Here is a 461,373-nt window from a genome sequence, read left to right on the forward strand (position 1 = left end):
AAAACAAATATTTTAATTTTTTTTAAACTATTGCTAAAATAGAAGTAGTTTATGAATGGAGGAAATCGTATGCATCAAAAAATTGGTATCGCGGCCAATCAATTACTGCGGGCTACAGAAACATTTCAAGGAAATCAAGTCACTTACACCCCGCAAGGTTTTGTTAATGCGGTACAGCAAGCAGGGGGCTTGCCTTTGCTTTTCCCTATTTCTTCCACAGAAAGCGCTCGTGACTACATTCAGCTCGTCGATAAGCTACTCCTTGCTGGTGGTCAGGATGTCAGTCCTTCGCTCTACAACGAAGCGCCTCACCCTAAATTGACAGAAACAAACCTCGATCGAGATTTGTTTGAACAGGCGTTGATCCATGAAGCATTGAAGCAAAACAAACCGATCTTAGCTGTGTGTCGTGGGATGCAATTATTGAATGTAACGTTAGGTGGGAATCTCTACCAAGACCTTACGTTATATCCAAATTGGTCAGTCAAACATGAACAACAACCAACCCCACCGCAATTTGCTACGCATGAAATCACAGTCGAACCAGATAGTAGACTCCACGAAATATTACCTACTTCTTATTTTGTAAATTCTTATCATCACCAAGCAATCAGAGATCTTGCTCCCACACTAAAAGCGACAGCGTATTCTCCTGATGGATTGGTGGAAGCTGTTGAAAGTAGAGGATCCGACCAACGAATACTTGGTGTTCAATGGCATCCTGAGCTTATTCATCAAAAAAATCCACTCGATCAAAAATTATTTGATTATTTTGTACAATCGTTATGATCGTTACAAACGAAATGAAAAGCCCGTCTAGCAGAAACAACATGTTTCTGCTAGACGGGCTTCATTCATTTTATGCAAGGCACATCGACCAGCAGTTAACTTCTACGATACTCAAGCAACTGTTTCAATTGCTGGATTTGTCGCTGTAATTCGCTCCCTTTTGTCGTATCACGATTTAATTTTCGTGGCAACTGTTGATCAATGACCTTTTTCACTTCTGCCAAGCCATTGGCTGTTTCAAATTGTTCCTCGATGCCTAGAAATGGATAGTGGGTCACGATTTGAAAGCCATAAGAGTTACATAGCAACGAATACCCTGCAATACCTGTTGTTCGTTGATAGGCCTTTGATAAACCACCGTCAATCACGAAAACTGTTCCGTCTGCTTTGATTGGGGATTCCCCTTTTTTCACTTTGACTGGTGTATGTCCATTGATGATCACTGAACCATAAACCGGTACACCGAACTCACGCCTTACTTTTTGACTCAACCATTCTTTGTCTCGTAATCGATAGTAAGCATTGCTGACTTCCACATGCGTTTCTTTTTCTGCTAAATAATAACGCTCAAACGTCGCCATCTTACTTTTACCAAACAACGGCGAGTAAGGCCCACTCCATGCATACCAAATCAAATCAGTCGCTAAGTCTTCTTTTTTCTTTAGTGATTTAGCACTTTCACGAATCTGTTCTTCAAAGAATGCCATCAATTGCTTCCCTTGATACGTCTCACTCCCAAGTTTAAAACTTAGAAACTCACCATGTTCATCTACTGGCATACAGCCATGAAACAAGATACTTTGGTTCGTGACAAGATACATCCTACCTTTTTCTAAAAGGAAATCCATATGTTTTTGCATTCGGAGTGAATGTTGAAAAGAATACAGCAACATATCGATCACTCGTCGTTCGTCTGCCGATAAACGATCCGGTTCCTGCGTAGAAATCGTCTGAAAACATGGGTGATGGATCGTATACTTTTGACCATCCAGAAATAACTCATTTTTTTCATAATCGATATTCGCTAAGATATCCCGATCCGCCATCTCAAATTCCGGTCGTCGTTTCAGTAATTGGGATTCTAGTTTGAACTGCATGATCGCAAGCGCCTGATGGATCTTCTCCATCTCTTCTCTCTCGCGTTCTGTCGCGTCTTGGCTATTCTTAGGTGTAAACAAAGGGTTTGTCTGATAAGTTTCTGTCGCAAACGAACAAAGGGAACGCAGATTCAACGCGTATTCTTTTTCCAACTCGAATAAATAATTATACCGCGCAGCGATACGCAATAAGGTCAACAAACAAGTTTCCGAGCCACAATACGCCCCAAGCCATAAAATATCATGATTGCCCCATTGGATATCGATTGAATGGATCTCCATCAAGCGGTCCATCACTTTGGCGGCTTGTGTCCCCCGATCAAAGATGTCTCCGACTACGTGGACATGATCGATCACCATTCGTTGAATCGTCTGCGCTAACTTTTTTAAAAAGCGCTCTTCTTCATTCATCTCAAGCAACTGATCAACGATTTTACTCACATAAGATTTTTTCCCTTGCACACGATCATCAACATACAATAATTCCTCAATGATATAACTATATTCTTTAGGTAAGGCTTTTCTTACTTTTGATCTCGTATACTTGACAGAAGTGAATCGCAGCAACTCAATCAATTGATGGATCAACGTTGTTTTGTCTTGTTTCTTGTACCAGTCAGTCGCTAATGCGTATTCCGGATAGGCAACAAAAATCGTTAATCGCTTGATCTCTTCTTCACTTAAACATTCTTGAAATAAATCTTTGATTTTCTCTCGTAGATTCCCTGAACCATTTCTCAATATATGATCAAATGCTGGAAACTCGCCATGGATATCACTTAAAAATAATTCGGTTCCTTTTGGTAGTTGTAGAATTGCTTCTAAGTTGATGATCTCCGTAATGACTTCTTCTTTTGTTGGGAATTTTTCTGACAATAATTCTAAATATTGATCCATCCAAACGCCTCCAAAATTGGTATACCTAAAATTATAGGACACACAATGGATATTTACAACAAAATTACTTTATCTATTCGAAAATAGGTACATATATAATCGTGAATTTTTTAAATCAAACAAAAGCGCTCTAGGTATACGACCAAAAGCAACTCTTATGAAAATAAGCCGAGACACCCAAAATTTGAAGAACAATTTTCGGGTGTCTCGGCTTATTTCTCAGAGTTGAATATTTCTGTGACAACTTCAACCTTTATTTCTTTTTGCGTTCATTTCTCATGATTGAAATTGATTGTTTCAATGACGTCCAAATACCACCTTCACTGTAAACAAGCACGTTTGATTTGTACATATTTGCGGACATGAACATCAATACGAATGTGATGATCACTAAGACGACCAAAGAAATCAATGCGCCACTCATTTCAACTGTTTCATTTGCCAAGCGGATTGGCATGATATATGAAGATAGGAACGGTATATATGAAGTGATGCGGATCACGATATTATTCGGATCAGATGCACCAAGGATCAATCCTAACATATAACCCCCTAAAGAAAGGTACGTCACTGGTAAAATCGCTTTTGCTGTATCTTCGGCTTTGTTGACCAATGAGCCACATAAGGCAGCTAATACCGCGTAGATCAAAATACCAAAGAACATAAATAGTAAAGAGTACCATAAGAATGGGCCGAAAATACTATCTAAAGAAATCCCATCCAGTACACTTTTAACGATTTCCATATCTTTGAACTGATTGAATCCTATTGCAAAGATGATGCCATATAAAGCCATTTGAGTGACTGCCACTAGCAGTACCCCTGTCAATTTTCCATAAAAATGTTTTTGTGCAGTGGTACTAGACAAAATCACTTCCATGATTCTTGTCCCTTTTTCTGAAGCAATCTCTTGTGCAATGATCTGTGCATACGTCAAGATGATGATGAATAGAATGATTGTTGCAACATAACTGACCGCATATTGAACAGCTGAGTTATCTTCTCCTATCGTCATTTCACCATTTGCATCAAAACTGACTTTTTGTCTTGAAAATGCAGCGGGTTGACTTAATGCAGCCACTTCTTCTGGAGAGATCCCTAAACTACTTGCCCGCATCATCGACTGTAAGCCAGTCAACTGCTGTTGGATCAACAGTTGCGTTGCTTGGCCTAATGAGTTTTCACTAAATAATTCTCCGGATACTTCTCCATTATCTGTCGTGACTACCATGTACGCATCGATCTTTTCGTCAGATAACTTACTTTTGGCTTCATCCTCCGATGAAAAAGCTTCAAAGTGGAAATCCCCAATATCGGATTGACTCAAATAATCAGTGATTTGTTGGTCTTCAGCAATGACACCGATTTTATCTGTTTCACTGTTTTGTTGAGCAAAATTACCTGCTAAGTAAATCACACCCATCAAAACAAACGGCACTAGTATCATAATAATAAAAGAAATCGATTTGACATTTTTCAAATAGACATCTTTCGTGATGATCCAAAACTTACTCATGTAGCTCACCTGCTTTCATCTTGAAGATTTCTTCTAAAGTAGGCGGTTGTTGATTGAACATTGGAATATAGCCAAATTGCGTCGCGCGAGTAAAGATCTCTTTCCCTACATCTGGATGATCCAATGTGATTTCCAACGATTGATCCTCACGAAGAATCACTTTTTGGACCCCGTCGATTTCCTCTATTTCTTGCTGTGATAATCCAGACTCTAAAAATAGCTTTGTTCGTCCAAATGCTTCTCGAATCTCGTGGACTTTCCCATCTAGTACCATCTCCCCATTTCGAAGCATGATCAAGTGGTCACAAATCTTTTCAACATTATCCATGTTGTGACTAGAAAAAATGACACATGAGCCATTTTTCTTCAATTCGATGATCCCGTCTTTAAGTAGCTCAGCATTCACTGGGTCCAACCCACTAAAAGGCTCGTCTAAAATAATCAACTTAGGTTCGTGGATCAGTGTTGCAATCAGTTGTACCTTTTGTTGATTTCCTTTTGACAAGGACTTAACTTTATCTGTTTTTTTCCCTTTTACTTGAAATTTCTCCATCCAAAAATCGATCTTAGGTTCAATTTCTTTTTTCGTTTTTCCACGTAATGCAGCAAAATAGATCAACTGTTCTTGGATCGATACCTTGGGATAAAGCCCTCGTTCTTCAGGTAAATACCCAATGATATCATAATCTTTTTCACTCAAATGATGACCGTTCCATAGCACTTCGCCTTGATCTTGCGTCAAAAAATCTAAAATCAAGCGAAAAGTCGTTGTTTTTCCTGCACCGTTTTGCCCAATCAATCCCATGATTTTTCCATCAGGTATTTGAAAAGAAACATGATCAACAGCTGTATAACTGCCAAACGTCTTAACCAAATCCTTTACCTCTAGCATTTTCTCACTCCTTCATCCTAAATTTTTCTATCCTTTACTGTACGATATAAAAATAACTTATATATAAAAACTTATGTTATTGTTTTTTATTGTACATATAAAAATGATAGGACAGTTTACAGGTTTTGTAAAGCGCCCTCAGTTCAATTTTTATGCAGTTTATCGAAAACATTTTGTGCGACATTTTTTGGTAGACCAATTTCTTGTAACTCCTCAATTGACGCAGCGGTGATGTTTTTTAACGATTTGAACTCTTTCAACAACATTTTTTTTCGTTTTGGCCCTAACCCTTCAATCTCATCTAAGCGCGAAGCAAAACTATTTTTACTACGTAATTGGCGATGAAACGTGATTGCAAAGCGATGGACTTCGTCTTGGATACGTTGCAATAAAAAGAATTCTGGTGAATTTCGTTCAAGCGGAACAACTTCTAATTCATTCCCAAATAACAACTCATTGGTTTTATGCTTATCATTCTTCGCCATTCCAGCGACTGGGATATCGATACCTAATTGATTTTCTAATACATCCTTTGCTACATCGACTTGCCCTTTCCCCCCATCGATCAAAATCAGATCAGGCAATGGCAGTTCTTCTCGTATCACACGTGCATAGCGGCGGTAGATGACTTCTCGCATCGAAGCATAGTCGTCCGGTCCAACGACCGTTTTGATTTTATATTTACGGTATTCTTTTTTTGCTGGTTTTCCATCGATGAACACCACCATCGCTGCTACTGGATCGGTCCCCATGATATTAGAGTTATCAAAAGACTCGATCCGGATAGGTGCTGGGATGTTCATTGCATTACCAAGGCGCTCGATCGCTCCGATCGTTCGTTCTTGTTTCCTAACGATCAAATCAAAGCGTTCGTTCAATGCCACCCTTGCATTTTTATTGGCTAGTTCAACTAACTTTTTCTTCTCACCACGTTTGGGCTGGATGACCTTTGTCGCTAACAACGCCTCAACACTCGGTTGGTCGATCGTATCAGGGATTACCACTTCTTTTGGAATGAAATGTTCATTTTCTTGATAAAACTGCCCGATGTATGTTAAGAAATCCTCTTCTGCTTCATTGTAAAAAGGAATGATCGATACATCTCGTTCAATCAGTTTTCCTTGACGTACAAAGAATACTTGGACACACATCCAGCCTTTATCAATGGCATAACCAAACACATCTCGATCAATCAAATCAGTGTTTGTCATTTTTTGTCTTGTCATGATCGTTTCGATGGCTCTGATTTGATCACGATACTCTGCTGCTTTTTCAAATTCCATATTTTCTGCGGCCTTGGCCATTTTTTCTTGGATCTCGGCTTCGATCGTCTCATGACCACCATTCAAAAAGCGTTTGACTTCATTCACGATACTTGTATATTCCGCTGGATCTACATCAAAATAGTAGGGACATAAACATTGCCCTAAATGGTAATAAAGACAAGGTTCTTTTGTCTGACTCGGTTTACATTTCCGTAAAGGGAATAAACGATCTAAAATCTTTTTTGTTTCATTCGCAGCCCCAACATCGGGGTAAGGACCAAAATAAAAGGCTTTGTCTTTTAATACTTTACGAGTGATCACTAAACGAGGATATTTTTCGTTCGTGATCTTTAAAAAAGGATAAGTTTTATCATCCTTTAACATGATATTGTATTTTGGATCATTCTTTTTGATCAGATTGATTTCTAGCAGTAACGCTTCAATGTTAGATTCTGTCACAATGTATTCAAAGTCCTCGATCTCACTAACTAATCGCTCCGTTTTCGTGTTATGGCTTCCAGTAAAATAGGAACGCACGCGATTTTTCAAGACTTTGGCTTTTCCTACATAAATGATCGTACCGTTTTTGTCTTTCATCAAATAGCAGCCAGGCTGATCAGGAAGTAATGCAAGTTTATTTTTTATTCGTTCATTCATGGTGACTGCTCCTTTATATTTCTGATATCGCTATTATAACAGAGGTTGAGATAGAAGTATCAAGCGAAGAGACACAAGAAAAATTTTGCGTAGCTTATCGTATAAATTTTTAAGTATCCTGTACGCTAACAAAAGATTCTATTCTCTTCATTTATGGCTTTTTTATTCCACGTCTCCGTTCAGTTTTATGACTCGATTAGTCGCAAAAAAACCGAGACAGCAATCCATATGATTGTTGTCTCAGTCTGATGTGTTAGTTACTTAATCTTATAAGTGTTGGGCAATCATTTGACGTAATTGATCTTTTGATTGAACACCGATTGCTTTTTCTACTACTTCGCCGTCTTTTTTCAAAAGTAATGTTGGAATACTCATGATCCCAAATTGTTGTGGTGTTTCAGGATTTTCATCAACATCCATCTTCACGATTCTGAATTCGTCTTCGTCATATTCTTCTTCTAACTGGTCTAAAATTGGCGCTTGCATTCGACAAGGTCCACACCAAGTTGCCCAAAAGTCGATTAAAACTAACCCTTTATCTGTTTCTTCGTTGAATGTTGCATCTGTAATTACTTGAGCCATATCAAAGACCTCCATTTATTAGTCTACTCTAAGTATAGCACTATTGGTGCCTAGATTCGAGCTATTTGCTTACCTTTAGTAAGTTTTATTTAAATTTAACAATTGTCGCACCATTGCCCCCTTGATTTCCTGGAGCAAAATCGAAGCTCTTGACACTACGATGATTTTTTAAATAATCGGTGATTCCGGTTCTTAGTGCGCCTGTGCCTTTTCCATGAACGATCGTCACTTGAGGGTAGCCAGCCAAAATTGCCGCATCTAAATATAGATCGACTTCATTTAATGCTTCTTCATAACGCTTCCCTCGAAGATCCAGCTGGTTGGAGACGGTGGAATGAGCATCTGAGCGAACCGTATGGATCACTCGTTGTTGTGGTTCTTTTTGGGGAGCAATCGGTGTTAATTCACTTTCCGAAACGTTCATCTTCAGGATACCGATCTCCACTTGCCATTGGTTGCCATTTTTGCGCAACAATGTTCCACGCTGCCCATAAGTCGTCACGAGTACTTCGTCACCTGGTTTCAATGTTTTCTGTTCTTTCGCTTTTTTCAAGACCTTATTTTTCTTTAATTGTTCTTCTTGATGCAAGTTGGCTAACTGTGATTTTGCATCGATCAATTGATGCTCTTTGACCGTACCTTGCCCCACTTGTTTTTGTAAGTTGCGAATATCTGCGATGATTTTTTCTGCCTTTTCTTCTGCTTCAGAAACAAGTGCGTTGGCTTTTTGTTTGGCTTTCGCCATTTCTTGTTCACGCTCTTCAAAGAAGTAGCTATAAGCTTCTTTCAAATCATTGTACAGACGTTGCGCTTCATCGACATAATGACGCATCTCTAAATACTCTGTTTCTGCCATTTTTCGACGATTCTCTAAATCAGTGATCATTTCATTCAAGTCTTGACTTTCATCGTTCATCAATTGCTTGGCTTCATCAATGACTTGGTTGTCTAATCCTAAACGACTTGAAATCTCAAAGGCATTACTTCTACCCGGCACGCCGATCAACAAGCGGTAAGTTGGGCTAAGAGTGTCAACGTTGAACTCCATACTCGCATTGATGGTATTCGAGCGATTGTAGCCATAGACTTTCAATTCAGGATAATGTGTTGTTGCCATCACATAGGCAGATTTCTTTCCGAGATCATCTAAAATAGCAATGGCTAGCGCTGCTCCTTCTTGAGGATCAGTCCCCGCACCTAGTTCGTCAAATAAAACTAAGCTTTTTTCATTGACTTTGGAAAGGATATCCACGGTATTTGTCATATGTGAGGAGAAGGTCGATAAACTTTGCTCAATCGATTGTTCATCTCCGATATCAGCAAAAATATCTTCAAAGATCCCGATCTGACTTTCTTCATCCGCCGGGATCGGTAACCCTGCTTGCCCCATCAATTGCAATAAGCCCAGTGTTTTCAACGTGATGGTTTTCCCACCAGTATTTGGTCCGGTAATGACGATCGCTTGATAGTTTTCCCCAATCGAAATATCATTTGGGACGACTTTTTCTTGATCGATCAATGGGTGTCTGGCTTGCTTCAAATCAACGATGTTTTCTGTACTGATCGTCGGCACGATTGCCTTTAGTTCTTTCCCAAAGCGTGCTTTCGCATTCATCAAGTCCATTTTTCCAATGACATACGCATTGTGGATGATTTCTTGACGATGAGGAACTAACTCCGCCGACAACTCGCTTAGAATACGTTGGATCTCATTGCGTTCGGCAATTTGATATTGACGCAAGCGATTGTTCAATTCCACGACTTGTTTTGGTTCAACGAATAGTGTTTGTCCCGAAGAACTTTGATCATGGACGACTCCGCCAAACACACCACGATATTCTTGTTTTACTGGAATAACATAGCGGTCGTTTCTCATCGTAATGATGGCATCACTTAGGTATTTGGCATTTTTCCCACGAACGATCCCATCTAATTGTTCTCTAACTGCTTGTTCACTTCTACGGATATTATGACGGATCGTCTTCAACTCTGGAGAGGCATCATCCGTCACTCGTCCATCATCATCGATTGCTTCTTTCAAACGACGACTCAAGGATGGGATAGCAACTAATTGATCTGTCCAAAAATAAAGACGCGCAAACTCAATCTCGCTATCTGCTAAATCATCAATAAAACGTCGCAACTCACTAGTAGTTGATAGGACACGGGAAACCTGTGCTAGCTCGACCCCATTAAGGTCAGCACCGATTTCGATGCGTTTCATATGCGGACGGATATTCTCTAATTTGGGGATTGGGATACCGCCACGCAATCGTTGGACTTTTAGACCATCTTCTGTTTCTTCCAACCAATATCTGATCGTCTCTGCTTCATTCACTGGCACAAGCTGGGCTAATTCTTCTTGCCCTTGTGCTGTGATCACAAACTGTCGTACTTGTTGTTTTACTTTTTCAAACTCTAATGTTTCTAGAATGCGTTTGTTCATTTTTTTCACCTTACTTTCACTAAAAAAGAGGCCGATAGATGGCTAAGCAGTCTTCAAGACTAACCAACATCTTCATAGCCTCTGTCATTGACAAGAAATCATTTCTTACTTAGTTAATCACTTGTGTCACCCATAGATCATACATTTTATTTGCTAAAATAGGTGTTCGTTCAACCATAAATGTTGCAAGATTATTGCCACTAAATTGGTTTTGGATAAATCCCACCGGAATAAACGTCAGTAAACGTAAAACTAGAACCAAGGAAATATAGGTGATGATCACGGATAAAATCCCGCCAGCCACCCAGTCTAATTGCTTTAGTACAGGAATAAACGTCAACCCATGAGCGAATACCCCAATGAATCGTGTGACTAGCCAACCAATAAATAAAATGATCAAGAAAGCCACCCCTGCATAAAATGCTTCATCTAATTTAAATGAAAAAGCTTGATCAAAAAAAACTAAGTTAGAATTGGCTGTTACCGCAGGATAAGGAATATATAATTGCAGATGATTGGCTAATGTTTTGTAATAGGTTTGTGCTGCTAGAAATGAGACAAAATAGCCAACCAGATAAATCCCCTGTAGCGCAAAACCACGACTGGCTCCAGAAAAAAATGCAATCAGCAAAATAAATAAAATCAAAAGACTAAGCATACATTCTTCCTTTCTCTTCTATAATAATATCAATTTGAAGATCTTTGTTTGATTTGACCTTTTCGTTTTTCATTTAGAATCTGTTGTGCTTCCACATGATTTTTGATCTCATGGTCACTTCCATTTTCTTTCAATACTGCTCGTGCTTCGTTTTCAATCGCTTCGATTCGTTTGATCCGATTTTCCATTTCTGTGAATCTCACCATTTTTTGTTTCAGTTCTGTGACTTCTTTTATTAAATTCAAATTTTTTTCCTGTCTTTTCAATTGATCGGAAAATGCATTGACTGCTAATAAAATAGCTGCTTGTTCATTGTCTAATTGAGGGGACAATTCTTTCAGTTCAGCTAATTGTTCATTGATTAATTTTGTGACCATATCCATATGCTGTTTTGATTCTTGCCCGATAATAGTATACGTTTGGTCCGCAATCACCGCTTTATAGCGTGTTTTTTCATGTGCCATATGAATCTGTCTCCTCCTATTGCCAAAAATATTAACTAGTGTACCATATAGTTAAGCAATTAACCGTACACGAAAAACTTCATTATAAATACTTTACTATTATATGATAAACTTTGCAAAAATGCTATGTGTGCATTGATTTCAAATCAGCTGGATCTAGTCAAATACAACTTTTCTTACGACTGGATCGCAACAGGAGGAAAACATGAGTAACATTATCTTAAAAGTAACGACAAATCAAATGAATAAGATGAAAGAGGCGTATCGCCCATTTCTAGTACAAAAACCGATTCCATATACTCTTTTTTCAGCAAAAAAAAATGGCACAACGATCACTGCCTATACTTCTGGAAAAGTGATGTTTCAAGGCACCGGCGCCGAACAAGAAGCAGCAAAATGGGGAAATCCACTTACAGCAAAAAAAGCGACACAAACTAATTCTTCTTCCTTACCCAAAGATCTACAAACACTATCTGTTTTAGGGAGTGACGAAGTCGGCAACGGTAGTTACTTTGGCCCACTGACTGTTTGTGCTGCCTATGTCGATCAAACACAATTGAAAGAATTACGCACGTTAGGCGTCAAAGATTCAAAAGAATTAAAAGATGGACAAATCATTCAATTAGCCAAAGTATTAAAGGAAACGATCCCATATCAATTACTGGTTTTGCCACCAAAAAAATACAATGAGATCCAACCTACGTATAATGCAGTGAGAATGAAGGTCGCTTTACACAATCAAGCTATCCATTTATTGTTACAAAAAATTGCACCAGTCAAGCCGGATGCTATTTTGATCGACCAGTTCACACCGGAAGCCAACTTTAAAAAATACGCGCGTTTAGAAAAAAATCAACTCACCGAAAAACTCTACTTTGTTACAAAAGGTGAACAATATCATTTAGCTGTTGCTGCCGCTTCGATCATTAGTCGCGCAAGCTTTTTAGAAGAGTTGGACAAAGAATCTGCTGAACTTGGTCTCACGCTTCCTTCTGGTGCAGGTACAAAATCCGACCAAGTCGCTGCAACGATTTTAAAAAAAGGTGGCGAAGCCTTGTTAGCAAACTATGCAAAATTGCATTTTGCGAACACAGAAAAAGCCAAAAAATTAGTCAACTAACTATTAGTTTTAGCTTGTTCCACTTTTCTTTAAGTTCGATTTAAGTTTTGTTGTTTATCCTCATGTTCAAGAGGTGAAAACGATGAAAAAAATGCGAATTATTATTTTTTTATGTATAATCGGGATCATTGCCCTTTTCAAATTTGGTCTTAGCAATCAAGAAACAAATGCGAGACAACAGACAAGTAACAGTGTCTCTAGCATCATACCAACCACTGATTCTTCTTCAGAGACCCTCATAAAAATTGGAAAGGAAGATGCCACATTGTATGCAGATTCGTCATTAAGTGAACCGCTTATTTCCGTCAATGCTGGTGAACTGGCTACGCTTCTTTCAACTACAGCCAACGCCTACAAAATTACCACGAATGATGGTGAAACGGGCTATTTATCACTTACGGACGGCTCATCACTGACTCGCTCGACACAGGAGCTACCGAGTGACCTATCAGAAGCGGTGATCGTATTAGACCCAGGACACGGAGGCGACGATACAGGCGCGCTTAGCACAGATGGACATACAGAAGAAAAAACAGTGACACTCGCTGCCGCAAAACAGTTACAAACAAGTTTAGAAGCCGCTGGCGCAACGGTTTATTTGACACATGAAACAGATGACTACATTTCTTTAGATGACATCTGTTCATTTAGCGAAGAAAAAGCCGCTGACCTTTTTATCAGCTTACATGCTGATTCGACTGAATCGCCCAATGAAGCAACTGGTACCACCACTTATTATTATTACAATAGAGACCAACGTCTAGCGGAAACTGTTTCTGATGAACTGGCGGATCTGCCCATTACATCTCGTGGAACTGCTACAGGGAACTATCAGGTGTTAAGAGAAAACCTTCAGCCATCCCTCTTGATCGAAATGGGCTATATGAATAATGACGAAGATTTAGCTACATTGGCTACCGTTAACTATCAACAACAGTTGGCGCAATCGATCACACAAGCGCTACTCACTTATTTCAATCAGTAATTTTTTTCTAGACACAAGAACCTCGTTAGGTATTGATGTTTCATCAAGCCCAACGAGGTTCTTCAATTTCATCAGCAACCAGTTGTCAGTAAATGGTCACCCCTGAATCTGTTTATATTTAAACGATCTAATTGATCAATTCCCATGGTCCCCATTGTTGAGTTCCAGGTTCATCGCCTTGTGTCCACCATTTTGCCTGATACGTATTGCCTAGATGAGTGACTCTATCTCCCATAAGATAGACTGTTCCTGAATCCCATGCCGCATATCCAGGCACACTGTCTTCCAAGGTTTGAACGATCACTGATTGACTAGCAGCCGAAACATTGCTTGACGCATCGAATGCTTTGACAGTATACGTATACTCTGTATCAGGTGTTAATCCCGTATCTGTAAATGTTGGTGTTCTTGGTTGTCCGACTAATTGTCCATCACGGTAAACATAGTAACCTGCTACTCGCTGATTATCGGTCGAAGCCATCCAGTTCAATGTCACTTCTGTTGCAGTGATCGTTGTCGCTGCAACATTTGTTGGAATCGACGGTGCCTCAACATCTGATGGGTCTGGCTCTTCTGTACCAAAGATCACTTGGTGATTGATTTCAATGCCTTCAGTCCCAATTCGTTGACTTAAAGTGATCGTATCAATATGATCAACCAAAACCTGTGACGTATCAGATTGTAATCGGAAATCATAAGAATCCCCAGGCGCAATCTCTCTGCCATCATAAACGGAAGATAGATCAACTGTCACTGTGCCATTATCCATAGAAACAGTTCCAGCTTTATAGTTTCCTGCACTTAATGTTTCATTGCTATTCAAGTCGATCGTAAATTTAGGCAACTTGACTGTTTTCTGTGCAGCCTCAACAGCGCTTAATACAGTAGATGATTCTGTCAATGTTTCATTATTTGTCACTGTGATTTCGTACCCGCTTACATTATTCTCTGTATAAGGGGTGATATCCACAGAGATGTCTAATGGTGTACTAACGATTTCGTGCTGTGGTAATGGTGTATTCCCAAATAAGCCTTCTTTGATCGCGTTCGTCAATTCGTCACGTTTTGTACTTGTCGTTTCCTTGTCTTGTGATTGCATCCAAGAAATCACACCGCCTAATTGTTCTTCCTGTACATATTGTGTTTTATAACCGATCGAGCGTACGTTATCAAAACTGAAAAATTCGCCAGTTTCTGTACTATACATGTAAGGGGCCTTCGCTACATCATCCCAGTATTCAGTCAATCCACTCGTTGCATTAATCAAATCTGGAATATTTCGATAAGGCCAGACACCACCGGCTCTACCACCATCCCCTACAACTAATGGACTTTTGTTTTTTGCCCCGTATGTTGCCGATAGGTCAGCATTTCGATTACTCTGTTCAGCCGTTTGGAACAATCCCGGTAGTAACGGATTATTGCCTTCTGCTACTTCATGCCAACCACGAGTATAAAAAGCTGCCCCAATCACGATTTTTTCAGCTGGCGCACCTTCATTCCTTAAAAACTGAACCGTTTGATCTACAGAAAGTCCTTGGTCATAATTAGGATCAGCAGGATTCCCATAAAGCGCTGTATGATGTCCACTGCGGTCTCCCCAACCACCGTTCATATCATAGGTCATGATATTTGCAAAATCAACAACTTCAAATAAACCATCAATGTCTATCCCTGAAGATAATTTACTTTGAGATGCAGGCAGCGCAACTGATAATTCATAGGTCTTGCCTAGTTCTTCGCCTTGTTCATCAATCGACTCACGAATCTCATTTAGCAAAATGATATAATTTTCTTTGTCTTCAGGTACTGCATATGGCGTTCCTTCATCATTGACATTATCTACCAAGTCAGGTTGTCGAACATCTGCAGGATACTCCCAATCGACATCAACAAAATCCATATTCGTATATTTGATGAATCGGGTGACGTTTTCCACTAGATTTTGTCGTTTCACTGGATCAGCCGCTACTTCAGAAAAATCACCTGATTTAGACCAGCCCCCCAAAGAGACCCCAATTTTCATATTGGGATTTTTCCCACGTAGATCTTGGATCGCATTCAAGATACCCGAGCTTGCTGAATTCCATTGAACCCCTGTTTGTCCTACAGGCGCACCAACAGCAGCATCCGTATCTGTAAATTCTAAATCGCCATTACTATCAAAATCTAAAAAGGCAAAATTCAAATGAGTGATTTGATCAGCTGGAATATCTTTAGGATAGAAATTTCCTTCTCCACCCCAAATCGACCAATCGCCATAGTACATGACATTGCGATAAGGCGCGACCTGAGTTTCTCGCACCTCTTCAGCATGGACCTCTGGTGACTCATTAAATGCTGGTAAAGTCATTGAAACAATCGAAGAAAATAACAAAGCAACTAAACTAATACTCTTAATTCTTTTCATATCAATCTCATCTCCTTTTTTTTATCAGTTTATTTACGGAAAAACACGCGCGTCCAAATCACAGGTTAAAAAGTTATTTTATCACTCCTCTAAAATTAGAAATCAACTAAAATTCAATTAGAAACGTCTTGCAAATATGAATTTAACATTTATTTATTTTTAATGCAACTAATTGGAATCGATTATACCTATCGCTTTTCAAGTTATTTTTAAGCCATATGATTTTGTTTATTTTTTAACTAACATGTTTTTTTCGGTAAATTCGAGTAAATAAGATAAATAACAACGACAGAATAACATTATAAAAAAAAGAACAAGGCAAGCTGCCCTGTTCTTTTTTATCTAAATTAACCAATTAATTCCCAAGGACCCCATTGTTCAGTTCCTGGCTCATCACCTTGTGTCCACCATTTCGCACGATAAGTATTTCCTTTATGAGTTACTACATCACCTAAATCATAGACTTTGTTAGCATCCCATTCGCCTTCAGCTGGAGGAGTTGTTTCTTCTAAAGTTGTGACAACTAATGCTTTGCTTTCTTCTGAAACATTTCCTGCTGCATCAAATGCTTTTACTGTATATGAGTATTCCGTATTCGGTGTTAACCCAGCATCAGCAAATGAAGTTGTTGCTGATTGACCAACTTGTTTGCCATCACGGAAAACATAGTATCCTGCGACTGCAACATTGTCAGTTGAACGAGTCCAAGACAATGATACATTTTTCTCACCGATCGTTGAAGCTTTCAAGTCTAATGGAATTGAAGGTGCTTCTGTATCTACTGGTGCTTTTTCTAACGTTTTAACAACTAATGCTTTACTTTCTTCTGAAACATTTCCCGCACGGTCAAATGCTTTTACTGTATATGAATATTCTGTATCTGCAGTTAAATCAGCGTCAGTAAATGAAGTTGTTGCTGATTGACCAACTTGTTTGCCATCACGGAAAACGTAGTATCCTGCGACCCCTTTGTCGTCAGTTGATTTTGTCCATGATAGAGAAACGTTTGTTTCACCGATTGTTGAAGCTGTAAGTCCTGTTGGTACTGAAGGTGCTTCTGTATCAGGTGTTCCTGGTTCAGTCGTTGAACCTTCACCAAAAATCACTTGTTTATTGATTTCGATACCTTCGTCCCCAATTCTCTGGCTTAATGTGATTGAGTCGATATTGTCAACAGCGACATCTGCTTCAGCAGCATTTGAACTCAATCTGAACTCATAAGATGCACCTGGTGCGATTTCTTTGCCATCATATACAGAAGACAAATCAACGATTGCAGCGCCATCAACATTTGTTACAGTACCTGCTTTGTAATCGCCAGCGCCAAGTTTTTCATTTGTCGCCATTGGAATCACTAGTTTAGGTAATTTGATTGTTTCTTGTGAAAATTCAACTAATTTCAATACAGAAGAAGTTTCTTCCATTTTTTCATTGTTGGTAATTTTTACGTCGTAACCACTAACGCCATATTGTGTATAAGTTGAGATCTCAACATCCACATTCAATGGTGTGCTCTTGATTTCAAATTCTGGAAGTTTCTCACTACCTAACAATCCTTCTTTGATTGCATTGGTCAACTCATCACGTTTTGTACCAGTTGTTTCTTTGTCTTGTGATTGTTGCCATGAAATGATTCCACCAAGTTGGTTTTCTTTTACATATTCAGCTTTATAAGTCACTGATTTTTCATTTTCGTAAGTAAAGAATTCACCAGTTGTTTCACTGTACATAAATGGTGCTTTCGCTACGTCATCCCAATACTCTTTCAATCCAGATGTATCACCAAGTAACGTTTCAATATCACGGTATGGCCATACACCACTAGCACGTCCACCGTCACCTACTTTTAATGGATTTTTATTTTTCGCTCCATAACTTGGTGTTTGATCGGCATCTTGACTTGATAATTCTGCTTTTTGGAATAATCCCGGTGCCTCTTCATTATCCCCTTTTGCCACTTCGTTCCATCCACGAGTATAGAATGCTGCCCCAATAACGATTTTTTCTGACGCCGCACCTTTCTCACGTAGGTATTCTACTGTTTGATCTACTGAGAAGCCTTCATCATAATTAGGATCAGCCGGATTTCCGTAAAGTGCTGAATGGTGACCACTTGTATCTGACCATGCGCCAGTTAAGTCATACGTCATGATGTTTGCGAAATCGACAACATCAAATAGTCGTTTCACGTCGATACCTGAATCTAATTTACCTTGAGCTGCTGGCAATGCAACAGATAGTTCATATGTTTTCCCTAATTCTTCGCCTTGTTTATCAATTGTTTCGCGAATTTCATCTAATAATTTTATGTAATTTTCTTTATCTTCAGGTTTTGCATTTGGTGTTCCTTCGTCATTTACGTTATCCACTAGATCTGGTTGACGTACATCTGCCGGGAATTCCCAGTCAACATCGACAAAGTCCATATTTGTGTATTTAATGAATTTTGCTACATTATCTACAAGGTTCTTACGTTTCGTAGGGTTTGCTGCTACTTCAGAGAAATCTCCTGATTTAGACCAACCACCTAATGAAACACCAATTTTCATGTTTGGATTTTTTCCACGTAAATCTTGAATCGCATTTAAGATACCAGAACTAGCAGAGTTCCATTGTACGCCCGGTAATCCTACAGGAGCGCCTGTCGCTGCGTCTGCATCAGTAAAGACTAGTTCGCCATCACTATCAAAATCTAAAAAGGCAAAATTCAAGTGAGTCAATTGATCTGCTGGGATATCTTTTGGATAAAAGTTACCTTCGCCGCCCCAAATCGACCAGTCACCATAGTACATTACGTTTCTATAAGTTGCTTGTTGTTCTGTTTGTTGGATTTCTTCTGCATTGACGATAGACAATTCCCCAATTGTCGGAAGCGTCGTTGAGACAACAGAAGAAAATAACATTGCTGCCAACCCAATTTTTTTAACACTTTTCATTTTTAATTCTCCCCTTTTTACACTATTCACTTTTCAAAAAACAATTATGTAACACAATTAACACGAAAATATGTTATTCATTCCCCCTCTATTTCTCTAAAATAGTGAGTTAAACTCAGTGAAGCTTTTGTTGCTAACAGAATATTATCACCTGAAAATGGCTTTTTCAACCGTTTTCCTAAAATTATTTAAAAAACAAATTAAATCACCTTGGTTATTTAACTAATTTATAATCGTTATTATTAAAAATCTTTATATCACTTGCTTTTCACCTCTTTTTCTCAATTGCCTGAAAAATTAAATATCCCTCATTATTTTAATTAAAAAATAACAATCCAAGAAAATATAATAACAAAAAAGTGTAGAGGACAAGAAATTAAATTCATTTTTGTTTCTAATCTTAAAAATCAAATAAACGATGTTCCAGAAGTAACTCCTTCATAAAAAGCCGAGAAACCCAAAATTTGAAAAACAATTTTTGGGTTTCTCGGCTTATTTCTCGGAGCTGGACACTTCTGCCACCACCGCATTTAATCAGCTACCACCCCATGAAGGTATAAATCGATCAGTCGTTCCACACTAAATGGGTTTTCAAGTGAATTAGAAGATTCGGTGATATATGGTGCTAATAGAAGAAAAAAGTGCTTTGCAGCCATTTCTGTCGTAACATGAGCGCGCATCAAAGATTGATTTGTCGAAAAAATCACTTCAAATGGTTCACGATAACTTTTTTTCCACAAGGTAAAAAGATGATTTCGTGTCTCGGCAGAAAGGTTTGATTTTAAATCATGATGCATCATAAATAGGTCTAAAAGATGGGTATCGATCAGATACTTCGTCATTTTAGTCAAAGATTGTTTAAAATCAAGTTTGTTCTCTTCTAAGATTGCTCTTAAGTCTGTCCCTACAGTACTCAAATGCTCTTCTAAGACTGCACAATATAACTTTTCTTTATCGCTAAAGTAATGATAAAGATTTGGTTGCGTGATTCCAGCATTTTTAGCAATCTCACGTGTTGACGTTCCTTGATAACCTTTTGACATAAACAAACGATTGGCTTCTTTTAAAATTTTCTCTTGTGTATCCTTATTGTATCGATGGACCAACTTTTACACCCTCTGACTTATTTTTTTTCCCGGAAGACACCATCTTCTATCATAAATACTTTATCACATCTGTCAATAAGTCGGGTATCATGAGTGACCATTATGATTGCTTTATTTTTTTCCTTGGATTCTTTCGCTAAAATATCTACGACTTCTACTGCTTTTTCTGAATCCAAACTAGCTGTTGGCTCATCTGCCAAAATAATCGAAGGATCGTTATATAGCGCTCGAGCAATTGCCACTCTTTGTCGTTCCCCACCCGAAAGATCTTCTGGATACTTATTAAGGAGTTTATCCACACCAAGTTGTTGGAATAATTCTTTCGCCTCCTCTTGTCGATTTTCATGCTTGATCTTATCGACCAATACTAATTGTTTTTTGACGGTCAAAAATGGAACTAGATTGGAAGCTTGAAGAATAAATCCAATTTCCTTGAACCGTAATTTTACTCGTTTTTTCTCCGGTTGTTCACTAAAATCTTCTCCATTGATTTTGACAGTTCCTTTATTTGGTGTCTGTAAACCGCCTGCAATCGTTAAGAAGGTACTCTTTCCAGAACCAGATGGTCCAATGATTGCGACAAACTCCCCTTTATCAACACTGACATTTGTTTTTTTCAATGCTTGAACGGTTTGATCACCATCTTTAAAACTTTTTTCAACATCTATAAATTCAATTGCTTTCATTTCCCATTCTCCTTTCTATCCGATTGCTTTTAATGGATCAATTTTTACGATCGTTCTAACAGAGAAGAGAGCCCCTAAAATAGCAACGATCAACATCATCACACTAATCACACCGAAAAACAACCAGTTACTTTGGAACGGGACAGCATCTGGTAGAACAAGTGAAGTAACGAATGTTCCAAACAATCCAAGAGCAACACCGAAAAATGAAAGTAAGAACGTTTGTGCAACTACTGAACGTGCAATAAATCCACCAGTCACTCCTTGGGCTTTCAGTACACCAAAAATATTGATTTTTTGCATAGTCAATACATAGATGAAAATACCGATCACGATCGCTGCAATTACGATCAAGAAGCCAATCATGAAACCAAATGTCAATACTTGTGCATTGTATCCTGGTAGTTCATTGATGAATGTCGAAATACTGATTTTCTCTAAATCATCCGGTAAACTCTCCACATCTCCTCGCACGACCACTGCATTGATACGAGCGTTATCAGTTGCGTCCTGTTTCTCAAACCGTATCTCTTGGTACGCATTGATCGTTGTATAAACGACAGGAGAGACATTGAATTTGGCATTCTCCGTAAATCCAGTCAATTTAAATGTTTTGTCACTTCCTGATAATTTGATCGTATCTCCAATGTCCAAGCCATATTCTTCTTTTAAACTGATATCACCGACTGCTTCATCGTTTGACTGGAATTCTTCTCCTTCCACGATATTCGGCATGATGAATTGGTTTTGATCGATTCCAAAAAAACTAACATTGACTTTATCAGCATCTGGACGATCTGGACTCGTGACTACTCCAGGTGTTTGAGCTAAATAAGCTACTTGATCACCTTTCACTTCTTCTGCCATCTTTTTCGTGATCATCGACATCCCTAAGTTTGTATTGGCGTCTTTTGATAAAACAATGGTATCTGCCTCCCATTTATCTACAGCAGTTCGATTGTCTTGTGCCAACCCATAGGCTAATCCTGTCAAAAAAAAGACAAGGTACGCAATTAGAAACATGACGCCTGTCACTAAGGCATAGCGTAATTTTGAATGAATGATTTCATTTAATGCTAAAAACATAAAATTCCCCCTAAAAATTTATCAACTGATAAATATATCTTATCACTTGATAAATTTTTAGAGGAATAATCTGCTCAGAATAATCAATAAAAGAGAAAACAATTGAGTTGATCACATTCAATAAGGAATATTTCAATCGTTTGTTTACATATTCCACCAAAAAAGTAAGATTAAAATCCCGATTCTTTTAACTTTGGCAATAGATAATCTTTCGCCTGTAAGATCTGACTTTCATAATCCTGATCCTGACCACTCCACATTTCAATCAAGAATGGCCCTTCATAATTTACACGTTTCAATGTTTTAAATAATCCAGAAAAATCCACACAACCTTGACCGAACGGAACGTCTCTGAACTTACCTTTACTACTTGCTGTTACGGGTTGCGTATCTTTTAGGTGGATCGAAGTAATATATTCGATGCCTTGTTCAAGTTCAATCGCCACATTATTTTCTGGCCACGCTGATAGATTTCCTAAGTCAGGATACACTTGTAAATAAGGAGAAGGGAGTTGTTTTTTTATCTCCATGAATTTACGAATGGAATTCATAAATGGGTCATCCATGACTTCAATCGACAAGATTATCCCAAACTGTGCTGCCTCCTTGATACTGGCACGCAATCCTCTGATAAATGCTTCTCTTGTCTCTATTGATTTTTTTTCATAGTATACATCGTATCCCGCCACTTGTATGATCCTGATGCCTAACCGATACGCAAGTTGTATTGCCTTTTTCATCATACATAAGGCTTTTTCTTGTTTTTTGATATCTACTGAGCCGAATGGAAAACGCCGATGTCCACTCAAACAAAGGGAATGGATAGCAATCCCCGAAGACGCAATCGCTTCCTTTAACTCAGCGATTTGTTCATTCGTCCAATCTAAACGAGCCAATCGTTCCTCGCTTTCGTCAATCGATAATTCCAGAAAATCAAACCCCAATTCTTTTACTGCATCTAACCGCTCTTGCCACGACCATCCGCTAGGTAGTGCCTTTTCATAAAGTCCGATTCTCGCCATCTCATTCTCCCCACAGTCGCTTGATCTCATTTTGGAATGCTTGGGCTTGTATGATCGGATCTGCACATGCCGTCAATCCTCGACCGACAATAAAATGAAAGATCGGCATCCCTTGGAACAAGGCTAACGTTGAAATTGACAGCCCACCAGTTACTGATACTTGAAAACCTAAATCGATCAATTGTTGGACGAGCTTCAGATCCTTTTCTCCCCAAACTTCCCCAGCTAACAAAGCATCCCTACTCTGGTGATAGACGACTTGAGAAATCCCAATTTCTCGCCATTTTTTTGCTTGTTCCATCGTCCATTCTCCGTATAATTCTACTTGAAGCGCTTTGACTTTCTTTTGTGCGGCTTGCATGGTAGCAAGGGAGGCACAGCAGATCACTGTCATAAAATCTGCCCCAGCCTGCGCGACATTCCCAGCCACAGTTTCTCCTGCGTCGGCGCATTTTGTATCCGCAACGATCGTTTTTTCTGGAAACATTTTTCTCATACATTCGATTGGTTTGCTTCCTTCTTGAAGACAAAGAATGGTGCCTACTTCGATCACATCGACGATTTCTCCAATTTTTTTCACATCTGCCAACGCAGACGCTAACGTGTTATGATCCAGAGCAATTTGTAGTTTTGGTCGTTTCATCTAATTCTCCTTTGATTTCAATTCTTTGTACAATGTTGTTTCTTTGAATTTCTCACAGATCTCAGTAGGTGACATCACATTTTTGATCCCCACGACCGTCACACCTCGCTCAATTGCTTGCATGAACATCGGCATAAAATTGAGTGGCGTAAAGACGACATCATATTGACTTGCCGAACTTTTACCTTCAGAGATCGGGCAATGATGGATTTTACTCACTGTAATATTTAATTCTCTCATTGCCTTTTCTACACTACGCATCATCATTAAACTTGTACCAGAACCATTGGCACACGAAACTAAAATTCTCATTTACTTTCCCTCCTATTAATTACTGTCTCCAAACTTTTCTTTATATTTTTGATAATCCTCAACAATCAAAAAATATCCTTCTGGATTTTTTCGATATTGTAGTTGCGGAATTAGCAACAAACCGACGACCACTAGTGCAACACCTGCATATCCAAAAAATTTCATCAAAACAGTAAAGAATGGCCAAGCAGTCGCCCAATCAAACATACCAATGTACCCTCCGTAACTGGATAACCCGATCCATGTCGCAAAGAGTGCAGAACCACCGACTTGGATCAGCCCAGATAAGAAAGGGAACAAACATGCTGCCTTGAACCCACCCCGATTATTTGAGAACACAGCGATGACCGCATTATCAAAAAATAGTGGGATAAATCCAGCGATCACGATCGTTGGTGATCGGAAGACGATCAATAAGATGATCATCAAAAATTGTCCTAATGCACCAAATAAAAACCCGATTGTGACTGCATTTGGTGATCCAAAGCCAAAAGTTGCAGCCACATCGATCCCTGGCACAGCTCCTGGTAAAATAGTATTTGAGATTCCTTGGAAAGATTGTGTCAACTCGTCCACAAAGGTCCGGACACCAAGCTGTAAAATAGCTAAATACACAGCAAAGTTCAAAGAAGTGGTCAGTACGTAGAATACGAAACTTTGTCCTGCCACCATAAATTCTGCCTCAATCAAATACTCCTGTCCTAATACTAATAAGATGATGCCAAAGAAGAACAGCATCAATAACGAAGTCGCCACCATATTTTCGTTGAAAATGGATAAGAACCCCGGAAGCTCCATATCTTCAAGCTTTTTATCGGCTTTTCTATTCCCACTTTTTTTACGACTACTCTTTTGCCACCACTTCGCTAAGGTAGAAAATAGGTACACCCCAAACATCTGTTGGTGCGCAATCGCAAAACCAGCTCCGTCTGTCAATTCTTGTGTCACACCAACAGTTAAATTAGAAGCAACTGCCCAGTAACACCCTAAAATGATTCCCATAAATACTAATACTTCTACTCTTCCTAATTCAGGAAAACAGAAAAGTAAGATCCAAAAAGCTGTAGCTGCTTGCTGGATCTGGACATTTCCTGTCGTAAAAACAGCTCGCAACTTCGTATATTTTTGGAAACGAACTAACAGGATATTCAACACAAATGCAATCAATAATAAAATCATCACATCACTGAATGTTCGCCCAAAAGTCTCCATCAATCCTGCATCTACAGCATTTTGGCCAAAGTAGGGATCAGTCACCATCGCCTCAAGATCAAAACGATCCTTTAAACCAACTAAGATCGGTCGGAAATTGTTCACCAATCCACCTGAACCAACAGCTAAAATCAGATAACCTACAGTGGCTTTCAAAAATCCAGCTATACATTCGTATAATGGTCGGCCAAGAAGTACATACCCTAATAAAACGATCGAACCGATCAAATAAGCCGGCTGTGTTAAAATATTTGTCGCAAAATACGTCCATATCTCCATCAAGATAGCTCCCATATTTTTCCGTTACCAAAAACCAGAACAAATCATCAAACGATGCTAGATATCATAGTTTTCATGTAAACGGACTCCCTCCCTTACATCGTATTTTTTAGTTGATAATTTATCTTTTATATCTATTTGCTTTGTACCGAATGGTCCTCGCTGACCATACTTATCAAACAAAAGACTGCTTCTACCTATATTGGCTCATATTTCTCCATGACCATTTGATAATCTTCGATTGTTTCTGTCGCAAGCAATTCTTCGATCAACCCGTCTTGCATCAGTAATTCTGATAATGATTGAATATTTTCTAGGTGTTGCTTTGGCTCTTTGGCTGCTACGGTGAAGAAAAGGCTGGCAGACTTTGTCCCTTCCTCAAAAGGAACTGGCACGTTCATTTTGGTAAATGAAATCGTCGTATCAAAAACATGTGAGCCACCTTGCATGGCATGAGGCATCGCAACGTGTGGGGCGATCAGGATATATGCCCCATGTTCTTCGACATTGCGGATCATTTCTTCTACATATACATGATCAATGATTCTTTTTTCTAGTAAGTGACGACTGCTCTCCTCGATTGCTACTCGCCAATCATTTATCGTAGTTTCCACATAATTGACTAAGTCATTCTCATAGAAATATCTCAACATATTTACAAACAGTATCAAGCAGGCAATCCTTTGTTTGACAATAGCGCATTCTTATCAAGAGATGACTTTGTCTTACATTCACTTGCTTTGATACGTTCTCCCTCCTCGCTTTTGCTTTTGTTAAAAAATTCTCAGTTCAGCTGATTTATTGTCATATATCTCTTGGCTCCTACAAAAATGATGGAAACGGCGTATCATTTTCTTGGGTGAAGACGTCATGGAAGCCTCGATCGAAATTGAATGCCAAGTCTTGTCTGTTATCTGGGTACGTATACTTCCCCCCTACTTGCCAAATATAAGGGGAAAACTGATAAGCCAATCGATCTTTTTTCATGCGCCATAATTGAGTGATCTCGTTAGGATCAGCCATAAAATTTGACCAAATATCATAATGGACCGGAATCACCACTTGAGCTCTTAACGATTCTGCCATTCTCAACAAATCACTGGCGGTCATCTTATCAGTGATACCACGCGGATTTTCACCATATGCACCTAGACAAACATCGATATGATGTTCATTGCCATGTTTGGCAAAGAGGTTGGAATAATGAGAATCACCTGCATGGTAGATCGTCCCTCCGGATGTTTTGAAAAGATAATTGACAGCGATCGTATCCATTTCTTGTGGCAACTGATCTTTTAATTGCACATTAGGATCATCATGTGTGATCAATGCCGTCCGATCAAAGGCTTCCAGCGCAACGATCTCTACTTCATTGATCAAAGCGATATCACCGGGTTTGACTACTTGGGTCTTTTCTTTTGGTATCCCCCAAGAGAGCCATATTTCCACTACTGCTTTGGGGCCAATAAATAGCGCCTCCGGACAATTTTGATGAACAGCTGCGGCAGTGTGGATATCCAGATGATCAGAATGGATATGTGTTACCACTAATGCATCCACATTTTTGATTGCAAATGGATCGATCACAAAAGGTTGTGTCCGTAAATTCGGTTGCATCTTTTCTGTACCGCTCATACGCATCATCTGGTGGCCTTTTTTCATCTGTCCATTCCCGTGTGTTCGTTTTCCTGTCCCACACCATAAGTCACAAAGGATATTTGTACCTTCATGTGTCTTCAGCCATATACCCGTACATCCTAGCCACCATATAGATACGCTTTTTTCTTTTACTTGTTCCATTTCGATTTCTTCGTTCAGATAGGTTCCCCATTCTGGAAAGGTCGAACGCAACCAACCTTCTTTTGTTACTTCTGTTATATTCATGTGCCATCCTCCTCTTTATTAGGTATATACAAATGATAAAGCGCTATCAAAATGATTGGAATAGCTTTATATGACTGTTATTACTTTATGTGATCGTTTCCATTTTTTTATGCTCGTTTAGCTATAATTAGTCATATAGAGAAAAAATTGATTGAAAAGGAAGGATAACAATGAAAAATTCTCTGTTGACGATTAAAAAAAGACGTAATGAAATTCTTGATCTATTACAAAGGCACACACAAATGACCACGATTGAACTGTCTGAAAAGCTTCACGTATCACTCAGCACCATTCGTCGAGACCTTAGATTTTTAGAAGAAAAAAATGAGATTATTCGTGAACATGGCTATTGCCTCTTCAATTATGACAATCAAACAAATTTTGATCTTTCAGGACCAACGTGGATCAAACATCAAATCGCTCGTTGTGCCAGTCAATATATTGGAGACTATGCCACAGTATTTATCAATTCAAGTTCCACTGCCTTAGCTGCACTCGATTATTTAGAATCGAATCATGTCACCGTCGTAACGAATAATCTAAAGGTTGTTTCTTCTGTCAGACAAGGAAATTATACGTATATTCTCACTGGTGGCGAGTTACGCGTACCAAAAGAAGTTTTGGTAGGAGATATTGCCGCTCGCACATTGGCAGATATGAATGCAGACGTCTGTATTATTGGATGTAGCGGAGTAGATTTAGAAAATGGTGTGACAACAAAAATTTTAAACGAGTCTAAAATCAACGAATGGATGATCAAAAAGAGTATCAAATGTCGTATCCTTGTTGCAGACCATCGTAAGATTGGCCGGACTTCACAGTTTAAGATTGCTGATGTCTCAGCCTTTGATTACTTGATCACTGATCAGCATTGTTCACCTAAACTTGCCAAAAAAATCGAACAACTAGGTGTCACTGTTATTCGAGTAAGTTTGTAAAAAAAAAAGAAAATTTCGTCAAAGTTGCTAACAGATAAAAAACAGATATCATTCGGTTTTCTTCTTTTAGTCAAGTATTCAAAGCGTGACTATACTGTTGCATAGCAGTAACTCTTCGTTCGGTTATATAAAATAAAACAGATTATTTGCCTGTTTTAAAAACAAGGCGTAGTATAAAAATGTAAACGCTGACAAAAGCGACATTATTTATTGATCGATATTAAGAAAGAGGGTTTGTTTTATGGAAATGATTTATCAAGCTGGCTCACAAGAAGGGCAAATCAGTTTTATCAATACAGAAGACTTAGAAATGGCAGCAGCTCAAGTGATTCCTACTGGCGGATACGGTTATATCAGTAGTGGTGCTGGAGATCTCTTTACGTATAAAGAAAACGTGCAATCATTCAATCATCAATTGATTATTCCTCATGTTTTAAAAGACGTCGAAATTCCAGATACAACGACTTATTTTGACCAAGAAACATTGACTGCGCCAATCATCATGGCGCCTATTGCAGCTCATGGTTTAGCTCATACACATGCAGAAAAAGCTTCAGCAAAAGGAGTTGCCGATTTTCATACGATTTATACAGCGAGTTCTTACGCTTCATGCACATTAGAAGAAATCCGCGAGGCCGGTGGTCCAGACGCACCACAATGGTTCCAGTTTTACATGAGTAAAGACAATGGGATCAATTTAGATATTCTAGAGATGGCCAAACGTAATGGCGCAAAAGCAATCGTTTTGACAGCTGATGCAACCGTTGGTGGTAATCGAGAAACAGACCTTCGCAATGGTTTCACTTTTCCTTTGCCAATGCCGATCGTTCAAGCCTATCAATCAGGGGTCGGACAAACGATGGACGCAGTTTATAAGTCCTCAAAACAAAAGTTAAGTCCAAAAGATGTGGAATTTATTGCTGCTCATTCTGACTTACCCGTTTATGTTAAAGGTGTGCAATCAGAAGACGATGTTTATCGTTCATTAGATGCGGGGGCAAATGGCATCTGGGTATCGAATCATGGCGGTCGTCAATTAGATGGTGGGCCAGCAGCATTTGATTCTTTGAAATATGTAGCAGAAGCCGTCGATAAACGTGTCCCTATCGTCTTTGATAGTGGTGTTCGTCGTGGTCAGCATGTCTTTAAAGCAATTGCTTCTGGTGCCGATCTAGTCGCAATCGGTCGCCCTGCTATCTATGGTTTAGCTCTTGGTGGAAGTACTGGCATCCAACAAGTATTCGACTTCTTCAAAAAAGAACTAGAAATGGTGATGCAATTAGCTGGAACCCAAACCGTCGAAGATATCAAAAATGTGACATTACGGGAAAATCGTTTCTACTAAATCAAAAAAAACTTAAATAGAAATGACAGCTATAACCTTAGCCACTCGACACTCTTAAAACCGAATAAACAGTCAGAAAAAGTAACTCCTTCAGAAATAAGCCAGAAGCCCCAGAAATTGATACAAATTTCGGGTCTTCTGGCTTATTTAGCGGTATTGGATACTGTTATCATGCTCGCTACTTTTATAAAAAACTAAGTATACCTCTCACTATAAATGTTGTTAGATGGATTATCTAAATATACGCTTCGCCCTTTGCAAACAACGTTGCTTCGCCACTGATCATCACGCGTTCACCTAGCCACTCGCAAGTCAAGAACCCGCCTCTGGCAGAAAGTTGTTGAGCAACCAAGTCATCCTTTCCAAGCTTTTGTGCCCAATAAGGAATCAAATTCGCATGTGCCGAGCCACATACTGGATCTTCATTGATCGTTAGTTTTGGGAAAAAGGTCCTAGAAACAAAATCTTGGTTCTTTCCTTCGGCTGTGACGATCACGCCGATCCCTTCTTCTAATTCCCTCATTGCAGTATAATCAGGCATCAGATTTGCCACTGTCTCTTCGTCTTCTAAAACAAAAAACAAGTCCCTTGCTAGATAAGCCTCTTTTATGTTTGCACCAAGCACTTGCTCGTATTCTGGTAATATAGCGATCGATTGCGGTAATATACTTGGAAAATCCATCGCATATTCCCCCTTTTTTTGTGTGACAAATAGGTGACCACTTTGCGTTGAAAATGAAATCGTGGATTCACTGATGCCATAGAAATGGAACAATACAAATGCAGTTGCTAAAGTCGCATGACCACATAAGTCGATTTCACGATCAGGAGTAAACCATCGTAACTCATAGCCCTTCTCTTTTTTTACGGTAAAGGCGGTTTCGGATAGGTTATTTTCGATGGCGATTTTTTGCATAGTATCATCAGGTAACCATTCTTCTAACACAAAGACCGCAGCAGGATTTCCTTTAAACACTTCATTAGTGAAAGCGTCAACTATATAATAGGGTAAATTCATTTATAGACTACTCCTTTACTTTTTGATAAATATATTCGGCACAACATAAATCTTCTACTGCTAAGCCAACCGCATCAAAAATCGTGATCACTCGTTCTTCTGTACGCCCTGTTTTCTGATAGGTGACTAATTCACCTAGAGAACCGAGAATGTTTGTCTGATCAATTTTTCCTTCTGATAAGGGGATCAAATAGTCGCCACTTTCCCTTTTGACCGCTTGGTAATCATCTACATACAGTTGCCCAGATGCCATCAAATTACTTGTTAATTCACGGGTATCTGGTGTAAATGTTCCGATTGCATTGATATGTGCGCCAGATTTAACCTCTTTTTTTGATAAAAAAGCATACTTACTAGGTGTTAAAGTACAGATAATATCTGCTTCCATAGTCGCGTCAGCCAATGTCGGACAATCAATAAAACGCAGTTTTGGATAATTATTTTGCTGTTCTAGAATAAATTGTTTTCGTCGTGTTTCATCTAAATCATAGACAAACACACGGTGAATCTTTCGGACACAGGTAATTGCGGCTAGATGTGAAACCGCCTGTTGCCCTGTTCCAATCAATGTGAGTGTATCTGCTGATGACTTTGCTAGGTAATCCGTGGCTAATGCTGAAACTGCTGCTGTCCGTATCCAAGTCACGGCATTCGCATCGATCATCGCGACGGGTTGTCCGTTTTTTGAATCGAAGAGTATGATTTCACCTAAATGTGAAGGTAGCTTTTGTTTGTGATTGTTGGGAAAAGCCGTGATGATTTTTGAACCAAAGTACCGGTTCCTTCCCAAATAAGCGGGCATCATCGCAAAGATATTTTGTTCCTCTCCATCTGGTAATTGTTGGACCATTCGCTTCTCTTGAGAAATCTTCCCCATTTGAAAATCTTCAAAACACTGTTCCATTACTTTGATTGCTTCTGTAAAACTAAAATGAGTGATTACTTCATGATTATCGATGATTTGCATATTTCCCCTCCTTTTTTTCTATCCTAGCGTTCAAAAACAATACATTCAATGATATAATTGTATGGAATACAATTTTTTGAAAGAAGGAACGAGCATGTCGATCAACTCTTATGAGAACTATCCACTGACTTGGCGTCCAGATAAAAAAAAGTTACATCGCCCGATTTATCAATCACTTATCACGCAGCTAGAAGCTGATATTTTATCCAATAAATTACAAAAAAATACAAGGTTGCCTTCCCAAAGAGAACTCGCTGATTTCTTAGACATCAATTTCACAACGGTTGGTCAAGCCTATAAATTGGGACTAGAAAAAGGGTTACTTTATACAAGTATCGGGAGTGGGACGTTTGTGTCCCCCAATGCGTTTACCTCCATCACTATTTCTTCTGATCAAGTACCTGATCATGTCATTGATTTTGGGTTAGTCAGTTCATTTGATGAATGCAACGAAATGATCACTCCTTTTATTCAATCTGTTTCACAAAATCATGCGACTAACGGACTTCTTAGCTACCGTGAACCTTTAGGGACAACCTATCAATTGACGATTGCTAAAAATTGGTTGGAAACACAAGGTGTCTATGCTTCAAGGGAACAAATCGCTATTGTTTCAGGTGTCCAAAATGGCTTGGCGATCACACTAGCTGCTTTGTTTTCTCCAGGAGATCGTTTGGCTGTCGATCGCTATACTTATTCGAATTTCATTGAGCTTGCGCACCTTTACCATATGGAAATCGTGCCGATTGATTTTGATATGGAGGGTATGCTTCCCGAATTGCTTGAACAAGAATGTCGGAAAAAAGAAATCCACGGGATTTTTCTGATGCCTTCTTGTAACAACCCCATTGGTTTTCAACTATCTGCAAAACGGAGGCAACAGCTAAAAGAAGTCATTGCAAGGCAACAATTGATCGTGATCGAAGACGACATCCATTCTTTTTTGACTACCTATAATCAAAAAAGAACACTACCTTCATTCCAGCAATTACTTCCTGAACAAACCATTTATCTTGCTGGAATGACCAAGTTTATCTGTGCAGGCTTGCGTGTTGCTTTTCTAGTATTTCCCGAAAAGTACAAACAAAAGATCCAACAGGCAATTTTCAACATTAATGTCAAAACCTCGAGTTTAGATGCTGAGATTGTCACACAAATCTTATGCTCAGAAACCGCACAGGACATACTCGAAACAAAATCCAACTATACAAAACAAGCAAATGAACGATTCGATACACTTTTCAACTTGCCACGACCGACCAATCCACTTCCTTTTTATCGAAATCTCCCTGTTCGAAATGATCTGTCCCCAGAAACGATCGAACAAGCTTTTTTAAATAAAGGGATTCGTGTCTATCATTCACATCGTTTTACGACCCAACCGCAGCATGATCCTTTTATTCGAATTGCTTTATCCTCTAATCCTTTGGAAGTATTAACGAAAGGGCTTGAAATCGTCAAAAAAGAAATCGTGTACTTTCAACGATGACTTATCACATAAAATCAAAATGATGCAACTCATTCTTTTTGTTTTAACTGCTCGAACCCATCGAGGAGGAACCTATTTTTGATCATAGGTTCCTCCTTTTTTCTTTTTTCATATAAATAAAATTTATCATAACTACCTATTTTGACTATAGCCCTGAGCGAACCCTATACTTCGTATGTATTAAAACTTAGGAGGAATCATTCATGCTAACAGGGTTAAACTTACTAAATAATCCATTTTTAAATAAAGGAACTGCTTTTACAAAAGAAGAACGTAAAAAATACGGAATTGCCGGAATGCTTCCTAGCACAGTCCAAACATTAGAACAACAATCTGTGCAAGCATATGGCCAATACCTAAGCAAACAAACTGATTTAGAAAAACGTATTTTCTTAATGAACTTATTCAATACAAACCGCACACTTTTCTATAAATTGATGGGACAACATTTAGTAGAATTTATGCCAGTAGTATATGATCCAGTAGTCGCAGATGCCATCGAACAATACAATGAAATTTTCTTAAAACCACAAGATGCTGCATTTCTTTCGATCGACGAACCAGAATTGATCAAAGAAAGCTTGAAAAATGCCGCAGCTGGTCGTGATATCCGTTTGATCGTTGTCACAGATGCAGAAGGAATCCTTGGTATGGGTGACTGGGGAGTCAATGGTGTTGACATCGCGATCGGAAAACTAATGGTTTATACAGCTGCTGCTGGTATCAATCCAGCGCAAGTATTACCTGTATCGATCGATGCTGGTACCAACAATGAAGAATTATTGAATAATCCGTTATATCTAGGAAACAAACATGCGCGTGTCGAAGGTGATTCTTACTATGAATTCATCGACCAATTTGTATCATCCGCTACAGAACTATTTCCTGAACTATTGTTACACTGGGAAGACTTTGGTCGTGGCAATGCCGCAACGATCTTAGAAAAATATGAAGACAAAATCACAACATTCAATGATGACATCCAAGGAACAGGAATCGTCGTACTAGCTGGTGTGCTCGGCGGATTGAATATTTCTGGTGAAGCCTTGAAAGATCAAACAATCCTAACATTTGGAGCTGGAACAGCTGGAGTCGGTATCGCTAATATCTTATTAGATGAAATGATCCGTCAAGGTGTGCCGGAAGAAGAAGCTCGTAAACACTTCTATCAAGTGGATAAACAAGGACTATTATTCGAAGATACTGAAGGCTTGACTCCTGGACAAATTCCTTTTGCACGTAAACGTTCAGAATTTGCTAATAGTGAAGAATTGACTAATTTAGAAGCAGTTGTCAAAGCAATTCACCCCACAATCATGATCGGTACATCTACTCAACCAGGAGCATTCACAGAAGAAATCGTCAAAGAAATCGCTAGCCATACACCACGACCAATCATCATGCCTTTGTCTAACCCAACAAAATTAGCAGAAGCAAAAGCTAAAGATTTGATTGAATGGACAGATGGAAAAGCATTAGTTGGAACAGGTATCCCTGCGGATGATGTGGAATACAATGGCGTGACTTATCAAATCGGACAAGCAAACAACGCATTGATGTATCCAGGATTAGGACTTGGTTTGATTGCTTCAACAGCTACTCGTGTGAACGCTGAGATCATCTCACAAGCAAGTCGAGCATTAGGTGGGATCGTTGATGTCACAAAACCAGGGGCAGCTATTTTACCACCTGTTGCAAGAATCACTGAATTCTCACAAACGATTGCTGAAACAGTCGCTCAATCCGTCGTGGATCAACAATTGAATCGTGAAGAAATCACTGACATCAAAGCAGCTGTCGAAGCAGCTAAATGGGTGCCTGAATATCAAGATTTAGAAGCTTAACTCACGCTCGTCTCTTTTACAACAACTCGTTACTAAAACAGTTCTGAGCACAACGAGACTTAAAGTAAAAAATACGCATGATAAACATCGAAGCCTTGGATCATTCGTTCACCGAGAAATAGGAAAACCAACTATTTTCAACGAATTGATCCAAGGGGTGTTTTTTGCCAAGAAATACTGGAGTCGGTTGAAGAATAGCTTTAAATTATTTTTCAACTAATAGGGAACTCCTCTTACGTTAATCAAGGAAAGGATCTGTAAGAATGTTACATCAAGAACAAACGACTTCTACAGTCGCTAAGACAAACAAAGAAGGTTTTTGGGAAACAAAAATCAGTGGAGTCAGTTTACCTATCTATTTTATCATGGTTCTCGTGTTGATCATTGCGATGGCATTAGGTAAATTACCAACAAATATGATCGGTCCTATCGCCGTGCTCGTCATTTTTGGGAATCTTTTCCATTTTATCGGGACAAAAATCCCAATCGTCAAAAGTTATTTAGGTGGTGGCTCTGTTTTTGCGATCTTCGCTTCCGCAGCTATCGCAACCTTTGATATTTTACCTGATTATGTCGTGAAATCAACTGAAAACTTTGTCAACAACATGGGCTTTTTAGACTTTTATATCGCTGCTTTGATTACCGGAAGTATTCTAGGAATGAACCGTAAATTATTGATGAAAGCTTCCGTTCGTTTTATCCCTGTTGCACTTATTTCTATGGTTGTTTCATTTTTTGCAGTTGGACTAGTGGGAATGTTGATTGGTAATGGTTTCGCTAATTCCGTATTATACATCTCTTTACCTGCCATGGCTGGTGGTGTAGGTGCTGGTGCTGTTCCACTATCAACTATTTATGCAAACGTCCTAGGAACAGACGCTTCTGCTATTATTTCACGTTTGATTCCCGCAACTGCAATGACAAATGTCCTTGCCATTATCGGTGCCGCTTTAGTCGCTCGCGCTGGACAATCCATGCCAAAATTGAATGGTAATGGGAAACTGATGGAAAAAGGCGATCTAGGCGACGGCAAACCACGCAATGTAAAACCTTCTATCCCTCAATTAGGTGTTGGTTTGATGGTGTCGATCACCTTCTTTATTCTTGGACAAATCGGTAATTACTTTGTACCAAAAGTTCATGCGTATGCTTTTATGATCATTATCGTAGTCATTTGTAAAATCACCAATATTCTTCCTGAATATTATGAAGACGCAGCGATCATGTTCAATAACTTGATTGTTAAAAATTTAACAGCAGCTGTTTTAGCGGGTATCGGGATTGCCTTATTGAACTTGAATGTTTTAGCCTCTGCTTTAACATGGCAATTCGTCGTACTTTGCTTGACAAGTGTCATTGTCATCTCTCTTGTATCTGCTTTTGTCGGTCGTCTATTCGGACTTTATCCGATCGAATCAACGATCACAGCAGGACTATGTAACAATTCAATGGGTGGTACAGGAAATGTTGCCGTCTTATCCGCAGCAAACCGCATGGAATTGATTGCTTTTGCTCAAATGGGCAATCGTTTAGGCGGAGCGATCGTCTTGATCATTTCAGGATTTTTGATGCAACTATTCTCTTAATTCGAATAAATGTAAAAAAACTTCTCGATTCTTATTCGAGAAGTTTTTTTGTACGATGACATTCATGATTCCTTTAGAAATTGTTTTTGCCATTTGGTTGAATGATAGCCGATACGTTCATAAAAACGGTGTGCCTCGTTTCGATGTTCGCCAGAGTTTAGTCGAACACCAAAATAGCCACGTTCTGTTCCTTCCTTCTCGACACTCTCCATCAATCGTCTGCCAATTCCTTGATGTTGGGCTTTTGAAGAAACCGCTAATGCTAGAATATTGAACAACGTTGGACTTAACAATGTTTCATACTTTTGCGCATGGACATATCCTAATACTTTCTTCGTCCCTTCTTCCTCATAAACATCGACGACATAGATCTCTGGTTGTGCCAAGATGCATTCTAATTGCTTCGTCATTTCCGAAAGTGGTATCTCATACCCTAATTCTTCCTTATTTAGCTTGTTTATGGTTTCTGCATCCTCCACACGAGCAGTTCTTATCATTTTGTTCTTCCTTTCTTCTCTAATTTTATGTACTAAGACAAGGATAGCATGGTTTTTTCTATGGAAATAAACCTTGGTCAATTTCTTGATCAAAAGAATGATAAAAAAAGGAGAAACCTTGGCATTTCAAGGTTTCTCCACTATTTTAATACTATTCTTCTTCTTCCGCCATGAATGTATTGAAGACCTCTTCGATCATATCCCATTCAGCATCTGTTTCGATTTGTTCTAATTCGCCTTCTGTTCCGTCTTCGTTTTCAACGTAGGCATAGGCTTGTAATTCTACATCTTCATCTTCCGGTACGCCGGCTGGATAAAGCAATACGTAGTTACGACCAAATTCTTCTTGGCCATCGACTGTTAACAAGATTTCGTATAATGTTTCATTTCCTTGATCATCGACCAATGTGATATGTTCATGTCCTTCATGATCATGTGTATGATTGTGTTCTGCCATTAGAACCCCTCTTTTCATTTTTTAAAATAGTTGTTTTCCCGAACCATCTAAATAATTTTGTAAAATCATCACCGCAGCAAGCTTGTCGATGACTTTTTTTCTTTTTGCTCTTGACGTATTCGCTTGTTCGACCAACATACGTTCTGCTTGTACGGTAGTCAGTCGTTCGTCTTGATAGTCGACTGGTAGAGAAAACATTTCTTTGATCTTTTCTCCGTAAGCCATTGAGCTTTCTGCTCTAGGACCGATTGAATTATTCATGTTTTTCGGCAAGCCTACAACAAAACGATCTACTTCGTACTGTTTGACCAGTTCTGCCAGTCGCTCAAATCCAAATTCTTCTTTGTCTTCATCGATACGAATGATCTCTACGCCTTGTGCAGTCCAGCCAAAAGGATCACTAACAGCGACACCTACAGTCTTTGAGCCGACATCCAAGCCCATCACTCTCATAGATTCACTCCATGATTTGAGAGATAGTCTTTGACGATCACTTCCATGATTTCATCGCGTTCATGACGACGGATCAGATTCCTTGCATCACGATAACGAGGAATGTAGGCCGGGTCTCCAGAAAGCAAGTAGCCCACAATCTGGTTGATTGGATTGTAGCCTTTTTCTTCCAAAGCCCGATAAACGATCGCTAATGTTTCGCTGACTTCTTTTTTACGACTATCATCAAAACCAAAACGTACGGTTTCATCTGTAAAACCCATGATTCTACACCTCTTTCCGCAGGGTAGTCAAATTACCCTCTACACCCTTTATTTTACTCGAAATGTGGTAAAACTACAAATAAATATTCCAACTTCGCTAGAAATATAAAAATAATAATGATTTCTTATTTGATTGTATCGATTCCAACATTTATGAGTACACTTTCTTACAGTATACGTGATATTTAATGAAAAATAAGTCTTTTCTCTGTTTTTTCAAAAAATTCACAAAATATTCAAATAACTAACGCACATAGATCATGTTTTCTTTGCTTGTCCCGTTTGATAGTTGATCGTATAACCGTCTTGCACATTATAGATAAACACATTGAACGAGATTTGGTTATCTTCAATGCTTTGGGCTTCTAACTGAACACCTCGTGCTACTAGCTCTTCTCCTTCAAAATGTGGTGTTACCCGATAACGAACGTGATGATTGGTTTCTTTGATGTATGCTGCAATATCGTTTTCATGTGCCAGCATATGAGGGGTATTCAACGAACGAGTCCCTGTCATCAAATTTTTGATGTTATTATTTTGACCAGTTAGCTGAAAACCTATCAAGTGGCTTCGATTGTAAAGCCATTGTCCGTCACTCAATTTTTTTTGTTTCCAACCTGTAGGATCGATATAAAGGGACTCACGTTTTTCTTTAGGGAACATCTCTTTTCCTAACATGGCATTGGCTTGACCTACACGATTCAGTCGATCGATATCGGAATAACTTTCCCATGTTCCTTTATCTAAGCTCAGTTCTTCTTTTGTAAAAGTCGGCTTATTTTGATTGATTTCGATTTCTTGGTGCGTGCCGTCGTATTCAGGAAGATTTGCCACTTGTGAGACTTGAGGTTTTGCATCAAATAGACCTGTCAGTTGTTGAACGAGATCAGAGTCTTTTTGCGTCATTGAAATCCCTAATGCACCAGCTAAAAGAGCAACTGCGACACCTATGATTGTTTTGGTTGTTTTTTTGTTCATGTATCTACTCCTTTATTCAGTCGAACTCCATAAATCTTAACATACGTTCCCCTTTTTTTAAATAAAGAAGTGTTTAAATTCTTTCAACAATTCCTTCTTCAAAAATTACATACGCATTTTCAGTCTAGTTCCTAAAATAAACAACCTAAATTTCCACGTGAAAGGAAATCTAGGTTGTTACTAAAACTTCATCAATTGATTCGATTGATCTTCTTGTCTATTCTATCACCAGGTGAATACGTTTTTTTGATAGGACAATTAGGTGCTCAACATCGATTCTTCTTTCAAGTTTCTTTTACAAAGTTTGCTCTGTTCATTGCCTGTTCGATCATCGCGACTGTTGCTTGTGGGTCTTCTACTCCAATGATGAGACGATTGAATTCTTCATCTTTTAGTGTGATAACGACTGCGTTTTCTTTTCTTTTGAGGTCATAAAATACCTTGTTTGAATCTTGGACGAATGTTCCGGCAAAATAATATCCATAGGCATCAACTCCCATTCTTTTTTCGCCAAATTTCGGTGTATCTTCCCAGACATCGGCATCCACAGTTGCGCCTAATACATTGGATAATGGTGTGGATATTTCATTTTTCAATGCCCACAGTTTTCGTACGCCCTCCATACTGATGATCAATCGATCATTTTGGATTTCAACTTTAGCCATTTTCTACTTCCCCCTGTCTGTAAGATTCCCTCGACGCATGATTCGATCAGCAATGATCGTTTCAATCGAACCTTCGTTTTTCTCTTCCAAAGCGGTGATTACCTTCTGTGCGACTTTCTTTACTTCGTTGTCATCTGCCGTACGTTCTAATAATGCGATGATCAATAAATCAATCAATAACCCATTATCGGTCACTCCCTCTTCAGCTATATAGTTAAAGCAAGTCGTAAATAAACCAGCTTTACTATAATAAGCAGAGTATAAACTTCCTCGAAGCAAGCCAGTCGCTTTTACCAATTGACTGATCGACGTCCCTGCATACCCATTTTTGGCAAATATTTTTGCCGATTCTAGTAAAACTTTCTCTTCATTAAATTCTCTCGTTCTTCCCATAACTTAATTATGCCACATTATTGAACGATTGGTCAACAATTAACCAAAAAGCTTGATTTATCCTAACTGATGACTTAACACTTGGCTCTCTTCTGCATTGCTCTCACTTGGATCTTATTTTACCTTTCACTGCTTATTTTTGAGATTCAAGTTTTCTTTTTATACGTTTTCCAATTTGTTTGTAGTAAAATAAATACAAGAAAACAACTATTGGAGAAAATGCCATGCCAGAAAGAGATTTAGATTTATTGCTTAATACCTGTTTATTGGCGGGAAAAATAATGACAGAAAGTAATGCAGAGATGTACCGTGTAGAAGATACGATGAGTCGGATTGCTTCTGCTTCTGGAAATTATCGCTTAGTCAGCTACGTGACCCAAACAGGACTATTTATCGGTTTTGATCGGACTTCGACGATCCGCATGGAACAAATCACTAATCGAACGATCAATTTAGAAAGAGTAGTCAAGGTCAATAACCTTTCAAGAAAATATGTTGCCAATGAATTGACTTTGGAAGAACTATATAGCGCATTACAAGAAGTCGAGAAAGATCGACGGATGTTCCCAGTATGGCTACAAATCATCAGCGCTGCTATCATTAGTGGGACGATCATGATTTTATTTGGTGGCGAATTGAAAGATTTACCGATCACATTGTCGATCGGGGGAGTGGGCTACATTGTTTATCTTTGCAGTTTACGTTTTTTTAGAATCAAGTTTTTAGCTGAATTCCTCTCCTCTTTGATTATCGGTATTGCCGCTATTTTAAGCGTGCGTTTAGGAATCGGTCTCAATCAGGATTTGATCATCATTGGTTGTGTCATGCCGTTGGTTCCTGGTGTTCAAATCACCAACGCGATTCGTGATCTATTAGCGGGGCACTACGTTTCTGGTGTTTCTCGTGGAGCAGAAGCGATGATGACTGCAGCGATGATTGGTTTTGCAATCGCCTTTATCTTTCAAATCTTCTACTAAGAAAGGACTTTAGCCATGTGGCATGTATTGATTCAATTTTCTTTTAGCTTTTTAGCGACCGCTGCTTTTGCAATCATCACTAATGTGCCAAGAAAAGCCTTAGTTTGGTGTGGTTTAGCTGGTGCCGTAGGTTGGATGATCTATTGGTTGTGTCTAGCTATGGGTGGCGGTGCAGCTTTAGGTTCATTACTAGGTTCATTAGGCGTTGCTTTTGCTAGTGATCTTTTTTCTAAGCAACTAAAAATGCCCGTCACGATTTTCAATATCCCCGGTATGGTACCACTGGTTCCTGGAGGATTAGCCTATCAAGCTGTTCGTAGTTTAGTTACAGGCGCTTATCAAGATGCGGCATTTTTCACGGTTCAAGCGATCATGATTGCTGGAGCGATTGCCTTAGGTCTAGTGATATCAGAAGTATTCAACCACAATATCCGTAGTTTTAAACTGAAACGTGAAGCGATTGTATTGAAGAGAAGAAAGAAAAAATGAGCGTTTCTCGCTTTGATCTTTTTTGTACAGAGCAATCATACTGTGGGATTCTTGCAACCTTTAATAAAAAAAGTGATAAGAGACGAAACTCGCAAGAATTTCATCTCTTATCACTTTTTTGTTTATATTGTACATGACTACAACTTTGTTTCGTTCATTTAAAATGCACGATACACATATTGATTTTCAGGAGCAGTGATTTTTTCTACTTTCGTCACTACGACTGAAGGAATCTCTCGCTTGAAAGGTTGATAAAAATCGGTTTGGATCGTCCCTTCTACTTTGTACCAGTCATCATTTTTCACAGTCATTCCTTCTGGCAGATGCGTCAACAATCCAAAAACCCCGGAATCAGCAACACAGTGGATGATCCCAAATCGAAAGAGAAAGGTATCAGTAGCCTTGTCATTTTTCGACTGATAGATAAAGCCTTCATAAGAGACTTTCTTACCAATGAATTCGCTTGGATAGTTGTAGATCAATTCCATGATCTCTAAATAATTATCGTCTGTGATCGCAATCATTTGTTCATCTTCGTATTTATCTTTTAACTCATTCATTTGATCTTGATAGTCGGATTTATTGAAATAAATACTCGTATCTGGTTTCAAATATTGCGTTTGCACTTGTGGATCGCCGACAGATTCTTTGCTTAGTGGAAAGTTGAACCCTTTCGCTTCCACGATCGTTGTGTTTAAACTAACTGTCGGAAACAGTGTTCCTACAACGATCGGCAAGGCTAATAAGAGATAAGCAATCCATCGCTGATAGGGTTTTGATAATCCGTGATCATGAGAATCATGGGACTCATGGACTCCTTTTTTCCCATCTGCTTTTACCCAAAGATACAACTGAACTAAGGCTAGTAAGGCAGATAAAACCATGGATAATACTGCCAAATAACGATAATGGACATTGATGTATTGATCTAAACGCCCTGAAACTTGAAGATACATCATCATTTCAAAATAACCAGATAAAATCAAAAATCGCAGCATGATTCTCCTCCTAAATAAATAGTGTAAAGCCGATAACACTTAAGGCGATCAGCCCGATTAATGAAACGATGAAGCGTGTGTTGAAGTAACGTTTCATCATCAATAAGTTTTTGATATCCACCATTGGTCCAAACACTAAGAAAGCAACAACTGGTGCTGTTCCAAAAAGACTTAACAAAGAGGAACCAATAAACGCATCCGCTTCGGAACAAAGAGACATCGTGAATGCCAATACTAGCATGATCAAAATGGCTAATAGCTTTGTCGAACCTAACGTCAACATCACTCTCGTAGGTAAATAGGTTTGCATCCCTGCAGCAATCAAACCGCCAATGATCAAATAGCGGCCCGTATCGAAGAACTCATCAATCGAGTGAGTCAAGACATGGAGGATTCGATGTCCCCATTTCTGTGGTGCGATTGCTTCCACTTCCTCATGCTCATGTGTATGGGAGTTAGGCTCAACCATCGCTGAATCAAATGAAGACTTCAAGATTGTGCCTTTTTGGATATAGGCCAACCAGACACCTACGATCAGTGCGACAATAAAACTTCCTAACATACGCAGCCCCGCCATTTTCCAAGTATTGCCAAATGCAATAAAAGTTGAAAAGATCACGACTGGATTAATGATTGGCGCAGTGAGCATAAACGCAAATGCTGTGTGGACAGGAACCCCTTTTTTTACAAACTGATGAACGATTGGAACGATCCCACATTCACATGAAGGAAAGAAAAAACCTAGAATAGACCCAACAATAATCGATAAAAAGCGATTTTTAGGTAACCATCGTTTGACACGTTCGGGGGTCAAAAATACTTGTAAAGCACCTGAGATGATACATCCCAATAAAACAAACGGCAAGGCTTCGATAACGATTGATAAAAAAATCGTTCCCATCTGCAATACCGAATTTGGAATAAACGAAAACATATAATTTCTCCTTGTCATTTGAACTTCATTCGCCCATCAATATACGCTTTTCTTCAATAAAATACAAGAAAGCTTAAATTTTTTTCATAAGTTTAAGAAATCAAAAAAAGCTTTTTTATTGACATCTACGTCAGATGGATTTATTTTTAGCACAGCTAAGATGAAGATTCAGGTAAAAATAAGAGAGTCATTTGCCTATTTTCTATCTGTATACGACTGAATACTTTTTCACCATCGAATCAGCGATGTGCTAAAAGCAACCTTAAGGAGTTATCACCATGAAAGAAACCCATGATTTAACTGAAGTCTTAAAAACTATCCAAGAAGAACCGACTGTCGTGCTTGCGATTTCTACACCCGATTGTAGTGTTTGTCATGCAGTAGTGCCAAAATTGGAACAATTATTGACTCATTATACTTTCCCAGCGTATCATTTAGATGCCTTCGAGATGCCGGAAGTAGCTGGCACATTCCAAGCATTTACTGCACCAGTGATCTTGCTCTTCCATTTGGGGAAAGAAGTCGAGCGACAAGCCCGCTTTATTCAATTTGAACAACTGACAAAGCGTTTAGATCAATTAAATGAATCAACTGATCAAATCAGCTACGATACTTTATTTGATCACTAGAAAAAAGAGCGACAAGTCATTTTCTACAAACAATGACTTGTCGCTCTTTTTATTTAAACATCCATTAAATAACGAGCTGTGATCGACTGTTCACAAGTACCGATTTTTTCTGGTGTTCCTTCATAAAGGATCTCGCCACCACGAATTCCCCCATCGATCCCTACATCGATCAACCAATCTGCTGCCTTCATGATTTCCAGATTATGTTCAATGACGATGACCGTGTTTCCTTTATTGACCAACCGTTCGATGATTTCTAAGATACTCTTGATATCTGCCATGTGTAAACCGGTTGTTGGTTCGTCCATAATGTAGATATTGCCTTTTTTGCTTAATTCCTTTGCTAGTTTCAACCGTTGACATTCTCCTCCTGACAATGTATTTAACGGTTGTCCCAACGTCATATATCCTAGCCCTACTTCTAAAATTTGTTTCAGTTTTCGTTGAATCGATTTTTCTTCAAAAAATGCCACCGCTTCAGTCACACTCATCGCTAGTACTTCATCGATCGATTTCTCTTTTAATTTGTATTGATAAACTTCTTCTTTGAATCGTTTACCGCCACAGGCTTGGCAAAGGACCTCTACAGCATCCATAAAAGATAATTCCATTTTGATATGACCATGTCCTTTACAAGTTTCACATGCCCCTTCTGAATTATAAGAGAACAGTCCGGCAGAAACATTATTTTCCAACGAGAAGACCTTGCGGATATCGTTCATGATCCCTGAATAAGTCGCTGGGTTGGAACGAATATTCCCTGCAACAGCTGACTGATCGATATTGATTGCTTCCGGGTACTCTTTCGCAAACACGCCGTTCACTAAACTGCTCTTTCCTGAACCAGCTACTCCAGTCACTACTGTAAAAATACCTAATGGTACTCTGAGAGAAGTATTTTTAAGATTATGCAATGTCGATTTTGAGGTTTCAATAAACTTGTCTGTTTTTCTTGGCTCCTGTTTGAAACCTATCATTTGTCCAAAAGCTTTCCCAGTTAAAGTATCAGAAGCCAGTAATCCTTCATAACTACCTTCATAGGTGATATACCCACCATTTTTACCAGCTTTTGGTCCTACATCAATGATATGATCTGCTACTTTGATGACATCGGGATCATGTTCTACGACAATTACCGTGTTTCCTTTATCACGCAATTTGACTAGTAATTCATTTAAGCGATGAACATCTCGTGGATGCAACCCAATACTAGGCTCATCGAAGATATAAATGACGTCATTTAAACTAGAAGATAAGTGCTTGACCATTTTCACTCGTTGGCTTTCTCCTCCAGATAAAGTCGCTGTCTCACGATCTAAAGAAACGTAATCTAACCCAATATTGATCAGATCTTGTAGTCGTGATTGGAGATTTTTCAACACTGGTTGGATCATTTCATCTGTGATCCTCGGTAAGATTTCTAATAGTTCATCCAGTTGCATCGCTAAGAAATCTGCGATTGAATATCCGTTGATCTTGCAGCCCAAAACCTTTTGATTGAATCGTTTCCCCTGACATTCTGGACATCTTTGTTCATCCATGAACGCTGCAATTTTTTTCTGGGTCGCGGCAGAGCTCTCATTGCCCCCTTTGATATTGGAACGATTGAAACGTGCCACTAATCCCTCATAGGTCGAACTCATCCCTTCCATATACAACGAATCGATTTTTTCTCCAGAAGCATACAAGAACTTTTCTATTTCCTCTGTTGAATAGTCTTTTAATGGCTTATTATTGTCAAAAAAACCTGTGTTCGTGAACGACTTCAATAACCAAGATCCTACTTTATAGCCTGGAAGTAAAATCGCTCCTTCATTCAAGGATTTTTCTAAATCTAACGCTTTGTCTAGATTCAATCCAACGATCCGACCAATCCCTTCACACGCTGGACACATGCCGTGAGGATCATTGAATGAGAAATTCCAAGCGGGACCTAAGTGTGGTGTACCAATACGAGAAAAAAGCAAGCGGATCAGTGGATTGATATCTGTGATCGTTCCTAATGTAGAACGAGAATTCCCACCTAAACGGCTTTGATCTACGACGACTGCCATAGATAAATTGTCGATGGCGTCTGCTTCTGGCTGACTATACTTAGGTAAGAAATTCTGCACAAATTTAGAGAAGTTTTCATTGAGCTGTCTGCCTGCTTCTTGGGCAATCGTATCAAAAACGATGGAAGATTTACCCGAACCGGAGACACCTGTAAAAATCGTGATCTTTCTTTTTGGGATTTGTAAATCAAACCCTTTTAGATTGTTCTGTCTGGCATTATGTATCCTGATATATTCCTGCATTGCTGATCCTCCCGTATTCCCTGGATTTTTTTGTGAAGCATTATTATAACACAGAAACAATGTGTCACTATAATACATTTCGAAGATTTCAGTCATTGTCCTATCAGCCTTCTAATTGAATAGACATCAATAAAAGAAACATTTCTTATCTTTATCCATATCTAAAAAAGATCATAAAAAAACAAACTATTTTTCTAGTGAACAGAAAAATAGTTTGTCATTGATCGTTTAACTCTTCTTTATTCCCGGTTATTCGTTGTCGTCATGCTCGTGCAAGGACGCATCGGAATGCAAGAAGTAGATCAACGTTTGTAACTCGTTCGTCAAATCGACATTTTGGATCAATACTTCGGATGGTGCATTTAGTCGAGCAGATGTAAAGTTCAATATCCCTTTAACACCGGCTTCTGTCAAACGATTCACGACTTCTTGTGCTTTTTCAGCAGGAATCGTTAAGATCGCTACTTCGATTTGTTGGATCTTGATTTGTTCGATCATGTCATCCATCGGATAAACTGGGATACCATCAACGATCCGACCAACGATTTCTGGGTTCACATCAAAAGCACAGCTGACACGGATACTATTACTTTGATGGAATTTATATTTCAATAAAGCACTTCCTAGATTACCGACCCCGATCAATGCGACGTTCGTCAATTGATCATCATTCAAGGTTTTTGCAAAGAAATGCATCAAGTCCTCTACATCATAACCGTACCCACGTTTTCCTAGTTCGCCGAAATAGGAAAAGTCACGACGGATCGTTGCACTATCTACTTGAACTGCTTCACTTAGTTCAGTTGATGAAACTTTTTTCTTACCTGCGTTATTCAAGATTCTTAAATAACGATAATATAAAGGCAGGCGTTTTGCGGTTGCCTTTGGAATTACATGGTCTTTCACTTCATTACCTCCACTGTATTTCTTCTCGATTTATACATCATATCAGTACTTACACAAAAAAATCAATTTCGTTGCTTGTATATTGTGAATTTTTATTCTTATTCTCATTTTCCTAGCTTCTCAGAACCTCGCAGTAACTATGAATTTGTGGTAGACTACAAGAGAAAAAGACCATGAAATTCTAGGATAATTCACAAAGTAGAAAAGAGGATTCGATGATACTATTACAAGCCAATCAAATCGCTCGCCATTTTGGCGCTGAGATTTTATTTGAAAATATCCACTTAGAGATCCAAACGGGTGCACGTATCGCTTTAGTCGGACGTAACGGCGCCGGTAAATCGACATTATTAAAAATCATTGCTGGCATTGAAGCGCCCGATGTAGGTAATATCGCAAAAAACAAAACAGCTACCCTTGGTTATCTGGCCCAAGATACAGGATTAGATTCAACTGAAACAGTCTGGAATGAGATGCTAAAAGCATTTGAAGACGTACGATTGATGGAACAGCGAATGCGTGACCTTGAAGTATTTATTAGTGAAGGCACCCCTGACACGCCGGCTTATCAATCCTTCTTGAAAGAATATGATAAATTACAGCATGATTTTTCTGATAAGAACGGCTATAGTTATGAAAATGAGATTCGCTCTGTATTACATGGATTCAAATTTGATCCGTCGTTTTACGAGCAAAGAATCGATACGTTATCTGGTGGTCAAAAAACAAGATTAGCTTTAGCGAGAATGCTTTTACAACATCCAGATATCTTGATCTTGGATGAGCCAACTAACCACTTGGACATCGAAACACTTGCTTGGTTGGAAAACTATTTGCAAAGTTATACTGGTGCCCTTCTGATCGTCTCTCATGACCGGTATTTCTTGGACAAAGTGGCGACTGAAGTATATGAACTAAGTCGGAAAAAGATGCGTCACTACAAAGGAAATTATTCCAAATATTTAGATATGAAAGCTGAACAATTAGCTTCTGATTGGAAAGCTTATGAAAAGCAACAAACAGAAATCAATAAACTCGAAGATTTTGTTGCCAGAAATCTTGTCCGTGCCTCAACGACAAAACGTGCCCAAAGCCGTCGAAAGGCATTAGAAAAGATGGAACGATTAGACCGTCCACAAGGAGATGAGAAACAAGCACATTTTCTCTTCAACGTGGCGAAACCTTCGGGAAATGTTGTCTTACAAGTAGAAGATGCCGCTATTGGCTATGATGGCACCGTCTTATCTGAACCAATCAATTTGGATATCCGTCGTCAAGAAGCAATCGCATTAGTGGGACCAAATGGAATCGGCAAATCCACTTTACTGAAATCGATCATCCAACAGCTGCCTTTCATACGTGGAAAAGAAACACTTGGTACGAATGTCAGCATTGGTTATTACGACCAAGGACAAGCGGAACTTCACACCAATAAAACGATTCTTGCTGAATTGTGGGATGAGCATCCAACTGTTCCGGAAAAAGATATTCGTTCGATTTTAGGCGCTTTTTTATTTTCTGGCGAAGATGTCGAAAAAACGATCCCCTTATTAAGTGGTGGAGAAAAAGCGCGTGTCGCATTAGCAAAATTAGCAATGAACCAAGAGAACTTTTTGATTTTAGATGAGCCGACCAACCACTTAGATATCGATAATAAAGAAGTATTGGAAAATGCGTTGATCGACTATGAAGGAACATTGCTCTTTGTCTCCCATGACCGCTACTTCATCAATCGTATTGCCACTAAAGTTATTGAACTCTCAGAAAATGGAAGCAAAGTCTACCTGGGTGACTATGATTATTATTTAGAAAAGAAAAAAGAAGAAGAAGAAATTGCGGAACTGTTAGCAGCTGAACAACCTGAGGTCAGCACGCCTTCAACAAACAAATCCACTTACTTCCAAAGCAAAGAGCAACAAAAGATGATGCGGAGCTTGCAACGTAAAATCACGCAAATCGAAGAAGATATGGCTCAACTAGAAGAAACAGTGGATGAACTCGAACAACAGATGGTTTCTCCTGCTGTATTAGATGACCATGTCAAATTGAATGAATTGAATCAAGCTCTTGATGAAGCACATCAGCTACAAGAAGAAAAGTTGGCTGAATGGGAAAACTTAAGTCTTGAGTTAGAAGAAATCGAAAATAATCAATAGACTCGCTCCTGTCATCCTCTCAAACAAAAACGCTGAAAGCTGACTTTATGTCCTGCTTTCAGCGTTTTTACTTTAGACTTGTTGATATAAATCGAAAACATGTTTCAATTCGACAGTTACTGGAGAATGGTCTGGATTCGTTTCCATCAGATCTTCCATGAACACCCACCACTTTTGATTGATTTCTGTTTCCGGTACATGGCGCCATTTTTCTTCCTCTTCAATCTCTAAATACCCAAAGAGAGTATTTGTTTCTGGATCAAGAAAAATCGAATAAGAGAGCGCACCATGTTCAGCCAACATTTCACGCATCTCCGGCCACAATTCATTGTGTCTTTTGAGGTACTCTGCTTCGTATCCTGGGTACAACTTCATTTTTACTGCTTTTTTGATCATCTTTATTCCCCTTTCATTGATTGTTCGATCTGCTCGACGCTAGCAATTATTTTTTGGTTCTTACTTGCTTCTTTATTTTCCAATTTAAAGCAAGCGTTTACAATAGCAAAAAATAAGGATAACGGTGGCAGATTCACAGGAATTCATCATAGGACAAAAAAGCGACCGCGGTGGGTGGCCGCGGTCTAGGAGTTTATTTTTACTTGAGGAGTAAAAAATGAAAAAGTATAGGGTTGTTGGTTGGTATGTATATAGAATAGAAGAAAAGTTTGAAGAATTTTCACTATAATATTTGTCTTTTGTTAGGATAATTCATTAAGAAAAAGTAAAACGCCATGTACTTTAGTTACTTACTAATAAAATAATCATTCCATAGGATAAACTTTACACCTTGTTTTCCCCTTATCTAAGGTAGTTAAAGTAATCGGTTCGTCTACTTCTTACTTTCTTGCTTGCTTTTGCTTGTTGCTTTAAGAAACTTATTTTTTTTCGATTTCTAAAATTAAGTTTTCTTAGTTGGTTCCGTATAAAGACGAATCTTCTTCTACTATTCATTGATTTTTGTTTCTTTTGATAAATGGTTACTTTCCTATTCGCGATGATAATAGCCTTCTTATTTTTTTGTCTGGCGCTATTCTTGCTAGCATCTAGCACTGATGATAACTGATTTTTTTGACTATGATTATCTTTTGAGGAGACTATTCCTAATTCTTGGGGCTCTTTAGTTTTTTCTATGATGGTCATTTTTCTATTTTTAACCATGACCGTTTCAAATACACCTACTCGTCGAGCAATATGCTCTTGTTCCAAACGATCTTTTTTTTCTGAAACGCTCTCTGATGAAAGGTTACTCGACGAAGCTTCTTGAGCATTCATTGGTGGAGTAATGGCTACTTTTTTGTCAATGTCTGTCAAATATGCTTGAATCATTGGATCAAGCATAAAAAAGTTTGGTTTCGCTCGCGCACTCACTTCCTCTCTTGTTTCGTCATTTAACAATCGATTATAGTCTGGATTTTTTAAGCAGAAGTCGAGGATTCCTCTTCTTATAACAATAGTTTCTTCTAATGATTGAACTAAATTTGTAAGCACACTAGCATCAACATTTGCATCTACTGTTCGATTTTTCTGTTGCTGAAATTGCTCAAGTTTTTCTTTATCGATACCTAGCCATAAATGTATATAATCTGATAAATAGAAATTTTTCTCGTAATACTTAGTTATTTGAGTAGTCAATTCATTTTGTCCATTATTTTTACAGTTGATTGCAATTTTTTCTGCTTGTTGGAGACGGATGATTGCAGCTTCCTTACTTGACCAATCTCCTTCTGGTATCTGACGTTTTAGGATTTTGTCTATTTCTTCTTTGACCGTTTTTTCAAATTCATTAAAAGAAGTTTGTTGATTTTCACTAAGCAAAGTTGATTCCTGCGTTTGACTAAAGATATTTCTAATCCGTTGGCTGATTCCCATATTATCCCTCCTTGTTTCTGTTGATAAAATGAGTATACAGTTTGTAAATCGATTCGTTCGCCTTTCTTTTCTTGTAAATTCAAAAAAAAGACTTGACTGTTCTATTGAATTCAGTCAATTCATTTTAGATTTAGAAAAACATGTGTCCGAGTCATTAGTCCTCTCGTACCATCTAAAACTGAATAAATGAGGGAAATAAAAATAATCACTTCGAAAAATAAGGCGCCATCCACAAAAATTTAAAAAACAAATATCGCAGATGGCGCCTTATTTCTCGAGGCTAGGCACTGCTGTCCCGATCGCTTACTTTTCTTCTAATTTGGCGTATCCACCTTGAATTGCCTCACGCTTTTTTGATCAGCTATATACTTCTTGCCTTGTTCGCCTCGTATATCCATATACCGCCAAACTTAGAAAGAATAGAGTATAAATGACTAAGATGATCACTTCGCTATAATTACTTCCCCATGTTTGTCCGGATTGAAAGTTTTTGATAATCGTCAAGATCCAATATTGGGGAGTGACCATCGACACTTTCTGCATCAATTCTGGCATCACCTCATGTGGAATCAAAGCACCAGATAGTAAACTTGTGACGGTAATCAAGATACTTTGCAAAGCCGCTGCTACAGTTGTACTTGGGGCAAGAACACCAATCGCAATCGACCAACTTACGGCAAGTAAACTAAATAGACTTAGTAGTACAATCAAATCAACAGCGCTTAAACCAGGATCAATGTTAAATAGGACGATCATGACAACAACTGCTAACATTACTTGGATCAGCATAGCGAATGTCGCAAAGATCGTTGTCCCGATAAAATACGTGCTTTTAGCTACCGAAGTCGTCATCAAACGTGTATAAATTTTATTGCGTCGTTCTTGCTGGATAGTCGTTGTCCCAAAATTGCCTGCTTGGAAAAGAAGCATCATCAACAAAAAGCCAACGATTTGCACCGACATTCGTTCGGTCATTGTGCTTTGATCTACTTGATTGATCTCGATTTCTGTCGATTCTTTCAAGCGTTCAAGTGATTCGTCCTCCTCTCCAGCTTCTGCTAACAGATGGATACTAGAAACTTCTGCTAATGCACGTTGGGTCAAGCGGTCGATATTCTCCAACAGTTCTCCTTTTTGGAATGTCCGGAGAGAGAGTTTCGTATTCTCAGAAACGTTTTCTTGATAACCTTTAGGGATGGTGATGACTGCCACCGCATTTTGTCGGGAAAGAACTTGATCAATTTCTTCAGTTGAACCAATTTCCTGAACACTAACTCGTTTTTCCAAACTTTCAATAAGCAATTCACTATAGGATGAGCGATCTTGATCGACTACCCCTATCGTCAGTAGATTCGTTTCTTGATCGCCATAAGCAAAAAGATAAAGGACGACACTCAAGAAAGGAATTCCTATAAGAAACAAGATTTGCAATGGTCGATTTTTCCAAAGAACCAACCTTTCTCTAATGATCCAAAAGATATCTCTCATTAGAATACCTCCCTTTTATCTAAAATGACGACTGATGACATGAGTAAAACAAACAATAACCCAAAATTCCCATAGATACCTAACCAGTGCAAGGGATTGTCGGTCCACAAACTTTCTCTTACAGATGCTAAAACCCAACCTAATGGTGATAATCTCATCATCGTTTCATTGGTTGGAAAGTAGGCACCACCTAAAAATCCAGTGAGTTGAATAACTATCTGGGTAATGCCAGAACCAATTCTTTTTTCATCACGGTCTCCAATGGTTTCTAAAAATAAACCGAGTGCGAGAAAACTGCCCATAAGTGCGATTAAGTTGAGATAAGAAAAACCAAATCTTAAATACCATGGAACATCAAATAATAATTGAGAGATGAGCATCAAGACCAACACTACCAACATGCCAAATATGAAATGTCCAAAAAATGTCGAAAAAATGATCGTTTTACGGCTAAGTGGTGTGACTAATTCTCTTTGCACGGTTCCATGCTGTCGTGCTTCTCGAAACATGCTCAGACCAATTTCCGAAAAATATAAAACAAATAGACTAATCATAGCAATCGCATAGTATTGGTAGGAAGATGCGCTTTCTCGTTGATTTTCTTGATCGACCACAATCGCCTCTGTAAACTGCTCTGCTGAAACTAGGCCAGTGGTTGCCGGCAAGTGCTGTTCCTTAATGAAACTTTGTCGTTTGATTTCCTGTACGATTTCTACTAGATAGCTTTGAAGGATTGTTTTTTCTACATTGGTCAATTCCCGACTCTGCACTTCGATGTGATCGGAAAAATGTAAGTAAGCATCAGCTTCTTGTTTTCTTATATTCGCTAATCCTTCCTTTTCATTTGTCACTTCTTCAAAATGAATAGCACCTTCTGCAAAAGAAGTCACTTGTTGGAATATCTCACGAACTTCTTGATCGTCTACCTGATATTGTACCGTCAATGGCTCCATATCAGAGGTAATGTCATTATTGAATACACCTTGGAGGACTGCCCCTAGAATAAACATCAACGTGATCGGAAAAGCGAGATAATAAATGTAATTCGATTTCTCACGAAAATTTTGTATCAGGGTCCGGATAATTATTTTTTCATTCATACTCACTCCTCCTAATCACGTAGATTACGTCCAGTCAAACTAAGAAAAACTGTTTCTAAATCTGGAGCTTGTTGCAGTACATCGACTACTCTAACTTCTTGCTTGATCAGTATCATTAATAGTTGATTCAATAATTTGCTTTCAAGCACCGTCACGATCTGTACTTGCTGTTTGTCGAGTGAAACATTGATGATCCCATTAATATTATTGATTTCTTCTATATCCAGTGCCTCTGGATTCTCCACAGTGATTTGCAGATTGATTTTATCCGTGACGAGATTCACTAATTCTTCCTCACTACCGATAGCAATCACTTGACCTTTATCGATAATGACGATCTCATCTGCCAAACGTGCGACTTCTTCCATATAGTGACTCGTGTAGATGATCGTCGTACCGTTTTCTTTCATTTTTTCAATGGCATCTAAAATATAATTTCTAGATTGTGGATCGATCCCCACTGTCGGTTCATCCATGATCAGTAAAGCAGGTTGATGGGCAATCGCCATTGCAATATTCAATCGTCGTTGCATTCCTCCAGAAAAAGCACTCGGTCGCTCTTTTCTTCGTTCATACAAATCAACCGTTCTCAATGCCTTTTCTACATTCTTTTTTAGTTCTTCCCCTCTGAGTCCATATAGACCACAAAAAAAGCGGACATTTTCTTCAGCAGACAAATCATAATAAATCGCTAACTCTTGTGGAACAACGCCTAATTTTCGCCTAAGTTCTCTTTTTCGCTCGCTCATCTCTTCTGAAAACAACTGAACCGTTCCAGATGTCTTATTCAATAAACCAGTAATCATATTGATAACGGTTGACTTTCCTGCGCCATTTGGACCTAGTAACCCTAAAATCGTTCCTTCTGGTACTTCAAATGACACACCATCCACAGCAATTTTCTGTCCAAATTTTTTTGTCAATTTTTGCACACTGAGTATCTTCATCCAATCACTCCTTTTCTTTATTTTATAAAAAAAAGAGAAACTGTAATAGTACAGTTTCTCATGATTTACGAATTAGAAATCTCATGTTCTTCATCAAAAGGTAATATCGTGGTGATGTGAAAACCATCCGTTCCATCAATCAACAATTTGCCGTTCAATACGGCTGTTCGTTCTTCCATTCCTACGATCCCCAGACCTTTACGATAGTCTATTGCCCTTTTTCCATTGTTCTTCGATTCAAATCGTAAAAATTTTTGATACACATGCAAACGCACCGTGACCGTTGAAGCTTCACTATATTTCAACGTATTCGTCAAAAACTCTTTCAAATTCGCCGCTAATACCTGCCAATGAAAACGACTGATTTTATCTAAGGTACCGCTATATTGGAAATCCACGATAATCTGGTGAGTCTCGGAGAAACGTTGGAGTTCTGCCTTTACTTTATTGATGTTCAAGGTTTCATTCTTTGGTCGCTCGTCATGTAACACGTTGCGCACTTCGTTGATCGACTTTCTTAAGCGATCAGCAGATTGACTCAATAATTGATGCGCTTGTTCCGGTTGTTCTCGATTGATGACCTTTGCCGCCTCTATTTGGATCAAGCAACTCGTTAAGTCGTGCCCAAGATGGTCATGGATTTCATGAATGATCCGTTGTCTTTCTACTAACGTTGCTTCTTTTTGCATCGCTTCAGCATTCAAAGTGCTTTGTGCAAAGAGTTTTGATAACTTGTTTCGTTCAATCCGTAAAAAATCGGAAGAAGTAGTTAACTCTTCTTGTTGTTTCATCATTTTTTCCGCAGACCAAACGATACTGATCATCCCACTTACCCACAGTACAAAGAGAAAATAAAGTGAGTCAGAGAGAAAAAAGCTGCCAACGCTATAATTGATCAAGGCTACAAATAAAAGTAACCATGACTTTTGGAAGCAAAAATAACCTTGTAGCAAGGAAAGTGGCAATAGAAAAATCGCTTGTTCGACAAAAATCAAACTCAATAGAACACTGATCAATTGCAAAGCAACAAACCAAGGCCGATGTTTCTGAAAACTTTCGCCTAAGAAAAAAAATGTCAACCATACCATACTTAAACTAATGACAAACATCAAAAGGGTAGAGGTTGTTTGATAGATCATCAACCCGATCAAACCAATGATCGATAGCAAGTTGATCGATAATTTGATTGCTTGCATCTACGTCATAACCTCACCTGTGAGAACATAGATCGCTAATTGCGTACGATGATCCAAGTTCAGTTTTTTTAAAATCATTGAAAGATTGTTATGGACAGTTCCTTCACTTAAAAATAGTGTTTGCGCAATCACTTTATTTGTCATTCCTTTTGCGACGAGGTAGGCTATTTCTTGCTCTCGCTCCGTCAGTAAGGAGAGATCTGCTTCTTGATCATTCTTGTTACCTAATTGTTGCGTTGCCTTCACGAGGATTTCTTTCGAAAGGATCGTTTGTCCCTGTAACACACTCTTGATTGCTTGGATCACCGCCTCAGGAGGAGTTGTTTTCAGCAAGTAACCACTTGCACCGTTGCGTATTCCTTCCTCTATGTAACGATCTTCATCAAACGTAGTTAAAATGATGACAGGTATCTGATATTCTTCCGTAATCTGTTTCGTAGCGGTGACGCCATCCATTCCCGGCATTCGGACATCCATCAATACAAGATCTACTTGATTTTTTTCGCAAAAATCAATGGCTGTGCGCCCATCATGACAAATACCCACTACTTGAAAATCGTTTGTACTTTCTAAAATGATTTTTAAGCCGCTTGTGATCAGTGCACTATCATCTACTAATAAAATATTTGTCATAGTGATTCTCCATTTTTTTATTTTGAGCAAGTAGGAGTAACAAGCGATCAAATCAAAAAGTGTTGGCTTCTACTTACAAAGTAGTCGTCGCATGTGTTATCTTTTTTGATAAATTCATTTCTTTTGCCTCTCGTACTTGATCTTTCCTTATAGTATACTCGAAAGAATCAGCAAATAGAAGTTTGAGCCCGTAGGCGACAGATAGATTCCTATGGTATGACTACTCACTTGCTCTTCTCTATCTATTTTTAATCAACGAAAAAACAGATTGAGACAATGATGTTAGTTTCCAGAAATAGACAAAACCCTAAAATAGAAAATCAAATCTTAGGTGAATCGTAATACTTCTTGAAGCTATACACAATTGTCTCAATCTCACACTTTCAATGATCGTTTAATTATTTTTCTTACGCTTCAGCCAGCTAGCTAATGCTGTACCTACCGCACCAAAACCAAGCAATGCAAATGCACTGGCTACTTCACCAGTTTTAGGCAGATTGTCGCCTCTTCTATTATTTCTAGTCGATGTAGCATTTGTCGCGATACTTCCACCGCTATTTCCCGAAGTATTTCCACTACCACCATTCGGAGCAGCAACAGGCTGTTCATTTCCTGGTTGGTTATTTCCAGAAGGAGCACTAATATTATTTCCACCATTCCCTGTGTTTCCTGTGTTTCCTGTGTTTCCTGTGTTTCCTCCGGTTCCGCCATTGCCATTACCACCATCTCCATCGTTTCCTGAAAGTGCTGTAGTAAGCATAATGGGTTCAGACTCTTCCCCTTGTAAAAAGTTGGTACTCTCGTCTGAAATCGCAGTGATCCAATATGTGGTGTTTGCACTCAATCCCAAAAATACGCCAGCTACTGCTGGTACACCATCTGCGTATGCAACGACTCGCGCAAGCGGATTGGCTTGTGGATCTGTGTCGTAAATCAGATAGGTCACATCTTGCAGCAATTCTTCCGCATGGTCATGGTACCAGTGCTCGCCTGGTGTATCTGGGGTATCGTCATGGTGTAGAAGTGCAGTATCCGCAATCGTGATCACTTCATGGGTATTGTTTTGTTTTGCTAATTCCTCGTCTATTCTCAAAAATGCACCGGCTGCTTTCGTGATTGCTTCGACATCAAAGAGATCTGTGACAAGATACTCATGATTCCCAATAGTCGGTAAGCCGGTAACCTCATAGTTAGAAAGGTTAACCGTGCCCCAATCAATGATCCAGTTCGCTCCTTCGATCGTATTCGTTCCAGCAGTACTATTCGTATACTGGAAGCTGGCTTCTTGCCACATCACCTCATCCTCAGGCGCTAACCCAGCTAACGTCGGCAGATCGAAATGATCGATTTCTGTCGTTCCATTGAATGAACGAGCAAAAACTGTCCCTTTTTCTAGAATGATCTCAGCCGGAGTCACTTCAATCATTGCTTTATTCCAATTCTGTCCAGGTTCTAATGTAGTGAGACGACTGATTGGTGTAGCAGTCACTTCATAAATCCCAACACTAGAAATTTCCAAGATCAAATCCATACCATCGGCTGAAATGCTTACCCCATCCGCATCTGTCTCAAAAAGATAATCATCTGGATTTCCACCGCGTCCGAATAAAGAAAAGACATCAGTAAGTGGAATCTTTGTTTCTGCTCCACCATATGGCACTTGAAGCGTTTCTCCTAACGCATTGATCGGTAAAGTATCCCTCTCGTTACCCAGTCCTAGCTTAGGATAATTTGTCGTAGTATCCCACACCCAAGTGCTACCGAAATCCCAACCATTTGATTCATAAGTCGTTTGTGTGCGCAATTCAATGACATCTAAAGGTTCAATGACCTCTTCGATCACTTGACCACCGATTGGAACTCCACTGTATAAAGCCTCAGAGTTATTATAGTAGTAATTATTGATATTCGTTCCACCTAAACCGAAATGATCGACATCGGATTCTCCAGTGACATCTCCCATCCCATAACTGTTTTTGATTGTCAGAGAGCCGGCATTACCGACAAAACCGCCAACAGCTTCAATACCAGTTACATGTCCCGTACTATAGTTGCGTGCTACTTCAATCGCATAAGGATGAATGGCCCCGATAAATCCTCCGACATTCGTTCTCCCAATGACATCGCCTGTCGCATAGGAATCGACTACTGTACTGTAGAAGTCGTGTCCACCAATCAAACCTCCCACGTTTTCACTTTCGGGGCTGTCAATATTCCCGGTTGCATACGAACGACTGACTTTACCCCAGCTATTCAAACCAATTAGTCCACCAGTATTGATTGTATTCGCTGTGACATTTCCTGTGGCATAACTATCTACAACTGTGTTCCCATTTACTCCGATCAACCCACCAACAGCTTGAGGATACATGTAAGGATTTGCATTAACTGTTATCGTCGCTGAAGAAGATGAGCGAGCAATCGTAGTACCTGCGACAGTATTCGCCATATAACCAATTAGTCCACCAATGTTATTCCCACTTGCTTCAATACTTCCACCACTAACAGTAGAATCAGTGACGGTCGTTGGTCCTTTAGATAGGTCATTGATTTGACCAATCAATCCCCCAACATTATTTCCGTATAGCCCTCCCACGACCCGAGGATTTTCTAATGTGATCCCAGAAATCGTTGCACCGTCTGTCACACCGAAGAATCCACGATTATGCAGATCCCCAGGTTGTACCCCAGCATTCACTATCATATTACGGATCACTGTTCCAGGTTCAGCTGTAAAACTTCCAGTGAATTTTGTTGCTAAAGTTGTCCCATATCCAACAGGTATCCAATCTGAAGTGAGTGTAATATCATTCATCAATTGGTAATGCGCTGCGAGATCATTTCGCATTTCATTCAATTCAGCTTCAGTGGTGATTTGGAAGGGCGAGGTGAGAGAACCATCACCAGCCCCTGAAAAGAAAGACTCAACAACTGCTTCACCTGTCTCCTCTATTTCTTCAACTACTGGAAATTGCTCCTCAAGCTGTAGTTCTGGTACTTCTAACGATTCTTGGTCAGTTTCTTCAGTTACCATGACCACATCACTGTCATCGTTGTTATCATCAGCCAAAAGCTCCGGTTTGTTAGATGTAGTTTCATCATTTGAGATTTCATCATCGAAGGTTTCTATTTCTTCACCTATTGTCTCTTCTTCAACAAACGTATGTCTTATTGGATCGATATCCTCTAAAACGTTCGCAAAAGTCGGTACTGTTTGCGCTAATACCATTGAACTTAAAAGTATATGTGCAATGAGTTTTTTCTTGTTCAGTTTAACCATAAATATGTCCACCCTTCGTTCTCTAATCTTATTTTAATATATGTGTAAATTATCTCATAAAATAATTGATAAATGAACTTTTTTTACTATTTAAGCAACACTTATAATTAGATAACTCTAATTATATTGTAACTAAACGTTTTTTTATTTAGTATATGAAAGTTCATGTTTACTCCATGAAACTCCTTGTTATTACTTTTTCACCAATAAGGAAACACGAGATATTAAAACATTGTTATGTAAAAAAAATCTTTTTTATTTTCCACTAAAATAAAAGTATGTCCCTCTCTGAATAGAGAGAACTTTCAACATCTTCTTAACGGCTTCCAGTTTAATTACTAATTTGTCGATCTCTTACTTCGTTTCATAGAATGATAATTATAATGTTTCCTAAAAATAGAAAAAACAACCTCCAACTTGCACATTGTAAATTTTACTCCTCATAAAATGATAAGGTTAATCATTGTTAATTCAGGCAATCAAAAGCGAAGGTGTCCTAGAAACACCCTGAATGATGGTTCGATCAATCATAAAAAAAATAATTTTGTTTTGTTATTTTATTTTGATAGTATTTTCGGATCTTTCAACTGACAAAAATAAGAAAAAAAGAAAAACAACCAGAAAATACACGGATGTATTTTCTGATTGCTTTCTTTTTCTTAGCAATTGATTTACGCAGATACAGATAAATAACTAACTATTTTTTAGATATTCAAAATATGAGCCCATTGAAAAGGACGTAATCGCTTAAATTGATAGTGTCATTTTTCTAACTCTAAGTAACTGACCTTTTTGTCTTGATATGAAACAATCCAAACAAATATAGCTTTCGGTATGTTTACCGTTGCTTTAGTTGGCTTGGTTGTTACGATGCTAAAAAATGACAAAAAGAAATAGCCGTCACTTTAGCGAGGGTCGGCTATTTCTATAAAAATATCTAATTCTTGTCACTAGCTTTTAGCGGTGCTGTCAAAAGGGAGCTGTTGACGCAGTTCCTTTTTTCGTTTTTATTATAGCACAGTTCAAGCTTCTTCTTCAATTCTGATTTCTGATTAAGTGTATTTTAAGTGAACATACAAATTTTCCAAAAAAACATCCGTGTTTATCTAAAGTTCAAGGACTCTATCTAGGGCGATATGCTATACTTTTTTAGACAGTAAAGTTGAATGACGGTGGCGACTTCGAAAAAGGTGGTGGTGCTTATGGAGATAAGTACTGAAATCGAAGAAAGGAGAAGCCTTTTGTCCGCATATGAAACAATGCAAACAATTATAGCTTTCGGTATGTTTACCGTTGCTTTAGTTGGCTTGGTTGTTACAATGCTGAAAAATGACAAAGAGAAGTAACCGTCACTTTAGCGAGCCGATGGTTTACTTCTCTTTGAGTTAACTATTACACTTGCCACTAGCTTTTAGCGGTGCTGTCAAAAGGGAACTGTTGACGCAGTTCCTTTTTTCGTTTTTATTATAGCACAGCTTCGGCTTCTTCTTCAATTCTGATTTCTGATTAAGTGTATTTTAAGTGAACATACAAATTTTCCAAAAAAACATCCGTGTTTATCTAAAGTTCAAGGACTCTATCTAGGGCGATATGCTATACTTTTTGGGACAGTAAAGTTGAATGACGGTGGCGACTTCAAAAAAGGTGGTGGTGCTTATGGAGATAAGTACTGAAATCGAAGAAAGGAGAAGCCTTTTGTCTGTTGAAACAGCGTTAGGTCTAATGATCAGTTTCGGTTCATTTACCGCTACTTTGATCTTTGGCATCCTAGCCTTGACCAACAAAAATGACAAAAAGAAATAGCCGTCACTTTTTCCCGGAGACGACTATTTCCACATTAGCATAAAATTCTGTCACCGGGTTTAGCGGTGCTGTCAAAAGGGAACTGTTGACGCAGTTCCTTTTTCGTTTTTATTATAGCATAACTTCGGCTTCTTCTTCAATTCTGATTGATAGATAAGAAGGATTTATGGAGACAACTAATTGGCTGGACCAATAGATTCCGACTTAAAAACGATTACTCAAAATTTATGACAAGCTTTTTATCCAATCCTTGTGCTAGCTCGATCACTAACTCAATACTAGGATTCATTTCACCTGTTTCAACTCGTGAAATGGTTGATTGAGGTTTCCCAATTTTTTGCGCTAATTGTTTTTGTGTTAATCCAGCACTTTTCCTTAATTCTGCTAGTTTTAACGCAACATCTAATTTAGCTTCTTCAATTCCCATTAGATGCACAAATTCTTCACTTTTTTCCGCTCTTTTTTTTATATAATTTTGTACTTGACTCATCATCTCCGCCTCTCGTTCTTACTTAAAAAATTGTCTCGCAACTTTCTACCTTTTTCTAACTCTCGTCTGGAAAGCTTATTTGCTTTCTTTCGAAACCCATGAGTAATAAAATATTCATGCCCTTTTCTTTGAAAATATATCCCTCTTAAAGCATTACTACTCATACTTGCTCGCACTTCATATAGATTGCTCTGCAGTTTTTTACCCACTCTTGCCGCATAGCTGTATGTATATCTGTTTTTTCAATTTTATCAATGATTGATAAAATTTTTGCAGCCTCCTTGTCACTCAAGGAATCAAGGAATCTTTCAAATTCATCGCCCCACTTAAATTTAGGATGATTCAACTTATTTCCTCCTAATCATATCATTATATAGCGAATTAGCTATATTTTTCTACTATTTGTTAAAAACTTTTTCCTTTAGGCAAATCAAATTTTCATGTTTATTTTTCCCTTCTTTTCATGGTTGATTTATCCTTTACACAATCAATTACGCTAATTAAAGACTATTATTTTGATCTATATTGCTATCTTTAAATCAAAAAAAAAAAAACGCCTAAAAAGGCGCTTTTGGTAGAAATTTGGAAAACTGAGCTTTCAAAAGTACGTAAACAAAGGTTTTTGTTCCTTGAGTTTTTCCCAGTTTTATTGAGTTTTGCTATCATTTCCGATACATCTTAAACTCTAAGAATAAATCATTATAGATTCCTAAGTATTCCGAACCGAGATTTTCGTAAACTTCAAGATGCGAAATCGTTTCATCCGATGGATAAAATTGTTCATCTTCGGAGATTTCTTTTGGTAGCAATGCTTTGGCAGCTTTATTTGGTGTGGAGTAGCCGATGTATTCTGCATTTTGGGCGGCATTCTCCGGATCGAGCATGAAGTTGATGAAATCATACGCACCTTCTTGGTTTTTAGCTGTTTTCGGCATGACGATATTATCAAACCAAAGATTTGAGCCTTCTGTTGGGATCACATAATGTAAATGTTCATTTTCATACATCATATCTGCCGCTTCACCTGAGAAAGTCACAGCTGCTGATGCCTCTTCGTTGATCATATACATTTTGATCTCATCTGCAACGATTGCTTTGACATTTGGCGTCATTTTATTCAATTTTTGAGCTGCTTCGTTCAGTTCGGTCATGTCTTTGCTATTCAAAGAATACCCTAAACTATTCAAAGACAAGCCCATCACTTCTCTTGCTCCATCAATCAACATCAAGCTGTCTTTCAATTCTGGTTTCCAAAGGTCATCCCAGTGCTTGATTTCTTCTTCATTGAACACTTTATCGTTATACACGATACCCAGTGTTCCCCAGAAATAAGGAATCGAATATTTATTATCAGGATCGAAATCCAAATCCAAGAAACGATCATCGATATTGTTCAAGCCTTTGATCTTACTATGATCTAAAGGCATAACAAGTTTTTCTTCAATCATTTTTTGGATCATGTATTCACTAGGAATAGCAATGTCGTAATTGGTTCCACCCTGTTGTATCTTAGTAAACATGGCTTCGTTCGAGTCAAATGTTTCGTAATTCACTTTATAACCGGATTCTTGTTCAAATTTTGTGATTAAACTAGGATCGATGTAGTCCCCCCAGTTATAGATGGTCACAATTTTCGCGCCGCTCATTCCGCTCGCTTTTTCTAATTGTCGAACACTGACAAGCAATACACCAATGATCAAGATAATACCGATCAGCAAAGACTGTAATTTTTTCATCGTAAACGAGCCACCTCCTCACGGTTGCGGCGATTTTTTCTCAATCGTTTTGGTCGGTTTTCTTTACTGATAAAGTAGTAACCGATCACTAATACCATCGAGAATAGGAAGACAAGTGCGCTCAATGCGTTGATCTCTAAGCTGATTCCCTGCCGCGCTCTTGAATAGATTTCAACGGATAAAGTAGTAAAGCCGTTCCCTGTCACAAAGAAAGTAACTGCAAAATCGTCCAAAGAATACGTGAATGCCATGAAATAACCGGCAATGATTCCTGGAGATAAAAACGGTAAAATGATATTTTTTACGACTTGGAAATTATTCGCCCCTAAATCTCTCGCAGCATCCACCATCGAATCGTTCATTTCTTGCAATTTTGGTAAGACCATTAAAACAACGATAGGGATACTAAAAGCGATATGGGAAAGCAAGACACTTTGAAAGCCTAACCCAAAGCCAATTAGCGTAAAGAAAATCAAAAAACTCGCACCGATGATCACATCGGGAGAAACAAGTAAAATATTGTTCATGCTCAATAGCGCCGTTCGTGCTTGTCGTTTTTTTGTGTAATAGATCCCCATCGCGCCAAATGTCCCGATGATCGTTGCAATCAAAGCCGATAAGAACGCCAGCATAAATGTATTCAATACGATGATGATCAGTCGTGTATCCTCAAATACCGCTTGATAATTCTCCCAAGTAAAGCCGGTAAAGCTGTTCATCGTTCCGCCTTCATTGAAGGAATAAAAAATCAAATAAAAAATTGGTAAATACAATAATAGAAAGACAACTGTTAGATAGAGATACGACCATTTGAATTTTTTTCTCATGAGCGACCTCCTTTTTTCTTCTCACCAGTTAGTAACATCACAACGAACATAGCAATGATCAAAATCACACCGATCGTTGAACCCATGCCCCAATTTTGCGTCACTAAGAAATGCTGTTCGATCGCTGTACCTAGCGTGATCACTCGATTTCCGCCAATCAAACGTGTCAACATGAAAAGCGATAGTGAGGGAATGAAAACTGCTTGTACCCCACTTTTCACGCCATTCAACGACAAAGGAAAAATCACTCGGCGAAATGTTTCAAAATTACTTGCTCCTAGATCTTTACTAGCACTCAATAACGAAGGGTTCATTTCTTCTAACGCGTTAAAAATCGGCATGATCATGAAAGGAATCTCGATATATGTCGCTACGAATAAGAAGCTAAAATCAGTAAATAAAATCTGTTGCGGGCCAATGCCGACAAACTCGAAAAAGTGGTTGACACTTCCATGGATACTGAAAATCCCGATAAAGGCATATGCTTTCAGCAATAAATTGACCCATGTCGGTAAAATGATCAACATCAACCACAATTGCTTATGTTTCAATTTCGTTAAAAAGTAAGCTGTTGGATAGCTGATCAACAATGTGAATAATGTAATCAAGAACGCATACCATACCGAATTGATCGTCATGGCGATGTAAGTTCCTGAAGTAAAGTACGCAGCATAATTGCTTAATGTAAACTGACCACTCATATCAAAAAAAGATTGATAGATGATCATCAAAACAGGCGCAATCACAAATAATCCAAGCCACAAAACATAAGGGATGGAATAGATCCTACGCATTGTTCTCATATTCTCTCCCCCTATTCTTCGTAGCTTTCCAAACGTGCGTCGAAGTCTTCTTCTGACTCATTGAAACGCATGACGTGGATGTCTTCTGGTTCAAAGGCTAAACCGACTTGACTCCCTTCGCGTGCTTTTTTCGTTGAGTGGACCATCCATTCATTTTGTTGCTCATCATAGCAAATGATCTCATAATGGACACCACGAAATAGTTGAGTGTCAACTGTCACGACTAATTTCCCTTTATCCGGTGTTGTGATCGTTAAATCCTCTGGACGAAGCACGACTTCAACTGGTTCATTGACGCGCATCCCACCATCGACACACTCAAATTGTTTGCCAACAAACTCAACCAAGTTATCTTCAATCATCACGCCATTGACGATATTGCTCTCACCAACAAAATCTGCCACGAAATGATTGATTGGTTCATCATAAATATCCACAGGGGTACCACTTTGAACGATTTTCCCTTTGTTCATCACAAAAATCTCATCACTCATTGCTAACGCTTCTTCTTGATCATGCGTCACAAAAATAAAGGTGATCCCTAAACGTTGTTGTAGTTCGCGCAACTCATATTGCATATCTGTACGTAACTTTAGATCCAAGGCTGATAACGGTTCATCCAATAACAAGACTTTCGGCTCATTGACGATAGCTCGCGCGATGGCCACCCGTTGGCGTTGTCCCCCTGACATCTCGCTGATCTCCCGTGTTTCATATCCAGGTAATTGCACCATACGTAATGCGTCTTTGACCTTTTTTTCGATTTCTGATTTAGGCATTTTTTTGATTTTCAATCCAAATGCAACATTATCAAATACATTCATATGAGGAAATAAGGCGTAATCTTGGAAAACCGTATTGACTTGGCGCTTATTCGCCGGTAGATCGTTTAGGCGCTTTCCTTCAAAATAAATATCTCCTTCGGTTGCTTCCGTAAATCCTGCAATGATTCGTAAAATCGTTGTTTTCCCACAACCAGAAGGCCCCAACAATGTATAAAATTTCCCTTGTTCGATCTCAAAACTGACATTCTTCAAAATTGTTTCATCATCATAGCTTTTTACGACTTGATCGAATGATATGATTGGTTTTCCCACTTTTTCTGCCCCCTATATTACAAGTATGATTCGGTTGCGACGATCAATACCTTAGTTTGTTTGTTTTGATGATTGCGTAATTGATGGTGTGTCGTTGCCTGATAGTACATCGATTGACCTTTTTTTGCTACATACTCTTGTTCACCCAAGCTTAGCGCGATCTCTCCTTCTAAGACAAAGATAAATGTCTCTGAAAGTGAAGGTTCAAAGGTTTTATATTCACCAGCTGTATCGAATGTCAATAAAACTGGTTCCATTTCTTTTTCGTTGGAATCTGTCACTAACCATTCCAGTTCATAACCATTTTCCTCATCATAATAGACCGTTCGATCTTCTTTCGTATAAACGATTTGAAGGTTGGGTGTTTCTTGATGAAAAAAAGCTTCTGGGGTCACTCCTAACACTTCAAGGATAGAGAAAAATGTTTCCATCGATGGCGAACTTAAATCCCGCTCAAGTTGTGAGATATAGCCTTTTGATAAATCTGTACGCTCCCCTAATTCTTCTTGTGTCAAATTTTTTTGGATACGCAGATTTCGTAACTTCTCACCAATTTCCATTTGTCACTGTCCCCCCTATGCGAAGTTTTCTAATAGTAAACTCCAAGTTTACTACCACCTGTATTAGTATACAAATTTCCGCTGAAAAAACAACCCTTTTGCTTGAATTTCCTTTGTACTTTTTCGGGTATCTCAACTTTTTTTTAGAAGAAATTAATCAGCAAACTACTAGAAAATGAAACGCTTTATGGTATGATTAAGGAAAATTTTGAAAGGAGTACCTTCTATCTAATGAATACATTCAAACAGTTTCAAGTAAACAACGAGCCTACTTTTCATACAAGCATCGTTGACAAAGAATTTCCTGAGCTGATTAATAATGAAGTTTGGGTAAAAATCGCCTACTCGGATGTCAATTATAAAGATGCGTTAGCTTGTAGTGAACATGGCCAAGTGATTCGTCACTATCCAATGACTCCCGGGATTGATTTTTCTGGTGTCGTCATGAAAAGCTTGGACAAACGATTTCAACCAGGAGATCAAGTTCTAGCAACCGGCTATGGGTTGGGTGTTAGTCAACCTGGTGGCTATAGCGATTACCAGAAAGTAACTGGAGATTGGCTCATCCCTCTTCCAGAAACGATGACCCTACGTCAGGCAATGGTTTTAGGCACCGCTGGTTTGACTGCTGCACTTTGCGTGAATGCTTTACTTACCCAAGGAATGAAAGCAGAGGACAAAGTGATCGTCACTGGCGCCTCGGGCGGAGTGGGTAGTGTGGCAATTGCGATGTTGCATAAAATGGGCTTTCAGCAAATCACCGCATTTTCCCGCAAAGAAGAAGCAAAAACTTGGCTACAGAAACTAGGGGCGACTCAAGTTGTTCATCCAGAAGCCTTTCTACCAGAAAAAAATAAACCCTTAGATAAACAACAAGTCGATTATGTGATCGATACTGTTGGGGGCGAACAGCTCACACGATTATTGCCTTTGATTGCTTATGATGGCGCAGCTGCTCTCTGCGGCAATGCGGGTGGCATCAAATTGACAACAACAGTGTTACCTTTTATTTTACGCAATATCCAGTTGATCGGGATTGATTCAGTCAATGTCCCACATGAGAAACGCTTGAATATCTGGCAACAACTAGCAGACCTATCTGTAACAGATCATTTAGTCGTCAACGAGATCACCTTAGATCAATTGGAAGAAACGACCAAAAAAATCCTTGATGGGACACACCAAGGAAGAACACTTGTCACTGTAGGTGAAACAATATGAAGGTATTGATCACCGCTGGTGGCACAAGCGAACGAATCGACCAAGTCCGCTCGATTACAAATCATTCGACTGGACGATTGGGCCAAGCAATCGCAGAAGCCTTTCTGGCTCACGAGACAGTGAGAATCGACTACGTGACGACACGATCTGCTGTAAAGCCTACTGCTTCTGAGCATTTGAAGATCCATCTTATCGAATCTACTCAAGACTTATTGACTACATTAGAACGATTGATGCAAGAAAATACCTATGATGCCATTATCCATAGCATGGCAGTTAGTGATTTCACACCAGCTTTTAGTCTTTCTGAACAACAGTTTGCTGAGCGCTTGAGTAAAGAGGCATTGACTCCTGACTCACTGCCGTCATGGCTGGCAGAAACAGAACAAACCGCTAGTAAAGAAGCCAAGATTTCATCTGATACGGACTATCTCTTTTTGACCTTGAAGAAAACACCAAAGATTATTCGTTCGTTACGCCAATGGCAACCAAATGCTGTCATCGTTGGTTTTAAATTATTAGTCGATGTCTCAAAAGAACACTTATTGGACATAGCTAAAAAAAGTTTGATCACCAATCAAACCGATTATATTTTGGCCAACGACTTGACTCAAGTCAGTGAAACACACCATCATGGCTATTTATTATCTAAAAATGGAGAAGTCATAGAAGCCGATACCAAGCAAGAGATTGCGCAATGTATCGTCACTGCGATTCTAGAATAAGGAGGAATTCATGATGAAAAAAATCCTATTAGGTGTATCTGGCAGTATCTCTGCTTATAAAAGCGCAGATATCACAAATCAACTGGTCAAACTCGGTTATCAAGTCGACGTGATCATGACACAAAGTAGCACCAAATTTATTACACCTTTAACATTGCAATCCCTCTCAAAGCGTGCTGTCCACACGGATGTCATGCAAGAAAATGATCCTTCAGTCATCAACCATATCGAGCTAGCTAAGCAAGCTGATTTATTTCTGATCGCACCGGCTACCGCGAATATTATCGGAAAACTCGCAAATGGTCTAGCGGATGATCTATTGTCCACTGTCGCCATGGCACTATTACCAGAAACACCAAAATTGATTGCACCGGCGATGAATACTAATATGTACCAACATCCGATCAATCAAAGGAATCTAACGACGTTAAAAGAAATCGGTTATCAAGAGATTGAACCTAGAGAATCCCTCTTAGCTTGTGGCGATTACGGAAAAGGTGCTTTAGCGGATAACCAAATCATTATCGACCAAGTCACACTTCTGCTGAATCAGAGGTCGGTCTAGTATCTAAGGAGTTATGATGAAAAATACCAAAAACTTTACTTTAACTGCTATGTTTTTAGCAATTATGATTTTACTCGCTGTCACGCCTCTCGGATTTATTCCGATTGGGCCGATCAACGCAACAACGATGCATATCCCTGTCATCGTCGCTTCAATTATTTTAGGCCCTCGGCTGGGTGCTTTTCTCGGTGGCACATTTGGTTTGATCAGTCTGATTCGCAGTACGTTCATACCAACACCGTTATCTTTTGTTTTCTCACCGTTTATTCCGGTGATCGGCACAGATCAAGGAAGCTGGAAAGCCTTGATCGTTGCCTTAATACCTAGAATCCTGATCGGTGTTGTTCCTTATTTCGTTTATAAAGGAATACAGCGATTGACAAAAAATAAAGTAAGTCCGCTCTCATTGTTTCTCGCAGGAATTGCTGGTTCTCTGACCAATACGATTTTAGTGATGAACTTGATCTATTTTCTATTCCAACAAGATTATGCACAGGTTCTTGGGACAAATATCAATGCAGTCTATTCAGCTGTCTTAGCGGTCATCTTTACTAGTGGCGTACCAGAAGCAATCGTCGCTGGTTTAGTCACAGCTGCGGTATCTACCGTTTTACTACGAATGATTCGTTAATGATCAGATTGAAAAACCAAAAAAGAGTGATGCGGTATGCTAGCTCTTTTTTGGTTTTTTTGTTGATAAGTGTTTAGTCCTGAATTTTTTATCTTTTGGTGTTACCATGATTGATACAGATATGTAGCGAAAGGATGAAGAAAATGAATATTTTTGTAGTAGGAGCAAACGGACAAATCGGGCGTCATTTGATCCAAAAACTCGGAACAACCGAACATCAAGTTTACGCGGGTGTACGAGATGTTGCCAACCAAGCGATTTATGATGAAGAAAATATCGCCTATGTTCCCTTTGATTTAACTTGGTCTTCAGAAAAAATGGCGGAAGCCTTTCAAGAGAGTGAACTTGTCATCTTTGCTGCTGGTTCTCAAGGAAAAAATCTTTTACAAGTTGATTTAGACGGCGCAATCAAAACAATGATTGCAGCAGAGCAAGCAAATATCTCTCGTTATTTGATGATCAGTGCGGCTTTTGCGGATAACCGTGAAAAATGGCCTGAGTCAATGACTGATTATTATATTACCAAATATTATGCAGACGAATGGTTGAAAAATCAGACATCATTAGATTATGTCATACTACAACCTGTAGCTTTGACGAACGACGATGAGGTCACTTCGATCCAATTGACCAAACCAGACGAAAAACCAGCTCAATCGATTACCAGAAAAACGGTAGCAGAAGTTTTAGCAGCGTTAGTGGATCAACCAAACATCTCAAAAACAACTGTTGTTCTATCTGAAGGATCAGCTACAGTATCGGATGCCATCAAACAACTTGTTGAGGAGGCTTGATCATGCGTGGAATCTCTATGAAACATCCCGGTTCAGCAGACGTTTTGACTGAAGTGGATGTCCCTAGACCTATTCCAAAAGCTGGGGAGTTATTGTTAAAAGTCCACACCGCTGCGGTCAATCGTACGGATATCATGCGTCGCGAAAATACTGCACTTCAAGCGCCTTACCCTATCTTAGGTGTAGAGGTTGCTGGTGAAGTCATTGAAAATGCAAGTGACCGTTCTGAGTTTTCAACTGGAACGAGAGTCTATGGTTTAGTGAATTTAGGTGGCTACGCAGAATATGCCGTAATCCCAGCAGATCGAGCAATCCTCTTGCCCGATTCCCTTGACTACGTTTCAGCCGCTGGTATCGCTGAAGTTTTCTTAACTGCCTATCAAACCTTGTATTGGTTAGGAAAACTCCAAAAAAATGAGACTGTCTTGATCCATGCTGGTGCAAGTGGTGTTGGTACTGCAGCGATCCAATTAGCCAAACAGTATTCGCAAGCACGCGTCATCGTTACCGCAGGTTCAGCTGAAAAGTTAGCCTTTTGCCAAGAATTAGGCGCAGATGAAATAATCAACTATAAAACGCAAGATTTCGCAGAGAAAGTAAAAAAGATGACTGAGGGGAATGGCGTTGATGTCATCTTAGATTTCGTCGGTGCCTCTTATTGGGAGAAAAATCTGTCATCGATTGCTGTAGATGGTCGCTGGGTCTTGATCGGCACACTAGGAGGCACAACAGTTGAGTCTCTTGATCTAAGAGTTTTGTTACAAAAAAGAATCCAATTGATCGGTACGCTATTGACACCAAGAAGTGACGAGTACAAAGCAAAACTGACTCAAGAGTTTATGAAAAACATCGATCCTTATTTTGAAACCGGAGCGATCCGTCCAATCATCGATCGAACCTTTCCATTATCAGAAGCAAAAGAAGCCCATGAATATATGGAAGCCAACAAAAACGTTGGAAAAATCATTTTGACAGTCAGCGAATCTTAAAAAGAGAACCTAGGGCATGAGCCTTAGGTTCTTTTTTTATATCATTCCTATTATTGTGCAGAGACAAATTTTGCTGCTTGTTGTCCTGCTTGACGTCCGAAAATAATGATTTCCGCTACAGAGTTTCCGCCGATGCGGTTTTCACCATGTAAGCCACCTGTGACTTCACCTGCTGCGTAAAGGCCAGTGATCGGTTGTCCGTCTTTATCCACAACTTCTGTGTTTGTATTGATTTTGATTCCACCCATCGTATAGTGGATACCAGGTGCGATTTTGATCGCATAGTAGTTTGGTTTAGACAGATCATGTTCCATGGCTGTCGTACGACCAAATGCTGTATCGTCTTGATTGGCAACTTCTTCGTTCCAAGTCGTAACAGTTTGTGCTAATGTTTCTGCTGGTAAGTTGATTTTCTCTGCCAATTCTTCAATTGTCTCACCTTCAGTCACATAACCTTTTTCATCATAAAACTCAATGGCTGTTGCGCGATCGCGTACCCCTTGGTCAAATATCAAATAAGCAGATTTTTCTGGCAATGCAGTGATTGCAGCTGATACTTTGTCTCGTGTATTCATTTCGTTGACGAAACGCTCGCCATCTTGATCGACTAAGATCGCTCCTTCACCACGTACCACTTCCCCGATCAAGAATCCTTCGTCTTGTTGAACCGTTGGATGGATCTGGATCTTATCCATATCGACCGTTTGACCGCCTAATTTTTCAATCATCTTGATCCCATCGCCTGTTGATCCCACTTGATTCGTCGTTACATATCCTTCCAGATCTGGACGGTAAGTTTGGATGTATTCCTCACTCGCACCGAATCCACCAGTTGTAACAACTACAGCCTTACCAGTGATTTCTTTTGGTTCTTCCCCTTGCACTTGAACTGTTACTTGGTTGACTGTATCTCCCGTTTTTTGGATATCTGTCACTTCAGTATTTACAAAAATCGGGATTTGGCGTTCGTGGACATTTCGTAATAACCCATCGACTAAATAACCACCAATCGCAGAACCATCAGAAGGGCGATGTGTTCGTCTTTCGCTCATTCCACCAGTGATCGTCAAGTTATCTAATTTAATGCCATTTTCATCTAACCACTCGATTGCAGCAGCCGAATGATCGACAAAATAGCGTAACATTTCTTTATCATTTGTGCCATTCGCCCCTGCTAATGTTTCTTCATAAAAGGCGTCGTTCGAATCAGTGATACCTTCTTCTTCTTGGAATTTTGTTTCAGATGCGTTCATTCCACTTGAAGATTTTAATGTATTTCCACCAGCAACTGGCATTTTTTCAAAAATGACTGGATTCAAGCCTGCATCTTTTGCTTCGATTGCAGCTGCCATACCAGCTCCTCCTCCACCGACGATGATCAAATCATATTCTTCTTTCATCTCAGCTGGATTTGTGTAAGTTTGAGCAGATGCTCCGGATGATACTTCTGTTGATTCTTTTGTGGAAGAGCTACTGGATGCAGATTCTTTTTCATCAGGCGTACAGGCACCTAAGGCAAAAATTGCTGTAACTGTCAGTAACCCTTTAATTGTTTTCTTCATAGTTGTCCTCCTAAAATTTAACACTTACCCCATCATAAGTGATAGCATTCACAAATTCAACCAACAATTTATATTTTCCGTACTACTGTTATCTTTCTCTTTTATAAATAACCATTAATATTCCAAAATTTTCAAGTTTTCGTTAGTAACTATCGAAAAACAGTCGAGTTTCTTGAATAAATAGTCAGGCAAAAAAAATTTGTTTTTTTGATCCAAACAGAAGATTTGGGCTTTTTTCATTAGACAAGTATAATCGATATGAAACACGAAGGAGTTCATTTATGAAATTTATTAAACATTTTTTTTCAAAAGGGAGTAAGTCCGCCGGGAAGGTCACTCATGCGATTTACATCATTTTACGTATCATTGTGGTGGTCATGCTCGTCGACCAATTGATCGACCGGAACATGGGGAATATCATGCTCTTATTATTAACTTTATTATTGTTTGAAATCCCCTATTTACTAGAAAAATTACTAAAGATCCAAATCCCTAACACACTGGAAATCATCATCTTATCCTTTATTTTCAGTGCCACTGTCTTGGGTGAATTAAGTGACTTTTATGGCTACTTTTCATTATGGGACACAGCGTTACACGCACTAAGCGGCTTCCTAGCAGGTGGTGTTGGCTTTTCTCTTGTCTACCTCTTGAACAAAAACACGAAAACAATGAATCTGACGCCATTACTAGTTGCACTAGTGTCATTTTGTTTTTCCATGACTGTCGGTGTGTTTTGGGAATTTATTGAATTCTCTGCAGATCAAGTCTTACAGATGGATATGCAAAAAGACAATTATGTTGATCAGATCAACAGTGTCAAATTAAGCGAGGATGGCAACACCGTATATAAGATCAAAGATATCCAACAAACAACTGTCACATATAAAGATGAGCATGGCAAAACCAAAGAGTATGTCATGGCAGATGGGTACTTGGACATCGGGATCTTAGATACGATGAAAGATTTATTCGTCAATTTTATCGGAGCCCTTGTCTTCAGCGTTTTCGGTTATCTTTATACACGAAACGATTATCGGAAATTTACGTTCATCCGGAACTTCATTCCTAGAAAAAAAGGTGTGACCACACGGATGGATACTGCTGGAAACAAAAAAGAGTAGCTGGAGAAAAAGTAAAATTGGTTTTTGTTTTTGATCTCAAGCCCAAATAAGCGGCTGGACCATAAAGTGATAATATCCAGAAATAAGGTGAAATCCGCAGAAATTCTAAGAGTAATTTTTGTGGATTCCACCTTATTTTTCAAGACCAAACACTTCTGACCCACCCTTTTTTATTGTGTAGGATAAATAGCCATGATCTTTTGAAGATCTGTTTTTTCTGTCTGTTGTAAACCAATCACAAAAACAATGATTGACACATTTATCTAATGAATGGCCTAAATCATTCGAACGATTAGGATAAATTGCTAAGCTTGGCAGAAATACCTGCTTGGAATCCTACTAAGATATTTTACGCTCGAAATGGACAAGTAATGAACATGAGGTTCTTTTCCGTGCAAAATTTTTTTAGTATTTCAGCAAAACGCCTTGCACTTTTTTTGAAAAAACATTAGATAAGCATTTTTTTAATTCGCTTGATACATTGTTAAGTAGACATTGTTTATTTAGCTCTCCTGCCGATTAAAAATGGCCAGACTCTCCTTCTATCCATTTTTTTCCTACTACGCAAATTACTTGTTAAAGTTGTAAAACTAATTTTGGCTGATGTTTCTTTTCTTGTCGATTGCTCCTCTCTGAATTGACCTTGACACTTTTTTCTGTACTAGTGACAACAAGATTTAGGAAACTTCGCTTCATCGACGGGGTGACTGATTCCATGCCTGTTCGTTCATTTGGAACAGTCTGATGTTTCATTTCCTGTTGATTGCTCCTCTCTGAATTGACCATGGTACTTTTTTCTGCACTACTGACAACAAGATTTAGGAAACTTCGCTTCATTGATGGGGGGGCTGATTCCATACCTGTCCGCTCATTTGAAACCGATTGCTTTACACGATTAGGCTCTTCTATAGTAGATTCAATACTTGAGAGAGCTCTCTTTGATTGCTCTTTCGTAAACAAGTCTGATTGATCTATCTCTCTTTTCTTTCTAAGGTTTGTTAATTGATGATCGCTTACTTTAGCTGTTACATTCGTTTGACTAGGAATGGTGCTGGCGTGTTCTTGGATCAACGTCTGATTCAATTGGATATATTTGTCAAAGTAGCTATGATCTTGTACATATTCCAGTGCTAAAAACGTCGATAACAAACCGTTACCTAATGTCACATCATCGAGGCCTCTAGCAACACGAACTACACCATCGAAGTCTCTTCCCTCCGCTGCGTCTCTTAGGATCATTGCAACCATATCGGCATCCGATATTTGGACATTCACACGTAATACATTATTTTTTTTTAGCTCATTCCACACTGTCTCTTTCGTTAATCCAGGTTTATTTTGAAATTCAGCGATTTCTTCCACAAGACTGGTGAAACCTTCTGAGTTCAAAATACTCTCAAAATTATTCACATATTCATCCACCATCATTTTTCCAGTTTTTACCACACCTAGCTTCGTTGTTGCATATGCCATGAGATCTACTGTTCCTGAACTAAGATGACTCGTCTCATGAAGTAATGCTCTCACCTTGTTTACTCCTATTTCTTTTCCTTTCGCAAGACTCGGATCTAAGTGAAAAGCATCTGCGAAAATGACCATTCGACATTCTGGATCATAAGGAAACACCTCAGCCTTCGTTTCTATATATTCCTTATATAATGTACGAAATTCTTGTGAGTCCCCTTGGCGAACTAAATCAGAGGAGACGACCAAAATATTTTCATAATCCCAATCCGCTGTTTGCTGGAGGAATTGTCTTCCTTTTTGTACGACAGAGATCAATCGATTCAAACTTTCCAATAAGATTGGCTCTTGATTGGGTACGCTCTCCAGCTGAAAAAATTTCACCAGATAAGTTCCTATTTTCGACTCTGCGATTCTATCTTTTGTCAATGCTTCCGCAAACACTTCGATTGCTTTATCATAATAATCGATTGATTTATCAAAGTCTCTACGCAAGTCAATCAAAAATTTCTGAAGAAACTCAGGACTCTTACTCGCGTCAAGACCGGGATATATTCGAACGCCAATTGCCGGTTCCTTTGGCAATTCTTCAATAATCGTTTTCATAATAAGGTCTTTATTCCATTTTTGATTGTTGTAAACAACTGGTTTCGGCTCAGGAATAAAAGTAGAGATGGGATTTAGAATATTATCATTGATACGATCGATTTTCTTTTTTGTATCTGGCTTCTTATACTTAGTTTCCGCAGGTATAGTATTTCTCAATTCGTTCCAGTATTGACCTTTCTCCGGTGACTTTGGCATTTTTTTTAACGGTGGAAGTTTTTGATTGCCAAATTTTGGAAAGGTGAATTTCCCACTTCTACTTTTTAATAGATTGTCCGAAATCACCTTCTCTTCAATTGTTTCTAGCCGAAATCTTCCTGTATCCGGCGTATAAGACAAAACTGTCTTCCACTGGTTGACATCTTTTTTCAATAAGTAATACCTATTCTCTCCTTGAGGCATTAATATCAAGGGAATGTAATGATCATTAATTTTGATGTAAGATTCCCCCCACTGATTCCATCTCAGCCCTTTTTCATCTGGAGCAGAAATGAAACTTGGATCCTTTATTGAATCAAATTCATCGATTTTTTTCATCACATCCTCTGCCAATTCTTTCGGAATGGAGGGAGAAGTCGCTTCCTCAAAATACCATTTTTTCCCCTTGCAGTTCACAGGATAGATATTCTCTCCATCGATCACATCATACCGTACTTTGTGATTTTTAACTGGTCGAACCCTTACAGGAACGGTCTGCCCATTCATATCAATGAAATACTTAGTTTCTTGTCCACGACCTGGGATCGTCAATACTGTGCCACTACCATACGCACTAGGATTTAAATTTGTTGCTTCTACAAAAACCTGGTCTGGATTAATGTCTTTCGATAAACGGGTAATCAGTGCTTTTTGTTCCTGCGTAAATGACACAGGACCCGAAATCACTTCCAATTGATTCCCTCTCAAATTAAACGCATTTCCGTAGACATCCCCCGTTGTTAGATCCGTCACAATCATATATATATCATCTTTCATGTGTTTTACAGGAACTTCTAAACCAGCCTCTGGCAAACGAGCGATGCTCACGTCTTTAGGAAACACGGGAGGTTGTGTATTCAAATTTGATGCTTTTTCTAGCATTTTTTTTACGTCACTTGCAACCCAAATTTCATTTTTCAGTGCCACTAACTCTTTGAGAATAAATTTTCCGCCATCACTTATTAGTTCAACTCCTGGATCAATGTATCGTATTAGATGAACGAGCAGCAAATTGGATTCAGAAAAATTTGGAATAAACTGTCCACCTAGACGAATCGCCTGTCTAATCCCTCCGGTCGCAATTGCTTTTGCCATCCCTAAAGCAAATTTCATGTTAAGAGAAGTGACTTGTCCTAAGAAAGGAATCAACAGAAGGGCATCAAGCACGCAAGAAGGAACTGCCACGGAAGCATCTTGATTGCCAATCCCTATCACACAATCGTAAAACGGGATAATCGACTGAAGCACCTCCAACACCTGATCACTGATGGTACGATCATTTCCTGATTGATACAAATTTTGGTATAGATTATCCCGATGTTTACTAGCTAATCCCTCAATGAAAGAGTGTGTTTCTTTCCCCTGAGATAGTCTTTTATCACGATTTATAAATTTATAAAACAAAAATTCACGGTTTCCAATCTGAACGCCGTTTTCTATCTCTTTGTAACCTCCACGCAAATGCTCTTTCTGGTTAAACAACCCGTTTATGAGGTATAACATAGGCTTGTTATCTACTCGATAGAATACATAACCTCCAGATTCATCTAATTTCTTCAATCCATAGCAACGTTCTTCATTTCCTTTCACTGCCACAAACAGATCAGTGTTCTCTAATTCAAGTTCAATGATCAAGTCAGGTGGAAGACGATATCCATTGGGGATCGTTGAAACCTCCATGACATGTTTTAATTTGGCAGTTGCCTCATAGATCTGCGTTTCGGGCGAGAACATAAACTCTTGCTCTTTCTCGTTAAACTTTAACAGAGCAAACTCTATCAGTTTTTGATCGAATGGATAATAGGCGTCTGACACGGCTTTCGTCAATCGCGTATACCACTCTTCTAGATTCGGGGGCGTATAGTTACGGCATGCAGTAAGTGCTCCAGAGAGATAGTCTTGTTCTATCGCATAAGAAGTAAATAATCTTGCTCGATCTTTGTCATATTGAGCGCATAACTGTGCTACTTCTTTGGCTAAAACCTGTTTTCGACGCCAATTGATTGCTTCTTTTTGATATGTGCCATAAGCTTCATAAAGTGATTCCAAACTTTCTCTAAGAATAAAATAACTGTTTTTCCAATAGTTCAAGAAAGTGTTCACAGCAACTTCTTGATAATTTCCTTCTTCCAAGGCTTTAAGTAAAAGACCTGGATTTAACTGGGCAACAGCTAACATAGCGGGCGTGACAATATAACGCAATTCATCCAACCTTTTCACACCAGTTTTACTGATTTTTTCCCAATATAGACTACCAAATTTTTGAATTTCTTCTTGGGTGAACGATGTGCGAATTCCTGCATCTTCTAATAACCTCGTTCCTGTGAGCTGCATCAAGGAATTATAATTAGAGATAGGGGTCTCATCGGGTAACATACTGACATCCAGTAAATAATTAGGTAACACTTCTTTGAGAAACAGTACCCATAATTTTTTAACAACTGTGAGTTTGTCTTCAGGGATTTCCAAAACCTTAGTCTCTGCATTCAATTCGTCAATTTCAAATAACTTTCTGAGACTACCAATAGTAAATTGGGATGGATCGGGTGAATCGAGGATTTTCTTGAGCATGTATACCTCAACCGAGCTACCTAGTACATTTTCAAACACCCAATTCATAATGGTCGATCGCGCGGCTCTATCCGAAATTTTTTCTCCTTGTCCACCGCCGTAAAGTTTTAATTGGTTTAAAATCACTTTAGAGAATTTTTGTAGTTTGTCATAACTGAGAACCATCCCTGTTCCTTCTTGTGTAAACCATGTTCCCATTGCAACGAGGATGTTAGCTTGGGTTGCTTCCCCTTTTAATACCCCTTCTTGACGGAAAAACTGTGCTACTTGGGCCTTCAAATTAGGATCACGCCAATTGGGTGCTACATAATTTGGCCTTTGGTTCTCATTCATGTTGGAAGATTGCGTACTCGTTACTATTTTGGGTGTTGTTGTTGCGGGTGTTACTGATTTTGTGGAGGTTTTCTCCTCTTTTGATGGTTCAGCAGGCGTTATAGGGAGGCCACTAGCCATATCATATAACCAGTTTTTAAAGGTCACTTCTGCCTTTTCATCTGCAATCTCTGCACCAGCATTTTTTCCAAGAATAAGATTTGCCAACATTTTCACATTAGTGCTATTGATTTTCACTTCATCGTTCACTTTTATCGTTGCCCATTCTGCTGTTTTTAAAATTAGCTCATTCGGCTTAGTGATGTCCACCTTGATATCTCTCGCAGCTAAAAAATAAACGATTTTTTTCTGTATGTTCTCTTTTTGTTGCTCTGTCAGTTCAAGTATGCTCTCCTTCTGGTCTTCGATAGCAATATCTGTGATAAGAACTGCATTATTTTCACGAGTAAACGCGTCAATCTTTTCTTGCTGCACAACAGTTGTTTCAATTTCACTGATGTCGATAGCATCCCATTCCCTGCTCTCTTTATAGGTATAGTCGATTTGTACATTATTATTCTCCCATTGAAGTATAATATAGCGAGCGTCTTTTGCTGTTACCTCTTCTTCACTGCTCCCATATTCCGCTTGTATGATCCTTGCTATTTGTATTTCTCTTTCGATAATCGCTTCGTACGTAGGTCCTTCAAGAAGCCACACTTGTAATTGTCGAACTAATTCACTTGTAGTAGGATGTTTAAAAGAAATCCCACGATCCCGCAAAAATTTTTTAACAACTTCATTCACCGCAGGCGTTTTTCCTCGTTGATCGAAAATCAACTGATGATGATAGAACTTACTGATTGGCTGCGCTTTAGAAATAGTTGGCGAGCGATCATTGATGAAATCACTAAAAAGTTGCTTACTTTCTTTATTTTGTAAATTTAATCGTACGACGTTCTGATTTTCTATTTTCCCTAATTGATAATGAATCGTCTCAGGACTCACTTCCTTGAAAGTATATCCTTCCAATAAAGTATTACTCTTCCATTGATTAAAAATCTCCTGTGTTTTTATAGCGGACCAAAATTCCCCAAATCGAATGTCCGTTAGTCCATATGTTTTTGCGATAAAATATGCTAAGAACTGTTCTCTTTCAGAGGTATCATTGCTTTCACTTGTTCCCCCTTTTTCAATCCATTGAAATTGTGCTTTTTCTAACTCATTGCTCGTGGTGTCTTTGATCTCGATTCCTGCTTTAGAAAAAAACTCCTTCAATTTTTGATTCACCATGTTTGTTTCATCTCGTCTTAAAAAAAGGCCAAAATGAAAATAGAGAATTGGTAACGGTTCGGAATAATGTGTCACAGGAGATACATTCTTGACAATATCGAAAACGATTGTATGCACTAATGCTAAATCAGAATCTTCCATAGTGGACGGTATCACTTTCATCTCACTGGTTTCTGTCACTTTTCCCTTCTCTACTGGTAGCTTTAGCTCAATAAATTGGTAATTACTTAACATATTGTTGGTTTTCCATTGGAAATAAATATTTGTTTCCTCGACAGCAGTTAGATTTTGTCTCACCATTCCGTACCCCGCAAGAATGTTCGGAACAAGTTGTTTTTGCCTTTCTAAAATCTTTGAATCTACCTGCCCATCATTTATCCATTCATGTGCGGCTAGAACGATTCCCTGTGGTGATCGATCATCATTAAAAAACTGTTGACTATAGAGAAATTTCTGCACGAATTGATTGGCGTTCTTTGTTTTTTCCCGATCTTGAAACAGTTCATAGTCGTACCATAAGGGGATAAGCGGTTCTTCTATAGAAATGGGTAAAGGCAATTTCTTCATATAAGCGACATGCATGTTGTTCACCGTTGTCACGATATCCACAGGGAGTGAGCCATAGGTATTCGGCCGAACAGAAGTGATTATTCCAATTAGATCATTGTTTAAGATGTCTACTTCCTCATGTCCCTTGGCTGGAAAAAAATTGTAGTCTCTAAAAATATTATTATTTCGCCATTGCAATATGATAGCAATCGCACGAGTATCCGCTATCGTTTGACCTGTTAGTCCCGAAGAATTAAGGATGATTTCAGCAACCTGTTTGTTTCTACTTAATTCAACCTCTTTTCCGTCTCTTCTTAGAAACTCTTGTGTGGCAAGAATCAACTGAAGGGGAGATAAATTCTCACAGGGGACTTTTTGTTCACATAGAAATTTTTTGATTGCATCATTGACATTTTGCGTTAGATTGATCTTATTGAACATCTCCTGTTCATACCACATAGGTGCTAATTTCTCAGAAGTTGGTACAGGAGAAGGTTTCCCCTCTAAAAATGCAACAATTATACTATTAATTTTATTCAACCGTTCGCCAAAAGCTTTTTCATCAACTTCCAAATTTTCTTTTGTCGTAGATGCTCCCTTTTTCTTTTGGCGCTTAGCATCGTTCATTTGAGGGAGAATTGCGCCATCTCCTTTTTTTGATATTCTCGTAGGTGTAGTTGACATGGATTGACTAGTATTGAATATTGGTATTACCGTATATGCTTTTTCTAAAGATTTAAATTGATAATTTTTAAAAAGATTATTATTTCGCCATTGCATCAAAATGCTAGCTACCGTCTCATCGGTCAATTTGCGAGGAGGTAATCCTGAAACACGCAGAATAATCTCTGCAACTTGTTTTCTTTTACTTCTCTCCGTTTCCACATCATCTACTCTTTCCCAATGTTGTATTTCAAGAAGCAATTCTTGCCCAGACATAGTTGAACACCGTCGTTTTTTTTGACAGATAAAAACATTCACTGAATCGTTCACTTTGTCAATTGCATCTCGCCTTTCAAAAAGCGCACGATCATACCACAAAGGTGGTAAATTTTCTGGTATCTGCCCCTTCAACATCCCATCAAGCATTTGACCATACATATATTTCGTAAAAACCATTTGTAATTTTATTCGTGTCTCTAGAGGTATTTCTTCGGTTGATTGTAATTGTGGATCAAGCATTACTGGTGGTAACGAAGTAGTTGTTTTTAGTGGAAGGTTCGTGGCTTCATGATTGTCTTCTTCTTTTGCAGTTGATTTTGGCGGCAATGCAAACGTGTAATCTTTAAAAATATTATTGTTTCTCCATTGAATAATAATCTCTTCGCCTCTTTTGTCGGATAACCCTTGACTGGACAATCCCAGAGTCTTCAAAATCAATTGTGCAACTTGTAGTTTTCTAGCTAATTTATTGTTTTCTCCCGCTTTCCTTATCCAGTTCTTTACTGCATTAAATAATTGAAGTGTAGACAGCCCTTCACAAGGGATACTTTGCTCACATAAGAATTTCGTCAGCGCTTGATTAACTTTTGCTATTTCGCCTCGCTTTTCATAGACCTCATAATCATACCAAAACGGTTCAAGTTGGCTAGCTGTAGATTCTGGTGAGGGTGAATTATCAAGGTAAGCCATAATGATATAATTTAATTTCATTAATGTCTCCCTAGACAATACTTGATAAGACTTCATCTCTGGATCGTTAGAAACAGAATGATCGCTTTGCATTTGTCGATCAGTAGGAATGGGTTTAGCTTCGGCTGCTAAAAATTGAAGTCCTACCGTTTTCTGGACAAATCTATCTATCCTTCCTAAAAAGTCACTTGCCAACTGATGTATCTGTGTCAAAACACGCCTTTCTTCCGATTTCAATGCTGGTTGTGTTTCTGATTTTAGGTTTGATATTTTTTCCTGATAGCTATTTTCTGGTTTTTTCTGATTTACTTTCTTTATGAAAGTCTTATGTGAAAGGACATTATCATTGGGATGAGTTTTCATTGAAAGGTTCATATTCTTTTGTGTTTGAGGCTCATCTGGACCATGTTTCCCATAGTCCACAGAAAAAGTACGCAACAACAAGTCAAGAAAATGTGACATCACCGATCCACCATTTGCTCCTGCCTGTTCTTTCGTATAGTTCGTATGTTCGTATTCAAGGAAAAACTGAGAAAACGTCTCGCTTAATCCATCCCAAAAATGGTCTGTTTCATTGCTCATTTTATCTGTTGATTGACTTTTTTTGTCAGTTGTATTCCCATGTTGGCTCTGCTTATTTTCTAAGGAGGATTGAAAGATCTCTCTTAACTTTTCAAGCTTTTCATTTGCTTTAAATTGATTGGCCTCAGGAGTGGAGTTATTTGTCATGCGATGAAAAGAAAAATGTCGGTGTTGACTTCTTTGCCTTGGTCTTTCTCCATTCTCTTTCTTTGCTTTTGCGACGGCTACTTTACAAACCGTTCTTAACTGTGTTTGTTCAATCTCTTCTCCCCAGAAAATCCATTTTTTCATTTGCGTGGCTCTTTTCGTGAGCGTACAATTCATCAGTTCTTCGATATCATGAGCGATTTTGTGAATAGAAAGGCTGAATTCATGAGCCACTTCCGCAATATCGGCTTTTAGTTCTAAATTTTGGTGCGGATATAAAGGGAGGGTTTGAGTAGAAGAATTATTTGTAGTATTGACGGTCGGTTCTATCTGTGGATCAGCTAGGAAACTGGGGGGGATATTCTCTATCAAGGGTACTTGGCTTCGGTGGTGGATTAGGTTAGGATTGACGGTAGAACTTGAGTGAAAGGAATGGATCCTTGTCTGATTACCTTCACTTCTCAGATCAATACGGGTGTCTGCTTCGAAAGCTGTAGTAGGAGAACTTCTTTGATTGAGACGATCAACTGGTGGAACGATCGCACCCAAGGTCATCCATGTATACAACCATCCTACTGGGTGTCGGATTCCTTGCTCTGTTAAGGTATGTCCAGAATTTGATGCGATAAAATTTAAAACTTGTTGCGCGTGTTTTTCATTCATTTCATCATTGCGTTTGTTGTTGAACAGACCGCTTTCTCTTCTAAAATCATCTTGTGGCATTTTGATCACTCCTTCGCTAAAATGAGATAGCTAGCTAACTATGTAAACGTGGTTGAGATAGAAATGTTCAACACCTAGAAATAAGCGACAAAAACAGATAATAATTCCCTATTTTTAGCTCCTTGTGGTCAATCAATTTTGCTTATAGAATAGTATGTTTATCAACTTTAGGTGTTGCGAAATGACTACTACTACAGCCCCGATTATTTTAGGTCATAACAAACGAAAACAATGGGTTTATCTTTTTCTATTATTCGTGACACATTCTGACTGATTACCGATTTCCCCACTATGAAACACGTATCTGATTACTAAATAGGTCAAATAAATCTAAGTATTACAAGTTTTTTATCGGTTTATTTTCAAATTTTCAAGATAGATTTGACAACTCAACTTTCATTTCTTCTAGAAGTAAAAAATAAATATGGGTGATTCAACTATCTCGGATATCTAATTGACTCTTATTACTAAATCATCTGGACGTTTTGTTGTTTTTTCTATTGACCTGATTATACACACAAACCTATTTCTAAGTTGACCTATTATTTCTTGATATTTAAATAACATTGGTATATGAACTAATAACTTTAATATCTTAGTGAAGGTTTTCCCGCTTAGCAATCAACCTAATAATTCTCTAACATTGAAGCAATTGAAGCATTTGGAACAAATATGAAATTCCTTTTTATTTCTATCCTTAAAATCGTGTATACGGTATTCGCAAGCTAGCTGCGTCAGAAATAAGCGGTGAAACCCAAAAATTTGAAGAACAAATTTCGGGTTTCACCGCCTATTTCTCGGAGCTGAATACTTCTGTCACCACCTATTTTTTAGGTGCTTTTTTTATTTTCGATGATAAAATATCCATCACTATTTCATAATCAGGATTTTCACTACCATCAAATTTATCAGGGATGAGCGTGAAACCTAAACTTTGATAAAGTTTGATCGCTGGGTGACTCCATGTCTGTGTGTGTAAATAGATTGGGCTTTGTGTCGTTATTTGCTGAAAACAACGGAGCACTTCGATCGTCAAACTTCTGGCGATTCCTTTTCCTTGATGTTCTGGCTTGACCGCTAACCAATGAAAAAGCGGATATTCTTTCTCACGAAGCTTCCACCAAGCAGTGCAGGTGGCAATGCGTTCACCTTGTTCGTTGACCACAAAATACATACGCTTTGCCAGCTCTTCTGGAAAAGGGGCAAAAGCTTGGTCAAAGTAAGCCAATGCCTGCTCCACGGTGTCAAATTCACCGACTGCTGTTTCAATGATTGCCCAATCCTCCTCTGCTCCTGGTTGATACTTTTCAAAGCGATACTGCTGATTCAAGGGATAAGAAGGCAATTCTTCATTGAGTGGGCGTGTCATCCAAATCTCTGCATAGGGCAATTGCTTATCCAACATCACGCCACCTACTTTCTTTTAGGTTCTTTTTTCACCAATGATCCGTACTTCCGTCTCTAATGTAACATCAAACTTCTCTTTGATTACCTCTTGGATATGGGCAATCAACTCTGTATAATCAGTTGCTGTTGCATGGTCGATATTGACGATAAAGCCGGCATGTTTTTCCGAAATCTGTGCGCCGCCCCATTTCAAGCCTTGTAACCCTGCTTCTTGGATCAGTTGTCCTGTGAAGTGTCCTTCAGGTCGTTTGAAGACACTACCGCATGAAGGGTATTCCAATGGTTGTTTTGCTTCACGCAATTCCGTCAATTCGTCCATCCGACCTTTGATCATCTCATGATCACCAGGTGTTAATTGGAAACGAGCTTCTAAGACGATAGCATCCATCTTCTGTAATTCACTATGGCGATAAGAAAAGGCCATTTCTTCATTTGACAGGGTTTGGATCGTCCCATCACTTAATAATAAGTCGACTTCTGCAAACACGTCTTTGATCTCCCCACCGTAAGCTCCTGCATTCATGTAGACTGCACCGCCGATACTTCCAGGAATCCCACAGGCAAATTCGAATCCTGTCAAAGATTCTGCCAAGGCTGCATACGTCGTATCGATCAGTTTTGCACCTGCTTCTGCAATCACCATCGTGCCTTCAACGCTGATTTGGTTCATCTCTGTCAACATGATGACCACGCCGCGAATCCCACCATCTTGGACGATCAAGTTACTTGCATTTCCTAGTACCAACCATGGCACTTGGTTTTCTCGACAATAATCAACTAACTGTTTGACTTCTGATTTGGTTTTGGGAAAAGCTAAAACATCTACCGGTCCACCGGTTTTGGTAAATGTATAATGACTTAACGGTTCATCAAGCAACAGATTCAACTCTGGATTTTTTTTAACGATATCTTCTTTATTCACTGAGGACTTTCCTTTCTTTTCAAACGTCCCCATCATTCTATCACGCTTAAAACAATCTTGCCAGTTTTGCTCAAAGCTGATGACGGTAAATATTATTCAACATTTCCTCACAAAGCGCATGGCTGTCGTATACTCCAGCTTGTTTCAACTTTTCTTTGTTAGGTGTTGTTTCTTGAACCTCTTCAAAAAATCGTTCCACCATCGGCACAAAACCACGCTTGCTCAATGTTGTTTCCCAATCACCAAATTTCTTTATTTCCACCGTATCTGGTTTACGGATGACTAATTCTGTCAGATCACTCAATTCATAGGTTCCTTGTTTGCTCGTCACTTGATAGGTTTCAGTATTCGCACCACTTCCAAGATCCATCGTCACGATTGCCATTTGGTTCGCAGTTTCAATTTGCAACATCGCTACTTCCATAAGACCTTCCTTTTCTCGGATATGAGAAGTTGTTTTGATCACTGGTTCCTCTAATAAATAAACAGCCGTGTCCACCAGATGCAAGAACAGATCGTAAATGACAAAAGCAGTTGTTTCTTTTGCCGCAATGCGATTTTTTTGTAACTGGATCAACCGTTTTTCTGGAATCGCTTTTAATTCTTCGACCATTGGGGCGAATCGTCGGTTGAAGCCCACCATTAAAATCACTTGATGTTGTTCTGCCAATTCTTGTAACTCTTGGATTTCTTTTAGGTCGACACTTAAAGGCTTGTCGATATAAACATGGATATTATGTTCCAAACATTTTTTAGCTAATTGAAAATGAACGCTTGTTGCCGCATGGATCATACATGCTTCGATTTCCTCTTCAATTAAGTCATCCAGCGACTCATACAAATGAGCAAATCCATAGGTTTTCTTCAGACGATCTTTCGTTACCTGATTACGTGTCGCAAAATAAAAATCAACCATTCCTTGTTTCTCTGCATATGTGGGTAAATATGCTTTTTCGGCAATATTACCTACTCCTACTACGCCAATTTTCATGGTTTCCCTCCTGCTATCTGTTATTACTCTTATCTTACACTATTTTTAATAAAAATGAGGTACAATATAATCGCACAGACTTGATAGAAAAAGGAGCGTGTTTTTTTGAAACTGATTTCGTGGAATGTCAATGGTTTAAGAGCCATCGTCAATAAAAATTTTCTAGAAACATTTAAGGAATTTGATGCAGATTTCTTCTGTCTTCAAGAAACAAAGCTACAAGAAGGTCAAATCGACTTGGATTTACCAGGTTACCATCAATATTGGAATTATGCGGTCAAAAAAGGCTATTCAGGTACAGCGATCTTCGCCAAAGAACCTGCATTGAACGTTTCTTATGGAATGGGCATTGATGTCCATGATCAAGAAGGTCGTTTGATAACGTTAGAATATCCTGAATTTTACTTAGTCACTTGCTATACACCAAATTCACAAAATGAATTGAAACGCCTCGATTACCGTTTAGAATGGGAATCTGCTTTTTATGATTATTTAGAAGAGTTGAAAAAACAAAAACCGGTGATCGTTTGTGGGGATCTAAATGTCGCCCATGAAAACATCGATTTGAAGAATTGGAAAACGAATCAAAAAAGTGCCGGTTTCTCAATCGAAGAACGAAACGCATTGTCTCATTTACTTGATAATGGTTTTGTAGATACTTTCCGTTACTTCTATCCAGAGTTAGAAGGCGTCTATTCTTGGTGGAGTTATCGTTTCAATGCTCGAAAAAACAATGCAGGTTGGCGTATCGATTATTTCTTGACGAGTGAAGATTTGACACCTCGTTTGGTTGATGCAAAAATCCATACATCGATTCTAGGTAGTGACCACTGCCCTGTCGAATTAATTATCGAATAGCAAGGATAGCAACGGAAGAAATTGGGTTGTCCCGATTTTCTTCCCTTGATCCTTCACTGACACCATATTTACTTGATACATAGTCTGAAAAAGCTATTTCTTTTCATACAAATCTATGTTATGGTTTATTTTTTAAAGGAGGCTTATTTGAAAATGAATTTTATCGCGATGGACTTTGAAACTGCGAACCACCAATCTCATAGTGCGTGTTCCTTAGCCCTTGTCAAAGTGGAGAACAGTCAGATTGTCGATGAATTTTATACCTTGATCCAACCGGAAACGCCATTTTTCTGGCGGAACATCCAGATCCATGGCATTCGACCCGAAGATGTCCAACAGGCACCTAAATTTCCAGATGTTTGGCAGAAAATCGAAAAGTATTTCCAAAAAAACCGATTAGTCGTTGCGCATAACGCCGCATTTGATACAAAAGTATTGGCTGGTTGTTTAGATTATTATCAGTTGCCTCAACCGAACTATCTCTCATTGTGTACCGTCAAAACAAGTCGCCGCTTGTTTCCGGAGATGCCAAATCATCGCTTGAATACAGTTTGTGAAAATTTAGATATCACGTTGAAAAATCACCATGATGCGTTAGAAGATAGTCGAGCATGCGCGGAAATCTTGTTATATCAGGAAAAATTTTTTGGGACAGACCCATTGAAAAAATTAGTCACAGTGAAATAGTTCAATTAGCTAAAATTAAAATAAGCTAATTCTTTCATTTCTATTTGTTGTTTCCCTCGTACGAAAGAATCAACGATGACGATAAATAAAGAACCTGAAAAGTGGTCAACTACTTTTCAGGTTCTTTGTTTTTGAAATCAGTTTATTTCATGCTCAATCGTTCGTTTCATCTTGATTATCGCCAATGATTGACCTTGTCTTCTCGAAGAGTCAACACTTTGGGTTTCCTCTTGAAACCCCATTTTTTGATAAAGATGGACGGCTCGTTGATTGCCCGCCAATACGTCAAGAACCAACGTACTAAATCGCATATTTTCTGTAGCCCAAATAATTGCCTCTTCTAAAAGAATCGTGCCTAACCCCATCCCCCAATATTCTTTCAAGATACTGATCCCTATTTCGCCATGTCGGGGCAAACCAGGTTTGGGAGCAACAGAAACAACACCTACCACCTGTTTTTTGACACAGGCTAAAAATAATAAGTGTTCTGCACTTTCTTTTATTCGAGACAATTCAGTTGCAAGTACCTCTTTACTTTTATTAAGTGAACGCTCCTCAACAACAAAATAATCCGTTTCTTGTCTCGCTTGGCGTAGCATCACTAACAATCCTTGAGCATCTGATTTCTCCGCTTCTTTTAACGTCAGTTCAACATCATTAGCCATGAGAATCCGCCCATGCTTCATAGATACGTTTTTCAAACTCTTGACTATTCGGCCCGTATGATTGGAATTTCACATACCTTTTTTCTGATTCTGTATCACTTTTTTCAATAATCAGTTCCAAATAATCTTCAGGTAAAGCATCTTCTAATAGATTTCCCCACTCAATGACTGAAAGTCCATCACCTTCAAAATATTCATCTAATCCCAAATCAGCACCGCTAGCAGCGACACGATAGATATCCATATGGTACAAAGGCATTTTTCCTTGTGTATATTCACGAATGATCGTATAGGTCGGACTCTTGATCATTTGATCGATGCCTAATCCTTTTGCAATTCCTTTTGTCAAAGTCGTTTTACCAGCACCTAGATCACCAGTCAACACTAGATTATCTCCCGGATGAGCGACTTTTCCAATGATTTCTGCTAATTGGTCTGTCATCGCCACACTTGTTAATTCAATCATCATCATTTCTCCTCATTCTTTTTTGTCAGTATAACGTGTAATCCAACAAAAAAAAAGAAAAGAGTCAGGAATCCTCAGCTCCCTAGCCCTTTTCTTTTTAGATCTACTGTTCGATTAATCTAATAATGTTTGTGCACCTGTAATGATCGCTAATTTGTAGACATCTTCTTCATTAGCACCACGAGAAAGGTCACTTACTGGTTTGTTCAATCCTTGTAAGATTGGTCCGATTGCTTCAAAGTTACCAAAACGTTGAGCGATCTTGTAGCCAATGTTTCCTGATTGTAATTCAGGGAAGACAAAGACTGTTGCTTGACCTGCCACTTTAGAATCAGGGGCTTTTAATTGTGCGACTGCTGGAACGTAAGAAGCATCAAATTGTAATTCGCCATCGATCGTATATTGAGGCGCTAATTCTTTCGCGATTCTTGTTGCTTCAACCACTTTATCTACTTCAGGAGCTGCTGCAGAACCTTTTGTTGAAAAGCTCATCAATGCGATTTTTGGATCGATATCGAATAGTTCAGCTGTTTTTGCTGATTCCACAGCAATTTCAGCTAATTCTTGTGCGTTTGGATTCACGTTGATCGCACAGTCAGAAAAGACATATTTTTCTTGATCTCTACCGCGAACCATGATCATAGCACCACTTGTACGACTTACACCTGGTTTTGTTTTGATGATTTGTAGTGCTGGACGTACTGTATCTCCGGTTGAATGGATCGCTCCAGAAACCATACCATCAGCAATGCCCATATATGTAAGCATTGTTCCAAAGTAATTGACATCTTTTAAGATTTTTTCTGCTTGTTCTTTTGTTGCTTTTCCATTACGGCGTTCAACAAAAGCTTCGACCATTTCATCCCATTTTTCATAATCATTGGGATTGATGATCGTGAAATTAGATGTTTGGATACCACGTGCATTCGCTGCTGCTTCAATTTCTTCTTTGCTACCGATCAAAATCGGTTCAACTAATTCTTCTGCTTTTAAACGTGCTGCTGCTCCTAAAATTCTTGCATCCGTTGCTTCTGGAAACACGATTTTGATGCCGCGACGTACAATTTTAAATCTTAAACTATCAAACAATTCCACAAGATGACCCCCAGTTATTTTTATTAACTACCATGATACACTATTATCAAAAAAAAGAACAGTTTTAAATTTCTGTATCAGTCAGATTATGGATAATAATTAAGTTTTTCACATAATTCGGCAAAACTGCACTATAACAGGAAAGCGCTGTATCATTACACTGTTTTAGGCAGTTGCCAATCAATCGGTGTTTCACCCAGAGCAAGCAAAGCATCATTCGTTTTTGAAAATGGTTTTGAGCCAAAGAAGCCACGATGTGCCGATAATGGGCTTGGATGTGGAGCTGTTATTATAATGTGTCGACTTTTATCGATCATTTTCATTTTTTCTTGTGCAGGTTTGCCCCAAAGAATAAACACGATCGGTTTGTCTCGTTCATTCAGCTTCTCAATGATCGCATCCGTCAATTGTTCCCAGCCTTTTCCGCGATGAGAATAAGCTTGCCCTTCTCTGACAGTTAGTACAGTATTCAAAAGCAGAACACCTTGTTTGGCCCAAGTCACTAAATTCCCATGATGAACTGGTTCGATCCCTAAGTCATTCTTCAATTCCTTGTAGATATTGACCAGAGACGGTGGTGTTTTTACTCCTGGTTGTACTGAAAAAGAAAGCCCATGCGCTTGATTTGCTCCATGATAAGGGTCTTGTCCTAGAATCACGACTTTGACTTCTTCATAGGGAGTCAGCTCTAACGCTTCATAAACATGATACATATCCGGATGGATTTTTTGAGTTGCGTACTCATTTTTTAAAAATATTCTCAACTGCTGATAGTAATCTTTTTCAAATTCATCAGCTAATACTTCTTGCCAACTATTGTGGATGATTTTCTTCAAATTTCCCACCTCCTATTTTCCAGAATAACTCACAAATTATTTGTTAACAAGTCAAAATCTTCCATCTTATCTCGCATTAGTATGTTAAACTAGGAGGGAGAAAAGGAAAGGAACGGTAATCACATGATCAAATTAATTGCCTCTGATATGGACGGCACTTTACTCGATGCACATATGAGTATCTCAACAGAAAATACTGAAGCAATCCGCATGGCAAATGAGCTGGGTATTGAATTTATGGTCGCTACTGGACGTAACGCACAAGAAGCACGAGCAGCCTTAGATGAAGCAGGAATCGATTGTGCGATGATCACTTTAAATGGCGCGCAAGTTTTTGACAGATCCGGTAAGTCGCTTTTTACAGTGCCAATTCCAAGTCCCCAAGCCATGACAGTCATGGATATTTTAGATGCAAATGGTATTTATTACGAGGTAGCGACAAACCAAGGATTGTATTCGGAAAGCCAACCAAAAAGAATCGAAAGCTTTGCTTCTTCCATTGCGACCCATATGCCCCATTTGACTTACAAAATGGCGATCGCCATGGCTTCAGCTAATCTTGAACTCTTACACATCACTTATGTTGATAGCATTCGCGAATTACTACTTGATGATAAACTTGAAGTCCTAAAAATCATCTGTTTCCATACTGAAGGCCCACGTATTTTAGGCCCTGTAGGGAAAGAAATCAGTAATTTAGGCGAACTGGCAGTGACCTCTTCTGGTCAAAACAATCTTGAAGTCAACCATAAAAATGCTCAAAAAGGAATCGCAGTTGCTCATGTCGCTCATGAACGAGGGATCACTTTAGATGAAGTCATGACGATCGGTGATAATTTTAACGATGTCAGTATGTTGCAAACTGCCGGCGTTAGTTTCGCCATGGGAAATGCAGAGATTGAAGTCAAAGATTACGCTAAATACTTAACAGACACAAATCTTGAATCAGGTGTTGGCAAAGCCATCTTACGCGCAATCAACGAAAACCTATAGTTGTTTGAAGAAAGAGGGGAACAAATATGTCAGAATTTTTCATTCAGGAAAAACAGCTGAGTCGTGCGACTCGGACGATCGTCAAAGACGAAAAAGGTAAATCACTTTTTTTGATGGTCGGCCGCTGGGGAACGAAAGGAGATGCCTTGTCTCTTTATGCCATGAATGGTGATCTAGTCGCACATATCAAACAAATCAGTCTGACATTTGGTACACGCTTTGAACTTTACAAAGATTTCGAAAAAGTCGGTACGATGCAAAAGATTTTCAATTGGCCAGGAGATTTTTATTATATTCGCCGATTGCATTGGACTGTTCAAGGAGATATCTATAATCATCGTTATCAGATCCAGCATTTCAATGAACTAATCATGGAGATGGACAAAGCAACCCTCTTTACCGGTGATTATTATGTTCTTGATATCCCTTGTGAAGAAAATGCGCCTATCTGTATCTGTATTGCTGCTGTCCTTGATTATTGGCTCTATCGAAAAAACAAAGACAAAGAAACACCTCTTTCTTATCGCTTTGATGTCAACTAAAAACAAGGTTGTGACAGAAGTGTCCAGCTCCGAGAAATAAGCCAGAAAACTCCGAAAATTGTCTTTCAAATTTTTGGAGTTTTCTGGCTTATTTCTAAAGGAGTTACTTCTGGAACACCGTTTATTCAAGTTTAAGGGGGTAAGACAATTAATGTCACAGCTTCGTTTTTTCTTTTATACCTGTTTTCTTCTATAGAAAAGAAGTGTCACTACATAGATAAGCACTGCACCTACCATGATCCACAAATTATTTCTTTCGCCATTTGTTTTAGGGAAAAGCTGTTGATTTTGTGATTGTTCATTCTTGGTCGAAGGATCATCATTATTGGTGTTTGATTCAACGGCTAGCGCTACTTTATTTTCACGTCTATCGTTCATCTGCATCGTACCTGTTCCATCGTTTTCAACTGTCCCATCTTCACTGATCACAGGCTTGTCAGAGTTGTTTGTTGATGAAACACTGCTAGAACTACTTGTTGTGGTATTAGTTGTGGTACTTGTATCTGATTGCTTTCCATTTTTACCTGGATAGGTACTGCTCTCAGTTGTGCTTGGTTCTGTACTACTTTCACTTGTGCTTGGTTCTGTACTACTTTCGCTTGTGCTTGGCTCTGTACTGCTTTCACTCGTGCTTGACTCTGTACTGCTTTCGCTTGTGCTTGGCTCTGTACTACTTTCGCTTGTGCTTGGCTCTGTACTGCTCTCGCTTGTGCTTGACTCTGTACTGCTTTCACTCGTGCTTGACTCTGTACTGCTTTCACTCGTGCTTGACTCTGTACTGCTTTCACTCGTGCTTGACTCTGTACTGCTTTCACTCGTGCTTGACTCTGTACTGCTACTTGTTGTATCTGTGGTGTCATCATGCGTATTTGGTACAGCAAAAATTTCATTTGGGTCCCAACGATTTGTTGTGGCATTCAAGATCACATTTTTTCCTATGATCGTTCCATCTTGACTTTGATTGACTGTAATATCCGCACAAGGTGCAATAATCGTTCCTTGGAAAGGCGCATTGATTCCTAGTTTTTCTGTTAGATTACCAAAATTCCAAGAAATATTGGCATCAGAAAAATTTTCTGTTTGATGATTGGAACGATTATTATATTGAATTTGGGATTGTACAGAAAAACTAGTCGGTGCATCTACAACATTCATTATAAGCACTTTTCCCTCAGGATTGTTGATCCGTAAGGGGGTATTCTGTGCCAGAACAGAAGCAGCAACATTGATGACATAGGGCTGATCCCCAACCAGATCTGTACAGTCAATCACACGATTATTCATATCGGGGAAATCATCTGGTGTATAAGTTTTTAATGGATCTAACGACATCAACATATTTGATGTCAGCATTAAATTTTCAAACTCTTTGTTGAAATCAATGTATTGAGCATCTTCTCGATCTTGATAGAACTCATCCACTGATAAGTGATCCAACCTTGTTCCATTGACAACTATTTTATCATTTTCCGTCGTGATCACATTGTTTGATCCGACAACAAATTTATTCGATCGTTTATCAAAAGCCGCAGTTTCTGCTGAGCTAATGATCGTCTCAACAGATTGTGCATAATTGATCTCTTTATTTAAATCGCCTGTACTGATCGATGTACCGAAGTTATTCGTTGCTGATAAGACACTCGTTGCTACATTGCCCTCTGTATGCGCATTGATGGTCGTTTTATCTTTTGCGAACACATGGAACTTAGAAGCAATCCCTAACACCCCATAATCACCGGTCAAATCATCATAGACACTTCCTGGATCTTGTGGGAGATATGTTTCGGCAATTACTTGGATTGGAAAAAATAAATGGAGAAGCAAAACAGACATTAGGGAAAGATTCACAACTTTATTTTTAAACATTTTTTCATCTCTTTTCGTCAATATATGAAATTTCATAACATAAAAACATTTGCTATTATAGTCCTAAAAAATAATTAAATAAACAAATTTTCTGAAATTTTTCTAAAAACATAAAATTCGTTCAGATATTATTTATTGTATATTCTCGATTCATCACTCTTTTCATCTGTTTTTTATTTAGTATAAAAGGCTAAATCCAGTATTTTTTATGAGTATAATATAGTCATGTATATTCTTTTTTAGTAAAAAACATTTAGAATATTTTTTATTCGTTATACTTTTTTGCAAATAACAAAAACGAGTGTAGCTTTGACATGACTTGTCAAAGCTACACTCGTTCATCATTTACTATTAAAATATGGATATTTTTTTAACTTTTAAATAGTATTTTCGTCATTTTTGAAAATACACCTATCATTTTTCAGACAATAAAAGTTTTTTGTCTTGTAATGTATATATTTCATCGCAAATATTCGCTACAGAAACATCGTGTGTTACCATAATAAAACTAGTTCTAGTTAATTCAATTTTTTGAAAAATATTCAAAACCATAGCTTCGGTTTCCGCATCTAAAGAACCTGTAGGCTCATCTGCTAAGATAAGCTTAGGTTCAGTAATAAGCGCTCGAGCAATTCCAACTCTTTGCTTTTCTCCTCCAGATAGATAAATCGGATTCTCTAGTAATATATCATCAACAGCTAGACTTTTAGAAATATCACGGACTTTTTGATTGATGATTTTCTTTTCGATTCCTAAATATTTTAAGGGTAAAGCAATATTATCAAATACATTTTTACTCTCAATCATAGGATTATTCTGAAAAATAAAGCCAATATTATTTAATCGATTGGCACTCATTTCGTTAGCGCTCATTTCTCTCAGGTTCTTATCTTCAAAGAATATATTTCCTGTGTCCGGTTTGATGAGTCCAGCAATCAATTTTAGTAAAGTCGTTTTACCACTACCACTTTTACCCATGATCGCTATTTTTTGTCCCTCGTTTATATTCAAATTCAGATGTTGAAATAATTCTTTCTTATTCCGACCATCTCTTATTTTAAGGGAAATATCCTGTATACTAATCATTTGTAATTCTCCATTTCCTAAGAATGATAGTTGATATTAAAAAGAATAGAAAAATTAAGACTAAAGACAAGTAGAGTAAACGAATAAAGAGAACAAGTGTAATTCCCCCTAAATAGTTAGTTAAAGTCAAACTCACACATAGAATAAAGGATAAAAGCAATGTTTTTTCTACCATGATATAATTCCGGATTTCTTTTTTTGTCGCCCCAAACAGCAAATGTAACTGATATATCTTTTTATCACGATACATTTCTAAACAACAAAAAACAATTGTCATTAATACTAAAATAATCATTGAAAAAGAGACAACTAATTTTAGCAATTCATTGTTTTTAGTAATCATGAATAATAGTGCTGATAAATGAAATCCTGATTCACCTATTAAATCGACTGTTCCCAATTCATATGTCGAAGAAATTTCATTTACTAACTTATAAACTTTTTCTTGTGAAAAAGATTCTGGAACTTGAAAGTAGCCATTGACCCCATTTAGAAAATGTTTTTGAAAAAAAGAAAATTCTTCTTCACTGATTTTTTGAGGAGCATTTTCTATAAATGGCAAAATAATATAATGATCTAGCACATAGTCTTCGTATTCGTTAAAAGTGACCCTTTCACCTTTTTCAACAAAACCAATGACTTCTGCTTCAAACTGTTTGAAAAGATAAGATAGCTGTATTTTGTCTCCTATGGTGTAATAGTCTGAGTAACTATTCCCTAAGATAACTGGAATTTTATCTCTATTATATTGATAATCACTAGGAGAAAAGGATTGTCCACTTGCTATTCTAAGATCGAAGCGTTCCAATGCATGATCGTTCATTTGTAATGATTTAAAAGGAATCTCTTCTTTAGTCCAGCTACTAACAGAACCTGCAATCTGCTCATAATGTTCGATAAACTCAGTTGGTAAATCCTTTTCTTGTAAATAGTTAATGCTTTGACTATTTACTACCTGGTATTTCCCTTTTTGGCTATCTGATAATTCTTTGTACATGGCATTGAGGTAACTGACACTTTGAAGATTCCTCAAAAAGACTTCCTCTTTTTCCCCAATAAGCGTGTCTACAAGTTTATATGTTTTTGTATTACCAACTGATACCCTATGTTCTTCATTACTATTCTCTTGCAACATGACATCTGAAACCGAAAGTGTCAAAAATGAAAACAACAAGAACAGCGTATAAAAGATTAGTAAATATTTTTTCCTTTTTAAAGATTCGAAAATCTCTACTGTTAGATTACTTATTTTCATCAATGTTCCTCCAATTTCTAAAAAAAAGAAAACTAAACAGAGTAACAGAACACCCAAGGATAAAACTTTGACTGGTAATATAACTAACAGTAAAATCAGTCACCGAATCAAAAATGGAATGTTTGAAGGGGAGATATACTACACCAAGAACAAGAATACTCTCAAATAACCAAAAAAAGAATAAGTGTTTCACTTCTTCTAGAAGAACCGTATTTCTCGATATTCCTATCGTTTTTTTTAAATACCTTGTCGATTGAGTTAAGGTTAGATAGAACAAGATACACATGCCAATAGCTAACAAACATAGTACTTGAAATGAATACCTTAACAATTGGTTATTGTTTTCTAAATTTTGTGCATTATATGCTTTTGTATCATCGGAATAAGTAATAGCTGTTATATCATTAATCAACTCACTTTTTAACTTTTCCATCGTTGCTTTGTTTGAATTTACTTGGTAGACACCATTGGTTTGATTTTCTTCTAATGAGTTTATGTTTATCAAAGCCATTTTTGATAAATTTTTTGCATAACGGCTATCTAATATACCAATTATTTTGTAGTTTTTTTCTTCAATACGTATAGTATCTGTATGTGTTTTCGCTAATTCTTCACCAATAATTGCTCTATTTTCCCCATCATAAAAATCGTCACGTGCAAAGTTTCTTCCTTCAACAAGCGGAAGATACCAATCATAATTTGTGTATATAGCTTTAAAATAAAAGTTACTTTCTAGATTTTTCACAACCAAAATATTCTTTTGACCTCCTAATAATTCTCCCCAATTTTCAGAATCTATATTATGATTTGCGATAAGGCGTACTGTGTCTTTGGAAGAAAAATTGTTCGATACAAAATCTAGATTACTTTGATTATAAATATAAAAAAGAGAGAAAGCATTTGTCAAAGTAGCAATCAAAAATATTAGATTTATCATAAAAAAAAGTATTTTTTTCAATAAATTTTCCTCTTCTCAAAAAACTTGATATGTGGAAATATTAAACATAAATAAATTACCCAACTAAATAAATTGGGTAATTTAAAATCATGCGATACTTCTTAAATAAGTATTAGCTTCCCCTTACTAGATCTCTTACACCAGTTGCTTCTTCATCAGAGTGTAAATTTGAATACCTTCTTTCCGAATCTACTACAGCATCTTTAAATACAAACGTCCTTATTTAGAGTCACGAATAACAGTACACATTGCACTATTATATTTCCGCACAGCCAGTTTTCTGACGTATTGTAGTATTTTTGATTACCATCTCTATGATAAAAATTAGAAGATCTAAGCATACCTAAAACATTATCATCAGCTAGTTGATTTTCAAATTATCCTTCACCTTCAATAGAACTACCTGAAAATTCGGAAACTGTTTTAGTCGCTGTTATAACTTCTGTTTGATAAGAAAATATATCTAAAGATACAACACCTATTAAAAATAACGTTTAAAATCATTTTTTCATCATATAATATTCCTCTAGTAAAAAGATATTGATTATAAGAATTAAGTTAACACATAAACGAAATAAGTGATCATATCAGTCGCTAAAAGTTGTTTTAGGATCATAATCGTTCACACTACCTATTAATGCTAGTTTTTAAAATCAAAGAGGAGATATCATATAAAAGAACGCCATCCAATAAAAAAAAACTGTTTACGGATTTCGTATCAGCTTTTCTTGGCTCTATAATTTATGGGACTGATGAATCAAAATTGATTCTTCAGTCCCATTTTCATTTTAGGTATTAAAAAACATATCGTTCTCTAGTATGATTAAATCACCACAAAATAAACAACTGAGAGGACGATATGCTATATGAATGATTCTATCAAAAAAATGCTGAGATTAATAGATAAAGATTTGATGATTACTGAGATCTCTTACGAGATCTTTCATCAGGAAAAGACATTGGTCATTAATGCCATTCTCTCACCTGATCCTCGTACCTGTAGAAGTTGTGGTTCTACTGTGGTAGATGGAAACGGGAAAGCAATTGTGGTGAAAAATGGGAAGAAGGAAATCATTGTCCGCTTTGAACAATACAATCATATGCCAATGGTTATGCGCTTAAAAAAGCAACGCTATACCTGTAAAAACTGTCGAACCCATTGGACTGCTCAAAGCTATTTTGTCCGCCCAAGATATTCAATTGCGGAACATGTCAGATATAAAATTGCTTCTTTACTGACTGAAAAAGTCTCTTTATCTTTTATTGCGAAAAGCTGTCAGGTATCTTTGACTACCGTTATTCGTACATTGAAAGAGTTTAAAAGCTATTTACCAAAGCCCACTAAGAGGATTCTCCCCAAAGTATTGATGGTTGATGAATTTCGTTCGCACACTTCCATAGAAGATAAAATGAGCTTTATTTGCGCAGATGGAGAAACAGGTAATTTAATTGATATCTTACCTACGCGTAAATTACCTCGATTAACAAACTATTTCTTGGGCTGCACCAATCCAGAAGAAGTAAAATTCTTAGTCACAGACATGAACGCCGCCTACTTCCAGCTCACCAAACGCGTTCTGCCAAATGCGAAAGTAGTGATTGATCGGTTTCATATTGTCAAACACATGAATCAAGCTTTCAATGAGTTGCGTATCCGTGAAATGAATGAACTGCGTAAAGCAGGACAGAAAAGCCATGCAGAAAAACTGAAAAAGAACTGGCGCTTTCTGCTAAAAAATCGTGCAAACATTAACCACTATGAATATAAAACATGGAAAAGTTTCCGAGCACCTAAATACCCATTTCTTACTGAAGCAATGATGATTGATCGATTGCTTAGCTTTTCTACGTCCCTAAAGGAGGCGTATCCCTTTTTCCATGAGTTAGTTGAAGCTTTTCGAGACAAAGACCCTGACTTGTTTTTCTCCTTATTGGCAGAACTTCCCGAAACGTTAGATGACGGCTTTCGTGAGAAACTTCAAAACCTTCTGACCTACCAAGAAGGCATCGCCAATGCGATGATTTATCCATACTCCAATGGAAAAATAGAAGCAAAGAATACCCACATAAAAACAATGAAACGAGTATCCTACGGATTTAAATCATTTGAGAACATGAAAATTAGAATCTTTTTGACCAATCAATTAATCAAAGTTAGATAACAAAAAATCTGAGCCAGAATGAGGTTCATTCTGACCCAGATTTAATTTTTCGCAACTCATCAGTCCTTATTGACAAAGAGCCCTTTTCTTTTCTAAATATTCATTTTTATCAAAACAAAACTCACTAAACGATTTTCTTTTGCATATGATCATACAGATGTCCACTGATCGTTCGTTCCCCGATTACTTTGAACCCATGGCGCTCGTACAATTTCCTAGCTTGCGGATTTTGCTTATCGCAACTTAGTCCAATGACATCGCGGTTTTGTTTTTTGACGATTGGTGGCAATGCTTCTAACAAAGAGGAACCGATTCCTTGTCCTCTAAATTCTTCTGAAACACAGATAGAATCTAAATACCATTCATCAGGGAATGTTTCTCTATCCGTAAACATTTTGACTTGCTCATAAATGCCATGCTTTTGTAAGATTTTTTCTAACGGCTGGTCGATGATTAATTCTTCTTCGTCTGTATAACCGTAAACGATCCCTGCTACCTTACCCTCTCGCTCATCAACGATCCCTCTTGTATAGCTGTAGCGATAGTCTGGGTCTGTAATCGCTTCTTCTAAGATTTCCAATGTTTTTTCTTCACCGTACTTTAAAAGAAACGGTAGGTCCATATCTTTCAATATAACTAAAATAAGCGGAGCAATAGCTGCCGCATCTTCTTTTTTTGCATTACGAATCATTTCTGACACTCCTTTTTTTCATTTTACCATAATGAAATCTCAGAGCAAAACAGCTAATTCAAATAATCTTCAATTTTTTGTGTCACGAAATAACCATTCGAAACGATTGTCTTTGCTTCAAAACGACAATAAGGGCAAACGATCGGCATCTCTTTTTTTACGTGTTCAACGATATGATTTACTTCTTCATAAGTGAATTTTTTCCCACAGTTTGGACAAACCATTTTTTGCATGATTCCCTCAATCCCTTCTTTGTTTTACACTTTTAGATTACTCTTATCTAGAAAAAAAGAGAAGTGAAACCACTTCTCTTTTAAGCACTGATCAATACATCTTCTAAATGATTCGTTCCATCGACGGCTACACAATAATACAATTGACCACTTTTTGTCGTGATTTCCCAACTTTTTGCTTTCCCGTGATGTTTTCCGACTTTATGGACTGCTTCTTTCATTGCTGCCTGTGGATGTTTCACTTGATGGATCGTTTTCAAGTGAAAGAATTGCCCTGGTTCGTTGCGGCTTTCATCAACAACCATCGTCTTTCCTGAGATTGGATTCACTGTGATCACTCGATTGGGCGTATAAAAAATATATTCATACATCTTTTTATTACTTTGTTCTTCGTCTAATTGGTTGAACTGGATACGACTGACTTTCTCTTCATGGTACTCATCTCGCAAAATAGACACTGCCTTTTGCAATGAGATTTGATATTCTTGGTCACTGATGTCATCAAAAGAAAAGTTTGCATCCAATAGTCCTAACGAAGCCGCTAAGCTAACAATGATAGCAATCGATGCTGCAATGATTATTTTTTTCATTCCATTCTCTCCTTGTTTTTTTCTAGAATAACAAGAAATAGGAAAGAAAAAAATCGAATGAACGGAAGAAAAAGTGACAAATTTGTTACCTTTATTCGTGTAACTCCAACGGCAATCCGTCCGGATCAAAAAAGAAAGTCATTTTTTCGCCTGTAAAGGTATCGATACGGACTGGTTCAGTTTCAATCCCCAATCCTTGTAGTTCCGCGACTGTTTCTTCGATATGTTCCACTTTGAATGCTAAGTGCCTCAAACCACAAGCTTCTGGATAGCTCGGTCTTTTAGGTGCATCTTTGATACCGAAAATCTCAAGCTCCATATCTCCTAGTTTTAAATCTAACTTATAATCGCCACGGTCTTCTCGATAATTTTCACGAATAACTTCAAAACCTAGCAAATCAACATAAAATGCACGTGACTTTTGATAATCCGACACAATGATCGCAACATGGTGAACGGTTGTTAAATTCATTCTCACACTTCCAATCTTATTGTTTCCTTTATCTTATCAATAGTTTTAGACATAGAAAAGATTTTTCTCCCGCTGCACAAAAAAAGAGAGACCACATCAAATGGCCTCCTACTTTTCATCGTTTGGAAAATTAATATTTCTCAGAAAACAATCAAATCGAATAATAACACATATTTTTTTAAAATGAAAGACTAGAAATATTTTTTCAAAGGAATACAATAATTTGTGTCTCTAAAATAAACAGACACTATATATTGTGTTTTAAGGAGTTTTTTATTATGAGTAATTATTTCAGATTTTTGATTCATCAATTGAAAGGCTGGCCTCAACAAAATTATTATCTATTCTATTTTAGCCTAGGTTGCCAAGTCATGACTCTTGTGAATCAGCCAATCACTTGGTTGTCGATCATTACCTTTATCGGGACAAATCTGGGGGTGTTGTGCATTTTATCAATCAATGCCGCCAAATCAGTCAACGGTATTCTAGGAATTCTCTCTGCCATTTGTTTTATCATCGTCGGTTTTTCTGCCAAAAACTACTTGAGTATCGGCGAGCAAATTGCTTATATGGTCACATTGGATATCCCAGTTTTATTAAGTAAAGAATGGAATCATAATATGGCTTCTAAAATTCGAGAATTTAGTGGAAAAAGTTGGTTGATTGCATTGACCGGGACTGTTTTCGTTTACTTGGTCTCAGGTTACTTGATTGGTACGTACACAGATGATCCTCGTCCTTGGATCGATGCCATTGCTTTTTCAATCAGTCTTTCTGCTGGGATCATTAGCTTCCTTCGCTACAACAATCAATATTATTGGTGGCTTGCTTCTGGTCTTGCACAAATGGTCTTATGGTATGTTTCCTATACCCATGGATCTGCTAGTTTAGCTATGTTTATCAATAGCTCTGTTTACTTGATCAATGACTTATTAGCCTTTACTGTCTCCCCTTGGTACAACAAAAAAGAAAGAGCGCGAATGCAACGAATGGAGGCAGAATATTTTTCGCATCATGTTTCTTGATGGAAAACAATAAATAAACTTGTACTAGAAATTGGTTTGTTTTTCAAACCTCTTACTAAAGCGAGAAAGTCACCCAAAATAGGATGGGTCTTTTCTCGCTTATTCTAGGTATCGTCATACCAAGATTCTCTCAGCGGTTCGAGTCAACTAAATCAAATCCTTGAGCAACATTCTAATGTCTTCATCCATCGTTTGTATCACTGATTCCAATTCTTGGAACTTTTTTAATGCAAGCTGTTGTTCTGAAGTAAATACATAGTCTGCTTGTTCATATTCTTGGATCAAAGAGGCGACTGATTGTTTTTTGATTTTCTTTGCAAGTTCTTGCCATTCAGTTTCTGTCACAGTTTTTGTTGTAGCTTGCTGTTTTTCTTCGCGTTCTTTGCGTAAAATCTTTAGAAACCCATTTCTCATCACTCGAGGGATACTATCGAAAAAACCAGTTGTAAATCCATAACGCTGATAGTGTTGCCAGACTAAATGATAAATTTGCGGTTGGATAAAACGCTGTTCTTTTGCTAATCGGTCGACGTCTACAGCTTCTTTCTTCGATCCTTCTCGCAGATTCGCGATAAACTCTTCAAAAAAAGCGACAGATGGTTGGCTTGTCTCAGCTATTGAAACAGACGACCAATCTTTTTGGAGAAATAGTTGATAGTTAGTCAAGAACGCTTCAACATCTTTAGTCAAATCTTCTGAAAAATCCTCAAACAATGATTTTTTCTCAAGGATTTTTTTCGGCTTTTCTTTTGCCTGATAGCTCACTTGTTGGATGTACTTTTCCATTGCTTGATAGTCTGCCAGATAAATCGGTAACTGAGCATGACGAAATTCGGCGATTCGTGTAGTTCGCTTTTTATCTGGTAAAATCGGTTGTTTCAGCCGGCGATTATGATACAACATTAGACAATATTCTTGCCAGAGTCGTTCAGGAAAGGCAATATTTTGTTGTTTCAGCCAGAGGATCTCATCCAGCGCTAGATCCACTTTAGTCATTCCTTGATTGATCGACGCTGCAACTGTTGGACTAACGTGCAAGTGTTCTGCAAAATGATTGATCCCTAGTTTTAATTCCTTACCCGTTTTAGGGGAACGAACGATATATTGGACTTTCAGTTCACGGCCACATTCACAATAAAGTTTTTGTTGTCTACGTGATGTGCGATAAAATGGATTGATCTTAAAGTCAGAAAAAATCCAATCCGTTGCTGCTAAATAGTTTTCTTCCAAAAATCGCGAGTGGATCAAATAACGACGATGTTGATCCATGACAATTCGTTGTTGTTTCGTCAATCGTTCATAGATTTCCCATCGTTGGCTACTTGTATATTGTTTGGAGATTTTTATTGGGTAGTGTTGCTTGATTTCTTTTGGGAACCATTCGTCAAAAATCGCTTGCCAACTTTCATTCATCCCTTTCACCTGCCTTTCTAAATTAAGAGAGTAAAAATAAATTCGTTCAAAGAGCAACAAAAAAGCCGAAAATAATGTGAGCTATTTTCGGCTTTTCGCTTTTTTCATACGTGAAGCTGAGGTTGTGACAGCAGTGTCTTGCACTTACTGTTGGAGGTCAGCTTCTGGAACACCATTTATCTGGTTGTAGGGGCACAAGATGACGAATGTCCTAGACCTCATCTACCACTTGCTTCGCTTCAGCTAACTATCAGTGAGTTGTTCCTGCGTTACCTGAAATATCTTCTTTGTTGTTGACTGCTGCTTCTACCGCATAAGTCAATGAAGCCGCAATATCATCAAGTGACATTGCCGGTGTCCCAACAGGGCGATCGATGACTTGATCTGGTGAGAATGGCACATGGATAAAGCCTCCACGAATCGTTGGGAACTCTGTTTCGATCAAGTGTAACAATCGATACATGATGTCGTTGCAAACAAACGTACCCGCTGTATAAGAAATATATGCTGGTAAACCATGTTCGTGTACATTTTTTGTCATTGCTTTGATTGGTAATGAAGTAAAGTAAGCAGCTGGGCCGTCTGCTTCTAACGGCGTATCAAATGGCTGGTTGCCTTCATTATCTGCAATACGTGCTTCAGCTAGATTGATGGCTACACGTTCAAAAGAAATCGCTGAACGTCCACCTGCTTGACCAACACAAATCACGATTTCAGGTTGATGTTCTTGGATTGCTTCTTTTACGACTTGACCACTTTTACCAAAAACAGTGGGAACTTCTAATTTGATGATTTCTGCACCGGCAATCTCAGACGGCATTTTTTTGACTGCTTCATAGGCAGGATTTACTTTATCTCCACCAAATGGATCAAAACCAGTTACGAGTACTTTCATTTTTCATTCCTCCATTATTCTATAAAATGATGCGTTCAATTCATCCTTCAAAGATTTATCTAAACGTTAACAATTGATTGTTTCTCACTCGTGTATTTAGCACTTTCAGTGAGTCATTCCTATTAAAAGGACTCAGTGTCTATCTATTTTAACAAAAAACAGTCAATAATGAAATGCTTAGCTGTTCAGAAAAAGAATCAATCTTCTCCATGTTTTATGGAAATCATTGATTCTTTTTCGCTCAAGATACTATTTAAATAAAATCATATAGACGATTTGGAAAACCAGCATGAATACAGCAACGAATAGTTGATTCTTGATCACGCCGTATTTATCTTTCATTTCTAACATCGCCACTGGTACTACGTTAAAGTTAGCAGCCATCGGTGTCAACAACGTTCCACAGAAACCGCATGTCAACGCGACCATACCGATCAATGCTGGATTAGCCCCTTGACTAAAGACAAAAGGCGCACCGATTCCGACTGTCATGACGGTGATTGCCGCAAAAGCATTCCCCATGATCACTGTAAATAGAACCATTCCTAACGCATAGATGATGATACCAATATTGACATTACCTTCTGGAACGATCGTACCAACTGCACTAGAAATCACTGTACCTACACCTGCGCTCGTGAAGACCGCACCCAGTGAAGCTAAGAGCATCGGTAACATACTTAAAGGTCCAACTGTCCCTAACATGTCTGAAGCATCATCCAAGAAAGTCGTTGGGCGATTATCTCTTGAAAAGAACATCAAGATCAACATCGCTACAAATACCCCAATACCGACACCGACTAAAGCACCTAAATCAGTGAATAGTGCGAATAAAATGGCAAAGATCCCAATACTCAATGCCGGAATAAAGATTTTCATCCCTAATTTATCTGACATTTTTTCCATGTATTCTTTTGATGGCAAACGACTTGCACCTTTACTCACTCTTTTTGTGATTGCTGGGATCGTCATCGCGAAAATCAAGATTCCGTTGTAAGTTGGAGATATCCAACGCCCAGCAGCAATCACGACTCCTAAAACTGTCCAGAAAAAGGCTGATCCAAAGCGATGCGGGTTGCTTTTATCAAAGGCATTACGAAGACCCGTGTAGATCAAGACTAGCCCCATCAAGATATATAAGATTTCTAATAATTTTTCACTGAGTAATACTTCAGAATTTGTAAAAAAGTCCATCTTATTTCTCCTTTCCTGAATAGTATTTCTTCGCTAATTTCTTTTCTTTTAAATAAAAATAGACACTCGCAACGACTAGAGCAGTGATGGCAACTGGTATCTGTACCAATGCCAACTGACCAAGAGTTACCTCGTAGCCTAAGTCTTTCAATGTGGATTGTACTAATAAAGCACCTGCCCCACCGATAAATAGTACTTGACCAAAGAACCAACAAATATTTTCCATCGCTGAAGACATTCCTTTTAATTCCTCTTCATGTTCCGGATTGACAGTTAATCCTTTTGATTCAACGGTACCTAACGCCATTGGCATGATGATTGGACGGACAAAGCCGGCCACCCCACCAAAGCTGACATTGAAAGCTGCAAAGATCATTCGGAAAACACCATAAATATCGATGATCATTCCAGCGGATACCTTCTTGAAACGTTTGATCAACGTTGCAGCAGACTCCTTCAGACCATTGCGTTCTAACGTACCAGTTGCTAACATAATAATAATAAAAATTGCCATTCCTCGGTTATTGACAAAACTTGTACCTAAAGTTTCCAGCATACCTTCAAGTCCTAATCCACCAGTAAATGCGGTCACGACTAACGCAACCATAACGATCAAGATCGAATCTAACTTGAAAGCAAAACCAAGAATAACAATCAGTACGCCTAACAGGCTAAGATAATTTTCCATCTGTTTTCCTCCTAAAAATTACATGATATTTTTTCATTATAAAATAAAATTGATTGAAAATATAGAGAATTCTTACAAAAAAAATATTATATTTTAAAAATTCTGTCAATTTCATAACAACAAATGACTTGAAGTCTTATTTATACTGCCAATTTTCTTGAACTACATAACATTTCTTTACCTCTACAAAACTGTAATGTTTGAAACAACTCATAAAAACAAATAAGACGTGTCTGGAACATTAGTCCTCTCTCCCCTAAAACCGAATAAACAACAGGATCAGAAGTAACCTCTTCGAAAAAACAAGACGCCATCCACAAGAATTTGAAGAACAATTTTTGTGGATAGTGCCTTATTTCTTGAGGCTGAACACTTCTGTCCAGACCTCGCCTCATTTGTTTAAACTAGCTAGTCAGTTGTTTCTTAATGAATAAAAGATAAAATCAAATAAATGATCCATAGATGTAACGGATAAAACAAGTAAAAGAAGTATTTGTCGAATGCGTGTCCGGTTCCACCTAGTTTTCCATTATAAAGAATGATAAATGGGATGACGGTGACCATCATAAATTCATTATCAAACGTTAAAAATTGATACAATGATTGATAATCAGGCATTTGTGTGTAGGATAAAATGGCTAGACAAAATAAAATCAGCGTATAAACAAAAATACCTAGAACCAATTTCCCTCGTTCTTTTTTCTCGCGGAAGAAATACATCAGCAACAACATTGGAACTAAATACAGACCACCTTCCGAAAAAGCAACCGTGATCATGACCAATAAAAGTGCTACCGCTACGAGCACTCCTTTTCTCCAAAGTGTTTTTCCTTTTATTGTAGAAAGAAGCCACATCAAGCAAAACAGCAAGAATAATGTCAAAAAGATATTATGTGGACCTAAAAATAAATAATAGTCTGGCTGATGATCATATTCACTGATGTAATTTCCTGTTAATAACTGATAGATGATATTTCCAATCGCTACTACGAATGCAGCTATTCCTAATCGCTTCGCATACTGATATTTACTATGCGTATACTTGAAACCTTCAACTAATAAAAATACAAATAATGGCGCAACAAAACGTCCCAACCACGAGACCCAACTTGGCAACCCTAATTGCATCCCGAAATAACTGTTGATATGATCAACGACCATAAAAACAATTGCTATCCATTTCAATTGATAGCTCGTCAACCCTTTTACTCTCATATATTCCCTCCATTTTTTATGCCTCAAGGAATAAGTATAGCCAATCGCCACCTATTTCGACCATCTTTCTCTCAACCTTTTCACTTACAAAATTGTTTGTTTGGATCATCATTAAAACAGTAACTCCCTCAAGGTGTCAAAATGTGACTATGCAATCATGCCTCTTCACTGAAATGAAACGAACAATCGTGGAAAAACGTTGTGAGAAAGTCACGTATCGTTTTCATCGAAGAAACGCCGAACAGGCAACATGAAAAAACACCTAAGAAATGACCTGAATCAGGTCGATCTCTTAGATGCTTTTGAGTGATACAAAAGAATGGTTTTCAACTTTTGTGAGTTTTATAAGTGCAATACCCCAGTTGCAAATAATGCCAATGCCACTACTCCAAAAATCGAGACTAACGAAAGCAATAAATAATCAAGTTTTGTCTGTGGAACAGCTTGCTGTTTTTCTTTTCTTGCTTTGAGATAAAATAGGATACCTGGTAAAAATAATACAAGAACGAGCATCACTTCATTGAAAGCAACAAATAGCATTGCCCAAATTTGAAAAGCACTTGCTAATGAGCCAACCAAGAATTGGACCCATTCTTTTCTTTGATAAGATAGTTTCATTTGATACAATCCTAAGAACAACCACGTAAAGAAGATCGCTGCAGTTCCTAAAGTATAAGCAAAGTTATAGGCGCTATCTGTAAACAGTAGCGAAAGCAAAAAGACATTTGTACATAAAGTCGTTAATACGATCGCATATGTCGGTGCGCCCTTTTTATTGACTTTCCCCCAACGCGCTGGCAATAAGCCATCATCCGCCATATTGCGCATCGTTTCAATGGGTAAAATCGTCCAAGATAACCATACACCGACCAAGGAAATGATCAGTCCACCATTGATCACGACAGCTCCCCATTTACCAACCATCATCTCAAACACATAGCCCATTGCTGGTTGCGTTTGGATTGTTTGGAGTTCTTCCATCGTCATCGTACCGTAAGGCAACATCGAAACTAAAACATAGATCACGATCAATCCAAAAATCCCTAAGATCGTGGCTTTTCCGACATCTGATTTTTTCTTCGCTCGTGAACCAACCACAGATGCACCTTCAATTCCAACAAATACCCAAAGCATCACCATGATACAACTTAGGATTTGACTTGAGAAAGGAATCGGCTGTCCATTGGCATTCAAGATGATATCACTTGAAAAATTATTGATGAATTGTTGCAATGAGAACGTGCTGATAGCAACAATAATAAATAAAAATAGCGGAACTAATTTACAAATTGTCACGATTGCATTGACGTAACTGGCATTTTCGACTCCTCGATTGACGAGCCAAGCATATCCCCATAAAAATATAGTACTGACGATGACCGAGGCGACATTTTGACCCCCATCGAATACTGGAAAGAAATAGCCCAACGCACTCATCAATAGCGTAGCAAATGCCACGTTTCCTAACCAGCAGGTCAGCCAATAGCCCCACCCACTGATGAATCCCGAAAATCGACCAAAGCCAGCTTCGGCATAACTAAAAATACCACCTTCTAATTCTGGACGTTTCTTATTGATATTATTGATTGACAAAGAGAGCATCATCATGGACGTCCCAACTAATACCCAGCTGAACAATGCTGGGCCACCAGCCGATCCTGAGATGTCGGTCATAATACCGAAAACGCCACCTCCAATCGCTGACCCAATCACTAAGGCCGCTAGTGGGATCAATCCAATACCTTTTTTCTGTTGCTCTGTGTCCATGTACGCATCCTCCAAAATAAACCGCTTTTATGCAAAGTATAGCAAAACTTCGTTTCATTTATTTTTTTCTAAAAAATTCTAATTGAAATTTAATTGTAACTATTTTTTTCTAATTATACAAGGAAAGCGACCGCTTCTCTTCCTCTTCTTCTCTACCCAAAAAACAAAAAAATGCTATACTGGATAAGAATGATTGGAGGACGATATCATGAATATCTTATATATCTCAATTTCTGGTAATACCCGAGGATTCGTCAAAAAATTAGCAGCTTTTGCTACGGAACAACATGAAAAAGATGCTTCACTTCCCTTAGTCCACCTAAAAGAGATCCATGAAAATAGCGACTTTGAAAAAGAAACCAAACCTTTCTTTGTGTTTGTGCCAACCTATCTAGAAGGAGGCAATGGCATTGATAGTGGTGACCAAGAGATTTTGACAGAAACCATGCGAGAATACTTGGAATATCAAGAAAATCATGCGCTTTGTCTTGGTGTTGTCGGTAGCGGAAATAAAAACTTTAACTATCAATATTGTTTGACAGCGAAACAATATGCTGAACAATTCGGCTTCCCTATGGTAGAAGATTATGAATTACGTGGTACGCCAACAGATGTTGAAAGAATCTACCATGCTTTAGTTCAACGATATAGAGCTTAATAAAAAGCGCAAAATCCTTTGATTTTGCGCTTTTTATTATTTTACACTTTCAACATCCATCACTGGTGTTTTTGCTCTTACTTCACCTGTATGTGTCAAAACAAACGTTAAGACATGCTCCATATTTGTCAGAAGAACCATCATAGCGGTTTCTTTTCCTGCCTCTTTGATCGCAGCTAGATCCACGTCCGCTATCATCGTATCTTTTGTGACAGCTTGTCCTTCACTCACTTTTATATCAAATGGCGTCCCACCTAGTTCCACAGTATTGACTCCCATGTGGATTAATAGCTCTAACCCATCAGCTGTTGTTAATCCGATGGCATGTTTCGTTGGGAAAATAGAGCTGATGATCCCAGAAGTTGGCGCATAGATATGACCATTCGTTGGTTCAACAAAATACCCTTCTCCCATCATCTTTTGAGCAAATACAGGATCACTCGCTTGTTCGATTGATTGCACTGTACCATCTGCTACTGCACATAATTGAACGGCTTGTGTTTGATTTGTTGAGTCAGTACTTGATGCTGTATAAACAGGTGCTTCTTCTGCTAATTCTTCTTTCGCTAATTGTTCTTTAGGAATCCCGAAAAAGAAAGTAGCTAAGAATCCGCCCGCATAAGCAGCTAATAATCCAAGGACGTAGCCAAACCATTTGCCATCTGAAATCAAAGGAATCAACGCTGCGCCAGAAGGACCAATAGCAATGGCACCAATATTCCCGATCAAGCCGATCACCGCACCACCGATACCGCCTCCAATACAAGCAGTAATGAATGGACGACCTAAAGGCAATGTTACACCATAGATCAATGGTTCACCAATCCCTAAAATCCCTACAGGTAACGCACCTTTGATCATTTCAGTCAATTCTTTGTCTTTCTTACAACGTACCCATAAAGCAAGCGCAGCACCAACTTGTCCAGCTCCTGCCATTGCTAAAATAGGCAATAATAATGTACGTCCTGTTTCATCGATCATTTGCACATGGATCGGAGTCAATATTTGATGCAAACCAAACATGACCATCGGTAAGAATAATGTACCTAATACAAATCCTGAGAAGGCGCCACCCACACTAAGTACCCAATTGATCCCTCCTACCATACCATCTGAGATAAAACCAGCTAATGGCATGATCAAGAAAATCTCGATCAGCCCGATGGCAATCAATGAAAGTGTTGGTGTCACAATGATGTCTACTGCATCAGGAACGATTTTGTGTAATTTCTTTTCAACGATCGAAAGCAACCAGACCGCAAAAATCACTCCGATGATCCCACCTTGTCCGGCAGCAAGTGGCGTTCCAGTAAACAAGTTCGTCAAAGGAGCTTCTGGATTCATCCCCGTCAACATGACAACCGCACCGATTACTCCACCAAGTGTTGGCGTTGCGCCAAATACTTGAGCGGCATTGATCCCAGTATAGATGACAAGATAACTAAACATCCCATTTTTAAGAATGTTCATGATATCGATGTACTGTTGCCATGACGCCCCGTCGATAGTTCCCGCGGTGACAAGGTTTGTCAATACCGCAGCGATCCCTGCAACGATCCCTGTACCAACAAAAGCTGGAATCATTGGGACAAATATATTCGAGATATCTTTTAAAATAGATTTGATTTTTGACGGTTTTTGTTTTGATTTTTGTGCGTTCTTCATCTCTTGGGCACGTTCATTGACCTTGTCTTTCCCTGATAAACCAGTTGTAGCATCAAGTGTTCCAGGGATTTTTTCACCTAGTTTGACTCCTGCTTGGTCAACCATTTCTTGTGCGACTTTGTTTACTTTCCCTGGTCCGATGATGACTTGTAACTGTTCATCTTCGACTACTCCTAACACGCCCGGTATCGCTTTCAATTTCGCTATGTCGACCAACGATTCATCAATGACTTTCATCCGAACCCGTGTCATACAATGGACAACGCTGTCTACGTTGCCCATGCCACCAGCTCCAGCATAAATTTGTTTTGCCAGTTCTGTCAAAGTCAATTCATTTTTTGCCATTTCCTTTTCCCCCTTACAACGTTCGTTTTACAAAGCCGTCTGCCTCAGCTAGTTTCCTTTTCGCTGTCTCTTTGTTACTATTCGTCAATAACATAACGATGGCTAGTTTAACATTTTGTTCCGCTTCATAAAAGTATTTTTCTGCTGTTTCATAATCCACTTCGGTTGCTTCCATGATGATTCGCTTTGAACGTTCGACTAATTTGTCATTTGTTGGCTTGACATCGACCATTAGATTATTGAATACTTTTCCGATACCGATCATACTGATTGTAGAAATCATATTTAAAATCAATTTCTGTGCAGTTCCAGATTTTAAACGTGTCGAACCTGTTAAAAATTCTGGTCCGGCATCTACCTCAATAGGAAAATCAGCATGTTGACTGATCTCAGCTTCTTTGTTACAAGAAATCGTTGCCGTCTTTGCGCCGATTGAACGAGCATAGTCCAAGCCACCAATCACATAAGGCGTGCGACCGCTAGCCGCGATACCTACGACCAAATCATTTTCCGTCAAGTTCAACTGGATCAAATCTTCTTTCCCTAACTCAAGTGAATCCTCTGCACCTTCAACTGCGACAGTCATAGCCGCTTCACCACCTGCAATCAAACCAACGACCATTTCAGGCTCTACACCAAATGTAGGAACACACTCGGCTGCATCCAATACGCCCAAACGTCCACTTGTGCCAGCGCCCATGTAGATCAAGCGTCCATTTTTTTTGAAAGAAACAATCGCTGCTTCAATCACTGGTTCAATACTCGGTAGTTCTTTTGCGACAGCTGCCGCCACTTCATGATCTTCTTGGTTCATCAAGCGAGCGGCTTCAGAAACACTCATCTCATCCAAACCAAATGTCTTTTGATTTCTACGTTCCGTTGTTAATTTATCTAAATCGATCGTCATTTCTCAATTCCTTCTTTACATTTAAATTTATAAATCATTCCTGCATGGATTTGTTGGATCAATGGCAAATCAGCCGAGATCACTCGTGCCACACAATTGACTTTTTCATCTGCTGGTAAATCTTCTTTCATTAGTTGGATTTCACCCATATAGCGAAGATACGCTTCATTATCTAACGTGACCGTACCTATTTTCCGTTCATCTGTTAATCGAGCAGGAATAGGAGGGATTTCTCTAAATCGTGCATCTGCACTACGTACCACAGCTTTAGCTTCATCTTGTCGATTCGTATGTGTACCTAAAATGATTGGACCAAATGTTGGGTCCGACAATGTCACATGTAATAAGATACCGCCTGTTTCTTTATAATACAAAAATTGTTCCTGGGTGGTCAGCGATAGCCCACCGTCACCAATATAGATCAGATCGGTTTCACATGAAGCTAAGTCTAGCGCTGCTGCCAAAGGATGTTGATAGCGATGTTCTTCCAATGTTGGAAGTCCTTTGTATAAAGGGCCTCTCAACACTTCATCTCCTGGTACAAATCCTTGAATCGTAAATCCTTGTTCTGCTAACCATTGATTTTTTCTTTGGTACCACGATTTGTCTAACCCTGTTTCTGGGCGCGGATAATAATTGTGCCAAGCTTCCATCTGAGTAAAATCAGCACCTGCTTCTTTTAATTCTTGCACATCTTGTTCAGTGATCGTGCTTGCATTCAAACTGATTTTCAATTGATGAGACCACTTCGCAATCTGTTGGTTCGACAGGTGATAATCCATCCGCAGCCCTGTCACACCAATCTCTTTTAATGGCTCAAGATTTTCTAAGGAGAACCCTGCCAACTCTAATGCCTTACCCGATATATCTACCATCAACTCTAATCCGGTTGCTTTTGCTTCTTGGCCAAGTTCCGTCAAACGCCTTTTATAAGCTGATGGATCATCTTCTGGAATATGCATGGATGTAAAGATGCCAATAAATCCCTTCTCTGCCATTTCATGGATATACGTTTTCGTTTCTTCGGACAACTCTTGATTCATAAATACAGAAAAACCAAACATGTACTCTCCCCCTCACCATGTATCCGCATTCATTTATAAATTGATTATACTTCGTATGAAATAATTTTTCAACATAAATATAAAATATATTAAATTTCATTTCTTGGTAGTGTAAAAAAAACGAATCAATGAATTCATCTAAGCAACTAATCCAAAAAAAACCGAAAATAGTCCAACCTATTTTCGGCTTTTATAGATTATTCAGTTGATCAATTCTGACAGAATCCTTTAATCAATTTATGTAAGAATAAGTTTTTTGTGTTTCTTTGACTAACCTTTGTCTAAGGCTTTTTCTTGTTCGTCTAAAACTAGCGACACTTTGTTGCCAAATTGCCCTTTGAGGGTCTCCTTCAATCCTGTACCTGCTGAAGAAATCGTGTGTTTTGCTCTATTTGTCTCATTCTTCCCAGATTGATTTGTCGTTCTTATTTTCAATCCCTTCTCACTTTTCAGCGCGATTCCAAGTGAACGAGTTAAGCATTTTTCCATATCTTTCTGATATTTCTCCCACCATTGATCAATCATTTCAATCATTTCAAACATTTCAAAACCTCCATTCTTTTTAATCCAATTGTGCCAGTTTCTTACGATAGATCTGCTCGTTATCTTCTAGGTCAAGCTGGATTTTCTTTCGTTGATGGCGCAATTCCGTCGACAGATCCTCTTCTAAACGAGAAATCATGATACGTCCATAGTCAAAAGCCTCTTGTGGTTCAGAAAAAGTTTGCAAAATCAATCGGAGATCTTTATAAGTCGCTTCCGCTAGCTCATGGACTTTTCTTTCTGTTGCAATCATTGCTTCTTCTTGCTCTGATAACCCTCGTTTCGTTGCTTGATATGTTTCATAAAGCTGTATTTCCTGACTCAATTTTCCTCTCCTCCTTTTATACCCCAAACAATTGATTCGCTAATTCTTTGTCACGTGCCACCATTTCATTAATCTTTTGGGTGATTTCATCGGCGAGTGTTTGAAACTGTTCTGACATCTGATCAATTTGGCGGATCTTATCTCTAAATTCCTGTGTCGGTTCATCGACGATCTCCCATTTCGTACAACCAACTTCGGCTAATGTTTCAATCACCTCGTTATAGGTCAAATTGGGCGTATAATTACGTATTCTCCCCAACCAGTCATTCCATAACTCTTCCAACTCCGTGATTCCGTTTTGGTAAATCACGCGAACATTGCCCATCGCCTCATCAAATTTACTTGCTGCTGTCTGTACTACAGCTAATGCTTGGCTATCCTCTAAATAAATTTTTTCTGACCGAGAAAGTCCGTCGCCACTTGCAGTCAGCTTCTGCCGTAACTCTTTTAATGTCAAGAATTCTTTGATTTGAACCTTGAGCCACTCATTTTCTTCTTTCAAACGCTTGATTTCATCTAGCGTATGCTCGCCACTGACTGCTAGTAATTTGATCATTGCTTCGTTTTCCAAAAGTGTTTGTTGCCACAAAGTTGGGGCTAACAAGATACTTCCATTACCATCGACGTATACGATGATCTGTCCATGCTTATCGATATAATTTCCCTCTTCATCTGTTCTGAATTGATCCAGCGAATGGCCAAATGTTTCCCAGCCCGAATTATCGATTCCAAAACTATTGATTGGAAGCATCCCTTTCCCACCAGTAAAAATCCCACTCGTGACGACATCCGAAGTGTCGTAGAGATTGATCAGGGTACCAGGATGATTATCAAATAATGCTTGCGCAAGCCCTGGTCCCGCCGCGCCGTACGTCACACTGTCATAACCATTGAGCCCTGCGACAAAAAGTGCTTTAGCTCCACCTAACGAGTGCCCAGTCGTTGAGATCGTATAGCCATCTGATTTGGGATACTGCTTTTCAATTTCACGGGCGTAGTTCAAAGCGGAGAAAAATGCGCCATCTGGATGTTTATTACTTCGACCAATTTCCTCAAGGTTTGTATGCCAATCTTTGAGCGAAGTCGTGCCAGCATAGGCAATCGTAAGGTTTTTGGTGATGACGGAGTCGGGGAAGCCGGGGACTTTTCTTAAATCATTATCATTAAGTTTTTTGAATTCATCTTTAATTTCTGCTACTACCATTGCCTGCGTACTATTTTTCTTTGGCTTAGATTCATTGCCGATTTTGTCTTTATTGGTATCTATGGTATTTATAACTAAATAATCTTGTTTTTCTCCAATTTTAGTGTTCATTTCAATTTCTCCATGCTCAACTTTATAAACCTCATTGGAAAAATCTCTATTTTGATCCATAATTATAAACCTCCGTAATAATATTCAATTATTTCAGTAGGTGTTTCTATTCCATTAGGAAATTCTCTTACTTCTATAAAATACTTGTCTTCAGTTTTTTTTCTACCTATATCGACATTGTAGCGCCATTTATTTGTTTCTGCGGATTTTACTCCCAAAGTTGCGATATGCTTGTTAGAATTATTCAAATTAAAATGTACTTCTAAAAAATTCATCGGACTAATCGAATACCCAGTAAATTCTATTTTGTTTATATCTATATATTTCCTAACACTTACAACTTTTTCTACATATTCTTCTGTTGTCAACTCTCCATTACTATATTGTTGTGTAAACTTATCAGTTTCCTTATCATTCGTCGTATATAACCGATAGTTATTGTACACATAATTCGCCAAATCTTTCTGTATTTCCAGCAATTCTTGAAGATCTTCTTCTCTTTTATCCATATAGATTTTTCCTCCAATTCCTCCTAAGATAAATATCACTAACACACCTAGCCAATACCGTTTCTTCATATATCCTCCTTTCAGATTTCATTAAGTTTTATATATAATCAGAATAAGCTTCTTACTCATTCTGGAAATTTTTATGTAAGATATAATTTTTTTATTGAATGCTCGGTTTTAATAGTTATGTATGGCCACGATAAAAAATTAATTATTTCAGTAGATACTTTGTCATTGTCTTTGATTGCTGCGGCAAGAAGTGTACTTTAGCTCCACCTAACGAGTGCCTAGTCGTTGAGATCGTATAGCCTTCTGATTTCGGGTACTGCTTTTCAATTTCACGGGCATAGTTCAAAGCGGAGAAAAATGCGCCATCTGGATGTTTATTACTTCGACCAATTTCCTCAAGATTTGTATGCCAATCTTTGAGCGAAGTCGTGCCAGCATAGGCAATCGTAAGGTTTTTGGTGATGACGGAGTCGGGGAAGCCGGGGACTTTTCTTAAATCATTATCATTAAGTTTTTTGAATTCATCTTTAATTTCTGCTACTACCATTGCCTGCATACTGTTTTTCTTTGGCTGGGATTCATTAGCGATTTTGTCTTTATTGGTATTCACAGTACCTATAACGATATGATCTGTTCCAAGAGGTCTATTACCATATTTAACTTCGCCACTCTCTAATTTATAAATAAATTCAGATAAGTATCTATTTTGATCCATTAATTTATTCCCCCTGTATAATAGATTATTTGATCATCTGAGATACCGATTTCCTGTTTTTCGTTTTTTTCATCTATAAAATAAGGCCCATTACCTCTGCCACTAGCTATTCTATAAATAAACTTATCTGTTTCAGCAGATCTTGTGTTTAGCCCTACTTCTTCTTGATAAACATCATTAACTGTGAAATAGATGACTAATGAATTCATCGGACTAATCGAATATCCAGTAAATTCTATTTTGTTTATATCTATATATTTCCTAACACTTACCACTTTTTCTACATATTCTTCTGTTGTCAAATCCCCATTACTATATTCTTGTGTAAACCTATCAGTTTCCTCATCATTGGTTGTATATAACCGATAGTTATTGTATACATAATTCGCCAAATCTTTCTGTATTTCCAGTAATTCTTGGCGATCTTCTTCCCTTTTATCCATATACATTTTTCCTCCGATTCCTCCTAAAATAATTACTACTAATAATACACCTAACCAAAGCCGCTTCTTCATAGATCCTCCTTTCAGGTTTTATCTTGTTCTATATATGTTCAGACTAAGCTTCTCGCTTATTCTGTTGCTTTTTTATGTAAGATATAGTCCTTTTATATTTAACACTTATTTTTTCATAGTTATATCACTTTCATGATAAAAGATAATTATTGCATTAGGTATTTCGACTACATTAGGTGTTTTATTTATTTCTATATAATATTTATTTTCTGATTTTTCTATTCCTATGTCGATATTATAAATCCAGTTATCAGTCTCAGAAGATTTAACACCTAATGTTGCAATTTGCTTATTTGAATCATTTATCAAAAAATGTACTTCTAAAAAATTCATTGGACTTACTGTATATCCAGTAAATTCTATTTTGTCTATATCTATATATTTCCTAACACTTACAACTTTTTCTACATATTCTTCTGTTGTCAAACCCCCATTACTATATTCTTGTGTAAACCTATCAGTTTCCTCATCATTGGTTGTATATAACCGATAGTTATTGTATACATAATTCGCCAAGTCTTTCTGTACTTCCAACAATTCTTGTCGATCTTCTTCTCTTTTATCCATATACCTCTTCCCTCCGATTCCTCCTAAAATAATTACTACTAATACACCTAGCCAAAGTCGTTTCTTCATATATCCTCCTTTATCTATAAATATCTTTTACCCCATATTATTTTCTATCATAGGGTTACTCTCTTTTTTGTTATATACGTTTTTTCGCTCAATTGTTTTTATGTAAAACTTCTCACTATGCCTATGGACGTATCACTAAGGATTGATATCGGATGTTTTTTAATGAAAAAAGACATCTAAAACAGAAGGATTTCTGCTTTAGATGTCTTTATGACTATAAGATTATTCGCTAACTGTTACGTCGCCTGTTACTGATGCGTCGTTTTCGTCAAGTTTTGCTGAATCTTGGTATTCTTGTTTTTCAAATGTTACGTTACCCTCTACTTTTGCTCCGTCTAATACAAAGCCGTTCGCTTTTACAAGTACGTCACCTTTGATTGTTCCGTGAACGATATTTGTGTTTTCTGATTCAACGATCAATGTTGGAACAGTGATTGTGTATTCAGCAGTTACGTTACGGTCATCGTCTTGTGAGTACAAAGCAATTTTGCGGTAGATGTCTGCACTTGCATCATCTTTGTCATGGAATTCGCCTGCGATAGTTACATCATTTGAGAATGTCACATCACCTGTTGCTGCAACGATCCAGTTACCGTCAGCTGACATTGCTTTTTCTAAAACAGCTGGATCATCACTGATTGAAGCTGTTGATACAACATCTGCTGAACTTTCTGTTGTACTTACTTCTGTTGTTGATGAAGCTGAACTAGAATTAGCTGAATCATTGTTGTCAGCACCACAAGCTCCTAAAGCCAAAAGTGCTGTTGCTGTTAAACCTAATAAAGATAATTTTTTTGATAACATTAAATTTCTTCCTCTCTTTTTGTATTCCTATGAAATTATACCATGAAAGCGTACTTATGTGAAATAATCTTCATGAAAAGAAAAAATATTTTATATAGCAGAACATTTACGATAACATCCTCTAGTTATTCTTGTTACGCCAAGAATAAAAACAGCTAGTCAAAGGTAACTAATTCCGTATTTTCAACAAAAAAGTCAAAGAATGTGTCATTTGGCATCGGATGAAAATAGGCATTGATGATTCGGATCAGTGCATTATGGCAAACAAGCAAGTAGACATTGTCCTCATCTTCTAAGCACTCTTTCAATAAAGGAGTGATCCGTGCATACACATCTAAAACCGATTCCCCATTTGGAAAACGTACCGCAAAATTTTGGCGTGCACGTTGAAAGTCTTCGTCTTCGCTAGGACGCCCATCATAATCCCCAAAATCCATCTCGATCAGTCGTTCATCCGCTGTCATAGGTAGATTGACTTTTTTGGCTACCGCTTGTGCCGTATCTCTTGCGCGTTGCAAAGGGGAATGGATGATCTTGGTGATCGGTATTTCCAAGTTTGCAACTTTTTCAGCGAGTTTTTCTGCTTGTTGTTTCCCTTTTTCTGTTAATTCGATGTCTGCATGGCCACAAACTAAGCCTTGAGCATTCCAAGTCGTTTCGCCATGTCTAGTAATATATAACATTAGATAACTCTCCTTTATTTTATGCTCTTTCAATTTTATCATACAATTTCAGTCCAAATGGATCATCTGCTTGGAATCGACGACGTTCGATTAGCCTTAGTGATTCAAATGTGTGTTTCTCTTCTTCTCAAGTCGATTCTTTTCGTTGCGACTTTTTCTAAAAATCGCTGGTCATGGTCGACGATCAACATCGCTGGTTTGACTTGTAATAAAAGCTGCTCGATTTGTTCTTGATTGAACACGTCCAGATAATTCAATGGCTCATCCCAGATATAAAGATCTGCGGATTGTGCAAATGATTTGGCTAATTCCACTTTTTTTCTTTGCCCCATACTCATGTTTTCAATGGAGGTATGAAACACGTCTCTTTCCATTCCTAATTTACGAAGATTATTTGAAAAGAGTTCCAAGTCTAGCTGATTCTTTTGCGCAAAATCTGTTAATGTTCCGGTGTTATCTTCATAGTTTTGGCGAACATAACTGATGCTGATTGTTGCCGGACGCGTGACATCCCCCTTGGATTGACCAGTAAATTCCCCAAGTAAATACTGGATGATCGATGATTTACCACTACCATTAGGTCCAGTTATTGCCACACACTCTTGTTGCTCGATGCTAAAGCTGATAGGATCGAATAACATCTCTTCATAGCCTAATTGTAGATTTTCTACTGTCAATAAGCGTTTATGATGCGACTGATTTGGGCACATGTTCAATGAATCGATCGACTCTAGATCTTTCAATAATTTCTCTTTCTCACTAATTTGAGTTTCCATCCGATTGACGATCGCTTTTGAACGTTTCATTGTACGAGCAGCATCCGCTCCAATTGCGCCACGATTGACACGCCGTGCTTCGGTATCAATAAAGCCAACACGTTTTTTTGTTTTGTCTCCTTCTCGAGAGTTAGCCCACTCCGCTTTTTCAGCTGCGGTTTTTTTCAAACGTCCGACTTCTTTTTTGATTTTTTGGTTTTGTGCTAACTCAAATTCATCTTTTCTACGCTTTTGTTCTTCGTAGACGGAATAATTTCCTTGATAGATCACTAATTGACTTTTTTCGATGACCAAAAGATGGTCAACGACTTCATCAATAAACTGACGATCATGACTGACAACAATAAACCCTTGTTTTTTCTTATTCAGGTATTCAGCTACTTGCTGACGCCCAACCACATCTAAGTGATTTGTTGGTTCGTCAATCAGTGGAAAATGCTGCTCATCGGTAAATAAGAGAGCCAGCAATACTTTTGTTTTTTCTCCGCCGGAAAGGGAATCGTAAGGGCGCCAGAGAATTTCCGAATCTGCCTGCATCAGCATCAACTCACGCTCGATCTCCCATAACTCACCATCTGAAACTTCTAACAACACATCATAGGTTAGTCGATTCGTTTCCCTGACCTGTTGTGGAAAATAGACAAATTCTTGTTGATGGGTCACTTTTCCTTGATAAGGTAGTTTGTTTTGCAAAATAGTTAATAACGTCGTTTTGCCACGACCATTTCGACCAATCAGTCCTAATTTCCATGTGGAATCAATATTTAGGTTTGCTTGATCGAATAACAGATTGTCTTGGCTGTCATAGCCAAACGTCAATTGTTTGATTTCGATTTTAGACATTTATCTTCACCTCGTTATAAAAAAGACCAGTCCTATTTTCAGAACTGGTCAAAGAAGATGAGTACAAAAAGAGACCCACTCATTGAAAGCAGCCAATTCTGAAAATCTGCATACTATCCCCTTGAACAAACAAGGTATAGTTAAAATGCAGCTTCAACAAATTGACTTACTTTTTCAATGCGCGGATCCCTCACTTTGTCTTTATTTGCCACTAGGTTACCATAGGTGTTTTAAGACTGTCAACCAATAAATTATTGCAACAAGCCACTGATTGCCTGTGAAAGTATTCTGACGTTCTCTAGTGTTTCTTGATGATCCAATGCCTTATCAAGAGAAGTTGGGCCAGTTTGGATACTAAATACACTAGGAAGAATCGTCGTTAATTGACCTAAATCTTTTTCCCGACTCCCACAGATTGCTACAACTTTTTTGTTGTGTTTTTTTGCCAAAGAAGCCACACCATAAGGCACTTTCCCATGAATTGTCTGTTGATCAATCCGTCCTTCTCCTGTGATCACGATATCGGCTGATTTGATTTTATTCTCTAAGTCTACTAACTCAGAAACAGTCATAAATCCCGCTTTCATCGTAGCTCCGACAATGGCTAAAGCGCCTCCGATTCCACCAGCTGCGCCACTGCCAGGGAGTTTATTCAAATCGATTGCTGTGCGTTCTTTGATTTGTTCAGCGACCTTTTCTGCTTGTGCTTCCAAAAATGCTAGTGTTTCTGGTGAACCACCTTTTTGTTTGCCGAACAGCTGAGTCGCACCTTGTTTGCCAGTGTAAGGACTCGTAACATCCGCTGCGATCGTCAATCGTTGCTCGATTCGCTCTAATTGAGAGACGTCGATTGTCTCGATGGATAACAAAGGATTCCCTTCTGTCACACCATTTAGTTTCGCCCCTAATGACTGCAATAAACCCAAGCCTCCATCAGAACAACCGCTACCACCTAATGTTACGATAACTTCGTCTACTTGCTGATTCAAAGCATCTTTGATCAACTCTCCTAAACCAAAACTTGAAGCTAACCGGATCGTTTGATCTGTCGGTTCGGTCAACAAGTCCAATCCAATAACTTCCGTCGATTCAATGATGGCTAACTTACGGTTCTTTTTTTGTGTCAGTAAATAACGACATGCTTTTTTCCGAAAGAGCAAATCCGGACAAAAAAGTGTTCGCCATTCCCCGCCTAAAGTAGCGTAAATCACTTCAGCAGTTCCTTCGCCACCATCTGCGATAGGTTGATTGACTGTTTGTTCCGCCTCCCCCCAGCCTTGCAATGCTGCTTGGTTGAGTTCAATACACGATGCGCTACCTTTAAACGAATCGATTGCTGCAAGTAATTTCATTTAGAGACTCCTTTTTCTGTGATGATTGAACAACGTGTTTTTCTTTAACTATATCATATCTAACGTGCTTCAATACCGCTATATTCATAGATAGAAAATACTTCAGGATCATAATCGATAAACCGCTGTGACCAATTTTCTACATCAAAAAATTCGATGATCTCACGATCGACGGTTTGATAAGGGCTATTTAAGAATGCAGGAAGTTCATCCAAATTCCTTTCTTCCAACAAGAAAATATTTTGTGGATTGTAGAAACGATACCCGGAAATCGCTTTGTTATCAGTGACTAATTTCTTTTGGAAGAAAATCGATTCAAATGTTCGTAATGTCACACCACTTTGACCTTCTCGCAACAATTCTAAAATACCTGTCGAACCATTCGTCTTTTGCAAATATTCTGTATAGGTCAGATACCCTTCTTGATCATTTCCACGACTTGGTAAAATAAAAAAATTTGTTGAGATACCTAACTGTTCAAATGTGGCTTGATAATCATCTGCTCGTTGTTTTCTGCCGTTATCAGTTGCGCCAAAGAAGAGATCAGTCGTGACTTCAGCTTTTGGTAATTGCATCTCTTTTGAATAAAACGAACTATTATGCTTAATCCCTAACTCTTTTGCTTCTAAAATATCAAAATGGTAAATGTCATCAATTGCTGGTTCTGCTTCTGCTTTCTTCAATAACTGAAGGTGTTCTTCTTTGAAATGGTTCCAAAAGAAGAGAATGATCTTCGCATTTGTGTACGGTCGAATGCGAGAAGCAAATGCCACATCAAAACCATAATCTAAAAAAATAATTAGTTTATATTGATCGAGTTGCTGTTGGAACGATGACATAAAGGAATCATCCATCAAATCTTTTGCTGAGATGACGTCCATTGTTTGTACGTATGGGAAAAAATATAACGCCTTATTTTTCGCTATAAGCAATCGTTCGTGTTGGCTCATAGTTATCAACTCCTTATTTTTACTTACTCAAAACAAACCTATTAAGTATGGGTTTCCTCTTATAATAGCCCTGCATGAAAGGAAAAAGCGAATGAAACGCTTTCGTTTCAAGTTATTTTTTATAGAAATATAACAATAATTATCAAAACAGATAAGAGTTCTATGATTGTTTCATTAAAAATTACAAAAAAGTTTTCAGAATAGTTGTAATTGTCAGACAATTTGTTATTATAGAGAATATTATTTTATAACCTATTTGTTTTTTCAGCTATGTTTTTAGAAAAGAGGGTTTTTGATGGAAAGTACAGAACAAACAAAATTAAAAAAACAGCTAAGCTCTAGACACATCACGATGCTTGCTCTGGGTGGTGCAATTGGTGCTGGTTTATTCAAAGGAAGTGGTGAAGCAATTGGGATCGCTGGTCCTGCAGTTTTGCTTGCCTTTTTGATCGGTGGTGGTATTTTATTTATTGTTATGAGTGGTCTAGGTAAGTTAGTTTTAGACGGTGGGGATACACAACATGGATTATCTGGCTTGATTCGCCCTTATTTAGGTAATCATTCTGCGGACTTCGTCGACTGGGTCTATTATTCCATGTGGATGATCAATATCATCGCCGAGGCTGTAGCAGCAGCTTCCTTCTTACAATTATGGTTCCCGCATGTACCTGCATGGTGTTTCATCTTACTTTTAGCTATTTTAACGACTCTGATCAATCTTTATTCTGTCCGCTTGTTTGCTGAAACCGAATATTGGTTGGCTTTTGCGAAGATCAGTGTCATTATCTTGATGATTCTTTTCGGGATATATCTCGTCGGACAACAAATGTTAGGAACTGGAATTTTTCCTACATTAAGTCAATTGACTGATCACGGTGGCTTTACTCCCCATGGATTAAAAGGGGTCGTTAGTTCATTACTTGTCGTTATCTATTCATATGGCGGGTCGGAATTGATTGCAATCACCGTCAGTGAAGCGGACGATCCTAAAAAAGCCATACCAAAAGCGATAAAAGGGGTCATGGGCCGAATTGTTTCCTTCTATATTATTCCGCTTTTCTTATTGCTGATTCTTTTCCCTTGGAACACTTTAGCTGGTTCTGCAGTTAGCCCGTTCGTCTTGGTGTTTGAACAGATGAATATCCCTTTTGCTAGTGATATCGTGAACTTCGTCATTGTCTTGGCACTCTTTTCATCGATCAATTCTGGCGTTTATGCTTCTTCCCGTCTATTGTTTTTCCGTTTGAAAGACAAAAAAGGCACCGCCAAGAAACTGGCAAAGTTGAACAAACATTATGTGCCACAACGTGCTGTATTATTTTGTACCAGCGTGCTATATCTAGGTGTCATTCTTTCCTATTTCGTAGGTGACAAACTTTTTGGTTACTTAGCCGGTTCCCTTTCTTATACGGTACTCGTGATTTGGCTAATGATCAGCGCTGCCGCTTTTCGTTTAGCATTGAAGAAAGGCACTTGGCAAGCCAAAAGCTTTAATTTATTTGCTTTGATCGCGTTAAGCTTGATCTTGATTGGGATACTCATGACAAATTCAATTGGTGTAACGGTCTTGACAGCTTTGTTATATGCGGTGATTTTCTTTAGCTATCAAAAGAAAAAAGATGTCTTTGCGATAAAAAATGAGCCTTTTTCTTCGATTTGATTGATGATAAAGATAGATAACTAAAACTTCCCCATGAACCAGCTAGAAAATACGAGATCACTTGATAGATCTTTGAGCTTTCTAGCTGGTTTTTATTAGTCTTTTTAGAGAATTTTGAGCCTGGATGACCCATTCGTCAAAAAAGATCACCCTCATTTTTTGCAACGATACTTGAATAGTTGTTGTTTCACTTCATCGATACGTTCAATTGATGAGTCAAACCCTTGATTATCCAAAAAAAATAGTCCCCCGCTGATCGGGTGACTATTTATTTGAGTTTATATCGTTTCCTTCGCAACGTTCAATTGTTCCTGCTTTTCTTTATTTTTTGCAATACCTAAACCAGTAATGGCACTGACCATCGAAAAGACGGGAGAAAGCAAACTAAAGAATACAAATGGTAAGTAGGTCATCGTTGGTATCCCAAACGTGCTGGCAACAAAACTACCGGCAATCCCCCAAGGAATAAGGTAATTGATGACTGTCCCTCCATCTTCTAAAGTACGACTCAAAACAGTTGGATCAAGTCCTGCTTTTTTGTATGTTTCTTTGAACGCATTTCCGGGTAAGATCACAGATAAGAACTGTTCACCGATAAACAGATTGACGCCAATACTTGTCATCAGTGTCGTAAAAATCAGTTTAGGTGTCGTCGTCATTTTCTTCGATACCACTTCCATAACTGTAGAGATCAACTCAAATTCGATCAATAAACCACCTAATGAAAGCGTCAGAATAATCAAGGAAACTGTAGGCATCATACTTTCGATCCCACCGCGGCTAAGTAACGCATCGATTTGCGCGTTTCCTGTTTCAGATAGAAAACCAGATTCGAGGACTGTCGCTAGTCCTGAGAAGGAAGTGCTTGGATCTTGGATAAATATCATTCCAACTGCTACGGCAATATTCAACAGGATCGTTAAGATCGCTGGAACTTTTTTCCAAGCACAAACCAGCATCAAGAATAAAGGTATTAGAGACCAGATTGAAATCGTAAAGTTGTTTTCTAAAATGGTTGTTACATTTTGGATTTCTGTCAAGCTAGCACCTTTATCTGTATGTCCTAAAAATGCAAACAAAATCAAAGAAACAATAAATGCCGGAAGTGTTGACCACATCATATGTTTGATATGTTTGAATAGATCAGCATCAACAATTGCTGCTGCCAGATTTGTCGATTCAGATAATGGCGACATCTTATCTCCAAAAACTGCTCCAGAAACAATGGCACCGACAACTAATGCAGGATTCAATCCCAACGTTGTGCCGATACCGAAAAAGGCGATACCGATCGTTGACATGACGGTAAAGGCGCTACCGACTGCACTGCCGACGATGGCACACACAACAAAAACTGAAGGCACAAACCACGGGACACTAATAATTTTAAAACCATAAACCATCAACGTTGGGATGATGCCCGCTTGGATCCAGACCGCAATCAATGCGCCGACTAAAATAAAGATAAAGATCGGGATGATCCCCGGTTTGAGGCCATTGATGATTCCTTCATGTAATCGATCGGTTGGCTGTTTCTTCACTACTGCGTAGACCATGACCATACCAATAGCAATCAAAATCGCGATATTCGGTGAAATCTTAAAGCCAACTACTCCGGCTGCTATCGTTGCAACGATAATTATTAATACACTCACTGCTTCTATAAAACTAGGTTTTTTTATTTTTTCCATATCCATTCTCCTTTTTTAAGTTTGTTACGTCTTAAAAAAGCTTCGATATCGAATGACTCCGCCACAATTCATCTGTGTTTCCTCCCTAAAAAGACAAAAAGATCTGTTTTCAACTAAGGACGAATTTCTCCGCGGTACCACCTTAATTAAAAACAGATCTGTTTTTCACTTTGATTTGAATGATTTAATTGTTAAAACTTTTCCTGTAATTCATAGAACTGGCTTGGTCGGTTCGCAGCAACCACCGACTTTCTGAACAAAACACCAAAACTACTACTGGGTGAAAAGTGAACTTTCATGAAGTTTACCTGCATCTGTCCAGTTTGTCAATCTAAATGTATTTTTTCTGAAAACAAATGTTTTGATTTATCACGATCTAATCCTTTCACCCATCCATCATCTCCCGTTATTTTTTTGCAAGGATTGCTTGATGCTCCTGCTTTATTTTATCTAGAAGTTCTGGTTTTTCAAATAGATCTAAGGCAGTATTTGCCAATAGTTCAGCAGCAATTGCAATCGAAGCTAGTCCTTTTTCACTGCGAGCAGCTGCTTTAAATTCTTCAGAATGACCGGCAATATATTCATCAGAAATCGAGACGGTTGGTTGGATCGTCGGAATCACATGACTCACGTTACCAACATCAGAAGAGCCTAGACTTGTTTGTTCTTTTGTTTCGATTTCTTCATCAGGTACACCTGCTACATCCGCATGGCGGAAGAACAGCGCATCAAATGAAGGCGTCACGATCACATCATCAACCGAATTTTGGAACAACCCAAATTCATAACTTGTTCCCGTACTCAAAGCCGCACCTTTCACGATATTTTCGACTTTTTGATACACCGCATTCAATGTCTGGCGATTTTTTGCTCGCAAGTAAAATCGACCCGCCGCATATTCAGGAATCACATTCGCAGCGACCCCACCATCCGTAATGATGCCATGGATATTAACGTCTTTTGGCAATTGCAGGCGCAACGCATTGATTCCATTAAACACTTGAAGCAACGCTTCTAAGGCATTCACTCCTTTTTCTGGTGCGGCGGCTGCATGGGAAGCAACACCATGGAACTTGATGTCCACCGGATCGTTCGCTAATGATTCTGTCGTTTTGCCGTAACGGTATGCGGGATGGACACAAAGGGCAGCATCCACATCTTCAAAAAAGCCTTCCCGTACAAAACTTCCTTTAGCTGATCCGTTTTCGCCTCCCTCTTCGCCAGGTGTGCCATATACCCGGATTTCTCCACCGATTTCAGCAATTCGTTCGCGCAAGACACTGGCAGCTAAGACAGAATACGTACCAAACAAGTTATGTCCACAAGCATGACCGATTCCTGGTAAAGCGTCAAATTCTGCTAAAAAAGCAATCGTTGGTCCTGATTTTCCTGAAGCGTAACGAGCATCAAATCCTGTTCGATGACCAGCTACATCTTTTGTCACAGAAAATCCTTCTTTTTCTAATTGTTTGATCAAGGCATCTGACGAATAAAACTCATAGTTACTGACCTCTGGATGATCATGGATATCTAGTGCTAGTTCTTGATATTCAGCCAATCGTTGGTGGATTGCTTCCTTAAAAGAATGTGTTGTTAAAGTAGATGTTGTCATATTGGCTTCCTCCATTTTGCTTTTTATTTTTTACCAAATGTTTCCCAAGCAGGTACGCTTGATCCTTTTGATGTTTCTTCGATCACTTTTGCTGTTTCTTCCGTTTGATAAGTGTCAACGATCTTTTGATAGATTTCGTTATTTTCATCTTCTTTTCTTGCTACAATGATGTTGACATATGGTCTGGCACTGTCATCGACAGGTTCTAAAAAGATCGCATCACTCGTTGGGTTCAATCCTGCATCAACTGCGACACCACTATTGATCACTGAAAGATCCACGTCATTCAATGCACGAGCTGTCTGTGAGGCATCCAGTTCAGAAATGTCTAGGTTCTTTGTATTTTCAGTAATATCTGAAGTAGTCGGTGTTTGATCTTTCGCTGGATCGACTTTGATCAAACCAGCTGTTTGTAGCAATAGCAATGCCCGTCCGCCGTTTGTGACGTCGTTAGGAATCGCTACTTTTGCGCCATCCTTGATATCATCAATGGATTGGATCGTATTGGAATAGATTCCTAAAGGTGCATTCACTGTGTTTCCGATCGAGACTAGATCCGTTCCGTGTTCCGTATTGTAATTGTCTAAAAAGAATTGATGCTGAAAAGCATTGAGGTCGATCGAGCCATCCGCTAATGCAGCATTCGGTTGATTATAGTCGGTAAATTTCACGTATTCTAAGTCAATGTCTTCTTTTGCTAAACGTGCTTTGACATCATCCCAAACGTCAGTGTCCTCTCCAATGATCCCAAGTTTTACTGTCGTTTGTTTGTTTGTGTCTGTTTCGGCATTTCCTTGGCTACAGCCAGCCAACCAAATAAGTGCAACAAAAGCGAGTACTGTATAACGAATGATTTTTTTCATGATGATTCCTCCAGTTTAATGTGATATTTTTTTGATCAATAAGTTGCTGATCCATTGACTTAAGAAAACAAGGATCAAGATCAACAAAGTGGCGACGATAGTCACGTCTGTTTGAAAACGATTGTACCCACGAGAGATCGCTAGGTTTCCTAATCCTCCTGCGCCAACCGCTCCTGCCATGGCAGTCAAGCCAATGACATTGATGATCGTCAATGCAGAGACACGAATGATCCCTGGCAATCCTTCGATCAAATAGACTCTAAAAACGATCCCTAATGGACTGGTTCCCATTGATTCGGCCGCTTCAATCACTCCAGGATCTACTTCTAACAACGCATTTTCTACTTGTCGAGCGAAAAATGGCACAACGCCAAAGATCAAAGGGACTAAAGCAGCTTTCGCACCAATCGTAGTACCAACTAAAAAGCGAGTCGTCAATGCCAGTAAAGAAAGTAAAATGATAAAGGGAATCGAGCGGACAACATTGATGACTTTGTCTAGCACTTCATAAAGTAAGCGATTTTCAAGCAATCCTTGGGGCCGTGTCACAACCAATATGATCCCAAAACCGAGACCGATTGCACCTCCGATCAACGCGGTCCAAAAAGACATATACAACGTTTGCTTCGTCGCTTCAATAAATTCATCAGGTATCGAATAGACATTGGGTAAATAGGTTTCTAAGAAATGGGTCATATCAGCGTCCTCCTTGAATCACTTTCATTTCCTTACTTGCTCCATTTTTTTGTAAAATCGTTGCTTGTACACCGGATTCAATGAGATAAGCCAAGGCTTTTTCTCGTTGATGGATCTCTCCTGATAAAGTAACGATCAATCGTCCTAATGGGGTTTCTTGCAATAGTTCTACATTGCCGTATAAAATATTCGCACTCACTTGGTATTTGCTATAAAGTTGTGCGATCAACGGTTCATTTGTTTGTGTGCCCACATAACTCAATTCCACTAACCATTTATTGGTCAACTGATCTGCAAAAGCACGATGCGAGCAAATCGTTTCTAATGCTTGGTCAACGTGGGTGGCTGTTCGGATAAACTCTTGCGTCAAAACTTCTTTTGGTGCACTGAAAATCTGAACGCTACTTCCCTGTTCGATTACTTCCCCGTTTTCCATCACGGCTACTTTGTTGCAAATTTCTTTAACGACTTGCATCTCGTGTGTGATCAAAACGATCGTCAACCCTAATTGCTGGTTCAATTTTTTCAACAAAGCTAAAATCTGATGAGTCGTTTTTGGATCTAAGGCACTCGTTGCTTCATCACAAAGTAACACTTGCGGATCACTAGCTAATGCACGAGCGATAGCAACTCTTTGCTTTTGTCCTCCTGAAAGTTGTTTTGGATAAGCAGTTGCTTTTTCTTCTAACCCGACTAATGTTAGAAGCTCATTGACTTTTTGACGACGCTCCTGTTTCGATTTTTTCGTATATTTCAACGAGAAATCGACGTTGTCAAAAATCGTGCGACTTTCCATTAGGTGAAAATGTTGAAAAATCATCCCAATCGATTTTCGTTCTTTCCGTAATTCTTTCGGGGATAGTTTCCCTAACTCTGTTCCATTGATGATGACTTTGCCACTTGTTGGTTTTTGTAACAGGTTCATGACACGAACCAACGTACTTTTCCCAGCACCTGAATAACCTACGATACCGTAAACATCCCCTTTAGCAATCGAAAGATCCACCTGTTTCACTGCCTGGATCGTCTTTTCTTTTTGTTGGAAAGAAACATTTATTGCTTGTAATTCAATCATTTTTACTCCTCCTTCGGTTTGACGATAAAAAAAGGCATCCTCAAGAAAATGACTCATCACTTTCTTGAGGACGCCTTTTTGCGTGTTACCACCTCATGTTCAAGTTACACTTACATGTAACTCCTCTTCGAGTACAAACATACTCTAGCAAGCTAACGGTTGCGACCGTCACCATCTCACAATTTTGCTCGGGGTGAATTGCTCAATAGCCATTTTCCAAATATGCCGCCTTGCTTCTTCTCAGCTACCGAAGCTCTCTGTTAAAGGTTTATGTATTTGTACTTACTATTTCAACGCAAAAAATATAAAAAAAATCCTTTTATCAGCATAAATCTACTGATAAAAGGACGACGTATCGTGGTACCACCTTTATTCGGAAGTTTCCTTCCCTCAATCCAACATCTCTTGACGAGAGATTGGTTGTCCGTTTTAACGGTCAGACATTTCCGAACTTGCCTACTTATCGACAAGTTATCCTCCAAGGCCATTTTTCAACTTTTCTTACTTGACTCTTTCCACCAACCAGAGCCTCTCTTTGAAGTTTCCAAGTTTACTTTCCTTATCAACGAATCCATATTTTGTTGTTGAGAACACTTTATCTAACTGAAAACAAAAAGTCAAGCAAGAAATTTAAAAAAATAAGCACTCAGTCGATTGATCAATAAAAAAATCGTTGGTGGCACTGGATTTCCAGCCGCTTATTTTTTTCCTTTTTCTTTTTCTAACATCTCCAACACGATCAAAAGATCGGTACCTTCCGCTAAGATCGATAAATCTGCTTTTTCCCTTTCGGTATAAGCCCGATCAAAGCTTGAATCTGGAATCAAAACAACACCCATTCCTGCTCGTGATGCGGCGGTCGCACCAACCAAAGAATCTTCCACTGCAAAGGCTTCTGACGCTGTCAATCCCGACCGCTCTAGCGCAGTTAGATAAGGAATTGGTGAAGGTTTATTTTCAGACACTTCATCCCCAAAAGTATATGTATGGAAATAAGGCTTCAAAGAAAATTGATCCAAGATATTGGTTGCTCGTTTTGTGACCGTCGTCGTTGCTAGACCAAGAATGAGTTTTTGGTCGTTCAATTCTTTCAACACTTCTTTGGCATGAGGTTTCAATTGGATAGCGCCACTATGCAGTTGTTGGTAAAAATATTCTTCGCGTTTTTCACGAACCTTTTGTACCATCTCCGCTGTTCCCGCCATTTTGATCAACAAATCATAGCTTTGTTTCCAATTTTTCCCACCCCATGTATCAACGATTTCTTGAGGTATTTCGATATCAAATTGCTTGAATCCCCATAGCCAACCGTCACGATAAGTTCTTTCTGTATCAACTAATAGTCCATCTAAATCAAATATTGCACCCTTCATATCCACTGATCCTTTCAAAAAAACAATATCTGTAGTGTATCATGTTTTTTCATTCAAACCAATGGGATCTCAAGCATTTTTGTTATGAGTGATAATTACACTCACCCTCCGCACTCAATTATTTGGATTCATTTTAGTTATTTTATTTCTACGAATCTTTAATAATTGATTCGTAAAATTGGCCCAATCGACCGCCCTTGGAGGAACTAACCAAATGATTTGGAACAAGTCTCCAAAAGAACAGATTTCCTTATCTGTCAAGAGTAGATCTGTTTCATCATCTGCCTTCGTTTGGTAGATGATATTCAAGTCTGAGATTTTCTGGATATTATTTTTGATCAACGCATTAAATTGTGGTCCAAAGGAAAAATCAATACAAATACGGAGCGGTTTCAATTGCTGATCGATGGGTAATATATCCATCATCACTAGCACATAATGAAAAAATAAAAATTCTTTTGCGAGCCAAATTTGCTTGTTCTTTTTTTGTTTTTGGATGTAATCTCTGCAAAACAAAAAGTATTCCGGATACATTTCATAAAAATAAGTGACATCCAGGTTGTTATTGTCATCAATATTTTCTTCTTTGAAATATTTGATCTTCAAATGCAAGACTGTCAGCTGTCTCCTGATTTCTTTTAGCTGATTCTCTGAGAGAATGAATGCTTGCCCAAGTTCTTCAAGAAACAAGTCATTCAACGCGATTACTTCCTTTAGCGTCACTTCCTCAATAAGTTCCGGCTCATTGATTGCTCCTTCGACAACAAGATAAGCAAAGATCTGTTGCGCTTCGTTATATAGCTCTTTTTCCGTATCGATTTTTGCCTCTTTTTCAAGCCAGGAAAATATGCTTCGAAAGAAATCATTTGTTTGTAACATTTTTTTATTGAATGTCAATTGACTTTTTTTATTCTCGGACATTCGCCAACCTTGCTTTATTCGAATCAAGCTGACTGAAAGAAAATGTTGGAGTTTTGTTTCACTAAAACCTGTAAATGAAGCAGCGAATTTCGGTTCAAGGAATCGAATCAATTCTTCTACTTGCTCTGTGATTTCTGTTGGATAAACCGAATAAGCCCGTCCGTATAATTTGGTGAAATAAAACGTCACCAATCCACGTACAGAGCCTTCTTCCCCACTTAGTAAGAATTTTTTTGTGACTGTCAGTTCTTTATCTGCTAATCTCGTACGCATGTCTTTCAGCTTTTGGTAAACGAGGGGATGACTGATATAATTTTTGATCGCATAATCATTGACAGATTCGAACGTTTCAAAAAATATTTCTTGTAACATTAAAAAACCAAAGGAATGGCGGACATACATTTCACCTAAAATCGTCGAATTCCCTCGACCACTCTCAATCAGTCGGACGTTGTTTCCTTCGAAAAACAGTTGAAATTCATCCGTTAGCCCATAGTCCACAAAATCATGTGACAATTCTTCCATTGACTTATTCAGCAAAAAATAAGAGATATCCAATTCTTCCACCACTTTTTCATGATTTTCAATTAAAAGTGGCTTTGCTTCCAAATAACGTAGCAACTCTAACTTTCGTTGCGCTGGCTTATCTAAAAATAGTTTGAACATTTTGATTTCCTCTACCTTCTGGTTTTTCTCCATAGAGTATCGTACCTGAAAATAAGTAGCTCATTGCTGCCATCTGACTATTATCTGAACTAGCAGAACCAGAACCACTCGACTGTGGCAACATCACTTGGCTATGAGAGTGATCATCAGAAAAAAATTGATCATCTAAGGTTATTTTACGTGATGTACTAGCAATCTGGCTAATAATATCGCCCTGATTATCCAATGATTTGGGTTTGCTTGGTTGCTTTTTTTTAGGCATTGAAGAATCTTGATAAGGTAATTTGGCTTGTGCTTGTTCTTCAACTTCCTGCTTTTCGTTATTTATGATTGCAGTATCTTGTGATTGTTCGGTGTGTCCAACCTCTGCTTCTTTCTCATCCGTTACTGGTCGTTGGGGAGTAACTGGTTGAATTTGGATTTCTTCTGTTGGATTCAACGGATCATAAATGATCGTTTCTGCATATATATAGATGGAGGATTCAAAATAGACTGCAACGAACAGAAGTGTTCCTAATATAGCGATTTTTTGTCTTTTCACTTTTCTCCCCCTTTTTTGATTAGACATTTTAAGTAAGTGAAACCCTACGTTTCCAAGCAAAAATTGTCTGACTGATCTTATTTATTTGATCAGTCAGACGTTGTTTTATCAGGGGTTGATATTATTTATTTTCAGATTCGTCTTCATCTTTTTGTTTTTTTCTTTTCCAAAAAATAAGTAGAAATAAAAGAATCAATAATAATAGGATACCGAATAATAGATACATCCACGTATTGTCTTGTTCAATCGTCACATCTTTTTCGTTTAATTCCCTAGCAACTTCACCTTTGATTTCAAAGTCTTTTTCAAATTCCCATTTATATTTATAGATTTCTTCAGAGCCACTAGAAGTTTTAACTTTGTATTCCCCATCTGCAGCTTTTTCACCGTAAGCAGTCATCTTCATCGTATACTTCCCTGCTTCCAACTTTTCACCGTTCAAAGAAATGGGGTAAGCAAAGTGAGAATTAGGGGCCATTTGCATACTTTCCGTTTGGCTGTCGTAGAGCACTTCAGCTGATCCTTTTTTCGTGATCGTTGTTGCTACGTTCAATTGATTCAAGTAAACCGCTTGAGGATTTTGCAAATGTACATTGATCACATTTCTCGCGTTGACTTGTGCCGGTTCCACTTTCGTTGCTTTGAGATCAGGCTTGATAGTTGTCATATTTTGACGGATCAATAATGCAACTACGTAAGAGTACTCATTTTTGATGGCTAAGCCTTTATCTTCTGAAGAAGAGTCCTGGGTGTCATCCGTTTTTTCTTTAAAAGTGATCCCACCTGCCATGACGCCATCAAATTTTTCTGCTGGCATAGTGACTGTGATTGGCACTGTCACTTCCGCATGTTTTGGTAACGTCACTTCTGGCTCTGCTTTCGCATAATCTTTTAAATTGTAAACCAAACTATTATCGGGTTCAATTTTATTTTCACCATACTCCACCACACCATTCAAATTAGTTGTTGCACTGTTGATCGTGGTTTCGATCGTGATGTCGTTGTCTGTGTCATTGCGTAATTGGACTTCGATTGTTTGCTGTTTGTCCGGTTCCATTAATAAATCGAAATATGTTTTTTGTTTATCGATTTGATTTTCGGGAATGACTGGGGTAACCGCAAAATTAAATTCTGATGCAAAAGTTGATTGGACTGGAACCATACTTAGCATCGCAACAATGAGGCTGACAATAAGGATAAATCTTTTTTTCATAATATTTTTAACTCCCTGATAAATTAGATGTTGGCAAGGCTATGACAGAAGCGTTCTATCCCTTCAAAGGTAACCAATATCACTGCGTTGCACCAATTTTTTTGAGGTCAAGACAAAAAGTTCTTTCACTCTTGCCTTAACCAGATTGTTTTATATTAGTTTCCTGGGGCATCTGTTAACGTCCAAGTGAACGTTGTTTGGTAAGCTTTTGCGTATTTTGTCGTTGAGCCTGGTACTTCTAATGCAATACTATTTTTCGCAGTATCCACTGAATTTCCCCAATCCATCAAATACGTTCCAGCACCTTCACCATTTTTCGCACTCATCACTAATGATTCACTACCACTTGGATCTAAGCTGAAAGTTGCAACGCCTGTTGGTTTTGCTGATTGTGAACCAGTCACGACATTACCATTTGATAATGTGATTTTTGCACCTGTCAATTCTTGGTCTTCCGCTGTTTTGAATTGTGCATTTTGTTTTACTTTCAATGTCCAACCTGTTTCAGTTCCGCGGTTGTCAGATACTTGAACAAAGTTTGGTCCTTCTTTTTCAACATCACTTGCATCTTTATATTTTTGTGCTGCAGCATAGTATGTTTGCGTTTTTGACGTGATTTTTTGTTCACCGAAGACTAGACTTGAAGCAAAGTCGATCGATAATGGACCATTTGTACCTGGATTTGGCTTACCATCAGGATTTGTTGGATCAACTGGCGTTACTGGTTGTTCTGGATCAAGTGGATCAACTGGATCAGTCGTCTCTGTATTCGGTACATAATTGATCACACCGTTTGAAGTATATTCCCCACCATCAGCTGCCGCTACGCTAACTGTGCTGAATACTCCGCCTAATAACATTGTTGATAATAAGATCATTTGTGATTTTTTCATTTTTATTTTCTCCATTCTTAATTTCCTGGTGTATCGGATAGATTCCAAGTTAATATTGTTGAATACGTAACTGCATCTTTCGGTGTTTTACCTGGGATGGTCAATGAAACACTTTTCGTAACCACTGAGGATACGTCTTTATTTTTTTGGTCTTTCATTGTGATTGTCTCCACTTTGTCACCCCATGCTTCGATCCATGTGCCAGAACCTGCATCTTGTCCAGCACTTAGAACAATCGATTCTGCACCGTTTGGATCTAAGCTGATTTCAGTGGTCGCAGTCGGTGCAGCCACACCTTCTGCATTTGATTTGACTACCGGATCTTGCAATTTTATTACCGCGCCAGTCAACGTTTTGTTTAATGTGTCATCGTTCTTAAATTGACCGTTTTGACATACTTTCAATGTCCAACCAGCATTATTGCCTCGGTGATCAGATACTTGGACATAATCTGGCGTAACTAGATCCGAAAATGTGCCATCGTCATTTACATAAGTCTGTGCTTTAGCATAATAGGTTTCTGTTTTATTCGATATCTTATTCATGCCGAAATCAAAACTTGAAGCAAAGTCGATTGATAGTGGTCCTTTTGTTCCTGGTTCTGGGTCCGTTCCATCTGGATTAGTTGGATGAACCGGTTTATCTGGATCAGGGTCAATTGGATTGACTGGATCGGTTGGTTCCGTATCAGGTATAAAATTGACCGTACCATTACTTGTATACTTGGCTTGATCGACGGCTTGGACGGTCCCCGTTACTCCTGTCAAAAGACTAATGATCATTAAACCACTTACTGTTTTTTTCATACGATCCCCCAAAGTGATTCCTTTTTCACATGTTTCTTTTATGGCGCTGGAGTAGATTTTAGGCTCCATGTCAATGTGGTGCTATACTCTTTCGCTAATTTGACCGTTTTACCTGGTACGTTAAGTTTTACAGCAGTTGCGCCTTCTGTTGCATCTGTACCAAATTTGTAGATCCACGTTCCCATCCCTTTACCTGCATCAGCAGTCATCAAGACTGATTCATTTCCAGGAGTCAATGTATTTTGTGTCACTAGATCTGGTTTGTATTGATCATCCATGATCGATGCACTTGCACCGTTACTTAAGGATAGTACTGCACCTGATAACTCTTCTGCTGCGGCAGTTTGGAATTGCGTATCTTGCTTGACAGATAAGCTCCAACCTTCTTGTGTTCCACGTTTGTCTGTTACTTGTACATAGTTAGGTCCGTCTGTACCATTTGTGAATGTTTGGACTTGCGCATAGTAATCTTTAGTAACAGTAGTGATTTTTTGTTTACCAAATTGGAAACTTGAAGCAAAATCAATTGATAATGGTCCGTTCGTGCCTGGATTGGGCCCATTTGGATCAGTTGGATCTACTGGTACTACCGGACTTGTGGGATCAGTTGGGTCAACCGGATCTGTTGGATCGGTATCTGCTTCAAATGCGATCACACCATTTGTCTCATAGCTTGCAGTTTCATCCGCAGCAAATACTGTGCTTGTTCCTACTAATGTACTAAATAAAATAATTCCAGCTGTTAACAATGTTGTCTTTTTCATTTTTCTCTTCTTCTCCTTTTTATACCAATTATTATCAACACGATCAAAAGAAGGAAACTTCCAATGATCGTAAATTGTTTACTCCTGTATTCTCCAGTTTTTGGTAACTGTTTACTATCCCCTTGTATCGCCTCTTGCTGATCCACAGTTGTTCCATTTTTTCCAGAGGGCGTTTGATCGTCTTGAGTAGAGTTGGGTAAAGTGGGGTCGCCCACTCCTTCATCAGAACTGCTACTTCCAGCTTCAGGATATTCATAGGTGCCATAAAATCCTGTGACACCCTCACTTTTAAACGATTGCTCTTCTTCTGCTAAACCAATTGGCGTTTGTGTAAAAAGAAATCCTAACAACACAAGGATCTTCCACCTTTTTTTCTTCATCTTTCTCACCTATTCTCTATCGTCGTGTTTTTCTATGGGTTACCGGGTGCTGCAACCAATGACCATGATAACGTTCCTTGATAACTTCCGATTTTTTGTTTTTCCGGAGGAACAGTTAACTTGATTCCTTTGTTGTTCGCTTGTCCCCACTCTTGATTGACAAGATATTCCCCATTTGTCGTTAGTGTCTTTTCTTCCACGATTACTGCATTTGGACCGAGTACTGTGTTCGTTGTACCGTCTGTAAATGAAAGTGCATTAGAAAGTTGGATTGTCCCAGAAGTCAAAGGTTGCTTTTCAGTAACTGTCAATTGCCAATTGTCCCGTTCAGAACCTCTTGTATCTTTCACGATCAAACCACCTTCGATCCGTGGCCAGTACGTTTGAGTTGTTGTCTTAACTTTTTGTGTCTCGAAATTCATCGTGTTTGGGACTTCTTTAAGTTCTAAAGTCCCTGTAATCGCTACATTGACTATTTTTTCTGTCGTTATTCCATTTAGTCGATAGCTATACGTCGTTGAAACATTTTTTAAAACTTCCGCTTCTGTCGTATCCTTGATTGCTGAAAACGTTGTGTCTGTCAACGTTGGTACTAGATTCGCACTGCCATCGGCTAAGATCACTTGTGCCAGTGTTCGTTGATTCAACTCTTGTTGAGACGTCAACGCATTGGCATCAGATAAACTCATCCGAACATCTTTTGCATAGACTGCAAAACTACGATCAGTCGAAATCGTTGCTTCATTTTTTACAACGATCAAGTTTGCTTGTTGTTCCTTTTCATTCCCCGTCGTACCGACTTTATAATCAATGACATGTTTTCTGGAAACTTCATCTGCTGCTAGCGGTTGCTTGATTTCGTCCATTACATCAGCGGTGATCGAATCCGTAAAGAATGGACGTCCCTCTGCCTCCATCAATGATAAAACTGATTGTTGATCGACTAAATCTTGTGCTTCTTTTTCAGAAATGATCACATTTCTAGCAGAAAGCTCAGCAGCATTCGAATACTTCACTTTGACCTCATAACTGTATTCGCTATCTGGCGATTGCCAATCGATCGTTGATGAATCTTTTTGTTCAGCAATCGTTGTAGGTGTGTCGCCAATTTTTGAACTGTTGATTTCTGCTTGGTACAACCATGAACCAGTTATTTGTGTTTCTGGCGCAAAGCTCAATTTTGGCGTGATACCCTTTCCTGATGGAATCACCAAGCGTCCTTTTTGAACTTTTGTACCTGCGGTTTCTGTTCCCCATGCATTCAAGACTAATGGCGCATTCCCTTCTTTCACTTCACTAACGTTATGAAAAATACTTCCTTCGCCTTGAGCGATTCCAGGATTTTCTACTTCATAATCGATAACTGAACCAGGTATTGCAATACCATAACCACTACCGGATTTTGAGACATCGTTATCCCCGATGAAGCTTTTTCCAGTTGCTTTTTCAGTTCCTCTGAAATTCAAAGGTGTTAGCTTTGTTGCATTGGCAATCGTTGGATTGATTGTCAAAACTTGATAGGCTTTAGTTGCGCCGAACCATGTACCGGTACTATCTACTTGCGTTGTTGAATCTCCAGTAGTTGACTTGATCCAGACTAATTCATCTTTTGCAGGATCAGGAAACTCGACATCTGAAATATTGACTTTTCCTGTTCCAGGAATCGTTTCTAAAGTGGCTTCATCCTCTATAGTCAACTTAGCTGCAGAAATTAAGTTACTAGAAGTTGAAACGCCGATCCCAGCATTTTTTGACAAATGGATGTTTCCAAATGAATGATAGGTCGTTGCATGATTGGCAGCAGTCGCAGATAAGCCGTTTTTGATATTTCCGCCATTTGCCATTAATTTCAATCCATTTGTTACATTTAATTCGGTGAAATTGACGATGCCTAGTCCAGTAAGATTGATTGGATCTGTTTGATAGCTGTTTGTACCATCGACATTTTCACCAAAATTGAACACGACTTTGTTTGTACTGGCATTAGCAATCGTATTCGTAAAGTTATCACTGGCTGAACCACCGGATAAACCATTGATACTAACAGCTCCTTGAACATTAGCGGTAACGTTCCTCAAAATTTTCCCACTGCTGATATTGGAATACTGTGTAGCATACAGATTACCAATACTAGAGCCCTCCGCTTGGATATTCATCTGGATCGAACCATTTTGGGTGTAGGTAGCATAACTACCACCATCCCCATAAATGCTCGCACCATTTAATGAATCCACACCTGGTTTGGTAAAGATATTCAGCGTAATCGTATTGTCCGTATTTGTCCCCAAATTCGTGTTTTGTCCATATGGTCGCCCCCCTGTGATATATGTGTTACCTGGTAACTTGAATTCACCGTCATAGTTTCGTAAATCAATGAGTAAACTAGCATTTCCAAGTAGTGACCCATAGTTTGTGATACCACCAGAAAAGCCGTTAGAACCAGTTCGAGGAGTACCAGAGAAGTTCCCACCATAGATGCGATTATCTGAATTCCCAGTAACAGTATGTCCAGCACTTGCGCCATAGGATGCACCCATTGAAGCATTAATGACTCCTTCATAAACGGTCACTCCTACGTTTCCGACAATTTTTTTGTCATCCCATCCGCCACCAGATAAGAACCAGTCTACTTGACCATCATTGACGATGGTTTGTCCGTTACCATACACACGTGTCCCTGCATAGCCCGTACCTTCTAACGTATCAGCGATTCCACCATTCAATATGTTTGAGCTATTTCCTTCAATAACCCCCGAATAAGAACCACCATATGTCCATCGCGCTACGGTATTATTCAATATCGTTTGTGTATCTCCTTTAATGTAGATGTCCCATGTATCATTTGAAGCAGGATAGCCACCTCCACCTACAACGTCCCAAACCGAAGCTTCTCCACGATTTTTCTTCGTGGTCGAATAGGCTAAATCGGTTGGCATTGATCCGGAATAGGCAAAGCCAGCTCCGCCGATTGAACCATCTGCATTAGCCGTCCCAACTTCAATCGTTGTGTTGCCTTCGATGTAGCCACCGCGACCTGCTGCTGTTGTCCAAATGGCGCCATTATTGAATGAACCACTGACTAATTTTGAGGTGATGTTACCGAAGACTTTGAACTCTGCCGCAGCTTTGGCTAAATCAGCTCTTTGTTGTGGTGTATACGCATCATAGGTTGTTTCATTTGATGCCCCAATCCCACTTTTATTGAATTTAACAACGTTATTGCCGGCGCCCCCATTGAAGTCATTGATTCCACCGGCAGATGGGGTTCCTGCTTTGATCGTATTTGTGATATTCCCAGTGACCGTACCGGTATAACGATTGCCACCTTCAAATTCTGCCCGTCCAGCACTGTATAAACTACTATCCAAATTTGTTTCGATTCCGTCAGTTGAACGATTGGTTCCGATATTTCCTCGAGAGGACCCACCGATGAATCGTTCCCCTGCGCCGTACCAACGACCATAACCAGAAATGTTATTGGTTACTTTTCCAACAATATTCCCGTAGATGACACCACCATAAAAGGTACTTAATTGAAACCCTGTTGCACTATTGGTAATCCCGATAGTAGTAGATACAGTTCCCGTAACATTTGCTGTATTTGTCGCACTGGTTCCATTTCCACCACCGTACAAATTCGTGATTCGTCCACCAGCATTATTGATGATCGTAGAGACGTTTCCATCAATGGTACCAATATTAGCTCCTCCTGCTAGTGTATTGATTCCCCCATTATTCGTATTGTTGATAACGATACTCGTATTCCCTTTCAGCGTGCCACCATTTTGATTACCACCAAAGATATTCCATGTATAAGAACCTGTCGTATTGATAGTGATCACCGGATTCCCTACGACATCTCCTGAATTGGTTCCACCATAAATTGAAATACCGTTACCGTTTGCTCCTCCATTCAAATTCAAGCTGTGTCCATTCATATAGAAGTAAGAGCCGGTATAGCTAATATTTCGTAAAGTAATCGTTGAACCAAAGTAAGCATTCGCTGTAAAAGCAAGTGTTTTTGCACCAGATGGTACCGTTAAATCTTGTGTGATTGGATCATCTGAATGGCCAGTGATCACTAGTTGATTTACTTTATCTTTTAATGAGGCAAACGTAGCGTTAGTTGCATCGACCGTACTTGGAATATTGTTAGCGACTGTAGCAGCTGTTAATGTGACGTTTGATCCAATATACATGACGTAATCTTGCATATTGCCCGCATGATACAAATCATTTAATGCCGCTTTTACTCCGGCATCTGATGCAGCATATGTTTGGTAAGCTTGCGTGCTATCTGTGGGATTTGGTACAACAAGTACTTTCATCTTATCCGCTGTAGCAATCGTATCTTTGATCGAAGCATCTGTACTTTTTAAAGAACGGAATGCCTGTTGTTTGAATACTGCTTTTAGTTGCAGATCCTTCGTCACTGTTAATTCGCTGATTTCTTCATTTGTATAGAGTTTGCCTTCAACTTCCCAACCGTTCAATGGTTGCTCATCCGCAAAAATCGGGATATCATTACTTGCTAATTTTTCGTTTTCCTTAACTGTCAGTTCTTTAACTTCCGCTCCTGATTCGAATAAATGAGTGCTATCTGTCATAAAAGTTAAAGTAAAGTGTTTTTCTTCAGTCATCGATTCTTGTGTCTGTGCCTCTGACTGTTTCACCTCCTCTTTTACTGATTCTGTTGTCTGTGTGACTGTCTCTTCACTTTGCATGGTTTGATCAATCGACTCTTCTGTTTCAGTTGTGGGTGATAGAGTGACTGCATCATTTTCAGCATCCACTGCCTGCACGACGATTGACAATGGAGAAGTTATCCCTGAAAAAAGAAGCATTGCGGCAACACACATAACAATATTTTTTTTCATTTTATCTTCCCTTCTGCTTCATACAACAAAATTAACTTATTGATAATTATTATTGCTTGCTTGATTCTTTTTGTATTGTATAATGTAAAATCAAGTTATTTTTAAAAAATATTTCTTGATTACTGAAAAACGATTAACTTTTTTCAGAGCATATTATTTGACTTTAAAAAATAACAAGTGATTTTAATAATTCGCTTGAAAGTGAAAAAAGCTGTTATATCAACGTTAATCACGTGTCACTAATTCGCATGATCTCCCTTTTTCTTCTTATTTAATTTTCTGTCATGAAAAACGGATGAAATTTTCATGAATTATAATGTAGTAAAGAACCCGCCATTTTTTCAACGGCTATTTTCCAGAGTGTTTTTTGTTGTTTTTTTATTTCGATTTTCGCATGATAATCTTACTTTTTTTGTTTATACTCATAGAATCACCATGCTCGCTTTACTATGAAGCTAGTGTTTGCTTGAACAAGCATAATAAATCACAGTTAAATTTCTTTCATCAACTTTCTCTAATTGTTTTCTTCTCGCCAATAGCCATGCGTCATCTCTTCAAAAATGAATACATCCTATTCCCAAACACCATTTTCATAAATAAGCCATCATTCATAAAAATTTGTAAAATACAATTTTTCATGAATGATGGCTTATTTCTTTTAGACACTTATGTTCCGACCTCAAAGGATCAATTTTAGACTCCACTGTTTTCTACTCAAACCTCTGTAACAAAAATTTTATCTACCTGTCTTAACAGTATTAGCTACTGATCTAAACAAACAGCTATTTTTTTAAAAACGATAGCACAACTATTCGTGACCGCAACCCCAACTACACTCACTAATAATTAGTTATTCGCTTAAATCTGCTTAGAGTAACTGCGACAATATATCATTCCCGCTTCTATTGAAGCCACGATTCCCAGCATACTCTTATGATCGTATTTTCCAAGAGTATTTCCCCGTCGGATTGCTTCAATTGATCCATTCTTCGCCCCCTTATCCCGTTGCGAGTCAAGAAATGAGACAAATGATCCATTTGATTCAATGTTTGATCGAACTGCTATATCAATGGTTTATCGTTATCTAGTGTTTCTTAAAATCAAGCATTTTGAGTCTTCATCGAATCATAGATTTTCTTTATCCAACATAACAATAGCTAACAACGGGTAATAATAGATTGCTTTTAAACAATCGTTCAAACATATTGTATAACGCTTGTTTCCGTTATATTTAAATATAATTTATTCTTTTTTGAAAAATCATTTAAATATAACTTACGCGAGTGCTTGACTTTTGTAGTAACGCAGATAAAAAAATAGATCAGGTATCTAAAATACCTAATCTATCAGTGTTTTACTATTGATGTGACTATGCAACGATTCACGAGAATTTTATAGAATAATTGAAACATTTAAATGGAGAATGATTTTTTATTGAAATTTTACCTGAAGGATGCTCAAATCCTCGTACTAAAGTGCAGAAAAGACTTTCTTTTACAATAGTTCTCCAAATTTATTGATATAGATTTTTTTCATGAATGTAACTAGTCCTAAATATGCAATAACTGTCACGATCAACCAGATCCAATAGTTACCTGGCAATGGTAACAAACCTAGTCCTTCACCAAAATTAGTAAATGGAAGAACCGAACCTACTAGAATGCCTAATGTTGTAATTGAAAACATAATAAAAGTGGCATTACTTTGCAAGAAAGGCACTTTAGGTGTCCGTAACGCATGTAGTACTAGGGTTTGGGTCCATAAAGATTCAACAAACCAACCAGCATGGAACAATGCGATAAATAGAACTTGTTGTGAGCCAGTCAACGTATGGTAACTTCCACCAACCACTGCTGGACAAATCACAAAGTACATCAACAGATAGGTCGTGATGTCAAAAACGGAACTCGTAGGTCCGAAGTACACCATAAATTTGCCAATACTTGATGCTTCCCATTTTTTTGGTTCATGCAAATATTCTTTATCCATTCTATCCCATGGCAATGAGATACAAGATACATCATAAATCAAATTTAAAAATAAAATTTGTAACGGTAGCATAGGTAAAAATGGAAGGAATGTACTAGCTACCAAGACAGAAAACATATTTCCAAAGTTTGAACTAGCTGTTGCTTTGATGTATTTCATAATATTGCCGAAAGTCTCTCTACCTGACAATAATCCTTTTTCTAAAATCATCAAATCTTTTTCTAACAAGATAACATCCGCTGATTCTTTCGCAATATCTACTGCTGTATCTACTGAAATACCGATATCTGCCACTTTCATTGCTGGTGCATCATTGATACCATCGCCTAAAAAACCTACTGTGTGGCCATTGTTACGTAAGGCGGTGGTTAATCGTGCTTTTTGTTGCGGATTCAATTTGACAAAGACATCATGTGCCTCAGCAACTTTTCCTAATTCCTTATCAGACATCTCAGCAATTTTCTCGCCAGTGATCAATTCATTGATTTGTAAGCCTACTTGTCGACAAACAGAACGTGTAACCAACTCGTTGTCACCCGTCAATACTTTTACAGCAACACCATGATCTTTCAAAGCTTTCAAGGCTTGTTTGGTTGTTTCTTTTGGTGGATCAAGGAAAGCAAGATAGCCAATCAAGACCATTTCTGACTCATCTTTCACTGAAAATTCTCCAACCACACTTGGATTCGTTTTTTGTGCGACACCGATCACACGCAAACCATCTTCATTCAAGTCCTTCACTTTCGCCAAAACTGTTTCTCTTTGTTCAGCAGTCAATGGTTTGACTTCACCACCAAGGTCGATGTATGAAGAGATACTTAACATTTCTTCGATCGCACCCTTTGTGATCATTTGCGTTTTCCCAGCTGGGTCAGCCACCACGACACTCATTCTTCTACGTTCAAAATCAAAGGGGATCTCATCTACTTTTTGATAACGAATCTTCTCTGTATCTAACGTCTCAACTGCTTCATCGATAATGGCAACATCTAAAAGATTCTTTAATCCAGTTTGGTAGTAACTATTCAAATAGGCGTGGCGCAGTACTCGGTCATTTTCATTTCCTTCACAATCCATGTGGTATTCTAAAATAATTTTATCTTGAGTCAATGTACCTGTTTTATCTGTACAAAGGACATCGATCGCGCCAAAATTTTGAATGGCATTCAGATTTTTGATGACTGTTCCTTTTTTCGCCATGGCACTGGCACCTTTGACCAGATTTGTCGTAACGATCATCGGTAGCATTTCTGGTGTTAACCCAACAGCGACTGATAAGCCAAACAAGAATGCTTCTAACCAGTCTCCTTTTGTAAATCCATTGATCACGATCACAGTTGGTGCCATCAATGCCATGAATTTGATCAACAACATTGAGGTTTTTTGGATACCTAATTCAAAGCTTGTTTTTATCGGTTTTTGTGACAAGTTTTGTGCCACATGTCCAAACATCGTGTCGTTCCCGACAGAGATGATGATACCTTCTGCACTACCACTGATCACGTTACTTCCCATGAATGCAATATTTTCATAACTCGTTTCGCTTTGTGTTCTTCCAGAGCACACAGTCGCATGTTTCTCAACAGGATAGCTTTCACCCGTTAATGCCGCTTGTGAGATAAATAAATCTTTAGCAGAAAGCAATCGCATGTCTGCTGGGATCATATCTCCCGCTGACAAACGAACTTGATCGCCACAAACAATTTCCTCCATAGGAATTTCTTTGTATTCACCATCTCGTTTTACGGCAGCTGTTACTTTCACCAATGATTTCAACTTTTCAGCAGCTTGGTTCGAACGTACGGATTGGATCAAGGTCATCGTGCCACTGACTAACACCATGGCAAAAATAATGATTACACCGAACAAATCTTTATCTGCTGGAGCAGCTAATAGATACTCGGTGATAAAAGAAATAATTCCTAAAGCAATCAATACTAATGTGAAAGGGGTGATAAACGCCTTGATCACTTCTACAATAAACGGCGTTTTCTTTCCATATGAAATACTGTTATTTCCATAAGTTTCTCTTAAATTTTCAACTTGTTCTGAAGACAAGCCTTTTTGTGTTGTTTGAAATAAGTCAAATAACTGTTGCTTATTTTTACTAGCAAAACCAGCGTAGACTTTTCTTGTTTCTTTCTTTTTTTCCATCTCGTGTTCCTCCTTTGATCTTATCAAGCACATACTATATCGCTGTGCGCTTGATCGTTTATCTAATCAACGGAGACAGAGTGTTTTAAAGGCGCTGAGAACAGATAGATAATAGTCTCAACATACCAACCCTTTGTCTCCTTGTACACCGGACTTTCATCCATTTGTTCTCATCTCCTTTCGTTTACTTAAATTACTTCCTTGGCCTACTACTGGATACTTCAACTTCCCAACTTGATCACCCTCTAACACCTTTTTATTTGAAAAAACAGATTGGTGAGAAACAAAAAACCTTTCGCCAAAACTCAGCGAAAGGTCAAAAAAGTGCACAAAAAAAAGCATGGATGATCTACTCGTTGAGTTTTGGCACTATACAACGTAAAAAGCAAAAGAGCTTTTAGCTACCTTATGAAAAGCCTTATCTCGACAATTCCTGTTCTACCCATTGGCGTCTCTCGACATTTTTGGGCAGTAGCCTATGTTTGTATAGGAGCCTCACCTAACAAATCTTATTCAGTTTTTCCTCACCTAATGTAACAACTATTGGCTGGAATGTCAAACACATTTTCAAAAAAATTGAAACTATAAGGGATTCGTTTGTCATGTTTTCTTTCTCTAGGTATAATGAGCTTATCACAACAGATCGGAGTGAAGGATATGGAACGTACACTTGTTATTATCAAACCTGATGGGGTAAGACGTCATTTGATTGGCCGAATCATCCAGCGTTTTGAAGAAAAAGGATTCGCAATCGCTGAAATGAAATTCGCGACGATGACTGAAAAACTAGCAAAAGAACACTATCAACATCTATCTAATCGAAGCTTTTTCGATGACTTGATCGACTATATGACTTCTGGTCCAGTCGTCTATCTGGTATTAACAGGTGAAGATGTGATCGATCTCGTACGCAAAATGGTCGGTGCAACAAAAGCAGCCGATGCTGTTCCTGGGACGATCCGAGGCGACTTTGCCTTACCTGGAACAGAAAATATCATTCACGCTTCGGATTCACGAGATGCAGCCAATACTGAGATCACACGTTTCTTTCCGCCATTCGATACAAAGAAAGTAGAAGATGCGAAAAAATGAATTTTTTGATCACTGACTTTTTATGTGCATCATTTTTTTGATCAAAATATTGATATGCCAGTCCTTCTGATAGGGGTCATACGTCACACGTTTAGTGAGAGTATTGACTCAATACTAGAGGGACTGGTTTTCCTTTTGTATTAAGTCAAATACCCACTAAATAGCCGCTCTCACCAAATCTCTAGCGTTGTGCTTGGATAGACCATAGTTTTTCTTCTAATTCATCTCGCTCTTCTTTGCCTAAGGTATACTCGATCACTGCAAATAATGACTCAAATTCCTCTTTTTTGATGGGTTCCCCTAAAGCTGTGGCGATCAATCGACGATAATAATCGGACATCAAACTCTCGTAAATGACTGCTGTCTTTGATTTCAAACCTAGACAACGATACATATCTTCATTGATACTTCGTGCTTTTTTATATCTTTTTTTGTCGATATAATAGACAGTCAAATTCTTCAAAAAAAGAAACAAACACTGATCATAACCTGACTTCATTGCTTTACGCATTCTTTTTTTAATTTTCAAATAATTGTTTTCGATAAAGGAATCACTGAAAATAAAGGGAAACTCTGTTAATAAGTCTAGTTCATATCGACCAAATTCTTTCATTTTCATAAAGTAATCTTCGATCATTCGTATCTCATATCCCAAAAATTCCAATTGGATATCTGGCTTCACACTTGATTTCCAATACATATGTATATTCAATACAAGATAGTAAAGATCAGCCGTTCGCTTAAATTGCTTGCGATTGTCGGCAATTTCTTTGTAGGGATCAAAATCTTCCTCCTGTACTTTATTCAATAGATTGCGTGTTTTTCTCGTTTTCCGTGGTTCTTCCACTTGATTTCGTAGCGATTCGTATTCAGTAAGTGTGATATTCAATCGATCAAGGAATGCCATCAGTGTTAAAAAAGAAATTTTTTTGATCGTACGATTCTCGATCCCCACAAGCGAAGTTTTTGAACAGATTCCCTCTGCCAATTGTGACTGTGTCAACTTGCGACTTACCCGTAATTTTTTGATCAATTCTCCATCGTGCATAATATGCCTCCTTTAGTGTGTGCATTTTCCAATAAGATCCTCTTCGTCAGAACAACAACCGAAAAAGAGAACTAACTATCGAAATATTTATTGCATTCACTAATTAAGTACGCATAAATAAAAAAAATATTTGAAGAACAATAAAAAAACTTCTAAAAAGTGAAAATTACAACTTTTTAGAAGTTTAGTAAGGTTGTGAAAGAAGCGCTTTGACCTGAACACCGTTTATCATAGGTTGTGAAAGAAGCGTTTAGCTAGCTTGCTCCTTCACCGACATCTAGCCATGTCTATGGTTTGTCCGCCAATCCATCCTCTGCGGGGTATAGATTGGTTGTCGTTTGATCATGGTTTTTAGAATAGACACTTGTTGAGGCTGCACCTTTTTCTTTTTCAATTTGTTGATTCCGTTGCACTTGATTCTTATAGTCATACTTTGCAGGATCGATCGTCGTAAATCCATTTGGCACATAGAATCGCAAGAGATTTTCTTGATTGAGTTTATCAGAAAGACTCAAAGCTGTTTTTACCTGATTTTGTTCTTGTGCGACTTTTTGTTCCGCTGCTTGGTTTTCTTCAAGTAATGCCCCTGTTTTCGTATCATAGATTTTTCCACCTAGTACGGTGTAATCCGGCGCGACAAAATTTCCATTTCTAAATGCCACGACTTGATCATGTTGAGGTGAAAGTAAATCTGTACCAAAATGGATATAATTTTTATCCTCGATTCCTAATAAATGGAGTAAAGTTGGTAAAACATCGATTTCACCACCATACTCATGTTTGACTGTTCCTTTTGTATAACCTGGAATATGGAACATCAGCGGTACTCTTTGCATCTGCGCATTATCAAAATCGCCCCATGTTTCTGGATCTTTTCCTAGTGCTGAAGCAAGGTCTTTATTGTCCGTATTCGAGATACCAAAATGATCCCCGTAAATCACGAACATCGAATGGTCATAAATCCCAGAAGCTTTCAAATAAGTAAAGAACTGTTTGAGAGACTGATCTAAATAATGAGCCGTTCGCACATAATTATCAACGGTACTATTTCCTGTATTCAACGAAGGAAAATCAAAGTTTTTGTCATCTGTATAATAAGGGGTGTGATTCGTGACAGAAAGAAACTTCGCATAAAATGGTTGTTGCAAATGTTCGAGATAGTTTGCGGATTCTCGAAATAGATTTTTATCTAAAATACCATAGCCAAGCATCTCATCTGAATCATCGAAATATGAGCGATCAAAGAAATTATCATACCCTAGATTTTTGTATACATGATCACGATTCCAGAAACTACCGACATTCCCATGAAAAACCGCACTGGTATAGCCTTGTGTCTGATCCAAGATGGCTGGAGCAGCTTGGAACACATTATCTGAACCTAATTCTGTAAACAACGAACCTTGAGGCAACCCAAACGTTCCAGTTTCCAACATGTTTTCAGCATCACTAGTTTTCCCTTGGCCAACTTCATGGAAAAAGTTATCAAAACTGATTGTTCCTTGGTCGGTAAAGAGACTATTTAAAAAAGGAGTGACTTCTTGTCCATCTACTTTCATATTGATCAAAAATTGTTGAAAACTTTCCAAATGCAATACGATCACATTTCTTCCTTTTGCAAGTCCAAACATCTCTGGATCAGGAGCAGCGTAGTGAGATTTGGTGTAATCGAGAACTTCATCTAAGCCATTGCTGCTTGCGTGCGCTCTGACACTACTAGTGATCCCTGTTTTTATCCCATCATAGATCGTATAGGCATCAAGTCCAAGATATTTGACAATATAAGAACGATCGAATGTCCGTTGCAATAATTGAGGGCGATTCGCTTCACTCATTGCCAGATTCCCAGAGAAGATCAAAGCAGACAAACAAGTCACCGCAACCGCCACTGGCTTACGCACAGGGGGTGCCTTTAATGGTATTTTTTTTATAAATACGCGAATCAGCAAAAAAGCAAAGACAGCGATATCGATCCAATATAAAATATCATGTGGCTTCATCAGAGAAAAAGAGCTACCAGACAATCCTTGGGAAACCTTGGAGAAACCTAGTGCTGATTTAACAGTAATAAAGTCGGTGAACTCACGATAGAAAATAATATTCAAATATAGCAATAATGTGTTTAAAAAATCGATGATAAATAAAACGATCAAACTTGTTCTGACTTTCTTAAAATACAAGGAAATACCAAAAAATAATAGTGTTGTTGCTATTGGATTGATCCATAAAATAAACGTTTGGATGCTTCCTTCTACGCCTAAAGAAAAATCAGTGTAGTAAGCAAAAATCGTTTTCATCCAAAAGAAAAAGCCAGCAATCAAAATGATGAGTACTTGATGTTGGCCAATTTTTTTTAGTTGTGTCAAAGTCACCACTTCTCTCTAAATTATTGTTCCTGTCTATTTTGCTCCTAAACATTTCGTTTTTGCTAAAAAAGTCTGATTTTTTACTCTTTTTTATAAATTAATAACTGGTGTTCTACAGATGCTTTTCTGCTTTCCGGAAAGTAAATGCTTCAAAAACAAGGCGGAATCTAGGCAAATTGCTTTAATTTGCCTAGATTCCGCCTTATTGATCAGAGCTGAACATTTCTTGCGCCAACTCTTCAACTAGCTGATCTCAATATTTTTATGTTCGAAAATTTGAACTTTTTTCACTTGTTTATGCGCTTGTTGCTGTTACGGTCCAGTTACTACACTAGAATTAGTCGTATTGGACGTCTCTTCAGAGGAAGAGGTGGTGGTTTCAGTTATTTCTTGGATTTCTTCTGTCGTCTTCCGCCATTCAGTCAAGCGTTGATTGACCATTTCTGGGTCTACTTTTTCAGAATAACTAGAAGATACCTTTCCATTTTTTAACCGTGCGACTTTCTGTTTATCTTCGGTCAAAAGCAGCACACTCAAGTGCTTGTCTCCGTGTTGGACTTGCCTGATTGAAATGGCACTTAATACATCATTCACATTGATGAATTGATTTTTTTCCTTGTCTTTTGGCAGATAAATCTCTAATTCTCCCTTTTCATAGTTCGCTACAACTTCGTAGTCCGCCCACCAATAGGTTGAAAATTCTTTTTTGAATTCATCTACTGAAGCTTTATTTGCAATGGTTGTTTCTGGTTCTTTGTGCGCAAGATCAGCGGTCATTTTACCAGAAAATACTGCGGATAACATAAGTATTATAAAAAAGCCAATTAACCAAAAGAGAAGAAAAGGCCTTTTTTTTCGCATACCTTCTTCCACTCCCATTCAAATTTACCTAATCTATTATATACAAAAAATGAAACGTTAAGCGAAGAAATTAAAGAAAAAGATAAAAAATAACACATATTAATGTTTTATAAAAGTGAAAATCCCGAGATCATCGTGAATCTCGGGATCATTTTTAAAATTAAAAAATTTCAAAAAAGAACAAATTTCTAATCAAATAGAAAAACTATTTGTATCAGCTACTTCTTTGAACCAGTAGCCAGATTTTTTGATCGTCCGTTTGCCATCAGCTAGATCGACTGAAATAAAGCCATAGCGATTTTTATACGCATTCGTCCATGACCAGTTATCCATACACGTCCACATGTGATAACCTAAGCAGTTCGCACCTTCTTCGATTGCTTGATGCACATATTTTAAGTGTTCTTGGACAAATTCGATGCGATAATCATCATGGATCATTCCGTCAGCTTCAATAAAGCGGGCTTCATTTTCAACACCCATACCGTTTTCTGAGATAAAACAGTCGATGTTGCCGTAGTTGTCTCGAACATTGATCAAAATATCGTAAATACCTTTTTCATAAATCTCCCACCCGCGATAAGGATTCATTTTACGTCCCGGCATTTCATAGTTATCAAAGTAATCTTCGGGCATTGGGCCGTTTGTTGTATCGACTGCTGTTTCTTTGGCTTTGACACGACGTGGTTGGTAATAATTGATTCCTAAAAGATCTACCGTATTATTTTTGATGATTGCTAGATCTTCTTCTTGCATGTCCGGAAGAATCTCTAGCTCGGTTACGATCTCGATCAATTCTTGTGGAAATTCTCCTTTAACAGCGGGATCTAAAAATGAGCGATTGAAAAAGGCATCGGCGATTTGCGCAGCTTTCACATCGGCAGGATCGTTCTCATTTCTTGGATAGCTAGGTGTTAAATTTAAGATGATCCCGATTTTACCGTCTTGTTTTGTTTCATGATAAGCTTTGATAGCTAAAGCAGAAGATAGTGCCTCGTGATAGCCAACTTGAACTGCTTTTTTCATATCCGACTCTTCAGGATAATGCCAACGATATAAATAACCAGCTTCAACAGGAACGATGGGTTCATTATGCGTGAACCATTTTTTTACCTTCGTTCCAAATAATTCAAAACAAGTTTTGGCATACGTTTCATAAGCTTCGACAGTTTCACGAGCTAACCAACCACCTTTTTCTTGAAGGTACATCGGCATATCGAAATGATACAAGTTAACAAATGGCTCAATACCATGTGCAATCAGTTCATCAAAATAGCTATTGTAAAATGCGACTGCTTGGGGATTGACTGCACCTGTTTCATCTGGAATCAAGCGACTCCATTGAATAGATGTCCGAAATGAATTATGTCCGGTTTGTTTCATCAACTGGACGTCTTCTTTATATTTGGTATAGACTTGCGACGCTTTTTCCGGACCGACTTGATCAAAGAATTTTTCTGGCTCTTTGGAAAACCAATAATCGAAAATATTGTCTCCTTTATGATCGCCAGGTATCCGTCCTTCTGTTTGTGGTCCACTTGCTGCAGAACCCCACCAAAATTTTTCTGGAAATTGATATGTTGTCATTTTTGCACCTCGTTGATTCTTTTCATTTATGTTTTTTTATGTCGCATATCACAATACAGCAAACGTTTTCTCCGCTTACAATCATTATTATAAACCGTTTTCCAAAAAAAGACTAGACCAATTAAGATAAATAATAAAATTGAATCAATGAGACTAAAAATGTTTACTTTACTTCCCAGCAAACTTCTCCTAGAACCACTCTAAAACACCAATCGCTTCAAAAACTTACTTTTTGTAGCCATTTATTTCATGTTGCTGGATTCAATGGTATAATCACTTTATCCAATCAACTGGGGGCATTATTTTGAAAAAAACATTGATTTACTTTTCGTTGATTTTTGCCTTATTCGCTTTTTCTGGCTGTAATCAATCAAATCACTCAACGGAAGAAACAACGAATACGACCACTTTTCAGGCGGATAAATCTGATATAACAAATAGCACCTATACACTGAAGGTCCGAAAAAACATGGACCTTGCCAATGCAGAGATCAAATTTAAAGATGACACGATGGAATGGACACGAACATATGCTGAGTCTGAAACTGATACAGCAAACGCATCTCCAGAGAAAATCGTGTTAACCGATGTCAAGATCACAACTGAAAATGAGGAGTATACGATTGTTGGTAAAAAAGACGGTTCGACTCAGACTTTTCATTTTAGAAAAATCGGTAATTTTCGTATAGAAGATGAAGAAGGTAATATCTATACGTTATAGTGTGAGTGCACAACATAAAAGCAACAGTCGAGACAAAAATGTTTAACCTCGAAAATTAAGGCGCCATCCACGAAAGTTGTTCTTCTAATTTTTGTGGATGGTACCTTATTTTTCGAAGTGGTAACTTCTATTCCGCCGTTTATTCAGTTTTAGAATATGCTGTCCCACTCATGTTTCTTTTCATTAGATCGTGCATCTTTTAGCCATTTTTCACTATGAAAGCCCACAATGATGAGTCAATTTTCTGACACGTGCTAATCGCTAAAAATTCTAAGTTTTCTTAATTAATTTTGTTTCTATCCTGTGTTTCTGCTATAGTAAAGAAGCACTTGATATACTAAGGAGAAAGAATATGCAGACAGCAAATACTCAAGATTACTGTACCTGTACGACGAACCAAAATGTACACACAGAGATCAACGACCAAGGAAGAGCCAATTTTTGTGACCATTGCCATAAAATGATCGAGGGTTCGAATCAACCTTTTGAGTTTTTTACAAACCGAGAAGAGTCGAACAAAGAAACAAATAATTAAAAAAAAGAGCGCGGAACAGAAGTGTTTAGTCTCTAAAAATAAGGCGACAACTACAAAAATCATTCTTCCTTTTTTTGTAGTTGTTGCCTTATTTTTTAAGAGATAACTTCTAGCTCCAGCATTTATTCAGTTACAGGTTGAAAACAAAAGCGAATTTTGCTTTTGTCTCGCCTTACATAGCACCTGACGAATCTAATTGCTGTCCTTTAGCATGTTGATTGTCGGTATAGTAACTTCCAGACTGCTGTTCTTCTAATTCAGCTAATTTTGCTTGGATCTGCTCTATCACGACTTGTGCATCTTCAGGTCTTTCAACAAAATCAAAGGCATCACCATCTATTTGGATTTTTGGACAAACATCAAAGTCTTCGTACCATTGATCATACCGTTCATTCAATGAGCGGTAATACTGATAAAGCGTTTCATCACTATCCAATTGTTCATAGTCTCGCCCACGTTTTTTGATTCGTGCCAACATCGTATCAAGAGAGACTTTGATATGCACGAGTAGATCGGGTCTTTTTTTAGGTGCAACATCATCTAATTCATGAAGCATCGTATCTAAGAGGTTATCGTATTGTTGGACTTCAATATCTGACACACGACCTAGATCAGCATTTAGATGAAACAATAAACTGTCTTCATAAATCGAACGGTCCAATACGTTATCATCATGGTTCAATGCATTTTTCATAGCTAAAAATCGTTTATTCAAAAAAAAGATTTGTAATAAAAACGCATATTGCTCTGGATTAGAGTAAAACAAAGGTAGTACCTCGTTGTCCTCTACATTTTCATAAAAAGGTGTTGAATCAATCTTTTTGGCAAGCATATCGGTCAAACTACTCTTTCCTGCGCCAATTGTTCCTGAAATCAATATCACTGACATCTAATCCCTTCTCATTCTATAAATATTCGCCTTTATAAGCACTTTTGGGTAACATCTTAAAATCATATGCTTGGATCGCTTCGAACGTTTTTACATATGAATGTAAACTTTGTGTGATCATCAAATTAGTTGGTACCGTTTCTTCTTGAAAAATGATGATCGGTTTGTCCATCATCGTGGCAACGCCTAATTCATAGGCAGTGCCAGGATCGATCGTCTGATGTTCAAAATCTAGGATTGCTACGACTTGCTCTGCCGAGGCAAGTTCTTTCATGTCTCTCTCGTAGACTTCTTGCGCCCAGCCGCCACTAAACATCTCATAATTACTGTGTTGATGGTGTCTTGGTGAGTAGAAACTATCCACCGTTGGATTGGCAGTCAATGCCCTTTCAACCTGAGCAATCCGCTCGATTTGTTCCTCTGAAAAGAAAGGTCCTGCTAAATAAATATAACTCATTATTTAATCTCCTGCATCATTGATTTCGTTTGTTTTTCTGTTGCACATAATTGATTGATCAGCTCAAAAGGATCATTTGAAAAATAAAGATGGTTGAGCCATTTCTCAGCCATAAATCCTTCTCTCGCGAAATTCCCAATCAATTCTTTCAATCCTGAATAATACCCATGAACATCAAGGATACCAATTGGTTTTTCTGGTATCAAGCCGATCGCCATCCAGGAGAGTAGCTGCGAAAATTCTTCGAGTGTACCTAGTCCTCCAGGAAACACCAGCACTGCCTCCCCTTTTTCGAATAGTAGTTCCTTACGTTTATCGATCGTTTCCGTTGGTATAAACGTGGTAACATCTGTTTTTGGTAATTCTTCAGAAAATAGCCCGACTGGATAGATCCCTGTTACTCGTCCGCCATTTTGTAAGATCGTGCGACTAAAAACACCCATGATACCCGAATCTGAGCCACCATAAACCAATTCAATTTGTTTTTCTGCCATATATTTTCCAATCGTTTCAGCTAACAGAAGATACTTCTGATCTTGCCCAAAACGTGAACCACAAAAAATAGTCAACTTCAAAAAAAACACATCCTTACTAATCGATCTACCCTTATTCTACTCTTGTTTTTTTAAAATAAAAGACTAGATTTAGTTGTATTTTAGTGTTATGCAAAATAAAAAACACTATATATAGTGTTTTGTCTTCGGGTGAAATTTCAATATATTATGTTTTAATACCATTTTTTAAATAACTAAAAACTAAAAAAACGTATGGTCTTACTTTGTGATATTCTCTTTCTTTCGACTTTCTTGCGAATAACATTTGACTTCTGTTGAAGAAAGAAATCCATTTTGTTTCTTTTGTTATTTTTATTTGTATCGATCAACGAATTCTCAACGGCTGATCCGATAGAAGATAGAAAACAGTCAAACGATCCATGAGGTCAAAACGCATGACTTGCCTTGATCATTGATAAGAAAGCATTTAAAAAAGCAATAAACGATGTTGTGGATCATTACTTGTTCTTTCAGACTTACTGTTTGATCAATCGTCCTTGGGTATACGTGTTGGACAAAAAAGAAGAGGGCACGATTGTCCCTCCTCTTTTGGCACAGTAAATAAAAGCCCCTACATTTTATTCATTTAATCGACAAAAAAGCTAGCAATCTCCTTTAAGATTCGATACAATGAACTCGGTCGATGGTTTCCATTGACTATGGCAAACTTGATTGGTCAATGCGTTGACTACTCAAGCCCTCAATTTTTAGCTGCCACTAAAAATTGGGGGGCCTTTTTTATTTGACTGTTTCTATCTGCCATTTATGATACTGATTCCCAGATAGAGAGTCAAGCGAATCTGAAAAGCTACGAAAAACTGTACCATTTTTCGCCCAGTTTTTTGTATAACTTATTTTATCGATTCAAATCAATCGTTGGATGCGTCAATAATTGGTCCACTTGCTTTCTGGTCGTCAGTGGCACATCCCCTTGGATCGTGTGGGCTAAGCGTGAATTACCTAATGCAAATTGGACGGTTCGATCCAATGACCAATTCTCACTATAGCCTAATAAAATCCCCGCAGCAAAGGCATCACCTGCTCCGATACGATCTAAACTATCCAGTGGATACGCTTCTGTTTCGATCCATTCTTTCGAAGTCATCAGATAGCCACTTAGTTGTTTCTTTTCACTGGTTGATTGCCGTGTCGTACCAGCAAACCAGTCGATTTGGTAATCACTTAAAAATTCTTGAAACGAACGAATCTTGGCAGAATGACTGGAAAGGTCCATCGGCCTCTCTAACAATTCAGACAAATCACGAACAGAACCAAAGATGACCGTGCAATAGGGAAGTATTTCTTGATAACGTTCCTTCATCACTCTTTTTTTATCTGGCTCTTGGTTTAGACTCGGACGAAAATTAAAATCAAAACAAACTTTTTTCCCTTTCCTATGCGCTGTTTTTGCTACAGCAAGTGCCACTTCCGCTGAATGCTCATTCAAACTCAAACTGATGCCACAGATGTGGACTAAATCTACTGTATCGATAAAGTCCACGATGGTATAATCAGCCACTGTAGCTAAGCCAAAAGAACTATTTTTACGATTTTGATAGGTAATTTCTGTTGGTCTGATTCCATAGCCCATCTCAGCAAAATAAGTGCCGATATGTTGTTCTTTTTGAATGACATAGGAGGTATTGATGCCTAAACTCTTCAAATTAGCTAACGCTGCATCTCCCAAACGATTGGCTGGTAGTGCCGTCAACAAGTAACTTTCCACTCCAAAATGTGCTAGATTACCAACTAGATTCACACCTGTTCCAGTATAAGCCATACGCAAAGTGTGCGTTTGTTCCAACATCAGATATTCAGGGGGTGTCAGCCTCAACATCACTTCACCAAATGCACCGATTTTCATGGTCACTCACCTGTTTTCACTAATTTTTTCATCATAGCCAACAACTGACGGACTTCCTGTGGACGAGTATCACCTGTCTCTGGATCAATGATCGAACTATAGACGTGGGGGATGATTTTTTTGACTCCTGCATCTAATGCGATCTGAACGATTTCTTCAAAATTCGTTAAATCAATTCCACCCGTTGGCTCTAAATAAAAATCAAACGCTGCACAAGCTGCTGCAACAGCTTCATATTCTTTCTTATGCGCCAATCCCTTCATTGGAAAATATTTGATCGAGCTTCCACCCATATCCTGTAACAAACGAATGGCTGTTTCGATCGGCACCATCGCAGCAGGGCCTTGGCTACTTAAAGGACCAGTTGCAAGATTGACGTATCCTTCTTTTCCAGTCGGAGAAACTAAACCATTGACGATCGTGTCTGACTGTCCTAAGACCGCACGAGAAGCGCCAACACCTGTGAAAACTTGGTTGACATGTTGCGGTTGTAATACTTTCGCCAAGCGAGTCACCATCTGGCTTTGCTTTGGATCGCCGGCTCCTAAGCCGATCGATAACGCATTACTCGTTGCTTCTTGGTATTTTTTCATGTCTGTGATAGCTGCATCATCACTCGGATAATTTTTAGATAAAACACCTAATAAGATATGCCCTTCGGCTGCTTCATAACATTCTTTTGCATTTTCGACAGAATTGGCTAGCACATTCAAACAGATTCTATCTTCAAGATAATTTGGGGTCAATGACATCATGATTACTCCTTTGGTTGTAAGATTTCATTTAAACGTTGGATGATCTGTTCCATCTCTTTTTGCGTCACTGAGCGAATATCGAACTCAATGATCCCATTGTTCGCTTGGTACTCTCTGGTATAAATGACTGGGGCTTTTGCTTTTAGCTGCTCGATGATCGTCCTGGCAGAGCCTGTAACGACTTGGATACTGGCACGATAGATTTCTCGCCCAGCTGGATCTTGGACGACTTTAGCCTTGATACCTGGCAACTTTTCAAGTGCTTCGACAAATGGCTGAACTCTTTTTTTCATCGATTCACCTGATTCACTACCGTGTATCAAATAATCGTCGACTGCTTGGACAAAGCCTAAAACATTTTCTTTGCCGATCTTCATCGATCGACCAATGCCTTGTGATTGCAGACGAACCCAAGAAACGAACGGATCTTTACCAATCACCATCCCTGCACTTGGACCTTCAATCGCTTTGGCACCTGAATAGATCACTAGATCAGCGCCTAATGCGGTATATTTAAGTAAGTCTTCTTCGGCTGCTGCATCAACGATCAAAGGCAGTTCATATTTATTAGCCACTGTTACCGCTTCTGCCACATCCAACATACTTTTTTGGACGGTATGATGACTTTTGATGTACAAAATACCTGCTGTTTGCTCGGTGATCATCGCCTCGATGTGGTCAGGTGAACATTGGTTGGCATACCCTGCCTCAATGACATGTCCACCACCTTGTTGGATCATTAGTTCCACTGGCACACCGTAATCGACATTGTGACCTTTTGGTAAAATGATTTCTCTGCGTTTGATCGTTTCGTCATAAGGGTGATGCACATGGTACATCGATCCTTGACCGATCACCGCAGCAACGGATTGCGCAATTCCAGCAGATGCGGAAGAAACGATTTGAACATCGTCTACTGCTAATTGTTTTGCCAAGTATGCACCGGTTTTCTTCATCAATTCAGCCATTTCAAAAAAATGTTCGCCCCCAAAACGCTGGGCTTCTAACACCGATTCGCTCAAAGTGGACACGCCTAAGATCGTCATTCGACCAGAAGCATTAATCACTTCATTCAAGCCAAATTTCTCATGATTCACAGTCATAACTGACACCTCCAATAATAACGCTTACAGGAATAATTTGCTGTGTGGTCGTTCGTGTATTGCCATTCGAATCCGTCAATTGCTTTTCTTGATCGAGAAAATTATAAATCGTAAAGTCTGCATCAAAGCCTTCTTTGATGTTGCCTTTTGTCGCTAGGTTGAATTGTCTCGCTGGTGCGCTGGTCACTTTTTCAAGGATTTCTTGCCAAGAATAACCGACAACGTAGAGTTTCTCCATCGTCGTTGCTAAATCATATACCGGACCATTTTTACGATTTCTAATATAGATATCTGTGCTGATCGAATCGGCTTTGATTCCCGCATGGCGCGCAGTTTCTGCCACATCAAAATTGAAACTATCGGTCCCATGTCCAATGTCGAACACCACACCGTCAGCAATGGCTTTTTTGACGAAGGATTTGATTTCATTGGTCGCTGGATCAATGATGCCATTAGGCTTTCCATTGAAGCAATGGGTCATCACATCATTCTTTCCCATATGCGCTAAAATTTCATCTAAACGTGGAGGCGCAGAACCGATATGGACCATTAATGGTAATCCAGCATTTTGCTTTTGGATTTCTTTTGCTAACTTTAAAGGCGTGATCCCATTTCCCCCCACGACTGTTTTACTCATCCGAGCTTTTAGTCCTACAATAAAATCAGGCAATTCTGTTAGTTTTTGATGAACCAGATCTGTTTGGATTTTTGATAAATCTGCCAACTCATCTTGTTCCACAATTCCCCATTTTGAAATATTCAGTAAAGCAAAAACATTTGTCTTTGCTTGCTTTGCATGTTCATAAAATGTGTGGATATTTTCCGCACCTGTCGTTCCAGCATCAATGACCGTGGTTACCCCTTTATCCACACCGATTTCATCGGGATAGTCGTAATATAATGTCATTTCTTCAAAACAATGGACATGATCATCGATCCACCCTGCAGAGAGATACTGTTCATCTGTAAGTACCAGTTCTTGTTTCCCGGATTCTTCGATGTACTTACTGATCAAGGCGATCTTGCCGTTCTTCACACCGATATCAACAGGTTCTTTGCCTAACTCCTTGCCGTTTCTTATAATTAAATCAAACATGACAAACGCCTACTTTTCTTTAAATTTGAATTTTGACCAAGGGTGGACGAAGGATAGTAACAGTTGTTCATCCGCCACAATGGCACCCACTTTATTTTTTCTTGGATCTTGATGTGGCGTTAATACGATCTGCAATTCATTCTTATATTTCCCAAAGCGATCATTTCCAACAACGACATCTCCCACTTGAAACATTTCTTCATTGTCATGAGGAGGATTAGCATCAGCCTGATACGTTTTTCTCACTTCTGTTGAACGGATCACTTGCGACGTGATATCTCCTCTGCGAACGTGTTGCTCGTTCAAAACGATTCCTCGCTCGACTTCATGGGTCTGAGGAAGAAACTCAATAGCAAAAACAGTCTGATACCGATCAACTGCACCTAACGCTTGCAACTCTTCTTCTGAAGCATACGCATTGCCGATAATGACATCATCGATAAGATTAGTCGCAAATAAATGTTTAGCCGCTGGAACAACACCTAACTGGCGATGCATTTCCAATGTTGGTAAGCCATCGTTCACATCCCAAGGACCGATTGTGCCCGTTTGAGAAGTAATAAAAGCGGCAGTACGGATGCCTTGGCGTTTAAATCGGCGACTGCATGTTTCAAAAAATTCATAAGGAAGTCCAGTTCCTGCTTGAGGATAAAAATTATGACACCCGTATAAAAAAGGGGTATTCGCTTGATGGCTCAAAATATTTTCTAAATAAGCCACATCATTGCTCATATTCAATTCAATTGCTAACTGGTAAGGATTGTAAGTCAGTAGCGCTTCTTTTCTGCCATCAAAGCCTAAATCTAAACGAATCCCATCTGCACCCAATTCATGAAAGAAACTCATGTCATCATATGAAATATTCAACTGTTCGAAAATCGCTGGTGCGACATCTAAAATCGTTTCAAACCCAAGTGATGCAGCGTATTCGATCAATTGTTGAAATTTCTGTTTGACTTGTTCTGTTCCCTCCGTCACTTCTAGCATGCTCATAAAAATTCGAGTAAATCCATATTTATGTGCCATTTCGAGATAGGCACGATCTTCTTGCGGATTGCTGTGATCAGGATAAAGAGAGATTCCTAGTGAACGTTTCATATTAACTCCTGCTTTCTTTTCTATTTACTCGTTCGTGATACCATCTGTGATCTGGACAGAGGCTTGCTCTGCTTGTTCTTCTTCTTTCTCCTGTGCCAGCTGTTGTTTCTCAAATACTTTGAAGAATGGATAATAGATCGCTAAAGTGATAAAGAAGTTGAACACGACTAAGACACCCGCAGCGACGCTCCAATTGGTACTCATCCAAGCCGCAAATGGCGCTGGTATCGCGAAAGGCAACCGTGCCACCATCATTGGCACTAAACCACTTACCGTAAGGACATAAGAAATTGTTGTCGTTACTAAGGGTGCGACAATAAATGGGATGCCCAATACTGGATTCATGACGATCGGTGCCCCAAAAATCATTGGTTCATTGATATTGAACAAACCAGGAAGGATCGACAGACGTCCTAAGCTTTTCAGATACTTGGATTTGGAGAACATGAATAGCACGACTAATGCAAGAGTCGTACCTGCCCCACCAATCCAGACAAACCATTGTAAAAATTGTTCTGTAAAGATATTTGGCATATCATGTGCATTGGTTCCTGCATTGAATGCGTCGATATTTTCAGCAATCGAGATATCCCAAAACGGACGAATCACCGGTCCCATGATAGCCGGTCCATGAATCCCTAATACCCAGAAGAAACAAATCAAGAAAACCGTAAGTAGTCCACCAAATAAACTGTTCCCTGCTAACACGCCTTTAAGTGGCATCAACAATTGACTCAAGAAACCATTCAAGTCAAAGCCAAGCAAATGACGGATGACCCAAAAGAAAATCAAGATCACTGCTCCTGGGATCAATGCAACAAATGAATTCGTCACTTCTGGCGGCACACCATCTGGCATTTTTATCGTGATTTTCTTTTCAATAAAGAAACGATAGATCTCTACAGTCAAAATCGCTGTTACGATTGCCCCAAATAAAGAACCTGAACCAAGATTTGCAATATTGATATAGCGTCCAGCGGTTATCCCTTCAAGATCTTCCAACACTTGAGTTGGTGGCGCAGCTACGATCAGAAAGGACATCAAAGCTAAAATACCGGCAGTTAATGAATCTAAACGATAACTCTTTGCTAATGAAGAGGCAATCCCAAATGTGGCGTATAAAGCTAAGATCCCCACTGTATATCGAAATGGGATATCTAAAATTGCCCGATATGGTTCAATGACTGCCGCGACCGACGCAATCGGGATGTTCAACAATATCGTAAAAAATGAACCAACAATCGTTAATGGCATTGTCGCAATGATTCCTTTTCGAATCGCTGTCATGTGACGCTGTGTACCAATCCGATTCGCAACAGGCATGATTTTTTGTTCGATCAACCCTACAAATTTATCCATTTGTTACTCCCCCTTATTTAAACATTATAATGTTTAAATAAAAGATATCATATTAATGATATAATGTAAACATTTTCATTAAAATATATGGTTATTCTGACAAAAAGAGACTGAGACAATCAGCCTCTCCCACCACCTGAAACCGAATAAACGGCGGGAACAGAAGTAACCTCTTCGAGAAACAAGGCGCCATCCACAAAAATTTGAAGAACAATTTTCATGGATGACGCCTTATTTCTCGAGGCTACACACTTCTGCCCCGACCTCATTGCGATTGTCTATGTTTCGTAGTTGATATGATAAGGATGTAGATCCGTATGATAAATTGCCTCTGAATACTCGACTACTTCTCGATCTTCCGTCGTTGATCGACGTACACGCTTGATCCCGATTTCTGAAGTCGTCTTTAATAGTGCTTTTTCTTCATCTGTTAAAAACGTGGCAGAAAAGTCATCTGAAAAAGAGTCGATAATGTGATTGTTCTGTGTGAGCAACCGGTACAAAGATTCTTTATCAAATTCTTTTTGTTTCATTTTATTCATGTCTTTTGGTAAATAGTGAACAAAATAGATATATGGTTGGTCATTTAAATAGTACAAACGCTTGAAGCATACTGCAGCTGAACCAAACATCGAATATAATGGATGATCTTTTTTGATACTGATTTTTTCTAAACCAATCGTTTCTTTGCGAACCTCATATTGGGAATCTTTTAAAATCTGAGTAAAACTTTCGGCTTTAGATAAACGATTGTAGGGACGATTGCTTAATACTGTCGTTCCCCGACCACTTTTCTTTTCGACATATTCATCTGTAGCTAATAACTCGATGGCTTTTCGCACAGTGATTTTACTCACTTGGAACAATTCTTCTAACTCATTTTCAGTCGGTAACATACTCCCCACCGGATACTTTCCTGAAAAAATATCCTCTTTGATCTTGTCTGCTACTTCTAAATATAATACACGCGTTCTTTTCATAGCTTCACCTTTCACCTTTATGTTAGTAAAAGAATAACATAAATAAACAAAAAAAAGAATAGAAATATTGATAATTGGTCTACCTATGTACAAATAATAAGCTTAGACATAACAAAACGTCTAAGCTTATTACCCTACTTTTTTCGTACCTTTGTTATATCCTTGTTTTAATAACATAATTGCCGATTATAAAAACAAGGAGAATTTTATCAGAAATTTCAAACAATCATTAAATTTGTAAGGACTTTTGTGGTGAAAGGCCTTTCTATAAAAATGGCCCAGTCGTTATTTATCCTAATTCTTCGCCGTTCGTTTTAATGACTGCCTTGTACCAGTCAAAAGATTTTTTCTTGGTACGTGCTAACGTCCCATTTCCTTCATCATCAAGGTCGACATAAATAAATCCATAGCGTTTACTCATTTCCCCTGTAGATGCACTAACTAAATCGATACAGCCCCATGGTGTGTAGCCCATCAAATCAACCCCATCAGCAACTGCCTCAGCCATTGCTTCGATATGACGACGCAAGTAATCGATCCGATAATCATCATTGATTGAGCCATCTTCTTCCACTTTATCGATCGCACCCAAGCCATTTTCAACAATAAACAGTGGTTTTTCATAGCGGTTATATAATTCGTTCAACGCCACGCGCAATCCTTCAGGGTCGATTTGCCAGCCCCACTCACTTGCTTCAAGGAATGGATTCTTCACGCCGCCTAGTAGGTTTCCATTCGATGTATCGGCATCTGGATTGGTTTCATCGATAGCTGATGACATATAGTAACTAAACCCGATATAATCCACTGGATACTCTTTTAATAATTGGAAATCTTCTTCTGTTTGTTCTAGTTTTTCCGCGTCCACACCATATTTCTTATACGTACGTGCTGTATAGGCTGGATATTCGCCGCGAACTTGCACATCTGTACAGAAGAAGTTGAACTCTTGATTTTGGATCACTGTAGCCACTTGATTGATCGGGTTTGCATCAATACTATAGGTCGTTGCATAAATGATCATACAGCCTACTTGGATATCCGAACGCAACTCATGTGCGATCTTCACCGCTTTACTGCTAGCGACAAACTGATTATGCCATGCTTGGAAAATATTTTGGTAGTCACTTGCGCCATTGCTTTTGACCAATCCTTGACTCAATGCTGGGAAATGGAAAGCTGAATTGATTTCATTGAACGTCATCCAATATTTCACTTTGCTGCTGTAACGTTCTAACACGGTGCGAGCAAAACGTTCATAAAACTCAATCAACTGACGATTTTTCCACCCACCGTATTCTTTTGCTAAATGTAATGGCATTTCATAATGAGAAATCGTAATGACTGGCTCGATATCATAACTCAAGCAAGTATCGATCAATTCATCATAGAAAGTTAAGCCCGCTTCATTCGGTGTTTGCTCATCACCTTGGGGGAAAATTCGTGTCCAAGCAATGGAGAAACGATAACTTTTAAAACCCATTTCTGCAAATAATGCAATATCTTCTTTGAAGTGATCGTAATGTTCGATTCCACGATGATTCGGATAAAGGTATTTCTCCTCATCGATCGTCCAATCAAATTCTTCGCTTCCGATGATTGCAAAACGTTGTTTGCCACCAGGCATTGCATCGGCGACAGATAAGCCTTTTCCATCGCGGTCGAAAGCACCTTCTAATTGATTTGCGGCTGTTGCGCCACCCCATAAAAAGTCTTTTTTGAATCGTGCTGTCATGATTGTTTTCCTCCTTTTATTTTACAATTGCCAGAAAATCTTCATTAGCAATAATTTCTTGTTGATCAAGTTCTAACACATCTGCAAAGTGATCGGTATTCGTTACGACTACAGGGGTGATCACGCTATAGCCTGCTGCTTTTATTTTCTCAATATCAAAGCGGACAAGCAAGTCCCCTGCTTTTACTTTATCTCCTTGTTTCACAAATGTTGAGAATCCTTCACCGTTTAATTCGACAGTATCCATTCCGATATGCATCAAAATCTCTACACCATCTGTGGTTGTCAAACCAACTGCATGACCTGTTGGAAAAATCGTCGTGATTTCGCCATCTGCCGGTGCAACTAATTCGCCCTTCTCAGGATCGATTGCAATCCCTTTTCCCATTGCCCCAGAAGAGAAGACTTTATCTGGTACTTCTGTCAGTGGTAAGACTTTTCCAGTCAATGGACTTTTCAAATTCTGACGTGCTGTGCTGATCGTATCCCCTGTTGTTGTTTCTGTTGTTTCTGTTGCTTCTAATTTTTCATCTTGTACTTCTTCATCAAAACCAATCAAGTAAGTACCGACAAAACCAAGAACAAAAGCAACTGCTGTACCAATGATCGCCATAGTTACACTTGATTCAAGCGCTGGATCGGTACTGATAAATGTTGGGATGGTCAGTAAACTGATCAAACCACTAGAGAATGCTTTTACGCCAGCAAACCCGATGATTCCTCCACCAATCCCACCGGAAATACAGGCAACGATAAATGGTTTTTTCAAAGGTAACGTCACACCGTAAACAGTCGGTTCAGTGATTCCAAAGAACGAAGTAATCATTGAAGAGATCCCTAATGAGCGTAATTTTGAATCTTTCGTACGTAAAGCTACACCTAATGCTGCACCACCTTGTGCCAAAATTGCTGGTAAAAGCATTGGCATCAAAACATCAAAGCCATATTGTTCGATATTCAAGAAGATGATTGGCACAAAGCCCCAGTGCATCCCGAACATAACTAACACTTGCCACATGCTACCCATGATAACCCCAGCAACTAATGGACTGAAGCTATAAATCGAATTGAACAACCCACCTAAGGCATTACCGATAACGGTTCCAATTGGTCCTAATACTAAGAATGTCAAAGGCACCATGACTAACAAGACGATCATTGGTACAAAAATCATTTGTAAAAATTGTGGAATAACTTTCTTCACAAGTGGCTCAAACTTACTTTGTACCCAAACCGCTAAGATGATTGGAATAACAGAAGAAGTATAGCCTGATTGAGACAAGATCACTGGAAGACCAAAGAAATCAACTGCAACACCTGATCCTGCTAATTGCGTGATCGTTGGATAAACTAATGCCATCGCAATTGCTACTGACAAAAATTGATTGGTCTTGAATTTCTTCGCGGCTGTAAAGGCCAACATCACTGGTAGGAAAGTAAAGACACCATCTGCTGCTGCAAACAAGATTTGGTAAGTGCCACTCTCTGCTGCCAGCCAACCGAGAACTGTCGCCAGTGATAAGAAACCTTTCAAAATCCCAGCAGCTGCCATGGCACCTAAGAATGGAGTGAAAATACTTGAAATAATATCGATCAAGCGATTCAAAGGATTTTTACTAGTATCCTCACTTTCTGAACTTGCCCCTTCTCCTAAGCCTTGTTCATCCACAATTGCTTGATAGACATCAGACACATTGCTGCCGATCACGACTTGATATTGTCCGCCACTTTGAACGACTTGGATGACATCGGGGTCATTTTTTAATTTCTGCGTATCTGCAATTGATTCATCTTTTAATTTGAAACGCAGTCTGGTCGCACAATGCACTAAACTATTAACATTTTTTTCTCCACCTACGGCTTCCCAGACTCTCCGTCCTACTGCTTGATTATCCATATTCTTTCCTTCTTTCTTTTTGATAAAAATAAAAAACCTAGATTGAAAAAACGGTCACGTGATTAGACGTGTCCATATTTTCAATCTAGGTTTTGCCTGCTTGATCCAGTAACAATCCTTATGATTGGGTTTGTTTTTCAGTTACTACACGTTGGATGTGGATCGTCAGGTAGATTTGTTCCCCTGGTCCCATCTCTTTTTGCTGTGTTTGTATCAGGTATTCATTGATCCGTTCCACACAGCGAAATGCTTTTGGATATTTTCCTTGGACAAGTGCATAAAGAAATTCATCTTTCTCATCCGAAGTTTCATCTTTTAAGTATCGTTGTGTGAAAAATTGTAAATGTGTAATGATCCGCTGATAATTTAAGGAATCTTCGTCAAAGGCGATGCCAAAAAATTTACTGATGATACTTAGGATATCTCGCACCATTTTCGTTGCCGCCATCGTTACTTGCATGTCGCCATTTCCCTGTTCACTATTGACGAAATGAAAGGCTATGAAGCCTGCTTCATCCATTGGTAAGGTCACACCGAGCTTTTCTTCAACAAGTTGAAGGGCTTGTTTGGCTGCTCGATATTCTTTAGGATAAAACTTTTTTGTTTCAAATAATAAAGGATTCGGTAATTCGATGTTTTCCTTTGCTCGACTGATCGCGTAATGGATATGATCGGTCAGTGTCAAATAGATGTTTGGCGATAATTGGATGTTTAGTTGTTCTTCGGCAAGGTCGACGATCTGCTTCACAAGATCGACCTCTTCTAATGGGACATCCGCCATCAATTGTTGGAACTGATGCGTAGTAAAAGAATCTTTTAGCACAAATTCTTTTTGGATCGATTCTTCAGAGATCGTATCGCCTGATTTTTTTTGAAAAGCAAGACCTTTTCCCATGCAGATGATTTCTTCGCCTAATTCATTTTTTGAAATGACAACATTATTATTCAAGACTTTTTCTATGACCATCTACATCGACCTCCCAACTAAAAAATAAAAAAACCTAGAATCCGCCCGTAATTACTAGCTGAATTCTGGTTTTGCCTGCCGAACAGTAACAATCCATTGATTAACTACGTTTACTATACCACTATCACATTCGTTATGCAACCCTTTTCATAGTTTTTATTTTTTTTAAAAGGAGAATAACTTTAAGCATCTTGACACAATGAATCCAATATACAAGCGATGAGAGCAACGAAAAAGGATAGAAATGAACGAGCCATTTCTATCCTTTTTCCTCTATTGTGATGTTGATGATCAGAATATGAAAAGCTTTTTTCTATCTTACTGCTCAGATCAAAACGTTTTTCTCACAACCTTGATAAACGGTGTTCAAGAAGCAACACTTCGGTCATAAGCCAAAAAAATCAAAAATGAAAAAGCCATTTTCAATTTTTCTGTCTTATGCCTTAGTGCTGATCGCTTTTTTCACAACCTTACCTAAAACGTTCTCGTTGGCATGTCAAAGGCGTTTTTCATTTCTTGGGTGGCTTCTTTCATTGGTGTGATACTTTCGAGTTCTCCTTGGACGACTAGGCGTGTAATGGCATCCATATCACCACAAGTGATCAAGGTGATCAATTCTTTTCCTTCTTCGATGTTCAATAATTCTGTTGCCGAAGGATCGACTTTTTCTTTGAATGTTGCTTTGTACGTGTAGACATTTTCTAAATCGACGATATAGATTTTATCACCTAAGTTTAGGTTTTCTAACGGAGTAAAAAGTAATTCCGGATTGTTGGCACGATGACTTGCTAAGGCATAGTTTCCTTTCCCCATTTCTTGATCTGGGTCTAATGTTCCGGCACCGTACAATAAGTTTGCATTATCTAACCCTCTAAAAATCGGTAAGTTGATCGAGACGGATGGGACGGCGATACTTCCAATGACTGGTAGATCTGGTCGATTCAATTGGGCTCTTAACACCGCTTCTGAACTCATTGATTCAACTGAATCAAAATCAAAGTTTGCTTCTTTTTGATTATTTTTGACAATATCATCACGAGTCACATTAGAAATAGCGTACGCATCTCCCGTATTTTTAACAAAAAAATCTTTGATCTGTTCATTAAAGATCAAGGCTAATCCTACTAATAATAGTAGAAACAATAGGAAATTGACCAGCCACTTTTTGGCTCTTCCTTTTTTTTTCATGTATCTTCCACCTTCCACGCTTATCTTCCTATGATAATTCTGTATATTTTTCTTTGCTGTTTTTACTTTTTTCTACTGGGTATTTCTGATTGTTTTTTTCTAATTTTTCTTCAATGATCGTATCGATATCTAAATTTAGATTGTCGGCCATCATATAAGAGTATATCAACACATCTGCTAGTTCTTCTTTGATTCGTTCAAGCTGAGTGGTGGTGACTTCTTCTGGTTGCTTCCATTGGAATAACTCTAATAACTCTGAGGCTTCTAAAGAAATCGAAATTGCTAAATCTTTTTCATTATGAAATTGTCGCCAATTGCGATCATCTCTAAATTGATTGATTTTTTCCATGCTTTTTTCCATTGATCTTCTCCTATTTTTAAATCAAGCTAAATTAATCATACCATGTTTAAAGTAAAAATAGTTTAGACTTATTTTAATAATGTTTTATATTTTTTATTATGTGGAGAAAATATGCGTATTATTTTTTCATCAAGGATAAAAGACAACTTGAGTTTCTTCAATGCCTTGCTATTACAAATCATAGGTACGTATTTTATGTAATGGGCCTGAGACACTAGTCATCTTATGCCCTTTAAAATCGAATAAACGGTGTTCCAGAAGCTGACCTTCAACAATAAGTTAGACAATTGTAAAATATGAATAACTATTTTTCAATTTTTTCTTACTGTTCAGGTCAAGACGCTTCTATCACAGCCTCAATTTAATCATATGTTAGAATATCCCTTTGATCCATTTACTATTGTTGTAAACTTGTTTTCAGATCTCTTACTCCTGATAAAGTCAACAAGACAAGGAAACTGATTAAATAAATTCCACTCAGAAATAGAATAACAGCCGTCAAACTATAATGGTCCATTAGAAAGCCGATCACGATCGATGAAAAACCGCCTACTGCTCGTCCTAGGTTCATGATAAAGTTATTCGCTGTCGCACGGATCTCTGTTGGATACAAACTACTGATGATCGCTCCATAACCACCATATATTCCGTTGATGAAGTAACCTACGACTACTGCTGCCGCAACTAAACTCCATTGACTGTGTGCAAGTACGAGTAAAAAGACAGACAAAGAGGAGCAAATCAGAAACAAGCCAAATGCGAGGGTTGGACCAACTTTATCCATGATGATCCCAAACGTCATCATCCCTAATGACATCCCTAAAATCGTGCTGATCATCCATAAAGAGGACCCCGATACTGATAGACCTAATTGTGCCTGCATGATTGAAGGCAACCAATTCATCAATCCGAAGTAGCCGGCAATCTGTACAGTAACCATCAGACTAAGACCAGTCGTTTGCCATGCCATGTGTTTCGTTTGGAACAAATGACTAAGCTTTGTCTTTTTCCCAGTTTCTTTTGTTTCTTCAAATGCCTCTGGTTCTTTTAGCCCTCTTCGAATAAATAAAACCATCAAGACCGGCAAGACACCGATGACGTAAAGCATTTTCCAGCCAAACAAAGGAATGATCACCGCTGCTAAGATGGCTGCCAAAGCTGCACCAACTTGTGCGCCGATTGCAGCGACAGAAGATGCACGCCCGATTTGTTTCTTTGAAAAGCTTTCAGAAATCAAAGACATACATGCGCCGTATTCCCCACCAGCGCCGATTCCTGCGATAAAACGAAACAGATAAACAAGATAAATATTCGATGCAAAATACATGAGTAAAGAAGCAATTGAGAACAAAATGACTGTTTGCGAAAATACTTTGACTCTCCCATATTTATCCGCCATCAATCCAAAAAAAATACCTCCAACGAGCATCCCTAAATTAGTGATTGTTGCAATCAACCCTGCTTGCGTTCCACTAATATTAAAAGTTGCGATCATTGAAGATAATGAAAACGCTAAAAACATAATATCCATATTTTCTAAAGCAATACCCGCCGATGTTGATAATAATACCTTTCGTTGATACTTCGTCATTTTTCTTCCCCTTTTCTTTAAATCACCCTAAATTGTTAAAATCATATCCAAAATCCAAGAAAAAATCAAGAACTTTTTCAGTATATGCGAAAAAATTTTGATCCTTCTTTTGTAAACGAATGATTTTTCCAATGGAAGGTGCTGTGAATAGAGCCCTTTCTCTTTACACTCATGAAAGCGGATGCTATATTTCTTGGTAGAAATGGCTTACTATTGTTTTCAGAATGGAGTTTTTGACAAATGGACAAACAAGAATTTTTAGAACAAATCAGTCATGGATTGATCGTTTCTTGCCAAGCATTACCTGACGAAGTTTTTTATTCAGAAGATGGTGGCTTGATGCCTTATTTTGCACTAGCTGCAAAGAAAGCTGGCGCAGTCGGTATTCGGGCAAATTCAGTCAGAGATATTTTAGAGATCAAAGAAAAAGTTGATTTACCGATGATTGGTATCATCAAACGGGATTATCCCCCTGAAAAACCGTTTATCACTGCAACCATGAAAGAAGTGGATGAATTAGTCGCCACTGGCGTCGAAGTGATTGCACTTGATTGTACCCTGCGTAAACGACACGATGGCTTATCGATCAGCGCATTCATTGAACAAATCAAAACGAAATATCCTAATCAATTATTTATGGCAGATATTGCGACCTTTGAAGAAGGAATCAATGCTTATAAAGCCGGGATCGATTTTGTTGGGACGACATTAAGCGGCTATACCGAAGAAAGTGAAGAAACAGAAGGGCCTGATGTGCAGTTGATCAAACGACTTCTTGAAGCCGATGTATGTGTGATTGCAGAAGGAAAGATCCACACACCCCAACAAGCGAAAGAAATCCAAGCGTTAGGTGTAGCTGGTATCGTGGTTGGTGGCGCCATTACCCGCCCACAAGAAATCACTCAACGATTTGTTGCTGCGTTAGATTGACAACACTTGAAAACAAAAAACCACTGTCTTTAAGTAACGGTTCACGCTGATCGGGAGTGGGACATTCGTTCACCTCCCCCACCTATAACCGAATAAACGGCGGGAACAGAAGTAACCTCTTATTATTGAAGTGTCCCTTCTTGAACTTCGTTTATTCCATTTTAGACAATAATGGCGTACTAAATACTTTTTACCTACACAAAAAACGGTCTTTCAACACGTGCAAGGATGATCGCACGAATGGAAAGACCGTCTTTTTCAGCCGGGGGGCTAAATAAAATATAGGATAAAAAAGAAAATAATGTTTAGTTTGCTTTCATCTGTGCATCGAGTAATAACTCGTCAGGAAATTCACGTACATCAGCCATGGCACACTCGCCAAAATAATCTGGTCCGTTTTTCCCTTTAAAATCAGATCCTCCAAAACAGTGGATATTGAAACGATCAACTAATTCCTGTACTTTTCGTTGATCTTTCAAACTATGTTCTGGATGATATTTTTCGATACCATCAATACCAAACGAAGCCAGCTCCGGGATCAACTCGAAACTGTCGAGCTTTCCTGGGTGGGCAACGACGGACATCCCGCCACCGAGCTTGATTGCTTGGATCACTTCGTAGACATTGATCATTTCTGTCTCTTCTTGACCAAAATCATTATATTTGAATAATTTACGGTAAAGATGTCCATCAATCGATGTATCATATCCTGCTTTGATCAACGCAGACATGATGTGTTGTTTGTAAAGAGCGGTCGCCTGTTTCGCAAACTGTCTCACCTGCTCTTCTTTGATACGAAATCCTTCAGTTTGGATACGTCTCAACTGACGTAAGGTATTTCTTGTTCGCGCCGCACGCAACGGTTCACATAACTGTTCGATATACTGATAATTCAGTAGATTATACCCTAAGATATGTACCTGTTGCCGGCGTTTGAAATCATAAGCGGTCACTTCGATGCCTTCAATAAAATTGATTGGGGAAGGAGCGAAGACCTGTCTTATATGAGCTAATCCCGCCGAGGTATCTTGATCTACGACGGACAGGATATTCATGTGATGCTTCAATGCTAATTTGAGTAGTTCTTCTGGTGAACTGCTGCCATCTGAAAAGTAACTATGGACATGCAAATCTGCTTTCACTTGACGTTCTCCTCTCCTTTGTTCCAGTCAATTTCATCTCAATCAAGCGTGAATGATATATTTTTTTCGTAGTCTGATCGCCACGACTTCTAAGATCGCAACTACAGCTAAAATCATATACACTAATACGCCGATCTCATGAAAATCAAAATAAAAACTACTTGTCATCGCAAGTTGGAACCCTAAACCACCCGCTCCTGCGGCGGCACCTACGGCAATCGCATTGGTAAAGTTGATCTCAAAACGGATGAACAACCAAGAAAGCAAAGAGGTCATACAAGAAGGTAAAATTGCTTGGAACACCACCTGCCACCAACTTGCCCCACACGCACGCAATGCTTCGATCACACCAGAATCGATTTCTTCAATACTCTCAGAAAAGACCTTTGTGAGGTAAGCAATCGTGTGAAAAGACATGCCAATGATCGCCGCATTCGCACCCAATCCAATCAAGATCGAGAAAATCATGACCCACAAGATCGTTGGAACCGCACGGATGAATGACATTACTGTTCGGATCGCATTTGATATGCCCGACTGGCTGATATTCCTTGCTGTAAACAATGCCATCAAGAAAGCTGTCACTCCACCGAGCAATGTGGTGATCACTGCTAAACCTATAGTCATACCTAATGCTTGAAGCAATGCTTCAAAGGGAAAACGTCCTGAGAGTCTTGGCTGGAGAAAAATCCGTTGCAAGTCTGTAAAAAATTGTCGCGTCGCATCCAGCAAGACGACCTCTCCATAATTCATCGTGAATAAGGTGTAGATCGATATACTAGTCAGTAGCGTAAACAAGACCCAAGGGACGATCCGATAGGTTTTCCACACGCGAATCCGGATTTTCTTTTTAGCATTTCGTCTGATTTTTGTCGGTTGGGCTAAGACGGTTTCTGTCACCGCTAATTCAAGTTCACTTTGTCGTTGGGCCATATCAATGAATCATCCTCCTAATTTTATTGGACGAAAGTTCCAGTGCGATCACGATGATGACGATCGTCAAGATGACCATTCCTGCCATATCGTAGCGAAATTTCTTATAATAGAGGTCAAACAGAAAACCAATCCCCGTTCCGGTCAATATGCCGACTAATGTTGCATCACGGATGTTGTTTTCGATCATGAACAATATCCAACTGATCAGCTGACCAAAGACCATCGGTAAGACGCCTTGAAAAATGATCGCAAAGTAAGAAGCACCAGTCGCCGTCATCGCTTCTGTGATACTTCCTGCCACTTCATCGATCGTTTCCATAAACGAGCGCGTCAAGTAACCGTACGTTGTAAAGGTGATGGCTAAATAACCAGTAAATTCATTTTGTTTGAAACTCAACAGTAGGACCATTGCCCAAACCACAATCGGGATATTTCTAAAAAAACTAGCAAAGACCCGCGCCACTGTTTTTGTTCCCTTATTCAGGCCAGTTGTCTCTGAACCAATGATTGCCGTAATCAATGAAAATACTGTGGCAGTCATCGTTGCTGTGATCGACAACAAAACCGTCTCAAGTAATTTAGATAAGATCAATGGCAAAGATTGGATCGAATTTTCCGTTGGGATAAAATTGGTGAACAACCAGAAAAAACTTTGGGGAATCGCCGCAATAGCTGCACCAAATTGAAAGCCAACAAATTGTGAAAAGGCAATGTACACGACAACAAAGCTAAAGAGTGTCACAAATAAAAACTGCTTCTTTTTACGAAAGAGATCTTGATTCAGTGTTTTATCCATCCAAGCCCTCCCTATACTAACAATTCATCAGACTGATAAATCTGATTGATTTGATTTGTTGTCAGTTCATCTGGGTTTCCAGAGAACACGACATTGCCACTATTCACGCCAATGATCCGATCGGAATAATCGATCGCAACTTCTACTTGGTGAAGATTCACTAGACAAGCAATATCTAATTCTTTCGTCACTTGCCGTAAATAATCCATAACGACTTTTGAAGATTTGGGGTCTAAGGAGGCGATCGGCTCATCACATAAGATCAACGCAGGACGTTGCATCAATGCTCGGGCAATCCCGACACGTTGTTTTTGTCCACCACTCAATTCATCACAACGTGTGTAAGCAAACTCTGATAATCCGACTTTTTCTAGCAAATCGAAGGCTTCCTGTTTTTCCTCTTCATTGTAGACACCAATCGAGCCTTTCACAGCAGACTTGTATCCAAGTCTACCGTGAAGGACATTTTCAACAGCTGTGAGGCGACTGACTAAATTATAATGCTGGAAAATCATACCGATTCTTCTTCTTTTTAAGCGTAAAGGCTTCTTCTTTAGACGTTGCATGTCCTCATCTTCAAAGAGAACAACCCCTTCATTCGCAGAAATCAACTGATTGATACAACGCAAAATCGTGGATTTTCCTGCACCTGATGGTCCGATGATCGAAACAAATTCTCCTTTTTCTAGTTGAAAGGAAATGTCCTTTAACGCTTGTTTCCCGTTACTATAGGTTTTTGAAATCGAGTCTACTTGTAATAGCATGGCTCGTCCTTTCTACTTCTTAGCGAAGTGGGTCATAGAAACTATCAGTGACTTCAACGAATTGTTCATCCGCTTCTTTCTGATATAGACCCACAGATTCTGAGTCTTTTGGTGAAAAGATCGCTTCATTATTCGTCACTTCTTCACTCATCATGGCTTGAGTGATTTTATCGACTGTTTCTTCATCCAGATTATCTCTGTTGACAACAAATGGTCCATTTAACACTGGGATCGAATGGATCACACGTACTTTTTCGCCTCTTACTGTATCAAATGGTGCCTCTGCATCTGCTTTTACTTGGTAAACGACACCCGCTTTATTTTCTTCACCTTCCACGACATCAAAATATTGAGCCATGTTCATAAATGCCGCTACGTCTGCATCGCCTTTAAGTAAGTTCACCGCAGAACCTTGGTGAGAACCTCCGAAAAGTACTTTATTGAAGAAGTCACCATCAATGATCAATTCATCCGAACTACCAAGTCCAAATTGGTCAACGATTGCTTGACTCGGTACTCTAAACCCAGAAGTGGAAGAATTAGAGACAAAGGAAAACGTTTTGCCTTCAATCGGTTCCAACGTATAGCCATCACCCTCTTGATACTCCGCTGTATCTTCTTCATTGACGACAATAAAACTGTAATAAACAGCATCTTCCAGAGTGCCACTTGCACCCGAATTTGTTAAAATCGCTTGAACATTTTCATTTTTGCGATTGGCTTCAATATAGCCATCTGGTCCCATATACGCTAAATCTACTTGTCCGTTCGCAATCGATTCGATCACGATATTATAATCTGTACTAATGACGATCTCGACATCTCTACCTGTTGCTTCCGATACGATCGTTTGGATCTCATTTCTTGATTGTTCAAATTCACTTGCTGATTCATTGGGATAAAAAGCAATCTTGATTGGTTCGGCAGAATTCTGGCTTTCGCCATCTGCTTGAGCATTGGAATTACACCCAGCTAATAAAAATAAACCGGTCATGAAAAACATCGCACTAATAACTTTCAATCGTCTTTTATTCCAAAACATGTGTGGTAAACTCCCTTGTTTTTTATTTGGTACATCTTTCATTTTATGGACTCAATGTAAATTTCTAATGGACTTCACGATAGGAGTAGATGAAGATTGTAAATCATTTGTAAAACAAGATCTCTTTTCTTTGATCATCCGACACCTTGGTATACCTGCGTTTTTTTTTGAAATAAATAAAACCTTCAAGAAATCCTCTTAACAAATTCATCCAATATTTACAAAAAAACGCAAAAAATAAAGGATGACTCGGTTGATTTGTTTCATCACCGAGTCGCCCTTTTCTATCTTTTATCTTTCATATTCATGGTTTTAGGTAGTTGGTCTAGTTGATTTTGCTTAATTTGATTCTAACAATAAACGGATAAATGTGATGGTAATACTTGGATCGTTACTGGAAGTTTTGTCCCTTCATCCCCATCGATATTTGTTGCTAGTTCTTCTTCGTCTACTAAAGAAATCACTAACTTCTCTGCTGTCTGATACGCAAGATTCTCCGTCGTCGCATCGACTCCTTTGATCAAATCAGGTACTGCTTTTAAGGTATCAAAAAATGAGCGGTCTTTTAAATATACAAAATGAAGCTTGCCATCATTGATTTCTGCTTCTGGCAAGAGTGTTTCAAAACCACCGACCGAGTTCGTCAAACCGATCAACAGGGTACTACTTTCGATTTCTTCCTCTACGCCATCAGCTTCCACATGGAACGTATAGGATTGGGTATTTGTCAGTTGTTTGAAGCCAGAAATAAAATAAGCCATCTTTCCTAGTTTGGTTTTCTTTTCAGGATCAACGTCATTGATCGCTTCTGGAATCGTTCCAATGGCAACGACGTTCATAAAGTATTGATCATTGATTTTCCCGATATCTAACGGTTTCGTGTGTTCGATCGAGAATTGTTGGATGGCTTCCTCTGGATCAATCGGCATATTCAACGCTCGTGCTAGATCATTCACCGTTCCTAAAGGGAAGAAGCCAAAATTTGGACGATGCGCTTGTTCTGCCAAGCCGCTGATAGCTTCATTCACCGTACCATCACCGCCCATCGCAAAGACACTATCGATTTTTTCCAGCGCCCCTTCACGAGCAAAATTCGTCGCATCGCCACTTTTTTCAGTGTGCAAAACTTGGACTTCATCAAAAAGGGGACGCAATTTATTTTCTGCCATTTCTTCATATTCTTTTGCTTTTTCTCCTCCAGAACTAGGGTTAACGATCAACAACGCTTTTTTCATCCGATTTCTTCCTTTCTAGTTTGTTCTTTCTCTTACAATAACATAAAACAAGAAAATTCTAAGGAATGATGCTATGGGGAAAAGCAACAAAAAAGCGATAAACTCTGAATCAACAGAATTTACCACTTCACTTTTCAGATCATTCATTCGAAAAAAATACTGCCACTTCAAACGTGCCACTTGACTCATTAAACCAAAACCATTCAGAAGCACCGGTTATTCGGCTTTAGTACATTCTTGACCTTCTTCCCTGCTCTCATGTAACGATATTTGAAATAAAAAATAAACACTCACTTAGATTGATTATCACACATATCTTTTTTTGCTACTTGAGCGCATGAAATTTGATCATCCTTAAAACCAAATAACCGGTACTTCCGAAATACTTTGTTTATTGCGATTGCCAATCTGCTGGATAAGTGACATAGATGAAGCGTGCTTCCCCAGTTACTGAGAACTGGATACTCGTACTTTTCGGGATCAAAATCAGCTCGCCAGCTTTCGCAGAGACTTTGCGTCCATCGATCAATACATCTAACTGACCAGAAATCACATAATCGATTTCATCATATTCTAACGTCCAATCAAAAGTCGTATCGGTCATTTCCATAATGCCGCAACCCAGACGTGGGCTTTCTTGTAATGAAAAAAGATCTTTTGTATATACACGGTCAGCAGGGTTTCCTGTATCAAGGCGATCTTCCTCAGAAACAGTCATTTCTGCTAGTCTAATGGAAGCAACACCACTAGGATCGACCTGTTTTGCCGGCATCAATTTTTCCATCACTAATTGTCGTACTAAGTTTTCGATCATTTGACGATCTAATTCTGCCATTTTCGCCACGCTCCTATTCTACGATCGTTTGCTCTTGTTTCGTTGTTGTTTGCTCACTTACGATTACTTCTTTTTCTTTTCCTAATAAACGATTCGCCATGAATACTGCAACAAAGATCGCAGTGATCCCACCAACAATCTTTCCAACCATCATTGGGAAAATCATTTCTTTTGCCACGCCCGCAGTAAAGCCTAAGTGATCACCTAAAATAAATGAGGCAGATACTGCAAATGCCACGTTGATGATTTTCCCACGACGGTCCATGTCTTTTAACATTTGGAACATTGGGATATTGTTTGCTAATGTAGCCACCATGCCGGCAGCTGCAATTTCATTCATACCTAAAACTTTTCCTAATTTCATCAAAGGTTTGTTAAACACTCGTGTGATGACTGCCACTAAACAGAATGCGCCAGCCAATGTCAACGCAATATCACCCACTACTTCGATACCTTCTGTCACCGGAGCAATTCCTGGAATCAATGTGATGTCAACTAATTGTTGGATCGCACCAATGACCAAGCCAGCAATTGCAACGATCACTACACCTTTACCAAAGACATTGAATCCTTTGATCATTCCTTGTGGCGCTAACCATAGACCTACAATGATCAAAGCGGCAACGATCACGATCGGCAATAAGTTTGGTAAAATCATACTCATTGGCATGCCAGCAACTAAGCCACCTGCTAACAAACCTAATGGAATCGTAATGATTCCGCTCAGCACACCTGTTGCTAAGTATTGTTGATCTTCTTTTTCAATGATTCCTAAAGCAACAGGGATCGTGAACACTAAAGTTGGTCCCATCATTGCGCCTAAGATCGCACCGGCAAACAAGCCAGCTTGTGGGTCATGCGCCATTTGTTGTGCTAAGGCGAAGCCACCCATATCGTTGGCTAACAAAGTCGTCGCAAACATCGAAGGATCTGCTCCTAAGAATTCATATACAGGTACAACGATTGGGCTAAGAACTGTTGCAAGAACAGGTGCTAATGTGATGATCCCGACCATTGATAAGGCTAATGAACCCATCGCCATCAAACCTTCTTCAAATTGTTCCCCTAATCCTAATTTATTCCCGATACATTTATCGATCCCGCCGATAACCATAAAAAGAACCATGATATACATAATGATTTCATTGATACTCATCGTAAAACTCCTTTATTCTTCAATTGAATCAATCACACCGACAATCATTGCATCAATAGGTGTATCTGGATCACCAGCTGAAATTCTGGCTGCTTGTCCTTTGCTGATCAATACCTTGTCACCGACACCGGCACCGGCATTGTCTGCTGCGACAATAAACCCGATTTTCGTTTCTTTCTCATCTAATACATCGACCATCAGTAATTTCCAACCATTTAGTTTTTCATCTTTTCTGGTCGACCATAGACTTCCAGTCACTTTCCCTAATAACATCTGTGATCCCTCCTCATTTGAATAAACGATTTCTTAGCGCATATTCCTCAGCTAAAGGTGTCAACCGTTCCTGATTCATTAGATCTATTCCATTCGTTTGTTGTAGTCGCTGGATCAATTGCTTCTCTGTGACATACTTTCGTTTTGGCAACTCTTTTGCTAACACCTTTTTTCGGCAAGCCGTTAAAAATGAGTCATAGCTTGCATTTTCTTCCTCGAAAAAATACATCCCATAACGTTGACATTGCTCGGATAGCTCACTGACCTTCTTTTTGAGGTGATATTTCATTTGGCTCGAATGGTTCGCTGTCTCTGTTTGCAGAACCAAGACAGGCTTTCCTGCGAACAAAAAAGAAAGGATACTCGCCGTTTTTTGATCAGTCGTTAGCAACTGAGCAATCGCGGCCAATTGAGGAAAACTGACATGTTGGACGACTAAGCCATCGCTTTTCGTTGGATCTTGCGTTTCTATCCAATCGACCATCGATCGTTCAGCAAATAACGTTTTAGGATAACTTGCTTTTTCGTCCATCCATGCTAACTGATAGTCAGCTGTGGGCAATCGGTTCATCAGCATTTCTGTGACTTGCTGAATGACCTTTACCTTCACGAAATCCCCTCCCTATTTACAAATGTAACCACGATCTCCTTTGTTCAAGCCGCAAGCATTTGCTTCATCGTAATCAATGTGCATATACGTCGCAAAATCTGGACTGACACGGACAACCACATCATCAAAGATCAGCGGACGACTTGCTTCCACACGTACTTTTACCGTTTGGCCATTCACTACTTGGTTTTTGTTTGCATCTTCTGGTGTCATATGGATATGGCGCTTTGCCACGATCAAGCCTTTATCTAATTGAACAGCTGACTCACCGTTCATTAAGATAACGCCTGGTGTTCCTTCGGTTTTGCCACTTTCTCTGACAGGCACGCGACTGCCTAAAATACGTGTATCCGTCATGGATACTTCAACTTGTGACTCCGCTCGTTCTGGGCCTAAAATGACCACATTTTGGAATAAGCCTTTGGGACCTGCGACAGTGATCCGCTCTTTACAGACATACTGACCGGGTTGAGACAATTCTTTGACTTTGGTCAATTGGTATCCTGGACCAAATAATGCGTCGATATCTTTGCGACTCAAATGCATGTGTCTTCCTGAAGCTTCTACTTCGAAAGAATGTTGTTGTGACTGGATACGTTGTACCACTTCATTGATAATTTCATTTAAATGATCCAATCGGTTCATCTCCTACTCATTTTTCGGCAGTTGAATCATACGTTGCAATTCTTCTGCCCATAACATAAAAATAGCTAAATCTGTCGGAAATTCTTCTAACAATTGACTGATTTTCTCTATTTGATACTCGATCTCATTGATTGAATAGCGTAAGGTTCTTTTTTGCAAGGAGGAACGATACATCATTCCTAAAAGTCGTTTTGGATGAGTTGAGCGCTTTTTCCCATCCAATCGACTAAAGCTTGCTAACCAATCTTGCTGATATTCTAAATACAACCAACCTTCGGCATAAATATCGTTTTCTTCCAATAAATGAAAGAAGAGTAGATTTTTCAGTTTTTTTATTTCTAAGCCAATTTTTCGTCGCACACTAGGCATCAACGATTCTTGTTCAAACATCGGTTGCTTAGGTTTCTCCATTGGAGAAGAAACGAGTTTTTCTCGCATAAGCGGAATATGATGCTCACGTAAATAGCTGGAGGCTGCGGGAGTCAAAAGACAATCCTTTGGCACAATGAAAGTGATTCCTGTTTGTATTTCTTTCTTCCGAAACATGTGCCGTAACTGGTCTTCTGTAATCACACCCATTTAACGCTCTCCTTTCTCCAATGGATTATTTCCAAGCATTGATCTCGTCTTGGAAACAAGCCAAATGAGCCAAAAATATAAGGAGTATTTTCGGTTCATTTGGCTCTTGTTTCATTTTAGATGTCTATAACGATGATTATTCAGCCACTTTTGGTAAAATCGCATCTACTTCAGTATGTGGGCGTGGGATCACGTGTACAGATAATAATTCGCCAACGCGCTCAGCTGCTGCCGCACCTGCATCTGTTGCTGCTTTTACAGCCCCAACATCACCACGAACCATGATTGTTACTAAGCCGCCACCTACTTGTTCTTTGCCGATCAATGTTACGTTTGCTGCTTTCACCATTGCATCTGCTGCTTCAACAGCACCTACTAATCCACGAGTTTCGATCATTCCTAAAGCGTTTGTACTTGACATTATAATTTCCTCCTATTGTGTGTGTTTTCAATTAATATATATTACATATTATTGTAATCGAGCTAATACTTGGGCAACGAGTGTATCGATCAACTCATCTTTATTGCCCTCTTGGTTGTTTGTTTCTTGGACTGGCATTTGAGCGCCAGCGCCAAATTCTTGACGGATGTCCGCTAGATCAGTGATACCGTAAGCGACACGACGAACATTGAATAGGTTTTCTACTCCGATATTGTCAGATGTAGAACTTCCACCAACGGCGCCACAGCCTAGTGTCAAAGCTGGTACTAAGCCAGTTGAAGCGCCGATTCCTCCTAATGAACCTGCGGTGTTGATCAACAGACGAGAAACTGGTTTTCTTAAGCCGAATTCACGGACGACTTCTTTGTTTTCAGTATGGATACACATCGTGTGTCCTGCACCTTCACCTTTTAAGATCTCAACAGATAGATCACAAGCTTCTTGCCAGTTTTCTACCGTGTAAAAAGCAATGATCGGTGCTAATTTTTCTCTTGAGAATGGATACTTGATCCCAACGTTGCTTTCTTCTGCCACGATCAGACGACGATCAAATGGAATATTCAAGCCAACTAATGAAGCGATATGACGAACCGAACGTCCCACGATTTGTGGGTTCATCGTGCCGTTAGGTCGTAAGATAAAGCGAGATAATTTATCTGCTTCGTCTGGACTCAAGAAGTAAGCACCTTGTTTGATCAATTCAGCTTTGACTGCTTCACGATTGACTTTTTCTACGATGATGGACTGTTCAGATGCACAGATCGTTCCGTTATCAAATGTTTTAGAATCCATGATCCGTTTCACCGCCATTGGGATCAATGCGCTACGTTCAATATATGCTGGACCATTTCCTGGACCTACGCCGATCGCCGGTGTTCCTGAAGAATACGCCGCTTTGACCATCGCATTGCCACCAGTGGCTAAGATCAAGTTCGTATCTTTGTGGGTCATCAATTCTTTTGTTGCTTGCATCGTTGGTGTCGTGATCACTGACACACTCTCTTTTGGTCCCCCCGCAGATTCAATCGCTGAACGAATGATCTCAACGGTCGCTTGGATCGATTGTAAGGCGTTTGGATGTGGGGAGAAGACGATACTATTCGCAGCTTTCAATGCGATCAAGGCTTTGTAGATCACTGTTGAAGTTGGGTTTGTCGATGGGATCAATCCAGCAACCACACCAACAGGTACGGCAATCTCCGTTACCTTTTTCTGTGGGTCTTCATTGATGACGCCCACTGTTTTCGTATGTTTGAATTCTTCATAAACGATTTTTGAAGCAAAAGCATTTTTGATGATTTTGTCTTCATAGATGCCGAAGCCAGTTTCTTCATTCGCCATTTTTGCTAGACGTTCACGTTGTGAAAATGTAGCGTCTGAAACGGCTTTGACGATTTGATCAATCTGCGTTTGCGAAAATGTTTCTAACACTTGTTGTGCCTTCTTTGCAGCTGCGATCAAATCTCGAGTTTCTTGAATCGAGCGTAAATCTTTATCCACGATGGGTCACTCCTTTAATTTCTGCCATGATCGCCTCTACTAATGCTTGTTTGCTTGCAGATTTGATTTCTGATGGTTTTAATTGTTTCACATTCAATTTGTAAGCTTCTTTTCGTAACTCAGCCACACGTTTTGCTTGTAGCTCTGCCCGACGATCGTTTGTTTCACTGATCTGCATGGCTTCAACCTTCGTTTCGACTTTGGTCGGCTCGGCTGGTTCTTCTAAACGATCAGGTGTTACTTCAGTGACACGTTCTTCTGTTTTCGGTTGTTGAAAAAGGATGTGCGTCTGTTCATCCACCCGTGAAATCACATGATGTGAAATCAGACAGTTCAATGCCTTCGCTACGACTACCCCTGCATCGACTGCTGCATTCACAGCAGCAACATCACCAATTAGTTGGACAGTAGTTAGTCCACCTTTGATGATCTCCGCATTCAACAAGGTCACATCTGCGGATTTTAACGCAGCATCGCTGACACTGACAGCGCCTAAAAATCCGCGAACTTCAATCATTCCAATCGCATTCATTCGTGACACTCCCTTAGTAACTCAACGGATTTTCTGCGATCCGTTGAACGACTTGTTCAAAAGCAGTACAAGCTGCTTTACATGCTGATTGACTACCCGTTAAAAGCGCCCCACCAAAGTTTGTTTCAGATGGTGGTCCAAAGAAACTGCAGATCTCAACATCCGCTGCTTTCAGTGCTGCATCTAGTGCAACCATCGCTTCTAAAGGTGGCGCGATCAAGTAAGCAATTGCTTCGCCTTCACGAATGTTGGCTTCTTTTGATAAGTACCTTCCAGAACGAGAAACCACATGGGCAAAGTACACGATGCTGTCATCGTCATTTGCACTGATAAAGCTTGCTTCTTGTTCAATGACTTGTGTCACGACAGATAGTCCACTGGTGATCTCAGCCGGACTTGGCCCAGCGATGATCCCGATCACTTCACCTGCTAGTTTCGTAGAGGCATTCGCCGCTCCTGCATACATACTTTTCGCATAAACAACTTCTACTTCCGCCGCCTTTGTTGCTTCATCTAAAGCCACATAAGTCACATCATCACAATCTGATGTCACGATACCTAATGAGCGCATCCCTGGTGTCAAACCCAATTGCTCTGCTAACGCAGCATCTACATTAGGAATGACTTGAACACTCAAGACGTTTGCGCCTAAACGGTCATTTTTCATTGATGATTCTCCTCCTATTCGGCTTCTTTCAATTCAATCCCAGATTTTTTCTTATCTAGCATTTTTTTGATCAATTCAGCGATATATGCACCGGCTTCAACCGCTGGTGTCCCACCCTTATGGATGTTTGAGATCACTGTACGACGAGCTTCCGGCATTCCGACAGTCGGACGGTAAGCAACATACGCACTCATCGATTCTGCTGTTACAAGTCCAGGACGTTCACCAACTAATAAACAAACGACTTCTGCATCAGTGATCTCGCCGATTTGATCCATTGATGGTACACGACAATATTTGACGAATACGACTTGATCAAAATCTAGGCCATACATTTTCAACCCTTGTTTGATTGCTGGTAGTACTTCTTTGATATTTGCTCCGATAGCCGCAGAACTTAATCCATCCCCAACAACGATCTGCACTTTGGCTTTTGCTGTCGTTTGTTGTTTGATTTTTGTGCTATTTTCTTCATCAAATTGACGACCAAAATCTGGACGAGTCAAGTATTCGTCTTTTGTTTTACAAATCGTTTGCGTCGAGATGAAGCCCATTTCCTCAATCAATTGTGGATCAACATCAGAGAATACGGCATCTTGTGCTGCTGCATGGTCCGCACGGAAACGTAAGGTAGAATCAGTCATATAGCGAGTGCCTGTACGTCCCACTCCAATACGAGCAGGTGTAAATGCCTTCATGCGCAAGTATCCTGTTTCATCTTTTGCATCTTTGACCAAAAGCTGTTTACGTAGATCTACCTCTGTGATGTCGTCGATCATGCCTTCTTCTACTACTGGCATGGTTGTTGTCATCGTATTGGTTGTTGTGGCTGGTGTTTTTGGTAGTTCTGTTGATTGTTCTGTTGGTTTTTCACCGGCTACCATCTCACTTAGCATGGAAGTGATCATTTCTTTCAATTGTTGTTCGTTCATTTTTTTCTTGCACCCCACTTATTTGATAAATACTGAAGCATCGCCGGCTAAGCTTGTTAATTTTCCATTTTCCATCAAGCCCATTTTCTCCATCCAACCTTCAAATTCTTTGATTGGACGTAAACCGAACAAATCACGGACGGTCGCTGTTTCATGGAAACCTGTCGTTTGATAGTTCAACATCACATCATCCCCATGAGGAATACCCATGATATACGTACAACCAGCTGATGTTAGTAACACAGCTAAGTTTTCCATATCGTTTTGATCTGCTTTCATGTGGTTTGTATAACATACGTCACAACCCATTGATAAACCTGTTAGTTTACCCATGAAGTGATCTTCTAAACCTGCACGAATGACTTGTTTTGAATCATACAAGTATTCTGGTCCAATAAAACCGACAACAGTATTCACAAGGAATGGATCAAATTTCTTCGCTAAGCCATAGCAACGTGCTTCCATCGTTACTTGGTCTGCACCAAAATGAGCTTCAGATGATAACTCAGAACCTTGACCAGTTTCAAAATACATCACGTTCGGTCCAGCTGCTTGACCACTGCTCAATGCTAATGCTTGCGCTTCAGCTAACATGTCCGCATTCAAACCAAATGCAGTGTTTCCTTTTTCTGATCCAGCAATGGATTGGAAAACTAAACCAGTCGGTGCGCCTTGACGCATGGCTTCCATCTGGGTCGTCACGTGAGCCAAGACACAGGTTTGTGTTGGGATCTCCCATTCGCTGCGAAATTCTTCAAATTTATCTAAACAACGTTTCACGCTTTCTGTCGAATCATCCACTGGATTCAATCCGATCAGTGCATCGCCAGCCCCGTATGATAACCCTTCCATCACAGAAGCCATGATCCCGTCTACGTCATCTGTTGGGTGATTGGGTTGTAGACGATTGGAGAAAGTACCTGCGCGACCGATTGTTGTGTTGGCTGTTTTTTCAATGTGGATTTTTTTTGCGCCCACGATCAAGTCCATATTCGACATCAATTTGCAGACTGCCGCAATCATTTCTGCAGTCAATCCACGAGAAATATATTTGATTTCAAAATCTCCTGTTTTATCTGAAAGGATATATTCTCTTAATTCGGCAACTGTCCAATGTTTGATCATGCCGAAAATACGCATGTTGACTTGGTCGATAATGATACGTGTGACTTCATCTTCCTCATAATCAACCACTGGATGGTTGAATAAATCGTTTAAAGTCAGATGAGATAACACGACTTTCGCTGCTACTCGTTCTTCCGCAGAAGTTGCTGCCACACCCGCTAATTTATCTCCTGATTTTTCTTCATTTGCTTTAGCCAATACTTCTTTGACTGAAGAAAACTGATAGGTTTTGCCAAATAATTTTGTTTTTAAAATCATTTTTCTTGTCGCTCCCTTAATTAAATACTAATGTTTTGACAACTACTGGTAACACTGCACCTTCGGCGACAGGTTGACCAATATCGATGTAATCCCCATTTTCTACTTTGACGGAATCAATGCAGATGAACGGATAATCCCCCGGTAAATACGCATGTAAGGCATGACCTAATGCTTTTGCCATGTCTTCGTCCACCATGATGACGAGTGGGATATTTTCAGTGATCAAGGCAGATAACCCTCGAACGATACCTTCCGCATATCGTTGGACATCCGCAAACGTCGGGTTCACGATCCCCTTCATCGCTAAAGCGATTTGTGGTGTTTCTTCCAACCGATGCCAAGCCAGCTTTTCATTGATGCGCTCACTCATTGCTTCAGCAGGCAAGGACTCATCTTCTTGGGAAACTTTCAAGATCGGAATATTTTTGATTGGCAGGATCTGCTCATGATAAGCGATCGTACTGCCGCTAATATCAGCAGTATGGGAACCTGCCCCGACCACCGTTGCCCGAATCGTTTCGTTACTTTGTAAGACTTCTTTTTCCGCGAAAATTTGCGATTTTCGTAAAGCCGTACCTAATAACAGACCGATATCCCCATACTTGAACATATCTGTCACTTCTTCGATCAAGCAATCCGCTACACCACCAGAAAAAGTGACGATTGGTAGTTCGCCATCTAGCCGTAACCCTCGGTTCGTAATGAATAACTCATAAAATGGACTTCGTTTTCCGATCCCCACGCTATTCGCCAAAACTTTTACTAACTCATCAATCACTGGTTGGATGGCGGGAACAGAAGCTTTTGTTCCAACTTTTAACGGCAATCTCAACTGCTCGATCATTTCTGTGATCTTTGGTGAAATATACGAAATAATCCCTGCTTGATCGACCTTGATCAGTCGACCGCCGATATCAAAACATGCGGTATCATTGATTTCCCCATCAGTGAAGACGACTAAGTTACTCGTGCCACCGCCGATATCGATGTTGACGACCGAAGCATGACGCTTTGTCGAATACTCTTGCGCGCCTGCCCCTTTTCCGGCAATGATACTTTCAAGATCTGGGCCAGCTGTCGCGACCACGAAATCCCCAGCAAAACCACTCAACGCTTGTAATACTTTGCTCGCATTGGCTTTACGAGCTGTTTCACCGGTGATGATCACCGCACCCATTTGGATTTGTTGCTTCTTGATTCCTGCTTGTTGATATTGTCGGGAAACAAACGCTTTGATTGCTTCATCATCAATCATTGTCTGATTGATCAAAGGAGTGAAGATGATTTCACTACGGTAGATCACTTCCTTATCTGAGATCGTAATCCGCGGAACGGAAAACGCAGAGGCGAAATTTTCGATCGTCAACTCCGACAAAACAAGCTGGGTCGTTGAAGTACCTAAATCGATCCCTACAGTAAGAATTTTTTCTTTTGCCATCTTTTTTCTCCTTTCTACAAACAAAAAATGCTTAAAGACAGCCTAGAATTTCTTCTACGCATCTTTAAGCATCGTTGCTTTTTCACCGAACAACATCTTTGGTGTTCTGTTCAAAATAGAAACAAGTTTTTGTTCCTTTATTGGATGATTCAATTTTCACTTTCCCTTTTAGCTTATCTTTGATATAGCTATTCACGATCATCAAACCTAAACTGGTCTCTTTGTTTCGGTTGACATCATAGCCATTGCCGTCATCTGTAACAGTGATCGTAATGACTTTATTTTCGATTTCTCCTCTGACTTCAACTATGCCATGTTGATCTGCCTCAAAGGCATGGTCAAAGATATTTTGGAGTAACTCGTTGACGACTAAGGAAATGGAAACCATTTGGTCGCTAGAAACAGTGATCGTCGGATCAACCGTTAGAGTCAAGCGGACTTTCTCCGGATTGAAAATATGCCGGAAATTGTACATCACTGCTTCAAGCATTTGACGCAAGGAAACATTATCTTCCACTTGCTTCGACAATAATTCATGTGTCATCGCGATTGCCATGATCCGGTTCACACTTTCTTTTAGTACTTTACTAGCCTCTTTGCTAGTGGTACGGCGTGCTTGGATCCTCAATAATGAAACGACGGACTGTAAATTATTTTTGACACGGTGATGGATCTCGCGGATCGCCACCGATTTTGAGACGATTTCATCTTCTTTCTTTTTCACTTCTGTATTATCTTGAATAATCATTGCTACTCTCGATCCTGCATCAATCCAAACTTTTCGAATATTAAAGTAATAATTTAAATACGCGGTCTCTAATTCGATCAACCGATTTTCGGTCTGATCGTTCATCTGATAAAGAACATATTCGAACGTTGTATAATCAAGGGAGAGATTGTCATAGTGTAAATCATTGATCATTTCGCGATAGCCTAGTTTTCGGTATAATTCTTTGGCCCGATGATTCGCTAAGACCAGATTTCCTGTGGTCGTATCAAAAATCAAGACCGCTTCGGCTAGCTGGTCCATGATCAAAGGATCGAATGTGGATTCGACCGCTATTGTCCCTTGCTCGTTTGACTGTAGTTCTTGTCGTTCAACTACCCCAATCGGTTGCTCGACTCCCTCTTCTACGATGATCACACCGATCGTTCTTTGTTCATTGCGAATCGGAAAAATGTTTTGCTTGATCAAGCGATTTTCTTGCGTGACTGCTAACAACCCAATGCTATTCAAGCTTGTTTCCATCGTCCGTAAGACGCCAGGTTCATTTTTTAGTAACGCTTCTTTTCCGACAACTTCATATTTATATAATGAGGGGATATGTTTTGGCTTCTTATGATAGACAACTAATGCTTCTTTGGTCATTTCATTAAAGACATCGATGAACACATCTGCCATCTCATAATGCTTAGACTCTGCTAAATAAGCACTCGTCCGACAAAGCTCTTGGATATCTGACTGGGTTAGGTTGGTATAACGCTGACATAATGTATTGATTCGTTCCATTATTCATCATCCATAATAATCAATTCTGCGATGTCACTCATCCGTGCGCGTTTGTTCATACTTAATGTACGTAACATCTGGTAAGCTTCTTCTTCAGAAATATTATTTTCTTTTGCTAAGATCCCTTTTGCCTTCTCCACAACTTTTCGTTCTTCCAGTTTCAACTGTAGTTTGTCGATCTGCTGCAGCAAGTTTTGGGTTTCTTTCCCTCTGGCGATCCCCATTTCAATGGTTGGGATCAATGATTTTGCATCTAATGGTTTTACCAGGTAACCGATTGCTCCTAATTTCTTCGCTTTCTCCGTATTCTCATGATCACTGTAAGCAGAAAGAAACACGATACTCCCTGCTAACTGATCTTGGATGATTTTTTTACCGGACTTTAGACCATCTAAAATCGGCATTTGGATATCCATCAATACGAGATCCGGCTTAGTCTCTTTACAAACTTCGATTGCTTCAAATCCATCTGCGGCTTCCCCAACAACTTCATAACCAGCTTCCAGTAGAATATCTCGAGTGTCCAATCGTGTGATTGGTTCATCGTCTACTATCACAATTCTGCCCTTCATATTCAATACGCTTTGTCTCCCCCGAACTAAGTTCTTGTAATTTCACACGTCACAGAGAATTGCAAAATCTGTTTGAGTCCATCCAATACAGCATGTAATGCTGCTTCAACAGAACTCACGTCGCCAGAAATAACTACTGAACCAGAGAAACGATCGATAAAACCAATGGTAATGTCGCCACTTTTCGTTGCAATATCCACAGCGATGATTGCGGCTTCACTTGGCGTGATCGTCAAAATCCCTAACGCATTGCTTGTGCCTGTCGGTAATCCTAATTTTGTATAGACTTCCTTGTCGGGACTCGCAATGATGTGGGCTAAAGTGACTTGTTTTCCTGGGACGTATTCTTGGATCATTCGTTGTTTTTCTTCCAAACAAGACTCGCTCCTTCATTTTAAGCAATAAAAAATCCTCAATAATAAGCCATAAAGTGTTCACTTTACGCTTGTTATTAAGGGCCCCATTGCTCTTAAATTTTGAAGCACTCCGTTGTGCTCATTCATTATATGTTAACCTTTTCACGATGTCAATCTTTATAAAATGGCTTTTAATATTGCTCTCACGCCTTTTTCATCTGCAGGACGAGGATTCGTTCTCGTACAGCCATCTGCTAAGGCAGCGGTGGCAATCGCTTCTTCTTGTACTAATACTTCTTTTGAAGACAAGCCGTATTCACTCAACGTCGCTGGCATCTCTAATTTTTCTCGTAGCTGTTTGATCATACGAATTAAATTCTGCACACCTAAACGAGGATTTTTCGTTTGAGTATTGCTTATGCAGTTTGCTAATGCCGTATATCGTTCTGCTACTTCTATTTCGGTCACTTGACCATTTCCTAAACCACTATTGTAAGCAATCACTTCTGGCAGTAAGATCCCATTGATCCGTCCATGTGGCACATGTAAACGAGCGCCAGCCGCATGAGCGATTCCATGATTTAGTCCTAGTGAAGTCGAATTGAATGCCATCCCTGCCATACAAGAAGCTACGTGCATTTGCTCTCTCGCTTCTTTATCTTGGCCATTTTTGTAGGCTCGTTCTAAATATTCAAAAACTAACGCAACCACTTTCTCACATAAGGCATCTGCTACTCCATTCGCTTCTGTGGAAACATAGGATTCAATGACGTGGGTCAGCACATCCATTCCTGTATCAGCAGTGATTTTAGGTGGAACACTCATGACTAATCCGGTATCTAATATCGCAATATCCGGTTGGATCTCTTCTGTTACTAAAGGGATTTTCAACCCCAATTCACTGATCGTGATCACTGAGAAGTTTGTCACCTCAGACCCTGTCCCACTGGTTGTTGGGATTGCAATAAATTGGGCAGTCAAGAGACCCATTGTCTTTTGCCCAAAATATTTCATTGCTTTCGCTGCATCGATGGCTGAACCGCCACCGATTGCCACGATGATTTCACTTTGAAAACTTTCCATTTCTTTGATGCCTGAAACGATTTTATCAAGTGGTGGATCAGGAATAATATCACTAAATACGTGATACTGATTTAAATAAGTCGTGACTTTTTCTACCATGCCATTTTCTACCATAAAGGGATCAGTAACGATGAAAACACGCTTATCTTTAACATTCTCAAGACTTTGTAACGCATCTTCCCCCACAATGATCTGTGTCGAGAATTGTATACTTTCCACGAACATTCCTCCTTGAAAACAAAATAAAAGAGACTTCAAACCAATGGAAATCAAAAGATCCATTTGTCTGAAGCCCCTTTGCTTCTTTTACAATCCATACAACAGTGTATGGTGTCTATTCTGTAATTATTAATCAACACATGCGCTGGGAATCAGCAGTACGCCATTGTACTTGAAATCTCTTTCCCCATTGAAAGACCAGCCCAATATTCCCATACACATCATCGTGCTATGTGTGGGATTGAATCAAATATTCTTGGGCTGACTTTCAAAAAACGTCATTTTTTTAGCAACACCCTGTTTTGCCTCGAAACAGTTTGCCCAATAATGAAAAATAAGAAAAGACCTGACTTAAAAGCTTGAACGCTTTATCACAGTGGCGGGACCGTGCCAGCATCTCACTGGCTTCCATTCGTATCTTTCATAAACATTTGATTAATCTAACAGCACTTTACCATACTGTTTGTGAAAAATCAAACACTTTTTTATAAACCTTCTTCTTTTATCTTATGGAAGACCTTCTCTCCTCTTGTATAAAAAACATCCTCTTGCCCCATTTGCACATTCATATAACGCGCCAACGCATAAAAATAGTCAGACAAGCGATTCACAAACACGATCACTTCAGGATTGATCGCCGCAGTCGCACTTAAACGGACGATATGACGTTCCCCGCGACGAGCAATCGTTCGTGCCACATGGACCATGCTCGCTCCTTGACAGCCCCCTGGTAAAATAAATCGTTCGATATCCGGCGATTGCTGTGTGTAAAAATCAATCCGTTCTTCCAACCAAGTTACGCTTTCTTGTTGGACTTTAAGCGGTCTTCCATCTTCCAAGACCGTTGATAGATCAGTCCCTACATCAAATAAAAGTTGTTGTAGTTCTTCCAATTCCTCCTTAAAAACGTCTTGTTCTTTTGACAATTGACTGATCGTATAGCCCAACCATGAGTTCAATTCATCGATCGTCCCATAACTTTCCACACGATCTGAATCTTTCGATACACTATGACCACCAACTAGTTTCGTCATTCCCTTGTCGCCTGTTTTTGTGTAGATTTTCATGATTCTCCTCCTAAGTACTCAATCAATTCTGCTAGTCCCGTTTTTTCGACTGATGAGACTTCAAACAGTTTCGTTGCTCCAGCTGCAAGCAATTGTTCACGTACACGCGCCAACTCTTTCTCGTCTTTCACTAGATCAACTTTGGTCATGATCCCGATGACTTCTTTTGGAAAGATGTGGCCAAAGCCTGGTGAAAAAATCTGTTCTTGGTCTAACGCACTTTGCATCAAACCAATGACATCTGCTTCTGCCGCTGTCACAGTCAAAGCAGCGTAGTATTGGCGATGTAGAATAAATTCCCCTGGTGTATCGATCATCTCAGGATGAAATTCTACCGCTTGGGTCTTATCATAAACGATTGCTTCTCCTCGCAAGGCTTGACAAAGAGTGGTCTTTCCACAGCCAATCGCACCCATTAAAATGATTCTCCTCATTTACCTCTCCTCCATAAAAAAAGCCTAAAAAAGCAGAATAATCTCTACTTTTTTAGGCGGCATTGCCATATTCAACCGCACACATCTTTGTGTGCTTCTTTTCACTAGTGTAATCGCTTCTCTCAGGTTTGTCAAAATAAATCTTGCTCTATAATAACGAAAAACAATGAAAAATCTATTATATCATGTACATAAATTTGAAGTTAACTTCTAATTTACGGTAAAAAAACATTTTTTTGAAGTTAACTTCAAATTTAATGAAAATAATGATTTTTTTGAAGTTAACTTCAAATATGGTATACTTACACCAACAATAGGATATTGGAGGAGGGATAACTTTGTTTCAACGACCTGATTATTTAAATCAATTGATCGATTTACAGAACACTGATTTCATCAAAATCATTACTGGCGTTAGACGGTCTGGTAAATCTGTGTTACTTATGCTCTACCAACGCTATTTATTGGAACAGGGTGTGGAACCAAATCATATTATTTATATCAATTTTGAATCATTCAATTATCAAGTAGTCACAGATGCAGAGAAGTTTAGGGACGTGTTAGCACCATTGATTCCTCAAGATGAAGAAAAAGTATATTTTTTATTTGATGAGATCCAGCTTGTCGATGGATGGCAGCGTGTCGTCAATGGCATAAAAACTAGCTTTAATTGCGAGCTAGTCATCACTGGTTCAAATGCGAATATGTTATCTGGAGAACTTGCCACTTTACTTAGTGGCCGATACATTGAGATTCCTATCTATCCCTTGTCGTTTGATGAATTTTTAGCTGTTAAGGACATTGCAAAAGACTCTCGGTTTGTTGATCAAGCATATCAGGAATATGAACAATATGGTGGTTTTCCCAGTGTAGTATTAGCTGATGAGAGAATCAAAGATACGATTTTATCAGGGATCTTTGATACGATCGTCCTGAACGATGTTGCCTTGCGTGCCGGTTTAAAAGATGCAACAGTGTTAAAAGCGCTGATTCGTTTTTTATCAGATAATGTTGGCCAACTCGTCAATGCGTCAAGAATTGCGAACACATTAAAGAGTGAAGGAATCACAACGAGCACGCATACCATCAATCGCTACTTAGACCTATTGGAACATGGTTATCTCTTTTATCGTGCACAACAGTATGATATTAGAGGCCGAGAATATTTAAGAACGAATGGAAAATATTTCATTATTGATTCTGGACTTCGCAGAAACGCGGTAGGAAGAAAAGACGGTAATTATAGTAATCGTCTAGAAAATATCGTTTACGTCGAGTTACTAAGACGAGGTTATCTAGTAGATGTTGGCCGTCTTGACAATCAGGAAATCGATTTTGTTGCAAAAAAACTAGATGAAACACTCTATATCCAAGTAACTTATGAGCTTCCCAACAATAATCGTGAAACTGACAATTTACTTCACATCAAAGATAATCATAAAAAAATAGTGATTACCGGTAAATATTATGAGATCAAACAAGTAGATGGTATTCTGATTCAATACATCGTGGACTGGTTACTTGATAAATAAGCAGCTCAGCTAAATAAACGAACGCCTAGCAAAGCAATCACTAATGACTACTTTGCTAGGCGTATTTACTTACTCATAAACTTTAATCCTTTAGCATCAAACTTCTTTTACTTCCTAACGCACAATCGAGCGTGACATCATCGCGATCGTATGACGATTTCCACGGATTGCACGGCTCATCGCCATGATATTTTCTACTGGAGCGATTCCCGAATAACCAGCATCGCCGATATGTTGGATATCTACACCACAAATTTTATTTTGGATTGCAATTTGTTTGATCGTGTCAGAATCAGATGACTCTTGGCTCGTACCAATTGCTGACATCACTAGCGCGCCTGCTGCATGGATCACTTTGACCGCCGCTTTTAATTCAACATCATCAAAACCTGGAACCGTTCCTACCGCAGGGACTAAGATCACATCGGCACCTGCTTCGATGAAGGATTTGATTGCTTCCAGATCTGCTACTGGTTCATCGACTCCGGCACCGTGCATTTTCCCAGCGATGATCATGCCACCAAAATGTTCTTTTGCCATTGAGATTGCTTTTGTAATGGCATCATTCGTCACACCACTTCCTGGATTTCCTGTCAAACAGATAAAATCTAATCCCTGTTTTTTGGCTGCTTCCATTGTTTCACGAGTCGCTTGACGCCCCGCTGGGATATCCAGGCGATCTTCTGCCATCTTCGCCTCTAAATCAACCGGTTCAAGATTCGCACCAATCGGTCTGCCGACTACTTTTCGTAACGTTTGAATGATTGGCTCTTCTTCCTTACCTTTCAAACCTGAAACAACTGGTTTTAATGCATCAAAAGCATTCAATAAAATCAAATCAGCGCCATACGCACGAGCAATTTCAGAGTTGGTGACATCTTCAATATTACTGTCCCGGATGACCACATTTTCTGAACAAATCACACGTCCTTCACTTGCTTTGATCGATTGTTTCAATTCTATCCCAGACATCTTCATGATCTCTGATGTTTGCGCGCTAATAAATCGTTTCACCATGTTATTTCCTCCTTAAATTTCTTGCATTTCATTCATGCGGTTTTGTTTTTCCATCACTCCGAAGAATGGTAAATAAATCAAAATATTTAAAATCAAGCAAATGATTTGGATAATTGAACCTGAGATATGCCCCCCTGTAGCTAGAAAACCTGAGATAACAGGAGGCATGGTCCAAGGAACAGCAATTCCTACCGTACCGTGAACAAAACCAAGGGACATCGCAAAATACGTCACCACAGCATTGACCATCGGTGCCAAAATAAATGGAATCAACAACGTAACATTCAACACGATCGGCATCCCAAACATTGCCGGTTCATTGATATTGAAAATACCTGGTGTCAATGTTAATGGAACCATCGTTTTTGTCATTTTCGACGAATTTTTTCTCAAACCAACGATTGCTGCCGCAATCACTAAACCTAGTGTAGCTCCACCACCACCCATATACACAAAGTTTTCCATAAATGGTTGCGTAATGATGTGCGGTAATTTTTCACCGGCTTCAACAGCTACACGGTTCGCATCTGTATTCATCAACCAGATCGGCATGATCACAGAATTCACGACATTGGCACCATGGATACCCATGAACCAAAACAATGAAACTAAGAAGATCGACACTAACGTACCACCTAATGTTCCGCCAAGTAACCCTAGAGGTCCACCAAAGATTTCCATCAATAGTTGGTGAATGTTTCCTGAACCCCAATCAGTCATTTGGAATACTGCATAAATGACCAGCCAAAAAGTAAGAATCGATGCTCCTGGGATCAGAGCAGAAAAACTTTTCGCAACAGCTGGCGGGACAGAATCCGGTAAACGGACTTGGATGTTGTGATCAATAAACCATTTGAAGATCAATGTCGAAATAATTGCAATCACCATTGCCACAAAAAGTCCTTGAGCGCCCATAAATGCAGTGGGAATTCCGACACCGTCATCTGATACGAGATTCGGTGTGACTAGTAAGAATGAGGATATAGAAATGACGCCCGCAGATACTCCGTCTTTGTCATACTGAACAGCCAACGCATTCGCAATTCCAAAAGCAGCAACGAGACCCATGATCCCAAAACTAGCCGTGACACCTTTATTCAAATAAGCATCAATCCCATGGGCACTTAAGAAATCAGTCCAAGCATCCACTGGAAATGAGGAAATAATCAAAAACAATGATCCAGTAATGATCAGCGGCAAAGCTAAGGTAATCCCATTTCGAATCGCAATCAAAATCTTATTGTTTGAAACTTTTGCAGCAATCGGCAACATCTTATTATTTATAAACTCGTTCATCTTTATCTTCTCCTATCTTAACGATTGTGGCGCTACTTTTGATTTTCCAAAAATAGCATTTCTTACCACGTACTATAGCGGAAAAATAAAGCCCTTACAAATTACAAAATGAAAAATAATTTAATTTTTATAATCATATTCTAATCTAAAGCAGGTACATGTCGTTCTTAAACTAAAATTAAGTCCTAAATCCGCCATCTAAAAAGAAACTGGTATGATATAATTCATACCAAATAGCAAAGAATAAATTTTTCCTCATGATTATTTATAGGAAGGCAAGGAACTAAAATTTGAGTAAATATGAACAACTATCGAATCTGATTCTCGAACGTATCCATCAAGAAGAGTATCCTCCCGATTCCTTTCTTCCAAGTGAAAGAAAATTAATGGCAGAATTTGGCGTAACGCGTGACACGATCCGTTCAGCATTAAAGAGTTTGGAATCTACAGGGTATATCGAAAAAATACCTGCACGAGGCAGTAAAGTGATTGCTCATGACAAAATCGATTTTTTCGTTAGTGATCTGTCAGGAACCTCAGAAAAATATCATTCCGAAAATCATTCCTTCAACACAGAGATCTTATCATTGAAAAAAATGATCGTGGACGAACAACTTAGAGAAAATTCCGGTTTTAGTTTAGGTGAATCCGTCTGGTATTTGCTGCGTCGCCGCTTGTTGAATGGTCGTGCATTGATTTTGGAAGTAGATTATCTGCGCACCGCTGTCGTTCCAGAACTAACAAAAGAAATCATCAACCAATCGCTATATCGTTACCTTGAAAATCAATTACATTTGAAATTGAACTGTTCAAAAAAAGAAATTTCTGTTGAGAATATCACCACTCCAATCGCTCAATGTTTAGATCTAGGAAAACATGAAAAAAACATCTTTGTTGTTAGGAACTGGGCATATTTGACTGATTATACCCACTTTCAATACACAGAAAGCTGGCATCAAGTCGATTCATTCAAATTCGTTTTGTTGGCTGATCGGCCGATGAATCACTAATTAAGTAAAATAAAAATGCCATTGGAAGAGTTCTCCCTTCCAATGGCATTTTTTCATTATCACTAATTAAAACAAAACAGTTGCTGGATCAATCAATTGCGCTTGAGATAAGCTGTTGTCACGACTGATCTCAAAATGCAGATGGCTGCCTGTACTATTACCAGTAGAACCGACAAACCCAATGATTTGTCCTTGTTCAACTTCATCATCAACTTTCACGACGTATTCTTGTTGATGAGCATAAAGCGCTGTTGTGCCATCTTCATGTTCAATGGCAACATAATTTCCCCATGAAGGATGGAATTCTGCTTTGATCACAGTACCTGCTTTACTAGCATAGATTGGCTCCCCTTGAGGTGCTGCAAAATCTAATCCACGGTGGAATTCACCACCACGAGGACCAAATGGGCTAGAAATCGTATAATTTCTTAATGGCACGATATATCCTTCTTTATTCACTTCAGGTCCGGCAACTTCTTTGTCATATTGTTCTAAATCATAAGTTTCGATCAGACCATTTAGTTTTTCGTTATATCTTGTATCTGTTGCGTAACGACCTGTTAAAAATTCTGTTGCTTCTTTATAAGTTTCTGCATTGGATTTCCAAGCACCTGAATAGAACTCGCTATTTCCAGTCAAGCCTTCAGTCATTAATTTAGCATAGTCTTCAAGACTTTCTTCATAGTTGGCATATTTTCTGAATGTTGCTTGGATCGTATATAATGTACCATCACCAGCATCTTCTTGTGTGGCAAATGTCACGCCATTGCCCTCGTGTGTACCTTTGATCCCAAAAAGATTGTAGTTAGGCGCTTGCGCCAACTGGCTTTGTCCACTAGCTGATTCTAAAATCGCTTGGGCGATCATTACTGATGCGTATAAATCATGTTCTTGCCCGATTTCTCGAGAAGATTCACCGATTTTGCGAATGAAGCTCTCAACTGATTCATCTTTTTCAAAATGGATCGATCCTTCATCCGTTTCTTGACTTGATGGTACAAGATCTTGGATCGGTGTAGTTGCAGAAGGTTGACGTACCTCTTGAGCAACTGACGCTGCAGGAGCAGGCGTTGGTGCCACAGGTGCAGCTGGTGGTGTCACTGGTTGTGTCGGCTGACTCGGCTGTGGTGTAGTTGGTTGTGTTTCTCCAGTAGAACCGCCAGTTGATGGTGACGTTGGTTTTTGTGGCTGGCTCGGCTGTGTTGGCTCTGTCGGCTTCGTCGGTTCTGTTGGTTTCGTTGGCTCCGTCGGTTTTGTCTCTTCCGGTGTGCTTGGCTCCGTCGGTTCTGAAGTGTCAGGTGTTGTTGGTTCACTTGAATCACCAGTAGACGGTGGCGTTGTTTCCTCTGAACCATCCGTTGTTGTATCTGTTGTGTTACCTTCACCTGTAGTATCAGACGAATCCGTCGTTGTTTCTGTTTGTGCTTCCGCTGTTACTGGTTGATCCGCAGAAAAAACTTGTTCATCTGCTAATACTTGTAAAGGCGTAGTTAGTAACATTTGTGAAAGAAATACAAATGAAACTAATTTATACGTAGACTTTTTTTTCAATTTTCTTACATCCTTTTCTTTAGTTATTATTAAGATACATGTTAGTTATGAATTTTTTGTTAAAAAAATAATAATTTTTATAAAGTAATAACAATTATTTATCTCATATTTGTGCTTTGATCCACTACTAATAACTAACGTTAAGTGAAAATATCTAGCAAACACTGAGATAATACGACAGACTTTTACTTTATTATAGTTTATTTTAACAGGAATAAGAAGGATTAAGCAGTCCATATTTTTTCATAATTTAGTGCAATTTTTGAACTTGACAGTAATTTTTCCCCATTTTTTTTAAATCAAGTAGTATCAAATAATCTATAAAAACAGCCCTCCAAATATTGCTATTCACCTATTTGGAGGACGGTCTCTGCTAAATTTGCTATCGAAAAAAAGATAGAGTAACCAATCATCTGAATTAAGGTTGCTACAAATTAAATACAGTTCAGTTATTCAGTTTTTTACGTTCTGGCGAATCATTGTTTTCTTTTCTTTACTGCCACGACCAATACGATTACTACTAGGATACCACCTAAAGCGATCAGCGTATAAGAAACTGCTTCGCCTGTTTTAGGAAGAAATGACTTTCTTGCTTCCTTTTCCTTTGGAGCAGGTTTTCTAGGCTCTGGTCGGTTAGGTACTTCTTTTTCTGGTACAACTGGTACGTCTGGCTTATTCGGTTGATTAGGAACGACTGGAACTTCTGGTTGATCTGGATTTTCCGGAATGACTGGTACTTCTGGTTCACTTGGTGGTGTCACATGGTCATCCACTGTAGCAATGTTCAAGATTTCTTTCCCTGCCACCGCTTCTTTATTCACTTTCACTTTAAAGACGATCGTACGAACTTTTGTGTCGCTGATTTTTCCATATTCAGCGGTGATCGTACCGTCTTTGTAGGTTACACTTGTCGGCTGTGGCTCGTCGCCTTCACTTGTCAAACTGTCTTCAATATACGTCAAACCTTTCGGTAACTTATCGGTGACAGTCACTTGATTCAAGATACCATGCTCTACCGTATTGTGGAAACTAATCCGGTATTCAAGTTCCTCTCCGATTTTTACTGTTTTTTGATTAACAGTTTTCTCACTTACCAGTTTACCATCTGGAACTTTGGGTTGATCTGGATCTTCAGGAACCACTGGTACTTCTGGTTTATCTGGTGGTGTCACATGGTCATCCACTGTGGCAATGTTCAAGATTTCTTTCCCTGATACGGCGTTCTTGTTCACTTTCACTTTAAAGACCATTGAGCGAGCTTTTGTATCGCTGATCTTGCCATATTCGGCAGTGATCGTACCGTCTTTGTAGGTTAGACTTGTTGGTTCCGGCTGGTCTCCCTCGCTTGTCAGACTGCCTTCAACATAGGTCAAGCCTTTAGGCAAGTTATCCGTTACTGTCACTTGGTTCAAGACACCATTTGTCACTTTATTACGGAACGTGATACGGTATTCAATTTCTTCCCCAAGTTTTGGTGATTGATGATTCACTGTTTTCGTTGTTTCCAGTTCGCCCGGTGTTTCTTCTGGAGTTACTGGAATCTCTGGTTCGTCTGGCGGATTCGTGCCATCATCGATGGTGGCTTTATTGATGATTTGTTCGCCGACTTTTGCTTCTTCGTTGACTTTCACTTTAAAGACGATCGAGCGTACTTTTGTGTCGCTGATCTTGCCGTATTCTGCGGTAATCGTGCCATCTTTGTAGCCTAGACTTGTTGGTTGTGGATCGTCGCCTTCACTCGTCAAACTGTCTTCAACATAGGTCAAGCCTCTAGGCAAGTTATCCGTTACGGTGACTTGGTTCAAGACACCATTCGTCACTTTATTGCGGAAGGTGATGCGGTATTCAATTTCTTCCCCAAGTTTCGGCGATTGGTTATTGACTGTTTTCGTTGTTTCCAGTTCTCCCCGTGTTTCTTCTGGAGTTACTGGAATCTCTGGTTCATCTGGCGGATTGATATGATCATCGATGTTCGCTTTATTGATGATCGTTTCGCCGACTTTCGCTTGTTCGTTGACTTTGACTTTAAAGATAATTGAACGGACTTTTGTATCATTGATCTTGCCATATTCTGCGGTGATCGTACCGTCTTTGTAGTCTAAACTTGTCGGTTGGGGGTCATCCCCTTCACTCGTCAAACTACCTTCGACATAGGTCAAGCCTCTAGGCAAGTTATCCGTTACGGTGACTTGGTTCAAGACACCATTCGTCACTTTATTGCGGAAGGTGATGCGGTATTCGAGTTCTTCCCCAAGTTTTGGCGATTGGTTATTCACCGTTTTCGTTGTTTCCAGTTTGCCCGGTGTTTCTTCTGGAGTTACTGGAATCTCTGGTTCATCTGGCGGATTGATATGGTCATCGATGTTCGCTTTATTGATGATCGTTTCGCCGACTTTCGCTTCTTCGTTGACTTTCACTTTAAAGACGATCGAGCGTACTTTTGTGTCGCTGATCTTGCCATATTCTGCGGCGATCGTACCGTCTTTGTAGTCTAAACTTGTCGGTTGGGGGTCATCCCCTTCACTCGTCAAACTACCTTCGACATAGGTCAAGCCTCTAGGCAAGTTATCCGTTACGGTGACTTGGTTCAAGACACCATTCGTCACTTTATTGCGGAAGGTGATGCGGTATTCGATTTCTTCCCCAAGTTTTGGCGATTGGTTATTCACCGTTTTCGTTGTTTCCAGTTCGCCCGGTGTTTCTTCTGGAGTTACTGGAATCTCTGGTTCATCTGGCGGATTGATATGGTCATCGATGTTCGCTTTATTGACGATCGTTTCGCCGACTTTTGCTTGTTCGTTGACTTTGACTTTAAAGACGATCGAGCGTACTTTCGTATCGGCAATCCCTGTGTATTCGGCAACCAATTTGCCATTTTCCATACTCAAGCTTGTTGGTTGGGGGTCATCCCCTTCACTCATCAAGCTACCTTCCACATACGTCAAGCCTTTTGGTAAATTATCCGTCACTGTCACTTGTTTTAAGACACCATTCGTCACTTTATTACGGAAGGTGATACGGTATTCGATTTCATCGCCCAGCTTCGGTGATTGATCATTCACTACTTTTGTACTTTCTAATACACCAGGGGTTTCCACTGGCGTCACTGGCGTTTCTGGTTCGTCCGGCGGATTCGTGCCATCATCGATCGTTGCTTTATTAATGATCGTTTCACCTGTTTTTGCTTCTTCATTGACTTTCACTTTAAAGACGATCGAGCGAATTTTTGTATCATTGATCTTGCCATATTCTGCGAGGATCGTTCCATCTTTTGCTGTCAGATTTATTGGCTGTGGATCGTCCCCTTCGCTTGTCAAACTCCCCTCCACATAAGTTAACCCTTTAGGCAACTTGTCAGTCACTGTCACTTGATTTAATACGCCATTAGTGACTTTATTACGGAAGTTGATACGATACTCGATTTCCTCACCGATTTTTGGTGATTGATGATTGACCGATTTCGTACTTTCTAGCTCTCCCGGGGTTTCCACTGGCGTCACTGGTGTTTCTGGTTCGTCCGGCGGATTGATATGATCATCGATCGTTGCTTTATTGACGATTGGCTCGCCAACTTTCGCTTCTTCATTGACTTTCACTTTAAAGACAAGTGAACGTACAGTAGTATCGGTGATATTACTATATTCAGCGGTTATTTTCCCGTTTTCTATCTCTAAGCTAGTTGGTTGCGGATCAGCACCTTCATTCGTCAAACTGCCTTCGACATACGTCAAGCCTTTAGGCAACGTATCGGTAATCGTTACTTGGTCGATGACTCCATTGGTTACTTTATTACGGAAGCTGATACGGTATTCGATTTCGTCACCGATTTTTGGTGATTGATGGTTAACTGTTTTTGTTACTTCTAATTGACCAGGTGTCACTACTGGTGTGACTGGCGTTTCTGGTTCGTCTGGTGGGTTCGTGCCATCGTCGATTGAGGCTTTGTTGACGATTGTTTCACCCGCTTTTGCTTCTTGGTTGACAGTTACTTTAAAGACGATCGTACGAGTACTGGTATCAGTGATTGAGCCATACTCGGCAGTCAACTTTCCATTTTCCATTATTAATTTTGTCGGTTTTGGATCGTTTCCTTCACTTTTCAAGCTACCTTCGACATACGTCAAACCTTTAGGCAAGTTGTCTGTCACCGTTACTTGCTTCAAGACACCATTTTGAATCTTATTACGAAACATGATGCGGTACTCGATCTCATCCCCAATTTTTGGTGATTGATTGTTGACCGTTTTCGTACTTTCTAACTCTCCTGGTGTCTCTTCAGGTGTGACAGGTATTTCCGGTTCATCTGGTGGGTTCGTGCCATCATCGATCGTTGCTTTATTGATGATTTGTTCACCAACCTTTGCTTCTTCATTCACTTTTACTTTGAACATGATCGTACGGGATTTCGTATCAGAAATCGTCCCATACTCGGCTGTCAATTTCCCATTTTCCATCACTAACTTCGTCGGTTGGGGATCGTCGCCTTCACTAGTCAAACTATCTTCCACATACGTCAAGCCCTTAGGCAAGTTGTCTGTCACCGTTACTTGTTTCAAGACACCATTTTGGATCTTGTTACGGAACGTGATCCGGTATTCGATTTCATCACCGATTCTTGGTGATTGATGATTCACTGTTTTTGTACTTTCTAACACTCCTGGTGTTTCTTCTGGTGTAACTGGGGTTTCCGGTTCATCTGGCGGATTCGTGCCGTCATCAATGGTCGCTCTATTGACGATCGTTTCGCCGACCTTCGCTTCTTCATTGACTTTCACTTTAAAGATGATCGTACGAGTTTTCGTATCACTGATCTTGCCATATTCGGCCGTGATTATGCCCTCTTGAGCAGTCAGAGTTGTCGGTTGTGGATCGTCCCCTTCGCTGCTCAAACTACCTTCCACATAGGTCAAACCTTTTGGCAAGGTATCTTTGATCTTTACTTGTTTCAAGACACCATTTGTGATCTTATTGCGGAAAGTGATACGATATTCGATTTCGTCTCCTAGTTTCGGTGATTGATCATTCACCGATTTATTGCTTTCCAATACTCCTGGTGTTTCTTCTGGTGTCACTGGGGTTTCCGGTTCATCTGGCGGATTCGTTCCATCATCGATGGTTGCTTTATTAATGATCGGTTCGCCGACCTTCGCTTCTTCATTGACTTTCACTTTAAAGATGATCGTACGAGTTTTCGTATCACTGATCTTGCCATATTCAGCGGTGATCGTACCGTCTTTAGCAGTCAGATTAGTCGGTTGAGGATCATCCCCTTCGCTAGTCAAACTACCTTCCACATAGGTCAAGCCTGTTGGTAAGGTATCTTTGATCGTTACTTGTTTCAAGACACCATTTGTGATCTTATTGCGGAAAGTGATACGATATTCGATCTCTTCTCCTAGTTTCGGTGACTGATCATTCACAGACTTATTGCTTTCCAATACTCCTGGTGTTTCTACAGGTGTTACAGGAACTTCTGGTTTAATTGGCGGATTTACGCCATCGTCGACGATGGCTTGATTGATGATCGCTTGCCCTGCGACCGCTTCTTCATTCACTCGGACTTTAAAAGTGATTGATCGCGTAGCTGTATCAGTGATTTTTGGATATACAGCAGTTACTTTTCCATTCACTACAGTCATTGATGTTGGTTTAGGATCATTGCCACTACTTGCGATACTATTTTCGACATACGTCAAGCCTTTAGGCAAGCTATCCGTGATCGTCACTTGATTCAGCACACCATTTTCTACCGTATTCTTAAAGTTGATCGTATAGTCGATTTCTTCACCAAGCTTCGGCGATTGGTTATTGACCGTTTTCGTGCTTTCAATCTTTCCTGGTAACTCTTCTTTTTCTACTTTTACTTCAACCACATTCGATTGATTTTCAAGTGCTGTATTGGTTGCTGCATCTGTCCCTTGCACAGTTGCACGATTGGGGATCAATTGCTCGGCAACAGCTGTACCATTGATTTTCGCTTGGAATTCATACACTGTTTCAGTCGTCGTTCCTTTGTAACTGCCCCCTGTTGTAGCATTTGCGCCTTCACCAACACGAACAGTCATTGTCCGGTTAGCTGCTGTGTATTCTGCTTGATCATCGCCAGAAGCATCAGTTTTTTGACCAGCATTGGGACCACTCACGACTGATAAAGAGCCAGGAACATAATCCAAACGGCTATCTAAGACATCCTTAGACAACGTATTGACGGCTTCTGAATTTTCTTTTGTATTTTTTACGTGTACACGATAGGTGACTGTCTCTCCGATCTTGTAGGTCTCTTTAGGATTCACGATTTCTTTATTGATCTCTAGCTCGGGAATCTCAGCATTGACAGAGAAACCGACAGCATTCGTAGAGAAGTCATCGCCAATACTAGTCGTTCTGAAACTGATTTGATTTTGGCCATTACTGATCAGCCCCTCTGGTAGAGAAAGCCGATCGATATCGATATCCAAAAAGTTGGGATGTCCTGGATTGAACTGTCCAGGATACTTGTCCACCATATGTTGATCGTTATCAGAAACGGTGGCATTCATCACATTTCCTACAGGGTTGATCGTGTTGATGATATTGACAAAAGTTCCTGCACTATTTTTGATTTGCGCATTGTCACCAGTAAACAATTTATCCCCTTGTACAGTGAACCAGGTGACAATAGGTTCTAGTTTTCCTTGTTTGGCTGTAATAAAATCTTTCATGACAAACTCATTATTTGTCCCAGCTTTATTTCCTCTAGCACCGTAGTAAACATTGAATGCTCGAGAATGTTTTGCTTGATCTTTTGTTACGACAAATAGACTCCAGCCACTGAAATTATAGTATTGAGCTTTCTGGTTTAGCGCTTTTGTCATAGGGATATCAGCTAAGGTATAGCCACCAGTTCCACTGCCATCTCCTTGAATGATCGATGTCACATCTGCATAATTTGAAAAGCCTGTATTGTTATAGCCAAAGTATTGTCCAGGATCAGTTTTATCTTGGTCAATTCGATGATAATACTGAGGGGCAACTCTTTGTGATGTGCCATTTGGCGTAGTAAATTTGACTGGTGCACTGATTTCTTCATCCGAAAGATTTGTGCCAAATGTAGGGCCTTTATAACGAGAAGAACTCCAAAATAACCCCGCCCATGCAATCTCTTTCGCACCATCTAAATCGATATATGCGCGACTAGAATTATATGTTGTCGGGTCGCCATCTACATCAGCAAATTCTAAAACAAAGTTATTGATCGAATAGCCACTACTAGGCGCTTTAGTATTCAAGAAAATATTTGCTCGATACTCTTTTTCATCAAGGATCTTTAGATTAGTATTTCCTGTAGAAAAAAGTTCGCCTTTGTGCACACTATTATAGATTGGCTTTTCGAAGCCTCGTCCTGGTGTCGGCGCAAGTCGAGGGCCTTGAGCCATAGGTGCTTGAGGTAATCCAGGGTCGGGGTCCTCTGCTTCTTCACTTGTTGACTGTGATTCTTCTGTTTGTGTTTTTTCTGTTGGCACAGTCGATTCTGACTCTGATGTTGTTTCTTTGGTTGGTTGACTGGGTATCGATGATTCTGGTTGTGCGGTAGATTCTTGTATAGGTGATGAGGTAGTGCTAGTTGGTGCAAGTTCTTTTTTTGGAAAATTGAGCTTGAGCTCACCTAATTTGTTTTCTGATTGTTTGATCTCAGCTGCTAATTGATCTACGGATCGATTCGTTTGTTCCCCGGTGATGGAAAGTTTTCTTGTTTCATTTGGTTGAAGGGTAGCAATTCGTAATTGGGTTCCTTCTGCTTTTTCCATCTTTTCAAACGAAACGATTGGATCGGTTGATTCGACTAACTTCTGATTATTTTTTAGTGTTTGCTCATCAAATTTAACAGGTGTATCGTTTTCATTTTTTTGATGGATGATCAACTGATTGATGGGTGCCTCACTTTTGTTCGTCACTTCATACGTCACATCCACTAATTGCTGGTTCTCCGTATTCGCTTCAGCATCTGCTTTGATCGATAAACTTGGAGAGTCGAATATATTCTCATTCGGTGGTGCCACCCCTTCGGCAAACACACTCGTCACAGGCAGCAGATTCGCTACCAACAACATAACAACAGCTAAATAATTGAATGGAACTCTATACACTTTTTTCATTTTTAAAATAACCTCCTTCACCCCACTATATAATCGTTGTTTAAATAACACAAAGAAAACGGGTTTGTAGATGAGTATTTTCTCATATATAAAATCACACACCATATATATACGCCTATAATACGAGTATTTTAGTGAAAAAAAGAAGGAGATTAATGACTAATATGCTATTTTATTTTCTTGAAAAAGAACTTTCTTCCTATATATATGTATAAAAAAACTACAAATCAAACTGCCTATTAAGCGAATCATTTCTCGTTGATACCAATTTTTTTTAGTAAAAGAAAGTGTGCAATGATTTACGTAAAGAAAGAAAAAGTCAGAAATTTCTAACTATAAAATGATTATAAATACTTATTTTAAAGGTAAAAGGCTGTATTCTCTCCTATTCAACCAACCGAATCTACAATTCACACACGTCATAACGTTATGAACAAAACGATAGATTGTTATGTCAATCAAAATTAAGAATTAGATACCCGCTGATTTTAGACAAATCGAATCATCTGTCTAGCTGAAGTTATTAGATATGTTATTAATGATATCATTCTTCACAAACCGATCCACTTTGAATTACTATTCAAAAAATTGTTTATATCATTGAATACAAAAGATAAAAAAACAAATATATACATATTTATCCCTGATTTATAATAACAAAATAAATAATAAACAGAGCGTAAATGCCTAGTCATTAGATAACAATTTATAATCAATAAGAAAACTTTCCTCTTCTCTAATTGTCCATTAATTTTTATGTATGTTAGATTTCCATACTAACAACGTTATGTTTGAATATTTAAAGTCACTTAATTCTTTCTACAAAAAAAACCAAGCGACTCTTCCGTTCAGAAGTCTAGCTTGGCTTTTCGTATTGTTTATAAATTATCCAATAGTTTCTGAAATTCCTTCTGCAAGCGAAGCAATTTCTCTTGTGCAGAAGGTTGAGATTTATCCTTCACTGAATAATAAATCTTAAACTTCGGTTCTGTACCTGATGGTCGTAGACAGAACCATGAACCATCTATGAATATATACTTCAAGACATTGGAAGTGGGTAGGTCAATCGTAGATGATTGTTGATTTGGCGTCGTTCTTAGTGAAGTAGCGTAATCTTCTGTACAGGAAAGCACAAACTCTCCTAAGTGCGAAAATGATTGTTCTCTCAGACGATCCAGTCGTTGGTTCATTTGGATGATTCCATCTTTTCCGGAAAAAATCTGTGTTTCCAAATGTTCTTCATAGTAGCCGTATTCTTCATACAGTTCATGTAAGCGATCAATCAAATCGTGCCCTGATAAATGACGGTCTAACGCTGCTTCTGCTAATAATACCGCCGCTTGGATCGCATCTTTGTCTCTAACAAAAGGGGCGATCAGATAGCCATAACTTTCTTCGTACCCAAACAAAAAATCTTTCCCTTTTTGTTCTTCTGCTTGTTGGATTTGTTCCCCGATAAATTTGAACCCAGTCAACGTATTTCTCGTTTCGATCCCATGTGCTTGAGCAATTCTTGCACCTAGTTCCGAAGTGACGATCGTTTTGGCTATAAAGAAGTTCGTCAAGGATTGTTGGTTCTGTTGTTTGCTTCGAATCAAGTAGTCCAGCAATAAAGCCCCGATTTGATTCCCTGTAAGGAATACTGGTTCTCCGTCTTTCAAAACCACGACACCTAAACGATCTGCATCTGGGTCCGTTGCTAATATCAACTGTGCCTCCTGTTTCTTTGCTTCTGTTAATGCCAGCGCAAAAGCCTCTTTATCTTCCGGATTAGGTGACGCTACTGTTGAAAAATCTGGATCAGGCAACGCTTGCTCTTTTATGACGTGGAGATTAGCAAATCCTAGTTGCTCAAATGCTTTTTGCATAAGAATATTTCCAGCTCCATGTAATGGCGTATAGATCATGTTAAGCTGCGAGCCAAATCGTCGGATGTTTTCTTTATTTTGAATGACTGCCGTCAACTGTTCTAAATAAAGAGTGTCGACTTCTTCACCAAAAAGATGAATCAGCTGAGTCTCTCTATAAACAGACAACGCGTCTGCTTCAATCGACAACTCATTGGGTCCATGCGCTAAAAGTTCCGTTAGTCTCTCTGCTGTTTCTAAAGTGATCTGCCCACCGTCTGGTCCATAAACTTTAAATCCGTTGTATTCTTTTGGATTGTGACTAGCCGTGATCATCACTCCTGCACACGCTTGATAATGGCGAACAAGAAACGACAATTGCGGTGTTGGACGTAAACAATCAGATAAATAAACCTTGACCCCTTGACTGGCTAATACTCGCGCCGTCCATTCAGCGAATTCCTTTGAGCAATGACGGTTATCAAATGCGATCACTACGCCTTGTTGGCTTGCATTTTTTTCACGAATATAAGTAGCTAAACCAAAAGCAACGCGTTTGATCGTGTAACTGTTCAGCCGATTCGTACCGACTCCGAGTTCCCCGCGCATCCCACCTGTGCCAAAGGACAAGTACTGATAAAAGCGATCTTCGATTTCTTGCGAGTCAGAAAGAGCCGCTAATTGCTCTTTCATCGCTTCTTCTAAAGATCCTTCATTTAGCCATTCTTGATATTTTTGTTGCCAGCTCATGGACGTTCTTCTTTCATTTGATCTAAAATCTCATTGATCGAAAGGGTACAACCAGCCATTGATGTATCAGCTACACCGTAATACATCGTCAACTGATCGCCATCAAGTAATCCCCCACAGCCAAAGACAACATCCCCAAAGAAACCATTCTTTTCATAATCCGCTTCTGGCTCCATGATTGGCTGATGACTGCGCGCGATCACTTTGGTTGGATCATCTAAATCTAAAAGTGCGGCACCCATACAATAGCGATGTTGTGCGGTTGCGCCATGATAGATGATCAACCAACCTTGATCCGTTTTGATAGGCACTAGACCGCCGCCGATTCGACCGCTATCCCATGTATTTTCTCGAACACCTAACAGATGATGGTGGTTCCCCCAACTCACTAAATCTGGTGAAGACGCAATCCAGATATCATAATTCCCAATACTTTTTAGCGACGGACGGTGCAACGCATAGTACTTCCCATTGATTTGTTCTGGGAAGATCAACACATCTTTATTTTCTGGCGCAAATATGTTGCCAAGATCTTGATAAGACTTGAAATCTTTCGTTGAAACTAAAGAATCACAGACCCCCATCGGTGAGACAGAACTAAAATTGACGTAGTAGGTATCGCCAATTTGCGTACAACGCGCATCTTCTATGCCGTATGTTTGGTATTCATTAAACGGATACAAAAAGGCATCTTCGTCGATCGTAAAATGATGTCCATCTTTACTCCGAGCAATTCGAATATAAGATAAAGAAGTCAAATATTCAAAACGATCTAACTGATCTTTTTTACGGATCATTCGTGGATCTTCAAAATCATAATTTTCATCCTCACGATCAAAAGATAAGATTTCCATCGTTTGCGTTGCTGGATCATAAACAGGCGCTTTGATCACCTTTGGACCTTCCGAGATTGGTCGCTCTGCGATTCTCAATAAGAGTAAGACTTCCCCTTGATAGTAAGCAACTCCCCCATTGAATGCACCAATCACTTCATATCCGTCGTGTAACGGTTTGATATCTTCTGGTGTAATCAATGGATTTTCATTAAAACGGTCTATTTTCATCTGTATTTACCTCTACTTAAATGGATTTTCGATTTCTAATTTTTGTGCGCCTGCATCACTGATCCCGGCATATAAAACACCATGCTCAGAAGACAGGTCCAAGCCTCCGCTAAAGACCACATCCACAAGATCCGGTCGTTTCGTCGGTCCTTTAGCAAAATCTTTTCTTTCTGCAAGGATGCGCACATCTTTCATTGCATGGTTTCTGCGATCAAAAGAAAAACGCATCGCATAATAATGGCGATCACCTTGCTCATCAAAATTCGCAATATGGCCTAAAACCCAAATCACTCCATCAATCTCAAAAATTTCATTTGCGCCGCCCCATTCTTCCTCAGAAAATTGATTCGCTAACAATGGCGCTTCTTCGATTTTTTGGATCGATAGATCAGCCAGCTGATCGATCAGACAAGCACCAATCTTGCCACGACCGCCTTTTTCTCCTTGTGGACGTGTCATGACTAAAATTTCACCAGTTGACAATTGCTTCAAACGTAAGTCTTTCATTCCCCATGGTCCTTCAAATAAGTGGTGGGCAGTTGCTGTATCTTCTAAGTGATAAAAAATGGTCCGCCATTGCGCCTGACCTTCTGGCAAGAAAATAACTTCCACCCCACCTAAAATCACTTTCCCGTCGATCACCGTATAAAAAGGATCTTGTAATGGTAATTCGATGCCATCAGAAATCTTTGCCCACGTATTTTTAGCTATTTCTCTAAACAAGTAGACAGTAGAATCTTCGCTCTCTCTAGCTTCCACACGCCCAGCTAGCACCACTTCTCCCGCTAACTCAAAGGGTGCAGTAATGTTATAGACATCCTTCGTCCCCACACCTGTAAATGTCAAAAATTCCGCTTTTTTCATTTGTTCAGGCTTATTTTTTCGATAATCTTCAATTAAGTTTTTTATTTTGATCATTGCTATTCCTTTCCAATCCAACAGCTTTTTGATGGCACGTTGACCCATTTACGATCCTCACTAAGCATTCCTTTGCCATAAATCGTTTGAACGTTTTCTGAGATATTCTGTTCTACAGATGACTCACTAAAATTCAGCACTACGGATAAATGCTCTACTTGATAGCGTATAGATCCTTTTTCCAACTGAATATTCGTAACTTCTTGAAAAGGTCCCTCCGCTTTACGCAAACGAATCAATTCTTGATAGACAGAAGAAATCAATTCCCCTTCTGGATTTTTCGGGCTCGTCCCGATCCACCCAGGTCGTTGACTTTCTCCCCAAGGAATCATCCCCCGGGAACGGTCGCGATTCACTTCATTGGCGGCTGAAAGTGCCTGTCGTGTTTCTACAAAGAGGCATAGTTCATGGTATTTATTCTTCGCTTGGATGTCGCGAATCTCCGAAAGATGGGTCGGAAGAAAATCACCTACTCCTTGTTCCTCTCCTTGGAATAAGAAGGGCACGCCATGATTGATCAATAAAAAGACGGACAATAATTCATACGTCTCACGATCTTCTTGTGCCAACCGGTTCCACGAACGACTCATATCGTGACTATTAAAGAATAAAGTTGGAAGATGTTTACGTGCATTCATCTCTTGAAATTCGTGGGTCAATGTCGTTAGATCCAACGTTTCAATACTTCCTAAATTAAAGTTGAACGCCGTATCGAATCCTGCTTCTTCCACATAACTTGAAATCACTGATAACTGATCCGAACTGATCTCAGCCACTGTAAAAATATTTGGAGCGACTGTTTTGAGCCATTGATTCATTTCTTTAAGAACTGGCATCACTCCAGGCTGATTGACATCATAGAGATGCACCTGTTTCCCCTCTTCATCCCTAGGATTATCTGTAAAAGTATCATTCACCGTTAGATTATTGATCACATCAAAACGAAACCCATCCACACCCATGTCCAGCCAAAAAGACAAGACATCATAGATCGCCTGCTTCACTTCAGGGTTCTGCCAGTTCAGATCTGCCTGTTCTTCTGCAAAACTGTGATAATAATACTGATTGGTTCGGCGATCCATCTTCCAAGCACTGCCACCAAAAAAGCTTTCCCAATTATTCGACTGGTCTCGCCAAATATACCAATCACGTTTTGCACTCGCTTGGCTCGCACTGGATTCCATAAACCATGGATGTGCCGTTGACGTGTGATTCAAAACCACATCAATAATGACTTTTATCGATAATGCATGTGCTTCTTCCAAAAGTGATCGAAAGTTTTCCAAAGTCCCATATTGCGGATCAACCGCACAATAATCCGAAACATCATACCCATTATCGACTCTTGGCGAAGGATAAAATGGCGTGAGCCATAAGGCATCGATGCCACATTCTTTGAGGTAAGGCAACTTTTCTCTAACACCATCGATATCGCCAATCCCGTCGCCATTACTATCTGCAAAAGAAGCGAGATAGATTTCATAAAAAACTGCATTTTTCCACCACATTGTTCTGTCCTCTTACTTCAATGTAAATTGCATACCATCTTGGAATCGTTTTGAGAAAATCAAAAACAAAACGATCAATGGTAAAGTCAACAATACTGACGCCGCATACATCGGTCCTGGAAACGTGCCATAGGGGCCGAACATTTGCGAAATCAAGACATTCAACGTCACTGTACTATCACTTTTCGACACGATCATATCCCACAATAAATTCGTCCAACGATCCGTAAACAAGAACAAGAAAATCACCGTCGTAATTGATTTAGACATCGGTAACACGACTTTGAACAAGACTTGCATCTCCGTTGCACCATCTAGCTTCGCCGCCTCGATTAATGTATTGGGAATTGCCTTAAAGAAGTTTGTATACATAAAAATCGCCCATAAACTGATCGCTGTAGGAATGATCATTCCTGCATATGAATCCAGTAACCCCACTCTCGTCACCATTAAAAACTGCGGGATCAGTAAAATGATTGCTGGGAAAAACATTTGGAAAAGAATAAAATTGTTTACTAATTTTTTCCCTTTAAACTCGATCTTTGCCAACGCATAACCGACCATCAAAGCAAACAACATCATTAAAACAGTTGCTACCGTCGCCACGATCGTCGTATTGACAAAAGCCCCCAACCACGGAACATCCGCAGAAGTCGGTGAACCTCCGAAAAGCCACGTCCAAGAACGTAAACTAAAATTTGTCGGGATAATGCGACGATCCACTTGATCCCAAACTGCAAAAGAATGCATGACTAAGTACACAAAAGGAAACGTCATGATCAGCATTACGAGGGTCGTTACAAGATAAAGAATCGTATTTTTGCCTTTTGTCCGTTTATGACCAACCATTTTTCTCCCCCCATTTTTCTAATAGTTTACGAATCACACCAATCGAAGCAAACGTCACCACAGAAGCCATTAACGCGACTGCTGAAGCATACCCCGAGCGAAGATTGACAAACGCTTGATTATAGATCTCCATTTGCCACGTATTCGTAGCAAAATTCGGCCCGCCACCCGTCAATTGATACACTTCCGTAAAGATCCCAAAACTAATCCCCACAGCAAGCACCGTCACCGTGAAAAACGCAGGATAAAGCATCGGGAACGTGATCTTCCAAAAACGCGTCCATGCACTTGCGCCATCGATCGCCGCAGCCTCATAGACTTCTTTATTGATATTTCCCAAACCAGAAATCAAAATCAAGCCATAATAGCCGGACATCTTCCAAGCAATCATCAGTGAAACGATAAAAATCGACGTCTGAGGATTACCCAACCAATCAATATCCCAACCCATTCTCGTACGTAAAAACGTATTAAAAGGGCCATTGTACGAAAGCAATCCTTTCACGATCAACGAGGTCACGACTCCACTCGAAAGATAAGGTAAGAAGAATGCTACCATGTACAAGCCTTTAAACTTAGGCAAACTATTCACTAACAACGCAATCGTCATCGATAAAATCAAAGCCATCGGAACAAAGACCAGTAGAAATTTATAGGTCACCACAAATGCTGCTCGAATCGCCGGACTATGAAACGCATCAATAAAATTTTTGAAACCAACAAATTCAACCGTTGGTGAAATCATATTCCAACTTGTCAGCGCTAACCAAAACGACCATAAAAGCGGTAATAAAAAGAAGATGACAGTAAAAATCAGGTATGGGCTGGTAAATAACCAGCCCAACTTTGTATTTTTGTTCATTATTGAAGCGCCCCTTCAACCGCTGATTTGGCATCTGCTGTTGCAGTTTTCGCATCCTTTTCTCCACGAATCACTGGTACCCACGCTTGTTCACCAAACGCTTGTTGAATCTCATTGAATTTTTCATTATCCATTGCCGGTACAGCAAACGGAACATTCTCTGCGTATACTTTCATCGCTGGATTCTCCTCAAAGTATGCAGCAAAAATTTCATTTTCTTTCGCATCGTCTCTCGCAGGGATCAATGACGTCATTTCTAGTAACTTCATGTCATGTTCATCATCCGAATAAACAAATTCTAAGAACGCCATCGCTGCCGCCTGTTCTTCCTCTGTTGCTTGCGCGTACATCACGATCCCTTTCGCATCTGCGTAAGTTGAAACTTCTTCCACATCTGCTAAACCATCAGGCACAACAGGTGTCGTCACTGTGTAGTTTTCACCAAACGTCAACTCAGGATATTTTTCATCCCAATTCGGGAATGTCCACGGACCAAGATCAGTCATGATACTATCCCCATTTTCAAATGGATCAGTCGCTTCACCTGTTCGCAAAACATTCGCATCTGCTAATTGACTCATCAAATCAAATACATCCGTCATTGCAGCCTCATCCACAGAAAACTTCTCATTTTCTACAAAACTGCCACCTTCACTCGCCGCATTGTACAACGGGAAGAAATCAAACCAACGCATCCAAGCTGTTGGGTCAGACAAGTCTCTTTTCGCCCATAATGCTTTATCTGTTTCCTGAACCTTTTCTACAACCTCTAACAATTCAGAATACGTTTTTGGAACCTCAGAAAAGCCAAGTTCTTCTAATAAATCGATTCGCCAACCAAATAAAATGGGGTTTGAATACACTGGTAATACATATTGACTATCGTCAGAAAATTTCCAGCTTTCAATCGTTTGATTCATATGTCTTGCTTCCACGATCGAATCAAATCCATTTTGTTGATTCAATGGTAAAATCGCCTCACTGGCCGCCAATTGTGCCGCAAAACTACGGTTCACATTTTCAGACAACGTCGGTGCTGTATTCGATGCAATTGCACTTTGGATCGTCGCTTCAGAAGATGGACTTTCTTTCATCTGGGTCACTTCGACTGTGATCTCGTCATTTTGTGCTTCGAATTCTGTCGCCATTTCTTGCCAATATCTCAATTGCGTCGGATTAGGTGCCGCCCAAAAAGTGATTTTCGTTTTCCCATCATCTGAGCCGGAATCCCCACTCGTTGATTGATTGCCACAGCCCGCAAGTAAAACAGTTCCTGCTAATACAGTCGTAAGTCCCAAAAATATTTTCTTCATCTTCATGAATCTTCCCCCTTGGATTGTAAACGTTTTTTTATAACTGCGACAATCATACCATCAGTAATTACGTTTGTCAACATTACGTAATTAACATTACAGAGTTACATTTGTAATCTTTTTAGGTGATTATTTTAGATGTACTATGTTATAATCAATATAAACATTACGAGAAATTAGGTGAACTTATGAAAAAAGCTTCGATGCAAGACATCGCTGATGCACTAGGAATCTCTAAAAATTCCGTTTCGCAAGCACTACGAAACAAACCAGGCGTCAGCCAGCAAACCAAACAACTAGTAAAAAATAAAGCCGACGAACTAGGCTATCGTTACCAAACCGTCACAGAAGACACCACCATGAGCTTTCTTTTGATGGCAACTGAATTTGCCTTTTCCCAAACAAGTTTCTTCGGCGAAATCGTGAAAAGCGCAGAATCTGCCGCACAACGCGCACATATCAAATTAGACACGTATACCTTAACCGATGAAATACTACAACAAATGATCCTGCCAGAACACATCAATGAATATGACGGTATTTTAGTACTTTCTCATAGTAACAATGACTACATAAAACAAGTGATTGCTACAGGAATCCCCGTAACTTTGATTGATCATCACGATCCAGAATTACTCGCGGATGCCATTTTGTCCAAAAATACCGACGGCACGTTCCAAGCCATTTCATTACTCATTGCGAACGGCATGAAACGAATCGGCTTCATCGGCGACACCTCCTTTTCGCCAAGTTACCTCGAACGCCACCGGGGCTACCATCGCGCCTTAGCAGAACACGGCATCTCACAAGAACCAGAAATCGAGATCACCGAAATCGAGGAATCCCAAGGCGCTTTGTTCAGTCGCCTAAAAAGCATCGAGCAAATGCCCGATGCTTGGTTTTGTGTCAATTCCGGATTAGCCTTCATGCTCAACAGCTATCTCCAATCCGCTGGCTATACAATACCAGATGACATCAGTATCATTTGTTTTGACGAAACAGAATTCACACGCATGGCGATCCCACGATTGACCAACGTTGCCACCAACTTGGAATTCATGGGCCAACTCGCCATCCGAACCTTGTTACATCGTATCAATCATCCAGACGAACCAATCATCCATCAACAGATCGTACCGGAGTTGAATATTTGGGGATCGGTGAGGATGGTGGATAAATGAAGGAACCGCTGGACAGCTAGAGGGAAAGGGGCTGTTCAGCGGTTTTTTGTGTGATTTATCAAAAAAATTATTCAATTCTCGTTATTTCTCTAACATCTTTTTTGTCTTATTATACAAAAACACTAATTTCAATTTTTTCATATCATAGTTGATTTACAAAACAATAACTATTCTATCTCTCCCCTGATTCTCATCACTTCTTTGTCAAAATCAGAAACGATCTTTTGATGCTTATTGAACTCCTTGTACTCATCGATTGCTTTTTTCTTGGCTATATTATTACTGATTTGTCCGTTCCCTTCAAGGATCTGATAACGATTGAAGGTTAAAAATTCATCAATACTTTTTGCAAAATCTTCCATGCTAAGTAATATCTCATCTTCTAAGAGACGTTCTACGTAATCAAAGTAAGAGGAAACATTTCGCTCTAAACTACGAATTTGTTTTTCAGTCAAATAATTTTTAGCTATTGCAACATCCGATTGTAATATCCGTCCATCTGGTGAGTGTTTCCAAGTAGTGAGTCCCATATTTTCTTTCGTTTTATCCGCTTTATCATAAACGATTTCTGCGGCTGTTCTTCCTGTAATCGCATAGTGGAATTTGTTTTGTACAGTTGCATAAAATTGCTTTGTTACCTCTGCATTTTTATCATAATCATAAGAAATTTCTGCAAAAACATCAGTGATTTGTTGCCAGATACGGCGCTCACTTGCACGAATTGAACGAACTGTTTCGAGTAGCTCTCGGAAGTAATCTTTACTAAACGCATGTTCACCTTGTTTCATTCGTTCGACATCAATTCTAAATCCTTTTCGAATATAGTCTTTTAAGACATCCGTTGCCCAAATACGAAATTTTGTTGCTTTTTGCGAGTTGACTCGGTAGCCAATAGAAATAATGACATCAAGATTATAAAATGTGGTCGCCCTTTTTACTGACCTTCCACCCTCATTTTGAACTATTTCCATTTTGGAAATAGTTCGATCTTCTATCAATTCACCAGAATCAAATATATTTTTCAGATGTTTACTAATTGCTGGAATGCCAACATCAAAAAGCTTCGAAATTGTCTTTTGTGTTGCCCAAATGGTTTCATCTTGCACCACTACTTCCACTTTCTCACTGTCTTCATACATCAAAAATTGGATTTCATTCAATTTGATTGTTCTCCTTTCTTGATTCCACCTGTATTCTATTAAAACAGTTGCTAAAATTGTCACGATACTTGATTCAGATCATATGTAACTCGAACGAACATAGTTCTTACTTGGTAACTCCCACAAAATATGACCTTCACTGATTTATTTGTATTATAGCAAAAAATCGTGTCACTTATATATACGCCAAATAATATGATAAAACGATTATGTATAAAAAAACTAAGACTTCGCTCAAAGTCTTAGTTTTTTATATATCAACTTTTGTTCTTCTCCTTACCCTTCCCCCAACTTATCCCAAATCTCGCTCTGCTCCTGAAAATGCTTCACTAGATCCACATCAAAGATATCTTTGAGTAGTTTTCTTGAAGCTGTTTCCAGAAATGGGCCTTGCTTGATGACTTGGCCTGATTTCATGAACAAGACTTGGTCGCTTAAAGAGAGGGCTAAACGGATGTCGTGGAAGACACCGATGATTGTTTTGTCTTGGTTCTTGCCCCAGTCTTTTAAATAGCCGATGAGTTCGAGTTGGTGCTTGATATCGAGATGATTATTGGGTTCGTCCAATAATAGGATATCTGGGTCTTGGGCTAATACTTTGGCTAGGAAGACGCGTTGCTTTTGGCCACCGGAAAGTTGGTTGACGGGGTGGTCTTTCAATTCTAACAGATTAGTTAGAGCCAAGCACTCCATAACTTTTTCTCGGTCTTCTGCTGTGGTGACCGACCATAGTCCTTGTTTGATGTGCGTATAACGCCCCATCATGACGGTTTCATAGACGGTGTAATCAAAGGCAATAGTTGAAAACTGGCTAAGTAAGGCGACTTTTCGTGCGGCTTCTTTACGCTTCATTGTGCGGACTTCTTTTCCATCGATCGTGATCGATCCTTCGTAGGAAAGGATGCCTGCAATTGATTTTAATACAGTCGTCTTGCCACAGCCGTTAGGTCCTAGGATACATAGGTTCTCACCTTTGTTCAGCTCGAAGGAGACTTCTTTGATGATTTTTACTGAGCCATAGCCAACTGTGACTTGCGATAGCTTCAAGGTCATCACTTTTCCTCCTTTAGCGGTAATTTCTGCTGACAAAAGGAATTTCCGTTACATCATCTTCTCGGTTGAATTTCATCGCAATCATGAAGAAATAACCAGACAGCAAATTGAAAAAGTCTAATAAACCTGAATCGACTTTTTTCCCTTGATAAAGATGGCGGTACAACAAACGAACGATTACTTTACAATCAACACGTAAGATATGAGCCAATGCGCCTCGTTCGCTTCCTTGAGGTAAGAAGAATGGGCCGCTTTGATTTGTTCTTTCTGCATTCAATTCATCGACACGACTTTTTAACCAGTCGATTTCTTCTTGTGTGATCGTCATTTTTGTACGCACGCATGCATTGGCATGGTAAACTAATTCACCGATTTTCTCTAACTCCTTGTAAAAAGGAGAATCTTCACACTTTGCGCGTAATAACCCGATTTCTGAAGATAAGCGATCGGTGTGTAATTCATAATCGCAACGTAAATCATCTGCATCGTCTGCTAAAAATGGATAAGCCTCATAAGGACTTCGATAAATATCTTTCATAATTGTAGAACACTCACTTTCGTTTGAAATAAACATAGGCAAAAAAGGGCGCACCAATCAATGCGGTGACAGCGCCGATTGGGATTTCTTGGGGAGATAATAGCGTTCGAGAAATCGTATCGCCGACGACCATCATACTGCCACCTAACAGTGCTGCTCCTGGAATGACCCAACGATGGCTAGCACCGAAATAGCGGCGAATGACATGAGGTGCAATCAAGTCAACAAATCCGATCACGCCGACAAATGAAACGGCACTTCCTGCAAGCAATGCTGCAAGCACCATGACCCATAACTTGATCGTTCGGACATCTACACCAGAAATCATTGCTTCTTCTTCACCTAAAGATAACACATCTAAGCTACTCGCAGAGAACCAGAGAGCGATTGTTCCAATCAGTAAAATGGGTAAAAAGATTTGGATTTTTGCCCAAGTGCTTCCTGAAAAGCTCCCCATTTGCCAGAAGACTAATTGTTGTAAATGATCTTTGAACAATGCCGTGACGATCGTCAACATCGCGCCCACAAATAAGGTCATGACCATCCCCACTAAAATAACTGTTTGGTTCGATAATTGCTGATCCAATCTTTGACTCATCATCAAGACAATAAACACAGTTGCCAAGCCAAAAATAAAGCCTGTCAGAGGTAATGTAAAATTTGGGAACAACGGTAAAGTGATCCCTGAAACAATGATCAACGCAGCGCCAAGTGATGCCCCTGATGACACACCTAGCGTATAGGCAGAAGCCAATGGATTGCCTAAAAGGGATTGCATGACTGTTCCACTCACAGCCAAAGCAGCTCCTACAAGAAACGCCAAAACCACTCTCGGCAGGCGAACCTGCCAAAGAATGGTGACGATCGTTGCATCTAGCTGTTTGTCTCCTCTTGAAAATAATGCTTGTATCAATGTATCAAAAGGAATGGATACACTCCCGATTTTGATCCCAAAGAATACTACGATGATACTCAAGACAACTGCTAACAGCAACCGACTTTGTTTATTCATTTTCCAACGATTTGTATTCATCAGGGTAGATTGCTAATGCCATTTCTTTTAAGGCTTTTGTCATATGGTGGTTTGGTAAAGAGCTCGCAGCGTTATCGATATAGAATACTGCTTCATTTTTCACCGCAGGAACGTCTTTCCAGGTTCCACGATCTAAGATTTCTTGCACGGCATCATCTAAGTAATTTACGTTCGTCAAAATTACATCTGGCTTACTAGCAATCGCAGCTTCTTCTGTTACTGGAATCCAGCTTTCTTGATCTGCTAAGACATTTTCTGCACCTACAAGTTCGATCATTTCATTCAAGTAAACGCCTTTACCAAAGCTATAGATTTCAGGTAATGCGCTAATTTCAAACAATACTTTTTTCTTATCTGTAATCGTTTCACCAATTTCTTTAATCTCATCGATTTCTTTGTTCATTGTATCGACTAATTCTTGTCCTTTTTCATGCTCTTGTAAAGTATCCGCGATAAATTGGACATCTAATGCAATATCTTCAATAGTATTACTTGTTGGAATGTTCACGACAGTAATTCCTGCATCTTTTACTTGAGACCAGACATTTTCAGAGCCATGCAGACTGATATCTGAAACATAGATCACTTGTGGGTTCAATGAAATCAATGTTTCTGCATCCACAGCCATCATATCGATTTGTGGCAGCTCATCAAGTTCTTCCGTCATTGCCGGACTTTGTGTGTCAACAGCTACTAATTGATCTTTACGTCCTAGATCATCGATCACTTGTGTAACTGAAGGAACTAAAGAAACCATTTTATCCACTTCTTCAGGAATCTCGATTTCTTCACCCCCACGATCTTTTGTCGGCAAAGCAACTTCTGAAGCTGTCGTTGTTTCTGCTGTTTGGCTTGTTTCGTTGTTATTATTTGAGCAAGCACTCAACCCAAAGACTACGCTCAATCCCAATACAGCAACTAATTTCGATAATTTTTTCATCATCTATTCCCACTTTCTTTGACTCATTTTTACTTTTCCCAGTGATCACTTTGTTTACGATAGCCCTTTCATTTCCATACTCTTACCAAACAACCTTTTTTAAAAGTAAATAAAAACTGCCTTTCCTTTTACAGGAGAAGACAGTTTGATTGATCACACAAAAAAACGCTTGATCTTTCTCCTACAAAAGAACATGATTGCCGTTAAACCGGTCTCCTGACTTGGCTTCCTTTTACTCCCAACCCTTCCAGAATGATCTGTGGTCCTATTGGTTTCATCCACCTTACAGTAGGTAGGTCTGTAGAGGACTTTCACCTCTTTCCCTGACATCTAATCGGCTATTTTATTTTAAATTCACTTTTATTCACTCATTTATCTTTTGGAAATTTTAGCTCTATCAACAAAAGTATCTCCGCCAATACTTTAACATATGGATTTCATAAAAGATATACGAAAATCAAGCGAAAAGAGCTACAAAACACCTTATTTTCAACAAAAATATATTATTTTCTGTTTTTTAAAATGGCATTCATTCATAGTATAAAAAACTGAGGACACTGTATCATTTGTTGATTTATCTAACGTTTTTTATTTTAATAAAACAAAGCTGTTGATAGGCATCCCTATCATGTAAGTGTAAGGTAAAAGGACAAGAATTTGTTAAAAATCATGCAAAAATTTTATATGTTATTCATTAGAAAAAGGAAAGATCTATCTTTTTCAGTCGATTTATTTTTACTATCCAAGCCAAAATTTACATTTAGTTAGACGTTGAGACCAAGGGTTTGGGCTATTTATTCTCATTCACTTCTTTGGCTGTTCCTTTGATATGCTTGTTGAAATATTTTTCTCCATACCATTCAAGTTGCGTCTTTCCTTCCCAATCACGATACTCTTCTTGAAACTTATTTTTATAGTATCCATACAATAAATACGGAAAGGAAATATGCACCTCTGCTGCAGTAAAACTGATATTTACAATCATCCACATTATTACAGTACTTGAAATAGTAGTAATATCCGAGGAATCATTTAGTCCACTAGGAAAAATAAAATTTAAAAGTATTATTATTGCCCAAAAGATTCCACCAAGTTTATAGCAAAATGTGATTATTCTTTCAATAAATTTTGAAAAATGATTTTTTGAATCGTGGTTACCGAATAATTGTTTAGCAAGACGATACAATTTTTTCTCAAAAATGATATAACCACTTAAAATCTGAAACAAAATTAAAATAAGTATGCCGAAAATCGTAAGTGGTTCGATAAAGAATGTAATGAAGAACAAATTTATGCTTAGCATCAGCCAAATCATGTAGTTATTTAAATTAATAAAAATAAAGTAAAATCTCGTTCCATCATTCATTTTAGTGATCATAAAAATACTAATTACTAAAAATATCAACAAACCAAACCAAAAAATAGTCATTGAAACAAAATTAACTTTTGGTTCCTTAAATAATTGATGTAACACTTCAGTCTCCATCCATGAATTAATTAAGTAGTACAATCCATAGATAAGTAAAATCATAAGTATATAAATAATTAATTGAAATAGAGGATGAAGTTTTCTTTTCTCTTGCTCTTGTATCTTAATACCAGCATACAAATCTTTAACAAAACGATCATCTTCTAAATGTAAACTTTCCTCAAAAGTAGCTGAAAAAAATCTTTTGATATTCATTGTGATACTCCTCTATAACTAGGTATATATACAGACTTCATTTTTTTACCAAAAGGTTTTCCAGAAGCAATAACATTCCAGTTTGTACTTCTTAGCTTTAAATTATCCAACTCTAATTTATTTTTACTTTTTCCATTATCTTCTTTTTGATAAACTGAATTCTTCCATTTATCATATCTGTCGGGCCATACTGACTGTACAATTGAATTTCCTAACCCAAAAAGCCCTCCAACAACACAGCCCACAAAAGCACCAGTAGCATTACCTGCTCCGGGTACAATAGTCCCCACAACTCCACCAATTTTCGCTCCTATAGTCATCCCCTCCAACGGTCCTATACTTTTAACCATATCAATCCCTCCGCCCTTTACTGCTTTTCCTACACTACCTGTTTTTCCATACTCATTTACTGCACTTGAAACAAATGTCACACCTAATTGTGCATAAGTAGCTACTTGGCCTGCTGTTCCTATTCCTTTGGCGATACCCCATTTTTTAGCTCCTTGTATCAAGTGGGAGTTCTTCAACCCTTCGCTGACGTAGGTTTTTACGGGCGAGGTAAATTTAGTGAAATTTTGATAAGCTTTGCCTATCGTATCGATTTTAGGAATCCATTTCCCTTGAGCAACAGTTTTACCGAACATTTCATATTTTGTAAGAAAGCTAAATAATCTAGTTTTCACCCCTGAAGGTAGATAATTGGTAAGCATCCAAAATTCATCGTTGGATGCCAGCTTGTTTATCAATGCATCAGGATAATTTTTGATCAACATTTCGAACCGTTTGACTGCATCGGTTTTCCCTTCTTTCAGGGGTTGGACCAATTTTTCAATCTCCGCATACAGTTCTAAGTAGGCATTATTTGAAGATTCTTCCAACAAAACTTGTCCGTTTGGTTGGTACTTCTCAAACCAACTCCCATCCACTCCTTTCGGCAATACATAACTTCCATCTGCCTTTACGGTAGTTTGATTCAGGACTAAGACACTTTGCATAGCGAGTTTTAATTCCAGTAGACTGTTGTTGAACAGTCCACTGGTTTGAGAGTTAAAGGCATTGAGTTTTTGCTGTTTGCGTTGCAACTTATAGATGTCTTCTTGCAGACTGTCTGACATTCTCATCAGGTTGCGATGGAAATCGGTCAGCATTTCTGTGATGCCTGGTAAGATACTTGTATTAGCGATGTGCCTGATTGTCTGCGCATGGGTTTCAATCGATTGTTTAGCAAATGATTTAGCACGAATCTGTCCACTTAAATTCTCTTCATCCAAGTATCCTTCACTAGCAACAATTTGATGCGCGGCGGAGTAAATATTCAAGTCTGTCTGAATCCCTTGTACCGCAGTGTTTACCCGATTGATCGTAGGAATAATCAACTCAGAAAACAGTCCTTTACCGGCTTGATAAGCCGCCCCAGAGAGTGTCTTTCCGTCAACTGCCTGAACAATTTGTTGGCTCCCTGTTCGTAGTTGATCGATCGTTGTCCGAGCAAGTGATAAATTAGTGGTCATATTACTCATTAAGTTAGAAGATTCGATTGCTGAATAGATTAATCCCATAATTTTTGTCCTTTCAATTAGATAAGTGATGGCTGTCTATTATTAATGTAGTACTTGATGGTATTTTCTCTTTGCACTTCTATTTATTTAACCCCATCTACTTCATTCATTATTACTATACGTAATTTTTTCCTATTTAAATTAAAATCGTTTGGATAAGAATCATCTACGTCGTATACGAACACTTTCAGTCTTATACGCACACGAAAACAGCCCTAAGATATTGGCATTCGATAAGTATCTAGGGCTATATTTTGCTAGTTATTCATTTTTATCAATCTTTTCTACGTGTCACAATTATTATTTAATACCAACTGTCTTCATCTTGTATCATTTACCAGTTTATCAGTATACTCATATGACTCCTAAAATAAGTCTACAGGCTGATGGCTAACGTCTCCTTCTATGAGATGATTATACAGACTAAATAATCATTAACTTAAAGAAAGAAGGCGAAAAAGATGATACAACAAATCGGATTCTGGGAATCCATAGTAGATATCTTGACTTTAAAACCTGTATTCTTCGTAGGACTACTAATTTTGGCAAGTTTTTTATTTTGGTTCACCAGAAAAAATAAAGGTTCTTTTAAATTGGTAAGCATTCTATCATCACTTTTATTGTTTTATTATATGAGTGTGACATTCTTCAATGTGTTCGGTGTTCCTACGCTTTATGGACTAAACAGAATCAGTGGGTTCGGCGAAAATATTTTCAATCCGAATATCAATCTTGTTCCTTTCATCGATGGAATAAATACAGGGTATATTCTCAATATTATTTGTTTTATACCCATCGGATTCTTATGTCCTTTAATTAGTCCCACGTATAGAAAATTCAGCTATTCTCTTTTGTTTGGCTTTTGCACTTCTTTATTGATTGAACTGAGTCAACTGTTTACGGTAGCTAGAGCAACAGATATCGACGATTTAACTTCAAATGTACTAGGAATGATTCTAGGTTATTTTCTGATTGAGGTCATCTTAAGAATGATCAATCATTCGTCAAATAAAATCCTTGATAAAACGTCTGATTTTTCATGGTCAATTCCTGTATTGGTCGTTTTTATTGCTTTCGCTAATACATTTTTTAGTTAATGCTTAAAGCTTACTACCTTAGAAACAACACCTCTAAAAAAAAGATAAGAATCCCAAAAATTGTTCTTCCAATTTTTGGGGTTCTTGCTTTTTATCATTCTATTCCGTTTGTTTCAATCACTCTTTTATACCAGTCAAATGATTTCTTTTTATATCTATTGCCGGTGCCTTTCCCTTCATCATCCAAGTCAACATAGATGAAGCCATACCGTTTCGACACTTATTACTGTTCTTTTTGAAAGGTCGGATGTTTTCTTCTTTTTCTTTTTTCTTCACTATCTTCCAGAGAAGAAACGGATTTTTGTATTTTCTCTGTTTCTTTTAAAGTTCTTTGGATTTGTAAAGACTGGTCTTCTTCAGGTAAATCAACATTATTTAAAATTTCACTATCATGATAAAAGTTTGGTAAATTTATAAATTCTGGCATATATCTCTCCCGTCCTCTCCTTTACTAACTGCCTTAGACAATGATTCATGTGCTTCTTTTAGCCATGGATGAACAACTTTGACGCCTTGATCCAATAGATATTTAATATAATACAATGCAGCACTTTCTAAAGAACATTCAAGTGCTGATAATAAACTGTCTAGATACGGAGGAATTCCATCTTGATCCCAACTTATTTTATCTGCAACGAACACAACTAAGTCTAGTTGAGTATACCTCCCCCTTAAAGTTGTATGACACTCAATTGCGGATAAAATCTCGTTGTCAGTGATGTCAAAAATCTTTTCTGCCATTTTTTTTGAGATCTTCTGGTGAATGATCATTGGAAATACCAACTCTTCTTGATTTAGTTCTATCCCCATTTCTTTTGCTATAGTAATTCTATGATTGTTTGGATAAATTGCGGATATATCGTGTAAATAACCCGCTATTTTGGCTTTTTCTCCATTGGTATTGTAATTTACAGCAAGTTTCTCCGCACAATCGCCGACTGCTATACAATGTTCATAAGTTTTTATATGATCATGTTCTTCAAGAAAACGATAAACATCATCTCTTAATGCCAAACTATTCACTATTGTCATTTTTTCCTCCATTTACTTACTATGTGTATTTTCAAATGAATTATTTACTACTTATGGTTATTAGAAAAATCGAGCCTTACATAGAAGAAATATACATAGAGAATTAGATATTTTATACTCTACTTTTAAATATATTCTTAATTTTTCTCCTGATTTAACAATTATCTCGGCCTTGCCTAAATACTGGATTTCTTTGCCAAAGGTTTGTTTTATGTAATTTAATTCCACTTCATAACTTTTCTTGATAAGTGTGTAATAACTTCATATGTAGAAAAAGAAACGATAAATTTGAATCGCTTCTTTTTGTTATTAACTATTGACGACTTGATTGCTCTAGGTGGTATATTTACTGGTCAAGACTTTACTATTTAATTTTAATTAGGAGTAAAGTGCTGTTTCATCTTTCATTAATTTTTTCATTTTCTGAATCTAAGAATTGATGGAATCTTTCTATCAAATCTTTTTTTGTAGTAGGAACTTCTTGAGGCATATAATTTATGAAGCTAACCATATCTTCTGGATACCCATTGTTATTATAGAATTCTGCAATTCCATTTAACAAATAATCTTCATCATTCATGGTATCATTTAATTTAGATAAATAAATAAATCTAAGTTTTTGTTCTTCAAATTTGTAATCATTACCGCCTTCATCCACATTAGGAAAGTACTTTCTTTTCAATTCAAATAACACTGATTGTAATGCGTCAGGTTTTATTCCCCATGCAAGTTCATTAATAAAATCATCATCATTTCCCTGATCCATTAGCTCTATCGCATAGTCAGAAATTACTTTTAGATCGAAAAATTTTTGAATTACTCCAACATAGATAGTTTTCCAACTATAGTTCACATCTTTTTCTTTAAAACATGCTAAATTCATTATTTTCTCCTTTTATTTTTTAGGAACTTGATTTGGTTTTCCAGTCAACGTACCACCATTTATAAATCTTCTATGGCTTATATTACCATTAGGTTCGACAATCCATTCAAAAACACCTATTTTTCCATTGTTACTTCCTTCAATTTGAAAAAATCTTCTACTAATTCCATCTCCACCAACTAAAGAATACTCATTTGCAATAGTTGGATAATTGTCAACAATGTTGCTAAATCCATGTTCTTTTGGAACATGTGGAAATTCCTTGTCTATAATTGGTTTGTCTAAAGGATCTTTTCCCCAAATTGGTTTTATATCATCAACTGTTGTTCCACCCCCGACTCGCTTGCCATCTAACACAGGACTCTTAAATTCAGAAATAACTTTCTGAGTAGCCCCACCAGTACTCTCACTATTAGATTTTTTCTTGACACTACCAACATCATCCATGCCATCTATTCTCGAAGCACCTTTGTTTCCATAATATGCACCCATCACAGTATCGCCAATATTCGTAAACGTTCCTGACCATGCAGCGTACTTGAATTTATTCGCTTCTTCTTGGCTAATTTTCTTTCCTGTGTAGGGATTGATTCTTATATTCGCACAAGCGAGTGTTTTGCGATTGATTTCTTCTAGACTATCTGTTTCTTTGATTAACTCAATCTCTTGATCTCCTGATTCAATAACCAAAGATACGTCTTTTTTTATTTTCTCAAAATAACTTTTATTTGTACCTTTTGGTAATGAGTATGAGCCATCACTTTTGATTGTCGTATTATTTAATATTAATACGCCTTGCATCGCTATCTTCAACTCATTTAGACTATTAGCAAATAAACCGCTTGTTTGTGTATTGAAATCCTGTAGTTTTCTTAGTTGATTTTGTAAATGATCGATATCTTGTTGAAAGCTATCAGTCATTCGTTCCAAATCTCTTTGAACATTCAACAATGTATCTAGTACACTTGCAATTGGATTCAGTGTCGTTTGTAATCGGACGAAAAATAAGGTCTGGTCTACTGAGTTTTTCATTGTACGTGTGACTTGTATTTGTTGATTTAATTTATCTTCATTCAATTCGCCTTCACTTGCCACTATTTTATCGGTATTTTGGTATTTTTTCAATTCTTGTTCAATCTGTTCAATGGCATTTGTTGTGCGTGTAATCGTTGGAATGATCAAGTCCGCAAACAAGCCTTTGCCTGCTGTGTACGCCGCACCAGATAATTGCTGTCCGTCCACGGCTGAAACAACTTTTTGACTACCCGACTTCAATTGACTAACAGTTTCTTTACCACTTCCTAAATTACTTTTAAGCGCAGACATAAAGTCCGAAGATTCACTACTGACATAAATCAATCCCATGAGAGGTTTCTCCTCTGCGCCTGTAATTCTTCTCGTTCTACTTCTAATTTCTGTATCGCTTTATTATATGTAGCATTTAATTCCTCATTGGCTTGTCTTAATTGACGTTGAAAAATATGTTGTTTTGTTTCATTATTTTTATGTAACCACTGTGTTGAGGTATAACCTCGTTGCAATGCCTCATGGTTTGATTCAGCTAATTGACGAAAACCTCTCTGAAGTACCTCTTACAACTGAAGCAGTTTTTCTTCTAATACACGTTTTTCATTCGATAATTTTTCTTGATGTTGTTCCACTTTGACAATTTCTTGTTGATTTTTTAGAATTTCATCATTCATTTACTTACCTCCATTCCATCTCATACATTTGATTTGAACCTTCCTAGAAGTAATGATTTTTACCGCTTTAGAGAACATTTCGCTACTTCCAAGATATAAATCTATAAATCGTATCACTATCGATCTTTACAAAGAAAGCGAATTCTACGTAAAGCTTACCAAATATACAAATCGAAAAATAAAAAATCTCATAAAATATAGTTTTGATATCATAATCGTGCAAGTCTTTGTAATTGTTCTTTTGAATATATAAAAATGCAAAAGAAAAAGGCTTACGCCCTTTACCAAAAAACTATGCGGAGTGTCTCTCTCTACGCCATGCGATTGCAATGTTGTTCAGTCACACATTCTACAATACCGTACCAGTCGGAGCGACCGCTGGCATATTGCAGCTTTACGAGATGTGGTCAGGCATGACAGCCTACAAATTCCACAGGAGCATTCGGTATATTTTGATTATTAATAGTATCAACATATACCGCCTTCTGCTACTCTCACGCGTTTCTTGTCTTATAGATTATTTCTAATCCCTTCACGGCGAAGGACTTCTTTGGATGTTTCCGCCAGTGTGAAATGCCAATCCCTTAGCAAATCTCTTCACGGAGAGGCTAAGTCTTATCAACTTAGCTTTCTATTGTCGTCCCGACAAGTTCGCTACCTTACATTTGGTCACACTTTGCACACGTTCTTTGCGCTCCAATGCTTTTACACTGGCTTTCCTCTTGTTACCAAGAATACTCACTTGATACGCAACAGTATCCCATTACGACATCAACAACGACTTATTCCCAAACGCTCCTTGACGAGTTGCTTAAACTCTCATACACAAGGTTCTGCATTAGTTTTTTGATAAAAAGAATAAACCTTTAAATAATTTCAGGATAATTATTATCCCATATATTTAACTGACATCAACGATATCATTCTTTCTCAACTTTATCATGAGTTAAAAAAATTTTCGTTCCTTAAATTTAAAAAAACGAAAAAAAGTGGGACAGTCATCAGATATTTTCTGATGATTGTCCCACACTCTTTTACTTGATTGAACGCATTAGCGGTTCTTATTGACAAAGAGACCGCATAATTAATTTACTTACCCAACAGCCCCTTCCATTCGATGACTCATCTCTTCATAGTAGTCAAAGTAGCTGAAACATATTATATATCAGTATTTATTAAGCGAGATAGATTCAATGATATTCAACCAAAATTAATGAAATGGCAGTCACTGTGGCATTCATTATTTTCCTTTGAGGAGCTATTTCAAAAATCAAAGTTATTAAGAGATACTTCTAAATTTTACTAATAATATTTAGAATTGCACCTGCTAACGAGGCAAAAGGAGAAACCGTTTTGGCTATCTCTCCTAGTCGATTGACTACAGAATTTTTAAAAGTTATTTTTTCACCATTATTTATAGATTCCTTCAAAAGTGACAGCTCAGATTTTATTTGTGTGATAACTTTATCATTACTTGGTTCTTGAATAAATTTATCTATTTCATTTATCAGCAAATCATAAATAGTATAGTCATTTTGGAAATGAAAATCACTACCTTCAATTGTTGAATTATTAATTTGGCTGTAATTTCCATAATTGATTACAGTTTTTTCATTCCTATCAAGTTCACTAATATATCGTACTTTCACATAAATATAGTTCGTATTTCTTTCTAAAAGATCAACATTTTCGTCTCTTTGGACTTCAAACTGAGGAGTTGATATTACTTCCCAATTTACTCCTTGCCAAGTAATAATAGCACTTGGTCTAAATAGATTATTTAGTGATCTTTCCTTATTTTTTTCGTAATCCTTATAGCTAGAACATAAATAATCATGTCCATTCAATTCTGTTTTCCACATCTCGACTTGTTCATAATTTTTCTGCTCGTCTTCTTCAACTTTTAGTTTGAATTTTTTTTGTTCATTAATTGGAATCCATATTTTAAATAAAAGAAATAAAACAACAATACCGCCTAATACTATCACTGTATCAGTATTCATAAAAACATCTGCCTTCCTATCACACTCAACAACTTTGTAATACTATATTTTCAAAACTATCAATTTTGGTGTTAGGGCTGGCAAAAAGATATTCCCAAGCTTTTTCTTTTCGTTTATTATTAGCTGAGTATCTTAATTGATATTGGTATTTTTCACTAAAATCTTTATATATATCATAAATCTCTTCTGCCTTATCATACGTAATAATCCATTTAAAATCTTCAATTAACCTAATATTTTCTTCTAAGCTTTTGTGCTTATCTTTATCAATAAATTTTAGATATAGATTCCTACCTTGTTCATAATATGGAGGATCAAAAAAAATGAATGTATCATCTTTTGAATAATTATTAGAAATTAACTTAACAAATTTTTCAGCATCTTCATTAAACAAAAATATAGAATCTTTTAGCGATGATATGATTTCTATTTTTCTTACTAAATCTATCTTATTAAATCTACAATTTATTTTGTACTTGCCTTGTTGATTTAAACCACCTATAGGACCTCCATTTATAATTCCACTCACATTTGTCCTATTTAGAAAAAAAGTAGCAAAACCACCCTGTAAAGAATATGGATTACTTGATTCTTCTATATAAATTTCTTTTTGTTTGTGCCATTCTTCTATGCTAACGGGAGTGTCAATTAACAAGCTGATAAAATCGTCCGTATAATTTAGAATTGAATACCAAAAAGAATATATTGAACTATCTAAATCATTTATTACGATGTTTTTTACATCCTTTTTAATTAGAAGTTGTAACGCAACACCTGCACCACCTGCAAAAGGCTCTATATATGTGCCGTTATCTCCAATATTTTCAGTTATTAATTTTCTAATAAATTTGTATAGTTGGGTTTTTCCCCCAGGATATCTTAATGGTGAGCTTGTGACCGGCATTAAACACACCTCCTATTCTAAATATTAAATATCTTTGAAGTATTCTTCAACTAAAGATTGTGGAACTCTATGTCCAACAATTAAAACATATTTTATCTTTGTAATAAACTCTTTCTCAAAATTATCAGCCATATTTTTATTATCATTCTTCCACCATGTATATGGATTCTTGGTAATCCCTAAGCCAAATAATTTCTGTATCTCATTATCTTTAAAGAAGGCTTTGAATTTGTCTCTTACTATACCATCCTTATTACTATCCGTTCCTCTATAATTACTTAACTGTTCACGTAAATCTATTTTTGAATCGTTAGATAATTGTAAGCCCGATAATCTATTGTTGACTATTCTATTGAAAACAGTTTTAGTAAAACCAATCTGATTTTCCCAAAATGATGACTCTTCAGGTAATTTTCTTAAATAATCATATAACAATTGATCCGGAGGCAGATCACTTGGTAATTTACAGAAATTTTTTTGTTTAGAAATTTCTTTATCAGCATCTAATACAATTAAACTTTTACTACAAAATTCAGGAATTTTTTCCTTAGCTAGACTAATCATTTGGTCTCCACCTAATGATGTTTTTGAAACTTCTATAATCCTAGTTAACTTTTTCTTTCTTATGAGGGCTTTCAAAAATTCCCTCGCTTCTATATCTTCACAGTAGATACCAATTTTTGGAAACATCAATGCGAGTTCCTTATCGACCTCTTTCGTTCTTGCATGAATATCGGCATTGATATCTACCCAGTTGAAATCAGCTCTTACTTGAATTTTCCCAAAAGTATTTGTAAGATAGTTGACCTTATAATTTTTTGTATCTTTTTGATTATATACCTCTTCGATCATTGTTGGGGAATGTGATGTCATAATTACTTGTATTCCGTAATCCTTACAAAATTTCGATAGAATTTTGAAAAATTCTATTTGTGCAGCTGGGAAAAGTCCTGCATCAACTTCATCAATTAGTAGAATTCCACCAGAGTAATTTTTGAACTCTTCTTTTAATTTTTTAAAAGATAATAATGCTCTTACTATTTGCCCTACGTTATCTTCACCAACCGATATAGATTGGAAATCATACTTTTCTGTATGTGGTGCTAAAGAATTCATAGCGCCACCAGTGGAATCAATTTCTGTATTTGTTTGAAGTAGAATTCCATTGGCCAACTCTAATGCTATATCTTTGTTTAAATCAATATATTCGTCACTAGCTAAACCATAAGACCTAGAAACAATTGGGGTCAGCCGATTAACACTCAAGTAAATTACTGGATTGGTGATATTTCTATCATTATTCCCACGTAACACAGGGCGACTCTTACTTCTATCCTGAGAGTCATATAATCTAAGTGTAAGCTCGTCTTTCTCCTTTTTCTCGATTCCGTCATAAACATTTATGTTTACATCCATTGAACCCGGTAAATCAAATGCTTCCGAAAATCTGAAATGCTCTGAAAACTTAGATTCAAATGTCTTTCCTAATAGTGTTTTAAAACCTCTTAAATTATTTCTTTTAACAGGAGACTCAGTGTAATCTGTCGAAAAACTAAAAATTTGTGCAACTATTCCTAAAATTGTTGATTTTGACGTGCCATTTTTTCCGCATATTAAAGTAATACGTTCACCAAAATCAATTGAAACATCTTTCAATCCACGAAAGTGATTAATATCTACTTTTTTTATTTTTGTGTATTTTTTCACTATTAACTTCTCCTCAACTTAATATCAATAACTTGATTATAGCATTCTAAACTAATATCCTAACTCAAAAGTACATTAAATATTTTGTACGTTTGACTTATCTAAGTTTTTATAAGTATTACTTCAAGCGAAACATTTAACGCCCTCACTATGCCTATTAACTGTTCACGCTTTATGTGCTGTCGTCCGCCCTCGATTTTCACTAAGGTTTCTCTAGTAATATCAACATCACTAAGCTGCAACATTTTAACCAACTCAGATTGACCAATCCCTTTTTCTTTTCTGATACGCCTTATATTGCTACCGATTACATTATTCGAATCAATTATTTTTTCTTCTTTCAAGATTAACACACCTTATGGACTAAAATTAGTCCTTTTTCTTGTTAATCTTAGAGAGAAATTATGATACAATGGGACTAGTTTTAGTCCACAAGGAGGTCTTTCATGAATATTTCGAAAACTTTGATCTTTGAAAAAAAGTCACAGTATCTTAAAGCTATCGTCATCAAGATTATTTTAGGCCTTTTAATAGCAAAACTATTTACCTACCAAGACACTTTTCTTGGTACAGTACTTCTTAATTATTTTACTTTCAGCATCTTTTATTTTTCATTTAGGTTTGCGAAAAACTATCTTGTTGCAGTAATTGTATTATTATGAATATGTATAGCAATTATGCTGACGAATGAATATCTCCACAATAAATACTCTGTAGAAGCAAGTAATTTGTTTTTTACGGTCTTTGCTCTACTTCCCTTTATGTATGATCTATTCATCATACTTTGGGTTACTATTAAAAAAATCATAGAGAGTGGGACAATAGTCCTTTCTCAAAAATAGAAATGAGTCCAATTTTGATGTATTTTGTCAAAATTGGACTCGTTTTCGTTTGTATTCGCACATTTCTCTCCATGTACTTCCCTAATTTTCTCAGATTTAATGCCATAAGTGCCAAACCCACATCAATCGTCGCTCCTTGTTTTCCTCGTAAGTGAAAACGTTGGAACGCTAAGTGAGCCTTTAGATGACCAAACACTGGTTCGACATCGACTTTTCGTCGACGATAAATCGAACCGTTTTTTTCCTCCAAAAGCTTCTTTTTGCATTCTGCTTTAAAATAGCGCCAAGAATTATTCACTAGAAGCTGCCGCTTTTGTGTGCCTTTCGAACGGGTACATTGACTCCGGACTGGACAAGCTCGACAATCTTCGCATTCATACACTTTGAAATCTCGGACAAAGCCTCCTTTATCTTTTCTCCGACTATAGCCTTTGAACGGGACAGGTCGCTTTGCTGGGCAAATATACTCATCTTGTTCTTCCAGATAGTGCCAATTTTCTATGTTGAACGGATTCTCCTTGTTCTTCTTTTTGCTTTCTTTGTAATACGTGCTGTAGGTGATCAATGGTGTTTTATGTAGAACATCATGGATATACATATAATTTTGTTCACTCCCATAACCTGCATCAGCTACAATATATTCTGGTAGCTCTTTATGTTGTTCTAAAAAACTATCTAAAAATGGCGCTAAGGTTTTAGTGTCCGTTGGATTTGGGAATAAGTCATAGGCTAAGATATACTGGTTTTCTGTCGCAATTTGTAGATTATATCCTGGTTTTAGCTGTCCATTACGCATATAATCGTCTTTCATTCGCATAAAGGTGGCGTCCGTATCTGTTTTAGAAAAGCTGTTTCGTTCTTGGAAGAGACGACGATATCGTTCATATTTTTGTTTTCTTGGTAGGTAATCCGCTTGTACTTGTCGAAGGTATTTTTTATAGACTCGTTTTTTTCTCTTTAACTGACTTTGCTTTTTTGGGGATTGTTCTTGAGCTAATTGTGTATTTGTTTCATGGAGTTCAGCTTCGAGATGATGAGCGACTTCTTCTAGTTGGTCGCTCGACAATCCATCGGATTGCCCTTCTTCTTTTAAACAAGGAAGGATCTCTTCTTGATAGAGGGTTTGGTAGAATGCTTCAGATTTTTCATCTAAAGCGCATTCGTATCGAGTAGTTGCTTTTCGCCAAACAAAGCTGAACTTATTGGCGTCCGCTTCAATTTTCGTGCCATCAATAAAAATCGCTTCATTATCGATGACTTGATTCGTAATCAACTGACGACGAAATAGAACAAAGGCTTCAGTTAACAGCTGAGCGGTTGTCTCATCACTTCGAAATCGGTTGATTGTGCGGTAGCTAACTTGTTCGTGATTGGCTAACCAACGCATTCGGTAGCTATCGTCTAAAAGAAATTCAATCTTTCGACCAGAAAAAACACGTTGGGTATAGGCATAAAGAAGAATCTTTAACATCATTTTCGGATGATAGGCAGGACGCCCAAGTTGTTGTTCTAATTCATCGAAGAGGTGTGGAGGGATTGCTTCAACTAAAGAATTGACGGCAAACGCAACATCAGTTTCAGGAATAAACTGTTCCATATCTAGTGGTAAAGTGGTTTGATTAATGGTATAATTTTTAAACATAAGGCACACTCCTTTTTGATTGGGTTTAGTCACTTTAATCATACAAGGTTGTGTGCTTTTTTGTGTTCCTTAAATTCAAAAATATGCAAAAAAAGTAGGACGATAATCAGCTTTTCTTCTGATTATTGTCCCACTCTCCACTCTCTAAATTTTTTGCATTATTTTTGTGGCAAATTTGTGGCAAACGATAATTAACTATCTTTCAAAAACCTTGGAAACATTGGCATATAAGCATCAACCTACACTGCCTTCCATCTCATAACTTATCAACCGGTTCAACTCTACCGCATATTCCATCGGTAGTTCTTTTGTGAATGGTTCGACGAAGCCCATGACGATCATTTCTGTGGCTTCGGATTCGGTCAAGCCGCGGCTCATGAGGTAGTAGAGTTGTTCTTCTGAGATTTTGGAGACTTTTGCTTCGTGTTCCAACGAGACTTGGCTGTTGTGGATCTCGTTGAATGGGATGGTATCAGATTTGGACCATTCGTCCATGATGATGGTATCACATTCGATATGAGAGATCGAGCCGGCACTGTCTTTTCCAAAGGTGACTTGGCCTCGGTAGTTTACTTCGCCGCCGTCTTTTGAAATTGATTTCGAGACGATCGAGCTTGAAGTGTTTGGTGCGTTGTGGATCATTTTTGCGCCTGTGTCTTGGATTTGGTTGGCTCCGGCAAATGCAATGGATAGCATGGTGCCTCGTGCGCCTCGTCCGTCTAAGTAGACACTTGGGTATTTCATGGTTGTTTTGGCTCCTAAGTTGCCGTCGATCCATTCAACGGTTGCGCCTTCGTAGGCTTTTGCTCGTTTGGTTACAAGGTTATAGACATTGTCTGACCAGTTTTGGATCGTTGTATAGCGGCAGTAGCCGTCTTTGCGGGTAAAGATTTCCACGATAGCTGCGTGTAGACTGTTGGTTGAATAGGTTGGTGCAGTACAGCCTTCGACATAGTGGATGCTGGCGCCTTCGTCCACGATGATCAACGTACGTTCGAATTGGCCGGTGTTTTCGGCGTTGATTCGGAAGTAGGTTTGTAATGGGACATCGACTTTGACGCCTTTTGGTACATAGATAAACGTACCTCCAGACCAAACGGCTGAGTTTAGTGCGGCTAGTTTATTATCTGTTGGTGGCACGAGTTTTGAAAAGTATTCTTTGAATAGTTCAGGATACTCTTTCAATGCAGAATCTGTGTCGGTAAAGACGATGCCGAGTTTTTCGAATTCGTCTTTCATGTTGTGGTATACGACTTCTGATTCGTATTGGGCTGAAGCGCCGGCTAAATAAGCACGTTCGGCTTCTGGGATCCCGATTCGTTCAAAGGTTTCTTTGATTTTTTCTGGTACGTCATCCCAATCGCGAGCAGGTCGGTCACTTGGTTTTTGGTAGTATTTGATGGCATTGAAATCAATGTCAGATAAGTCTGGTCCCCAGTCTTGCATAGGCATTTTGTTGAATGCTTCCAGGGATTTCAAACGGAACTCCAACATCCATTCTGGTTCTTCTTTGATCCGTGACATTTCCCGAACGACTTCTTCAGTCAAGCCTTCTCCTGTACTAAAAACGGGTTCCACGTCGTCGTGGAAGCCAAATTTATATTCTTCTAATTCTGGTACGCCCATTTGCTCACTCCTTTTCCTTGTGCTCATGATGGACGGTTGCAGTACCGTCTTCTTCCATTGCTTTGCCTAGTGCTTTCCAGGCAAGCGTTGCGCATTTGATGCGCGCGGGGAATTTTGCGACACCACTTAACATGGCAGCGTCCCCTAGTGGTTCAAGATCTGCGACTTCTTTTCCTTGGACCAGCAGTAAAAAGTCGTCCGTCAATTGCTCTGCTTCTGCAATTGTTTTGCCGATGACAGCATCGGTCATCATTGAGGCACTGGCTGTACTGATAGAGCAACCACTGCCGTCAAAGGCGATATTATTGATTTTGCCGTCTTTGATCTCGACTTGTAATTCAATGACATCCCCACAGGTGGGGTTGTTCATTTCAATCTTATTCGTTGATTCCGTCAACGTGCCACGATGATGTGGATGTGATGAGTGGTCCAAGATCACGTGACGGTAAAGATTGTCTAATTTAGATAGTGCCATGTTGGAAAAACTCCTTTGTTGCGAGAATTGCTTGGACGAGACGATCGGCATCTGCTTTTGTGTTATAAACGTAAAAGCTGGCACGAGCTGTCGCAGCGACCCCTAGATACTTCAATAATGGTTGGGCACAATGATGACCGGCACGAACAGCGACGCCTTCCATATCAAGAGCAGTCGCTACATCATGGGGATGTAGGTTCTCTAAGTTGAAGGAAATCACACCTGTACGTTGGGTCGGGTCTTTTGGTCCATAGATCGTCAAGCCTTCGATTGCTTGGAGTTTTGGTAAGACATAACCAACAAGTTCTTCTTCATATTGATGAATGCCTGCTAAACCAATGGATTCAAGATAATCAATGGCTGCGCCGAGTGCGATCACACCGGCGATGTTTGGTGTGCCTGCTTCGAATTTCCATGGAAGTTCTTTCCATGTGCTGTCTTGTAGGCCAACAAAGTCGATCATTTCTCCACCGAATTCAACGGGTTCCATTTGTTCCAACCATTTCCGTTTTCCATATAATACACCTGTTCCGGTCGTTGCGCACATCTTATGTCCGCTAAAAGCAAAGAAATCACAGTCTAGTGATTGGACATCGATTTTGATGTGTGGAGCAGATTGTGCACCATCTACCACTAAAATACCACCTTTTTCATGAACGATCGTCGCCAATTCTTGGATCGGATTAATGACACCTAATACATTAGAGGCATGGGCGACCGACACGATTTTGGTTTTTTCTGAAATGATCGAAGTGGCATGTTCTAGATCAAGAAATCCTTCTTCGGTCAATTCGATGTATTTCAAAGTAGCACCTGTTCGTTTTGCCAACTGTTGCCAAGGGATGATGTTCGAATGATGCTCCATATAAGAGATCACGATCTCATCACCGGCTTTGACAAAGGCATCGCCATAGCTTTGCGCTACCCAATTCAAACTTGTGGTCGTTCCACGTGTGAAAATGATCTCGGCGGTCTCTTGGGCATTCAAAAAGCGACGAACTTTTTCTCTAGCAGCTTCGTAATCATGGGTTGCTCGTTCGGCTAACGTATGCACGCCTCGATGGACGTTGGCATTGTTTGCGGAATAATAATGTGTCATAGTCGCTAACACTTGTTTGGGTTTTTGCGTAGTCGCTGCATTGTCTAAATACACCAGGGGTTCGTCATTGACTTCCTGAAATAAGATCGGGAAATCTTGACGGATTTGTTCTGGAGAAATCATACATTTAACTTCCCTTCAATAACTGCCACTAGTTCTTTGCGCACCGCTTCTACTGGGATTGCAGTTAAGACAGACCCTAAGAAGCCACGAATGACTAAACGTTCTGCTTCTTCTTTTCGTAAACCTCGACTCATCAAATAATACATTTCTTCCGGATCGACACGTCCAACACTTGCGGCATGTCCTGCTGTAACTTCGTGTTCATCGATCAAGAGAATCGGATTGGCATCGCCTCGTGCTTTATCTGAAAGCATCAAGACACGACTTTCTTGTTGGGCATCGGCACCTTTGGCTTTTTTCAAGATATGTCCAATACCGTTGAATGTCAACGTGCCACGTTCGCGGATCACACCATGTTGCAAGATATGTCCAATCGTATGTGGGGCTTTATTTGTCACCCGGGTATCGATTCCTTGTGTTTGTTTTCCTGAACTGATTGCCACGATCTTGACTTCCGCATGTCCGCCTTCACCCACTAGATCTGAATCAAAATCAGCGACGATATTGCCATCATTCATCACTCCGATTGCCCAGTCCACAAAAGCATCCCGCAAGATATGTCCACGACGGTTCATATATGCTGTGACATTTTCGCCTAATTGGTCGACTGCTGCATATTTGACTTTGGCACCGGCTTTGGCGATGACTTCAACAATGATATTCCCAGAGACTTTTTGTAATTCTTCTCCAGTTGTTTGGAATCGTTCCAAGTAAGAGAATTCACTGTGTTCATCTGCGACGATCAAGACGTGTTTAAAGAAGTGTTGCGAAAATGCTCCTTCTTGTATAAACAGGGATTCGATCGGTTCTTTGATGACCACGTTTTTTGGTACATATAAGAATAAGCCACTATTCATGAATGCAGCATGAAGCGCAGTCAATTGGTCTTCGTCCATTTCAACAGCTTTCGTCATGTAATATTCTTGGACTAATTCAGGGTATTCTTGCATTGCAGTAAATAGATCTGTAAAGATCACTCCTTGTTCTGCAAGGTCTGCGGATAATTGCTCAAAGACAGTCAAGGTGCCTTGTTGCACGACTAATGGATTGTCTTTCATCGCATCAAATGCCGCAACATTTCCAGATTCAGGTGTCTGATCAGTCAACTCATTGATTGAAAACAATGGCCAACGGTGGAATTTCACACGTTCGATATGGGGCAATGGTAGTTCATCTGCTTTTTTCAGCGCCTCTTGACGAAGCGTCGTCATCCATTCCGGTTCACCTTTACTGAATGAAAAATCTGTAACAGCGTCAAGATGATCGAGCCATTTAATGTCTTTCATAGATGTGCTCCTCCTTACGCTTCTTCTTCTTTGTAGTCGATTCCTAATTCTTTACTGATGCCTGCATATCCTTCGGCTTCTAGGCGTTTTGCTAAATCTGCACTGCCAGTCATCACGACACGACCTTCCATCATGATGTGGACTACGTCAGGTGTGATGTAGTTTAACAAGCGTTGGTAGTGAGTGATGATCAAAGCACCAAAGTTGTCGCCGCGCATTTCGTTCACGCCTTTTGCCACGACTTTCAGTGCATCAATATCTAAACCTGAATCGATTTCATCTAAAATCGCAAAAGTTGGTTCTAACATCAAGAGTTGTAAGATCTCATTACGTTTTTTCTCTCCACCAGAAAAGCCTTCGTTCAAATAACGTTCAGCCATTTCTTCTGGCATATTCAAGAGTCCCATCTTTTCATCTAACTTTTTCAAGAATGACATGACAGAAATTTTGTCGTCTTCCGGACGTGTCGCATTGATCGCTGCACGCATAAATTCGGCATTCGTGATCCCTGGAATCTCACTTGGGTATTGCATGGCTAAAAATAGACCTAAACGCGCACGTTCATCTACTTCTAGCTCTAACACATTTTGCCCATCAAAAAGGATTTCTCCTTCAGTTACTTCGTAATTCGGATTTCCCATAATTGCAGCAGACAAGGTCGATTTACCTGTTCCGTTTGGTCCCATGATGGCATGGATTTCTCCTGTTTTCATTGTTAAATTCACGCCTTTAAGGATTTTCTTGTCCTCAATCGACACATGTAGGTTTTTTATTTCTAAGACAGACATGTAGTTCCCCTCCATATTCTGATTCGTTCTCACTCATTTTAGACTAATTGAGAATGAAGCGCAACGCCCCGACCAGTTAAAAATGTCATAATTTTGATTTATTGCAAATAAAACATCATTTTCAATTGATAATCTTTATAAACTGAATAAAATAATTTTTGTTCGTTTTTTCTCAAAAAAAGTCTGGGAATCATTCCCAGACTTTACAGGTTTTATTTTGCATCCGCATCGACAGATTTTACGGAGCCTTCCCATTGTTCTTCGATCCATTGACGAACATCTTCTTGATGTAAGACTTCGATCAATTTTTTGATCTTGTCGCTGTCTTCGTCACCTTTACGTGTCGCAATGATGTTGACATATGGTGAGTTGTCTTTTTCTAATAATACCGCATCTTCTAATGGATTCAATCCAGCGCCGTAAGCAAAGTTGGCGTTGATAGCTACTAGATCGCCTTCGTCATTTTGGTAAGTGGAAGCCAATAATGCTGGATCGATCGTGTGATTGAATTTCAAGTTTTTAGGATTTTCATCGATATCATCAAATGTGGCTGTTTCTAAATCAACGCCATCTTTCACTGTCACTAAACCAGCATCTTTCAAGATCGTGATGATCCGTCCCCAGTCAGATTCTGAATTTGAAGTAATGATCGTTGCACCATCTTCTAATTCAGAGATGTCTTTGATTTTTTGTGAATACAAGCCCATTGGTTCGATGTGGACAGCACCGGCATTGACAAAATCATAGCCTTTTTCGTCGATTTCTTTGTTCAAGTAAGGGATGTGTTGGAAATAGTTCGCACCAATGTCACCTTCTGATAATGCCTGGTTTGGCAAGACATAGTCGTCAAATTTGACGATTTCCAAATCAATGCCTTCATCTTTCAAAAGCGGCTTCACATGTTCTAAGATTTCCGCATGTGGCGTTGGTGATGCGCCGATTTTCAAGGTTGTATCGTCTGATGCGTTTGATGAGTCACTACTGCTTCCGCCGTTTCCACATGCGGCTAATCCAACTGTCAGTAAAAGCGTTGCTGCAAATCCAAAAATTTTCTTTTTCATATCCTATATCCTCCTATTTCCTACTATCTTTTATCTGTTTTCTTCGTTAAGAAATCCCCGATTCCTTGAACAATAAATACGATGACTAAAATAATCAAGGTAGCGACAAAAGTCACTGTTAAATTACCACGTTGATAGCCTTCTTGCCAAGCCAAGCCACCTAGACCGCCGGCACCGATTGCACCTGCCATGGCAGTAAAACCGATCATTGAGATCGTCGTTACAGTCAACCCTGAGATCAAAGCTGGGACACTTTCAGGGATCAAGACTTTCCAAATGATTTCCCAATAGCTCGCGCCCATCGCATCTGCGGCTTCTAAGACCCCAGGGCTGACTTCGCGAAACGCGATTTCTACAAGTCGAGCGTAAAAAGGAGCAGCGGACAACACGAGAGCTGGAATCGCTGCTTGTGCGCCTAACATCGTTCCCACGATTGCTTTGGTAAAGGGAATGATCAAGACCATCAAGATCATGAATGGTGTCGATCGGAAAATATTACTAATGATCGAAACGATGCCGTAAATGATCCGCGCATACGGTTTGTTTTTGCGACCGATCGAGTAAAGGATCAAACCAAGGATCAAACCGATGATGGTTACTAAGACCATGGAGATCAACGTCATGTATAACGTGTCCATGATGGCTTGTTGCATCGTCTCCATGTTGATTTGGCTGAAATCAAGGTAGGTTTCTGTGAAGCTTTTATCCATGATGGATCACCTCCACTCCGACGCCTTGCTCTTTGATGAAGTTTTCTGCTTGGTCCAATTCGTTTTCCTCTCCGATCATCAAGGTAGTCAGCGAACCAAACGAGCCTTCTTTGGTTTGCTTGATTTTCCCATATACAACATTTATATCGACATTGTAACGACGAATGGCTTGAGAAATCACTGGTTCGTTGGCGTTTGTTTCGTTGAAGGTCAATGTCACTAAGCGACCGTCTGGATTTTCTTTGATCAACTCTGCCAATAATTCAGTGGATTCAGCTTCTGGTTCGATGTCTTGTTGGACGAAGCGTTTCGTGACTTCTTGTTGCGGATGACGGAAAACGGTCAACGCATCGCCTTCTTCCACGACTTGCCCACGTTCCATCACCGCTACTTTGTTACAGATTTTACGGATAACGTTCATTTCATGAGTGATCAAAACAATCGTCAAGTTCAATTTTTTATTGATTGCTAATAATAAATCTAAGACCTCTTCTGTCGTTTGTGGGTCCAATGCACTTGTCGCTTCATCGCAAAGGAGGATTTCTGGGTCATTGGCTAACGCACGAGCAATCCCGACTCTTTGCTTTTGTCCACCGGATAATTGGGACGGATAAGCTTGTCCTCGTCCTTCCAAACCGACTAAACGAAGCAATTCTTCCGTTCTTTCTTTCCGTTGTTGTTTCGGTACACCGGCTAATTCCAAAGGTAGTTGGATATTTTCTAGTACGGTACGTGACCACAATAGATTGAAATGTTGAAAAATCATGCCGATTTTTTTACGAAAAACGCGTAATTCTTTATTTTTTAATTTAGTAATGTCTTGGTCGTTGACAATTACTTGACCATCTGTAGGTAATTCCAAGCCGTTCAACAAACGAACTAACGTACTCTTACCAGCACCGGAATAACCGACGATGCCGTAAATGTCGCCTTGTTCCACTTGTAGTGAAACGTCGTTGATAGCGTGGATCGTCCCATGTTTCCCGCCAAATGTTTTCTTGACATTCGTCAATTGGATCAATGACATATCGTTCACATCTTTCTTTACTTATTTTCTCTTAGACAACAAAAAAACTTTCGTCCTTTGCGTTTAGCAAAAGGACGAAAGTTTAGACTTCCGTGTGACCACCTTGATTCGCTGCTATTTCACAATAACAACCTCGTTCAGTACTTGACTCTAGTCGCATACTGCTGTGCTATAACGGGCACGCCCGTAGTCAGTTTGCTTGCGCTCACTCACTCTGCTCTAAGACCATCTTCCATCTCATTTCCGTTACCCTTTCACAGCAAACCGGGCTCTCTTGAAACATCTGTGACATGTACTCTTCTTATCAAAGCTTTCAATATGATTGTTTATGATTATAGCAGTTACAAGAATCAGTGTCAAACGTTTATTTGAACATCGTGTTTCTTAAAGTGCGTCGAATTCTGTTGCATCGACATCTTTAAAACTCAATAACCACGCAGTCATTTCATCTTCATCGTTCAAAACAGCGATATTCTCACTGATTTTTTCATTCACAGATGAGACTGTTCCAGATAATGGACTTGCAAATTCAGTGACTGCTTTTTCTGCTTCTACTTCAACCAGTGCATCGCCTGCTTGATACGCTTTACCGATTTTTGGTAAGTTGGCAAACGTGATCTCACCTAGATCTTCTTGCGCTTCTTTTGTCAAACCTACACAGTATTCTTTTCCATTAAATAAAATCCAAAGGTTATCTTTCTTCTTTAAGTGTTTCCCAGCCATTTTAATTGAATGCTCCTTCGTATATTTTTTCATTAAAACCGATTGTGACCAGTTGATTGTCTTTGACGATCAATGGTCGTTTGATCAACATGCCGTCCGTAGATAACAGCTGACTTGCTTCTGTGAGGGATAATTCATCGATTTGATCTTTTAGACCAAGTTCACGATATTTCATCCCGCTTGTATTAAAGACACGGCGAAGCGGCACATCTGAATGCTTCAACCATGATTCGATCGTTTCTGCCGTAGGCGTATCTTTGACCATATCGACCGCTTGATACGTTACTTGATGATTGTCGAGCCAAGCCTTGGCTTTTCGACAAGTGGAACACTTTGGGTACTCATAAAAAGTAAACAACTTACGTTACCTCCTAGAATTTTTTACCGGTGCTTCATTTTGATAACGCATAGATAAGATCAATCCGATCCCAATCATATTCCCTAAGATCGATGAACCCCCTTGACTGATAAACGGCAATGGAATCCCAGTTAATGGAAGTAAGCCGATATTTGCGCCAATGTTTTCAAAGACATGGAATAAGAGCATCATGATCAATCCACTTGCGATATAGGCATAAAACTCGTTGTTCGTATCGAAGCAGACACGTATCATACGATAAATCAATACAAAATACAAGAAAATGACAAATGCGCCACCAATAAAGCCAAAATTCTCGCCGATGACAGTGAATATCATATCTGATTCTCGGACTGGCACGTAAATGTTGCTGACGTTAAAGCCTTTTCCGAACATGCCACCTGTTCCGATTGCTAAAATCCCTTGGGCGGGTTGGAAGCTAAAGCCCGACGTATCATGAAATGGATCGAGCCAAGAATCGATTCGGGCAAATTGGTAAGATTTGAACCCAACAGTATACAGGAATTCTCTTCCTGATTCTGTGGTCACAAGGAAAATCGTTCCTGCACCCACAATAAATGCTAAAGCAAAGATCGGGCCAATGATTTTCCAAGAAATCCCTGACATCAAAAAGACGCCACCAAAGATCGCCAGAAAGACGAGCATCGTCCCAAAGTCTTTTTGCGCCATGACTAACGCAATCACAGGAATCGAAATGATCAACATCTTTGCAATCAGCCAAAAATCAGATTTGATCGTTCGAACTTTGACTTGCGTATTGTGCTTCGTTACGATCAACGCCAGCATCAAAATATAAGCGATCTTCATCAGCTCGGCTGGTTGAAATGTGACACTTCCAAAGCGGAACCAGTTTTTTGAACCGGTACTTGCCGCCAGATTCTGGTCGTAAAATCGTAAGAGCAACCCCATGACAAGCAATCCTAGTCCATAGAGATAAGGTGTCAATTTCCAGATCCATTTTGAATTGATCCGCATGACGATTGCAATCGCTACTGCTCCCACAAGGTACCAAATGATCTGCATCCCGACACCTCTTGTCACAGAAGGACCGTTTGGATCATGTGTCAATGCAACATATAAGGATAAAATCCCAATCAAACATAATAAAAATACTGGTAGAATGACTCCGTAATCGATGCGGTTATCATTCGAAGTTTTTATTTTTTTTTCCATTTTTCATCCCTTTTCCTAAAAACCATACTGCCCTATATTATAGCTGTCTCCTTCTATAAATGAAAGCCAAAGCAAATGAGATTTGCGAAAAATTAATCTTATTCATTTCTCTTTATCCTTTCTTAAGATAAATACGAAAAAAACGCTTATTCAAGGGAGAAGTTCTATTGATTCCGTCTGATATTTTTCAATTTTTCTTTTCCTTTTTATAGAAATCCAAGATCTCATTTCCTACTTCTAATAACCGTTCAGAGGTCAAATGGGTCCGTTGGATCAAATAGAACTGACGAGATTCAGCTAAAGGTTCAACGTGTATCCCTTTTGGTACTGCTCGTTTGGATAATATGGATCGTCCGATTCCTTCTTTCAACATCGCCACAATGACTTCATTACTTTTTACAAGCATTTTCTTCCCTTGGATATTCTTTTCTTCAAAATAACGTTGTGTGTAATGGAACACACCTGAAGAAGATTCTCTGACTAGCCATAGCTCACTCTTAGGATCACCTGCAACGACCAACGCATCTTCAAGTAAAGAAAAGCGTTGTACGCCGGTTGTTTCTAAAGGTTTTTCGATAAAACCAAAATCAGCTTCATGTTTTGCCACTTGCTCCAAACTCTCATGAGAATTCGCAAAAGCAATCGAAAACTTGATTTTTGGAAAACGCACGATCAACTCTTTCATCAATTGAGGCAATAAATACACAGCAAATGTATGGGAAGCGACGATCCGGCACACTTCTTCTTCATTTTTTTCATCCGCTAATTGTTGTTGTGTTGTTTCCCATTCTTCCAATAAAACCAATGTTCGTTCATAAAGCAAATCCGCTTGTTTTGTCGGTTTCATCTCTTGTCGTCCATTGCGTTGGAAAAGTTCAACTCCAAGATCCCGCTCCAATTGTTTGATTTGATTGGACACCGCAGGTTGAGACAAATAGAGTAATTCAGCGGTTCGCGAAAAATTTCTTGTTTCATAAACGACACGAAAGGTTGTTAATAACTTAAACATCTAACCACTTCCATTATCTTTTTTTATAGTAACTATAATAACTATTTGATTTAAATATATCAAAAAGACTCTATAATGAAAAGTGTAAGGAACAGGTTGTGGACCTTCAGTTACACACACCTCACAACCTTCCAGACAGCTTACTGCAACGATAAGGAGAAGCATCCATGCGATTTGTTTTTTCCCATTGAAAAACTTTACTATTCTTCGTAACAAGCAGTTTTCATCGTTGGCTACTTATCGTTGCAACGAGTCTGTCCTTTATTATCAATAAAAAGGAGAGTAATGTATGAAGCATTTCTTGAAGATTGTTCCGATCCCGATTTGTGGGTTGATCCTTGGATTGACTTCTTTAGGGAATCTTTTAAAAGACTATCATTTGACGCATTTAGGAAATTTTGTAGGTGCGATCGGTATGCTTTTGATGCTGTTGATCATCGGCAAACTGATCCTTTTATTTGAACACACGAAGCAACATCTATATGATCCAATCGTCGCTTCCGTCTCGCCGACCTTTACGATGTCTTTGATGGTCATCTGTACGTATTTTGTTTCTTTCAAATCAATTGCGCCAATTGTTAAATTGATTTGGCTAGCCGCAGTGATCTTCCAAATCATCTTGGTTCTGTACTTTAATTACCATCATGTAGTTAAAGCAGACTTGTCAATAGAAGCAATTTTTCCAAGCTGGTTTATCGTGTATGTTGGTTTTGGTGTCATCACAGTAACTGCTGGAAACTTTTCTCCGATCCTTGGAAAGATTTTCTTCTGGCTTTCGTTAGCTTGTTATGTAGTACTACTACCAATCATCATCCATCGAATTTTCTTTGTCAAAAATATGGCGCAACCAACCTTACCATTGATTGCGATTCTTGCAGCACCTGGTTCTTTGTGCCTGACAGGGTACTTAAAAAACTTTGAAGACCCAAATTTGGCCTTAGTCATGACGTTGTTCCTTGTTTCGCAAGTACTTTACTTTATCGTTTTAGCCATGTTACCACGTCTGTTATTGCTTGATTTTTATCCAAGCTTTGCAGCCTTTACTTTCCCATTGGTGATCTCTGCTACAGCAATCTCTACTGCCACTGCTTATTTCCATCAATTAGGGTTTGCTACAGGGATCTTAGATGGATTGAAAGTCATCGAGTGTTTGATTGCCTGTGGCATGATCGCTTACGTCTTAGGACACTATGCCATCTACTTGATCAAAGAACATAGTCAGCATAAACATCACCTTTCAAAGGGATTGATAGAATAGACTTCACCTTCTGTCTTTTTCGTTTAGTAAAAAGGCAGAAGTTTTTTTTGTATTCACGAAGAAACAAATAAATGATACTATATTTTAGAAAAACTTTTTCTTAAATGAAAGGAAAGAATCAGATGAATGCTTTATTCACTTATATAAAAACGCTGAAAAAATTTGGTGGCCGAAAAATCTTACCCGGACTACTACTCGCCTTTTCCGTCGCAGTCATTAGTCGGCTATTGGCACCCTTCGTCCCACAACTCGGTGCAGGAACCATTGCGATTTTACTTGGCATCGTTTTAGGAAACACATTGTTTAAACAACCTGAACTTGCGGTGGGCACCAAATTTGCCGAAAGTAAACTATTAGAATGTTCCGTTTTCTTGCTTGGTGCAACTGTGACGATCCAAACGATTGCACGGATTGGTATCAAAGGTGTAACTTTCGTGTTACTCCAAATGACTGTCACGATTCTTGGTGCCTATTTTATCGGTAAAAAACTATTGTTCAGCGATACATTTTCCTTGATGATGGCAGGTGGAAACGCCATTTGCGGTTCTTCAGCCATTGCTTCGATTGCTCCAGTGATCCATGCAGATGAAGAAGAAAAGGGCCAAGTCATTACCTTGGTCAATCTTTTAGGAACAGTGATGATGTTGACACTTCCCTTTTTAGGTCTCCAACTCTTTGGTGATCAACTGATCGAAAAAAGTGCGCTTATAGGTGGTACTTTACAATCCGTTGGACAAGTGGTTGCTGGAGCAAGTCTATTAGATGCTTCAGTCGTGCAATTTGCAATGCTGTTTAAAATCATGCGGATCATGATGCTTGTGGTCGTGGTATTCCTCTTTGAAAAATTTATGACAAAAAAACAGCCGGCCGTCTCGTCTACGTATACGCCAAAAAACCACAAACGAAAAATGCCACTTCCTTGGTACGTTTTAGGCTTCTTGATCGTGTGTTTAATCAACAGCTTCTTCACCATTCCCCATGTGATCGATCAAAGCGCTAGTTTTATTAGTGGTTGGTTTGAGGTCACTGCATTAGCCGCGATTGGCTTACGTTTGGATTTTGCAAAGTTCATGAAAGAAGGAAAACGATTCTTGACGTATGGATTGACTGTGGGACTTTTACAAACGATCATGGCTTTATTCTTTATTTGGTTGATCAAACTATAAGTAAAAATAAGCACCAACATCTCGGAAAGATCTTCTATTTCGAGGTGTTGGTGCTTATTTATCTGTATTGTCAGCTAGTAGTACAGCCTAATGAGCTAAAATATTTTCAAGCACTAATAGTTGCCGTTTGATCACTAACCCATTTTCAGCTTTCCCCATATACCCAGTCAATTGTCCATTTTGCCCAATCACTCGGTGACAAGGAATAACGATTGGTAGAGGATTCAAACGATTGGCTTGACCAATCGCACGAGCTGCCTTTGGTTGTCCGATTGCCTGTGCCACTTGTTTATATGTGCGACTTTGTCCATAAGGGATTCTTGTGAGCACTCGCCAAACCTTTTGTTGAAAGGCTGTTCCTCTTTGGAAAGATAAAGGTACATCAAAAACGTGTCTTTCACCTGAAAAATATTCTTCCAGCTGTTGTTTTGCCAAGGATAAAATCTGAGCATTTGCTTCTTCATTTTCAGAAATTCGTTCAAAAGAGACAGCTGTTAATCCTTTTTGATCGGCATCAAGCCATAAAGGACCGATTGGTGTTTCAATTTTCATTTTTGTCCGCCTTCCTCATCACTTATTTTATTTATCATCTATGATTCTTCGAAAAAAATCAACCTAAAAGTTTATTTAATGACATAGAGATGGTACACTGTATACGGCACTTATAATAAAGATAATTATCTTATATCATTGTTATTTAAACATACTTTTATTTATACTAGTTATAGGAGAAAACATGCTTGAAAGGAACGAAAACATGAAAATATCAATTGTTATCCCTTGTTTTAATGAAGAAAAAACTGTCCCACTTTTTTTTGATGAAGTCGAAAAATTTCGTGGCGATTACGAGTTCGAGTATCTTTTTATCGATGATGGGTCAAGTGATGGTACATTGGCTGCCATCAAAAAATTAGCGAATGTACATGAATCCGTTCGTTTTGTCGCTTTTTCACGAAATTTCGGAAAAGAAGCCGCACTATATGCCGGCCTGCAAGCCTCTACAGGAGACTTAGTCACTGTCATGGACGTCGATTTACAAGATCCACCTGAATTATTACCAGTGATGATCGATAAAGTCATCAACTCCGATATTGATTGTATCGGTACACGCCGTTCTACTCGTGAAGGTGAACCAGCTATCCGTAGTTTCTTTGCGAAGAAATTTTACCAATTGATCAATAAAATCAGTGATACTGAAATGGTTGACGGTGCAAGAGATTATCGCATGATGACTCGCCAAATGGTGGATGCGGTCTTAGAATTAGCGGAATACAATCGCTTTTCAAAAGGACTATTCAGTTGGGTAGGATTCAAAACAGAGTATCTCTCATTTGAAAATCGCGAACGCGTTGCCGGTGAGACGTCTTGGTCATTTTGGAAATTATTCAACTATTCAATCGATGGGATCGTCAATTTTTCTGACACGCCATTGAACATCGCCTCATTTGTGGGCGCATTATCATGTATCGGTTCAGGAATCGCTATCTTATTTATTATTTTACGTGCGTTATTATTTGGTGATCCAACATCCGGCTGGCCTTCACTCGTCTCAATCGTCCTATTCATCGGTGGAATCCAACTTCTTTCTCTTGGTATCATTGGGAAATATATCGGGAAAATCTTCCTAGAAACGAAAAAACGCCCAGTCTATATCGTCAGGGAAACTGAAAAACAAAAAGCCCACCAAATTGGTGAGCAAACAGACAAATAATCAATGAATAAAGCTATCCTTTAAAATTAGAGGGTAGCTTTTTCTTTTATGATAGCCAGTTAAAATAACTCTCATTATAAAAAGTTATTTTAGCTGATTGCGTTTTATCTATCCATTCATTGCGTATACTTATAGATGATAATGTTTCTATCTGTTAATTATATCTGATAGCATTTTTAAGCTACATAAATACTAAAGGGGGCAATACCATGTATCATTACTTAGACATACTTAATTTCGGTATTCTAGGTCTTATGTTAATCTCACTTGTATCTTTGATATTAATCAGTAATCGAATAGAATTATTTAAACAATACATATATTCAAAAAAAATTTTCTCTGCAGCTTCTGATGAAACAGAAATATATATTCGTATGTTAAAAAAAAGTAATCAATACATTTTTTTGACTTCAATTTCATTTATCCTTTCAAATGTGCTAGTTTCAAAGAACATCTTGAATCTTTCTACCTTTTTTTTAATTTTAGGAATCTTCTTCTTGTTGTTGAGTTTAACTACATGTTTCTACTCTAAAGAGAGCATTAGCCAAGGATATCTGGTTATAGCTAAAAATAAATCATATTTGATATACTACTTTAATAATCAAAAACAGAAAGATATGATTTTATCTTGGCAAAATAAAATGATTACGTCACTTTATCTCACTCTATTCTTTTATATGTTACTCTTGATCTCAACTTTACTGATGAAAACAATATAGTAATATTTCTTTTATTGATGGCTCTGGCGTTTTTTTACGATAGATATCATTTTTTTACTTATAGTTACTTTGTACTTTGACCCTAATCAATAATTATAAGCGATTGAGGTTTATATCCATAAAAAACAGTTATTTATGGGATTATTTTTTTCATAGGATACATAATGACTTGATGTTCTTTCACTTCCTCGCTGAATAAAAACAATTTATCTGCTTCGATCCTGTACTTATGATCTTTGATCACATTCACATGGTTCACACTTGCTGGATCTGGCTCTAAATAGAAGTTATCTTGAGTAACAGAATATATTCCAGCATACTCTATCAGCCCAGACAGGTTGATTCGCTGTACTTCACCTGATTCATTGAAGATCAAGATACCTCCACCCTCCAGTTTCCAAGAATACCTGGTCAAGAGATCTTGTAACTGGTCGTGGGAGATATCGCTTTTTATTTTTAATTTCTGATATGCTTCATCGAGTTTTCCCGGACCAGGAAAGGCTTTTTTATATTCCTCGAATGTCAACTCGTCTGAATCAGTTATTTCCTGTAAAGAAGTACTTTCTATTGTTTCCTCCATGCTGTCTCTTGTTTGAGATTGTCCTGTACTTGATTCGTTACTACAACCAGTAATTAGTAATACAAACAACAAGATAGATACTATCCGTTTCTTCATTCTAGTTTATTCACTCTCCTATCTTTCAAAAAAAATAAAAAGGATTACCACATGATTTGTTGAACATACGCGAATAATTGGTATGGCCACCATTTAATATAAGTACCAAGCTTGACTATCGCTACTCACATATCTTTCTTCCCGTAAAATATAGATGCATTTGAAATCCAATTGAAGCCTTCATTAGTGACTGTTCCTTGACCGGTTAAATGGTCATTATCAAGAACAAATAAATCAATCAGTGGTTGCTCCGCTAAATTAGGTTTTTTTACACTAATTAAAGTTCCATCTCCGGAATACTGTTTTTCTATTGGAAATTTGTATTCATCTAAATTATCTTTTTTTATTTCCTCTATGTTTCTGATTGTTACTTCTGAATCAAAGTCGATCGTATCCACGATCAAATAATTGGTCATGATGGAATCAGCGAAACCTTCAAGCTTAAGAATAATTCCTGTTGCTTCATCGATCCATGCTTTAAAAGTTTGAGCGTTTACTTTTGACCCAAATTCCTCTGGATACTCTCCTTCAAGAAAAACAACGTCCCTTCCCAGTAGCTTTTCTGTCCGAATGATTTCCCAATTATTATAGAGAGAAAAAAGTTGGGCACCATAAAATTGTGAAAAGACAGCATCTGCTGACATAGATAGCGGTAAAACAGAATCTCGTTGATTCAAAACCGTTTCTCCTAAACCATTTTTTGTTAATCGGCTTTCAATTGATTTCCCCTTATTGGCTCGATCAGTATCAACAGTATATTGACTTACAAAGTAATCATTTTCTTTAAAATTTACATCAACTAAATTTTTATTCTTAGACTTATCATAGATGATTGCTTTTTGCTCACCTATTCCTTTATTTTCAAATACCTCAACAAATTCTTCATCCAGAATTCCTTTAGAAAAGTCCATTTTTGCTTGTACTTGGTACTCCCTGTCAGATAAATTTCCATATTTTTCTCTAAAGGATATACTTACCTTATCGTAAAAATCGACTGAATTAACTACCTTATTAGCAATTTCCCTTTCTCGCTCGCTCATTAGATTGATTTCTTGTGCAGAGACGGCATCACCCAACGTTACTATTCCAAACACCCCAACGAAAAATAGAATTTTTTTCATTTTGATTTCTCCTTAATCTAGACTTACGATGCATTGCCTAGCATGTTTGTATTTTTTATTTCAGAGGATAGCTTCACCAATAGAATAGAGTATCCAAATGCAATCTAGCTTGTTATTGGGCATATTTATATAAATAAAAATATGTGATGTTAGTTATTTAAAATTTATCTGTTCTCCGTTCATTTTCGCTCATTTATTTTACTTTTATGTAAACACACTACCTAGTACCAGTATAAAAAAATGATGGCTTTTGATACTTATATAGAAATTTCTCACTCATATTAACTAAATCAAAAAAATGCCAATGGTTTTCGAATTTTTCTCACTTTAAGGTGCGAATCATGATGCGGCACAAAAAGACTTGTTAATGAAATGAAAAAGAGCTCACTTCTGTTTCTGTCGTTTATTCGGTTTTAAGTTGAAAGACACAAGTTAATTTTTGCTTTTGTTTCAGATAAACCAATCATTCTAAAATTTCTCTTTACATCGTTTGACAAAGAATCCAACTTATTTATACAACCAATGTAAAAAAGACTATAAACAAAACTCTAGCTTTAAGAGTTTGTCTACAGTCTAAGACTCATGCTAGATCATATAAAGACAAATTAGTATGAACCAAATAATTGTCACCAATCGTTGTTAGTTGGAAGAATTCCTCAATATTCTTTATTTTACGATTTCTAAACGATCAATACTCAGGGTATCAACCCCAATTTCGGACGAAATCATGATTTCCTGCTCTCCCTTTGGTAATTTCATACGGACTTGTAGCGGTTGATAATATTCGGAAGGATACACATCCACCAACTGACTTGCTTGTTTCGTTTCGATCTTGATCCGGATTGGTTCATTCATGATAAGAGGATCGTTCGTTTTGACATAGACAATCACTAGAGATTCAGTTGCTTTCTCGATCTGTGGGGTAAAAATGATTTTGTCAGTAATTGATTCAAATCCTTGTACGACTTTCTTAGAGAGTGCCGCATCATCCTCGACAATCGCTAAATCACCTTCAAGCAACGCACGACTGGCTGGTAATCTCATCCGATTCGGCTCAGCTTTTGGCAACGATTGAACGCGCCAGTCATCCAAGGGAGGTTCCAGTAGGATCTTATCCTCTTGATCCCAACCAAACTTTTGCAAGCGGATCGAACGTTCCCAGCCCGAATGATCCCATCGAGCAGCATGATAAATCAACCAGTCTTCAGAGCCATCTTTTGATTTAGCAAATCCATTATGCCCGGGTCCATAGACAGTGTTTGTCTGTTGGAAAATTGGCTCTGGTTTCTTTTGCCAATTGGCTTTTTCTAGCGGATCATCAGCTACATCTAGGGTCATAAGACCTAGCGCATAATCGTTGTCCCAGCTCCCACTCGCAGAATATACTAAATTGACTGTCTTATCTTTGATGATCACTTGAGGGGCTTCATTGATCAATGGCGTTTGACGCATTTCCCATTCATATTCTGGTTTTGAGATAAGCCGTTTTTCACCAACTACTTCCGTAGGAGAAACCATTTCCGCTAAATAAAGATTTTGAGCAATATTTTCATATCCTTCCCAACCAGACCAAAGAAAATAGCGTTTGTCACTTATCTCTAAGACGGTGCCATCAATCGCAAATCTATCATCCATTCCTTTGATCTCTTCCAATTGCCAGTCACCCATATATGGATCTGTTTGATGATTAACTAATGCAAACATTCGGTGGGTTTCTGAAGGGCGATTCGCTGCAAAATACATCACCCAATGGTCATCTAAGTAATGAAGCTCCGGCGCCCAGATGCTTTCAAATTCTTCTGGCATTTCCCAGATGATCTTTTTTTCACCGGTTGCTACGAAAGAGAGGTTTTCAGCACGCCATAGCGTTAAATTATTCCCAGTCGTTTTGGTATAATAAAAGTAAGACTCCGTTTGCAAGATCCAAGGATCCGCTCCATCATTATCGATAATAGAAGTAAAATCGGACACTTCTTCCCCCGCATCAGTTCCAGCCCCACAACCTGTTATCACAAGTGCAGCAAACAGGACACTTACACTACTGAGCCAAACCACTGATTTTCCCATCAGACATCGCCCCTTTCCACAACAATCGGATTATTCCACCTGCGTTGGATGGAACTGATCATTGATTTCTTTAATAGCTGCTAAATCAACTTTCGGTTGTCGGTCATAAGTCAGTAATCCATTGATTTCTTGCTCGACATCTGTCAATTGGGTATAGCAATACCCCCAAAGTCCGACAGAATCATAAACAGCCGTCATTATCCGCTGATAATCCTTCAAGAAATCTTGTTTATTCTCCACTGAGGTATAACCCCAACCTGGTTGCCCAGAAACATCAAAGCCAATACCGCCAAACTCGGTTAATAAAATAGGCTGATCCTGATAAGAAAATCCTCCAGCGAAAATCGGCCATGGTGTTGATACTCGATTCACCAATTTTTCTCTCGTGCTAAGACTGTCTTTAAAGTACAGATATTTTTGTCGTTCGGATTCTTGGCCATGAGCATAATTATGGATCGCACAAATATCTGTCTCCGTCATCGCCCAACCATCATTTGAAATAACCAATCGTTGCTGGTCTAGTGAATGGATAAAGTGATACATTGCTTGAGAAAAATGCTGTTGTTGGCGATCAAAAGAGATTTTTGGTACGCCCCAGCTCTCGTTGATCGGTACCCAAGTGACGATCGAAGGATGGCTATAGTCACGACTAATGATCTCTGCCCACTCCTGCATCAAGCGCGTCACAGAAAGGTCGGTATAAATCGCCGGTGCTGCACACTCGCCCCAAACCAGAAATCCCAATTTATCTGCCCAGTATAAAAAGCGCGGATCTTCTGTTTTTTGGTGTTTACGACAACCGTTAAAACCCATTTCTTTTGCTAATAAGATATCTTGTTTAAATGCCTCATCCGTAGGGGCAGTCAACAAGCCATTAGGCCAATAGCCTTGATCGAGAACCAACTTCTGATAGTAAGGTTTGTTATTTAAGTAGATCATGCCATTTTTTGTCTGTATTTTACGCATACCAAAATAACTTTTTAATTGATCGATCGCATTTCCCGCTTCTGTAAGAGTAAATTCCACATCGAATAATTGCGGATTTTCGGGTGTCCAAGACCAGCCCTCGTGATGAAAATTGGTCCGAAAAATTTGTTGTTGAAAAATATCGACTGCAAAACTTAACTTAGAAGTCACAAACTCTGCAGCCCCACTGATGACTAAAGCACCTTTAAAATAGATTTGATATTCTAACACTAATTGTGGCTTTAACTGATTCAATTCAACATCGATCATCACGGCGCCAGCATCAAAATCACTAGTAAATTTCACTTGTTGCAAGTGGGTCGTAGCAACTACTTCTAGCCAGACCGGCTGCCAGATCCCCGTTGAGTTTGTGTACCAGATCCCTGCTGATTCTTCTTCCCAAAATTGTTTCCCACGTGGGATGCTTTCATCAAAATGCGGATCGAATGCTCGCACACTTAGTATCTGCTCTTCTCCCGCCACAAGAGCATCCGTAATGTCGATATCAAAAGAGGTGTGCCCTCCGCAATGATTTTTCACATGATGTCCATTGACAAATACATCTGCCTCATAGTCCACTGCACCAAAATGCAAAAGGACACGACTTTCTTCAGGAACCTGTACATTGAAGGTCCGATAATACCATACAACATCATGAACTTCTCGCTGATCAATGCCACTTAATGCACTTTGATAGACAAAAGGAACATTGATCTTGTAAGCATAATTTGCTTCATTTGTGTACCACTTTTCTTTCAAACCAAGATTTTGGTCATCAAAGACAAATTGCCATTCACCATTTAGGCTTAACCAATTCCCTCTCTCAAATTGCGGTCTCGGGTATTCTTCTCTAATCATATTTCCTCCAAAAAAACAAATTATTTTATACCACTTTGCAACGACATCGACGCCATAAAGCTCTTTTGCGCCACCAAATACAATAAAAAGGTAGGGATCAACGCCAAGATTGCACCAGCAGTTCCAATTCCTGGATAGGTCATGTATTGACCTTGCAGCAATTGCAACCCCGGTGTGATCGGTAATTTATCAATGTCGTTGATCACAATCGAAGGCCACAAGAAGTCATTCCATGAGCCAGTAAAACTAAACAATGCAACCACAGTCAATACAGGTTTGATCAGCGGTAAAATGATATAATAAAAAATTTGAAACTCATTTGCCCCATCGATCACAGCCGATTCATCCAATTCTTTGGGAATTCCTAAAATGAACTGTCGAACGAGGAAAATGTTATAAACACCTGCTGCTCCAGGTACGATGACTGCTAGAAATGTATTTGTCCAACCTAGAGTATCAACGATTTTGAAATTCGGGATCAAATTGACCACTCCGGGAAACATCATGGTTCCTAACAATAAAGCAAAAATAAAATCTCTTCCCTTAAAGGTGAGTCGTGTATAGCCATAGGCCGCAAACGAGACGATCACCATAACTAATAGGGTATGTGAAGTTGAAATAATCATGGAATTCACAAACCAGCGGAACACAGGAGAAGAATCATTGCCTTGTAACAAGCTCAAAAAGTTAGCAAGTGTCCAATCTTGTGGAATCAAACTGAACCCAACCTTTTGAATCTCTGCCTCTGATTTAAATGAGGTGAAAATCGCCCATATCAAAGGAAAGATCCAAATGACGCACACGATTGCTAGTAAAATAAAGGCAATCCTTTTCCCTAGTTTGTTTTCTCGCATCTTCTTCCCTCCTATCTTTCCATTTTTTTGATGACCAGAAATTGCACAATCGAAACTGCCATGATCACAAAACCTAATAGAATGGCCATCGCTGAAGAAATACCTGCAACCGAGGTGCTACTACCAAAGGCATTTTCTTGGATATACATCATCAACACCCGAGTGGAATTATTGGGTCCGCCTCCTGTCAACATTAGTGGCTGACCATAGATATTAAACTGAGCGATGGTCGTCATGACCGTTGTAAAGATGAGTTGGTTGCGAATACTAGGTAAAGAAATACGGAAAAATTTAGTAACACTATTCGCACCATCTAATTCCGCTGCTTCTAACTGTTCTTTTGAGACGCCATTTAATGCAGCCACATAAATAATCAGATTCCCACCTAATGTCCACCAAATCGTCACGATCAAAATAGCGATCCAAGCCCATGGTTGAGTGCCCACAAAATTGATATCGATACCGAATACTTCTTTGATCGGTCCAAATGATTTACTCAAAAGAAATCCCCAAATGATCATGACCGCAGAGATTGCAAATAATGTTGGCAAATAAAGAATCGATTGAAAAAAACGCATCCATTTTGGTTTAGTAGACAACGCAACTGCTAACAATAAAGGGATCGCGATACATAGTGGAACTGAGATTGCCGCAAAAAACAGCGTATTTTTCATTCCATTAAAAAATTGCGTATGATATAACGAGTCTTGATCAAATAAAATCGTTTTAAAATTATCAAATCCGATAAAAACCGGCGTACTGAACAAATCCCATTCAGTAAAAGAAACATAAATCCCAATAACTGCAGGAACTAAAAAGAATAAAAGAAAAAGGAGCATATGCGGACCAATAAAAACGACTGGCCAGGCATTTAATCTTTTTTTCATCAATACACATCCTTCTCTGTATTTCTAGTCAACCCTTCAACAAGAAACGACTGTGACAGCATTTTAGCCTACCCATCAGAATTCCTAGCCCATCAAAAAACCGACTGAATTCTTTTTACGGTCACCCTTCCTTCTGCCACAGTCTCCAAGTGAAAATATTATTTCATCTTTTCTTCTACGACTTTTTGGATCTCACCAAAAGTTGTTTGGATATCTGCTTTTCCTGTGATCATATCCCATGAACGATTATCATATTCACTAAAAATGTAAGATAAGCCATCCACCGTGTTGACAGAAATTGCCGCTTGTCCTTTTTCTGTTTTCAACAAGAATGATTGTGGCATCTCCACATATTCTTCATTGTCTAGCATTGCTAAGGAAGTTGGATTTGCGCCTGATTTGACCCACTCTAGTTGGTTTGCTTGTAACCAAGTGAGAAAGTCGATCATACCACTTTTCTTTTCATCCGAACGTTCTTCGCTCGTTTTAAGCATCGCAAACTGATCGACGCCTGAACCTTGAACGATATGTTCAGCATCCCATTGCGGAGTAAATGTCTGACCCCAAGTGAAGTCACTTATTCCTTCCATATTACTTAACATCCATGTTCCTTCTGGAAGAAAAATCAGCTGTTGATTTGCAAAAAGTTTGTTTGCATCTTCGCCATCTGGGACCATATAGCCGGCATCATATAGCGTTTTAAACTCTTGGACGGCATTGTAAGAAATATCATTATCGATAGTGATGTTTCCTTGTGCATCTTGCCATTCTCCACCCATTTGCTGGTAAAGATTAGAATAATTTTGCATGCCCCATGTATAGCCAAAACTATAAATACCATCTGCTTTTGCTTTTTCCCCAGCCTGTCTGATTTCTTCATATGTCACTACGCCATCATCCAATGCTCCTGGAACATATTTATCCACCAAATCTTGGTTGTAATACATCACCCACGAACCCATCGTTGCTGGAATCCCATATTGACTATCCTCCACCACACCAGTGTCCCAAGCAGCTTCTACATAATTTCCACGTGTCAATTCAGTTCCTTCGATCATGTCATCCCAAGTCTCAAGCATCTCTTGGTTCTTATACGTGGGTAAAGCTTCCGATGCAATCAAAGCTAAATCTGGGACGCCTTTGCCAGATTTTCCAGCAGTCGTCAACTTCGAAGTAAAGGTGTCACCTTGCATACTAACTAACTTTACTTTAAAGTCTGGATTTGTTTTATTGTATTGATCAACCGTTTTTTGGATTTTTTCACCGTCCGGTCCCGTCGTCGAAGACCAAAGCAAAATTTCCGAATCATTGCTTGAACTATTACTTCCACCACAAGCAGCTAACAACACCGTACATAATAAGCTTGTTCCTACTAAAACAATTAATTTTTTTACTTTCAATTTCCACACCCCTTTATTTAACTAAAAAGTAAAATGATACCTGATTATCAATAAACATAATTGTTAGACTATCGTCTATCAATGTTTACACCGTAAAGTTACTATAAAAATAAAGCGCTGTCAACATTATTTTAACAAGCTTATTACGGTAAATTCCATCATTTTACAATTTTGTAAATCCAAAAGCATGTGATATAATTAATCCATCTTTTCATTAAACTAATTAGTATAACGAGGTGATAGCTATGGAATTGGATTTAACGAAAGCATCTTTACCGATCTACGAAGCACTCGCAAATGAAACTCGCTTAGCGATTTTAAGAGAATTAGGAGATAGTAAGAAAAGCATCAGTGAAATTGGGCAAAAATTAGCGATCAGCAATGCTTTGATGACAAAGCACATCCGAAAACTTGAACAAGCACAGTTGATCAAAACAGAAAAAGGATCGGGGCAAGACTGGAAGAAAAAATACTTATCTCTAAAAACTGATTTCATCAATATCAATTTCCCCGCAAAAGTGTTTCCGCAAATGAATTTAACCTCCCAATCAGTGAAAATAGGTCACTTTACCGATTTTGAAGCTAAGCCTTCCTGCGGTATGGCGACGAAAGATCAATTAATTGGCGCATTAGACGATCCTAAATCTTTTCTTGACCAAGATCGTGTTGATGCGAGTATTATCTGGCTAAATAACGGTTTTCTAGAATACAAAATCCCAAATCCTTTGAAAACTGGTGAAAAAATCGAGTTACTGGAAATCAGCATGGAAATCGCTTCTGAGTTCCCAATTTCTAATAACTATTGGCCAAGTGATCTTTCATTTTACTTAAACAACCACTGCATTGGTAAATACACCATTCCAGGGAACTTTTCAGATGTTAGAGGTTCCTTGACTCCGAAATGGTGGATCGATGAATTTAGTCAATATGGATTACTTAAGCATTTACGCATCAATCGCTATGACACTTCCCTCGATGGAGAGAAATTAACAGATCACAACCTTAATGAAATCGACTTAGATCATAGTGACTTTTTCACCTTTAAAATCGCTGCGCCTGCTACTGCTGAAAATGCTGGTGGTTTGACTATCTTCGGCGATCGTTGGGGGAACTATCCTCAAGATTTAGTGTTTAATTTTTACGTATCTGAATGACCTATTTTTTCTTTATCCAACAAAAAAAGGACTCAGCAAAGTGATCAGAACTGACCTAACAAGCCGAGATAAAATAAAAAAAATATCTACTTATTAAATGTATATTAACGATGAAACGTGCCTGTCTTGCACCACCTAAACCGAATAAACGGTTAATTAAAAGAATGTAGATGATCTCTCCTAGCCAATTCTATTGCTTGAAACGACCAATGCTTGGAAAGCACTTCAAATATCCAACTCATTTTATGTTCTTTTAAGAATAGAAACAGGACTTCTTGTTTGGGTTCAAGAAGTCCTGAATTTTTTTATAAATCTAGTTTAACGACTTCCTTGTTCTAGTTTCTTTATTTCATCATGGATGCCAAAAAGTGCGCTCCTTTTTTCAGGAAACGCACTTTCTCCATATTTTTTCAACTTCTTGAACCTATACATATAAGCTATTCGCGTGAACTTCTAAACATAAGCCAGATACCCGCTTACCTTTAACTTTTTATCTCGTTTATTATACTAAGTTCCATTTATTTGTATTTGTTACTATCCTATCTACCCCAAACTCTCCGTCAATCGCCGCAATCCTTCTTCCAATTTCTTACGTGGGCATCCCACGTTCAATCGCAAAAAATTGTGACTAGCTTTCCCATACACTTCGCCTGACATGATTGCAACCTTGCCTCGTTCGATCATTCGTTGCTGAAGTTCTTCCATAGTAAAAGGGAGGCGGGCGCAATCGAGCCACATCAAGTAGGTGGCTTCGCTTTTGGTCACGATGATTTCTGGATGATGTCGTATGAGGTACGCAGTGACAAAAGCAATATTATCATCTATATAGTGGTTGAGTTCAGTGACCCAGTTGCTTTCTTTTTCATACGCCGAAATCGTAGCAACTAATCCAAAAACACTCGTGGAACCGAGGCCATCAGCTTCTTTCATCTGTCGTAAAAACCGCTGGCGCAAGGACGAATCTGGAATCAATCCGTAAGAAAAAATCAATCCAGGAAAATTAAATGTTTTACTTCCTGATGTGACGACTGCGACATTTTTTTGGATCAATTCCGTCAGTGGTTGATGGTGTTGTCCCTTTCTGAGAATATCCATGTGGATCTCATCCGAAATAATGAACACCTCGTTTTTTTGGGCAAGCTCGATGATGTTTACTAATTCTTTTTTGGTCCACACTCTACCTGTTGGATTGTGGGGACTACACAATAACAAAATTTTATTCTCCGGTTGCTCAAATTGGCGCCTCAAGTCCTCAAAATCCAATTGATAGGTGCCTCCTTGATAAATCAATTCATTGTTTACCAGTTTGCGTCCATTTCCAGCAATCAGTTTATAAAAGGCATCATAAGCAGGCGTTTGGATAATCACACCTTCTCCAGGTTCGCTTAATAAACAAATCAGTTGCTTGATGCTATAGATAACGGAAGGACTGTAAACCAACCAGTCCTCGTCGATCCGGTGTCCAAAACGTTCTTTGTACCAGTGAGTGACTGCTGATTTGAAATCTGCGTGATTCCAACGAGTATAGCCAAAAATTGGATGTCTTAACCTTTCTTGGAGGGCAGCTTCGACGCCTGTTGGTACTTTAAAATCTGTATCAGAAATCGTAAATGGCAAGAGATCATTTTTACCGAAGCGGTCTTCAATATAATCCCATTGCGTACAATACGTCCCTTTACGATCAATTTGTTCATTGAAAGACATCTTCTACACTCTCCCGATTTCAGAACGACAAGATGTCATCCAGTTGATTTCTAACAGTCGTCACTTTTGTTCCTATAATGACTTGTACATTCGTATCATCCAAATGGACCACGCCTAATGCACCTAATTTTTTCAGTCGGTCATCATCAACGATCGAACCGTCATTCACGACTAACCTTAGACGTGTGATGCAATTATCTAAAGAAGTAATATTTTCAGCACCACCTAAAGCAGCCAAGATTCCTCGTGCATCAACTGTGCCTTTTCCTTTATACGTTACTTCTTCGTCTGTATATTCTGTCTCAGCTGTCATTTCTTCACGTCCAGGGGTCTTTAAGTTTTTGCGTAAAATCACCGTTTTAAATGTAAAGTAATAGATACCAAACCAACAAGCACCCACAAGTAAAACCAACCACCATTTAGTATAAGTCCCTTGCATGACCCCGAAAATAATAAAATCTAAGATTCCGCCATCAGTATTCCCAATCGTTACGCCCAACAAACTCATGACCATAAATCCGGCACCAGTCATCAACACATGGAATCCCCATAATAGAGGACTGACAAATAAGAAGAGAAATTCGATTGGTTCAGTGATTCCTGTTACAAAAGTCGCAATCACACCTGAAATCAACAATCCTTTGATTTTCGCACGATTCTCTGGCTTTGCGGTTTGATACATCGCTAAAGCCGCTGCGGGAAGGCCAAACATGAATGTCGGCATTTTCCCTTGTGAAAGAAAAGCAGTGGCGCTAGGTGAAATCGCCAATCCTTGTTGCAATTCATTATAAAAAATATTTAGTGCGCCAAAGACTTCTTGCCCATTGATGACCTGACTTCCTCCAGCTTCTGTAAACCGGATCATCGATACTAAAATATGATGTAAGCCAAATGGCAATAAGAGTCGTTCTCCAGAACCGAATAAGAACGGGCCAAATGCACCAGAGCGTTGGATCAAATTTCCGATCCCAGTGATCAACATGGCAAAAAGTGGCCAAACCACCGGAATCAACACGCCAACAATTGCTAAAGTTACTGAAGTAATGATGGGTACAAAACGTGTCCCTGAAAAGAAGGCAAAACTATCTGGTAATTGGAATTGATAAAATCGCGTATGGAGCTGATAAACGATCAGCCCGACAATGATCCCTCCCAGAACCCCCATAGATAATGTTTGGATACCAAAAACCATTTCTTGACCAGCTTCACGTAATTGTTCACTTGCTGCCAATTGATTCGTTTCTTGCAGATAAAAATTGATCGATAATTGCATCACTACATACCCAACAAATCCTGAAAAAGCAGCCACGCCTTTTTCTTTACGAGCTAAGCCTAAAGGTATCGCCATGGCAAACATCACAGGTAAATAGCTAAAAGCAAACCCTCCGATCGTCGACATAAAACGAAATATCACCTGTAGCCAAGCAGCACCTAAAAATGGAAAAGCAGTAATTGCTGATTCAGCGGAGAACGCACTCCCAATCCCTAAGAACAATCCCATGAAAGCTAACAGTGCGACTGGTAACATGAACGTTTTGCCTAACCCTTGAAAGATCTCCATCCAACTTGCTTTCTTCCCTTTTTGCATCCCTTTTCCCCCTTACTCTATTTCTTACTCTTAAAATGTAAGCGATGACAAAGGAGGTTGCAATACTTCCTGTCCATGTAGAATGGGCATTCATAAATTAGAATCTCCATTCTGAGAAGTGACTTGTTTCGCATAATGGATCATCAAAATATCTAACAAGATATCCATTGAAACTCTTGGACTCAAATCAATATTCTGATGATAGATCGTCAACATTTCTGCAATAAATGCGACCGTCGACAATTCTTCTAAAGAACTTGTCGGTTGACCAATAAAAGACAGCAGAGGAACATTTCGCTCCTTTAGTCGTTTAGCATAATCGAGCATTCCTAATGTTTCCCCACTATGACTAATAAAAATAGCAAGATCTCCTTCTCCTAGTTGTTTACTCACTGCTAGCAATTCGTCCCAATCGGTTGAATGCCCCACATTTTTACCAAGAAAATGCAATTTTCGATTCAGGGAAACAGCGACCGGGATACTTTGCCCTACAGCAAACAGTTCAATACGTTGTGCTTCTTTAATCATATGGACTGCGCGATCGATTTGTTTCGGTTCGATTTTTTCTAACGTCTCCGTAAACTGACGAAGGATTTCATTGATCAATGGTTTGAATTCATCCGAAGCATCAGTAGAATCACTCGTTTCTTCTAATGACCGATAACTTTTAAGGGCAAACTTAAATTCTTGAAATCCTTTAAAGCCAAGCTTTTTTGCCATTCGAGTGATAGTCGATTGGCTGGTAAATGTTTCACTCGCTAATTCTTCGGCTGTCATGGAGGAAACTTTTCTTGATTGATGCAAACAATAATCTAAGATATTTTTTTCCACTTGATTTAATTCAGAAAATTTATATTGGATTCTCTTATAGAATTGATTCATCTCTTTCTCCTATTCTGGCAGTTTTTCGCCAATGAACGATATGGTCTGTTTTCTTATCTATTCTACCGGAGAACGCGATGAAAAACGAGTCTACAGATAAATTCAGACATACAAAAAAATCCACAAAAATCGGTAATATGATTTTCGTGGATTCTGTGTTGTTCCTTGAAATAAATCGCTGGATATGATTCTTTATTTTATCGCTTGTGCAGCTGCTTCATCTAAAATCACTGTGATATTGGGATGAGTCATCAAGATCGATGCAGGAATCTCCTCTGTTACTGGTCCTTCGATCACTTGTTTGATGATCTCTGCTTTATGCTCCCCGTTAACGATCAATACTAACTGTTTCGCTGCCATGACCGTCTTTGGCCCAAATGTCACAAAGTAATCACCAGGTTCTTCTCCCAGATGTTCTTTTAACGATTCATACATCTGATCTCCTGGAATGACTGGAATGCTATAAGTCTCCTTACTAAAGTCCGTATATCCAGGCATGTTTCCACAAAAATGACCATCTTCCCCAAGCCCCATCAAGACTAGATCCAAGTCACCCGCTTGAGCGATTCGTTTATCCACCTCTTGATAATTATCAATAGTCAGTTCATGGATATTCTCAGCAGAGACCCCTATAGGATCATAAAGGGCTTCTTTCAGTCCTGACATAGTCAAACCATACTGCTTATCCTTCAGCGCCACTTCATCAAAATTATAATAATGGATCATTGATGTATCCATCTGTAGTTTACTAAGCGTCTCCACCAAAATCTCGTAGGCCATCTTAGGCGAATTTCCTGTCGTCAAAGACAAATTTACTCGTTTTTTCTTCAACATTTTTCCCAAGACGATTCCCGCCGTTACTTCACTCAGTGTTTCATAATCCTTCGCAATCACTAAATCCATTGCTGTCCACTTCCTTTCACTCATTTAGTTAAAGTGTAACAGTGTCAGGATGTTTTTGATAGCGTTTTCTTGTATGTGAAAAAAATTTCGAAATAGAAATACTAGTTACTTTTCTAACTTCCTTAGTAATTTCAATGATTTCTCTTCCTTATAACACAAAAGAGTCTATCAAATAAATGACAGACTCTTTTGGTTAGCCGCACAGCAACTCTTCTTTATGATTATCTAAATTTTATCACTAAAAAAACTACTGTCAATAAATTGTCGTTTATTAATAATTCTAACCTAATTGCAAAAAAATAAAGAGCGTAAGTGATTATTTTCTATCCTAGTCCAATATCTACTTGTTACTTATTTTTCCATTTTTTAAAATCTCTGCCCACGTTTCTGCCCACGAAAACGAAAACTATTAAAAAAACACCGTCAATATCTCGGTATAAACCTTGATATGACGGCGTTTATCTGGTATGCCAGCTATAGGGATCGAACCTACGACCTACGCGTTACGAGTGCGTTGCTCTACCAACTGAGCTAAGCTGGCGTTTCCAAGAGAAATTATAGTCGTTATGTTAAGAAATGTAAAGGGGTAATGTGGAAGATTTTTCTACTTTCATGATTTTTTTCAAAAAATGTGCTATAATTATAGATGAAAGGCAGGTTTTATGAAAATGGCAACTTTTGGAAAATTTGAAACAAAGGTCGAACCGTCAGAATTTGGAGAAAAATTTACCACTGATACACATGTTACCTTTATGATTCACGGAAAAACGCAAACCGGAACGATTTCCAAGCAATTGAAAAACTCTGCTGTTGTTGCAATTGATGAAACTAATGAGAATGCCGATTTGATGACCCAAAGTAAAGGCGTCGTCATTATCAATTACAAAGATATGAGTAAGATTTAGTTTTTTCAACCATCCATCAAGTGGATGGTTTTTATTTTGACTGAATGAAATAAAAAAAATCTGGGAAGACCCCAGATTTTTTTGTATAGCTCATTTTTCCTATTTAGTACCAAATAAACGGTCGCCGGCATCGCCTAGACCAGGAACGATATAGCCTTTGTCGTTTAATTTTTCATCTAATGAAGCAGTATAGATATCAATATCTGGATGTGCTTCTTGTAAGGCTTTAACACCTTCTGGAGCTGCAACAAGGCAAACAAATTTAATGTTTGAAGCGCCACGTGCTTTCAGAGCATCGATCGCCATGATCGCTGAGCCACCTGTCGCTAACATTGGATCAACTACGAATAATTGACGTGCGTCGATATCTTCCGGTAATTTAACGAAATACTCGTGCGGTGCCAATGTTTCTTCATCTCTGTATAATCCGATGTGGCCGACTTTAGCTGCTGGGATCAATTCTAAGATTCCGTCAACCATTCCAATACCTGCGCGCAAGATTGGGATAATGGCTACTTTTTTACCAGACAATGTTTTTTGTGTTGTTTCTGTGATCGGTGTTTCGATGACAATGTCTTCAAGTGGCATATCACGTGATACTTCATATGCCATCAGCATAGCGATTTCATCAACAACCTCACGGAAAACTTTTGTACCACAATTTTTGTCGCGAATAATCGTTAATTTGTGTTGGATCAATGGATGGTCGATTACTTGAAATTTGCCCATTTTTTTGTCTCCTTTTTCTCTCGTTTCTTTTTAATTGTAAAACAAAATCACTGACTTGACTAGTCTAACCCGTCATTTTCCTAAAGAAAATCAAAGAAATAAAAAAACAAAGCGGTGTTCTTTTTAAAATCAGCAAAAAATAACAAAAACGCCTGAAAATCAGACGTTTTTTGTTATTTTTATAATTTATTAATGGATAAAGATGACAAAAAACAACTAGTTTTTTAGCCATTCTGTGGAAAGAGTCATTGCTGCTCGTGTCGCATTGGTTTGGTCCATCGCATTTACCATGACAAAATCATGGATGATCCCTTGGAAACGTACTTGCGTAACTTCCACACCAGCTTCACGAAGTTTTCTAGCATATGCTTCTCCTTCATCTCTTAACACGTCCGCTTCACCAGTCAAAATCATTGCAGGCGGTAAACCTGTCAATTCTTCTTTACTTGCACGTAGAGGTGAAGCAGTGATTTCTGCTCGTTTCTTTTCATCTGTCGTATACTGATCCCAGAACCATTGCATCCCTTCTTTTGTTAAGAAGTAATTCTCTGCAAATTGGTTATAAGAATCTGTATCGAAATTTGCATCAGTTACAGGATAGTATAGTAATTGTTTTTTGATTGGTAATCCTTGACGTTGCTTTGTAAGGATCGTCATCACCGTTGCCATATTCCCACCTACGGAATCCCCAGCGACTGTCAAGTTTTCAAGATCCAAGCCTTTAGACTCAGAAAGCTCCGCAAGTTTTTGCAAAATCGCGTAGTTTTGCTCGATGGCAGTAGGATATTTTGCTTCTGGTGAACGACTATACTCAGGAAAAATCACGATCGAATTTGTACGAACAGCCAATTCCCGAATCAATTTGTCATGTGTTTTGGCACTACCAAATACCCAACCAGCACCATGTATATAAAATATGACAGGTAATTTTTCTACATTTCCTTCAGGACGGATAAAACGCACATTGATTTGTCCCCAATCATTGGTATCCATTTTCAAATCCTCGATATCCACAGGTAATTTTTCCACAGAAGAACTTTGAACTTCTTCTAGAAGATCACGCCCTTCTTCCGGAGGTAATTCATAGATACGCGGGTGCGGTGCATTAGCATCACTAAACTCAATTGCTTCTTTTTCTAATGAAATTCGATCAGTCATACGGATTCCTCCCTAAATTGAATGCAACAAATAAAATTACACCTCATATACTAGAGAGCAACCAGACAAAAGTCAAAAAATCAGATTGAAAGAGGTTGTGAAAGAAGCGCTCAGCACTAAGGCATAAGACAGAAAAATTAAAAATGGCTATTTCATTTTTTATTTTTTTGGCTTATGACCGAAGTGTTGCTTCTTGAACACCGTTTATCTAGGTTGTGAGAAAGTCGCTCAGCTCCGAATAATAAGACAGAACTTGAGAAAATAGCTTCCCCATATTTTTTCAAGTTTTGGCTTATTATTGAAGGAGTTGACTTTCGAACACCATTAATCTTAGGTTGTGAAAGAAGCTCTTTGACCTGAGCAGTAAGATGAAAAATCAGAAAATAGCTTTTCATATTTTTTTAGTTTCCAGAGAGCCATCTAACACTTCAACAACCAGAAAAAAGGTGAGACAACCAAACAACTACATGCCTGATTGTCTCACCTTTTTCTATTCTCTTACCTTCTTATTGATAACTCAACTATTTATTTTTTATATAATGGAAATTGCTCTGTTAATTCACGGACGCCTGTACGCACTTCTTCTAATTGTGCTTCGTCATCTTTTGCCTGTAAAGCTTTGACGATCAATTCAGCTACTTTTGCCGCATCTTCTTCGCGGAAGCCACGGGTCGTAATTGCTGGTGTCCCGATACGGATACCGCTTGTTTTGAATGGGCTTAGTGTTTCAAAAGGAATCGAGTTTTTATTGACGGTGATATGAACACTGTCCAAAATTGCTTCTGCTTCTTTTCCGTTCAATTCTAAGTCACGTACATCGATCAAAATCAAATGGTTATCTGTGGCACCTGAAATCACTCGGGTACCAATCGATTGATTGAATACTTTTGCCATGGCTTTTGCATTGGCAATGATTTGTTCGCTATATTCCTTAAATTCAGGCGTCAATGCTTCTTTAAAGGCAGCAGCTTTTCCGGCAATCACATGCTCCAAGGGGCCACCTTGGATGCCTGGGAAGACTGCGCTATTGATTTTTTTCGCCAGTTCTTCATTATTCGTTAAGATCATCCCACCACGAGGTCCTCGTAATGTTTTGTGAGTAGTAGTTGTTGTGATATCGGCATAAGGGATTGGGCTTGGATGAACACCCGCTGCAACTAAACCTGCAATGTGTGCCATATCGACCATCAATTTTGCCCCGACTTCATCCGCGATTTCTCTGAATTTTGCAAAATCGATCGTTCGACCATAGGCACTTGCTCCTGCTACGATCAGTTTTGGTTGATGTTTTCTCGCTAAGATGCGTACGACATTATAATCAATGACTTCTGTTGTCGGATCTACGCCATAAGCAACGAAGTGATACGTTTTTCCACTAAAATTGACTGGAGAGCCATGTGTCAAATGTCCGCCAGCAGAAAGATCCATTCCTAAGATCGTATCCCCCGGTTCAACTAACGCAAGATATGCAGCTGTATTGGCTTGTGATCCAGAGTGTGGTTGAACATTGACAAAATCGGCACCAAATAATTCTTTGGCACGATCGATCGCCAGATTTTCAACGATATCCACAAATTCACACCCACCATAATAGCGACGTCCTGGATACCCTTCTGCGTACTTATTCGTCAAAATACTTCCTTGTGCTGCCATCACAGCTTCAGAGACAAAGTTTTCAGAAGCGATCAGCTCCAGATTGTTTTCTTGTCTTTCCTCTTCTTTTGCGATTGCTGCCCATAAATCAGGGTCAAACGTTTTGTAGTCTACCACAAACAACAACTCCTTATTTATTTATGTGTCAACTTCTCTAAATTTCAAATGATTGTTCAGCTTATTTGTCTTTTTTTGATGTTGACCAAACATTACTAGCTAAGAATACGAACATTATTTCATAAATAGCTATTTTAGTTTGTTTCCTAGATTGTATCACAGAATGATTTTGCAGCAATCACTTCTGGATCATTTTTTATAATAATTTTGTCCTGCGGCTTTTTTCAACCGATTCATATACGCAATGCCCAGACCTTCTTCGGGTGCAACTTGTACTAAAATCAAATCAAGAGCTAATCGATCATCATCTAAGCCGCGTAACCCCGCAAACAACCCTTTCGTTGCTGCCTCTACTGAATCATCGTAATACATATACACCGCGGCGACATCCTTGCGTACTTGATCAGCAATTGTTGGTCCAGCTAAAACACCGGTACGTAGTTTTTGTTCTTTTGTCCAGATGATCGCCTCTGGCCAATCCGTTTTTTCAACCATCAGTACTCGAGTATCAGGTGAGTAATGTTTGTATTTCATCCCCGGAGATTTCGGTGTTTCAGATTCTTTGACCAAATGGCGGTCTGTCGCCACTGGACTTTCAATGACAACTTCTAGTTGCTCTTTCGTGATTGCTCCTGGTCGTAAGATCATCGGCGGTGCAGATGGGTCACTCAAATCAAGTACCGTTGATTCTACACCGATCCTCGTCGCACCATCGTCAATGATTCCTGTGATTTTCCCCTTTAGATCATGAAAGACATGGTCTGCTGTTGTTGGACTCGGTTTACCTGAAGTGTTGGCACTTGGCCCGACAAGTGGTACACCTGCTAATTGGATTAATTCTAACGTTTTCTTGTTATCTGGCATGCGAAAAGCAGCTGTGGATAAACCACCAGTGACAATCCCTGGTAAACTACCTTTTTTGATGTGAAAAATCAAAGTCAGTGGTCCTGGCCAAAAGTTTTTCACAATTTGTTCTGTTAGTGGGTGAAAGTTGTCCACATACTCTTTTACTTGCTCGAAGGAGGCGACATGGACGATCAATGGGTTGTCTTGTGGTCGACCTTTCACTGTAAAGACCTGTTTGACAGCCTCTGGCAAAAGGGCATTAGCCCCTAATCCATAGACAGTTTCCGTTGGAAAAGCCACTAGATTCCCTACTGCTAATTCCTTCGCAGCTTCATTCAGTTGTGTTTCATCATATTTAATTGTTTCCACAGTCTATCCACATCCTCTTTTTTCAAAATCCTTGTTTCATTCCATTTCTTTCGGCAGTTATACACAATCTGTTGATAACTAGTTTGTCAATAGTGGATAAGTATGTTGATAACTAAAATATTCGTTTTCATCCTTATCAAATCAGTGTTTTTTTATTATAAAAAAACAGAAAAAAATTTTTTCATCCACAAACTAATTGGTAACAAAAATCATCCGATCATTGCCTGCCATATCTTTTTTGATCCGTACTTTTTTTGTGGGAAAGGCTTGTTCCATGATTGCTTTGACAGCTGCTCCTTGTTGGAAACCAATCTCTAAAAAAAGTTGTCCATCGCTAGCTAATAGTTGTGAAGCTTCCTTTGCGATTTTCTGATAGATCGCTAAACCATCTTCTTCAGCAAATAATGCCATTTTCGGTTCGTAGGTCCGTACGCTCTGATCCATCACCGACCATTCTGCTCGACTGATATATGGTGGATTAGAAATAATGACATCAAAGGTTTGATCCATGACAGGTTCCAACGTATCACCATGATAAAAATTGATCGTCGTTTGTTCATGTTCTGCATTTTCCTTAGCAACAGCTAGTGCTTCTAAAGATAAATCAGTTGCTGAGACCCGCCAATTTTTTCTAGCGGCTTTCAAGCTGATGGCGATTGCTCCTGTTCCTGTACCAATATCCACGACATTTAAGGTTTCTTCGCTTGTTTTTGCCAAACATAGTGCGACTAATTCTTCGGTTTCTGGTCGAGGAATCAAGGTTGCTTCCGTGACTTTCAAGCGGTGATCAAAAAATTCAGCATAACCTAATAAATAATGGGGCGGATAATGTTGTACTAGTCGTTGCATATCTGCATCGATCATGGCTTCATCCTCGGCTGTGATCGGTTCATTCATTCGCATGAGCCAATCCAGTTTCGTCCACTGCTTTCGTTCAAGAAAAACAAACTGGATATTATACCCTTCTACTCCTTGTTCTTCTAAAAAAGAAGAAGCCCGTGTGAGGACTTCTCGATAGGTTTTATCCATTTTGCATCTCTTCCAACTTAGATGTTTGGTCGTACACGATCAATGCGTCGACGATCTCATCTAGTTTTCCTGCTAGAATCTGATCCAATTTTTGGATCGTCAAGCCAATACGGTGGTCAGTTACGCGATTTTGAGGGAAGTTATACGTACGGATACGCTCTGAACGATCCCCAGTCCCTACCGCAGATTTACGGTTCGCATCATATTCGCTTTGTGCTTCTTGTTGGATCTTGTCGTAGACGCGCGCACGTAAGACTTTCATCGCTTTCTCACGGTTTTTCAATTGTGAACGTTCATCTTGCATTGCCACCACGATTCCAGTTGGTAAGTGAGTCAAACGTACCGCAGAAGCTGTCTTATTGACATGCTGTCCACCGGCTCCAGAAGCGTGGTAAATATCGACGCGGATATCCTTGTCAGCCAAATCGATCTCTACTTCTTCTGCTTCAGGCATGACAACGACGGTTGCTGTTGATGTATGGATACGTCCTTGAGATTCTGTTGAAGGGACACGTTGTACCCGATGTGCGCCACTTTCATATTTTAATTTCGAATAGACATTTTCGCCTGTGATCATCATGATGACTTCTTTATAGCCACCGATCCCTGTCACACTTGCTTCCAAGACTTCTGTCTTCCAACCTTGACCCTCTGCATATCGTTGATACATTGAGAAAAGATCCCCTGCAAATAGTGCAGCTTCGTCACCACCAGCGGCTCCGCGAATTTCCATGATGATATTTTTGTCATCGTTTGGATCTTTGGGAAGCAATAAAATCTTGATTTTTTCTTCTAGTTCTTCTTTTTCTTTTTTCAAATCAGCTAATTCTTCTTTAGCCATCTCTGCCATTTCGTCGTCTAACTTTTCGCCGAGTAATTCTTCTGTATCTTTGATTCCTTGAACAACTTCCTTGTAACGACGATAAACTTCGACCGTTTCACGTGTACTTGCTTCTTCTTTTGAAAGCTGCATGAAACGTTTCGTATCTGAAATCACTTCTGGGTCACTCAGTAGTTCCCCAAGCTCTTCGTAACGGTCTTCGATTGATTGTAATTGATCGTACATGCTTAATCTCCTTCTGTGATCATCAATGGATGAAAATAGTGTTTTCGACATACGGGATAATAGGCTTCATTGCCACCAATTTGGACTTGATCTCCTTCGTACACCGGTGTTCCGTCTATATAATGTAAATTCATCATTGCTTTTTTATGGCAGAACCAACAGATCGTTTTCATTTCTTCGATTTTGTCTGCATAAAGCAATAAATATTTCGATCCTTCAAATAATTCATTTCTAAAATCATTTTTTAATCCGAACGCCATCACCGGAATATTGAGTTCATCAACGATTCTCGTGAATGCTAAGACATGTTCTTTTGTTAAGAACTGCGCTTCATCGATCAATACACAGAATGGTGGATGTTCCATCTGCTGGATGACTTCAAATACATCGGTCGTTTCAAAAATGGGAATTGCTTCACGTTTCAGCCCGATTCTGCTTGAAACTACGCCAACACCATCTCTTGTATCGATTCCGCTAGTCATCAAAACAACCGGTTTGTTTTGTTCTTCATAATTATGTGCGACTTTTAAGATCTCGATTGTCTTGCCGCTGTTCATTGCGCCGTACTTAAAAAATAGTTGTGCCATGTCCTCATTCACCTTCCAGTTTGTTCCTATGGTATTATACTTGATTTTCAATCATTTTTACAGTGAGAATTTTCGAAGCGAGATTTCCTTAGTGAATATGCTGCTATTTTTGTTACAAAACAATAAACTACCCGCACTTCTTTTGGTATAATCGAATGAAAAATGAAGGAGGGCACTTATGTCCCAAATATTCCACCAAATGGCGAACCATTATGACACCCCCGAGCGAATCCAATTAGCAGCAACGATTCGTTCAGCTGTTGAAAAAGAATTTTCTGCACAGACTCATGACCAGAAATTGATCGATTACGGTGGGGGAACTGGTCTCGTCACGTTACCCCTCGCCTCACGTTTTAAAGAACTGATCATCATGGATTCAGCCGCAGGAATGCTGGCGATGGCTGATAAAAAAATCAAAGAAGCAAAACAAGCAAATGTACGAACGGTAGAAGTGGATGCCACAATGGCGTTGCCAGAAGAGAAAGCCGATATCATTCTACTATCTTTAGTCTTGTTGCATATTCCAGAAACGAAAGTCATTTTAAAACAACTTTCGCAAATGCTTCATCCAAGTGGAAAACTTTATATCGTTGACTTTGATAAAAACGAAAACATCCAGCATCCAAAAGTCCATAATGGTTTTGAGCACGAGGAGCTAAGAGAACAATTGAAGCTTGCTGGATTTAAACCACTCTCAATTGAAACATTCCATCACGGAAAAAACTTGTTTATGAAACAAGATGCTTCTTTGTTTTTGGCTATAGCAAGCAAAGAATAAGCATTTTCTATTTCTATAAAAAAACCTTTCATAAATACGCAAAACCCGAAAATAAAAAAATTATTCTCGGGTTTTTGCTTATTTCAATTGAGTTCGTATTTGTTTAGTTCTTCCACTGATCAATTAGTTTGAACTATCTGTCGAAGTACTTGTCGAAGCTTCAGTTGAAGCATCGGTCGAACTTTCGCTTGTGGATGGTTCCGTCATCAAGCCACTTAGTACGTTTTTGAAATCTTCATCTTTGATTTTTACATTTGCTTTTTTCAATTCATTACGCACAGCTTCTTGTTGGAACGTTGGATCTGCTATTTTTGTCTCTGTTGCTATTTTTTCTAATTCATCTTTATATTTCGACATATCATTGCCTTTTTCTTGTTGTTTGACCATTTTCACAAGATAATATTCCGTGGCGTTCGTAGAGGAATTAGTCGCTGTGATAACATCAGATACTTCCTCATTTTTAAGTTTGAACGCTGCTTGTTTGACTTCTGTTGGCACACTTGTAGATTGCGAGTCAAAGGTGATTTCTCCACCCTTTTCTTTTGTCGCTTCATCGGTCGATTTTTCTTTGGCGATTTTAGCAAAGTCGCCCCCTTCATCGAGTGACTTTTTGATTTCCTTGGCTTCATCTTCACTACTTACTTTGATCAATTGTGCCTCTACTTCTGGATGGAAGTTTTCCCAAGCTGTTTTAAGATCCTCGTCCGTCAATTCGACATTCGCTCGTAACCCTTCCTTATAAGCTAATCCTTTTTTGATTTCTTCTTTGTAGGATTCAGTCGTATAGCCCGCTAATTTCAATTGCGAATCGAAAGAATCACCGAGGGCTTCTTTGCTAGCGTTGTATTCTTTATCTACATCTTCAGCCGTAATTTTGTCGCCGTAATTTTCTTCAAAAATCTGGAAGATGATCAAATCTTGGACAGCGGTCTCCGCACCCTTGATTTTTTTCAGGTGGTCCACTAGTTCCTGCTCTGAGATCGTACCGCCTTTATACGTCACTGCAGCTTGATCTGACGGATTTGTTGAACATGCAGAAAACAAAACCAGTCCTGATGATACAGCTAATATTGAGATAAATTTTTTCATGCTGTCACTCCTATATATTTTAATAGTTATTTATATCTATGTGCTTTTCACTTTAGCGTTACTTTATGAACAAATTTTGAAAATAACGTAATTTTATAAAAAAATTATAATTGATCACCTGTTGATGTAGTTTATATAACAAAAAACCTCGAACATTCCAAACGAATGTTGAGGTTTTTTTAGGGTATATCTTTACTTTTTAGAGTTATATCATTACCACTTTACGTAGCATTGATTAAATGATATTTATCTTATTCAACGGCCAGTAACGGAAAACGACTTTGCCTTGGATCAAATCTTCATCGACTAAACCAAACATGCGGCTGTCTTTTGAGATCAAACGATTGTCGCCCAGTACCAAGTATTGTCCCTCAGGAACAGTGAATTCAAAATCACTGGTGAACGTTTCAGCATTTTCAGCTTGCGATTGGAAGGCTGAATTATAAGAATATTCCTCTTGTAGCTTGTCTTCTGAAAATTCTTTTTTGTACTCATCTAAGTAAGGTTCATCTTGCTTTTCCCCATTGATGTATAGTTGATCATCTTCCATTTTGACAGTATCCCCTGGCATCCCAATGATTCGTTTCACGATCATCCGTTCTTCGTCCCCAGGTTCTTTTGTTGTAATGATATCCCAGCGATCAAAATCTGAGATTTTAGATGAAATCAAACGTTGTCCATCATGTAAGGAAGGGTCCATGGAATGACCACTGACTGTGACCGGTGTAAATACATAGACTCTTGCCAAAATGATGGCGGCTAAAACAACGATCAAGATTCCCCAATTTTTCAAAAAGTTTTTCACTTTATACCTCCTATTAACCAAACATTTTTATGTTATTTTTTATTTATTTGTTAGCTATTCTTTATTTTACATTTTTTATCGATTAAAAGAAAGAATAAGTGTTGGATCGTGTTGGGAATAATCCGTTTTTTTTAGAAATGTTTTTTTGAACTTCATATATCTTTAATATTAGAGCTATATAAATACTCGATGGAGATGATTTATCCTACACTTTTGATTTTTTTCTTCGTTGGCTTCGACTGTATGTCACTTCACCTTCTTGTTCTTTTGGTTGATTTTTCTTGATGATCAACTTCAAACGATAGGGTTCATGGTATCTAAGACCATCTTTGACAAAATCACCGCCTGCAAGGAATAAGCCTACGGGTTCAATGTGATCTTCTGGCGAGTCGACCTTGATGATTCCTACTTTTTCCATGCTGGAATAATTACGGCCGATACTTAATTGATAAGTTTTGTCGGAGATTTTTTTCACATAATAGTACGGATAAAGTGTATTTCGATCAATCAAGAACCCGTCCATTCGACCAAGTTCATTGACCTTGATCTCCCCTTTTTCAATCAAATAGCGCATATTCTCTGCTAGTTTCAATTGGTAGTCTTCATCGAATAGAACATTGGCTTTTTCTGTATTGACTTTGTCGATATTGCCGTTGTTCCCGCGAACCGTTTCTCCTTCAATATTGAATGCTTCATCAGGTAGATATTTCACGATCACTTGGGTCACATCGGCTTTTGAATTTTTATCAAAAAAGTAATAAAACACATTTAGAACAGTGAAATACAAAAGAACTAAAAAGCCTAATCCGTATAAAAAGAACTGCAAATAGTTTTGATTTTGCCATAATCCATAAACAATCCGTAAAAGGTAAACAGTCGGAATCACACTTAATATAGTATAGCCTCGGTTCAAATATTTAGGACTGATATCTAAATATCCTAAAAACTTGTGTATCCCATTGATGATATCTAATATAAATGTCATTCTTCATCACCTGCCTGTTGATTATACATCTGTGTTTCAGCGGATTGCTCTGTAGGTGCATTATTTTCATTTAGATTGCCTTCACTTGGCGTAGAAGTACTTGGCGTTGTATTAGGCGTCGTACTGCTTGGTGTAGTGGCACTTGGCGTCGTACTTGAACCGCTGTCGTCCCCTTGATTTTGACTAGTCGAATCGGTCGTATATCCTGTATTCCCTTCATCCACGGAACTTTCTGGTATTGAGTTTTGGTTGTATGTAGAATTGGTTGTGTCTTGTTCTACAGTCGTTGGTGTTGTTTCTACCGTGTCATTCGTTTGCCCTGTTCCTTCATTGGTAGAAGTCGTCGTAGTCTCTGTGGAACGACTTGGTGCACGATAGCTAGAACTATTAACAATGCCTGTTGTGGTAGCAACAATCGTCGAAATCGTCAATACAGCGATTGGCTTTAATATAGGTGCTACTTTTCGCATATTCTCTCATCCTTTTCCTTGTTGCCGCTTGAAGTCTTGATCCGTTTGGCAAAAATTGGTTTTTCTCACACGTATTCTTTAGTTTTACCATAAATTTCTTATTTTTTTCTTATTTTTTCATGAAACTTTTGTGTAGATTTACTCGAATGATGCTTTAGTCGTAATCAGACAGTCTATGACTGGTTGATACACTTCATTTTATCATGGATCTCCCTCCAAGTTCTTTCGTAAAGTCATCTTTATTATAAGACACTTTTCCAATAACTAAAATCCTAGTAAATTTTAGTTTTATTATTTCTTTGTGTATTTATTTTATTGTCGGTATACTGGAAGAAACATCTAACAAGGAGGATCGAATTTGTGCAATTGAATCTTTTTTTTCGGAAATGGCGAAGGCGTAGTGCAAGATATGCTTCTAGTCACTTTTCTTCTATTCAAATTATCGTATTTTATTATATTTTAATGACTATGATTTCTTTGGGCTTGTTTTACATCCCATTTTTCCGAAATCCGGGTAGTCATGCTTCATTTATTGACATGCTTTTTATGGCGATCAGTACGATCAGTGTCACTGGTCTTTCGACATTTGACATCCACGCGATTTTTAATAACAATGGCATTATTTTACTCGAAGTGTTGTTTCAAGTGGGTGGTTTAGGGATCATGATGATCTCAACGGCATTTATTATCTTTTCTAAGCGACGAATCACATTACGTCAAAGACAATTGATCATGACAGATATGAACCAACCACGTTTATCTGGTATCGTTCGTTTGATTCGGATCACTTTTGTCATATTGCTCTGGTTCCAATTGCTATTTGGTGCCTTGTTCTCCGTTTATTTCTATATTCGCGGCTATTTCGATCATTGGCACGAAGCCGTTTTCCATGGATTTTATCAAGCTATTTCCGCGGTCACAAATTCGGGATTCGATATTACTGGTGAGTCGATCAAGCCATTTGAACATGACTATCCTTTTTTATTTATGATCATGTTCCTGATTTTCATTGGTGGAATCGGTTTTCCGGTATTGATGGAGTTTCGAGAATGGCGCTTGTATCGAAAAACGAAAGCCAAGATTCCTTTTCGTTTCTCTTTGTTTACAAAACTCGCCGTCCTCGCCTTTGTCATTTTATTTGTCAGCGGGACTGTCTTGATTTTTCTACTTGAAAAAAATCACCTGTTTAAAGATCTCCATCCTAGTGTCCAGTGGATCAATTCAATGTTTTATTCCATGACAACTCGTAATGCGGGGTTACAGATCCATGATCTAGGAGATTTTCAAATCACCACCTTGATCGTCTTTTCCTTATTGATGTTCATTGGTTGTAGTCCGAGTTCTGTCGGTGGTGGTATCCGAACCACGACTGTGGCGATCATTGGTCTTTATCTTTACTCATTTTTGAAAAGTGAAGATAACATTAATATTTTTGGTCGTCGAATCGACGAAGATGATGTCCGAAAATCAGTAGTCGTTTTTATGCTCTCCTTAGGGATGTGCTTCTTCTGTATTCTTTTTTTATCTGCCACGGAGAAACAACCATTGATCTCGATTATCGTGGAAGTGACTTCTGCTTTTGGTACAACGGGGTTATCGCTAGGAATTACCGGTGATCTATCAACAGTCGGTAAAATCACGATTGGTGCTTTGATGTTTATTGGACGTATTGGGATGTTGTATACATTAATGTTATTTGTGCCAAAAGAAACACGAGATTTAGGTTATGAATATCCTACAGAGAAAATCATTATCGGGTAAGCCAGTCTATCGTTACCTAAAAAAACCGATATGTGAGAAGCAAGGAAGCGATCGTTTTTCGTTTTCTTGCTTCTTTCTTTTTTGTTTTGCGAACAGTATAAACTTTTGTAAAATAAGACAAAGCAATTTAACCTTTTTTTCAACATATGGTATGATTAGTTGAATTTATTTGTAATTATGACGTTTTGGAGGTTACATAATGGGAATACGCAGTCAATTTGCGATTGCAGTTGGTAAAACCGCACAATGGGGACTAAAAACCTTTTTTAAAGGAGGATCAAGTTTACCTGGTAAACTTGCTTTATCGATCGATCCTCATATTTTAGATACATTAGCAAAAGACTATCAAGTCGTCGTCGTAACTGGAACAAATGGAAAAACATTGACGACCGCTTTGACCGTCAATATCTTACGACAACAATTTGATGAAGTCTTGACGAACCCTACTGGCGCAAACATGGTCCAAGGAATCGTTTCGACTTTTTTACAAGCAAAAGCCGGAAAAGGCCAAAAGAAATTTGCGGTATTAGAAATCGATGAAGCCAGTCTAAGCAGAGTGACTGAATACATCAAACCTGAGCTATTTTTATTTACAAACATTTTCCGTGACCAAATGGACCGTTACGGTGAAATCTATACCACTTATAAAATGATCGTGGATGGTGCCGCAAAATCACCAAATGCTACGATTATCAGTAATGGCGATTCACCGATCTTCAATTCAGTTGAGACCGTCAACCCTAGAAGATATTATGGATTTGATCACGAAGAAGATCATGAACAGATGGCCCACTACAATACAGATGGCGTGTTGTGTCCGAAATGTCATCACATCTTGCACTACAAAATGATCACTTATGCAAACTTAGGTAAATACTATTGTCCAAATTGTGACTTTAAACGTCCAGAACTGGATTATCGTTTGACAGAAATGAAACGAATGGACAACAAATCAGCTGATTTCGTCATTGATGGCAATGAATATGGCATCGAAGTTGGTGGCATGTACAATGTCTATAATGCTTTAGCAGCTACTGCGGTGGCTGAATATTATGGTGTTGTTCCTGAAAAAATCAGACAAGGCTTAGGGTATGACGAAAAAGTATTTGGTCGTCAAGAAGTCATCGAAATCGATGGCAAGTCCTGTACCTTAGTCCTAGTCAAAAATCCTGTAGGGATCAACCAAGTCATCGACATGATGGGACATGCACCGTATCCATTTTCACTAGTTGCCCTATTGAATGCGAACTACGCAGATGGCATCGATGTGAGTTGGATCTGGGACGGAGAATTTGAACGCTTTGCAGATATGGAGATCCCTGCTGTGATTGCTGGTGGCGATCGCCACACAGATATGGCACTACGTTTGAAAGTAGCGGGTATCGCTGAAGACAAATTGACACAATCAAAAGAATTGACTGATGTCATTGAGAAAATCAAGCAACTACCGACGGATCATGTCTATATTTTAGCGACCTATACAGCTGTCTTACAATTACGAAAAGAATTAGCGAGTCAAGGCTTTATCAAAGGAGGCATGAATCGTGGCTAACTACGAATTACGCATTGCCCATCTCTATGGGAATCTGATGAATACTTATGGTGACAATGGCAATCTCTTGATGCTCCAATATATCGCCAAAAAAATGGGGGTCACTTCTCATACTGAGATCGTTAGCATTCATGAACCCTTTGAGGCAGATAAATACGATTTAGTTTTCTTTGGAGGTGGTCAAGATTTTGAACAAATGATCATTTCAAAAGATATTCAAGAAAAGAAAGAATCATTGACTAATTATATTGAAAATGATGGTGTCGTACTTGCGATTTGTGGCGGTTACCAACTACTTGGGCATTATTATATGGGCGCAAACGGTGAAAAAATCCAAGGAATCGGTGCGTTGGATCATTACACCTTAAGCCAAGAGAATAATCGCTTCATTGGTGACATCGTGATCCACAACGAAGAGTTCAACGAAACCTATTATGGATTTGAAAATCATAATGGTCGAACATTTCTTGGTGAAGGCGAACGCCCGCTAGGAAAAATCGTCAAAGGTCAAGGGAACAATGGGGAAGATCAATCAGAAGGTGTCATTTACCGCAACGTTTACGGCTCCTATTTCCATGGTCCGATCTTAGCACGTAATGAACATTTAGCAGAGCGTCTCGTTCGCTTAGCATTAGAGAAACGTTATGGAAAAGAACTTGATCTACCAACAGTTGCAGCGGCACCGATCAAATGATTGGTGTTGAACGTTCAACTGTAAAAAGATCGAATAAATAAAGAGGGAGTGCCAATAATTAACTTTTGCACTCCCTCTTTTAAATTTTGGACACTTTATTATTTAAAATTTTACATTATATTTTTTTTCTCGCTTTTCAAATGCTTCCATCCCCCCTTCTAAGATTTCAAATATGTGTTCCCTTATACCTTGTTTCTCTAGAACATAGTCGCTATCTTTTGTAAAATTATTTTCCAATCCACCGTTTATATAATCAAATTTTCTTGCATCTTTATTTTTAGAATTATTTGAATGTTGATTGGCTACAATTATATTCTCACAGTCAGAGCCAACCACAACATTAGGATTATGCGTGACAATTATTATTTGTCTTTTTTTCTTGGTCTCCTTTATATATTTTGTTAGCTCATTATATATAGCTCTGTTATCCAAGCTATCTTCTGGTTGATCAATCAAAACCGGTACCTTGCTCTCTGAGAATTCTAGAATTAACTTAAGAATTACAAAAGCTTTTTTTCCTGGTGACATTTGTTTAAATTCATCCTCTTGATAGATTATTTTAAAATCATATTTATAAAAATTATTTGAGTAGAAATTACGAATTAAGTCATTTTTCGTTTTATTATTATTAAATTTTAAAGTGTTATTATCAAATATTTTATCTACTTCGTTTTCGAAGTTAGATTGCAAATTATCTACAAATATATCTTTTGCGGAACCTTGCCCGTTGATATAGGTAAACTCTTCATAAAAATTCTTTTGTTTAAATTCTAAAGCCATTTTCAAATCATTCTCACAAATATTAAATTCTTTTTCCAGCTGATCTCTTGCTATCCTGTATTTCTTGTATTCTTTTATTATATTATCTTTAGAGTTATTAATTTCACTATCCAAAATTTTTTTGCTTTTTTCGTATTCTTTAATTGCCTCTAAGACTTTATTTTCATTATCTATTAAGTCGTTTAAATACTTTAACTCTACATTGCTTTGAGAAATTTTTAGTCCTTTCAAAAAAATTTCTCCTTCTTCTATTTGTTTAACTTTACATTCCGAAATCTTAATTGATTTTTCCAAAGAGTTCATAATTTGTGAAATCTTATAGTTGAATTTATCTATAAGTTCCTTATTAATTTCCATAGTAAATTTTGATAAATCTTCTTTTATTGCATCATCTAGTTTTACAATATCGCCTAAAATAATACTTTTCTGAATGGTTAGATTCTCAATTAGTGTTTTCTGTGCATTGCATATTCTTATTTCTAATTCTAAGTTTTCCTTTTCACTACTTTGTTGGCTAAATAACTCTTTTTCTTCTTGTGTAAAATTATTTTTACTTAATATCTCATCTCTATCAGTTTCATATTGTTTTATTCTTTTTTCAGTAATTCCTTTTTCTTCTTCTGGTTTTTGTAATTCTTTTAGTAATTCGATATCAGTAAAATATTTTGTTAATAAACTTTGAATTCTTAGATTTACGCTTTTACATTCGGTTTCATATTCTTCTATTTTGTTATCTAATTTTTTGGATGAAATGATTTTCTTAACTAGTTTATTTAGTCCTTCATTCTCATTAGCTAAATTAAACATATATTCTTGGGGAATATATTCAATTTTCCTATCATTATTTTCTTCCCCGTCTTTCCATATAATTTTAAAATTTTCGATATCTTCAAATGTATAGTTTTTATCAGATACATTTTCTCCTAATTTTTTGGCTATCGAATTTAATAACGTGGACTTCCCATTGGCTCTCCCGCCAATAATAGAGTTTAAATTTTCTGATAAATAGAGTTCTTTATTTTTAAATACAATTTTGTCTATAACCAATTCAAATTTTTCTAATTGAGGTTTCGCTATATCCAAGCATATTCTATCTTCTGGTTCAAATAAAATTTGCTTTAACCCTTCGAAACTTTTATCTGATTTTATCCATGAATACTTACTTCCAATATCTTCGAAAGAGTGAGCATCTGATGATTGTAGTAGAGGTTTTACATACTTAGCGTTATTTAACCAGTAATTTCTATCTTTATTTAAATTACCATGTCTGCAATTCGGATCAGTACATTTGCTTGGATCATTACAGCTTGAATGAATAATAAAATCTGAGTTTTTACATATATCTTCATATACACTCTGCCCTCTACTATCTGAACCACTTGTTGCACTCCCATGTCCCCTTGAAAGAAATCCAGTTAAATATTTGCCTTTTAAATCTGGGTTTCTCTGTAGTTTATCCTTTAGTTGATCAAATGAAATAACAGCATTTTTCTCAATTTCACTCTGTGTCAAAAGGTTGAACGCCTTATCTTTTGAACCAATAGATGCTTTTAATTCAGCTAACAAGTTTTTAATTATTTGATTTTCTAAATTATCATCAAAAATAACGTGGTAATCAAATACTTCATGTTTTCTATTTAAATTTGCAAGACGAACCTCTAAATTCATAAAAACTACTATACCTTTACTATTTAAAAATTTTTTTAATTCAAAATCATCTTCGGTGAAGTTAAAATAATTAGTTAGTCCTATGACTTCAATATTATTTTCTTTTAGTACTTCGAAATATTTTTGGAAATAATCCAATTTGTTCTCCTTATTGTACCCAAATCTATTATTTATAAATGTATGTAAAGAATGTACGTGTAAATCCCACTTTCTAAATTGAGACCCTCTAATTTTATCCATCTACTTTTCTTCCTCTCTATCACAAACCAAATATTTTTGTTTGCAGTTACACAATATTTTTTTCTTTATTTTATGGTATATACTGATTTAATAAAATTTACATGTTAATTATCAGTAAGCACAACCATTAAATAATTTACAAAACAACTTTTCTTATAAAAAACTCCTTTCTCTTTTTATTTTTTATCAAAATTACACTAACATATAATCTGTTCACACTTAAAAAAAAATAATAAAATGATGTTTTGGAATCATAAACGTATGCCTAAATTAATATTTTCATTATGTTTGAATACATTATTTTAAAAATTATAATAACGATATAAAAAATTAGGAAGTTGTTTTTATCATTAGTCATTTTTATACTCTAGAATACATAAACGAACTTCCATAATATCTTGGAATAAATATCTTAAAGAGGTAAAGATATCGGGAACTAATTTTATTCTATGTTACACATTTACAAAAAATGTAGATAAAATATCCTATGATTGTACATAAAAAAAGTGATTGTAATGAATATTTCTATCATTTCAATCACTTTTTTATTTGCATCTTTATTAAATATACTTTTATTTAGAATTAATACACCTAACCATCAATCAGCTCAATCAAGCCACTTGTTTCGCATAACGCATCACGTTTTGCTTGATGTTACTGATCGTTGTCGGATCATGGATACCTGTGACTTCTTGGATCAACTGATCCATATTTTCTCGCACTTTCATCTCTTGCAGTTCACGACTTTGCTCATCTTCAGGATCATAATAGTTGAAAATGATCCCCATCGTAGCTGTCAAATGTGGACAAGTCAAATTGTATTCTTGCAATTCCCGAACCGGACGAGTAAAGCGTTCTTGATAGCCTAACTTACGTAAAGGCGTTCGAGCTACCCGAGTGATGGCATCTGAGATATATTTATTTTGGAAACGTTGGATGATTTTCTCAATATAGGCTTCATGTTGTTTATTATCAAAGCCCCATTTTGCTTCCAGTAAGCTTCCTGTTTCTTGTAGCACTGATTTTAGTTGGGCAACGACTAACGAATCTTGCATTGCCTCATCGATCGTTGCATATCCTAATAATGCACCGGTGTAAGCTACAGTCGCATGTCCTGTGTTCACACTAAATAGTTTTCGTTCAATATATGGTTCCAAATCTTTGACGTATAGTACGCCATTTAACGAAATCTCTTTATTTTTTCGTTGCGTATCATCAATGACCCATTCTTTAAAAGGTTCCACTTGCACAAACAAAGGATCTTCATGTTGTTGCATCGGCACGATGCGATCCACTGCTGCATTCGGAAATCCGATCGATTGATCTGCAAAGCGAGTATCTGACAGATATTTATAGACTTCCATTTTTAGATGCTCAGAGCCACCAATCATATTTTCACAAGCGATGATGTCTAGTGGTTGCTGATTGCCCTCTTGTTCTCTTTGCTCGATCCCTTTTGCAATCAGTTCAGCAATGAAAGGCAAAATATTGGGACCGATCGCTGTGGTCACAAGATCTGCTTGTGCTATTTCTTTGATCACTTGTTCAGGCTGTTTTTGGTTGTTCAATCCGCGAACGCGTTCAACGATAAGTTGTTTTTTCGATTCGTCAGCTAGTTCGATCGTATAACGTCCTTTTTCATTTAATGAATCGATGATCTGTTCGTTGACATCAACAAAAGTGATGTCAAACCCATTCTCAGCTAAAACTTCTCCAATAAATCCTCTGCCGATATTTCCGGCACCAAAGTGTACTGCTCTCATTCGTCTTCTCTCCTTAGGCAATTGCTAGATTGTGTGTGACTTCTTCTTTACTTAGTGCATCTGCTAACTGGACAACATTGTCCATGTCGCTACAATAAAGAGCGATTTGTTGCACTAATTGCAAATGTTCTTCACCTACGCCAGCGATACCAAACAAGACTGTCGCAATCTTCTCTTCTTGTTCAGTGCCGAAATTGACACCATCTGGCACTTGGATCACACAGATCCCTGATTTTTTTACGAATGCTTTGGCTTCATCTGTTCCATGAGGGATCGCGATAAAATTCCCCATATAAACGGATAACATCGCATCCCGTTCCACCATTGCGTCAATGTAGGGTTCTTCGACACAACCGGCTTCCACTAATTTTCTTCCACAGTATCGGATGGCCTCTTCCTTTGTGGCAAAAGCCTTATTCAACTCGATCATATCAAATGCTAATTCAGACATTTTATTTCCTCCTTACGCTACTTTTTTCAAATAGTGAGCAATCGTTTCATATTTTTGTGGACTGACCATCGTCGCCACTGAAAAATGAAGTGAATGCGGTGCCACTGAACGTGCTTCCTCAGACAAGGATTCTCTTGAAACGATCAGTGTATTCGGTTGCTCCGTCAACTCATCAATATTGATTTTTTTCAGAGGGATCTCCAGTTGGTTTTTCTTCAAAATATCTTTCAATAAGGACAATCCCATTGTCGCTGATCCTGCACGATCGTCATGAACAAGTAAAATCTCTTTGATATCTTTTAATTCAGATAAATCCAAATCATCTGTTGGAGTAGTAGAGACTGGTTGGTTTGGCTGTGTTTCTTCCTTACTTCCTAATGCTTGGATGATCTCATCATACTTTGGTGAATTTAAGAAGTTTTCTACTGCAACAAAATGAGCATGTGGCGCTTTTTGTTTTGCTCGTTCCTGCAACTCAACTTGAGTCACGATCAATACGTCTGCTTCATCAGATAATTGACTGATGGCTTGATTCGTCACGAGTTGAGGTAAGTGATGCTCTTGGACTTTTTTTCTTAACAAGGAAGCACCCATCGCACTTGACCCCATTCCAGCATCACAGGCAAAAATGATTTTTTTGATCGCTGATAAAGCTGGTTGTCCCTGACTAGTTGTTCCAGTTCCTTTCGCTTGTTGTTTCGCTTGACGAGTCGCTTCCACTGATTTTTCAAAATCTTCACTTGTTTCTTTCGCATCAGCTTTTAGAATGACTGCAGAGATCCCGAAAGAAACGGCTGTTGCAGCGACGATCCCTAAAATAACTGGTAAGTAAGCACTCAACGGTGCCATGGCTAAAATGGCAATGATCGAACCCGGTGAAGCTGGCGCACGTAATCCTGCATCCATCAATTGGAAAACGAAACTACCCGTCATCCCACCAAAAATCACTGATAAGAATAATAACGGTTTCATCATTACGTATGGGAAATAGATTTCATGGATTCCACCTAAGAAATGGATGATCATTGCACCCGGTGCAGATGATTTTGCCGCGCCTTTGCCAAATAATGTAAAAGCCAACAATACACCTAGACCTGGTCCAGGATTAGCTTCCAACAAGAATAGGATCGATTGACCAGCTGTAGCCACTTGTTCTGTTCCTAAAGGAGTCAAAATGCCATGGTTGATCGCATTATTCAAAAACAAGATTTTCGCTGGTTCGATAAAAATACTCGTCAATGGAATCAAATTTGCATTTAAAATTGCTTCAACACCTGTTGCCATTGCTTGCGTCAGTGTATCCACTACTGGACCAATTGCAGAAAAGCCGATCAATGCTAACGCAAAACCGATCAATCCTGCGGAGAAATTATTGACCAACATTTCAAACCCTGATTTGATATGTTTTTGAAACACTTGGTCGAATTTCTTGATGGCAAAGCCACCTAACGGCCCCATAATCATAGCACCTAGCATCATTGGAATATCTGTCCCGACGATCACACCCATCGTCGCAATTGCTCCGACGACTGAACCACGATCACCACCGATGACTTTCCCTCCGGTGTAGCCGATCAATAAAGGAATCAAATACGTCAACATTGGACCAACCATCGTAGCAAACGCTTCGTTTGGTAAATAGCCATCTGGAATAAATAATGCAGTCAATACACCCCAAGCAATCAGCGCGCCGATATTTGGCATCACCATACTAGATAAGGTACTTCCTAACTTTTGTACTTTTGCTTTGAATGAAATTTTATTTTTTGGTATCGTCTCTTCCACTTCAATCGCTCCTTTATCTCTTTCTTTAATCAAATTGTATCCGCTTACCGTTTAGATAAATAGTCGGATTTTGTCACAATCATTTGTGCCAAAACATGGAGTGAGCAAAATGAGTGATTTGATGAAAGGCTTCTGGTACCGATTAGAGACGCTGAAACAATTATTTTCTTCATTTAAGGGAGCATTTTATCTGTAGATACCTACGAAAAAGTGCATCCTCGTGATCTTTTAGACTCTTTTTTGCAAAGTGAGTTTTTTATTCCGTTGATTCTCCTAATCGAGCCAGTCGCTCTTCCCAAAGCGCTACATTTTCAGACGTGTTGGACGATGCCTCATAGAATGTAATGAAATCTAAAATAATCGTTCCTTGCTCTATGTATGCCGCCATCACCGCTTTTAATTCTTCTGTTTGGATCTGTTCAAATGCCTCTTTCGCTCTTTCCATTTCTTTTACTTTCAACCAATCAAGGCTTTTTTCAAAATAAAACTGATCCAGTGCTAACGTGATCTCCGGATGTTTTAAGTGGCGATTCAAGACAACGGCTTCTTGTACTTGTTCTAGCTTCAAATAAGCAATCGCTAACTTGACTTGGCGCTTTTCCGTCAATTGTTCCACGTGGGTCACAATTACTGTTTCCCAATCGTTATGATAAAAAGCCAAATCAAAGGTGGCATTTCCTGTTGGCTTTTGCTCATTCAACTTCTCTACCCAAGAAAATTCCTGTTCTTCTACTAAGTGATCGATCAATTGCTGATACCGAGCGGGATATTCTTCCGCTGCTTCTTCATATGCACCTAGGTCTACTAATGACTGCCATGAACTTTTCTGATTTTCTTTGGTTGTCACTTGCTCATTATTCGTTCTTTGTTCGATCCACATGTTGCCTTGAACCACAGCAAAAACGATTACTCCACTAAGAAGTAATCGCTTGATGATTTTTTTCCAATCGATTTGTAACAACTGATTTTTTTTCAGCATGTTGCTTGAATGAGGGATAGGGATCATCTTTTCTGTATTGCTTGTTTCTTGCTCCCAGTGTTGACTTAAGATCTCTTCAATCTCCTCTGTCAAAGGAAATTGCAGCACTTTTTCTATCATCATTTCTCCCTTACGATCATAAATACGTATGCGACATTGTCCTTGTGTGTTTGCCAGCAAGACTCGTCGATTTTCAGTTTCTAAATCTTCCAAAGCCTGAAACAAATCCAACTGAGTCTCTTTTACTTGTAAGTGATGGATCTGATCGATGATTACAGTTTCTTTCGCCATACGTTGTCACTCCCCTCATTCATTTTTGTTGCGTCCATTTGTAAGGTCTTCCTTACTCAATCATTGTATTTCCATAAAAGAAGACAGCTGTTCGAGATCATCCAAGACATAGCGATGCTTTTTAGCGTCATAGAGATAAGTCAGTTTGACACCCACATGGTGGCGAATATCTTTTTTTACAACTCCGCCTTCTTCATTCAATAAAGACGTCGTAAAATCAACCAAACAGAGGACTTCAACCATTTCCCCGTTCGTTTGTTTAAAATAATGCTCGCTTTTGAGCCAGCGACTGAAGCCAAATCGCTGAGGACTATGCGTTTTTTCACCTTGTTCTGTTTTTACTTTTTCTTTCATCTTGTTAGAAAGAACATCAACATATGCGGTGTAATTGTCGTCGACTGTTTCAAACGTATAATAAGCTTGTAAAAATTCTCTGACTTGTGCTTCCGAAAGTTGGCTGGCTTTCTTTTCAGACTCTTGTGAACGAAAGCCTATAGACCGGCCAACACTAAAAGTCACACTGCTAAACAGTAAGAAAACAATAATAAGATAAAGAAATCTGGATTTCGGGTTCATTTGTTTTCTCCCAACAATCGATAGAAATAAACAGGCGCCAGCTGGAGATCACCCGCATAGCCTTCAAATGGAGTGATGACGATATCGCCTTCTTGACCATACCCTCGGGCAGTAGCAGGTGTGCAATGAAGGATCGTTTTACCACCATCATCTAAAAATAGCCCTGTATGGCCATAACTACCTAAAGAGTGGCCTTTCTTCCCCCACACAAACAAGTCACCGGCTCTGACATCTTCTCGACTGATTGGCATCAGGAAAGTCCCTTCCAAAGAATACAATGTCTCAGTGCTACCTAGTGGCACAGGCAAGCCAACACTTCTCATCGCCCACAGAACAAAAGAAGAGCAATCATGATAAGGAAAGGTGCCTCGTTCAAAGCCTTGTGAGTACTGAACGTTTTGACGATACAATGTTCTGGCTTGTGTCAACACCTCTTGACCCACTGTGTGATTCGATTGCCAGAGTAAGCTCATCTCTTTACTGCCACCAAGTTGTACAAATAATTCTTTGATCGCCGGTACCCAGTATTGGTTTAATCCCAGGGGATCATTACTTGTACCTACAGGACAATACACACTTCCGAGTTGCTCGACTGTCAGCAGTCTTTGGTTCACGATCAATTGGTTTAGTGTTCGAGCGGTGGCGGCAATCCCTTCTTCAAGTGTGGCGTAGGAAAGCAACTCGTTTTCTCGCATCAAGCCACCGGGGTTGTTCTTTTCTCGAATCCCTTCGCTCGTCCCCCAAGCAGTTTCGTGGATCATGATGGCTGCTAGAACAATGGGGGAGATATTATTCTTTTTAGCTTCTTGGATGATCGTTTCTGCATGATCACTAAATGCGTGACAATGTAGTAGAATCACTTCTCGAAATTTCTGTTCATTGAATGCAGTATCTGTTTCAATGGGATCAAGCTGTGTCTCATTGTTATCGACTACATTGGGGAGATAAAAAGCTGGATTGACGGTTTCACCTTTTTTCTGGTAAGACAGATGCAGTTCCTCTTGTTTTACTCGCCCAATCTCTGTACCCACCGATACCATCTGTCCTTCAGTAGCTGTTAGATCTACATCATGATAAGTAATGCTTTGGTTGTTCGTTGTGATGGTTACGTTCTCTTGGTCTCTTGTAATTTCTCCAGCGATTACAGCGACTAAGGCCTCTTTCGGTTCTGTCTGGATGAGCAGTCCCTCAAGTAAGCTTTTTTCTTGATTGCTTACGTAATACCCAAAGCGTTGTTTTATGCGTAAAGAGTCTGTTTCTTTCAATGGATTGCTTAATTCAGTCAAACTTGCATAAAGACCAATTTCTGCTAACAGCTGTCTACGTTCTTTCCACTCTGGCGTCCAAGTGATCACTTGCGACAATGGCTGTGATGTTACTTTGATTTGTCTCCCGTCACTGTCTACTTGCCACATCTGCTCATGCAATCCTTGGATCGTTTCTTTGAGAACATCTGGATTTCCTAATTGGTCATCGCCATAAACCATATCTAAATAAATCAGGACCTCTTCAATGTCAGTCCTGATCACGACTTCATTTGCAGCCACTACTCGTTCATTTACTAGAATCGAACTCTTAGTTGAGTTTAATTCTAGTGTCAATTCCGCATCCAATTCGGTCAAATATTTCCAGACCTTCGTCAATTCAAGCTCATTGATTTTGATCGTAGCAGACGAAACGAAGCCGATCATACTGAAAAAGAGAAAAAATATGAGAATGCTAACACCAACAAATAGGTAAAGGCTGACTTTACTACTGATCGAAGTTTTATTTCCAAGTAAAGAGAAATCAACTATTTTTTTCTGATAGTCAAGCATGACTCTGCGAGGATCTTTGGTGTTTCTACGCAGAAAATGTCTGTTACTCCTTCGTTTATTTCGTGATTTCACGATCTCTTCAATGCCTACATCGTTTTTTTTCATGGCGATACATCCTGTCGTAATCTGTGGCGTTCGACAGGATCAGTGGTGATCAACTCATAAAGTTTTGTTGTTGGATCAACAGTATTGGAGAAAGGAACGATGGCGTTGCCTGCGCGTATCAGCCCTGCCCCTTTGATAGGATTGAGCAATTGTTTTTGTTGCTGATACGAAAGATTGAACAAAGAAGACAGCTCATCTAGATCACTTTTCGCTTGTTTCAACATAATGATAAATTCCGTATTACTTAACATTCGGCGTGCTTTATCTGATAATAATAAGGTTTCGACATTTTGGGTAATACCAGTGGCAATCGCGCCCCATTTACGGATTCGGCTCCATAGTTCAAAAAAATAATTTTCACAGTAGGGATCATTTAACAGGAGTTGCATTTCATCAATATAGATCCAAGTAGTGATTCCTCTGTCTCGATTGCGAACGACCCGATTCCACACTTGTTCCAAAACAACCATCATCCCAAAAGTTTTCAATTGGTTCCCTAGTTGTTTCGTATTGTAAATCACAAAACGTTTATTTAAAGAAACATTAGTTGGTTTGGAAAACATCGAAAGTGAACCATCGATGTATAACTCTAAATCTAACGCCAATGTCTGCGCCTCTTTTTCCGGTTGTTCTTTTAAAAGCGGAAACCAATCTTCCGCCAATGTCGGAGCTGATTTTTCTGAGTTTTTTTGAAAATTGAAATACGTCAATCGCGTGACACGGTCAATGATCGATCGTTGTGCTGAGTTTAAACCAGTTGGACCACCGATCAAAGCTTCACAAGCAGTCAACAAAAAGTCAGATTTCAATTTTACTGGATCTGCCTCTCCTCTCAAGTCTTCTGAAATATCTAGTAAGTTGATGAATGTATTGGTATTAGGGGCGATATTGATGATTTGAGCTTCAAAATCATTGCCGATGATCGTATCCTCATCTTCCGGATCAATCGAAATGACTTCATCTTCGGGATTTTTAAGTAACGTCGTGATTTCTTCATATTTTTTTGCTACACCTTTGCCTGAACCAGAGCTACCTAAAATCATGCCACTCGGCGTGTTTAGTTGCTTACGATCGATCCTTACACTATTTTTGGTCATTTCATTTTGCCCATAATATTTGCCATCTATATGATCAAGATCTTGCGCTGAAAATGGAATAAAAATTGCTGTACTTTCTGTCGTCAGCGTCCGTTGTTGTTCGATCCAATTTTTGCCTAAAGGTAAGACTGAATTGAATCCTTCATCTTGTAGATAGTCTAATGCATTGAAATGACAACGATTTTTACGTCCAACATGTTGGACTTGTTCCGCAATATCAGCTAGTTTTTCTTTGGTCTGAGATCGGAAATAAACGAGTAAGGTAACAAAATATAATTTTTGGCCGGTTTTGACTAGATCGTCTAATAAAGCTTCGGCTTCCTTGATACTATTGGTCAATTCATACGGAATACTTGAATAAGGATCATAGCCTTTTTGTGTCGCTTTTCTTTCAGCAGTTGTTTTGTCTCCTTCCATATAAGCTTTTTTAATTTGAACCAACTGATTTGCTTTTTCAGAATCCACTGGTTCAATGTGGATCGATAAACACAACTCTTCGCCAATATCCATTAATTCTAAGATCAATTTATCTGAAAGTTTGGTGGGGTAATCTTTCAAATAAAGGACTTGGGCATAGTCTGAGCCAATTTCGATATAGTCTTTTGCTTTAAAGCTAAAACTTGCAGGGGTAACCACTGCTTTTGTCGACAAACGGCTATAAACTAAATCTGTATAATTGAACTGAAACCATTCATTAGGTTTGATCAATTCATGGAGCAGTTGCAACCGTTCTTTGCCAGAAAGTGTTTGACTACTTGATTCGATTTCCGAAAGGCTATGACTAAGTTGTTGTTCGATACGTGTCAAGGAATGCTTGGCTTGGTCATAATCAGTGGCCTGCGTGCTGAAGGTCAATAGATTTTGTTTGCTAAAATTCGTTCCTCCTTCTGTTATGGTTCGTCGAAGCATTTCATTCAATTCTCGACGGTAGATGTCCTGTCTCTCCCCTGTTTCTTTATAGAACAATTGCTTTTCAAGTTCCTTTTGTTCCATTCGCTTTTTTTTCAAGGTAATCGTTAGATGTGTTCGGTCATCACAACTATCTAGTAAGGTACAATACCCTTGAAAAATAGCTTGTTGGTCTTCTACAGGTGCAATTTGGTAATTGACATCTGAAAACTGGATACTTTTTGAATATCGTCCAGAAGTGAGTTCACAAATTCCACTTTCATACATTTTTTCATAACGAATCTTCCTTTGTGCATGTTTGGCTGGTGCTGATTTTCGTTCTTTTTTTCCTCTTTTTTTCTTTTGCTTGTGTAATAGTTTGGTTAAGGAAGACTTTTTAATTCCCTTGTTCACTTCGATATTTCTCTGTTTTACTGATTTTCCTCGTTGAAATCCCTTCATGATCTTCCTCCAAACGAGCATTTTGATATGGATAGTGCTTTGTTGCGATAAGATGGCGCCAACGAATAAAAAGATATTTTTCTAAAGGCAACTGATTTTTTTTGATCCACCCCACCGATAAAATCGGACTAGTAAAAAACATCAATACAATTCCTAGATCATCAATTGAATATCCCCAAATAAAATGATTAACTAGACCGACCGGTAAAATCACGATTAAAGCTAATGCGATAACGATAACCTGTCTTAAAGAGAAGCCAAAAAAGATCTTCTCTTGATACTCTTTGATTTCTTTTCTGATCACGACTTCAATTGCCATTTTTCACACTCCTTTTCTCACTCAGGCCGCAACGATGATCGCTTTCGACCATTTCATGGTGTAAAACAAACACATGGATAGTGCCAAACAATTACCGACAATCGCACTGATCACTGCAATCATCCCCTGCGTCTCATCAAATGAAAAAACAGTACTCACTAATAATGGATAGATGTTCAAAACGATAAAAAGCAATACACCTTGTAAAGATGCCGCACCAAATAGTTTAAAAAAATTCTTTCCAACATGACCAAGTTCTGTATTCACTAAAGCGACAATCGGTAAAGGTGAGATACTCAAATAAAGATACATTTCTAAAAAACGTAAAAAGATCAGCACTTGAGCAAGGACGCTAACAATGATCGATAGAATCAAGGGAACGAGTAAAATCATCAACAACACCATTTTTTCAAAAAAACCTAGCTGATCGATCTGCTCCATCACGTTGAAGATATCCATTGTCTGATCTGTCACACCTCGGATCTCCAATTGATTGATTCCTTGACTAACAAAAATACCTACATCCATAATGGCATTGAGGAAAACCATCAAGTGACGTAAAAGCAGTACGGTCAACCCGATTTTGATAAACAATGGCAAGAAAAGATCCAGTCCACCAAACTCTGACTGCTTGCCATATAGTCGATGTGCGAGTTGTTGAAATTCGATCAACAATAGAAAACCTAATAGGGAATAAGCAATAGGTTTGATGACACTTTCCATGATCGTCACACTGTAATGATAGATTTCCGGCAAATAGTGTTCGAGATTTTGTAAAAGACTATTTTTATGATTCGTTGATAAACTTAATTGTTCTGCAATCGTTTGTAGTAAAAATTCGATCGCACCGTCCATCCTTTTTCGCTCCTCACATTGAAATATTCGTGATCCACGCACCAGCAGCTAAAATCACAGCACCCCCAACGATTTGAAAAATGGCATGTTGCATCCCTGGCCCATTATGCTCTTTGATTGCAACGCCTAATTGGATAATGCCCCAAACGGTCAGTAAGCTTCCTGCAGTAATCACCCCGTTGGAAAATAAAGACATTGCTTGATTGAAATAATCCATTTTCATCTCCTTATTCGCTCAATTTCTCTGGCATTTCTGGATTGTTGTCTTGAATAATGACATGAAAAGATACTGTCGTTTCTGTAAATGTATCTTTGACCGTCAAATAAACAGGGTAGGTTCCAGGTGTATCCCAAGCGATTTCTTCTATGATCTCAACATCTTCTATTCCGATACTCTCTTCACGATCCGAAACGGAGATCCCTGCTAATAAATCTGGCTTTTCTTCGCCTACAATGATTCTCTTATCCTCTATCCCAGAAAATACAGGTGGTTCATTGATTACTTGGATGCTCCCAAAGGTTTTGGTGATCCCTCCATGTGTATCTTGGACTTGAAGAGGAAAACGATAGGTATTTAATCGGGAAGTGTCGATTTTCTCCCAAAAGGGCAGATCGATTGCCACTTGTAATTGATCAACCGGATCTTCACGATCTGCAAGAACTAGTTTTGCTAGATAGCTTTCTTTATTCAGTTCACTAAATACAGGAAGAGTCATATGCGTATTTGTAACAGTCGGCGCTTCATTTGTTAGGTGAACATAGATTGTACGCTCTGCCGCTCGTTTGCCATACCGATCAACGACATTCCCAATTCTTACGAAGTAGTTTCCTGGTACATAGGGGACAAGATCGGATGCTAAGATGTTTTCCGAAGTAAGATTGATGGCACCATCTTCTTGATCATTTACGGAGAAATAATCAAATAAAGAGAATGATTGATCAACAGGTAAAACGAGCTGGTTCGGCCCCGCGATTATTGGTGCTTCATTGGTGATCGTAATATTACTTATCAGGTTGGCACTTGCTCCAAATTGATCAGTCACAGAATAAATCACTTCATAACTGCCTTCTTTTTCTGTCTGGAGTGTGGTTTTCACTTGAATCTCTGCGGTCAATTCACCATCTTCTTCATCGTGAGCGGAAATGCCAGCCAATAAGTCAATACTTGAACCGATCGTGGCGTGATCACTTTGTCTTACTTGTTGAATGGTCGGGGAGTGATTAAACAGAAAGGTGACTGTCGCAACACTCACTTTCCCTTTTGAATCAGTTGCTGTGATCTGCATCACTTGATAGCCAGATTCGTTAGGATTGACGGGCGTATAGTGGATCACTGGAATGGGATCACTTCCTTGAACTATAGTAAAATAGGCAAAGGGATCAATCGCTGTTCCTCTTGGTAAGATCTGCAATGGGTCGTTTACATGCACGTAGGGACTTTGCCAGTGATTGTTGCTCTCTGGAATTGCTACAACCTCCGATAGCGTAACTTTTTGTTCGTCTTCTGCGAGGCGATGTGTGAGATTGCTTCTTGATACTGAATTTTCTAGACTTTGAGGTACTGTTGTTGCTTCAAGGTAAGCGATCCTCAGCTGATTGGTTTCATCCTTGATCGTTGCTTCAGCGGGGAGAGCCAATGGTTTTCGAAATTGAGAAGCAAACTCAAACAACTGAGAAGAGTTCTCTTCTTTTTTCAGATGGCTCTCCTCTGGTGTTTTCACTTTGATTGCCTGTTTCGTTTTGTTTGAAGCGGGCCCCACTGTTGGTGAGACTTCTGTTTGTTGTGGTTTACAACCAGTAACTAATAAAACAACTGAACAACTGAATATGAACAAGCCAAATCTCATGTATTTTTTCCTTTTAGTCATTCAACCCACCCCTTTTTTGTTGATAGATCAAAACACCACTCACTCCTAGAAATAAGCTACCTAGCCCTACTAGAGAGACAGAAGTACGACTATTCGTTTTAGGTAAATTCCGAGTATTATCCTGCTTTTTCGCTTCTTCTTTTTTCTCGTTTTTTGGTGTATTGAAATAAACAGTCTGCTCTTGATTAGTCAGATCATCTTCACGTGCAACCTCATTTTCTTGTTCAGATTCGTAGTACAAAATATGAGTGGCAATCAGCTGATCATTGGCTTTTAGCGTATTGGCTTTCATTTCCAGAAAAACTTCAAACTGATCTTCTTTACTCTTTGCTGTGTAGGTTGAGATTGCTTCGTTGATGACTTCTCCGGTGTCACCTTTTCGGTACTGCGTCACTACGGTATACGTATGACCGACTTCAATGGCTGCTCCTTTGATCCAGACTACGTCTTTCAATTGATTGTCTTTGGTTGGGTCAAGCTCCTTGCTTCCATCGAGAGATGTGAACAAACTCGTCAATGCTAATTTTTCTCGTTCGTTATAGGCTTCTAATACGATCAACTCACCATCTTTTTCAACAGTTACTGTAAAGTCTAAAGGTTCTTCTAATGGTAAATACCCTTCTAATGGTTTTCCTTCAATAAATTGATAGGTGCCATAGGGCAAATCGCCTACTTCGATTCTCCCCTCATCATCCGTGAGATATTCTTCAATAAATTGAAGATTTTCCTCGCCATTTTCTGATTTTTCTACTTGATATAGGCCAAATGGTACTTGCACCAAAGGTTGTTCATTCAAGCGATCTCGTTTGATCAACTCAATGGGTTGTCTTGCTAAACGGTTAGGGACTTCTAAGCGAATCAATGCACTATGATTTTCCACTGTTACACTGAAAATCAATGGTTCTTCTAACGGGAGATAGCCTTCTGGCGCTTTGACTTCATGAAGCTCATAGCGATCCACGCCCCAAGGTAAGCTCTCAGTTGTCACTAATTCCCCTTTTTGATTCGTTTCAAAAATCTCAGTTTTTTCTGTATCATTCGGACGCGTCATTGCTACAAATGCCCCTTGTCCATCATTCGCCCAAGTATCAAAAATCTTGAATTGTGCGCCAGCATAGGGAATTTGTTGTCCTGTTTCTTGATCGATCTTGATGAGATGTACGCGTGATTCGATGATTTCATCTTCTAATAAAAAGAAATGTGTATAACCTTCCTCACTGATTGTCACTTCAAATGGTTCAATGATCAAATAGCCATCCGTTCCTTTTGTTTCAGCGATCGTATACGTGTCATAGGGTAAATCTATAAATTTAAAGTAGCCGTTTTTTTCAGTGACTTGGACAAATTCTTTTCCTGTGGTATGAGCGGTAGCTGTTAGTTCGATTCCTTCGAGTGGTGGTTTATGGTTCATTGAATTTGTCGTTAACGCGTGTAAAACTTCGAAGATAGAAGTGGGGATAAGAGGTTTTGAACCAAATTTATACCCTTCGACATGACCCTTGATGACTCGATCAGTGACTGTTTTACTATGGATAGCCACTGTTTCATTTTGTCCTGCGTAGGTCAAATGTATAGGGTAGATTGTCGGATCTAAGTTATAACCTTTCGGTGGAATGGTCTCTTGTAAATAATAGGTTCCTAGTTTTAACCCTTTTAGCTCAGCTGATGCACTTCCATTAACCTCTTCCATCGTCAATTCCGCCACTGTTTCTCCGTCTTTGTCCGTTAATTTATAGACAGCTCCGATCAATTGGGCACCTCCTTGAGGCTGATTGCCTGTTTCTGCATCTTCTTTGATGACCATCAAATTAGCTGTCTGTTCTTGATTAGCTAACGTGATACTCGTCAATTCATTCACTTTGACAGTGATAGTCTGGGGCGTTGGATTTAAAACGTAGCCTTCTGGCGCTTTGATTTCTTGAATCGTAACAACCGTATCAACGAGTAGATCATGCCAAATAGCAACACCATCAGAATCTGTCGTCAATTCTTTTATCTGTCCATCCGCAGTCGTGAAACGAAAAACGGCGCCTACTAATGGTTGTTTTGTTTGTTGATCGACTTTGCGGATACCTGCATGTCCATATTTTTGCACGCGTAACTGAAAGGAAGTTCTTGTCAGCTGCGGCACTCTACCGACTACCATATTTTGTGTATAAGGATGTTGGTACACGACGATTGCTCCTTGATAACTACTGGGGATATGATAATCAAATGCGATCTCACTTGTCGCCGGCGCCTCTTTCGATGCAGTGACAGTTACTTGATTCCCTTGCTTTTCAATGGTTACTCCATTGATTTGTTGAACAGGCGATGAGCTATAATTCGAAAATGCTCCTGTTGTGTCGGTCAATGTTTGGCTTTCGCCAGCTTTTATATCCAATATTTGTCCATCAAAACTTGGTTGGGTATAGAACCGTTCCACTTGTTCCATCACTGTTCGTTTGAATGTTTGGTAATCGTTCATTGTCAAAACACCAGAAATACTGGTGGGGGTGATTCCTTGTTGCTCCCAAGCAAGGAGTTGCGTCATCAATTCTTTTTCCATCGTGTAGTTTGTCGCAATCACCCCATAGTATTTGATCAAAGAAATTTTCTTCAATAATTCTGTATTTTGAATACTTGAATTATACCCGCTATTTTCTCCGATATTCAGCGCTACTCCTTGTTCCAGACAAAGCGCAATCTCTCCCTTCACTCGCTTGCCGTACCAACCAATTTCTCTGCCACCATTAGATAGATGGATATCGATATGAGGGATATGGATCGCTGGATCAACAACGACACTTTCCTTTGCAAATGGATCAGCCAATCTTGGAGAATGTTCATGGATCGCCACTTCAATATAATTCGTCGAGCCAATAGTAATCAATTTCCCATTGGCCCTTTGGACTAATTGATAGTTTTTTTTGAAACTTGTCCAGCTATTATCTGGTGGGATTGATTGTTCAGCTGTAAGTAAAGTTTGATTGGGGTCTGATGCAGTGATTTGTTGATACGTGGGGAGGTCAGGCAATGTTTCTGCCGAGACTGGTCTTACTTTCATTTGAAAAAAAATCGTGATTAAAATAATGATCGGTAGCATCAAAAATAGTGATTCAGAGGATTTCTTCATTCTTTGACTCCTTTCCTTAGTGAGATAAATCAACTGAAAACGTGATGTCTTCTCCTCGCACCTCCTTCACTATATAATTACGATTTTGGCGAGATTCTCCCAAAAAAATAGAAAAAAAACGACCAATCAATTGATTGGTCGTCGCGTATTTTACGTCAAAACTCCTCAGCTTGTTTTAAGATTTGTTGGATTTCCTCTACTGTTTGGGCATCGCTCAATGCCATCACTTGATCGACATCGGAACAAAAAAAGGCAAGTTCTTGTAAACTTGTTAATTGTTGGTTTTCTCGCATGATCACTGCAAATAAAATCGTTGCGACTTTCTTTTCTTCGTCGATACCAAAGTCAACGCCATCAGGTACTTGGAACAAAAAAATACCTTCTTCAACAATTTGTTCATCTTTTGCTTTTCCATGTGGAAGTGCCACAAAGTTGCCGATATAGACACTTGCTGCTTCTTGGCGAGCAACCATCGCATCGATATATTCCTTTTGGATGACTCCTTTTTCAAGTAGTTGTTCACCAATCTGCTGAATGGCTTCTTTCCAGCTACCAAACTGTTGGTTCAACCAAATATGTTCAGATGAAATCTCAAGCATCAATAGAGCCCCCTTTATTTTTTTATTTCATCGATCAAAATTTTAGATAACAACTGATAGATGATTGCCTCATTTCCTGATCGAAAAATCTCAGTATTCAAATCATTCATGATCAATGCACCACTTATTTTTCCAAGTAATTTTCCAGTAGCTTCGTCAATAGGGGAAGGTGCTAGCATCACTAACATTCTTGATAAATCAACTTTCGTTTTGTCCATTCCCTCGATCTCCAATACTTGCTTCAATTGAAAAATACAGAATAAAGGTTCCGTGATCTCAGAACTAGAGGTATGGAAAAGCCCCATGTTGGTATGAGGTAACCCGATCGGCGCTTGTTGATATCTTTTCATTAAACGCTGATAGACTTTTTCTTTATCTTGGACCACCCCTGTAGGTAAATAGTCGAAAATATCCTTCAACGTAGCTTCTACTGTCGTTGGATTGTCTAATTCTTGAATGAAGAAATACTGGAGTAGCTGATTGATTTTACTCATCATCAACACCGTTTCTTCATAAGTATCTTCGATAACAGAAGGTTGATCAGCTAACCGGATATGCTCCGTTCGATGTGCTGTCAAACGAGCAAATTCTGCTTTTAATTGTTTAATTTCTTCCTCAAGAAGTAATGGTGAAACTAATAGATATTTCCCCTCATAGCCACTTAAGATCGAGGTAGAAATGACGAGATCATACTCTTCTTCTAAATTGATTTTCTTTAAATCAGCAATTCGATAAAAATGGATATGTTGAACAAATGGGAAGTATCTCTTTAGTTTTAACTCAAGCATACTTGTCGAAGCTAAGCCACTAGGTGAAAAACCAGCGATTTTGATCGTGCTGTCCTTTGGTGTTTTTTCTAACGAGTTCGCAAAGTGAAGAACCATATAAGCAATTTCTTCTTCGGATAGTTTCTTTTCTTGAAAAATCTGCTCGATTCCTTGACGGATGGCTTGGGCGATCTCTTGATACTGGACCATGATTTTTTCCAAGATTGGATTAGTCAATTGTTCTTCTTGAAGTACCGCTCGAGAAAATACTCCTGATAAATGGGTCAACAACATTTTGTAGAGTGTTTCATCTTGGTAGAATGGATTATTTGTTGCTTCACTGACTACTTGGATCAATTGTTTCACAAGATAAGCGAGTTGCGTATCAAATGTTTCTTCAAAGAAATCCTGATCAAAGGAATTCGAGAAATCATTTAATAGACTAGCAAAAAAGACGATTTCATTGACTGGATAAAGTTGTTGCGTTTCCTTAGCGATTTTAGAAAATAAAGCTTTGGCGATACGTAATAACTCTTTATTCACTAGTCCAGTGTAGGTTTCATTCGTCAGCACTTGATTTTTTTTGACACGGTCGATCGTAATGCTGAGTATCAAAACTAAATGTTCCAGTTTCCGGTCACTTAATTCTTTCTTTTGTTGAACCAATTCTTCTCGTACCACTTGACGCGCCAGTAATAAACTATCTGTCGTGATAAATTGAAAAAAGAAATTCGTTGTCGTATCAAATTCCAGCAAGTGAAAGATTTCATACGCATTGATTTCCAACTCTAAGATATTTGCGATCAGCAATCTTCGGTATTTTTCCGGTCCAGTGATTTCATAACCACGGTTACGAGTGATAGATAGCGGTAGCTGTTTCATACTGGTTTCAAGTTGCTTGATATCAGCATAAAAAGTCGTGTTACTAATCAAATACTTTTCTAAAAAATAACTTAAAGACAATGGTTCTTTCGTGAGTAACAGTTCTAATAAAATCGCATGTTGCCTTTCGATTGTCGATAGTTCCATCTCTTTTTCGTTCAGTAGTTGGCGCAGTTGTGTCATTGTTTCAGGTGTTGCTTCAATCGTAAATGACCCACGGGCTATTTTTTTCAGCGAAGCATTTACTTCCTCGAGCGATCGTTCTAATTGCTCCAACTCGCGGTATACAGTCCGTTTGCTGACCCGTAAAACATTGACCATTTTTTGTATAGAAACAGGTGCTGGACTATTGATGAGTTCTGTCAATAATTCTTTTTCCCTTGGTGACAAATACATCTTAGTCCACTTCCTTTACTAAGGATAAATAAGTTTTGGTACTGACAAAATGATCAATGATCAACAAATGCTCCACTTGTTGTTGCAGTTGATACGCCTTTGCCATACTTTCATTCGCAAGATATACCACTTCTTTTTCAGGTACTAGGTCTTCGACGGCTGCTTTTTCTACAGATAGACCAACCTGATATTCCTTGGCTAGCTTCATTAAAATCGTCATCCCCATCGTTTGTGAACCTCGTCGATTTCCTTGGTATAAAAACACAACTCTGGTTCTAGGTTGTTCAACTTCTTGTTGTTTTTTGATCTGAGGTTCAATGTTTATTTCATGAAGTTGCTGCTTGATCAATGGTAGATACGACTCAACTTCTAAAAAATGATCGACAGCAATGATCTGACTTTCTTTGGCTTTTTCTTGCGCCAAAGATTGAAAGGCGCTTTGTACGATCACCAATTGTTTCTTGTGATTCGGCAGATCGTAAATCGATGTATAGCTTATAGGTATATCTATCCCTTGCGCATGCAGTTTTTTCTTCAAAATGGCTGCGCCCATTGCACTAGAACCCATCCCGGCATCGCAAGCAAAGATGATTTGGTTGACCGCTTCATGATTCATCAGTTGGCTCCTTTCTTGGAGGATCGATTCCACAGGTTTCGTTTTTTTCAATAACAGTATGGCACAAACAAATGTAGCAAGCGCACTGAGAATAATACCTAAAATGACACCTGCTAATTGTGAGGGTGGTGTATTCCCTAAAATAATCACCAATGAACCTGGTGAAACCGGAGCATTCAACCCACTAGCAAATAGTTGGAACACAAACGTTCCAGTCGCTCCCCCAACCATGACTGCAAAAAAAAGCGCAGGTTGCATCAAAACAAAAGGAAAATAGATCTCATGGATCCCTCCCACTGCTTGGATCATCAATGCTCCACCTGCTTTGACACTTTTTTCTCGATCACCAGCAAATAAAAATGCACTCAAAATCCCTATTCCTGGCCCAGGATTGGCTTCCATTAAAAATAAGATCGAATGCCCCGTATGTTGTGCCATCTCCATTCCTAAAGGTGTCAAGATGCCGTGATTGATGACATTATTCAAAAATAAGACCTTTAACGGTTCCAGCACTAAACTGACTACTGGTAACAAATGTTGTTCAATGAGCCAATAAACAAAGCGTCCAACATAAGATAAACTACCTTCAACAAGTGGTTGGATGACCAGTATACCTAACAAACAGACAAAGCCACCGATTAGACCGATCATCAAATTATTCAGCAACATCTCATAGCCAGGCTTGATTTTCGGCGCCAACCAACGATCCGTCCAGTGAAAAAGACCACCTGTAATCAAACCGATAACCATCGCGCCAAATAGTTGTGGAAGATCAGAAACTACTATCATACCGATGACAGCAATCCCACCTGCTACAGCTGCTTTTTGATCAAAAATCTTTGCTCCAGAGTAACTGATCAAAATAGGCAATAACAGATAAATCAGCCAATCACTGACATGTGCAAGCGTTTGATGCAAATCACCTGATACGATATTTGATACAATCGATAACAAACCCCAAGCAATAAAAATACTTAGATTTGGCATGATCATTTGTTTGAAATAATGTAGTAATTGACGAAACCAGGTTAATTTCGCCACTGCATCAGCAGGAAGCGCATTCAAATTCTCCCCCACGTTGATCACCTGCCCTTTCTACTTAAGCAGACTGCGCTTATGCTTTTTTTCAGATAGCTCTATTCTAACAGTTTCCGTTATCTATTTTCCACAAAAAAAATTGGGCAAGTAACCGCAGTTACTTCCCAATTTTTTAAAATAACGCTTCTAACAAAATATCTTATATCAAAACAGTCATCGTTGCGGCAGCTAAGATAAGGACCAAGCCAATGATCGTGACCGTCATTTCTTTTTTCGTTTTCTTTTGTCCTAAGAACCAGATACCAGTCAAGGTTGCTAGAACAACAGAAGTTTGCGATAAGATGAAGCCCGTTGCCAAACCATTCATATTTGGTTGTGCAGAAATCAAATAGGTCAATGCAGCAAAGGCAAAAAAGAAGCCAGAAAAAATTTGTTTATAAGAAACAACTTCCGTAAATGCTGATTTTTCATGCCCTTTCATACTTAATACAGCGGTGTAGATGATCGCCACTAAGACCATCCCCATTGCTTGTGGCAAGAAAGCGTGCATTCCGTCGATGGTTGTTGCTTGAGGTGCTGCGGAATATGCCCAATACCCAATTTCTCCGACTGCTAATAATAAAACCGCTTTTTTCAGTAGACTGCTATTTTCTTTGGTTTTTTTCTCAGTCCAAACAGTCATCCATGCGCCTAAAATAATCAAGATCAATGCTAATCCACCAAGAATCTTCGCTGTCGTTCCTGGCCAATTGCCTAGCGCAAAAACACCCCATAATGAAGCCCCAAGTAATTGAAAAGCTGTGGTGATAGGCATTGCACGTGACGAGCCAATCAGTGTGAAAGATTGAAAAGTAATGATTTGAGCAGTCGCCCAGCCCACACCGGAAAGAATAGAAAAGACAAGATCCATTCCAGATGGCAGTGCTATGCCATTGATCAGGGCAAAAATAAGTGCGAATATCAAAGTTCCTATTGTTGATCCTAAAATCTGGTTCACAGGACGTCCACCGATCTTCGAAGCAATCGTTGGATAAAGTCCCCAACCTAGTAATGGTCCTAATCCGATCAATAATGCTGTTGCATTCATTTATTACATCTCCTTTTTTAGAATACGACGCCACTTTCTAACAAGATATTCGCATAAGGAGTCATCTCACCTGTACGAATAAATGCGTGACAATTGTTTAACTCAGTTTTCATTTCACTATGCGGAATAAACGTGATCGGTGTCTCCGGCATTTCTTTTTGGATTTCTAAAAGAATGTCAGGATTCTCTTTTTTGATTTCCTCTGCTAGATAAATACGTTGCACCTCTAATTCTGACAACACATTGCGTAAAACTTCCATAAAGCTAGGAACCCCTTGCGTGACTGCTAAATCGATTTTTTCAGTGGTCATAGGTACAGGCATTCCTGCATCTCCAATACTCAATTTATCAAAATGTCCCATTTGTGCTATCACTCGTGAGATATCAGAATTGATTACTTTCGTTTTTTTCATTATTTGTTCATCCTTTCCTCAATCAGATTAATTCATGTTTATACGGAATAGAAGGCTGTGCACCAAAACGTTGAACAGTCACAGAAGAGGCTTTATTGCCATAACGGATCGCTTCTTCTAGGTTGCTGAAGTCTTTGGCTAATACACTGCTCATCGCACCAATAAAGGTATCGCCAGCAGCCGTTGTATCCACTGCATGCACTTTAAAAGCTGGTACGATCCCACTAGCTCCGTCAGCAATATCATAATAAGCGCCTTTACTTCCGATCGTGATGATCACCGCTTCAATACCTAATCCATGAAAGACTTGTGCCGCCTCTTTTAGACTTTTTTCATCGGTAATAGTAATGCTTGTTAAGATCTCCGTTTCTGTTTCATTTGGAATGATCATATCCGTTACTGCTAATAACTCGTCAGGAACATTTTCTAGCGCCGGTGCCGGATTCAAGATCGTTTTCACGCCAGCTTCTCGAGCGATTTGGAATGCTTCGATCGTTGGTTCTATAGCGCTTTCAAACTGAGCAATAATAAAATCACTTTTTTGGATGATTGTTTTATTTTCTTGTACTTGTGCTACGGTAAACGCATTGTTTGCACCAGCATGGATCATGATACTATTTTCACCTTGGTCATCAACAATGATATACGCTTGTCCAGTCGCTTGATTTTCTAATGTCGCTACACCAGATAAATCAATTTCTTCTTGTTCAAGTAATTCTGTCATTGTTTTTCCTGCTTCGTCTTTACCCACTCCACCAATAAAGTAAGTTTTTGCCTCCGAACGTCTAGCAGCAACCGCTTGGTTGGCTCCTTTTCCTCCACCAGCTGAAAAAGTTTCTTTCGTATGGATCGTTTCTCCAGGTTTTGGCATATAAGTCACACGGATGGTTCGATCTAAATTGATGCTTCCGATAACTGTAACAGTATTCATCGTTTCCCCTCTCCTTTAACAAGAAAATCATTTTAACGTTCTATTAAAACGTTTTAACTCTACGAGAAGAATATAACATATTTTGTAAGTGATTTCAACAAGCAACTTTTCATCGATAAAACTAACTGTAATTGGTACCTTCTTTGTTCTTATATCACTGAGGTCGGGACAGAAGTGTTCAGCCTCGAGAAATAAGGCGCCATCCATGAAAATTGTTTTTCAAATTTTTGTGGATGGCGCCTTATTTCCGATGAGGTTACTTCTGTTCCCGCCGTTTATTCGGTTTTAGGTGGTACAAGAGGACTAATGTCCCAGACACAAAAAAAAGCGCCAACCAAAAATAGCAAGTCCATTTTCGGTTGGTACGCTTTATTGTTATCGCTGAACCTAGCAACGACAGTTTTATCTTATTATTTTTTTCCTGGCTCAGAAGCGATGATCGAAAGTTCTCCTTGAACTTTCCACTCCGTGATATCGCTTGGTAAGATCGCACTTGTTCCTTTTTCTAGTGAGTAGGTTTGGTTATCTATCACCAATTCTCCCGCACCATCAATAACTGTCATCAATGTATACGGTGCTTGTTTTTTAAAGGATGTGATTCCTTTGATGTCCCATTCGTAGACGTTGAAAAATTCTGTTTCTACGTAAGTGACGATCGAAGAGTTCCCTTGACGGATCTCTTTGATCTGTAATTCAGGAGCTTTTGCTGGTACTGTTGTTACGTCGACTGATTGTTGGATGTGTAATTCCCGAGTGTTTCCTTGGTCGTCTTTGCGATCATAATCATAAACACGATAAGTTGTGTCTGAACTTTGTTGTGTTTCTAAAATCATGATCCCTTTACCGATTGCATGGATCGTTCCACTTGGTACGTAGAAAAAATCACCTTTTTTGACAGGAACTTTTTTCAATAAGTCATCCCAGCGACTATCTTGGATCATTTCGGCTAACTCTTCACGTGTTTTTGCATGATGACCATAGATGATCTCTGCACCTGGTTCGGCATCAATGATGTACCAGCACTCTGTTTTTCCTAGCTCTCCTTCATGTGCCATGCCATAAGCATCATCTGGATGAACTTGGACAGATAGATCATCTTCTGCATCTAAGATTTTGATCAATAGCGGAAAAACTGGTTCTGTTGGATGGCCGAATAATTCCTTATGTTCTTTCCATAGATCATCTAGTTTCCAGCCTTTGAATGGGCCATTTTCAACGACACTAACGCCATGAGGATGCGCACTGATCGCCCAATCTTCCCCAATTTTATCATTTGGGATATCAAAGCCAAAAACACTACGTAAGCGACTGCCTCCCCAGATTTTTTCTTGAAAAACAGGTTTTAAAAATAATGGTTCTTGCATACGTCAAACTCCTCTCGATTTTCAATTGCTATTATAGCATTATTTTCAGTGTAACGCTTTCTCTTGTAAATAAATTTCAATGATTTCATCCCGACATTTTAGATATTCTTCACGATGATCGTTTGGATGCAGGCGATTGGATAGAAAGATGAACGCTTCTTGATCGATTGGGTCGATCAATAGAAATGTCCCTGTATAGCCTGTATGGAATAGTAATGGGTGCCCATCCTTTTTATCTTGTTTTAAATCCCATCCGAGTGAGCGACCACCTTTACCAGTTGGCGTATGATCAGCCAATAAGGAACGGATGGTTGCCTCTTCCAAAAAATGACCAGAATCTAACTTTCCGTATTGCAGATACATCCGGACAAACTTCTCACAATCTGCAAGATCAATAAATAGACCAGCATTACCTGCATGTTCTGCTAACACTCGTGCTTTTGGATCATGGGTCAAGCCATGGATCACCTCACCAGAAGGGAGTTGTTCAGTCGGAACGATCCGTTCTGAAGGATATGGTAAGAACAAGCTATTCATCATTCCTAACGGTGCTAGTACTTGCTCTTCAAAAAGCTCGACCGCCTCTTCCTGGAAAATCTCCTCTAACATCAATCCTAAAAGAATCGTGCCTGCATCCGTATAGCGAACTTCGATTCCTAATTGATCGCCTGGTTGAAGTTTCAAATAAGCTTCAATCAATTCTGTTTGTGATAGATGATCTCGATCAGGAATAAATGTCTGGATGTCTGAGGTATGTGTCAATAAGTGGCGAATCGTGATCGTTTGATTCTCAAAAGTCGGCAAGTACGTATGCAAAGGTTCATCTAATTCAACTTTCCCGTCTTCGATCAATCGCAAGACAAGGCTTGTCGTTGCAATCACTTTTGTCAGGGAGGCTACATCAAAGAGCAAATCTTCGGTCATTGGTCTGATTATCGGAATGATCTGCGCATCACCTGCGATCACTTTTTCAATTTGATCCCCTTTCATAAAAGCAGCGACGACCCCTGGATAATATCCCTCATTCATTTTTTTTAGTATATATTCTTTCGTTTTAGCGTACATAGTTTCTCCTTATTCATCTATGGATATGCTTGTTTTCTTCCCAAGCATAATTCTTTCTTCCATAAGAATCAATTGTTTTTCTCATTTATCCCAGTATTTAGTGGCTGACATAAAAAAGCAGGAAACTTTCAGCATCAGCTGAATTTTTCCTGCTTTTTCCAACGGTCGAGTAATCGACTGATCCTAGCCACTGTTCATTGGATAACATTAGTTGCTTTTGTTTCGTCCACGAACCACCATTCGATGCCAATTGCATCATACAAAGTCAAAACTTTTTGTTTTTTGTCAATGTAAAAATCGATCGTTTCTGTGTTCAAATGTGCAATCAGACGTTGCATACTCTCTGGGTCAACAACAAATTTCAAAAAGTCTAATCCTAAGATTTCATCAGTCGGTAAGGCAATCACTGGACTCTCAGCTTGAGTCAGTCCTACATGAAAATCACCTTTATTCAAGATAAATTCTTTTTCTTCCTCTTTATGCACAGTCAGACCTAAAAGCTCTGATAAAAATTCTCGTTCCTTTTCCATATCTAGTACATTTAGGTGGACTTTTTGGAAATAAGTACCAGCAGATAATTTCTTAAAGCGTTCATTTGATTGTCTTAATAGTGCTTCTTGGTCTAATTGTTCCGCCGCTTGTTCTTGTGAAGTATGAGTCTCTTCATGATAGATCTCTAACATATTGCCTTCAGGATCTTTCAATAAAATACCGATTCTGCCATCACTTTCCAGTGCTTCTTCGATCGTTTGATTCGTTTGGCGAATGCGATACAGCACATCTGCCATTTCTTCTAATGTTGGAATGATCAAAGAAAAACGATTGAGCTTTTTGATTTCCCCAAAGTGATCATTTGCTCGTGGACTTTCCTCTAATAATAACATCTCGCTGTCATTTTCTACTGTACCGAAAATCGCTAATTCATTTTCTTCTCTCTTTAAATCGAAACCGATCGTGTCTCTATAAAACTCGATCATTTTATCACGGTCTTTTACACGTATCGCAATACTTTTCAAATAAGTAGTAGACCCCAAATCAAAAACTTTCATAATTTCTTGCTCCCCTCTACGTTAAGCTTTATTTTAACGATGCTTCTCTTTTCTTTCAAGCAATATCTTATTTTTTGTTGAATTAATTCTTAGATTGTCTTATTTTTTAGCTAATTATCAGAATGGGAAGGGAAAATCATTCTATATGTAAGAAAAGCGGCGAATCTTTGATAAAACTTTTTTATTTTTTTAAACGCCGCTTTCCCATAATCCTATAAAGATTATTATAACTTATTTTATCTTATTATGAAGCTTCTTCTGTAAACTGACTATTATACAGATCAGCATAGAACCCATCTTTTTCCATGAGCGTATCATGGTTTCCTGTTTCAACGATCGATCCTTGGTTCATCACGATAATATTATCCGCATCACGAATCGTTGATAAGCGATGCGCAACTACAAAACTTGTACGATTTTTCAATAAACGGTTCATCGCTTTTTGAATCAAAATCTCCGTACGAGTATCGACACTTGAGGTTGCTTCATCCAAGATCAAGACATCTGGATTTGCTAAGAATGCTCGGGCAATTGTAATCAATTGACGTTGACCTTGTGAGATATTGCTTGCATCTTCATTTAAGATCGTATCATAACCGTCAGGTAATTTGCGGACAAATTCATCGACATGGGCAGCTTTCGCAGCTTCGATCACTTGTTCATCCGTTGCATCATCATTTCCATACTTGATATTGTCATAGATCGTTCCAGTAAATAACCATGTATCTTGGAGTACCATTGAAAATTGCGCACGTAATACATCACGAGAAACATCTCTCGTATCGACACCGTCATACCGAATGCTTCCGCCTGAAACATCATAAAAACGTTCCAATAGATTGATCAAAGTCGTTTTACCAGCCCCAGTCGGACCGACAATAGCGACCATTTCACCTGGCTTCACATCCAAATTGAAATCTTTCATCAATAAATGATTTGGCGTATAACCAAACTGCACATTTTCAAAACGAACTTTGTACGGTGTATTTTCTTCGACTGGTAAACCAGATTTTTCATTGGTCATCTCTTCTTCGTCTAAGACTTCAAAGACACGTTCAGCCGAAGCGACTGTTGATTGGATCGTATTCATCAAGCTTGCCAATTGTGTGATTGGTTGAGAAAATTGCGTCGTATATTGTAAGAATGCTTGCACATCCCCTAATGCCATATTCCCATTGGCTACTTTGATCCCACCAAGTACAGCCACAAAGACGTACCCTAGATTTTTGACGAAGTTCATCAATGGCATGATGATTGCAGAAATAAACTGCGCTTTCCAACCAGAGGCATATAAATTTTGGTTTTCAATCTCAAAAACTGCTTGGTCTTTTGCTGTATGGTTGAACGTTTGGACGATCGTATGTCCAGCATAGGTTTCTTCGACTTGGTTGTTCAATAATCCTAAACTCTTTTGTTGATCCGCAAAGAAAACTTGTGATTTCGGTGCAACGATCATCACGATGATCAAGCTCAATGGAATCATCAACAACGCCACTAATGTCAGTTGCCAGCTGATGGATAGCATCATGACGATGACCCCGATCAGTGTGACCGCACTTGTGACAAATTGAGTCAAGTTTTGTTGTAACGTGCTGGCGATATTATCCATGTCGTTGATTGCTCGAGACATGATATCCCCATTCGTATGTGTATCATAATAAGAGATCGGCACACGATTCATTTTTGTCTCTAAATCATGTCTTAACTCATATACCGTACGTTGCGACACGCGAGTCATAATGAACTGTTGCAAGAAGTTGAACACGGCAGAAATCAAGTACATAACAATCACTGTCGCAATGATTTGACCAATTTTGTCAAAATCGATTGGGAATTTAGTGACTTGTTGCCCTTCTTGCATTTGTCTTGCGCCAAGCATCACACCGTTAAAAATTTCTGTGGTTGCTTTCCCTAATACTTTTGGTGTCTGGATTTGGAAGACGACAGCTGCAATCGCTAAGACAAATACAGCAATGATCGCTACTAAACGCTTAGACATATAGCCGAATAACCGACGAACAGTGCCCCAAAAGTTTTTTGGTTTTTCTCCTTTAGCACCAATGTTACGTCCTGGTCCCCCACCCATTGGTCCTTGAGGAGATCGATTGTTTCCTTTACTCATGCTAAATCCTCCTCTCTCAATTGTGAGTTGACGATTTCTTTGTATGTTTCATTTGTTGCTAGTAATTCTTTATGCGTTCCTTTTCCAACAAGTTTTCCTTCATCTAATACTAAGATCGTATCTGCATCCATGACGGTACTTACTCGTTGCGCCACTAAAACGGTGATACTTTCTGTCATATTTTCTTTTAGTGCTTGACGGAGTTTCGCATCTGTTTTGAAGTCTAGTGCTGAGAATGAATCATCAAAGACATAGATGTCGGCTTCTTTTACTAAGGCACGCGCAATAGCTAATCGCTGTCTTTGTCCACCAGAGAAATTTCCGCCACCTTGTTCGACATGACTATCTAAACCATCTTCCATTTCAGAAACAAAGTCTTTTGCTTGGGCGATCTCTAATGCTTTCCAAATCATCTCATCTGTTGCGTCTTCTTTCCCATATTGCATATTCTCACGAATCGTTCCAGAAAAAAGGACAGCTTTTTGGGGAACAAATCCCATCAATTCACGCAAGTTATATTGCGTCATATCAGTGATGCTCGTTCCATTGATCGCGATCTCGCCCGATTCAATATCATACAAACGTGGGATCAGATTCACTAAAGTCGTTTTTCCTGAGCCAGTACCACCAATGATAGCTACGATATCGCCGGATGAAGCTTCAAAGTTGATATCTTCCAACGCTAGTTTTTCTGCACCGTGGTAACGGTAATTCACCTGTTTGAATGACAAACTTGCGTCTTTTCCAGCTAAAGCAACCGTTTCTGGTTGTTCTGGGTCAACGATACCTGCGTCTTCTTCAAGTACTTCATTGATCCGATCAGCCGAAGCTTGGGCACGAGGAACCATGATAAAGATCGCTGATAACATCATGAAACTAATCAAAATTTGCATCGCATAAGTCATGAAAGCAATCAGATTTCCGACCTCTAAGGTCATATCCGCTATGTAGTGCCCACCAAACCATGTGATCGCTACGTTCGTCCCACTCATGATCAACGTCATCATTGGCATCATCAATGCAACGATCGTGTTGACTTTGATTGCCGTATTTGTATAATCCTTATTCGCTAAATCAAAACGATTTTCCTCAAAACGTGTTTTGTCAAACGCTCTGATGACACGTACACCGGTTAATCCTTCACGAAAAACAAGGTTTAAGCGGTCCGTTTTCTTTTGCATACTCTTGAATAGCGGAACAGCAAAATACATGATACCACCGATCAAAATGATCATGACAGGAATCACGACTAAGAAAATCCTTGTCAGTTGATGGTCCTTTTGATAAGCAAGGATACTTGCCCCAACAAGAGTGATCGGCGCATTGATCATCATCCGTAAAAACATTTGCATCACCAATTGGATCTGCGTCACATCATTCGTTGTACGAGTGATCAATGAAGCTGTTCCGTACTTGTCGAATTTGTCTTTCGTCAAATTTTCGGCTTTTTGATAGACTTCTGTTCGTAATTGTTTTCCTAACTTTTGAGATTCTCGTGTAGCAAAAAACGTATTGGCAATGGCGGCTAAAATACTGATCAAAGAAAATCCGATCATGACAAATCCCGTCTGCCAAATATAGTCGACGTCACCTTTTGCTACGCCTTTGTCAATAATATTAGATGTTAACGTTGGCAAATAAAGATCTGCTAACACTTGAATAATCATAAAAACCGTTGCAGCGATTGCTGAGGTCAATGAAATTCGTTTGACAATTTTTAGCATTCGTTCCCCTTCTTTCTATTTATAAGCGCCATTTTTTATCCATGACAGTTTTAGATTGAATTCTGCAATGGCTTGTTCAACAGAATACTCCTCAGAGGTTGAAAATGATTTATAGGCATGAGCAATCGTTGTAAATAGTGTACTCATGACTAACTGAAACAATAATTCCATTTCATGGTCATCTTTTACTCTAAGATTGGAACGATCAATCAAACCAATCAACTCTTTGGACGCTTTTTTATGATTTTTATGTGGTGATGGACGATGTCCTTGTGGATGCGGCACGACTTTTCGTGAGGCACGGTAATCCATGTGCATAAAAAGATGTTTGTAAAACGCGGCATTTTCACCTTCTAGAATATCTCGAATCATTTTCCCAAAATAAAGTTCAAAACCGATAAATAAGTCTCCGTTCGATTCTTTGATTAGTTGGATCATATTTTTTGTACTATCACTACGAACGGTTTCAAAATAATAAAAATAAAGATCTTCTTTATCTTCAAAATATTGATAAAAACTACCTCTAGAGATCCCCGCAAGTTTCACGATTTGTGCAATCGAAGCTTCATTCAATGGCACTCTTGAAAATTCGACCCTGGCAGCTTCTAAAAGTCTTTGCTGTTTTTCTTCAGGTAGATGAAAAAAAGTCTGTGTCGGCATCGTTGATTCCTCCCCACATAAAAATGACACTCTGTCATATGACACCTTGTCATTATAACACCATCCGATTGTTTTGCAAGTCATTTACATTCTTTTTTCATAATTATTAAAAAAAGAATAAATCGAGTAAAAAGATTTGTTTCTACTATTCTATGCATCTAAAATAGGATCATTATATAAAAAGGAAGAATGCCATGAACAAATCAATCACCGTCCACGAACTCTATTTCGTCTATCAAAAAAGGGATATAGTGATCTTAGATGTCCGTAAAACGAACGAGTATATAAAAAAACATTTAAGTCATTCAATATCCATTCCTATTACCAGTTTATCCGCTCAATTAAATAATCTTGATACAAAAAAACAGTATTATATTGTTGGGGCAGCGAATCATTTAGCACAAGAAGTTACTAGTTACCTAATAGAAAATGGTCTGCAAGCGACTTATGTCGTTGACAACATGAAACTATTTGAAAATCGTGAATTAACTAGTCCTCTTTGATCGTACTGGAAAATAACTTACTTTTTATCAGTAAAAATACTTGATAGCCTTTTCTGTTTCAAGTAAACTGGTATTGTTAGCAGTAAAGTTAACAATTACGACTAAAGGAGAGAGATTATGGCATCAGTATTAGTAATCAAAGGACATCCATTAACTGCACAAGAATCACGTTCGGTTAACGCATTAACTAGTTTTTTAACTAGCTACAAAGAAAATCATCCAAACGACGAGGTAACTGTTTTAGACCTTTATCGTGATGATATCCCAGAAATTGATGAAGAATTGCTTTCTGGATGGGAAGCGCTTCGTGCAGGTGCAGATTTCTCTAGTCTATCTGAAAACCAACAACAAAAAATTGCTCGTTTCAACGAATTGACAGAGCAATTCCTAGCAGCAGATAAAATCGTTATTGCCAATGCTTTATGGAATTTGAACATTCCTACAAAATTAAAAGCTTGGTTTGATACAGTCAATGTTGCTGGTAAAACTTTCAAGTATACTGAAAACGGTCCTGTTGGCTTAGTTACTGGTAAGAAAGCACTACACATCCAATCAAACGGCGGAATCTACAATGGACAAGATTTTGCTTCTCAATATGTAAAAGCAATCTTGAACTTTGTCGGCATCGAACAAGTCGACCAATTATTTATCGAGGGAATCGACTATACACCTGATCGTGCTGAAGAATTGATGCAAGCTGCCTTAGATAAAGCAACTGCATTCGGTAAAGACTTCTAGTCACTATTAGGTAAATCTTTCTCTTAAAATGTTGAGAAAAGAAAAAGGATTTCATGAACATTAACAATAAATGTTCATGAAATCCTTTTTTATTTGTTGCAAAGCGGCTGATTTGCGACGCTAAAATTAATTAATAACCATATCTAATACTAGAAATAGCCATCAGTTCACGTAGCTTTTCGGATTGATGCTCGTTGAGAGAGGCGCCATCTTTTTTCAATGCATTAGATATATCTAAGTTCATACGGCTTAGAATGAACGGCACTGATGCTCCATCATTTTGTAATTTTTCTAGATAAGCGTGTAAAACCTCTCTAAGCGATTCATTTCCAAGGTCTAACGCTAAATCAGCTATCAATTCATTAATGATTGTTTCTGCTGTTTTGCGTCGATCGTTTCCACCAGAAAACCATCTTAGATGACTCATTTACTGTTGCTCCTTCTCTTAATTTCAAGGAATATTACTATAGTCTTACGCAAAATAAACTTTGGTTGAAATCAGATGTTAATAAAAGAAAGGAAGTAGGACATTAGTCCTCTTCCACCACCTAAAACCGAATAAACGGCGGGAGCAGAAGTAACCTCTTCGGAAATAAGGCGCCATCCACAAAAATTTGAAGAACAATTTTCGTGGATGACGCCTTATTTCTCGAGGCTAAACACTTCTGTCCCGACCTCTTTCTTGAACCAACTAAATAAGCAATGGAGAATCCTATGAACATACCTAAAGTAATCCACCATTTGAATGGACGATTTAATAGATAGGATAAGCCCCAGTTTAAAAGTAGCGACAAAAGAAACGCACTAAAAATCATTTTCAACTCTTTCATACGTCCCCCATTTTTATCCCACTAAACAGCTTTGGCATGCTAGCGTGTTGGTTCAAGATAAGATAGAAATCATTTTACTCTAGGCTATATTTCCTTCTTTAATTTTCAACATTACGAACATAGTCATCAAAATACTGGATCAAATCATTTTTGATCTTTTGGTATTCTTCTTCACTATACTCTTTGTCTTCGATTTTTCCTTGAAAAAACGGAATCTCTAATTCTTCACGTAAACGGTCTAACACTTCTTCTTTATTCATGTCACTACTCCTTAATCAAAGTAAACACAGACACACTCAGGTGCATAGATGTCTTTTTGGATCAATGTCAATTCTCCAGTTGTAGCATCACGTTTATACAAGGTAAGATTATCCGTATTCTGGTTGGCAGATACCACGTAATCATTTTCTGGATCTAAGGCGAAATCTCTTGGGAAATCTCCTTCAGTTGAGATTGTTTGTACGTGTTCTACATGTGAACCTTCTTCATTCACAGCAAATACAGCAATCGAATTATGTCCCCGATTTGATGCGTAGACAAAACGTCCATCGTTTGAAATACGGATGGCGGCACCACCATTTTCTTCGGTGAATCCTTCAGGCAATGTACTGATTTTTTGTACTTCTTTGAATTCGCCTGTTGTTTTATCATAGGAAAGAACACGAACTGTACTGTCTAACTCACCAAACAAATAGGCGAATTGATTATTAGGATGAAAAACTAAATGACGTGGGCCGGTTCCTGGCTCTACTTCTAATACAGCTTTTAAAGCTAACTTACCATTTTCATCTACATCATATGTGTACACACGATCAGTTCCTAAATCACAGACCGCTAATCGTTGGTCAGGTGTTAAGTCTGTGTAATGGACATGGGCATGATCTTGGTTTTTGTGTGGACCAGTCGGTTCTTGGTGAAAGACTGCGTCTGTCGCCTCTAAACTACCGTCTTCAGTGATACGGTAAACATTGACTTCCCCTTTATGATAATTTGCTCCATAAACCAGTTGGCGTTGCTCATCGACTGTCACGTAACACAAAGGTGCGCCTGCTTCTGTTACCGCATTCAAAAAATTGTAAGAATCATCATATGCAGCTACCCCACCTAAGCCATCAACACTGGTTACTGAATACAGATTGCCTGCCTGACTTTTTGCCACATACGTTGGGCTATTTTCTTTAGCAACTAATGTTAGATTCTCTAAAGTTCCTTTATCTGTATCTAATTCGATTTGATAAATCCCTTCACTTTTTCGTCTTGTATATGTTCCTAGAATGATTTTTTTTATCATTTTGATCCTCCTCAAATTAAGAATTCTAATTTATTCTATCATACATCCATTCATGACGTTAATCAAAGAGAATATGTTATACTGTTTTTGTAACCATAGAATCATTGATTTTTTAGGAGTAAAGGAGAGAAATGAGATGACTCAAGCAACGATATCAGAAATTGGCACCTCAGCAATCAATTCAGAGGAACCTATGCTGATTTTATTCGATCAGTCGGCAACATCCGCGTTGCGTGACTATACGATCATTCAAGAATTTAGTACAAAAGAGAATTTTTCACTTAATCAAGGTGATCAAATTTCTTTTGATCAGCAAGAATATACTATCGAACATGTTGGTCCTTTGGCCAATGAAAACTTAACAACGGTTGGTCATGTGACTCTAGTTTTTGAAGAACCACCAGCAGGTGACAGAATCGTCAATGGAATCTATTTGTCCCCCTATCAACTACCAGAAATCGCTGTTGGCACGACCATCGATTATAAGCAGGTGAACTAATGGAAGAGGATAAAAAGAGAAAAATCAAACCTGTTTCATGGTTTTGGCGTTGGTTTTTGAATAATCAAGTAGTCACGGCTTTATTAGTCGTTCTTTTGGTCTTACTGATCGTTTTTTTGTTTACAAAAGTTTCTTATCTTTTTGAACCAATTTGGCAGTTTCTAGCAATCGTTGGTTTACCGATCATTCTATCAGGTATCTTATATTACCTGATGAATCCTGTCGTCGATTATTTTGAAAAGAAAAAGATTCCAAGGCTCTACAGCATCATCGGTTTATTTATACTTGTAGTCGCTTTGATCGTCTGGGGAAGTGTAGTGATCATCCCGAAAATCCAGGAACAGACTGTCAGCTTTGTCAGCAATTTTCCACAATACGTTGAGACCATCGATGACAAGTTAACCGAGATTTTTCGTGATCCACTATTCAGTCAATTCAGAGAGCAACTGGAAAATACAGGCGATCAATTTATGAATTCTGCTGGCGATATTTTACAAAATCTATCGAAAAGCACCGTTCAAAGCTTAGGTAGTTTTGTTGGCGCTGTAGCTACGATCGTTGTTGCCGTATTGACGATGCCGTTTATTTTGTTTTATCTGTTGAAAGATGGAAAACAATTAGCACCTTATTTGGTCAAGTTCTTACCCACTCGTATGAGAGTGCCTACGTTAAAAGTCTTAGGTGAGATGAACAACCAAGTCTCTTCTTATATTCGTGGACAGTTGACTGTGGCTTTCGCAGTTGCGGTGATGTTCATGATCGGATTTGCAATCATCGGGTTAGATTATGCTGTCACTTTAGGAATCATTGCCGGTTTCTTGAACTTGATCCCTTACTTAGGCTCATTTTTAGCGATGATCCCTGCGGTATTTTTAGCCATCGTTGCAGGACCAATCATGTTGGTCAAAGTATTGATCGTTTTCGCCTTAGAGCAAACCATCGAAGGACGTTTGATCTCGCCACTTGTACTAGGCAATCAGTTGTCGATCCATCCAGTGACGATTTTGCTTGTCCTATTGACATCTGGAAAATTATTTGGTGTGGTCGGTGTGATTTTAGGGATACCTGTCTATGCCGCAGCGAAAGTATTGATTTCTCACATTTTTGAATGGTACACTACGATTTCTTCTCTTTATGAAGAAAAGCAACAAGAATAAATGAAAAGCCGAGATGATCGAGAATAGGAAACCTATTCTCAGTCGTCTCGGCTTTTTGATTATTTCATCAATAAGTTAGTCATTTTTTGGATCGCTGCGGAAATATCATCTGTCGCTTGGTCTTGTTTTGCTTCTGACGCATCAAATTGTGCAGCATCGATGCCTTTTTCTGGTTGGATGCTTTGAGTCATTTCTTCACAACCAGCTACATAATTTTTGTAGGCTTTTTCAAAGTTCTTATGGATACCCATTACTTTGGCTGGTGGACGCAACGTACTGATTTTCTTTAGCATATTGCGATATTTTTCAGTACCTTGGTCAAATAACTCAACCGTCTCAACAAGCTCGGCTTGCGTTAGTTCAGCTGTTTTCTTTTGATCGATTGCTTCTCTGATTTTTTCATATTTTGGGTGCATCGTTTCGCCGATTGCTTCTGTTTCTTTCACGATTTTATCGACTGTCTGCACGTAATAACCGAGATTCGGTAACATAGGTTTTCCTACTTTCTTCTTTTTCTTTCTCTATTTTACCTGTTTATTCTAGTAGAAAACAAGTCATTACATCAATAAAATGTTATTTTTATCGTTTATTTTTCATAAAATCCTGCATCTAAACTATATTGTTCTCCTGAAACTAGATCATATTGGATCAAGCGATACGCTTCGTATACTTCCTCTTGCGCCTGATTCAACTGAGCTTCTTTTCCCCATTGGCCATTTTGAAAATACAGTTCTCGTTCAAACGCGGGAATAGCCGACTCCATTTCAAGCAGTAATTGATAAAAACCAGTGGTCTTTTGATTCGTTTGTTCTAAAAGATTCGCTGCAAAATAAAAAGGGCTAGTGACAGCATCATTGGTTTCACGTTTCTCTAACTCACCTGCTGTATCGAACATGAGAAACTCTGTCTGATGTAAGGCTTGTTTCTCATTTTTATTTTTGATCTCGTCCGAATAGATCCCCGGTAAATGATCTCCCCAAAAAACGACTAACGTTCTTCTTGGAGTATCTTTCAGCGCTTCAGTGAATGCTTTCAATGCTTGACTACTATAAGCAATATCTTGCAAATAATTGTTGAGTGTGTCTGTTCCAGTATCATCTTCTGTTGTAGCCGAAAAATCTAATTGCGAATACTTGCCTGCATAAGGCATATGGGTCTGCATCGTGACCAGATGGACAAACTGAGGCGTTTCCTCATCTTTTAATAAGTCTAAAATTTCTTTATAGGCAGACTCATCTGAAATATATGGATTATTATCAATAGTATCGGTGTAAGTCATATTTCCCTCGCTGATAAACGTATCAAACCCTAGCGTCTGATAGACATCTTCACGTTTATACATCGATGTATTATAAGGATGGATCGCCGTTGTTCGATAGTTTTGTGCATTAAGCGTGGAAACAAGCGATGGTAATTGATCCAGCTTGGGAACGAGCATCGTATATGGTGTGGTCATTTGACCATTGAATAATGCCATGGATAGACCCGTTAAGGCTTCAAACTCAATATTTGCTGTTCCACCACCATAATTTTGCGAAAGCATTCGGCCACTATAGGTTTGATTTGCCACTTCACGATAGTCAGCTAAGGGATCACCGGTCACCGTGACACCATTTAGATGACTTGGATCAGAAAAGCTTTCACTCATCACATAAATGATATTTGGCTGCTCATCACTTGCCGTTTGATTTTTTTCGTCTGCGATTGCTTGATATTTTTCAGTGATTTCATTGATTTTTTCTTTTGAATAACCTTCTGGTCGTTCCATCGGTTCAACTTTTAGATTGTACAAAAAGCCACCAATGAATCCTGTATTATAATAATTCATTTTTTGACTATAAGGAATCCACAAAGCCGTTTGATTATAAGCTTTACGCAACAAATTATTGGGATTATTGAAGTTACTGAAATAACCCATCATTGCAACGGTCATCACTAAAGTCAAGACACGATAGATTTGGAATGTTCGATCTTTTTTGAAACTACGGACAATCGCCCAGACTACTCCCCCAAAGGCAAGTGCCGCTACTAGCATCAGCCCAATAAATATCGGTGTTCCGGTCATGTCTTTGAGTAAATTGAACTCTGTGATCATCTTTAAGTCATCTGGATAGATGGGTTCTTGTCGATAGCTCATTTTTAAGTAATTCGCAAAACCTAATATACCGATACTTACGAGATAAAAAAGCAGACCAAATAAGTAAGAACCCGCGAAAGCGACCATAAATAAGAAGACAGTAAGTAATACGAAACAAGCAAGTAAAAATTTTTCTGTGTGCCATGAAAAAGCAAATTTCAAGGCTAAATCAACTGAAAGATTATTCTGGCACCATTGTAAATACAAATTGCTTATAAGTATCACTAAGACTGTTACTACCCCCAGAGTAGTGATTCGTAAAATTTTTTGTTGTTTGGTTGAAAGCTTATCTAAATGTTTGTTCAAGAGAGCGCTCCTTCACTTTTTCTAAACTACTTTAACGCCTATTTTATTCTAGTCGCTTCACAAATGAAAGTAAAGTTCAAAAAACAAGTAGTCTGAACGACCAATTTTATAAAAAAATAAATAGAAAACAAAAGGAATGAAACTGTGTCTTAGTCTCTCCAACTCGCAAAGAATAAGCGGTAATAGCCACAATTTTGAACAACAAATTGTGGCTATTACCGCTTATTTCTTGAAGGGCTTTATGTCACTTTGATTGAAATGATGCTCAAATATCAGCCGAATACGCAACTGGTTCACCAAAAACTGGGAACCCCTCTGTGTCCCACGAAAATACTTGTGCGTTGGCATGACGATTGGGATTGTTCAGAGGATCGATTCCTTCATTTTTTTCTGGTCGTGCATGGTAAACTAATACATCTTCTTTGCCATCTTCTGAGCGAGTAAAGGAGTTATGTCCCGGTCCAAACTGCTTATTTTTCTCCGAAGAGACAAAGACAGGTTCAGGATTTTTATGCCAAGAATAACCGTCAAGTAGATCCGCTGACTCTTCTGCCCACAGCAAACCCATCGCATAATTTTCATCAGTGGCACTCCCTGAGTAAGTGATGAATATTTTCCCATTACGAACCAGTACGGCTGGTCCTTCATTGACTGCAAATCCTTGCTTTTCCCAAGGAAATTCTGGGATGGCTAATAATAGTTGTTTCCCGGTCAGTGTCCAAGGATTTGCCATTTCTGATAAATAGAGATTGGAGTTCCCCGGAATGCGTGGGTCTAATTGCGCCCAAACATAATACAACTTTCCTTGATGTGTAAAAGTCGTGCCGTCTAAACTAAACGTATCTGTAGCCGTGTTGATTTGCCCTTTTTCTTCCCACTCAGTATTCATTGGATCAATTGACGTGTTTTCAAGAACGAACATCCGATGGTGATGATCACGATCACGAATCTCTGCATGATCACTGGCTGCAAAATAGATATACCACTTTCCTTGGATATAATGGATTTCTGGTGCCCAAATCAACTGACTCATGGGTCCAGTTTTAGGTGCATGCCAAACCAGTAACGTTTCTGCATGCTTCAAGCCATCGATCGTTTTCGCACGTCTTAATTCGATGGACTGATAACCAGGTAGAGAACCCGTAAAATAATAGTAGCCGTCCGTATGTTTGTAGATCCAAGGATCGGCTCGTTCAAGGACGATTGGATTAGCATAAGTTGTTTTTTTCATAAAGGTTCCTCACATTTTTTTAGTCTGATGACATTCCAAGAATATGCTTCAAGCACCATATGGATCGTGTTCTTTTCATTTACATCGATTACTTGTTCTATCGGCTGGATCGTATTCGGTGCGTCTTTCGTATTTTTATCAAGTAAATGATCACTTTTTACTACTAGTTGGACTGCTTTAGTCTCCAGCTCAAAATCATGCGTTGTCGTAATGGACACTTTCTCTTCTGTGCGATTCACTAGAAACAGTACGATTTCTTGCTCATTTTCGACAACGACGCTATCAATGATCGGCACTTCTTTTCCAGTATCACAATCATAAGTGGGACAAAACGTTTGTTGATCTAATACAGTGCCTTTCGCATATTTTGCCAGATGTTGCATCACATAATAGGTCGGATTTACCCATGCGATCCCATTTTTCTCTGTTAAGATAAGCGGGATGGTATTGACTAAAAGCGATTGGCAAGCAATTTTGACACGATCTGCATGCCGTAAAATCGCAAGACCCAATGTGCCGAACAGTAATGTATCTTCCATAGTGAACTGGCACCAATCGATTGGTGACCCCTCTTGGAATTTTTGATAGGTTTGTTCTGGTTGGCTATGAACATTCCATTCATCAAAAGCTAAGTACATCGTCTTGTCACTGCGTAGATAGCCTTTCACATAGTCACACGTCGCAATGATCTCTTCGATTTGTCGATCAAACCGTTCCGCTTTAGCTAAGTAAGTTTTGGTATCTGCTCGCTCATTTTTTGGAGGTTTAGTCAAATCTTCTTCGTCATATTTATCGATGTAATTATGCAAAGCAATATAATCTACGTTTTCATATGCTTCTTCTAAAGCGATTCGGTCCCATTCAGGATAAGACGCTAAGCGTGGCGTCGAACTACCGACTAAAATCGTTTCGATCGATTCATCGACTAATTTCATCGCTTTGGCAGATTCATTGGCTAACCTGCCATACTCATAGGCACTTTTTGCGCCAATTTGCCAAGGACCGTCTAACTCATTTCCTAAGCACCAAAGTTTCACGTTAAAAGGATGCTCTTGTCCGTTTTGTTTGCGTAACTCACTCCAAGAGGTTCCTTCAGGAAAATTACAATACTCTACTAGATTACGCGCATCATCGATTCCTTTTGTGCCTAGATTCACCGTCATGATTGGCTCCGCTTCTACCATGTCTAACCATTTGAAAAATTCATGTAGCCCGAATGTATTTGGTTCGATTCCTTGCCATGCAAGATCGATTTTTTTCGGACGCTCGGTGACTGGACCAATCGTATCTTGCCAGTCATACCCTGAGGTAAAATTCCCTCCAGGATAACGGATCACCCCTAAAGACAGTTCTTTTACATAAGAAAGTACGTCCTGTCGAAAGCCATTCTTATCCGCGGTCGGATGTCCTGGTTCAAATATTCCGTTATACACGACACTTCCCATATGTTCAACAAAAGAACCGAAGAGTCGTGGACTGATTGCTCCTTTAGAAAATCCTTGACGTACCTTTAGTTCAACTTTTTTCATTGCCACACTCCTTTCCTATTATTGTTTCCCACTAAATGATTGATCAACCACCAAACCCCACCTGCTAATACAAAAATAATCGGCGGAAACATAAACACAAGCACAAGAAAAACTAATAATATGCCACAACATACAAGATTCTTCAAAAAGTTGGTCAACACCCACCACGTACTTTCTTGAAAAAGTTCCTTTCCGGAAAGCACGTCATTTTGGGCAAGAGAGCTACACCAAGAAAGTAAAAACATCGTAAAAACCAACATTGTTACATACCCACAAATCACTAACCAAATAGCAGATTCTTGCAAAATAAGATTCATCGCAAAATAACTGATAATGGTCACGCAACTCATCACTAATTGAAGAAAAAACTTACGCTTAAAGCCTTGCAAAAAGGAATAGCAAACATGCCCTGATTCGCCATTCTTCCATTTATTCAATGCTGTAAAGACCCCTGTTGTGGCTGGTACTACTGTGACTAAAGGCAAAGAAACGACGACCCATAAAATACCTAATAAGATATGATCGGAAATTTGGATCAATTGACCATACCATTTTGTTTCGACTAATTTCATTTTCTCACTCTTTCATGCCAGACATTGCAGTTCCTTGTACAAAGTATTTTTGAGCAAAAATATAAATGATCAACAATGGCAACATCGAAATAACTGTTCCTGCCATCACCGGTCCATAAAATGAAATATTTTGTCCGGTGAATAAAGCTAATCCTGCAGGTAACGTCCGCATTTTCGAACTTGTTGTCAAAATCAGTGGATACAATAAATCATTCCAACTGTTCATCAACGTAAAGATTGCTAGTGATAGAAGTGTTGGCTTACTCAAAGGCAACATGATCTTCAAGAAAATCTTGAACTCACCTAACCCGTCAATACGTGCGGCTTCTTCCAATGAATCTGGTAAAGTCACAAAAAACGACCGCATCATAAATATCCCAAAAGCAGTGGTCATCCGAGGAATGATCAATCCGGCATACGTATCTAACATGCCTAAAAAATTTGCTTGGATGAACAGTGGGATCATGAAGACTTGAAATGGGATCATCATCGTTAACAAAACAAAGTAAAACAACACCGATTTCCCTTTGAAGCGCATCCGAGCAAAAGCATACCCTGCAAGAGAATCAAAGAAAACAGAAGTAATCACTGTCCCACCTGCAAAGATTACTGTGTTTTTGATGTAATCTAACAACGGAATAGTCGTCCAAACCTTGATATAATTCTCAAAGGTATATTCATCTGCAAAAATTCTCGGGGGAAAAGAAATAATGTCTTTTTCATATTTGAACGAGGAAATGATCAACCATAGAAAAGGAAAAGCGATAATCAATAATACGAGTAACATTCCGACGACACGTAACCATTTCTTTCCATCAAACTTTTTCCGACGATTCGTTGAAACTGCTGTATAACTTTCCGAAAGCATATTATTACTCCCCCCTATTTCATTTGTTTTTCTTTTCTTGACATATATAAATTGGTCGAAATTGCCAGCACAGCTACAATGACAAACAGTACTGAAGATAATGCGGAAGCATAGCCTAACTCATATGGAGCGGTGAAGCCGCGACTATAAATGTATTGGACAGCTGTTTCCGTTTTGAATTGTGGTCCGCCGTTCGTTGCCACATATACTTGGTCAAACACTTGCATGGAACCAATCAAGTTGGTCAAGATACAAAAACCAAGAGATGGGACGATCTGCGGTAACGTGATATTAAAGAATTGTTGACGATTGGTTGCTCCATCCATTTGCGCTGATTCGTAAAGCGAAGGGGAGATTCCTTGAATAGCAGTGATCAGGATCGTCATTGTGACACCGAAATTTTTCCAAACCGTCATCAGCGCAACTGTTGGCATTGCTAATGTTGGATCACGGAAAAATTGTGGAATCGGCAAACCTACTTGTGAGAAAAGGTAAGGGATAGCCCCAACGTTTGGGTCAAGCAACATTGAAAAGATGATTGCAATGGATGTTAAGGAACAAATAACAGGGATATAAAAAGTTGAGCGACAAAAGCGATTGAAACGAGTATTCTTTGACAAGATCACCGCAGCTAATAAACCAACGATAATCTGTGTTGGTGTTTCAAGTAAGGTAAAATACAACGTATGGAAAAGTGAATTGACCGCACGTTCATCCCCAAAGATCCGCAAAAAGTTATCCATGCCTACGAACTCTCTTGAAGTAAAAAAGATGTTCAAATCAGTAAAACTGATCGCAAATGTACCAATCAGTGGCACCACTGTGAATAACAGTAGAATCAAAAAGGATGGCACTAAAAACAAATAAGCCGCTCGATCCGGTCGGTTCCAGTATCTGGTGAATGCTTTCATTTCGTCTATTTCCCCTCTTTCTTATTCGATGGATTCCTTGATGAAAAGTTCAAGCGATAAAAAATCAGACCAAGAAAGGAAAGAAGTTTTTCTCGAAAAAGGAAAGCGAAAGCGATAAATATGTTTTTGCAATTTATAGACTTTCGCCTTATCTTCTACGAGATTACTTCTGTTTCCTTTGTTGTTTTGATTTCATTGTGAACTGTTACTCGATTATTCCTTTAGTAGATCATTGATCTGATCATCTGCATCATTCATGAGTTGCTCTGGATCTTCACCAGCCAACAATTTTTCGATCAATGGATTGATGATGTCATTATTGATTGCTGCGATCTTCGTGAATCCTGGTAGATAAGGTTCAGCATATTCCATTTGTTTGGATAGTTCCGATACGATAGGATCATTCTTCACTTCTTCATCTTCTGCGACAGATGATAAATAGGCAGGGAAGCCATTTTCAATACTCCATTTTTTACCGATTTCACTTGTGTTCCAGTATTTTAGGAATTCATAGATTGCCTCTTTTTTGTCACTATCTGTACTTGCTGGGATGGCATAACCAACACCATCTAAAATCGCTGTTTTTTCACCGTCCGTACTTGCTTGCGGTAATGTCGTTACACCATAATCGATTTCGTTTGCTTTCAAGCCGTTATTCAACCACGGTCCGTTGATGATGATCGATAATTGCCCAGCGTTCATCAAGTTATCCATCTCTGCTCCTGAAATCGATTCTGGTCCTGCTTTATCGACATGGATCATTTTTTGGATGGCTGTTAGTGTTTCAAGATTTTCTGGTGAAGCGAACTCAGATTTTGTATAATCATCGCTGACAAGTTTTCCTCCATTTGCCTTCATCCAGTTATAAAGTGGCGCAGTACCGTCTTTATTGAAGACAAAACCTGAGACATTTTTACTACTATCGGTCAGTTGCGGAGCCATCTCTGTTAATTCTGTCCAAGTAGTTGGTGGTGTTGTTTCATCCAAGCCAGCTTGTTTGAATAATTCTTTGTTCCAATACATATACATCCCTTGTACTTGCATCGGAATAAAATATTGCTGATCATCCACCATTCCTAGATCTACCGCAGTATCTTTGAAATCTCCTTTATCCACACCGTCATACTCCCAGAAATCATCTACAGGCTGCACAGCCCCATTCTCCACATATTGAGCAAAATCAGCGTAGTTCAGTGCAACAAAATCTGGCGCTTTTCTCGAAGAAATAGCCGTTGGTAATTTTTCATTCAAATTAGCCCATGTCATCACATCCATCTCAATCGTGATGTTTTTGTCATTATTCTTATTAAAATCATTGACGATTTCTTGTAAGATTTCCCCGTCAGAAGCTGTAAACCCATTCCAAAAAGAGAGTGTGACTTCTCCGTCATTTTTACTTTGGGAAGAAGCACCACCGCCACAAGCACCTAATATTCCAGTCGCAGCCAACAACAATGAACCAATAATCAATTTTTTTCCTCGCATCTCTATCTCCTCCTTATTTGTTCGGGGTCAAGCTTGTACGGATCACATTCCAAGATAACGGTTTCAATTTGCAATTCAACTGATTTTCTTTATGTTCGTAGGCTTTTGAAGACACAGGTTTGATTTGCTCATTTCCTGCTTGATTGACCGCTTTGATTTCATAGCCAGACATCTCTGAAAACTCGATGACTTCCTCAATCTTTAAGTCAGAAAATTGTAGATCTAAACTCATCTCTTCTTCTCCACGATTCACTGCAAAGATCACCAACTCATTTTTTTCTTCATTAAGCACTGCAATACTTTCTAAATATGGGACTGTATCAAACTCACTCGTTGCATACGTATCGACAGTGATTTCAGGTCGTAAAGCAATACCTTGTCCTAAAGTCGCGACTTGCATAAACGGATAATAGATTGTTTGACGCCATGCTTCACCGTCTTCTTCTGTCATGATCGGCGCAATCACGTTGACTAGCTGCGCCAAACAAGCAATCTTTACTCGATCAGAATGTTTTAACAAAGTGATCAATAAACAGCCCAATACTAAAGCATCCTCAAAATTATAGTGATCTTCTAATAAAGGTGGGGCAACTTGCCATGGCTTGACTGTTTGATCATGTTCTGTCGAATGATACCAAATATTCCATTCATCAAAAGATAGATTGATTTGTTTCTTGCTGTGTTTTTTCGCCTTGATTGCATCACACATCGCAACAACACCAGAGATGAACTGATCCATATCGACTGAACGAGCTAAATAATTTTTCAAATCATTTGTTTGATTGCCATAATACTGATGCAATGAAAGATAATCGATTTGTTCATAGGCTTGATCCAATACAGTCAATTCCCACTCACCGAATGTCGGCATTTGACTATTCGAGCTACCACATAAAACGACTTCGATCGATTCATCGACAAGTTTCATTGCTTTCGCTGTTTCTTCTGCCAGCCGTCCATACTCCGCTGCTGTCTTATGACCGATTTGCCAAGGACCATCCATTTCATTGCCTAAACACCACGTCTTGATCGCAAAAGGTTCGGTTTGTCCATTTGCTATTCTTTGCTCACTCCAATAAGTACCACTAGGATAATTGCAATATTCTACTAGATTTCTTGCAGCATCTAAGCCACGTGTTCCAAGATTGACCGCCATATTGATCTCAGCGCCCACTTCTTGACACCACGCAGCAAATTCATGCACACCCACTTGATTTGTTTCTAAAGATCGCCAAGCAAGGTCTAATCTTTTCGGCCGCTCCGCTATAGGACCCACGCTATCTTCCCAATTGAACCCAGAAACAAAATTCCCACCTGGATACCGGATCAATGGTACCGATAAATCTTTGACCAGCTCCATGACGTCTTGGCGAAATCCCTTATCATTTGCAGTCGGATGATCCGGTTGATAGATCCCTCCATACACTGCACGTCCCATATGTTCAATAAACGAGCCATACAAACGACAATCGATTTCCCCTATCTTTTGCACACGACTAACTGACATTACAGCTTCCATATGTCCCCTCCTTTAATTTATACATGAATCATATCTTTCTTTGAAAGCGTTGTCAATAATAATATTATTAAATATAAAAATATTTTTACATTATAATTAACATAAATATTAATTATATATATTAGTTTTATGATATCAACCTATAAATTAATATTTATGTTAATATATAGTTAAACAAAAACCTAAATAAGAGGTGAAAAATCATGCAACTCCAAATCAATGAAGAATCATTACCTGTTTATGAAGCTTTAGCTAGTAAAACAAGGATAAAAATCATCCAGTTACTTTCAAAAAACAAAATGAATATCAAAGAGCTTGCCCAAGCACTCGGTATCAGTAGTGCGATTACAACAATGCATGTAAAAAAACTTGAAGAAGCAAATATCATCAAATCTGAAAAAATAGGTCAAAAAAAAATTTCCAGCTTACGTGTCGATAAAATCAACATCACGTTTCCAGAAAAAATCTTCAATGCCTTTGATACGAAAGAAACATCGATCCCTATCGGTCATTATACCCGCTATTCAATCGAGCCGACATGCGGTCTGGCAACGATCCATGATTTTATCGGCAAAGTCGATGAACCACGTTACTTTGCCGATCCACGACGAATGGATGCACGGATTCTGTGGTTTACAAGCGGATTTGTTGAATATCAAACACCAAACTTCCTAAATGAAGAAGATACTTTGGAAATGTTGGAATTGTCCGTTGAACTGTCTTCCGAGTTTCCCTTTTCGAACGACAATTGGCCATCGGATATCACTTTCAGCCTAAACGGCGTGGAATTAGGTAACTGGACAAGCCCAGGAGATTTCGCAGACATTCGTGGAAAACATACCCCAGACTGGTACCCAGATAATCTAAATCAATACGGACTATTGAAAACAATCCGTATCACTAAACATTTGACCAATATCAACGGCGAACCATTATCTGAAATCACGATCAATGACATCCCAAGAAACGAAGACGTCTGGACCTTCCGCATCGAAGTCAAAGAAGACGCCAAAAACGTCGGTGGCTGCACCCTATTCGGCAAAGGCTTCGGCAACTACGATCAAGATATCAAGATGAAGGTGTATTATAGTTAAGGTTGTGAAAGAAGCGTTCAGCACTGAGTAATAAGACAGAACCATCGAAAATGGCTTTTTCATTTTTGATGGTTTTGGCTTATTATTGATAGGACGACACTTATAAAACTGTATGGAGAAAATAAACCGGCAATGACAGTAGTAATAGTAGCCGGATTGATTGATCCAAGATTCAAAGTAGAAATAGATGCTATTGTCGCTATCAAATGATTTTTTTAAGGAACATTGATTTGTTTCAAACTGCCGAAGAGTGCCAATCAAGGATAGCCAATCCTATTTTGTTTCTTTCAATACTGACTCTTCTAATGTGGACAACTTGTTTTTTAAGCCTTCTTTTCTATGAGAATGAAGCAAAGCAATAAAAATTTCCATCTTGAAAATACACTGGAGAGCAAAAAACGAATACAAACAAAAACAAACCGTGAATCCCTTGATCAACAAAGGATTCACGGTTTATTTGATTATTTTTTCACTTCATTTATTTCCAAAAATCATCAAAGATCGAAATTGGCAAATGACGTTTATGCTGTGTTTTATTCCACCATTGCTCGATTTTTTGTTGTGCATCTACAGGAATTTCTTTCCCTTCCAAATAGTCGTCGATCTCATCATATGTGACACCTAATGCGACTTCATCAGCAATCATCGGCTTGCCTTCTTCAAGGTCAGCTGTTGGCACTTTGGTATAGAGATGTTCTGGCGCGTCTAAAGCCTTCAACAATGCTTTTCCTTGGCGTTTATTCAAGCGGAACAATGGTAAAATATCTGCCCCACCGTCACCATATTTCGTAAAGAAGCCAGTAATATTTTCAGCTGCGTGGTCGGTACCGATCACAGCCCCTGCGCGTTGTCCTGCAACCGCATATTGTGTGATCATTCGTTGGCGCGCTTTGATATTTCCTTTATTGAAATCACTGATTTCTACACCTGCTTCAATCAACGCTTGCGTTTGCGCATCGACTGCAGGTTTGATATTGACACGTAATTGGACGTCTGGTTGGATAAAATCTAACGCAGCTTTAGCATCTTCTTCATCTGCCTGTTCTCCATATGGCAAACGTACACCGATGAACTGGTAACTGTCATCTTTCGTTTCTTCCCGCATTTCCTCCATCGCCAATTGTGCTAAACGTCCGGCTAAAGTAGAATCTTGTCCTCCACTGATACCTAAAACCAAGGTTTTTAAGAAGGGATTCTTTTTCAAATATTCTTTCATGAAATCGATACTCACACGAATTTCATTTTGAGGATCGATGACTGATTTCACGCCTAATTCTTCGATGATTGCTTGTTGTAAATGATTCATCTTCCATTCCTCCTATAGTTCACTCGTTAATTGTGTGACGCTTTTTTTCATTCGTTCCATGATTGCCATCTTATGATTCCAGCAATCTGTTGATAGATCCACAGGATATTTTTGCGGATTCAAATCACGTTTGTATTCTTCCCAAAGAGAATCTAAGTTTCCTCTGGTATACTCTTTAATTTCTTCTAATATCGGTAAGTCATAGACTCTCGTTCCTTCAACAAAAATATCTTGTAAAATTGGCCGAGCTGTAAAATCACGAACGGTTTTATTGATAAAGGTATGTGTCGGGTGGAACATGAAGATCTCTTCTTCTTGTCGAGGATCTTCGTCCCATAGTGTCACATAATCGCCTTCTGATTTCCCATCAAAGTTACGAGTGATACGCCATACTTGTTTTTTACCTGGTGTAGTAACTTTTTCTGCATTGCTAGACAATTTGATCGTATCGATCATTTCACCTTGTTCATTTTCGATGGATACCAGTTTAAAGACTGCACCTAAAGCCGGTTGGTCATAGGCGGTGATCAACTTTGTTCCCACGCCCCAAACATCGATTTTTGCTTTTTGCATTTTTAAGTTTAAAATCGTCGCTTCATCTAAATCATTTGAGGCATAGATTTTCGCTTCTGTAAAACCAGCGGAATCTAATTGTTCTCTGACCCGTTTCGAAATATACGCCATATCACCACTATCGATACGTACGCCTTGGAAATTGATCTTGTTGCCCAGTTCTTTTGCCACACGGATCGCACTAGGAACACCCGATTTCAAGGTATCGTAAGTATCCACTAGAAAAACACAATCTTTATGTGTCTTTGCATACGCCATAAATGCTTCATAGTCATTCCCATAACTTTGAACAAGAGAATGAGCGTGGGTACCGCTTGCTGGAATCCCGAAAATTTTCCCTGCACGAACATTGCTCGTTGCATCTGCTCCACCAATGTAAGCAGCACGAGTACCCCAAACCGCAGCATCCAATTCTTGCGCACGACGTGTACCAAACTCCAATAATGGATCGTCACCGATCACTGATTTGATACGAGCCGCTTTCGTCGCGATCAACGTTTGAAAGTTCACCATATTCAATAAGGCTGTTTCTACTAATTGACAATGGGCTAATGGGCCTTCCACTTGGATCAATGGCTCATTCGCAAAAACAAGTTCTCCTTCACGAGCGGAACGGACAGTCGCTTTAAATTTGAATTCACGTAAATACGTCAAAAAACCTTCCGGATAAACAGCCATCTCACGAAGATACGCAATATCTGTATCTGTAAATGTCAAATTTTCTAAATAATCTACTAATCGTTCTAACCCTGCAAAAACAGCATAACCATGATTGAATGGCATCTCGCGGAAGTAACATTCAAAAACTGCATGTTTATCTGCTCTATCTAGTTCCCAGTAAGTCTGCATCATGTTGATCTGGTAAAGATCCGTATGTAGCGTCAAACTGTCATCTGAGTAAGTTGTCGTCATCTTTTTTATTGCTCCTCTTAGCCAATTTTCATTTCTTATCCATTATAACAAAAAAATACCCTAGTAAAAGAAATCTTGTTTTATTTTGTACAAAGTAAAGAAATAAGAGACAGGTTGTGAGAAAGCCGGGCAGCTCCAAGTAGTAAGGCAGAACTTGAGAAAATAGCTTCTCATATTTTTTCAAGTTCTGCCTTACTATTGAAGGAGTTGGCTTTCGAACACCGTTTATCTAGGTTGTGAAAGAAGCGCTCAGCACTGAGTAATAAGACAGGAAAATCAAAAATGGCTTTTTCATTTTGGATTTTCTTGGCTTATTATTGAAGTGTTGCTTTTTGAACACCGTTTATCGAGGTTGGGAGAAAGCCGGGCAGCTCCGAGTAGTAAGGAAAAACTTGCGAAAATAGCTCCTCATATTTTTTGATTTTTCAGCTTCATGTTGAAGGTCAGCTTTTTGAACACCGTTTATCCAGGTTGTGAAAGAAGCGCTCAGCACTGAGTAATAAGACAGGAAAATCAAAAATGGCTTTTTCATTTCGGATTTTCTTGGCTTATTATTGAAGTGTTGCTTCTTGAACACCGTTTATCTAAGTTGTAAAAAAACGCCTAAATCCCAAAAATCAAACTATCTTGGAATTTAGGCGCTTTACTTCCTATCGCTTATTCAATTTAGGATCATCCATAACTTTCTTGCTGTATTGATCGAGCTAGGCAATGTTTGCAATGGCTTGTTCTACAATGACGATGTCCTTATTCGGCCGTTTGAACTGAACACCCGCTTCTTCTAATTCTTGCTTGACACCTACATGGATATTGACCGCTGAGCGTTCTGTTTTCAACACTTTTTTGATTGCATAATCAATTTCCTGTTTAGTGATTTTCTTTTTTGTATTGATCATCACTAATTGGACTTGATTATAGGTATCGATCAACAAAATCTGTGTACGATCTAAAGAAAATAGTTTATAAAATCGAATAGCAGAATTTCTAAAAAAGAAATCAACGATTTTTGGATAAAAAGTTTTGATATTCAAGTTGCTCGTAATCGGGGTTTCAATCAGTTTCATACTTTTCCTCTTTTCTTAATTTTTTTACTCAATAAAATAAATCGCTTTCATAAAGACGATAAAAAAACAATTTGATTTCCCTCTCTTTGTTAAATAGTATAACATATAATCAATTAGATAAAAAAGATGATTTTTCACTTGACCTTCTCGTTACGTCAAGGATTATGCTAGTTTTGTCAGGAGGAAAAACAATGGAATACACAATTAAGAAAATGGCACAGCTCTCAGGAGTAAGTAGTCGTACACTACGTTTTTACGATGAAATTGATTTACTCAAACCCAAACGGATCAATTCAGCTGGTTATCGTATCTATGGTTCTCAAGAAATCGATCGTCTACAACAAATTTTATTTTATCGATCCTTAGATTTTCCACTGAACCAAATTCGCGAATTATTAGATGATCCTACCTTTGATCATCAACATGCACTCATCGAACATCAGAGAAAACTACTAGAGAAACGAGCAGAAATTGATACTCTCCTGGCAACCGTCCAACAAACATTAGCACAATTCAAAGGAGGAAAAAAGATGACTGACCAAGAAAAATTTGAAGGATTAAAAAAACAAAAAATAACTGAAAATGAAACAAACTATGGCACAGAGATCCGTGAAAAATACGGAGAAGAAACGATTGATAAAGCAAACGAACAATGGCAAAACCTTTCCCAAGAAAAATACCAAGAAATGCAAGAAGTTGAGCAACAATTACTAACGAACTTAACGTCTTATCTGTCTGACCAACCAAATCAGGCACGTGCAAAAGAAATTTTTGATGCACATAAAAAATGGCTATTATTTAGTTGGCCCACGTATCAAGCAGAAGCCCACAAAGGATTAGGTATGCTGTATATCTCAGATGAACGTTTTACTGAATACTATGATTCTCGTTGTGGTAAAGGCGCCGCTGTAGCATTGAATGAGATCATTCAAGCTCATGCATAAATAAATAAAGACAAATCCACAAAAAGGATTTGTCTTTTTTATTTCACGGACGTTGAATAAAAGTATACGGAATTTTTACTTGTTCGACTGTATCATTCAAAAACAAACGAAAAGCGGTTTCACCACATTGTTTCAGATGGTGATCGATTGTTGAAAAATTTAATAATTCACTGATCAGCATATTTTCCCTACCAACGATTGGTATTTTTTGTTTTTTGTAGCTTTGTAGGATTCCCGCTGCTACTGTGTCTGAATTCGTGAAAATGCCATCAATTCCTCGTTCCTTAAAAAATTTCCCAGCCAATTTCCCATGTTCGGTATCAATACACTGCCAATAGACATCAGCTTCATTAAATTCAGGAAAAATCTCTTTACACAGTTTTAATGTGATTTTCGAATTGTAACTCATTCGACCGGTTCTTCCTAAGGTGACACCTAAACGTTTGACACCTTGATCTTTTAAAAAGGATAAGCCATCAGTAATCGATTGTTTGCGATCAATATAGACACTCGTTACTTCCAAGTCTTCGATCTTTTCGCAAAAGACGATAGGGCCATAGCGTTGATAATCAAGCAACAACTCTAAGGGATTTGCTCTTGATGTAATGATCAATCCGTCAAATGCTTTCGCCGCAAACTCTTCTAAATATTGTTGTTCCCGTTTTATTTGGTAGTTTGTTGGCAACAACGTCACTTTATAGCCCTCACTAAAAGCGACTTCAATGATTCCACTGAGCAACTGATCAAAATATGGGTGATTTGTGTAAGGTAAAATGACACCAATATTTTTAGTTTTTCCAGAACTTAGTTGTCTGGCATTGGCATTCGGTACATAATTTAATTCTTTGATCACTTTCAAGATCTCTGTTCGTTTCGCTTCATCGACATAAGGATGTTGATTGATGACACGGGATACCGTCGAAACAGAATATCCTGTTCGTTTGGCTATATCTCGGATGTTTGCCATGACTACTGTTCGCCACCTATACAAAAAGATTTTCTTGTAGATAGTCTACCACAGCAGGTCCACATTCGAAAAATTGATACAATGTTCCTTGGTCATAGAAACTGATTCGTTGACCACCCCAATAATTATCCTTGGTCAAACCAGAAATATCTGCTAAATTGATTTTTTTGATCACCGATCGATTAAGGCCTTGAAAACTAGACAACACGAGCATGGAATCTTTAAACTCAACAAATGCGTAAAAACATTGATTCTTGGTGCCTTGCGTTGCTTTGATATAGGTATTCATAAGAAGCCCTCCTTTATTTATGCTTTGAGTATACGGTATGAAACGCGTCTCATAGCAAGGAGTTTGCTTCTTTTATTCTTCTGGTTCACCTAGATTAGGATCTAAACGGTTTGCAGCCAAGATAAATGGTGCCCAAATCAAAGCAGCGACTAAGAGATTGACGATCGTCAAGACAATGGCACGCCAGTCACCTGCGGTTGCTAAGAACCCACTGATAATCGTTGGCATGACCCAAATCACATTTACCACCACTGGGCGAACAAGGCCTGCCATTGTCGCAAAGTAAGCAATGGTTGCCGTTACAAGTGGTGCGACGATGAATGGGATCATCAACAATGGATTCAATACGACTGGTAGACCAAACATCACTGGTTCATTGATATTGAACAAACCAGGAGCAATCCCCAGCTTACCGACTGTTTTATAATCGGCACGTTTTGATAAAAATAAAATCATGACGATCAATACCAACGTTACACCAGCACCACCAGGCCATACGAATGCTTCAAATGAACCTGCTACCCATTTGAAGGGGATTGGTTCATTATTTTGAAAAGCATTGGTATTTTCGACCATCGCTGTACCATAAAGCGTCTGTAACACTGGTGACATGATGTTTGTTCCGTGTAATCCAAAGAACCAAAGCACATGAACAAGTAATACGATAATAAATACTGCGCCATACCCTTGCGATAAATTCATCAAAGGTTTTTGAATCGCTTCAGAGATCCAGTCAATCAATGGTACTCCTGCTGTCTGTCGGAAGATATAATTGATCGTTCCCACAACATATAAAGAAACAACTGCAGGAATGATTGCGGCAAAAGCACGTGCAACTGCTGGTGGCACTGATTCTGGCATTCTGATAATAATTTTTTTACGCATCAATAGTGCAAAAATGATAACAGAAATAAAACCAAAGATCATAGCTGTAAAAAGACCAGAACCGCCCATGTATTTCCCAAAGTTGAAATAACCCCATGCGCCCATCGAAAGCGTCTGTCCACCATCAGTACCATCAGCAATCACGCCGCCTGCGGTAGTGATCATGTCCATAGCATCTTGTGACAATTTTTCTGGCAACGTCAAAACAGCTGTGGCAGCATCAGGTAATCCAATAATAAATGCAACTAAAGATACAATACTTCCTGATACAGGGTCCACTTCATATGCCTTTGCCAAATTTGCGCCTAGTGACAATGCGAATACGACTGCCATAATCGCTAGCGTCCCATTCCAAATCAGGCCATTGACACCAATTACTGGTGTAAAGAAAGTCGTAATGGCATTCCCTTCACCTAGATACGTGTTAGGAAAATCACGCATAAACGCATTCAATAGCACCGCAATTGCCCCAGCCATCGTTGCCGGCATGGTTCCAATAAACGCATCACGTAAAGCAACCAGATGCTTTTCCGAACCAATCTTCGTGGCAACTGGCAAAATATATCTCTCCATCCATTCCATCAATTTATTCATTTTCATCCTCCTACAATTCGATCTCCCATCATTATGAATGCGTATACATTATAATGATATCACAAATATAGCATAACTTTGTGAACTTCGCTAGCGAAAGAGTGAAAGAAATGTTAAAGGAATTAAATTTTCTTCCATAGATTAAATCGATGAAATAATAATACAACAATTTGATGATTGGCTTGTCAATTTAGTGATTTGCCCATTTTTTATTTACAATATGAATGCACAATCTCATTACGACACACTCGATTTTACCCTATTTATGCTTTTTTCTAAGAAGACAAAAAAAGAAGAACCTTGATTGAACAAGGTTCTTCTGGAGTTATTACATCATGCCGCCCATCATTGATGGGTCCATAGCTGGTGCAGCAGGCGCTGCTGGTTCTGGTTTGTCTGCAACTACTGCTTCAGTTGTTAATAGTAATGCAGAAACAGATGCTGCATTTTGTAATGCTGAACGAGTTACTTTTGTTGGGTCAACGATTCCGGCTTCCACCATGTTTACCCATTCACCAGTTGCTGCATTGAATCCTGTTCCTAAATCAACATTTTTCAATTTATCAACAATAACTGATCCTTCGTATCCAGCATTTTCAGCAATTTGACGAATTGGTTCTTCTAACGCACGAGTAACGATCTTGATACCTGTTGCTACGTCGCCTTCTGCTTCGATCATCGCTACTTTGTTGATCACGTTCACTAATGCTGTACCACCACCAGAGACCATGCCTTCTTCAACAGCGGCACGAGTAGCGTTCAATGCATCTTCAATACGTAGTTTCAATTCTTTTAATTCTGTTTCAGTTGCTGCTCCGACTTTTACGACAGCTACTCCGCCAGCAAGTTTCGCTAAGCGTTCTTGTAATTTTTCACGGTCAAAGTCTGAAGTTGTTTCAGCGATTTGGTTTTTGATCAATTGAACACGTGCATCAATAGCTGTTTTATCGCCTGAACCTTCAACGATTGTTGTGTTGTCTTTATCCACAACTACTTTTGAAGCATTTCCTAAGTTTTCGATTGTTGCATCTTTCAATTCTAGTCCTAGGTCATCTGTGATCACTGTACCACCAGTCAAAACAGCAATATCTTCTAACATTGCTTTACGACGGTCGCCGAAACCTGGTGCTTTTACAGCTACAACATTGAATGTACCACGGATTTTATTCAATACCAATGTTGGTAACGCTTCGCCATCCACGTCATCAGCAATGATCAATAAAGGACGTGATTGTTGTAAGATTTGTTCTAATAAAGGTAAGATATCTTGGATATTTGAAATTTTCTTGTCAGTGATCAACAAGTATGGATTTTCCAAAACAGCTTCCATTTTGTCGTTGTCTGTTACCATATATTGTGACAAGTAACCACGGTCAAATTGCATACCTTCTACGACATCTAATTCTGTTTCGATTCCTTTAGATTCTTCAATTGTGATAACACCGTCATTGCCGACTTTTTCCATTGCATCTGCAATCAAACGGCCCACTTGTTCTGAACCAGAAGAAACAGCAGCAACTTGTGCAATAGCCTCTTTTGAGTCAACAACAGTTGAGATGTTGTGTAATTCTTCCACTGCTGTTTTAGTGGCTAATTCGATCCCACGACGAATACCTAATGGGTTAGCACCAGCTGTGACGTTTTTCAAACCTTCACGGACAATTGCTTGAGTCAAGACAGTCGCTGTCGTTGTACCGTCTCCAGCGATATCATTTGTTTTAGATGCAACTTCTGAAACTAATTTTGCACCCATGTTTTCAAAATGATCTTCTAATTCGATTTCTTTTGCAATCGTCACACCATCATTTGTGATCAATGGAGAACCATATGATTTTTCTAAAACAACATTACGGCCTTTTGGTCCTAATGTCACTTTTACTGTATCTGCTAATTTATCTACACCACGTAACATTGCTGCACGTGCATCTTCTGCAAATTTCAATTCTTTTGCCATTTTTTCGTCACCTCATCAATTATTTTTGTTTTGTACTTACTCAACAATCGCCATGATATCTTTTCCAGAGACGATCAAATATTCTGTTCCTTCAAATTTCACTTCTGTACCGGCATATTTTTCAAACATTACTTGGTCGCCTACTTTAATAGCTGCAGGAACTTTTTCGCCGTTTTCTAGCAAACGTCCCTCACCCACTGCTACAACTGTTCCAGTTTGAGGTTTCTCTTTCGCTGATGAAGCTAAAACGATTCCTCCAACAGTTTTTTCTTCTTCTTGCGCGACTTCAATGATGACGCGATCACCTAATGGTTTTAACACGATAAATCCCTCCGATAACTCTTTTTTTGAATCCATTAGCACTCTATCACATCGAGTGCTAACCTACATTTTTAATAATACTCATTCTCCTATTCTTTTGCAAGCTTTTTAAATCATAGAAAAAAAATTTTTAAAGAAGGTTGTGAAAGAAGCGCTCAGCACTGAGTAATAAGACAGAAAAATCAAAAATGGCTTTTTCATTTTGGATTTTTTTGTCTTATTATTGAAGTGTTGCTTCTTGAACACTGTTTATCTAGGTTGTGAAAAAGCCGATCAGCTCCAAGTGTTAAGGAAAAATTTGAGAAAATAGCTTCTCATATTTTTTCAAGTTTTGACTTAATATTGAAGGAGCTGGCTTTTGAACACCGTTTATCTAGGTTGTGAAAGAAGCGCTCAGCACTGAGTAATAAGACAGAAAAATCAAAAATGGCTTTTACATTTTGGATTTTTTTGACTTATTGTTGAAGTGTTGCTTCTTGAACACCGTTTATCTAGGTTGTAAAAAAGCCGTTCAATACTAACTGATCAGAGAAACTTCTTGATATGGTATAATGAATAATGGATAGCGTTTAGTAATGCATACGTTGATTTTTTATCATTTAAAGTTCAACGAATGGTTGCTTTTCCTATATTATTAGAGCAAGAAAGTGATACTTGGCTTTTCTCTTAGCTCAAGGAGGTTTTTTATGTCATTAAAAAAATATAGCTTTTTTAGTATTTTTTGTTACGGACTAGTTTTTGTCTCGCCTTTACTTCTGACATCTGTCGGGCTTGTAAATTCAACGTCTGGTTTGATCAATGCAACAACAATCACGTATATCTTAGGGGCAATCATTCTGTGGTTCTTGTACTTCAAGCATAAAGAACCAATCGAAATCGAAGCAAGCGTACCGGTTGCTTCTCGCTCAAAAATCATTTTATATGGAGTCGTTGGTATCTTTATCGCTCTGATTTTACAAAGTATTGCGGTTATGATCGAGAGTTTCTTTTTCGGAGAAGTCTCTCCATCTGAAAATACGCAAAATATTATCCAATTGATTTTAGATACCCCTGCTTTTATTATTGCCACAACTATTGCCGGACCAATCATGGAAGAATTCGTATTTCGCCGGAGTATCCTTGGCATCGTTGGTCACTATACCAACTTTTGGGTAGGTGCGGCTGTTAGTTCCTTGCTCTTTGCATTAGCGCATAATGACGGACATTTACTCGTCTATTTCTTTTTAGGATTTTTCTTTAGTTTACAATACCGATCCACTGGGCGAATCTGGGCACCAATGATCACCCATATTGGTATGAACACTCTGGTTGTCATTGTACAATTGGCATTGCAACAAGGTTTACTGTAATATAATAAAAAAAACCTGTGACTTTCATCATCAGGCACTCCCTATAATAAAATAAATAGCATTCAGGAGGTAACTCCTTATGAAATAAGCGGTAAAGTCCAAAAATTCCTTCAAATTTTCGGACTTTACCGCTTATTTCTATGAGCTGTTCACTTCCGTCACAACTGATTCATCAAATTGAAAATAATTCTGTTGCAGCATCCGGGTCAGTGTCGTACACATTGAAATCATATCCCACACCTAGATCTTTTTCCTTAAGAATATTTTCCATAGTCAAATGGGCCAATTCTTTCATATTGTTTTCTTTACTTAAATGGCCTAAATAGATTCGTTTTGTACGATCGCCAATTACATCAGTCATCACTAACGCACCATCTTCATTCGATAAATGACCACGATCGCCTAAAATACGTTGTTTCAAATTCCAAGGATAAGGTCCCATACGCAACATCTCTAGATCATGATTGCTTTCCATCAAGTACCCATCAGCATTTTCAATGATCCCTCGCATATGATCACTACAATAACCTGTATCCGTCAGCATGACAAACGAACGATTCTCTTTATGGAAACGATAAAATTGTGGTGAAGCTGCATCATGAGAAACACCAAAACTCTCGATATCTAAATCGCCAAATGTTTGGACTTTCCCCATCTGAAATAAATGTTTTTGTTCGATTGGGACATTTCCGATCATCGGAGCCATTGCTTCCCATGTTTTTTCATTTGCATAGATATCTAAATGATACTTACGCGCCAAAACACCTACCCCATGAATGTGATCTCGATGTTCATGGGTCACAAGAATACCGTCTAATTGATCGGGCGTCCGACCGATTTGTGCCATTAAGGAAGTAATTTTTTTCCCACTCAGTCCTGCATCTACCAGAAGTCGCTTTTTGTCACTCTCGATATATAATGAGTTTCCTGAACTCCCACTTGCAAGGATACTGATTTTAAAAGCTGTATTTCCTTCAGCCATTTTACTACTACTTCCCTTCTTACTTTGTAAACTTTTTTCATTATACCTACTTTTTTAATGATCTTCCACCTTTGGGATCGAATTATTTGTAATAATCGTATTACTAAATGCATTGACCGTTTCGATCTGATAGGTCTTATCCGGCGTTTCAATTGCGACATACCACACCGGTACATACACATTTTTCTCTCGTACTTTCAAAATACGAGAGTAAGCCAGTTGACGCCAAAGGATATTCGATCCTCGAGAGATTTTATTATTTACATACAATGTATTAATGGCTTCTTCTTCCGTATGCAATTCTGTTTTTTCTCGCAACTGTTCAATATTCGTTAAATGGGTTTGAGTATACTTCAAAATGCGATACTCATCCCCCTTTTTTTCGAGGGAAAAAATAAGTTTAGCTGTATCATCATAGAATGGCAATCCTTCATACGTTTGGCTCGCTGTGATTTCAGGAGAATCACCTTCTAATACAGAGAAATTTTTCATATAGATATACTCATTACCAAATAAAACATCTTCCTCGTTATCTAAAAAGTCATTGAGTGAACTTGCTATGCGATTTGGATCAAGCACTTTGCTTTCAGATTCAGAGTCCGATAACGTTTTAGTCAATATATTATCATTGATCGAAACGCCACTCTCTAATAAACCACGTCGATTATTATCTTGGCGATACTTGAACAACGTTTGACTCAGTTCCGTTTCCTCCGCACTTAAATAGTATCCTTGCTTACTTTCTGAAGAAAAATCACCCGTATAAGTAATATCATCATTTGCTAACCGTTTTTTGATCGATTCTGTCTGATCTGAGCGTATTACCGTATGCTCTTGGTTGATCGATTCATGGTAACTACTAAACAAAAAAACATTCAATCCTAAAAAGGCGACGAAGAAAATCCATTCAATTTTTTTGAAATCCATAGTTACTCCGCCTCCTTCTCAGGTAGTTTGGTCAATAAGTCATTTGCAGAATACCATTCTCCTTGATATTTCACATACCACTCTGGGAATAGATCAACCACCCGATTCGTTTCTTCGATGTTTTGCCATGTATAGCCAACAATAATCAACTCGATTTTCGATTCTTCTGCCCCATTATCTACTAATTCCTGATATACATCGTCGGTGCTAGGCAACTCGACTTCTTCATCTGAAGGAATCGGGACTTGGATGGTATTTAAACTCGTTTGGATACTTACTTGATTATTCACTTGCTCATTACCGATTTCGATTCCAACTTTTCCTTTACTATCTGAACCAAATACGGGAAATCCTTCTACAAAAATACGATAATCGATTGTATTCTTATTACGATCAAAATATCGAACATTGCCTAACGCGCCACCTAGTTTGCTGACATAAGGAAAACTGTCCGTAAAAATATTATTTGGTTCATCAATCGTCGGTAAATCTCCTCTAAAATCGACGATCTGATTTTCTGAATGGATCGTCATTGTTTCATTGCCATCATAAAAAATCAATTCCGTACTTTCATCATTGTTTTTAACCGCGTCTGGCTGGGAAAAAAAAGCATTCCGAAAGACGGTGTATGGTTGCTGAGATAAGATATAACTGTATTTTTTTAGTTTCATTGGTTCTTTGATACTGTGCTGTGTCTCAATACTTTCTGGCGTTTTGAATACAGGTGTCCAGTTGACATCTGAAGAATTCAAATCATGTTCTATTTCTTTCCAATCCATCGATAGACTGGCTTCGTAAATCGTCCGCTGATCATAATCAATAAAACTAACTTTTTCGTCTTTTAGATCAAATTGGACACTCGTAAAATAGACATCTTCATTTTGGACTGAACCTAGATCAATATTCAAACCAAATGCTTTTACATAGCCACTGAGTAGATAAGGTGCGTTATAAGAGAATTCGATTCCTTCATTGAGAGACTTCTTTTGATTGAACTTCTCTTGGTCTGCTTCCACGACTTCTGTCAGCTTGCCAAAACGAGCACCTTCGATCAACCCATGTATTTGAGAAATCAGGTTCTCACTATTCGTTTCTTTCACTGTATCTGTTTGAAACCATGTGAGGTGTAAAGGCAAATAAATTTCTGATGCTTTACGATAGCTTTGTGATTCAATCACTTGTGAATTGTTCTCTTCTAAGTTGATTGAGGTTTTCCCTGCTGGACTCAACCAAATTGCATAAGAGAAGTACAGGCTTAATGCAACCATCAAGATCAAACCAATTCGTATAAATTTTTCAGAAATCTTCATTCCCACCATTCCTCCTCATACGGTTCATAAGGTAAAGAAATATAGAAGGTTGAACCTTGTCCCTCCTTACTTTCTGCCCAGATTGCGCCACGATGTGCTTTCACTACTTCGCGAGAGATTGCTAAACCTAATCCTGTTCCACCTTGCGCTCTAGCTCTTGCTTTATCCACTCGATAAAAACGTTCAAATACACGATTCAAATCTTTTTTAGGGATACCTAGCCCTTGGTCTGTAATACTTAAAATCACATTGTTATGTGTTTCAAGCAACCGGCAAGTGATTGCTCCCCCATCGGGTGAATATTTGATCGCATTGTTCATGATATTGTCAATAACTTGGATGATTTTATCTGTGTCGATCTCGACCCACAGATCTCGTTGCGTAAATTCTCGACGGATCGTATAATTTTTTTCTTGATTACCAACCATCATATCAAAACGATCTAACACAAAATTAACGAGTTCATTAAAATTGACATATTCTAATTGTAATTGAGTATTCCCCGTATCCATGCGAGATAGATTCAGTAGATCATTGATCATGCGAATCATACGATCGGTCTCATCTAAGGTCACTTTTAAAAAGTTCGGTGCGACTTCTTCGTCCTTCCAAGCACCCTCACTCAGTGCTTCGATATAACTACGCATACTTGTTAAAGGCGTACGCAACTCATGGGAAACGTTCGATACGAACTCACGACGTTCCCGTTCTGTTTTCTCTTGTTCCGTTACATCATGTAAAACTGCAACCAACCCACTGATAAAGCCAGATTCTCGACGGATCATCGAAAAATCGACGCGTAAAATCATCTGGTCAGCTTCTCTCGCTCCAGTGGATCGATCTAAAATCATTTCATTCGGATCTTCTAACAGTTTTCGTAACGTGTATTCTTCTTCAATTGCTAAAAGGGTCAAGATTGACTGTCCGATTGCTTCTTCTTTTTTCAAGTCTAATAATGAGACAGCCATATCATTGATCGTAATGATCTTCCCACGACGATCGGTTGCAATAACGCCATCTGTCATATGTGACAAGACGCTGTCTAACCGATTTCGTTCAGCTTCCATCGTATCTTGCGCTTCCTCGATCCGTTCTGCTAATTGGTTGAACGTTTCAGCCAACTGACCTAATTCATCTTGACCATGGACCTTTACTTTACGGCTATAATCACCACGAGCAATGCGGATCGCTTGCTCACGCATTTCACCGATTGGTTGCGTAATGGAACGTGCGACCAGAACAGACACAACCATTGAGATAAATGCAGCAATTAACGAAGCCGTAAAGAAAATCAGTGCTGTATTATTGATTTCTGAATATTTTTGTTCGATATCACTTTTGACGTAAAGAGCCCCGATGACGGCGTCGCCGGTCGGGGACAAAATCGGTTGAATATTGATATTTACTCGTTTTCCGTCATCATCTAATGCGACATAGCGTTTGGTTGTAAAATCATTCATATCGACGTAATCATTTTTTTTGCCGACTGAACCTTGTTCGCTTACCTCTGTCGTTGCTCGAATGATGCCTTTTTCATCCACGACACGGATCTCGATGATATCACTTGAAGCACTGGTCTCAATAAAACGCTTGATATTCCCATTGACATCATCGATAGTCGCACTTTCATTGCCTTTCCCATTCAGTTCTGGACTGATCGTTGTCGCTAATGTTTCGACTGTTTGGTTCATATCTTTGATAAAGGTATTGATCGTTGAACGTTCCAATCCTCTAATAAAGTAAGCACCTATAATTTCAATTGAGATCAGTAAAATCAAAATAAATGTAATAGCTATTTTGAAGTTTACTGATCGAAAAAAACGGACTTTTCCTTTCATCCAATTACTCCTGTTCTTGATTACGCAAGTAATACCCTACGCCTCGGCGTGTAACTAAATAGCTAGGATGACTTGGATTATCCTCGATTTTTTCACGCAAACGACGAACGGTCACGTCTACTGTACGAACATCACCAAAATAATCATAGCCCCAGACGGTTTGTAACAAATGTTCCCGTGTCATGACTTGCCCAATGTGTTTTGCTAAATAAAAGAGCAGTTCAAACTCACGGTGAGTTAATTCAATCGTTTCGCCACGTTTCGTCACCATATACGCATCGGGATGGATCGTTAAGTCCCCAATGATCAGTTCAGAAGGTGTGACTTCTTCCACTTCTTTGGTAGCAGAAGCGCCACGTCGAAGATTTGCTTTCACACGTGCCACTAATTCACGATTAGAGAACGGTTTGGTCACATAATCATCTGCTCCCAGTTCCAAGCCTAACACTTTATCGATTTCAGAATCCTTAGCTGTCACCATGATGATCGGCATATCAAACGTTTTTCGTACTTCACGAGCCACTTCTAAGCCATCCATTTTTGGCAACATCAAATCTAGTAAAATCAAATCAGGTTCCACTTCGGCTACTTTTGCTAAAGCTTCTTCCCCATCATATGCTGTATAGACGTCATAACCTTCTTTTGCTAAGTTAAATTTGACGATATCCGAAATCGGTTTTTCGTCGTCGACAACTAGTATTTTTTTCATAAAGAGCCACCTCTTAGTTAGTATTGTCATTCTGTTCCATTATACCGCATTTCTTATCAGGTTTCATCTTTCTAAAAAAATAGGACGTTATTGATAAAATTTGCATGATTGAACAGGCGGATTCGGATTCCTACAAACCTCCACGAATCCCACTTGTAGCTTATTAAAGTATGCGATTAGATGATTATAAAAATAAACCGCTAACTCGGAAAAGTTATAGCGGTTTATTCTTGCTTCATCTATTAAAGATCCGTATAGGGTAGCTCAAATCAAATATTTCATATATAAAAAACTATTTCGATTATTGAGAGTCACCAGAAAACATGCCAGTGATCGAATCCCATATGCCACTAAAGAATCCTTTGATATTTTCCCAAAGCCCTTTTGATTTTTCTTGAATTTGCTTGCTTGCCTCAGTCAAGTCTAATTCCTTCACGAAGTCTTCAAAAATATTTTTATCTTTCATTTCACTCATCAACGAAGTTATTTCTGTGACTTGATCGCTTGTCATTACATCTTCTAGTCCATTATCCTTCAGAGCTTTTTTTACTGTCGTTTGAATATCCGCTTGTGTCAGCTCTTTGCCATCAGCAGTCTTAGCTGCTAATTCTTCTTTCGCTTGCTCCTGTGCTTTATTTAATGCTTCATCGGAATAGCCATCTTTGTCTTTGTTTTCTTCTGTGATAGACGATAAAACATCCATCTCATTTTGAGCCACGCTGACACGGTCTTGATTAATAATGCCCCCTGACTCTTCTACGATTTTGTACACACCAGCTAAAGCACCTGAACCATCGATTGGTACTGCAGATGCGACCGTCAATTTTGCATCGGTGATCCCAGCTGTTAACGCTGCATTTTGATACTGAGCGGCTGTGATCCGTGTGATATTTTCTGGTGTCGCGATATCAACAGTGATCCCTTCGCCTTCAGCAAGCGTCTGCATACGTACAGAACTGTAAACTGCCCAGTCCTTGGTAAATCCACCGTCAGGAATATAGGACATCAAGTCTGTCCCGGACGTTTTATAGATCGGTGTTTCTCCTTTGATCCCTAATTTATCTAATGTATAAGTTTCTTGTTCTTTCGTTAACGCATTACCGATTGCTACTGCATTGATCTGTAATCGTTCACTAGAGCTGGTTGTCGTTGTTGACTCGGAGGAATCCGTAGCAACTGTCGAGTCGACCGTTCCTGAAATTGGGACAATACTTTGCGTTGTTGCTGTCTCGTCTGCTAATACGATTGGTGTTGCTAGTAAAACTTGGCTTGAGACCAAGAGAGTGGCAATAAGTTTTGTTTTCTTCATACATAACCTCCATGTAGCTGTTTTCTGTTTTAAACATTGTACTATAAGGTCAATAAGATAACCTACGCCTCAAGGCTGATTTGAAAAGAATCTTATACTATCTTTTAAGATTACGGGTGTTTTCTTAGCTATTCAAAACTTTTTAGACTTTATCTTTCATCAAAAAGCCCAACCTCCGAATGTATCCGAGTGTTGAGCTTGGGCTATTTCCTTATTCTTCTAAGCTTCCTAGTTTCCCATTTGTATGAATCGATTTTTAATAGCGTAATTGCAGCAGGATCGGCGATTGATTTTCTAATACTTCTGTTTCGGCAAAGATAACTTCTCCTCCGTAACGCATGACTTCATAAATGATTTCATTGATGATATCTTCGACATAGCCTTCGTCACTCGGTGAGATATCTACTAATTTGACTTGATGATCTCTAATCACTGCCTCTTGATAGTAAGCGTGATCCACAATCAATTTTTGCCCTTTTCCTTTAATTACTTGTCTGTAGATGTTGGCTACATCACGCTCTACACGCCCTTGGTTTTCCATCCCTACTATAGTGTGTAGTATCGTCTCTTTTTGATGACGAATGTATTCGTGAATCACCTGATTTGCTTGCTCTCCTATTGCCAACTCATTTTCGCCACTATCAACTGTAAAGTTCCCATAGATTTCTCCAACAATCCGTTCATCTTTATGTGACATCTGTTTATATGTCGCAATATTTTCTGTTGTTCCAGCTAAAATGATTGGGTGTGGATGACGATTCAAATAAGGTTGTAACTCAGAATCAATCCATTTGAAGAACTCTTTTTTGTAATTCGTTTGAACACTTCCCATTGAATTCAATACGCGGTCTTTTGTCCAGTAGCCTTTATTCCTGATTGGGAAATGTGCGTCTTTCACTTCTTGTATCAGCGTATCATCTACATATTCTAGTAGACGTGAACAATCCATCCCAATCGTTAACACATAATAATGGTTCATTTTACTTTCACTTCGTAAGATTTCTTTTGTATGGAAATACGCATCAATAAAAAATTGACTCTCCAACACAAACGGTACTTCGATTTGTTCATTGACGCTTGGCGAAATAAAATAGACAATGCTTCCTCTTTTATGCGTAGGTTGAAAGCCTTTTAACACTTGATCGATTTTACGAATCATTGTTCTCGCCGCTGTTCCTTCCCTTTCTTCCAACTCTAAAATAATCTGTTTGACTAGATTTTTTAACACTAGTTTATATTTTTCAGCACTTTTCTCGTCATTTGGCATCCCTAACATGATCGTTACCGCTGGATTTTCTCTGTGGGCACTTAATTCTAAATAATTCATTTTTAAACTCCTTCTTTCTACCTAAAAATAAACTGGCATAGTGATCAATCGATATGATCCGCATTTCTATGCCTACTTTAATGATATTGGTTAGAGCGATTCTAAGGTCAACCTAATGTTTTATACAAAATCAAAAATGCCGGAATAGTGTTTTTTCTTCTCCAAAAACTCTTGAAGCATGTTCCATTAAATTCAAAAATTAAATTTCCCCATAAAAAATCCCGCCCTAGAGAAGTCAGATCAATATCTAACTTCTAAAGAGCGGGATTCTATTTACGATTCTTTTCCTGTCCACTATTTTTTTCTAATTATTTTAGATAAAAAATAAATCTGTTCTTTGATGATCACTTCGCTTTGATCATATTATGCTTCAAGTATTTGTACACCGATCCCTAATAAACCTGGGCCAGTATGGACAACCAATGCCGGTGAGATTTGTCCAAAATAAATCTCTTGGGCATTTGGGAATTCACGTTCAAAGCGAGCTTTCATTTCAATTGCTTCTTCTTCCGCTGCACCATGTGCGACTGCCAAGTTGAAGACTTTCGCATCCCCGACAGTTTCTTTCACATAGGACATTGTTTTGTCTAAACTTTTCTTTCTGCCTCGTGCTTTACCTACTGTATAATAGATGCCCTCTTCATTACAAGAGATAATGGGATTCAATTTTAAGGCATTTCCTAAAATTGAGGCAACTAGACCGATACGTCCGCCTTTTTGCAGGTATTCAAGTGTTGCTACATTGAAAAAGACTTTCGTCCGTTCTGCTAATGCAACTAATTCATCGATCAGCATTTCCCATTCCATGCCTTCTTCGATCCATTTTGCGGCTTGGATTGCTGTAAAACCAGCACCGATCCCAATATTTTTAGTATCTAATACATGTGTTTGGATTCCTTCTTGTTCTTGCGCAACAAGACGAACCACATTATTCGTTCCGCTCAAACCACTTGAAATAGTGATTGCTAGAACTTTATCATAGCCATCATTTTTGATTTGATCAAAAATTTTAGTGATTGATTCTCCATCAGGTAACGAAGTACCCGGAATTTCCTCAGGTAAACGCTTATAAATCTCTTCAGGAGTGATATCGACCTTATCTGTATATTCTCTATCTTTATAAATGATTTTCAAAGGGATCACATAAATATTGTACATATCGATGATTTCTTGTGGCACATCTGTTCCTGAGTCTACTAAAATCGCAATCTTATTCTTCATTTTCTTTCTCCTTTTTTGTCTCTTGTAAATATTCGCTTTCTAGGCTGATCGTTTTTTCCGCTAGTAGCTTCATTGCAAAAGAAATCGTCGCTGAACGTACAGCAACATATTCTAATGGAAGTTCTTGATTCAATAATTGTTCATGTTGTTTTCCTTGGGCTAATTGACTGACCATTCGTATTGCATTTTCTTGTTCATCACAAAAAAGATTGTATGCTTCACGGATGCCCACTGTTTTTCCTTGAAACAAAATTCCTTCTTTGATTTCAGGAATCGTCAACACTTGTTTAAGCGTTGTGATAGCAATCAGAAATGCCACATGTTGTTTGTTGTATCGCTTTTTGATTGGCGCCGGTACCAAACCTAGTTTCACATAATTATTAACCATTGAAGAAGTTAACAAAGGATGTTTTTCTCCTTGGATCACTGGTGATAAGTGACGATCCACCAGGGTCTTGACTTGATCCATGTATAGCTCCAAGTCTGGAAGTTCTTCCCAATGAGGTAAACGAAACGTTTCGATACTGACAGCCCAATCAATTAATTGCTGGCGCATTTTTTCCATTATGAAAGCTCCTTTAATGTTCTCATTAATATCTTATCAAAGTTTTCAAAAACATTCAATCTAGTTACTCAAACTAGATAAATTAATAACAAAAATAAACATCAATAACAAGTGTTTAAACGAGGATTGTTCTAGATTCTTCTGGGAATAAAAAAAAGACCCGCCATTTTCATGACGGGAAAGGAGTAAAAAAATGAAAAAGTGTTATGGGTTGTTCTTTTGCAAGAACTTTGTTGGTTGGGATACATTTATCATAACGGTCATTTATGAATAAACTATGAATGAATTTCTAGGAAGTAGTAAAGTTTTCGTAGATTTTTTATTGTACGTACCTTGCATTTTAAAATGCTTAGTGCTACTATAATAAAGTACTTTTTCATATGGGCCGTTAGCTCAGTTGGTAGAGCAGCTGACTCTTAATCAGCGGGTCGCGGGTTCGAGCCCCTCACGGCCCATTGGGTGCCAAACCCACGTCACCAGTACACTCTTGGCTACTTCGGTAGTTTGGAAAAGAGTGTGCGTGGTGGCATTTTTTTGTATTCGGGTATGTTTTTCGGGTATAAAACGCTAATATCCATCTATTAGATAACAAGACGTTTGAAGACAATTCTTTCTGATAAAGAAAAGAAATCTCGATATATTATTGAAGCAGATACAAAGTTCACGAAATAATTTTAATTATGTATTTCCCCTCAAAAACGAGGGGATATTTTTTTCCGCTTAGGGATAGACAAATATACTCTGCAAAACTATCTGTTTATAACAAAAAAAGACCCACTCCGAAAAGTGGGCAAATGATAATATCCTAATCAATGGTTTCAAGGACACTTTTAGATTACTATGATTTTATTTATTTTTCAAGTCATGTGGTTTTTTTGTCGCTTGTTCTCTTATAATGGTTAGGTGCCGATTGAAGATTTGAGCGAGTTACTACAATCGATTAAAAAACAAAAATTCCCTGTCTAACTAAGGACACGACTTCTAGTGTTTTTATTTTTTTGTTCTTTGCTTACTACGCTGATTACTTTTCTTCACTGCTTTTGCAGCAACAACGCTTGATAACAAACCGTCACCCATTACTTTATCTGTAGCTTTTTTTGCAACTTTATATTTCACTGCCGATTTTAGAATACTCAATAGCACGCACCTCCTCTTATACATTCAAATAATATGATAGATTTAAGAATTTTATATGAAATTTGAGATAATTTAACCATAAGTTGTAAAATATTGTTATATTATTATTTGAAGTGATTTTTATTCTATACTTTTTAAGTTTCACGATGTTTATAACCGGTTGGATAATTCATCAGAAAAAACTTGATGTTGATCAATCGAATTGGAGCATATTCATAATATGTTGTATCCTATTTTCGCTATTAGTACTAGGCGTTGCAATCATGGGTACTTGGATAATGCCTGCTCTTCCTTATATTTAACACTCTTCACACATTGACAATGACTATTCGGAAGTATTGTTTTTATTTATTGTTCAAGTCATGTGCTTTGGAATTTATAACAGATCTGCTCGTTCTATATAATGCGATAAATAAAGATTGAGGATCTGGACGAATTGCTACAATTGATAAAAAATCTCAGCCAAGAATGATTGACTGAGTTTTTTACTATGTACCCTGTAGGACTCGAACCTCCTATTGGACGCCTATTGCTCTATCTAACTGAACTCGAATGTAATTTGTTTACTAAAGTTATGACTCAAGTTTAAATAGTTTTTCTCCTACCATAGAATATTGATAAATTCTTATAACACTTAAAACATCCAAAATTATCTAACTTTTACTTTTTTCTAATTCATTAGCATCCATCATTATTCCTTATTTATTTTAAAAATATGGGGAGTTCATTTTTCATAATTATCAATTACCTTCCAAAAGCATGATCATTCTAAATATATTTTGATGTTCCAATTTTTCTGATATAATAACTTCTGTAATAAATAAAAAAGGAGTTCTAACGAAAATGAAAAAAGTTTATTTAGGTGTTTTTGTTGGTATCAATTTATTTTTTTTGTCGGCTTGTTCAAGTTCAAAAGATGAAAAAACAGTTACCCAAGGATCTGCTACCGTTCAAACGGTGTCAACTATTGAATCTTATAATGAGATTACAACAGAAAGAAGTACCGTTGAAAGTAATAACGCCGTAGTGGAGCGTGCTGAATATTCTGCAAATTTTTCAGAAGATTGGAAAGGCTTGACCACGAATATCAATAAAGTAGTAATTGTAGAATTATCCGATGATGAGATTGAAATTCAAGGGCTTAAAAATAAATATGCTATTCAAGTCTATTTCGAAATTACCAACAATTCAGATATGGATTTTGATACTTATCCTGACCAATCTACATTGGTTATAGAAGGTCAGCAAATAGAAGCTGAAATGTTTTTAAGTGATAGTATTGGCGGAGAAATATTAAGCGGTGTAACAAAAGAAGGAGTTGTGACATTTTCGGTGCCTAAAATAGAGAATGTTAGCAACGTGGCAAATATCAGATTGAAATGGTCTGCTAGCTACGACACCGACAACTATGACGATGATAATTACAAAGATTTTGATGCCACATTTGATTTAACTAACAATTAGATTACCGAAAAATCTAAAAATACAGTTTATATAATTGAATCAAATCAAAGAAACTGCTCCTACCTTATTTGGTAGAGAGCTTTTTTATTTGTTATTCGCTCAACTAAGATCGAACATTAGTTCACGTAATATTTTATGGTGATCTATATGATGTAAGGATTCATTAAAAAATATCAGTGAAAAAGGTGCAGTTTTTATAAGCAAGTTAAGAAGAACTTCAGTTATAATTAGATGTTTCAATCTTAGCTGTATTAGCTTATTCTAAAAGCATTCTGACTATATAAAGTATACTTTCGTTGATCCAGGAAAGTATAGAGATTAACAAAAAAACCTTTTTCCCATATAGGGAAAAAGGCTACTCGAAATATAAAAATATTAAGAGTATTACACTAGTAACTCCTGATCAGTAGCACTGGTCAGTAAGCCAACAGCATCACCTGTTGTTTCATCTTGTCTAAATCATACATTTATTTTTTCAAATAATCAAGTAATTTGATGAAAGTTTTTCTTTCTTTCTTTAACTGTTCATTTGAAGAGTAATACATTCTATTTTTTTCGCATCTTTCTAGCAAATTTTGCCCTTCATTAAATCGTCTTTCATTCAATTTGTTTGTACAAAAAATTTTATGCAGATAAAACAAAGAAACTAAATCATTTATCTTTCTAAATCTTACGTCATTACTTTCAATTCCCATTATAGTTCCATAAGTAATTATCCTTGGATTTGATGGAATTCGAGTTAATGGATCATAAATATTATAAATAAATGATCCACTATGAGCACAACAATTTCTAATATTTTTCGCATACAAAGCAATCCCAGATGTCGTATTTAAATCAGAAGTTACTTTAAATTTTCCTCCATAAAATTTTAAAAAAAGTATTAGCCCTCCCATGTCCATTATTTCTAGCAATACCCAAAAAGGAATGTTCTTACCTCGTTTCGAATACATATCTTTCCGATATGCTGTTCTTTCAAATCGTTCAATTGTATTTTTATAGAAACCACTATTTCTATTTTTGAATTGCTTAACAATAAGATAAGGATCCACATTAGGATTATTAGTAAGATCATTAATTATTTGGACTTTAATTGAATGTTCTACATCTAAAACCATTTGTAGCAAAAAATATCTAATTCCCATATCAATAGAAGATAAATCGACTAGATGAGAAAAATCTAAAAACATGTATTTGTTACTATAATTTTTTTTGAATAGTTTTCTAACTACAGAAATTTTATAATAATAATTTGTCTCAGATAATATTTTTTTTGCTTCAGATTCTTTTATGGCATTAAATGTAATACCCTTATATTTCATATAATCTATTTGTTCTTCAATAGTAAGCTTTTGTTTAGCTTGTACCTTTGGGATAATTTGACACCTGACTCTACTGTAAAAATATTGATTTGGGCGAATTTTTTTCTTTAATTCACTAGGAAATCTATTATTAATAATACTTTTTGGTCTCTTCACATATTCTTGTTTGGAACCGTATTTTCTCAAGTGTTAATTCCCACCTTTACTTCGTACATGTCAATAAAAAAATTATACCACTATTTTTATAGCTCTTACAATAACAAAAGAAACCAACTGTAATCAAAATGACTTTTATAACTAAAGATAATATATATAAAATTTTATGTACTGCCCCTCAATGTGAGGGGATATTTTTATCGCTTAGGAATCGTCAAAACATACTCAGGGAATCGAATGTCGACTGTTTGTCCATTGATTGTATTTCCATTTGGATCGTTTGTTCGTCGTAACATCGGAAAGACTCTTTTCCCTGCGAATTTGCGGATATCCATTGTGCCATCCAAACCAAATCTTAGGCCGCTTGGTAATCCGTATGCTGCATTCACATCATCTCTGATAATACCGGCTGATTTACAACGCCCAATTTCAACATCCGGATTGTCGGCATCCATCCAGAAAACGTATCCTTGATTTAAATACGCTGCACCATTTTGCGGAACCAACCATCCAGCAATCCGGAATGTACCTAAGACTAGCTCGTTAAACACTTCTAACTTACCTACATAGTTTCCGCTCGTTTTTGGTGGGCTCGCTAAAATAATTTGATCATGGGTTAAGTTATTCCCCGCTCGTAATCGTTCACGAACCGTATTCATGTTAATACCTGGGCAGATATTCGAGGCATGACCACTGAATTCGTTATGCCCTAATACATCGTTGACAGATAAACCAAAACGTTGCATGGCCGCTTTTGCTCGTTCTTCAAATGCTTTTTCTTGTTCAGCTGTAAATGAACCATTACCAACAAGGCAAATATGGTAAGTCGGTGTATTATGTCCCCCCACACCATTTGTCACATCATTATCGAAGTAGCACCATTGTACGGTACCATCTCGTAAAATGATTTCATGATAGCCACCTGTTCCCCAGCCTAATGTGCCATTCCAATGGTTCTGAAACGCCCAAACGTCTCCAGTAGTTGTTGCAGAATGGTGACGAGCAATTTTAGTTACTTGAGAAACATTTCTTTTGGCATTGGTTGGTCCTAAAATTCTTGAATCGCCTCTTAAATCTACAATTTTTGTCATAATCAATTCCTCCTAATTTTTTATATAAAAAAACAGCCCTTTGGCTGTGTTTTTCCTTTGCTAATTTGTCATTCTTCCGACTGAATGACACTGTTTCCTAAATCAAATAATCCACCAGCGGCTAACCCTGATACAGCCCCAGCCCATGCGTAGATTGCTAAATCTTGTGGTGCTAGGGTCGCTGCATATAGCACGCCTAACAAAATACCCGCAATCACATTGATCACGGGTAAGAGTTTGTAATCCTTCATTTGTGTTTTAATTAACCCTGTGACACCGACTACTAGTGGTGTAATAATACTTGCAGCAGCTAAGATTTCTGTCATTTTATTTTCTCCCCTTTCCAATTTGTTTAAAAATGGATCTGATTTGTTCTTCAATAATTGAAAGCCGATTGCCATAGTCAATCTGACTTTTTTCTACCCGAATGATCGTCTTTTCTAATTTTCCTAACGTGTGATCAAGTTTCGTGAACATCGCATAAAATTTCGCCACACCTACAATCAATGTGCCGCCGAGTGTTATGATCGCGATCCACTCCCCGATAGTAATTCCTTCCATAAGTCACCGCCTATTCTACTTCTCTCAGTAGTTTTTTTAATTGTTTTTCAGAAATTGCTAACGGCACAAACATTCTGACTTGTTCGGCAGTGAAAAAACCTTGGCGATACATTCGTTCAATTTGTTCATAACTAAACATCTTGGAGCGCCTCCTTTACTTCGGCCAACTGATTGGCAAGTTGAATATCGTTCATCATAAGTGTGGCATTCAGTTGTCCCATCTGTTGAATCTGTTCGCCTTTGCATTCATCTTGCTTTTTTAATTCTTCATACAAACATTCAAGATTTTCTAATTTTTCACGAAGTGTTGCGTTTTCTAATTCTTGCCAACGGTTTTCTGTCGGAATAAAAAACTGATCTGCTAATTCAATTCCTTTTAATGGTGGGACATCTGTATACGGAACAGATATCACACTATCATCTAAGACTTCCCCAACATATTTCCCGCCTGTTCGTCCATACTGCCAAATTGATTTCATATTTTCCTCCTTTTATGTTGCCAAAACTTCTTTGATATACACCTGATCAACACCCCAATTATTCACTGAAGCAGTGGTAAAATTAGTTTCTGTCACAAGCGTGACACGTTCTCCAGCATTAAACTTTCTTACACAAAACCAGCCAACATCATTGCGCCAATTTAACGTTCCTGCTATACCAGCTACACGCCAGTCGCTCGCTCCGTTTACACGCATCCCAAGATAAGCATAGTAACTGGCATCGTTCGTTTGACAAGTAAATTTACCGACAAATTGTAGCGCACAGTTTTTTAGAATCGTTAAAGTTTTATTATCTTCAGATAGTGTAAATAAATCATTCGTTTTTGATCGTTCATTATCATAAGCATACGGATTACCCCAATTTAAAATAGTGTTATTTGAAACAGGTACTCCTACTAATCTTCCACCAATTAAGGATATTCCAAACTTTTCAGTTGGTATGCGTTCACCTTTAATTAAAGGCTGATCACGAAAATCCTTTGTCCCTTCAATAGACTGTGGCTCTGTCAGACTTACTTTGTCGTTCAATCTTTTTTCAGTGTACTCAGGTGTAACATCCCAACTATAGTCGTATGGATTATTACTGTCTTTCAAACCTTCACCAAAGTATTTGTAGAAAGTGATTGGTGGTGTTGCCGTGTCTCCTTTTTCTATTTTTAACCAATCAATTCTGACAGCCCCTGTTGTTCCAGAAGGCATCTGATATATCCGCAAGTTACTTGGTGAGGCACTACCTGTTAGGTTATCCGCTGTTGGTGTAAAAGTAATTCTCCAAGTATCTGCTACACCCTCTACTGGTAACATATCATCTATCCTACATCTACTCTCTTGACCTGTAATGTATACTCTAAATGATTGTGTGGTAGGTTTTGTTCCTTTCAATGTTAACGTATAGGGTTGTCCTACAATAAAGTTTTCTGTCATATCCTTAGCGTAAAAAAGCCAAGCATTAGATGAGTATGGGAAGGGTTGTTCCTTATTACCCAAATTAGCATTCAATGGTACTTTTGAAATCTGATAAGGTGCAATTAATAGATTAGGTTGATGCGGTGTAGCATCTGCACCTTCTTCTATTTTTAGCTTTCTTATTTTAAGTGTTCCTGTTGGGATTGTCGTGTTACTTACCGTTTGCCAAGTAAAATATAATACTTTAGGCTCACGGCCTTGATAATCTATAGTTGAAGTCCCTTTTACCACAACCCATGTATTTCTTGGCACATCACGTGGTAATCGTGAAGTTTGTATAAGAACTTGTCCACCATCTGTATAAGCATAGTTAGCAAAAACTTGTGTAACATCGCCTGTATAATCAGCACCCACATACATTTCGCAACTCATCGTATACTGTGTTTTATCCTTTAAGTACACACTTGTTTCCGGGTTAGTATTCCATTTGACTAATCTTCCACTACCGTCCATTACAACGGTATATTCACCGTTTTCATATGTTACCACACCACCGTCTCCCCATTTAAATGTATCTGAGTCAGTCATAGCTAGGTTAGCATTCCCTGAATAGTCGTAATTACCGAAATCAATACTGTTTGAGTACATCCGTTTTAGATTACCCAGCTCGTTGATTTGTTGCTCAGTTTGATTGATTTTTTCATCCAGCATTTTTACCTTTTCTTCCAAACTAACCGATTGGTCATTTGCTCGAGCAAATAGTTTTTCAATCTCCTGTTTGGTTGAATCCGTCAATTCTTCGACTTGCTGGGCAAACCAATTAAACCCATTAAAGTAATAGGCATCAATTTCGTTTGTCGTTTCTTCCAAAGGACTACGATGGATCCTAAACCTAAATCGTCCAGCAGTATCAAGGGACTGTTGATTTGGAAAGTTTACATAAACAGAACCCTCTACAACTCCCTGATACCCTAAAATATTCTCTTCTAATACAATATGCACACGACCATTGACCGGATCATCTACTACAGCTAAATAATCATGTCTCGCTAGCCCATCCTCGGCCGTCTCTAAAAGAAACGTTAATCGAATCGGAATTAGTGTTCCTTGTGGGATAGAAAAAGCTACTCCTTCATTTTTTAAAAAGAACTCAATTTTTGCCGTTCCACGGTCATGAGAATAAAAAGTGGTCCCATTGTCGATGATAGCTTGTTGGACCGTATCAATAACAATGGGTTTGTTTGCCACCTTAAAAAACTGATTTTCTTCCATTTACAACACCGTCCCTTTAGTTACAATCAATCCGACACCTGCAGTTTGAGTCGCTGTACTAGCAAAACCGGAAGGCGTGTTTCCTCTCAAAGTCGCTGAATCACAACGAAAACCTACGGTATTTCCAGAACCCGAAATATCTCCCACGTTAATTTCTGCCATAAGTCGTGAATGAATCGCGAGTGCTTGGTTCACAAAAGTAGTTCGTCCATAAACATTCATCTTTGATGCCCCGCCACAGTAAAGCGCATTATAAGATGTTTGTTGGGTAGACTCTCCAAATTTACAAGAAGCGATCGCCATATAACCGCCTTGCTCATTCATGATCCCATATCTTCTGCCTTGGAAAATAGGAGCATTCGCAGTATCCACTATTTGAATACCTAAAATTTGAAAATAGCCACTACAGAAGAAAAAGCCAATACTTCTGACTTTTACCGGCAAATCACGAGTAGCTGGAGCTAACGTTTCTTGACTTTGAATGGTGCGAATAACCAATGTACTCCCCTGAATATTCGCTAAGCGGACATCTTCTAAATACACCCCGTCTTCTACCCAGATAGTAATCGAAGAAAGATTTAAAAGTGGAATCATATTGACGGCCATTTGGATGGTTTGAAAAGGCCGTTCCTCTGATCCAACTCCTGTCCGATCATCCCCTCGTGTAGCAGAAACGTAGATGTTTAATGTTGCTGCACTAGGTGAAAACAGTTGTTGAATGACTTCGTTAATCTGTTCGACTGAAGCCCCTTGATTGGCTAATTGAAGTTTTAGCTCACGCATACGCCTAGCAACGCCTTGTTCTCCGCTTAATAATCGATCGTTTAAGGTTGGGTGTGCCGTCCCCTCATGATCCACTCGTGCATCTACCACTTCAGTTGGTGAATTTCCTCCGACACTAAGGACCAGATTAGAAATCCGTTGGTTGATGGCACGCTGTTGTGTATGGATTGAGTCGACTTCTTGTTTTGTTTCACGGACATTATGGTTAAATAGTTTCTTCCATTCACTTGAAATTCGATTACTGACTAATTCTTTTAAATTCATTACACCATTCCTTTCTGTCGTAATTGAACCAATAGTTTCGTCATTGTTTTTTTAGTGTTCGAGAGGACCACCTCAGGTGGTTTGTTCGGTACTAAAGGAAATGTTTTAAGCCCAACTACTTGGATATACGTAGAAATTCCCATCGGCTCGTAAATAAAGGGAACGTGATCGCCTTTTTGTATTGGAGTCTTCCACTTCAACCTAACAACACCTGAAATATTTGGTGTATCTTGTAGTTCATTTCTTAAGCGTTCCATCATACTTTCCTGATGATGATAGCGTTCATCTCGAACAGGATCTTGAATTCGAATCCCCCATTTTACCGATTCTTGACTGGTAAGTGTGACTGGTGGGAAAACATAATCACTATCTCGAGGATCATCTGTTTCCACGCCTTCTTTCAGTGCGCCAAATCCTCGAATCTGGGTTTTTAAGTTGTACGTGTCGATATCGAATGTCACTTCATCCGTATTATGCTTAAATCGAATCGGCTCATGGACTTTTTTTCCAAACGCATCTGCGGACATAAAGTGTAAATGTTTATTGTCCGGAATAACAACTAAACGAAAGTCCTGTAAGACTTCATTGATCAACCGTAAATAATTCGCATCTCCAAAGTTTTCCTTGTCAGTTGCTGGAAACCCACCGCTTAACTGCCAAGTAAAACCACGAGCACCTGTTCCTAGTATATGCATCAAGAGTTGCATCGGGGTTCGCCGACCGGTTATTTTATTGTATTGATACCCATCTTGAATCGTGTAATAGACATGTGTGGCCACTACTCTTTTATACACCGCTTCTCCAACTGCCGACTCTTGCATTTCTTTGATGACAAATTGTTGGCCTTGAAAGATGACAGAAGACTCGTAAGTCACTAAATCATACACAACACTATTTCGAATTGTTTTTCGAATAACAAAACCAACTTCCCACGTTTCGTTCATTTGCCAGTTTTCATAAAAAGAGCCCTGATCGTAATCGGTCAGGAGTTCTTCTTGTGTTTCTTCATAATTTCGAATCGTTAACATTGGTTCACCTACTTATAAAGAAATCGGAAATCCCATTCGGATTTCACACGACTGATATTTTGTAATTCAATGTGATTTTCGCCGGGTGCTAATGTAATCACTCCATGGTTCGTATCAATGCCGCAAGAGACCCCATTTTTACGTGGATAGACACTTTCTAACACTAAAGATTCTCCGTAGCGACGATGCAGTGGTGGGTAATAAATAAAACGATCACCAGTGGTTCGATTGAACAAGATAAACTCTCCGTCTGATTCCCCTTCGATTCGAATCGTTAAGTCATGTTCTCTGGGATCAATCGTGAAATCTCCCCCGTTAAAAATAATAAACCGACTCGTTTCATGGGTATATTGATACTCTTCTGCCACTAAACCTTGTGAAAATTGCCAGTCCTCTTCTAAGTCAAAGTTAGACTGAGTACTTGCGATTGATTCGGAGCTCCCAGGGAACACCGTGAAAGAAAGGGCGAACATTCCTTTTTGAGGCATGATTTTTTGTACTTCCCAGGGCTCCGGAACAACTCTAAATCGTTTCCCAGGCTCTCCAGAATAGCAAATGTAGTAAGGATCCTCTCTGTAAAATAAACTTCTCATCTCGTTAACGACCAGTCGCCAATCGTACAGATTTCGCGAAGCCAATCGGAAAACCAAGAAGAATGGAAAGCTGTCGTAGGCAAAGTTAACCAGGCGACTTCCATCGCTTCCTGAAAATTGTTCAAAATGATACACAGGCTCAGGAGAACCCGGGCCCACATCTGCAATCCTTATCCCTTCAAATAAAGCGTTGAAATGGATAGTTCCTTCTTCACAGATTAAATAAATTTGTGTTTCATCATGCAAAACCCACACCCCCTGTGTATTGTCTTTTATACATTTGTCTTCCTAGAGATTGGTCAAAAGTACTGGAAATCTTCTCTCCATCTAGGATTGAGTTCACCTTGATTGGACGACTATTCAGCACCCGTGCCAACTCAGCCATATCTACTGATGGAGATTGGTGGACAATCGTTTGACTGATTTTTTCGTTGGAAAGCTCTCTCCACATACGTGCAGAACCTAAAGCAACTTCTGGCGTGGTAATTTTCAACATGCCCGCCGACAAGTTATCTATCTCTTGGTAAACAACTCCTGCATATTTTTCGATACCTGCGGCAACCCCCTCTGGAATCCACCGTCCAACCTCGTTCGCCATGACTTTCGAAGGACTATTTATATCCAATGCGCTTTTCATGGTGGCGGCAACCTGATTGGCAATTCTATTTGCGGTTGCCAATACAGATGCTGTACCGGCATTTAATCCAGCATTCAATCCAGCCATAGCATCACGACCCACTCCATTTAGCTGGTTAGACAATCCTGAAAAAGCAGATACAACCGCCGAGCTAGTTCTTGATGCAGTTAAAATAGGTTGACTTACAGATGAATTCATTCCACTATTTAATGAACTAATTGCGTTGCGACCTGTCATTTGCATCTGATTTGGCAACTGATTGAAGGATTGTACAATCCTATTTGATATATTTCTGGAAGTTGCGACAACCCTGCTCGACTCTGCCATCATTCCAGAATTCAACCGACTCATAATATTTCGACCAATCGATTGAAATTCACTTGGTGTATTAGTAAAGGTACGTATCAAATTGCTATTCAAAGCTTTCACAGTAGCTAATTGTACTTGCGATCCACTTTGGAAACTCATATTCATAGAATTCATACTATTGGAAGCTACCATAGGAAGCGCACTCAACGCGTTAGCTACATTAGGAACAACTTGATTAAAACTTACTGTCATATTTTTGATACCAATGTCAGTTTGTTTTACCATTTGGTCAACCAACTTATTTACTTCCGCAACAACCACTGGACTAGTGTCTGCGATTCCCGTTGCAAGACCTTCTCCCACTGCTTGTCCGTACTCAGCATAGATACCTTGGTTCATATGGCTAGATAGTTCATTATTTGGAGTGTCTGCGACAGCTTTAGCACTTTGTTGCACAGCCTCTTGACTGCTATCAATCCCTTGTGCTATCCCTCGACCTACCTCTGTTCCACTTTCCTTAGTTTTTTCTGTAGTCATCTCAGCTTGAATAGTATTTTCTGGTATCATTCCTATAGCTTTGGCTGCTAACTCAACATCGGCATTAGATTGATTAATTCCTTCACTTAATCCTTTACCTGTTTCTTGACCAGTCGGAATATAACGATTTGCTTGTATGGTTTCCTGAAACATTGTTTCTGGAGTTTGTGCTACTTCTTTAGAAGCTTCTTCTACTGAAGTAATATTATCTAAAATTCCTTGCCCCAATTTTGTTGGTGGTGCTGCACCCATTGAGGCATAGTCTGTTTGTTCTAGTTGAGGGCCCATCACTCTCTCTGGCGTTTGAGCAACTTCCTTTGCTGCTTCCTCTACTTTGGGGGTTGCTTCTACCATCCCATCCCCAATTTCTTCGACAGGTTGACGTCCCCACTGTGCAAAGTCTCGCCCCTCTGTTCCTCTCCGTAAAGATGCCTCACTTTTTTCTGGAATTAATCCAAATTTTTCAGCAACAGTTTCCGTTTCTTCACCAACGATATTCCCCATACTCGCCATCGCTTGCTTCATCGTTACATCCGCAGTCCCATTTAAATCACTAATGTGCTGTTGTGCTGTCTCTGGTAATTTACCTAATTCAAGATCTAAATTTTCAACAAACCACGCCGATTGTTCAGCTGACATTTTTGGTAGGTCCTCCATATGAAGACCCATTTTTTCCAGCAGGTTTTTTGTATGTTCTCCACCTAACTCCGCTAATGAACTAAGATTTAACCCCATCTCATCTACCATCTGTTGCGTTTGTAATGCACCTGCTGGACCTAATTTTTCAAGTTGCATAATAATGCCATCATCTACACCGACCTTCGCCAAAATGGCAACATTGGTAGACCACGTTCTCATAGCTTCAGCATTTTTTTGTAGATTTTCTTTCATTTGATCCAAGCTTATCGCTTCTTGTTGTTCAATCTGCTTAAAAGCATTCCCTGATTCTTCTACCAGCTTTTTGTACATGCTATTCATAGATTCCAAGGCGGCTTGTTGTGCATCAGATAGAACATTCCATGAAGTAATCATTTGAGAATTAGCTTCTGAGACTGTCTCTGCGACTGCTCGTCTTTTCTCTTGCTCCTCCGTGTACAATTGATTTCGTTCAGATTGATTTTCAACAAGTAAACTTTGAAGTTCATCTTCCTTCTGGGACAGTCCTTCCAGCGATTCTTTGACTTTTTTCTTTCCATCCACGCCAGATTCTGAGGCTTCTTGCTCCAATCTCATACGTTCTTTGGCTACTTCAGTTAATGAGGATTCAATGTCTGCAGCTTCTTGATTCAACGTCTTTTGTCGTTCGGTTAGCCGATTGACTTCTTCCATTCCTTTAGAAGCTTCAATCCGTTTGTTTATTTCTTCTGTGGTTGCATTAAGCAGGCCTGTTTCTTCGTCGTAAGAGAGATTTAGACCAGTCACTGAATTATTCAGTTCATCAACTGTATCAGCCATCAATTTTTTATCCGCAGCCGATTTATCTTCAATTGCTGAAAGCCTTTGTAATTCAGCTGCTAGATCCTTGTTTCTTTCTGTATTCGACTCGATCACTTTAGCTTGTGATTCAAATTCTTTTGCACTGGACTGAGTTGACTTTCCTACACTGTCAAGATCGTCTTTTAATCCATCTAATTCACTGGCCAATTCTTTGGCTGCTTTTCGGTTATCATTCCAACTCTTAAACAAAATCGCACCTAAAGCTGCTGCTGCCCCCATGGCTAATCCAACTCCGCTTGTTGCCATTTTCAATGCAGCTGTCGCAATGGTCTTCGCTTTGATTGCTATCGTATGCAAATTAGTGGCTGCTGTTGACCCTGCAGTCATTGCTTTTGCTCGAGCCGCCTCACTTAAATGCGATTTCTCAGCTACGGTCATTGCTTTGGTAACTGCAGTATCTGCTGTTTTAGCACCGGTTAAGGTTTTAATTGAGGCAATAAAACCACGAGTGTACAATTCCGCTTTTTTTATGACCATGTAGCCTGCGATTGCAGTAGTCACACCGATAATCGCTGGCGCCAAGATAACCGATGATTCTTTAAGGTCGATCATGCCACCGACCATTGTATCGATTGCTGACACAACAGGTGGAACCACGCCAGCTACACTGTTTAACACACCCTCGAAAGTTTTCCCGAATCCTTGAACGTTTTCTTTCATTGAGCCAAAGCGAGTTTTGCCAAATGCCTCATCCATAGATTCGATAATGTTTGCTGTTCCTCGGCTTGTTGCAGTAGCCATATTGGCAAATGATCCTGCCCAAGTATCACCAGCTTGTTGAGCCATCCCAGAAACCGAGGTGAATTCATTCCCACCATCACGCATAGCTTGTTCAACCGTATCAAAAAACTGATTGGCACTAATTTCGCCGGCACGCAACGCATCACGAATGCTCTGCATACTCATACCAGTCGCATCTGCATAAATCTCCCATGGATCTACTCCACGGCGAACCATACGATCCATTTGCGCCATGTTAACCGTTCCAGTTGCTCGCATCTGGATCATTGCATCCATCACATTATCCATTGTTTCTGCAGCACCATCACCATACATGGCAACTGCGTCACCCCAGATTTGATAACTTTTTGTCGATTGTTCTAATGAACCATTTTGCATCACTAAACGCTGCACGGTCTGAGCCGCACTATCGAGCATGTAATTGGTGCCTACAACCGCATCTCGAACGCCTTCCATCCCTGCAGCGGCTTCTTCTGAGCTACCAGTTAATCGAGTCATCGTATTTTCAAAGTTATTCAAAGTATCAATACGACCAAATGCACCATCTAATGAACCTTTAGCCATCGATAGTGCTGTAGTTGCTCCTTTTGCGATCAACATCGCTGCGCTTAGTTTGCCCACAGAGCCTGTTAACAAATTGGCTTTTGGCTCTGGTTGAGAAAAGGAGGTACTCATTTTAGCACCAGACTTTTCTGCTTCATCACCTAATGACATAAGATCCTTTTTCATCGCATCAACCGCATCACTGACTGTCTTCGCTCCGTCTTTGGAACCTGCTTCTAAACTAGTCGCAATGCTCTTTCCAGCCTTAGTTGCTGATAATTCAACAGGAGGAACCATCTGCGCAGAGGACTTTTCTATTGATCCAAGAGCGCTAGCTGCTTGCTTGGAACCTGCTTCAAACGAATTACCGATGCTTCTACCTGCCTTAGGTGACGTCGCTTCAATACTGGCTAACATGTTACTACTTGATTTTCCGATACCATCTAAAGCGCTCGTTGCCTCTTTAGCACCAGACTGGAAGGATCCGCCAAGCTCTTTTCCGATTTTAGGTGCAGAAGATTCCACGGAAGAAACCAAGCTTGTGACTGATTTAACGACACTGTCATTGGCCTGATTGGCATCTTTGGCGCCAGAATCAAAGGATTCACCCATGATACGTCCCGACTTAGCTAGTTCAGTGCTCGTTGTGGCGGTTAGGTCCGCCACTCCTTTAACCACGCTATCTGTTGCGGTATTAGCGGCCTTAGATCCCACTTCGAAGTTTTCACTTAATGATTTCCCAGCTTTGGCAGTAGCCGTATCAGTCGATCTTCCCAAATCAGTCATCGACTGTTCAACTGAATCCACTGCTTGATTAGCTACTTTCGCTCCTGTCTCAGTATTGGCACCCATATTATTACCAATTTTTTTTGTAATATCATCAGCATTTTTTCCTAACTGTCCAAAGTTTTTTTCAATTGAACTTATTACATTAGGAACCTGCTTGGCGTCGACATCAATCAGAATACTTATTTTGCCATCTTTAGTCATTATCTTCCTCCTCTCTATCAGTATTTAAGGCATAGTATCTTTGTAAATCTGTCATATCTTGCTTATATTCTTCTGAATCATTATTTCCTGGTTTCCAAGCTCGAATCTGCATAATTCGTTTAAGTGGAGTGTCTGAAGGCAGATTATGTAAAAGAGCTCTAAATTTAGACCAAGTTAGTATTCCCTGTTTATCAATTAAATCGATGTTATATGCTTGGATAAAAGAAGCGTAAATAGTCTCTGCATCCGCAGATATATCTATTAATTGTTCGTGCTCTTCCACAGAAAGTGGCTCTCCGTAAAAACTATATTTAATGAACGGTGGAACTTCCTTATGAATAAATTGGTCGTAAATAAATATCCATAGACTAAGTGCATCCTCAGATTGATAGCAACTTTCTCCGATTAATAAGTCTAGACATAGACAAGCTTTTTCATAATCAGTAAATATTGCCTCATTCAATACATCAAAAGCATCTAATACAATATCAAACGACAAATTAATCAAATACTCGCGTTCTTTATAAAAAAAGGAAGTGACTTCTGGGTCATTTAACCTCATGTCACCACCTACTTTTTATTTGCTGCTTTTTGCTTTTTCTTTTTCTGAAATTCTTTGGTTAATTTTTTTGCAGCAAGCTCTCTATCCTTTTGTCTTTTCTTTTCTTGTTGTTCGACTTTTTTAGCAATAGCTTTGATAGTTGGTTCATAAGCACGTTCAAGTGCATCGAAATCTGGTACACATTCATATAATTTTTCAAATGTTCCTTTACCAAAGAAAAAATCATATTGATATTCAAGAGTCCCTTTAGCATGTTCTATGACTGTTTCAACATTAGTTTCGTGGATAGAATCTTCTTTAAGTTTTTGTTCGTATATGTCGAATTCCTCGTAGTTTTCTTCTACAATAATTCGTTTTAAATTTTCCAATGAGCTATCAAACCAGATTTCAACACGCTCACCAGTAATTGGATTTGTAAATCCTACTGGAAAGCCAGAGAGTTCAATATCGATATCAAGTGTTTGTTTCATAATTACCTCCATATAAAAAAGAGAAGGCTATAAAGCCTCCCCCAATATTTTAGTTAGTTCATCTTTTTTAGCATTTGACGGGTATTCTATATTTTTACTATCAAGTGTTTGTTTTAATTCTGGAATAGTTAGCCCAGTAGCTTTCAGTTCTTCTGGCTCTGGGCTGTCTGCTTTGAATAAGGTTCCCATTTAGGTGTAGTATCATATAGAACAGTAAATTCAATATTACCAAATTCAGTAGCCCCTCCAGTTTTCGTTTGAGGACTTGATAAAGTTGCAATTCCTTCCCTTTTCTTTTTGGGATTATCTCGATCATCTGTTACTCGAAAACCAATTTTCCGATCATCTCCAAATAAACCAATCATTTCATCAATTAATTCGGATGCTTCATCACCCTCAAAGTATTCACCCGTAAAACTATAGCCTAGTCGATGAGAGGTGATCGTTTGCTCTGGTTCTCCCGACCCATCAAAGAAACCGTCTCCATCGTCAACTTCTTCTTGTGAGGCATCAGAGACACTCTTGATTTTTTTTAAACGAACCCAACCATCTTCAGTAATTTTTCCATCTTTCAATTTTTGAATTTCAAATCCAATTAGCGCAATTTTTTTTCGTTTCATAATATTCCTCCTATTTATCAAAATATAATGTTGCTTTGATTGCTAATCGATAATACAGAAATTTTTTGTCGTCATAACCTGTAAAAAAAGGTTCATCTACAATAGTTATTCCAACAAATTGATAACTATTGTTACTAGATGGAATATCTTCTTGTTCTTCTAGTAACTCACCTAGTTCAATCATTATCCGATCTGCATTTTCACATTTCGTTTTATAGACAAATTCATAATTTAGTTCTTTTTGTTTTGATCCATCCATAAAAGTTTCGACCGTTTTACCTCCAGGTAATGCGGTTAGACGCATCGACTCGTCTTTATCTAAAGAGTGAATACGAATTGGTACTGGTATTTGATTCGATACTTCTAGCAACTGATCAATAAAATCCATTACCAATTCGCTCCCCTCTTGAATGCTTCTAACCAACTAGACATAAATATAGATTTAGCTTCTTTATCCCAATATGGACCAGTTCCTGGTGTAGTATAATTAGAAAATATTACCTGTGTTCCAAACTTATTTGTAAATCCTCCGTGATAATGTGCCAAAGCATATCGAGCATTCCAAGTAATCTTTTCTCCATTACTTTCAACAAAAGACTTATCTCTCAAGTGTTGGCTCCTCATAGGAACAAATCTTTCATTCATATCTAAATGAGCTGTATTTGCCATTTCATGCCGTCCATTTTGTATAGATGAATGACTTAATTTTCTTTTTGCTCGACTTAAATCAATTCTTACAGATGCTCCCACTAAACTACCTCCAATTCATAGCCGAATGGTTCAGGCGAGTCAGCAATCAACGGAACGATTTTTGTTATTGTGTATTGTTTACCAAAGATTTCAACTTGATCTGCAACGGAAAACTCCGGCAATGCTTCAGTGTATTTCTTTACCATAGAGATCAATGCATTGGGGGTTTGTATTTTCCCATCAATATCCTTTGGCTCAAATTTGACTGTGTCATCAAAGCGGACATGATCAATCACAAGATCCTCTTCAAGAATTGGCTCACCTCGTGGACCCATTCCGTTTTTCTTGCGATAGATCATCGCATGAGGGAAAAAACGTTTTGGTGGCACTCTCATCGGCTCACCCCACGATATAACAGACCTGTCCCAGATAACTGCAGCATAGCGTCCCCAGAAAGAAGGGATACTTCGTTACTCCCTTTGCCTTTAGAAACGCTCATCCGTCCAATGGACCAGCTATCAGGCTCTTGCATTCCAAACGTTGTAGTGGCCTCAGCCTCATGCATGTACTCAATTTGATAAGCAACAGCCAACTTGAATGCATCGCGCCGCATCAGAATATCTGACTCGAGATCATTACGCTGATAAAAACGTCTCGTTTGAATGTCCAACAATGCACTGGCTTTTCTCAGAAGCTTTTGGAAATCTTTTTCGGTCAGTTTTGTTTCTTCATCCACCAAGTGTTTATACTCTGTAAGAGACAAGTAGCCGCATGGCTCGCTTTCCTGATCGGAAAAGATTTCATTCAACGCCTTACGTCTTATTCGTTCCATGGTTTCACCTCCATGAAAAAAGAGAGTGGTTATTCACTTTCTTTTAACAGCTCAATTAATTCTGGTTTCTTGGCAGTAGATGGATACTCGATACCAAGACGATCTAACTCAGCTCTAAGCTCATCAACTTTCATGTCATTGATGACAAATGATTTACCTTCTACCCCAAACTTCCCCGGTTCTTCCGGGGTCATGCTTTTGGGTCATCATAAGAGATATAGATTGCTGGACGTGCTTTCTTAAGTACTAAGCAATCGTAATAATCCAATCCTTTGATGGTGTCACGGTAACCGCCACGATCCTGGTCAGCAGGAACCAAATCAATCGTATTGTACTTCTCGATTGGCTTAGCAACAGTAATTGGTGTCATGATAAAGTTAATGTGTTTCTCTTCATCTACTTGCAATCGATTCTTAGCAACCTTTTGGATGATGATGTTCGTGCCGTCGAGCATCTCAACACGTCGATCGATACCGTTGAATTGAACAGTATTGGTAGTAAAAGTCTTAGAAACACCATCTGCATTTTTCAATGCTTTGTATGCATCACTAGACATAAATGCTACGAATTGACCAATTACTTCCGCATCAGTCATGTATGCTTCAGCATCATCGAAACTATCTAAAATGTTAGATTTTGTGATTGATTCTTTGACCGTTTTTCCTTTGTAAACCTTGTCAGAAGTATCAAATCCAGCTTCAAGTAAACGTGCAACAGCGGTTTGATCTTTCTCAGGAATCGTAACCAATCGAGTGTGCTCTTCAATGACCGCACCTACTTGATACGCTGCATTTTCCGATTGATCTAAGCGATCCATGTCGTAGCCCATCCAACGTTCCTTTTCCAATTTTAAAGTTGATTTCTCAACTGAGATATTATTCCGTTCGTTTTCTTTATTCCGCTTATAATCGGCAGCAGTAAATCCTTGCATTTCATTTACACGTACTTCGTGAGTACCCACAAAATCAGCTTCCGTGATATCTTTTGCCCCTTGGGTCAATACTTCCCATACTTGCGACTCAGCTGCAAATTCCTTGTCAATTTTCGCTAAATCTTTACTGTCTAAAATTACTGGCATTCAAAACACTCTCCTAATTATTTTTTGTTCTTGCAATATTCTCGGCTAGATTATCTTTCCAGCTTTTTTCTTTAGGTGGTTCGCCACCGCCTGTATTCCCAGCAGCCACAAATTGCTTTTTCTTTGGCTGTGGTGCAGGATCGCTTGATTGAAACAAATAGCCTTCATCTTTTTTCAGTGCGGCTACTTTATCATCTAATCCCTTGACACCTTCGTCAGTCATTTCCAACTCATCTGCCTTCAACAAAGCTTTCACAGCTGTAATGTTCTTAGCCCCAGCTTGTGTTAAAGCTAATTCAATCGCAGCGTTCTTACGATCTGCTAGTCTTTCAGCGGTTACGGTTTCTAACTGATTTTTATAGTCATCAATTTGTTTTTGCAGATCTTCATTTCCACTGTTCGATGCTTTCAACTGCTCAACAAGCGCATTTGCGGCAGTTAAATCTTCGTTTGCCGTTTTTAGCTTTTGAGACTTATCATTAAAATCAGCTTTAGGCACAGCATTTTTCGGAAATTCTGATTTTATTTCTTTTGTCGCTCCGTCTAGATCAAACTTCCCATCCTCTCCGACGTGTTTTGATAAAATTTCTTTGATCCATTCCATGATTCATTCTCCGTTCCTTTTTATTCTGGTTGGTACCAGTTTAGAGTGTGAGTTATACCGCTCACTCGGTAGATAAACAGTTTAATGTCATATTCAGGACAAAATAAAAGCCTAGCAAGCTAGACTAAACAAACCAAAATCTTCAAACTTCAAAGCAAGACCAATTTCATAAAATGTTAGTAAGATTTCAGATAAGCTCAATTTGCTTTAATCCTCCACCATACTTCCTCCTTCTATGAATACACTTGCTCTCTCGAATAATCCCGACGTAACAATTGATCATGCTCATTGATAAAAGTACGCAGTGCTGCTTGACGTCGTCTGACCAGTTGTTTGAAGTGCAGAACATCTTCTTTGTTGTCCATTGTCGTTGCTGCGTTCAATTGCCGCTTAGCACGACGAATAGCGACTTCCATGCGGCGTTGCTTGGCAACCAAGTCCGCATTGTCAATCGCTTGTTTTGGATTATACTGCTTCATGTGAATATCAAGATCCGGATCATAGATTTGGATGTACAATCGATGTCGACAATTAATACCTTGGGTTCCGTCAGGCTCACCGTATCCATAATCATAGATCGATGAAATATGACGTAATTCTTCCGGTGCATCCTCTTTACGGACAAGTAAGACCCATCCGCCTTGAATATGGGCACAGTGTGGTCGTGCAGCTATATGGCTACTCATTAGCGCTGTAACAATTCCATACTCTAACCCTCGCTTAAGTCGTAGATCCTGATAAACTCGATGAGTTGTGGTTTTCAAAACCATCCGAACGTAGCGCTCAAGGCTCCATTCACGTCCTGATTTGTCGACAAAGGTCGTCATCACCCCTTTTTCCACCATCGCATAGATCGATTCTCTAAGCGCCTGTTGTGGCGTTTTAGTGCCGCCAATGATTTTGGCTACAGTATCGTTTAAAACTTGTTGATACATCTTAGCCAGTGGATTATTCGGATAATTAGTGTCGATCAGCGTTTGATTGACATGATTGTCGAGATCTCGCCATTGCTGATTGAGATACGATTTCATCACATTGTCAATCTCAGTTCGTGATGGTGGTTCTTTTCCTGTTTGCTTAGACAAGTTTTGGTCAAGATCTGAAATGACTTCAAACCCCATATCCACGATGATTTTACGTAGCTGATCATAAGAATACTGACTTGTTTCATTGACCAATTGCTGCAACGATTGCGGATTCAAAAGGTTTAATTGCTGCATCTTTTCAATTTTCCAACGAAAAGCGTTGTCCTCATTCAAAGGTGTTCGAGTTCGCATTTTCAAATGCTTAACAAGCATCCTCATGATCTCATCTTCCATCGCCATATAAGCATCTTGAATGTAAGAAGCCTCAATATCTAACTGGTTAGGTGTAATGGCCATTCAATCACTCCTCGAAGTCTTCGTATCCAGAATCTCGTATTTTACCAGTAGTCTCATCAATTACATCTAATTGCGCTTGTCGGTAAAGATCTTTTGCCTTACTTTCAGGCAACTTCATTATTTTAGCTAAAGTTAACCATCCGGGAATCAGCCCATCGTTTTTCAGTTCACGATAATAATCAGATTCTGACTTTTTATCTAAGAAGATGCCATCATCAAAATTCACACCGATCTCTTCACGATTTGGAGATTCACCACTAAATAGTGGTTTTCCATCAACTTCTGTGGCTCGACCTAGCTCACACAGCGCTAGCACAACATCCCGAATGAATTCCTCTAATTCGGTTGTTTGTTGGTTCCTTGATTGATACGTTTGCGAGTTCTCGCTGATTACCTCAGTTGCCGTCTTATTCGTAGTACGTACCCCGGCACCATCGAAAACGAACGTACCTGTTGACAGCCCCACTTCCATTTCTAGAAGTTGCAAGCGATGATTAATTGCTCCGATGTATTGTTCTGTTCGAATATCATGAGTTAAATCAGTAATTTTAAATTCATCAGGGTTCGTACCAGGAACAATGACATAGAAGTCATCATCTTTATCAAAGGTTAATTTCGTTTCGCCTGTTCCCTTGTCAGGAATTCCACTTAGCATAGATTCAGGAAAGGCCGCTCTTCTCTTTCCCACGTCAATTTCATGATCGAACGCATCAAGAGCTTTGTTTAATCGATCAAGTGTTCGTTTACAGTTATCGTACACACCAACACCAAGTGGTGAGTATGGGTTGATATTGTTAAAACCTGCTGTCTTAAAATAAGAGAAGATTGGACGTTCAATTTCTTCACCATGAACAGCCGCCTCAAACTCTTCGTACTGCTTTAATGTGTTTAAAGATACTTGCATCCCCAACACATTAGATTTTTCACTTTCGTATAGTTCCATAGAGACCCAATACTCACCATCGATCCACTCATGGAATTCTAACAAGGTATAATAGAACGTTTTGTTCCCTTGGGTTTTGATCGTTTTAAATGCCATTGCACACTGACTGATCTTATTTGTACTGCTTTCCAATGGAAAGAAGGCATCCGGGAGCGCCCATGAAAATTCCACTTGTCCTGATTGATCATTGAAATAAGGTCGCACAACTAAGCCACCAAGAGCCATTGCTGGTTCAAGATACTTACTGAGATTACGCTTGAAGTCATTATGTTGAAACACAGACTCTATCCAAGCGCTAGCTTCATCATATTTTTTTGATTTATCGTCTTTTCCGATCGTGATTTCTGCCTGTTCATTGAACATTACCTTCGCATATTCAGAAGCAACCTTGCGGGCCATATTGATATTCGCCTTTGCCCTCTGATCAGAATTACAATGGGTGTACCCTTGATAATAGAGCAAGCTGTTTTGAATACGATCATATTCTTCACGACTCATTTGAATCTTTGGATGATCTAAAATACTTTGTAGCTCTTTTTTCGCTCCTATCGCAATCGCCCCCTTTCCAAAAACTCTTTTTATTGCTTGCCAAAATGACACCTGATCACCTCCTGCTAAAGAACATAGCGTTTCGTAAAGTAATTAATCGCATAACGACATTCGTCTAATGCATGGTTGTTTTTATCCACTGGGTAGCCCGAATCATTCCGAACGTACATTCCTAATTCTTTGATGAAATGATAGTGACCGTACTTGCCATCATGATCGTAAAGAAAAAAGCGTCCTTTTGAAAAGGCGCTTTGCGTTCGTTCAATCCCTACTTCAATTTTAGTGCCATTGCTGGTTACTTTGTCTTTTGAGTTGTTGTCTGCTTTTGTTGTGACGATTCCTAACACACGTAATTCCTCACTCAATGACTTACAGGCTGGATCGACAAAGAATTTTGAATGCTTAGGCAGCCATGACCACTCTTTATAACACCATTCTTTAAACTGCTTAATTTCCTTGGCATACTCACTCATCGCTTTCGTGACACCCGTGTCGGCACCACTATGGTAGAAGTTAGCCATTCGATAGAGATAATATTTTCCGTCTTTCCATGTAACGAGATTTAAGGAACAGGTAGTTGCATCACTTTGTCCGCCGTCTGCACTAAAGAATGCTTCTACAGGCTTGCCGATGATTCCCTTCGACAGATGAGTATCTTCGTTAAACATTGAATAGATCACACCTTCAGGCATCACACGATCACCTAGCCAATCTCGTTTGTAAAGATACTCGGAGACTTTACATTCCGCTTCCCATTCTTTCAAAGCTTGTTTCGTTAAAATAGGATTATCTTGTGGTCGCCAATGACGAAACTTAAAAGACCCAGTTTCTATAAAAGGTTTAAGAGTTTCTAGGTTCGGATGATTTGGTGCTGGCGGATTCTGTTCAGCGAGATGATAACGAAAACTAGAAGCTTTAGTCCGACGAAAAGCCTCCTCTATGACCGCTTTGTTAAGCAGATTGAATTCCAAAAAAGTGACAGTTCCAAATGACATACCAGTGATAGCGCCGACAGCATTTACTTTTCCGCCGCCTTTATAATAGATCCGCTTTTCTCCCTCTGGTAGATTGATCCATAAATGATCCCCATGCTCATCGTGTCGAATCTCAGCACAGCTGGCAAAGATATGTTCTAGTCCGAACCCTTCACAATCCATAAACATTCTGTAGGCTTGTTCTTGGTTATAAGCAAGAACAAGATGATTCGTATCGGGATGTCCTGCGTATATTAACGCCATCTTTTGAGCATCTGACATCGTCTTACCAGAACGAATCGTTCCCTCGTTCATCTCCATCCGAATTCCTTTAAGTGGTTGAAAAATATTCTCTTTTTGTTTAGTCGATAGTTTCAACTGACTCATCTGTTTCACTCTCCTCATCTTCTTCTATTGGACCAATAATCGCTTGGCCAATATCAATAAGGCCTTGAACTTTACTTTGCTCACCTTGTTTAAGAATAAGTTTAGAGACTTTATGTTCGAGAATATCCGCTTCAAAGGCTATTTTCCGTTTTTGCTCTTCCATTAATACAACTTTTCCTCCTAATAGGGATAATTCATTTAGTTGTTTAATCGATTTTGTCAACTGGTTACTAATCCGAGTTAGTGAATCTTCAATTGAAAGAATATCATCAATTTTACGGTATACTTTTCTACTTACTTGGATATCTTGCATTGCTTCACGTTTGATTTCTAGCTTTTTACCATCTTTTTCTATAGGAGTTTTTATTTTTCTTAGCTGTTGCAGCCGCTCAACTTCTTCCTCATTTAACCCTTCTTCGGCTTTTTTGATTCTTTTCATCATTCGTAGCTGTCGAATCTTCAGTAGCCGTATTTCTTCAGATAAAACACAAGAAGGATCATCATCCAAACTTGAATAGATGTCCTTCTCGTCATCGCTTAACGTATCAAAGAATATTGTTTCATATTCGCCAGTTTTCAAGGCGTTCTTATTGCCTGATGGCGGTGATGCGCTGCTATTCCCTTTATTCCCCATGGCATTCTGGTTACCGATAGGTGCGCCACCTTTATTTGCAGTACTACAATGATTATTTGAAGTACTACATTCATCTTTTTGCAGTACTTCATTCCATTTGTCACGTGATTTCCATGCTGAAATAGTTTTTTCTGGGACAGATAACTTTACAGAAATTTCTCGGTTAGTTATTGTTCCATTAGACTCTTCAAACAATTTGAAAGCTTCATCACGTCTTGGATCACGCTTTCTTGCCATTCAATATACACCACCTCACATTCTGATTAGGTTGAGTTTTGTTTTTCTAAGAAATCAAGTTTGCTAATTCTTTTCTTGTTTCATTCAGAATTTTACAACTTATACTACTAATTTGTTTTTCATTCAATATAGTTGGTTTTAATTTTGTCATACCATTATCTAACATTTCAAAATGTTTTAATCCATTATTCCCATGGGCTTCCATACATAAGTATCTATATATGCCATCGTACCAATCGGATTTACCCATACGTTCAAACAGCTTGTATATTCCTTTTGTACTTCCATCATCGTTATACCAAGGTACTAGCTTGTGCCCATAAAGTGAATCAAGTTCTTTTAAATATTGTTTTATTTTAGCTTCATCTTGTTCATATAAATCTGTTTGCTCTTTTAACCATTGATCTTGAGCAATCATTTTTTGTAGCTTTTTATTCTTTTTTTGAGCATCATATTGTTTTTTCACATCTCTATATACATTTAACTGATAAGCTCTGCTTCTTTTATTCGAATTCTTCTCCAATATATATTTCAAATATATATGATTTTCCATCATAGTTCTTATTAGGGATAAGATTCCCGTGTAATGTTTTCTATCTAATAGAATATTGATAGATAGTTTTAAATTCAAAATTTCAAAGCCAATGTCAGATGAAACCAAGAATTTCAGTTCATTTTCTTCTTCAGGTATTTTTGAAAAAACAATTTCTAATGTTTTTTCAAATTCAGTAATAGTCAGTTTATCATTATTCAAACTACTGATCTCCTTTTTTACATTGATTATCTCTCAATCATCAATATCTTTCAACATAAGATCAGCTTCAATCAATATCTTTAAATCGGAAACTTTATCTAACTTGATTTGTCCTGACTGGAGATTTTTAAGCCATTTCCCCAAAGCTATTCGAATGATTTTCTTATATTCATCAATAGACTCTGCTTTCTCCATCGCTTTTTCAATCTCATAGTCTAAATCAAATTTTTCGTTTTCCATTGTCTAAGCACCCCGACATCTGTTATGATGCTAAAAGATACAGAGGGTATCGAAAAACCACGCGTGGGCATTCTCTGTATCTTCGGGGGCTTAGTGTCCTCGTTGAAGTAGTCGAGTGTTTACGCACTCGGCTTCTTTTTTATTCTGAAACTAAAATTGCTTCGTTGCCTGTCGCTCGTTCCCATCTCTCAATAATTACATCACAAAATAGAGGATCTAATTCGAGAGTATAACAAATACGTTCTAACTGATCGCAGGTCATTAATGTACTACCAGAGCCACCAAATAAATCTAAAACGATATCCTGCCTTTTAGAACTATTTTTTACTGGTATAGCAATAAGTGATAATGGCTTTTGCGTCGGGTGATAATATGCATTCACATCATCTTTGGGAACTCTCCAAATGGTTGCTGGTAAATCTTCTAGTAAGTCGTCTTGCCAAACCGTTGTCTGTTTCCTATCTCCGTACCACGTAGGTGCATATCTTTCCTTATGTGCATAGAAAACTGGTTCATGTTGCCAACGATACTGACTCCAACCAAATGTTGCATTATTTTTAACCCAAATACACTGTGACCGAACTATAATTCCTGCGGCATTCATCCTATTTTCAAATTCTCGCTGATAAGAAGATCCATGAAAGACATAAATTGCCGAGTTGTCTTCCATTGCATTAGCATAGTTTTGGAATACAGACATTAAAAATTGATCAAACTCTTCATCACTCATATCGTCATTCATAATTTTATCTCGACCAGATTCGTTTAAATCTTTATTATCAGATTTCACCGCTACATTATATGGTGGATCAGTGACAACTAAATCCGCCTTTTTACCTTGTAGCAATCTTTCGACGTCGCTCGCTTTCGTAGCATCGCCACATAATAAATAATGCTTACCCAACTTCCATAGTTGACCATATTTAGTTCTAGGATCAGAATGATTTTCTATAAATTCATTCACTTCGAATCCATCTTCTATTACAGGCTTTTCGGTATCTTCTTTATACTCAAACGCAGTAAGTAATTCTTCTACTTCTTCCGATTCAAACCCTGTTAAAACAATGGTTTCATTTTCTAATTCTTTCAACAAAACAGAAAGCTTTTCATCATCCCAATGCCCAGTAATCTTATTGAGAGCCACATTAAGAGCTTTTTCCTTATCAAGTGGTAAATCAACGACAGATACGTCTATCTCTTCGTATAGGCCCAAATCTTTAGCCACAGCAACCCGTTGATGACCGCCTACGAGATTTCCTGTTCGTTTGTTAAAAATAGGTGGATCAACAAAGCCGAATTCCAAAATGGACTGTTTTAACTTCTCGTATTCGGCCATACCAGGTTCTAACTTAATTCTTGGATTATAATCAGCAGGCTTTAAGTCCTGTAACTTCATTACTTCAATTTGCATTTGTATCCCTCGAATTCTTGTTAATATTTTCTTCAATATGTGATTCATTAAAGTAGCCATATCCACAGTATCGAAGATTATATTTGTCAATTTCTTTCGGTGTCGCTTCTCTGGTCATTTCTACAATGGAGTATTTCTTTTTGATCTGAACTGACTGGACGACTCTAACTAGATCACCTTCATTCGGCTGTGGATACCTATTAGATAGTGATACGTACCAGTAGTTTCTCATCACGTGGCCTTCTCTCTATCTGAGATCAAATCATTGTAAAGAGCAGTAGCTCGTTCCTTTCCAACACGTAATCTACGTTGAATAGTTCCAATCGTAAATACTTGACCTTGACCAACTTCTTCAAAGCCCTTCTTTAATTGTTTCATTTCCTCAAAATCTTTATCAGTGTATTGTTTCATGAGTTCATTCCTCCTTAAGACAAAATAAAAAAGACCTCTCAACGAGCGATCTTATGTAACTACACAGAGAAGTGTGTTTGATTTTCTTATAAATGGGCAATAATGATTTCACTAGACATTAATGCTCGTTTTTTGTAAACTGTTTTTTACTATAGTCATTTGCCTATACTAGCGGAAACTAGTATAGGCTTTTTTGATATAATTTGATTATTGGCCTCTGACGCATCTTGGATTAGCGTGTAATCTTTCTCCAAATTATTTGCCTCGTTTTCATAATTCCCTCCTAAGATATTGGTAGCAAGACTCTGTAACATCCAAGTTTATCTCATACATTCTAAGTGACAGACTTGTGTAAACAGTCCTCCCTAGACAATACACTTTGATCAAATGTTGTAAAAAAATGTAGCTTGTATTGCTTACGAGTCTTTACCTTGTCCCTTCTAATCATTCATCTGATTTAACTTTTTCATGACTTTTTATCCTTTCGCTGTATAATAGAGTAAAAAAGAGAGGTAAGTAAAATGCCTTACTATGTGATCAAAAAGAAAAAGTTAAAAATATCGAATAATCGATTCGTCATTCACGAATGCACTTGCCATCGTATTAAACAAAAAGATGAAATCACTGCTATCGGGTATCATACAGAACATAATGATGCTCTTCTCTCTATTAGCTTAAAAAGACCCTCAGACGAATTTTTATTTTGTAGCTTTTGTTGCAAAACTCGAATTATAAGTAAATAGGCCCTACAATCTGCCAGATTTGATATCGGCAAATTTTTTCTCAAAACAAAAAGCTATCCTTTATAGGACAGCTTCTCTAATATCTTTTAACTTAACTACAGCTACCTTATTGCTGTCGTCCACTAACTCGACGACTGCTGTTCTTTCTAAAATATTACGAATTTTGATTTTATAAAGTTCTTTTTCTCCGACTACTTTAGCCATGTAGATGCCATCTTTTTTCAATTCACTAGTTTCTAACATAAATCGTTTCACCTCTGAGAACATTTTCCATACAGGATAAACAATTTTTGATAATTAGTAAAGCATGTTCATATTGTAGATACAAACAAATCCAACAACCTTACACAAGCCTGACAACCGCTTCTCTTCCCTACCACAGCCTCAGTTGCTATTGTTATGGGTCAGATACTTATTACACTGACCAGTGTTAAATAAGTCCTCCCAAAGTCACTGGAGTGGGATTGCACTACACACAAGAACCTACTAGGTTCTCACGAGGTTATTCACCATTGACCGTTGCGTCTCCTACTTCCGCCACAGCAACATATGAACTATCCGCAGGAGCTGAACCCCACATCCTTTAGTTTATTTGCTGCTGTCTATCGAAGCTTAATTACAACGATGAGGGAGATTTCCTCCCTTCAAATTGTTTTTGTCGATGTCCTGTTTCCTAATCTTTCGACACTATCATAATAAATCATTTGCTAGGTAGTTGATCGGTACAAAAAAGGTATAAAAAGGAAAGCTTCTGGGTAGTAAATGGGTATAAAAAGTGTAAAAACTGGCTACTTAAAAGCAACCAGTTCTAAGGAAGAAGCAAATTGAATGATGATTTTGTTCGATTCTGCTTTTACAGATTCCTCGCTCGTATTATTTCTTTGAGCAGTTACATAAATCGACATACCGTTGATATAACGATCATAGAATATCTTTTTCCGTCTTTCTGTTACATCAGGTTTATGCGGATGCTGAATTGCTGAATAGCCACGAATAAATAATTTGTGCAAGTACTCAAATTCTTGTTGTGCTTCCTCTTTCTCAATCATCATTCGTTCTGCTTCAAATGTATTATTTGCAGTAGAAGGTGGAACCAAGGAGTAAGATGCTGTTACTTTAGGCTCACGAGGTTGACCTACCCTACATCTAGCTGACAGATATGCTGAAAGGAAAACACCAACATTATGTTTTGTGCGATCCATATCCACATCTTTTGCCTCTGGTGTCTCATACTTCTTTACATCGAAAAGTACCATCCATTGATTCCTCCATTTATGATATAATAATTGTGTCAGAATTATTAATTAAGGTCGGAGGAATCCGGCTTTTTTTATACCCATGCTTATGCTAAGCTTTTCAAGTAGCGAGGTTGCACTCGTTACCCATATACATGTTGAGCTATCTGGCGGAAAACAGATGGCTCACTATTTCAATATTCTGCTAAGGACAGCCAGTGGTCGGCTGTCTTTTTTATATTTAATGAGAAGCCTTACTTATTTTTTTATCTTTATTACGAAAAATGATATTATCTATTGATAATAAAGCGTATAGGAGATGGTTGAGTGACTATGTGGAGCATGCTGTTATTTTGGATTCCCGTTTGTATTGGTATTGTCGCGTTTTGTTACTTTGTCAAACACTCTAGAACAAATAAGCTCCTCATGTTATCTTTTTTACCTATAGTATTTTTTATTGTACAAATTGTTAAACATACCTATATTGAATCGCAAGAAATATTCATTTTTTATGTGGTAGGTTTATTTATCTCTGTGGTCTTTTTCATAATGATACTTTCCTATTTTTATAGAAAATAAATTTTTCTCTTAGAAGTACATTCTTTCGCTGTTTATATAGTCTTCATATCCACTAATCGAGCAACTGCAATATTCGCTTTGCTCTTTGCCAGTCCTCTATAAAATTTGTTACTTTCTCAAATTTCATTGTTGATCCGTCTTTATTCCATATAATTAAGCTTTTAGCGTTTTCCATCTTGACACTCCTATTCCAATTGTTAAAAATTTTTGTGCTACTTGCCTCTAGACAAGTAACTTTTTATTCGTTTGGTTTCTTCATCGAAAAACTTTTGCAACCATTTATTAAGTATTCTTAAATGGAATTTCATTACGAGAAAGGAAACAAAAAAAGAAGTTATTGTAGAGACTAAAATGACTATTATCAATCCCCTCATCCTTCCACCTCTTTCACTGGCACAGCAAATGGCCAGAAGCGTTCGTCATTCCCTTTGATTTCCTTTTCAGTAAAAGTTGGAATATGTGCTTTGTTATTTGTATAATCAGCGTTTCCTTCTTCATCTAAAAAAGTATATTTCCATCCACCTTTATTTTCACTCAATATCACATAATACATCGGCTCTTTCTCGACCTCGTAGCCATCTTTCATGCGAATGAGTGTTTCGATTGGATTTTTTTTCGAATTGGCAAACCATTGATGAAATTCATTACGATATTCTTTGCAAATCTCCATCGCTCTAACACATTCGTAGAATATTGGAATTTCTAAATTATCCTTTGCATCCTCAAACCACTTAGCTACAAACTCAGGCAACACTGGCTTTTGCTGTTCCTCCTTCATAAAAACTAACCAGTGAGTTTGACTCCTTTTATTTCCAAACAAAGGGCTATATGGTTCAACTGCTTTCAACACGTCTTTGAGTTTTACCTGGTTCTCATTCCATTTGAAAATCAATGTTCCACTAGGTTTCAAGACTCGCATACACTCTGACATACCTTGTTTTATATCTTCTGGCCAGTTCTCTTTATCTAACTGTCCGTATTGACCTTTCATAATCGAATTCTGGCCAGCCCATTTTAAATGTGGCGGATCAAATACAACTAAATCGTAAACATTATTTTCAAAAGGCATGTCCCTAAAATCAGCTACAACATCTGGTTTCACATTTATTTTCTTTCCGTGGATCTCGTACTCTTCTTCTCGTATATCCATATACGTTGCAAAACTACAATCTTTATCGAACCAGAACAAACGACTACCACAGCATGCATCTAATATTTTCGGCATTCATTCCACTTCCTTTTAAATGCTTCTCTCTTCTCCGCCTTCTAAATAAATGATCCCAGATTTCTTATTAAGGCTTACGCATCTGATTTCTTGATTAGAACCTCTTTCGTAGCCAGCATCTTGATAACTCTTTTCGTAATAATCCACGGTTGAGACTAAGACTTCCGCTTCTGGGTTAAGTTGTAGAATTGGTATTAATTGTTTTGCTTTCATTTACTGTTCTCCTTCATAAAAACTAACCAATGTGTTTTTGTTCACTTGCTTGAATATATCTGAGTTTCAATCTTATTATTCGTCTCTAAATCTCTAACGTGTTAGCGTTAATTTGTGGGGGATTTAGGGGGTGGCTCATTTGTTTATAACTGCAAAAGTTATCTTTTGGGTGATAGTTATTCTTTTCGTCCTAGTTATTTGTAGATTTGCAAAATGTAATGCTCAATGTTACACAATGTTTCTTTTTGCATGTCCGATTTTTTATTTTATAATTAAAATATTTAACTATGGACTTGATCAATCGTTATCTGTTTTTATTAGATATTTGATTGGCCTATTTCTCGCAGTTGTTACTTTTATCGCATATCTAATCTATCGCTTTAAAAAGTAACAACTAAACCAGTCTTTATGGCTGGTTTCTTAGTCTATTGCTTCAATATTTCACTATTCTCGTACATATTTCCGATGACCCTTACATAAGGCTTTAGCCTAGCTAATAATAAATCTCCGGCACACCATGTTAAGTCGTGTTGATTCCATCCAACTACATAATTGCCTTCGATTTCTATTCCTGCACCACTATCTTCTTTTCTTTGAAATGGATGATTTTCGACCGCTACAATATCCCCAGCAAAAATCTCCACACCGTTCTTATCTTTCAGTCCTGTGGATTGCATGAGTATGGTATCGACTTCAAAACTGTACCAATCACCTCTACCGTTTTCTATGGATAAATAGCCTATATTATCGCTAAAATCTATTAATTCAACTTCATGCATTGACTTGTTTTTCTTATCCCACGCTCGAAACTTCGGTATCATTTTTCTTCCTCCATACTCTCAAAAATAGTAATAGCTTTCTCTAAGCCTTTTCGTTCTTCGCCAGTAGCGCATGTGTATAGATAGCTTCTTAATCGACGAATGGCTTTACTGATCGATATTCGTTTCATTTGCTAATCTTCTTAGTAGTCAAAATCATCGGCTCTGGCATAATCTGATCATCTTTCAAAAATTCATTTGAATAATGATTTCGTAGCTTTTTGTTATTGGTAAATGTTTTCAGCAACCACTGACTTGCTTCGCTTTTGTCCTTGCCAGTGAAATAAATTTTTCCAGTTCGTATTCCTGCAACTTGAATCACCTTGTTCACCTCAAATCATTTTTTCGTTGATTAAATGGATCAGCAACAAACTGATATCAATAATCTTTTGATCCATTATTTCAGCGACTACACTTGGTTTCACTCCTTGAGAAAAGAGCAAGCGGGCTTGCTCTATCTCTTCATCCGTCCACGTGAATTTTGCATTCTCAAGGATGATATTGTATTCTTTCAAACGCATTATTCTTCAGGGAAAATGATGTCATCTTTTGATTTGGACCAGCTATCCGCAAATGGCGCAAAGTATTGTCTAGCTAATTCGATTTGATCGATTAAAGCAGTCTCAGACAATTCATGATCAGCTGCAATTTCATTCAGGTTGTCGCCTTCCTCCAAACGAATTAGAACGTCTCTGATATTCACAGTTACTTTTTCAGGCAGTTGTAGGGTTGTCGCCTTTTTAATAAACTCATCGATTGTTTCTTTTGAAACAAGAATTTTCACGTTTTCAACTTCTTCTACATCGTCACCCACATCGAGAGAAGTTTGTTCTTCTTTTTTGATTTCAGTTGTACCATCTGGATTTACTACGTACTCAATGTTTGGTTTTTTCGTCTGCTTATTAACTGGCAGAGTGTATTCAATCGTTTCTGGTTGAATCACGACAGTCACAGTCGATCCTAGAAACTCTGTCAGTTTTTCTGTACTTCCTCTAAGAGATCCGTTACTAACTACTAGTAACACTTCTGTATTCCCATTTGATTTTGATGTTACTTTCTTTAATTCAGGTCTGAAATTTACTTGTTTTGTCATTTTATTTTCCTACTTTCTTTGATATGATTTTTTTAAAGGAGTTGAATTTAGAATGTTTAATATGCCTAAAGAGCATTTAAAAAAACTTATTAGAAGAGTTCGTTATAAAATTATAGGATCAAAAATTTATACTAAATTCTTTGATAAACAAACAGATTCACGAAAAATGAAAAAATTTCTAAAAAATGTAGCTAATGGCAAATACAGTTTGAAAAATAATATAGGTAGAACTAATGTTAATCCAGAAGATGACTTGTTTATTGTTGAGATAGCAATCGAAAATGAATACGTAAGAGGCATTGAATTAGATATAGACGAATTTGTTCCTTATTTAAATGTATCCTATCCCTCTGTTACTGTTTTAGGAGAAAATTTCTTGCGTAATCAATCTTTTTACAATAAACACCCTATTTGGTCAGCAATTTTAATAGCAATTATTTCATCGTTCTTCACTCTGCTCATAAGTGATTTTTTCAAGTAACTAATTCTATATAGAAGCTTGTCACTGGAGCTTCTTCTTTCTACGTTCAGATTGTCTTTTCCGTTGCTGTCTCGCCGATTCAAAACAATCCATTTCGATAAACTTATTGATCTTTGAGTCGAACTTTGCGAACGTAACAGGAAAGCCATATCTATGAGCAAACATTTTCATTTTGAGCATAGAGTTAGCGTCTTGATAACCTTTGACATCAATCACTTTTTTTACTTGACCATTTTCATAAATTACAAAATCCGCTCTATAATGGATTGGTGCGATCTTACGCCCATTGCATAGAAATCCTTCTTGAAGCAATACATTCTCCTGCATCGAGCAATAAGTTTCTGATAGAGGCATGAAGCTTATACCATTCCGCTTTAATTTCATGTAGTATCTAGCTTCTGCTTTTGAATCAAACATGATTCCGTCTACTTCGTGCTTTTTGTTTCCGTATTTGCTTCTTGTTGCCATTGCCTATGCTCCTTTTTTAATCTAGCAATTCGATCCTTCACTTTTTCGCCATTTCTATTACACACCGGACAAGGTTCGCAAGTTGACCAACCAAGCGATGTCTTGTACCAAATCATCAGTTCATCATTACATCTTAAACAAGTCATTTTGCACCTCTCATCCAATCTTGATTGTTTTTCTTTGGTGTCACTTCTTTCTGAGCAACTACGAATTTAGTTTTTGCATGCTTTCGCTCACGCTTAATTGTCTTGAATATTTCGCCACCACATGTACTCGCAACTAGTTCAGCAGCTTCGTAGCTTTCGTGGTGATGTGCTTGCTCTGCTGAAATGACACCTTTTCCATTTTTGTCTAAGTAACACATTTTCTTTACTACAAATGTCACACTGGATTCCTCCTCTTGTCCTCGGTATTTTTGAATACTGCAATATTGCCTTTCGTCCCATTCATCACACGAGAGAACACACGCTCGCCGTAGGCATGTTTTAATTGTTTCGACGACAAATTAGTCGTGAAGATGGTAGCTTTGTTTAAACGAGCTTCTGTGAGCGATGTAAGCACATCGACATCATAAGAAGTTGCTTGATTGTTTTCTTCCATTCGACCAAGTTCAGCTCCTAAATCGTCAATCACGACAAAATCAGATTTTTTTATTTCAGCCATCAATGATCCTGTGATCGATTTTCGTGCTTCTGGATCATTCATCGCAAACTTTAATTGCTCAAGTAGCTCTCGATAGCTGATAAACGAACAAGATATTTTGTAATTTGATTTTTTCATCACTTCTTGAATAACCGCAGCACCTAAGTGTGTTTTACCCGAACCTGGTCTACCGGTTATCACTGCATGAATTGTGCTACTGTCTACAATTTTTGTAACCCATTCTTGAGCCATCTGTTTCGCTTGAAAAGTTTCAGCATCAACAGTTTTGTAATTATCGAAATTAAAGGTCCAAATGGCATCGTCCGTAATCATTGAGCTATTCAACATTCGATTGATTGCATCTTTCTTTCTAGCTTCATTTGCTTTCAAAATGGCTTGTTTCTGATTCTTCGAAACCATTTCCCGATAGCCACAAGATTTGTTAATGCAAGTTGGGCCGCATCGATCTGTGCCATCTTTGTTCTTCGCTTTCCAAACATATAAGGAATCACTGCAGTTGGGGCATTTGGATTCTGTGATAGTTAGTCCACCATATTGCGCTGCCATTGCGCTTAGTTTTTTATCCATTACCATTCCTCACCTGTTTCTGGTAAATCTTCCGTTGCAATTGTTTGTTGCTTTCGTTTGTCTTTTTGAGCCGTCATCTTGTCAAAATGTTTCCGAAGACTAGTGGGTGACTGAACCACAGTGGACCAAAACTCATGGCTAGTTGACCAAACAATCATGTCTTGAACTTCTTTTCCGGTCCGTTTATCTGATTCAATAGTCAAACGAATTGTATTTGCCCATTTATCCAAATCAGGTTCTTTGATGTTTTGATTTTTTCGAATGAGTTTTAATAAAAGAATCGCTAATTTTTTATTTGGATTATCATCTGCATACTCTCGTGTTTTTCGAGAGTTGCGAGGATTATTATTCTTATCATTCTTATCATTCTTATCATTCTTGTTTGTTGTCACTGGCTTGTCATTCGATTGTCCGTCGCTTGTCACTGGCTTGTCACTCGATTGATAGTCAGACCAATTTATTATTGTTATAACGCTATATCTAGCGTTCGATTGGATTGTCAATAATTCTTCATTTTCAAATTTCTTAAGCCATCTCCATAGCGTTCGCCATGCAATTGCTTTGTCACTCGGGACTCCTTCGTTGTACTCTTTTGCTATTGCATAGGCTCCTGTGACGAATTGTCCGCTTGTCAAACGTACTTCTTGACCGTTAAATAAAAATTTTCTATCTTCATGACTAGCCTTCATTAAACACAATATCCATAGCTTGAACATATCGGAATTGGTCCAAACGAATGAACTAGTCACTTTACGGTATAACTTGATGTATCCTAGATTCATTCGCAAAGCACCTCCGTTTAAAGATCGTCCATGCTAGTGAATCCAGTAATTGAAAGGTTACCTCGACAATACTCGCACGTACCACAAGGTATCGGTCTTTCTTCGCCATTTTTCACTTTGACAATTCTTTCAATATTTTCTTTCAGCATGATTAACTCGTAACTCATCTTGTCTTGATCAATCGTTATCAACCTTGCCTCGCTAGGCGTTTGTTTAGAAACCGCTGCAATGATTGGCATAAACGTCTTTCCGTATTGCTGTAAAAGAAGCTCTTGATAGATTGCCATTTGAAGCGCATATCCAAAGTTGACGATAAACGTTTCTCTTGATCCGTAATTTTCATTCCACTTGCGTTCATGCATATCCTTCGTTGTTTTGATATCAACGAAATACCCTTCTTCGACATTCAGACAATCGATTTTACCTTTCCATGTCGCCCCAAATAATTCGCCAGTTACAATTGTTTCTTTCTCGCCTTGATAAATATTTATGAACGCTTCTTCTTGTTTCAATCGCTCAATCATTTGTTCGGCGATCTGGAAATCTTTCAATAGTCCAAAAGGTTTGCGACTAGAAAACATTTTGGATTTATTTTCTTCTTTAAATGCTTCATGTACTTCTTTTGACTCAAAATAAGAATGTACGTAGTTTCCAACTAAAAGAGCTTTAGGGTCAGATATCGGTTGCCAATCGCCTTTAAGTTTTGCTAATGCCGCCGCTTCGCAATTCAAAAACAATTTATATTGTGATGTTGACATGTAGTGCCAGTCAGCTTCATTTGAATAGTAATTTTCATCAGAAAGGATAGTCATCATCATCGAATTCAGTGACATCGTCTACACCTTCCTCACGTCCGAAATTTGGCACATCTAATAATTCTTCTTGAATCGGTTCGCTCACTGCTTCTTTTATGATTGGATGAGCTTGTTCGATTTTTTGATATCCTGGCATATTCGCAATACGAGTGTTTTCCTCTTGAATATCGTCAGGGATCATAATCTCTTCTGCTTCTTTTTGAATTGGTTCAGCCTTCTTGTTGGAGAACAGCTTCTCTTCAAGTGCTACAACCTGTTTAGGCTGTGGTGTAACATCTTTACGCTCATCATCGAATTCATTTTCTAAAGTGTCTTTTGCTGCTTGAAGTAATAAATCATTGTCATTACTTGTGTTGATCAATGATTTAGCTGCTCGATTGATTACTGTACGCTTAGCCATTTCCTCCGGAAATTCCTTTTGAGGTCCTGAACCTTTCATTTTGGATTTCGCCCAACTTTGATCGATTTGTTTTTTGGTCATGACTGTCGTAATTTCTTTGCCATTCGCTAACTTGATAACTACATAAGCCGCAACAATTTCATTGTCTAAATTCTCAAACTTCGTTTCGTGTTTAGTGACAACCATGTGTGGTCCATTCATGCCAACTTGAAAATCATCACCTTGTCGCACTACAACTGGAGTAATATCAGCTCCACCAGTCACACGATCAAGAACTGCCATCGTTCCAAAATACGAACGCATCAGCTGAACCTTATTTCCGTATTTGATAAAATAGCATTGTTTTTTCGCTGGAGATAACCCTTGAATGACCATATCTAGAAGCGCATTAGAAATCGATGTTTTCATTTCCTGATTAGTTGCCGCCATCTGTAACAGATTTCCGCCTGTATTATTTGTCAGTTCGAAAAAAGCACTCTTCAAAGCATTTTGTGGACTATATCCTGGTGGCATTTCTAAGCCTTGTTCTCGAAGCCTTTCTAGATTTCCAATCACCTGTTCATCTAGTGAGCGTTGTGTTGTTTGTGTTAAATCATTTGCCATATTTTATTCTCCTTTGTTTTGCTATACTTATTTTGAAAGTGAGGCGATAAAAATGTATAAGTTGAAAAAAGATACCTATAATGAGCTTTCTGGAATCTGTCGATTAGTTATGCAGAACATTAGAGATCTAGAGGAAGGTAGTAAAATGGACTTATTCGATCCTCGTATTAGTAATGAAGAATATTATTTATACTCATCTGTTCTTAAAAACTATAATTCTTTAGGGAATCAGTTGCTCAATAATTGGGAAACTTTAAAGTTTGACGATATAGACGCTTTTTTCACTAAACTGAGTACGTATATTAAATACTTAGATTTGTTCATTAAAGAACCAACTATAGAAAATCAGTTGAGATTAACGTCTATTTACGACAGTCTTGATAAACTTAATCAGCGTATTTAAGATCATCATCTGCAAAAACAATCAGGATTGTATCTGTCATAATTTGTCCGATATGAAAATTTGCATCGAATCCATCAGATGGAATTTCTCTTCTGAATTCATTTAACTTTTTGTGTAAAAAGAACAGTTCTTCTTCTTTCATCGAAGGAAGAAGTTCTTTTTTTGTTGCCAAAACTTTATTGAAAAACTCTTTGCTTAGACTTTGTAATTCATTCGCTAATTTTTCTGATACATCATTTGTCATCCCTAAATTCCTCCTAGTGCAATCTTTGGAAAATGTTGTTGTACATATTCCAAAATATCCGCTTCTTGCACGTAGCCATCTTCGGTTAAATAGCAAGAGTCACCTTCATAAATAGGATTGTCTTGCCAGTCAGTAGCTACTGGCTTTAGATCTTTTTGCGGTTCCTGTCTGGCACCTAATGAATCAAAGTCTTTCATCACGAACCTCCTAGAATTCCCAGAACAGTTTCAACGTGTCGTTGTCTTGTTCAATACTAGATACACCCTCTGTTTCCAATGCTGCTAAAAATGAAGGTGTTAGTCCTTTTGAGCGGATCGTGCAACTCGTTTGACCATAACTTGCAGCAGTCAAAATCTTTTCTTGGATATCTTGTTGAGCTTTATTCATCATTGCTTCAAATATTTCATCGCCTAAACCTTTTACTGAGATCATTTCTTTCCTCCTGTGATATAATGAATTGAAAGATTTTTTTGGACACGATCATGCTTGCCGGCGGTCGTGTCTTTTTTGTTTCTGATTAGAAACATCTAGCCAATTGATCAGAAACAAACAAATGCTATAGATTACGCCAAATACCAAATTAAAATGTGTAATAGTAACCAACATCGCTAACATAAATCCAACAATTATAACGTCTGATTTATTCATTTTTTATACCCTCCATTCAAATATCTAAACAAAGCTATACTGCTAAATCGCCACTCTCTTCCAACTTTTGCTGCAGGAACTTTTCCTAGCTCAGCATCTTTAGTTAGTGTTCTTGTGGTAGTTTTCAAGTAGGCAGCAGCTTCTTTGGTATCCCAGATTTCATTTTTTATCTCAGCCTCTATTAAAGAAGCTTTGAGATCTTTGATGTTAACTAAAGCTAGATTTGTCATTTTCCGACCTCCTGTTCTCTATAACTCATACATAGCAATAATTGAATCAATAATTTTGTTCGCTTCAGCAGAAGTTCTTTTGCCACTTAAAATTAATGATAAGTAGCTTTTGTCGATATTGAATCTATCTGCAAGCATTGTGTATGTTAAAAAACGTGAATTTTCAACATAAGCTTTTATTTTTTCTCTGTCTTTTTGTGTAATTTCAGCAATGTCAGTCATTTCAAAACTCCTTTCCTAAATACCTGTAAACAAATTTAACAACTATTTTCTAAATTCATTGACAAACAATAGAGTTTTATTCTATACTTTGTACATAGTTAAATAAGACATACAAACATTGATTTAAATAGCTTTCTTGGCGGTTGGCGTTTATTAATCAATAGTATTTTTATTGTTTTTTTAGTTGTTAAATTTGTTTACAAGAATAAGTATAGAGCTTAAACTCTATTTTGTCAACGAAAAATAGAGTTTTATTCTACGCTTTTTTCTTGTCAGTCTAGAAAGGTTGACATATCAATGAATCCATACGAAAAAATAAAAGAATTAACAAAGCAAAATGGAATATCTGTGAGAGAACTAGAAAAAAGGTTAGGATACTCAAATGGATATTTCAGTAAATGGAAATCCGTATCTCCTAATTCGGAGGGCTTAGCAAAAGTATCAGATTATTTCGGTGTTTCTGTGGATTACTTATTAGGAAGAAAACAAGCTCCTGAGTGGGCAACAAAAGTTGATTTAGTTGAACTCGACAAACTGCTAGATTCAAATGTCAATATGGCGTATGGCGGAGAAACTCTGACAGACGAACAAATACAGCGTGTTAAAGATATTCTTACTGCAACTTTCTGGGATATAGTTAAAGAAGACAAAGAAAAAGGCAAAGAGAAGTGATTGTTTATGGAGTTGGATACTATAAATTTAGTCGAAAAGATCAAGCGGAAGTATCATTCCGCTAATCCTTTTTACATTTGTGAAAATATGAACATTGAAGTTAAATATGTTCCTTTTATAGATAATCCTAAAGGTCAATTTCAAGAAATTCGAGGACGTGCTATTATATTTTTGAATGATACTCTTAAAAATTCTGAGGAGCGCTTTTACATTTGCGCTCATGAGCTTGGCCACGCAATCTTACATCGTGGTTTATCTAGTTATTATGTATCTACAAGGACATCTCGCAGTAAATCAGAAAGTGAAGCTAATTGTTTTGCTGCGAATCTCATTGTCTCTTTATATAGAGAAGATACTGATCGATACCCTCGCAAAATTGAGGAATTGACTAATTTGTACGGCTTGCCAGAAAGCGCTTATCGTTTTTTGATTTAAGTACACAAAAAAAGTCCGTGCTACAACACGGACTAAAGATCTCATTTCTAAGATCGGCTAAATTAATTTTAACATAAGATTAACAAACATGATGGTAGGTGAATTTTTTTGTCAATACAAATAATTTCTAACTGTACAATTTGTTCCAAAAATAACGAATTTGGATTTGCTGTCGGAGAATACACCAATAATCATTTTCATGAGTTAACTTGCTCAAATAGGGGACACAAAATTAAATATTTTCATGCAGTACCAGATTATCCAATATTCTTTCAAAATGGTTTATATGCATATCATAAAAAGGAATATTTCGAAGCATTTACTTCGCTTTATCATAGCTATGAAATGTTTAGACTAACCTTTGTTCAACTCGTCATGATGGAGAAATTCAATTTTTCATACAAAGAATTGATTGATTATCTTAAACCGATTTCTAAAAGTTCAGTTCAAATTGACGGGGCCTTCAATACTCTATATGCAGCATTTTTTAATGAAATTGCTCCAGATATTCCCGGTAAAATTAAAGCATTAAGAAACACCGTCATTCACGGCTCTCATTATCCTGTTGAAAAAGATGTCTCTAAGTGTGCAAAGGCAATTTTAGTTTTTATCAACTCAATAGAAGAAAAGCTACCACTAAGCGACAGCTATCCACACACGCTTTTTCAAAAACTAGGAGATCTTAGATTAGAGTATCTTCAAATCGAAAAAATTTTGAGGAGATCTGATTTAGAAAGTGGAGCTTCCACTTTGATGACTGATAATTCTAATGTCATAGGTCGAACTCCCATTAATGGTTTGAAGGATTATAATAAATCTCTTTCTTTCGAAGAGGCACTTGTTTACTCAAAGGCTAGCTTAGAAATATTACAAACTAACTCAAAGATTTTCGAATCTATTCACAATAAATAATTACCTCTTATTCCCTTGTTTAAATATTGTTTTTGCTAATTGATTCAATTGAAGTGTAATGTCCCTCATCATTAACTGCTACAACTGTTTTTACAATGTAATTATCAGGTAATGATTCTAGAATTTTTATTAAGCTTTTACGTTCATTTCTCTCACCTCTTAATTGAACGGCCTATTTATAGTCAAATTATATAATTAAAATGAAAAAAACACGATCCCACCCCACCAAGAGTTAGATCGTGCAAAGACAACAAACCTACACAATAGGCTTCTTTACGTGTCTATTGTATCAGAGAAAGCGAGCTGATTCAATTATGTCAGAAGTAACAGGATACTTAGAGCAAATAGACAACGAAACATATAGACTTAGAGCCGTATTAGGATATAAGCCAGACGGCTCAGCCAAAAGAAAAAGCAAAACTATAAAAGCCAATAGTAAAAGATCCGCATACAAAGAACTAAATATTTGGTTAGAACAATTCGAAGGCATGAATGATGATTCATTAGATTTATTCAGTATCACATTTGGTGAATTTTACAGACAAATATGGTTAAAGGAAGCTGAAAAAAATTTAGAGCCAAAATCTTATCATAACTATAAGCGAATGATCGATAATAGATTTCTTGATAAATTCGATTTTATTCCTCTAATTGACATCAAACCATACATGATAAAACGAATTGTTGTTAATGCTCAAAGAATCAATACAAAAGATCCTGAGAGAAACTCTGATAAACCTTTATCAAGAAATACAAAGCTTCGTATGTTATATGCCGTTAACAACTTATTTTTGATGGCTAAAAATGAGTACGGTGCAATTAAAGAAAATCCTGTGGAAAATGTAAAAATACCGAAAGAAAAAGGCGTAAAAAAGAATATCGAGGAACCTTATTCGGAAGAAGAAATTCATGCAATGCTAAAAGCAGCATTTGAGGAAAGTATTGAAATTAAAACTTTAATTGTTCTAGCATTTATTACAGGAGCAAGACAAGGGGAAATTGCAGCTTTAGAAGAAAAAGATATTGACTTTGACAAACAAGAAATAAGATTTCATCAGCGGATATCAGAAGTAGATGGAAAATCAGATATTCGGTTGCTGCCAGGCTTGAAAAATGATGATGATGAAAAAGTAGTAACCGGCCCTGCCTATTTATTTGATATGCTAGATGAATTAATCAAAGAGAACAAAAAGATTCGTTGGAAATTAAACGTGAAGAAATTAAAACACTATTTTATATTCGATACAAAACAAGATGGAACTTTACCGCGTGGAAGTTATCTGTATAAGAAGTTCAAACGATTCACCAAACGCCACAGTTTACGCCACATCCGTTTTCATGACATCAGGCATACATCTGCTACCTATTTACTTAGTGATCCTAATATGACCCCCAAAGAGCTTCAAAAACGATTAGGTCATAGAGATTTTAACACGACGATGAATGTGTATGGCCATGTCTTACGAAAAGAAAAAGATGTAGCGACTACTGCATTTGAAAATTTGTTAAAAGAAGACATTAAATAACTTAAAAAAATAATTTTCTCGGGTATAAACTCGGGTAGGATATACAAGAAGTTGTCAAAAACGACGGAATATAATGATTAAAAAATGCTGTACATTCGCGTATCTTCATTTAAAATTAAATAAAATAACGAACTCTTAATCAGCGGGTCGCGGGTTCGAGCCCCTCACGGCCCATTGGGTGCCAAACCCACGTCACCAGTACACTCTTGGCTACTTCGGTAGTTTGGAAAAGAGTGTACGTGGTGGCATTTTTTTGTTTTAAACATTTTTTTATCACCTTTAAAAAGGCGTACAAGGGTTTTATTCTCTCCTGTTGATTATTGGGATACTTACGTGATTATCATTATCTTCACCACTTATCTATTTACTCCCAAAACGCTTCGCCTCTAAGTAGATGATCTATGCTCTTTTCAAGAATCAAAATATTTCTGTCTAAATTCTTAGAATGAATTCCCACTTTTCGGGTATCTTTCAAAGATAGATTACCACCATATCTTTCAAAAATATTAGGAACCTTTTGATTCAAAAAACCCCCTCCTTTTCCAGTTAACTTTAAACTAAATTAATTGCCTTCTTTCCCTCGCTAATCGTCTCATCCTCTTCATCGAGTACTTGTAATAGCGTTCCCAAACTAAACATTTTCTTCTTTTTGTCCCCCAAAAACATACCAAAAAAGCGTTCCATTAACATTTGGTTAACGAAACGCTCTATACATTGTTCAATTATATCATTTAAAGATAGATCACTTTCTCTTATTCAGATTGATTCCCTATCTACTCCATAGAAAAATTATGTTTCAGACTCCCTCTGAGATCCATTAAAATTGTCTTTTTCTCTATCATCTTACCCTTTTTTTCTATCAGTACTCAAATTGGCGATAATAGCGTCGAATTTCCAGCGGGTGGCAATTCATTTGTTCGACATAGGCATCAATCCGCTGTGTCACGCAATGCATCAATAAGTGAGAAAGCACTCGGCCACGATATTTCTCACTTATTCCTGAAACAGGATAGTCCTTCGTATCGATCAATGTATAGTTTGCACAAATTCTTGGTAACAATTTAGCGACTCTTTCTGATAATGGGCGTTGTTCGTCTTCTCCTAAAAACACTGTGACAGGTGTAGTTTCATCAACGATTTCCAACGTTCCGTGAAGAAACTCAGCAGCATGGATCGATTTTGAACGTAACCAGCTTTGTTCCTCCCAGTAGCACATGGCGTAAGAATAGACTGCACCCCATTGATTTCCCGCACCGATGAAATAATGCATGGCATCATGACGATGTTTCTCCGCAAATCCTCGCCCAAATTCATCCGCCTGCTTCTCAGCTTCTACTAATCCTTTTGCTAAATATTGTTCCAATTCTTGATAGTAGGCTTCGTAATCAGGAAAATCTCCATGGTTTTTCATTAACCGATCTGCCACCATAAAGAATTTTATTTGTTCTGTTCCTGCTGCAGGATACGTAATGATATGGTCACATTGTTCCGCCAAAATACTGCCTTTTGTATCAATAAACCCTAATAAGGTTGCTCCTACTTTTTTGATTTCTTCAACTGATTTAACCACTTCTTGTGTCGTTCCAGTAACAGAGGACAAGATAACTAACGAGTCTTTAGTCAAACGACGGTTACCGGTTGTATAATATTCTGCCGCATGTTGGACGTAAACTGGTAGGTCGCTTTTTCCATTGATGTAGGTAACTGCTTGCATGGCAGAAGCATACGTACCACCAATTCCTAGATAATAAATCGCATCAAAGCCTTGTTCATCAAGGAAATCGACTATTTTTTCAATTTCAGGACGTAGCTCTAACATTCCTTGGATATCATCAATTTGTTGTTGTTCATTAAATTTAAGCATTTTTCCACCTCTAAATTTTACTTTTTAAAACTTGATCAAAGTCATCAAAAATACGGTTATTCAGATCGATCCCTTTAGCACCTGCCCCGAGATAGGAGAAAATTTGGAACGGAATAACTAAAAGCAAAGAAGAAAAAGTTTCTTCACATGCTACATCCAGCCCAAGTGTATCGGGATTCTTTGCTACTGCTGTGGTGATCGTATAAGCTTTTCCTACATGAGATTCTATATAATCATGCAATAGTTGGGCTCTTGATTGATTCGAGCTTGGTGCTTCTATAAAGAAGAGCACATGTTGATGATTGGCTTCAAGATAAGGTCCGTGCATATAAGCTTCCAATTCAAACCCTTGAGAAGGCACTCGAATGGTTTCGGTGAATTTCGTTTCAAATTCTTTAGCGGTTCCCCAGTTTGGTCCATAACCGACTGCCACAAACCGATTCGCTAGTTTAAAGATGCTTGCGTTTTTCTCAAAAAAATCAATCGTTTTAGCTATAACTTGCGGAATGGCCTCAATCATCTCCTCTAACTGGTTTTTGGTCATCGACACTTGTTCATCGGATAGTATTCCTTTACTGTAACCAATAGATACCCCCATTAAATAGAGTTGTAATACCGTTGCTACATATCCTTTTGTCACGAATCCAACGGTTTCGATCCCAGTTCCTAGATCAATTCTTTCGTTTGCTTTTTGAGCCAGAAGACTTTGGGAATCACTACTTAAACTGATTGTGTAAAAACCTTGTTCGGACAAATGCGCCACTGCATCTATAGTAGAGGTACTTTTTCCGCTTTGAGAAACCGCCAAAACTGTCTCTATTTCTTTAGAAAGATGTCCGTAATGATTAAAGTGGTATGGCTCTTCAATAGTGACAGTGATCCCCGCTAATTTCTCCATCGCGTACTTTGCTGCTAAACAGGCATTTGAAGAAGAACCTGTTGCCAAAATCAATAGATGTTCGATCGCAGCTCTTTTTTCTTCTTTTTTAGGAACAAATTCCTGCAAGATCTTAACTAATGTTGCTTGCTCTTCCTGTATATAGTCCATCATTGTTGCCACAACAATTCCTCCTTAAAAGAGTCCAATCAAGGATCCCAAAATACCTAAGACTGCTAATCCAAGCAGGATAATCAACGGTTTGACTTCTTTTTTCAAAAGATAAAAGACAGCGCCAAATGCACCTAATGATAAAATTTTCGGTACGATATCATCAAAGATACTTTGTACCGTAACCGCATTCTCTCCTGAACCGATCTGCAACGGAATGTTGATATCAATCATCGTAGCGGTCATTCCTCCTACGACCATCAACCCAATAATCGCCGCGCCATAGGTTAAGCTTTCCATCAAACCGTTTTCCTGAATTTTCTTTAAAAATCCCGATCCAAGTTTATATCCCCAACCAGTCGCAAAATAACGAAATAGTAGATGTGGGACATTGAAAATCAATAGAAACAGAATCGGACCTAGTATATTCCCTTGTAATGCCAATGAAGTTCCTACCCCTGTGGCAATTAACCGTAACGTTCCCCAAAAGAAAGAATCGCCAATCCCTGCTAAAGGCCCCATCAAAGAAGTCTTGATGTTTTCGATTGCTGATGAATCAAAATTCGGATCATTGCTATTTTCTTCTTCCATCGCCGCGTTGATTCCTAAAATAAGCGTGACGATATGCGGGGTCGTGTTGAAAAATTCCAGATGTCGTTTCAACGCATCAGCCATAGATTCTTTTGTTTTATAGAGTTTCTTCAAAATCGGAATCATAGCATAGACATAAGCTAAATTCATTTGTCGCTCATAGTTCCATGAGAACTCCATTTGAAATGAACGCCAAAAGACATGATTCAACTCTTTCTTGGTAATCTCGGGTTTCTCATTAGAAGTCTTCTTCATCATCAAGTACCTCCCCTGAAGTCATTTGAACAGATTGCCCTTGTTCACGAATGTTTCTTAAATTCACAACTACAACAGCAGTTATCGCTCCAAAGATCGCAATTCCCGTAACAGGAATCTCTAAATAAGCTGCTAATGCAAAACCTAAAAAGAAATAAGGAGCAACTTGTTTGTTGATCAGCAACCGAGCCAACATGGCAAACCCTAAGGCTGGAATCAAACCAGTTGCAACTGATAATCCATTCTGTACAAATACCGGAATCATCTCCAATAACTTACTAATCGTATTGCTGCCCACCATGAAGGAAATCGTAACTATAAGGGCTAACATCAAAGACAAGCCAAAACCGGCTAATAAGTGCATTCGTTCCACACCTTTGTAATTCCCATCAGTCGCGTATAAATCAGCTTTTTGGTTCATCATTGGAATAAGCAGGCCTAAGTATACATTTTTCAGGATTAGCGTTAATGTAGCGATTGGAAGTCCTAATAGTAAAGCTGTCTCAGTTCCCGCTCCTGCTGTAATTGCGAATGCTGTGCCAAGAATTCCTCCTGTTACAACATCTGGTGGGATAGAAGCACCTACAGAAAACGAACCAATAAAAGCTAATTCCAGTGTGGCACCCATAATAATTCCTGTGTTTACGTCCCCTAATACTATTCCTGTAAACACCCCAGTAACAATCGGACGCGACAGTAATGATGTTCCCAATGCGTATTCAGACTGCGCAATAAATGCAACAATTCCAAGTAATATTGCTTGCAGCATCTCTTTTGCCCCTTTCTTTATAAAACATCTTCGACAGCGACTTTTTTATCCGAAGGTACTTGACGGATATCGACAGCAATTCCTTTATCAATCATTTTTTTCAAAATTTCTTCCTCCGCAGGTAAAATATTAACTGCCTTTCCAATATTCTTAGTTCCTTCTTTGGCTTTGATCCCACCCAAATTGACTTTAGTGATTTCTGGATAGTGTTCTGCTAATCTATAGGCATCCTCGATGGAATCTACTACGATGAACAATTTGTATTTATCGGTCACGCTGCTTTGTAATGCTTGGATGGAATCCTCAATTGTTTTAATCACCAGTTTGACGCCTTGCGGTTTTGCTAGTTTGATCGCTGTCTTACGAATATCATTTGTCGGCACATCATCATTGGCAATCAAGATGCAATCTGCGCCTAAATTTTGCGTCCAGGAAAATGCGACTTGTCCGTGTAATAGTCGATGATCGACTCGTGTCAAAATAATCATGTTGACCCTCCTAAAATTCTTCTTCTTCGATTTCTTTTTCTACACTATCATTACAAAACTGGATCATCTCTTTCGAATTGGCTAGCGTTTGGTGGATCGTTTCTGAGATTGCACCTCCTCTTTGAAATTGTGTCGTCAATTCAATCAACAATGGCAAATTCAAGCCTGCAATCAAGTAAAAATTTGGTTGTTGGATATAACGCAAAAATTCATTGTTCACGCTACCGCCGAAAATATCTGTGATAACGATCACTTCAGAATGTTTATATGTTTGCATCAGGGTATCCACCGTTGTCGTCAGATCAAATGTTTCTTCCACATAGCAGTCAATCGCAACGACTGATTGTTTTTTACCGCAGATAAGTTCTAACGAATGTAAGATTCCTGATGCAAATCTTCCGTGTGATGCTAAAATAACGATTTGTTCCACTGCTTTCACCTCACTTTGCTCCAAGTTACACCTTACTAAACGCAAAAAGCGTGCCAAAAAAAGTGGCACGCTTTTCTTATTGATTAAAAGTCCGCTTCACCCATTGAATAATCAGTGTTTCCAAATAAAACATCATAAATGTAGCAAACTTCAGATTCCGGTATCGCGACACTGTAAACCTTCTCAATGACACTAAACGCTTTTTTGATTTCATTCAGCTGTTTTTCATGACACTGGAGTAATGTGTTGCTAGCATGATAATTATCAATGGCTTCGTTTCGAATAAGACGTTCAATCAAGCAACTCGTATGGACAAACAACGCAAGTTTGCGATCATTGGTGATCCGTTGCTGCCACATGCGTTCCAAATCTCCCGCGAAAAATTCCATTTGGGAAATTACTTTTTCTGTATCTAGAATCGTTACCGATTGAATCACTCGATTCAATGAAAAGTTTCTTACTAATTGATTGTTCACATAGGCGATCATCTCTTCATCCAATTCTTCCTTTAACCAACTTAATAACACTTCTGTCCCAGCGCCTGAAATCAGTTCTTCTAAAGAAATAAAAGGAGCCAGCTCTTGGCGGGGTTTAGTGGTTCCTATAATACCAACAACATCATAAGATGTTAATATCTGTTTCATATGTTCACTATTTTCCAACTGGTTGAATTCATAAGGAAGGATCAGAATCTGTAAATGATCAGGAATACTTTTTTCTAATAAGGTGGAGATTTGAACAGCGGTTCCAATTCCAGTTGAACAAGTCGTAATGACAACTTTCTCTTTTTTCACTTTCGGAAGAATGATCTCCCATTCATTTTGGTGGTAAGCATTTACCCGCTCAGGAATCTCTCTCAACGAAACGTTCTGCTGAATGCATTCTCCGACAGCGAGGGCTACACTTGTCGTTACATTGTTCATCATGACAATCGGTACCGTCAATTCTGGAATATATTGATAGACTTCTTTCAAAGAACCCATGTCGAACAAGACAACGAGTCCATTAGATACATCGTTTTTCTGAATATATGCGGTGACCCTTTCCGCAATTTGCTTAGGAGTAACTTCTAATGGCATATCAAAAGATTGAAAAACCGATTCATTCAGTAAGCGATTCGCAACATTTGCGATACTGCTGGCGGTTGCATAGCCATGGGCTACTATGATGCTTCGTGGAAGCAACGTTTCTTTGGAATATCCCATATCGTTGATATAAAGTGTAAAAATGATTCGGTCCATACTCGTTAGTTCAATATCCAATGCGTTTTGTACTAAACCTATCAGATTTTCGGTGTAGCGATCACTTGTAGAATAATGCTTCTTAACACTTTTCAACAGGTCTTCTGTCAATAAAAGTTTGTCTTGATCATCTGGCAGCCACTCCACATTTCTGCGCAGCCACAAATAATAACTGATCGTATAAACCATACTACCGTTAAAGCTGATTTGGAAAGAATGCTCGATTTGCTCCATCATTCGCTGAACATGCTCTGTCACAAAAATCATTGTCCGCTGTTTTTGTTCCTGCTTATGGTCAAATAATAAATTTTCAAACAGCCTTTCAATCACTTTAGAAATAGGAGGGACAGCTGTCGCAAAGTCCTGTCCCGCCTGGACATAATTGAACAAAATCTGTTCATACGTTTGAATGATTTTTTGCTGTTCTGGCTCACTTTCCGCAGTTAGCTGCTGAATTTGTGTTTGCCCATCAATAAGAATCGGTTGCATCATCACTAATTCATTGGGTTCCTTTGTCAACTGCAATAACTGTTCTGGTAAATGATACACAGTGACCGCTATTTTTTTCACCTCCCGTTTTAGACTGGCTGTATAGCTTTTAGCTGTAATAATCTTAATCATACTTTTCAATTCACCGACATTCCCAGAAAAATGACTAGTCGTTAATATTTCGATTACTTGGGGCGAGAGCTCCAAGGGCAGGCCAATACGCTTTTGCTCGTCAAAGAATGCTTGCAAGGTCAGCTGTTTCCGTTCGGAAATCGTCCGTTCTTCCAAAGCAGGCAGTGTTGCTTGAATTGGGATTCGTCGCAAAAAGGTTGTTAGAAATGTTTGTTTCAAATCTTCGGTCGTCGCAAACACCAGCCGACAATCCACTGGGATTGACCGGCTCGTATCCCCCATTCGATAGATAACTCCCTGATCCATAAAAGTGAATAATTTTTCCTGTCCTTCGGCATTCAGTCGATGAACTTCATCTAGGAATAGTACCCCGCCGGCTGCTGCTTCAAATGCACCTCTACGATCTTCTTCTGCTCCAGTGAAGGCTCCTTTCACATGTCCAAATAAATTACTCGTCAATAAATCTTGGTTGTTGGCATACTGCGCGCAATTGATCGTGATCAGCGGAGCATCGCTCTCTAATAATTCATTTTCCACACAATAATGATGGAACATTTTTACAAGAAAACTCTTCCCAGTACCACTTTCCCCCGTCAGCAAGAAGGGAAGCCCACCATTTGGATAGAAGGCTGCCATCTTGATCTGTTCAATCACTTCTGCCAGACTGCCTTTGCTGCCGATTACACTGGAAAAGAAATCTTCTTTTCGATCAAAAAAGGGCTTTTCTGCTCCAACAGCAGCTAGACTATCATATACGTTTTGGGTTAAGGGATAATTTTGGATTTCAAATGCCTGTTTATGAAAAAAATACACTGGCCGGGTAGTAATTTTTACTAGATGTCTTTCTTCCGTTAACTGATTTAAATAGTGACTGATCGTGTTTCTCTTGACTGAAAACTTCTCAGCAATATCCTTCGCGGTGAAAATATCGCTTACATTTTCGATAGAGAAAAAAGCTGTTTGATTTTGTAAGTAAGCAAGTAATTGTTCTTTCATCGTCGTTCTCCTTGTCCTCTTTATCTGATTATCATAACTTAAAAGGCTAAGACTTGCTATACAATGCATAATAGAGTAATTATTCTTTTAAACCACAAAAAGTAGCATACTGAATAACGATTGCTACTTTTTATTCTGTATATATAATACTTATGTGACAGTCAGTAAATAGTTCTATTACTATTTCCGATTCATTTATGTTCGCTTAACACTATTCACCACTTCTACTTCAACTCCATCTTTTACCATATTGGTGAGGATCAGTGGTCCCTTATTTTTTCTGATCCAAGCGCCAATTACCCTTATTTGAGTTCGATCCATTTTTTTCAGTTATTTTTGTGCTGAAGTCATGGGGACGTGACATAAGTTAACTAGTTACGCTTTCCAGATTTGATTTTGCACAACTTATTAGTCCTTATTGAAAAAGAGCCAGATTCTTGCTTGTTTCGCATTAGTAAACAAAAAGGGTCGTAAGTACTTTAATAAGACTTACGAACCTTTTTCGCTTTTCTGTCTCATAAGCGGACTCACTACTTCGTGTCACTTTTTCTCAGTAACGATCATTCCACATACAATGTCACAAATTTTGCATGGTCAATCTTTTCAAGAGTGACGGCATTCTTTTCCACCAGAAGTGCTTCTTTCTTAGCTTCTTTTAGATTGACTGTTTCTACTACGTTCACTGGATGGTTAAATGTGATAGTCGCATGCCCCACTTCATCTAAAAGCCCATTGTATAGACGCAAAATGTAACCTGAACGCTCTTCCGCCTTTTTCAATACACTCAAGGTTAAATTGCCATTGATCTCAAGAAGACTAAAGTTTGTCGGCAAAGTTGGTTCAACCGATCCTAAAGTAAAAATCAAGCGGGAATTCAGGAATTCTGCGTATTGATAAAGAGTGATCGGTGTTACTGCTTGTTTGGCACGTTGTGCAACATTTGCTTGATCAAATCCCTGAGCAAAGTAAGCAATGGAGAAATCAAAATGCATCGTTTTGTGGCACTGTGCAGCTGGTGTCTCAATCACTGATTCTCCTGAAGCACGCCCTGGACGATACAGTAGATTCTCTTTTCCCATGAAGCCATAGGTCCGGAAAATCGTTAAGCGAATCGTATCAAACGCTTCTCCCACAATCTCATATTCACGTACCCCTTGGGGCATGACTGCTACGCCATGGGACGCATCGAATAAACCGACAAAGGATTGACAAGTTTCTATGGCAATCGGTTGCTCATTCCATTGCTCTTTATTGGCTTCCCAAAGGGCCATTTCTTTTTCAAATACAACTGGGCGCTCCAACGTACCAAACTGTTGGTCAGCAAGCGAAAATTTCGAGGCAATCCCAGTATTAAATAGCACACATACCCGATGGCTATCCACTTGTTGGTTTTCAACCGTTAATTTGAAATCAATTTGTTGTGATTGTTTTTTCAACACCATCGTCAATTGGATCGGCAGTGAAGACGAGACTTTCTTTTCTGCACGTTCAGCTAAATTCTTCGGAACCTTCAACGTGAAAGCCACATGAATCTTTTGATAGATTTCTGATTGCTGAATGGTGATCGTTGGTTGCGCATCAATTGATGAAATCACAAAATCTTTCACAGGTGGTGAATAATTGAATGAATCACCATCGTCGCCATTTTCTTCTATGATCCCTTGGTTTTGGTAAAGCACTTGATTGGTTTTATCAAGAATATCCAAAGAACCATTGTTATTGACAGTGATCTGATAGTACTCATTTTCAACCGTATTGGTTTTAACCTCCTGCAATGGTGCGCTTGTATCACCTTTCAAATCAACCGTCAGCTGGGTATACCCCATACTCGGCACGTCCGTCGTTTCTAAGGCAATCTTCGCTTTATAGACTTTCTCCGGCAAATAGATTTCCTTGACTGGATTTAAAATATTTCCTTGATTCAAAACATACTCCGTTTGGTCGGTAAGCTCTAAAATCGTATAAGGCAACGCCTGACCAGCTTGATCAAGAATCGCAAACTCTTTTTGTGGCAAATAAACCTCTGCTTCAATAACCCCATTGCGCCTTGTATCATAGGTATTGAAGAGCGTGAAAGTAATTTCTTGTGCTTGTGGGTTATTGATTGCAGTAGAAATCTGTCGTAAAGTCAATTCGACAAGATTCATGGAAATATCTCGCGCCTGTTTATAGCGCATATAGATATCTTCATTGGTCGTATCAGAAACACAAGAACCAATCGAATCATGCGCCGCATTTTCAAACATTAACTTCCAAATCTCTATGACTGTTTCCACGGGGTACTCAAATCCTAATTGCATGGCCATCGTTAAGATAGGCTCCATGACATTGACTAAGTAATGTTGGATCTGAGTGTTCATCGCCTTCAAATCAGGACGTGAAGAAAAAATCGTTTTATGGATTCGCATCAATTTGCCATTGATCAGTTCACCGGCGATTTCTTCCAACTCAGGATGGCGTTCTTTGACTGCGGCAATGTATTTTTCAATCGTTGAAAATTGTAACTCATACTCATCCTCATAAAGTTGATTCATTCGATCAACCAATTCTGGAAGATTTTCTCTGACTGGTGCTTGGTCGAAACCATTTGGAAAATACACTTGATCCGTAGCACTGCGTCCCCAAGTCGTTTTAAACGGTTCTTGATGTAAGAACTCTGCTAATTCTGCTTCTCGTTCAGGAATGGCACCGCCAATGTAGTACCCACTTGGGATCTGATAGACATTGACCACCGAACCATCTTCTCCACGCCATTTGTACTCTGTATGTTTAACGTCGTCATCACTGACACCACGCCAAAACATCGTATCATTGATGCCAAACTCACGATAGATTTGTGGCATACTGGCTGCTTGGCCGAAAGAATCTGGGACGTACCCAACATTCATGTATGTCCCGAATTCTTCACAAATTTTCATGCCGTATAACATATTTCGAACAATGCTTTCTCCCGAAATCACTAATTGATCGGTTTGAGTGTACCATGGGCCAATAACCAACTTCCCTTGTTGAACAAGTTGTTGAATCCTTTCTTTGTCCTGCGGTCGCCACTTCAAGTAATCATCTAACAGCGAAGCCTGTCCATCTAAAATGAAACTCTCATAGGGATCATCCTTTTCTAGTTGTTCAATGACTTTTTTTAAATCGTGCATCAAATAGATTTTCGAGCGACTCGTAGTAAAATACCATTCGCGATCCCAATGACTGTGGGGTACGACATGTACTGTTTTTTTCATTCAATCATTCCTCTCCAGTAGTTAAAAAGGCACGTAACGATGGTTGTCGTTAGTGCCTATTAATTTTTCTCAATTTTTTTACCATCTGGTACGCATAACGTGATCCTTACATAAAATACTTCGAATTTTGAAAATCGTTTCTCTTTAAATACTCATGTTTTCTTACCCAAGTTTTGCCATTATCATACAAGCTAAAAGCGTTCTTAGAAAATCATCTGCTTGTGCCTTTTCTTTCGCTACTATTTAGTTAGCTAATCGGCTTTGTTACTCAATTTTCAAAGCTCAATTCAATATCATCGAGCGTAATGTCTTCTTTTTGTTCTTCTTGCTTATTGAAATTCACAAATAAAGGAGCGATAAAACCGATAAAAGCAGCTCCTGCAAATAGTCCAATCAAATACGCCCAACCGTTCCCAACAGTGAAGAAGCCATAAATCCCTCCAACTGGCGGCATTTTGTCATACATTCCTAACGCGATCCCCAAACCTGAAGCGATTGCTCCTCCCAACATGTTGATCGGTACAAGCCGTAATGGATTGACTAATGTAAAAGGAATTGCTCCTTCTGTGATTCCGATAAAGCCCATAATAAAGTTATTACGACCAGCATCCAATAGCTCTTTATTGAATCGATTTTTGTGGAATAAAGTTGCTAAGGCATATCCAAATGGCACCGCACAAATCGCAACATTCACGATAATTGCTGGTAAATACACTCCTTCAGCTAATAAAACATTTCCTGCCATCCAAGCAGCTTTGTTTACAGGTCCCCCTAAGTCAGAGCCAATCATTGCCCCCATGATGACTGCAAGCAAAATTTTGTTGACGTCATTTTCAATCATGGTTCGAATCCATTCAACCAAGCTAGTATTGATCCACGCCAATGGCTCAGAGAGTAATGCGCCCATGACGATCGCTACGGATAATGTTGCAATCAAGGGTAAAATGACTAACGGCATCACTCCAGCAAATGACTCCGGTAATTTGATATGTTCTTTAGCCCACTTCACTAAGTATCCTGCTAAGAACCCAGCAATAACTGCACCTAAAAAACCAGCATTTGTGCTAGAAGCGACCGCACCGCCGATAAAGCCGGCCCCTAAAGCAGCTTTATCTCCAACAGAATACGCTATAAACCCAGCTAAGACAGTATTGATCAAGCCGATTCCTGTCCACCCTACTTGTTCAATCAAATAAAGCGCATGTTTAAAGCCTTCAGTGCCAGCATAAGGATCTAAGCTTGTTATCCCCATACCAAGAGCAATCATTTTCGGAATGGCAACAACTAGTGAAGCGCCAATAATCAACGGCAGTACAAAACTAATTCCACTCATCAAGTGGCCTTTTACATCTGCTAGAACTCTTTTCATCATCCTTGCCTCTTTCCTTTAGTTTGCGTTTCTTTGTTCCACAGCTGCGACACATTTCTTTAGCACCGCTTCCGGTGCTTTGATACACGTATTAATATTTACCCGAATTTGCGGTTTTCCTTCAAACCGTTCCATCCCAACAACTTTTTGATCAGTCGCTAAAAGCAAGAAATCTGCTTCTTTTGCTTCTGCTGCAGTGATCTCGTTGACTTGCCCTAACGAACCTTGCTGTTCGATTTTGACCTCATAGCCCAGTTTCACACCAGCTTTTTCTAAAGCTTTAGCGGCCATCGGTGTATGTGCCAATCCTGCTGGACAGGCGGAAATCCCTACTATTTTCATATGATTTTCTCTCCCATCATTTCCTTTTTGATCAATTCTGCTAAATAAGCTTTATCTTTTGATTGTTGAATCTGCTGGATGAATGTATCTTCAAGCAACGCTGTTGCTAGGCGACTCAACATTTGCAAATGCACCGTTCCTTCATCTTTTTTAGGAACCATCAAAGCAAACACATTTTTGACTGCAGAATCATCGAAGGTTTCCCATTCGATGGCTTGTTCTAAGCGAATAAACAAAACGGTCGGTTTCAAAACCGGTTCAGCTTTTGCATGCGGAATAGCAAAGCCTTCTTGTAAGCCGGTTGAATATTGTGCTTCCCGTTCAATGAATGCCGCATATGTGTCTGTTGCATCGGTAACGATTCCGGATTCATAGGCATGATTTGCAATCAGGTGAAACAGTTCTTCTTTTGATCTAACAGCCACATTCAAGAGAATATTTTTTTCCTGAAAATCCATCTCATCTGCTCCTTTCCTTTATTCTAAAACCATCATAGTAATTCGTGTGGTTTATTTTCTGTACACGTTTAATTTACGGTTTCTGATACACGATGTAAACACACCAAATTTCCAATTCAAGTGGCAATCATTAGTAAAGCGTTTTCCAAAATGATTGCCAACTCTTCTGGAAATTTTCAGTACTAGTGAAGCATTTCATTCTTATTCTTTCTATTGTATGATGGGGAAGAGCACGGAGGTGAAACAATTGTCAAAACTTGCTTATCAACGATTAGATGATCTATTGGAAGTATTAACTAGACAAACGGTGCCGCTACCAATGAAGGAGTTAACGAAAAACTTCTCGATTTCTGAACGAACGGTTCGGACAGACATTGCGAATTTGAATGATTTATTAACAAACGTGGGGGCCTCCATCAAGTTGATTCGAGGGCAAGGCTATTTGTTGTCCATTGGTTCAAAAGAGCAATTTCATGACTGGTGGGCAGAAAGTATGTCGACCTCAGAGTCCTTTCTAACCACCAGTGAAGAACGACAAACCTACCTACTTTTCCTATTATTCAAGAATGAAAACCCTTTATCTTTGGATGATTTTCTCGATCGGTTATTTATTAGTAAAAACACATTTTACTCATACTTAAAAACGGCCCGAGACAATTTAGCCACCTATCACTTAAAAATAGTAAATCGTCCAAATATTGGCTTTGAAGTCTTGGGTAACGAATTCGCCAAGCGTCAGGCTATCAGTGATCTGTTGATTGAAAAAGATCTACAAGAGTACTTGATCGGTTTTACAGAAATGGAACTTGAGTTGTTTGATACGATCAATCTAGTCCACTTACAAGAATTGGCATTAAATCATCTGGCATCCTTAGACTTGTTAGACTCTGACTACTATCATAAAAACATTCTTTCTCATTTTGCTTTAGCAATCAGCCGCTTTATAGCTGGCCATGAGATCAACGAATTTCCCTTGCACGTGCCTGCGCTCAAAAAAGACGCCCAGAAAGTAGTTGGTCATTTCTTAGAAGAAATCGATCATGCATTTGATATCCAATTGACTGCAGGAGAAAAACAATACTTTATTTACTATCTTGCAATGAATGCACCACGTTTAGTTGAAACTGGCGATGCAAACGATTCTTCCACAGAAACTGCTAAAGCTATCGTTGAAGAATTACTAACTGCGATCAAACAGACGTCAAACTATGCATTAGAGACAGATAAGATGCTAATAGAAGATTTGACTTCTCATATAGAAGGTTTTATCAATATGAATCTAATGGATGCACGCCGCAGCAATCCTTTACTGGCAACGATCAAAAAATCTTTTCCACAGGCTTATGATTTATGTTTGACCCATTTAGAAACGGTAAGCATGAAACATGGTTTTTATTTTTCTTCTGATGAGATCGGCTATATTGCTTTGCACATTGCAGGTGCTATGGAAAGGAGTTCTATCAGAAATCATCATAAACATCGCGTCATCCTTGTTTGTGGAACCGGTCGAGCCATGAGCCGTATTATTGAAGCGAAAATCATCAAGCACTATCAAGAAACGATCGAAGTCGTTGATCGCTTTTCTTATGTTGAGCTACAACAATGTGATCTTTCTGCGATTGATTTTGTAATCACAACCGTTCCATTAGAGCATTTCTCTGTTCCTTCAATTTATATCAACATGGCCAAACTAGACAAGGAAATTAGCAAAATCGAATTGTTCATTGAAACGCTAAGCGAAGTAAAAAACGGCATCTATTCATTGTTTCAAGAAGCATTTTTTCTTCATGAAAATCATGCAGATAAAGAGACCCTGTTAAAGAAAATGGCACAGCAATTGTACCAAAAAGATTTTGTGCCAAAAGATTTTTATGACAGTGTGAAGAAACGAGAAGCAATCAATCAGACAAATATCAACGAGTGGCTAGCTATCCCCCATCCCATGACATTGATGGCGAAACGCTCGGTTGTTTCAGTGGCAATCATTCCTGATGGCGTTGATTGGGGAAATGGTGACTTGGTTAGATTTGTCTTTCTCTTTGCGATTCAAAAAGACGAATATGAAGATACCGAAGAAATCTATAATCTTTTATTAGAGTTGATGGATCGTGAAGATGTTCAACAAGCAATCTTGCAAAAAAGTGATTATCACAACTTTTTGAGTTATATGAAACAATTATAAAAAACTGGGATCACTGCTAGTAGCTTTACACGTCTAAATCAATCAGATGACTGGAACAGTGTAAAATTTGGCACAATGATTTTATTAGCTAAAGCGGTTAATGTAACACTGGATGAATTCGTTAAATATTTACAGACAAAAAAAGAGTCTTCTTCCAATTAAATGGTTGAAGGCTCTTTCTCTGAAATCAACTCACTGGGTTTTCATGCTTGTAAAGCAATCATTTTTTTGATGGTATGGAGCACCGCATCTTCATCGTTCGACTTTGTCACAAATTGTGCAACTTCTTTGATTTGCTCAAAGGCATTGCTCATCGCAAAGCTGTAAGCTGCACGTTCTAATAATTCGACATCATTTAGACCATCGCCAAATACCATGGTTTCTTCTGGTGTGACGTGGAGAATTCTTTGCAATTCTGTCACTGTTGTTCCTTTATGGACATTATGATTTGAGATATCGAACCAAGCGGCTTCTGAAGCAACGATATAGGCTTGTTTTTTAAATTTTTCCAATTGTTTGACATGGTCAAAACAATTTTTTTGCGGATCAAACACGGTGATTTTAAAAAAAAATGACTTTACCGAAACAGTTTTTGTTTCAGTAAAGTCGATTTTTTTTATTTACTTAGTTTTTCCAACTAGCAACTTTTTCTTGGTTCTTATCAATCCATTCTCTTGCTGCTTGTTGTGGGTCTTTGCCGCTGTTGATTTCCAACATGACTTCTTCCATGTCTTTTTCTGTCCAATTGAATTTGTCCAACACAGCATATGCTTCTGGTTGATCATCTTTTAAGCCTTGGCGGACGATAGTGTGGATTTCTTCCGCATCTCCCATCGCATTTTTTGGATCTTCTAGATATTTCAAGTCATACTTCGCAAACATCCAGTGTGGCGTCCAACCAGTAAAGACGATTGGTTCTTGGTTTTTGATTGCTTGTCCTAATGCAACCGTCATCGCACCAGAAGAAGAGGTTTCAACTGTCCAACCCTCCAGATTTGGATATTGGGCAATCGTATTTTCTGCAGCATTCACCACACCTGCACCAGGTTCGATACCGGTGATTTTTTTGCCTGCTTCATCGGTTAGATCCGCAATCGAGTTAACATCCATGTATGCTGGAACAGCTAATCCGACTTTGGCACCTTTCAAGTTTGCACCTAGATCATCGACTTGATCTTTGTATTGTTCATATTGAGAACCATGAGTCTTAGGTAACCAAGCAGCCACCATTCCATCTGATTCTCCTTTTGCAACGGATTCCCACATGATCGAATTATCAAGAGGCGTCACTTTCACATCATAGCCCATCTCTTTTAAGACTTCTGCTACGACATTTGTTGAAGCAACTTCTGTATCCCATTCCACATAAGAAAGATTGATCGTGTTTGTTTCTTTTGTTGAAGAACTAAAACTTCCAACACCGATCGCACCTAATAAAACAACGACTACTGCACCAATGATCACTCCTTGGCGCTTTTTATTTTTTTGTTTCGCAGTACCTGCTGCTTTTTGATCATTTGGTTGATTCAAGTGTTGCGTAAAACGGTCAATGATAATGGCTAAGATCACCAATGCTACCCCATTGACAAAACCATTTCCGACTTGTGCACGTTGTAAAGCAGAAAGGACACCACGACCTAAACCAGGCGCTCCGATCATTGAGGCAATCACGACCATTGAAAGAGAAAGCATAGTTGTCTGATTGATCCCTGCCATGATCGTTCCTTTTGCTAGTGGTAATTCAAGTTTCACTAGTTTTTGCCAACTCGTACTACCAAATGAATCAGAAGCTTCTACTAACTCTTTCGGTACTTGGCGAATACCTAGGTTCGTAAATCGAACCGTTGGTGGTAAGGCAAAAATCACTGAGGCAAACACCCCTGGAACCATTCCGATTCCGAAAAAGGCAACCGCTGGAATCAAATAAACAAAACCAGGCATTGTTTGCATAAAGTCAAGGATCGGTTTAATGATTCCTTGCGCTTTATCATTTTTTGCCATGAGAATACCAAGAGGTACACCAATGATGATCGAGATCACACTAGATAGTAAAACCAATGTGACAGTATTCATCAAATCTGTCCATAACCCTTGATTATAAATGAACCATAAGCCAATCAACGTAAATAATGTCAATCCGGGACGTTTTTTTGAAATAAAGAACGCTACAACTGCCATTAAAAGAATAAATAGTGGTGCTGGTATCACTAATAAAAGATTCGTGATAGCTGTCATCACTGCTTGACCAATCGTTTGAAGGAATGAGAACAGTCCTGCGAACGTTGTTGTCAACCAATCAGTGATCGTTTCGACCCAGTCAGCGACGGGTACTTGATAGTTCAATAGATTATTCATGTTCGCTCACCTCACTTGTTGCTGCTAATGCTTCGATTACGCTACCTCGGATAATAACACCTTTTAATTTCCCGTTATCAACCACGGCTAATGGCGTCGGCGAATCATAAATAATATTGAAGATATCACTAACTAACATATCTTTACCGATCACGGTAACATTTTCATCAAGGAAATCGATCAATGGACGTTTTTGACGTCTTGCTTCTAATGCTTGATCTGCTGTGATGATCCCTTTTAAGTTACGTTTTCTATCAACAGCCATCAACATGCTGACTTCTTCATTACGCATACGTGTCAACGCAACGTTTGGACCATCTGATTCGATATTTGTGGTTAATGCTGGAACCATGATGTTTTGCGCCGTCAAGACTTTTGAACGATCGACTTCTTCCACGAATTCTCTCACGTAATCATTGGCTGGATTGGTCAATATTTCTTCCCCAGTACCGATTTGCATGATTTCTCCGTCTTTCATCAACGCAATGCGATCCCCGATACGCAAAGCCTCATTTAAATCATGTGTGATGAAGATGATCGTTTTTTGCACATTGGATTGTAGTTCCAATAATTCATCTTGCATTTCACGACGAATCAATGGATCAAGTGCTGAGAAAGCTTCATCCATCAATAGGATCTCTGGATCATTTGCCAATGCTCGAGCTAACCCTACACGTTGTTGCATCCCACCAGATAATTGACTAGGATATTGATCTTTAAAGGATAACAAGCTTGAGTTCTCTAACGCTTTTTCTGCTTTTGCTTGACGTTCTTCTTTAGGAACACCGCGAACTTCAAGTCCGTATTCTGTATTTTCTAAAATCGTACGATGTGGGAAGAGACCAAAGTTTTGGAACACCATGTTGATTTTGTGACGACGAACTTCACGAAGTTCTTCTTTGCTAAGTGTTGAGATGTCTTCTCCATCAATCAAGATATTGCCAGATGTTGGTTCAATCAAACGATTTAACAGACGGATCAAGGTTGATTTCCCACTCCCCGAAAGTCCCATGATCACGAAGATCTCACCTTCTTGTACATCAAAACTCGCTTCATATACACCGACAGTTGCGCCGGTTTTTTGTAAAATCTCTGTTTTCGATTGGTGCTTTTTCATCATTTCCAAAGCAGTTTGTGTTCGTTTACCAAATATTTTCGTTAAGTTTTTGACTTCTACTTTTACCAAACAAATTCTCCTTTGTATGTAAATTCATTTTTCTTTCTGAAAAAAGTGACCACACTACGATAACACCATGTAGTCACTTTGTCAAAATTCAAGTATCTGTTTTATTAGGGAAACTACACAAAAAATTGGCCAATCCCTTATCAGTATAGGGATTGACCAAAATTAGAATTAAATGAGATTTTTCTTATCCGCTCGTTCACTGCCCATCTGGATAAAAAAAGTTCGTCATTCGTTGCAGCGTATACTCGTTCCCAATGAAGTGGACGGTATCGCCCGCTGAGAATTTAGCATATGGGCCAGGAGAGACCAACAGCTCTTGATCGTGGGAAATAGCAATCACTGTTGCACCAGTTGCTTGCCAGATATTCAATTCGCTGATGGATTGATCTAAGTGAGCCGCTTCCTCTGTCAAAGCAAGTTCAAAAGGCAGAAGTGGGTTCATCTTATGTATTCGTTTCGTTTGACTAACAAGTTGGTCCAATAGTTGCGAAAAATGATTCAACTCTTCTTGTTGTTTTTTCACACTTTCCATGATTTCTGCTTTTGTTTCTTGGATCGATTGCACATCTTGGTATTGTAAAAGGAAATCCTTTGCTTTTTCTTTAGATGCTACAAACGCACCACTGCCATGACGGACTTCCATGATCCCCAGATCGACCAAAACATTGATTGCTTTACGAGTCGTCTCTGGAGAAGCGTTATACGTGCTTGCTAAAGTGGATCTTGCATGGATCTTCTCGCCGATTTGATAACGATTTTCTACGATTCGTTCTGCCAAGTCAACGGCGATCTGTTGATAACGCGGACGAACCAGTTTGGTTTTTTCACTCATTTTATTCTTCCTCTTTCATCTACTTGTCAGCTAACATCTTACTATGGACGCTTCAAAGAAGCAAAAGTAAACTGGTTTTATTTTTTTCTTCTATACAAGAAATCCGGTAGTTGTCAGTTGATTTTTCCAAACTAAACAGTTCGTATCACACACTTTGAGAATAAAGCGACAACCACGAAAATCAAAAAATTTTCGTGGTTGTCTTTTTGTTTCTTACGCTAAAAAACAAACTTCATTTAACTTGTAAATTTTTTCAAATAGTCAGTACTTACATCAAAATGACGGGCAGGAAATTCTGGGAAATACAGATCACTTGCCCACTGCCATGCTGCTGTATCTGTATGCAAAGGATTTTTATCAGAAGGATCATACGGCCACTGTGCAACCCAACAATTTTCTTTTCCTAGACGTGTCATATCTAGCTTGTTTTCGGTAAACCAAGAAGCACTCGAATAGTGGATGACGTTTTGATAGCCTCCCTGTTGGATCTCTTTTTGGAAAATCAACGCATTATCTGTCACTTTGTCCAAGTTCATCTTTGGATTTTCACTATCGTTGACAACCACAGTTGATGATGGCAGGTTCAACTCTTTCATATAATCCAATAAAAACTGGGCTTCCCCTTTTGTATCAGCTTCTTCATTGAACCACGCATAATGATAGACACTTACTTTTAGACCTGCTGCAACGGCTGAAGCAATCTGTTCAGGAGCAAGCGGATTTTTATACGAGTCTCCTTCAGTCAATTTCACGACTACACCCTTAATGCCATAGTTTTTCATCGTTTGAAACTCTTCACTCGATATCTTGCCGTTATTAGAAGATATGTCAATAAAATCTTTAGCTGGTCTTCCTGATTCGGCAGCGGAGATTCCAGAATCGTCTGTCAGACTTCGAGTGAGTGATTCTGAGAATTGGCTGCTGCTACCTAACTCATGTTGATTTTTTTCAGTAATCATAGGCTTGATTGGAATCGAAGTTGCCTGTGCTGTTCCTCCAACGTAAACTAGTAAAGTAAAACAAATAACACCTACCCATTTGATCATTGTACGCATCTTGGATCGCTTCCTTTTATTGAATTTTCAAAGCATCAACAAGACGTCCTGTTGGCTCCATTTAACCAAAAATCAAGAAATAAAAAAACAGATAACATGACAATTAACTAATTTTTAAACATAACATTGTTATTAAAAAATAAAAATATTGTTAGTTCAATTTTTACAATATTTATCATCTTACTACTATATATAGTAAGTACTCTTTTGACTTTTGCTATTTTGATTCGAGTTTCTCTTTTCGATGATCCTTAGACACTTCATGATCATTTTTCGTTTTGTGAAAAAATTTCTATCTCTAAAATGTATAAATACCTTTTTCTTCTGGTTTTGATCTGCATTTATTTCTCTTCTTCTTTCCATCATTTTGCATACCTTTTTCGTTTGTGATTTTTCGATCGAACATTCATTTATTGGCAAGCAAAGGTTAAAAAAATATTTTTTAACGGAGTTTTCCACAAGCATTTCTGTATTAATACAAGCGAATCTGCACGAGATACTTGTTTTCATTGTTTTTCAAAAACCACAAAACATAGTATTCCACAATTTCCACAACACAAGATGTAGTGTTTGTTGATTGACTTTTTTACTAATAGATTTATACTATTGATTATAGAGAAAACACATGGGCAAGGAGGCAAATAATAATGAACGTAAAAATCTTTTCAAAAAATAATTGTATGCAATGTAAAATGGTGAAACGCTTTTTAGCTGAAAATAAAATCGACTTTGAAGAAGTAAATATCGATGAACAACCTGAAGCAATCTCATGGTTAAAAGACCAAGGATTCCAAAGTGTTCCGGTCATCACTTCTGACGCAGCGACTGTCATTGGTTTTAGACCAGATCAACTACGTCACTTAGCTAGCTAAGAATCATTCAAACAGTTGTCAAATAGATCGAGGATTTACTTGATCCTCTGCCACCATGGATTTGATGGACTTACGGATATTCTCCGTAACCTCCCCAAATCCTTTTTTACAGCAATGAACACCACTATATCTTGTGGTCAAACATGTATCATCAAAATCAAAAAGAAGGTTGGGCGTATGTATGAGTCTTAAAAATCTAAAAGATGTCAGCTACTTTAAGCTGAATAATGAAATCAATCGACCAGTCAACGGGCAAATCCCTTTAAATAAAGATAAAGAAGCTTTAGCTGCTTTTTTTGAAGAAAATGTCAAACCAAATACGATGACGTTTCCAACAGTGATCGACAAAATCCAGTATTTGATCGACAACCAATATTTAGAAGCAGAATTCATTCAATTATATAGTAGTGAATTTATTGAAAAACTTTATCAATTCCTATTCGAACAAAACTTTACATTTAAATCATTCATGGCAGCCTATAAGTTCTACTCTCAATATGCGTTAAAAACAAATGATGGTTCTGCCTACTTGGAATCTTATGAAGATCGTGTCGCATTCAATGCGTTGTACTTTGCGAATGGCGACGAAGAACTAGCCTTAGCTTTAGCTGATGAAATGATCCACCAACGTTATCAACCAGCAACCCCTTCATTTTTGAATGCTGGACGTAAACGTCGCGGTGAACTTGTTTCTTGTTTCTTGACTCAAGTAACGGATGATATGAATTCGATCGGTCGTTCGATCAACTCTGCCTTACAACTTTCACGAATCGGTGGCGGTGTTGGGATCACTCTTTCTAACCTACGTGAAGCCGGAGCGCCGATCAAAGGATACGAAGGTGCAGCTAGCGGTGTTGTTCCAGTCATGAAATTGTTTGAAGATAGCTTTAGTTATTCGAACCAATTAGGACAACGTCAAGGTGCGGGTGTCGTTTATTTAAACGTCTTCCACCCAGACATCATGATGTTCCTTTCAGCAAAAAAAGAAAATGCAGATGAAAAGATTCGCGTGAAGACTTTATCACTTGGTGTGATCGTCCCAGATAAATTCTATGAATTAGCACGTAAAAATCAAGAAATGTATCTATTCAGTCCTTATAGTGTGGAAAAAGAATATGGTGTGCCATTTTCTTACGTAGATATCACTGCGGAATATGACAACTTGGTAGCAAATCCAAATATCCGTAAACAAAAAATCAAAGCCCGTGATTTAGAAAATGAGATCTCTAAATTACAACAAGAGTCTGGTTATCCGTATATCATCAATATTGATACAGCAAATCGTGAAAATCCTGTAGACGGTAAAATCATCATGAGTAACTTATGTTCTGAGATTTTACAAGTACAGACACCTTCTGTCATCAATGGCAAGCAAGAATATGAAGAGTTAGGGACAGACATCTCATGTAACTTAGGTTCTACAAATATCGTCAATTTGATGGATAGCCCTGACTTTGGTCGCTCTGTCCGCACGATGACTCGTGCATTGACGTATATCACAGATGCTTCAGATATTGACGTGGTTCCACCGATCCAAAACGGGAACAAATTGAATCATACGATCGGACTTGGTGCTATGGGACTTCATACTTATTTTGCCAAAGAGCAAATGGAATATGGTTCCGAAGAATCAATTGATTTTACCAATGTTTATTTCATGTTGTTGAATTACTGGACACTTGTTGAAAGTAACAATATCGCACGTGAGAGAAAACAAGTCTTCCATAATTTTGAAAAATCAGCTTATGCAGATGGCACTTATTTTGATAAATATGTCACTGGCGAATTCCAACCAAAATCTGAACGAGTTGCTGCTTTGTTTGATGGTATCTTTATTCCGACTGCCCAAGACTGGGAAAACTTGAAGCAAGCAATCATGAAAGATGGTTTGTACCACCAAAATCGTTTAGCTGTAGCACCTAATGGTTCTATTTCTTATATCAACGATACGAGTGCAAGTATCCATCCAATCACTCGTATGATCGAAGAACGCCAAGAAAAGAAAATTGGGAAAATCTATTACCCAGCGCCTTATTTATCAAATGAAACAATCCCGTATTACACTTCTGCTTATGATATGGATATGCGTAAAGTGATCGATATTTATGCCACAGCACAAAAACATGTGGATCAAGGAATGAGTATGACGTTGTTTATGCGTTCAGAAATCCCAGAAGGTTTGTACGAATGGAAAGAAACGACAAAACAATCCACACGTGATCTAAATATTCTAAGACACTATGCTTTCCACAAAGGAATCAAATCGATTTATTATGTACGTACGTTTACAGACGATGCAGAAGAAATCGGCAGCAACCAATGTGAAAGCTGTGTGATCTAATTTCACTTAGTGATAGAACCGTTACTGGATTTTAATAAAGGAGCATTCTCATGTCAGAAACTTATTATGCAGCGATAAACTGGAATGAAATTGAAGATATCATTGATAAATCGACTTGGGAGAAATTAACTGAGCAATTTTGGTTAGACACACGTATCCCTTTGTCAAATGATTTAGACGACTGGCGTACGCTTTCCCAATTAGAAAAAGATACAGTTGGTCACGTATTTGGTGGATTGACTTTACTTGATACCGTCCAATCAGAAAGCGGGATGGATCAATTACGTAAAGATGTCCGCACGCCCCATGAAGAAGCGGTATTGAACAATATCCAATTCATGGAGTCTGTCCATGCGAAAAGTTACTCTTCGATCTTCAGTACATTGAATACGAAAAAAGAAATCGAAGAAATCTTTGAATGGACGAATACCAATCTTTATTTACAGAAAAAAGCTGAGCGTATCAATGAGATCTACAAAAACGGTACGCCGTTAGAGAAAAAAATTGCGAGTGTCTTTTTAGAAACCTTCTTATTTTACTCAGGATTCTATACACCACTTTATTATTTAGGAAATAATAAATTAGCCAACGTGGCAGAGATCATCAAGTTGATCATTCGTGACGAATCTGTCCATGGCACGTATATTGGCTATAAATTCCAACTAGGTTACAACGAATTACCTGAAGAAGAACAAGAAACATTGAAAGACTGGATGTATAATTTGTTATATGAATTATACGAAAACGAAGAGCGCTACACAGAAGAATTATATGATCCAATCGGTTGGACGGAAGAAGTCAAAACATTCTTGCGCTACAATGCAAATAAAGCATTGATGAATCTAGGAATGGACCCACTATTCCCTGATACAGCAAACGATGTCAACCCAATCGTGATGAATGGGATCTCTACTGGTACAAGTAACCACGATTTCTTCTCTCAAGTCGGAAACGGCTACCTATTAGGTAACGTGGAAGCGATGAAAGATGAAGATTACTTGATTGGTTTAGACTAAACGAAAAAGAGCTTGGATATTGCATCCTCGCTCTTTTTTTGTTTCTCTTTAACCAACTGACAACCTTAGTTCTTCCTATTTTTTATCTAAATAAAGATGTGCTGGATACGTCATATATTCGACAGGTTGCAATTGATCGATCGTGACATAGCCTGCATTGGAATTGATCACTGTCGGTATCCGGTTGATCAACGTAGCGCACGTATGCTTTGGTGTATCTGGTTTGGTTACTTCAAATTGCATACTTGGCGTTCCTTCGATCGACCAAGTACATAGATCTCCTTCACCTGTCTGATAGACTTTTCCAGTACAACCGACTTCCACAACTGGTCCTTGTACCGTTTCAATCGTTGCAACGGCAGACATCCCAATTGCTTCGCCTGCCTTGATTGTCCGCCCCATGGTTTTTGACGGAATATCTTTATCTAAAATGATTGGAACGTTCTTTTGAGAAATGCGTTTGATCGACCAATCCATTTTGGCACAGATTGCTTCAGCGGTCATCCAAGAATAGGAAGGCAAATCGGTTGCATTGGCAATTTCTTTGTCAAATCTTTCTTGATCATAGCCCACACCATGCGCTTCCGCTAACGCTTTTCCATAGTGTTCGACATCATAACTAACTTCCCCACTGATTTTTTGTACATCATTCACGCCAGCAGCCAGCAGCGTTGGAAACAACACCCAGTAAATATCTTGCATTCCTGTTCCTGAAATCGTCACGTTGTTGGCTTTTGCGATTTTATCTAAACGATTGGTTTCTCCAACCGAAGTCGTCCAAGGATACAAAGCTTCTTCACCGATCGTTAAAACATTGACTCCATAGGTCAAGGGTATCTCTAAACTCGGCATGAAATCTTTGATATAACTAGCAATCGTGACTAACGCCACATCGGCATCACAGTTTTGAAATACTTCATGAGGATCGCTGGAGATTTTAATACCTAAGGCTTGTTCATAGCCTAAATATAAGCCTAGATCTTGACCGATTGCCTCTGGACGATTGTCTACAGCTCCAACGATTTCAATATCTTTTGCCAAGGCATATTTGATAATCTCTTTCGACATTTTTCCACAGCCGACTTGGACCATACGAATTTTTTTAGTCATTTTATTCCCTCACTTTTTAGAAAATTTCTAAACGAGCTCACGAATATCGTCAACAGTTCGCTCAAAGACTTCCCCCACTTCAGGACAGGTCAGTTTTCCTTTATAGGTACTGATTCCTGGTAGGATCTCTGGATACGTTTGGATGACTTCTGTCAGTGATTGGGAGGCTAAGCCCTTGATATATCTCATCGTGACATTCGTTAAAGCTAACGTAGACGTTTGAGGAACTAATCCTGGCATATTCGCAACCGAGTAGTGGATCACTCCATGTTTAACGAAAGTCGGTTCTTCATGGGTGGTTGGCTGGCTCGTTTCAAAACAGCCCCCTTGGTCAATCGCAATATCCACCAAGATCGTTCCTTCTTTCATTTGCTTCACTAATTCTTCTGTGATAAGATGTGGGGCTTTTTTACCTGGTAATAAGACTGAACCAATCACGATATCACTAGTCAATGCCATTTTCTCAATATTCGCTGGGCTTGAGTAGAGGGTTTTTACTTGCCCATTGAACATCTCTGACAATTCACGTAAGCGGTCGACATTGATATCTAAGATCGTCACATCTGCCCCTAATCCGTGCAAGTAATGCGCGGCACTCACTCCGGCGATCCCACCACCTAAAATAGTTGCCTGAACTGGTAAAACACCGGTTACACCTGAAATCAATTTTCCACTTTGCTTCGCTAAAATCTCCGCACCCAATAGACCGCCTAAACGGCCAGCGACTTCACTCATTGGTGCGAGTATTGGGAATGCTCCGTTTTTCGTAACCATTTCATAGGCAATTGCGGTTGTCCCAGACTTGATCAACGCTTCGGTCAATTCAAGATTTGCGGCTAGATGCAAGTACGTAAATAAAATCAAGTCTTTTCTAAAGTATTGATATTCTGATGCTAGTGGTTCTTTGACTTTCACGACGATTTCTGCCGACCAGACTGTCTCTGGATCAGCTTTGATTTGAGCGCCAGCTTCACGGTATTGACTATCTGTAAAGCCTGACCCTTCCCCTGCACGTTCTTCCACATAAACGGTATGACCAGCTGTAACTAACTCTTTGACTCCTGCAGGTGTCACGCCTACACGTTTCTCTGAATTTTTGATTTCTTTTGGTACACCAATGATTGTCATATTATATCCTCCTTTGAATTATTGTTGCTTTTGCCACTCCTCAAAGCCCATATGAATCGCATCGAATAGTTGATCTGCGTTTTCCTTTGAAAAGGTCAACGATGGTGAAATGATAATCGTTTGTAATTCATCACGGAGCAAGACGCCTGCATTGATGGCATAATCAGCAACTGCTTGCACATTTTTTGCTGTTTGTTCCACATCATATTTCCCTGTATTCTCAAAATCGATAGCGATCATCAAGCCTTTTCCACGAACATCACTAATGCAGTCATATTTTCCTTCAATACCTTTTAGACGTTCCAATAAATATGCACCGACTTCACGAGCATTTTCAACTAAGTTTTCTTCTTCCACAATACGTAAAGCTTCTAATGCTGCCACACAGCCGAGCGGGTGTCCACCGTAAGTATGCCCATGGATAATGACATTAGCTCCATTGGTCGCTGATTCGATGCCTTCAACAATGCGTTTGTTAAAAACAGTTGCCCCTAGTGGAACATACCCAGAAGATAATCCTTTTGCTAGAACCATGGCATCTGGTTTGATGCCCCAGCCACGACTACCAAAAAGATATCCTGAACGGCCAAAACCTGTCACAACTTCATCTGCAATCAATAAAATATCATAAGTATCACAAACTTCCCTTAAAGCTGGCCAATAAGAAGTTGGTGGAACGATGATACCGCCAGCACCTTGGATCGGCTCAGCAATAAATGCAGCAATATGATCTGCGCCAATCTGTTCAATCGTTTCAACTAGTTCAGCGATACAGAGTTTTGTCAATTCTTCTGGATCTTGGCAATTCCATTTATTTTTCTTCAAATGTGGAGAAGAAACACGTACACAATCTTGTAAACCTGGACCAATAAATTCCCGATAGATGGGGTTACCACCTATCGACGTTCCACCATAATGCATCCCATGATAGGCTTTTTCCAATGACAGAAATACTTTCTTTGTCGGTTTACCTACTGCTTGCCAGTATTGTCTTGTTATTTTCAACGCAGTATCTACTGAATCACTTCCTCCAGAAGTAAAGAATACTTTCGCCATCTCTTCTTCTTGCGTCATTTGAATGATTTTTTCTGCCAAGTCATATGCCTTGGGATGGGCAATATTCGTAAACAATTGATAGTAAGATAATTTTTCCATTTGATCAGCAATTGCTCGGTTCATTTCAGGGCGATTATGACCAACGTTCATACACCATAATCCACCGACACCATCGAGTAATTTTCTCCCTGTATCATCATAGATAAAATTCCCATCTCCACGTTCGATAACGATCGTTTCTTCTTCACTTGCTCGGGTATCCGTCATCGGATGCCAAAAATACTTTTTCTTGCGATTGTTCATATTATTCTCTCCTTTATCTGCTTTCCTGTTTACATGTTAAGACTAAAGGGTAGAACTACTCTAAGGTCAATCTTTTTTTATTATTTTAATAAAATCGCTTACATTGAAAAAAGTAAAAAATCACTTATATAGAAGAAAAAATACTTTTGTAATTTTATTTGTAAAGCATATTGACCTTAGAACGATTCTAACCTCTAGGATGTGATTGAGGAGGATTGGTAAACATGCACAGCTGATTCAAATAAACAAATTAAAACATTCACAAGAATTGAGGAGGAAAATTTAAATGTCACTATCAGAAACATTGAGCAATGTCATCAACATGGAAATTATCAGTGCGATCACTTCCACACTGTTTATTATATTATTAGGTTACTTTTTAAGAAAGCACGAGATTTTCTCATCAGATGTCGGAAAGACATTGTCTAAGGTCGTCTTAACTGTCGCAATTCCTGCATTAGCTTTTAATTCGTTTATGCAGGACTTGAATGATGAAGTATTGAATCAAGGAATCAACATTTTGATTCTTGGGATATTGGTCCACGTTTTCTTGATTTTTCTAAGTAAATTCTTCTTTTTTAGATATGCACCAAATAAAGAAGACACATTGCGTGTACTCTCTATTTTCGGGTCAACAACATTTTTCGGTATTCCTGTTGTCGGTGCAGTCTTTGGCGCAGAAGGGATTTTGTACGCATCGATTTTTAACATTGGTTATCGTATCTTTTTATACTCTTATGCTTATTTAAAAATGAGTGGATTGAAAATGGCACGCAAGAATATTAAAGAAATGATCTTGAACCCAATCGTATTGGCAACTTTTATCGGATTATTTATTTGGCTCTTCCAAGATAGCTTACCTCAAATTGCTCAGTCTAGTTCTGAATCTGTTGCTTTTTTAAGAATCGATCAGACGTTGCCATGGCTATTTAAACCTTTGACGTTCCTCTCTAGTTTAGCCTCCCCACTCGCTTGGTTGGCAATCGGGATCACATTAGGCGATCTGCCATTCGGTAAAACCCTCAGCAGTCACACCTCTTGGTACTATTCATTCATCAAAGTCATTGTCTTCCCACTTGTGATTTTACTTTCAATTTTACTGTTGAACGCAATGAATATTTTACCAGTGAACGCAGTTGGTCTAAGTACGATAATCATTATGATGGCTACTCCGGCTGCAACAGTTGCGGTTGCTTATGCCATCAACTTTGAAAAAGAAGCAGTACTTGCCTCTAACGCCTCCTTGCTTTCTACACTCTTCTCGATCGTGTTGATCCCTATCTGGATCATCGTCTTAAACTTGCTTGGAAATTAACCCACATTATATAATTAATTAACGAAAGGAAACTATACTATGAAAAATTTAAATGTTGTATGTTATGGTGTTCGTCCTGCTGAAAGATCTCTCTTTCAGCAGTTGAATATCCACGGATTCAATTTGAATCTCGTAGAAGATTTATTGAATGAGACAAACTATACAGAAGCAAAAGGAATGGATGCCGTCATTCTTAGAGGTAACTGTTTAGCAAATCGCATAAATATCGAACGTTTTGCCCAATTTGGGATCAAGTTCCTACTCACACGTACAGTTGGGACAAATCATATTGATTTAATGGCAGCTCACGATCATGGAATGCAAGTCGCGTATGTACCATTTTATTCACCAAATGCAATCGCTGAATTATCTGTTACTTTAGCAATGATGCTTTTACGTAGAACAACTCATACAACGAATAAAACAGCTTCTTATAATTTTACGATTGATCGCTTTATGTTCAGTAAAGAAGTCCGAAACTGTACAGTTGGAATCGTTGGCGTGGGGAACATCGGACTAACAGAAGCAAAACTTTTCAAAGGATTAGGCGCAACGGTGATTGGGAATGATCTATATCCAAGTGAAGAAGCAAAAGCAGCCATCGAATTTAAGTCTCTTGATGACTTACTGGCAGAAAGTGATATCGTCAGTATCCATATTCCTTACATCCCCGGTAAAAATGAACGTTTCATTAATAAAGATTTTATCGAAAAAATGAAGGATGATGCGATTTTGATCAACACTGCTAGAGGAGAGTTACAGGATAATCAAGCAATTCTTGATGCGTTGACGAGAAAAAAACTATCTGGATTTGGTACAGATGTCTTGCCTAATGAAGCGCTGATTTTCAACAAAAATTTTGATGAAGATCCGTTATTGATCGATGCAACAGCTAAGGCGCTGATTGATATGTATCCGCGAGTGATCGTTACACCACATATTGGTTCGAATACCGATGAAGCAGTATCAAATATGATCGAAACAAGTTTTGACAATCTCTATAAAATGTTCAATCAATTGGACTGTGCCAACATGCTTTCTAGTTAAGCTGGAGCATTGACAGCAAAGAACTAGCGTTCCGATATTGGGACAGAAGTGTTCCCCCTCAACAAATAAGGCGACAACCATGAAAATTGCTCTTCCAATTTTTGTGGCTGTTGCCTTATTTTAAAAGAGACTACTTGATTCCCACCGTTGATTTGTTTGTATGGTCACAGACAAAAGTGAATCTTACGTTTGTTTTAACTACTTTCCTTTCGATCATCACAAAAAATAGTAAGACAGAATCCCCAGAAAATCAAAGAATACTTTCTGGGGGTCCTGCCTTATTTCAAAGCTGAAAATTTCTGTCAAACCTCAATTATTTTTTACTCGTGTATTTTTCCCTTTGCTGTTAATGCAATAGAGTCATACATATGAGTAGTTGGCTCGTTGATCAAAGTTGCTAGGTATTTCCCTACAGTTTGTCGGCTGATTTCACCAATGAGACTTTTTCCGTTTCTATTCTCGATACGAATATCCTCAATGATCTCTTTATCGGTTAACCAATTGGGGCGGATGATGGTAAAATCTAGATGACTGTTCTCAATCAAATCTGCTGCAATACGCTGATCCCCTAAATAAGTATCAGGATCGCGATAGTCGCCCAACTCTGCAATTGCTTCTTCGTCATTGAAGTCAACTTCACCGTAGATCCCAAGTGTTGCCATCCAATATACGCGTTTGATCTTATTCTGGTTCATGGCCTCGATCACATGTTTAGCTAAAGGCACCATGTTGTAAGGACCTAAGCAAGAATAGACGATATCAATGCCTTTCATTGCATGAACCAAATCATCTAGATTCGTCGCATCACCAATGATACTTCGCTCCTTATCAAAGACTTTATCCGGATTTCTTAAAAATAAAGTTACATTCACCGTAGGATCATTTTTTAAAAATTCATAGCTATATCTAGCAATTGGTGCTGATGCACCAAGGATCAATACGTTCTTTTTCAATCTATTTCCACCTCTAATTTTGATTTTTTACTTGTACAACGCTCCTCCTTTGATAAGATGAGTAAAGTATAAGGCTTAGAACGACTCTAACCGCAAGTATTTATTCGCCTCTTTTATTACAATTAGTATGATTCTCAAAAAAGCATCTATTCCAGAAAGGGTTTTAGTTATATGAAAAATACGCAAAAAATAAAAAAATTATTAACTGCCTCCATCATTGCAGGAACCGTTTATGGTCTTTTAGCGCTACTTACGGGATTGATGATCAATTACAATGTCCTCTTGCTTGATGGTGTCTATACGATGGTCGGTGCGCTGATGTCTCTGATCGCATTATATATTGCTAAGTTTATCCAGACACAAGATTTTGAACGTTTTCCATTTGGAAAGGAATCACTGATGCCCTTGGTTGTTTTTATCCAATACAGTGTCATCCTATTGATTTCTTCCTATGGCCTGATTGAGTCTTTTTTCAGTTTGCTTTATGCAGATACCTATGTTGATTTGGCGATTGGCTTGCCCTTTTCTTTGTTTGGGACACTCTTTTGTTTTGTCTTTTATCTTTATTTGAAAAAAAATCCGATCAATCATTCCTTTTATAAGGTGGAGCTGGAACAATGGCGCTTCGGTTTTCTATTCAGTTTAGGAGTCGTGGTCTCGATCATCGTCTCTGGTTTACTAGCAAGAACGCCATATCTTGCCATCGCACAACTGATTGACCCAGTGATTTCTATTGGAATTACCATTTTTTATATTTATCTATCGGTGACTGAAATCAAAAATGCCACATTAGAACTTACTTATGCACCCCCCAAATATGAATTACGTGAAAAAATATTGTTAGTAGTTGATAAGCTCTTGCAAAATGTCGCCATCGAAACCTATGTCTTACGAATCGCAAAAGTAGGGGATCAAGTCATTCTTGAACTAGATATCGTGATTTTACCCGATAGTGAACTAGATAGTATCCGCGCGCAAGATCATCTAAGAGATAAACTCAACCGCAAAGTAACTGAAGGTTTCTCTGACTATTCTTTATGGCTGAATATCAACTTTATCGGTGATCTCAAGTGGGCTTAAGAAAGAGCATACTTTATAAAAAAACAGAAGCTCCTCCAATTCGAAAACAATTGGGAAGCTTCTGTTTTTTTCAATTGGTCTGTGTTTGACTACATGCTTTAAGATTCATATATTCTCCTCACCGAATACAGATAAATTAGTTTATGATTCACATTGTTTAAAACCACGTTACTATATTTAGTTAAAAAATTATCTTGTATGTCAGATTTATTTCAGCTAACCTTATTTAGAAGACCCCCTTACCAAATGTCGGCTGATTTCTTTTTTCAATTCGGTAACAACTTCTTCTTCACTCGCCATAGATAAAAATTCTAGCCACTTAGTCACTTCTTCCGACTTTTGTTCACAGATGGATTTTCTAACCATAATAATCCCAAGGTAATCATATCTTTTCGCATTTTCAGCAAAACTATGTGCATAATCTAGTATATTTTTGCATTCAGTATACATAGCGTTCTCTAAAAATATTGTTGAAAAATTAGTTAATATTGACAAACGTAGAATTGATATTTCCTTTAATTTATTATACTTCTCCAAACTTCGTAACATTTTTGGAACAATGCTTTTGATTGTTTCTAAAGGTAAAAAGTAAAAAATAAAATTGATGGTCCTGATATCATCGTATGTCCAAGTATCAATCAAAGAAATCCTATCCCATACAATGGTTGCCAATTTCATACTTATGTCTGAAAAATTTAATTTATTTAGTTCATTTAGTTCTAAAAAAATATGTAAAATATGATTTATCTCGTTAATTTTATAATCATTATTATTTTTTAAATATCGTTCACATCGTTTAATTAACATATCTATCTTAGTTCGTTGCGCATTAGATACCAAGGAATAAAAATCAACTAATATTTCTTGTCTTTCACTATTATTATATTCATTACAAATATATTCAAATTCATTAAACGATACATTGACTTGTTCTAATAGATACTGCATTGTATCGAATGACGGTACTCTATTCTTGCTCTCAAACTTAGAGAGGGTTGAACGTTCTAGATTTCCATTGCATATATTATTTTGTGAGATACCTTTAGATTTTCTTATCATTCTATATACATTTCCATAATTCCAAATCATGATTTTCTTCTCACTTTCTCTGAATTTTCTAACTATGTGACTTTGAGCCACACGATAAATTATACCATTTTTTTTATATATTATATGTTTGTAGAAAAAAGGAAAGGAGAATTGTTGGGAGTAATCGATGTAGGTTGATTATTTTAAAATAGTAAAAGTGAAATGTTTAAATTATTTGGTTTAGATGATTATGTAAGGAAAGACCATAGATAAAATAGTAGGTATAAAGACTACAGATGCTATATATGAATTTATTATAAAGAAGTAGGTGGACATTTGGTACACGATAAAAACTGGACTAAAAATGAAATGTTTTTAGCGCTATTAAAACTATCAATTATTATAAATATTGTCGGAAATTTTGTTACTAATCTGAAAGATAGTGGCGGATTACTTTACCTCAATCTATTATTCGGTGTCTGCTTTCTGCATATTCTTAGATATTACAATCTGAAAGTTATAGAAAAGTATTTTTATATAACTTTGGAAATATTATTATCACTAATAGCAATATTTTACTTTATATCATCTACAGTCAATTCTCTCAAATAAGGAATATGTACTGAAATATTAAAAATATAACTTCACTAATGGACCATGAGTGACTTTCTCGTGTTCCATTAGTGATCTTTTCTTATGCAGACATCGGTGATCTCAAGTGGGCTTGAGGGCATAAATTATTTATAAAAACAGAAGCTCCTCCAATTCGAAAACGATTGGGAAGCTTCTGTTTTTTTCAATTGGTCTGTGTTTAAATATGACCTAGAAAGGTAGATCTATTTGACAACGATCTCTTTGCTTTCGAATTGACCGAAATCAATGGTAAACGTATTGGTTTGACTATCATAGACAATCCCCTCACTCATAGACACCACGTCAGTAAAGTCACTTGGTACACGAAGTGTTACTGGTTCAGTTTGTTGCGTTGGATTGGCAATTGTATAAACTGTTTGTTCTGCCTTCGTTTGTTTTAGTAAAGAAATTGGTTTATTCGTTTTGATCCCTGCCATTTCTCCGCCTTGTTCTTGCCAAAAATTGATACCTAAATAACCAGAGGTTTTCACTTCGACTGCTTGAATTTCTTTGGTATTTTGCAAAATCGCAACTGGCTGTTTTGCTGCATAATCTGCTAATTCCGATTGAGTCTTGCCGGGCAACATCACATAAGCATATTCTGCATCTTTTGGTTGCTGTCCATGATTGATTGAGAAGGTGCGGTAGTCACCTGTATATGGTGTATCACTAGGAAATGCTTCATTGATTTCTCGATAAGTACCTGTACGTGTCTCACTGATCACATCGACTGTTTCCTTTTGTGGGAAATAATAACCGATCGACGCATGTTGATGATCTGATTCTAACAATAACCAAGAGGCTTCCTTCGTTTGTTGTGACTGATCAATCATTCCTGTATCCGAAAGTACTTGATACGTATACGAATCATTTAATAAACGATTATCGACAATTGTTTCGATTGAGGCAGTTGTATCTCCTGTAATACCAGCACCTAAGGCAATGATTTGCCCATCCAATGTAAACCATGACTTCTTCCCTTGTACATTCATCGGTAAAGTCGTTCCATTATTCTTTGTTCCTTCTTTGTTAAGAGCCATCCCTACTACACCTTGATCTCCAGCAGCGGCACCGCCTACCCATGTTTCATTTGAAGTCACTGTAGTAAATGCTGAAACTTCATCTGCTAAAGGAACTGTATCAATGGTCGTACCAGGTAAACGATAAGGATCGACTGTTGGCCAATAACTCGGACCGAATTGGACTTGGTCATCATTGTAAAGATAAATCATCCCGTCAGACGTATGCCAGCCTCGTTGATTTTCCAGATTTCCTGCTTCAAATGAAGAGATTCGCTTCGAATACATGCTTAATCCTAAATGGTAATTCTCTGTTCGTTGGACAAATCGATCCATTGCATGGTACATCTTTGTTCCGATGAACGGTAGTTGCTTACCCATCACCGTGGTATTAGCCAATAGCTCCGTTGTCATCATCAAATCATTGTAATCTCTCGTATTTGTCAAATAATAGTCAGGATTAGACAGCATCCAATATTTCACTGCTTCCTTTAATGCTTTTTGCTGTGTTTCAGATGCAAATTTCGCCACGATCATTAAATTGTACATCGTTGTCGATCCGTAACCCGTTTTTGTCGCAGCGGGCGTTCGAGAAATGGAGCGTCCATTGACTAAAGGCAACATTTCACCTTGATACACTAATGGGATAAATGCCGATTGTACGTTATCAACAAAGGACTTTATTTGATCAGCTGTCAACGTATAGCGAGATTCTTGGACGATCGATAAAATTTGGCCTACGCCTTTGACTAGTACATTCCCATAAGAGCCTGTATAAGGGATCGTTTCATGCTGGATAAATGAACCATCTTGATAAAATCCATCGCCATGGGTCACCAATTTAAAGACATCTGTGATACTCTCAACTGCTTGTGTCACTTTCGCTGGATCATTTTGTAAGAGACCTAGTCCTAAGACAGTTTGCGCTAAATCTGTGCGATTCGCACCAGTGGTTGAAAAATTTGGTATAAAATCAAGCGCGACAAAAGTTCCTTGTGTTTTTGTGTAGAGTTGTTTAAATGGATCGGGTACATATTTACTCAACACTGTCGTATACTCTTGAAGTTTCTCCTCTGGCACACCTTCATCCAGTACCATCAAAATCGCCACAAATTTTTGAGCTACTCCGATTTGCCAATCCCACCAATTGCCATGATACTTTGTTCCATCATAGCCTTTTTTTGTGATCATAAAATCTAACCCACTTTGAATCACTTGACTGATGACTTCATCTTGATAAAAACTTGTCCCATTCGTTCCGTATGCTAACGCTAGTTTTTGCAACTTTGTAAATTGCGTGGTTAAATCTGCCGAAGCGGTATTTCCAGATTCTAATGGCCATAGATAAGTGCGGTCAGGATCTTGATTCATTGTCTCGTAAAGTTTTTCTGCTTCGTTAGAAAGAGCGTTTACATAATTGGCAATCGCTGGATTAGCTAAATCGGTCGTTGTTGACACAAGTTGATCTTTCCAGTTTGCTTTCATTGTTTGAAATTCTTCTGTCGGTTCTTCCACTTGTAGACTATTGACCGCTCCACTACGCATGGAATAAATCGTTAATTTACTCTCATTCCCAAATAACCGAATCCCTGAATAACCTGACCAGTCCCCATTGATCGTTGTCCCATCAGAATAAAGAACTTCTTGATTTTCATACAACAAACGGTCGTTCAAATATGCTTGGAACGATGTTCCTTCATATCTTAGTAACAATTTATAGGTTTGTCCTGGAATCAGTGTAGGGCCTTTGATGGCTGTCAACCATTTCCCCCCAGGCTGCCCCAATTGCCATTCACCATCGCGCATATAGGCAAACGATTGCCAGTTCGATGTCATCTGATCGTTTCCTCGAAAAACTAGTCCAAAATTGGTCTGTCCCTCATATAGAAACGTGTATTCTAGATCACCTGAGCTGCGGACACCTGCATCTAATAATAACGACACAGACTCAAATTGTTGATTGACTTTCTGGTTTGCGATCTGTAACCCATTCTCGTTGGTATATTTATCTGCTTTTCCAACAATGTCTTGCCAAGTACCCAAATGCTGCGAAAAATCTGACTCATAGTTTCCTGATGTCGTATTTTTTTGCATGTCAGTCTGTGTTCCTTCTGCACCTACTTGTTGACTGTACCCTAACCCAATACCAACGAATAAACTACACCCTAATGTCACCACTAATTTTGTTGACCAACGCTTCATTTTGTTCTCCTTTTTGATTATAGATATTTTTTGAACTAAAAAAATCTGCAAGAAAGGCGCATTCTTATTTCGAACGATTCTTTCTTGCAGATCGGATCACGACCTTGCGATCACTTCATTCATTTTTTATGAATCATTTAAGCTAAGATCCCGGCAGCACTTAATGCAATCGAAAGAATCAAAATGATCCAGATCACGCGAGTTGAATTCAATTTCTTCTGACCTAACATCCAGTAAGTCAATAAGACTAATAAAACCGGTACTAATGAAGGTAAGATCGCATCTAATGTATCTTGAACAACTAACTCCACCCCATTTTGTTTGTAAACGAAAGGAACCGTTGCTTTGATAACTGACGGAATCAAGGCACCAATAACTGTGATCCCTAAAACAGTTGCTGCGTTGGTGAATGCTGTTAGTTTATTTTTCAGAGTCGTAACTAATTTAACTCCTTGCTTATAGCCAAGTGGTAATAATGCTGCTCGTCCAAAAAGTAAAGCGATATTGGCAATGATCCAGATCACACAGCCAACGACTGATCCGCTTTGTGCCAATGTACCCGCGATTGAACCAAAAATCGTTCCCCAGATGACATGGAATAATGAATCGCCTACCCCTGCCAATGAACCCATCAACGCTGTTTTCAACGCGACGATCGTATCTTTTGCTTTGTAACCATCTTCTTCTTCAATTGCCACATCGATCCCCATGATCAAGTTCCCAAAAATCGCATTCGTATTGAAAAATTGATTGTGGGTATTCATCATATCTTGTAATTGTGATTTGTCTTCCCCATAGAATTTTTTCAGTACAGGTAAAATACCATAGAGATAACCGGTACTCATCATACGCTCATAGTTCCAATTCAATTGGCTACCAAGGATATAGCGCCAACTGATGACATTCAATTCTTTTTTCGTTAACTTTTGATTACTCATCGCCATCAAAACCTCCTTCAAGTGTTCCAGTGGTTGTCACTGTTTGAGCAGTTGCTTCTTTTTCGTTATCTCGTTTGAATACTAACAATGCAGCAATAACACCAACGATTGAAATCCCAAGCATTGGTACTTGTAGATATGCTGATAAGAAGAAACCTAAAAGTAAGTAAGGAATATACTGTTTTGCTGGTAAATAATGTAAAAGGATGGCCACACCGACAACTGGTAGTACGCCACCTGCTGTACGTAATCCATTCATCAACCATTCAGGTGTATTTTCTGTGATTGTTGAGACTGCCGCATCTCCGACTAGTAACATCAATAAGATCGGGATTGCTCGAGAAAGCCCCCATAGGAATGAACCAGATAATACTAACCGTGGGATACTGTTGATACGCATATCTTCAATCGCACGATCTACACGGTGTAGCAAAAAGACATTACAGAAGCGAGCAACGACATCAAGCTGTAGCATCAGTAATGATACTGGTACAGCTAGACCGATCCCATATTCCGCGCCTTTACCAGAAATGACAGCAAACGCCGTTCCTAATACAGCGCCAGTAAAGAAGTCGGGTACAGATGCGCCCCCAAAAGCCGCAATCCCTAAACGCATCAATTGAAGGGTTCCCCCTACCATCAAGCCAGTTTCTAAATCTCCCATGATCATCCCGGAGATCATTCCCGCAATGGCTGGTTGTGTCAACGTATTTGAAATAAGTGAATCATTGATTGCAATAAAAGCATAAACTGTAATAAGAATAATTTGATACATGGCTAAATGTTGCATGATTATTTCCTCCTAAATCACTTTCTTAGTTTTTCCATAAAATCGATGACTGGATCATTTGGTACCAGTTGAGCGGTCACTTTTATGTCTTTGGCTGCGATTGCTTCAAATACTGCTTCTTCTTCTTTCATGACCTTGATACTTTTCGTGATTTCTCTCGCACCTTCTTTGTGACTCATGTTTCCTACATTGATTGCAGCCAGCTCACCGCCCGCTTCTAAATACCGCAAGACATCTGTTGGATTTTTAAAAAGTAAAAAAATACGTTGCTTGCCATATTTTCCAGATTGAACATTTTTTGCCGCCGCAGCAACAGTTAAAACGGATAGCCGCATAGATGTAGGCGCTGCCATTCTTAATGAAGATTTTTGTAAAGAATCCATTGCCGCCTCATCATTGATCACGATGATCCGTTGTGTATTCAAACTTGTGGACCAAATTCCTGCCACTTGCCCATGAATCAAGCGTTCATCAATCCGTACATTGACAATATTCGCTTTGCCTTTAAATTCCTTATATTGTGCTAGATCTTCCTCTGCCACTTGCGTTTCTTCCGCTTCCGTTGCGATCATCTTGTTTTTGACATCTACGATACCCCCGCGTGCCAAATCGATCAACGCCTCGATCGTTGCTTGTGGATTAAGGGTCGCTTCCATGACTAAGGGTAAAGACATCCCCGCAATAATTGTAACTTCTTCATCTTCTAAGTAATTTTTTAGCGCTGTGTTACATGGTGTCCCACCTAGCAGATCTGCAATAATCAAGGTCGAACCGTTAAGGGCTTTCATTTTCTCAGTTAATTCATGTTCAAATTGCAAATTATCGCCATCTGGTCTTAAAGAAAGTGTATGAACATGTTCTTGCACGCCAACAATCATCTCTAAACTGGCTTTGACTCCATCGGCCATGCTACCATGACTGACCAATAAGATATTTCTCATCTCTCTTCCCCCTTAAATAAACATCTAAGCTACTTAACATGTTAGCTATTGATTACGTACACTATATCACATATCAACTCAAACGTAAACCTAACATCTTAACATATTATATTTTTTTTCTTAAAAAATTTAGTTCCAAAATTAATCCATTGCCACAAACAAGTTAACATGTTATGGTAAGATTAATTGAATACCGCAAAAAAAGGAGGTCTCATGTGGTGATTCCCAAATATGAACAAATTAAGCAAGAATTATTAGCTGAAATCAAAAATCATTTATTTGTTCCTGGAGATAAGTTTTACTCAGAAGCAGATATCAAGAAAAAATATTCTGTAAGCTCGATCACAGCCGTTAAAGCATTGAACGAACTTACAACCGCTGGCTATCTCTATCGCGTCCAAGGAAAAGGGACCTTTGTTTCTAAATCAAAAGTCTCTCAATCAGTCAAATTCTCTGATATCGAATTACATTCATTAGATAAAGAAAAGGTCAAGGTCGTTTCGATAGAAGAAGCGCAAGAACCTGACATTTTAGAAGAACTTGGACTACCGAAAAATGGTTCTTATTATCGCATCAAACGAGTGCGGTATTTTGAGGATATCCCTTTCCTTGTGCATATCACTCATCTGCCAAAACGTTTGGTCAAGGAACCTATTAGTAAAGACTTATCTCAATACTCCAGTATCTACGAGAGAGTGAGAAAAGATTTTGGGATCGACCTCTTCTCTCTTTCATCTGTTGAGACGAATGAAATCGTCTTTCCCGATGATCCAGAATTATTGAACTTGTTAAAGTTAAGCTTTCGCGAACCAGTCGTCAAACAAGTCAAGCATTCTTTCCTAGCTGACCGTAGCGTAGCCGAATATATCATCAGTTACAAACACTGGAAATATTTCAAAACAAAAATCGAAGTAGAAGCAGAATAAGTAGAACGGTAATAGCCGTAATTTCGCATCCATTGAATTAAATAAGCAAAACCAGAAGGAATCCATCAGACCGTTCTTTGAACGTTTTGTGGATTCCTTCTTAACTATATATATCTATCCATGATCAGAGTTACCTACTTAAAAAATAAATAAGGTTATTTATTTTCCGATTTTTCTGTTTTTTTATTTTGCCATTCGCTTTTTCTGATTATTTAGGTTATACTAGTTTAAAGTTAATATGTTAACAAATTAAGAGGAGTGGTATGATGGGATTACAACAAACAAAAGATTCCCTTATTTCCATAAGCAAGTCTGTCGATAGCGCCTGGCTAGCAAAGCAAATTGATTGGTGTTGCCAAAAAATCGAACATAATATGATACGCTACGGTCTAGATTTTCCGTCGGCTTGCGCAACAAATGGGATCTATCGGATCAAACCTAATGATGACTGGACGAATGGCTTTTGGACTGGCATGTTATGGTTGGCTTATGAATGGACTGGCAAAGAGAAATTTCTCGTACGCGCCATGGAAAATATCCATAGTTTCAAAGAGCGTTTAACCACACATCACGTATTAGATCATCATGATATTGGTTTCTTATATAGTTTATCTGCTGGCGCAGGCTATCGTTTGACCGACAGCTTATTATGCAAAGAAGAATTGCTTCAAGCCGCAGATGTCTTACTTGCACGTTTTCAAGAAAAAGGACAATTTATCCAAGCCTGGGGCGCGTATGGCGATCCAAAAGAGTATCGCTTGATCATCGATTCATTGATCAACTTACCTTTATTGTTCCAAGCTTCTGAGATTTCAGGTAATGATCATTATCGAGAAGTAGCAAAGAAACATTACGAAACAGTGTTACGTACCGTTGTTAGAGAAAACGCAACAACTTTCCATACGTATTATTTTGATCCTTCAACCGGCACACCAACTCACGGTGCCACACATCAGGGAAATAGCGATGCGTCGATTTGGGCACGTGGACAAAGTTGGGCTGTTCTTGGGATTCCTTTAAATGAAAGTTATTTAAGATCTTCGTCTTTACCTAAAAATTATGAAGCAATCGTTGATGTCTTTTTGACACATTTACCAGAAGACCTTGTTCCTTATTGGGATTTTGATTTCACAGATGAATATCCTTCTGACAAAGATAGTTCCGCCTTAGCGATCACCGCCTGTGGATTATTAGAAGCCGCAAAAATGGAAGCGTATCCTCAGTCTGAAGAATTAGCGAAAGGAATGCTCTACCAATTAGGCGAACATTACACATCCTTGTCCGAACCTGATAATGAAGGTCTACTACTACATGGCGTATATGCCCATGCAGAAGGTAAAGGAATCGATGAACCTAATCTTTGGGGCGATTATTTCTACCTAGAAGCTCTGATGCGTTTAGCAAAACCCTCGTGGAAAAAATATTGGTAAGGAGAAACCAACATGCAAACTTTTGAAATAAAAGAAGACTTTCTTTTAGATGGGCAACCGATCAAATTGATCAGTGGCGCCATTCACTATTTTCGTCTTCCTCAATCACAATGGGAAGATAGCTTATATAACTTGAAAGCATTGGGCGCAAATACTGTCGAAACCTATATTCCTTGGAATATCCATGAACCCAAAGAAGGCGAATTCAACTTCGAAGGAATGAATGATTTCACTGCTTTTGTTGCACTTGCTCAACAACTCGGACTAATGGTGATCCTACGTCCTTCTGTATACATTTGTGCAGAATGGGAGTTTGGCGGTCTACCCGCTTGGTTATTAAAAGAACCAGGTATTCGTTTGCGTTCGACGGATGAACGATTTATGACAAAAGTCAAAAAATACTATGATGCCTTACTGCCTAAGATCCTACCTTTGCAGATTTCAAACGGTGGCCCTGTTATCATGATCCAAATCGAGAATGAATATGGTTCTTATGGAATGGAAAAAGCGTATCTACGTGAAACGAAGCAACTACTAGAGAATGCCGGAATCACTGTTCCTCTATTTACTTCTGATGGTGCTTGGAATGAAGTATTGGATGCTGGAACGCTGATTGAAGATGATGTATTCGTCACTGGTAATTTTGGTAGTCATTCTAAAGAGAATAGTGCGGTCTTGCAAGCCTTTTTTGAGAAGCATGGGAAAAAATGGCCCTTGATGTGTATGGAATATTGGGATGGTTGGTTCAATCGCTGGGGCGAGCCGATCATCAAACGAGATGCTCAAGACCTAGCGAATGAAGTCAAAGATATGTTAGAAGTTGGTTCTTTGAATCTGTACATGTTCCATGGAGGCACCAATTTTGGTTTTTATAATGGCTGTTCTGCTCGTGGAAATACCGACTTACCGCAATTGACAAGCTATGACTACGATGCGTTGCTCACTGAAGCTGGTGAACCTACAGAAAAATATTATGCTGTCCAACAAGCAATCAAAGAAGTTTGCCCCGACGTATGGCAAGCAGAACCACGTACAAAACAATTAGACTCTCTTGGGAGTTACCCAATTGATACTAGCGTTTCTTTACTAAATACAAAAGAAACACTAGCAAAAGCGGTACCTACCGCATATCCTATGACGATGGAACAAGTCAGCAATGGATATGGCTATGTCTTATATTCCTTAGTGCTGAAAAACTATTACCATGAAAACAAAGTTCGGATCATCGAAGCAAGTGATCGAGTTTCCGTTTATGTGGACGAAACCTATCAATTGACGCAAGACCAAACAACGATCGGTGAAGAGTTCATGATCCAAGGAAAGACAGAAAGCGAAGAAATCCAATTAGATGTATTAGTAGAAAATCATGGAAGAGTCAATTATGGCTCAAAATTGAATAACCCGACCCAAACAAAAGGGATTCGTGGCGGAATCATGCAAGATATCCATTTCCATCAAGGCTATCTACATTATCCTTTGCCACTATCAGCCGAGCAACTTCAGCTGATCGACTATCAAGCTGGCAAAAATCCAGCTCATCCTTCGTTTTATCACGTATCATTTGATGTAACAGAACCTGTAGATACGTATATTGATTGTTCCGCATATGGCAAAGGTGTTGTTTTTGTCAATGGGATCAACTTAGGGCGTTATTGGAATCGTGGCCCCATCTATTCACTTTATTGTCCAAAAGATTTCCTTAAAAAAGGGAAAAATGAAGTGGTGATCTTCGAAACAGAAGGTATCGCGATCCGCTCCTTAGATTTTCTCGCAGAACCGAAACTTGAGCAAAGTGTTTGATAATGATAACTAAACAAAGACGAGGGTCATCATCTGATGACCCTCGTCTCTTTTCGTTGACAGTTATTCATGTTCTAATTCAATTTTCTTGGGTTGTTCTTCTGCTGGAACTTGTTCAAACTTCCGCAATAAATAAATCTTACGAATATTCAATACTAATGTTTTGATCACCGCATACACAGGGATACAGATTAACATTCCCATGATCCCAGCAACACTTCCTGCACCGATCAATACTAAAATGATCGTTAGTGGATGAATGTTCATTGTTTTTCCGAAGAGTAATGGCTTGATCACATTGCCATCCAATTGTTGGATAACAAGAATGGATAACGCCATGTAGAGTGCTTGAAATGGCGAAATAAACAGTCCGACAATAATAGCTGGTACTGCACCAATAAAAGGGCCAACGTACGGTATGATATTCGTCACTCCGCAAACGACTGCCAGCAACAAACTATATGGCTGCTTGAAAATCGTCATTGCAATAAAACTCATCACGCCAATGATCACTGCATCCACGATCGTGCTACTGATATAAGCAGATAACGTTTCATTCAACTCTCTGACCGTTTGGCGTAATTCTCCTCGAATTGCTTGAGGAAAGAAAGGCGACAACGCATCGATAAATTTATGTCCATCTTTGAACATAAATAATAAGATGAATGGGACAGTAAACAATAAAATAAAGAATTGCATCATAAAAGAAAGAATTCTTGAAACGCTCCCTGTCAGACTAACCAACAAGATATTGAACAAGTTGCTCAACGACAAGTTGGCAGACGCAAACTGTTCTTCTAGATTCAATGAACGAAACTCTTCTCTTTGCATGATCTCAGTCAACCAACGACTTGTTTCGTCTGCATATGCAGGGATACTTCTGGTTAATTGCACTGCTTGATCAACCAATTGAGGCAAGATGTTCATGATGGTCAAAAAGACGATCACTAATAAAACGATCAATGTCAATAGATAGCCCAACACGCGTGGTACTCGATGTTTTTCTAAAAACAAGACAACTGGATTAAACATGTAATAGAAAAATCCAGCAATGATCAGTGGCATAATGATTGCAGATGCCATTCTCAAAATCGGGTGAAACACATTTGGCATACGTAAAATAAAGAAAACGCCAATAATCGTTAAGACTAATTCCACTGTCCAAAATAACAATTTTGACTCTTTGAACCTTGAATACATAGATATCCTCCAAATTTCATGCTTACAGATACTCTTATTTTATCATTTATTCATCGGTAAAGCGCTATTTTTTCTTTTATTTCTTGTTATTTAAAAAAAGTGGTTACTCAGGTAGATAAACTAACCAGATGTAAGTTAGTAATATTTTTATACGTGGATAATTCTTCGATCACTTCTGCATACGTCAATCCTTTTGGTAAATCGATCGTATAAACATTTTTATAAATACGGTAATCATCCACAAATTTTACATCAAAATTGACATCCTCGATCGTAATGTTTCTTTTTTCAAAATAATCATTCAAGAAATCCTTGGTTTCTTTTCGATGAATAAATTGGATCACTAATTTTTTTGTTGTTGGTACATGGATGATGCGCTTCACTACAGTCAATGCAAACACAATACCGACGAAACTAGTGAGTGCAATGGCATAAAAACCCATTCCGATTGCAATACCCAATCCTGCGATTGCCCAAAGTGATGCTGCGGTCGTTAACCCAGTCACTGATTGTTTCGTAACAATGATCGTACCTGCTCCTAAAAAGCCAACGCCACTGACAACTTGTGCAATCAAGCGAGCTTCATCTGAACGGAGGGTCCCAACTAATTCAGGATACTCTAATGCATTTCTCAACGCACCACTAGCAATTTCCACTTGGATCAAGGCAATAATACAAGCCCCCATACAAACCAAAATATGTGTACGCATCCCTGCTGGACGGTTTTTATATTGTCGCTCAAAACCAATTGCTCCGCCAAAAAGCAATGCGATACTCAATCGTATAATAATTTCTGGTATGGATAAAACCATATCCTCCATGAATATCCCCCCTCTTATCAAATATAGCACGACTAAAAAAAACAAACAAAATATAACTATTTTTTATGACCTAAAAAAAAGCCACTGTGCCAGATCATCTGATAAAAACCAGATGATCTCCAGTGACTGAAATCTTTTCTATTATAATTTGCTTGCTGCTGCTTCATCAACAATGACTATCACGTCATCATGATTTTGCAAAGCACTGGCTGGCATATCTGTGGTAACAGGTCCGTTGATCATTCCTTTGATTGCTTCTGCTTTACTTTCGCCATAAGCCATCAAGACGATTTTTTTGCCGTTTAGAATTGAGCCGATTCCCATAGAAACTGCTTTCGTTGGGACGTCTTCCACTTTATCAAAGAAACGTTTATTGGCATTGATTGTTGATTCAGTTAAATCGACAACACTTGTTTTTCCATCAAATGGAGCACCAGGCTCATTAAAACCGATGTGACCGTTTTGACCGATCCCTAAAATTTGGATATCGATTGGATGTTCTTCAATGATTTGGTCGTAGGATTGACAAGCTTGATCTAAATCAGCTGCTTTTCCATCAGGTACGAATGTTTCTTTAAATGGTTTCTTGTCGAATAATTCAACATTCATAAAATGGCGGTAGCTTTGATCATCTGAGCCACCTAGTCCAACATACTCATCCAAGTTAACAGAAGTCATGTTACTGAAATCCATGTCGCTTGAAGTCATTTCTTTATATAAAGTGATTGGCGTACTCCCTGTTGCTAAACCTAGAACTTTCGCACCATTTTCCATTCCATTTTTAATTATCTCAAAAGCTTTTTTTCCGCCTTCTTCAGCATTTTTCACACGAATGATTTCCATAACGATTACTCCTTTTGTTTTGGTATAGCCCAATTATAGCACCTTTATTTCAAAATGACAATATCTGTATAGACCAAATATAAAAAAATCATTTATTAAGGTTTAACTATCATTATTCCGTTTACCAAAACGATCACCTACAAATTTGAAAATAAATAATAGGTAAATAAAACATGTCACAAAATTTTGTTCTTATGAAAATGACTCTAGCCTCTCTTGAAATTCTGTTGAAAGGATATGGATTGAGGGTTTCTTTTTAATCTGTACAATGAGCTTTTTAGCGATCAAATATTGATTGATTTGTTTTAATTTAGGATAAGATATATTAAGGTGTTTTCTCAATTCAATGTCCGTAATATATTCATTTACCTCATTATATAAATGACCTTGAATCAATACAAATAATACTTCAACCATATCTTTGTCTTTCAGATCCAATTTTTTAAGATTATTAATTGCATTATCTAGTTTGGCTTTTGCTATCTGTAGCTCTTCAATCACCTTAGTTTGTCCATCAATAATCAATTGATACATATTTTGTACAAACAGAGTCAAATCCGCTTTATTTCTCGGATTTGAAACTTCTTCGAATAACTTTCCATAAGCTTTTTTGTCATGTGTGATTGCATTTGAAATTGTGATCCCAGTTAAAAAATCTAATTTTCTAGAAAGATAATTTGAAATTAAAAATCTCCCCATCCGACCATTTCCATCGTAAAAAGGATGGATATATTCAAAATAGTAATGGGTAATCACGCATTTTAATAAAAAAGGAATATCTTTTCTGTTCATAAATAAAACGAGATTATTTAAATCTCTTATGATTGTTTCCTCGTTAGGATTACCTTGATGAACTCGTTTGTTCTCAGAACCTATATAGACTACTTCCTTTCTGAATAGCTGTCCATCTGGTTGATCCTCTTCTGGAATATCTTTACGAAATAATTCATCATATATATTTCGTATTTTCACAATATCGTGAATCTCCTCAAACTCAGACTCACCCAAGTTCATGTACATATTTACTATTCCTTTAAATCTAACTATTTCATCACTATTTCTTTTCTTTATTGCTGTTCCGATTTCTTTTCTTGTACTTTGTACACCTTCAATATCATTTGTTGATTTTATTTCATCAATGATTTGCGAATTAAAGATGTTTCTCTGGATAAACGGCGGAAGCATACTAATGTATCTTTCAATTTCTGATGAATTTTTTTGAATTCTTTCTTTTAAGTTTTCATGTTCTAATAATGGTATGTAAAATAGTTCATAACTTTCTGTTGTGATACGTTGCTCTCGATCAAAAGGATGAATTTTAAGTCCAGTCTTAAAAGTAGAAAAAAAGTTAAATCTAGAGTTATACTCTTCCTCAAATTCGTTTCTATTTTCATAAAAAGTAATTTTTAATGGTTTATAGCTCATTTTCACCACTTCTCCTTCACTCTATTTTAATAAAAATACCATTTATTAAAATATAATGCAATTTTTTCTTGATAACCAACATCTAAATCCATAATTATGCTATAACAAAATATACCAACTAAAAAGAACCTATCCTCTCCTTTAGTTGGTATACGAAATTTATATAGTTAATTAATTTATTCTATCTTATTTTCTTTTATCAGGATAAATAATTGCTTGAAAGAAAAACGCGCACAATTGGAAAATCAGTCCCGTAACAGTCACACCTACCCAACCATAATGCTGCCACATCACTGAGCCTAATAAAGAGCCTGTTGCTCCACCGATAAAGTACATAAACATAAAAATCGTGTTGTTGCGATTACTTGTTGCTTCGCCAAGCCCTTGTACTCTGCTTTGATTCGCTACTTGCCCGAACTGGTTCCCAACATCTAATAAAATGATTGCAACTAATAGGACGGCAACATAGTCACCCGCAACAAACAAAGCGAGAAAACTAATTGTCTGCATCACTAAGCCCATACCAACGATTCGTCTTTCCGAATAAGTATCCGCCAAGCGACCAACGATCGGTGCAGCTACTGCTCCCGACAAACCAAAGATTGCCAAGATCCCTGCTTCAAAAGTTCCCCATCCATAAGCTGGACTACTGATATAAAAGATCAGCGTTGACCAAAAAAGCGAAAACGTTCCAAACATAAAAAAGCCATTGATTGCAGCTTCACGCAACAATCGTTGCTCTTTGACGAGTTTCGGTAAACTTTTTAGTGAGGCAAGATAAGAGACTGTTGACTCTTTTTCCAACGTTCCTTGTGTTCTCGGTAATTTTAAATAGAGTAGCACAGTTAGCGCTCCAACTAGGCAAAGGGCAAATAGGTAAACACTACGCCAAGAAAACCAACTAGCAAGAAGTCCTGAAACAGTTCGAGAGAGCAAGATTCCCATTAGTAAACCACTCAATAAGATCCCCATTGTTTTTCCTCGCGCTGCTGGTCCTGCAAGTACGGCGCCGTAAGGAATAATGATTTGCGGAACGATCGATAGTAGACCAATCAAGAAAGAAGCAACTGCAAATAGAGCAAAGTTTGGTGCGAAAAAGGCTGCTAATAAGGATAGTGCAGATAATCCCGCCATGCGAATGATCAATTTAGGTCGATCGACGACATCCCCTAATGGAACTAAAAATAATAATCCTAATGCATAGCCTAATTGAGTCAGCATCGTCAACAAACCCACAGCACTCGTATTGACTGATAAATTTACCGCTACTTTTGTGCCAATTGGTTGGATATAATACATATTTGCGACGACTACCCCACAGGTGATCGCTAATAATAAAATCAATGATTTCGAAAGCGGTGTTTGCTTATTCATTTCCATCGGATTCCCCCATTTCCTTTCTTAGTTTACAACTTCTTAGAATAATTGAAAACAGGGAGGCTCAAATAAAATAAATAAGGTTATTTAACTAAATGTTTTCTTCGATCACGATAGATAATAACCACCAATACTGTTAAAACTAACACACTAGCGACCAAAACAAGTGCTTTTATATGTTCCCCATGAAACAATGCTTCTCCGCCACACGCATATAAAAGGGAAGATGGCACTACGCCGATAAGGATCGATAATAATAACTCACGAACCGAAAGATTTAAGGAGGTTGCGGCAAAGTTCACGACAGAAGACGGAATCACCGGTACCATATAGCCGATCATGACTCCTATTTTTGGATGCTTCATCCGACGTATTGCTTTGACCCAACGATTCTCTTTTTTACTATGATCCATAAAGGATAAATGTTGCATCAAAACGATCGATAAGATATTTCCAAGTGCATTGCCTGTTACATTGATGACTGTTCCTAGAAATGGACCATAACTTAGGCCGACGACCACACCGATCACAGAAGTAGGAATACCTGGAACCGCACACATCAAACTGATCAACAACGTCAAAATAAACGCAGCAGATACTCCGTGTGAACGAATTTCTCGCATCCATTCTTTGCGGCTTGCCTGTGGATCTAGTAATAAGTGGATATCTGGTCGATACTCTAAATAAAGTTGATAGCCAACAAACAAAATCAGCAGTAATCCTAAACCAATCAGTGTATTACGTATATATTGCTTTTTCATAGCGTCTTCTTCTCCTCCTCAGACTTACTCACTGTTAGTGTATCATTAGATGAGGAAACAGAACAAACGTGATACTTAAAATACCAGACTTTCTATCACCATTATTCTAAACATGCTGAAAGCAAAACAATTCGCTCAAAAAATACCGAAACCACTCATATCAAAGGCTTCGGTGCATAATAATGAATAGAAAAGATTTAATTACTTTTACTTTGCAATAATTCACTGCTTTTAGTTTACCTTGGTTGCTTTAATATCTGGCTTTCTAATTTTTCATTAATATTTCCTATTTGTTTCTACATCGTAAGAGGATTTTTTCGATTCACCAGACTTTACTATCAGAGGATTTATTGTATATAAAGTCTATAGCTACGTTTAAATTCAATATTTGCCATTTTCATCACTGCTTTTATTGCTTCATCTGAAGAGTCGAACTGATACTTACTCTTTTCGAATCCATCTTCAACTATTGTATATCGTTCTTGATCATAACTGATAAGTAAATAGCGATCTTTTTTAAACGTAAGAATTTTTAACTTAA

The 461,373-nt window shown here is 38.5% G+C and carries 416 protein-coding genes, 2 tRNA genes, 5 pseudogenes, 3 riboswitches and 2 other annotated features; of the genes and pseudogenes, 74 read left to right on the forward strand and 349 right to left on the reverse strand.

What is annotated here, in order from left to right:
• Nucleotides 1-69 precede the first annotated feature (69 nt).
• Nucleotides 70-789 carry a gamma-glutamyl-gamma-aminobutyrate hydrolase family protein gene (locus tag IGJ19_RS10410; protein WP_071867325.1) on the forward strand — a complete coding sequence of 240 codons (720 nt, stop codon included), beginning with the start codon at nucleotides 70-72 and terminating at the stop codon, nucleotides 787-789.
• A gap of 95 nt (nucleotides 790-884) precedes the next feature.
• On the opposite strand, the gene IGJ19_RS10415 is transcribed toward IGJ19_RS10410, so the two are convergent.
• From IGJ19_RS10415 to zapA, 8 genes are all read right to left on the reverse strand, one after another.
• Nucleotides 885-2,783 (reverse strand): fructose-1,6-bisphosphatase, encoded by a 1,899-nt coding sequence (locus IGJ19_RS10415; RefSeq protein ID WP_071867324.1) that lies wholly within the window; start codon nucleotides 2,781-2,783, stop codon nucleotides 885-887.
• 253 nt (nucleotides 2,784-3,036) lie between these two features.
• Nucleotides 3,037-4,299, reverse strand: a complete 1,263-nt coding sequence (locus IGJ19_RS10420) for an ABC transporter permease (RefSeq protein WP_161641992.1) — start codon at nucleotides 4,297-4,299, stop codon at nucleotides 3,037-3,039.
• Nucleotides 4,292-5,191, reverse strand: coding sequence for an ABC transporter ATP-binding protein (locus IGJ19_RS10425; RefSeq protein ID WP_071867322.1), 900 nt, complete (start codon nucleotides 5,189-5,191; stop codon nucleotides 4,292-4,294). The genes IGJ19_RS10420 and IGJ19_RS10425 overlap by 8 nt, the downstream gene beginning before the upstream one ends.
• A 143-nt stretch (nucleotides 5,192-5,334) precedes the next feature.
• Nucleotides 5,335-7,113 carry an excinuclease ABC subunit UvrC gene (gene uvrC / locus IGJ19_RS10430; protein WP_071867321.1) on the reverse strand — a complete coding sequence of 593 codons (1,779 nt, stop codon included), beginning with the start codon at nucleotides 7,111-7,113 and terminating at the stop codon, nucleotides 5,335-5,337.
• Between the two features lie 267 nt (nucleotides 7,114-7,380).
• Complete coding sequence (trxA, locus tag IGJ19_RS10435; protein ID WP_010734835.1) at nucleotides 7,381-7,695, reverse strand: thioredoxin; 315 nt, start codon at nucleotides 7,693-7,695, stop codon at nucleotides 7,381-7,383.
• Between the two features lie 85 nt (nucleotides 7,696-7,780).
• Nucleotides 7,781-10,141 carry an endonuclease MutS2 gene (locus IGJ19_RS10440; protein ID WP_019722436.1) on the reverse strand — a complete coding sequence of 787 codons (2,361 nt, stop codon included), beginning with the start codon at nucleotides 10,139-10,141 and terminating at the stop codon, nucleotides 7,781-7,783.
• Between the two features lie 109 nt (nucleotides 10,142-10,250).
• Nucleotides 10,251-10,799, reverse strand: a complete 549-nt coding sequence (locus IGJ19_RS10445; protein WP_071867319.1) for a CvpA family protein — start codon at nucleotides 10,797-10,799, stop codon at nucleotides 10,251-10,253.
• A 29-nt stretch (nucleotides 10,800-10,828) separates the two neighbouring features.
• Nucleotides 10,829-11,263: a cell division protein ZapA gene (zapA, locus tag IGJ19_RS10450; RefSeq protein WP_010734832.1), complete on the reverse strand. Its 435-nt coding sequence runs from the start codon at nucleotides 11,261-11,263 to the stop codon at nucleotides 10,829-10,831.
• 205 nt (nucleotides 11,264-11,468) lie between these two features.
• Here zapA and rnhC point away from each other — a divergent pair, with 205 nt between their 5' ends.
• Together rnhC and IGJ19_RS10460 are read left to right on the forward strand one after the other, a co-directional pair.
• Entirely contained in the window at nucleotides 11,469-12,383 is a 915-nt protein-coding gene (gene rnhC, locus IGJ19_RS10455; RefSeq protein WP_071867317.1) for a ribonuclease HIII, read from the forward strand.
• An 82-nt stretch (nucleotides 12,384-12,465) separates the two neighbouring features.
• A complete protein-coding gene (locus IGJ19_RS10460) occupies nucleotides 12,466-13,368 on the forward strand; it encodes an N-acetylmuramoyl-L-alanine amidase family protein (protein ID WP_142433269.1) in 903 nt (300 codons plus the stop codon).
• Nucleotides 13,369-13,495: 127 nt separating this feature from the next.
• On the opposite strand, the gene IGJ19_RS10465 is transcribed toward IGJ19_RS10460, so the two are convergent.
• The 11 genes from IGJ19_RS10465 to ulaG all read right to left on the reverse strand — a co-directional run bounded on the left by IGJ19_RS10465 (nucleotide 13,496) and on the right by ulaG (nucleotide 26,944).
• A complete protein-coding gene (locus IGJ19_RS10465) occupies nucleotides 13,496-15,778 on the reverse strand; it encodes a glycosyl hydrolase family 18 protein (protein ID WP_430603920.1) in 2,283 nt (760 codons plus the stop codon).
• 347 nt (nucleotides 15,779-16,125) lie between these two features.
• Nucleotides 16,126-18,714, reverse strand: a complete 2,589-nt coding sequence (locus IGJ19_RS10470) for a glycosyl hydrolase family 18 protein (protein ID WP_071867315.1) — start codon at nucleotides 18,712-18,714, stop codon at nucleotides 16,126-16,128.
• A gap of 530 nt (nucleotides 18,715-19,244) precedes the next feature.
• A complete protein-coding gene (locus IGJ19_RS10475) occupies nucleotides 19,245-19,820 on the reverse strand; it encodes a TetR/AcrR family transcriptional regulator (RefSeq protein ID WP_071867314.1) in 576 nt (191 codons plus the stop codon).
• Nucleotides 19,821-19,837: 17 nt separating this feature from the next.
• Nucleotides 19,838-20,506, reverse strand: coding sequence for an ABC transporter ATP-binding protein (locus tag IGJ19_RS10480; protein WP_034687532.1), 669 nt, complete (start codon nucleotides 20,504-20,506; stop codon nucleotides 19,838-19,840).
• Nucleotides 20,507-20,521: 15 nt separating this feature from the next.
• Nucleotides 20,522-21,592, reverse strand: coding sequence for an ABC transporter permease (locus IGJ19_RS10485; RefSeq protein ID WP_071867313.1), 1,071 nt, complete (start codon nucleotides 21,590-21,592; stop codon nucleotides 20,522-20,524).
• A gap of 170 nt (nucleotides 21,593-21,762) precedes the next feature.
• Nucleotides 21,763-22,614, reverse strand: coding sequence for an L-ribulose-5-phosphate 3-epimerase (locus IGJ19_RS10490; protein ID WP_071867312.1), 852 nt, complete (start codon nucleotides 22,612-22,614; stop codon nucleotides 21,763-21,765).
• Nucleotide 22,615: 1 nt separating this feature from the next.
• Nucleotides 22,616-23,257, reverse strand: coding sequence for a 3-keto-L-gulonate-6-phosphate decarboxylase UlaD (locus IGJ19_RS10495; RefSeq protein WP_019722444.1), 642 nt, complete (start codon nucleotides 23,255-23,257; stop codon nucleotides 22,616-22,618).
• On the reverse strand, nucleotides 23,258-23,569 hold the full coding sequence (locus IGJ19_RS10500; protein WP_071867311.1) for a PTS sugar transporter subunit IIB: 312 nt from the start codon (nucleotides 23,567-23,569) through the stop codon (nucleotides 23,258-23,260).
• 15 nt (nucleotides 23,570-23,584) lie between these two features.
• Nucleotides 23,585-25,075, reverse strand: a complete 1,491-nt coding sequence (locus IGJ19_RS10505) for a PTS ascorbate transporter subunit IIC (protein WP_430603923.1) — start codon at nucleotides 25,073-25,075, stop codon at nucleotides 23,585-23,587.
• Nucleotides 25,076-25,257: 182 nt separating this feature from the next.
• A complete protein-coding gene (locus tag IGJ19_RS10510) occupies nucleotides 25,258-25,713 on the reverse strand; it encodes a PTS sugar transporter subunit IIA (protein ID WP_430604568.1) in 456 nt (151 codons plus the stop codon).
• A gap of 169 nt (nucleotides 25,714-25,882) precedes the next feature.
• Complete coding sequence (gene ulaG / locus IGJ19_RS10515; protein WP_430603925.1) at nucleotides 25,883-26,944, reverse strand: L-ascorbate 6-phosphate lactonase; 1,062 nt, start codon at nucleotides 26,942-26,944, stop codon at nucleotides 25,883-25,885.
• A gap of 170 nt (nucleotides 26,945-27,114) precedes the next feature.
• Here ulaG and IGJ19_RS10520 point away from each other — a divergent pair, with 170 nt between their 5' ends.
• Nucleotides 27,115-27,882 carry a DeoR/GlpR family DNA-binding transcription regulator gene (locus IGJ19_RS10520; RefSeq protein ID WP_074800274.1) on the forward strand — a complete coding sequence of 256 codons (768 nt, stop codon included), beginning with the start codon at nucleotides 27,115-27,117 and terminating at the stop codon, nucleotides 27,880-27,882.
• Nucleotides 27,883-28,123: 241 nt separating this feature from the next.
• Complete coding sequence (locus IGJ19_RS10525; protein ID WP_071867306.1) at nucleotides 28,124-29,227, forward strand: alpha-hydroxy-acid oxidizing protein; 1,104 nt, start codon at nucleotides 28,124-28,126, stop codon at nucleotides 29,225-29,227.
• A 235-nt stretch (nucleotides 29,228-29,462) separates the two neighbouring features.
• Here the strand turns inward: IGJ19_RS10525 and IGJ19_RS10530 are convergent, their stop codons facing one another.
• Both IGJ19_RS10530 and IGJ19_RS10535 read right to left on the reverse strand, forming a co-directional pair.
• A complete protein-coding gene (locus tag IGJ19_RS10530; RefSeq protein ID WP_071867305.1) occupies nucleotides 29,463-30,245 on the reverse strand; it encodes a PhzF family phenazine biosynthesis protein in 783 nt (260 codons plus the stop codon).
• Between the two features lie 7 nt (nucleotides 30,246-30,252).
• Entirely contained in the window at nucleotides 30,253-31,212 is a 960-nt protein-coding gene (locus tag IGJ19_RS10535; RefSeq protein WP_430603929.1) for an ornithine cyclodeaminase family protein, read from the reverse strand.
• Between the two features lie 94 nt (nucleotides 31,213-31,306).
• On the opposite strand from IGJ19_RS10535, the gene IGJ19_RS10540 reads away from it, so the two are divergent.
• From IGJ19_RS10540 to IGJ19_RS10550, 3 genes are all read left to right on the forward strand, one after another.
• Nucleotides 31,307-32,701: a PLP-dependent aminotransferase family protein gene (locus tag IGJ19_RS10540; protein ID WP_071867303.1), complete on the forward strand. Its 1,395-nt coding sequence runs from the start codon at nucleotides 31,307-31,309 to the stop codon at nucleotides 32,699-32,701.
• A gap of 203 nt (nucleotides 32,702-32,904) precedes the next feature.
• Complete coding sequence (locus IGJ19_RS10545; protein ID WP_071867302.1) at nucleotides 32,905-34,545, forward strand: malolactic enzyme; 1,641 nt, start codon at nucleotides 32,905-32,907, stop codon at nucleotides 34,543-34,545.
• A gap of 263 nt (nucleotides 34,546-34,808) precedes the next feature.
• On the forward strand, nucleotides 34,809-36,131 hold the full coding sequence (locus IGJ19_RS10550) for a 2-hydroxycarboxylate transporter family protein (RefSeq protein WP_430603931.1): 1,323 nt from the start codon (nucleotides 34,809-34,811) through the stop codon (nucleotides 36,129-36,131).
• Between the two features lie 62 nt (nucleotides 36,132-36,193).
• On the opposite strand, the gene IGJ19_RS10555 is transcribed toward IGJ19_RS10550, so the two are convergent.
• The 7 genes from IGJ19_RS10555 to IGJ19_RS10585 all read right to left on the reverse strand — a co-directional run bounded on the left by IGJ19_RS10555 (nucleotide 36,194) and on the right by IGJ19_RS10585 (nucleotide 39,837).
• Nucleotides 36,194-36,628, reverse strand: a complete 435-nt coding sequence (locus IGJ19_RS10555; RefSeq protein ID WP_115358079.1) for a GNAT family N-acetyltransferase — start codon at nucleotides 36,626-36,628, stop codon at nucleotides 36,194-36,196.
• A gap of 151 nt (nucleotides 36,629-36,779) precedes the next feature.
• Nucleotides 36,780-37,085, reverse strand: a complete 306-nt coding sequence (locus IGJ19_RS10560; protein WP_010734809.1) for a DUF1292 domain-containing protein — start codon at nucleotides 37,083-37,085, stop codon at nucleotides 36,780-36,782.
• Between the two features lie 21 nt (nucleotides 37,086-37,106).
• Nucleotides 37,107-37,538 carry a Holliday junction resolvase RuvX gene (ruvX, locus tag IGJ19_RS10565; protein ID WP_019723844.1) on the reverse strand — a complete coding sequence of 144 codons (432 nt, stop codon included), beginning with the start codon at nucleotides 37,536-37,538 and terminating at the stop codon, nucleotides 37,107-37,109.
• On the reverse strand, nucleotides 37,535-37,801 hold the full coding sequence (locus IGJ19_RS10570) for an IreB family regulatory phosphoprotein (RefSeq protein ID WP_002290885.1): 267 nt from the start codon (nucleotides 37,799-37,801) through the stop codon (nucleotides 37,535-37,537). The genes ruvX and IGJ19_RS10570 overlap by 4 nt, the downstream gene beginning before the upstream one ends.
• Before the next feature lie 258 nt (nucleotides 37,802-38,059).
• Complete coding sequence (locus IGJ19_RS10575; protein WP_430603934.1) at nucleotides 38,060-38,779, reverse strand: DNA/RNA non-specific endonuclease; 720 nt, start codon at nucleotides 38,777-38,779, stop codon at nucleotides 38,060-38,062.
• 284 nt (nucleotides 38,780-39,063) lie between these two features.
• The gene (locus tag IGJ19_RS10580; RefSeq protein ID WP_430603936.1) at nucleotides 39,064-39,444 is read right to left on the reverse strand and encodes a hypothetical protein; all 381 of its coding nucleotides are present in this window, start codon (nucleotides 39,442-39,444) and stop codon (nucleotides 39,064-39,066) included.
• Nucleotides 39,445-39,447: 3 nt separating this feature from the next.
• Nucleotides 39,448-39,837, reverse strand: a complete 390-nt coding sequence (locus tag IGJ19_RS10585; RefSeq protein ID WP_071867297.1) for a TetR/AcrR family transcriptional regulator — start codon at nucleotides 39,835-39,837, stop codon at nucleotides 39,448-39,450.
• Nucleotides 39,838-40,061: 224 nt separating this feature from the next.
• Between IGJ19_RS10585 and IGJ19_RS10590 the strand changes: the two genes are divergently transcribed.
• Nucleotides 40,062-40,814 (forward strand): threonine/serine exporter family protein, encoded by a 753-nt coding sequence (locus IGJ19_RS10590; RefSeq protein ID WP_023520080.1) that lies wholly within the window; start codon nucleotides 40,062-40,064, stop codon nucleotides 40,812-40,814.
• A 15-nt stretch (nucleotides 40,815-40,829) separates the two neighbouring features.
• A complete protein-coding gene (locus IGJ19_RS10595; RefSeq protein WP_010734803.1) occupies nucleotides 40,830-41,303 on the forward strand; it encodes a threonine/serine exporter family protein in 474 nt (157 codons plus the stop codon).
• 158 nt (nucleotides 41,304-41,461) lie between these two features.
• Here the strand turns inward: IGJ19_RS10595 and IGJ19_RS10600 are convergent, their stop codons facing one another.
• Together IGJ19_RS10600 and IGJ19_RS10605 are read right to left on the reverse strand one after the other, a co-directional pair.
• Nucleotides 41,462-42,301, reverse strand: coding sequence for a TIGR03943 family putative permease subunit (locus tag IGJ19_RS10600; RefSeq protein WP_115358084.1), 840 nt, complete (start codon nucleotides 42,299-42,301; stop codon nucleotides 41,462-41,464).
• A gap of 10 nt (nucleotides 42,302-42,311) precedes the next feature.
• Complete coding sequence (locus tag IGJ19_RS10605; RefSeq protein ID WP_065096782.1) at nucleotides 42,312-43,235, reverse strand: permease; 924 nt, start codon at nucleotides 43,233-43,235, stop codon at nucleotides 42,312-42,314.
• A gap of 278 nt (nucleotides 43,236-43,513) precedes the next feature.
• On the opposite strand from IGJ19_RS10605, the gene IGJ19_RS10610 reads away from it, so the two are divergent.
• The gene (locus IGJ19_RS10610) at nucleotides 43,514-43,864 is read left to right on the forward strand and encodes a thioredoxin family protein (RefSeq protein ID WP_074800252.1); all 351 of its coding nucleotides are present in this window, start codon (nucleotides 43,514-43,516) and stop codon (nucleotides 43,862-43,864) included.
• A 53-nt stretch (nucleotides 43,865-43,917) separates the two neighbouring features.
• On the opposite strand, the gene IGJ19_RS10615 is transcribed toward IGJ19_RS10610, so the two are convergent.
• Complete coding sequence (locus IGJ19_RS10615) at nucleotides 43,918-46,161, reverse strand: ATP-binding cassette domain-containing protein (protein WP_430604569.1); 2,244 nt, start codon at nucleotides 46,159-46,161, stop codon at nucleotides 43,918-43,920.
• Nucleotides 46,162-46,410: 249 nt separating this feature from the next.
• Nucleotides 46,411-47,067 carry a redox-sensing transcriptional repressor Rex gene (locus tag IGJ19_RS10620; RefSeq protein ID WP_010734798.1) on the reverse strand — a complete coding sequence of 219 codons (657 nt, stop codon included), beginning with the start codon at nucleotides 47,065-47,067 and terminating at the stop codon, nucleotides 46,411-46,413.
• Nucleotides 47,068-47,282: 215 nt separating this feature from the next.
• Between IGJ19_RS10620 and IGJ19_RS10625 the strand changes: the two genes are divergently transcribed.
• On the forward strand, nucleotides 47,283-49,223 hold the full coding sequence (locus IGJ19_RS10625) for an ABC-F family ATP-binding cassette domain-containing protein (protein WP_071867290.1): 1,941 nt from the start codon (nucleotides 47,283-47,285) through the stop codon (nucleotides 49,221-49,223).
• Nucleotides 49,224-49,295: 72 nt separating this feature from the next.
• On the opposite strand, the gene rhaM is transcribed toward IGJ19_RS10625, so the two are convergent.
• From rhaM to IGJ19_RS10665, 8 genes are all read right to left on the reverse strand, one after another.
• Nucleotides 49,296-49,619 (reverse strand): L-rhamnose mutarotase, encoded by a 324-nt coding sequence (gene rhaM, locus IGJ19_RS10630; RefSeq protein ID WP_161642008.1) that lies wholly within the window; start codon nucleotides 49,617-49,619, stop codon nucleotides 49,296-49,298.
• Nucleotides 49,620-50,021: 402 nt separating this feature from the next.
• On the reverse strand, nucleotides 50,022-51,092 hold the full coding sequence (locus IGJ19_RS10635; RefSeq protein ID WP_430603940.1) for a hypothetical protein: 1,071 nt from the start codon (nucleotides 51,090-51,092) through the stop codon (nucleotides 50,022-50,024).
• A gap of 357 nt (nucleotides 51,093-51,449) precedes the next feature.
• Nucleotides 51,450-52,580, reverse strand: coding sequence for an ABC transporter permease (locus tag IGJ19_RS10640; RefSeq protein WP_260697696.1), 1,131 nt, complete (start codon nucleotides 52,578-52,580; stop codon nucleotides 51,450-51,452).
• Nucleotides 52,580-53,680, reverse strand: a complete 1,101-nt coding sequence (locus IGJ19_RS10645) for an ABC transporter permease (protein WP_260697697.1) — start codon at nucleotides 53,678-53,680, stop codon at nucleotides 52,580-52,582. Before IGJ19_RS10645 ends, IGJ19_RS10640 begins: the two co-directional genes overlap by 1 nt.
• A gap of 11 nt (nucleotides 53,681-53,691) precedes the next feature.
• Nucleotides 53,692-54,627 carry an ABC transporter ATP-binding protein gene (locus IGJ19_RS10650; RefSeq protein WP_086335010.1) on the reverse strand — a complete coding sequence of 312 codons (936 nt, stop codon included), beginning with the start codon at nucleotides 54,625-54,627 and terminating at the stop codon, nucleotides 53,692-53,694.
• Between the two features lie 65 nt (nucleotides 54,628-54,692).
• Entirely contained in the window at nucleotides 54,693-55,823 is a 1,131-nt protein-coding gene (locus IGJ19_RS10655; RefSeq protein ID WP_071867284.1) for a sensor histidine kinase, read from the reverse strand.
• Complete coding sequence (locus tag IGJ19_RS10660) at nucleotides 55,824-56,456, reverse strand: response regulator (RefSeq protein WP_430603943.1); 633 nt, start codon at nucleotides 56,454-56,456, stop codon at nucleotides 55,824-55,826.
• A gap of 394 nt (nucleotides 56,457-56,850) precedes the next feature.
• Nucleotides 56,851-59,736 carry a GLUG motif-containing protein gene (locus IGJ19_RS10665; protein ID WP_430603945.1) on the reverse strand — a complete coding sequence of 962 codons (2,886 nt, stop codon included), beginning with the start codon at nucleotides 59,734-59,736 and terminating at the stop codon, nucleotides 56,851-56,853.
• Nucleotides 59,737-60,537: 801 nt separating this feature from the next.
• On the opposite strand from IGJ19_RS10665, the pseudogene IGJ19_RS10670 reads away from it, so the two are divergent.
• The 3 genes and pseudogenes from IGJ19_RS10670 to IGJ19_RS10680 form a co-directional block, all read left to right on the forward strand.
• A pseudogene (locus tag IGJ19_RS10670) lies at nucleotides 60,538-60,633 on the forward strand (putative holin-like toxin); the annotation flags it as partial.
• A gap of 305 nt (nucleotides 60,634-60,938) precedes the next feature.
• Nucleotides 60,939-61,082, forward strand: a complete 144-nt coding sequence (gene pepG1, locus IGJ19_RS10675; RefSeq protein ID WP_181055358.1) for a type I toxin-antitoxin system toxin PepG1 — start codon at nucleotides 60,939-60,941, stop codon at nucleotides 61,080-61,082.
• Between the two features lie 310 nt (nucleotides 61,083-61,392).
• Nucleotides 61,393-61,539, forward strand: a complete 147-nt coding sequence (locus tag IGJ19_RS10680) for a putative holin-like toxin (protein ID WP_010734785.1) — start codon at nucleotides 61,393-61,395, stop codon at nucleotides 61,537-61,539.
• Between the two features lie 214 nt (nucleotides 61,540-61,753).
• Here the strand turns inward: IGJ19_RS10680 and IGJ19_RS10685 are convergent, their stop codons facing one another.
• From IGJ19_RS10685 to IGJ19_RS10720, 8 genes are all read right to left on the reverse strand, one after another.
• Nucleotides 61,754-62,029, reverse strand: a complete 276-nt coding sequence (locus IGJ19_RS10685; RefSeq protein ID WP_258866391.1) for a helix-turn-helix domain-containing protein — start codon at nucleotides 62,027-62,029, stop codon at nucleotides 61,754-61,756.
• Nucleotides 62,029-62,193 (reverse strand): type II toxin-antitoxin system RelE/ParE family toxin, encoded by a 165-nt coding sequence (locus IGJ19_RS10690; RefSeq protein WP_430603948.1) that lies wholly within the window; start codon nucleotides 62,191-62,193, stop codon nucleotides 62,029-62,031. Before IGJ19_RS10690 ends, IGJ19_RS10685 begins: the two co-directional genes overlap by 1 nt.
• The gene (locus IGJ19_RS10695) at nucleotides 62,190-62,375 is read right to left on the reverse strand and encodes a hypothetical protein (RefSeq protein ID WP_256209276.1); all 186 of its coding nucleotides are present in this window, start codon (nucleotides 62,373-62,375) and stop codon (nucleotides 62,190-62,192) included. The genes IGJ19_RS10690 and IGJ19_RS10695 overlap by 4 nt, the downstream gene beginning before the upstream one ends.
• 316 nt (nucleotides 62,376-62,691) lie before the next feature.
• Nucleotides 62,692-63,765 (reverse strand): ABC transporter substrate-binding protein, encoded by a 1,074-nt coding sequence (locus tag IGJ19_RS10700; RefSeq protein ID WP_071867898.1) that lies wholly within the window; start codon nucleotides 63,763-63,765, stop codon nucleotides 62,692-62,694.
• Nucleotides 63,762-64,592 carry an ABC transporter permease gene (locus tag IGJ19_RS10705; protein ID WP_071867899.1) on the reverse strand — a complete coding sequence of 277 codons (831 nt, stop codon included), beginning with the start codon at nucleotides 64,590-64,592 and terminating at the stop codon, nucleotides 63,762-63,764. The genes IGJ19_RS10700 and IGJ19_RS10705 overlap by 4 nt, the downstream gene beginning before the upstream one ends.
• Complete coding sequence (locus IGJ19_RS10710; RefSeq protein WP_019723761.1) at nucleotides 64,589-65,395, reverse strand: ABC transporter permease; 807 nt, start codon at nucleotides 65,393-65,395, stop codon at nucleotides 64,589-64,591. The genes IGJ19_RS10705 and IGJ19_RS10710 overlap by 4 nt, the downstream gene beginning before the upstream one ends.
• Nucleotides 65,396-65,406: 11 nt before the next feature.
• Nucleotides 65,407-66,492: an ABC transporter ATP-binding protein gene (locus IGJ19_RS10715; protein ID WP_010734779.1), complete on the reverse strand. Its 1,086-nt coding sequence runs from the start codon at nucleotides 66,490-66,492 to the stop codon at nucleotides 65,407-65,409.
• 17 nt (nucleotides 66,493-66,509) lie between these two features.
• Nucleotides 66,510-67,052 (reverse strand): helix-turn-helix domain-containing protein, encoded by a 543-nt coding sequence (locus IGJ19_RS10720; RefSeq protein WP_430603951.1) that lies wholly within the window; start codon nucleotides 67,050-67,052, stop codon nucleotides 66,510-66,512.
• A gap of 231 nt (nucleotides 67,053-67,283) precedes the next feature.
• Here IGJ19_RS10720 and IGJ19_RS10725 point away from each other — a divergent pair, with 231 nt between their 5' ends.
• The 6 genes from IGJ19_RS10725 (at nucleotide 67,284) to IGJ19_RS10750 (ending at nucleotide 71,977) form a co-directional block, all read left to right on the forward strand.
• Entirely contained in the window at nucleotides 67,284-68,273 is a 990-nt protein-coding gene (locus IGJ19_RS10725; protein ID WP_260697702.1) for an acryloyl-CoA reductase, read from the forward strand.
• Nucleotides 68,270-68,998, forward strand: coding sequence for a phosphopantothenate--cysteine ligase (gene coaB, locus IGJ19_RS10730; RefSeq protein ID WP_430603953.1), 729 nt, complete (start codon nucleotides 68,270-68,272; stop codon nucleotides 68,996-68,998). The genes IGJ19_RS10725 and coaB overlap by 4 nt, the downstream gene beginning before the upstream one ends.
• Before the next feature lie 13 nt (nucleotides 68,999-69,011).
• Nucleotides 69,012-69,563: a phosphopantothenoylcysteine decarboxylase gene (gene coaC, locus IGJ19_RS10735; RefSeq protein WP_065095578.1), complete on the forward strand. Its 552-nt coding sequence runs from the start codon at nucleotides 69,012-69,014 to the stop codon at nucleotides 69,561-69,563.
• Between the two features lie 16 nt (nucleotides 69,564-69,579).
• Complete coding sequence (locus tag IGJ19_RS10740; protein ID WP_074800222.1) at nucleotides 69,580-70,194, forward strand: ECF transporter S component; 615 nt, start codon at nucleotides 69,580-69,582, stop codon at nucleotides 70,192-70,194.
• Nucleotides 70,195-70,337: 143 nt separating this feature from the next.
• Entirely contained in the window at nucleotides 70,338-70,988 is a 651-nt protein-coding gene (locus tag IGJ19_RS10745; protein ID WP_071867904.1) for an NAD(P)-binding oxidoreductase, read from the forward strand.
• A gap of 2 nt (nucleotides 70,989-70,990) precedes the next feature.
• Nucleotides 70,991-71,977, forward strand: coding sequence for an NAD(P)H-quinone oxidoreductase (locus tag IGJ19_RS10750; RefSeq protein ID WP_430603956.1), 987 nt, complete (start codon nucleotides 70,991-70,993; stop codon nucleotides 71,975-71,977).
• 50 nt (nucleotides 71,978-72,027) lie between these two features.
• Here the strand turns inward: IGJ19_RS10750 and IGJ19_RS10755 are convergent, their stop codons facing one another.
• On the reverse strand, nucleotides 72,028-73,539 hold the full coding sequence (locus IGJ19_RS10755) for a flavocytochrome c (protein WP_074800216.1): 1,512 nt from the start codon (nucleotides 73,537-73,539) through the stop codon (nucleotides 72,028-72,030).
• A gap of 281 nt (nucleotides 73,540-73,820) precedes the next feature.
• Here IGJ19_RS10755 and IGJ19_RS10760 point away from each other — a divergent pair, with 281 nt between their 5' ends.
• Entirely contained in the window at nucleotides 73,821-74,663 is an 843-nt protein-coding gene (locus IGJ19_RS10760; RefSeq protein ID WP_023520102.1) for a hypothetical protein, read from the forward strand.
• Between the two features lie 576 nt (nucleotides 74,664-75,239).
• Here the strand turns inward: IGJ19_RS10760 and IGJ19_RS10765 are convergent.
• The 4 genes from IGJ19_RS10765 to IGJ19_RS10780 all read right to left on the reverse strand — a co-directional run bounded on the left by IGJ19_RS10765 (nucleotide 75,240) and on the right by IGJ19_RS10780 (nucleotide 88,060).
• Nucleotides 75,240-84,740: a QWxxN domain gene (locus IGJ19_RS10765; protein WP_430603959.1), complete on the reverse strand. Its 9,501-nt coding sequence runs from the start codon at nucleotides 84,738-84,740 to the stop codon at nucleotides 75,240-75,242.
• A gap of 823 nt (nucleotides 84,741-85,563) precedes the next feature.
• Nucleotides 85,564-86,145: a GNAT family N-acetyltransferase gene (locus tag IGJ19_RS10770; RefSeq protein ID WP_161642032.1), complete on the reverse strand. Its 582-nt coding sequence runs from the start codon at nucleotides 86,143-86,145 to the stop codon at nucleotides 85,564-85,566.
• Nucleotides 86,146-86,163: 18 nt separating this feature from the next.
• Nucleotides 86,164-87,069: a UDP-N-acetylmuramate dehydrogenase gene (gene murB / locus IGJ19_RS10775; RefSeq protein ID WP_115358104.1), complete on the reverse strand. Its 906-nt coding sequence runs from the start codon at nucleotides 87,067-87,069 to the stop codon at nucleotides 86,164-86,166.
• Nucleotides 87,070-87,139: 70 nt separating this feature from the next.
• Complete coding sequence (locus IGJ19_RS10780) at nucleotides 87,140-88,060, reverse strand: Gfo/Idh/MocA family protein (protein WP_161642034.1); 921 nt, start codon at nucleotides 88,058-88,060, stop codon at nucleotides 87,140-87,142.
• A gap of 105 nt (nucleotides 88,061-88,165) precedes the next feature.
• On the opposite strand from IGJ19_RS10780, the gene IGJ19_RS10785 reads away from it, so the two are divergent.
• Both IGJ19_RS10785 and IGJ19_RS10790 read left to right on the forward strand, forming a co-directional pair.
• Entirely contained in the window at nucleotides 88,166-88,918 is a 753-nt protein-coding gene (locus tag IGJ19_RS10785; protein WP_023520106.1) for an exodeoxyribonuclease III, read from the forward strand.
• Nucleotides 88,919-89,071: 153 nt separating this feature from the next.
• Entirely contained in the window at nucleotides 89,072-89,605 is a 534-nt protein-coding gene (locus IGJ19_RS10790) for a 3'-5' exonuclease (protein ID WP_071867786.1), read from the forward strand.
• A 137-nt stretch (nucleotides 89,606-89,742) separates the two neighbouring features.
• On the opposite strand, the gene IGJ19_RS10795 is transcribed toward IGJ19_RS10790, so the two are convergent.
• The 4 genes from IGJ19_RS10795 to IGJ19_RS10810 form a co-directional block, all read right to left on the reverse strand.
• Nucleotides 89,743-90,270 (reverse strand): GNAT family N-acetyltransferase, encoded by a 528-nt coding sequence (locus tag IGJ19_RS10795; protein ID WP_074800203.1) that lies wholly within the window; start codon nucleotides 90,268-90,270, stop codon nucleotides 89,743-89,745.
• Nucleotides 90,263-90,736 (reverse strand): tRNA (adenosine(37)-N6)-threonylcarbamoyltransferase complex ATPase subunit type 1 TsaE, encoded by a 474-nt coding sequence (gene tsaE / locus IGJ19_RS10800; protein ID WP_071867788.1) that lies wholly within the window; start codon nucleotides 90,734-90,736, stop codon nucleotides 90,263-90,265. Before tsaE ends, IGJ19_RS10795 begins: the two co-directional genes overlap by 8 nt.
• Before the next feature lie 114 nt (nucleotides 90,737-90,850).
• On the reverse strand, nucleotides 90,851-91,831 hold the full coding sequence (gene pta, locus IGJ19_RS10805; protein ID WP_010734762.1) for a phosphate acetyltransferase: 981 nt from the start codon (nucleotides 91,829-91,831) through the stop codon (nucleotides 90,851-90,853).
• 155 nt (nucleotides 91,832-91,986) lie between these two features.
• Nucleotides 91,987-92,667 (reverse strand): uracil-DNA glycosylase, encoded by a 681-nt coding sequence (locus IGJ19_RS10810; protein ID WP_074800200.1) that lies wholly within the window; start codon nucleotides 92,665-92,667, stop codon nucleotides 91,987-91,989.
• Between the two features lie 123 nt (nucleotides 92,668-92,790).
• On the opposite strand from IGJ19_RS10810, the gene IGJ19_RS10815 reads away from it, so the two are divergent.
• Together IGJ19_RS10815 and IGJ19_RS10820 are read left to right on the forward strand one after the other, a co-directional pair.
• Complete coding sequence (locus IGJ19_RS10815; RefSeq protein WP_023520110.1) at nucleotides 92,791-93,660, forward strand: Cof-type HAD-IIB family hydrolase; 870 nt, start codon at nucleotides 92,791-92,793, stop codon at nucleotides 93,658-93,660.
• Between the two features lie 26 nt (nucleotides 93,661-93,686).
• Nucleotides 93,687-94,202 carry an LURP-one-related/scramblase family protein gene (locus tag IGJ19_RS10820; RefSeq protein WP_071867790.1) on the forward strand — a complete coding sequence of 172 codons (516 nt, stop codon included), beginning with the start codon at nucleotides 93,687-93,689 and terminating at the stop codon, nucleotides 94,200-94,202.
• Nucleotides 94,203-94,376: 174 nt separating this feature from the next.
• Here IGJ19_RS10820 and IGJ19_RS10825 read toward each other — a convergent pair whose 3' ends face one another.
• The 4 genes from IGJ19_RS10825 to IGJ19_RS10840 all read right to left on the reverse strand — a co-directional run bounded on the left by IGJ19_RS10825 (nucleotide 94,377) and on the right by IGJ19_RS10840 (nucleotide 99,367).
• Nucleotides 94,377-96,068 carry a hypothetical protein gene (locus IGJ19_RS10825; protein ID WP_430603964.1) on the reverse strand — a complete coding sequence of 564 codons (1,692 nt, stop codon included), beginning with the start codon at nucleotides 96,066-96,068 and terminating at the stop codon, nucleotides 94,377-94,379.
• Nucleotides 96,069-96,482: 414 nt separating this feature from the next.
• On the reverse strand, nucleotides 96,483-97,154 hold the full coding sequence (locus tag IGJ19_RS10830; protein ID WP_071867792.1) for an ABC transporter ATP-binding protein: 672 nt from the start codon (nucleotides 97,152-97,154) through the stop codon (nucleotides 96,483-96,485).
• Entirely contained in the window at nucleotides 97,147-98,409 is a 1,263-nt protein-coding gene (locus tag IGJ19_RS10835; protein WP_071867793.1) for a hypothetical protein, read from the reverse strand. Before IGJ19_RS10835 ends, IGJ19_RS10830 begins: the two co-directional genes overlap by 8 nt.
• A complete protein-coding gene (locus tag IGJ19_RS10840; protein ID WP_430603968.1) occupies nucleotides 98,396-99,367 on the reverse strand; it encodes an ABC transporter permease in 972 nt (323 codons plus the stop codon). Before IGJ19_RS10840 ends, IGJ19_RS10835 begins: the two co-directional genes overlap by 14 nt.
• An 866-nt stretch (nucleotides 99,368-100,233) precedes the next feature.
• On the opposite strand from IGJ19_RS10840, the gene IGJ19_RS10845 reads away from it, so the two are divergent.
• The gene (locus IGJ19_RS10845) at nucleotides 100,234-101,529 is read left to right on the forward strand and encodes an ISL3 family transposase (protein ID WP_430603971.1); all 1,296 of its coding nucleotides are present in this window, start codon (nucleotides 100,234-100,236) and stop codon (nucleotides 101,527-101,529) included.
• A 124-nt stretch (nucleotides 101,530-101,653) separates the two neighbouring features.
• On the opposite strand, the gene IGJ19_RS10850 is transcribed toward IGJ19_RS10845, so the two are convergent.
• From IGJ19_RS10850 to gloA2, 4 genes are all read right to left on the reverse strand, one after another.
• Nucleotides 101,654-102,220 (reverse strand): GNAT family N-acetyltransferase, encoded by a 567-nt coding sequence (locus tag IGJ19_RS10850; protein ID WP_260697714.1) that lies wholly within the window; start codon nucleotides 102,218-102,220, stop codon nucleotides 101,654-101,656.
• Between the two features lie 53 nt (nucleotides 102,221-102,273).
• Nucleotides 102,274-102,453 carry a hypothetical protein gene (locus tag IGJ19_RS10855; RefSeq protein WP_010734755.1) on the reverse strand — a complete coding sequence of 60 codons (180 nt, stop codon included), beginning with the start codon at nucleotides 102,451-102,453 and terminating at the stop codon, nucleotides 102,274-102,276.
• Between the two features lie 80 nt (nucleotides 102,454-102,533).
• Nucleotides 102,534-103,043, reverse strand: a complete 510-nt coding sequence (locus IGJ19_RS10860; protein WP_430603973.1) for a hypothetical protein — start codon at nucleotides 103,041-103,043, stop codon at nucleotides 102,534-102,536.
• Nucleotides 103,044-103,134: 91 nt separating this feature from the next.
• The gene (gene gloA2 / locus IGJ19_RS10865) at nucleotides 103,135-103,515 is read right to left on the reverse strand and encodes an SMU1112c/YaeR family gloxylase I-like metalloprotein (protein WP_010734753.1); all 381 of its coding nucleotides are present in this window, start codon (nucleotides 103,513-103,515) and stop codon (nucleotides 103,135-103,137) included.
• 278 nt (nucleotides 103,516-103,793) lie between these two features.
• Between gloA2 and pnuC the strand changes: the two genes are divergently transcribed.
• Entirely contained in the window at nucleotides 103,794-104,540 is a 747-nt protein-coding gene (pnuC, locus tag IGJ19_RS10870; RefSeq protein ID WP_430603975.1) for a nicotinamide riboside transporter PnuC, read from the forward strand.
• A gap of 147 nt (nucleotides 104,541-104,687) precedes the next feature.
• On the opposite strand, the gene IGJ19_RS10875 is transcribed toward pnuC, so the two are convergent.
• From IGJ19_RS10875 to IGJ19_RS10900, 6 genes are all read right to left on the reverse strand, one after another.
• On the reverse strand, nucleotides 104,688-105,953 hold the full coding sequence (locus IGJ19_RS10875; protein ID WP_430603976.1) for a hypothetical protein: 1,266 nt from the start codon (nucleotides 105,951-105,953) through the stop codon (nucleotides 104,688-104,690).
• 250 nt (nucleotides 105,954-106,203) lie between these two features.
• Nucleotides 106,204-106,848: a pyroglutamyl-peptidase I gene (gene pcp / locus IGJ19_RS10880; RefSeq protein WP_010734749.1), complete on the reverse strand. Its 645-nt coding sequence runs from the start codon at nucleotides 106,846-106,848 to the stop codon at nucleotides 106,204-106,206.
• A gap of 249 nt (nucleotides 106,849-107,097) precedes the next feature.
• Nucleotides 107,098-108,042 (reverse strand): DUF979 domain-containing protein, encoded by a 945-nt coding sequence (locus IGJ19_RS10885; protein ID WP_430603978.1) that lies wholly within the window; start codon nucleotides 108,040-108,042, stop codon nucleotides 107,098-107,100.
• A gap of 1 nt (nucleotide 108,043) precedes the next feature.
• Entirely contained in the window at nucleotides 108,044-108,730 is a 687-nt protein-coding gene (locus tag IGJ19_RS10890; RefSeq protein ID WP_023520114.1) for a DUF969 domain-containing protein, read from the reverse strand.
• Between the two features lie 423 nt (nucleotides 108,731-109,153).
• The gene (locus IGJ19_RS10895; RefSeq protein WP_115358116.1) at nucleotides 109,154-109,945 is read right to left on the reverse strand and encodes a TraX family protein; all 792 of its coding nucleotides are present in this window, start codon (nucleotides 109,943-109,945) and stop codon (nucleotides 109,154-109,156) included.
• Nucleotides 109,946-110,287: 342 nt separating this feature from the next.
• Nucleotides 110,288-111,712, reverse strand: a complete 1,425-nt coding sequence (locus tag IGJ19_RS10900) for a basic amino acid/polyamine antiporter (RefSeq protein ID WP_023520116.1) — start codon at nucleotides 111,710-111,712, stop codon at nucleotides 110,288-110,290.
• A 208-nt stretch (nucleotides 111,713-111,920) separates the two neighbouring features.
• On the opposite strand from IGJ19_RS10900, the gene nrdI reads away from it, so the two are divergent.
• Nucleotides 111,921-112,370, forward strand: coding sequence for a class Ib ribonucleoside-diphosphate reductase assembly flavoprotein NrdI (gene nrdI / locus IGJ19_RS10905; RefSeq protein ID WP_071867798.1), 450 nt, complete (start codon nucleotides 111,921-111,923; stop codon nucleotides 112,368-112,370).
• Between the two features lie 36 nt (nucleotides 112,371-112,406).
• On the opposite strand, the gene IGJ19_RS10910 is transcribed toward nrdI, so the two are convergent.
• The 15 genes and pseudogenes from IGJ19_RS10910 to IGJ19_RS10980 all read right to left on the reverse strand — a co-directional run bounded on the left by IGJ19_RS10910 (nucleotide 112,407) and on the right by IGJ19_RS10980 (nucleotide 126,326).
• Nucleotides 112,407-114,380, reverse strand: coding sequence for a glucose PTS transporter subunit IIA (locus IGJ19_RS10910; protein ID WP_430603981.1), 1,974 nt, complete (start codon nucleotides 114,378-114,380; stop codon nucleotides 112,407-112,409).
• Between the two features lie 13 nt (nucleotides 114,381-114,393).
• A complete protein-coding gene (gene murQ, locus IGJ19_RS10915; protein ID WP_071867800.1) occupies nucleotides 114,394-115,287 on the reverse strand; it encodes an N-acetylmuramic acid 6-phosphate etherase in 894 nt (297 codons plus the stop codon).
• A complete protein-coding gene (locus tag IGJ19_RS10920; RefSeq protein WP_161642049.1) occupies nucleotides 115,284-116,351 on the reverse strand; it encodes a DUF871 domain-containing protein in 1,068 nt (355 codons plus the stop codon). Before IGJ19_RS10920 ends, murQ begins: the two co-directional genes overlap by 4 nt.
• Before the next feature lie 270 nt (nucleotides 116,352-116,621).
• On the reverse strand, nucleotides 116,622-116,894 hold the full coding sequence (locus tag IGJ19_RS10925; protein WP_161642051.1) for a hypothetical protein: 273 nt from the start codon (nucleotides 116,892-116,894) through the stop codon (nucleotides 116,622-116,624).
• A gap of 19 nt (nucleotides 116,895-116,913) precedes the next feature.
• Entirely contained in the window at nucleotides 116,914-117,219 is a 306-nt protein-coding gene (locus IGJ19_RS10930) for a hypothetical protein (RefSeq protein ID WP_086335019.1), read from the reverse strand.
• Nucleotides 117,220-117,235: 16 nt separating this feature from the next.
• A complete protein-coding gene (locus IGJ19_RS10935) occupies nucleotides 117,236-118,594 on the reverse strand; it encodes a lipase family protein (RefSeq protein WP_161642052.1) in 1,359 nt (452 codons plus the stop codon).
• Nucleotides 118,595-118,596: 2 nt separating this feature from the next.
• Complete coding sequence (locus IGJ19_RS10940) at nucleotides 118,597-119,112, reverse strand: hypothetical protein (RefSeq protein ID WP_074799914.1); 516 nt, start codon at nucleotides 119,110-119,112, stop codon at nucleotides 118,597-118,599.
• Between the two features lie 184 nt (nucleotides 119,113-119,296).
• A pseudogene (locus IGJ19_RS10945) lies at nucleotides 119,297-119,767 on the reverse strand (triacylglycerol lipase); the annotation flags it as partial.
• Nucleotides 119,767-120,282, reverse strand: a complete 516-nt coding sequence (locus IGJ19_RS10950; RefSeq protein WP_430603985.1) for a hypothetical protein — start codon at nucleotides 120,280-120,282, stop codon at nucleotides 119,767-119,769. The gene IGJ19_RS10950 and the pseudogene IGJ19_RS10945, both read right to left, overlap by 1 nt.
• 105 nt (nucleotides 120,283-120,387) lie before the next feature.
• Nucleotides 120,388-120,918, reverse strand: coding sequence for a hypothetical protein (locus IGJ19_RS10955; protein WP_430603987.1), 531 nt, complete (start codon nucleotides 120,916-120,918; stop codon nucleotides 120,388-120,390).
• 222 nt (nucleotides 120,919-121,140) lie between these two features.
• Entirely contained in the window at nucleotides 121,141-121,722 is a 582-nt protein-coding gene (locus IGJ19_RS10960) for a polymer-forming cytoskeletal protein (RefSeq protein ID WP_071867163.1), read from the reverse strand.
• 155 nt (nucleotides 121,723-121,877) lie between these two features.
• Nucleotides 121,878-122,405, reverse strand: a complete 528-nt coding sequence (locus IGJ19_RS10965) for a histidine phosphatase family protein (RefSeq protein ID WP_161642058.1) — start codon at nucleotides 122,403-122,405, stop codon at nucleotides 121,878-121,880.
• 104 nt (nucleotides 122,406-122,509) lie between these two features.
• Entirely contained in the window at nucleotides 122,510-124,024 is a 1,515-nt protein-coding gene (locus IGJ19_RS10970) for an Lsa family ABC-F type ribosomal protection protein (RefSeq protein ID WP_430603990.1), read from the reverse strand.
• Between the two features lie 251 nt (nucleotides 124,025-124,275).
• Nucleotides 124,276-125,376 (reverse strand): glycerate kinase family protein, encoded by a 1,101-nt coding sequence (locus IGJ19_RS10975; protein ID WP_430603992.1) that lies wholly within the window; start codon nucleotides 125,374-125,376, stop codon nucleotides 124,276-124,278.
• Nucleotides 125,377-125,435: 59 nt separating this feature from the next.
• Nucleotides 125,436-126,326: an oligosaccharide biosynthesis protein Alg14 gene (locus IGJ19_RS10980; protein WP_071867167.1), complete on the reverse strand. Its 891-nt coding sequence runs from the start codon at nucleotides 126,324-126,326 to the stop codon at nucleotides 125,436-125,438.
• A gap of 295 nt (nucleotides 126,327-126,621) precedes the next feature.
• Between IGJ19_RS10980 and IGJ19_RS10985 the strand changes: the two genes are divergently transcribed.
• The gene (locus IGJ19_RS10985) at nucleotides 126,622-127,986 is read left to right on the forward strand and encodes an amino acid permease (RefSeq protein ID WP_071867168.1); all 1,365 of its coding nucleotides are present in this window, start codon (nucleotides 126,622-126,624) and stop codon (nucleotides 127,984-127,986) included.
• 278 nt (nucleotides 127,987-128,264) lie between these two features.
• On the opposite strand, the gene nhaC is transcribed toward IGJ19_RS10985, so the two are convergent.
• From nhaC to mgtA, 15 genes are all read right to left on the reverse strand, one after another.
• Complete coding sequence (gene nhaC, locus IGJ19_RS10990) at nucleotides 128,265-129,677, reverse strand: Na+/H+ antiporter NhaC (RefSeq protein ID WP_071867169.1); 1,413 nt, start codon at nucleotides 129,675-129,677, stop codon at nucleotides 128,265-128,267.
• Nucleotides 129,678-130,083: 406 nt separating this feature from the next.
• A complete protein-coding gene (locus IGJ19_RS10995) occupies nucleotides 130,084-131,289 on the reverse strand; it encodes a M20 family metallopeptidase (RefSeq protein ID WP_071867170.1) in 1,206 nt (401 codons plus the stop codon).
• A 23-nt stretch (nucleotides 131,290-131,312) separates the two neighbouring features.
• Entirely contained in the window at nucleotides 131,313-132,152 is an 840-nt protein-coding gene (locus IGJ19_RS11000) for a MetQ/NlpA family ABC transporter substrate-binding protein (RefSeq protein ID WP_071867171.1), read from the reverse strand.
• 15 nt (nucleotides 132,153-132,167) lie between these two features.
• Entirely contained in the window at nucleotides 132,168-132,848 is a 681-nt protein-coding gene (locus IGJ19_RS11005; RefSeq protein WP_071867172.1) for a methionine ABC transporter permease, read from the reverse strand.
• Nucleotide 132,849: 1 nt separating this feature from the next.
• Nucleotides 132,850-133,923, reverse strand: coding sequence for a methionine ABC transporter ATP-binding protein (locus IGJ19_RS11010; RefSeq protein ID WP_430603995.1), 1,074 nt, complete (start codon nucleotides 133,921-133,923; stop codon nucleotides 132,850-132,852).
• Nucleotides 133,924-133,986: 63 nt separating this feature from the next.
• Nucleotides 133,987-134,226 (reverse strand) — a binding site (T-box leader).
• A 37-nt stretch (nucleotides 134,227-134,263) separates the two neighbouring features.
• Nucleotides 134,264-134,498: a binding site (T-box leader), on the reverse strand.
• 123 nt (nucleotides 134,499-134,621) lie between these two features.
• Nucleotides 134,622-135,296, reverse strand: coding sequence for an HAD family hydrolase (locus IGJ19_RS11015; RefSeq protein WP_071867173.1), 675 nt, complete (start codon nucleotides 135,294-135,296; stop codon nucleotides 134,622-134,624).
• Between the two features lie 114 nt (nucleotides 135,297-135,410).
• Nucleotides 135,411-136,883: a helix-turn-helix domain-containing protein gene (locus IGJ19_RS11020; RefSeq protein WP_071867174.1), complete on the reverse strand. Its 1,473-nt coding sequence runs from the start codon at nucleotides 136,881-136,883 to the stop codon at nucleotides 135,411-135,413.
• Entirely contained in the window at nucleotides 136,861-137,424 is a 564-nt protein-coding gene (locus IGJ19_RS11025; RefSeq protein WP_430603997.1) for a hypothetical protein, read from the reverse strand. The genes IGJ19_RS11020 and IGJ19_RS11025 overlap by 23 nt, the downstream gene beginning before the upstream one ends.
• 121 nt (nucleotides 137,425-137,545) lie before the next feature.
• The gene (locus tag IGJ19_RS11030; RefSeq protein ID WP_071867176.1) at nucleotides 137,546-138,637 is read right to left on the reverse strand and encodes a DUF916 and DUF3324 domain-containing protein; all 1,092 of its coding nucleotides are present in this window, start codon (nucleotides 138,635-138,637) and stop codon (nucleotides 137,546-137,548) included.
• A gap of 155 nt (nucleotides 138,638-138,792) precedes the next feature.
• Nucleotides 138,793-139,530 (reverse strand): WxL domain-containing protein, encoded by a 738-nt coding sequence (locus IGJ19_RS11035; RefSeq protein ID WP_019724077.1) that lies wholly within the window; start codon nucleotides 139,528-139,530, stop codon nucleotides 138,793-138,795.
• A 17-nt stretch (nucleotides 139,531-139,547) separates the two neighbouring features.
• On the reverse strand, nucleotides 139,548-140,336 hold the full coding sequence (locus IGJ19_RS11040; RefSeq protein ID WP_071867177.1) for a WxL domain-containing protein: 789 nt from the start codon (nucleotides 140,334-140,336) through the stop codon (nucleotides 139,548-139,550).
• A 38-nt stretch (nucleotides 140,337-140,374) separates the two neighbouring features.
• Nucleotides 140,375-141,100: a WxL domain-containing protein gene (locus tag IGJ19_RS11045; protein WP_071867178.1), complete on the reverse strand. Its 726-nt coding sequence runs from the start codon at nucleotides 141,098-141,100 to the stop codon at nucleotides 140,375-140,377.
• Entirely contained in the window at nucleotides 141,097-141,480 is a 384-nt protein-coding gene (locus tag IGJ19_RS11050) for an LPXTG cell wall anchor domain-containing protein (RefSeq protein WP_430604000.1), read from the reverse strand. Before IGJ19_RS11050 ends, IGJ19_RS11045 begins: the two co-directional genes overlap by 4 nt.
• A 32-nt stretch (nucleotides 141,481-141,512) precedes the next feature.
• Nucleotides 141,513-146,357, reverse strand: a complete 4,845-nt coding sequence (locus IGJ19_RS11055; RefSeq protein ID WP_430604002.1) for a beta strand repeat-containing protein — start codon at nucleotides 146,355-146,357, stop codon at nucleotides 141,513-141,515.
• Nucleotides 146,358-147,851: 1,494 nt separating this feature from the next.
• On the reverse strand, nucleotides 147,852-150,500 hold the full coding sequence (gene mgtA / locus IGJ19_RS11060) for a magnesium-translocating P-type ATPase (protein WP_071867180.1): 2,649 nt from the start codon (nucleotides 150,498-150,500) through the stop codon (nucleotides 147,852-147,854).
• A gap of 341 nt (nucleotides 150,501-150,841) precedes the next feature.
• Nucleotides 150,842-151,014: riboswitch (M-box (ykoK) riboswitch) on the reverse strand.
• 143 nt (nucleotides 151,015-151,157) lie between these two features.
• Between mgtA and ndk the strand changes: the two genes are divergently transcribed.
• The gene (gene ndk, locus IGJ19_RS11065) at nucleotides 151,158-151,592 is read left to right on the forward strand and encodes a nucleoside-diphosphate kinase (protein ID WP_010734714.1); all 435 of its coding nucleotides are present in this window, start codon (nucleotides 151,158-151,160) and stop codon (nucleotides 151,590-151,592) included.
• Nucleotides 151,593-151,773: 181 nt separating this feature from the next.
• Here the strand turns inward: ndk and IGJ19_RS11070 are convergent, their stop codons facing one another.
• The 4 genes from IGJ19_RS11070 to IGJ19_RS11085 form a co-directional block, all read right to left on the reverse strand.
• Nucleotides 151,774-152,640, reverse strand: coding sequence for a helix-turn-helix domain-containing protein (locus IGJ19_RS11070; protein WP_430604004.1), 867 nt, complete (start codon nucleotides 152,638-152,640; stop codon nucleotides 151,774-151,776).
• A 287-nt stretch (nucleotides 152,641-152,927) separates the two neighbouring features.
• Nucleotides 152,928-155,006, reverse strand: coding sequence for an LTA synthase family protein (locus IGJ19_RS11075; protein ID WP_430604006.1), 2,079 nt, complete (start codon nucleotides 155,004-155,006; stop codon nucleotides 152,928-152,930).
• A 312-nt stretch (nucleotides 155,007-155,318) separates the two neighbouring features.
• Entirely contained in the window at nucleotides 155,319-155,867 is a 549-nt protein-coding gene (locus IGJ19_RS11080; protein ID WP_080674330.1) for a hypothetical protein, read from the reverse strand.
• A gap of 192 nt (nucleotides 155,868-156,059) precedes the next feature.
• On the reverse strand, nucleotides 156,060-157,454 hold the full coding sequence (locus IGJ19_RS11085) for a glycoside hydrolase family 1 protein (RefSeq protein WP_071867183.1): 1,395 nt from the start codon (nucleotides 157,452-157,454) through the stop codon (nucleotides 156,060-156,062).
• A gap of 304 nt (nucleotides 157,455-157,758) precedes the next feature.
• Here IGJ19_RS11085 and IGJ19_RS11090 point away from each other — a divergent pair, with 304 nt between their 5' ends.
• A complete protein-coding gene (locus IGJ19_RS11090; RefSeq protein ID WP_071867184.1) occupies nucleotides 157,759-158,175 on the forward strand; it encodes a hypothetical protein in 417 nt (138 codons plus the stop codon).
• A 352-nt stretch (nucleotides 158,176-158,527) separates the two neighbouring features.
• Complete coding sequence (locus IGJ19_RS11095; RefSeq protein WP_071867185.1) at nucleotides 158,528-158,710, forward strand: hypothetical protein; 183 nt, start codon at nucleotides 158,528-158,530, stop codon at nucleotides 158,708-158,710.
• 172 nt (nucleotides 158,711-158,882) lie between these two features.
• On the opposite strand, the gene IGJ19_RS11100 is transcribed toward IGJ19_RS11095, so the two are convergent.
• From IGJ19_RS11100 to IGJ19_RS11175, 16 genes are all read right to left on the reverse strand, one after another.
• Nucleotides 158,883-159,599, reverse strand: a complete 717-nt coding sequence (locus tag IGJ19_RS11100) for a deoxynucleoside kinase (protein WP_010734707.1) — start codon at nucleotides 159,597-159,599, stop codon at nucleotides 158,883-158,885.
• Between the two features lie 16 nt (nucleotides 159,600-159,615).
• The gene (locus IGJ19_RS11105) at nucleotides 159,616-160,056 is read right to left on the reverse strand and encodes a nucleoside 2-deoxyribosyltransferase (RefSeq protein WP_071867187.1); all 441 of its coding nucleotides are present in this window, start codon (nucleotides 160,054-160,056) and stop codon (nucleotides 159,616-159,618) included.
• Entirely contained in the window at nucleotides 160,056-160,631 is a 576-nt protein-coding gene (locus IGJ19_RS11110; protein WP_195514235.1) for a TIGR00730 family Rossman fold protein, read from the reverse strand. The genes IGJ19_RS11105 and IGJ19_RS11110 overlap by 1 nt, the downstream gene beginning before the upstream one ends.
• An 835-nt stretch (nucleotides 160,632-161,466) precedes the next feature.
• The gene (locus IGJ19_RS11115; RefSeq protein ID WP_430604010.1) at nucleotides 161,467-162,474 is read right to left on the reverse strand and encodes a sugar kinase; all 1,008 of its coding nucleotides are present in this window, start codon (nucleotides 162,472-162,474) and stop codon (nucleotides 161,467-161,469) included.
• Nucleotides 162,475-162,476: 2 nt separating this feature from the next.
• Nucleotides 162,477-163,226 carry a 2-dehydro-3-deoxy-phosphogluconate aldolase gene (gene dagF, locus IGJ19_RS11120; RefSeq protein WP_071867189.1) on the reverse strand — a complete coding sequence of 250 codons (750 nt, stop codon included), beginning with the start codon at nucleotides 163,224-163,226 and terminating at the stop codon, nucleotides 162,477-162,479.
• Between the two features lie 5 nt (nucleotides 163,227-163,231).
• Nucleotides 163,232-164,332: a DgaE family pyridoxal phosphate-dependent ammonia lyase gene (locus tag IGJ19_RS11125; RefSeq protein ID WP_071867190.1), complete on the reverse strand. Its 1,101-nt coding sequence runs from the start codon at nucleotides 164,330-164,332 to the stop codon at nucleotides 163,232-163,234.
• Nucleotides 164,316-165,428 (reverse strand): amidohydrolase/deacetylase family metallohydrolase, encoded by a 1,113-nt coding sequence (locus tag IGJ19_RS11130; protein WP_430604013.1) that lies wholly within the window; start codon nucleotides 165,426-165,428, stop codon nucleotides 164,316-164,318. Before IGJ19_RS11130 ends, IGJ19_RS11125 begins: the two co-directional genes overlap by 17 nt.
• A 9-nt stretch (nucleotides 165,429-165,437) precedes the next feature.
• On the reverse strand, nucleotides 165,438-166,526 hold the full coding sequence (locus IGJ19_RS11135) for a DUF871 domain-containing protein (RefSeq protein WP_430604015.1): 1,089 nt from the start codon (nucleotides 166,524-166,526) through the stop codon (nucleotides 165,438-165,440).
• 24 nt (nucleotides 166,527-166,550) lie between these two features.
• Entirely contained in the window at nucleotides 166,551-167,885 is a 1,335-nt protein-coding gene (locus tag IGJ19_RS11140) for a PTS sugar transporter subunit IIC (protein ID WP_071867193.1), read from the reverse strand.
• Between the two features lie 278 nt (nucleotides 167,886-168,163).
• Nucleotides 168,164-168,865: a GntR family transcriptional regulator gene (locus IGJ19_RS11145; protein WP_010734698.1), complete on the reverse strand. Its 702-nt coding sequence runs from the start codon at nucleotides 168,863-168,865 to the stop codon at nucleotides 168,164-168,166.
• Between the two features lie 289 nt (nucleotides 168,866-169,154).
• A complete protein-coding gene (locus IGJ19_RS11150) occupies nucleotides 169,155-170,600 on the reverse strand; it encodes a glycoside hydrolase family 1 protein (protein WP_430604018.1) in 1,446 nt (481 codons plus the stop codon).
• A 16-nt stretch (nucleotides 170,601-170,616) separates the two neighbouring features.
• The gene (locus tag IGJ19_RS11155; RefSeq protein ID WP_430604020.1) at nucleotides 170,617-172,497 is read right to left on the reverse strand and encodes a beta-glucoside-specific PTS transporter subunit IIABC; all 1,881 of its coding nucleotides are present in this window, start codon (nucleotides 172,495-172,497) and stop codon (nucleotides 170,617-170,619) included.
• Between the two features lie 118 nt (nucleotides 172,498-172,615).
• Complete coding sequence (gene licT / locus IGJ19_RS11160; RefSeq protein ID WP_071867196.1) at nucleotides 172,616-173,464, reverse strand: BglG family transcription antiterminator LicT; 849 nt, start codon at nucleotides 173,462-173,464, stop codon at nucleotides 172,616-172,618.
• A gap of 474 nt (nucleotides 173,465-173,938) precedes the next feature.
• The gene (locus IGJ19_RS11165; protein ID WP_071867197.1) at nucleotides 173,939-174,652 is read right to left on the reverse strand and encodes a class A sortase; all 714 of its coding nucleotides are present in this window, start codon (nucleotides 174,650-174,652) and stop codon (nucleotides 173,939-173,941) included.
• A 28-nt stretch (nucleotides 174,653-174,680) separates the two neighbouring features.
• A complete protein-coding gene (locus IGJ19_RS11170; RefSeq protein WP_074799850.1) occupies nucleotides 174,681-175,013 on the reverse strand; it encodes a nucleotide pyrophosphohydrolase in 333 nt (110 codons plus the stop codon).
• Nucleotides 175,014-175,410: 397 nt separating this feature from the next.
• Nucleotides 175,411-176,604: an MFS transporter gene (locus IGJ19_RS11175; RefSeq protein ID WP_430604023.1), complete on the reverse strand. Its 1,194-nt coding sequence runs from the start codon at nucleotides 176,602-176,604 to the stop codon at nucleotides 175,411-175,413.
• A 240-nt stretch (nucleotides 176,605-176,844) separates the two neighbouring features.
• Between IGJ19_RS11175 and IGJ19_RS11180 the strand changes: the two genes are divergently transcribed.
• Complete coding sequence (locus tag IGJ19_RS11180) at nucleotides 176,845-177,534, forward strand: N-acetylmannosamine-6-phosphate 2-epimerase (protein WP_086335040.1); 690 nt, start codon at nucleotides 176,845-176,847, stop codon at nucleotides 177,532-177,534.
• A 305-nt stretch (nucleotides 177,535-177,839) separates the two neighbouring features.
• On the opposite strand, the gene IGJ19_RS11185 is transcribed toward IGJ19_RS11180, so the two are convergent.
• The 25 genes from IGJ19_RS11185 to IGJ19_RS11305 form a co-directional block, all read right to left on the reverse strand.
• Nucleotides 177,840-178,676, reverse strand: a complete 837-nt coding sequence (locus tag IGJ19_RS11185; RefSeq protein WP_086335041.1) for a PHP domain-containing protein — start codon at nucleotides 178,674-178,676, stop codon at nucleotides 177,840-177,842.
• Between the two features lie 42 nt (nucleotides 178,677-178,718).
• Nucleotides 178,719-179,609: a PhnE/PtxC family ABC transporter permease gene (locus IGJ19_RS11190; RefSeq protein ID WP_430604025.1), complete on the reverse strand. Its 891-nt coding sequence runs from the start codon at nucleotides 179,607-179,609 to the stop codon at nucleotides 178,719-178,721.
• A gap of 1 nt (nucleotide 179,610) precedes the next feature.
• Nucleotides 179,611-180,408: an ABC transporter permease subunit gene (locus IGJ19_RS11195; protein ID WP_161642100.1), complete on the reverse strand. Its 798-nt coding sequence runs from the start codon at nucleotides 180,406-180,408 to the stop codon at nucleotides 179,611-179,613.
• An 11-nt stretch (nucleotides 180,409-180,419) separates the two neighbouring features.
• Entirely contained in the window at nucleotides 180,420-181,172 is a 753-nt protein-coding gene (phnC, locus tag IGJ19_RS11200; protein WP_071867204.1) for a phosphonate ABC transporter ATP-binding protein, read from the reverse strand.
• A 19-nt stretch (nucleotides 181,173-181,191) separates the two neighbouring features.
• Nucleotides 181,192-182,214 (reverse strand): phosphate/phosphite/phosphonate ABC transporter substrate-binding protein, encoded by a 1,023-nt coding sequence (locus tag IGJ19_RS11205; protein WP_071867229.1) that lies wholly within the window; start codon nucleotides 182,212-182,214, stop codon nucleotides 181,192-181,194.
• Nucleotides 182,215-182,564: 350 nt separating this feature from the next.
• A complete protein-coding gene (locus IGJ19_RS11210; RefSeq protein WP_086335045.1) occupies nucleotides 182,565-183,449 on the reverse strand; it encodes a diacylglycerol/lipid kinase family protein in 885 nt (294 codons plus the stop codon).
• Nucleotides 183,450-183,840: 391 nt separating this feature from the next.
• Complete coding sequence (locus IGJ19_RS11215; RefSeq protein WP_010734683.1) at nucleotides 183,841-184,284, reverse strand: cupin domain-containing protein; 444 nt, start codon at nucleotides 184,282-184,284, stop codon at nucleotides 183,841-183,843.
• Nucleotides 184,285-184,297: 13 nt separating this feature from the next.
• Nucleotides 184,298-185,440, reverse strand: coding sequence for an ethanolamine utilization protein EutH (eutH, locus tag IGJ19_RS11220; protein WP_142433112.1), 1,143 nt, complete (start codon nucleotides 185,438-185,440; stop codon nucleotides 184,298-184,300).
• A gap of 12 nt (nucleotides 185,441-185,452) precedes the next feature.
• Nucleotides 185,453-185,713, reverse strand: coding sequence for a EutN/CcmL family microcompartment protein (locus tag IGJ19_RS11225; RefSeq protein ID WP_071867208.1), 261 nt, complete (start codon nucleotides 185,711-185,713; stop codon nucleotides 185,453-185,455).
• Nucleotides 185,714-185,726: 13 nt separating this feature from the next.
• Complete coding sequence (locus IGJ19_RS11230; protein WP_430604030.1) at nucleotides 185,727-186,323, reverse strand: hypothetical protein; 597 nt, start codon at nucleotides 186,321-186,323, stop codon at nucleotides 185,727-185,729.
• A gap of 12 nt (nucleotides 186,324-186,335) precedes the next feature.
• Nucleotides 186,336-186,968 (reverse strand): ethanolamine utilization phosphate acetyltransferase EutD, encoded by a 633-nt coding sequence (gene eutD, locus IGJ19_RS11235; RefSeq protein ID WP_430604031.1) that lies wholly within the window; start codon nucleotides 186,966-186,968, stop codon nucleotides 186,336-186,338.
• A gap of 3 nt (nucleotides 186,969-186,971) precedes the next feature.
• Entirely contained in the window at nucleotides 186,972-187,547 is a 576-nt protein-coding gene (locus IGJ19_RS11240; RefSeq protein WP_086335048.1) for a hypothetical protein, read from the reverse strand.
• 136 nt (nucleotides 187,548-187,683) lie between these two features.
• Nucleotides 187,684-187,968 carry a BMC domain-containing protein gene (locus IGJ19_RS11245; protein WP_010734677.1) on the reverse strand — a complete coding sequence of 95 codons (285 nt, stop codon included), beginning with the start codon at nucleotides 187,966-187,968 and terminating at the stop codon, nucleotides 187,684-187,686.
• Between the two features lie 48 nt (nucleotides 187,969-188,016).
• A complete protein-coding gene (locus IGJ19_RS11250) occupies nucleotides 188,017-189,492 on the reverse strand; it encodes an acetaldehyde dehydrogenase (acetylating) (RefSeq protein WP_086335049.1) in 1,476 nt (491 codons plus the stop codon).
• Nucleotides 189,482-190,021 carry a BMC domain-containing protein gene (locus IGJ19_RS11255; protein WP_430604033.1) on the reverse strand — a complete coding sequence of 180 codons (540 nt, stop codon included), beginning with the start codon at nucleotides 190,019-190,021 and terminating at the stop codon, nucleotides 189,482-189,484. The genes IGJ19_RS11250 and IGJ19_RS11255 overlap by 11 nt, the downstream gene beginning before the upstream one ends.
• Nucleotides 190,022-190,034: 13 nt before the next feature.
• A complete protein-coding gene (gene eutL / locus IGJ19_RS11260) occupies nucleotides 190,035-190,688 on the reverse strand; it encodes an ethanolamine utilization microcompartment protein EutL (protein ID WP_071867214.1) in 654 nt (217 codons plus the stop codon).
• 14 nt (nucleotides 190,689-190,702) lie between these two features.
• The gene (eutC, locus tag IGJ19_RS11265) at nucleotides 190,703-191,620 is read right to left on the reverse strand and encodes an ethanolamine ammonia-lyase subunit EutC (RefSeq protein WP_074799826.1); all 918 of its coding nucleotides are present in this window, start codon (nucleotides 191,618-191,620) and stop codon (nucleotides 190,703-190,705) included.
• Between the two features lie 18 nt (nucleotides 191,621-191,638).
• Nucleotides 191,639-193,003, reverse strand: a complete 1,365-nt coding sequence (locus IGJ19_RS11270; RefSeq protein WP_086335052.1) for an ethanolamine ammonia-lyase subunit EutB — start codon at nucleotides 193,001-193,003, stop codon at nucleotides 191,639-191,641.
• Between the two features lie 16 nt (nucleotides 193,004-193,019).
• A complete protein-coding gene (gene eutA, locus IGJ19_RS11275) occupies nucleotides 193,020-194,444 on the reverse strand; it encodes an ethanolamine ammonia-lyase reactivating factor EutA (protein ID WP_430604036.1) in 1,425 nt (474 codons plus the stop codon).
• An 82-nt stretch (nucleotides 194,445-194,526) separates the two neighbouring features.
• Complete coding sequence (locus IGJ19_RS11280; RefSeq protein ID WP_115358152.1) at nucleotides 194,527-195,954, reverse strand: sensor histidine kinase; 1,428 nt, start codon at nucleotides 195,952-195,954, stop codon at nucleotides 194,527-194,529.
• Complete coding sequence (locus tag IGJ19_RS11285; RefSeq protein WP_071867230.1) at nucleotides 195,954-196,526, reverse strand: ANTAR domain-containing response regulator; 573 nt, start codon at nucleotides 196,524-196,526, stop codon at nucleotides 195,954-195,956. The genes IGJ19_RS11280 and IGJ19_RS11285 overlap by 1 nt, the downstream gene beginning before the upstream one ends.
• A 26-nt stretch (nucleotides 196,527-196,552) precedes the next feature.
• Entirely contained in the window at nucleotides 196,553-196,900 is a 348-nt protein-coding gene (gene eutS / locus IGJ19_RS11290; RefSeq protein WP_104871317.1) for an ethanolamine utilization microcompartment protein EutS, read from the reverse strand.
• 159 nt (nucleotides 196,901-197,059) lie between these two features.
• On the reverse strand, nucleotides 197,060-198,184 hold the full coding sequence (locus IGJ19_RS11295; RefSeq protein ID WP_430604039.1) for a 1-propanol dehydrogenase PduQ: 1,125 nt from the start codon (nucleotides 198,182-198,184) through the stop codon (nucleotides 197,060-197,062).
• A gap of 287 nt (nucleotides 198,185-198,471) precedes the next feature.
• A riboswitch (adenosylcobalamin (AdoCbl) riboswitch) is annotated at nucleotides 198,472-198,621 on the reverse strand.
• Between the two features lie 48 nt (nucleotides 198,622-198,669).
• Nucleotides 198,670-199,251, reverse strand: a complete 582-nt coding sequence (locus tag IGJ19_RS11300; protein WP_074799817.1) for a cob(I)yrinic acid a,c-diamide adenosyltransferase — start codon at nucleotides 199,249-199,251, stop codon at nucleotides 198,670-198,672.
• Nucleotides 199,248-199,685, reverse strand: coding sequence for a EutP/PduV family microcompartment system protein (locus tag IGJ19_RS11305; RefSeq protein ID WP_071867220.1), 438 nt, complete (start codon nucleotides 199,683-199,685; stop codon nucleotides 199,248-199,250). Before IGJ19_RS11305 ends, IGJ19_RS11300 begins: the two co-directional genes overlap by 4 nt.
• Nucleotides 199,686-200,023: 338 nt before the next feature.
• Here IGJ19_RS11305 and IGJ19_RS11310 point away from each other — a divergent pair, with 338 nt between their 5' ends.
• Nucleotides 200,024-201,217, forward strand: coding sequence for an ATP-binding protein (locus tag IGJ19_RS11310; protein ID WP_071867221.1), 1,194 nt, complete (start codon nucleotides 200,024-200,026; stop codon nucleotides 201,215-201,217).
• 114 nt (nucleotides 201,218-201,331) lie between these two features.
• Here IGJ19_RS11310 and IGJ19_RS11315 read toward each other — a convergent pair whose 3' ends face one another.
• Nucleotides 201,332-202,234 (reverse strand): haloacid dehalogenase-like hydrolase, encoded by a 903-nt coding sequence (locus tag IGJ19_RS11315; protein ID WP_142433121.1) that lies wholly within the window; start codon nucleotides 202,232-202,234, stop codon nucleotides 201,332-201,334.
• Between the two features lie 12 nt (nucleotides 202,235-202,246).
• Nucleotides 202,247-203,530, reverse strand: coding sequence for a PTS sugar transporter subunit IIC (locus IGJ19_RS11320; protein WP_071867223.1), 1,284 nt, complete (start codon nucleotides 203,528-203,530; stop codon nucleotides 202,247-202,249).
• Nucleotides 203,531-203,820: 290 nt separating this feature from the next.
• Here IGJ19_RS11320 and IGJ19_RS11325 point away from each other — a divergent pair, with 290 nt between their 5' ends.
• Nucleotides 203,821-204,540, forward strand: a complete 720-nt coding sequence (locus IGJ19_RS11325; protein WP_430604042.1) for a UTRA domain-containing protein — start codon at nucleotides 203,821-203,823, stop codon at nucleotides 204,538-204,540.
• Nucleotides 204,541-204,606: 66 nt separating this feature from the next.
• Here IGJ19_RS11325 and IGJ19_RS11330 read toward each other — a convergent pair whose 3' ends face one another.
• The 9 genes from IGJ19_RS11330 to IGJ19_RS11370 all read right to left on the reverse strand — a co-directional run bounded on the left by IGJ19_RS11330 (nucleotide 204,607) and on the right by IGJ19_RS11370 (nucleotide 223,343).
• Nucleotides 204,607-206,091, reverse strand: a complete 1,485-nt coding sequence (locus IGJ19_RS11330; RefSeq protein WP_195514251.1) for a peptidoglycan DD-metalloendopeptidase family protein — start codon at nucleotides 206,089-206,091, stop codon at nucleotides 204,607-204,609.
• Nucleotides 206,092-206,567: 476 nt separating this feature from the next.
• Nucleotides 206,568-214,226 (reverse strand): isopeptide-forming domain-containing fimbrial protein, encoded by a 7,659-nt coding sequence (locus tag IGJ19_RS11335; protein WP_430604044.1) that lies wholly within the window; start codon nucleotides 214,224-214,226, stop codon nucleotides 206,568-206,570.
• A gap of 878 nt (nucleotides 214,227-215,104) precedes the next feature.
• Nucleotides 215,105-216,823, reverse strand: coding sequence for a phospho-sugar mutase (locus IGJ19_RS11340; protein ID WP_430604046.1), 1,719 nt, complete (start codon nucleotides 216,821-216,823; stop codon nucleotides 215,105-215,107).
• The gene (locus IGJ19_RS11345) at nucleotides 216,820-217,887 is read right to left on the reverse strand and encodes a BtaManbiosPhlase (RefSeq protein WP_430604048.1); all 1,068 of its coding nucleotides are present in this window, start codon (nucleotides 217,885-217,887) and stop codon (nucleotides 216,820-216,822) included. The genes IGJ19_RS11340 and IGJ19_RS11345 overlap by 4 nt, the downstream gene beginning before the upstream one ends.
• Before the next feature lie 12 nt (nucleotides 217,888-217,899).
• Nucleotides 217,900-218,853 (reverse strand): DUF1861 family protein, encoded by a 954-nt coding sequence (locus tag IGJ19_RS11350; protein WP_258866397.1) that lies wholly within the window; start codon nucleotides 218,851-218,853, stop codon nucleotides 217,900-217,902.
• On the reverse strand, nucleotides 218,808-220,313 hold the full coding sequence (locus tag IGJ19_RS11355) for an alpha-amylase family glycosyl hydrolase (RefSeq protein WP_430604050.1): 1,506 nt from the start codon (nucleotides 220,311-220,313) through the stop codon (nucleotides 218,808-218,810). The genes IGJ19_RS11350 and IGJ19_RS11355 overlap by 46 nt, the downstream gene beginning before the upstream one ends.
• A 12-nt stretch (nucleotides 220,314-220,325) precedes the next feature.
• Entirely contained in the window at nucleotides 220,326-221,162 is an 837-nt protein-coding gene (locus tag IGJ19_RS11360) for a carbohydrate ABC transporter permease (RefSeq protein ID WP_065097085.1), read from the reverse strand.
• A complete protein-coding gene (locus IGJ19_RS11365; protein ID WP_065097084.1) occupies nucleotides 221,149-222,024 on the reverse strand; it encodes a carbohydrate ABC transporter permease in 876 nt (291 codons plus the stop codon). Before IGJ19_RS11365 ends, IGJ19_RS11360 begins: the two co-directional genes overlap by 14 nt.
• Nucleotides 222,024-223,343 carry an ABC transporter substrate-binding protein gene (locus IGJ19_RS11370; RefSeq protein WP_430604053.1) on the reverse strand — a complete coding sequence of 440 codons (1,320 nt, stop codon included), beginning with the start codon at nucleotides 223,341-223,343 and terminating at the stop codon, nucleotides 222,024-222,026. Before IGJ19_RS11370 ends, IGJ19_RS11365 begins: the two co-directional genes overlap by 1 nt.
• Before the next feature lie 182 nt (nucleotides 223,344-223,525).
• Here IGJ19_RS11370 and IGJ19_RS11375 point away from each other — a divergent pair, with 182 nt between their 5' ends.
• Nucleotides 223,526-224,518, forward strand: coding sequence for a LacI family DNA-binding transcriptional regulator (locus tag IGJ19_RS11375; protein WP_430604055.1), 993 nt, complete (start codon nucleotides 223,526-223,528; stop codon nucleotides 224,516-224,518).
• Nucleotides 224,519-224,685: 167 nt separating this feature from the next.
• Here IGJ19_RS11375 and IGJ19_RS11380 read toward each other — a convergent pair whose 3' ends face one another.
• The 7 genes from IGJ19_RS11380 to IGJ19_RS11410 form a co-directional block, all read right to left on the reverse strand.
• A complete protein-coding gene (locus IGJ19_RS11380; protein WP_430604057.1) occupies nucleotides 224,686-225,678 on the reverse strand; it encodes a virulence RhuM family protein in 993 nt (330 codons plus the stop codon).
• 276 nt (nucleotides 225,679-225,954) lie between these two features.
• The gene (locus IGJ19_RS11385) at nucleotides 225,955-226,731 is read right to left on the reverse strand and encodes an ABC transporter ATP-binding protein (RefSeq protein ID WP_430604059.1); all 777 of its coding nucleotides are present in this window, start codon (nucleotides 226,729-226,731) and stop codon (nucleotides 225,955-225,957) included.
• A gap of 13 nt (nucleotides 226,732-226,744) precedes the next feature.
• Entirely contained in the window at nucleotides 226,745-227,269 is a 525-nt protein-coding gene (locus tag IGJ19_RS11390; protein WP_029594063.1) for an ATP:cob(I)alamin adenosyltransferase, read from the reverse strand.
• A 13-nt stretch (nucleotides 227,270-227,282) separates the two neighbouring features.
• Entirely contained in the window at nucleotides 227,283-228,281 is a 999-nt protein-coding gene (locus IGJ19_RS11395) for a FecCD family ABC transporter permease (protein ID WP_430604570.1), read from the reverse strand.
• Nucleotides 228,274-229,242, reverse strand: coding sequence for an ABC transporter substrate-binding protein (locus IGJ19_RS11400; protein ID WP_071866944.1), 969 nt, complete (start codon nucleotides 229,240-229,242; stop codon nucleotides 228,274-228,276). The genes IGJ19_RS11395 and IGJ19_RS11400 overlap by 8 nt, the downstream gene beginning before the upstream one ends.
• Nucleotides 229,243-229,431: 189 nt before the next feature.
• Nucleotides 229,432-229,608, reverse strand: a riboswitch (cobalamin riboswitch).
• Between the two features lie 424 nt (nucleotides 229,609-230,032).
• On the reverse strand, nucleotides 230,033-230,926 hold the full coding sequence (locus IGJ19_RS11405) for a hypothetical protein (RefSeq protein ID WP_071866927.1): 894 nt from the start codon (nucleotides 230,924-230,926) through the stop codon (nucleotides 230,033-230,035).
• Nucleotides 230,923-232,485, reverse strand: a complete 1,563-nt coding sequence (locus IGJ19_RS11410) for a hypothetical protein (RefSeq protein ID WP_071866926.1) — start codon at nucleotides 232,483-232,485, stop codon at nucleotides 230,923-230,925. The genes IGJ19_RS11405 and IGJ19_RS11410 overlap by 4 nt, the downstream gene beginning before the upstream one ends.
• Nucleotides 232,486-232,946: 461 nt before the next feature.
• Here IGJ19_RS11410 and IGJ19_RS11415 point away from each other — a divergent pair, with 461 nt between their 5' ends.
• Complete coding sequence (locus IGJ19_RS11415; RefSeq protein ID WP_071866925.1) at nucleotides 232,947-233,582, forward strand: VanZ family protein; 636 nt, start codon at nucleotides 232,947-232,949, stop codon at nucleotides 233,580-233,582.
• A gap of 94 nt (nucleotides 233,583-233,676) precedes the next feature.
• Here the strand turns inward: IGJ19_RS11415 and IGJ19_RS11420 are convergent.
• The 9 genes and pseudogenes from IGJ19_RS11420 to IGJ19_RS11460 form a co-directional block, all read right to left on the reverse strand.
• Nucleotides 233,677-233,802: pseudogene (locus IGJ19_RS11420) on the reverse strand (family 1 glycosylhydrolase); the annotation flags it as partial.
• Nucleotides 233,803-233,805: 3 nt separating this feature from the next.
• The gene (locus IGJ19_RS11425; protein WP_071866924.1) at nucleotides 233,806-234,009 is read right to left on the reverse strand and encodes a hypothetical protein; all 204 of its coding nucleotides are present in this window, start codon (nucleotides 234,007-234,009) and stop codon (nucleotides 233,806-233,808) included.
• Entirely contained in the window at nucleotides 233,994-234,614 is a 621-nt protein-coding gene (gene yqeK / locus IGJ19_RS11430) for a bis(5'-nucleosyl)-tetraphosphatase (symmetrical) YqeK (RefSeq protein WP_071866923.1), read from the reverse strand. The genes IGJ19_RS11425 and yqeK overlap by 16 nt, the downstream gene beginning before the upstream one ends.
• 397 nt (nucleotides 234,615-235,011) lie before the next feature.
• A complete protein-coding gene (locus IGJ19_RS11435; protein WP_071866922.1) occupies nucleotides 235,012-235,497 on the reverse strand; it encodes a DUF2247 family protein in 486 nt (161 codons plus the stop codon).
• A gap of 12 nt (nucleotides 235,498-235,509) precedes the next feature.
• Nucleotides 235,510-236,862 carry a T7SS effector LXG polymorphic toxin gene (locus IGJ19_RS11440; RefSeq protein WP_430604063.1) on the reverse strand — a complete coding sequence of 451 codons (1,353 nt, stop codon included), beginning with the start codon at nucleotides 236,860-236,862 and terminating at the stop codon, nucleotides 235,510-235,512.
• Between the two features lie 1,630 nt (nucleotides 236,863-238,492).
• Nucleotides 238,493-239,203 (reverse strand): hypothetical protein, encoded by a 711-nt coding sequence (locus IGJ19_RS11445; RefSeq protein WP_272018607.1) that lies wholly within the window; start codon nucleotides 239,201-239,203, stop codon nucleotides 238,493-238,495.
• 25 nt (nucleotides 239,204-239,228) lie between these two features.
• On the reverse strand, nucleotides 239,229-240,107 hold the full coding sequence (locus IGJ19_RS11450) for a DNA adenine methylase (protein ID WP_430604065.1): 879 nt from the start codon (nucleotides 240,105-240,107) through the stop codon (nucleotides 239,229-239,231).
• Between the two features lie 24 nt (nucleotides 240,108-240,131).
• Complete coding sequence (locus IGJ19_RS11455; protein WP_272018543.1) at nucleotides 240,132-241,814, reverse strand: AAA family ATPase; 1,683 nt, start codon at nucleotides 241,812-241,814, stop codon at nucleotides 240,132-240,134.
• 101 nt (nucleotides 241,815-241,915) lie between these two features.
• Nucleotides 241,916-242,167 carry a helix-turn-helix domain-containing protein gene (locus IGJ19_RS11460; RefSeq protein WP_272018542.1) on the reverse strand — a complete coding sequence of 84 codons (252 nt, stop codon included), beginning with the start codon at nucleotides 242,165-242,167 and terminating at the stop codon, nucleotides 241,916-241,918.
• 93 nt (nucleotides 242,168-242,260) lie between these two features.
• Between IGJ19_RS11460 and IGJ19_RS11465 the strand changes: the two genes are divergently transcribed.
• Nucleotides 242,261-242,476 carry a hypothetical protein gene (locus IGJ19_RS11465; protein WP_430604067.1) on the forward strand — a complete coding sequence of 72 codons (216 nt, stop codon included), beginning with the start codon at nucleotides 242,261-242,263 and terminating at the stop codon, nucleotides 242,474-242,476.
• 142 nt (nucleotides 242,477-242,618) lie between these two features.
• Here IGJ19_RS11465 and IGJ19_RS11470 read toward each other — a convergent pair whose 3' ends face one another.
• The 13 genes from IGJ19_RS11470 to IGJ19_RS11530 form a co-directional block, all read right to left on the reverse strand.
• Nucleotides 242,619-244,298: an IS1182 family transposase gene (locus IGJ19_RS11470; RefSeq protein ID WP_430604068.1), complete on the reverse strand. Its 1,680-nt coding sequence runs from the start codon at nucleotides 244,296-244,298 to the stop codon at nucleotides 242,619-242,621.
• A 234-nt stretch (nucleotides 244,299-244,532) separates the two neighbouring features.
• The gene (gene sufB / locus IGJ19_RS11475) at nucleotides 244,533-245,924 is read right to left on the reverse strand and encodes a Fe-S cluster assembly protein SufB (RefSeq protein WP_071866913.1); all 1,392 of its coding nucleotides are present in this window, start codon (nucleotides 245,922-245,924) and stop codon (nucleotides 244,533-244,535) included.
• A gap of 4 nt (nucleotides 245,925-245,928) precedes the next feature.
• Nucleotides 245,929-246,399, reverse strand: a complete 471-nt coding sequence (gene sufU / locus IGJ19_RS11480; protein ID WP_071866912.1) for a Fe-S cluster assembly sulfur transfer protein SufU — start codon at nucleotides 246,397-246,399, stop codon at nucleotides 245,929-245,931.
• Nucleotides 246,386-247,621: a cysteine desulfurase gene (locus tag IGJ19_RS11485; RefSeq protein ID WP_071866911.1), complete on the reverse strand. Its 1,236-nt coding sequence runs from the start codon at nucleotides 247,619-247,621 to the stop codon at nucleotides 246,386-246,388. Before IGJ19_RS11485 ends, sufU begins: the two co-directional genes overlap by 14 nt.
• Nucleotides 247,618-248,907: a Fe-S cluster assembly protein SufD gene (sufD, locus tag IGJ19_RS11490; RefSeq protein WP_019724375.1), complete on the reverse strand. Its 1,290-nt coding sequence runs from the start codon at nucleotides 248,905-248,907 to the stop codon at nucleotides 247,618-247,620. The genes IGJ19_RS11485 and sufD overlap by 4 nt, the downstream gene beginning before the upstream one ends.
• A 14-nt stretch (nucleotides 248,908-248,921) precedes the next feature.
• Complete coding sequence (gene sufC, locus IGJ19_RS11495) at nucleotides 248,922-249,695, reverse strand: Fe-S cluster assembly ATPase SufC (protein WP_019724376.1); 774 nt, start codon at nucleotides 249,693-249,695, stop codon at nucleotides 248,922-248,924.
• 212 nt (nucleotides 249,696-249,907) lie between these two features.
• Nucleotides 249,908-250,756, reverse strand: a complete 849-nt coding sequence (locus IGJ19_RS11500) for a MetQ/NlpA family ABC transporter substrate-binding protein (RefSeq protein ID WP_430604071.1) — start codon at nucleotides 250,754-250,756, stop codon at nucleotides 249,908-249,910.
• A 23-nt stretch (nucleotides 250,757-250,779) separates the two neighbouring features.
• Nucleotides 250,780-251,466, reverse strand: a complete 687-nt coding sequence (locus IGJ19_RS11505; protein WP_010734634.1) for a methionine ABC transporter permease — start codon at nucleotides 251,464-251,466, stop codon at nucleotides 250,780-250,782.
• Nucleotides 251,459-252,493 carry a methionine ABC transporter ATP-binding protein gene (locus IGJ19_RS11510; RefSeq protein WP_430604073.1) on the reverse strand — a complete coding sequence of 345 codons (1,035 nt, stop codon included), beginning with the start codon at nucleotides 252,491-252,493 and terminating at the stop codon, nucleotides 251,459-251,461. Before IGJ19_RS11510 ends, IGJ19_RS11505 begins: the two co-directional genes overlap by 8 nt.
• Before the next feature lie 384 nt (nucleotides 252,494-252,877).
• Nucleotides 252,878-253,216, reverse strand: coding sequence for a glycine cleavage system protein H (locus IGJ19_RS11515; protein ID WP_086335104.1), 339 nt, complete (start codon nucleotides 253,214-253,216; stop codon nucleotides 252,878-252,880).
• Nucleotide 253,217: 1 nt separating this feature from the next.
• Nucleotides 253,218-253,574, reverse strand: a complete 357-nt coding sequence (locus IGJ19_RS11520) for an arsenate reductase family protein (RefSeq protein WP_010734631.1) — start codon at nucleotides 253,572-253,574, stop codon at nucleotides 253,218-253,220.
• A gap of 6 nt (nucleotides 253,575-253,580) precedes the next feature.
• Entirely contained in the window at nucleotides 253,581-254,768 is a 1,188-nt protein-coding gene (locus IGJ19_RS11525; protein ID WP_010734630.1) for an FtsW/RodA/SpoVE family cell cycle protein, read from the reverse strand.
• A 187-nt stretch (nucleotides 254,769-254,955) separates the two neighbouring features.
• Nucleotides 254,956-255,777 carry a LysR family transcriptional regulator gene (locus tag IGJ19_RS11530; protein ID WP_071866908.1) on the reverse strand — a complete coding sequence of 274 codons (822 nt, stop codon included), beginning with the start codon at nucleotides 255,775-255,777 and terminating at the stop codon, nucleotides 254,956-254,958.
• Between the two features lie 289 nt (nucleotides 255,778-256,066).
• Here IGJ19_RS11530 and IGJ19_RS11535 point away from each other — a divergent pair, with 289 nt between their 5' ends.
• Together IGJ19_RS11535 and IGJ19_RS11540 are read left to right on the forward strand one after the other, a co-directional pair.
• A complete protein-coding gene (locus IGJ19_RS11535; protein WP_019723785.1) occupies nucleotides 256,067-257,035 on the forward strand; it encodes a TDT family transporter in 969 nt (322 codons plus the stop codon).
• 122 nt (nucleotides 257,036-257,157) lie between these two features.
• Nucleotides 257,158-258,201 carry a YeiH family protein gene (locus IGJ19_RS11540; RefSeq protein ID WP_430604076.1) on the forward strand — a complete coding sequence of 348 codons (1,044 nt, stop codon included), beginning with the start codon at nucleotides 257,158-257,160 and terminating at the stop codon, nucleotides 258,199-258,201.
• Between the two features lie 87 nt (nucleotides 258,202-258,288).
• On the opposite strand, the gene IGJ19_RS11545 is transcribed toward IGJ19_RS11540, so the two are convergent.
• On the reverse strand, nucleotides 258,289-258,753 hold the full coding sequence (locus IGJ19_RS11545) for a methylated-DNA--[protein]-cysteine S-methyltransferase (protein WP_010734626.1): 465 nt from the start codon (nucleotides 258,751-258,753) through the stop codon (nucleotides 258,289-258,291).
• A gap of 205 nt (nucleotides 258,754-258,958) precedes the next feature.
• Here IGJ19_RS11545 and IGJ19_RS11550 point away from each other — a divergent pair, with 205 nt between their 5' ends.
• A complete protein-coding gene (locus IGJ19_RS11550) occupies nucleotides 258,959-259,912 on the forward strand; it encodes a glycosyltransferase family 2 protein (RefSeq protein WP_071866942.1) in 954 nt (317 codons plus the stop codon).
• An 852-nt stretch (nucleotides 259,913-260,764) separates the two neighbouring features.
• On the opposite strand, the gene IGJ19_RS11555 is transcribed toward IGJ19_RS11550, so the two are convergent.
• The 7 genes from IGJ19_RS11555 to IGJ19_RS11585 all read right to left on the reverse strand — a co-directional run bounded on the left by IGJ19_RS11555 (nucleotide 260,765) and on the right by IGJ19_RS11585 (nucleotide 269,460).
• Nucleotides 260,765-261,307, reverse strand: a complete 543-nt coding sequence (locus IGJ19_RS11555; protein ID WP_074799431.1) for a hypothetical protein — start codon at nucleotides 261,305-261,307, stop codon at nucleotides 260,765-260,767.
• 125 nt (nucleotides 261,308-261,432) lie between these two features.
• Nucleotides 261,433-262,428: a hypothetical protein gene (locus IGJ19_RS11560; protein WP_430604079.1), complete on the reverse strand. Its 996-nt coding sequence runs from the start codon at nucleotides 262,426-262,428 to the stop codon at nucleotides 261,433-261,435.
• 666 nt (nucleotides 262,429-263,094) lie between these two features.
• A complete protein-coding gene (locus tag IGJ19_RS11565; protein ID WP_430604081.1) occupies nucleotides 263,095-264,495 on the reverse strand; it encodes a glycoside hydrolase family 43 protein in 1,401 nt (466 codons plus the stop codon).
• Between the two features lie 30 nt (nucleotides 264,496-264,525).
• The gene (locus IGJ19_RS11570) at nucleotides 264,526-266,319 is read right to left on the reverse strand and encodes a glycoside hydrolase family 2 protein (protein ID WP_430604083.1); all 1,794 of its coding nucleotides are present in this window, start codon (nucleotides 266,317-266,319) and stop codon (nucleotides 264,526-264,528) included.
• A 20-nt stretch (nucleotides 266,320-266,339) separates the two neighbouring features.
• Entirely contained in the window at nucleotides 266,340-267,173 is an 834-nt protein-coding gene (locus IGJ19_RS11575; protein ID WP_115358211.1) for a carbohydrate ABC transporter permease, read from the reverse strand.
• A gap of 11 nt (nucleotides 267,174-267,184) precedes the next feature.
• A complete protein-coding gene (locus IGJ19_RS11580) occupies nucleotides 267,185-268,060 on the reverse strand; it encodes a carbohydrate ABC transporter permease (RefSeq protein ID WP_071866899.1) in 876 nt (291 codons plus the stop codon).
• Nucleotides 268,061-268,218: 158 nt separating this feature from the next.
• The gene (locus IGJ19_RS11585) at nucleotides 268,219-269,460 is read right to left on the reverse strand and encodes an ABC transporter substrate-binding protein (protein ID WP_272018011.1); all 1,242 of its coding nucleotides are present in this window, start codon (nucleotides 269,458-269,460) and stop codon (nucleotides 268,219-268,221) included.
• A gap of 245 nt (nucleotides 269,461-269,705) precedes the next feature.
• On the opposite strand from IGJ19_RS11585, the gene IGJ19_RS11590 reads away from it, so the two are divergent.
• Complete coding sequence (locus IGJ19_RS11590; protein ID WP_430604086.1) at nucleotides 269,706-270,614, forward strand: ArsR/SmtB family transcription factor; 909 nt, start codon at nucleotides 269,706-269,708, stop codon at nucleotides 270,612-270,614.
• Between the two features lie 543 nt (nucleotides 270,615-271,157).
• Here IGJ19_RS11590 and IGJ19_RS11595 read toward each other — a convergent pair.
• The 5 genes from IGJ19_RS11595 to IGJ19_RS11615 form a co-directional block, all read right to left on the reverse strand.
• On the reverse strand, nucleotides 271,158-272,318 hold the full coding sequence (locus IGJ19_RS11595; RefSeq protein ID WP_430604088.1) for a MalY/PatB family protein: 1,161 nt from the start codon (nucleotides 272,316-272,318) through the stop codon (nucleotides 271,158-271,160).
• 19 nt (nucleotides 272,319-272,337) lie between these two features.
• A complete protein-coding gene (malX, locus tag IGJ19_RS11600; protein ID WP_071866896.1) occupies nucleotides 272,338-273,906 on the reverse strand; it encodes a maltose/glucose-specific PTS transporter subunit IIBC in 1,569 nt (522 codons plus the stop codon).
• A 90-nt stretch (nucleotides 273,907-273,996) separates the two neighbouring features.
• Nucleotides 273,997-274,788, reverse strand: a complete 792-nt coding sequence (locus IGJ19_RS11605) for a MurR/RpiR family transcriptional regulator (protein ID WP_195514152.1) — start codon at nucleotides 274,786-274,788, stop codon at nucleotides 273,997-273,999.
• Between the two features lie 192 nt (nucleotides 274,789-274,980).
• Entirely contained in the window at nucleotides 274,981-275,691 is a 711-nt protein-coding gene (locus IGJ19_RS11610) for a glucosamine-6-phosphate deaminase (RefSeq protein WP_430604090.1), read from the reverse strand.
• A 468-nt stretch (nucleotides 275,692-276,159) separates the two neighbouring features.
• A tRNA-Thr gene (locus IGJ19_RS11615) sits at nucleotides 276,160-276,232 on the reverse strand.
• A 121-nt stretch (nucleotides 276,233-276,353) separates the two neighbouring features.
• On the opposite strand from IGJ19_RS11615, the gene IGJ19_RS11620 reads away from it, so the two are divergent.
• Nucleotides 276,354-276,596, forward strand: coding sequence for a hypothetical protein (locus tag IGJ19_RS11620; RefSeq protein WP_019723878.1), 243 nt, complete (start codon nucleotides 276,354-276,356; stop codon nucleotides 276,594-276,596).
• Nucleotides 276,597-276,695: 99 nt separating this feature from the next.
• On the opposite strand, the gene upp is transcribed toward IGJ19_RS11620, so the two are convergent.
• The 7 genes from upp to IGJ19_RS11655 all read right to left on the reverse strand — a co-directional run bounded on the left by upp (nucleotide 276,696) and on the right by IGJ19_RS11655 (nucleotide 284,150).
• Nucleotides 276,696-277,325, reverse strand: coding sequence for a uracil phosphoribosyltransferase (gene upp / locus IGJ19_RS11625; protein WP_010736621.1), 630 nt, complete (start codon nucleotides 277,323-277,325; stop codon nucleotides 276,696-276,698).
• Nucleotides 277,326-277,541: 216 nt separating this feature from the next.
• Nucleotides 277,542-278,483, reverse strand: coding sequence for an alpha/beta hydrolase (locus IGJ19_RS11630; RefSeq protein WP_066025792.1), 942 nt, complete (start codon nucleotides 278,481-278,483; stop codon nucleotides 277,542-277,544).
• Nucleotides 278,484-279,008: 525 nt separating this feature from the next.
• Nucleotides 279,009-280,253, reverse strand: a complete 1,245-nt coding sequence (gene glyA, locus IGJ19_RS11635; RefSeq protein ID WP_071866891.1) for a serine hydroxymethyltransferase — start codon at nucleotides 280,251-280,253, stop codon at nucleotides 279,009-279,011.
• A gap of 189 nt (nucleotides 280,254-280,442) precedes the next feature.
• Nucleotides 280,443-281,468 (reverse strand): L-threonylcarbamoyladenylate synthase, encoded by a 1,026-nt coding sequence (locus IGJ19_RS11640; RefSeq protein ID WP_260697777.1) that lies wholly within the window; start codon nucleotides 281,466-281,468, stop codon nucleotides 280,443-280,445.
• A gap of 192 nt (nucleotides 281,469-281,660) precedes the next feature.
• Nucleotides 281,661-282,497 (reverse strand): peptide chain release factor N(5)-glutamine methyltransferase, encoded by an 837-nt coding sequence (gene prmC, locus IGJ19_RS11645; RefSeq protein WP_260697778.1) that lies wholly within the window; start codon nucleotides 282,495-282,497, stop codon nucleotides 281,661-281,663.
• Nucleotides 282,490-283,563, reverse strand: coding sequence for a peptide chain release factor 1 (prfA, locus tag IGJ19_RS11650; protein ID WP_074799416.1), 1,074 nt, complete (start codon nucleotides 283,561-283,563; stop codon nucleotides 282,490-282,492). Before prfA ends, prmC begins: the two co-directional genes overlap by 8 nt.
• 2 nt (nucleotides 283,564-283,565) lie before the next feature.
• Nucleotides 283,566-284,150 carry a thymidine kinase gene (locus IGJ19_RS11655; protein ID WP_010736627.1) on the reverse strand — a complete coding sequence of 195 codons (585 nt, stop codon included), beginning with the start codon at nucleotides 284,148-284,150 and terminating at the stop codon, nucleotides 283,566-283,568.
• A gap of 178 nt (nucleotides 284,151-284,328) precedes the next feature.
• On the opposite strand from IGJ19_RS11655, the gene IGJ19_RS11660 reads away from it, so the two are divergent.
• A complete protein-coding gene (locus tag IGJ19_RS11660) occupies nucleotides 284,329-284,928 on the forward strand; it encodes a class I SAM-dependent methyltransferase (RefSeq protein ID WP_430604094.1) in 600 nt (199 codons plus the stop codon).
• 123 nt (nucleotides 284,929-285,051) lie between these two features.
• Here IGJ19_RS11660 and IGJ19_RS11665 read toward each other — a convergent pair whose 3' ends face one another.
• From IGJ19_RS11665 to IGJ19_RS11680, 4 genes are all read right to left on the reverse strand, one after another.
• Nucleotides 285,052-286,017: a peptidylprolyl isomerase gene (locus IGJ19_RS11665; protein WP_430604096.1), complete on the reverse strand. Its 966-nt coding sequence runs from the start codon at nucleotides 286,015-286,017 to the stop codon at nucleotides 285,052-285,054.
• Nucleotides 286,018-286,252: 235 nt separating this feature from the next.
• Nucleotides 286,253-286,822: a signal peptidase I gene (lepB, locus tag IGJ19_RS11670; protein WP_010736630.1), complete on the reverse strand. Its 570-nt coding sequence runs from the start codon at nucleotides 286,820-286,822 to the stop codon at nucleotides 286,253-286,255.
• A gap of 205 nt (nucleotides 286,823-287,027) precedes the next feature.
• Nucleotides 287,028-287,807 (reverse strand): DUF6681 family protein, encoded by a 780-nt coding sequence (locus IGJ19_RS11675; protein WP_410300943.1) that lies wholly within the window; start codon nucleotides 287,805-287,807, stop codon nucleotides 287,028-287,030.
• Nucleotides 287,804-288,277 (reverse strand): hypothetical protein, encoded by a 474-nt coding sequence (locus IGJ19_RS11680; protein WP_023520277.1) that lies wholly within the window; start codon nucleotides 288,275-288,277, stop codon nucleotides 287,804-287,806. The genes IGJ19_RS11675 and IGJ19_RS11680 overlap by 4 nt, the downstream gene beginning before the upstream one ends.
• Nucleotides 288,278-288,637: 360 nt before the next feature.
• Between IGJ19_RS11680 and IGJ19_RS11685 the strand changes: the two genes are divergently transcribed.
• The 3 genes from IGJ19_RS11685 to IGJ19_RS11695 all read left to right on the forward strand — a co-directional run bounded on the left by IGJ19_RS11685 (nucleotide 288,638) and on the right by IGJ19_RS11695 (nucleotide 292,284).
• Nucleotides 288,638-290,038, forward strand: a complete 1,401-nt coding sequence (locus tag IGJ19_RS11685; protein WP_066025797.1) for a TrkH family potassium uptake protein — start codon at nucleotides 288,638-288,640, stop codon at nucleotides 290,036-290,038.
• 199 nt (nucleotides 290,039-290,237) lie between these two features.
• Nucleotides 290,238-291,590 (forward strand): Mur ligase family protein, encoded by a 1,353-nt coding sequence (locus IGJ19_RS11690; RefSeq protein WP_071866884.1) that lies wholly within the window; start codon nucleotides 290,238-290,240, stop codon nucleotides 291,588-291,590.
• Nucleotides 291,583-292,284, forward strand: a complete 702-nt coding sequence (locus IGJ19_RS11695) for a type 1 glutamine amidotransferase (protein ID WP_010736635.1) — start codon at nucleotides 291,583-291,585, stop codon at nucleotides 292,282-292,284. Before IGJ19_RS11690 ends, IGJ19_RS11695 begins: the two co-directional genes overlap by 8 nt.
• Nucleotides 292,285-292,386: 102 nt before the next feature.
• On the opposite strand, the gene IGJ19_RS11700 is transcribed toward IGJ19_RS11695, so the two are convergent.
• From IGJ19_RS11700 to IGJ19_RS11820, 25 genes are all read right to left on the reverse strand, one after another.
• On the reverse strand, nucleotides 292,387-294,972 hold the full coding sequence (locus IGJ19_RS11700; protein WP_086335126.1) for a TrlF family AAA-like ATPase: 2,586 nt from the start codon (nucleotides 294,970-294,972) through the stop codon (nucleotides 292,387-292,389).
• 611 nt (nucleotides 294,973-295,583) lie between these two features.
• Complete coding sequence (locus tag IGJ19_RS11705; protein WP_071866882.1) at nucleotides 295,584-296,735, reverse strand: mannitol-1-phosphate 5-dehydrogenase; 1,152 nt, start codon at nucleotides 296,733-296,735, stop codon at nucleotides 295,584-295,586.
• Nucleotides 296,736-296,748: 13 nt separating this feature from the next.
• Nucleotides 296,749-297,186: a PTS sugar transporter subunit IIA gene (locus IGJ19_RS11710; protein WP_019723779.1), complete on the reverse strand. Its 438-nt coding sequence runs from the start codon at nucleotides 297,184-297,186 to the stop codon at nucleotides 296,749-296,751.
• Nucleotides 297,187-297,198: 12 nt separating this feature from the next.
• Nucleotides 297,199-298,971, reverse strand: a complete 1,773-nt coding sequence (locus IGJ19_RS11715; RefSeq protein ID WP_108173556.1) for a PTS mannitol-specific transporter subunit IIBC — start codon at nucleotides 298,969-298,971, stop codon at nucleotides 297,199-297,201.
• 256 nt (nucleotides 298,972-299,227) lie between these two features.
• Nucleotides 299,228-300,241 (reverse strand): hypothetical protein, encoded by a 1,014-nt coding sequence (locus tag IGJ19_RS11720; RefSeq protein ID WP_430604101.1) that lies wholly within the window; start codon nucleotides 300,239-300,241, stop codon nucleotides 299,228-299,230.
• 60 nt (nucleotides 300,242-300,301) lie between these two features.
• On the reverse strand, nucleotides 300,302-300,817 hold the full coding sequence (locus tag IGJ19_RS11725) for a hypothetical protein (protein WP_430604104.1): 516 nt from the start codon (nucleotides 300,815-300,817) through the stop codon (nucleotides 300,302-300,304).
• Nucleotides 300,814-302,739 carry a peptidoglycan amidohydrolase family protein gene (locus IGJ19_RS11730; protein ID WP_430604106.1) on the reverse strand — a complete coding sequence of 642 codons (1,926 nt, stop codon included), beginning with the start codon at nucleotides 302,737-302,739 and terminating at the stop codon, nucleotides 300,814-300,816. The genes IGJ19_RS11725 and IGJ19_RS11730 overlap by 4 nt, the downstream gene beginning before the upstream one ends.
• Nucleotides 302,736-305,138, reverse strand: coding sequence for a VirB4-like conjugal transfer ATPase, CD1110 family (locus IGJ19_RS11735; protein WP_430604571.1), 2,403 nt, complete (start codon nucleotides 305,136-305,138; stop codon nucleotides 302,736-302,738). The genes IGJ19_RS11730 and IGJ19_RS11735 overlap by 4 nt, the downstream gene beginning before the upstream one ends.
• Nucleotides 305,122-305,505, reverse strand: a complete 384-nt coding sequence (locus IGJ19_RS11740; protein WP_115358230.1) for a PrgI family protein — start codon at nucleotides 305,503-305,505, stop codon at nucleotides 305,122-305,124. The genes IGJ19_RS11735 and IGJ19_RS11740 overlap by 17 nt, the downstream gene beginning before the upstream one ends.
• 21 nt (nucleotides 305,506-305,526) lie before the next feature.
• The gene (locus tag IGJ19_RS11745; RefSeq protein WP_071866875.1) at nucleotides 305,527-306,360 is read right to left on the reverse strand and encodes a hypothetical protein; all 834 of its coding nucleotides are present in this window, start codon (nucleotides 306,358-306,360) and stop codon (nucleotides 305,527-305,529) included.
• Between the two features lie 13 nt (nucleotides 306,361-306,373).
• Nucleotides 306,374-306,577 carry a hypothetical protein gene (locus tag IGJ19_RS11750; RefSeq protein WP_010736645.1) on the reverse strand — a complete coding sequence of 68 codons (204 nt, stop codon included), beginning with the start codon at nucleotides 306,575-306,577 and terminating at the stop codon, nucleotides 306,374-306,376.
• Between the two features lie 10 nt (nucleotides 306,578-306,587).
• Nucleotides 306,588-308,228: an immunoglobulin-like domain-containing protein gene (locus tag IGJ19_RS11755; protein WP_256209238.1), complete on the reverse strand. Its 1,641-nt coding sequence runs from the start codon at nucleotides 308,226-308,228 to the stop codon at nucleotides 306,588-306,590.
• Entirely contained in the window at nucleotides 308,221-311,343 is a 3,123-nt protein-coding gene (locus IGJ19_RS11760) for a SpaA isopeptide-forming pilin-related protein (protein WP_430604109.1), read from the reverse strand. The genes IGJ19_RS11755 and IGJ19_RS11760 overlap by 8 nt, the downstream gene beginning before the upstream one ends.
• A 155-nt stretch (nucleotides 311,344-311,498) precedes the next feature.
• Nucleotides 311,499-311,942, reverse strand: coding sequence for a PTS sugar transporter subunit IIA (locus tag IGJ19_RS11765; RefSeq protein WP_086335133.1), 444 nt, complete (start codon nucleotides 311,940-311,942; stop codon nucleotides 311,499-311,501).
• Between the two features lie 14 nt (nucleotides 311,943-311,956).
• Complete coding sequence (locus IGJ19_RS11770) at nucleotides 311,957-313,987, reverse strand: BglG family transcription antiterminator (protein WP_115358233.1); 2,031 nt, start codon at nucleotides 313,985-313,987, stop codon at nucleotides 311,957-311,959.
• A 1-nt stretch (nucleotide 313,988) separates the two neighbouring features.
• Nucleotides 313,989-315,596 (reverse strand): PTS transporter subunit EIIC, encoded by a 1,608-nt coding sequence (locus tag IGJ19_RS11775; RefSeq protein WP_338134662.1) that lies wholly within the window; start codon nucleotides 315,594-315,596, stop codon nucleotides 313,989-313,991.
• A gap of 244 nt (nucleotides 315,597-315,840) precedes the next feature.
• Nucleotides 315,841-316,728, reverse strand: a complete 888-nt coding sequence (rbsU, locus tag IGJ19_RS11780; RefSeq protein WP_010736651.1) for a ribose/proton symporter RbsU — start codon at nucleotides 316,726-316,728, stop codon at nucleotides 315,841-315,843.
• Nucleotides 316,729-316,745: 17 nt separating this feature from the next.
• A complete protein-coding gene (gene rbsD, locus IGJ19_RS11785) occupies nucleotides 316,746-317,141 on the reverse strand; it encodes a D-ribose pyranase (RefSeq protein ID WP_010736652.1) in 396 nt (131 codons plus the stop codon).
• Nucleotides 317,142-317,163: 22 nt separating this feature from the next.
• Complete coding sequence (gene rbsK / locus IGJ19_RS11790) at nucleotides 317,164-318,072, reverse strand: ribokinase (protein ID WP_142433733.1); 909 nt, start codon at nucleotides 318,070-318,072, stop codon at nucleotides 317,164-317,166.
• Between the two features lie 410 nt (nucleotides 318,073-318,482).
• Complete coding sequence (gene manA, locus IGJ19_RS11795; protein WP_142433735.1) at nucleotides 318,483-319,436, reverse strand: mannose-6-phosphate isomerase, class I; 954 nt, start codon at nucleotides 319,434-319,436, stop codon at nucleotides 318,483-318,485.
• A 45-nt stretch (nucleotides 319,437-319,481) separates the two neighbouring features.
• A complete protein-coding gene (locus tag IGJ19_RS11800) occupies nucleotides 319,482-320,501 on the reverse strand; it encodes a serine hydrolase domain-containing protein (protein WP_430604113.1) in 1,020 nt (339 codons plus the stop codon).
• A gap of 194 nt (nucleotides 320,502-320,695) precedes the next feature.
• Nucleotides 320,696-321,550 carry a VOC family protein gene (locus IGJ19_RS11805; protein ID WP_019724004.1) on the reverse strand — a complete coding sequence of 285 codons (855 nt, stop codon included), beginning with the start codon at nucleotides 321,548-321,550 and terminating at the stop codon, nucleotides 320,696-320,698.
• 244 nt (nucleotides 321,551-321,794) lie between these two features.
• The gene (locus tag IGJ19_RS11810) at nucleotides 321,795-323,672 is read right to left on the reverse strand and encodes an ABC transporter ATP-binding protein (RefSeq protein ID WP_071867851.1); all 1,878 of its coding nucleotides are present in this window, start codon (nucleotides 323,670-323,672) and stop codon (nucleotides 321,795-321,797) included.
• Complete coding sequence (locus IGJ19_RS11815; protein WP_071867850.1) at nucleotides 323,669-325,396, reverse strand: ABC transporter ATP-binding protein; 1,728 nt, start codon at nucleotides 325,394-325,396, stop codon at nucleotides 323,669-323,671. Before IGJ19_RS11815 ends, IGJ19_RS11810 begins: the two co-directional genes overlap by 4 nt.
• A gap of 15 nt (nucleotides 325,397-325,411) precedes the next feature.
• Nucleotides 325,412-326,056 (reverse strand): TetR/AcrR family transcriptional regulator, encoded by a 645-nt coding sequence (locus IGJ19_RS11820; RefSeq protein WP_071867849.1) that lies wholly within the window; start codon nucleotides 326,054-326,056, stop codon nucleotides 325,412-325,414.
• Between the two features lie 194 nt (nucleotides 326,057-326,250).
• Here IGJ19_RS11820 and IGJ19_RS11825 point away from each other — a divergent pair, with 194 nt between their 5' ends.
• Together IGJ19_RS11825 and IGJ19_RS11830 are read left to right on the forward strand one after the other, a co-directional pair.
• Nucleotides 326,251-326,559: a rhodanese-like domain-containing protein gene (locus tag IGJ19_RS11825; protein WP_071867848.1), complete on the forward strand. Its 309-nt coding sequence runs from the start codon at nucleotides 326,251-326,253 to the stop codon at nucleotides 326,557-326,559.
• A gap of 117 nt (nucleotides 326,560-326,676) precedes the next feature.
• Nucleotides 326,677-327,297: an NAD(P)H-dependent oxidoreductase gene (locus IGJ19_RS11830; protein ID WP_034686954.1), complete on the forward strand. Its 621-nt coding sequence runs from the start codon at nucleotides 326,677-326,679 to the stop codon at nucleotides 327,295-327,297.
• A 130-nt stretch (nucleotides 327,298-327,427) separates the two neighbouring features.
• On the opposite strand, the gene IGJ19_RS11835 is transcribed toward IGJ19_RS11830, so the two are convergent.
• The 3 genes from IGJ19_RS11835 to IGJ19_RS11845 form a co-directional block, all read right to left on the reverse strand.
• Nucleotides 327,428-327,724 carry a bacteriocin immunity protein gene (locus tag IGJ19_RS11835; protein WP_062806192.1) on the reverse strand — a complete coding sequence of 99 codons (297 nt, stop codon included), beginning with the start codon at nucleotides 327,722-327,724 and terminating at the stop codon, nucleotides 327,428-327,430.
• 501 nt (nucleotides 327,725-328,225) lie between these two features.
• Complete coding sequence (locus IGJ19_RS11840; protein ID WP_019724465.1) at nucleotides 328,226-328,387, reverse strand: hypothetical protein; 162 nt, start codon at nucleotides 328,385-328,387, stop codon at nucleotides 328,226-328,228.
• 11 nt (nucleotides 328,388-328,398) lie between these two features.
• Entirely contained in the window at nucleotides 328,399-329,418 is a 1,020-nt protein-coding gene (locus IGJ19_RS11845) for a lactonase family protein (RefSeq protein ID WP_071867846.1), read from the reverse strand.
• A 136-nt stretch (nucleotides 329,419-329,554) separates the two neighbouring features.
• On the opposite strand from IGJ19_RS11845, the gene IGJ19_RS11850 reads away from it, so the two are divergent.
• Both IGJ19_RS11850 and IGJ19_RS11855 read left to right on the forward strand, forming a co-directional pair.
• A complete protein-coding gene (locus tag IGJ19_RS11850; RefSeq protein ID WP_071867845.1) occupies nucleotides 329,555-329,917 on the forward strand; it encodes a PTS glucitol/sorbitol transporter subunit IIA in 363 nt (120 codons plus the stop codon).
• The gene (locus IGJ19_RS11855) at nucleotides 329,917-331,074 is read left to right on the forward strand and encodes an AI-2E family transporter (protein ID WP_142433738.1); all 1,158 of its coding nucleotides are present in this window, start codon (nucleotides 329,917-329,919) and stop codon (nucleotides 331,072-331,074) included. The genes IGJ19_RS11850 and IGJ19_RS11855 overlap by 1 nt, the downstream gene beginning before the upstream one ends.
• A gap of 59 nt (nucleotides 331,075-331,133) precedes the next feature.
• Here the strand turns inward: IGJ19_RS11855 and IGJ19_RS11860 are convergent, their stop codons facing one another.
• The 9 genes from IGJ19_RS11860 to IGJ19_RS11900 form a co-directional block, all read right to left on the reverse strand.
• Nucleotides 331,134-331,565, reverse strand: coding sequence for a hypothetical protein (locus IGJ19_RS11860; RefSeq protein ID WP_108144519.1), 432 nt, complete (start codon nucleotides 331,563-331,565; stop codon nucleotides 331,134-331,136).
• 95 nt (nucleotides 331,566-331,660) lie between these two features.
• A complete protein-coding gene (locus IGJ19_RS11865) occupies nucleotides 331,661-333,517 on the reverse strand; it encodes an LTA synthase family protein (RefSeq protein ID WP_430604117.1) in 1,857 nt (618 codons plus the stop codon).
• 265 nt (nucleotides 333,518-333,782) lie between these two features.
• Entirely contained in the window at nucleotides 333,783-334,748 is a 966-nt protein-coding gene (locus IGJ19_RS11870; protein WP_071867842.1) for a glycoside hydrolase family 43 protein, read from the reverse strand.
• The gene (locus IGJ19_RS11875) at nucleotides 334,745-336,277 is read right to left on the reverse strand and encodes an alpha-N-arabinofuranosidase (RefSeq protein WP_430604119.1); all 1,533 of its coding nucleotides are present in this window, start codon (nucleotides 336,275-336,277) and stop codon (nucleotides 334,745-334,747) included. Before IGJ19_RS11875 ends, IGJ19_RS11870 begins: the two co-directional genes overlap by 4 nt.
• Nucleotides 336,274-336,849 (reverse strand): DUF624 domain-containing protein, encoded by a 576-nt coding sequence (locus tag IGJ19_RS11880; RefSeq protein WP_074799390.1) that lies wholly within the window; start codon nucleotides 336,847-336,849, stop codon nucleotides 336,274-336,276. The genes IGJ19_RS11875 and IGJ19_RS11880 overlap by 4 nt, the downstream gene beginning before the upstream one ends.
• A gap of 4 nt (nucleotides 336,850-336,853) precedes the next feature.
• Nucleotides 336,854-337,717, reverse strand: a complete 864-nt coding sequence (locus IGJ19_RS11885) for a carbohydrate ABC transporter permease (protein WP_010736672.1) — start codon at nucleotides 337,715-337,717, stop codon at nucleotides 336,854-336,856.
• Between the two features lie 14 nt (nucleotides 337,718-337,731).
• Entirely contained in the window at nucleotides 337,732-338,628 is an 897-nt protein-coding gene (locus IGJ19_RS11890) for a carbohydrate ABC transporter permease (RefSeq protein ID WP_010736673.1), read from the reverse strand.
• Nucleotides 338,629-338,841: 213 nt separating this feature from the next.
• Nucleotides 338,842-340,113 carry an ABC transporter substrate-binding protein gene (locus IGJ19_RS11895; protein WP_430604122.1) on the reverse strand — a complete coding sequence of 424 codons (1,272 nt, stop codon included), beginning with the start codon at nucleotides 340,111-340,113 and terminating at the stop codon, nucleotides 338,842-338,844.
• A 13-nt stretch (nucleotides 340,114-340,126) separates the two neighbouring features.
• Nucleotides 340,127-341,632, reverse strand: a complete 1,506-nt coding sequence (locus IGJ19_RS11900; RefSeq protein WP_086335145.1) for an alpha-N-arabinofuranosidase — start codon at nucleotides 341,630-341,632, stop codon at nucleotides 340,127-340,129.
• A gap of 203 nt (nucleotides 341,633-341,835) precedes the next feature.
• Between IGJ19_RS11900 and IGJ19_RS11905 the strand changes: the two genes are divergently transcribed.
• Complete coding sequence (locus IGJ19_RS11905; RefSeq protein WP_019723205.1) at nucleotides 341,836-342,726, forward strand: ArsR/SmtB family transcription factor; 891 nt, start codon at nucleotides 341,836-341,838, stop codon at nucleotides 342,724-342,726.
• Nucleotides 342,727-343,204: 478 nt separating this feature from the next.
• On the opposite strand, the gene nadE is transcribed toward IGJ19_RS11905, so the two are convergent.
• The 3 genes from nadE to IGJ19_RS11920 form a co-directional block, all read right to left on the reverse strand.
• On the reverse strand, nucleotides 343,205-344,032 hold the full coding sequence (nadE, locus tag IGJ19_RS11910) for an ammonia-dependent NAD(+) synthetase (RefSeq protein ID WP_023520311.1): 828 nt from the start codon (nucleotides 344,030-344,032) through the stop codon (nucleotides 343,205-343,207).
• A 12-nt stretch (nucleotides 344,033-344,044) separates the two neighbouring features.
• Nucleotides 344,045-345,517: a nicotinate phosphoribosyltransferase gene (locus IGJ19_RS11915; RefSeq protein ID WP_430604125.1), complete on the reverse strand. Its 1,473-nt coding sequence runs from the start codon at nucleotides 345,515-345,517 to the stop codon at nucleotides 344,045-344,047.
• 704 nt (nucleotides 345,518-346,221) lie between these two features.
• Nucleotides 346,222-346,581, reverse strand: a complete 360-nt coding sequence (locus tag IGJ19_RS11920; RefSeq protein WP_430604127.1) for a DUF1827 family protein — start codon at nucleotides 346,579-346,581, stop codon at nucleotides 346,222-346,224.
• 191 nt (nucleotides 346,582-346,772) lie between these two features.
• On the opposite strand from IGJ19_RS11920, the gene IGJ19_RS11925 reads away from it, so the two are divergent.
• The gene (locus IGJ19_RS11925; protein ID WP_195475615.1) at nucleotides 346,773-347,525 is read left to right on the forward strand and encodes a MerR family transcriptional regulator; all 753 of its coding nucleotides are present in this window, start codon (nucleotides 346,773-346,775) and stop codon (nucleotides 347,523-347,525) included.
• 43 nt (nucleotides 347,526-347,568) lie between these two features.
• Here the strand turns inward: IGJ19_RS11925 and IGJ19_RS11930 are convergent, their stop codons facing one another.
• From IGJ19_RS11930 to groES, 5 genes are all read right to left on the reverse strand, one after another.
• A complete protein-coding gene (locus tag IGJ19_RS11930; RefSeq protein WP_066025546.1) occupies nucleotides 347,569-348,492 on the reverse strand; it encodes a LacI family DNA-binding transcriptional regulator in 924 nt (307 codons plus the stop codon).
• Between the two features lie 16 nt (nucleotides 348,493-348,508).
• Nucleotides 348,509-348,781, reverse strand: coding sequence for a hypothetical protein (locus IGJ19_RS11935; RefSeq protein WP_010736683.1), 273 nt, complete (start codon nucleotides 348,779-348,781; stop codon nucleotides 348,509-348,511).
• Nucleotides 348,782-348,853: 72 nt separating this feature from the next.
• Nucleotides 348,854-350,260 carry a PTS sugar transporter subunit IIC gene (locus tag IGJ19_RS11940; RefSeq protein WP_019723199.1) on the reverse strand — a complete coding sequence of 469 codons (1,407 nt, stop codon included), beginning with the start codon at nucleotides 350,258-350,260 and terminating at the stop codon, nucleotides 348,854-348,856.
• A 328-nt stretch (nucleotides 350,261-350,588) separates the two neighbouring features.
• Nucleotides 350,589-352,214 carry a chaperonin GroEL gene (groL, locus tag IGJ19_RS11945; protein ID WP_010736685.1) on the reverse strand — a complete coding sequence of 542 codons (1,626 nt, stop codon included), beginning with the start codon at nucleotides 352,212-352,214 and terminating at the stop codon, nucleotides 350,589-350,591.
• Between the two features lie 36 nt (nucleotides 352,215-352,250).
• Nucleotides 352,251-352,535, reverse strand: coding sequence for a co-chaperone GroES (gene groES, locus IGJ19_RS11950; RefSeq protein WP_019723198.1), 285 nt, complete (start codon nucleotides 352,533-352,535; stop codon nucleotides 352,251-352,253).
• Nucleotides 352,536-353,221: 686 nt separating this feature from the next.
• Here groES and IGJ19_RS11955 point away from each other — a divergent pair.
• Nucleotides 353,222-353,884: a CPBP family intramembrane glutamic endopeptidase gene (locus tag IGJ19_RS11955; protein ID WP_271552693.1), complete on the forward strand. Its 663-nt coding sequence runs from the start codon at nucleotides 353,222-353,224 to the stop codon at nucleotides 353,882-353,884.
• A gap of 172 nt (nucleotides 353,885-354,056) precedes the next feature.
• Here the strand turns inward: IGJ19_RS11955 and IGJ19_RS11960 are convergent, their stop codons facing one another.
• The 9 genes from IGJ19_RS11960 to IGJ19_RS12000 all read right to left on the reverse strand — a co-directional run bounded on the left by IGJ19_RS11960 (nucleotide 354,057) and on the right by IGJ19_RS12000 (nucleotide 364,072).
• A complete protein-coding gene (locus IGJ19_RS11960) occupies nucleotides 354,057-354,866 on the reverse strand; it encodes an MBL fold metallo-hydrolase (protein WP_071866416.1) in 810 nt (269 codons plus the stop codon).
• 54 nt (nucleotides 354,867-354,920) lie between these two features.
• Nucleotides 354,921-355,793, reverse strand: a complete 873-nt coding sequence (locus tag IGJ19_RS11965) for a two-component system regulatory protein YycI (protein ID WP_010736689.1) — start codon at nucleotides 355,791-355,793, stop codon at nucleotides 354,921-354,923.
• Nucleotides 355,794-355,795: 2 nt separating this feature from the next.
• Entirely contained in the window at nucleotides 355,796-357,103 is a 1,308-nt protein-coding gene (locus IGJ19_RS11970) for a YycH family regulatory protein (protein ID WP_430604133.1), read from the reverse strand.
• Nucleotides 357,100-358,941, reverse strand: coding sequence for a cell wall metabolism sensor histidine kinase WalK (gene walK, locus IGJ19_RS11975; RefSeq protein WP_010736691.1), 1,842 nt, complete (start codon nucleotides 358,939-358,941; stop codon nucleotides 357,100-357,102). The genes IGJ19_RS11970 and walK overlap by 4 nt, the downstream gene beginning before the upstream one ends.
• A 4-nt stretch (nucleotides 358,942-358,945) precedes the next feature.
• Nucleotides 358,946-359,650: a response regulator YycF gene (gene yycF, locus IGJ19_RS11980; protein WP_019723593.1), complete on the reverse strand. Its 705-nt coding sequence runs from the start codon at nucleotides 359,648-359,650 to the stop codon at nucleotides 358,946-358,948.
• 301 nt (nucleotides 359,651-359,951) lie between these two features.
• Complete coding sequence (locus IGJ19_RS11985) at nucleotides 359,952-360,959, reverse strand: DUF1002 domain-containing protein (RefSeq protein WP_430604135.1); 1,008 nt, start codon at nucleotides 360,957-360,959, stop codon at nucleotides 359,952-359,954.
• 256 nt (nucleotides 360,960-361,215) lie between these two features.
• Complete coding sequence (locus tag IGJ19_RS11990; protein ID WP_071866420.1) at nucleotides 361,216-362,286, reverse strand: hypothetical protein; 1,071 nt, start codon at nucleotides 362,284-362,286, stop codon at nucleotides 361,216-361,218.
• A 363-nt stretch (nucleotides 362,287-362,649) separates the two neighbouring features.
• Nucleotides 362,650-363,507, reverse strand: coding sequence for a DegV family protein (locus IGJ19_RS11995; protein ID WP_071866421.1), 858 nt, complete (start codon nucleotides 363,505-363,507; stop codon nucleotides 362,650-362,652).
• Nucleotides 363,497-364,072 carry a DUF1836 domain-containing protein gene (locus tag IGJ19_RS12000; protein WP_071866422.1) on the reverse strand — a complete coding sequence of 192 codons (576 nt, stop codon included), beginning with the start codon at nucleotides 364,070-364,072 and terminating at the stop codon, nucleotides 363,497-363,499. The genes IGJ19_RS11995 and IGJ19_RS12000 overlap by 11 nt, the downstream gene beginning before the upstream one ends.
• Nucleotides 364,073-364,454: 382 nt before the next feature.
• Between IGJ19_RS12000 and IGJ19_RS12005 the strand changes: the two genes are divergently transcribed.
• Nucleotides 364,455-364,527 (forward strand) — tRNA-Lys (locus tag IGJ19_RS12005).
• A 535-nt stretch (nucleotides 364,528-365,062) separates the two neighbouring features.
• Here the strand turns inward: IGJ19_RS12005 and IGJ19_RS12010 are convergent.
• Entirely contained in the window at nucleotides 365,063-365,209 is a 147-nt protein-coding gene (locus tag IGJ19_RS12010; RefSeq protein WP_023520189.1) for a hypothetical protein, read from the reverse strand.
• 843 nt (nucleotides 365,210-366,052) lie between these two features.
• Between IGJ19_RS12010 and IGJ19_RS12015 the strand changes: the two genes are divergently transcribed.
• Nucleotides 366,053-366,673: a hypothetical protein gene (locus tag IGJ19_RS12015; protein WP_010734598.1), complete on the forward strand. Its 621-nt coding sequence runs from the start codon at nucleotides 366,053-366,055 to the stop codon at nucleotides 366,671-366,673.
• Between the two features lie 467 nt (nucleotides 366,674-367,140).
• Here IGJ19_RS12015 and IGJ19_RS12020 read toward each other — a convergent pair whose 3' ends face one another.
• From IGJ19_RS12020 to IGJ19_RS12180, 33 genes are all read right to left on the reverse strand, one after another.
• On the reverse strand, nucleotides 367,141-368,181 hold the full coding sequence (locus IGJ19_RS12020) for an Abi family protein (RefSeq protein ID WP_010734597.1): 1,041 nt from the start codon (nucleotides 368,179-368,181) through the stop codon (nucleotides 367,141-367,143).
• Nucleotides 368,182-368,348: 167 nt separating this feature from the next.
• Nucleotides 368,349-369,242, reverse strand: a complete 894-nt coding sequence (locus IGJ19_RS12025) for a peptidoglycan recognition protein family protein (protein WP_430604139.1) — start codon at nucleotides 369,240-369,242, stop codon at nucleotides 368,349-368,351.
• Nucleotides 369,243-369,310: 68 nt separating this feature from the next.
• Nucleotides 369,311-369,568 (reverse strand): holin, encoded by a 258-nt coding sequence (locus IGJ19_RS12030; protein WP_071866052.1) that lies wholly within the window; start codon nucleotides 369,566-369,568, stop codon nucleotides 369,311-369,313.
• Between the two features lies 1 nt (nucleotide 369,569).
• A complete protein-coding gene (locus IGJ19_RS12035; RefSeq protein WP_023520195.1) occupies nucleotides 369,570-369,803 on the reverse strand; it encodes a hypothetical protein in 234 nt (77 codons plus the stop codon).
• 10 nt (nucleotides 369,804-369,813) lie between these two features.
• Complete coding sequence (locus IGJ19_RS12040; RefSeq protein ID WP_023520196.1) at nucleotides 369,814-369,942, reverse strand: XkdX family protein; 129 nt, start codon at nucleotides 369,940-369,942, stop codon at nucleotides 369,814-369,816.
• Entirely contained in the window at nucleotides 369,935-370,282 is a 348-nt protein-coding gene (locus IGJ19_RS12045; protein ID WP_023519336.1) for a hypothetical protein, read from the reverse strand. Before IGJ19_RS12045 ends, IGJ19_RS12040 begins: the two co-directional genes overlap by 8 nt.
• A gap of 12 nt (nucleotides 370,283-370,294) precedes the next feature.
• A complete protein-coding gene (locus IGJ19_RS12050) occupies nucleotides 370,295-372,481 on the reverse strand; it encodes a BppU family phage baseplate upper protein (RefSeq protein WP_430604141.1) in 2,187 nt (728 codons plus the stop codon).
• Nucleotides 372,482-373,528, reverse strand: coding sequence for a hypothetical protein (locus IGJ19_RS12055; RefSeq protein WP_071866050.1), 1,047 nt, complete (start codon nucleotides 373,526-373,528; stop codon nucleotides 372,482-372,484). It abuts the gene before it with no gap.
• On the reverse strand, nucleotides 373,528-374,556 hold the full coding sequence (locus IGJ19_RS12060) for a phage tail protein (RefSeq protein ID WP_071866049.1): 1,029 nt from the start codon (nucleotides 374,554-374,556) through the stop codon (nucleotides 373,528-373,530). Before IGJ19_RS12060 ends, IGJ19_RS12055 begins: the two co-directional genes overlap by 1 nt.
• An 8-nt stretch (nucleotides 374,557-374,564) precedes the next feature.
• Complete coding sequence (locus tag IGJ19_RS12065) at nucleotides 374,565-375,404, reverse strand: phage tail domain-containing protein (RefSeq protein WP_418255291.1); 840 nt, start codon at nucleotides 375,402-375,404, stop codon at nucleotides 374,565-374,567.
• Nucleotides 375,388-380,403 (reverse strand): tape measure protein, encoded by a 5,016-nt coding sequence (locus IGJ19_RS12070; protein WP_430604142.1) that lies wholly within the window; start codon nucleotides 380,401-380,403, stop codon nucleotides 375,388-375,390. The genes IGJ19_RS12065 and IGJ19_RS12070 overlap by 17 nt, the downstream gene beginning before the upstream one ends.
• On the reverse strand, nucleotides 380,396-380,965 hold the full coding sequence (locus IGJ19_RS12075) for a Gp15 family bacteriophage protein (RefSeq protein WP_074799464.1): 570 nt from the start codon (nucleotides 380,963-380,965) through the stop codon (nucleotides 380,396-380,398). Before IGJ19_RS12075 ends, IGJ19_RS12070 begins: the two co-directional genes overlap by 8 nt.
• 8 nt (nucleotides 380,966-380,973) lie before the next feature.
• Complete coding sequence (locus IGJ19_RS12080; RefSeq protein WP_074799463.1) at nucleotides 380,974-381,435, reverse strand: hypothetical protein; 462 nt, start codon at nucleotides 381,433-381,435, stop codon at nucleotides 380,974-380,976.
• A 27-nt stretch (nucleotides 381,436-381,462) separates the two neighbouring features.
• The gene (locus tag IGJ19_RS12085) at nucleotides 381,463-381,624 is read right to left on the reverse strand and encodes a HeH/LEM domain-containing protein (RefSeq protein ID WP_080637949.1); all 162 of its coding nucleotides are present in this window, start codon (nucleotides 381,622-381,624) and stop codon (nucleotides 381,463-381,465) included.
• Complete coding sequence (locus tag IGJ19_RS12090) at nucleotides 381,579-382,055, reverse strand: phage tail tube protein (RefSeq protein ID WP_010733992.1); 477 nt, start codon at nucleotides 382,053-382,055, stop codon at nucleotides 381,579-381,581. Before IGJ19_RS12090 ends, IGJ19_RS12085 begins: the two co-directional genes overlap by 46 nt.
• Nucleotides 382,056-382,065: 10 nt before the next feature.
• A complete protein-coding gene (locus IGJ19_RS12095; protein WP_074799462.1) occupies nucleotides 382,066-382,443 on the reverse strand; it encodes a minor capsid protein in 378 nt (125 codons plus the stop codon).
• Nucleotides 382,443-382,805, reverse strand: a complete 363-nt coding sequence (locus IGJ19_RS12100; RefSeq protein WP_176285299.1) for a minor capsid protein — start codon at nucleotides 382,803-382,805, stop codon at nucleotides 382,443-382,445. Before IGJ19_RS12100 ends, IGJ19_RS12095 begins: the two co-directional genes overlap by 1 nt.
• The gene (locus IGJ19_RS12105; protein ID WP_074799460.1) at nucleotides 382,805-383,140 is read right to left on the reverse strand and encodes a putative minor capsid protein; all 336 of its coding nucleotides are present in this window, start codon (nucleotides 383,138-383,140) and stop codon (nucleotides 382,805-382,807) included. The genes IGJ19_RS12100 and IGJ19_RS12105 overlap by 1 nt, the downstream gene beginning before the upstream one ends.
• Nucleotides 383,137-383,577 carry a hypothetical protein gene (locus tag IGJ19_RS12110; RefSeq protein WP_086335088.1) on the reverse strand — a complete coding sequence of 147 codons (441 nt, stop codon included), beginning with the start codon at nucleotides 383,575-383,577 and terminating at the stop codon, nucleotides 383,137-383,139. The genes IGJ19_RS12105 and IGJ19_RS12110 overlap by 4 nt, the downstream gene beginning before the upstream one ends.
• Nucleotides 383,578-383,606: 29 nt before the next feature.
• A complete protein-coding gene (locus IGJ19_RS12115) occupies nucleotides 383,607-383,771 on the reverse strand; it encodes a HeH/LEM domain-containing protein (RefSeq protein ID WP_430604143.1) in 165 nt (54 codons plus the stop codon).
• A complete protein-coding gene (locus IGJ19_RS12120) occupies nucleotides 383,768-384,655 on the reverse strand; it encodes a capsid protein (RefSeq protein ID WP_086335089.1) in 888 nt (295 codons plus the stop codon). The genes IGJ19_RS12115 and IGJ19_RS12120 overlap by 4 nt, the downstream gene beginning before the upstream one ends.
• 13 nt (nucleotides 384,656-384,668) lie before the next feature.
• Entirely contained in the window at nucleotides 384,669-385,259 is a 591-nt protein-coding gene (locus tag IGJ19_RS12125; RefSeq protein ID WP_086335090.1) for a phage scaffolding protein, read from the reverse strand.
• A gap of 233 nt (nucleotides 385,260-385,492) precedes the next feature.
• Nucleotides 385,493-386,641, reverse strand: a complete 1,149-nt coding sequence (locus tag IGJ19_RS12130) for a phage minor capsid protein (RefSeq protein WP_086335091.1) — start codon at nucleotides 386,639-386,641, stop codon at nucleotides 385,493-385,495.
• 4 nt (nucleotides 386,642-386,645) lie between these two features.
• Nucleotides 386,646-388,184, reverse strand: a complete 1,539-nt coding sequence (locus IGJ19_RS12135) for a phage portal protein (RefSeq protein ID WP_430604144.1) — start codon at nucleotides 388,182-388,184, stop codon at nucleotides 386,646-386,648.
• A 14-nt stretch (nucleotides 388,185-388,198) separates the two neighbouring features.
• Nucleotides 388,199-389,494, reverse strand: a complete 1,296-nt coding sequence (locus IGJ19_RS12140) for a PBSX family phage terminase large subunit (RefSeq protein ID WP_086335093.1) — start codon at nucleotides 389,492-389,494, stop codon at nucleotides 388,199-388,201.
• Nucleotides 389,469-390,365 carry a phage terminase small subunit gene (gene terS / locus IGJ19_RS12145; RefSeq protein WP_071866034.1) on the reverse strand — a complete coding sequence of 299 codons (897 nt, stop codon included), beginning with the start codon at nucleotides 390,363-390,365 and terminating at the stop codon, nucleotides 389,469-389,471. Before terS ends, IGJ19_RS12140 begins: the two co-directional genes overlap by 26 nt.
• A gap of 46 nt (nucleotides 390,366-390,411) precedes the next feature.
• Complete coding sequence (locus tag IGJ19_RS12150) at nucleotides 390,412-391,119, reverse strand: DUF5677 domain-containing protein (protein WP_192923783.1); 708 nt, start codon at nucleotides 391,117-391,119, stop codon at nucleotides 390,412-390,414.
• 33 nt (nucleotides 391,120-391,152) lie between these two features.
• On the reverse strand, nucleotides 391,153-391,359 hold the full coding sequence (locus IGJ19_RS12155) for a hypothetical protein (protein WP_071866032.1): 207 nt from the start codon (nucleotides 391,357-391,359) through the stop codon (nucleotides 391,153-391,155).
• A 139-nt stretch (nucleotides 391,360-391,498) separates the two neighbouring features.
• On the reverse strand, nucleotides 391,499-392,770 hold the full coding sequence (locus tag IGJ19_RS12160) for a site-specific DNA-methyltransferase (protein WP_071866031.1): 1,272 nt from the start codon (nucleotides 392,768-392,770) through the stop codon (nucleotides 391,499-391,501).
• Entirely contained in the window at nucleotides 392,760-393,002 is a 243-nt protein-coding gene (locus IGJ19_RS12165) for a hypothetical protein (RefSeq protein WP_071866030.1), read from the reverse strand. Before IGJ19_RS12165 ends, IGJ19_RS12160 begins: the two co-directional genes overlap by 11 nt.
• Nucleotides 393,002-393,181, reverse strand: coding sequence for a hypothetical protein (locus IGJ19_RS12170; protein ID WP_071866029.1), 180 nt, complete (start codon nucleotides 393,179-393,181; stop codon nucleotides 393,002-393,004). Before IGJ19_RS12170 ends, IGJ19_RS12165 begins: the two co-directional genes overlap by 1 nt.
• 803 nt (nucleotides 393,182-393,984) lie before the next feature.
• Nucleotides 393,985-394,167, reverse strand: a complete 183-nt coding sequence (locus tag IGJ19_RS12175) for a hypothetical protein (RefSeq protein ID WP_023520218.1) — start codon at nucleotides 394,165-394,167, stop codon at nucleotides 393,985-393,987.
• Between the two features lie 545 nt (nucleotides 394,168-394,712).
• Nucleotides 394,713-395,180 (reverse strand): ArpU family phage packaging/lysis transcriptional regulator, encoded by a 468-nt coding sequence (locus IGJ19_RS12180; protein WP_071866027.1) that lies wholly within the window; start codon nucleotides 395,178-395,180, stop codon nucleotides 394,713-394,715.
• Nucleotides 395,181-395,486: 306 nt separating this feature from the next.
• On the opposite strand from IGJ19_RS12180, the gene IGJ19_RS12185 reads away from it, so the two are divergent.
• On the forward strand, nucleotides 395,487-395,738 hold the full coding sequence (locus tag IGJ19_RS12185; RefSeq protein ID WP_430604145.1) for a hypothetical protein: 252 nt from the start codon (nucleotides 395,487-395,489) through the stop codon (nucleotides 395,736-395,738).
• Between the two features lie 370 nt (nucleotides 395,739-396,108).
• Here IGJ19_RS12185 and IGJ19_RS12190 read toward each other — a convergent pair whose 3' ends face one another.
• From IGJ19_RS12190 to IGJ19_RS12225, 8 genes and pseudogenes are all read right to left on the reverse strand, one after another.
• Nucleotides 396,109-396,516 carry a DUF1642 domain-containing protein gene (locus tag IGJ19_RS12190; RefSeq protein ID WP_081367399.1) on the reverse strand — a complete coding sequence of 136 codons (408 nt, stop codon included), beginning with the start codon at nucleotides 396,514-396,516 and terminating at the stop codon, nucleotides 396,109-396,111.
• Nucleotides 396,505-396,963 (reverse strand): annotated as a pseudogene (locus IGJ19_RS12195) (SAM-dependent methyltransferase); the annotation flags it as partial. The pseudogene IGJ19_RS12195 and the gene IGJ19_RS12190, both read right to left, overlap by 12 nt.
• A 15-nt stretch (nucleotides 396,964-396,978) precedes the next feature.
• Nucleotides 396,979-397,176, reverse strand: coding sequence for a hypothetical protein (locus IGJ19_RS12200; protein WP_023520227.1), 198 nt, complete (start codon nucleotides 397,174-397,176; stop codon nucleotides 396,979-396,981).
• Nucleotides 397,177-397,601: 425 nt separating this feature from the next.
• Complete coding sequence (locus IGJ19_RS12205; protein ID WP_430604146.1) at nucleotides 397,602-397,997, reverse strand: YopX family protein; 396 nt, start codon at nucleotides 397,995-397,997, stop codon at nucleotides 397,602-397,604.
• The gene (locus IGJ19_RS12210) at nucleotides 397,994-398,125 is read right to left on the reverse strand and encodes a hypothetical protein (protein ID WP_430604147.1); all 132 of its coding nucleotides are present in this window, start codon (nucleotides 398,123-398,125) and stop codon (nucleotides 397,994-397,996) included. The genes IGJ19_RS12205 and IGJ19_RS12210 overlap by 4 nt, the downstream gene beginning before the upstream one ends.
• Nucleotides 398,122-398,316 (reverse strand): hypothetical protein, encoded by a 195-nt coding sequence (locus tag IGJ19_RS12215; RefSeq protein ID WP_430604148.1) that lies wholly within the window; start codon nucleotides 398,314-398,316, stop codon nucleotides 398,122-398,124. Before IGJ19_RS12215 ends, IGJ19_RS12210 begins: the two co-directional genes overlap by 4 nt.
• Before the next feature lie 10 nt (nucleotides 398,317-398,326).
• A complete protein-coding gene (locus IGJ19_RS12220) occupies nucleotides 398,327-398,515 on the reverse strand; it encodes a hypothetical protein (RefSeq protein WP_034689036.1) in 189 nt (62 codons plus the stop codon).
• Nucleotides 398,515-399,087, reverse strand: a complete 573-nt coding sequence (locus IGJ19_RS12225) for a hypothetical protein (RefSeq protein ID WP_430604149.1) — start codon at nucleotides 399,085-399,087, stop codon at nucleotides 398,515-398,517. Before IGJ19_RS12225 ends, IGJ19_RS12220 begins: the two co-directional genes overlap by 1 nt.
• A gap of 52 nt (nucleotides 399,088-399,139) precedes the next feature.
• Here IGJ19_RS12225 and IGJ19_RS12230 point away from each other — a divergent pair, with 52 nt between their 5' ends.
• Entirely contained in the window at nucleotides 399,140-399,568 is a 429-nt protein-coding gene (locus tag IGJ19_RS12230) for a hypothetical protein (RefSeq protein WP_430604150.1), read from the forward strand.
• Nucleotides 399,569-399,589: 21 nt separating this feature from the next.
• On the opposite strand, the gene IGJ19_RS12235 is transcribed toward IGJ19_RS12230, so the two are convergent.
• The 6 genes from IGJ19_RS12235 to IGJ19_RS12260 form a co-directional block, all read right to left on the reverse strand.
• Nucleotides 399,590-400,036, reverse strand: coding sequence for a DUF1064 domain-containing protein (locus IGJ19_RS12235; RefSeq protein WP_430604151.1), 447 nt, complete (start codon nucleotides 400,034-400,036; stop codon nucleotides 399,590-399,592).
• A gap of 142 nt (nucleotides 400,037-400,178) precedes the next feature.
• Entirely contained in the window at nucleotides 400,179-400,421 is a 243-nt protein-coding gene (locus IGJ19_RS12240) for a hypothetical protein (protein ID WP_430604152.1), read from the reverse strand.
• Nucleotides 400,418-401,266 carry an ATP-binding protein gene (locus IGJ19_RS12245; protein WP_430604154.1) on the reverse strand — a complete coding sequence of 283 codons (849 nt, stop codon included), beginning with the start codon at nucleotides 401,264-401,266 and terminating at the stop codon, nucleotides 400,418-400,420. The genes IGJ19_RS12240 and IGJ19_RS12245 overlap by 4 nt, the downstream gene beginning before the upstream one ends.
• Nucleotides 401,266-402,048 (reverse strand): hypothetical protein, encoded by a 783-nt coding sequence (locus IGJ19_RS12250; RefSeq protein WP_430604155.1) that lies wholly within the window; start codon nucleotides 402,046-402,048, stop codon nucleotides 401,266-401,268. The genes IGJ19_RS12245 and IGJ19_RS12250 overlap by 1 nt, the downstream gene beginning before the upstream one ends.
• Before the next feature lie 17 nt (nucleotides 402,049-402,065).
• Nucleotides 402,066-402,881 (reverse strand): PD-(D/E)XK nuclease-like domain-containing protein, encoded by an 816-nt coding sequence (locus IGJ19_RS12255; RefSeq protein ID WP_430604156.1) that lies wholly within the window; start codon nucleotides 402,879-402,881, stop codon nucleotides 402,066-402,068.
• The gene (locus IGJ19_RS12260; protein WP_430604157.1) at nucleotides 402,844-403,866 is read right to left on the reverse strand and encodes a recombinase RecT; all 1,023 of its coding nucleotides are present in this window, start codon (nucleotides 403,864-403,866) and stop codon (nucleotides 402,844-402,846) included. Before IGJ19_RS12260 ends, IGJ19_RS12255 begins: the two co-directional genes overlap by 38 nt.
• A gap of 52 nt (nucleotides 403,867-403,918) precedes the next feature.
• Between IGJ19_RS12260 and IGJ19_RS12265 the strand changes: the two genes are divergently transcribed.
• Nucleotides 403,919-404,269, forward strand: coding sequence for a hypothetical protein (locus IGJ19_RS12265; protein ID WP_104660618.1), 351 nt, complete (start codon nucleotides 403,919-403,921; stop codon nucleotides 404,267-404,269).
• On the opposite strand, the gene IGJ19_RS12270 is transcribed toward IGJ19_RS12265, so the two are convergent.
• The 5 genes from IGJ19_RS12270 to IGJ19_RS12290 all read right to left on the reverse strand — a co-directional run bounded on the left by IGJ19_RS12270 (nucleotide 404,253) and on the right by IGJ19_RS12290 (nucleotide 405,613).
• The gene (locus IGJ19_RS12270; protein ID WP_430604158.1) at nucleotides 404,253-404,513 is read right to left on the reverse strand and encodes a hypothetical protein; all 261 of its coding nucleotides are present in this window, start codon (nucleotides 404,511-404,513) and stop codon (nucleotides 404,253-404,255) included. The two genes, IGJ19_RS12265 and IGJ19_RS12270, sit on opposite strands and share 17 nt — an antisense overlap.
• Nucleotides 404,514-404,515: 2 nt before the next feature.
• Entirely contained in the window at nucleotides 404,516-404,710 is a 195-nt protein-coding gene (locus IGJ19_RS12275) for a hypothetical protein (protein ID WP_430604159.1), read from the reverse strand.
• Nucleotides 404,711-404,720: 10 nt separating this feature from the next.
• A complete protein-coding gene (locus IGJ19_RS12280; protein WP_086334897.1) occupies nucleotides 404,721-404,945 on the reverse strand; it encodes a hypothetical protein in 225 nt (74 codons plus the stop codon).
• Nucleotides 404,946-405,157: 212 nt separating this feature from the next.
• Nucleotides 405,158-405,391 carry a helix-turn-helix domain-containing protein gene (locus IGJ19_RS12285; RefSeq protein WP_430604160.1) on the reverse strand — a complete coding sequence of 78 codons (234 nt, stop codon included), beginning with the start codon at nucleotides 405,389-405,391 and terminating at the stop codon, nucleotides 405,158-405,160.
• Nucleotides 405,392-405,409: 18 nt separating this feature from the next.
• Entirely contained in the window at nucleotides 405,410-405,613 is a 204-nt protein-coding gene (locus IGJ19_RS12290; protein WP_108173711.1) for a hypothetical protein, read from the reverse strand.
• Between the two features lie 297 nt (nucleotides 405,614-405,910).
• Between IGJ19_RS12290 and IGJ19_RS12295 the strand changes: the two genes are divergently transcribed.
• The 4 genes from IGJ19_RS12295 (at nucleotide 405,911) to IGJ19_RS12310 (ending at nucleotide 409,158) form a co-directional block, all read left to right on the forward strand.
• Entirely contained in the window at nucleotides 405,911-406,285 is a 375-nt protein-coding gene (locus IGJ19_RS12295; RefSeq protein ID WP_430604161.1) for a helix-turn-helix domain-containing protein, read from the forward strand.
• A 6-nt stretch (nucleotides 406,286-406,291) separates the two neighbouring features.
• Nucleotides 406,292-406,720, forward strand: coding sequence for an ImmA/IrrE family metallo-endopeptidase (locus tag IGJ19_RS12300; protein ID WP_108173590.1), 429 nt, complete (start codon nucleotides 406,292-406,294; stop codon nucleotides 406,718-406,720).
• A gap of 108 nt (nucleotides 406,721-406,828) precedes the next feature.
• Nucleotides 406,829-407,632, forward strand: a complete 804-nt coding sequence (locus IGJ19_RS12305; RefSeq protein ID WP_108173588.1) for a hypothetical protein — start codon at nucleotides 406,829-406,831, stop codon at nucleotides 407,630-407,632.
• Between the two features lie 314 nt (nucleotides 407,633-407,946).
• A complete protein-coding gene (locus tag IGJ19_RS12310; RefSeq protein WP_430604162.1) occupies nucleotides 407,947-409,158 on the forward strand; it encodes a tyrosine-type recombinase/integrase in 1,212 nt (403 codons plus the stop codon).
• A gap of 364 nt (nucleotides 409,159-409,522) precedes the next feature.
• On the opposite strand, the gene IGJ19_RS12315 is transcribed toward IGJ19_RS12310, so the two are convergent.
• From IGJ19_RS12315 to IGJ19_RS12370, 12 genes are all read right to left on the reverse strand, one after another.
• Nucleotides 409,523-409,684, reverse strand: a complete 162-nt coding sequence (locus IGJ19_RS12315; RefSeq protein WP_430604163.1) for a hypothetical protein — start codon at nucleotides 409,682-409,684, stop codon at nucleotides 409,523-409,525.
• Nucleotides 409,685-410,017: 333 nt separating this feature from the next.
• Nucleotides 410,018-411,022, reverse strand: a complete 1,005-nt coding sequence (locus IGJ19_RS12320) for an SIS domain-containing protein (RefSeq protein ID WP_074799381.1) — start codon at nucleotides 411,020-411,022, stop codon at nucleotides 410,018-410,020.
• A gap of 10 nt (nucleotides 411,023-411,032) precedes the next feature.
• Nucleotides 411,033-412,082, reverse strand: a complete 1,050-nt coding sequence (locus tag IGJ19_RS12325; RefSeq protein ID WP_071866424.1) for an SIS domain-containing protein — start codon at nucleotides 412,080-412,082, stop codon at nucleotides 411,033-411,035.
• A 12-nt stretch (nucleotides 412,083-412,094) separates the two neighbouring features.
• Nucleotides 412,095-412,916 (reverse strand): PTS system mannose/fructose/sorbose family transporter subunit IID, encoded by an 822-nt coding sequence (locus tag IGJ19_RS12330; RefSeq protein ID WP_066025588.1) that lies wholly within the window; start codon nucleotides 412,914-412,916, stop codon nucleotides 412,095-412,097.
• The gene (locus IGJ19_RS12335) at nucleotides 412,900-413,685 is read right to left on the reverse strand and encodes a PTS mannose/fructose/sorbose/N-acetylgalactosamine transporter subunit IIC (protein ID WP_430604164.1); all 786 of its coding nucleotides are present in this window, start codon (nucleotides 413,683-413,685) and stop codon (nucleotides 412,900-412,902) included. Before IGJ19_RS12335 ends, IGJ19_RS12330 begins: the two co-directional genes overlap by 17 nt.
• Before the next feature lie 17 nt (nucleotides 413,686-413,702).
• Nucleotides 413,703-414,173 carry a PTS sugar transporter subunit IIB gene (locus IGJ19_RS12340; protein WP_430604165.1) on the reverse strand — a complete coding sequence of 157 codons (471 nt, stop codon included), beginning with the start codon at nucleotides 414,171-414,173 and terminating at the stop codon, nucleotides 413,703-413,705.
• A gap of 10 nt (nucleotides 414,174-414,183) precedes the next feature.
• Nucleotides 414,184-414,603 carry a PTS sugar transporter subunit IIA gene (locus IGJ19_RS12345; RefSeq protein WP_066025589.1) on the reverse strand — a complete coding sequence of 140 codons (420 nt, stop codon included), beginning with the start codon at nucleotides 414,601-414,603 and terminating at the stop codon, nucleotides 414,184-414,186.
• Nucleotides 414,604-414,686: 83 nt separating this feature from the next.
• The gene (locus IGJ19_RS12350) at nucleotides 414,687-417,461 is read right to left on the reverse strand and encodes a sigma 54-interacting transcriptional regulator (RefSeq protein WP_086335152.1); all 2,775 of its coding nucleotides are present in this window, start codon (nucleotides 417,459-417,461) and stop codon (nucleotides 414,687-414,689) included.
• Between the two features lie 560 nt (nucleotides 417,462-418,021).
• Complete coding sequence (mngB, locus tag IGJ19_RS12355; RefSeq protein WP_115358254.1) at nucleotides 418,022-420,697, reverse strand: mannosylglycerate hydrolase; 2,676 nt, start codon at nucleotides 420,695-420,697, stop codon at nucleotides 418,022-418,024.
• A 268-nt stretch (nucleotides 420,698-420,965) separates the two neighbouring features.
• Nucleotides 420,966-422,066 carry a PTS fructose transporter subunit IIC gene (locus IGJ19_RS12360; RefSeq protein ID WP_074799377.1) on the reverse strand — a complete coding sequence of 367 codons (1,101 nt, stop codon included), beginning with the start codon at nucleotides 422,064-422,066 and terminating at the stop codon, nucleotides 420,966-420,968.
• An 18-nt stretch (nucleotides 422,067-422,084) separates the two neighbouring features.
• Nucleotides 422,085-422,408: a PTS fructose transporter subunit IIB gene (locus IGJ19_RS12365; RefSeq protein WP_005225262.1), complete on the reverse strand. Its 324-nt coding sequence runs from the start codon at nucleotides 422,406-422,408 to the stop codon at nucleotides 422,085-422,087.
• Nucleotides 422,405-422,866, reverse strand: coding sequence for a PTS sugar transporter subunit IIA (locus IGJ19_RS12370; RefSeq protein ID WP_074799376.1), 462 nt, complete (start codon nucleotides 422,864-422,866; stop codon nucleotides 422,405-422,407). Before IGJ19_RS12370 ends, IGJ19_RS12365 begins: the two co-directional genes overlap by 4 nt.
• A 247-nt stretch (nucleotides 422,867-423,113) precedes the next feature.
• On the opposite strand from IGJ19_RS12370, the gene IGJ19_RS12375 reads away from it, so the two are divergent.
• Entirely contained in the window at nucleotides 423,114-425,048 is a 1,935-nt protein-coding gene (locus IGJ19_RS12375; RefSeq protein WP_139843972.1) for a BglG family transcription antiterminator, read from the forward strand.
• A 203-nt stretch (nucleotides 425,049-425,251) separates the two neighbouring features.
• Here IGJ19_RS12375 and IGJ19_RS12380 read toward each other — a convergent pair.
• The 5 genes and pseudogenes from IGJ19_RS12380 to IGJ19_RS12400 form a co-directional block, all read right to left on the reverse strand.
• Nucleotides 425,252-425,617: pseudogene (locus IGJ19_RS12380) on the reverse strand (HAD hydrolase family protein); the annotation flags it as partial.
• Between the two features lie 55 nt (nucleotides 425,618-425,672).
• A complete protein-coding gene (locus tag IGJ19_RS12385; RefSeq protein WP_086335154.1) occupies nucleotides 425,673-427,403 on the reverse strand; it encodes an ABC transporter permease/substrate binding protein in 1,731 nt (576 codons plus the stop codon).
• Nucleotides 427,396-428,589, reverse strand: coding sequence for a quaternary amine ABC transporter ATP-binding protein (locus tag IGJ19_RS12390; RefSeq protein WP_019723090.1), 1,194 nt, complete (start codon nucleotides 428,587-428,589; stop codon nucleotides 427,396-427,398). The genes IGJ19_RS12385 and IGJ19_RS12390 overlap by 8 nt, the downstream gene beginning before the upstream one ends.
• Before the next feature lie 196 nt (nucleotides 428,590-428,785).
• On the reverse strand, nucleotides 428,786-429,421 hold the full coding sequence (locus tag IGJ19_RS12395) for a GntR family transcriptional regulator (RefSeq protein ID WP_086335156.1): 636 nt from the start codon (nucleotides 429,419-429,421) through the stop codon (nucleotides 428,786-428,788).
• Between the two features lie 236 nt (nucleotides 429,422-429,657).
• Nucleotides 429,658-430,476, reverse strand: a complete 819-nt coding sequence (locus tag IGJ19_RS12400; protein ID WP_086335157.1) for a GH25 family lysozyme — start codon at nucleotides 430,474-430,476, stop codon at nucleotides 429,658-429,660.
• Between the two features lie 647 nt (nucleotides 430,477-431,123).
• On the opposite strand from IGJ19_RS12400, the gene nrdH reads away from it, so the two are divergent.
• The 3 genes from nrdH (at nucleotide 431,124) to nrdF (ending at nucleotide 434,705) form a co-directional block, all read left to right on the forward strand.
• Nucleotides 431,124-431,348, forward strand: a complete 225-nt coding sequence (gene nrdH / locus IGJ19_RS12405; RefSeq protein ID WP_010734318.1) for a glutaredoxin-like protein NrdH — start codon at nucleotides 431,124-431,126, stop codon at nucleotides 431,346-431,348.
• A gap of 181 nt (nucleotides 431,349-431,529) precedes the next feature.
• Complete coding sequence (gene nrdE, locus IGJ19_RS12410; protein ID WP_062806161.1) at nucleotides 431,530-433,689, forward strand: class 1b ribonucleoside-diphosphate reductase subunit alpha; 2,160 nt, start codon at nucleotides 431,530-431,532, stop codon at nucleotides 433,687-433,689.
• A 50-nt stretch (nucleotides 433,690-433,739) separates the two neighbouring features.
• On the forward strand, nucleotides 433,740-434,705 hold the full coding sequence (gene nrdF / locus IGJ19_RS12415) for a class 1b ribonucleoside-diphosphate reductase subunit beta (protein ID WP_430604166.1): 966 nt from the start codon (nucleotides 433,740-433,742) through the stop codon (nucleotides 434,703-434,705).
• 75 nt (nucleotides 434,706-434,780) lie between these two features.
• Here the strand turns inward: nrdF and IGJ19_RS12420 are convergent, their stop codons facing one another.
• The 3 genes from IGJ19_RS12420 to IGJ19_RS12430 are packed head-to-tail and all read right to left on the reverse strand — an operon-like array spanning nucleotide 434,781 to nucleotide 438,302.
• Nucleotides 434,781-435,815: an NAD(P)H-dependent amine dehydrogenase family protein gene (locus IGJ19_RS12420; protein WP_161642844.1), complete on the reverse strand. Its 1,035-nt coding sequence runs from the start codon at nucleotides 435,813-435,815 to the stop codon at nucleotides 434,781-434,783.
• A gap of 27 nt (nucleotides 435,816-435,842) precedes the next feature.
• Nucleotides 435,843-436,943, reverse strand: coding sequence for an alanine dehydrogenase (gene ald, locus IGJ19_RS12425; RefSeq protein WP_430604167.1), 1,101 nt, complete (start codon nucleotides 436,941-436,943; stop codon nucleotides 435,843-435,845).
• Nucleotides 436,944-436,961: 18 nt separating this feature from the next.
• Complete coding sequence (locus tag IGJ19_RS12430) at nucleotides 436,962-438,302, reverse strand: aminotransferase class III-fold pyridoxal phosphate-dependent enzyme (RefSeq protein ID WP_071866435.1); 1,341 nt, start codon at nucleotides 438,300-438,302, stop codon at nucleotides 436,962-436,964.
• A gap of 286 nt (nucleotides 438,303-438,588) precedes the next feature.
• Here IGJ19_RS12430 and IGJ19_RS12435 point away from each other — a divergent pair, with 286 nt between their 5' ends.
• On the forward strand, nucleotides 438,589-439,617 hold the full coding sequence (locus tag IGJ19_RS12435; RefSeq protein ID WP_071866436.1) for an AEC family transporter: 1,029 nt from the start codon (nucleotides 438,589-438,591) through the stop codon (nucleotides 439,615-439,617).
• Between the two features lie 39 nt (nucleotides 439,618-439,656).
• Nucleotides 439,657-440,664 (forward strand): NAD(P)-dependent oxidoreductase, encoded by a 1,008-nt coding sequence (locus IGJ19_RS12440; protein ID WP_086335162.1) that lies wholly within the window; start codon nucleotides 439,657-439,659, stop codon nucleotides 440,662-440,664.
• Nucleotides 440,665-440,984: 320 nt separating this feature from the next.
• On the opposite strand, the gene IGJ19_RS12445 is transcribed toward IGJ19_RS12440, so the two are convergent.
• A complete protein-coding gene (locus tag IGJ19_RS12445) occupies nucleotides 440,985-441,617 on the reverse strand; it encodes an NAD(P)H-binding protein (RefSeq protein WP_074799368.1) in 633 nt (210 codons plus the stop codon).
• Nucleotides 441,618-441,788: 171 nt separating this feature from the next.
• On the opposite strand from IGJ19_RS12445, the gene IGJ19_RS12450 reads away from it, so the two are divergent.
• Nucleotides 441,789-442,697: a cation transporter gene (locus tag IGJ19_RS12450; RefSeq protein WP_074799367.1), complete on the forward strand. Its 909-nt coding sequence runs from the start codon at nucleotides 441,789-441,791 to the stop codon at nucleotides 442,695-442,697.
• Between the two features lie 222 nt (nucleotides 442,698-442,919).
• Here the strand turns inward: IGJ19_RS12450 and IGJ19_RS12455 are convergent, their stop codons facing one another.
• The 5 genes from IGJ19_RS12455 to IGJ19_RS12475 form a co-directional block, all read right to left on the reverse strand.
• Nucleotides 442,920-443,786: a helix-turn-helix domain-containing protein gene (locus IGJ19_RS12455; protein ID WP_115358265.1), complete on the reverse strand. Its 867-nt coding sequence runs from the start codon at nucleotides 443,784-443,786 to the stop codon at nucleotides 442,920-442,922.
• Nucleotides 443,787-444,562: 776 nt separating this feature from the next.
• On the reverse strand, nucleotides 444,563-447,580 hold the full coding sequence (locus IGJ19_RS12460; protein ID WP_430604168.1) for a polysaccharide lyase 8 family protein: 3,018 nt from the start codon (nucleotides 447,578-447,580) through the stop codon (nucleotides 444,563-444,565).
• A gap of 137 nt (nucleotides 447,581-447,717) precedes the next feature.
• Complete coding sequence (locus IGJ19_RS12465) at nucleotides 447,718-448,518, reverse strand: PTS system mannose/fructose/sorbose family transporter subunit IID (RefSeq protein WP_029593929.1); 801 nt, start codon at nucleotides 448,516-448,518, stop codon at nucleotides 447,718-447,720.
• On the reverse strand, nucleotides 448,511-449,308 hold the full coding sequence (locus tag IGJ19_RS12470) for a PTS mannose/fructose/sorbose/N-acetylgalactosamine transporter subunit IIC (RefSeq protein ID WP_010734299.1): 798 nt from the start codon (nucleotides 449,306-449,308) through the stop codon (nucleotides 448,511-448,513). Before IGJ19_RS12470 ends, IGJ19_RS12465 begins: the two co-directional genes overlap by 8 nt.
• A gap of 17 nt (nucleotides 449,309-449,325) precedes the next feature.
• Nucleotides 449,326-450,249: a PTS mannose/fructose/sorbose transporter subunit IIAB gene (locus tag IGJ19_RS12475; protein ID WP_074799365.1), complete on the reverse strand. Its 924-nt coding sequence runs from the start codon at nucleotides 450,247-450,249 to the stop codon at nucleotides 449,326-449,328.
• A gap of 218 nt (nucleotides 450,250-450,467) precedes the next feature.
• Between IGJ19_RS12475 and IGJ19_RS12480 the strand changes: the two genes are divergently transcribed.
• The 3 genes from IGJ19_RS12480 to IGJ19_RS12490 all read left to right on the forward strand — a co-directional run bounded on the left by IGJ19_RS12480 (nucleotide 450,468) and on the right by IGJ19_RS12490 (nucleotide 454,405).
• Nucleotides 450,468-451,175, forward strand: coding sequence for a GntR family transcriptional regulator (locus tag IGJ19_RS12480; protein WP_029593931.1), 708 nt, complete (start codon nucleotides 450,468-450,470; stop codon nucleotides 451,173-451,175).
• Nucleotides 451,176-451,441: 266 nt separating this feature from the next.
• Nucleotides 451,442-452,605: a glycoside hydrolase family 88 protein gene (locus tag IGJ19_RS12485; protein ID WP_430604169.1), complete on the forward strand. Its 1,164-nt coding sequence runs from the start codon at nucleotides 451,442-451,444 to the stop codon at nucleotides 452,603-452,605.
• Between the two features lie 12 nt (nucleotides 452,606-452,617).
• On the forward strand, nucleotides 452,618-454,405 hold the full coding sequence (locus IGJ19_RS12490; protein ID WP_430604170.1) for a glycoside hydrolase family 35 protein: 1,788 nt from the start codon (nucleotides 452,618-452,620) through the stop codon (nucleotides 454,403-454,405).
• A gap of 63 nt (nucleotides 454,406-454,468) precedes the next feature.
• Here IGJ19_RS12490 and IGJ19_RS12495 read toward each other — a convergent pair whose 3' ends face one another.
• The 6 genes from IGJ19_RS12495 to IGJ19_RS12520 form a co-directional block, all read right to left on the reverse strand.
• A complete protein-coding gene (locus tag IGJ19_RS12495; RefSeq protein ID WP_010734294.1) occupies nucleotides 454,469-455,605 on the reverse strand; it encodes an AI-2E family transporter in 1,137 nt (378 codons plus the stop codon).
• 107 nt (nucleotides 455,606-455,712) lie between these two features.
• On the reverse strand, nucleotides 455,713-456,426 hold the full coding sequence (locus IGJ19_RS12500; protein ID WP_010734293.1) for an MgtC/SapB family protein: 714 nt from the start codon (nucleotides 456,424-456,426) through the stop codon (nucleotides 455,713-455,715).
• 141 nt (nucleotides 456,427-456,567) lie between these two features.
• Nucleotides 456,568-457,269: a glucosamine-6-phosphate deaminase gene (nagB, locus tag IGJ19_RS12505; RefSeq protein ID WP_023520342.1), complete on the reverse strand. Its 702-nt coding sequence runs from the start codon at nucleotides 457,267-457,269 to the stop codon at nucleotides 456,568-456,570.
• 192 nt (nucleotides 457,270-457,461) lie between these two features.
• Nucleotides 457,462-458,694: a Fic family protein gene (locus tag IGJ19_RS12510; RefSeq protein ID WP_142433633.1), complete on the reverse strand. Its 1,233-nt coding sequence runs from the start codon at nucleotides 458,692-458,694 to the stop codon at nucleotides 457,462-457,464.
• Between the two features lie 186 nt (nucleotides 458,695-458,880).
• Nucleotides 458,881-460,074, reverse strand: coding sequence for an MFS transporter (locus IGJ19_RS12515; RefSeq protein ID WP_086335167.1), 1,194 nt, complete (start codon nucleotides 460,072-460,074; stop codon nucleotides 458,881-458,883).
• Nucleotides 460,075-460,154: 80 nt separating this feature from the next.
• Nucleotides 460,155-460,832 carry a TVP38/TMEM64 family protein gene (locus tag IGJ19_RS12520; protein ID WP_086335168.1) on the reverse strand — a complete coding sequence of 226 codons (678 nt, stop codon included), beginning with the start codon at nucleotides 460,830-460,832 and terminating at the stop codon, nucleotides 460,155-460,157.
• Nucleotides 460,833-461,373 lie beyond the last annotated feature (541 nt).

The organism is Enterococcus sp. DIV1368b (assembly GCF_050529595.1).
Taxonomy (GTDB): Bacteria; Bacillota; Bacilli; order Lactobacillales; family Enterococcaceae; genus Enterococcus_B; species Enterococcus_B mundtii.

Bases quoted from the DNA above. Each gene is read 5' to 3' on its own strand.
- IGJ19_RS10410 (WP_071867325.1), top strand. From the start codon at position 70: ATGCATCAAAAAATTGGTATCGCGGCCAATCAATTACTGCGGGCTACA.
- IGJ19_RS10415 (WP_071867324.1), bottom strand. From the start codon at position 2,783: ATGGATCAATATTTAGAATTATTGTCAGAAAAATTCCCAACAAAAGAA.
- IGJ19_RS10420 (WP_161641992.1), bottom strand. From the start codon at position 4,299: ATGAGTAAGTTTTGGATCATCACGAAAGATGTCTATTTGAAAAATGTC.
- IGJ19_RS10425 (WP_071867322.1), bottom strand. From the start codon at position 5,191: ATGCTAGAGGTAAAGGATTTGGTTAAGACGTTTGGCAGTTATACAGCT.
- uvrC (WP_071867321.1), bottom strand. From the start codon at position 7,113: ATGAATGAACGAATAAAAAATAAACTTGCATTACTTCCTGATCAGCCT.
- trxA (WP_010734835.1), bottom strand. From the start codon at position 7,695: ATGGCTCAAGTAATTACAGATGCAACATTCAACGAAGAAACAGATAAA.
- IGJ19_RS10440 (WP_019722436.1), bottom strand. From the start codon at position 10,141: ATGAACAAACGCATTCTAGAAACATTAGAGTTTGAAAAAGTAAAACAA.
- IGJ19_RS10445 (WP_071867319.1), bottom strand. From the start codon at position 10,799: ATGCTTAGTCTTTTGATTTTATTTATTTTGCTGATTGCATTTTTTTCT.
- zapA (WP_010734832.1), bottom strand. From the start codon at position 11,263: ATGGCACATGAAAAAACACGCTATAAAGCGGTGATTGCGGACCAAACG.
- rnhC (WP_071867317.1), top strand. From the start codon at position 11,469: ATGAGTAACATTATCTTAAAAGTAACGACAAATCAAATGAATAAGATG.
- IGJ19_RS10460 (WP_142433269.1), top strand. From the start codon at position 12,466: ATGAAAAAAATGCGAATTATTATTTTTTTATGTATAATCGGGATCATT.
- IGJ19_RS10465 (WP_430603920.1), bottom strand. From the start codon at position 15,778: ATGAAAAGAATTAAGAGTATTAGTTTAGTTGCTTTGTTATTTTCTTCG.
- IGJ19_RS10470 (WP_071867315.1), bottom strand. From the start codon at position 18,714: ATGAAAAGTGTTAAAAAAATTGGGTTGGCAGCAATGTTATTTTCTTCT.
- IGJ19_RS10480 (WP_034687532.1), bottom strand. From the start codon at position 20,506: ATGAAAGCAATTGAATTTATAGATGTTGAAAAAAGTTTTAAAGATGGT.
- IGJ19_RS10485 (WP_071867313.1), bottom strand. From the start codon at position 21,592: ATGTTTTTAGCATTAAATGAAATCATTCATTCAAAATTACGCTATGCC.
- IGJ19_RS10490 (WP_071867312.1), bottom strand. From the start codon at position 22,614: ATGGCGAGAATCGGACTTTATGAAAAGGCACTACCTAGCGGATGGTCG.
- IGJ19_RS10495 (WP_019722444.1), bottom strand. From the start codon at position 23,257: ATGAAACGACCAAAACTACAAATTGCTCTGGATCATAACACGTTAGCG.
- IGJ19_RS10500 (WP_071867311.1), bottom strand. From the start codon at position 23,569: ATGAGAATTTTAGTTTCGTGTGCCAATGGTTCTGGTACAAGTTTAATG.
- IGJ19_RS10505 (WP_430603923.1), bottom strand. From the start codon at position 25,075: ATGGGAGCTATCTTGATGGAGATATGGACGTATTTTGCGACAAATATT.
- IGJ19_RS10510 (WP_430604568.1), bottom strand. From the start codon at position 25,713: ATGTTGAGATATTTCTATGAGAATGACTTAGTCAATTATGTGGAAACT.
- ulaG (WP_430603925.1), bottom strand. From the start codon at position 26,944: ATGAATATAACAGAAGTAACAAAAGAAGGTTGGTTGCGTTCGACCTTT.
- IGJ19_RS10520 (WP_074800274.1), top strand. From the start codon at position 27,115: ATGAAAAATTCTCTGTTGACGATTAAAAAAAGACGTAATGAAATTCTT.
- IGJ19_RS10525 (WP_071867306.1), top strand. From the start codon at position 28,124: ATGGAAATGATTTATCAAGCTGGCTCACAAGAAGGGCAAATCAGTTTT.
- IGJ19_RS10530 (WP_071867305.1), bottom strand. From the start codon at position 30,245: ATGAATTTACCCTATTATATAGTTGACGCTTTCACTAATGAAGTGTTT.
- IGJ19_RS10535 (WP_430603929.1), bottom strand. From the start codon at position 31,212: ATGCAAATCATCGATAATCATGAAGTAATCACTCATTTTAGTTTTACA.
- IGJ19_RS10540 (WP_071867303.1), top strand. From the start codon at position 31,307: ATGTCGATCAACTCTTATGAGAACTATCCACTGACTTGGCGTCCAGAT.
- IGJ19_RS10545 (WP_071867302.1), top strand. From the start codon at position 32,905: ATGCTAACAGGGTTAAACTTACTAAATAATCCATTTTTAAATAAAGGA.
- IGJ19_RS10550 (WP_430603931.1), top strand. From the start codon at position 34,809: ATGTTACATCAAGAACAAACGACTTCTACAGTCGCTAAGACAAACAAA.
- IGJ19_RS10555 (WP_115358079.1), bottom strand. From the start codon at position 36,628: ATGATAAGAACTGCTCGTGTGGAGGATGCAGAAACCATAAACAAGCTA.
- IGJ19_RS10560 (WP_010734809.1), bottom strand. From the start codon at position 37,085: ATGGCAGAACACAATCATACACATGATCATGAAGGACATGAACATATC.
- ruvX (WP_019723844.1), bottom strand. From the start codon at position 37,538: ATGAGAGTGATGGGCTTGGATGTCGGCTCAAAGACTGTAGGTGTCGCT.
- IGJ19_RS10570 (WP_002290885.1), bottom strand. From the start codon at position 37,801: ATGGGTTTTACAGATGAAACCGTACGTTTTGGTTTTGATGATAGTCGT.
- IGJ19_RS10575 (WP_430603934.1), bottom strand. From the start codon at position 38,779: ATGAACAAAAAAACAACCAAAACAATCATAGGTGTCGCAGTTGCTCTT.
- IGJ19_RS10580 (WP_430603936.1), bottom strand. From the start codon at position 39,444: ATGGCTAAAGTTGAAATCCAAAATGATCGATTGATCATCAGTATGGAG.
- IGJ19_RS10585 (WP_071867297.1), bottom strand. From the start codon at position 39,837: ATGGGAAGAACGAGAGAATTTAATGAAGAGAAAGTTTTACTAGAATCG.
- IGJ19_RS10590 (WP_023520080.1), top strand. From the start codon at position 40,062: ATGCCAGAAAGAGATTTAGATTTATTGCTTAATACCTGTTTATTGGCG.
- IGJ19_RS10595 (WP_010734803.1), top strand. From the start codon at position 40,830: ATGTGGCATGTATTGATTCAATTTTCTTTTAGCTTTTTAGCGACCGCT.
- IGJ19_RS10600 (WP_115358084.1), bottom strand. From the start codon at position 42,301: ATGCTGCGATTTTTGATTTTATCTGGTTATTTTGAAATGATGATGTAT.
- IGJ19_RS10605 (WP_065096782.1), bottom strand. From the start codon at position 43,235: ATGTTTTCGTTTATTCCAAATTCGGTATTGCAGATGGGAACGATTTTT.
- IGJ19_RS10610 (WP_074800252.1), top strand. From the start codon at position 43,514: ATGAAAGAAACCCATGATTTAACTGAAGTCTTAAAAACTATCCAAGAA.
- IGJ19_RS10615 (WP_430604569.1), bottom strand. From the start codon at position 46,161: ATGCAGGAATATATCAGGATACATAATGCCAGACAGAACAATCTAAAA.
- IGJ19_RS10625 (WP_071867290.1), top strand. From the start codon at position 47,283: ATGATACTATTACAAGCCAATCAAATCGCTCGCCATTTTGGCGCTGAG.
- rhaM (WP_161642008.1), bottom strand. From the start codon at position 49,619: ATGATCAAAAAAGCAGTAAAAATGAAGTTGTACCCAGGATACGAAGCA.
- IGJ19_RS10635 (WP_430603940.1), bottom strand. From the start codon at position 51,092: ATGGGAATCAGCCAACGGATTAGAAATATCTTTAGTCAAACGCAGGAA.
- IGJ19_RS10640 (WP_260697696.1), bottom strand. From the start codon at position 52,580: ATGAGAGATATCTTTTGGATCATTAGAGAAAGGTTGGTTCTTTGGAAA.
- IGJ19_RS10645 (WP_260697697.1), bottom strand. From the start codon at position 53,680: ATGAATGAAAAAATAATTATCCGGACCCTGATACAAAATTTTCGTGAG.
- IGJ19_RS10650 (WP_086335010.1), bottom strand. From the start codon at position 54,627: ATGAAGATACTCAGTGTGCAAAAATTGACAAAAAAATTTGGACAGAAA.
- IGJ19_RS10655 (WP_071867284.1), bottom strand. From the start codon at position 55,823: ATGCAAGCAATCAAATTATCGATCAACTTGCTATCGATCATTGGTTTG.
- IGJ19_RS10660 (WP_430603943.1), bottom strand. From the start codon at position 56,456: ATGACAAATATTTTATTAGTAGATGATAGTGCACTGATCACAAGCGGC.
- IGJ19_RS10665 (WP_430603945.1), bottom strand. From the start codon at position 59,736: ATGGTTAAACTGAACAAGAAAAAACTCATTGCACATATACTTTTAAGT.
- pepG1 (WP_181055358.1), top strand. From the start codon at position 60,939: ATGGAGATAAGTACTGAAATCGAAGAAAGGAGAAGCCTTTTGTCCGCA.
- IGJ19_RS10680 (WP_010734785.1), top strand. From the start codon at position 61,393: ATGGAGATAAGTACTGAAATCGAAGAAAGGAGAAGCCTTTTGTCTGTT.
- IGJ19_RS10685 (WP_258866391.1), bottom strand. From the start codon at position 62,029: ATGAGTCAAGTACAAAATTATATAAAAAAAAGAGCGGAAAAAAGTGAA.
- IGJ19_RS10690 (WP_430603948.1), bottom strand. From the start codon at position 62,193: ATGAGTAGTAATGCTTTAAGAGGGATATATTTTCAAAGAAAAGGGCAT.
- IGJ19_RS10700 (WP_071867898.1), bottom strand. From the start codon at position 63,765: ATGAAAAAATTACAGTCTTTGCTGATCGGTATTATCTTGATCATTGGT.
- IGJ19_RS10705 (WP_071867899.1), bottom strand. From the start codon at position 64,592: ATGAGAAAAAAATTCAAATGGTCGTATCTCTATCTAACAGTTGTCTTT.
- IGJ19_RS10710 (WP_019723761.1), bottom strand. From the start codon at position 65,395: ATGAGAACAATGCGTAGGATCTATTCCATCCCTTATGTTTTGTGGCTT.
- IGJ19_RS10720 (WP_430603951.1), bottom strand. From the start codon at position 67,052: ATGGAAATTGGTGAGAAGTTACGAAATCTGCGTATCCAAAAAAATTTG.
- IGJ19_RS10725 (WP_260697702.1), top strand. From the start codon at position 67,284: ATGAATACATTCAAACAGTTTCAAGTAAACAACGAGCCTACTTTTCAT.
- coaB (WP_430603953.1), top strand. From the start codon at position 68,270: ATGAAGGTATTGATCACCGCTGGTGGCACAAGCGAACGAATCGACCAA.
- coaC (WP_065095578.1), top strand. From the start codon at position 69,012: ATGAAAAAAATCCTATTAGGTGTATCTGGCAGTATCTCTGCTTATAAA.
- IGJ19_RS10740 (WP_074800222.1), top strand. From the start codon at position 69,580: ATGAAAAATACCAAAAACTTTACTTTAACTGCTATGTTTTTAGCAATT.
- IGJ19_RS10745 (WP_071867904.1), top strand. From the start codon at position 70,338: ATGAATATTTTTGTAGTAGGAGCAAACGGACAAATCGGGCGTCATTTG.
- IGJ19_RS10750 (WP_430603956.1), top strand. From the start codon at position 70,991: ATGCGTGGAATCTCTATGAAACATCCCGGTTCAGCAGACGTTTTGACT.
- IGJ19_RS10755 (WP_074800216.1), bottom strand. From the start codon at position 73,539: ATGAAGAAAACAATTAAAGGGTTACTGACAGTTACAGCAATTTTTGCC.
- IGJ19_RS10760 (WP_023520102.1), top strand. From the start codon at position 73,821: ATGAAATTTATTAAACATTTTTTTTCAAAAGGGAGTAAGTCCGCCGGG.
- IGJ19_RS10765 (WP_430603959.1), bottom strand. From the start codon at position 84,740: ATGCCACAAGATGATTTTAGAAGAGAAAGCGGTCTGTTCAACAACAAA.
- IGJ19_RS10770 (WP_161642032.1), bottom strand. From the start codon at position 86,145: ATGTTGGATAAGCAATTGCCCTATGCAGAGATTTGGATGACACGCCCA.
- IGJ19_RS10780 (WP_161642034.1), bottom strand. From the start codon at position 88,060: ATGAAAATTGGCGTAGTAGGAGTAGGTAATATTGCCGAAAAAGCATAT.
- IGJ19_RS10790 (WP_071867786.1), top strand. From the start codon at position 89,072: ATGAATTTTATCGCGATGGACTTTGAAACTGCGAACCACCAATCTCAT.
- IGJ19_RS10795 (WP_074800203.1), bottom strand. From the start codon at position 90,270: ATGGCTAATGATGTTGAACTGACGTTAAAAGAAGCGGAGAAATCAGAT.
- tsaE (WP_071867788.1), bottom strand. From the start codon at position 90,736: ATGATTGAATTAACAAGTGTGGCGATGACAGACCAATTAGCAGAAATC.
- IGJ19_RS10815 (WP_023520110.1), top strand. From the start codon at position 92,791: ATGATCAAATTAATTGCCTCTGATATGGACGGCACTTTACTCGATGCA.
- IGJ19_RS10820 (WP_071867790.1), top strand. From the start codon at position 93,687: ATGTCAGAATTTTTCATTCAGGAAAAACAGCTGAGTCGTGCGACTCGG.
- IGJ19_RS10825 (WP_430603964.1), bottom strand. From the start codon at position 96,068: ATGTTTAAAAATAAAGTTGTGAATCTTTCCCTAATGTCTGTTTTGCTT.
- IGJ19_RS10830 (WP_071867792.1), bottom strand. From the start codon at position 97,154: ATGATTAGTATACAGGATATTTCCCTTAAAATAAGAGATGGTCGGAAT.
- IGJ19_RS10835 (WP_071867793.1), bottom strand. From the start codon at position 98,409: ATGAAAATAAGTAATCTAACAGTAGAGATTTTCGAATCTTTAAAAAGG.
- IGJ19_RS10845 (WP_430603971.1), top strand. From the start codon at position 100,234: ATGAATGATTCTATCAAAAAAATGCTGAGATTAATAGATAAAGATTTG.
- IGJ19_RS10850 (WP_260697714.1), bottom strand. From the start codon at position 102,220: ATGATTCGTAATGCAAAAAAAGAAGATGCGGCAGCTATTGCTCCGCTT.
- IGJ19_RS10855 (WP_010734755.1), bottom strand. From the start codon at position 102,453: ATGCAAAAAATGGTTTGTCCAAACTGTGGGAAAAAATTCACTTATGAA.
- IGJ19_RS10860 (WP_430603973.1), bottom strand. From the start codon at position 103,043: ATGAAAAAAATAATCATTGCAGCATCGATTGCTATCATTGTTAGCTTA.
- gloA2 (WP_010734753.1), bottom strand. From the start codon at position 103,515: ATGAATTTAACAACCGTTCACCATGTTGCGATCATTGTGTCGGATTAT.
- pnuC (WP_430603975.1), top strand. From the start codon at position 103,794: ATGAGTAATTATTTCAGATTTTTGATTCATCAATTGAAAGGCTGGCCT.
- IGJ19_RS10875 (WP_430603976.1), bottom strand. From the start codon at position 105,953: ATGAATGAAAGTTGGCAAGCGATTTTTGACGAATGGTTCCCAAAAGAA.
- pcp (WP_010734749.1), bottom strand. From the start codon at position 106,848: ATGAAAGTACTCGTAACTGGTTTTGATCCATTTGGTGGAGATAAAGTA.
- IGJ19_RS10885 (WP_430603978.1), bottom strand. From the start codon at position 108,042: ATGGACTTTTTTACAAATTCTGAAGTATTACTCAGTGAAAAATTATTA.
- IGJ19_RS10890 (WP_023520114.1), bottom strand. From the start codon at position 108,730: ATGGAAAATTATCTTAGCCTGTTAGGCGTACTGATTGTTATTCTTGGT.
- IGJ19_RS10895 (WP_115358116.1), bottom strand. From the start codon at position 109,945: ATGAGAGTAAAAGGGTTGACGAGCTATCAATTGAAATGGATAGCAATT.
- IGJ19_RS10900 (WP_023520116.1), bottom strand. From the start codon at position 111,712: ATGGACACAGAGCAACAGAAAAAAGGTATTGGATTGATCCCACTAGCG.
- nrdI (WP_071867798.1), top strand. From the start codon at position 111,921: ATGAATATCTTATATATCTCAATTTCTGGTAATACCCGAGGATTCGTC.
- IGJ19_RS10910 (WP_430603981.1), bottom strand. From the start codon at position 114,380: ATGGCAAAAAATGAATTGACTTTGACAGAACTGGCAAAACAAATTTAT.
- murQ (WP_071867800.1), bottom strand. From the start codon at position 115,287: ATGACGATCGATTTAGATAAATTAACAACGGAACGTAGAAATCAAAAG.
- IGJ19_RS10920 (WP_161642049.1), bottom strand. From the start codon at position 116,351: ATGTTTGGTTTTTCTGTATTTATGAATCAAGAGTTGTCCGAAGAAACG.
- IGJ19_RS10925 (WP_161642051.1), bottom strand. From the start codon at position 116,894: ATGTTTGAAATGATTGAAATGATTGATCAATGGTGGGAGAAATATCAG.
- IGJ19_RS10935 (WP_161642052.1), bottom strand. From the start codon at position 118,594: ATGGATCAAAATAGAGATTTTTCCAATGAGGTTTATAAAGTTGAGCAT.
- IGJ19_RS10940 (WP_074799914.1), bottom strand. From the start codon at position 119,112: ATGAAGAAACGGTATTGGCTAGGTGTGTTAGTGATATTTATCTTAGGA.
- IGJ19_RS10950 (WP_430603985.1), bottom strand. From the start codon at position 120,282: ATGAAGAAGCGGCTTTGGTTAGGTGTATTATTAGTAGTAATTATTTTA.
- IGJ19_RS10955 (WP_430603987.1), bottom strand. From the start codon at position 120,918: ATGAAGAAACGACTTTGGCTAGGTGTATTAGTAGTAATTATTTTAGGA.
- IGJ19_RS10960 (WP_071867163.1), bottom strand. From the start codon at position 121,722: ATGTTATCAAAAAAATTATCTTTATTAGGTTTAACAGCAACAGCACTT.
- IGJ19_RS10965 (WP_161642058.1), bottom strand. From the start codon at position 122,405: ATGTTATATATTACTAGACATGGCGAAACGACTTGGAATGCTCAAGGC.
- IGJ19_RS10970 (WP_430603990.1), bottom strand. From the start codon at position 124,024: ATGTCTAAAATCGAAATCAAACAATTGACGTTTGGCTATGACAGCCAA.
- IGJ19_RS10975 (WP_430603992.1), bottom strand. From the start codon at position 125,376: ATGAAATTACTTGCAGCAATCGATTCGTTTAAAGGTAGCGCATCGTGT.
- IGJ19_RS10980 (WP_071867167.1), bottom strand. From the start codon at position 126,326: ATGAGCCAACACGAACGATTGCTTATAGCGAAAAATAAGGCGTTATAT.
- IGJ19_RS10985 (WP_071867168.1), top strand. From the start codon at position 126,622: ATGGAAAGTACAGAACAAACAAAATTAAAAAAACAGCTAAGCTCTAGA.
- nhaC (WP_071867169.1), bottom strand. From the start codon at position 129,677: ATGGAAAAAATAAAAAAACCTAGTTTTATAGAAGCAGTGAGTGTATTA.
- IGJ19_RS10995 (WP_071867170.1), bottom strand. From the start codon at position 131,289: ATGACAACATCTACTTTAACAACACATTCTTTTAAGGAAGCAATCCAC.
- IGJ19_RS11000 (WP_071867171.1), bottom strand. From the start codon at position 132,152: ATGAAAAAAATCATTCGTTATACAGTACTCGCTTTTGTTGCACTTATT.
- IGJ19_RS11005 (WP_071867172.1), bottom strand. From the start codon at position 132,848: ATGACCCATTTCTTAGAAACCTATTTACCCAATGTCTATTCGATACCT.
- IGJ19_RS11010 (WP_430603995.1), bottom strand. From the start codon at position 133,923: ATGATTGAATTACAAGCAATAAATGTTTCTTTCCAACAAAAAGAAAAG.
- IGJ19_RS11015 (WP_071867173.1), bottom strand. From the start codon at position 135,296: ATGAAGGGTGCAATATTTGATTTAGATGGACTATTAGTTGATACAGAA.
- IGJ19_RS11020 (WP_071867174.1), bottom strand. From the start codon at position 136,883: ATGTTCAAACTATTTTTAGATAAGCCAGCGCAACGAAAGTTAGAGTTG.
- IGJ19_RS11030 (WP_071867176.1), bottom strand. From the start codon at position 138,637: ATGAAAAAAAGATTTATCCTTATTGTCAGCCTCATTGTTGCGATGCTA.
- IGJ19_RS11035 (WP_019724077.1), bottom strand. From the start codon at position 139,530: ATGAAAAAATCACAAATGATCTTATTATCAACAATGTTATTAGGCGGA.
- IGJ19_RS11040 (WP_071867177.1), bottom strand. From the start codon at position 140,336: ATGAAAAAAACAGTAAGTGGTTTAATGATCATTAGTCTTTTGACAGGA.
- IGJ19_RS11045 (WP_071867178.1), bottom strand. From the start codon at position 141,100: ATGAAAAAGACAACATTGTTAACAGCTGGAATTATTTTATTTAGTACA.
- IGJ19_RS11050 (WP_430604000.1), bottom strand. From the start codon at position 141,480: ATGAAGAAAAAAAGGTGGAAGATCCTTGTGTTGTTAGGATTTCTTTTT.
- IGJ19_RS11055 (WP_430604002.1), bottom strand. From the start codon at position 146,357: ATGAAAAAAAATATTGTTATGTGTGTTGCCGCAATGCTTCTTTTTTCA.
- mgtA (WP_071867180.1), bottom strand. From the start codon at position 150,500: ATGGAAAAAAAGAAAGAAACAAGAAAAGTCTACGCTGGTTTTGCTAGT.
- ndk (WP_010734714.1), top strand. From the start codon at position 151,158: ATGGAACGTACACTTGTTATTATCAAACCTGATGGGGTAAGACGTCAT.
- IGJ19_RS11070 (WP_430604004.1), bottom strand. From the start codon at position 152,640: ATGCACGATGGAGAATTGATCAAAAAATTACGGGTAAGTCGCAAGTTG.
- IGJ19_RS11080 (WP_080674330.1), bottom strand. From the start codon at position 155,867: ATGCGAAAAAAAAGGCCTTTTCTTCTCTTTTGGTTAATTGGCTTTTTT.
- IGJ19_RS11085 (WP_071867183.1), bottom strand. From the start codon at position 157,454: ATGACAACATATCAATTTCCAGAAAAATTTTGGTGGGGTTCTGCAGCA.
- IGJ19_RS11095 (WP_071867185.1), top strand. From the start codon at position 158,528: ATGCAGACAGCAAATACTCAAGATTACTGTACCTGTACGACGAACCAA.
- IGJ19_RS11100 (WP_010734707.1), bottom strand. From the start codon at position 159,599: ATGTCAGTGATATTGATTTCAGGAACAATTGGCGCAGGAAAGAGTAGT.
- IGJ19_RS11105 (WP_071867187.1), bottom strand. From the start codon at position 160,056: ATGAGTTATATTTATTTAGCAGGACCTTTCTTTTCAGAGGAACAAATC.
- IGJ19_RS11115 (WP_430604010.1), bottom strand. From the start codon at position 162,474: ATGAAAATCGGTGCATTTGGTGAAGTGATGTTGAGGCTGACACCCCCT.
- dagF (WP_071867189.1), bottom strand. From the start codon at position 163,226: ATGTCATTGACCCCAAATTATCTTGAAGATAGAATCTGTTTGAATGTG.
- IGJ19_RS11125 (WP_071867190.1), bottom strand. From the start codon at position 164,332: ATGACTGTGAATCATGAGAAATTTGGCTTGAATGAAGTGATTAATGCT.
- IGJ19_RS11130 (WP_430604013.1), bottom strand. From the start codon at position 165,428: ATGTTTGATTTAATTATAAGAAACGGCAAGGAGTTAGGCAAAGAACCT.
- IGJ19_RS11135 (WP_430604015.1), bottom strand. From the start codon at position 166,526: ATGAAACGTTCACTAGGAATCTCTCTTTATCCTGATCACAGCAATCCG.
- IGJ19_RS11140 (WP_071867193.1), bottom strand. From the start codon at position 167,885: ATGGATAAATTTGTAGGGTTGATCGAACAAAAAATCATGCCTGTTGCG.
- IGJ19_RS11145 (WP_010734698.1), bottom strand. From the start codon at position 168,865: ATGAAAAGAACGCGTGTATTATATTTAGAAGTAGCAGACAAGATCAAA.
- IGJ19_RS11150 (WP_430604018.1), bottom strand. From the start codon at position 170,600: ATGACAGCACGATTCAAAAAAGACTTTTTATGGGGTGGCGCAACAGCC.
- IGJ19_RS11155 (WP_430604020.1), bottom strand. From the start codon at position 172,497: ATGGATAATCAAGCAGTAGGACGGAGAGTCTGGGAAGCCGTAGGTGGA.
- licT (WP_071867196.1), bottom strand. From the start codon at position 173,464: ATGGTCATAGAAAAAGTCTTGAATAATAATGTTGTCATTTCAAAAAAT.
- IGJ19_RS11165 (WP_071867197.1), bottom strand. From the start codon at position 174,652: ATGAAAAAAAAAGGAAGAGCCAAAAAGTGGCTGGTCAATTTCCTATTG.
- IGJ19_RS11170 (WP_074799850.1), bottom strand. From the start codon at position 175,013: ATGGAAAAAAGCATGGAAAAAATCAATCAATTTAGAGATGATCGCAAT.
- IGJ19_RS11175 (WP_430604023.1), bottom strand. From the start codon at position 176,604: ATGACGAAGTATCAACGAAAGGTATTATTATCAACATCGGCGGGTATT.
- IGJ19_RS11180 (WP_086335040.1), top strand. From the start codon at position 176,845: ATGGACAAACAAGAATTTTTAGAACAAATCAGTCATGGATTGATCGTT.
- IGJ19_RS11190 (WP_430604025.1), bottom strand. From the start codon at position 179,609: ATGGCCCAACGACAAAGTGAACTTGAATTAGCGGTGACAGAAACCGTC.
- IGJ19_RS11195 (WP_161642100.1), bottom strand. From the start codon at position 180,408: ATGGATAAAACACTGAATCAAGATCTCTTTCGTAAAAAGAAGCAGTTT.
- phnC (WP_071867204.1), bottom strand. From the start codon at position 181,172: ATGCTATTACAAGTAGACTCGATTTCAAAAACCTATAGTAACGGGAAA.
- IGJ19_RS11205 (WP_071867229.1), bottom strand. From the start codon at position 182,214: ATGTTTTGGAATAAAAGACGATTGAAAGTTATTAGTGCGATGTTTTTC.
- IGJ19_RS11210 (WP_086335045.1), bottom strand. From the start codon at position 183,449: ATGAAAAAAGCGTTGTTGATCGTTAACCCTAGTTCTGGAGGAGAAAAA.
- IGJ19_RS11215 (WP_010734683.1), bottom strand. From the start codon at position 184,284: ATGGCAGAATTAGATCGTCAAATGATCGAAAACTTAGTACGACAATTA.
- eutH (WP_142433112.1), bottom strand. From the start codon at position 185,440: ATGAGTATCAATGAAATCATTATGTATATCATGGTTCTTTTTATGGTT.
- IGJ19_RS11225 (WP_071867208.1), bottom strand. From the start codon at position 185,713: ATGTTATTAGGGAAAGTGACTGGAAGTCTATGGTCGACCAGAAAAGAT.
- eutD (WP_430604031.1), bottom strand. From the start codon at position 186,968: ATGAACCGATTGGATCATTTAAATGAAATTATCAATGAAGTGGTACAA.
- IGJ19_RS11240 (WP_086335048.1), bottom strand. From the start codon at position 187,547: ATGGGTGTGATTACAGAAGACCAGTTACGGCACATGTTTCGGAAGAAA.
- IGJ19_RS11245 (WP_010734677.1), bottom strand. From the start codon at position 187,968: ATGTCAAGTACAAACGCTTTAGGAATGATCGAAACTCGTGGATTAGTA.
- IGJ19_RS11255 (WP_430604033.1), bottom strand. From the start codon at position 190,021: ATGAATGCGATTGGAATGATTGAAGTTCGCGGATTTTTAGGCGCTGTC.
- eutL (WP_071867214.1), bottom strand. From the start codon at position 190,688: ATGAAAAATGACCGTTTAGGCGCAAACGTCTTGAGTGTTCAAGTCATT.
- eutC (WP_074799826.1), bottom strand. From the start codon at position 191,620: ATGAACGAACAACAATTGAAAGAAATGATCACTTCCATGCTAAGTGAG.
- IGJ19_RS11270 (WP_086335052.1), bottom strand. From the start codon at position 193,003: ATGATTTTAAAAACAAAATTATTTGGCAAAACCTATCAGTTTTCTTCA.
- eutA (WP_430604036.1), bottom strand. From the start codon at position 194,444: ATGGCAAAAGAAAAAATTCTTACTGTAGGGATCGATTTAGGTACTTCA.
- IGJ19_RS11280 (WP_115358152.1), bottom strand. From the start codon at position 195,954: ATGGAACGAATCAATACATTATGTCAGCGTTATACCAACCTAACCCAG.
- IGJ19_RS11285 (WP_071867230.1), bottom strand. From the start codon at position 196,526: ATGAAGGGCAGAATTGTGATAGTAGACGATGAACCAATCACACGATTG.
- IGJ19_RS11300 (WP_074799817.1), bottom strand. From the start codon at position 199,251: ATGAAAATCTACACAAAAACAGGCGACAAGGGAATGACGAAACTAGTT.
- IGJ19_RS11305 (WP_071867220.1), bottom strand. From the start codon at position 199,685: ATGAGGAGAATCATTTTAATGGGTGCGATTGGCTGTGGAAAGACCACT.
- IGJ19_RS11315 (WP_142433121.1), bottom strand. From the start codon at position 202,234: ATGGTGAAACGATTTATTAGCGCGCAAACATCAGAGATCATGAAGATG.
- IGJ19_RS11320 (WP_071867223.1), bottom strand. From the start codon at position 203,530: ATGAACGAGTTTATAAATAATAAGATGTTGCCGATTGCTGCAAAAGTT.
- IGJ19_RS11335 (WP_430604044.1), bottom strand. From the start codon at position 214,226: ATGAAAAAAGTGTATAGAGTTCCATTCAATTATTTAGCTGTTGTTATG.
- IGJ19_RS11340 (WP_430604046.1), bottom strand. From the start codon at position 216,823: ATGAGCTGGCAACAAAAATATCAAGAATGGCTAAATGAAGGATCTTTA.
- IGJ19_RS11345 (WP_430604048.1), bottom strand. From the start codon at position 217,887: ATGAAAATAGACCGTTTTAATGAAAATCCATTGATTACACCAGAAGAT.
- IGJ19_RS11350 (WP_258866397.1), bottom strand. From the start codon at position 218,853: ATGGGTCAACGTGCCATCAAAAAGCTGTTGGATTGGAAAGGAATAGCA.
- IGJ19_RS11355 (WP_430604050.1), bottom strand. From the start codon at position 220,313: ATGTGGTGGAAAAATGCAGTTTTTTATGAAATCTATCTCGCTTCTTTT.
- IGJ19_RS11360 (WP_065097085.1), bottom strand. From the start codon at position 221,162: ATGGTTGGTCATAAACGGACAAAAGGCAAAAATACGATTCTTTATCTT.
- IGJ19_RS11365 (WP_065097084.1), bottom strand. From the start codon at position 222,024: ATGAACAAAAATACAAAGTTGGGCTGGTTATTTACCAGCCCATACCTG.
- IGJ19_RS11370 (WP_430604053.1), bottom strand. From the start codon at position 223,343: ATGAAGATGAAGAAAATATTTTTGGGACTTACGACTGTATTAGCAGGA.
- IGJ19_RS11375 (WP_430604055.1), top strand. From the start codon at position 223,526: ATGAAAAAAGCTTCGATGCAAGACATCGCTGATGCACTAGGAATCTCT.
- IGJ19_RS11385 (WP_430604059.1), bottom strand. From the start codon at position 226,731: ATGACCTTGAAGCTATCGCAAGTCACAGTTGGCTATGGCTCAGTAAAA.
- IGJ19_RS11390 (WP_029594063.1), bottom strand. From the start codon at position 227,269: ATGAAAGATATTTATCGAAGTCCTTATGAGGCTTATCCATTTTTAGCA.
- IGJ19_RS11395 (WP_430604570.1), bottom strand. From the start codon at position 228,281: ATGAATAAACAAAGTCGGTTGCTGTTAGCAGTTGTCTTGAGTATCATC.
- IGJ19_RS11400 (WP_071866944.1), bottom strand. From the start codon at position 229,242: ATGAAAAAATTATCGAAATTAGTTGCTGTATTGGGATTGAGCGTAGTC.
- IGJ19_RS11405 (WP_071866927.1), bottom strand. From the start codon at position 230,926: ATGAATATCAAAAGATTTTTTTCAGCTACTTTTGAGGAAAGTTTACAT.
- IGJ19_RS11410 (WP_071866926.1), bottom strand. From the start codon at position 232,485: ATGGGATTAATCTATTCAGCAATCGAATCTTCTAACTTAATGAGTAAT.
- IGJ19_RS11415 (WP_071866925.1), top strand. From the start codon at position 232,947: ATGATACAACAAATCGGATTCTGGGAATCCATAGTAGATATCTTGACT.
- IGJ19_RS11425 (WP_071866924.1), bottom strand. From the start codon at position 234,009: ATGCCAGAATTTATAAATTTACCAAACTTTTATCATGATAGTGAAATT.
- yqeK (WP_071866923.1), bottom strand. From the start codon at position 234,614: ATGACAATAGTGAATAGTTTGGCATTAAGAGATGATGTTTATCGTTTT.
- IGJ19_RS11435 (WP_071866922.1), bottom strand. From the start codon at position 235,497: ATGAATTTAGCATGTTTTAAAGAAAAAGATGTGAACTATAGTTGGAAA.
- IGJ19_RS11440 (WP_430604063.1), bottom strand. From the start codon at position 236,862: ATGGGATTGATTTATGTCAGTAGTGAATCTTCGGACTTTATGTCTGCG.
- IGJ19_RS11445 (WP_272018607.1), bottom strand. From the start codon at position 239,203: ATGAATACTGATACAGTGATAGTATTAGGCGGTATTGTTGTTTTATTT.
- IGJ19_RS11450 (WP_430604065.1), bottom strand. From the start codon at position 240,107: ATGCCGGTCACAAGCTCACCATTAAGATATCCTGGGGGAAAAACCCAA.
- IGJ19_RS11465 (WP_430604067.1), top strand. From the start codon at position 242,261: ATGAATATTTCGAAAACTTTGATCTTTGAAAAAAAGTCACAGTATCTT.
- IGJ19_RS11470 (WP_430604068.1), bottom strand. From the start codon at position 244,298: ATGTTTAAAAATTATACCATTAATCAAACCACTTTACCACTAGATATG.
- sufB (WP_071866913.1), bottom strand. From the start codon at position 245,924: ATGGGCGTACCAGAATTAGAAGAATATAAATTTGGCTTCCACGACGAC.
- sufU (WP_071866912.1), bottom strand. From the start codon at position 246,399: ATGGCACTATCTAAATTAGACAATCTTTACCGTCACGTGATCTTGGAC.
- IGJ19_RS11485 (WP_071866911.1), bottom strand. From the start codon at position 247,621: ATGATTTCTCCAGAACAAATCCGTCAAGATTTCCCGATCTTATTTCAG.
- sufD (WP_019724375.1), bottom strand. From the start codon at position 248,907: ATGAAAGACATTAAATGGCTCGATCATCTTGACGCTGTTACAGATTTT.
- sufC (WP_019724376.1), bottom strand. From the start codon at position 249,695: ATGTCTGTCTTAGAAATAAAAAACCTACATGTGTCGATTGAGGACAAG.
- IGJ19_RS11500 (WP_430604071.1), bottom strand. From the start codon at position 250,756: ATGAAAAAGAAAATTTTTGGATTTGCAGCAACGCTTTTACTGACAGTT.
- IGJ19_RS11505 (WP_010734634.1), bottom strand. From the start codon at position 251,466: ATGGATAAAAGCTTCACAGAAACCTACCTTGATTTCAGCCAAATCAAC.
- IGJ19_RS11510 (WP_430604073.1), bottom strand. From the start codon at position 252,493: ATGTCATTGATCCAATTGACGAATGTCAAGAAAACATTTGGCGGGAAA.
- IGJ19_RS11515 (WP_086335104.1), bottom strand. From the start codon at position 253,216: ATGGCTGGGAAACACTTAAAGAAGAAAGATAACCTTTGGATTTTATTT.
- IGJ19_RS11525 (WP_010734630.1), bottom strand. From the start codon at position 254,768: ATGGAAAAAAAAATAAAAACTTCGAATGATAACCGCATCGATTACGGA.
- IGJ19_RS11530 (WP_071866908.1), bottom strand. From the start codon at position 255,777: ATGTTTAAGTTATTAACAACCTTTCGTGTCGTTTATGAAACAAGAAAT.
- IGJ19_RS11535 (WP_019723785.1), top strand. From the start codon at position 256,067: ATGAAGCATTTCTTGAAGATTGTTCCGATCCCGATTTGTGGGTTGATC.
- IGJ19_RS11540 (WP_430604076.1), top strand. From the start codon at position 257,158: ATGAATGCTTTATTCACTTATATAAAAACGCTGAAAAAATTTGGTGGC.
- IGJ19_RS11545 (WP_010734626.1), bottom strand. From the start codon at position 258,753: ATGAAAATTGAAACACCAATCGGTCCTTTATGGCTTGATGCCGATCAA.
- IGJ19_RS11550 (WP_071866942.1), top strand. From the start codon at position 258,959: ATGAAAATATCAATTGTTATCCCTTGTTTTAATGAAGAAAAAACTGTC.
- IGJ19_RS11555 (WP_074799431.1), bottom strand. From the start codon at position 261,307: ATGAAGAAACGGATAGTATCTATCTTGTTGTTTGTATTACTAATTACT.
- IGJ19_RS11560 (WP_430604079.1), bottom strand. From the start codon at position 262,428: ATGAAAAAAATTCTATTTTTCGTTGGGGTGTTTGGAATAGTAACGTTG.
- IGJ19_RS11565 (WP_430604081.1), bottom strand. From the start codon at position 264,495: ATGGGAAAATCAGTGGTTTGGCTCAGTAGTGTAAGTGTCCTGTTTGCT.
- IGJ19_RS11570 (WP_430604083.1), bottom strand. From the start codon at position 266,319: ATGATTAGAGAAGAATACCCGAGACCGCAATTTGAGAGAGGGAATTGG.
- IGJ19_RS11575 (WP_115358211.1), bottom strand. From the start codon at position 267,173: ATGCGAGAAAACAAACTAGGGAAAAGGATTGCCTTTATTTTACTAGCA.
- IGJ19_RS11580 (WP_071866899.1), bottom strand. From the start codon at position 268,060: ATGAAAAAAAGATTAAATGCCTGGCCAGTCGTTTTTATTGGTCCGCAT.
- IGJ19_RS11590 (WP_430604086.1), top strand. From the start codon at position 269,706: ATGGAATTGGATTTAACGAAAGCATCTTTACCGATCTACGAAGCACTC.
- IGJ19_RS11595 (WP_430604088.1), bottom strand. From the start codon at position 272,318: ATGTCTTTCAATGAACAAATTGATCGTAAAGGGACGTATTGTACGCAA.
- malX (WP_071866896.1), bottom strand. From the start codon at position 273,906: ATGCAAAAAGGGAAGAAAGCAAGTTGGATGGAGATCTTTCAAGGGTTA.
- IGJ19_RS11605 (WP_195514152.1), bottom strand. From the start codon at position 274,788: ATGAATCAATTCTATAAGAGAATCCAATATAAATTTTCTGAATTAAAT.
- IGJ19_RS11610 (WP_430604090.1), bottom strand. From the start codon at position 275,691: ATGGATTTAGTGATTGCGAAGGATTATGAAACACTGAGTGAAGTAACG.
- IGJ19_RS11620 (WP_019723878.1), top strand. From the start codon at position 276,354: ATGAAAATGGCAACTTTTGGAAAATTTGAAACAAAGGTCGAACCGTCA.
- upp (WP_010736621.1), bottom strand. From the start codon at position 277,325: ATGGGCAAATTTCAAGTAATCGACCATCCATTGATCCAACACAAATTA.
- IGJ19_RS11630 (WP_066025792.1), bottom strand. From the start codon at position 278,483: ATGACTGATCGAATTTCATTAGAAAAAGAAGCAATTGAGTTTAGTGAT.
- prmC (WP_260697778.1), bottom strand. From the start codon at position 282,497: ATGGATAAAACCTATCGAGAAGTCCTCACACGGGCTTCTTCTTTTTTA.
- prfA (WP_074799416.1), bottom strand. From the start codon at position 283,563: ATGTACGATCAATTACAATCAATCGAAGACCGTTACGAAGAGCTTGGG.
- IGJ19_RS11655 (WP_010736627.1), bottom strand. From the start codon at position 284,150: ATGGCACAACTATTTTTTAAGTACGGCGCAATGAACAGCGGCAAGACA.
- IGJ19_RS11660 (WP_430604094.1), top strand. From the start codon at position 284,329: ATGTCCCAAATATTCCACCAAATGGCGAACCATTATGACACCCCCGAG.
- IGJ19_RS11665 (WP_430604096.1), bottom strand. From the start codon at position 286,017: ATGAAAAAATTTATCTCAATATTAGCTGTATCATCAGGACTGGTTTTG.
- IGJ19_RS11675 (WP_410300943.1), bottom strand. From the start codon at position 287,807: ATGACATTTATATTAGATATCATCAATGGGATACACAAGTTTTTAGGA.
- IGJ19_RS11680 (WP_023520277.1), bottom strand. From the start codon at position 288,277: ATGCGAAAAGTAGCACCTATATTAAAGCCAATCGCTGTATTGACGATT.
- IGJ19_RS11690 (WP_071866884.1), top strand. From the start codon at position 290,238: ATGGGAATACGCAGTCAATTTGCGATTGCAGTTGGTAAAACCGCACAA.
- IGJ19_RS11700 (WP_086335126.1), bottom strand. From the start codon at position 294,972: ATGGATAAAATTAGAGGGTCTCAATTTAGAAAGTGGGATTTACACGTA.
- IGJ19_RS11705 (WP_071866882.1), bottom strand. From the start codon at position 296,735: ATGAGAGCAGTACACTTTGGTGCCGGAAATATCGGCAGAGGATTTATT.
- IGJ19_RS11710 (WP_019723779.1), bottom strand. From the start codon at position 297,186: ATGTCTGAATTAGCATTTGATATGATCGAGTTGAATAAGGCTTTTGCC.
- IGJ19_RS11720 (WP_430604101.1), bottom strand. From the start codon at position 300,241: ATGGCGAAAGAAACTGTAATCATCGATCAGATCCATCACTTACAAGTA.
- IGJ19_RS11725 (WP_430604104.1), bottom strand. From the start codon at position 300,817: ATGAACCCGAAATCCAGATTTCTTTATCTTATTATTGTTTTCTTACTG.
- IGJ19_RS11730 (WP_430604106.1), bottom strand. From the start codon at position 302,739: ATGAAAAAAAACGATGTAGGCATTGAAGAGATCGTGAAATCACGAAAT.
- IGJ19_RS11740 (WP_115358230.1), bottom strand. From the start codon at position 305,505: ATGGCAATTGAAGTCGTGATCAGAAAAGAAATCAAAGAGTATCAAGAG.
- IGJ19_RS11745 (WP_071866875.1), bottom strand. From the start codon at position 306,360: ATGGACGGTGCGATCGAATTTTTACTACAAACGATTGCAGAACAATTA.
- IGJ19_RS11750 (WP_010736645.1), bottom strand. From the start codon at position 306,577: ATGGATTATTTCAATCAAGCAATGTCTTTATTTTCCAACGGGGTGATT.
- IGJ19_RS11755 (WP_256209238.1), bottom strand. From the start codon at position 308,228: ATGACTAAAAGGAAAAAATACATGAGATTTGGCTTGTTCATATTCAGT.
- IGJ19_RS11760 (WP_430604109.1), bottom strand. From the start codon at position 311,343: ATGAAGAAATCCTCTGAATCACTATTTTTGATGCTACCGATCATTATT.
- IGJ19_RS11765 (WP_086335133.1), bottom strand. From the start codon at position 311,942: ATGCTTGAGATTTCATCTGAACATATTTGGTTGAACCAACAGTTTGGT.
- IGJ19_RS11770 (WP_115358233.1), bottom strand. From the start codon at position 313,987: ATGTATTTGTCACCAAGGGAAAAAGAATTATTGACAGAACTCATCAAT.
- IGJ19_RS11775 (WP_338134662.1), bottom strand. From the start codon at position 315,596: ATGATCATGCCAAATCTAAGTATTTTTATTGCTTGGGGTTTGTTATCG.
- rbsU (WP_010736651.1), bottom strand. From the start codon at position 316,728: ATGAATGCAACAGCATTATTGATCGGATTAGGACCATTACTAGGTTGG.
- rbsD (WP_010736652.1), bottom strand. From the start codon at position 317,141: ATGAAAAAAACGAAAGTAATCAATTCTGATATCTCACGAGTGATAGCA.
- rbsK (WP_142433733.1), bottom strand. From the start codon at position 318,072: ATGAATACTGTTACAGTTATCGGAAGCATCAATTTAGATCGAACCATC.
- manA (WP_142433735.1), bottom strand. From the start codon at position 319,436: ATGCAAGAACCATTATTTTTAAAACCTGTTTTTCAAGAAAAAATCTGG.
- IGJ19_RS11800 (WP_430604113.1), bottom strand. From the start codon at position 320,501: ATGTACGCTAAAACGAAAGAATATATACTAAAAAAAATGAATGAGGGA.
- IGJ19_RS11805 (WP_019724004.1), bottom strand. From the start codon at position 321,550: ATGAAAGTTTTTGATTTGGGGTCTACTACTTATTTGAAAAGTATTGCG.
- IGJ19_RS11810 (WP_071867851.1), bottom strand. From the start codon at position 323,672: ATGAGTAAAGGAAACAATCGATCTCCTCAAGGACCAATGGGTGGGGGA.
- IGJ19_RS11815 (WP_071867850.1), bottom strand. From the start codon at position 325,396: ATGCTAAAAATTGTCAAACGAATTTCATTGACCTCAGCAATCGCTGCA.
- IGJ19_RS11820 (WP_071867849.1), bottom strand. From the start codon at position 326,056: ATGCCGACACAGACTTTTTTTCATCTACCTGAAGAAAAACAGCAAAGA.
- IGJ19_RS11825 (WP_071867848.1), top strand. From the start codon at position 326,251: ATGAACAAATCAATCACCGTCCACGAACTCTATTTCGTCTATCAAAAA.
- IGJ19_RS11830 (WP_034686954.1), top strand. From the start codon at position 326,677: ATGGCATCAGTATTAGTAATCAAAGGACATCCATTAACTGCACAAGAA.
- IGJ19_RS11835 (WP_062806192.1), bottom strand. From the start codon at position 327,724: ATGAGTCATCTAAGATGGTTTTCTGGTGGAAACGATCGACGCAAAACA.
- IGJ19_RS11840 (WP_019724465.1), bottom strand. From the start codon at position 328,387: ATGAATAAAGAAGAAGTGTTAGACCGTTTACGTGAAGAATTAGAGATT.
- IGJ19_RS11845 (WP_071867846.1), bottom strand. From the start codon at position 329,418: ATGATAAAAAAAATCATTCTAGGAACATATACAAGACGAAAAAGTGAA.
- IGJ19_RS11850 (WP_071867845.1), top strand. From the start codon at position 329,555: ATGACTCAAGCAACGATATCAGAAATTGGCACCTCAGCAATCAATTCA.
- IGJ19_RS11855 (WP_142433738.1), top strand. From the start codon at position 329,917: ATGGAAGAGGATAAAAAGAGAAAAATCAAACCTGTTTCATGGTTTTGG.
- IGJ19_RS11860 (WP_108144519.1), bottom strand. From the start codon at position 331,565: ATGTTACCGAATCTCGGTTATTACGTGCAGACAGTCGATAAAATCGTG.
- IGJ19_RS11870 (WP_071867842.1), bottom strand. From the start codon at position 334,748: ATGAAAAAAACAACTTATGCTAATCCAATCGTCCTTGAACGAGCCGAT.
- IGJ19_RS11875 (WP_430604119.1), bottom strand. From the start codon at position 336,277: ATGAAAAAAGTTGAACTAAAGGTACGTCAAGGATTTTCTAAAGGAGCA.
- IGJ19_RS11880 (WP_074799390.1), bottom strand. From the start codon at position 336,849: ATGAAATTAGTCGAAACAAAATGGTATGGTCAATTGATCCAAATTTCC.
- IGJ19_RS11885 (WP_010736672.1), bottom strand. From the start codon at position 337,717: ATGCTTTCGGAAAGTTATACAGCAGTTTCAACGAATCGTCGGAAAAAG.
- IGJ19_RS11890 (WP_010736673.1), bottom strand. From the start codon at position 338,628: ATGAAAGCATTCACCAGATACTGGAACCGACCGGATCGAGCGGCTTAT.
- IGJ19_RS11895 (WP_430604122.1), bottom strand. From the start codon at position 340,113: ATGCGAGGAAAAAAATTGATTATTGGTTCATTGTTGTTGGCTGCGACT.
- IGJ19_RS11900 (WP_086335145.1), bottom strand. From the start codon at position 341,632: ATGGAAGCTGTAATGTCAGTTAGTCGTGTGCAAAAGATAGGGGAAATC.
- IGJ19_RS11905 (WP_019723205.1), top strand. From the start codon at position 341,836: ATGCAACTCCAAATCAATGAAGAATCATTACCTGTTTATGAAGCTTTA.
- nadE (WP_023520311.1), bottom strand. From the start codon at position 344,032: ATGAATCATTTACAACAAGCAATCATCGAAGAATTAGGCGTGAAATCA.
- IGJ19_RS11915 (WP_430604125.1), bottom strand. From the start codon at position 345,517: ATGACGACAACTTACTCAGATGACAGTTTGACGCTACATACGGATCTT.
- IGJ19_RS11920 (WP_430604127.1), bottom strand. From the start codon at position 346,581: ATGAAACTGATTGAAACCCCGATTACGAGCAACTTGAATATCAAAACT.
- IGJ19_RS11925 (WP_195475615.1), top strand. From the start codon at position 346,773: ATGGAATACACAATTAAGAAAATGGCACAGCTCTCAGGAGTAAGTAGT.
- IGJ19_RS11930 (WP_066025546.1), bottom strand. From the start codon at position 348,492: ATGGCAAACATCCGAGATATAGCCAAACGAACAGGATATTCTGTTTCG.
- IGJ19_RS11935 (WP_010736683.1), bottom strand. From the start codon at position 348,781: ATGAATACCTATATCAAAGCAACGCAAGGCACCAAGAATCAATGTTTT.
- IGJ19_RS11940 (WP_019723199.1), bottom strand. From the start codon at position 350,260: ATGAATAAATTGATGGAATGGATGGAGAGATATATTTTGCCAGTTGCC.
- groL (WP_010736685.1), bottom strand. From the start codon at position 352,214: ATGGCAAAAGAATTGAAATTTGCAGAAGATGCACGTGCAGCAATGTTA.
- IGJ19_RS11955 (WP_271552693.1), top strand. From the start codon at position 353,222: ATGTCATTAAAAAAATATAGCTTTTTTAGTATTTTTTGTTACGGACTA.
- IGJ19_RS11960 (WP_071866416.1), bottom strand. From the start codon at position 354,866: ATGGCTGAAGGAAATACAGCTTTTAAAATCAGTATCCTTGCAAGTGGG.
- IGJ19_RS11965 (WP_010736689.1), bottom strand. From the start codon at position 355,793: ATGGATTTCAAAAAAATTGAATGGATTTTCTTCGTCGCCTTTTTAGGA.
- IGJ19_RS11970 (WP_430604133.1), bottom strand. From the start codon at position 357,103: ATGAAGATTTCTGAAAAATTTATACGAATTGGTTTGATCTTGATGGTT.
- walK (WP_010736691.1), bottom strand. From the start codon at position 358,941: ATGAAAGGAAAAGTCCGTTTTTTTCGATCAGTAAACTTCAAAATAGCT.
- yycF (WP_019723593.1), bottom strand. From the start codon at position 359,650: ATGAAAAAAATACTAGTTGTCGACGACGAAAAACCGATTTCGGATATC.
- IGJ19_RS11985 (WP_430604135.1), bottom strand. From the start codon at position 360,959: ATGAAGAAAACAAAACTTATTGCCACTCTCTTGGTCTCAAGCCAAGTT.
- IGJ19_RS11990 (WP_071866420.1), bottom strand. From the start codon at position 362,286: ATGAATTATTTAGAATTAAGTGCCCACAGAGAAAATCCAGCGGTAACG.
- IGJ19_RS11995 (WP_071866421.1), bottom strand. From the start codon at position 363,507: ATGAAGAATAAGATTGCGATTTTAGTAGACTCAGGAACAGATGTGCCA.
- IGJ19_RS12000 (WP_071866422.1), bottom strand. From the start codon at position 364,072: ATGGAAAAAATGCGCCAGCAATTAATTGATTGGGCTGTCAGTATCGAA.
- IGJ19_RS12015 (WP_010734598.1), top strand. From the start codon at position 366,053: ATGAAAAAAGTTTATTTAGGTGTTTTTGTTGGTATCAATTTATTTTTT.
- IGJ19_RS12025 (WP_430604139.1), bottom strand. From the start codon at position 369,242: ATGACAAAAATTGTAGATTTAAGAGGCGATTCAAGAATTTTAGGACCA.
- IGJ19_RS12030 (WP_071866052.1), bottom strand. From the start codon at position 369,568: ATGACAGAAATCTTAGCTGCTGCAAGTATTATTACACCACTAGTAGTC.
- IGJ19_RS12035 (WP_023520195.1), bottom strand. From the start codon at position 369,803: ATGGAAGGAATTACTATCGGGGAGTGGATCGCGATCATAACACTCGGC.
- IGJ19_RS12040 (WP_023520196.1), bottom strand. From the start codon at position 369,942: ATGTTTAGTTATGAACAAATTGAACGAATGTATCGCCAAGGTTTTTTC.
- IGJ19_RS12045 (WP_023519336.1), bottom strand. From the start codon at position 370,282: ATGAAATCAATTTGGCAGTATGGACGAACAGGCGGGAAATATGTTGGG.
- IGJ19_RS12050 (WP_430604141.1), bottom strand. From the start codon at position 372,481: ATGGAAGAAAATCAGTTTTTTAAGGTGGCAAACAAACCCATTGTTATT.
- IGJ19_RS12055 (WP_071866050.1), bottom strand. From the start codon at position 373,528: ATGAATTTAAAAGAATTAGTCAGTAATCGAATTTCAAGTGAATGGAAG.
- IGJ19_RS12060 (WP_071866049.1), bottom strand. From the start codon at position 374,556: ATGTTAACGATTCGAAATTATGAAGAAACACAAGAAGAACTCCTGACC.
- IGJ19_RS12070 (WP_430604142.1), bottom strand. From the start codon at position 380,403: ATGACTAAAGATGGCAAAATAAGTATTCTGATTGATGTCGACGCCAAG.
- IGJ19_RS12075 (WP_074799464.1), bottom strand. From the start codon at position 380,965: ATGAGGTTAAATGACCCAGAAGTCACTTCCTTTTTTTATAAAGAACGC.
- IGJ19_RS12080 (WP_074799463.1), bottom strand. From the start codon at position 381,435: ATGAAACAAACACTTGATATCGATATTGAACTCTCTGGCTTTCCAGTA.
- IGJ19_RS12085 (WP_080637949.1), bottom strand. From the start codon at position 381,624: ATGGGAACCTTATTCAAAGCAGACAGCCCAGAGCCAGAAGAACTGAAA.
- IGJ19_RS12090 (WP_010733992.1), bottom strand. From the start codon at position 382,055: ATGAAACGAAAAAAAATTGCGCTAATTGGATTTGAAATTCAAAAATTG.
- IGJ19_RS12095 (WP_074799462.1), bottom strand. From the start codon at position 382,443: ATGGATTTTATTGATCAGTTGCTAGAAGTATCGAATCAAATACCAGTA.
- IGJ19_RS12105 (WP_074799460.1), bottom strand. From the start codon at position 383,140: ATGAGAGTGCCACCAAAACGTTTTTTCCCTCATGCGATGATCTATCGC.
- IGJ19_RS12110 (WP_086335088.1), bottom strand. From the start codon at position 383,577: ATGGAACGAATAAGACGTAAGGCGTTGAATGAAATCTTTTCCGATCAG.
- IGJ19_RS12115 (WP_430604143.1), bottom strand. From the start codon at position 383,771: ATGACCCCGGAAGAACCGGGGAAGTTTGGGGTAGAAGGTAAATCATTT.
- IGJ19_RS12120 (WP_086335089.1), bottom strand. From the start codon at position 384,655: ATGCCAGTAATTTTAGACAGTAAAGATTTAGCGAAAATTGACAAGGAA.
- IGJ19_RS12125 (WP_086335090.1), bottom strand. From the start codon at position 385,259: ATGGAATGGATCAAAGAAATTTTATCAAAACACGTCGGAGAGGATGGG.
- IGJ19_RS12130 (WP_086335091.1), bottom strand. From the start codon at position 386,641: ATGGCCATTACACCTAACCAGTTAGATATTGAGGCTTCTTACATTCAA.
- IGJ19_RS12140 (WP_086335093.1), bottom strand. From the start codon at position 389,494: ATGAGTCAGTTGAAACTATCGACTAAACAAAAAGAGAATATTTTTCAA.
- terS (WP_071866034.1), bottom strand. From the start codon at position 390,365: ATGGCAAGAAAGCGTGATCCAAGACGTGATGAAGCTTTCAAATTGTTT.
- IGJ19_RS12155 (WP_071866032.1), bottom strand. From the start codon at position 391,359: ATGGAAAACGAAAAATTTGATTTAGACTATGAGATTGAAAAAGCGATG.
- IGJ19_RS12160 (WP_071866031.1), bottom strand. From the start codon at position 392,770: ATGCAAATTGAAGTAATGAAGTTACAGGACTTAAAGCCTGCTGATTAT.
- IGJ19_RS12165 (WP_071866030.1), bottom strand. From the start codon at position 393,002: ATGAGAAACTACTGGTACGTATCACTATCTAATAGGTATCCACAGCCG.
- IGJ19_RS12170 (WP_071866029.1), bottom strand. From the start codon at position 393,181: ATGAAACAATACACTGATAAAGATTTTGAGGAAATGAAACAATTAAAG.
- IGJ19_RS12175 (WP_023520218.1), bottom strand. From the start codon at position 394,167: ATGTTAGAAACTAGTGAATTGAAAAAAGATGGCATCTACATGGCTAAA.
- IGJ19_RS12180 (WP_071866027.1), bottom strand. From the start codon at position 395,180: ATGGTACTTTTCGATGTAAAGAAGTATGAGACACCAGAGGCAAAAGAT.
- IGJ19_RS12190 (WP_081367399.1), bottom strand. From the start codon at position 396,516: ATGAAGGAGGAACAGCAAAAGCCAGTGTTGCCTGAGTTTGTAGCTAAG.
- IGJ19_RS12200 (WP_023520227.1), bottom strand. From the start codon at position 397,176: ATGAAAGCAAAACAATTAATACCAATTCTACAACTTAACCCAGAAGCG.
- IGJ19_RS12205 (WP_430604146.1), bottom strand. From the start codon at position 397,997: ATGATACCGAAGTTTCGAGCGTGGGATAAGAAAAACAAGTCAATGCAT.
- IGJ19_RS12210 (WP_430604147.1), bottom strand. From the start codon at position 398,125: ATGAAACGAATATCGATCAGTAAAGCCATTCGTCGATTAAGAAGCTAT.
- IGJ19_RS12220 (WP_034689036.1), bottom strand. From the start codon at position 398,515: ATGCGTTTGAAAGAATACAATATCATCCTTGAGAATGCAAAATTCACG.
- IGJ19_RS12225 (WP_430604149.1), bottom strand. From the start codon at position 399,087: ATGACAAAACAAGTAAATTTCAGACCTGAATTAAAGAAAGTAACATCA.
- IGJ19_RS12230 (WP_430604150.1), top strand. From the start codon at position 399,140: ATGTTTAATATGCCTAAAGAGCATTTAAAAAAACTTATTAGAAGAGTT.
- IGJ19_RS12235 (WP_430604151.1), bottom strand. From the start codon at position 400,036: ATGGCAACAAGAAGCAAATACGGAAACAAAAAGCACGAAGTAGACGGA.
- IGJ19_RS12245 (WP_430604154.1), bottom strand. From the start codon at position 401,266: ATGGATAAAAAACTAAGCGCAATGGCAGCGCAATATGGTGGACTAACT.
- IGJ19_RS12250 (WP_430604155.1), bottom strand. From the start codon at position 402,048: ATGAATCTAGGATACATCAAGTTATACCGTAAAGTGACTAGTTCATTC.
- IGJ19_RS12255 (WP_430604156.1), bottom strand. From the start codon at position 402,881: ATGTCACTGAATTCGATGATGATGACTATCCTTTCTGATGAAAATTAC.
- IGJ19_RS12260 (WP_430604157.1), bottom strand. From the start codon at position 403,866: ATGGCAAATGATTTAACACAAACAACACAACGCTCACTAGATGAACAG.
- IGJ19_RS12265 (WP_104660618.1), top strand. From the start codon at position 403,919: ATGTATAAGTTGAAAAAAGATACCTATAATGAGCTTTCTGGAATCTGT.
- IGJ19_RS12270 (WP_430604158.1), bottom strand. From the start codon at position 404,513: ATGACAAATGATGTATCAGAAAAATTAGCGAATGAATTACAAAGTCTA.
- IGJ19_RS12275 (WP_430604159.1), bottom strand. From the start codon at position 404,710: ATGAAAGACTTTGATTCATTAGGTGCCAGACAGGAACCGCAAAAAGAT.
- IGJ19_RS12280 (WP_086334897.1), bottom strand. From the start codon at position 404,945: ATGATCTCAGTAAAAGGTTTAGGCGATGAAATATTTGAAGCAATGATG.
- IGJ19_RS12285 (WP_430604160.1), bottom strand. From the start codon at position 405,391: ATGACAAATCTAGCTTTAGTTAACATCAAAGATCTCAAAGCTTCTTTA.
- IGJ19_RS12290 (WP_108173711.1), bottom strand. From the start codon at position 405,613: ATGACTGACATTGCTGAAATTACACAAAAAGACAGAGAAAAAATAAAA.
- IGJ19_RS12295 (WP_430604161.1), top strand. From the start codon at position 405,911: ATGAATCCATACGAAAAAATAAAAGAATTAACAAAGCAAAATGGAATA.
- IGJ19_RS12300 (WP_108173590.1), top strand. From the start codon at position 406,292: ATGGAGTTGGATACTATAAATTTAGTCGAAAAGATCAAGCGGAAGTAT.
- IGJ19_RS12310 (WP_430604162.1), top strand. From the start codon at position 407,947: ATGTCAGAAGTAACAGGATACTTAGAGCAAATAGACAACGAAACATAT.
- IGJ19_RS12320 (WP_074799381.1), bottom strand. From the start codon at position 411,022: ATGCTTAAATTTAATGAACAACAACAAATTGATGATATCCAAGGAATG.
- IGJ19_RS12330 (WP_066025588.1), bottom strand. From the start codon at position 412,916: ATGAAGAAGACTTCTAATGAGAAACCCGAGATTACCAAGAAAGAGTTG.
- IGJ19_RS12335 (WP_430604164.1), bottom strand. From the start codon at position 413,685: ATGCTGCAAGCAATATTACTTGGAATTGTTGCATTTATTGCGCAGTCT.
- IGJ19_RS12340 (WP_430604165.1), bottom strand. From the start codon at position 414,173: ATGATTATTTTGACACGAGTCGATCATCGACTATTACACGGACAAGTC.
- IGJ19_RS12350 (WP_086335152.1), bottom strand. From the start codon at position 417,461: ATGAAAGAACAATTACTTGCTTACTTACAAAATCAAACAGCTTTTTTC.
- mngB (WP_115358254.1), bottom strand. From the start codon at position 420,697: ATGAAAAAAACAGTACATGTCGTACCCCACAGTCATTGGGATCGCGAA.
- IGJ19_RS12360 (WP_074799377.1), bottom strand. From the start codon at position 422,066: ATGAAAAGAGTTCTAGCAGATGTAAAAGGCCACTTGATGAGTGGAATT.
- IGJ19_RS12365 (WP_005225262.1), bottom strand. From the start codon at position 422,408: ATGAAAATAGTAGGGATTTCCGCCTGTCCAGCAGGATTGGCACATACA.
- IGJ19_RS12370 (WP_074799376.1), bottom strand. From the start codon at position 422,866: ATGGATTTTCAGGAAAAAAATATTCTCTTGAATGTGGCTGTTAGATCA.
- IGJ19_RS12385 (WP_086335154.1), bottom strand. From the start codon at position 427,403: ATGAATAATCTATTGAACTATCAAGTACCCGTCGCTGACTGGGTCGAA.
- IGJ19_RS12395 (WP_086335156.1), bottom strand. From the start codon at position 429,421: ATGAGTGAAAAAACCAAACTGGTTCGTCCGCGTTATCAACAGATCGCC.
- IGJ19_RS12400 (WP_086335157.1), bottom strand. From the start codon at position 430,476: ATGCGTACAATGATCAAATGGGTAGGTGTTATTTGTTTTACTTTACTA.
- nrdH (WP_010734318.1), top strand. From the start codon at position 431,124: ATGAACGTAAAAATCTTTTCAAAAAATAATTGTATGCAATGTAAAATG.
- nrdE (WP_062806161.1), top strand. From the start codon at position 431,530: ATGAGTCTTAAAAATCTAAAAGATGTCAGCTACTTTAAGCTGAATAAT.
- nrdF (WP_430604166.1), top strand. From the start codon at position 433,740: ATGTCAGAAACTTATTATGCAGCGATAAACTGGAATGAAATTGAAGAT.
- IGJ19_RS12420 (WP_161642844.1), bottom strand. From the start codon at position 435,815: ATGACTAAAAAAATTCGTATGGTCCAAGTCGGCTGTGGAAAAATGTCG.
- ald (WP_430604167.1), bottom strand. From the start codon at position 436,943: ATGACAATCATTGGTGTACCAAAAGAAATCAAAAATTCAGAGAAACGT.
- IGJ19_RS12430 (WP_071866435.1), bottom strand. From the start codon at position 438,302: ATGAACAATCGCAAGAAAAAGTATTTTTGGCATCCGATGACGGATACC.
- IGJ19_RS12435 (WP_071866436.1), top strand. From the start codon at position 438,589: ATGTCACTATCAGAAACATTGAGCAATGTCATCAACATGGAAATTATC.
- IGJ19_RS12440 (WP_086335162.1), top strand. From the start codon at position 439,657: ATGAAAAATTTAAATGTTGTATGTTATGGTGTTCGTCCTGCTGAAAGA.
- IGJ19_RS12450 (WP_074799367.1), top strand. From the start codon at position 441,789: ATGAAAAATACGCAAAAAATAAAAAAATTATTAACTGCCTCCATCATT.
- IGJ19_RS12455 (WP_115358265.1), bottom strand. From the start codon at position 443,786: ATGATTTGGAATTATGGAAATGTATATAGAATGATAAGAAAATCTAAA.
- IGJ19_RS12460 (WP_430604168.1), bottom strand. From the start codon at position 447,580: ATGAAGCGTTGGTCAACAAAATTAGTGGTGACATTAGGGTGTAGTTTA.
- IGJ19_RS12465 (WP_029593929.1), bottom strand. From the start codon at position 448,518: ATGAGTAATCAAAAGTTAACGAAAAAAGAATTGAATGTCATCAGTTGG.
- IGJ19_RS12470 (WP_010734299.1), bottom strand. From the start codon at position 449,308: ATGCAACATTTAGCCATGTATCAAATTATTCTTATTACAGTTTATGCT.
- IGJ19_RS12475 (WP_074799365.1), bottom strand. From the start codon at position 450,249: ATGAGAAATATCTTATTGGTCAGTCATGGTAGCATGGCCGATGGAGTC.
- IGJ19_RS12485 (WP_430604169.1), top strand. From the start codon at position 451,442: ATGGGATTACAACAAACAAAAGATTCCCTTATTTCCATAAGCAAGTCT.
- IGJ19_RS12490 (WP_430604170.1), top strand. From the start codon at position 452,618: ATGCAAACTTTTGAAATAAAAGAAGACTTTCTTTTAGATGGGCAACCG.
- IGJ19_RS12495 (WP_010734294.1), bottom strand. From the start codon at position 455,605: ATGTATTCAAGGTTCAAAGAGTCAAAATTGTTATTTTGGACAGTGGAA.
- IGJ19_RS12500 (WP_010734293.1), bottom strand. From the start codon at position 456,426: ATGGAGGATATGGTTTTATCCATACCAGAAATTATTATACGATTGAGT.
- nagB (WP_023520342.1), bottom strand. From the start codon at position 457,269: ATGGAAATCATTCGTGTGAAAAATGCTGAAGAAGGCGGAAAAAAAGCT.
- IGJ19_RS12510 (WP_142433633.1), bottom strand. From the start codon at position 458,694: ATGAGCTATAAACCATTAAAAATTACTTTTTATGAAAATAGAAACGAA.
- IGJ19_RS12515 (WP_086335167.1), bottom strand. From the start codon at position 460,074: ATGGAAATGAATAAGCAAACACCGCTTTCGAAATCATTGATTTTATTA.
- IGJ19_RS12520 (WP_086335168.1), bottom strand. From the start codon at position 460,832: ATGAAAAAGCAATATATACGTAATACACTGATTGGTTTAGGATTACTG.